Raw genomic sequence first — 461373 nt, 5'->3', positions numbered from 1 at the left:
AAAATGATAAAGAAAAATTGGGCATTAATGAAATTACTAGTCACTTCGATCAAAAAGATTTAAAAAACCAACTCGTTTCAAAAGACGGTAAGACAGTACTAACTATTTTATCCGTTGATATGGAAAACAAAGAAGTACAGGATGTTCGTGATAAATTAAACCAAGCAATAAAAACCCCAGATGTTGAAACAATGATGACCGGTGATGGATTAATCAATGAAGATGTAATAATAAGCTCACAGAACGGTTTAAAGAAGACGGAAATTATCACAGTCGTATTCATTTTACTCGTTTTAATATTGGTATTTCGTTCGGTTGTTGCACCTATTATTCCACTAGTAACGGTCGGGATGACTTATCTTGTTAGTCAATCGGTTGTCGCATTTTTAGTAGATAAACTTAATTTTCCTCTTTCGAATTTCACACAAATTTTTCTAGTAGCTGTTCTTTTTGGGATTGGCACAGATTATTGTATATTACTGCTTAGCCGTTATAAGGAAGAACTTTCAAATGGCAATGACACATTAAGTGCAATTTTGGCTACATATAAAAGTGCAGGGAAAACCGTAATATATAGTGGTTTAGCTGTCATGATTGGCTTTGCATCGATCGGCTTTGCAAGTTTTAAATTATATCAATCTGCATCCGCAGTTGCGATTGGAGTAATATTTTTATTAATTTCACTACTTACAATTGTTCCATTTTTTATGGCTACTTTAAAAAAGAAATTATTTTGGCCAATTAAAGGGAATATCTCACATTCACAAAGTAAGCTTTGGGGCTGGATGGGGAATTTATCGATCACTCGACCGCTTATAGCTTTATGCATAGTGGCAATATTTACTGTTCCACTGATCATTTCATATGATGGTGATCTTTCGTTTAATTCCTTAGATGAAATTGGAGAGGAATATGAATCAGTGAGAGCTTTTAATCTAGTAGCAGATAGTTTTGGTCCCGGTGAAATGATGCCGATTAAAGTTGTGATTGAAAATGATGAATCAGTAAAATCAAAAGAATACCTTGCGATTATTGAAAAATTAAGTAATGAACTTTCACAGACAATCCATGTGGAGAAGGTTCGAAGCGCAACAAGACCTGTAGGGGACCTTATGGAGGATCTATATGTTAAAAATCAAGTAAATACCCTAAGCGACGGTTTAAATGAAGGGAACAATGGGATCGGAACAATTAAAGAAGGTTTAAGTGAGGCAGCAAAATCACTCTCAGAATCTACTCCTAAACTAAAAGAAGCAACAGATGGAATTGGTGATCTACAGTCTGGCACCTTAAAATTACAATCTGGTCTAGGCGGATTACAAGATGCTCTTTCGCAAATTGAATCAAATATGCGTAAAACTGGTGCAGGTACAAATGAAATTAAAGCTGGAATAATCGAAGCAAAGAAACAAGCTATCCAATTAAAAAATGCGGCGAATGAGCTTCTAACTAATTACCAAAAGATGCAAAAGGGTATAGCTATTCTTTCACAGAATTATAACAATCAAATCTATCCAGGTTTAGAATCTATTAGTAATGAATTAACAAACTTAAATAATAATTTTATAGCTTTAGAGAATAAATACTCAGAATTATTATCTGATAATGATTATCTGAAAATTAAATTAACGATACAAGGGAGTTCTAGTCAGCTTGAAAGTCAACTACTTCCAGGAATAAAAACCTTAAATGTAAACCTTACTAATACGAGTACAGGTTTATCACAAGCGAATATGGGATTAAATGGGATCATAACTGGTTTATCAAAGTTCGCAAGTGGATTTGATCCCATAATCACAGGTCTTGATCAAATAGAAATTGGAATTACGAAGCTTGCTTCAGGTCAAAATCAAGTCATTCAGGAATTACCAGAGTTCTCAAATGGACTTAAACAAATTGCAGATGGTCAAAAACAACTTCAAAATGGCTTTAGTCCCTTAGATGGACAAATGAGTCAACTTTCAAATGGTCTTAATCAAAGTGCAGAAGGATTAGGAAAGATTGAGTCAGGAATTAATGATGCCAATTCATTTTTAAGTAAAATGTCTCAGGAAACTACAATCCAGAATTCTGGTATTTATATTCCAGATGAATTGATGGAGAACAAGGAGTATCAACAAGTATTTGATACGTATCTTTCGGAAGATGGTAAGGTGACGACAATCGATTTAGTATTAAATGAAAATCCATATTCAAATAAAGCAATGAGGTCTGTTGATGATATAGAAAATACAATTCATTCTACTTTAAAAGGAACGAAGCTTGAAAATGCTCATATTGGGATAGCAGGTATTACAAGTATGAATCATGACCTCGAAAATATGTCTAATTCAGACTATAATCGAACAGTAATGTTTATGATTTCTGGAATAACCATTATTTTAATCATTTTACTACGTTCGTTAATCATGCCTATTTATTTAATTGCTTCTTTACTATTAACTTATTATTCTTCGGTGTCCATTACAGAGTTTGTATTTGTTAATATACTAGGGCATTCCGGTATTAGCTGGGCCGTACCATTTTTCGGTTTTGTTATCATTATGGCTTTAGGTGTAGATTACTCAATATTTCTAATGGATCGGTTTTCGGAATATCGCCATTTGGATATTAAGGAAGGCCTACTAATAGCTATGAAAAATATGGGTACAGTCATTATTTCAGCAGCAATTATCCTAGCAGGCACATTTGCAGCTATGCTCCCTTCAGGAGTAATGTCTTTGCTACAAATAGCAACGATTGTATTATCAGGATTATTATTTTATGCATTTATTATTTTGCCACTTTTTGTACCTGTTATGGTTAGAACACTTGGTAAAGGAAATTGGTGGCCATTTATCTCAAATAAATAAAATGGCAAATGGGGCTTTCCTTTTTATAGGATTGCCCTTTTTTGAATTCATTTTTATCTTTAAGTACGTTCATTCTTCATCCAACACAATGCCTTGTCTCTTTTTAGGAATATCCTTAAACTACAGAAATTAAAGTTGTATTTTATTTGTAGTTTGTTGTATGACTAAAAGGCATAAGTGCTTTTACTGTGAATTCGATCACAACTCCAAAATCATGAGAATTTGTTATATTTTTTCATTTTAACCTACCCATTTCTAAAAATACCTTGTAAAATAGACATAATACATAGATAGTAAAAAAGTTATAGATAAAATTTCAATACACAAACTTCTCCATTTATGGATTGGAACAACAGGGGTAAAAGGATGAGAGTATGGATCAGATAAATAGTAGACCAATAACAAAATATATGAAACATCCTAATAATCAATTTGAAGAGAAGATGATTAAAGATATTTTTTTCACCCAGTTATCTGACATGATTTTTATCATGAAAGTGGATTCCGAAAAGAAATTTCGTTATGCCTTTGCCAATGAAAAAGCATATGAGCATGCCAATTTAACTCAAGAAGATATGGGGAAGTCTTTGGAAGAGGTATTGCCTGAAGATCGTGCAAGCCATCTATACCATTATTATAATCAGGTAATAAATACAGGAGAAGTTATTGTATATTCTGATGATATAGAAGATCAAGATGGTCAGAAAAGAAGTTTTGAATCGCGATTAAATGGAATTAAAGACCATGAAGGAAAAATTAGTTATATCGTATCAATTACACGCGATATTACTTCAACAGTTATTGAAAAAAAGCAACTAATGGAATCAAAAGAGATCTATCAATCATTGATTGTGCATAATTTAGACGCCATTTTATCGGTGAACGAAAAAGGTAGGATATTAAATGCTAATCCTGCTAGTCAGAAGCTTTTAGGATGGGGTCATGAAGATTTGGTGGATCGTTCGATTTATGATTTTATTGATAAGGATGGAGTATCGAAAATTTACGGAGTGATGGAGAAAACCCTTGAAGGGGAACCTCAAGAGATTTCCGATTGTACGTTCTTTGGAATGAGTAATCGTAAAATCAATACCCAGTTAAAAACGGTTCCAATTATTGTCCATGAGCATGTTGTAGGAATTTATGTCATTATTCGTGATCTTACTGAGAAATTGCAAAATACAGAGAAGATTCATTATATGGCTATGCATGATCATTTAACTGGATTGTGGAATCGAAAAGCCCTTATGGAACATATGCAAAATGAGATTATAAATTCAAAAAAGATAAACCGAAATTTTGCTATTTTATACATGGATATTGATCGTTTTAAATATTTTAATGATACCCTAGGTCATCAAGCTGGTGATTTATTATTAAAAGAAACGGCTGATAGACTATTAAATTTAAAAGCTACAGGTTTTCGTGTATATCGACTGGGTGGCGACGAGTTCGTAGTTTTACTAGCCGAAAGGGAAAAATGGGAAGTCCAAAAGTTTGCTCAAAGTATATTAGATTTATTTCATGTCCCATATAATATTAATGGTCAAGATTATTATGTCACGCCATCAATAGGAATTAGCCTGTTTCCTACAGATGGCCACGATACAGAAACATTAATTAAAAATGCGGATAGTGCACTTCTCCAAGTGAAGGAAAAAGGAAAAGGTCATTTTAGATTTTATCGTTCGGATATGAATGAAGCATTTCCAAACTATATATTAATGGAATCACATTTACGTAAAGCGATCGATATGAATGAGTTTGTTATGCATTATCAACCTCAGGTCCATTTGAAAACGGGGAAAATTAAAACATTTGAAGCATTATTAAGATGGCAAAATCGAAAATTTGGTAATGTGCCACCTGGACAGTTTATTCCTTTAGCTGAGGAAACTGGATTGATTATTCCTATTGGAGAATGGGTTATCCATAGTGTTTGCCAACAACTAGCTAATTGGAGAGAAAAAGGGCATCAAGATATAAGGATAGCCGTAAATATATCGCCCAAACAATTCCTACAATCAAATTTACCGGAGGTCATTCAACAAGCGTTAATAGAAAATCAATTACCTGCTTCCTCATTGGAAATAGAAATAACTGAAGGAGCGATGGAGGATACGAGGGCAGCCCTTTCTATGTTACAGCGCTTAAAAGAATTAGGAGTTATCATTTCCGTCGATGATTTTGGTACAGGATACTCCTCATTGAAGTATTTAAAAAGTTTTCCTATTGATATTTTGAAGATTGATCAGTCTTTCGTACGTGAAATTCAAATTAATGAAAAAGATGCAGCTATTACAAAAACGATTATTCACCTGGCACATAATTTAGGTATGGAAGTCATTGCTGAAGGTGTTGAGGAGAAAGATCAGGTCCAATTTTTAGTTTCCGTAGAATGCCAAAAAGCTCAAGGATATTATTTCAGCCGTCCTGTTACTGCGGAGGAAATTGAACAAAAAGTATTATATGCCTAGTGAAATAAAAGAAAATGATTAGTTTTCTAAACGAGCATTTATTACATATTTTTCAATCAGAAGTAAGTAATATAAAAAATGATGATAAAAAAAGCAATCGGCTACATTAATAGTCGGTTGCTTTTAATGTGAAGACCGTAATCTCGGGAACAGATAAAAAACGCAAGGGTAATCTAGTGGTTCCTAATCCCCTATTAACATATAAATATAGTGGATAGTTATGATTAAGGTGATATTCACCTTCAGGATATTTTTTTCCATAAGGGGGCGTTATTAATGCACCAAAAAAAGGAATTTGTACTTGGCCACCATGACTATGTCCACTTATTTGAAAATCAACATTATAGGTTGAAGCTGCATCTGCTAAATCAGGTGCGTGTGATAGAAGAATTTGAAATGCATCCTTCGGAGTAGATTTTAGTGCTTGAGTTAGATTCGGAGTACCTAGCATAGCATCATCGATACCCGCAATATGAATTTTAGATCCATCTTTTTGCTGTATAGTAGTACCTTCATTTCGTAAAACACTAAATCCAGAATTTTTCATCGTATTCATATATATATTAGTTCCATAACCACCGTGATCGTGATTTCCATAAACAGCAAATTTACCAAAAGGTGCTTGTATTTGATTTAAAATAGGAGGTATTTTTTTTATATATGGAAAGTGGTTCGGCTCGTCCATTAAATCTCCAGTAAAAAAAACGATATCTGGATTTAATGAATTAATTCTGTTCACGTGTTCTTCTAGTTGATCAAGAGTATACTGGAAGCCAAGATGTGTATCGCTGAATTGAACTATGTTCATTTGATCGAAGCTTAAAGGGATTTTATTATGCTTTACTGTAATATGTTTAACCTCAAGTCTTCTTGGTTCAATATATCTAGAATAAATATATCCCCCACTACCGATTCCAATTAGCGATAGGATTGTACCAATTCCTTTTTTTAGAAATTTTCTTCTCGAAAGACTTATAGGCATATGAGACGCACAATTGTCTTCTGATGCTCTTTATAAATTCTTACCATAATTTTCGCTAAGTGCTTCTCTCCTTTATCATTGAAATATGACTCTATTAAATGTATATTCAAATTATAGTATTCATTACCTTTGTTATGAAAATAGTTGCTGCTACTCATAATTTTAAAAAAATAGTAAAAATGATGACAAGAGTGCCTTCATATAATATATAATACTATTCGATTTTTTTCATTCATTACTTATCAAAGAGAGGAGTTTAAAAATGAAAACACATGAACAAATGGATGCAATATTTCTGCCTACTGAAACAGGAATGATTAAAATATATGCGTATGGATTTTCACCATCTGGATCATGGGGTCAAGTATATACAGAATATAATGATATCACGATAACAGTTAAAGGTTATCATCGCAAGAAAACAATTATTCGATCTTTAAGTAGATTGAATGAATCATTGCTAAATAAAATGGAAGATAAGTAAAAAGAGTGTGAAAGCTCTTTTTTTTTTGTATAAAATTTCATAAATTTCAGTCATTACATGTTACAATATGAGTGAGTATTCATTCATATTAGCTGGGAGGTATAAAAAATGAAAGATAAGGTTGTAATTATAACTGGTGGTTCTAGTGGGATGGGAAAATATATGGCATATCGCTTTGCTAAAGAAGGAGCAAATGTTGTAATTACTGGTAGAAACTTAGAAAGATTGGATAAAGTAAAAAATGAGCTTTTAAAGATTCAACCGAATATATTAACGGTACAAATGGATGTCAGAAACCCTGATGATGTCGATAGAATGGTGAAGGAAGTAGACAAAAAATTTGGTAGAATTGACTTTCTTGTTAACAATGCTGCAGGGAATTTTATTACACATACAGAAAATTTATCGGTCAATGGCTGGAATTCCGTTATTAATATTGTGCTCAATGGGACATTCTATTGTTCACGTGCAGTAGGGCATTATTGGATTGAACGTAAAATGAAAGGAAGTATCATCAATATGGTGGCAACATATGCTTGGAATGCTGGTGTAGGTGTTGCCCATTCCGCAGCGGCTAAAGCAGGAGTATTGTCATTAACAAGGACACTTGCAGTAGAATGGGGAAGGAAATATGGAATTCGTGTAAATGCTATAGCTCCAGGGCCGATTGAAAGAACAGGTGGTGCTGACAAGCTTTGGGAATCAGAAGAAGCGGCAAGAAGAACTTTGAATAGCGTACCGCTTGGTCGATTAGGAAAGCCAGAAGAGATTGCAGGACTTGCTTATTTTCTATTTTCAGGTGAAGCCGAATATATAAATGGGGAATGCATTACGATGGATGGTGGTCAATGGTTAAATCAATTCCCTTTTTGATTTGAAGTTACTGTCACACTCCATCTTAGTATGAAAATCATTTGTATTGCCTAATCTCAACATTTTGGATTTAGAAATGAATCCCATTTTGTGAAATCAAAACAAAAATACTTTTCACGGATCATATTAGAATGCCGGAACAGGTACATGCATTTTTCTTATCCTTAAGCACTTTGCGTGATATTTAATGTGTATGAGTGATATGATAGAAAAAATGAAGAGGTCGTAGTTAGGTTTCTTTCATACACATGTACTATGAAAGTGATAGGAGATGTTTTATTAATGAAAATTGAAATTTGGTCTGATTATGTATGTCCGTTTTGTTATATTGGGAAGCGACGCTTAGAGGAGGCGATTCAAGAATTTCCTCACAAAGAACAGATTGATCTGGTTTTTCGAAGCTTTGAATTGGATCCAAATACTAAAAATGATAATGATCTAAATATACATGAAGCCCTTGCTAAAAAATATGGCATGTCTATTGAACAAGCAAAACAAATGAATGAGAATGTCGGTCAGCAAGCAAAAGATGTAGGATTAACTTATCATTTCGATACGATGATACCAACTAATTCCTTTGATGCCCATCGTTTAGCTAAATTCGCTGAGGAACATGGTAAGGCACAAGAAATGAATGAAAGATTGCTTAAGGCGTATTTTACCGATTCAAAAAAGATTAGTGATATCGAAATATTGGCGGATCTTGCTGAAGAAATTGGTTTGGATCGTGAACGTACATTAAATGTACTCAAGGGCTCAGAATATAGTCAGTTGGTACGTCAAGATGAAGCGGAAGCCAAGCAAATTGGGATAACTGGTGTTCCTTTTTTTGTACTAAATCAAAAATATGCCATTTCAGGTGCCCAACCAACTGAAACTTTTATTAAAGCCTTAAATATGGTATGGGAAGAAGAAAACGAGAAAAAATCATTAAAAATAATTAATACATCAAAGAGCGAATATTGTACGGATGAAGGCTGTGAAATATCTGAAGAGTAGTATTTTTGTTCTTCGTTTTAACAATGAATAGGAAAACGGATAAAAAGGTAGGGGTACGATTGAAAATATTTAATAAAGAGAATGTGATAACCAGTTTTTCTGCCAAACACAAACCTTCATATTCAGTCAAAATGGGAGAAATTTTTCAAGTTGAAACAAACGATTGTTACGGTGGAGCAATAACGAGTTCAGATCAATTACGTACGGAAATAAATATAGACTATATCAATCCAGCTACAGGTCCCATTTATATCAATGATTTACATAAAGGTGAAACTCTTTGTATTGATATTCTGGATATTCAATTAGATGAATATGGTGTGATGGTTCTATATCCTGGAATGGGTCCCCTTGGTGACTTAGTTAAACAGACAGATACAAGAATATTTCATGTAAGTTCTGGAAAGGTAGAATTTAATGAAGAGATTGCTCTTCCTGTAAAGCCAATGATTGGTGTAATTGGGGTAGCTCCTTTAGAAGGAGAAATTCTCAGTGAATCACCTGGGGATCATGGTGGTAATATGGATACAAAACAGATTACGACCGGAAATAAATTATACCTACCTGTTTTTCATGATGGTGGCCTGTTGGCATTAGGTGATTTACATGCTTCAATGGGTGATGGCGAATTAAATGGCTCTGGTATAGAGATTGGTGGGAAAGTGACGATGAGCTTATCAAAAAGCAATCTAAGCATTCCTATGCCTATTGTTGAAACAACCGATTCTTTTATGTTTATTTCATCAGCGAAAACTTTTGAGGAAGCATCTAATAAAGGAATGGAGGCAGTTGTCCATTTATTTAAGAAAAAGCTAGCCTTATCTTTTAATGATTCCTATCGATTATTAAGTGCAGTATGTGATCTGCAAATTAGTCAAATTGTTAACCCACTAATCACTGTGCGTGTAGTTGTTCCAAAAGGGATTATTTCTAACCTATTCTAATTGATATGACGGAGCTGTTTGAATATTTTCAGACAGCTCCGTTTTTTATTTTGGAAAATAGGGTAAAGAAAATAGTAAAGCATGTCAGTAATTGTATTAAAAATACGAACGGTTTCTTTCATATCGACAAATTTCTGTTGTTACAATGGGAGAAGAAAAAAAGCAAACAGAGGAGGATGAATATGCGGATTATGGCTACCATTTTTTCCATTATGCTTTTTCTGACATTTGGACAAGCATCTCACGCATCAACAACGGTGGGGACGGATTCAACGATTAAAGAAATAGTGAAAAAGTCTTTGGATGCACAAGTTAAATTAAGTGAAAAAGAGCGGGATTTGAAGGAAATTCATGAAATGTTAATTCCCTATTTTACAAGTTCATTTATGCAAAAGTTCCTTAAAGAAAATTTAGTAAAAACCAATTATGGGTATCAAACGTTTGGAACCGATTTTGCACGATATTATATTCCTTTTTTTTCTTATGACCAATATACGAAAGTCGTCCATTATAATAATAAATATTATGTTTTAGAAAAACGTAACTTAGATAATGAGGGCCCAGTTCTATATACATCTGAATATCAAGGTGTTTGTTTGATTAATGAAGATGGGAAGTGGAAGGTGGAAAATGTCCTTTATGATTTACCGATTGAACTAATAAAGAAAATGAATGAATCAGATAAAACTGGATTAAATAAGAATACAGTAGCTTTGCTTGCTGAGAATCCTTTTTTCTTAGGATGGAAACATTTATTCAATCGTAGCTTTTACCCAATTATATAATAAAGGAAGGTGGCCATAAGATGGTTCACCTTCTATTTAAATTGAAGGGTTTCTATCTATTTGTGACTTCTTTTTTCCAATAATCAATTAATCCCATGGAGCAAACTTTTAAATCAAGATCAATTACTTTGAAAATTTTGTGATCTTTTGGCACTTGTTGTTTTAATAATTCATTTATAATACCTTCTTTGAGTCTTATATAAGTATATTCTATTCTTTCTTCGTCCATCTCACTATAGAAGTAACCCTTACGTCCACAATCAACAAAGAATTCTATCCATCTCTCTACCTCATTCAAAGCAAATTCAACTTGTTTTGTATAACCAAAATGACCGAAATAAAGATAATTGAGTGATTTTTCACGGTAAAGCTTAATCGAATGTAACATTTCTGTTGGGTTAAACTGATTTGGTGAAGTTGTTGGTAAATAAAGATCAATGCCAAGTTCTTTTAACATCCAATAATAAATCCCTGCGGTATCACCTGTAAACATTCCATTTGATACAGGGTCGTAAATGCTGAAATGATGTCTGGCATGACCAGGAGTATCATAAAATGTCAAACAAGTGTTTTTGCCAATTTGCAGTGTTTCACCATCATTTTTGACCATTATCCTTTCTTTTGGAACAGGTAGTATAGGCTTAAAAAGTTGATCAAATTGATTCCCATATACAGCCCTTGCACCCATTTCTAATTTACTTGGATCAGCCAGGTGCTTCGCGGCCTTTGGATGAACCACAACTTTTGCATTTGGACAATCCTGTAGGAATAGTCCCACACCACCTCCATGGTCAAGATGTATATGTGTTAGAATAATAAATTTTATTTGATCAAGCTCAATATTCAATTCTTTTAAGCCTTGCTTTAAATATCGAATGGACGGACTAGCGGAGGTTTCAATTAACGTTATTGAGTCTTCAAGAATTACAAATGAACCAGTTCTCTCACTCATACCAAGATCGAATAAATCAATTAGTTTAATCCGTTCATTAACATCGATTATGCTCATTTTATTCCTCCTCAAATAGTTTATATATGTATATATTTAATTTTACCCCTTGTTTATTGGAGAATAAAGAAATTAGTAGTTAGAATTTTAGTTTCGGGAATGATAAGAATATAAGTTATAATAAATAATAAATGATAAACATGACAGTATAATCAAATAGCCATAATAATGGCAAAATAAAAATTGTTTTTTCGTAAGTATTAAGGGTGGTAATCGTCACTCGTATAGGTTATGATAAACCGGTGACTTAATTGGTGATGGTGTTAAACAGAAAGGAGTTTACTATGTCTCAACTATTAGGAATTATCCAAAGATTAAAAGCGATGCAGGATGCAAAGGATACAGGTGAGATACAACAACGCAGATTTGAGGTAAATGGAAAAACATTATGTCAAGTAAAGTTTTTTCCAGCGACAGATACCTTTGAATTAGAGGAATATGATGAAGATAAAAAAGTAAACAAATATCAATTTGATGATATTGATATTACCGCTATAGAAATTTTTGATTTAGTACAAGAAGAGAAGAACCCATCCTAGAGCCTAATTAAAGGCTCTTTATTTTTTTATCTAAAAAATAGCTGTAGAATATTTGGCTGTTTTTGGTATAGTTTGTTGCTTTTATAAAAGCCAAAAAGGATTTTGCGGTTCTTATGAGTTTGCAGCTCTTTTTTAGTGAATTGAAAGATGTAGCTGTCTTTTTCAGATGGATTTTTGGTGAAACTTAACTTGAATTGTAACAATGTTTGAAAAAAGAGCCAATAATTAAAATGTTAATTCGTTCAAAGTTGATGTTATTATGATAAAATAAGGGAGGGAAACCTTAAAACATAACAAGGGAGTTTTACAATGATTTCCTTACAAAGTAATGAATTTTTAGAACCGAAAATCATGGATTTCGTGATTCCTTCAGAAAAAGTTGCACATGTTCAAGTTGGAAATAGTTTAGAACATGCACTATTAGTACTTACTAAAAGCGGCTATTCAGCTATACCAGTATTAGATGCAAAATACAAACTACATGGACTCATTAGTTCATCTTTAATTACTGAATCTATTTTAGGCTTAGAACGAATTGAATTTGAAAAATTAAGTGAAAAAAAAGTAGAAGATGTTATGACAGTAAAAATTCCAAGATTAAAAATTGATGATCATTTTGAAAAAGCTTTAGGTCTACTGATAGACCATCCGTTTTTATGTGTCGAAGATCAAGAGGGCTATTTTGCAGGAATTTTCACTAGAAGATCGTTATTAAAAGAATTAAAAAAACATGTACAAAAATTAAATCATTTATAAGAACAAAAAAATAAGCTCCATAGTGGGGCTTATTTTTTTATCTTATTAAGTACGAGGTTAGCATATGCTTGAGAGCCTGATTTATTTAAATGGACTCCATCTGGAGCAAAATACTCATTATGCCCTTTACTTGCTGTATACCAATCTACTAATGTGACATTCGAATATTTAGGAGCAACTTCTTTTAAGGTTGAATTCACTACTGATTCCCAAGGACGTGGGACCCGGGTGTTAACTAAAATGATCCGTTTATCGTTTCCGATTGTTTGAATCATGGATTCAAGCTGATCTTTTGTAAATGCCCCATTTGTCCCTTGCTCGATAATTACCGTATCACCTAAACTTCCGTTTTTTACCATGCGTTCAACAATACGAATAGCTTGGTACATTTGCCTTCCAACCTCAGCATCAACAGTCATTGAAGGAATTTTATCTTTTAAAAATGGAGCTACATCAAGTAGTATAGAATCTCCAATAGCTGTCGTATGGATATCTTTCAGATTAGTAACAGTTTGTTTTTCCTCTTTTGTATTTTCAGTCTTGCTACTAGTTGTTTCTTTACTATTTTCACTCTCAACGTCTTGATGTTGTTGTTTTTCATTTTTTTCACTAGGTTTATTTTTTATTTGTTTAATAGGTTCTTTTGGGTCATATTCTTTCATGGCTGCTTTAGAGTATTCTTTTTTATTACCACTTGCTGAAGGATCATTTGATACAACGACTAAGGAAATCATTAATATGAGAATGGCCCCAGCTAATGTTGCAACACGAGCAAAGGAGATGTGATGATCCTCAAACCAATTTTTCATCATCTTAAATGAGTTTGAAAATCCATGACGTCGAATCGGATTTTCTATATATTTATAGGATAACGCTGATAGACCTATAATGAGTACTAGTTGAATTAATACTCTAATTAGTGATATTCCATTGGTATTCACTGAAGGTGTAGTTAAAGTAATAATAGGATAATGCCATAAATATATCCCATAAGAGCGTACCCCTAACCATTGCAATGGTTTAATACTAAAAAGTTTACTAATACTATTAGCAGGATGCACTAATACCGCAACGAGTATGGCAGTAATAAGAGAAACAAGAACCATACCACCACGATAGAGGAAGCTTTCATATTGATTGGTCCTCCAAAGCATGAATAGAATTACTAGTAGTGCTACTGCTCCAATAGTGTTAAGGAAATATTTTAATCCTTTTGGAATGTCAAAAGCAAGCTTCTGACTAGGCCAATATAATGCTAGTGCCGCTCCAATTAAAAGTGAAAAAGCACGGGTATCGGTACCATAATAGACTCGACTTGGATCCAAGCCAGGTTGATACAAGACCCCCATTGCTATTGCAGATATTGTTGCAATAATAACAATCAATAGGAAAAGGAGTCGTCTCGGAATGAAACGAAATCCAAGCATTAGTAATAACGGCCAAACTAGATAAAACTGCTCTTCTACAGCAAGTGACCAAAAATGATTGAGAAGTGATGGATTTGCAAAACTATCAAAATAGGATTGGTTGTGAAATATATACCACCAATTACTAAAATAAAATAATGCTGCAAGACAATCCTCTCTCAATGAGTGAAGAAAGGATCGGTCAAAAAGACTTACCCAACCAATTAAAATTAACAGTAACAGGAAAATAGCTGGTAGAAGACGTTTAGCCCTTTTTAGCCAAAACTTTTTCAAGTGAATGTGTTGATGTCGGTCCCATTCTTCAACGAGGAGATCGGTTATTAAATAACCTGAGAGGACGAAGAAAACGACAACTCCTAAAAATCCACCACTAGCCCATTTAAAGCCTAGATGATAGAAAATGACGGAAAGTACCGCTAATGCGCGAAGTCCGTCCAGACCTAGAATATATCTTCTTTTTGGTGTTGCAGATTGAATCATGCAATCCGCCCCCAAAACTTATAGGAATATTTGTTCTTTAGTATAATGATGTGGTACATAGATGTTTATCCCTTTCTACTAATTAAGCAATATGTTGGTTACTCCCATTAAAAATTTAATATATGTAGGGCTGTTTAATAAAGGCTCCCCTTATATTAAACAGCCTCAAATGGTGTTTATTTGTGCAAAACCTATTTTACATGAATCGAGAATAGTTTTTCTATCCCCAAAAGGTCATTTTCGAAAATTATTTGTTCTTTTTTGATCAAAGCTAATGAATTTATTTAATATAATCATGACCTACTAGTTCATTAGAAATGACCTTTGTTGGAATAATGAACTCCACAGTGCCCATGTATCCAGGTGCAACTTCATATTCATTAAAAGTAATGACTAATTTATGATCTTTATTAATGTAAAAGCTTTGATTTGCTGAAATCTGATTAAAGGCTTCCGTTAGGTCAAGGTCTTCGATACCTGCATTATCAACCCAATAAATTTTATTTGGATCCTTTTTCATTTGGTCCCGCATTTGATTCTTAATATTTTCACTAATCACTTTAATATAGTCATGATCTTTAAATAGTATTGGAAGTGTTAGCAAGATTTGCTTTTCCTTATCAACGGTATCATATTGAACGGTTGTCGATGATGATGCTTGTGTATTAATAACATAGCGTTCAATTGATAGGATTTTATCATCATCTGTTTTAACCTCGTATCCAGAGTCTACACCTAAATGGCCGCCACCTTTTTTCTTAAGATTTTCTACTTCTTTTGTAAAATCATTATATAGTTTTTGATTTTCTGCTATATATTTTTTGTTAAGACTATTTTCTAATTTTTTATTGTTAAGGTTATTTACTTTAGGAACTTTTAAGTGAGCATTGTAATTTTCGTCATCCACATTTATTTCTTTGAAGGTGATCACCTCTACAACTGAACCTAAAACTGGGACCTTGGATAAGTTTTTTGCAAACGTTGGACTAATATTAACACTTGCAGTAAAAATGATTGCGGCTGCAGCTGCTCCAACAAGCCAGTGATAACGGAATGGCTTTTTGTTTTTGTGTTGTAAAGCTTTATTTACGACTTCATCGAGCTCTTTAGGAATTGGTGTATTTTTATATTCATTTTTTAATTCTTCTAATCTTTTATCCATTTTATTGCCTCCGGTATAATTGAGATAGTCTCTACTTTAAATTCTTTCGTCTTTCATTTTAATCCTTAAAATTTCAAGTGCTTTGTATAGACGAGTTTTCACTGTACTTACATTTATGTGAAGTATTTCAGCAATCTCATCTATTTTTAAATCTTCAAAATATCGAAGGATAATGACACTCTGATATTTTATTGGGAGATCTTCAAGTGATCTTTTTAAATCAATGTTTTGATAACTATCCTCTCTCCCGGTACTTAAGAAATCTAATGTTTCCTCATCAACTAAGGAGATTTTTTTTGTTTTTCTTAAAAAATCTAAAGATGTATTGACAACAATTTTATAGAACCAACTTTTTATAGACTGGGATTCCTTTAAAAAATCTTTTGCTATTAATGCTTTTTTTATTGATTCCTGAACGATATCTAAGGCATCTTCAGAATTTTTTACATAGCTATAGGCTAGCCGATAAAAATCTTCCTTATTTTCAATGATGAATTGTGTTAATTGGTCAATTGCCTTGCTTTTCTTCATGAAAAAAGAGCTCCTTTTTCTACAATGTGCTGCTTCGGCGCCTCCAAAAGCACCTTGACTTTTTCTTTGATACGGTATCTTTTTGGTGTTACGTTAAATAGACATATAGAAAGAAGAAAAAGTTTGAAATAAATTTTGGAAAATAGAACCAAAAGTCCATTTAATTTTGATAGAGAGTAATCATGAAATTTCTACTATTTTAAGATATAATATAAGTAAAACTTATAGGAGTATGTACATGTCAACGAATGAATTCCAATTACTTTCAGTTCTGGCACAAGAAATGAATATGAGGAAGGCTGCTGAACGTCTTTTTGTTTCACAACCTGCATTGTCTCAAAGGCTGCAAAATATTGAAAAGCAATGGGGAACAAAATTATTTATTCGAACACAGAAGGGATTAACACTAACACCCTCAGGGGAGCTCATTATTCGCTTTGCAAATGATGTATTAGAACGAGAGGAAAAGGTGAAGGAAAGTATACAATCTCTCGAGTCAAAGGTTCATGGTACATTAAAGATTGCATGTGCGTCTATCGTTGGTCAGAACTGGCTTCCTAAGGTACTTAAGAAGTTTGTTGAAAAATATCCCCATGCAAAAATATCATTAATTACTGGGTGGAGTAGTGAGATTTTAAAATCTCTATATGATGATGAGGTTCATATAGGAATTCTTCGTGGGTCTACGGATTGGAAGGGACCGAAACTCCATTTATTCGAGGATACACTGTATTTAGTTGATAAAGAGATTCAGCATGTCGAGGATGTATTAAAGACAGACCGCCCATTTATACAGTTTAAAAGTGATTCAAATTATTACCAAGAAATTCAAGATTGGTGGCATCGTCAATTTCAAACAACGCCTAAGAATACGATTGTGGTTGATCAAATTGAAACATGTAAGCAAATGACTTTTAATGGAATCGGTTATGCGATATTACCTGCGATTACATTAACTGAATCTGCAAATAATATGTATAAGATTCCTCTGAAAGGAGATCATGATCAACGTCTGAAAAGGGATACATGGTTATTAGGATATGAATCTGCCTTTGAACTAGGTCAGGTTCAGGCTTTTGTTGAGATCGTCAATGAATTTTTAGAAACTCAGCCACATACTTTTTAGACATATTTCTTGTTTATATTGATTTAGTTTGTTAAAGTAATTTTCATACATATTAAAAATTAGTAGGGGGATTAATGCTGATGGATGCAAATGAAATTATTTCTTTTATTTCAAATAGTAAAAAGACGACACCTGTAAAGGTTTATATAAAAGGTGATCTAAAGAAAGTTGATTTCGGAAGTAAGATCCAAACTTTTATTAACGAAAATAGCGGGGTTGTTTTTGGAGAATGGTCTGAAATTTCAGCTGTTATTGAAGCAAATAAAGAAAATATTGTAGATTATGTCGTTGAAAATGATCGTCGTAATTCTGCTATTCCTTTGCTAGATATGAAACATATTAATGCACGTATTGAACCAGGTGCAATTATACGTGATCAGGTTGAAATTGGTAATAACGCTGTTATTATGATGGGTGCAGTAATTAATATCGGTGCAGTTATTGGCGAAGGTACAATGATTGATATGAATGCTGTCTTAGGTGGACGTGCGACGGTAGGAAAGAATTGCCATGTTGGTGCAGGTGCTGTTTTAGCTGGTGTCATTGAGCCACCTTCTGCCAAACCTGTTATTATTGAAGATGATGTTCTTATTGGGGCGAATGCGGTTATTTTGGAAGGTGTAACGGTTGGTAAAGGTTCTGTTGTTGCTGCAGGAGCGATCGTAGTGAATGATGTACCACCGAATACTTTAGTTGCAGGTGTACCAGCGAAAAAATTAAAGGATATTGATGAAAAAACAAAATCAAAAATCGAAATTAAGCAAGAACTTCGAAATTTATAAGATAAAGCCTGGCAGCTGCCAGGCTTTTTGTAAAGGGGAATCTTATATGAGTCAAAGTCCATTTATAAAAATCAGACGTGATTTACATAAAATACCTGAACTAGGGTTTCAAGAAGTAAAAACACAAAACTATCTCCTAAAATATATTGAATCACTGCCAAAAGATCGTTATGAAATTCGTACATGGCGTACTGGTCTTTTTGTGAAAGTGCTTGGAACAGCTCCCACTAAAACTATTGGCTATAGAACTGATATCGATGGACTTCCGATTGAGGAGCAAACCAATCTTCCTTTTTCATCAGAACATGAAGGAAGAATGCATGCATGTGGACATGATTTTCATATGAGTATTGCACTGGGGGTATTAACACATATAGTAGAGCATCCAATTAAAGATGATATGCTGTTTATTTTTCAACCTGCCGAGGAAGGTCCAGGTGGGGCAGAACCGATGTTAAAAAGCGAGGAATTTCAGGCGTGGAGGCCAGATCTAATTCTTGCCTTGCATATTGCGCCAGAATATCCAGTCGGAACGATTGCGATAAAAGAGGGCTTATTATTTGCGAACACGTCTGAATTGTTTATTGATCTGAAGGGTAAGGGAGGACATGCTGCGTATCCTCATCAAACGAATGATATGGTCGTAGCTGCTTCTTATTTGGTCACACAACTTCAATCCATCATTTCACGGAATGTTGATCCACTGGATAGTGCTGTTATTACCATTGGTAAAATAACCGGAGGAACGGTCCAAAATATAATTGCTGAATCCGCAAGATTAGAAGGAACAATTCGCACATTATCTGTTGAGTCAATGCAAAAAGTAAAGAAAAGAATTGAGGCATTAGTTAAAGGCATCGAAAATGGGTTCGAATGCGAAGTGAAAATAGACTATGGTTCCATGTATCATCAAGTGTATAATCACGAACAACCAACGAAAGCCTTTATGAAGTACTTGGAAAAAAACCAAAATGTAAATTTATATGTATGCAAAGAAGCCATGACAGGAGAAGACTTTGGTTACATGCTAAAAGAAATTCCTGGATTTATGTTCTGGCTAGGAGTAGACTCCCCCTATGGCCTACACCACGCCAAACTAGAACCAAATGAAGACGCCATAGACTTTGCCATTTCTGTATTAACAGATTATTTAGTGGGGGTCTGACCCCCACTGCTTTAAAGTGTTACAGTACGCGTTGAATAGTCTAATTATTTGAATGATTTTGAGTTGTAAGGAGTGTATGCAGTGATCATTAATATGAAGAATGTTTCGTGGAAACGGGAAGAGAAGTGGATTTTGAAGGAATTTTCATGGGAAGTGAATGAAGGGGAACATTGGTGTCTATTAGGTCTTAATGGCTCTGGAAAAACCACTCTTTTAAATATGATTAATGGATATATATGGCCGACAAAGGGGGAGGTTCACGTATTAAATCATTCTTTTGGTCGTACGGATATTCGCGAACTCCGTAAATCAATCGGCTGGGTCAGTTCTTCTTTACAGCAAAAAATACCTGATCACGAGATTGTTGAGGATATTGTACTAAGTGGAAAGTTTGCTAGTATTGGTTTGTATGAAAATGCAAATAAAAAAGATAAAGATCAGGCACTTCAATTACTATCATTATTTAATTGTGATCATTTAACGATGCGAAGATATGAAACCTTATCACAAGGTGAGCGGCAACGCATTTTGATTGCTAGGGCGATGATGGCGTCTCCTAAACTATTAATTCTTGATGAACCGTGTACGGGTTTAGATATTATATCAAGAGAGCATTTTTTACAAACCATTGAACGTTTAGCGAAACAGCCAGATGGACCAACATTAATTTATGTAACTCATCATGTCGAGGAAGTTCTTCCATGCTTCGAAAAGATGATATTGTTAAAAAATGGTGAGATCTTTCAATCAGGTGCTACGAAAACTCTATTAAATGCTCAAAATTTATCTAAATTTTTTCAAGTACCAATAACGGTTGATCAGAAGGAGAATAGATCTTGGCTTTCCTTAGGAGAAACGGTCAAAACAAAATAGAAATTAATTGTTAAAAATCTTAAATCATTGACGATTTAAGATTTTTTTTGTGGGAAATATTTCATTATCCAGAATTTAATGTAAAATAATATTGAATAAGAGATGAATATTTCAAATTGAAAAAAAGTGAAAACCTTTTTGTTTGTTAAACGTCTAAAAAGAGAAGAAAAATTAGGGGGAAAATAATGAAGCAATCCAAAAAAACAATATTCGTTCTAGCAATCATTTTCTTATTTTCTATTTTTTCAATTAAACCTGTTTTTGCAAAAGAAGCAATACAAATAGATGTAGATGCAGGATTGAATGGAAATATCAAAAGTGGTAGGGGATTCCCTATCTTTCTCACGATCAAAAATAATGGTGAAGATTTTAGCGGATCTCTTCTAGTAAACTTTGCTCCTTCCTATAATGCAGGTGGTATGAAAGCAATCCATGTTGAATTACCTGCTGGAACAACAAAGAAGTATACGGTTGCTGTACCTGGACTTTCGGAAGATATTGGCTATGAACTAACAAGAAATCCGATCGTTCATCTATATAAAGGAGATTGGCGAGAAGACAATGAAGTAAAGGTGAACGGAAAAAGAACCTTTAGTCCAAAATTTATCCAACAGGATGAAAAATCGGTTGGAATCTTAAGTGAAAATCCTGATCGGTTAAAAGAATTAAAGTCGATTCCCGCTACAGCAGGAAATGTTGAAGTATATCCACTTTCAAAGAAGCTTATTCCTACTGATTCGCTTGGGTTAGATTTATTGGATTATATCATCGTAGATGAATATGCCCTAACAAAATTAGATGAGAAACAACAAAAATCGATCCATGATTGGATCGAAGCTGGTGGAGTCCTAATTGCAGGTGCCACACCAGAAGGCTTAGATTCTTTCGGTTTATTAAAAGATAATATGCCAATGAGTATAAATAGTGAGAGACAGCTTACAAATCTATCATTTTTAACCGTGAATAATGAGGAGAAACCGGATTTTACTCAATTACCTATTTTTATTGGCAACATCAATGAAAAAGCAATAGTGATGACAGAGGTAGAATCTACCCCAGTGATTGCTCGCAAACAGATTGGCAAAGGGGAAATAATCCAGACAGCATTTTCCTTAGGAGATGAACCACTTTCTTCTTGGAAAAACTATCATACTTGGCTAGGAAGTTTGTTATCACAATCCGATAGCTCACATTTACAATTGGTCATGCAAAATAATGGTATGGGATTTTATGATAGTTTCTCAAATGAACTTGTTGATATCAATGAATTATTTGAATCCTCACAGTTTTCATTAGGAGTTATTTTATCTGTATTAGCAGGATACTTTATCATAATTGTGCCACTTCTTTATATTATTTTACGCAAATTGGACAGGCGTGAACATGCATGGTGGCTCATTCCTGTTATTTCAATCGTCTTTTCACTTGGCATCTTCTTAACAGGTGCAAAGGATAGAATTGCATCGCCGCAAATTAATCAAATGGCATCCCTTGAGGCAGATGGCAATGGTAGTTTATCCGGTATTTATGGAGCATCACTAATGTCAAATACAAGTGGTGATTATACATTTATTTATCCGAAAGGTGAATTTAATGGAAGTCCAATTGAAAGACATGGTGCTGGTAATATAGAAAGCTTATCCAGACAAGCGGTCATTGAAAATAAATTAAAAACTGATCAAATTACATTTAATAAGGTTGAATATTGGTCGACGCGATCCTTGTTAGGGTATACGCAAATCAAGAAAGCAGGACAATTTCAAGTTCAACTATCTATAAATAATCAGAAAATAACTGGGGAAATTAAAAATCAATTTCCGTATGATTTTGACGAAGTGTATATATGGTCCGGTTATCGAACATATAAATTAGGTAAATTGTCGAAAGGGCAGTCTTTAACTGTTAATGAAAACATGCTTGATACCTATTTATTAGCACCAATTTATAATGGAAATCTGAGCGGATATCCTTCTAATGTCACCACAGATGAAATATTTAGGTTAAAAAAAGATCGATTACAATGGATTGCTGGAAATCTTTCAGATCGTATGAATAAAGAGAGTTTACCAGTCGTTTATGGAATTACCAAAAGTCCGGTTATTGAAGCAGAGTTGGAAAAAAAGGAGGCAAAGATGCGAAATCTTTCTCTCATTTATCAACCATTTGAAATAACTGGAATTATCAATGGTCCGTTTACTTTGAATCAAAATTCTATTAGAACGAAAACATCCGTGATTAGAGGAAATATTTATGAAGAAAATGTAGGGAGAGGCAATGAAATAATGTTAGAAGATGGGGAATATGAGATTGATTATTATTTGCCAAAACAATTGATTTCTGACAGAACAGATATTCAACAATTGTCTTTACAAATAGAGCCTAGTAATTTTGTAGATTATCAACTGTTTGATTTTACTGCAAAAAAATATATATCAATCGATGAGAAAAATAAAGTAACTGTATTTGATAAACAAATAGATCGATATTACAAAAATGGTACGTTTAAGATAAAAATATTAAAGCTTGGTCAAGGCGACCCACATGTCTTTTTACCAAACTTAACTGTGAAAGGTGAGGTTCGTCCATGATTGAAATTCAAAATTTGACTAAAAAATATGGCTCATTTACGGCATTAGATACTTTAAATTTAACAATTGGAAAAGGATGCGTTTTCGGTTTTGTTGGGCAAAATGGTGCTGGTAAATCGACCACTTTTTCCATCTTGGCGACATTGCTATCACCTACTTCAGGGACTGCATATATTAATGGCTTTAATATTACAAAGGAACCAAAACAAGTTCGCAAACAGATAGGATATATGCCTGATTTCTTTGGTGTATATGATCACTTAAAAGCTGATGAATATTTAGATTTTTACGGTGCAAGCTACGGAATTGATGCAAAAACAAGGCAGAAATTAATTCCTCAGTTACTTGAGCTTGTTAATTTATCACATAAACAGCATTCCTATGTCGATGTGCTATCACGTGGGATGAAACAGAGACTTTGTTTGGCAAGATCTTTGATCCATGATCCAGAAGTGCTTATTTTGGATGAGCCTGCATCAGGCTTAGACCCAAGAGCAAGAGTCGAAATGAGGGAAATTCTGAAGGAATTAAAATCAATGGGTAAAACCATTTTGATTTCTTCGCATATTTTGCCAGAATTAGCTGAGATGTGTGATGAAATTGGTGTGATTGACAATGGTAAGCTTGTAGCACATGGATCTGTTGCAGAGATACAAAAGCAATTGCAAGCAGAGAAAATAATTATTGTTAAGGTTAATCAACAGCGAGATCGAGCCATTGCCTTTTTTGAAGATCATCCGAAAGTATCTCAAATGGAAAAATTAGAGGATGAATACAGCTTTCAGTTTTTCTTTAATGGCAATGATGAAGAACAGTCACAGTTGTTAAGACATGCCATTTTACAGGAAATACAGATTGTTAGTTTTAAAGAGTTCGAAACGAATCTAGAAGATGTCTTTATGGAAATTACGAAAGGGGTGGAATAAGGATGAAGTCCTTTCTTATTAATCCAGTTTTGAACAAAGAGTTTAAACTAAGGTTTCGCTCCTTGAAAACATTTATCGGGCTACTAGCATATCTCCTAGCCATAGCATTGATTGTCGTCGGGTTTATACTTTTGATGACAGAATTCAGGGGGAGCAGTTATTTCCGTCCTGAACAAAGTAGGGAATTATTTGTCATGCTATCCTTTATTCAGCTAGCACTTATTCTGTTTATCACACCTGGTTTAACAGCAGGTGTGATTAGTGGGGAAAGGGAAAAGCAAACCTTAAATATATTATTAACAACTGTACAAAGCTCAACGAGTATTATTTTAAGCAAACTTTTTTCATCATTCTTGTATTTGCTTCTATTAATTGTCGCAAGTTTGCCCCTATATAGTATGGTATTTCTCTTCGGTGGAGTGGCACCTGCGACATTGCTTGCTGTATTCGGTTTATATGTGTTTACAATAATTGTTTTTGCGAGTATCGGGGTATTCTTTTCGACAATTATCCGGAAAACCATTGTATCGATGGTAACGACATATGGAGTTACCCTTCTATTAGCAGGAGGTACAGCTTTTTTATTTATGATCGTACTAAGCATGACACAAATGCACTCCTATACGGTGCAAACTCCACCAACCAATCCGGTAGGTTATTTTATTGCGATGTTTAATGCACCAATGGTTTTAGCAGGTATTGTCATGCCGGAAATTGTTGACGAGATTTACGGAACTACAGGTATTGACTTTCCATTATGGATTAGCCATATCATTTGCTATTCAATCATTGTTATACTTTGTTTATATTTAAGCATTCGTAAGCTTAGACCTAATATGAAAGTGAAAAAATAGGTGATTTAAGATGAATGAGAAGAAACAATTATTTTCGTTATTGAAGGATGTTGAAAGACAACTGTGGTATGTACATATTACGAGTTTTATTCAGTTTTACCTATTAGGAATTGGCCTCTTCTCATTCCTTTTATTCTTATTCGCACGCTGGATAGTCATTCCTTATCCAGAACGTTATTTAATTGGGGGTTACCTTTGTATATTTGTCGTAGGATGTATTTTCTTCATTAAACTTCGACCGAGAAAAAAGCAAGCTGCAAATATTTATGACGAATTTATTGCTGAAGATCGAGTAAAAACGGCACTATCTTTTATTGCGGAAGATGGAGAAATCCATCAACTACAACGAAAAGATGCCATTAGGCTAATGAAGGAGAAGCGAAACATCATCTTAAAAAGGAAGAAGAAATGGATCCATCCTCAAATGATCCTTTGTGTAGTAGTCTGTTTGGGGGGGATGATATTATCTATTGTCTTCCCAAATGAAAAGATGGAATTGGCGGATAAAAAAGAAAAAGAAACCGAGCTTGTGAAAAAGACGGAGAAAAAAATCGATCAACTAAAGAAAAAGGAAAAAAATAAAACGGTAAAAAAAGAATTGGAAAAAATGAAGCAAGAAGTAAAAAAGGAAAACAAAGCTGAGGAAGCACTAAAAAAATTAGCTAAGGAATTAAACCAGCTAGAATTAAAACAAATAAAGGCAAAAGAACAACAGCAACAATTAAATCAGCTAAGAAATGAGCTTAACGGTGCTAATTTAAAGCAATTAGCAAATGCCATTGATAAAAAAGAGATGAAAAAGATTACTGAACAGTTAGAAAAACTAAAAAACAATTGGGACCAGTTAACCGAACAGCAAAAACAGGCATTAGCGAAGCTGACAAATCAAAATGAATTAACAAAAGAACAATTAGCTCAATTAGAAAAGCAGTTAAAGATGGCAATCCAATTAGCAGCCCAATTGAATGACGCCAATTTATCACAAGAGACAATAAAAAATATCGCTCTTAGTTTACAACAAGATATGATGAAAAATGGCATCTTGCCTAATGAGCAGATTGCCTTGTCTAGCAACGATCCCTTGAATCAGATGGACTCTGATAATCTAGTTAATGAGGATAACAACGGTAGCAGCGATGGTCAAAGTCAAGGCCAGGGACAAGGTCAAGGACAAGGACAAGGCCAGGGACAAGGTCAAGGTCAGGGACGAGGTCAAGGCCAGGGACAAGGAAATGGACAAGGACAAGGTGGAGTTGGAACAGGCCAAGGAAATGGAACTGGATTAGGAGCTGGGAAAGGACAAGGTTCCAGAGATTTTCTTACCATTCCTGAAAACATTTCAGGTAAAAAAAATATAGAGAACGACTTTGGAAGACTTGGTCAAGGAAATAGCAAAGAGCAGTTTTCTGGGAATAGTCCCATATTAAAAGGGTCTGTACGATCCTATGAAGAGGTTTTTCGGGAATATGAGAAATCTTTTAGAAATAGCACGGAGCGTGTTCAATTACCAAAAGAACTAGAGTCAATCGTTAAGCAATATTTTTCCGAGTTAGATCCTGATTAAGAGGTGGATAAAGGATGCAAGAGAGAACAAAAGAAGAAATTTTTCAGGAAGCTACTGAGTTGCTCAGGCAAACGAAAGAAGAAATTCAATCATTCATAGTTGGTCAATCAGAAGTAATTGACCAAGTGCTGTGGACTATATTTGCTGGTGGTCACGCATTATTAGAGGGCCTTCCCGGTCTTGGTAAGACGATGCTGATTCGTACCATTTCAGAGGTTATCGATCTTTCCTTTTCGCGGATTCAATTTACACCTGATCTCATGCCCTCCGATATTACGGGAACAATGATCATTGAACCAGATGAAGTAGGGAAACAGCAATTTGTCTTTCATCGTGGACCGCTATTTTCTCATATCGTTTTAGCGGATGAGATTAATCGGGCTACGCCCAAAACGCAGAGTGCTTTGCTTGAGTCGATGGCAGAAAAAACCATCACGATACTTGGAGATACAAAAACATTGGAAGCTCCATTCTTTGTGTTAGCCACTCAAAATCCAATTGATATGGAAGGAACCTATCCTCTACCAGAGGCCCAAATGGATCGATTTATTAGTAAAATTAATGTCGAATATCCATCAAAGGAAGAGTTAAAAGAAATTATTTTAAGAACAACAGGTACGGAAAATCCTCCACTAAATAAGGTGATGTTGCGTTCTGATGTTCTAACTATCCAAAAGCTTGTAAAAGAAATTCTTGTTTCAGATGAAATTCTTAATTTTGCAGTGAATCTCGTTACGGCAACTCATCCACTTTCAGAGAATGCGCCGGATAAGGTGAATCAGTATGTTCAATTAGGGAGTGGTCCTCGTGGATTGCAAAGCCTTATTCAAATGGCGAAAGCACGTGCTTTGTTCGCGGGACGTTTCCATGTCTCAATAGGTGATATTAAGCAAGTCGCCAATCCTGTTCTTAGACATCGCTTATTGCTTAATTTTGAAGGAGAGGCCGCAGGAGTTCAGTCAGATGCATTGATACATGAATGTATCGAAGCTGCCCAGAGAGCTGGAGTTGTATCCAAATGAACGGCGTTTCAAACGAACTATTAGGAAGGCTGCGAAAAACGACATTAGTGGTTCAAACGAGAAAACGTGGTGCACATAAAGGATTAAGACGATCTCATAAATTTGGTTCATCATTAGAATTTTCGGATTTTCGTGCTTACCAACCAGGTGATGATTTGAGACAAATTGATTGGAATATTTATGGTCGCACTCAAAAGCACTATATTAAAAGGTACTTGGATGAACAGGAAGTGAAAACTGCCATCTATTTAGACTGTACAAAGTCGGTTAGCATCATCCCTAGCAAATGGGAACGAGCGAAACAGCTAGCTGCTACACTTAGCTATATCGCATTATCAAACGAAGATCAAGTATCATTCACTCCTGTTGCCAATGGTAATCCACGAGTCATTCAACGGAAAGGTGCTGTTCAGGCGAAGGCAACTTTATTTGACATTATCAATCTTTCAAATGAATCGACTTCTCTAACATTTACAGAATCATTGCATACACAACTGCTGAAAGATAAACAGCTGACGATTATTATTACAGATGGATTAGAAGCATTAGAGAAATATGAGGCAGTGCTAAAGAAATTAGCTTTTCTCAATGGCGATGTTTGGTTTATTCAAATGCTAAATAAGCTAGAACTAGAGCCGGATTACCAGGGTGATGTGAAATTGATTGATAGTGAGACATCTAGTGAATTGAATATAAGTATGCGTCCCAAAATAATAAGCCAATATGAGCAGCGTCTACATGAACATCTTAAAAACTTAAAAAAAATATGTGATAAATATGGCTTTCGCTACCTACTAGTAAATGACGAAAAAACAGTGGATGAAATCCTTCTGCGAGATTGCATTTCCCATGGTTGGATTAGATGAGGTGATATGTAATGGGTGTAACGAATCCAATCTATTTTCTATTAACTATATTTATAGCGGGAGTCATTATTTTTTATTTATTTCGAAAACAATACGAGAAAAAAATAATCCCATCCAATTTATTTTGGGATCAGGTAATGAATGAGTGGCAAGCATCCCCATGGATTGAAAAACTGCAAAAAAACTTATTATTATGGCTGCAATTGGCGATTCTTACACTTTTAATGTTTGCCCTTATTAATCCTTTTTGGTTGAAAAAAGGGATAGAGGGTGAGCATTTCATCTTTATTATCGATACGTCAGCATCTATGTCGGCAAGAAACGGGGTAGAAACGAGATTTCAATTAGCAAAAAAGGAAATAAGTAATTTAGTCAATCAACTTAATGGACAAGATGTTACTTTAATTACTATTGGAAATGAAGCGAAAATTGAATTGAAAAATGAAACAAATTTTAACTTGATCCAATCAAAAATTAAAGAGCTATCGCTATCTTATCAAACTAGTAATATGAATAAGGCGGTGCTATTAGCTGATTCGCTGACAGGAAAAGATCATACGTCTATACATATTTTTTCTGATGCTGTAACAAAAGATACTGTACCGAAAATGAAGAATAAGATTCCCCTTCATGTTCATAATGTCGGAAAAAATGGTGATAATCTATCCCTACTATCCTTTGGAGTGACAAAGAAGAAGGAAAAAATCATTGGTGCTGGGGTCATTAAAAATCAAAGCAATCGAGAACAGAAGGTAGAATTTTTTATTCAGAATAACGATGATACACTTTTTTCAAAAAAGTTAATCATTCCAGCAAATGGTCAAAAGATTATTGAGGTTCCGGACCTTGTTGTAAAAGATTATTATACAGCTAAAATTGTAGCAAATGATATATATCCGATTGATAATACAAGAACGGCTGTCTATTCAAAATCACTCTCAAAGCTATATGCGGTCGGAGAAGTGAATCCGTTTGTTATTAAAGGTTTTCAGACGATTGGAATCCCTGTTACGCAGATATCGGAAAAGGATTGGAATGAAGAAAGTTCGGATGGAATTATTTTAATGGAGGGAAGATCGTCAGAAACATGGCCACGTTCACCTTTAATTATATTCAATCCACAAAAAGGGAAGGAAATTGCTCTTAAACGTTCTATCTCTGTGATAGATGATCCATTACTGCAATATGTTGAGTTTGATCAAACCTATATTCAAAAGGGAACAAAGACAAACCATCCTTATCTAGAAACGCTTGCTAGAAGTGGTGATTTACCATTGTTAGAAAAAGGTGAATATATGGGAAACCGTGTGGTCAGTATTGATTTTGCAATTGAAGATTCCGATTGGCCACTAAAGCCGGGGTTTCCAATCTTTTTATATCAATCCTTTCAATGGCTATCTGAACAACAACATTTCAAAGGTTTTTTCCTACCGGGTGAAAAGAAATGGATGTCTACAAGTGGAAACTCTGACTGGAAAGTATTTGATGAATCTGGGAAGTTTTTAAGCTCTTATCAATTGGACAAAGAAAGCTTTGTAGCCCCGAAAAAACCGGGTCTTTATCAAATTATTGCCGGTGACCAATCCATGTATATTTCAGTTGTTTTGGATGAAGAAGAACAGTCGGTGCAGGTCGAACCATCATTTGTTATGAATCAGCCGAAGGATCAAGTAAGTCAATCTACAAAGGCAACGAAGTATTCATTCCTTTGGTTTTGGTTAACAGTGGCTGCCTTTATTATTTTATTGATTGAATGGGAGGTTTATAGTCGTGCACATAGACGTTAAATATCCCATCCTGTTTCTATTAATGATTCCCGTTATATTTGTCTTAATTTTGTTTTACCGTAAATCAAATAGAATCAATTCGTTAGAAAAGAAATGGATTGTTTTATTGCGTGCATTCATCTTTTCCCTTTTAATTTTTGCTTTAACCTTACCTGAAATGCTATTGCCGATAAAAGGAGAAAATGTCATTTTTCTCGTAGATCGTTCAGCAAGTATGAAGGGTTCGGAAGAGCAAATTCTAACATGGATTAATAAAAGTGTTCAAAGTAAGAATAAGATGGATTCCTATGCCATTGTATCGACTGGTAATCATGCAGCTGTTGAGCAATCTTTAACAAAAATGGGGGATCCAATACAAGAATTTTCAACACAAGTTGGCGGGGATAATACAAATATTGAGCAAGGAATACAGCTCGCCTCAGCCTTAATTCCTAATCATCAAAAAGGAAGAATCATCTTGTTTTCAGATGGGAATGAAACGAATGGAAAAGCTATAGAGGCAGCAAAACTTTTAAAACATCAAAATATTGAACTTGATTATGTGGATGTATCTGGTGAATCAGGTAGTGATGTTGCATTGACAGAATTCAAAGCTCCTGCATCTTTATACCAAGGGGAAAAAGCCCAGTTAAAACTAATTGCTAATAGTACAACAAATAAGGCAGCTACTGTTCGAATCTCTTTAAATAATCGTGAAATAATGAAAAAACAGGTAGAAGTCAATAAAGGTGAAAATGAATTTACTTTTTCACATGAGGTAGACGAGACTGGAATGTTTGTATATAAGGCAGAGATTATTGCTGATGATGAAGCATATTTAGAAAATAATGAACTATTTGCTGTGTCGAATGTCAAAGGAATACCAAAGGCTCTAATTGTACAAGGTGAAGGTAATGAACAATTATCGAATATCTTGAGGTCTTCAAATATTCAGGTAGATTTACTCACCGCGAAACAATTACCAACCACATTATCTGGTTACTTACCTTATCAATCAATAATTTTTGATAATGTAGATGCAACCTCCATTGGTGAAAAGCAAATGAAAATTATTGAAAAAGCAGTAAAGGAATTTGGCGTGGGCTTCGTGATGACAGGAGGAGAGAATAGTTTTGGTCTGGGGGGCTATTTTAAAACACCTATAGAAAAACTTCTTCCTGTAACGATGGATATTAAAGGGAAGAAAAAAATGCCAACTCTTGGATTAGTGATTGTCATGGATCGTTCAGGCAGTATGAGTGGGCAAAAACTTTCTTTAGCAAAAGAAGCGGCTGCAAGATCAGTAGAGTTAATGCGTGAAGAAGATACACTTGGCTTTATTGCCTTTGATGATCGACCATGGGTCATAGTTGAGACCGAACCGATCAGAGATAAGAAAAAGGTAATGAAAAAAATTCGTTCTGTCACTGAAGGCGGTGGTACGGAGATTTATACATCATTAAAAATGGCTTATGATGAATTAATGCCATTAAAGTTACAGAGGAAGCATATTATTTTATTAACAGATGGACAATCCTCTAATGCGGATTATGAAACACTTATTGAGGAAGGGAAAAAAGAAAATATTACGATCTCAACGGTTGCCTTAGGACAAGATGCGGATATTCGATTATTAGAAAGCTTAGCTGAATATGGTTCAGGTCGATTTTATAACGTAACCGACTCAACTGTAATCCCTAGTATACTATCACGTGAAACAGTTATGGCATCGAGAACCTATATAGAGGATAATCCTTTTTATCCAGTCATTCAGCCTTATCCAGATTGGCTCAAGCATTTTAAGAATGGGGTTCCACAAATGAATGCCTATATTGCAGTGACACCTAAACAAACTGCTCAAGTTTCCGTTGTAAGTGAAAAAGAGGATCCGATTTTAGCAGAATGGCAATATGGGCTTGGAAAAACAATTGCCTATACCTCAGATACTAGCGGAAAATGGGCAGGTGATTGGGCACGCTGGAATGAGTGGCCAAACTTTTGGAGTCATCTCGTCACAAAGACTTTTCCATCCTATGAAAATATTCCTTATGATATGAGGGTAACAGAAGAAAATGGCAAGACATTGCTTCAATTAAAATCCAATGAAGCAGCCATTTTACCATTAGAGGCAGTAGTCGTTTCTCAATCGGGGAATGAGATGAACGTCCAAACTAAAATGGTTGCCCCAGGCGAATATGAATTAAAGATGGAGGATACTCCAGGTATGTACTTTTTAATGGTTAAACAGCATACCGGAGAGGAGACAGAACAGGCTTTTCAAACAGGATTTACCATTCCATATTCAAAAGAGTATTTATTAAAGGAAGTAAATCAACCATTTTTGAAAGATTTGGCAGGGGTAGTGAATGGTAAAGAATTAGAAAATGAACAAGCTGCTTTTTCACCAACTATAGGGGAATCTTATCATAGACGTCCAATTGCTGAATGGTTGCTGTTAACAGCTTTTCTAGTATTCTTTATTGAAATTGCATTAAGAAGATTCGGATTTCAACCACTTATAAAGTTGAAAAATCGTAATGTGAAAGATAAACAAGAAACTACAGTAAATCCCATTCAAACACTAATCAATACAAAAAAACAAAAAAGTAAGCCGAAAATAGTGTTAAATAGACGAACAGAGGAGAAGCAAACGGAAAAAAGACATAAAGAGAAAAAAGAAGAAAAACCTTATCCAAAAACAGAAGGTTCCGATCAAGAAGATAGAATGCAGCGATTATTAAATGCAAAAAAAGGAAAAAGAAGATAATGGAGAATCAGTTATATTACTGATTTCTCCTCACTTTTTCTTATTTCCTGCACATATCTTTAAAACCTGCATATTATTTTAATGTTTGTTTGATTAAGGGGGAAAAGTAGTGCTTATTTCATTCGTTCCAGCAGCTATTTCTTTTGTTAGTGTCACTGTTTTGTGTCCATTTTTAATTATTATTTTAAAAAAATTACAATTAACTCAGCCGATAAGGAAGGAGCTACCAGCAGACCATCAGTTAAAGAAGGGAACCCCATTAATGACTGGGAGTATCTTTCTAGTGGGAATATTTGTTGCATTATTATATAAACAAAATCCACTTATGATATTTTTAGCGACTACCTTTATGCTGTTTAGTTTTATCGGTTTTTTAGATGACTATTGGAAAGCGTCCCGTCAGGATCCAGGCGGCGTTTCTGGAAAAACGAAATTAGTATTTCAATTTTTATTTACAGCGACATTATTATTTATTCTAGTCAAATATTTTCAGATCAATCCTGAGATTCACTTGACACAAAATTTCTCAATTCCTTTACCGAGTGCTCTCTATTTTTTTGTGATTATGTTTTTTATTGTTGGGTCTGCTAATGCGATAAATTTCACGGATGGGATGGATGGACTTCTTGGTATTGTTGCCATACCTACTTATTTTTTCTTCTTTTTCATTTCAGAACGGCATGAGGTGCAAGTTTTTTCATTAATTATGATTGCTTGTATTTTAGGTTTTCTTATTTATAATATTTATCCGGCAAAGGCATTTATGGGAGATACTGGTTCTTTAGCTATAGGAGGGTCCCTTGCTTTTCTTGCAGTGCTGGAAAAGGTGGAGATCTTAATTCCTTTACTTTTTATTATATACTTTGCAGAACAGTTATCCGTTATCTTACAGGTTACATATTATAAACTGACAAGAAAAAGAATCTTTCGGATGACACCTATCCATTTTCATTTCGGTTTAAAATATGGTTGGTCTGAGAATGTTATTGTTACAGTATTTGGATTTGTGTCATGGATATCCACTTTTCTTTCCATCATGTATTGGAAATTTTTAATGTAGAAATAAAATGGGGTTGTCTAAAAAAGGGAACTAATCCCTTGGTAGACAACCCCATTTATTATTTCGTGCTGATTAATTTTCACTTTCTACCTTATTAAGCTCAGCGTCAATGGCTTCCTTAATGATTTTACGAAGCTTTCTTTCGATTTCAGCCTGTGTGCCATTTTTTGTTCTAGCGATTACCCTAAGAACAACCTCTGAACTCCCAATAGATTGAACACCGAGCACATTTGGTCCTTCAACAATATTTTCTTCGCATTCAGCCATTTTGTCACATTCTCTTTGGATAACCGTCATTGCCTGATCAATGGAAAGTTGATTCCCGACAGTAAAATCAACTAGTGCTTGCATATTCCCTCTCGTATGATTACTTAACGTTGTAATTTGACGATTAGGTAAATAGATTAATGTACCATCCGTAGAACGAATTTGTGTTGTACGTAAACCGACCTGCTCAACTACTCCTGAAAAGCTACCAATTGTCACATAATCATCTACATCCACTTGTCTTTCTAATAATAAAAAGAAACCAGTAACAATATCACTAACAAGTCCCTGTGCACCGAAACCTACAGCTAGTCCTACAATACCTGCCCCAGCTATTATTCCCGTTGTATCTATGCCTATCTGCTTTAATAAGGTAATGACTAAGAAAAATATAAGAACATAGGAAAAAATACTATCCACTAAATTTTGTAATGTTTTCGATCTGCCTGCTGAAACACTGTTTTTGCGTTGATATCTTTCAAAACTTCCATGTATGAGTTTCATGCCAATTGCTCTAATAATCTTATAAACAACATAGATAATAATAATCTTAATAATAAATAATCCTGCATCGATGGAGAAGTTTGTCCAATCGAAGTTGGTTATTTTATCAGTAATTTGATCCACTTGCTCTATTTGCTCCATTTGTTACATCCTTTCATTTTGGGTTGCTTCTTTTTGAACAAGGCAATTTGTTCTATTCCCTTCATTAGAAATGATAAACGTATTTTATGAAAATTGCATCCCTTGTTTTTAGTGTTTATTTTTATGTGAAATTTAAGAAATCTTTTAGTTAACTGGAGTGATTTATGTATGTGAAGAATTAGAAAGCGCAGAAAGAAATTCACCTGCACCTTCTGTACAATTTATTTAAATTTAAAAAGAATAATTAGTATGTTTATTCCTAAAAGAATGAAACAAAAAAATTTTGTAAAAATTATAACAAAAACATGGAAAAATATTTCGAAAGCCGTTATATTTAATATTACGTTCAAATTATTTTAAAAAATGGGGGGAATGAAATGGATACGTTTAAGAAGCTAAAAGGTTTTTATTTGCCTTACAAACGCTTGTTTATAACATCCATGTTCTTTTTATTGGTTGTTACGGCAATAACCATTGTTTATCCGGTCATATTGCAACAAACCATCGATGAAGTAATACTTAAAGGAAAATATGGACTAATACCTTACTTAGCTATTGGATTTGTTTTGATCATGCTAATAAAAGGAGTGGCTACATTCATTCAACAATATACAGGCGATCTTTTCGGAATTACATCAGTATACCGTCTTCGTAATGCATTATATGAAAAACTTCAATATTTGCCTTTTCGTTATTATGATAATGCCAAAACTGGAGATTTAATGTCGAGATTAACTGCTGATGTTGAAGGGTTTCGCTTTTTTCTATCCTTTGGATTCTCAGAGGCATTCAGATTTATATTAATATTAGGAATTAGTTTTAGTGTAATGTTTTACTATTCGGTTTCATTAACATTAATGACTATGCTCATGCTTCCTTTTCTAGCGGTTTCCGTTTATAAATTTGATAAAGTTGTCCATCCTGCTTTTAGAGGAATAAGAAAATCATTTGGAAAATTAAATACAAATGTACAAGAAAATATTAGTGGAATAAATACAGTTAAATCTTTATCACGTGAAGATTTTCAAACATCCAAATTCAATGTCTCCAATGATGATTATCGCGACCAACAAATCAATACTTCCTACATATGGGCTAAATATTTCCCTTTAATGGAGTTAATAGGTAATTCAGGGATTATCATTTTATTGGCATATGGAGGATATTTAGTTATAAACGGTAGCTTGAAGCCAGGAGAACTCGTGGCCTTTTATAGTTTATTGGGCTATATTCTAATGCCTATTATTAATCTTGGTTTCACTATCAATCTATTTTCCCAATCAAAAGCATCAGGTGAACGATTACTTGAAATTCTTGAGGCGGATAATGAAATTTTTGATAAAGAGAATGCATATGATACAGATCGTTTTAAGGGTGAAGTGGAATTTCAGGATGTAACTCTAAAATATTTTGGGGATGAAAAATCGGCAATTAAAAACATTAGTTTTAAAGCGGAACCTGGAAAGGTCATTGGTTTAATTGGTGCTACTGGGTCTGGTAAAACAACAATTACTCAATTAATGACAAGATTTTATGAGCCCGTTTCAGGAAGTGTCAAAATTGATGGGAAATCAGTAAGTGATTATTCCATTAAGTCATTACGTTCGAATATAGGGATTGTTCTGCAAGAATCCTTTTTATTTTCGTCTACAATTAAAGCCAATATTGCTTATGGGCGACCTAATGCGACAATGGAAGAAATTATTTCGGCAGCAAGGAGAGCGCAAGCACATGATTTTATTATGGAATTACCAGATGGTTACGATACAATGCTTGGCGAACGAGGTCTTGGATTATCAGGTGGCCAAAAGCAACGAATTGCCATTGCACGTGCGATATGTTTAGACCCAAGTATCCTTATTTTAGATGATGCAACAAGTGCAGTTGATATGGATACAGAATTCAAAATTCAGGAAGGTTTGCGTGAAGTTATGAAGGGAAGAACGACATTTATTATTGCCCATCGTATTTCTTCATTAAAACATGCAGATGAAATTTTAGTATTAGAAAACGGTAGAATTGTTGAAAGGGGATTGCATGAAGAGCTCCTTTCAAATGGTGGTCCATATGAAAGAATTTATCATATTCAATATAAGGACCAGCAAGCGATTCTGCAAACTCAGATAGGTTGAGGTGAAAACATTGGCGAAAGCAAATAAAATAAATAAAGGGTCAGTGGAACGATTTAGCTATACGACTGAGCAAATTATTGATAAGCCATTTAACTGGAAGCAAATGCTGAGGTTATTGAATTATCTAAAACCATATTCGAAAAATCTTCTACCTAAATCCTTTACAGCTATGCTTATAAACACGATTATTCGTCTCATCATTCCTACTTTAATCGGAGTTTATGCTATTGAGAAAGGTATTCAAGGGAAAGATGGGCAGTTTTTAATGCTCATTGTTGTCATAATTGCAGGCTTGTATATTATCTCTTATTTAGCGAATATATTACGAATTCGCTGGATGAATGAGCTTGGGCAAAAAGTGATCTACGATATTAGAAAAAATCTATTCACACATGTACAACGATTGTCTCATCGTTTCTTTGATCAACGTTCAGCAGGTTCTATTCTAGTTCGTATCATGAATGATACGAATTCATTGCAGGATTTATTTACAAATGGTGTTGTCAATCTCCTAATGGATATGATCATGTTAGTAGGGGTAATTTTTATTTTATTTTCTCTTAGTCCACAGCTTACACTTGCTGTCTTAATTATCTTGCCGATCATGTTCTTGATATCAACAAAATTAAGGCAAAATATTCGTAGATCTTGGCAATTTATGAGAATTAAACAATCAAAACTGAATTCGCATTTAAATGAAAGCATCCAAGGAATACGTGTCACACAATCGTTTACACAGGAAAAAGAAAATATGCAATTTTTTGATGGGGTTAATACAGAGAATTATGAGGCATGGCGAATTGCAACGAAAAAAAATGCGTTTTTCCGCCCTCTTATTGAATTAACTAATGCTGTTGGTTCAGCCGTTCTTATTTGGTATGGTGCTCATCTTATTCAAACAGGATCATTGAAACTAGGTGAATTTGTTTCCTACGCTTTTTACCTCGGCATGTTTTGGGAACCGATCTCTCGTATCGGTCAAGTGTATAATCAATTGTTAATGGCAATGGCTTCCTCAGAAAGAATTTTTGAATATCTAGATGAAAAGCCGATTGTGCATGAGAAGGATGAGGCAATCGAATTAGGAGATATGAAAGGTCATATTCAGTTCGAAAATGTAGAGTTTTCATATGATGATAAAAGAAAAGCTTTAAAAGATGTGAGCTTGGAAATGAAAGCTGGGCAAACTATTGCATTAGTCGGGCATACTGGGTCCGGAAAGACAACGATTGCCAATTTAATCAGTCGTTTCTATGATCCAACAAGTGGTTCCGTGAAAATTGATGGCCATGATTTGCGTGATATTTCCTTAAAAAGTTTAAGAAGTCAAATTAGTGTTGTCCTTCAGGATACATTTATTTTCTCTGGAACCATTATGGAAAATATAAAATTTGGTCGTCCAGATGCGAAAGATGAGGAGGCAGTTGCAGCGGCAAAGGCAATCGGTGCCCATACTTTTATTGAAAATCTTCCAAATGGATATGAAACACAAGTAGAAGAAAGAGGAAATATATTATCTGTTGGTGAAAGGCAGTTATTATCATTTGCTAGGGCGTTGCTTGCTAATCCGCGGATCATTATTTTAGATGAAGCGACTGCTAGTATTGATACTGAAACAGAAGTCCAAATACAACGTGCGTTAAAAACGTTATTAAAGGGAAGAACTTCAGTCATAATTGCCCATCGCCTATCTACGATTCGTGAGGCTGATAAAATCTTTGTTCTTGATCATGGAGATATCATTGAAGAAGGAAATCATGATCAATTAATGGAGCATCAAGGAGAGTATTACAGACTAGTAAAAGCACAATTTAAAATGTTAGAGGCTATATAAGAAGAAGACTATATCTTCTTCTTTTTTTATGCCCTTTTCTTAAACTTTGGTGTTATCTAAGCAAAGTTTTAACTAATATATCGACTGGAAATCGCTACACCTTCATTTTACAGAGAAAAGAGCTGTAGTCTTGAATCCTTTTGGGAGTTAAACTACGTCTTAGGTCGTATACAAAAATAAATCTAGAGTTTGTTATGGAAACTTATGATTTCTTTTATGATTATGGTAACGAAAGGAGGTCGTATAAATTGAAAAATGTATTTTTGTTTATACTGGCAGGTATTCTTGTAATGGTTGCTTTAGGAAGCTTAGGTCATATAATCGGAATGGCTATTAGTCTCCTGTTAGTATATTTTTCCTTTAAACAGTTTATTAAGACTGAATCATTCTTCGGTAAATTATTTTGGGCGATGGTTGGGATATGCAGCCTATTTGCTGTACTTGCAAGCTTGCCAGCAGTAGCTGGAATAGCAGCATTATGTATTTTATACGTTGTGTATAAAAATTGGAAGAAACCAGAAAAGGTAAAGGTTGAACAGGAAGTATATGATCCATTTGAAAGTTTCGACCAACAATGGAATGAAATTCAAAAGAAATATCACTAAATAGATAAATTTATAAAAAATGAATTGTGATAGAGGAGCGATGATGATGACTACTTTATTTGAAAGAATTAAACATACAGTGATGGCTGATCTAAATGATACCATGGATAAAAAAGAATATAAAAATCCAATTTCAAAGTTAAATCAATACTTACGTGAAAGTGAAAATGAAGTTAAGAAAGTAGAAAAGTTAATCGAAAGACAATATTTATTAAAAGAAGAATTTGCTCGTGAATTAAAACAAACTGAGTATATGGCTGAAAAAAGATGTCAACAAGCAGAAATAGCTCTTCAGGCAAATGAACTCTCCCTCCACCAAATTGCTATAGATGAGGAGGCACTTTATAAGGTGCAAGTACTTAGTTTACGAGAAGCACATGGAGAAGCCGTAGAACAATTAGAAATATTAGAGAAAAAGCATCGAGAAATGAAAATGAAATTAAAAGAAATGCAAATTAAAAGATTAGAACTGATGGGTAGAGAAAATGTAATTAAGGTGACAAAGAAAATGAATCAAGTACTGGATAACTCTGTTATTAGTAAAGCTAATACTCGATTTGAAGAAACAGAAAGATACTTAGATCACTTAGAAACTAGAATGGGTGCAGGATATGATATGTCGATGTTTGATTCTCGTATAAAAGAGCTTGAAAAAGGTTTAAAAAAGGATGAAACTACTATTAATGACTAGTAAATTCATGATAATATAGAAAAGCATATAGTAATGAAATCAGGTAGTAGGTTCCTCATATTTGAGTATCTTACTACCTAATTAAAAATATTTCGTCAGTAGTGACAAAAAGGAGGCAACATGGGAAAAAGATCTGAACAAAATCCTATAACATGGTTAATCTTAGTTGCCCTTGTCGGAATCTTATTTGAAATTTCTTTTAATACTGAATCCTTAGTGTTTCTTGGGGTTTCTGCATTACTTATTTATTTTGGTAAAAAGAAAAGCACAAAATCTTCTGGCGCTATTTATATCATTGTCGGTATTTCAATTTTTGTTATTACAATTATTTCCACAGTGTTTTTCAAAATTGTATTGTTTTGTGTATTAATTTATCTCTTATTTAGATATCGGAAAAAAAAGAAGCATCCAAAAATAATCAAGGTAGAAACAGTAGAATCATCGAATCAATCAAAAATCAATCGAAAACAACCCTATATAAAAAATAAATTCTTTGGTAATCAAAGAATTGAAAATAATATTTATGAATGGGATGATATAAATATTCAATGTGGGCTTGGTACAACGGTCATAGACCTTAGTATGACCATGCTTCCGATTGGAGAATCCACTGTAGTTATTAGAGGAGTGATTGGAAATATCCAATTGCTTACTCCATATGATGTAGCGATATCAGTTAATCATTCATCGATTACGGGAAATGTAAATATATATGGTTTAGAAGAGAATCTTTTTAATCAAAATACAATTTACTACTCAGATAATTACGATGAGACAACGAGAAAAATAAAGATTATCACCTCATTACCATTTGGAAATTTAGAGGTGAGGCACGTATGAGTATCCAAAAATCCTTTATAATTTACTTTAGTACGTTCTCCATTGTTATCGCTATATTTATTTCAGCAATTTATATTCAAACGGTTCAAACGGACTGGTATCAAGCATTATTTTTTCAACAAATCTTTCTTGTCCCTGTCGTTGTTTTTATTATTGTAACTAGTATTATTATAGGAATCGTTTGTGGATTAGTTATTGGCTATATTATGAAGAAGAAGTTAGAGGACGTAGATGCTCACTTAATTGAACTTGAGAAAGGTGAATTTAATTTATCAAAATTACAGCCTGAAAAATTAAATGAAATTTCAATGTTATACGAAAGAATACAACGAATTCAAAATCGTATGGATGATCAAGTTGAAGCATCGCAAAAACTTGCAAATGAGCGGGCTGACTGGAATGAAAAAATGAAGCAGGAGATTTTATCCCAGGAAAGAAATCGCTTAGCAAGAGAGTTGCATGATTCTGTTAGCCAGCAGCTTTTTGCTGCAACAATGCTATTATCTGCTATCAATGATAACCCTAATCCAGATCCAGTAATAACAAATAAACAAATGAAATTAGTTGAGGAAGTAATTAATGAGTCACAATCAGAAATGAGAGCGCTACTTCTTCATTTGAGACCGATACAATTAGAAGGAAAAAGCCTAAAAGAAGGGGCAGAGGAGTTATTGCATGAATTAACAGCTAAACTTCCTTTGAAGGTAACATGGAGAATAGATGATGTCATTCTAAATAAGGGAGTAGAGGATCATTTATTTCGAATTATGCAGGAATCCATTTCGAATACCCTACGCCACGCGAAAGCTAAAATGTTAGAATTGCACTTATTTAAATTAGATCAATTTGTTCTTCTTAAAATAATAGATGATGGAATTGGCTTTGAAATGGGAAAAGAAAAAGCGGGTTCTTACGGATTACAGAATATTCGTGAACGAGCAGCAGAAATAGGTGGAACGATTAAAATGATTAGTTTTCCGGCAAAGGGAACTAGTATAGAAGTGAAGATTCCTATATTAAATAAAGGATGAGGTCATAATGATAAAGGTATTACTTGTTGATGATCACGAAATGGTTCGTATAGGTGTTTCTGCTTTTTTATCCATTCAGCCTGATATTGAAGTTGTTGGCGAAGCAGAAAATGGGCAAAAAGGTGTTGAACTAGCCTTATCATTGCGACCAGATATTATTTTAATGGATCTGGTCATGAATGAGATGGATGGAATACAAGCAACAAAAGAAATTATCCAGCAGTGGCCTGAGGCAAAAATAATTATTGTAACGAGCTTTATTGATGATGAAAAAGTGTATCCTGCACTAGAAGCAGGAGCAACGAGTTATATGTTAAAAACATCAAAGGCGAATGATATTGCTGATGCTGTTCGCTCTACATATGAAGGACAATCAGTATTGGAGCCTCAAGTTACTGGGAAAATGATGATGCGAATGAAACAAGGGAATAAACGGCCATTACATGATGATTTAACAAATCGTGAGCTAGAAATTCTACTATTAATGGCTGAAGGCATGACAAACCAAGAAATTGCGGATCAATTATTTATTGCACTAAAAACGGTAAAAACTCATGTTAGTAATATATTAAGTAAACTAGAAGTTCAGGATCGCACTCAAGCGGTCATTTATGCATTTCAACACCAATTAATCAAGAAGTAGAGAGAAGGGATCTTAACATCCTTCGTCTCTCTTTTTTTGTATCCATCGACCTTCATATTAGTGATTTATGTAGTACCTTTTATCATCAGGTTAATACTATATTTGATAGGAAACGAGATTTTTTGACAGTCATCTTCTCCTTATGAAATTAGTATGCTAGAATGGGGAAGATTAGGAACTCTTTTAATAGTGGGGGATTTAAAGTGAAAAAAGAATTTGTCGTCATTGGACTAGGACGATTTGGTGGTAGTATCTGTAAAGAATTAGCAGAACAAGGAATGGAAGTTATGGCTATTGATGTTGATGAAGATCGGGTAAATGAATTTGCATCGATTGCTACTCATGCTGTCATTGCGGACACTACTGATGAAACCGTATTGAAAAACCTAGGGATAAGAAACTTTGATCATGTTATCGTCGCAATTGGTGCTGATATTCAAGCAAGTATACTAACTACACTCATGTTAAAAGAAATTGGTGTGAAAAATGTAACTGTAAAAGCACAAAATGATTATCATGCAAAGGTTTTAGATAAAATTGGTGCCGACCATGTTGTCCATCCAGAAAGAGATATGGGAAAACGGATTGCTCATCACATTGTTTCGAATAATGTGTTAGATTATATCGAGCTTTCAGATGAATATAGCATAGTTGAAATTGCTGTAAATGAGCGTATTACTGGTAATTCAATTGTGGATTTAAATATTCGCGCTAAATATGGAATTAATATTGTCGCTATTAAAAGAGGAAATTCAATGATTATTTCTCCACAAGCATATGATGTTATCGAAAAGAATGATATTTTAATTGTTATCGGTGCGGATTCGGATATCAACAGATTTGAGAAAAAACTTTCTCAGTAACTATTATATATAACTAAAAAAGGAACCATCTCCTACTATTGAACTGCGCCCTAAATTTCGGACAGTTTAATAAAAGTAACCCTGCTATTTAAGCAGCGATTAGATGACTTCGGTATTCTGCCGGAGTCATCTTTTTTAAATTCCATTGTCTTCTTGATGCATTATAGAAAATCATATATTGATTAACTAATTGTTTTAGTTCTTCAAATGTATGAACTTCTTTATAGTCCATTTCATCTTTCATATGTCCAAAGAAGGATTCCATTGGTGCATTATCGATACAGTTCCCTCTACGTGACATAGATTGTTTCAAATTCATCTGTTTCACCCTTTTTTGAAATTCTGGATGCGTGTAATGGAAACCTTGATCAGAGTGTATCATGGCTTCTGGATGTACATTATTCCCTAATTTCTCTTCTAATTTTGCTAGAGTATTGTAAACAATCGACATTTTCAATGTTTGTGATAATTCATATGCCACTATTTCACGTGTAGCGACATCCTTAACACAGGATAGATAGGCTGTTTTTCCTCGATACTTTAAATAGGTAATGTCAGTTAAAAATACTTTTTCCGGCTCGTCTTGTGTAAATTCACGGTTTAATCTATTTGGTAATGTCTTATGTTCTTGAGTAGCTTTTGCAATATTTTTATATGGGTTTGCACGTCGCACTTTCGCAAAGAAATTATACTTGCGCATTAGACGGCGTATTTTCTTTGGGTTCATTGGGTTTTCAAGTAATTCACATACTTTCATATAAAGTCCACGATAGCCAACTTTCCCTTTGAATGCATCATAGATGCACTTTAAAAAGAGATAATCCTCATAATCATTGTTCTCACGAATGGCATGTTTTTCAGTATTCTGCAGCCATGCATAATAACCACTGCGACTAACATGTGCGACAGTACATAGCTCAGAGACACTATTGATTAGTTGATATTTACGAATTACTTCATTGATGACTGCGTATTTTTCATGTGGAGCTACTTGTGTTTCTTCGCCTTCCTTTCGAGTTCCTCTAGCTTTTTTAGTAATTCAATTTCAGCTTCGAGATAACGAATACGAGCCTCTGCTTTTTCTAGCTTCTTATCAGCGGATAACTCACTAGTTGTTGGTCTTCCCGTACTTCCTTTTCCTCGACGTTCTTCCAAAAAACCATTTTCTCCATATTGATTAAAAGTATTTCTCCAACGCTTCAAAGCTGATTTAGCTTTTTTAGGGCCAATCATTTCAAGATCAAACCCATTTTCTATAAAGATTTGAGTAGGTCCTTTCCCAGCTAAGTTCTCATTTACTGCTTTAATTTTAAATTCAGGTGTATATTGAATCGCTCGATCAGATACTGAAGCAACATTGGGATTGGCTTCTAATAGTTGACGTTGATGTTCATTAAAATAGATTTTACTCATAAGATAACTCCCGTTCAAATTAATTATGTTAAGTATAACGGGCTTTTCCCATAGAAAAAACCCCGAATAGGGCACTTTTTTTTAAGTGTCTACTATTCGGGGTTCAGTTCATATTGAGTGAGTGGTTCCTTTTCGTTTTTTATACTTCCATAATAATTGGCATGATCATTGGACGTCGTTTTGTTTTTTCATAAAGGAAAGGTGCTAAAGTATCGGTAATTTCATTTTTAATTTCGGTCCATTGAGAAGTTTTTCTTTCCATTACTTTGTTTAAGTGCTTTGAGATGAGATTTTGTGCTTCGCTAATTAAATCTCCTGATTCACGCATATAAACAAATCCTCTAGAAATAATGTCAGGACCAGATGCTATTTTAAATTCACCCATATTAATCGATACGACAACAACAACTAAACCTTCTTCAGACAATATACGTCGATCGCGGAGAACAATATTACCGATATCTCCAATTCCATTTCCATCAATATAGACATTTCCGGAAGGGATTTTGCCCGCTACCTGTGCACTCTCACTTGTTAAAGCAAGAACTTCACCATTATCCATAATGAAACAGTTCTCTTCAGGAACACCACAGTCCATAGCTAGTTGTGCATGAGTTTTCTGCATGCGATATTCACCGTGAATTGGCATAAAAAATTTCGGTTTTATTAGTCTAAGCATTAATTTTTGTTCCTGCTGTCCACCGTGTCCAGAAGTATGAATATCATTTAATGGACCATGAATGACTTCTGCACCAGCACGGTATAGTAAATTAATGGTTCGATTTACACTAATAGTATTACCAGGTATTGGTGAAGAAGAAAAGACGACCGTATCCCCAGGTTGAATTTGGATTTGACGATGTGTTCCATTAGCAATTCGGGATAAGGCTGCCATTGGTTCTCCTTGACTGCCTGTACATAAGATAGTGACTTTATTTGCAGGTAAACGATTAATTTGCTGTGCATCAATAAAGGTATCTTTTGGGCATTGGATGTAACCAAGGTCATGTCCGATATTTATGGCTGCCTCCATACTTCTTCCAAAAACTGCGATTTTTCTTCCGTTTGCTACTGCAGCTTCCGCAACTTGTTGTAATCTGTGAATATTCGAAGCAAAAGTTGCAAAAATTATGCGGCCGTCTACTTTTCTAAAAACGTCCTGAATGCTTTCACCGACACGTCTTTCAGACATGGTGAAATGAGGAACTTCACTATTTGTGCTATCTGATAAAAGACAAAGAACGCCTTCCTTACCAATTTCAGCCATTTTTGTTAGGTTGGCAGGTTCACCAACTGGAGTGAAATCAAACTTAAAATCCCCAGTATGTACAATATTCCCTTGAGGTGTTTTAACAACAATCCCGTAGGAATCTGGAATACTGTGAGTCGTTCTAAAGAAAGTAACAGAAGTCTTTCTAAATTTAATTACATCATCCTCTTGAATTTCATGAAAAGTTGTTTGTCTCAAAAGTCCATGCTCTTCAAGTTTATTTTTTAGAAGTCCTAAAGCAAGTTTACCAGCGTAGATTGGTATATTTACTTGTCTCAATAAGTACGGAATTCCACCAATATGATCTTCATGACCATGTGTGATAAACAAACCTTTAATTTTATCCTCATTTTTAACTAAATACGTGTAATCAGGGATAACATAATCAATTCCTAGTAATTCATCTTCAGGAAATTTGATTCCAGCATCTATAAGTATAATTTCATCTTGGAATTGGACCGCATAAGTGTTTTTTCCGATTTCCCCTAAACCGCCAAGGGCAAATACGGCTGTTTGATCATTTTTTACAAATTTCATATTGTTTATTTAGTCTCCGTTATTTCATAATTTGCATGGTTCTTTTCATATTCTAGATATGAACCTTTTAAAAGTTGTACAAATTCAATATTTATTTGACGGTTTTTTAAAGATTTGCGAACTTCTCTTTCTGAGCTTGCCTCGACATAAATAGCATCCGTATTTTCACGAACTGGTACTTCATTTTTGTTTTCTTGATAATAAACTTTATAAATCATCTTTCTCTCTCCTTACTCCGTTTTCAAAGGTAACTTTTTCTATTATATAAAAAGTTAACAACTTTTTCATGCATTTCATTGTGCGTTATTTTTAAGGTTTTTGCAAAATGGTTTCTGATTGTACTCCTTAAGTCTTACAATTAGGGCGTTATTGGCATATTGATATAGAATAATCCCTCTTATTTTTGAGGGACTTTTTATTTAGGCAAAAATTTATCATTTATGCTACTAATTTTTTCTTTCGTAATAAATCTTTCCATTGTTTGACTAATTTTTTTCTTAGTCTTTTTAACATGGAAGATCACTCCCTACTTCTATTTTAATGTTATTTTTCTGAAAGTAAAGTCGGTCAGGAAGATTCTTATATGTATTATATGTTTTTAGACAAGTATTATCATGGGTTTTTATGGGAAATATTCGATTTTGGATTCTTTTTTCGCTTTGGCTCTTTTCTCAAACATCGTTGCTATTAGTAAAGTTTTAACGAATAACTATCGGTTAAAAGACCACTACATCTTTCATTTCACTGAGAAAACTTTCATGATCTTTCGCTCTCAACCCAGAATGAAAATGGGTTCTCTGTCCCATAATGTAGATACCACAAACAGTGAGTATATGACGTAGCTCTTATTGGTGGTCTTACCCTGTTGAGAAAACTGTTGGAATGAATTTGGTGCACAACCCATTGTTAGCTCTCTCAATTTCGAGAGATGACTACGAACAGAAAAATGTTTAATTTCAAATTCATTCCACTGTTTGTGGAATATTTTCAGAAGGTGGAGTGAAATGGAAACATTGCACAAACGATGTGCAGGCCTAGATGTTCATTCGGAAACAATAGTTGCCTGTGTCATTCTTGGAGAATCAGAAACTGACTTGATTAAGGAGACCGAAACATTTCCTACTTTGACGAAGGATCTGTTTCATCTTCTTAAATGGCTTGAGGAGAAGGAAGTAACCCACATCGCAATGGAAAGTACAGGCGTCTACTGGAAACCTGTATACAATATCTTGGAGGATTTCTTTGATATTACTTTGGCAAATGCTCAAAGGATTAAAAATGTCCCTGGAAGGAAAACAGATGTTTCGGATGCTGAATGGATTGCTAAATTATTAAGACATGGCTTAATAGAGAAAAGTTTTGTCCCTCCCGAAGACTTTCGAAATTTGAGAGATTTGACTCGCCTCAGAAAAAAATGGATTGGACACATGACATCCGAAAAAAACCGAATCCAAAAGGTACTAGAGTCCTCAAACATCAAATTAAGCACAGTTATTTCAGATATATTTGGAGTATCAGGACGAAAACTATTGGAACAACTGATGAATGAAGGTTATATCGATCAAGAAGATGTCGAACAAAAGATACATGGAAGAATGGCCCATAAAAAGCAATTGATTACCGACTCACTATTTGGAACATTAAATGATCACCAGCTATTTCTTATTAAGCAATCTTGGATGCACATTGTTAATTTAGAAGAATTAATATTAGATATCGAGAAAAGAATCGACGTCATTTTATCCAACTATCAGGAGGAAGTACAGCTTCTGGTTACAATGCCGGGAATTAAGAAAGACACGGCAGCTGTTATCATTGCGGAAATAGGAGTAGATATGGGACAATTTCCAACCTCCAAACATCTTGCATCATGGGCAGGATTGTCGCCCGGAAATCACGAAAGTGCTGGAAGGAAAAAAAACACTAAAACGGTTAAAGGAAATCCTCATATTAAATCTGCATTGTGTGAGGCTGCGTGGGCTGTTTCAAGAAGTCGGAATCAAAGATTAGGAATCAAATATTGGTCACTAGCTGCAAGAAGGGGAAAGAAAAAAGCACTCGTTGCCATCGGACATCGAATGCTAACTATTGTCTATCATATGCTTCAGAATAAGGAACCCTACCATGAGTCAACTTAAATTAGCATTATAGACAAACAACAGAAAAGTTAAACGAGAAACCGAAAAATTCGGTAGCTCTGCTTTCCTATTGCCCAAATTAAATTATTTATAGCTTGCACCATTTTAATCAAGTTTAAACTTAATAAATTATTCTTAAAGGCGGAGTTTTATTTTCACAGAAAAGTGCTGCAAACTCCATAAGAATCGCTAAATTCTTTATTGGGTGTAAAAGCCGGCAGTTGGGCTTTTACAAAAGCAACAAACGATACGAAAACAGCCTTCGTTTTTGGATTAGTTCAATAAAGTAGAAGCTTGTGTTAAAATTCAATGTGCTAAATGAATATAACCAAAGATAGTTAGGAGAATTAAAAAATGAAGAAAATTGTATTTTTTGATATCGATGGTACTTTGTTAGATAACGATAAAAAACTCCCTGAATCAACAAAGGAAGCTATATGGAAGTTAAAAGAAAGTGGAGTGTTTGTTGCAATAGCTACGGGTCGGGCTCCATTCATGTTTAAAGAGCTACGTGAAGAATTAGAAATTGACTCCTTTGTGAGCTTTAATGGTCAATACGTAGTTTTTGAAAATAAAGTCATTTATAAAAATCCTTTGGATCCTACCGAATTAGAAAATCTCATCAATTATTCTGCAAGTCACAAACATCCACTTGTGTTTTTAAATGAAAAGGAAATGACCTCTAATATAGAAAATCATCAATTTATTAGAAGCAGTATTGAGAGTCTAAAAATTAAACATCCTTCATTTGATCCAGATTTCTACAAGGGTCGAGAAATTTACCAATCACTTTTATTTTGTGAAGAAAAGGATGAGGTTCTTTATCTTGATGAGTTTAAGAAGTTTTACTTTCTCCGTTGGCATGAATTTTCAATGGACGTACTTCCAAAAGGTGGTTCAAAAGCAGAGGGAATCAAAAAGATGATTGAAAAGATTGGGTTTAAACTTGAAGATGTTTACGCTTTTGGAGATGGATTAAACGATATTGAGATGTTAGAAGCTGTGGGAACTGGGATTGCAATGGGCAATGCTCTTGATGTAGTAAAGCAACATGCAAATTATGTCACTACAGATGTAATGAATAATGGAATTGCAAATGGTTTAAAGCATTTTAAATTAATCTAGAATTTAAAGAATAAAGGGTTGTCTACCTAGGGTCAGTTCCCTGTGTAGTCAACCCTTAATCATGATTACCTATCAATGGCAATTGCCTGATCCATCGGTGTGAATGGATTTTTTTCATCAATATAATCATAGAACATTTTTCCATGTAAATGATCAATTTCATGTTGAAACGCAATGGCAGGTAGTCCTTTAAGACGAATCTTAATTTCTTTTCCATCAATATCATTCGCCTTTACCGTAATTCTTGCATATCTATGAACATAACCTGGAATAACCTCATCTACCGAAAGACAACCCTCTCCACTACTCAAGTAGGCTTTTTCAACTGAATGACTCACAATTCGAGGATTAAATAACATATAACTATGTAATTGCTCTTTTTCATCTGTAACGTGAACAGCAATCATTTTTTTTGATACATTAATTTGTGGAGCAGCTAACCCAATGCCAGGACGTAATCCATATTTATTTGCAATTTCAGGATCTTGGCTATTTAATATATATTCATGTAAGCTCTTTAGAATTTCTTGATCTTCTTTAGACGGAGGCATTTTTACATCTTCTGCTACTTTCCGTAATGTTGGATGTCCGTCTCTGATGATATCCTTCATTGTAATCATAATAATATCCCCCTTCGCACTAACTAATTTACATATTGATTAGAATACCAAATCCATAGTAAAAAGTTAAACAAAAAAATATAATGCCAGTAGAAAAAATTTGTCATATGATAGTTCCAAATGAATAGGTATAGTTATATATTTTATTATTTGGACAAGCCTTACTTCACAACAATCCAGCTTATATACTGTAGTTTAAGGGGGAACATTCGTGGCTCGATATAAACTTTTACTTCTGCTTGTACTAATTCTTGGCTTGTTAACAGGATGCAAAGTTGTCCCGGAAGAAAAAATATACGATATTATGGAACAAACCGTAGTGAAAGAAAAGGATTTTGAAAAGCAGCAAAAGCCTTTAACGGAGTTAGAATCAAAGGAAAAAAAAATATTTGAAGAAATAATGGATCTAGGGATGAAGGATATGGAGCAAATGGCAAAACTTGCGAATTTGGCCCTTGATAATTTAAAAGAACGCAAAGAAAAGATGGAACTTGAACAAAAGTCGATGATTGCTTCAAAAAAGGAATTTTCAAAAATTGAAGATCCCATTGAGAAAATCGAGTCGAAACAACTGAAAAAAGAAGCTCAAGATCTGTTTCAATTGATGGAAAAACGATATGCTTTTCATGACCGATTATATGAAGCATATAACAAAGGGATTGAAACGAATATACAATTATATAAACTTCTTATGAAAAAAGATGTAAGTATGGATGATTTAGAAAATCAAATTGAAATTACAAATAAAGCCTATTCAGAGGTATTAAAGATGAATGAACAATTTAATGAACAGACAAAAAAATTTAATAATGAAAAGAAAAAATTTTATAAGCTTGCAAAAATAAATATTGATTAAGTGTTTATCTCTAATTAGAGATAAGCTTTTTTTATTATGAAGATAGAAGTTCTTTTATAACGGTATGAGAAGCCTTGCCGATCTTCACCTAATTTACATTAATTAAACAAAACCTAATAGTAACAAAGTTTGAGAAAAGAACCTTTAATTTAGATTGCAAATCTGTATAAGTTTTTGTAGTACAGATGAAAAATGTGATTAGTACAGTTGAAATGAAAGCGCTAATACAGAACTATTTACTATATTAAAAAAGTAAATTATAAAGAAAAACTTATTGATTGACGGGTTTCATAACTTGATGTACTCTAATAATGTAATTATATGAAATTGTATTAATTAAATCTGTAAATGAATTAATACAGATTCATTGATGATGGAATAGAATAGGTATTTCTTTTGTCATCAGATTAATATGAAAATGGTTACATAAAAACAAGGTTAATCCATTGATTAATTCATGGTACACTGGTTTGTTTTTGGGTAACCTATAGTTTGTATGTAATAAAAAATAAATAAATTTTTTAGTGAGAAAGGATTGGTGACTTAATATGGCTTCAACTAAGAAGGCACAATTCGATGCGAAGAAAACGCTCGAAAAGATAGAAGAGCAATTCGAAATGTTCCAGATTTTAAATGAAGAAGGCAAAGTCGTTAACGAATCTGCAGTTCCTAATCTTTCTGATGAGGAACTTCAAGAATTAATGCGTAGAATGGTATATTCACGTATTTTAGATCAACGTTCAATTTCTTTAAACCGTCAAGGACGATTAGGATTTGTTGCACCGACAGCAGGTCAAGAAGCATCACAAATCGCTTCACATTTTGCTCTTGAGCAAGAAGATTACATTCTTCCAGGATATCGTGATGTGCCTCAAATCATTTGGCATGGTTTACCATTACACCAAGCATTTTTATGGTCTAGAGGTCATGTTGAAGGAATGAAAATCCAAGAAGGTTTAAATATTTTACCACCACAAATTATTATTGGAGCCCAATATGTTCAAACTGCTGGGGTTGCACTTGGATTAAAGAAACGTGGTAAAAAAGCAGTAGCAATTACATATACAGGTGATGGCGGTTCATCACAAGGTGATTTCTATGAAGGTATTAACTTTGCTGGTGCATATAAAGCTCCTGCTATCTTCGTAGTTCAAAATAATCAATTTGCTATTTCAACACCACGTGAAAAACAAACTGCTGCTAAAACAATTGCTCAAAAGGCTGTTGCTGCTGGTATTCCAGGACAATTAGTTGATGGTATGGATCCACTAGCTGTTTATGTTGCTGTGCGTGAAGCTCGCGAGCGTGCGATCAATGGTGAAGGACCATCATTAATAGAAACACTATGCTACCGTTATGGTCCACATACAATGTCAGGTGATGATCCTACAAAATATCGTACATCTGACCTAGATAATGAATGGGAAAGAAAAGATCCTCTTATTCGTTTCCGTAAATATTTAGAAGCGAAAGGCCTATGGTCTGAGGAAAAAGAAACAGAAGTAATTGAACAAGCAAAAGAAGATATTAAAGTGGCAATTAAGAAAGCTGATGACACTCCAAAACAAAAAGTAACAGATTTAATCTCTGTTATGTTTGAAGAAATGCCACATAATTTAAAAGAGCAAAATGAAATTTATCAAGCAAAGGAGTCGAAATAAGCCATGGCTCAATTAACTATGCTTCAAGCAATTACCGATGCGTTAAGAACTGAACTTAAAAACGATGAAAATGTATTAGTATTTGGTGAAGACGTTGGTCTTAATGGTGGGGTATTCCGTGCTACGGAAGGACTTCAAAAAGAATTCGGAGAAGATCGTGTATTTGATACTCCATTAGCAGAATCTGGAATTGGAGGTCTTGCTATTGGTTTAACATTAGAAGGATTCCGCCCAGTGCCGGAGATTCAATTCTTTGGTTTCTTATTCGAAGTAATGGATTCAGTAAGTGGACAAATGGCACGTTGGCGTTATCGTACTGGAGGAAGCTTACATGCACCAATTACAATCCGTTCACCATTCGGTGGTGGGGTTCATACTCCAGAATTGCATGCTGACAGCTTAGAAGGCTTAGTTGCTCAACAACCAGGTTTAAAAGTTGTTATTCCGTCTACACCTTATGATGCAAAAGGACTTTTAATTTCTTCAATCCGAGATAATGACCCAGTTATTTTCTTAGAGCATATGAAGTTATATCGTTCTTTCCGTCAGGAAGTTCCAGAAGAAGAGTACACAATTCCATTAGGTAAAGCGGATGTAAAACGTGAGGGTAAGGATCTATCTATTATTACTTATGGTGCGATGGTTCATGAATCTTTAAAAGCTGCAGAAGAATTAGAAAAAGAAGGATTCTCTGTAGAAGTAGTTGATTTACGTACAATAAGTCCATTAGATATTGATACAATTATTGCTTCTGTTGAAAAAACAAATCGTGCGATTGTTGTTCAAGAAGCACAAAAACAAGCAGGTATTGCTGCAAATGTCATTGCAGAAATAAATGAAAGAGCGATTCTTAGCTTAGAAGCGCCAGTATTACGTGTGACTGCACCAGATACTGTATATCCATTCTCTCAAGCAGAGTCTGTTTGGTTACCTAATTATAAAGATATTATTGAAACAGCGAAAAAAGTACTTACATTTTAATTAGATCTTCTAGGTTATCTATTTGAAATAAATAGGCAGTTTTATTAAACTGCCTCCATTCACTTAATAAGAAGAATTATTAATAGGAGGGTGAACAACCTTGTCATTCGAATTCAGACTACCAGACATCGGTGAAGGAATCCATGAAGGTGAAATCGTTAAATGGTTTGTAAAACCAGGCGATAAAGTTGCAGAAGACGATGTTCTTTGTGAAGTACAAAATGATAAAGCAGTCGTTGAAATTCCTTCTCCAGTAGAAGGAACGGTTGAAGATATTTTAGTAGATGAAGGAACAGTTGCCATTGTTGGTGATGTTTTAATTAAATTTGATGCCCCTGGTTATGAAGGACTTCAATTTAAAGGTGATCACGGTCATTCAGAACAAGAAGAGAAAGTTGAAGAAAAGGTTGAGGCTTCAGCACCTGCGGCTGCACCTGAGAATGTTACTGCATCAGCTGAAACTGTAGAGGCAGATCCGAACAAACGTGTTATCGCTATGCCATCAGTTAGAAAGTATGCACGGGAAAAAGGCGTTAATATCCGACAAGTTCAGGGTACTGGTAATAATGGCCGCGTTCAAAAGACAGATATTGATGCATTCTTAAGTGGTGGAGCACCTGTTCAAGCAGAACAACAAACAGAAACAGTTCAAGCGAATGAAACAGTCACACCTGCTCAAGTAGCTATTCCTGAGGGGGAATTCCCAGAAACACGTGAAAAAATGAGTGGAATTCGTAAGGCGATTGCTAAAGCAATGGTTCACTCTAAACAAACAGCGCCACATGTTACGTTGATGGATGAAATAGATGTAACCAAGCTTGTTGCACATCGTAAGAAATTTAAAGAAGTAGCAGCTGAAAAAGGCATCAAGCTAACTTTCTTACCATATGTTGTCAAGGCTCTTGTAAGTGCATTACGCGAGTTCCCTACATTAAATACGTCCATTGATGACGCTGCAGGTGAAATTGTTCAAAAGCACTATTATAATATTGGTATTGCTGCTGATACAGATAAAGGCTTATTAGTCCCAGTTGTGAAAAATGCAGATCGTAAATCTGTATTCTCCGTTTCACAAGAAATTAATGAATTAGCTGGAAAAGCACGCGATGGTAAATTAGCTCCAAATGAAATGAAAGGTGCTTCATGTACCATCACGAATATTGGTTCAGCTGGTGGCCAATGGTTTACTCCGGTAATTAACCATCCTGAAGTCGCTATTTTAGGAATTGGAAGAATTTCTGAAAAACCTGTAGTAAAAAATGGTGAAATTGTAGCAGCACCTGTGTTAGCATTATCATTGAGCTTTGATCATCGTATAATTGATGGAGCTACCGCTCAATACGCGCTAAACCATATTAAGCGACTATTGAACGATCCTGAATTATTATTAATGGAGGCGTAAAAAATGGTAGTTGGAGATTTCCCAATCGAAACAGACACTATAGTAATTGGTGCAGGCCCTGGTGGGTATGTTGCTGCAATTAGAGCAGCACAACTAGGACAAAAAGTAACAATTGTAGAAAAAGGTGAGCTTGGTGGGGTTTGTTTAAATGTAGGTTGTATCCCATCAAAAGCTTTAATTACTGCTGGTCACCGTTATGAAACAGCAAAACATTCGGATGATATTGGTATCTCCGCAGAGAATGTAACTGTTGACTTTTCTAAGGTTCAAGAATGGAAAGGTCAAGTAGTAAATAAATTGACTTCTGGTGTAGCAGGTTTATTAAAAGGGAACAAAGTTGACATTGTTAAAGGTGAAGCATATTTTGTTGATGCGAACACTTTACGTGTAATGAATGAAACATCTGCACAAACCTATACATTCAAAAATGCGATTCTTGCAACCGGCTCTCGTCCTGTTGAGATCCCAACATTCAAGTTTTCTAAACGCGTTATTAATTCTACAGGTGCTTTAAATTTACCTGAGGTTCCAAAAAAATTAGTTGTTATTGGTGGCGGTGTTATCGGGGTTGAACTTGGTACTGCTTATGCTAATTTTGGTACTAAAGTAACTATTCTTGAGGGTAGCAGCGAACTTTTTGCCGGTGCATTTGAAAAACAAATGACTACTCTTGTTTCCCGTAACTTAAAGAAAAAAGGTGCGGAAATTGTTACAAATGCATTAGCTAAAGGTGTAGAAGAAAAAGAAGATGGCGTAATTGTCACTTATGAAGTAAAAGGTGAAGAAAAAACTGTTGAAGCTGATTATGTTCTTGTGACAGTAGGTCGTCGCCCTAATACAGATGAATTAGGATTAGAACAAGTGGGCGTTGAAATGACAGATCGTGGCCTTGTTAAGATTGATAAACAATGTCGTACAAATGTTTCTAGCATTTATGCTATTGGTGATATTGTTGAAGGTCCACAGCTTGCTCATAAAGCTTCTTACGAAGGTAAGATTGCTGCTGAAGCTATTTCCGGCCACCCTTCTGAAATTGATTATTTAGGTATTCCTGCTGTTGTATTCTCTGAGCCAGAATTAGCAACTGTTGGATATAATGAAAAACAAGCAAAAGATGAAGGATTAGAAGTAGTTGCTGCTAAATTCCCATTTGCTGCAAATGGTCGTGCTTTAGCATTGAATAATAGCGATGGCTTCTTGAAATTAATTACTCGTAAAGAGGATGGTTTGGTCATTGGAGGTCAAATTGCAGGTGCAAGTGCATCTGATATGATTTCTGAGATCGGCTTAGCAATTGAAGCAGGAATGACAGCAGAGGATATTGCTATGACTATTCATGCGCATCCAACTTTAGGAGAAATTACAATGGAAGCTGCAGAAGTAGCTTTAGGAACACCAATTCACATTGTAAAATAATTTATTCTAAAAAAAGGTAAACCAATGGTTTACCTTTTTTTATTTTTATAAAGTAATATTAGGTTTTAAAATACCATCTAACGTTCATAGTATAATTACAAGAGTAATTGCTTAAAGTAAAATGGAGAAGCTTGTAAGCATAACAAAAAATTGTTGGTGATAGGATGAAAAAATACATTGCCTTTCTATTTCAATTAATGATATGGAGTGGATTCACTCTAGCTGTTTGGTTATCTGACAGGGATCATTTGATCTATAGAATTATTGTGTTTATAGTCTTTTTCTATTTAGCATTTCTCCTTGCTAGAATCATTGTAAAATCAAATCGTGTTACATTTTTTATTACTTTATCCAGTCTATCCATCTATTTTTTATTACAATTTATTTTTCAAGAAATATTCCCTTCCCCCTTTTCGTAAAGTAGTGACTTTTTAAGGTCACTATTTTTGCTTAATAATATATACTCTTTGAAGAAAATGTATAAATATGTTATACAAATTACCCTTTAAAAATCATTTAATATGTATTATTATATAAATAGTTAGAAAGCGCTTTCCTAATTTAATTAGAAAGGGGAAACAAGAATGGGAACCTTAGTTTGTCAGGATTGTAATAAAATTATTGATCATTTCGAGGATGAGAAGGTGACAGTTCTATACTCTAACTGTAAAACATGTTGCGAAATTTCTGAGGACTTGAATAATAATAAATAGGCAGCCAATTGGCTGCCATTTCCTTTATACTAGAAATTAATCATTTATATACAATATCCGTTAGTTGATGAATAGAGTAGTTTATTTTATTGCCTTATGTTCTTTAATTACCCGTAACTTTTTAAGCTCGAAGTCTTCTGGACCTTGAACAGGTAATCCCACTTCAATATTCTTTTGAATATACTTTAAATTTTCTTCTGTAATGATTTCCCCAGGTATAAAAATAGGTATTCCTGGAGGGTAAACCATAATAAATTCAGCAATAATGTGACCAGCAGATTCTTCAATCGGCACTGTTTCAGTATCAGCATAAAAAGCATCACGTGGAGTCAATGAGAGAACTGGTATATCTGGAAGTAAGACTTGTATTTCCACAGATCCTGACAAGTGAGAAAACTGATCTGAAAGCTCTTGGAGTGCTTTGACTAATAAGTTTGCCTCATGCTCTGTATCTCCTGGTGTAATTAAGCAGAGGATATTATATAAATCGGAAAGTTCTACTTCAATATTATAAACTTCTCTTAACCACTTTTCTGCATCATAACCAGTTATTCCTAAATCTTTTACAGAAATAATTAATTTTGTTGGATCATAATTAAATGTTGCTTTTGTTCCAAGGATTTCTTCACCAACACAATATAAATGATCAATTGTATTTATTTTTGACCGTATATCTTGGGCAAGCTGAATGGTTTTATCTAAAAGCTCTTTTCCCTGTGTAGCTAATCTTCTACGTGCTACATCAAGTGAAGCTAGTAATAAATAGGAAGTAGAAGTGGTGGTTAGCATACTTAAAATAGTGGAAACACGATTTGAAGATACTAACCCCTCTTTTACATTTAATACCGAGCTTTGCGTCATAGAACCGCCTAGTTTATGGACACTTGTCGCGGCCATATCAGCACCGGCTTGCATAGCAGATATAGGTAGGTCTTCATGGAAATGAATATGGACACCATGTGCTTCATCGACTAAGACAGGTACTTGATATGAATGCGCAATTTCTACGATTTTCTTTAAATCACATGCAACACCAAAATACGTAGGGTTTATAACTAAAACACCCTTGGCATCAGGGTTTTGTTGTAATGCCTTTGACACGGATTCTGTTGTAATTCCGTGTGAAATTCCAAGATTCGGGTCAATTTCTGGATGAATAAAAATTGGTATTGCCCCTGAAAAGACAATAGCTGACATGACAGATTTATGGACATTTCTAGGTACAATGATTTTGTCTCCTGGTCCACAAACAGCCATAATCATGGCCATAATTGCACCGCTTGTACCTTGAACGGAAAAGAATGTATGGTCGGCTCCAAATGCTTGTGCAGCTAATTCTTGTGCTTTACTTATCATCCCTTTTGGTTGATGTAAGTCATCAAGTGGAGCAATATTAATCAAATCAATCGATAAGGCATTATCGCCAATAAAGTGACGAAAGTCGGGATCAATTCCAGCTCCCTTTTTATGTCCAGGAATGTGGAATTGTACTGGATTTTTTTTTGCATGTTCAACGAGTCCAGTAAACAATGGGGTTTCATATTGTGACAATGAATTATACACCTCTTTTAGTCAGTCTTGTAGTTGTTTCTTATTGTGATCAAAAACATATGAATTATAGCATTTATAAAGTACTTTGAAAATAAAATCTTCTTCATTTAAAGGAAATTGGGTAATGAACAGAGAAGAAATAGAAGTATATAGGTTCCTTAGCAGTTGAAATTGAAAAAAATTAAGGATGAGGGGAATATAGTTATGAATTGGAATACGAGAATAACGAAATTATTAAACATCGATTATCCAATTATTCAAGGAGGACTAGCCTATCTCGCTTATTCAGAATTGGCTTCATCTGTTTCAAATGCGGGTGGTTTAGGGCAAATTACAGCAATGTCTCTTGAGAGCCCAGAGGCATTACGAGATGAAATTCGGAAAGTAAAAACTTTAACACATAAACCATTTGGAGTTAATTTTGCTATTGGTCAGCACGGACGTTCTTATACACATTTTCTTGATGTTGCAGTCGAAGAAAATGTTCCAGTAGTTTCAGTAACAGGAGGTAACCCTGCAACATTCTTTGAATATTTAAAAGGAGTTGATATAAAAAAATTAGTCCTTGTGGCTGCAAAACGTCAAGCTCAAAAGGCAGAAGAATTGGGAGCAGATGCAGTTATGGTTGTTGGACAAGAAGGGGGAGGGCACCTTGGAAAAGATGATATTAGTACTCTTGTTTTAGTTCCTCAGGTTGTTGATTGTGTATCAATTCCAGTCATTGCATCCGGAGGAATTGGAGATGGAAGAGGGTTAATGGCTGCTTTGAGTTTAGGTGCAGAAGGCATAGAAATGGGTACAAGATTCATTGCTACCAAAGAATGTGTGCACGCCGCAACAGCGTATAAGGATGCTCTTTTATTAGGTGGCGAAACAGATACAACAGTGATAAAGCGTACACTTGGTGCTCCTGGTCGTGCAATATCAAATAAGTGGACTGAGAAAATACTTGAAATTGAAAAAAATAATGGTGGCTATGAAGAATTAAAAGAGTATATTAGTGGACAAGCAAATAAAAATTATATATATAATGGAGAGGTTGATAGTGGATTTGCATGGGCTGGTCAAGTGATGGGATTAATAAAAGATATTCCTACTGTTAATGAGTTAATCACTCGCATGATCCAAGAGGCTAATGAAATCCGAACAAAATGGGGAAAGTAAAAATAGAAAATACATCTTGAAAGACGGTGATGAAATGGAGTATCAATACCCTTTTTCTATGGATTGGTCTACTACAGAGGTCATTGATGTAATCCATTTTTTTGAAGCAATTGAAAAGGCATATGAAAAAGGAATTAATCGTGACGAGTTAATGGAGAAATATCGTCGATTTAAGGAAATTGTGCCTGGAAAAGCTGATGAGAAAAGATATTGTAATGAATTTGAAAAAGAAAGCGGATATTCTTCATATCAGGTTGTAAAAAAATTAAAAGAATCCGAAACTGGAAGTTTGATTTCAATGAGAGGGTAACAATGAAGTTACCCTCTTCTTTTTTTATGGTTGCTTTTTTAGTTTGTTGTTTTGTAAAAGCCAGCAGGAGGAAATTTTTTAAAAGCAACAAGCTCTAGAAAACCTGCCATAGTTTAAGACATCTTATAAAGGGGTATTAAATATTGAAAAGTATCATTCAATCGGCTAATTATTTCTTCACCATCCATAGTTATTGCTTCATTGCGAGGAATATGTAATCCACATAAAATTTCAGCCTTCTTTACAGTCTGTAGTCTATGGAATAATGCTAGTAGCTCTTCGTCTGATAGATCCCCCATGATCATTGCTTCAGGCTTAGTGTGGTCTGCTGACCATACAAAATGGGGCGGAATTGATTTTCGTATGTTTGTAATATTCTTTTCAAGTGTTTTACCATATTCTATTTTATTTGGTGCTTCGTATATGAGAGCAAACCATACAAAAAGATGTGTCTCCCAAAGTCCAATTTGAAAATGGGGGAGCATCTTATAACCTCGTTTATTATTAGCAAATGCTACCCAAGTATCATTCGGTGGATTAATGGTTCTTCGTGCATGTTTTGCTACATGAGGGAACATTTCATCCCCAGTCAATGCACTTAGGGTTGGTGCAAAATAATTGCCGAGATAGTCTAGTTTTGGCCGAATGTGTTTGATTAATTGATCCATTCTGGCATCAAGGCCATCGATTTTAAAAACATTAAAATCTTCTTCTGTAAAACCTGGGAAATTCATTAAAAAGCCTCCAATAGTGTTCATATCAATGTTTACAATATTTTATCATAACCAATTCTAATAATTAAATAAAATGCCCAATCATTAGGCATTTACACATTTTTGTTACATGATTTATTTTCGCGACATAAGATATAAAAAGATAACATCCAGAATATTTCGGCTTTTGTTAATACTTATAAATCGAAAGGATGTGACGTTCATGAAGCAAGTAATGAATACATCAAAAAAGAAAAAATTTGATCAGCAACGTATAGCTGTATTACGACTTGAAATGGACTATGAGCTAGCTGTCCTATTTGAAGCCATCCAAGAAAATAATGATAGAAAAAAGGAATCATCAAAGAAAAAGCTCATGAAAATTAGGGAAGAATTATTAAAAATGAAAGCAATGTAAGTTTTGATTGCGGACTCCCTGTTCCAGATCAAACAGATGGGGTTCGTTTTTGTGAGCGCAAATTTATTGTAATAATAAGGTGATTTACTTGAATTACATAAATTTTTCCTTTAAGCTATGAGGTACATGAGCATGTGATGGAGGCTTGGATCATGACTGATTGGATAAAAATTGATACATATGTTAGACAATGGTTAAAAGAAGCAAGGGAAAATATTTTAGATTCTTTTAATCATACTTTAAATATACAGACAAAATCGGATCGGAATGATCTTGTTACCAATATTGATAAAGAGACAGAGCTATTTTTAGTGAATAATATTATGAAACATTTTCCAAATCATCGAATTGTCGGAGAAGAAGGACATGGGAAAGATATTAATCAGGAAGATGGAATTATTTGGATTATTGATCCGATTGATGGAACGGTTAATTTTGTTCATCAACAGCGCAATTTTGCTATTTCAATTGGTATATATGAAAACGGAAGAGGAAAATTCGGCTATATCTATGATGTGGTACAAGATGAATTATATTTCGTTGAAGTAGGCAAAGGAGCATTTTTTAATGGACAACCAATTCCTCTTTTAGAAGCAACAAAGGTTGAGAATGCTATCATTGGTATTAATTCTTCTTGGATTATTTCAAATAGACATATTCCTGTTGGAAATTTACACAATCTAGTAAGAGATTCACGTGCAACAAGATCTTTAGGTGCTGCTTCTCTAGAGTTTGCCTATGTTGCCACAGGTAGATTAGATGCGTATATTGCAATGAGACTTTCTCCTTGGGATTTTGCTGCAGGCAAGTTATTGATTGAAGAACTTGGGGGAGTAGTTACAACAGTCAAAGGTGAAACATTAAATTTATTAGAAAGTAGTACGGTTTTTGTAAGTAATAAGGCACTTCACAATGAAATTTTAACAAACTATTTTAATACCTCAAATGATTAAAGAGGGATCCCGAATTTTTGGGATCCCTCTTTAGATGTTATAACCGACCTTCTTGTCTCATTTTAGCTTTTGTTTTAAATCCGAATCCCATTATGAGTATCAATGCAATAATGCAAAATACGATACCAATGAGACTTTTTTCACCGATTGCTACCCCAATTCCAATCATAGATGCAGCAGCTGCTGCAGCAAAAAGTACGAAAATCCACTTAATGTCTTTCATCGCAATTGCCTCCATGGTTACGTTCTTTTATTATTTTACTTGAAAATGTCGATTTTAGCAAAGAAGATTGGATAACTATGTATTTGGCGTTTTATTATTAACTATGATATAATACATAAGTTATTGGTATACTAACTTTAGTCGGTCTTAAAGGCAGGAGGAACAACTTTTGAAAATAAGAGAAGATTTACGAAATATAGCTATAATCGCACACGTTGACCATGGGAAAACAACTCTCGTAGATCAGCTATTAAAGCAGTCAGGTACATTCCGCACAAATGAACAAGTTGCTGAACGTGCGATGGATTCAAATGATATTGAACGTGAAAGAGGTATAACCATCTTAGCGAAGAATACCGCTATTCAATATAAAGATATCAAAATTAACATAATGGATACCCCAGGACATGCTGATTTTGGTGGCGAAGTGGAACGTATTATGAAAATGGTAGATGGGGTTCTTCTAGTAGTGGATGCATATGAAGGATGTATGCCACAAACACGTTTTGTGTTGAAAAAAGCACTAGAACAGAATTTAACACCAATTGTCGTTGTAAATAAAATTGACCGTGATTTTGCTCGCCCAGAGGAAGTAGTAGATGAGGTTATCGAATTATTTATTGAATTAGATGCTAATGAGGATCAATTAGAATTTCCTGTTATTTATGCATCTGGTATTAATGGAACAGCTAGTGCCGATCCTACAAAACAAGATGAAAACATGCAGGTCTTATTTGATACAATCATTGATCATATCCCTGCGCCAGCAGATACAAGAGAAGAACCTCTACAATTTCAAGTAGCTCTACTTGATTATAATGATTATGTTGGTAGAATTGGAATTGGACGTGTCTTTCGAGGTACGATGCATGTAGGACAACAAGTAGCATTAATGAAACTGGATGGAACTGTTAAGCAATTTAGGGTAACTAAAATATTTGGATTCTTTGGATTGAAGCGCCAAGAAATTCAAGAAGCCTATGCAGGAGATCTTATTGCTGTTTCTGGAATGGAAGATATCAATGTAGGGGAAACAGTATGTCCGATTGACCATCAAGAGCCGTTACAACCATTACGAATTGACGAACCAACGCTACAAATGACATTTATTGTTAATAATAGCCCGTTTGCTGGTCGTGAAGGAAAGTATATTACTGCTAGGAAAATTGAAGAGCGTCTTCGTTCTCAACTTCAAACAGATGTAAGCTTAAGAGTTGAAAATACTGATTCTCCTGATGCATGGATTGTTTCAGGTCGTGGAGAGCTACATCTATCTATTTTAATTGAAAATATGCGTCGTGAGGGTTTTGAACTTCAGGTTTCTAAGCCAACAGTCATTATTAAAGAAATTGATGGTGTGAAATGTGAACCAATTGAAAGAGTACAAATTGATATCCCTGAAGAGCATGTTGGTGGAATCATTGAATCTCTTGGTTCACGTAAAGGTGAAATGTTAGATATGATCAATAACGGAAATGGCCAGGTAAGATTAATCTTTAATGTCCCTGCACGTGGTTTAATTGGTTATACAACAGATTTCATGACATTAACACGTGGTTATGGGATTATCAATCATACATTTGATAGTTATCAACCAATGCAACCTGGACGTGTAGGTGGACGACACCAAGGTGTTCTAGTTTCAATGGAAACTGGAAAAGCGTCCACATACGGAATTATGCAGGTAGAGGATAGAGGAACAATCTTTGTTGAACCTGGAACTGAAATTTACGAAGGTATGATTGTTGGAGAAAATACTCGTGAGAATGACATTACCGTAAATATTACGAAGGTTAAGCATGCGACCAATGTCCGTTCAGCTACTAAGGATCAAACATCCGTTATTAAGAAACCAAGAAAAATGTCTTTAGAAGAGGCACTTGAATACCTAAATGATGATGAATATTGTGAAGTTACACCGGAATCCATCCGCTTACGCAAGAAAATCTTAAACAAAAATGAACGTGAAAAAGCCGCTAAGAAATTGAAACATGCAGAAGTAAATTAATTTTATAAAGGGGAGTGTAAGGTGTCTGAAATCAATGTGCAAGAACATCTTTCCTTTTTTGCTGGTTTATATAGAGTAGATGAATATCCTAAATTAGGGATGTGGATGCTTTATTTAACCATTGTTGCCTTATGTATACTTGTCTTTAAACTAGGTTTTGCTCAAAAACTTCCTTTACTAAAATCAGCTATGGTGTATCTATTTTTAGTGTTAGGATGTACAATACTCACGTTTTTGGCTATATTCCTTCCAATTACAGAAGGATTAGTAGTTGCAGCTTTAATTTTAATCATCTATAGAATTCGACGACATAATTTTAAAAAAGAAGAAGCATCAAACGATATATAAAAAAATCCACCATTAGGTGGATTTTTTTTATGCAAGAAAATACAAGTCCTCAAAGTTCTTATAAACTGTTTTCGTCTTCATCTGTTATTTTCTTTAATCGAAGTCTTTCGTTTGTTTTTCTAGTTATACGATCATGGCATTCGTCACACATATAGGTGTGAATAGGTCTATTTCTCAACCGTTTAGCTACAATTGAATCATCATCAATAGTTTCAAGCTTTTCACAGAGTATACATTTCACTTTCATTCACTAACACACCTCTAATTCTATTTTAATTAGTATATCATGTAAGTGAATGTCTGAAAATTTTTCCGTTATTATTTTGGCTGCTTTCGTGTAAGTTGTTGCTATTGTAAAAGTACAACTGCTCAGCTTTTCAACCCAATAAATGATTCAACGGTCTTAGGGAGTTTGCCGCTCTTATTAAGTCGAATGAAAGATGTAACAGTCTGCTACCGATAGTGATTAATGAATACTTTACGTAGATAGCAACAAATTTTGAGAAAAGAGCCATTATTTTTGATAATTGGATTGCTTCTCTTGTTGTTTATTAAGTTGTTTTTCATTTTGGTTATTTAAATTTTGTTTAGGTTTTTCTGTTCCGTTCTGAGGAGATTCTGGCTGAACAAGATTTTTCGGTATTTCAGGCATAACTCTTCCAACAATATCTGCAAGCTCATTTAGTATGCCTTGCCCTGGCTTGCCTGATTGAATGTCTTGTCCAATCTCTTTTAATCTTGCGGTGAAATCCGGGTCAGCTACAACAATTGCTTGTGCACCATATGGATCATGTTTTAAACTTTCTGCGACTGAATACTTAATTGATCCCACTTGAGAACGGTCAATATTATCATCTACATCAATTCCTACAATCGCATAATTGCCGAAAACCACAGCAGTAGCATCCTTCACTTTAGGCACACTTGTAGCTAGTTTTACAAGTCTTCTTGAAATATCTTGCCCTGTTTTTCGATCAACTGATTTAATATTACTGTCTTTTACAGATATTGGTCTAGCACTATTTCTATTATTGGTTTGATTATTATTTTGCCCCATTTCATTATTTGCACATGCAGTCATAAATATTATTGTAAGTCCTACTAAAAATGCTTTTTTCAATTTGCCACACCTCCACTTTTAATTTTAGTGTGCAATTTTCTTCTATCTTTATACATTTGGACATATATTTTAGCAATGTCCATCCTCTTCACCTGAACCGGATGAGGAAAAAAATCATATTATAGAATAATCCAATAAGGAGCAGGAGGCATCAATTTGAAGAAAATATACGTACTAGATACAAATGTCTTGTTACAAGATCCGAACTCCATATTTTCTTTTGAGGATAATGAAATCGTAATTCCTGCAGTTGTGCTTGAAGAGGTTGATTCCAAAAAAAGATATATGGATGAAATCGGGCGAAATGCAAGACAAGTTTCCAAATTGATTGACAGCTTTAGAAAAGCGGGAAAGCTCCATGAAAAAATCCCCCTTGAAAATGGTGGAATTCTAAGAATTGAATTGAATCATCGATCATTTCAACAATTGCAAGATATTTTTATTGAAAAGACGAATGATAATCGAATATTAGCTGTTGCAAAAAATTTAGCTATAGAGGAGGGGACAAAGGAAAGTGGCAGACCTGTAATATTAGTGAGTAAAGACGCATTAGTCAGGGTAAAGGCTGATGCATTAGGATTGCAGGCAGAGGATTTTCTAAATGATCGTGTCGTTGAAATTGATCATATTTATACGGGTTTATTAGAAATCTATTTAGATAAAGAATTATTGGATTTATTTTATGAAAAAGGTGAAATCAAATTATCTGAAATCACTCATCATCCTTTTTATCCAAACCAATTTTTAATTATTAAAGATGCATTAGGTAGCTCGGCATCTGCTATAGGAATTGTCGATGAAACGGGAAAAATGGTAAAAAAATTAGTATATAATCAAGAATCAATTTGGGGAATAAAGCCACGGAATGTAGGGCAGACGATGGCGATGGAACTACTATTTAGACAAGATATCCCCTTAGTAACGATGACAGGAAAAGCCGGGACGGGAAAAACACTTCTTGCCTTAGCTGCGGGGTTAATGCAAACAGAGGATCTACATTCATATAAAAAGCTTCTTGTTGCAAGGCCAATTGTTCCTGTAGGAAAGGATTTAGGATATTTACCTGGAGAGAAGCAAGAGAAACTTCGACCATGGATGCAACCGATCTTTGATAATCTTGAATATTTATTTAATACGAAAAAGCCGGGTGAGTTAGAGGCGATTTTAGCAGGGATGGGCTCCATCGAGGTTGAAGCGTTAACTTATATTCGAGGGAGGAGTATACCTGAACAATATATTATTATTGATGAAGCACAGAATTTAACAAAGCACGAAGTAAAAACGATATTAACACGTGTAGGAGAAAAGAGTAAAATCGTATTAATGGGTGATCCTGAACAAATAGACCACCCTTATTTAGATGAATACAATAATGGGCTGACCTATGTTCTAGAAAAATTTAAAGATCAAAAAGTTGCTGGGCATATTCAACTATTAAAAGGAGAAAGATCTGGATTAGCTCAGCTTGCTGCTGATTTACTGTAGAAACCAATTGATTTTCTTAACCCAAATAGTATTGAACTAGCAAACTTTTATATAGATCCAATAAAAATTAGTGGATTAGATTTGCTGCTCTAAGTATGTATTCATCTAACCAAGCAGTAGAATGATTGGCAAACCATTTTACTGCTTGGTTTTTGCATTATTCTACTCTAAAACCTTTTACATATTTAATCGGGTTATTTCGATTGGAACCATCACTAAAAATAACATGGATTGGTCCATCGTCTTTTAACGCTTTTCCCTCTTTTGAGAATGCTAATATAAGCTGGTAAGCATCTTCTAACGGAATTTGAACATCATCTGAATCGGTTTCCAGTACTAAAAGCTTCGCCTCTTTTAACGGTTCTGCATTTTTTAAAAAAGGTTCGAAACGAATTCCGAATGTACCTGTTAATAGTTTTTGCTTTAAAAACTTACGTTCAGACTTTAGTGTGGGTGGGGAAATAGCCCCTTCCTTTATTTCGCGATCAAAGAACCGTCCGACATTTTTGGTATATTCCTCATTATCATCCACTTCTGAATGATTGGTATCGAAGTATGTGGTCAGATCAATTTTTCGGTCATCAAAAATCCAAGTTCCAGCATCTAAAGTAATAGGAAATTTAACTTTCCCTTTAATTGGAATAATCAATTCTTCCGCCTCCTTACACTATGAAAATTATACCCTTAAAATAATAGATTGTCACATGAACATTTTTTATTTTTCTGCCTTTTGTATAATAGATTGAATAAAATAAATTCTAGACGTTTCCCTTGCATTTTCTTGGTTTTCAGAGTAAAATTTTTAGATAAGATTGTCTTTTGTATTGTACGAATAATGGGGGGATCAACGTGGCGTCTGAGATTAAAATGGATCACCGGGAAAAAGCCTATTCTCTTCTAAAGATAGACGCAGAAAAAATTTTGCGCCTAATAAAAGTCCAAATGGATAATTTAACGATGCCCCAATGTCCATTATATGAAGAAGTATTGGATACACAAATGTTTGGACTATCCCGTGAAATAGATTTTGCTGTTCGATTAGGCTTAGTGGACGAAAAGGATGGTAAGGAACTTTTAGATTCATTAGAAAGAGAATTGACCGCTCTACATGATGCTTCCACTAAAAAATAAATAAATGGCTAAACATACATTGTATTTATCTTATTGATGAATATAGAGTAGGGGCATTTTACTCAAATGATAAATCACATGTAAAACTATCTTGTTCAAACAGCTAAAATAAAAAACTCAAACAGTTCACAGAAATTGTTTGAGTTTTTTTGTAGAAGCACTTTTCTTTAACTTAGTTGTTAGTTAGTAAATTGGAAAGGCTCTTTTCCCACACATTATTGCTATTTAAGTAAAGTTTTAATTAATAACTATTAGCTGAAGACCGTTACACCTTTCATTTCAATGAGAATAGAGCTACAAACTTTATACGAATCGCTGAATCTTTTACAAAAGTAACAAACAATACGAAAACAGCCATTGGTAAAGAGAATATTTGCTTAGTATTTTTATCAGTTAGAATGATGAATGAAATGAGTTTTATTGAAATTAGAAGAGGGGACAACATATGTTTAATGAATAAATTGGAAATAAAATAATGCTATTTTCTAGCAGGAAATAAAAATATTTTGAAGAATACCTTTAATAGACTAAAGGATTGGAAGGGTAATATGTTAAAAAAAATCTTAAAGTCTTATGACTATTCCATTGTCATCGTGTACATACTTCTTTGTTTATTTGGTTTAGTAATGATTTATAGTGCTAGTATGGTTGTAGCTGTGCAAAGATATAATTTTGAAAGCAACTATTTTTATGTTAAACAAGTAAAAAGCCTAATTCTATCATTCATTGCATTTTTTATAACGGCTTTCTTGCCCTATAAAATGTATAAAAGTAATAAATTTCTAGGCTTGATGATGCTAGTTTCGATAATTGGTCTTGCAGGTATATTTGTTTTCGGACATGTATCGAATAATGCACAGAGTTGGTTTAGATTGGGGACAAGCTCTATTCAACCATCAGAATTTGTAAAATTAAGTGTCATTATTTATTTATCAGCAGTGTATGCTAAGAAACAATCTTATATTGATCAATTTAATAAAGGAGTTATTCCACCACTTTTATTTTTAATATTTGTTTGTTTTCTTATAGCGATACAACCGGATTTAGGTACAGCTAGTATTATTTTTGCTATTGGCTTAACAATTATCCTATGTTCGGGGATGAAGTTGAAAACGATGATGAAGCTATTTGGTTTAGGACTTCTTGTCGTTCTCATTCTCTCTCCAGTAATTTTCTTAAAGAAAGACCAAATTTTTTCGGAGACTCGAATAGGTCGTTTTACTGGGTTTATGGATCCTTTTGGTACTAAGGCAGGTGAAGGTTTTCAATTATATAATTCTTATCTAGCGTTAGGTACTGGGGGAATTAAAGGGTTAGGACTCGGTCAAAGCGTTCAGAAGCTAGGTTATCTACCAGAACCTCATACAGATTTTATAATGGCGATTATTGCTGAGGAGTTAGGCATTTTTGGTGTAGCTTTTGTTTTATTAGGCCTGTCTTATCTAGTTTTAAGAGGAATATATATTGGCGTCAAATGTAGGGATCCTTTTGGCAGCTTACTTTCTATTGGAATATCAAGTATGGTTGGTATTCAGGCATTTATTAATTTGGGAGGGGTATCTGGAATAATCCCTATTACAGGTGTACCTTTACCATTAATAAGCTATGGTGGATCTTCATTATTACTTTTATCAGCTTCACTTGGTGTGTTAGTTAATGTATCCATGTTTGTTAAATATGAGGAAAAATATAAAAAGAAACAGGAACACACAACTATGCAGAAGACAAGTATAAATCATCGAGGATTTAAGGTTCATTAATAAAAATTAATGCCCATCAGGATGATCATACAAAGGGGAGAGATCAATAATGAAAAAGATAGAAAAAGTATTAGTGGCGAATAGAGGAGAGATTGCTATTCGTGTATTTCGCGCATGTACTGAACTTAATATTCGGACGGTTGCAATTTATTCGAAGGAAGATTCAGGTTCCTATCATCGATTTAAAGCGGATGAGGCATACTTGGTTGGTGAAGGAAAAAAACCAATTGATGCATATTTAGATATAGAGGGGATTCTAGAAATAGCAAAAAATGCTGGTGTAGATGCAATTCATCCTGGCTACGGGTTTTTATCTGAGAATATCCAATTCGCCATTCGATGTAAAGAGGAAGGGATTACATTCATTGGTCCAAAAAACCATCATCTTGATATGTTTGGTGACAAGGTAAAAGCAAAGGAGCAAGCGCTACTAGCAAAAATACCAGTAATTCCAGGTAGTGATGGTCCGGTTCATACTCTAGGTGAGGTTCAAGAATTTGGTGAGTCTTATGGCTATCCGATTATTATTAAGGCCTCCCTAGGGGGCGGTGGACGCGGAATGAGGATAGTCAATCATGCAGGAGAAGTAGAAGAGGCATATTCTCGTGCTAAATCTGAAGCAAAGGCTGCATTTGGAAATGATGAAGTATATGTTGAAAAGTTTATAAAAAACCCAAAACATATTGAAGTGCAAATATTAGGTGATGATGAAGGGAATATTGTTCACTTATTTGAAAGAGACTGTTCGGTACAAAGGCGACATCAAAAAGTTGTAGAAGTTGCCCCATGTGTTTCACTTTCTAATCATTTACGCGAAAAAATTTGTCAAGCCGCAGTCCATTTAATGAAAAAAGTCAATTATGTAAATGCAGGAACTGTAGAATTTTTGGTTTCTGGTGATCAATTTTACTTTATTGAGGTTAATCCTCGTGTACAGGTAGAACATACGATTACTGAAATGATAACAGGCGTAGATATTGTCCAATCACAAATAATGATTGCAGAGGGCCATTCACTACATAGTGATAAAGTTAGTATACCTAACCAAGAAGAAATTAAAATTAACGGCTTTGCCATCCAATCCAGGGTAACAACGGAGGACCCATTAAATCACTTCATGCCGGATACTGGCAAGATTATGGCTTACCGTTCTGGTGGTGGATTCGGTGTACGATTAGATGCTGGGAATGGTTTTCAAGGAGCAGTTATTACACCGTACTACGATTCGTTATTAGTTAAACTTTCGACTTCTGCTATGTCTTTTGATCAAGCGGCAGCAAAAATGGTTAGAAATTTGAAGGAATTCAGAATAAGGGGAATTAAAACAAATATTCCATTCCTTATTAATGTAATAAAGCATAAAAAGTTTATTACTGGTGAGTATGATACTTCCTTTATCGATACGACTCCAGAATTATTTGAATTTCCAGTTAGCCGTGACCGCGGTACTAAAATGCTTAGCTATATAGGAAATGTAACCATTAATGGTTTTCCAGGGTTAGAAAAGCGTGAAAAACCAAATTTTGAAAAAAGTAGAGTACCAAAAATTAATCATATTGAGAAAGCTAATTCGGGAACAAAGCAAATCCTGGATCAAAGTGGTGCAGATGGTTTAATAAAATGGATTAAATCAAAAGATGAGGTACTTTTAACTGATACAACTTTCAGGGATGCTCATCAGTCTTTATTAGCGACAAGGGTAAGAACACATGATATTCAGAAAATCGCTGAGCAAACATCCAAATTACTACCTGAGTTATTTTCACTAGAGATGTGGGGTGGCGCGACATTTGATGTAGCCTATCGCTTCTTGAAAGAAGATCCATGGGAGAGATTGAGTAAATTAAGGGAACAAATCCCTAATGTCTTATTTCAAATGCTATTTAGAGGATCAAATGCAGTTGGTTATAAAAATTATCCTGATAATATCATCCGTGAATTTATCCGCTTATCTGCAAATTCAGGTATAGATGTTTTTAGAATTTTTGATAGCCTCAATTGGGTAAAAGCAATGGAAGTAGCAATTGATGAAGTAAGGCAAACAGGAAAAATTGCCGAGGCTGCTATTTGCTATACTGGGGATATAAATGATCCTATGAGACCAAAGTATAGCATACAATATTATAAAAACCTTGCCAAGGAACTGGAGAGCTTAGGGGCACATATACTTGCTATAAAGGATATGGCAGGTCTCTTAAAACCTCAAGCAGCTTATCGATTAATTTCTGAATTAAAAGATACAACGGATCTTCCAATCCATTTACATACACACGATACGAGTGGTAATGGATTATACACATATGCTAAAGCTATAGAAGCAGGTGTTGATATTGTTGATGTAGCACTTAATTCGATGTCAGGACTAACGTCACAGCCGAGCTTAAATGGTCTCGTTTATGCATTAGAAGGTACGGAAAGAAAACCAAATATAAAAATCGAATCAATAGATAAACTTAATTATTATTGGGAGGATGTAAGAAAATATTACAGTGGATTCGAAAGTGGTATGAATTCCCCTCATACTGAAGTTTATCGTCATGAAATGCCTGGTGGACAATATAGTAATCTACAACAACAAGCGAAAGCAGTAGGACTTGGTGAACGTTGGGATGAAGTAAAAGACATGTATCAAATAGTGAATCGCATGTTTGGTGATATCGTCAAAGTAACTCCTTCTTCCAAGGTTGTAGGAGATATGGCATTATTTATGGTTCAAAATGAATTAACTGAAAATGATGTTCTTTCTCGAGGTTTGAAGATAGATTTTCCAGATTCTGTCGTCGAATTTTTCCAGGGTTATTTAGGTCAGCCTGTTGGAGGTTTCCCTAAGGAATTGCAAAAAGTGATTCTTAAAGATCGTAAACCTATCACTGTTCGCCCTGGTGAATTAATGGAGAATGTAGATTTACTCGAACTAAAAGAAAAACTATCTAAAGAAATAGGTAGGGAAGCATCGGAATATGACACATTGTCCTATGCATTATATCCAAAGGTATTTTTAGAATATGAAAAAGTGACGCAACAATTTGGCAATATTTCAGTGATTGATACACCAACTTTTCTATATGGAATGACGCTCGGTGAAGAAATAGAAGTTGAAATTGAAAAAGGAAAAACCTTGTTTGTTCAATTAGTCTCTATTGGTCAACCACGTGTTGATGGGACTAGAGTTGTTTATTTTGAATTAAATGGTCAACCACGAGAAGTGATCATTAAGGATGAGAGTATTAAATCTGCTGTTGCAAATAAAGTAAAGGCAGATTCGAAAAATGAACAACATATTGGTGCAACGATGCCAGGAACGGTCATTAAACTAATGGTTGATAAAGGGGATAGAGTTAATCAAGGTGATCATTTAATGATAACAGAGGCAATGAAAATGGAAACAACTGTTCAAGCACCGTTTTCAGGTGTAGTCAAAGAAATTTACGTTCAAAATGGTGAAGCTATTCAAACAAATGATTTATTAATTGAACTGAATAGAGAATAATAGGAAAGGTGGCCGAGAATTGGCCACCTTTTTTATGATTATTTTGTTTGTTTTGAATTACTATTACTTCTACTTATTAACAATATGAAATAGCTTAAAAGTCCAAATAAACAAGAAATAAATAGTGCATGTGCAAGTGCAATATATAGATTCAATCTCGTGAAGATAACTAGAGCTCCTGCAATTACTTGTAAACAGACTAAAATAAATGCAATAATCCATCCTCTATAAATGACTACCTGATCTTTGTAGTGTTTAATACTTAAATAAGTAATATAAGCAATCCATAGAAAAATAATCCCTGCAGCTAAACGATGTCCCATTTGAATCCATTGATGTAGATTTGTAGGTAATCCAATAGAATCGTTTAAGCAAAATGGCCAATCCCTGCAAACTAAACTTGAATGAGTATGGCGAACAAGTGCCCCAGTGTATACAACCATATAACTATAGATTGTGACAGCAATCGTATGAAATTTCATTCGTTTATCAATAATGATACTTGAAGCATCGAATTTTTGATCCACTTCAAAAATGAGTAAGGTCAATAAAAATACAGAGGCAAAAGAAATAAGTGATATTCCGAAATGCAGTGCCAATACAAAGTCAGATTGTCCCCATACAACTGCTGCAGCCCCTATTAGTGCTTGTAAAATTAAAAAGAAAAGAGATAAAATTACTAGAAATTTTGTTTCCCTTTTATGTCCAATTGTTTTCCATGCCCAAATTGATAATACGAGTAATAGAATTCCTACACCACCCGATACTAAACGATGGGCAAGTTCAATAACTGTTTCTATTGTAATATGGCTCGGAATAACCTGCCCATGACATAATGGCCACGATCTACCACATCCCATCTCAGAACCAGTTTTGGTTACTAATGCCCCTCCAATAAGAACGAAGAGCATACCGAGAGACGTTAAGGTCGCGAGCCATCTTAATCCTCGATGCAATCTATTCACCTTCTTCTAATTGTCATTCTATAATATTTATCTATGCAAATGAATGATTAATAAAATTGATTCACTTAATGATAGTACATAATTACTGGTAAAAAGACAACCGATAAAATGTTACAATTCATAGACCTTTACTAGTAATAAAGTATTTTAGAGTTAATTACATGGACAATCTGCTAGGAGTATATTTATAATAAGGAAGCGTGAGTAGAAATAGACACATTTTAGACATAAAAGCGTTGGAAAAATGTCACAAAAATCAGCTCGGATATGTTTTAATATGAAGTTGATGGATTAAAAAAGGGTGGGATTATCAACTATAAAGTCTATTTTTATGTAGTTTGTGGTAAACTTTGACTATAATCATGACATATATAAGATTACTTTTATACATAATAATAGTAATCGTGAACAATTAGCGAAAATTTGTTGAAATATAGAAATACAAGGAAATTTGTTTTATAGTAATATTATATATGTTGTTTACAAAGTCACTTAGTTAAAAGTTTATTGCTAGTACATAGCGAGGATCAATGCTGTAGAGAAAGGGGGGGAAGTATGTCGAACAGTCGAGTTATCGAAATTGACAGCTCCGGTGTTGCAGAAACAACAGCATTAAAAGATTTTTTATCTTTAATTAAAATTGGAATTGTCAATTCAAATTTAATCACAACGTTTACGGGTATGTGGTTAGCTTTAGTAGTAACCAATCAACATTTTTTACAGTCTTTAGATACAGTAATTCTCACATTGCTGGGTTCTGCACTAATTATAGCTGGATCTTGTAGTATTAATAACTATATTGATCGTGACATTGATCCTATTATGAGTCGAACCAAATCCAGACCGACAGTAACTGGTAAAATGAGTGGAGCTAAAGTCTTAACTATTGGTTTTTCCTTCATTACTGTTGGAACTATTCTATTATTTTTTACATCGATAACCGCTGGAGTTATAGGTATTATAGGAATATTTAGTTATGTAGTTCTTTACTCCATGTGGTCAAAACGCTTATATGTAAGTAATACGATAGTTGGTAGTATTTCTGGTGCAGTACCGCCACTTATTGGTTGGGCAGCTGTGGATCCCAATTTGGATATCATGGCTTGGGTACTCTTTTTAATGATGTTTATCTGGCAGCCTCCACATTTTTATGCATTAGCAATGAAACGTTGCGAGGAATATAGAGCAGCAAACATTCCAATGCTACCAGTTGTAAAAGGGTTTGAAGTGACTAAACGCCATATTGTATTTTGGGTAGCGTGTTTACTACCATTACCATTTTTCCTCATGCCTCTTGGTATAGCATTTGTTATTTTAGCAACTGCATTTAATATCGGGTGGCTAGTGATGGGAATTGCAGGGTTTAAAATGAAAGATGATTTGAAGTGGGCAAAATTAATGTTTGTCTATTCTTTAAACTATCTAACCATCTTATTTGTAGCAATGGTAATCGTTACCGTCATTTAACTTTGGGAATTCTTTCTTTATTTTAAGAAGTCCACATAAATAACAGTCCTTGTTACTAAAAGACATAAAATGAAAGTGGGGTTTGATTAAGCTATGAAACAATGGCTGAAAAAATGGCGTCTTGTCTCAGTTCTTGCTGTATTGGCGCTTGCTCTTTCCGGCTGTGGTGAGCCATTCTTATCAACATTGAAGCCAGCCGGTGAAGTTGCTCAGAAGCAATTCGATTTAATGATTTTGAGCGTAAGTATAATGGTACTTGTAATTTTAGTAGTTGTAGTAATTTTCTTAACAGCTATCATTCGTTTCCGACGTACAAAAGAAAAAGAGAACATGATCCCAAAACAAGTTGAAGGTAACCACGTTCTTGAAATTGTATGGACAGTTATTCCAATTATCTTATTGGTTATTCTAGCTGTTCCAACAGTTGCAGCAACATTTAACTTTGGTGATACAAAGGCAATGGAGAAAAAAGACAAAGATGGCAATCCGAAAGAGCTTGTAATCAATGTCCGTTCTAACCTTTATTGGTGGGAATTTGAGTATCCTGGCCAAGGAATTGTAACGAGCCAAGATTTAGTTGTTCCAACTGATCAAAAAGTTTATTTTTCATTAAAATCTTCTGATGTAAAACATTCATTCTGGATTCCAGCAGTTGGTGGAAAAATGGATACGAATGTTGATAACATTAATAAATTTTGGTTGAAGTTTGACAGCAAAAAAGCTGAAGAAGCTGGAAATCTTTTTTATGGAAAATGTGCAGAGCTTTGCGGACCATCACATGCTTTAATGGACTTTAAAGTTAAAACGATGTCTCAAGCTGATTTTTCACAATGGGTTAAAGATATGAAGAGCGTTGGTAAGGATGGAGTACAACCAACAACAGCTTCTGAAGAACAAGGACAAGAAATATTTAAGAAAAACTGTATTAGTTGTCACGCTATTTCACCAGACAACGGTACTCCTGAAACAGCACGTCTAGCTCCAAATTTAACAACATTTGGTGAACGTGAACGTGTTGCAGGTATTTTAGATCATAATAAAGAAAATGTTAAAAAATGGATTAAAGACCCACAGGCATATAAACCTGGTAATGAAATGCCTGCTTTTAAAGATAAGCTAAATGAACAAGATTTAGATGCTTTAGCAGATTATTTAATGGGTTTAAAAGTGCAACATTAATTGGTTATTAAGGCATAAAGGGAGGTTTAACTGTGAGTAGTAAAGCTCAGAAAAGAGGCTTTGGTGCTGTCATTTGGGACTACTTAACAACGGTAGACCATAAAAAGATTGCAATTCTTTATTTGATTGCTGGGGGATTGTTCTTTTTAATCGGTGGTATTGAGGCATTGATTATTCGTATTCAGCTTGCATTTCCTGATAGTAATTTTGTTAGTGCAGGCCTATATAACGAAGTTCTTACCATGCATGGAACAACAATGATATTCTTAGCGGCGATGCCACTTGTATTTGCATTTATGAATGCTGTCATGCCGTTACAGATTGGAGCGCGTGACGTTGCGTTTCCGTTTATCAATTCTTTAGGTTTTTGGTTATTCTTCTTTGGGGGACTTTTCTTAAACTTATCTTGGTTTTTAGGTGGCGCTCCTGATGCAGGTTGGACTTCATATGCATCACTTTCACTTGAATCACCTGGACATGGTGTAGACTTTTATGTATTAGGTTTACAGATTTCTGGTTTTGGTACATTAATGGGGGGAATTAACTTTTTAGTTACCATCATTAATATGCGTGCGCCAGGTATGACTTATATGCGTATGCCGATGTTTACTTGGACAACATTTGTTACATCTGCATTAATTCTTTTCGCATTCCCTCCATTAACAGTTGGAATGTTTATGTTAACCTTTGACCGGATGTTTGGGGCTCAATTCTTTGAGGTTGCCGGTGGAGGTAACACAATTATTTGGGAACATTTATTCTGGATTTTTGGACACCCAGAAGTTTATATCTTAATCCTACCAGCGTTTGGTATTTTCTCGGAAATCTTTGCTGTATTTTCAAGAAAAAGATTGTTCGGATATTCATCAATGGTCTTTGCAACGGTCTTAATCGGATTCCTTGGATTCATGGTTTGGGCTCACCACATGTTTACGGTTGGTCTTGGTGAGGTAGCCAATGCAATCTTTGCTGTTGCAACAATGACGATTGCGATTCCAACAGGTATGAAAATCTTTAACTGGTTATTAACTATGTGGGGCGGTAATATTAAATTTACGACTCCAATGTTATGGGCTGCTGCGTTTATCCCTTCATTCCTAATGGGTGGGGTAACAGGAGTTATGCTAGCAGCAGCACCAGCAAATTATCAATATCATGATACTTATTTTGTAGTTGCCCACTTCCACTATGTTATTGTTGGTGGTGTTGTATTTGCTCTAATCGCAGGTACTCAATTCTATTGGCCAAAAATGTTTGGTACGATGTTAAATGAGACATTAGGAAAAATAACTTTCTGGACATTCTTAATTGGATTCCATTTAACATTCTTTATCCAACATTTCTTAGGATTAATGGGTATGCCTCGCCGTATTTGGAAGTTCCTTCCAAATCAAGGTTTAGATACAGGAAACTTAATCAGTTCTATAGGGGCTGCTTTCATGGCCTTTGGTGTAATTGTCATGTTAATCAATATTGTTATTACATCTGTACGTAATAAAAAAGTTGGCAACGATCCATGGGGAGATGGACGTACACTTGAATGGGCACTCCCATCCCCACCACCGTTCTATAACTTTAAACAGCTTCCATTAGTGCGTGGCGTTGATACTTGGTGGATTGAAAAAATGGAAGGTAAAAAAGAATTAACACCTGCTGAACCACTTGGTGATATCCATATGCCAAATGGATCTATATTACCAGTATTTATTTCTTTCGGGTTATTCATCGCAGCCTTTGGTGCAATGCATCATCGTGACGAAGGTAATACTTGGGGAATTCCAGTTTTAGTTATTGGTTTAGCTATAGCTTTAGGCTCTATGCTTATTCGATCTCTTAAAGATGATCATGGATTCCACATTCATAAAGAAGAATTAATTGAAGATGATAACGATAAGGGGGTTAAGGCGTAAATGCATGTTGAAGAAAAATTCACACCAAAAACATGGCCTGAAGCACCTGAAAAAGCTACCCTCGAAGGGAAAAATAAATTTTTAGGATTCTGGTTATTTCTTGGCGGCGAAACTGTATTATTCGCTTCCCTTTTTGCAACATATATTGCCTTAAAGGATAAAGTACCAGATCCTTCAATGGCACATGCGAAAGACCTTTTTGAATTACCATTATCATTTATTGCTACAATGCTATTATTGACAAGTTCAATTACCAGTGTTTATGCAATGTATCATATGAAAAACTATAGCTTTAAGAAGATGCAAGCATGGTTACTTGTAACAGTTATCTTAGGTGCTGCATTCTTAGGATTAGAGATTTATGAATTCAATCATTATGTTCATGAATTCGGTCATACATTTACAAGCAGTGCATTTGGATCTGCCTTCTATACATTAGTTGGTTTCCACGGTGCCCACGTTGCTTTTGGATTATGTTGGATCTTGTCATTAATGATTCGTAATGCAGGTCGTGGTTTAAGTCTATACAACGCTCCAAAGTTTTACGTTGCAAGTTTATACTGGCATTTTATTGACGTTGTGTGGGTATTCATTTTCACAGTCGTATACTTAATGGGAATGGTGGGATAAGAATATGACAAATGAACAATTAAATTCCGGTAATCCTCGTGTAGATTATGAATATCGTCGCAGAAAGAATGCAGAGGAAATGAAGTATCAAGTAATCTCATTTATCTTAATGATATTACTAACACTAATAGCTTTTGGTGCAGTAGCTGCGGATTTATCAAAATGGTTTATCATTCCATTTATATTATTATTGGCTGTTGTGCAAGTAATATTTCAACTATATTACTTCATGCATATGAGCCATAAAGGTCATGAAGCTCCACAGCTATTCATGTATTCTGGTGCATTAGTGGGATTTTTAACTCTGTTAACATTTTTCACGATTATTTGGTGGTAAGAAAAAAAATCCAGTCGAAAGACTGGATTTTTTAATTTAACGATCGGGTACAGAAATAGTCTGATCCTCGTTTCGGTACTAGTCCTTAAACATTTTTTTTTTTTGAATTGGATTCTCTTTTATAAGGGCTTATTTCATAATCGTTTTGACTAATCATTAAATTGATATGTCTTTCATTTCACTATGAAAAGAGCCGTCTACTTCATAAGAAATTGAATAAAGGCCTACAGTATTTCTTTTATAAAAACCAAAAATATTATAAAAACAGTCCTTTATTTTGTTAGTAAAGTTGCGTGCATAAGTTTTCCAATGAAAACTGTCAATAACTTGTCATCTGGTAAGATTGAACATTGGTTAGGACAAAAGTATAATGAAGGATGAAAGATAAAAAACTTGTATGGTAGTACTCTATAATTAGCGTACAAGGGAAAAAAGAGGTGAAGGCATTTGCCTATAAGTATATTTGGTTTTCAAGCGCTATGGAGTCCATTTTTTATGATTACAATATTATTTATGACGGTTTTATATTTTCTGATAACAATAAAATGGCGAAAAGATTTTAAAAATAGTGAACCATTAACCAAAAAGCAGGCCATTTATTTTATAATTTCTATGATCCTTCTTTATCTTGTGAAGGGATCTCCTATTGATTTATTAGCTCATATTATGTTCACCTATCATATGGTTCAAATGTCAATTTTATTGATTATCATGACTCCATTATTGATGTTAAGTATACCTAATTGGCTATGGGAGGCATTTTTAAAGTTACCAGTTATTAAACCAATCTTTCTTTTTTTCACAAAGCCGATTTTAGCTGTCGTTGTTTTTAATGTTTTATTCTCTTTTTATCACATACCATTTATATTTGACACAATTAAGATGAGTGAAACATTGCATGGTGGGTATACAATGCTATTATTTATTTTTGCATTGTTTATGTGGTGGCCATTATTAAATAGTCTACCTGATCAAACACAGTTGAGTGGAATTAAGCGGGTAGGTTACCTATTTGCTAGTGCAATATTACTAACACCTGCCTGTGGAATACTTATATTTGCAGGAAAACCGTTATATGAAACCTATTCGAATGGGGCAGTATGGCTGCAGGCTATGACACTTTGTGTACCTACTGATACATTAGCAGGTTTAAATTTAAGTGGACCAGAATTATTCTCTACGCTTCCAGTAACAGAGGATCAACAATTAGGTGCCATTATTATGAAACTTGTACAAGAGGTTATTTATGGATTTGTCCTTGCAAGAATTTTTTATGCATGGTTCAAAAAGGATCAAAAAGAAGCGGAGGAGTTTACGCAAAGAGCAATGATGGAACAACATCCACAACCAACGGAATAAAATTTTAACTTAATTATTTTCTTTTGAGGGGAGAAATTATGTCAGTTCCTGTGTTACCTACTATAAGTACTTCGTGTATTGTTATTAGTGCTATATTTGTTGCCATTGGATGGAATTTAATTAGAAAGAAAAAAATAGATCAACATATGAGATCTATGACAATTGCTGCTATTTTTGCAGTAGTATTTTTTCTTATTTACTCATCAAGAACTATTTTTATTGGAAACACTTCATTTGGTGGCCCAGATAATTTAAAAATATATTATACAGTATTTTTAATTTTTCATATCAGTCTTGCAACTATAGGCGCGGTTCTTGGAATTATTTCTTTATGGAGCGGTTATAAGGATCGTATTTCGTTCCATCGCAAGTTAGGGCCTATTACAAGTATTATTTGGTTTCTTACTGCGATTACCGGCGTTGTAGTCTATCTTCTACTTTATGTTTTTTATCATGGAGGGGAAACTACCTCAGTAATAAAAGCAATTTTAGGATTTTAATCCCTTCTTTATTAAAGTTTTTTGGGAATAGAGAATGTTCTTTAATCATGCTGGGGGAAAATTCCATATTTATAAAAGTAAAAAGAGGCTGGGACAAAACCCACCTCTGAGATGAAAAAGCCGGTGAAATTTTACGACAAGTAAAATTTCACCGGCTTTGATTATTTTTTTAACAAAAATAAGGACCACTTCTGATAAAATTAAGTCACCACAACAAAATTATACAGAAAGAAGGATCCTTATGTTTAAAAATTATACCATGAATCAATTAGTTTTGCCTTTAGATTTAGAAGTAAAATTACAAAAAAATGATATTGCCTTTCATATCCATCATCTAGTTGAAAGTATTCCTCATGAAGTTTTCGAACCATTTCTGCGAAATGAGGGCTATCCTGCTTATCATCCACGCATGATGCTTAAAATTATTTTATGTGCCTACACCCAATCTGTCTTTTCAGGGCGAAAAATTGAAGCCCTATTAAAAGACAGTATCCGGATGATGTGGCTATCACAAGGGTATGAACCAAGCTACCGTACAATCAATCGATTCCGTGTTCATTCAGATGTGAAAGAATTAATTCGCCAATGTTTCGTCCAATTTCGTTGCCAATTAATCGAAGAAAAACTAATCGATCAAGAAGCAATTTTTATTGATGGTACAAAGATTGAAGCAAATGCGAATAAATTTACGTTTGTCTGGAAGAAATCGATTGAGAAATATCATCACAGTTTAATTGAAAGGTCAAACCAGCTATATAACGAGCTACTTGAGAACGAAATTATACCTGAAATTGAACGGGAAGGTGATGAACAATTATCATTGAAAGAGCTCGCTCAATTGGTAGGAAAAGTGGACAATGTCGTAGCTGAGTATGATAAACAAATTAAGGAATCATCAGACGTTCCAGAACGAAAAGCTTTAAGAAGTGAACGCAAATACCCGAAACAAGTGCGTAAACAGTTGATTGATTTTGTCTTACGAAAACAAAAATATCAACGAGACTTTGAAATTTTAGGCACACGTAATAGCTATTCCAAAACAGATCTGGACGCGACATTTATGCGAATGAAAGATGATTATATGCAAAACGGACAATTGAAAGCTGGTTACAATGTACAAATCGCAACAGAAGGGCAATACACGCTTGCCTATAGTTTATTTTCAAACCCAACAGATACACGTACGTTAATTCCATTTCTTGATGAAATCGAGAACCATTATTTCGTGTTACCGAAACATATTGTCGCAGATGCAGGTTATGGTAGTGAACAAAACTATAATGATATCCTTTTGAACAGAAAACGAGAAGCACTGATTACGTATAATCTGTATTTGAAGGAGCAAAAGAAAAAGTACAAACAAAACCCATTGAATCCCGACAACTGGCAGTATTGTGAAGAAACAGATACATATATATGCCCTAACCAGAAACGTCTTGAATTTCAATATCATTCTGTCCGTACTGATCGTACGGGATTCCAACGAAGGTTCAAGATCTACGAGTGTGAGGACTGTTCGGGATGTCCATTCCGTTCATCATGTACAAAAGCGAAAGAAGGCAACAATCGAAAACTAATGGTGAATGAACAATGGGAACAACAAAAAGTATATGTGAGAGCGAAGCTTTCAGAAGAGAAAACGAGCTCCATCTATCGAAAACGCAAAATCGATGTGGAACCAGTTTTTGGATTCTTGAAGGCTAATTTACGTTTCACTCGATTTTCTGTACGAGGAAAATCGAAGGTAGAAAATGAAATGGGACTCGCATTAATGGCCGTGAATTTAAGAAAATTCACGGCCAAACAACTACGGTAATAGAAGAATTAAAACACAAAAATAGGAAAAGTTGAATTTGAGTTCGCTCAAATTCAACTTTTTCACTATTTGAAGCTAGTTATGTCCCAGCCTCTTTCTTTCTTATTCCGCAAATGCTTCTATCTCTTTCTTTAATGAATTTAGTAATTCTTCACATTGCTTAACAAGATGTGATGGGTATACCTCATCATCGCCATACTCAACCCCATGTGGGTAATAATGTTTACCTAAAATAGGTGTCATTAATTGCATATGTGCATCAAACGTATCAACATCGCCTTCAACTGCATATGCTTGTACGCGAAGATAATATGTTCCTTCTCTTATGATAAATTTACGATCATAAGAAACACGTTCGTAATCCCACTGCTCTGCACGGATCATACCATATTTTTTCATAATATCATCTAGTCTGTTTAAATCTGCTTTAAATAATTGAATCCCGATGTTCTCGAAGTTCATCTCTTATTTCCCTCCTAATGCTAAAAAGAACAAAAATAAAAAATAGCCAAATTCTCTCATGTTTAATAATAGTCTAAAATAATCTTTCTTGCAATGAATACATTGTGAATTATCAGTGATTATCAATACGTTCAAATTTTAAGAAACCGTTAGTCATATTATGTGCGTATGAAACAAATTCATGAATGGGTTAAAGAAAAAGAAAGATGAAACGTTTATATATTTTTATAATCAATAACAGAAATAGTTATGTATTCCCACTATTCTTTTTTTCTAACCATTCATAAAGTATAAATGCTATAATAAGTATAGTAATAAAGATTTAATCAATAAAAACAAATAAAATAGTAGAGATACTTTTAATGTAAATTTATATCATGTATATTCCTTGGAATATCCAGAATATTTAGAAGGAGGGGCGGATCTGCGTACACTTTTTAAAGTTTTTATCATACTCGTTATTATATTTATATTAAGTCTATATTTCCATTTAAAACCTGACAATGAAAGTGTTATTCTTGATAGCAATATAAATAAAGAAACCCCTATGGATAATGAACAAGCCAAAAATTCACGTTCTGAATTAAAGCAAGGATATGAAAGGCCAAAAGTAGGTATATCTACTTACATTGGTGAATCTTCAAACAAAATTATTAAAAAATTCGGTGAGCCGATAAGAAAAGATCCGTCCGCCTATGATTATGAATGGTGGATTTATAATACGGGTGAGTCATATTTCCAGGTAGGAGTGTATAAAGGGAAAATTGTAACCATTTACGCTATCGGAAAAGATAATGATATAACACCATTTTCTATAGGAGAAAATATACAAAAAATTTATCAAAATATCTTCTTGGATACAGATATTACTGTTCAATATGAAGAAGGAACTTATCGTTTTGAACTTACTGAAGAGGATTTAAATATTCGACCATTAGTACAATTAGGATCTATTTATGCTCAATTATCTTTTGACAAATTTAAAGGAACACTATCCAGTGTTCGTTTTATGGACAAGGAAACCTTGATTAAACAACGTCCCTATGAAATGAGCTACCGTGGACGTCTAGTAGATCCTATGCCAATTGTTGATTCGAAATGGCGTCCAATTGAATTGGGAAGTGAAAAACAAATCTTTGATCTTACTAATATTATTCGTGAACGGTTTGGATTAAATAAATTAGAATGGGATCAAAAAACTGCTGATGTTGCATATAAACATAGCAAGGATATGTTCTCTGAAAAGTATTTTTCACATGAATCTCCTAAATATGGCGACTTAAAGAAACGCTTAGATTCTGAACAAGTGTTTTATCAACTTGCAGGCGAGAATATTGCTGCACAATACATGGATGGACCATCAGCTGTTGAGGGTTGGCTTAATTCGGAGGGGCATAGGGAATCACTACTTGAAAGTAAATTTACACACATAGGGGTTGGGGTTTATCAAAAATATTATACACAAAATTTTATAGAGAAAAGCTGGGAAAAATAAACCAGCTTGTTATTGGACCTTGTATAACTCCACATGTAGAGGCTATACAAGGTTTTTTACTTCAAAAACGCATTATTTGACCACTCTTTTGTTTACATCATATACTTTATTATACAGCTGAAAATAATTGCAAAATATTAATAAGGGTATTACAGAAGGAGCGGAGAAAGAAAAAACCCTTTTGTTATTTTTTTATTATAAAAAAAGTTCCTGAACAATGAGCGATTTTCTTTCCATCATTTCGATGAACTGAACCTTCAATGACTAGAGTTTTTGTTCCCTTGTGTATAACTTCAGCGGATGCTCTTAAAGATTCTCCTATTCCAGGTGCAATATAATAGATTGAAAGGTTGGATGTAACTGCACCATATCCGGTAGGTAATAGACTATTGGCTAATGTACCCATTGCTGTATCCAAAATAGTAGCCGTTACCCCGCCATGAACAATTTGTAAAGAATTTTCAGTTAGAGCACTAATTGGGATGGTAATCTCACACTTCTGGTCAGTTATATCTCGATCCATATGTAGGATTCCGTCAATAAAAGTGTAATTAACCTTTTCCTGTTTGCGTTTGACTCCATTTAAAAGCTGATACATAACCTTTAGATCATCCTCATTTGCATTTTGAAGACATTCATTAAATAAAGCAAGTAAATTTTCCTTCATGTTGTTATCCCTCTTTGTGAATTATTTTACTATTCTTAGTATTTCTTTTATCTTATCAAATAAAATCAATAGTGAAAACATACTCACCTTTTTTTAAATCAATCATATTCTATTAATGGATAGGCAAAAATCCAATGATTATTTTAAGGGAATAGTTGTTATGTTGAAGGAAACCTCTTCATCCAAAACATATTATTTATTGTTAGCTTTATCATATATGAGGTGAATGATTATGGGGAATAGTAAACTTCACCCTTCAGTTGAGAAATTTAAAGCCTTTGTGAAAACCCATCCAAAAATTATCCAAGATGTCAGGAATGGAAATCATACATTGCAAGAACTTTATGAAGAATGGTATCTACTTGGAGAAGAAGATCCATACTGGGAAAAATTTCAAAGTGAAGGGAATGAAACTTCAGAGTCTACAGCGAATAAAAAAGAAACAAAAAGTGGAGGATGGATGAATCAAATTGGGAACATTATACAAAGGGTTGATGCTAATCAGATGCAAAATCATTTAAATAATTTGAGCCAAGTAATTGCCTCCGTTCAAGGGGTACTTTCCCAATTTCAAGGACAAAATTCAAGTGTAAATACTACACAAAATACTACACAAAATCCATTTTCTTTCCGAAAAGATTAAGGAGGCGATGATAAATGAGAAAGGAAATAATTGATTATATTTATTCAAAAAATGATTTAAAAGAGTTTTTGAGGAATCAACCAACTTGGTATAGAAAGTTGACAAGAAATCCTGAGGAAATTAAAAAATTTGAAATTGCTTCCTTACATTTTTTTGAAAAAACCATACCTCAGCGTGTCGAGAAACTTTCAAGCAATCTTCAAATGGCATCAATGATGATGGGGATGTTACAAGGGCTATATTCACAAAAATAATTTATTTAGGCTCTTTTCGTTTAGTATGTTGCTTTTGTAAAAGCCTAACTGCCGACTATTACATCTAATCAAGGCTTCGGGCGTAACTATGAAGCTTGCAGCTCTTTTCTCATTTTGTTGAGGAGAGTTGAGGTCTTCAACTAATATTTTTCTAGTTAAAACCTTATCTAAATAGCAACAATGTTTAAGAAAAGAGCCTCTATTATTGATAATTACTTTTCGTAAATTAACATTAGGCGTGGATGATGAGGGTGGGAAAATATATGGATCTAAATGTAGGAGAGGGCCATACATAATACAAATTGTCGCACATTTTTCATTAAAAAATGTGTATTTTTTTGAGTAAAAATCCTTGTTTAGCAGATGCTAATGATAAGGAGTGATAATCATGCGTGGTCTAATTTGTTTAATATTGCTGTTTCTCATTGTATTGAGTGGATGTAGACAAACTATACCAAAACCAGAGTCCTATAATGCTGAAGCCTCTGAGAACGATAAAGTAGTACAATCCAATCCCAGAACTACCATAAAACATGTAATTCAAGGCTCTGATCTCTTTGTAGAGTGTATGGTGCCAAGCATCTCATTTTCAGGTATGAATAAAAACGTTGAACGTGGAAAAATAAAAGTTTATGTAGATGGTGCCTTACATGGTGAGTACTATACAGCTGCGTTTGTCATGAAGGGACTTTCTAAGGGCGTACATCATATTAAAATTGAAGTGGTAAAGTTAAATAATAAAAGTCATGGTTTATCAAAAGAATTCTATGTAACGATTTAATATTTAATATTTAATATTTGCTCGGTGATTAGAGTCAACCATTCGCATGCTCACTGAAAACATGGTAAAATAAAAGTTGGAGGTGAGCTTTTTGCTTGCAACTATGGAAAGATTACAAATAATTTCTGAGGCTCAGAAGTTAGCCGAAATGGTGCTACAATCTGAAGCGGCAGATGAATATAGAAAGAGCTTTTTTAAATTAAACAATGATTTACAGACACAGAAGAAAATAAAAGAATTTGTTAAGATGAAAGATTTATACTCAGAGGTACAAAGATTTGGTCGATATCATCCGGATTACAAAACAATCAATATCAGGACACGTGAAGCAAAGCGGGAAATGGATCTAGATGAAAACGTTGCTGCATTTCGTAAAGCGGAAAATGCATTACAGGATATTCTAGACCAAATTAGTGTAATTGTTGGGAAATCTGTGTCTCCTCATATTAAGGTGCCAACTGGTAATCCTTTTTTCGATGCCGGGTCTTCATGTTCAGGTGGATGTGGTTCTGGCGGAGGTTGTAGTTGCTCTGCATAAAGTTAGTTACCAATACAGAGTTTATTTGCAAAAAAGATTCTGACATTGATAGAGATATGCAAAATATGTTAAAATGATGTGAATGAGGGATTAAGGGGATAAAATATGTTTAATGAAAGACAAAGCTTAATTATTTGGCTTTATAATTTAAAACATGCAAAGACTCTGAGAAGGTTTGGAAATGTTCATTATGTTTCAAAAAGAATGAAATACGTTGTTCTCTATTGTGATCGACAAGAAATTGAAGAATTGCAGGAAAAGTTTTCTTCAATGCCATTTGTACGAAAAGTAGACCTTTCATGGAAGCCATTCTTAAAAACAGAATATGAAAATTCAAAACCAGACAAGGCAAAAGAGTATGATTATAAAATTGGATTATAATATAAGAAGGTTGGTGAAGTGATGTGCACCCCAAAAGTTAGACCAAAAATCTAACTTTTGGGGTGTTTTTTATGGTCAAATACGATGAAGGATTTAAGCAACAAGTTGTAGATGCTTATCTTTCAGGAGAAGGTGGCTATGATTCCATAGCTAAAAAGTTTGGAGTTAGAAGCTCAACGAATGTGGCAAAATGGGTTAATACCTTTAGGCAATTTGGAAAGGATGGTTTTCTTAGAAAGAAATCCCCGACTACTTATCCTGTTCAATTTAAGTTAGATGTCCTAAACTATAAATTAAGAACAGGAGAATCCTTTGAATCAGTTGCTATAAAATTCGGCATTCATGAGCCACCAATGATTGCAAATTGGATGCGTACATGGCAAAACGAAGGCATTGAAGGACTCTCTAAACTAAGGGGGCGTCCATCAATGTCAAATAAACAAAAGAAGAAAAACTCAGAGAAAAAGTTAACGAAAGAACAACAACTTGAAAAAGAGATAGAGTTACTTCGTGCGGAGAATGCCTATTTAAAAAAGCTCCGAGCTTCAGGGATAAATATTCCGAGCCGACTGCTAAAACAGAATCGAGAGTCATCCATGAACTCAGAAAAAAATTCAAACTAGCCGTTATCCTTGAAGCAACAGGTTTTCCAAAGGCAACTTATATGTACTGGAAAAAACGATTTGATGAACCTAGTCCAGATGAAGAAATAGAAAAGGTTATTAAAGAAATCGTTGATAAACATACAGGAAATTATGGATATCGTCGAATTGATATGGAATTACGTAAGCGTGGTTATGTTGTAAATCACAAGAAAATTCTACGGATTACAAATAAACTCGGCATTACTTGTAAATCCTTCACACGTAAGTCTCGTAAATTTAGTACTTACAAAGGAACGATCGGTAAGATTGCGAAGAACCTTATCCACCGTAGATTTGATACAAACATTCCACATCAAAAAATGACAACTGATACATCAGAATTTAGATACTACACGGCCGATTCTAAAGGAAATATGAACATCAAGAAAGCCTATTTAGATCCATTTTTAGATATGTATAACGGTGAAATTCTATCCTTTAGGGTATCAGAACGACCAAATTCAAAAGCTATAATGGAGGCTTTAGATGAAGCCATTGAACGAACAAAAGATTGCCCATATAGAACAACTGTTCACTCTGATCAAGGGTGGGCATATCAAATGAAAGCATATGTAAAAAAACTAAAAGATAATAATATATTTCAAAGCATGTCCAGAAAGGGTAACTGTCTAGATAATTCACCTATGGAAAATTTCTTTGGCATTATGAAGCAAGAAATGTACTACGGTAGAATTTATCACTCTTTTGAAGAGTTAAAACAGGCTATTATAAACTATATTTATTATTATAATAATGAACGAATAAAAGCAAAATTGGCTGGCATGAGCCCGGTTGAATACCGTCTTCATACCAGCCGATTAGCTGCTTAAATATTTAGTCTAACTTTTGGGGTTCAGTACAAAGCACCAACCTTTTTTTATTTATATAGGCTCTTTTCTCAAACATTGTTGCTATTTAAATAAAGTTTAACAAATAACTATCGGCTAAAAGACCACTTCACTTTCAACCATGAGAAAAGTGCTACAAACTCCATAAGAAATGCTGAATCCTTTACACCTAGTAATAAACTATATGAAAACAGCCTTTCTTTAAGAATTACAAGAACTTATTGCATCGGTGGAATATAGTGATTGAGTCTAAGAATTCCAATCAAATATTGATAAAATAAAGCATTTTCAGCGAAATCGCGCGAATTTTTGACTTCGATTTCGATAATTTGTTTGCCTAATTTCTCGGCGATCTGATTAAATAAATCAAAACGTTTATTTGGCAATATATGTGGATTTGGAATGCCCTCACGACAAATATATAATGCCTGAAACTCTCCTGGATCTGTAGGCTGAAGAACAACAACGAGGGAAGTCATATGTTTCTCTTCAATTGTTGTATGTAACGCCATTAAATGTGCTAAACGATGTTGATTAGCATTTGCTAATTCGATAAGTTCATAAATATCTGAGTATCCTTCACCTAATTCTATAAAACGTTGTAACATGTTCTCTTCCTCTTTTTATTATTTTTTTATGAATGATATAAGATTCTATAAAAATCCAATAAATATTTACACCTAGAAAAACAGCTCCTCATTATTGTATCATTGTGATAGCAAACAGAGAAGTATTCGAGATAAAATTAGAAATAATTAATTAAAGGGGAAAAAGGATGTTTCGTAAGTCAGTGGTAAAATATTTGATTTTTTTTCTGTTCATTTTCATCGGTAGTATACTTTATTTCCAATGGCATGGATATTCAAGTGGACAAAAAAAGCAAGAAGTAGAAAAAGCAAGTCAAACGATTACAATTGAACATAATAATCGTACCTTTTATATTAAGCAAGTCATACACCCATTATCAAGTGGTACGTATTCAATCGAATGGCCAAGTAGCCTTGAAAATCTAAAATGTATTGTTGGAGAAAAACAACAAAAATGCATCTGGGAAAATGAAAATAAGTCTAAATTAAAGGTCAATTCAGATCGTATAACTTTTCAATATGAATTAAAAGAAAAGGGAAACCAGGTTGCCTTCCTATTAAAAGATTGGTTTTTTAAGCTTTCACCTTTAAAAATAGAAGATAGTAAAATCAATTTAATAGAAAAACAATATAAGCATGGGAACTGGATAACTTCCTCTAATAATACGACGATAAAGCAAAAAAAATGGATTAATTACTTTGTTTTTGATTATAAAGGACAGGCTTCCAATCTTTATTGGCAAAATAATGAATTAGTGGGGGAAAAGATAAATGATTGGCTCACAATTTATCATCAGAAAACTATAAATCTCCCATCTATTAATATGAGTCTAATAGAAAAACTAATTAAAAAACCTAATCCGATAGCTGTTATAATGACTAATTCCTATCCACAAACATTGCTACCGTCACTTCTTATTTTGAATCCAAACGCTTCACCTCAAGAGATAGAGGAACGAATTAGCCGAGAGGTCATTAGGCTAACTCTTACCTTTAAAACGAAAGAAGAGTGGATGTCAGATATTATTGTTTCAGCGCAGTTAAATAGAGCAGTTGGTTCTAATAAAGCTAAGAAAATGTACGAAAACCTAACAGCAACGATTGGCGAGGAAAAGTTAAACCATTGGGTAGAAAGGATTTTCAGTGAAACTCCAAATATGACTAGTGAAAAGTTAGATCAAATATTTGAAAAAACAACAGGATACGGCACAACATTTTTTTCAGATAATCATATCTATGAATTTCCAATGAAGCCTTTTATTACGTTTGACCCAAGATCAATCAGTGTAAATGGAAAAGAGATAAGCGGGTTGCATCTGTATTCTTATCAAGATAAGAAATACCTTTCCTTTTTAAAATTAGCTAAGGCTTTAGGATATGAGATAAAAAATAATGAACAGGAACAAACTATTATACTTACGAGTGGAGAAAATCAATTTCATTTTTATTTGCAAGGAAAAACATTTACTTTTAATGGGGATAAGTATGGTTTACTCTCTAATCCTTTTTTTAAATTGAATCAAGAATATTTTATTGATATTAATTGGGTTAAGCAAATTTTTAATACAAAAATTAGTGAAACAAATAAAGAAATACAAATATTTGATTAAAGCATATATGAAGTTTATCACTCCTTTCTAGTGCTAAAAGAAGGAGGTTGGTGTCTTCAACCGATATTTATTTGTTTAAACTTCCCTGGGAACAATATTTAATAAAGAGTCAAATAATAAAAAACCCTGCAGATCGCTGCAGGGTCCTTCTATATCCTATGTAAAGGACAGAAGGCAAAGGGAGAGGAGAAACCGGAGGAAGAACTTATGGGGAAACGTAAGTCTTCTCCGCGGTTGGCAACAACATCGCAAAATGATGTTGCTAATAAAAGTATCACCATCATCGGCAAAATTATACATAATGTTTTAAGGTAGCCAAAAACAAAAAAATAAAATTGTAAGGATTAAGTATACTACTTAGAAGAAGACAGTATTTGTATAGTTTGTTACTTTAAAAAAAAAAAGTCTCTTCATCCACTAAAGGATTCAGAGGTTCTTATGAAGTTTGCAACTTATTTGTGTGAAATGAAGGTACAGCGGTCGCAACTGATAGTTATGAGTTCAAACTTTTCTTAATTAGCAAGAAAGTTTGAGAAAAGGTATTAGCAGAAAAACGATTTCACATTTCGCTTTTCCATGTTTCAACATTGTGGTAGGATAAGAAATGAAAATTTAGGAGCAATGTGGTGAATTGAATGAGAGTAATTTCTGGCAGCCAAAAAGGCAAGCAGTTGAAATCTGTTTCAGGAAATCAAACAAGACCAACTACTGATAAGGTTAAAGAAGCTATTTTTAATATGGTAGGACCTTATTTTGAAAAAGGCATTGGATTAGATTTATTTGCTGGAAGTGGTGGTCTTGGTATTGAAGGATTAAGCCGGGGGTTAGAAAAGGTTATTTTTGTTGACCGAGATCACCAGGCATATCAAACGATCAAATCGAATATTCACTCATGTGGTTTTGAAGAGCAAAGTGAAATATATCGAAATGATTCAGAAAGAGCACTAAATGCGATAATAAAAAGAAATATACAATTTGATATTATTTTCTTAGATCCACCATATAAAAAGCAGAAATTAATTTCTTTACTAGAAATTATTGATAGGGAGAAATTACTAGTTGGAAGCGGTTACGTTGTTTGTGAACATAGTTCAGACATTCAATTGCCAGACAATGTGGGAGAACTTGAACAGGTGAAAAAGGCGCAATATGGAATTATAAGTATTTCTATTTATAGTACGATTGGCAAAGGTGACTAAGGGGGAATTGAACATGGGGAGTATCGCAGTTTGTCCAGGTAGTTTTGATCCTGTTACATACGGACATTTAGATATTATAAAAAGGGCTGCTAAAGTATTTGATAAGGTATATGTCGTCATCTTAAATAATTCAGCTAAAAATCCTTTATTTACAGTGGAAGAAAGAGTTCATTTAATTGAAGAGGTAACCAAGGCTATTCCAAATGTTTCTGTTGATTCATTTCAAGGCTTACTGGTTGATTATGCAAAAAGTGTTCAAGCCAATGCGATTATTCGGGGGCTTAGAGCTGTTTCTGATTTCGAATACGAAATGCAAATTACATCAATGAATAGGGTTCTAAATGAGGAAATTGAGACGTTTTTTATTATGACGAATAATCAGTATTCCTTTCTAAGCTCGAGCATTGTAAAGGAGGCTGCAAAGTATAAAGGCTCCATATCTGAACTTGTTCCACCTGAAGTCGAAAGAGCATTAAATGAAAAATATAGTAAATATAAGGAAAAATAGACGCAAGACTTGCGTCTATTTTTTTTGATTGGAAAATAAGGATCTCTGATAAATCAAAATATAAATGATTAGTGATGTAATTGTAATAAGTGGACCTAACTGGACGCTCAAATGATATAAATATTCTAGTATACCCTGTTGATCTTGTCCAAAAACAGGAAGAGTAACTGACGGATTAAAGGTTTCACGTAGCTTAATATAAACTGGTTCCCAAATAAATATCGTAATAACAGCTGCGAAGATACCATGAAATATTCGAGCAATAAAGAATGGTTTAAAACGAATATCTGTCTGTGCAAGAATACTTGCTACCTGTGCTTGGATACTAAAACCGCCAAATCCAAGTATAAAACTAGTTAATATCGCTTGTTGGAAAAGCGTTGATTCTTTAACTCGACTAATAAGGTCACTGCCTATTGTAATTTCAAAAAGACCTGATATAAAAGGAATACTAAGCAGTTTCGGAAAATGTAAAAGCGCGAAAAAATGTTCAATAACACTGGCTAATAGAGCGGTAATGTGAAGGTGATAGAGTAATCGATTCATTACAGAAAATAAAATGATAAATCCACCAATCATGAGCAATGTATGTATGGATGATATGACTGCATCACCGAGTAATTTACCAATTGGTCTTTTATCTTCTATCCTAGTTTTATGTAGGGCACGAATTGCCTCCCAAATTGGAAATTTCCTTTTCTTTGCTGTCATACGTTCATATCGTGAATATCCATAAAATCTCATGATGATGCCAACAAAAAAGTTTCCTAAATAATGAGCAATCGCAAAAAGAATTCCTAAGTTCTTATCGTGAAAAAAACCAACAGATACAGCAACGAAGATAAATAAAGGACTTGAATAATTTGTAAAGGAAACGAGTCTTTCTGCTTCAATTTTTGAAAGCTGTTTTTCTTGCCTCAATCGTGCAGTGATCTTAGCTCCTGCGGGATTCCCTGAAGCCATCCCCATTGCCCAAGCAAAACCGCCAACACCTGGAACCCTAAATAATGGTCTCATGAGAGGTTCTAGGATAACACCGATAAATTTCACGACACCAAAGCCGATTAGTAATTCAGAAATAACAAAAAAGGGAAAAAGAGAAGGGAACACCGTTTCCCACCAAATTTTTAACCCTCTTACTGATGCTCCAAATGTTTGTTCAGGAAGGATAATCATGGATATAGCCATTAAAGTTGCCCCTGAAGCTAAGAATATCGTTTTAAGTTTTGACAGTATCAAGCTTTGTTCCTCCCCTATTGATATTACATTTATACTTGTCCTCATATAACTCAATATACTCATAGAGAAATATTTTAGACCATAATATGTAAGGAACAGTGAAAATTTAATAGAAAAATATGATCCTTTAATTGGGGGGATATTGTTGATGAAACCAAAAATAGGCTTAGCATTAGGTTCCGGTGGGGCGCGCGGATTTGCTCATTTAGGTGTGCTAAAAGTTTTAGAAGAAAATAAGATAACTATTGATTATCTTGCAGGAAGCAGTATGGGAGCACTCGTTGCTGTTTTTTATAGTTTTGGACATAGTATGGAACAACTAATAAAAATTTCTACCGCTTTTAAACGTAAATACTATTTAGACTTTACCATCCCAAAAATGGGGTTTATTGCCGGGAATAGGGTAAAGGATTTAATAAAAACATTTACGCATAATAAAAATTTGGAGGATTTACAAATTCCTGTTCAAGTAGTCGCTACCGATTTAATCAAAGGAGAGAAAGTTGTTTTCGCACAAGGTCCAATTGCCGATGCAGTTCGTGCAAGTTTATCAATTCCGGGAATATTTGTTCCAGAAAAGGTGAATGATCGTTTATTAGTTGATGGTGGAGTTATTGATCGTGTTCCCATATCTGTAGTTAAAGAGATGGGATCAGATATTATAATCGGTGTAGATGTTTCCAGAGTGAAAAAGGATGCTGAAATCACAAATATTTATGATGTAATTATGCAGAGTATTGATATCCTTCAAATGGAGGCTTTGGCTAATCATGAGGGTGCATCAGATATCTTTATTCAACCAGATGCTTCACACTATGATTCACGTGCTTTTACAAATATCGAAGAAATCATTAAGATAGGAGAAGAGGAAACGAAAAAATTCATCCCAGAAATAAGGCAAATGATAGAGGAATGGAAGGTGAATAAAGAGAATGAAACGTAAAATATGGACTCGTATAATTTTTGTTGTGTTGATTATTTTGTTAGCTCTTACTTTTTATCAGTTACCATTTTATGTAGAGAAGCCAGGCATGGCACATGAACTAGACACGGTAGTTCAGGTCGAAAATGGTTATCATGATAAAGGCAAATTAATGCTTACTACGGTGCGTATGGGAAGGGCAAATATTTATAATTATTTACTTGCAAAAGTAAAAAAATATGAAGATATTGTTCCTCTAAATGAAGTTCGAGATAAAGATCAAACTGAAGAAGAGTATAATGTTTATCAATTATATTTAATGGAGTCTTCGAAAAATAATGCTATTCAAGTAGCATATTCTAGAGCAGGGAAGTTTGTTGATTCTAATTATAAAGGCGTTTATGTTCTTGATGTGTATCCAGATATGCCAGCTGCAAAAGTATTAAAGCCTGGTGATCGAATTACTAAAATTGACGGTCATTCTTTTGAATCATCTGAGAAATTTATTGATTATGTACAAAAGAAACAAGTCGCTGATACGATTACGATTACATTTGTTAGGAAGGGAAAAGAAAAAAATTCAACTATTCAATTAGCGAAATTTGATCATGCAGAGGGAAAAATCGGGATGGGAATAGGACTTGTCGATGATCGTGAAATAATTTCAGATCCGAAAGTAAAATTAAAAACAGAAAGTATTGGTGGCCCTTCGGCCGGATTAATGTTTAGTTTAGAAATTTACAATCAATTAACCAAAAATGATCTTACGAAAGGTCATAGTATTGCAGGTACAGGAACGATCGATCCAGATGGAACAGTGGGGCGGATTGGTGGTATAGATAAAAAAGTAGTCGCTGCTGATAATGAAGGAGCCGAAATCTTTTTTGCCCCAGATGATGAAATTACACCAGAAATGAAAAAGGCTTACCCAAATATTCAATCGAATTATAAAGAAGCTGTAAAAGCTGCAAAAGATATTGGCACGAAAATGAAAATTGTACCTGTAAAAACATTTGATGATGCATTAAATTATTTAAAAGCATTGAAATAAAAGGAAAGACAAATGGTTATCTCTCATTCACTTTTGTGACGTTCGAGATAACCATCATTTTTCTTTGGATTAACATATAACTAATACGAAATAAGTTAAATACCGTCATTCCTCTTCACTTCACTGAGAAAAGAGCCGTAAACACTAAAACCCTTATTCTTTTTTTTAATTCGGCATTAGGTTATAAAAGCAATAATCGTGACGGTAATAGCCTTTAGTTAAAATAATAAGGTGGTTGCGCATACTCCATTTTAAATAAAGATGATCGGTATGGCTCCTTTAGTCCTTGAGCATAAATATTTGCTGCACGAACGTCTAGTTGAACAAATTCATTTGGGTATGAAGACAGTTTAGAGATAATCGGAAATGGAAGGTCCTTTTTTTTATGATTTAAATATTCCCTACCTTTGTGTGTCATTCCTAAAAGTCGTATGTATTGAATCTTATCGTGTAACTTCTTCATTTCATTTTTCTTTGTATTTGTTAATATATGAACACATATTCTTTGGAGACGTGTCCATGTATATCTTTTTGTTTTTATTTTATTCATAAATTCTTGAAAACTTTGTGATTCCTTAGCCATTTTTTGTAGACGATGTTCCAGTCCTTCTTCAATATCATATATTTCTTCTAAATCCTCACTGCTTATATTTAGTAGACGATATTGGAGAAAAGGCCAATATTGTTCCCAATGATGAAACGAGCCATATTCAGATAAATATTCTTCCATAGCTTTAAGCGTTGAGTCAGGAATATACTGTTCAATTTTCTGTAGGGATTGATTTCCTTCAAAAGTAGCTTTCCGAATAGATGTTGCACTTGCGATAGTGGATGATGAAAACTCTTTATCATGGTAATTGGCATTTTTTCGTTTAATAGTATAGGCTTTCATCGGTGTTATTAATTCATGATTTGCTTCGATATAATGGAAACCAAGGATATTATTTGACTTAGTAAGATCGACAAACTCACCTTGATGATTAATCATTGTAAAACTATTTGTAAGAGCTGATGGAAAGCTAATTCCAGTTTTCATTAATTTTTTTACATTTTCTTCATAGGTTACTTGATTAACTTTTATAAAATTTAATGCTTGATAAAATTCATCAATATCTCCTGATTCACTTCCAAAACAAAAATTGTCACAATCTAATGCCTTGAGGATATTGATTGAACCAAATGCAAATTTTTTTGCATGCTGGACTGCAAAGGCATAAGGTAATTCAACTACTAAATCAACTCCAGCAGATAATGCCATTTTAGCTCTTGTCCATTTTGAAACAATAGCAGGCTCTCCACGCTGGAGAAAATTACCGCTCATTACTGCAATAATGACATCTGCATTAGTTAATTGACGTGCCTGTTCAACATGATGAAGATGTCCATTGTGGAACGGATTATATTCTACAATAAGACCAGTGCTTTTCATTTTTTCCTCCAGAAATAAAAAGTGTTTTGACTAAATATATCATGTAAGCGTTTAGGTTTAAAGGAATAGCCAGCCTAAACATAGCATTTTTGAGTGAAATGGTTTTAATTAGGTTTAATCATTCTTGTCTTATCATTGCCTATAAAATTCGATTCAATTAAACTAGTATAAGGATGTTAAAAAATTTAGACATATCAAAAATATTACTTTTCTGGTTAGAAAGTTATGAAGCAGCTTTAGTTTACTAACCATTAAACTAATTGTCCCTTTTGATGAAATAATGTTTAAAAAACTTATTTAAAAATGATCTTTTTAAACTATATTGGCAGGGTTAAGTTTATCAGGACTAGTTAATAAGATATTATGGATTAAAAGTGAATATCGAAAGGAAGATACTTATGGTATATATCGCTCTTCTACGGGGAATTAATGTAGGTGGTAAAAATAAAATTGACATGAAGGTACTTAAACAAACATTTGAAAAGGCCGGGATGAATGATGTAGTGACATATATCAATACTGGTAATATTATTTTTTCATCCAAAGGTAAATCCCAAACTGAACTATCCCGTATTTTGGAAGACGCGATACATGATGATTTCGGATTACAAATTAAAGTTGTAGTACGTAGTATCGATGATGTAAGAGCAATCATTAACGCCATTCCTGACACATGGAAAAATGACAAAGACATGAAAAGTGATGTTATGTTTTTATGGGATGAAATTGATGATGAATCTATACTTACGAAACTGGTCATCAAACCAATAATTGACACGGTAAAATATGTTCCCGGTGCGATTCTTTGGTCTGTTGACAAGAAAAATGTAACCAAAAGTGGAATGTTAAAGATAATTGGATCCAAGTTATATAAACAAGTTACTATAAGAAATGTCAACACAGCTCGTAAGATATATGAACTCATGCAAGCACAAAACAGTTAAACTGTAGATGAAGATTGTACAATAGAATTTTATTGCCTGGTGATAAGGAGACCGGTTCATTCGGAGTGAGGGTAAAATTAAAGCTGAGAGTAGATTAAGTTGTAGTAGAGTAAAACAAGATAAATTACACGGAATAAGCCTATTGATATACAGGATTATAGCTACTCTAAGCACTATTACTATTTCCACTGTCTACTTGATTGGCAGGAGTTCACCGTTCCTTAGAAATGTATTGTATTATTACTTATGTGTTAGACAACGGCTATAGCTGTTTGATCAGTGTTGCCATGATGATATTTTATTTACTCTTTAATGCAATGCAATTAACTCAATGATGTTTTTGATAGGATTTGCATACGAGATAGTTGAATTTTAGCTAAAAGAATATACAATACTATGAATAGGGCAAGTTTTAAATGATGCACAAAATAGCGTAAAGATAAAATATTGACAAAAGGTATAATGAAAGCTATAATTACCTTTGTTGTCTTGGGGTGAATTCATTGAAGTGGTCAACAATTCAATTACAAAAGTATCGTGGTAAGAGCATGGATATTAATGAAACAATCGATTTAACTGAGGCCTTAAAAAATAGGGATCCTCAAATTCGAGACGTTTCGCCTATTCACGTTATCGGGAATGCAAATATTACTTCAGAGAAAGTAACATTTCATTTACATATAACAGGGAAATTAATATTGCCTTGCTCGAGAACCCTTGTGGATGTGGATTATCCAATTGACGTTCATTCTACTGAAATATTTCATTACCAATCCTCTACTTCTTATGATGAAGAGGATGATGTGGAGATACACCATACTCAGGGTGATGTAGTAGATTTAGATCCTGTCATTATAGAATTAATCCTACTTGAAATTCCGATTCAGGTATTTAGTGAACAAGCTAAAGATGACCAGCATCTTCCTTCTGGTACTGAGTGGGAAGTTGTAACGGAAGATCAAGTTAAACAAGACGAGGAAAACAAAGAAAAGAAGATTGATCCACGCCTTGCTGGATTAGCAAAATTCTTTGATGAACAATCTTAATAATTTGAAGAACCAGCATAATTGGATCTTATAACAACAGTGATCTCTATAAGGAGGTGGGAAGAATGGCAGTACCTTTTAGAAGAACATCTAAAACAGCGAAAAGAAAACGCCGTACACATTTCAAACTACAAGTTCCTGGCATGGTTGAATGCCCTAATTGTGGCGAAATGAAACTTGCACACCGTGTATGTAAAGCGTGTGGAACATATAAAGGCAAAGATGTAGTAAATAACTAAGGGTAACCTTAATACCTTTAGACTAATGAAATAAATGAAGGTATAGTCCTGAGTTTTCTATTTCATTGGCAGAAAAACGTGAAGAGACCATGGCTCTTCACGTTTTTTTTATTCCGTATTAAATATGTAATTAATAGATAAGGGGGTAGGGGAAATGGATGATTTCATTATTACTTCACATCCATCAGGAATTTTAGAATGGAGGATCAATCGACCAGCAAAGAGGAATGCGGTCAATTTCAATGTAATAAAAGGGCTAGAAGAAGCATTAGATTGGGCAGAGAAAGATCAACAGGTAAAAACTCTTGTCATTACGGGTACAGGAAAACAAGCGTTTTGCTCTGGGGGAGATTTAGATGAATTTCACCAATTAAAAACATCGGAAGAAGCGTATTCCATGTTATCGAAAATGGGAAATCTTCTATACCGATTAGCTACTTTTATTAAACCAACATTAGCTTTGATTAATGGCTCTGCAGTTGGTGGAGGGTGTGAAATCGCTACAGCATGTGACTTTCGTATTGCTAAGAAAGAATGCAAAATGGGATTTATTCAAGGGAGATTGGGAATTACTACGGGTTGGGGTGGTGCCTCGATACTGTATGAGAAATTACCACCACATGAAGCAATGAAAATTTTATTGGAAGCGAATACTTATTCAACAGACCAGCTTAAAGAACTAGGATTTGTTCAAGAGGTTTTTGAAAAAATTGATATTCATACTGCAGAAGATTATTTATCTCATATATTAAAGAATCATTTACATGTATTAATGTGTTATAAAGAGGCACTCGTGTCTAAATGGCAACATTCAGCACTACAATCTAGAATGGAAAAAGAAATTAGAAATTGTTCGATATTATGGGAAAAAGAGGAACATCATCAAGCCGTCGAAAAATTCCGTACTAGAAAGAAGGAGTAATTAATAGCTGCTAAATACTACCTAGGTAAGTAAGTTTAAGGATCGATCATGATAAAATAAAATAAAAGTCCACTCTATAATTATTCATGCAATCTTAGTCTATCTTTTCTACTAAGCGCATATGTATGAATAATAAAATGCTTTAGGAGGGATAGAAATGTCATCAACTCGACAAGATGCATGGACACATGATGAAGACCTATTACTTGCAGAGGTAGTTTTAAGACATATTCGTGATGGCGGAACACAACTTCAAGCCTTCGAAGAAGTTGGGAAACAAATGAATAGAACGGCTGCTGCATGTGGCTTTCGTTGGAACTCGTATGTACGAAAACAATATAAATCTGGAATTGAACTAGCAAAAAAACAAAGAAAAGAGCAGAAGGGTAAAAATAAACTTTCTGAACCACCATTGAATGAAACTTTACATGTGGATCAGAAAAAAGAAGAGAATGGAAAAATAAATCAACATATTCAGGAAGTTATTTCATTTTTACAGCAACTTCAAAATGAAGTAGGGATTAATGATAATACTGAAAAAGAAAATCTAATCCTACAAGATCAAATAAAACAATTACAATACTCCTATCAAGAACTTCAACAAAGATACGAAAAACAAAAAAATGATTATGAAGCTCTTCAAAAAGAATACTCTTCTATGATAGCCATTTTAGATAGGGCACGGAAATTATCATTGCAACATAGCGAATAAAAAAACAAACAGCTTAGCTGTTTGTTTTTTTCTCTTTGACACCGGAAGGGTACCAAACTAATGGGTTTTGTCCTAGGTCCCTATCCATATCATATGTGACTGTTTGGAAGCCCATTTTTTCCCAAAACTCTTTGGATTTCATTCTTGAATTTGTCTTTATTGGAACATTGAATTCTTTGGCGAATTCAACAAGTGCTTTTCCATAGCCCTTAAATTGATAGTTTGGAAGTACTTCTAATTTCCATAACTCCAAATAATTCTGTGGAGGATCAAAATAAAGATCATATTTGGCACTTCGTTCATAAAGGCTCATACGTGCTACTAATTTGTCTCCATAATATATTCCATAAAAAGGAGAGTCACAATTATCTTCAATAATATTTTCCTGTAAATCTTCAAGCATGGACAACTCTTGAACACCGTATTCCTTAAACATTTTAAATTCTTCAAGTGTCTTGTAATTTACTTTTAATCTCTCAACTTTCATAGCCATGATAATTCCTCCTTTTACATAAATATCAAATGATTTAAAAAACATTGCAAAATGATCAAATAAAATAATTAAGAATTGATTCTTATAAAACAAACTAATTAATATAATTATATAACAAAATTGCAAATAATTCTGCACCTTTGTTTAGCTTAAAAAATTTGCAGCTAAAATCAATATATTTTTCAAATTGCATAGAAAACGTTTTCATTTTTTGCAGGAAATATAAAAATTTTGTAGAAATATAACTGATGGGGAGAGAAATTTTTCTTTTTTATATTTGATGGTTAGAGGAAGGAGTTTTTCTTTCCTTTGACCTGATATTATTGAACCAAAATAAATAAATGCAATTTTTACTATGAAACAGTAATAAATCTTATGCATAATCTTTTTGGAAAGGGGGATGAACATGAAGAAAATTTTAATTGCCAATCGTGGCGAAATTGCTTTACGCATTATTAAGACATGTAAACAAATGGGCATCGAAACTGTTGCCGTCTTCTCAGATGCAGATTCTTCTATGCCGTTTGTTAAAGCAGCTGATTATTCCTACCGAATTGGTGAAGCACCGGTAAATAAATCATATTTAAATATGGATGAAATAATAAAAATAGCATTACAGGAAAAAGTAGATGGAATCCATCCAGGCTACGGTTTACTATCTGAAAATAGTCAATTCTCCTCTAAGGTTCAAAAAAGTGGGATTAAATTTATTGGACCTTCTTCTGAAACAATTGAAAAAATGGGGGATAAAATCAATGCGCGCAAATTAATGAAAGAAGCTGGTGTTCCTATAGTACCTGGTAGTGTAAATGGGGTGAAAACACTACAGGAAGCGCAGAAGTTAGCAAAAGATATTGGCTATCCCATTATGTTAAAAGCAAGTGGCGGTGGAGGTGGGATTGGTATGGTTCGCTGCGAAGATGAGCAAGCGCTCAATCAACACTACGAATCTACCAAAAATCGATCAAAAGCATCTTTTGGATCAGAAGATGTATTTATTGAAAAATGCATAGATTGTGCAAGACATATTGAAGTACAAATAGTTGGAGATCAATATGGTGACATCATTCATTTATATGAAAGAAATTGTTCTGTACAACGCAGAAATCAAAAGGTAATTGAAGAGGCCCCATCACCGAATTTATCGAAAAGCACACAAAAGGAAATGTATGCAGCTGCATTAAAAGCTGCTAGGGCTGTAAAATATGAAAATGTAGGAACAGTAGAATTTATCGTTGATAACGATGAAAACTTTTACTTTTTAGAAATGAACACTCGATTACAGGTGGAGCATCCAGTAACGGAAATGTTAACAAATATTGATCTTGTAAAATGGCAAATACTCATTGCTCAAGGAGAGAAGCTTCCATTATCTCAAGCAGAAATTGACATGAGAGGACATGCAATTGAATTACGTATCTATGCAGAAGATCCTAAAACTTTTTACCCTTCACCCGGTCTCATTACACAATTGTCATGGGGAGAAGTGGAAGGAGTAAGAATTGATGCAGGATATAGTGAAGGTTTACAGGTTACACCATTTTATGATCCAATGCTAGCCAAATGTATAATATTTGCTGCTGACCGTGATTCTTGTATTCTTAAGGCTAAAGAATTTTTATTGAAAACATCCATAGAAGGAATCAAGACGAACATTCCATATTTAATTCAAGTATTAGACGATCATAATTTTCAAAGTGGTCAATATACTACGGAATTAGTTAATAAAATGAGAGCTTAAAATTAGGAATTAGGGAGGAAATGAGGATGAAGGAAATAACTGCTTCAATGGCGGGAACTGTTCTAAATATATTGGTTAATAGTGGGGATAAAGTAGAAAACGGTCAAGTAGTGATTATGCTTGAATCAATGAAAATGGAAATTCCAATCGAATCTATCGATGCGGGAATAGTATCCGCAATAAAAGTAAACATCGGGGATTTTGTTAACGAAGGTGACGTATTAGTTACTATTCAATAATTCAGGATAAGGGGGAGAAGAGATGTCTGTTTCTAATACTGAGGAAACAATTTCACTGAAAAAAGACCGTATAAAAAGGGGCGGTCCCGAGAAATATCATGAAAAATTAGCCATTCAAAATAAATTATTCGTAAGAGAACGACTTAAACTTCTTTTTGATAATGGGGAATATGAAGAGGATGGAATTTTTGCCAATTATAGTGCGGAAAATTTACCTGCAGACGGAGTTGTAACCGCAATTGGTAAGATAGGTGGTCAAACAGTTTGTGTAATGGCAAATGATTCAACGGTTAAAGCAGGGTCTTGGGGAGCACGTACAGTAGAAAAAATCATCCGTATACAAGAAACTGCTGAAAAAATACAAGTCCCACTACTATACTTAGTAGATTCAGCGGGTGCGCGAATCACTGATCAATTAGAAATGTTTCCAAATCGACGTGGTGCAGGTAGAATCTTCTATAATCAAGTTAAACTTTCAGGAGTTATTCCACAAGTATGCTTATTATTTGGACCTTCAGCAGCAGGTGGTGCCTATATTCCTGCTTTTTGTGACATTGTGATTATGGTAGATAAAAATGCATCGATGTACCTTGGATCTCCGAGGATGGCAGAGAAGGTAATTGGAGAAAAAGTATCCTTAGAGGAAATGGGCGGTGCTCGTATGCACTGTTCAGTAAGTGGTTGTGGAGACATGCTAGTTACTAATGAACAGGAAGGAATAGAGGCAGCGAAAAAATATTTAACTTATTTTCCTGCAAACTTTAAAGAGAAATCAAAAGTAGTTGAGGGAATAGAACCAAAGTTTGGGCGAACAGTTGAAGAGATTGTGCCTAAGCATCAAAATGCACCTTTTGATATGTATGAATGTATCGAAGCATTGATTGATGAGAATAGTTTTTTTGAAATAAAGAAACTATTTGCACCGGAGATTATTACAGGTCTTGCTCGAATGGACGGAAAAGTAGTCGGGATCATTGCCAATCAACCAAAAATAAAAGGTGGAGTTTTATTTGTTGATTCCGCCGATAAGGCGGCAAAGTTTATCCAGTTATGTGATGCATTCCATATACCATTACTATTTATGGCAGATGTTCCAGGTTTTATGATTGGAACTAAGGTTGAAAGAGCGGGTATTATTAGGCATGGAGCTAAATTGATTGCCGCTATGAGTTCTGCAACTGTCCCTAAAATTTCTGTTATAGTGCGAAAGGCATACGGTGCAGGTTTATATGCGATGGCGGGGCCTGCATTTGAGCCAGATTGCTGTATTGCTCTACCGACCGCGCAAATAGCTGTAATGGGACCAGAAGCTGCTGTTAATGCGGTTTATTCTAATAAAATTCAAGCAATTGAAGATCCAAAAGAGAGACTATCCTATGTACAAGAAATGCAAAAAGAATATCAACAAACTATAGATATCTATAAATTAGCATCTGAGCTTATTGTTGATGATGTCGTACAACCGAATGAATTGAGGAATGTTCTTATTCAGCGCTTTAACTATTATGAGACAAAAGAAGTAACATTTAGTACAAGAAAACATCCTGTATATCCAGTATAAAAATGAGTTGTTTTTTTAATAAGGGGCAGCCCGCGCACAAATAATTATCTAGAATATCATTCTATTTAGCAGATAATTATTTGTGAGGCCTGCTTTTTTTTTTTTTAGACTCTTTTTTCAAACATTGTTGCTATTTAAGGAAAGTTTCAGCTAATTTCTATCAGTTGAAAGCAGCTACGTCTTTCATTTCCTTGAGAAAAGAGGTGGAAACTCCATAAGAATGCTGAATCCTTTTTTTGGTGTAAATGACGGCAGTTGGGCTGTTATAAAAGCAACAAATGATAGGAAAACAACCTTTTTTTATATAGACAATCCTTTATTTTTTCCCACTTTTACAACAATTTGATACAATAGTCTTACATATTACATTGATAAACGAGGGATTCTATGAAAATCGGAATAGTAGGTGCAGGCTCAATTGGCTTATTATTTGCTGCCTACCTTAGTCAACGCTTTAAAGTCACTATTTTTCCTCGTAGAGAAGAACAGGCAAAATTGATTAATAATAAAGGAATTACTGTCCAATTGAGGCAAAATAACATTAACCAGAACGTTTCTGCAACAGTTAAACGCGAGGAAATGAACAGCCAAGATTTAATGATTATTGCAGTGAAACAATATCAATTAGAAGATCTTCTCCCAACAATTCAACAGATTGAAACAAAGATTCCCCTATTATTTTTGCAAAATGGAATGATGCATTTGACATTGATTAATAAATTGAAACATCAATCCATTTTTGTTGGGTCAATTGAACATGGAGCGCTAAAATTAAATGAAACGATGGTTATCCATAATGGTGTAGGAATAACCAATATTGCCTCTTATAAAGGGCCAATAAATTCGGTTCAATTTCTTGTTAAAGAAGAGATTCCGAATTTCTCTTTTCGATTGTATGAAAGCTATGAAGATGTTCTTTTGAAAAAGCTTTTAATCAACGCAATGATCAATCCTTTGACGGCGATCCTACAGGTGAAAAATGGAGAATTAATCAAAAATGAAAACTATCATAAGCTTTTTCGAGAACTATATCAAGAAATCATCCTTTTATTTCCTCATATGAATCAGGATCAGTTATTAATGGACATTATTTCTGTTTGTAAAAATACAGCAGATAATGAGTCTTCCATGCTTAAGGACATTAAAGCTCATAGGACAACCGAAATAGATGCCATTATTGGATACATATTAAATCTTGCGCAAGAAAAAGGAATACCACTGCCGATAACAAATACCTTATATTATATGGTAAAGGGATTAGAGAAAGGAAGGGATCATTGAATGGGTGCTTTTTTGTCTTCATTTATTTCAATTTTTATTATGCTCCCTTTTCTTGGCTATTTCCTTTCATTTATCCTAGTAAAACAATTAACAAGAAATCATCGTAGGGCAGTGTCTATAGCAATTGATATTACTACTCTAATTTTAATCATCTCCGTCCACTTTTTAATTAAAGGGATATGGGGCCAATCTTTACTGTGGTTAATTATGTTAATTATCTTGATGATTGGATTAGTATTTGTCGTATTTTACCGATCTGTTCGAGATGAAATAGAGTATTCGCGAGTTTTTAAAGGGTTTTGGAGATTGAATTTTTTATTTTTTACCACAATATATATAATTTTGTTTGTTTATGGAATGACCTCAAGAATATTAGATTCTGTTATGAGCTAAAAAAATTTAAAGGCAAGTTTTTTTATTTTCTAATCTGGTGATGTTATACTCTTTAAGAATGTATGCGTTTATCGTTAATGGTGGGGCCGACATAAACTCCATACTAGTATTGCGTAAAGAAAGGGAGAATTGACTCTATGGAACTGGAAAATATTTCGATTCCAGCAACAAATCGTTTTGCTTCACTTTATCTAGAACAAGAGGAACCAGTGAATCATTTTTTTCATTATGATATAAAGGAAAAGACTGTCTTTAAAAAAAGGATGGAAGATTTACATAATCGAAATTTTGCAAGGCAAGAACTTGTTAAATGTATTGAACAATATATGGATCGTTTTCCTAAATCTAATGAAATCCAGCAATCCTTGAATAAGTTGCAACAGGATGATTCTTTGGTTGTAATCGGTGGGCAGCAGGCTGGATTATTAACAGGTCCTTTATATACCATTCATAAGATCATTTCTATTATTATTCTAGCTCGAGAACAAGAAGAGAAATTAAAGTGTCCTGTTATTCCTGTTTTCTGGATAGCTGGTGAAGATCACGATTATTTGGAAGTGAATCATGTATATGCTGAAAGTGAAAGATCCATTAAAAAAATCAGTTATGCAGAAGGACCAATTGACAAAAGAATGGTATCAGATCTTGAATTTGACAAAGAGCATATGCAGAAATGGGTAAACAAGGTTTTTGAGCATTTTGGTGAAACGCTAGAAACAAAGAAAATAATGAAATCGATTGACGAAGCCATTAATCATTCTAGAACAATTGTTGATTTTTTTACCTATCTAGTCGTTGATATGTTTAAAAAATATGGCTTATTAGTAATTGATTCAGCAGATAAACAACTTCGTGAATTAGAAAAGCCATTCTTTCGAAGCATGATTGAAAACTACGAGAAGATTACTGAACAAGTTCTTAAACAACAAAATATAATTAATGGTTTTGATTTTCCTAATACAATTGACATTAGTGAAAATGCATTAAATCTATTTTATTATGATGGTCATGAAAGACAACTATTAGAATATAACAAGGCTAAAAACGGATTTGTGGGAAAAAGCGGTGATTGTTTCTTTACAAAGGATGATTTACTCACTTTATTAGAAGAAAAACCTGAAGCATTTAGTAATAATGTGGTGACGAGACCCATAATGCAAGAAAGCCTTTTTCCCACTTTAGCATTTATTGCTGGACCAGGTGAAATTGCCTACTGGGGAGAATTAAAACTTGCATTTGAAAGTCTAAACATATTTATGCCCCCAATTATTCCAAGACTTAATATTACTTTTTTGGAGCGTTCAATAGAATCCGATATCAAACATTTGAATTTATCTGCTGAAAAGATAATACGTAATGGATTAGAAATGGAACGTCAGGAATATTGGAATTCAATTAAAGACCAAACGACTGAAACAATTATCGATGAGACAAGTGTTTTTCTAGAAAAACAATACCAATATTTAAAGGATTCTGCAGATAAAAGTTTATTGCCTATTGTTGAAAAGAATTTGCAATTTCATTTAAAGCAGCTTGAATTTTTGCAAAGAAAAGCAAACCTACTGACCATGCAAAAAAATGATAACTCACTTGAAAGATTAAATCGTATGGAAAGATTATTAAGGCCGAATGGGGCCCCACAAGAGCGACTTTGGAATATTTATTACTTTATGAATAAATATGGTGAAGAATTTCTAAGTCAAATAATGCAATTAAATTATGTATTTGATGGAACACATAAATTGATACGAATATAAACTAGCTTTTATAGCTAGTTTATTTTTTTTTCTTTTTTCGCCATTGTTGTTAAAAAATCTGGGTAAAAAGACCTGTTTATTCTGACGAAAAATTCATTAATATTACTGTTTTTTTGCAATTACTGCATAGATGTGTCTAAAAATGAAGTTAAAAAATTCTAAAAAAAAGAAGGGATTTTTTGCTAGTGTAGGAAATAGTTAAAAAGAGGTGGTGAAAGGTGGGGGAATGTGGTACATTATTTATAGAAAGTGGGGGCTTGTACTATGTTCATGGGGGAATACCAACATAACATTGATGCAAAGGGACGTTTAATTATCCCTGCAAAGTTTCGTGAACTTCTTGGTGAGACATTTGTTATCACTAGGGGCTTAGATAAATGTTTATTTGGATACCCAATGGACGAGTGGAAGCAAGTAGAAGAAAAGTTAAAAGCCCTCCCCTTAACAAAAAAAGATGCAAGAGCATTTACCCGTTTTTTCTTTTCAGGTGCCTCCGAAAGTGAAATTGACAAACAAGGAAGAATTAATATTCCTTCCCCACTCGTTAGTTATGCACAATTACAAAAAGAATGCATTGTTTTGGGAGTTTCTAATCGAATTGAGATTTGGAGTAAAGATTTATGGGGAGACTACTTTGAAGAGTCAGAAGAATCATTTACGGAAATAGCGGAAAATATGATTGGCTTTGATATTTAACTTTACTCTATTTACTATTCGTTAGAAAGGTGATTGCAACATGTTTGAACATACAACCGTTTTATTAAGAGAAACAGTCGATGGACTGAATATTAAACCTGATGGTATTTATGTTGATTGTACACTTGGTGGTGCTGGACATAGTGAATACTTGGTTTCACAATTATCATCTGAAGGAAGATTATATGCTTTTGATCAAGATGAAACAGCCATTGCACATGCAAAAGAAAAGCTTAAAAAATACGAAAATCAAGTTGTTTTTATAAAAAGTAATTTTCGCTATATAAAGGACGAATTAAATCGACTTGGTGTAGAAAAAGTAGATGGAATTCTTTATGATCTAGGTGTTTCATCTCCACAACTAGATACTCCTGAGAGAGGATTTAGTTATCATCATGATGCACCGCTAGATATGCGCATGGATCTCGAAGGAGATATTTCTGCATATGAAGTTATCAATTCATGGCCATATGAGGATTTAGTTCGAATTTTTTATAAATATGGTGAAGAAAAATTTTCAAAACAAATTGCTAGAAAAATCGAAGCAGCTAGAGAAAAGGAACCAATTAAAACAACTGGCCAATTAGTTGATTTAATTAAAGAGGGAATTCCTGCCCCGGCAAGAAGAAAGGGTGGCCATCCGGCGAAACGTGTGTTTCAAGCAATTCGGATTGCTGTTAATGATGAATTAGGAGTATTCGAGGAATCACTTAAAGATGCGATTGAGTTATTGCATCCACAGGGTCGAATTAGTGTTATCACATTCCATTCATTAGAGGATCGTATTTGTAAAACCATTTTTAAAGAAGCGAGTACAGGTCCACAATTACCACCTGGATTACCTATTGTTCCTGATGAGTTTAAACCGAAGTTGAAAATCATTACTAGAAAACCGATTATACCTTCAGAAGAGGAATTAGTCGAAAATAATCGTGCCAGATCAGCAAAACTTAGAATTGCAGAGAAAAATTAACTAAAAATAGTGTTTGAATGGAGGGAGTTCTTTGAGTAACTTAGCAAGAAAACAACAACAAACATATGTACAACCGAATCCAAAAACTGAAACGCAGATTAAACCTGTACATAAGAGAAGGAAAATTACACCTGGAGAAAAACTGATAGCAGGATTATTTATTGCTTTTGTATGTTTTATGTCCATCAAAATTATTTCGACTCAAGCATCGATTTATTTTATTAATAAGGACATTCATGGACTAGAAACCTCCATTCAAAGTAAAAAAAAGGTAAATGATGATTTGAAAATGCAGGTAAGTGATATGAGTACATATGAACGAATCTGGAAGAAAGCGAAAGAATTAGGATTAAAATTAAATGAAAATAATGTTAAGGTTGTTGAAGAGAAATGAAGAGAAGCAAAGTTAGCATGAACATAGGAGCGGCCGTTTTATTTCTGATATTCGGTCTGCTTTTTTTTATCTTAATCATCCGTTTTCTAACTATTCAGGTCACTGGAGAGGTTAATGGCACTAAATTAACTACAGAAGCAGCCAAACAACATTTACGGAAAGATATTATTGAAGCAAAAAGAGGAAATATTTTTGATAGTCATGGAGAGGTTATTGCAGAGGATACTACATCATATCGATTGGTTGCGATTCTTGATAAGAAAATGACCATTGATCCAAAGAAACCAAATCATGTAACCGATCCTCAAAAAACGGCTACTGAATTATCGAAGTATATTGATATGTCAGAAGCCGATATATATAAAATATTGACTAAAAAAGGTGCAAAACAAGTTGAATTTGGTAAGGCGGGCAGTGATGTACCGCTGAAAACAAAAAATGAAATAGATAAGCTTAAATTGCCTGGTATCCAATTCATCCGGGAGTCTAAACGCTTTTATCCGAATGGAGTATTCGCTTCTCATTTAATTGGCTATGCACAGAAGGATGGGGAATCTGTCAATACCACTGGAAAAATGGGGATAGAAAAGGTCTATGATCAGGATCTACAAGGAGTAAATGGAAAAATTCAATTTGAGAGTGATTATTGGCGTTATTTACTGCCTGGTTCTAAAAAGAAGGTAACCAAGCCGAAAGATGGTAAGGATATTTATTTAACTCTTGATAAAAAAATCCAGATTTTTTTAGAGGATGCGATGAATAAGGCGGTTGAAAAATACAATCCAGAAAATATTGTTGCTATTGTTGCAGATCCTAAAACTGGGAAAATACTTGGAATGTCACAAAGACCAACCTTTAATTCGATGACAAGAGATGGAATTGAAAAGCAGTGGCAAAATTTAGCTGTTGAATCATCAATTGAACCAGGATCAACAATGAAAATTTTCACATTAGCAACTGCAGTACAAGAGGGTGTATTTAACCCAAATGCATGGTATCAATCAGGACAATATTTTGTTAAAAATGTTCCAAATCCCATTAAAGATCATAACTGGGGAAGAGGCTGGGGACCAATTACCTATTTAGAAGGTGTTCAGCGTTCATCCAATGTAGCATTCGCTAATTTACTTGATTTAATTGGTCAAGATACCTTTAGGAAGTATTTGGATCGTTTTCATTTTGGACAAAAAACAAATATTGGTTTGCCAAATGAGTCAAGCGGAAATATATTATATAATTGGCCAATTGAGAAATACACGACTACCTTTGGTCAAGGAACTACAGTAACTCCTATTCAAATGATACAAGCGGCAACAGCTGTTGCCAATGACGGAAAAATGATGAAGCCGTATGTGATAGACAAAATTGTAGATCCAAATAATGATAAAGTAGAAGAGACGAAGCCAGAAGTGGTGGGTACACCAATTAGCTCAGATACAGCTAAAGAGGTTCGGGATATACTGCGAACTGTCGTTACAAGTGAAAAAGGAACTGGAAGAATTTATAATATTGAAGGTTACTCTGTTACGGGGAAAACGGGTACTGCCCAAATACCAAATTCTAGTGGGGGAGGTTATATGACAGGGAAAGATAATTATATTTTTTCTTTCCTCGGAATGGCTCCACAGAATGATCCTGAATTGATTGTCTATGTTGCTGTGAAGCAGCCGCACTTATCAGAAACAGAAACGGGGTCGGAACCAGTAGCAATGATCTTTAATCCTGTCATGAAGAATAGTTTGCAATATTTGAATATCAAACCGGAAAAAATGGCAAAGGTCAAGCAAACAAAAATTCCAGATCTAGCAGGGCAAACAGTAGAGGAAGCGAAAGGATCTTTAGGGAATTTAGGATATGAAGTTGTGACACTTGGAACAGGAACCAAAGTGGTTGATCAATTACCTCGACCGCAAACAGCTGTACTAAAAGGGGAAAAAATTATTCTAAAAACTGATGGAGATCCAACGGTACCAAACATGATCAATTGGTCGAAAAGTGATGTAATGAAAGTAGCTGAATTACTAGAGTTAAAGCTTAATATGGTAGGTTCCGGCTATGTCACTAAGCAAAATATTCAACCTACTTCACCGGTTAAAAAAGGTGATCATTTAGTTGTTAATTTCCAATCTACTGAACAAACAATCAAGCAAAAAAGTAAAGTAGAAAAAAAGAAAGACGAAGACACTCCACTCGATTAAAAGATTCATAAGGATTTGCTGTTTAATGGGCTGATCCCACTTGTATGGTGGGCTCAGCCCTCTTTGGTTTTTATTATGCCTCTGTTCTATTGGAAACTGTACAAGCATAAGCTTCTAATAATGAGGTTAGTCCCTAAAATATCCAGAATGGGTTTGTAGAGGAGGAACATTTAGGTGAAGCGTGTTTCTAATGTAACAGTAAGAAAACGATTAGTCATCACACTCTTAGTTGGCATAATAATTTTCGGGGTCATTGATATACGATTAGGATATGTGCAATTAGCTCTTGGAAACTGGTTAACAAGTGGTGCAAAGGAATTATGGAGTCGTGAAATCCCTTTTGAGCCTGAAAGAGGAAAAATTGTCGACCGTAATGGGGTAGCGATTGCTACCAATAAAAGTGCACCAACTGTTTTCGTCGTTCCAAGACAGGTTGAAAACCCAGCTGAAACGGCAGAGAAACTAGCAGCTGTATTAGACGCATCAAAAGAAAGTATTTATAAACAAGTTTCAACTATTGTAAATATACAACGTATTAAAGAAGGTAGAAAAATTTCAAATGAAAAAGCAAAAGCTGTACGAGACTTAAAGTTAAAGGGAGTATATATTGGTGAAGATTCGAAGAGGTATTATCCTTTCGATAGTTATTTATCACATGTTCTAGGATTTACGGGAATAGATAATCAAGGACTAATGGGTCTTGAGCTATATTATGATGAGGAATTAAAAGGGGACAAGGGTTCGGTTCAATTTTATTCTGATGCAAAAGGAAGAAGAATGCCAGATATGTCCGATGATTTTAAACAACCTCATGATGGACTAGATTTAAAATTAACGATTGATACAAAGGTACAAACAATTATCGAAAGAGAACTTGATATTGCTGAAACGAAATATAATCCAGATGGCTTAATCGCGATTGCTATGGATCCTAAAACAGGAGAAATATTAGGAATGTCAAGTCGTCCAACCTTTGATCCTGCGAAATTCCAAGATGTATCGCAAGAAGTGTATAACCGTAATCTACCTATATGGAGCACCTATGAACCAGGCTCAACATTTAAAGTAATTACATTAGCAGCTGCACTGGAAGAAGGGAAAGTAGATCTTGATAAGGATACGTATGTAGATACAGGTAAGATAAAAGTAGCGAATGCGGTGTTAAAATGTTGGAAACGATCGGGACATGGGAAGGAAACTTTTTTAGAAGTAGTAGAAAATTCATGCAACCCTGGATTTGTAGAACTAGGACAACGCCTTGGAAAGGAAGATTTATTTAAATACGTTCGAAATTTTGGCTTTGGCGAAAAAACTGGAATCGACTTGGCAGGTGAATCAAAAGGAATCTTATTTAATATGGATAGAGTTGGACCGGTGGAACAAGCGACAACTGCCTTTGGTCAAGGGGTGTCGGTTACTCCAATCCAACAAGTTGCAGCTGTCGCAGCAGCAGTAAATGGCGGAACTTTATATGAGCCTTTTGTTGCAAAGGAGTTAGTAGACCCCAAAACAGGAAAAGCTGTTATGGAAAAAGAACCAGTTGCGAAACGGAGAGTTATTTCCGAGGAAACATCTAAAGAGGTTAGAAGAGCGTTAGAAAGTGTAGTAGCAAATGGTACCGGAAAAAAGGCATTTGTCGAAGGATACCGAGTTGGCGGAAAAACAGGTACAGCACAGAAGCCGAAACCGGGTGGAGGATACATGGAAAATAACTATGTACTCTCATTTATTGGGTTTGCACCAGCAGACGATCCACAAATTGTCGTTTATTTTGCCGTAGATAATCCAAAAAATACAGTCCTTTTTGGAGGACAAGTAGCAGCACCAATTGCGGGTACTATTATAGGTGATAGTCTTCGTGCGATGGGAGTTAAACCGAGAAAAAATCAAATGGAAAAAGAAATTACCCCTTACTTAGATACACCTACGATTGAAGTTCCAGATTTAAAAGGATTAACGAAGAATAAATTAATGGAACAACTCGTAAATTTGAAATTAGAAGTAAGTGGTAAAGGAGAAACGGTTATTAAGCAGGATCCTTTGCCAGGTGTTAAAGTGGAGGAAGGTTCTACCATCCGAGTTTATATGAATTAGAAGTTATTGTAAGCTTTATTGCAATGAAGAAGCGGCAAATGGTTGCCGCTTCTTTTATGAAAATGTTTTTACTTAGAAAATCCCTCCAATATCAATCAATATATTATAATCTAATAGCATCCACCGCATTTTTTTAGTAAAATGGGTAGGTACTATTTTTCATTAAAGATATGATAAATTTAGTATTTCTGTAATTGAAACAGAGGAAGGACTGTAGAAATGAACTTACATACACTATTAAATGTTTTACCCCTCGTAAAACTTCCAAACGAAAATCCAACGATTACCGATATTGTTCAAGATAATCGCAAAGTAACGAAAGGTGCATTGTTTATATGTATTAAAGGCTTAACGGTAGATGGTCATAAATTTGCTCAAGACGCTGAATTACAAGGTGCTGCAGCTATTATTGCTGAACAACCTGTAAATGTTTCGATACCTGTCATTGTAGTAAAAGATACAAAAAGAGCCATGGCGATCTTGGCTGATGCATTTTACAATCAACCAACGAGAAAGCTCCAATTAATTGGGATTACAGGAACAAACGGAAAAACAACAACGAGTCATTTAATTGATCAAATTTTTCGTGATAGCCAGGTAAATACAGGATTAATTGGGACGATGTACATAAAAATTGGTGATGAAGTACATGAAGCTAAAAGAACAACCCCCGATAGCACAATCCTCCAAAAAACATTTAAGAAAATGGTTGATGCGGATGTGAAAACTGCTATAATGGAGGTTTCTTCACATGCACTGGATCAAGGAAGAGTATTTGGTTGTGATTATGATATTGCAGTTTTTACAAATTTAACTCAGGACCATCTGGATTATCACCATACAATGGAGGAATACAGAAGGGCGAAAAGTTTACTATTTTCTCAGCTTGGAAATACCTATGACCATAAAAAGCCAAAATACGCCGTACTTAATATTGATGATAAAGCATCAGAAAAATTTCAAAAAGAAACTGCTGCACATATTATCACTTATGGAATTGATAATGAAGCCGACTTTTTTGCTACAAATATTCATATGAGTGCATCTGGTACTACATTTACTTTACATTCACCTGAAGGAAAGCATAAGGTGAATTTACAGCTGATTGGAAAATTTAGTGTATATAATGTGTTGGCTGCAATTGCGACAGGCTATATTTCCAATATCTCATTAGATCAGATCATCCATACGATTGAGAATGTTAAAGGCGTAGCTGGAAGATTTGAATTAGTCAATGGGGGTCAAGAATTCCCAATCATTGTTGACTACTCCCATACTCCTGATAGTTTAGAAAATGTATTAAAGACGATTCAGCATTTTGCAGAAAAACGGGTATTTGTTGTCGTTGGCTGTGGAGGAGATAGAGATAAAACAAAACGCCCAATAATGGCTCAAATTGCTTGTCAGTACGGAACAGATCCGATTTTCACATCTGATAACCCTAGAAGTGAAGATCCTTTAGATATTCTTCGTGATATGGAATCTGGAGTTCAAGGGCAAAGATATATAACAATTCCTGATCGAAAAGAAGCGATTTACTACGGAGTTAAGAACGCAAAAAAAGGTGATGTGGTTCTTATTGCAGGAAAGGGACATGAAACATATCAAGAAATTGGTGGTCAAATATTGGATTTTGATGATCGTGTAGTAGCTTTAGAAGCAGTAAAGGAGAGATAAGAATGTTATCGTTTAATGACGTATATCATCTATCTACACATACGCGTGGAATCCAACAACCAGATATGAAGTTTGATACTGTGTCAATATTTTCTGATGAGTTACAGGCGAAAGGTTTATTCATCCCAATTCATGATAAAAATTTAGATAAAGCAATAGAAAATGGGGCAATTGCAGCAGTTTGGCTTAATAATGAGTCACTGCCTAATTATACGCCTAACCATTTTCCAGTTATTTTTGTGGATGATCTCGTCAGTGCCTTTCATCAACTATGTGAAGAATATACTAGAAAATTAAAACAAGAAGAGTGTGAAACAATGACTAAATTTATCTTTTATTCTCCTGAACTTCTTAATGCTCAAGCATTTACATATGATATTGCAGTAGAAGAAGAAAAGGATGAATTTGCAAGCTTATTGGAAAACTATATAGAAAGTAAAAGGAGGGGATAAAATGATGGAGCAAGTGATTTTCTTTACCATTTTAATGGGGTTTTTAATTACAGCACTTCTATCCCCAATATTTATCCCCTTTTTAAGAAGATTAAAATTTGGGCAAAGTATTCGTGAGGAGGGGCCAAAGTCACATCAAAAGAAAACGGGTACACCGACTATGGGTGGAATCGTAATTATCTTATCAATCGTTATTACGACATTAGTCATGACATATAAATTTTCTGAGCCATCGGTAAAAACCTATCTTCTCCTATTGGTAACTTTAGGCTTTGGGTTGCTAGGCTTTTTAGATGATTTTATTAAAGTTGTCCTAAAACGTAACTTAGGGTTAACTTCAAAGCAAAAGCTGCTCGGGCAAATTATTATTTCCGTCATATTTTATGTTGTCTTTCGCCAATCCCAATTTTCAACTGAGATTACCATTCCAGGTACTGGTTACTCATTTGATTTAGGTTGGTTTTATTTAGTGTTTATAATCTTTTGGTTAGTCGGATTTTCAAATGCGGTTAATTTAACAGATGGACTGGATGGACTTGTGTCAGGAACTTCAGCAATTGCTTTTGGTGCACTAGCTGTATTAGCCTGGAATCAGTCAAATTATGATGTGGCCGTTTTTTCAGTTGCTGTTGTGGGGGCAGTCCTTGGTTTTCTTGTATTTAATGCTCACCCAGCAAAAGTGTTTATGGGTGATACGGGATCATTAGCACTTGGAGGTGCTATAGCTACTATTGCTATTTTAACAAAGCTAGAGATAATACTTATCATAATTGGTGGAGTATTTGTTATTGAAACATTATCTGTTATTTTACAGGTCATTTCTTTTAAAACAACAGGGAAAAGAATCTTTCGGATGAGTCCATTGCACCATCATTATGAATTAGTTGGATGGTCTGAATGGAGAGTAGTTGTCACTTTTTGGACAGTAGGATTATTATGCGCAATTTTAGCAATTTATATCGAGGTGTGGTTGTAAGTGAAAACAATTAATAACTATCAACATAAAAAAATACTTGTATTGGGATTAGCGAAGAGCGGGGTTAGTGCTGCCTCGCTTTTACATAAATTAGGAGCCTTTGTTACGGTAAATGACTATAAGCCATTAAATGAAAATCCTGAGGCACAGGGGTTATTAGAACAAGGGATTAAAGTAATTTGTGGCTGTCATCCGATTGAATTATTAGATGAGGGTTTCGAATTAATTGTCAAAAATCCTGGTATACCATACACTAATCCATTAGTAGCAGGAGCGATTGAACGTGGAATACCTGTTATCACCGAGGTTGAACTAGCCTATCAGATTTCTGAAGCTGAATTAATCGGAATTACAGGTACAAATGGTAAAACAACGACTACAACCTTGATCTTTGAAATACTACAAGCAAATGAAGGAACCAATCCATTAATTGCTGGAAATATTGGGACCGTCGCATCGGAAGTTGCTGAAACTGCGACAAAAGATAATCAAATGGTGGTAGAGCTCTCGTCATTTCAATTAATGGGGATTCGGTCTTTCCGTCCACATATTGCAATAATAACAAACATCTATGAAGCGCATTTAGATTATCATGGAACAAAGAAAGAATATGCACAGGCAAAAGCAAATATTACTAGAAATCAATTAGAAGACGACTATTTAATTGTTAATGCTGATCAGGAGGAATTATTAGATCTCATTTCATTTACGAAAGCGAAAATCATTCCATTTTCAGCGAAAAAACCATTAGCAGAAGGGTGTTCGATTGCAAATGGTATGATTACTTTTCTAGGAGAAGAAATCATTCCTAGAAGTGATATTGTTCTCCAAGGAGAACATAATTTAGAGAATATTATGGCTGCTATTGCTGCAACCAAGCTAATGGGAGTGCAAAATAAAGCCATTCGAAAAGTATTAACTACTTTTAAAGGGGTTAAGCACCGTACACAATTTGTTGAGGAAATTGCTGGTAGGAAATTTTATAATGATTCAAAGGCGACGAATATTTTAGCTGCGCAAAGTGCGTTAAACGCATTTTCTGAACCTATTATTTTGTTAGCTGGTGGTCTTGATCGAGGCAATGAATTCGATGAGTTAATTCCATCTCTTAAAAATGTGAAAGTGATGATAACATTTGGTCAAACAGCTGAAAAGCTAGAAAAGGTTGCAGAAATAGCTGGAATAGAAACGGTGCATCGTGTCGATAATGTTGAAAAGGCAGTACCTATTGCTTTTGAATTGTCAAAGCCTGGGGATGTTATCTTACTGTCACCTGCTTGTGCAAGTTGGGATCAATATAAAACTTTTGAAGTTCGCGGTGATATTTTTATCGATGCCGTGCATAAGTTAAAATAAGAGCAAAAAAGAAGAACGTATTGGCCGTTGTTGATTCCTTTACGTTTAACATCTTGAGAATGAACACCTAGCTCAAATATTTCACTCTCGAGGTGTTGACTTTGCCAGTAAAAAAATCAAATCCTGATATCATGTTAATTATCGTCACATTATTATTATTAACAGTTGGACTTATAATGGTTTATAGTGCTAGTGCAATATGGGCAAACTATAAATTTGATGATTCCCTCTTTTTTGCAAAACGTCAGTTATTATTTGCTGGAGTGGGTGTCCTAGCTATGTTTTTCATAATGAATGTCGATTATTGGACATGGCGCTCATGGGCTAAAACGATCTTAATTATATGCTTTGTTCTGCTAGTTTTAGTTCTTATACCTGGGATAGGAATGGAGCGAAATGGTTCAAGAAGTTGGATCGGAGTTGGGGCTTTTTCAATCCAACCTTCTGAATTTATTAAGTTAGCAATGATAGCCTTTTTAGCAAAGTTTTTATCGGAGCAGCAAAAGTATATTACGACCGTAAAAAAAGGACTAGTTCCCTCACTTTCCCTTGTTTTCCTTGCATTTGGAATGATTATGCTGCAACCAGATTTAGGAACTGGAACGGTTATGTTAGGAACTTGTGTCATTATGATTTTTATAGCGGGAGCAAGAATTTTGCATTTTGCAATACTTGGTTTAATAGGTGTTGCTGGGTTTGTTGCATTAATTCTCTCTGCACCATATCGAATGGCCCGTATCACATCATTTTTAGATCCATGGCAAGATCCACAAGGTGCAGGATTTCAAATTATTCAATCACTGTTTGCAATCGGACCTGGAGGTTTATTTGGACTTGGTTTAGGGGAAAGCCGCCAGAAGTTCTTTTATCTCCCGGAACCGCAAACAGATTTTATTTTCGCGATTTTAGCTGAAGAACTAGGCTTTATCGGAGGAACATTTGTCTTACTATTATTTGCTCTATTACTTTGGCGCGGCATTCGGATCGCTCTTGGGGCTCCAGATCTTTATGGTAGTTTTTTAGCTGTTGGTATTATTTCCATGGTTGCTATTCAGGTAATGATTAATATTGGCGTAGTAACTGGTTTAATGCCAGTAACGGGGATTACTTTACCATTTTTAAGTTATGGAGGATCTTCACTTACACTTATGCTAATGGCTATAGGTGTCCTTCTTAATATTAGTCGCTATTCAAGAATTTAATTTGTTTAAGTGCCATAAGGAAGAGTGGGAGCAAAGAAAAGTTGGACTAACCTAACTTTGGCAAGTACAGAAATTAATATTATTCTATTTATCGAGAGAAGAAACCCTATTCAAGGGTTTTTTTACATTTGTTCTACAGTAGTATTACAATCATATAAATATTCTTTTACTGGGCAAGAAAACTGGTTTAGAATATAGTATGATAGGAAAGTCATATTACAATTAAAAAACTGTGTTAATATTTTTGAGGTGAAAAAATGAAAATCGTTGTAAGCGGTGGTGGTACGGGAGGACATATCTATCCTGCACTTGCTTTAATAAGAACTATACAAGCGAAACATCCGAATACTGAATTTTTATATATAGGTACAGAAAAAGGGCTAGAATCTAAATTAGTTACCAGAGAAAATATTCCCTTTCAATCGATTCAGATTACAGGTATAAAAAGATCCATATCTTTAGAAAATATAAAAACATTCATTCGTTTCTTTAAAGGTGTTAAAGATTGTAAAAGATTATTAAAATCTTTTAAACCTGATGTAGTTATAGGAACAGGTGGTTATGTTTGTGGTCCTGTTGTATACGCAGCAGCAAAGCAAAAAATTCCAACCATTATTCATGAACAAAACAGTATTCCTGGCTTAACAAATAAGTTTTTAAGTAGATATGTAAATAAAGTGGCGACTTGTTTTGATTCTGCAGGTGAGTTTTTCCCAAAGGAAAAAGTAGTCTTAACAGGTAACCCACGCGCTTCTGAAGTAATTGGTGAGCAAAATAAAGACATTCTTCAATCGTTAGGCTTAAGTGCCAACAAGAAAACAGTACTAATAGTTGGCGGGAGTAGAGGGGCAAGGCCGATAAATGAAGCAGTAATAAAATCATTAGCTGAATTTGCAGAAAAACCATACCAAATCGTATATGTGACTGGTGAAGTCCATTTCAATGAAGTTGAAAAGGAAGTTTCATTAGTAGGAAAGCCAGAAAATATTGTTGTAGCTCCTTTCATACATAATATGCCAGACCTCTTAAGAGGGGTTGATTTAGTAATTTCCCGTGCGGGTGCAACCACTTTAGCCGAAATTACTGCACTTGGACTGCCAAGTATATTAATACCTAGTCCATATGTTACCAATAACCATCAAGAAAAAAACGCCAGTGCACTAACAGAAAAAGGTGCAGCTACAATGCTTCTTGAAAATAATTTAACCGGGCCGCAATTAATTAAATCGATCGATGGAATTTTACTTAATGATGAGAAAATAATGAAAATGAAAAAAGCAGCAAAAGGTATGGGCATACCGGATGCATCTGATCGGTTATTTAAAGTCATGCAGGATGTGATTGAATATTAATCTCTCTAGCAATGATCTTATAAGAAATTGAAGGACGGTTGATCCGTTCTTCATTTTTTGAATGAATGAAAAATGAAAGGAGGGACATCTATGTCAGAAAGAAAAATTGTATCTTTAGAAGATCGGATTCCAAAGTTGAAAGAGCAAAGGAAAAGGAAGGCCAATCGCAGGTTAATATTTTTAATCTCAATTTTTTTTCTATTAATCCTCTTTGTTGTTTATTTCCAATCTCCTCTAAGTCATGTTAAAAATATCAAAGTAGCTGGTAACCAACTAGTTGATACAGAAACAGTAATAAAAAAGATGGGGATCTCAAATAAAACAAATATTTGGAGCATCAATAAAGAAAAAACGACTTCTAAATTATTAACTATTCCCGAAGTAAAAAAAGCAACGGTTAAGATAAATTTTCCAAATAATGTGGTGGTGCAAATTAAGGAACACTCTGCCGTAGCACACATATCTGATGGTACAAAACTTTTAACTGTACTTGAAAGCGGAAATATAGTTAATCAAAAAGGCAATTCTCAAAGTAATATTCCGATTTTAACCAACTTTAAACAAGGGAAAATTCTTAAAGCAATGGTGGAGCAGATTCAAGAGTTACCAAAAGAGATTATTAATTCAATTTCAGAGATTAACTATTCTCCTAAAAAAACCGATATTTATCATATAACCTTATATATGAATGATGGTTTCGAGGTTTCGGCAACGATTCGAACGTTAGCAAGTAAAATTATCTACTACCCATCTATTGTTAGCCAACTTGATCCGAATGTAAAAGGGGTCATTGATTTAGAAGTTGGTTCAACCTTCAAACCTTTTAAAACGGAGGTGAAGGAGGAAGATGGCCAAAAGAATAATGAAAACCAAGAAAATGAAAGGTAAATATGTCATACTTGCATTTGTCAGTCTCGTATTAGGCTTTATGCTTGCTTTTTCATACAACACAGTAAATAAAGATGAAAAGACTAAAAATCATTTTTCAGATCCACAGTTTGTTAGGGAAAATGAATTACGTAATCAATTACTTAAGCAACAAAAGGAAAATCGTCAATTACAAAAGGAATTGTATGAAAAGCAAAATAAGGTTCGTTCCATAGAAAAAGATTTATCGAAAGAAGAGACAGTTTTTTATAATCTTGCTGAAGACGCTGAAAAATATCGGATGTTTTTAGGAAAGGTAAAAGTCCAGGGAAAAGGTTTAATCGTCACCCTAAAGGATGGAGATTATGATCCGAAAGAGGAAAATGTAAATAATTACATTGTACATGACCGTCATGTTTTTAAAGTAATTAATGAACTATATATTGCAGGGGCTACTGCGATTGCTGTTAATGGACAAAGAATTAACCATAGTTCGTACATTATTTGTACTGGACCTGTTATTACAGTAGATGGTATACCATTTCCTGAGCCCTTTACGATTACAGCCCTTGGAGACCCTGGTATTCTAGAATCTGCCTTATCCATTACTGGTGGTGTAAAAGACCAATTAGTAAACGATAATATAATTTTTACGATGGAAAAAAAGAATCAAATACAAATAGAGCCTATTCTTGGCGAATCCTAAGAAAAGAAAAGGTGAAAAGGAGTGGGCACGAAGTTTAAGCTGAGTATGACCGTCATTTCGATTATCATTGGTTTTATGCTAGCAATTCAATTTCAGACGATCAAAAAGCCTAAAGTTAGAGACACACGTGATATGTGGGAGCTTAGGGAGGATTTATTAAAGGAGCAGGATTTACAATCTAAATTACTAAAAGAAATTTCCTCAAATGAGGAACGAATAGAAAAATATGAGGCAAAAGTAAAGGATAGTAAAGAGCAGGCATTAAAAGAAACATTAGATGAACTAAAAAAAGAGGCAGGACAAACCGAAGTAAATGGTCCTGGTATAGTTATTAAGATTGATGTCTTAAAAGAGGCTTTATTGTTGGGAGAAAAGGTAAAGGATGTCTCTCCAGTTCTTTTAAAACGCCTTGTTAATGATCTGAATATGTACGGGGCAAAACAGATTTCCATTGATGGTGAAAGGGTTATAAATACCACGGTAATTCGTGATATTAATGGTGATACAAAGATTAATGGACATTCCATTAATCAATACCCACTTGAGGTAAGAGTTATTGCAGAAAATAGTGAATCAGCAGATAAACTTTATAACCGTATTCAGGTTTCACCTGTTATTGATGAATTTTTTGTTGATAATTTACAGGTAAAGATAGGAAAACCAGAGGAATCAATTAGTATACCGGCTTATGATGAAAGCATTAGAATCCGTTATATGAAGCCCGTTAAATAATGGATTATGTCGCATGGATTGTTCAATTATAGAAATTCTTTAGGAGATTTTTGTATTCATACGCTTGATTGATTGAAGATTATATTAGAAAAATATTTTTGAATCATGATAGTAGCCTAATTGTAAAAAAGGAGAGGTTGGAAATGTGGCTACCAGTTTTTGGTCTAATAATAGGGATTATTTTAGGATTATTAACAGATATCCGTATCCCTGAAGAATATGCCAACTATCTCTCCATAGCTGTCCTAGCGGCATTAGACACATTATTTGGGGGGATTCGAGCCTATCTTCAAAACATCTACGAAACGATGGTTTTTGTTTCAGGTTTCTTTTTTAATATAATTCTTGCTGCAAGTTTAGCTTTTCTAGGAGTTCATCTTGGTGTAGACTTATATTTAGCTGCAATATTTGCCTTTGGAGTAAGACTGTTTCAAAATATTGCAGTTATTCGAAGAATATTACTTGCTAAATGGACGACTAAAAAAGGAAATATGAAAAAAAGTTAAACTTTTTAAAGGGAATTCTTCTCATATGTCGAATTATTTTATATTATATATTCAAAAGATAATGTTTGATAACTAATGATTAAAATAAAAAAATGAATGTGGCAAAGAAATTTAGCAAAGGGAGGTGCCATGGTATGAACAACAATGAAATATATGTAAGTCTTGACATCGGTACATCCAGCGTTAAAGTGATTATTGGTGAGATGGTAAACGACTCACTGAATATCATTGGTGTTGGGAATGTAAAGTCCGAAGGAATTAGAAAAGGTTCTATTGTTGATATAGATGAGACAGTTAAATCTATTCGAAAAGCAGTTGAGCAAGCAGAAAGAATGATAGGCATGAATATCAATCATGTCATCGTTGGAATAGCAGGAAACCATGTGATGCTTCAAAGCTGTCATGGGGTAGTAGCTGTTTCTAGTGAAAATCGAGAAATAACTGATGAAGATGTGGCAAGAGTCATGGATGCGGCACAAGTCATTTCGATTCCACCTGAACGAGAAATTATTAATGTAATCCCTAGACAATTTATTGTAGATGGGTTAGATGAAATAAATGATCCACGTGGAATGATAGGGGTTCGCTTGGAAATGGAAGGCACCATTGTCACAGGATCAAAAACTATATTACATAACACATTACGTTGTGTTGAAAGGGCAGGTTTAGAAATAACTGAAATTGTCCTTCAACCATTGGCAGCAGGGGCAGTCGCTTTATCTAAAGATGAGAAAAACCTTGGCACTGTTTTAATCGATATTGGGGGAGGTTCTACCACTCTAGCTGTTTTTGAAAATGGCTTTATAAAAAGCACTAATGTACTTCCGATAGGCGGAGAACATATAACAAAGGACCTATCGATTGTACTTAGAACTTCAACGGAAGATGCTGAACGAATTAAGGTAAAAAATGGACATGCCTTTAGTGAAGATGCAGAAGCTGATGAAGTATTTAGTGTCCCAATTATAGGTAGCGATCAACATCAGCAATTTAATCAATTAGAAATATCTGATATTATAGAAGCTAGATTAGAAGAAGTTTTTGACTTTGTTTTAGAAGAGTTGAAACGCATGGGAATGGTAGATCTCCCTGGTGGAATAGTATTAACCGGTGGAAGTGTCAATCTACCAGGTGTTATGGAATTAGCTGCCTCGGTATTTCAAAACCGTGTAAGAATAGCAATACCTGATTATATTGGTGTAAGAGAACCTCAATATACTACTGCGGTTGGATTGATCCAATATGCTTATAAGAATGCTAGATTGCAAGGGCGAAATGTCAGTGCAGCACCTGCTCATTTTGAACATGTCGAAAAAAAGTCAGCTAAAAAGCCGCAACCAAAGCAAAAAACGGAAAAACAACCAGAAGAGAAAATTTCGACAAGAATGAAAAAATTCTTTGGCTACTTTTTTGAGTAAAGCTTTTTCTAACAAATTAAATAGTTTGAACACAGGTTAAGTTAATAATTAAAAAATGATATAAAATAATCAAATTGATATTTCGGATGTAGCCGTTTAAGAAAAAGAATATCTTGTTGAAATATGGACGAATTAGGAGGATCTGTCATGCTGGAATTCGATACAAATTTAGATTCATTAGCAACGATAAAAGTAATAGGCGTAGGCGGTGGCGGTAATAATGCTGTAAACCGTATGATCGAACATGATGTTCAAGGTGTTGAATTTATTGCTGTTAATACTGATGCGCAAGCTTTAAATCTATCAAAAGCTGAAATTAAAATGCAAATTGGTGCAAAATTAACGAGAGGATTAGGTGCAGGGGCTAATCCTGAAGTGGGAAAAAAGGCTGCTGAAGAAAGCAAGGAACAAATTGAAGAAGCTTTAAGAGGAGCAGATATGGTCTTTGTTACTGCTGGTATGGGCGGCGGTACAGGAACTGGTGCGGCACCTGTCATTGCACAAATAGCTAGAGATTTAGGTGCTTTAACTGTCGGTGTTGTTACAAGACCATTTTCTTTTGAAGGTAGAAAACGTGCAACACAAGCTGCAGGCGGTATTGCTTCAATGAAGGAAGCAGTAGATACCCTTATCGTTATTCCTAATGATCGATTATTAGAGATTGTTGATAAGAGTACTCCAATGCTTGAAGCATTCCGTGAAGCAGATAATGTACTTCGTCAAGGGGTTCAAGGTATTTCAGATTTAATCGCAACTCCAGGATTAATTAATCTTGACTTTGCTGATGTTAAAACGATAATGACCAATAAGGGTTCTGCACTTATGGGTATTGGTGTGGCAACAGGTGAAAATCGTGCTGCAGAAGCAGCGAAAAAGGCAATTTCTTCTCCACTTCTTGAAAAATCAATTGATGGGGCACAAGGTGTGTTAATGAATATTACTGGTGGAGTAAATCTAAGTCTTTACGAAGTTCAAGAGGCAGCCGATATTGTTGCTTCTGCTTCTGATCAGGAAGTAAATATGATTTTTGGATCAGTAATCAATGAAGATCTAAAAGATGAAATTGTTGTAACAGTGATTGCAACAGGATTTACAGAAGAAATTGGACAGCAAAAACCTGTAAGTAGACCATCCTTCGGTGTTGGACAGCAAAAGCAACCTGTTAATCCAACGGTTAAACGCGAACGTGAACGTGAACCAAAGCGTGAAGAAGTACAGGAACCTATTCGACAAGTACATCAACAAGTGGAGGATACTTTAGATATCCCTACATTTTTAAGAAATAGAAATCGTAGAAATCAATAGAAAGAAAGAATTGTCTAATAAGGGTTAACTCCCTTACCAGACAATTCTTTTTTTTATCCCCAAAATTCTTATGATAGCCCCTATTTAAGGTCACTAGATAGCGTATTTTAATTTGACAAAATTCGAACGAAATCTTGAAAACTTCTCTAATTTCCCATACAAGAAATGACACACTTCAAACAGGTATGTACGATACCATTAAGAAAAGCTGGTATGAATAAAAAACATAGCAATTGGGGGGATAGGTTTGGTCGTCTATATGGACGTGATATGGCTTTTAAACTTCATTGTAGACGTGATGCTACTCTGGATAACTGCCATTATAATGAAACGTCCAATATCAAAATGGAAGCTTTTACTTGGAGGTTTAATCGGATCTTTACTAATTGTTATGAGTCTGACTCCGTTATCAGCTTATGCAGGAAACCCATTCATCAAATTACTTTTTTCCTTCGTAATGGTCTTTACAGTTTTTGGTTATAAACGCTTTAAATATTTTATATCCAATGTTCTTACCTTTTATTTTGTTACTTTCTTAACTGGTGGCATTTTAATCGGAGTTCATTATTTTATTCAATTTGATTTTCAATTGCAAAGTTCAGTTTTATTAGCATCAGTTAGAGGATTCGGTGATCCGATTAGTTGGCTGTTCATACTATTTGGCATTCCAATTGCGTGGTATTTCTCTAAGAAAAGGATTGAAACATTTGAAATAACGACCATTCAATTTGATCAATTAGTAGATGTCATGGTCGAGATAAATGGAGTTTCTATTCAAGTGAAAGGTCTTATAGATAGTGGAAACCAGCTTTACGATCCATTATCAAGGCAGCCTGTAATGATCATCTCAACCCAATCATTTAGAAATCAGCTTCCTACGGAAATTATAGAGGCTACAGAGCATTCAGAGAATTTTTTGCAAGGGAAAACGGAATTACCTTCCGAATGGAGTGAAAGAGTTCGATTCATACCTGCAAAGACTGTTAGTAAAGGAAATCAACTTTTGCTTGCGTATAAACCCGATCAAATGATAATTCAAAAAGATCATGAAAGCTGGAATGTACAAAAAGCGTTAATATCATTTTCAAATCATGCCTTATCAAGTGAAGATGTATTCCAATGCATCGTTCATCCCAAAATGTTAACAGGAATCTCAATAAAATCAGTATCTTAAACGCGGGCTGCTTTCATATTGTTTGTTGCTTTTGTATAAGCCCTGCTGCCTGCTATTCCAACTAGGCTTTATTGGTTCTTAGAAGTTTGTAGCTCTTGCCTAAACGAAAAAAGGTAAATTCAATTGTTTACTATAACTATACTCCTAAGATTATCTATTTAGAAGGAGGACATGAGATGAAAAAATTAAAAATAAAATTATCTTATTATTGGTACAAAGTACTTTTAAAATTGGGGTTAAAAACAGATGAGATCTATTATATTGGTGGAAGTGAAGCATTGCCACCACCCTTGACAAAAGAAGAGGAGGAAGTTTTATTAGAAAAGCTGCCAAAAGGTGATATGGCTGCACGATCTTTGCTTATTGAAAGAAATTTAAGATTAGTTGTATACATTGCCCGAAAATTTGAAAATACAGGTATTAATATTGAGGATTTAATTAGTATCGGAACAATTGGATTAATAAAAGCAGTAAATACCTTTAACCCCGAAAAGAAAATAAAGTTAGCTACATATGCATCAAGATGTATCGAAAATGAAATTTTAATGTATTTGCGGAGAAATAATAAAATTCGATCAGAAGTTTCCTTTGATGAGCCATTAAACATTGATTGGGATGGGAATGAATTGTTATTATCAGATGTTCTTGGTACCGAAGAGGATATTATTACAAAAGACATCGAAGCAAATGTGGATAAAAAGTTATTATTTAATGCTCTGCACCAATTATCTCCACGTGAAAAGCAAATCATGGAGCTCAGATTTGGTCTACTCGGGGGAGAGGAGAAAACACAAAAAGATGTAGCAGATATGTTAGGTATTTCACAGTCATATATATCAAGGTTGGAAAAAAGAATCATTAAACGATTAAAAAAAGAATTTAATAAAATGGTTTAAAAAAATATTTTTTTAAAACGCTATTTCTATCAGTAATTAGAGGATTTAACCATCTATCACAAATTTCATTTCATGCATAAATTTCCCACCCAAGGAGATACTTAATTTTGAACAGCAGCTCCTATAAGGGGGGGAAAAGACTTGAAGCGAAATAAAGTTGAAATTTGTGGGGTCGATACATCAAAGCTTCCTGTGTTAAAAAACGAAGAGATGAGAGAATTGTTAAAAAAAATGCATGAAGGAGATTTATATGCAAGAGAGAAGCTTGTAAACGGTAATTTAAGACTTGTATTAAGTGTTATTCAGCGTTTTAATAACCGTGGTGAGTATGTAGATGATCTTTTTCAGGTAGGATGTATTGGACTAATGAAATCAATTGATAATTTTGATTTAAGTCAAAATGTGAGATTTTCTACTTATGCGGTGCCAATGATTATTGGAGAAATACGTAGATATTTACGTGACAATAATCCAATCCGTGTCTCAAGGTCACTACGAGATATTGCTTATAAAGCGCTACAAGTACGAGAAAAACTTATGAGTAAAACATCGAGGGAGCCCACAGCAGAAGAAATAGCAAAGGTATTGGAAGTACCACACGAGGAAATTGTATTTGCTCTTGATGCAATACAAGATCCAGTATCCTTATTCGAACCTATCTATAATGATGGGGGAGACCCTATTTATGTAATGGATCAGCTAGGTGATGAAAAAAATCGTGATACGAATTGGGTGGAAGAAATTGCTTTACAAGAAGGGTTGCGCAGGTTAAATGACCGAGAAAAACTCATTATTAGAAAACGATTTTTTCAAGGGAAAACGCAAATGGAAGTTGCTGAAGAAATTGGTATTTCCCAAGCTCAAGTATCACGTTTAGAAAAGGCTGCCATTAAACAAATGAATAAGAATATCCAATAGTAGGACAAGTATCCCGTTTTTAGCGGGGTACTTGTCCTACATTATTTTAATGAAAGCTATTTTATTCTTTTGGCAAGATCAACTAAAGCCATTCCTAAAAAAATCAACTAAAGCATATACATGTAATATCATTGATTGGAATGATTTTTAAGGAGTGGTAAATTTGGTGAGAATATCAGAATTCCAAGTTAAAGATGTGGTGAGTATTTCTGATGGCCGAAAATTAGGAAATGTGGGTGATATTGATATTAATCTAGATACAGGAAAAATAGAAAGTATTATCGTTGGAGGTTCTGGGAAAATACTAGGTTTCTTCGGGAAAGAGGAGGAATTTATTATACCATGGAGTAATATTGTAAAAATTGGCGCGGACGTCATTCTTGTTAGATTTCGTGATCAAAATTACATGCAACAACAATTATCAGAACCGAAATAATCAATGATTGGGTTTGAGACAGATTATCCTCTTCTCTGACTGTTTATCTGTCTCAGGCACTAGTCCTGAGACACATTATTCAGTTTTCAGTCCTATTATGTGTCACAAGCACTGGTCTCGAGACACATTTTTTAGTTCTTAGCCCATTTATGTGTCTCAATCCCTGTTCTTGAGACACATTTTTTAGTTCTCAGCCCATTTACCTGTCTCAAGCACTGGGCCTGAGACACATTTTTCTCCTCAATTCTTCTTTATGTGTCTCAAACACCGATCTTGAGACACATTATCCACTTCAATTCCTCTTTATCTGTCACAATCTCTTCTTTTACAAGTGATTTGATTTACAGTTTTTGAATGAACCAAAACGTAATCTGTGATAAACTATAAAAAAGAATCTAAGGTTAAGAACCTTATTAGGAGTTACGATTATGAGCGAACCTTTCCAAAAAAAAGAGAAAGAGTTTTTTATCATTGAAAATTGGAATCAGATAAATTCCCGGCTAATTGCTGGATTTACAACAAAGCTAGGCGGCCAAAGTGAAAAACAGTTTGCCTCATTAAATTTTGGGTTTCATGTAGGTGATGACCAAAAGAGTGTACAATCAAACCGGAAACTACTTTCCAAGAAGCTTGGATTTACTCTTGATCATTGGATAGGAGCCGAGCAAACACACGATACATATATTGCAAAAGTGGATCATGCTGATGCTGGAAAAGGAGCACTTGATTATTCAAGTAGTATCCAACGAACTGATGGACTATATACAGGTGAAGAAGATATTCTTCTCACTCTTTGTTTTGCTGATTGTGTGCCCTTATTCTTTTACGCGCCAAATCATCATATTATTGGCGTAGCTCATGCAGGCTGGAAAGGAACAGTAAATGGGATCGCCAAAGAAATGGTTGATAAATGGAATCAGGAAGGAATTAAACCAGAAGAAATTAACGTGGTAATTGGTCCATCTATTTGCAAAAATTGTTATATCGTCGATGATCGAGTGATTGAGAAAGTAAATACTTGGGTAGAAGATGATTGTCCATACCAAGAAATATCGGATGGACAATATCATTTAGATTTAAAAAAATTAAATCAAATGATTCTTTTAAAATCAGGAGTTAAATTGGAAAATATTGAACTCACTAATTATTGTACGAGTTGTGATCATCAAGAATTTTTTTCTCATCGACGTGATCATGGAAAAACAGGAAGAATGCTTAGTTTTATTGGTTTGAAAGGAGATATTTAAATGAAAGTGGTTGAAAATCTTTCAATCATTAATGAAAAAATTAAAGCAGCATGTGAAAGATCTAATAGAAACTCCGAAGAAATTAAACTTATTGCAGTTACGAAATATGTGACTACTGAACGTGCACAGGAAGCACTTCAGGCAGGGGTTAAAAATTTGGGGGAAAATCGTGATGAAGGTCTATTAAATAAATGGGAAACAATAGGAAACGATGCAGTTTGGCATTTCATAGGCTCTTTGCAAACTAGAAAAGTCAAAAATATTATTGATAAAGTATCTTTTATTCATTCTCTAGACCGACTTTCTTTAGCTGAAGAAATAAATAAGCGTGCCAATAAGCAAATATCTTGCTTTGTACAGGTTAATGTATCAGGGGAAGAATCTAAGCATGGCATTAGTCCGGAGAATGTGGTAAATTTTATACATGATTTAAAAGATTTAGAAAACATTAAAGTGATTGGTTTAATGACAATGGCACCTTTGACTGAAAATGTAGAAATCATTCGTCAAAGTTTTCGTGGATTGAAAGAACTTCAAGTGAAAATTCAAGAATTACAGCTTGATTATGCACCATGTAATGAATTATCAATGGGAATGTCTAATGACTATACAATAGCAATTGAAGAAGGTGCTACATATATTCGAATTGGTACGTCATTAGTTGGCGATGAAGGATGAAATAAGCAGGTCATCTTATAGGAGGTGTGAACATGGGGATAAAAACAAAGTTGAAATCATTTTTTTTATTAGATGATGAATATGAATATACAGAAGAAGAAAAGATGGATAGTGAGCCAGAGCGGGAACAATATACAAAACCTGCTAATCAGAGGCAAAATGTAGTGAGCCTCCAAAGTGTTCAAAAGTCTTCATCTTCTAAAGTGATTTTATTTGAACCAAGGGTTTATGCAGAAGCTCAAGATATTGCAGATCATTTAAAAAATAGACGAGCTGTCGTTGTTAATTTGCAAAGAATTGAGCATGATCAAGCCAAAAGAATTATAGATTTCTTAAGTGGTACAGTTTATGCAATTGGTGGAGATATCCAAAGAATTGGGACGGATATATTCTTATGCACTCCAGATAATGTAGAAGTATCAGGGAATATTTCCGATTTAATTCAACATAGTGAATTTGATTCGAGGTGGTCTTAAAAGGAATGGCATTAATAGTAACTATTTTATTAGAAGCAATTAAAATTTACTCGTATATTATTATTATTTATATTTTTATGTCATGGTTTAATGCTCAACAATCTTCTATTGGACAAATTTTTGGCCGAATTTGTGAACCCTATTTAGAACAATTTAGACGGTTTATTCCACCTATTGGAATGATTGATATTTCTCCAATTGTAGCTATTATCGTATTAAGATTAGCTAGCTATGGACTTAGCCAGATTTATTATTGGACCATCTAGGTAGTAATCATACTACCTTTTTCTTTTTGGCTCTTTTCTCAAACATTGTTGATATTAAGTAAAGTTTTAACGAAAAATCATCAACTCAAGAGCGTTACACCCTCCTTTTCACAGAGAAAAGAGCTGCAAACTCCATATGAATCGCTGGATTCCTTTATTGAGTGTAAAAGTCGGTTGTTTGGCTTTTACACAACCAACAAACTATACGAAAACAGTCTTCTTTTTCTATAGTAATCAATAAGTATAAGAGGTATTTATGGATAATATATATCAACATTTTAGATCAGAGGAAAAAGATTTTATTGATCAAGTCATTCAATGGAAACAGTTTGTCGAAGATCGTTATGCACCTAAGTTAGTTGATTTTTTAGATCCTCGGCAAATACATATTCTGAAGTCAATCATTGGCAATGAACAAAGTGTGAAATACGGGATTTTTGGTGGGAATTCTGATTGTGAGCGAAACAGAGTTCTCCTATATCCAGATTACTATTCCCCATCGCCTGAAGATTACCAAATTGCTTTACTAGAAGTAAAATATCCATCCAAATTTGTTACATTGACGCATCGACAGGTGTTGGGGACGCTTATGTCTATTGGATTAAAACGAGAAAAGTTTGGAGATATTTTATGCCAAAATGAGCGTATACAGTTTTTTATAGCAAAAGAATTATTGGATTATATTAAGCTTGAGTTCCGACAAATCGGTAAAACATCCATTCAACTTCTAGAAATCCCGTTAAGTGATGCAATTTCAACTGGGGAAGTTTGGCAAGAAATTCAAACGACAGTGAGTTCACTACGTTTGGATGCAGTTCTATCTTCTGTATACAATATTTCTAGACAAAAAGCCCAAACGCTTATAGCCCATGGTTTGGTGAAAATAAATTGGCGAATTGTGGAACAATCAGCTTTTATTTGTGAAGAAGGGGACGTATTGTCTGCAAGAGGACATGGAAGGTGTAAGCTGCTTTCATTTGACGGGAAGACCAAAAAAGAAAAATGGCGAATAAAAGCTGGTGTGTTGAAATAATTTGAAAAAGTTGCAGGAAAATCCCCACAAACTGTCGAATATCGGTATAATAGAGTTAGGAGTTCAACCGTCTTAACTTGAAGTTTTTTACTTTCAGGGGCTAGCGTTGAAGCTAAAGGCAAGCGCCTTGATATCTATTGAATATAGATAAAAATGTTTTCTGGTCTTGTTTATAGGACTTAATCATAAAGTTATTAAAGATTAAATTTGAATACATTGTGGAGGTGGCAGAATGCCTTTAACACCATTGGATATACATAATAAAGAATTTAGTAGAGGTTTTCGAGGGTACGATGAGGACGAAGTAAATGAATTCCTCGACCAAATTATTAAGGATTATGAAATTATCATTCGTGAGAAAAAAGAGTTGGAAGAAACGTTAAACTCTCTTAATGAACGCTTAGGACATTTTACCAACATAGAGGAAACACTGCATAAATCCATAGTTGTTGCCCAAGAAGCGGCTGAGGAAGTTCGTGGCAATGCGCAAAAGGAATCGAAGTTAATTATTAGAGAAGCTGAGAAAAATGCAGATAGAATTGTAAATGAAGCATTGTCAAAAGCTAGAAAAATTGCTTTAGAAATTGAAGAATTGAAAAAGCAATCAAAGGTATTCCGTACAAGATTTAAGATGTTAATCGAAGCTCAATTAGATTTGTTAAAAAATGATGATTGGGACCATTTAATGGAATTTGAAATTGATGCTACAGAATTAAATCTTGAAGAAGAAATGAAATAATCTTGACGAAATGAAATTATTTCACATATAATTTATAAAACTAATATTTTAAACGATGACAGGGACAGTACAATTATTTACAGGTCTTATTATATAAAGCGAACCAAGGATAGTGAAAGCTTGGTATAAGCAAATAATTGGAACATCACCCTAGAGTTCTTGAATTGAACACCTTTATGGTCAGTAGATAATAGCGAATCATTCACGATACGAATGCTAAGAGGCGGATAATCTATGATTATCTACTAGGGTGGTACCGCGGGAAAACCTTCTCGTCCCTTTACAGGGATGTGAAGGTTTTTTTGTTGTTTAAACATATCCATACAAAAGTAAGAAAAAGCCTATAGAATAGTTCTAAATAGGCAATGATGTGTATAGTGAATTCGGGATTTTTCAAATTGTTGGTCCCTATGATATCAAGGAGGAAGTAACATGGATTATAAAGATACGTTATTAATGCCAAAAACAGAATTTCCAATGCGAGGAAACCTTCCTAAACGCGAACCGGAAATTCAAGAAAAATGGAAGGAACTTAATATCTACGAAAAGGTGCAAGAGCATACAAAAGGTAGACCATTATTTGTCCTTCATGATGGACCTCCATATGCTAATGGCGATCTTCATATGGGGCATGCATTAAATAAAACATTAAAAGATTTTATCGTTCGATATAAATCAATGACAGGATTCAATGCTCCTTATGTTCCTGGCTGGGATACACATGGTTTGCCAATTGAACAAGCGTTAACGAACAAAGGTGTCAAACGTAAGGAAATGTCTGTTGCCGAATTCCGTAAACTTTGTGAGGAATATGCCTATCAACAAGTTGATAATCAACGTGAAGCATTTAAACGTTTAGGTGTACGTGGTGATTGGGAAAATCCATATATCACTTTAAAGCCTGAATATGAAGCACAACAAATTAAGGTTTTTGGTGAGATGGCTAAAAAAGGATATATTTATAAAGGAATGAAACCTGTTTACTGGTCTCCTTCTAGTGAATCAGCTTTAGCCGAAGCAGAAATTGAATATAAAGATATTAAATCTCCATCTATCTATGTTGCCTTTGAAGTAAAAGATGGAAAAGGTGTATTAGAAGCTAATACAAAGATTATTATTTGGACGACGACACCATGGACAATTCCGGCCAATTTAGGAATTGCTGTAAATCCGGAAATTGACTATGTAGTAGTAAGCGTTAATAACGAAAAATATGTAATTGCGAAAGCATTACTAGAAACGGTTTCTGAAGTTTTAGAATGGGAATCCCCTGAAATTGTTCAAACAGTTACAGGAAAAGAGCTAGAATATGTAGTAGCTAAACATCCATTATATGATCGAGATTCATTAGTAATTTTAGGTGACCATGTTACTACAGAATCTGGTACTGGATGTGTTCATACAGCTCCAGGTCATGGGGAAGATGATTTCCTTGTAGGTAAAAAATATGGGTTAGATGTTTTATGTCCAGTTGATGATAAAGGTGTTTTAACTTCTGAGGCACCTGGCTTTGAAGGATTATTCTATGATAAAGCAAATAAGCCGATTACAGAGAAGTTGGAGGAAGCTGGTGCATTACTTAAATTAAACTTCTTCACACACTCATATCCGCATGATTGGAGAACGAAGAAACCTGTTATCTTCCGAGCTACTGCGCAATGGTTTGCATCTATTGATAAGTTCCGTGAAGAACTTTTACAAGCTATAAAGGAAGTAAAATGGGTACCAACTTGGGGTGAAACACGCCTATTTAATATGGTCCGTGACCGTGGCGATTGGTGTATTTCAAGACAACGTGCGTGGGGTGTACCAATCCCGGTATTTTATGGGGAAAATGGTGACCCGATCATCACTGATGAAACAATCGAGCATATCTCTAATTTATTCCGTGAGCATGGGTCAAATATTTGGTTTGAACGTGAAGCAAAGGATCTATTGCCTGAGGGATTCACACACCCAAGTAGTCCAAATGGGGAATTTACAAAAGAAACAGATATTATGGATGTATGGTTCGATTCAGGTTCATCCCATCAAGGTGTACTAGTTGAACGTGATGATCTTCAGCGTCCTGCAGATCTTTATCTTGAAGGATCTGATCAGTACCGTGGATGGTTTAATTCATCATTAACTACTTCTGTTGCAGTTTCAGGTCAAGCACCATATAAAGGTGTTCTAAGCCATGGCTTCGTCCTTGATGGTGAAGGCAGAAAGATGAGTAAGTCATTAGGAAATGTGATCTTGCCTGGAAAGGTAGTCAATCAACTAGGAGCAGATATCATTCGTTTATGGGTAGCATCTGTTGACTATCAAGCAGATGTTCGTGTATCCGATGCTATTTTGAAACAAGTATCAGAAGTATATCGTAAGATTCGAAATACGTTCCGATTCTTATTAGGAAATTTATCAGACTTTGATCCTGCAACTGATAAAGTTAAGTATGAGGACCTTCGTGAAGTGGATCAATTTATGCTTGTGAAATTAAATAATTTAATTAAACAAGTTCGAAATGCTTATGAAGGTTATGAATATTCAACGATCTACCATAATGTGAATAATTTCTGTACTCTAGATTTAAGTTCATTTTATTTAGACTTTGCAAAAGATGTATTATATATTGAAGCAAAAGATAATGAAGAACGTCGGGCAATGCAAACCGTTCTATATGAATGCTTAACAACTTTAACTAAGCTCTTAACACCGATTCTTCCGCATACGGCTGATGAAGTTTGGGGCTATATCCCTGGCATTGAAGAAGTTAGTGTTCAGCTTACTAATATGCCTGAATATGTTGAAATTCCAAATGCTAAGGAATTAGAATTAAAATGGGAAAATTTCTTAAAATTACGGGATGATGTTCTAAAGGCACTAGAAGAAGCACGTAATGAAAAAGTTATTGGAAAATCATTAACTGCAAAAATCACTGTATATGTGAATGATGAAATGAAACAATTATTAGATTCCATTTCTGAAAACATGAAGCAATTATTTATTGTTTCTGGATTTGAGGTAGGTGGAGCGATCGCTGATGCTCCTGAAAATGCTGTAAAACTTGAACATGCAGCAATTGTTGTTGAAAAAGCTGAAGGTGAGACATGTGAACGCTGCTGGATTGTAACAACTGAAATAGGTAAGGACGAGAATCATCCAACATTATGTCAGCGTTGTGCTTCAGTTGTTAAAGAATCTTATGAAAATGTTCAATAAAATAATTGCTAAAAAACCCTTGAAGGTAAATCTTCGAGGGTTTTCTATTTTATGTAACTACATGAAAGACTTACTCCATCATCATTTTCAAGATTCGGGTAAACTAACAATAATTCATTAAAGGAGGGAATATCAATGTGCCGCAATGATGATCAATTATTTTATTTACTTCATGATCTAAAAGCTGAATTAAGTGCATATGAGACAAAGGACGAATTAATTAAAGACATGATTAATGAAGAATTAAAAGATATTCATACAGCCCTTTCTAAATGGAATAAAGGTAATTATGGAAAGTGTGAGCACAGTGGTGATCCAATCCCGAAAGAATGGCTGGAAACAATACCTACATTGAAATCCTCAGATGAATGGAATCAACTATGGTCATATGGGAAAATATCCATACCTTATAGTTGAGTACATCTTAAACTTTTCTAAAATCCCCCTGTATGCTACAATTCAAAAGAAGAAACGTAAAACTATATAATTATAATGAAAAAGTAGATACGGGGGTATCCTTTGTGATTTATTACATACTGGCTTTATTTGTAATTGCATTAGACCAAATAACAAAAATGTTGGTCGTTAAAAATATGGAAATAGGAGAAAGTATTAATATTATTGAAGATGTATTTTCCATTACCTCACATCGAAATCGAGGTGCAGCATGGGGGATTTTAGAAGGCCAAATGTGGCTGTTTTATTTGATTACCATCATTGTTGTTGGTGGAATTATTTATTATCTTTATAAATATGCAAAAGGAAAACCCTTATTAGGAATCAGTCTTGCCTTTATGTTAGGGGGGGCAATTGGGAATTTTATTGATCGATTAATTCGCCAAGAAGTAGTGGATTTTCTTTATGCCAGAATTATTGATTTTCCAATTTTCAATATTGCAGATGCAAGCCTAACGATTGGTGTGATTCTACTACTTATTCAAATGCTTATAGAAGAGCGTAAATCAAAGGAGAAAACATATGGGAAAAATGGAACACATCATTCTTGAAAGTGAGAATAACGAACGTATCGACAAGATTATTTCCACTTTGAATGCAGAATGGTCCCGTTCACAAGTTCAGCAATGGATTAAAGATGGACATGTTAAAGTAAATGGAAAACAAATTAAAGCAAATTATAAATGCACGACTAATGATCAAATTGTCATTGATATCCCTGAACCAGAGATCCTTGATGTTCAGGCAGAAGAAATGAATTTAGACATTTACTATGAGGATGGGGATGTACTCGTTGTAAATAAACCAAAAGGAATGGTTGTTCATCCAGCACCAGGACATTTAACAGGTACACTAGTTAATGGCTTGATGGCACATTGTAAGGATCTATCGGGTATTAATGGAGTGTTAAGACCTGGTATTGTACATCGAATTGATAAAGATACATCAGGATTATTAATGGTGGCTAAAAATGATATGGCACATGAAGGACTGGTTAATCAATTAGTCGATAAATCAGTGACACGTAAATATTTCGCCATCGTTCACGGAAATGTCCCTCATGATTATGGAACAATTGATGCACCTATTGGACGTGACCCAAATGATCGTCAAAGAATGACTGTAGTTGATAATGGAAAACAAGCTGTGACCCATTTTCGTGTATTAGAACGATTCAATCAATATACATTTATTGAATGTGAATTAGAAACAGGACGTACTCATCAAATACGTGTCCATATGAAATATATAGGTTTCCCATTAGTTGGTGATCCTAAATATGGTCCTAGAAAAACATTGTCAATCGGTGGGCAAGCATTGCACGCAGGTATCCTAGGGTTCATTCATCCTCGGACGAAACAATATATTGAATTTGAGGCCCCATTACCAGAGGAATTTGAAAAACTGTTAATCGAGCTAAAAAGATAAGGTTGACAAATTAGTTATCTAGTATTAATCTATTAATAACTTAATATCCCCTTTAATACAGTCCTGTGAGGCTGGGAAGGAAACGGATAGTTGATTCAATTGTAAATTCGTAGACCCTCTCGCCGACAAGGTGAGAGGGTTTTTAATTTGTGAGGTGGAAAAATTGTCTCAAAAAGCTATCGTTCTTGATCAGCAAGCAATTAGAAGAGCACTTACTCGTATAGCTCATGAAATTATTGAGCGCAATAAAGGGATACAAGACTGCATTTTAGTAGGAATTAAGACAAGAGGTATTCATATCGCAGAGCGTTTAGCAGAAAGAATTGAACAAATTGAAGGCCGTCCTATTGATGTAGGGGTTTTAGATATCACATTATATCGTGATGATTTATCGAAAAAAAATGAAGATGCTGAGCCTGAAGTAAAGGGTTCCCATATTCCTAGTGAAATTAATAATCGTAAAGTCATTTTGGTAGATGATGTATTATATACTGGAAGAACTGTCCGTGCTGGAATGGATGCATTGATGGATATTGGCAGACCCTCCCAAATTCAGCTAGCTGTATTAGTTGATCGAGGTCACCGTGAACTTCCAATACGTGCAGATTTCATCGGTAAGAATATACCAACCTCAAGCAGTGAAAGAATTGTTGTAGCCCTTGAGGAAGTAGATGAATTAGATCAAGTAAGTATTTATGAAAACTAAATAAAAACCTTTTAAAAGCAGTCCAGAGAGGCTGACAAAGGTGGAAACTTTCTATTGAACCATTATGTTGTTCGATAGGTTGTCTAGCCCTCTTTGTAGCTTCTTGCTATAAAGAGGGTTTTTATTTTGACTGAAGCACAAATTATAGGAAAACTTAATGTAAGGGAGATTGAATCTTATGGGGAGAAATCCAGATATCGTACTAGATATACATGATAAACCAAATAAAACACAATGGATTAGTTTAAGTATTCAACATTTGTTTGCGATGTTTGGATCAACTGTTTTAGTTCCGCTTCTAGTCCACTTGAGTCCAGCAGTTGCACTTGCTTCAAGCGGACTAGGAACTTTAGCATATATTCTTATTACTAGAGGTAAGGTTCCTGCTTATTTAGGATCTTCCTTCGCTTTTATTGCCCCCCTAATTAGTGCTAAGGCATTAGGTGGTCCAGGAGCAGCCATGTTGGGAACCTTCTTCGCTGGAATCATATACGGTTTGGTCGCTTTGCTTATAAATAAATTAGGTTATCGATGGTTAATGAGACTCTTGCCTCCTATAGTAGTGGCACCAGTTATAATCGTCATTGGATTAGGCTTGGCAGGAACAGCAGTTGGCATGGCAATGTATGAAAATCCTGGTGCAGCATCACAAGATCTTGTCTATAGTACTAAGCATATCGTTGTTGCATTATGTACGATTGCATTCATTGTGATTAGTTCCACCTACTTCCGCGGATTCCTAAAACTAATTCCTATCCTGATCGGGATTGTTGGCGGATATATTGTCTCAATTTTTGCTGGATTGGTTGATTTTTCGGGAGTTATCCAAGCAAAGTGGATAGCATTACCTGATTTTGTTATTCCGTTTGTGTCATATGAGCCAAAATTTTCTTGGGAAGTCGTAATGCTTGTCGTACCGGTTGCCATCGTAACCTTGTCTGAACATATTGGCCATCAAATCGTATTAGGTAAAGTGGTAAATAAAGATTTAGTTGCAGACCCTGGATTGGACAGCTCCTTACTTGGTGATGGAGTATCAATCATTATTGCTTCACTCATTGGTGGACCACCTACAACCACATATGGTGAAAACATTGGTGTTTTAGCCATCACACGGGCATACAGTGTGTATGTAATTGGTGGTGCAGGTGTTTTTGCACTAGCATTTAGCTTCATTGGAAAGATTAGTGCCTTACTGAGCTCTATACCAACAGCAGTAATGGGAGGAGTATCTATTGTCTTATTTGGAACGATTGCAGCGAGTGGGTTAAGAATGCTTGTTGAACACAAAATCGATTTTGCTGATAATCGTAATCTACTGATTTCATCTGTCATCCTTGTTATAGGTATAGGAGGTGCGTTCATCAGGTTTACAGATAAATTTGAACTTTCAGGAATGGCATTAGCAGCTATTCTAGGAGTCATACTCAATCTTGTATTGCCAGGACGTCCAAAGGAAGATGAAGAGTTAGATTTATTTGGAGAAGTAGAAAAGTAAAAAGGAGATCACCTTTTAAGAAAAGTCCAGAGAGGCTTACAAGGGTGTTATATTAAATATGTCCATTTATACTGATTAATGAAGACATATTTAAAAAAACACCCACCTATTTGGTAGGGTGTTTTTTTACGCACTCAATTTATAAGAATTAGCTGCTTATTTGTTTCGATATTTAAAATTTAAATTTTATTTAATCGTGTAGAAAAACAACTTGTGTGTGTATAAAAAGGAGGACTTATCGATGTGTCACCTATTAACAATGTCAGATTTAACAAATGAAGATATTAACGAAATTTTGCAGGATGCCGAGTGGTTTTGGAAGGGAAATACATGGACTACACCGCAAAAAATGTATTCCGTAAATCTATTTTTTGAGCCAAGTACAAGAACAAAGTGTAGCTTTGAAATGGCAGAAAGAAAATTAGGGATGGAGATTATTCCTTTTGAAACGAATACATCGAGTCTTCATAAAGGTGAGACATTATACGATACTGTTAAAACATTAGAAGCGATAGGGGTTGACTTAGCCGTTATTCGTCATAATCAAGATCATTACTATCGAGAGCTAATTCCAAATATAAGGATCCCTATCATAAATGGCGGTGACGGTTGTGGACAGCATCCTACCCAATCACTTTTAGATTTATTCACAATTAAACAGGAGTTTGGAACGTTTAAGGGATTAAATATTACGATTATTGGAGATATATCTCATAGTCGTGTAGCTCGTTCGAATATGGAAGCATTAACTAAACTAGGCGCGAATGTAACATTCTCCGGTCCACCAGAATGGTTTGATCATTCATTCTCTTTAGGGAACTATGCTCCTATTAATCAAGCAATAGAACACGCAGATGTAGTGATGCTGTTACGGATTCAGCATGAAAGACATCAAGGTAAATCCTTTTACTCTGCAGAACAATATCATGACCAATATGGCTTAACTGTAGAACGTGTGAATAGGATGAAAAATGGGAGCATTATTATGCATCCAGCACCAATCAATAGAAATGTTGAAATTGCAGATGAATTAGTAGAATGTAAGAAATCTAGAATCTTTAAGCAAATGGAAAACGGTGTATATATTAGGATGGCTGTATTAAAGCGAGCAGTAGAACATTCATTAAGGGGTTGTTTACATGAATTACATAATTAAAAACGGATATATCTTAGATGAGAACAATAAGGAAGTATTTGTGGATATTCGAGTACAAGATGGCGTAATAAAAGAAATGGGGACTAATTTAGAAGTAAATGGAGAGAACATTTATGAAGCAAATGGTTGCTTAATTGCGCCAGGCTTTATCGACTTACATATTCATTTAAGGGAACCAGGTGGGGAACATAAAGAAACAATAGAAACTGGGACAATGGCAGCAGCTAAAGGAGGGTATACAACGGTGGCTTGTATGCCAAATACGAAGCCAGTTCCTGACACACCTGAACAAATGGAATGGTTGATGAACAGAATAAACGAATCAGGTCATGTAAAAGTATTACCTTATGCATCTATTACAATAGGTCAACTAGGGGAGGAACTAACGAATTTTTCTGGTTTAAAAGAAAAAGGCGCGTTTGCTTTTACTGATGATGGAGTAGGTATTCAAACAGCTGGAATGATGTTTGAAGCTATGAAACGTGCAGCAGCTATTAATATGGCAGTCGTAGCACATTGTGAAGATAATTCTCTTATATACGGAGGAGCTGTTCAAGAGGGTGAGTTTTCAAAGAAATATGGCGTACCTGGTATTCCTTCGGTATGTGAATCTGTACATATAGCCAGAGACATTCTACTCGCTGAAGCAACAGGTTGTCATTATCATGTATGTCATATAAGTACAAAGGAATCTGTACGAGTAGTGCGAGATGCAAAAAAAGCAGGGATCAATGTTACTGCAGAAGTAACCCCACATCACTTACTTTTATGTGAAGAAGATATTCCTGGTATCGATACTAATTATAAAATGAACCCACCTCTTCGTAGTAAAGAAGATCGTGAAGCTTTAATAGAAGGCTTATTAGATGGAACAATTGATTTCATTGCGACAGATCATGCACCTCATACAAGTGAGGAGAAGGGAAAAGGAATGGAACATGCACCATTTGGTATTGTTGGGTTAGAAACAGCATTTCCATTACTTTATACTCATTTCGTTGAAAAAGGCATTTTTACATTAAAACAATTAATTGATTGGTTGACAATCGCACCTGCTAGGGCGTTCCAACTTACATCCGGGAAACTTGAGGTCGGCGCAACAGCGGATATTACTGTAATCAATCTAGAGCAAAAAGAAGAGATTAACCATTTAGAATTTAAATCCAAAGGAAAGAATACACCATTTTCGGGATGGAATTGTAAAGGGTGGCCTATTGCAACCTTTGTAGATGGAAAATTGAAATGGAATGTCGGAGGTGCACAGTAATGAAAAGACAACTCATATTAGAGGATGGTACCGTGATGATCGGTCAAGCATTTGGGAGTAATGAAACGACATTTGGTGAAATCGTATTTACAACCGGAATGACAGGCTATCAGGAAACGATTACTGATCCATCCTACTGTGGTCAAATTGTTACATTAACCTATCCACTTGTTGGTAACTATGGGATAAATCGTGATGATTACGAGTCAATTCAACCAGCAATTAAAGGGTTGATTGTGAAGGAAGCTGCAGATTTTCCATCAAATTGGCGAAATGATATGAGTTTAGATGAATTTTTAAAAATAAAAAATATCCCCGGTATTTCTGGGGTGGATACGAGGAAATTAACAAGAATTATACGTAAACACGGGACGTTAAAAGGGGCAATTTGCGCTGATACTGTAAATCCTAATGAAATAATCAAACAATTACTAGAAGATAACACACCCAATAATCAGGTTGAACAGGTATCGACTAAAAAACCATATCCAAGTCCAGGTAGAGGACATCATGTAGTATTAGTAGATTTCGGCTCTAAACATGGGATTTTACGAGAGTTGAATAAAAGAAATTGTGACGTTACAGTTGTTCCATATAACACAAATGCGGAGGAAATTCTTGCATTAAAGCCAGATGGAGTCATGTTATCTAATGGTCCTGGAGATCCAAAGGATGTTCCAGAAGGTGTTGCAATGATACAAGGCTTATTAGGGGAATGTCCCATTTTCGGGATTTGTTTAGGTCATCAATTATTTGCATTAGCAAATGGGGCAGATACATATAAATTAAAATTTGGCCATCGAGGTGCAAATCATCCAATTAAAGATTTGAAAACGGGTAGGATATATTTCACATCACAAAACCATGGATATGCGGTTAGCGAAGAATCTATTCATTCGACACACTTAAAAGTCACTCAAGTCAATTTAAATGATAGTACAATTGAAGGTCTCGAACATGAATTGTATCCAGCATTTACTGTTCAGTATCATCCAGAAGCAGCACCAGGACCAGAAGATACGAATTTCTTATTTGATCAATTTTTATTATCTATTGAGAAATGGAAAGGAACGGTGAAGCAGCATGCCTAAACGTACGGATATAAAGAGTATCTTAGTAATTGGATCTGGGCCCATCATTATTGGTCAAGCGGCAGAATTTGATTATGCAGGGACACAGGCTTGCTTAGCATTGAAAGAGGAAGGATATCGTGTCATACTTGTGAATTCTAATCCGGCAACGATTATGACTGATACCGAAATTGCAGATATTGTTTATATTGAGCCCATTACATTAGAGTTTGTTACTCGAATCATACGAAAAGAAAGACCTGATGCGATTCTGCCTACATTAGGTGGTCAGACAGGATTAAATATGGCGATGGAACTCGCACAAGCAGGGGTATTAAAAGAGTGTAATGTAGAAGTATTAGGTACGAAATTATCAGCTATTAAACAAGCGGAAGACCGTGATGAATTTCGGAAGCTGATGAAAGAATTAAATGAGCCAGTACCGGAAAGTGCAATCGTCCATAGTTTGGATGAGGCTGTGGAGTTTGTAGAAAGGATCGGTTATCCAGTCATCGTTCGTCCTGCGTATACATTAGGTGGTACAGGTGGTGGAATTTGTGAAAGCGAGGAAGAGTTAATTGAAATAGTCACAAGTGGACTAAAAAACAGTCCAGTTCACCAATGCTTACTAGAAAAAAGTATTGCTGGCTACAAAGAAATTGAATATGAAGTGATGCGAGATTCAAGAAACAATGCTATTGTTGTGTGCAATATGGAAAATATTGATCCAGTTGGTATACATACAGGTGATTCCATTGTAGTTGCACCTAGTCAAACATTAAGCGATAGAGAATATCACTTACTTCGGAATGTTTCCTTGAAAATCATTCGTGCACTAGGAATTGAAGGTGGATGTAATGTTCAGCTTGCCCTTGATCCGTATAGCTTTAACTACTATATTATTGAGGTGAATCCTCGAGTTAGTCGTTCCTCTGCATTAGCCTCAAAGGCTACAGGCTATCCAATTGCCAAGCTTGCAGCTAAAATTGCAATTGGATTGAGTTTAGATGAAATGATGAATCCGGTAACTGGAAAGACATATGCATGTTTTGAGCCTGCACTTGATTATATTGTAACAAAGATACCTCGTTGGCCATTTGATAAATTTGAATCTGCTAACCGTCGATTAGGCACACAAATGAAAGCAACCGGTGAGGTCATGGCAATAGGGCGTACACTGGAAGAGTCATTATTAAAGGCCGTTCGATCCTTAGAGAGTAATATACATCATTTAGATCTATTGGGTGCAGACAATTACAGTGATGAAATCATTGAAAAAAGGATAAGAAAAGCTGGGGATGAAAGAATTCTCTATATAAGCGAAGCGATTCGTAGAGGTACTTCCATCGAAACTATACATGAATGGAGCAAAATTGATCTTTTCTTTTTACATAAAATCCAGAAAATTATTCAGTATGAGAAACGATTAATCAATCATCCCTTTGATCTTGAAATTGCTACAGAAGCAAAAAAATTAGGTTTTTCAGATATTAAGCTAGCTGAGCTTTGGAAAACGGAAGAACAAACGGTTTATAATTGGAGAAAGAAAAACCGTTTACTTCCCGTATATAAAATGGTTGACACATGTGCGGCAGAATTTGAATCAGAAACTCCTTATTTTTATGGAACCTATGAGGAGGAAAATGAATCGGTTGTTACAAATAAGAAAAGTGTCATCGTTCTAGGCTCAGGTCCTATTCGAATAGGACAGGGAGTAGAATTTGATTATGCAACAGTCCATTCTGTTTGGGCGATACAAGAAGCTGGTTATGAAGCGATCATCATTAATAGCAATCCTGAAACAGTTTCCACAGATTTTAGTATTTCAGATAAGCTATACTTCGAACCTCTAACAATCGAAGATGTCATGCATATTATCGATTTAGAAAAGCCCGAAGGTGTCGTGGTTCAATTTGGAGGTCAAACAGCGATAAATCTTGCACAAAGCTTAGTGGAAAGAGGGGTGAAAATTCTCGGTACATCATTAGAAAGCTTAGATCGTGCAGAAAATCGTGATAAATTCGAGCAGGCTTTACAACAATTAAATATCCGTCAACCACTTGGCAAAACAGCATTTTCAGTTGAAGAAGCAATAACCATTGCAAAGGATATAGGTTATCCAGTGCTTGTTCGTCCATCTTATGTACTCGGTGGTCGTGCAATGGAAATTGTCTATCAAGAAAAAGAATTATTTTACTATATGCAACATGCTGTACAAGTGAATCCAGAACATCCTGTCCTTATTGATCGATATCTAGTAGGAAAAGAAGTCGAAGTAGATGCCATTTCGGATGGAGAGAATATTATCATTCCTGGAATTATGGAGCATATCGAACGTGCTGGAGTTCATTCTGGAGATTCAATTGCTGTATATCCTACCCAAAGTATCTCAAAACAGATGAAAGATAGAATTGTGGATTATACGACAAGGCTTGCAAAAGGACTTAATATTATCGGTCTTTTAAATATACAATATGTCATTTCAAACGATGAATTATATGTTATTGAAGTTAATCCACGTTCAAGTAGAACGGTACCATTCTTAAGTAAAATTACAAATATTCCAATGGCGAATGTTGCAACAAAAGTGATTCTAGGCTTTAAATTAACTGATCTAGGTTTTGAAACAGGATTGGTTGAGGAGAAAGAAGGGGTGTTTGTAAAGGTACCTGTTTTCTCTTTTGCCAAACTTAGAAGTGTGGATATTACTTTAGGCCCTGAAATGAAATCTACAGGTGAGGTAATGGGGAAGGATCGTACAATTGAAAAAGCACTTTACAAAGGATTTATAGCTTCAGGCATGAAGATACACAATTATGGAACTGTCCTTTTTACTGTGGCAGATAAGGACAAACATGAAGCTATCCAACTTGCTAAGCGTTTTGATGCGATCGGATTTACTCTTATGGCAACGAAAGGTACGGCAAAAATTTTACAAACAGAAGGATTAAACGTTGAAATTATCGATAAAATTGGATCTGTGGGTGTAACTCTGTTAGATATGATCCGAAATGGAAAAGTCCAAATCATTATTAATACATTAACAAAAGGGAAACAGCCAGAAAGAGATGGATTTCGAATTCGAAGAGCGGCAGTTGAAAACAATATTCCTTGTTTAACATCTTTAGACACTGCTGAAGCCATTCTAAGAGTATTAGAATCCATTAATTTTTCATCAGAAGCAATGCCAACAAGTCAAAATCGAAAAGATGTGGTCCTACAATGATTAAACAAGAGAATATGAAAATAGTATCCCAAAAGGTAATTGCAACAAATATATTTGAATTAGTACTAGAAGGAGCTCTCGTTAGCGAGATGAATCAACCAGGTCAATTTGTCCATCTACGCATCAATGATACAATGGATCCATTACTAAGAAGACCAATTAGTATTGCAAGCATAGATGCGGAAAACAATCGATTTACGATGATTTATCGAGCGGATGGTAAAGGTACACAAATTTTATCTCAAAAAAGATCCGGAGAAACAATCGATGTGCTTGGACCATTAGGAAATGGATTTCCTATGGAAAGAAAAAAAGGAGAACGGGCACTTTTAGTGGGTGGAGGAATTGGTGTTCCTCCCCTTTACGAACTATCAAAACAGCTAGTTGCAAAAGGTGTAGAGGTTATACATATTCTAGGGCACGAGACAGCAACTAAAGCATTCTATTACGATGAATTTACACAATTAGGAGATACATATATTGCAACTGTCGATGGCACATTGGGAACTAAAGGTTTTGTTACAAATGTGTTAGAAAATGAAAATATCCAATTCGATTGTTTTTATTCATGTGGTCCCACGCCAATGTTGAAAGCATTGGAAAATATGTATCCAGAGGTTGAAGGCTATATATCTTTAGAAAAGAGAATGGGCTGTGGGATTGGTGCCTGTTTAGCGTGTGTTTGTCATTTAGTAGATGATTCAACGGGAACAAAATATCGTAAAGTTTGTAGTGATGGACCTGTTTTCCGTATTGGAGAGGTGATCATATGAATCGTTTAAATATAGATTTGCCAGGATTATCATTAAAGAATCCGGTAATGCCTGCATCAGGATGCTTTGGTTTTGGGAAAGAATATAGTCAATTTTATGATCTAAGTCAACTAGGCTCAATCATGATTAAAGCGACAACTGCAGAAGCTAGATTTGGCAATCCAACGCCGCGTGTAGCGGAAACGCCAGCTGGAATGTTAAATGCCATTGGGTTACAAAATCCAGGACTTCTATCTGTTTTGGAAAATGAATTACCTTGGCTTGAACAATATGATGTTCCAATTATCGCCAATGTAGCGGGTTCTCAAGTAGAGGATTATGTAGAAGTTGCAGAAGCGATTTCCAAAGCTCCGAATGTGAAGGCATTGGAATTAAATATTTCTTGTCCAAATGTGAAAACAGGAGGAATCGCATTTGGAACCATTCCAGAAGTTGCAAAAGATTTAACAAAGAAAGTTAAAGCTGTTTCCGATGTTCCTGTTTATGTTAAGTTGTCACCAAATGTTAGTAATATTGTTGATATGGCTAAGGCAGTAGAAGAAGCCGGAGCGGATGGATTAACAATGATCAATACACTCTTAGGAATGAATATTGATATACGAACTGCAAAACCTATTTTGGCTAATCGGACAGGTGGGTTATCTGGACCAGCAATTAAGCCTGTAGCCATACGAATGATTTATGAAGTAAGTCAAAGAGTGTCAATTCCGATTATAGGTATGGGTGGTATTCAATCGGTTGAAGACATCATTGAATTTTTTTACGCAGGGGCAAGTGCAGTGGCTATAGGAACAGCAAATTTTATCGATCCCTTAATATGTCCAAAATTAATTAAGGAGCTTCCGGAGAAATTAGATGAATTAGGAATTTCTCATATATCAGAACTCATAGGAAGGAGCTGGAAATAAGATGGTAAATACTCCAATTATCGCTTTAGATTTTCCAAATTATGAAACAACAATGAACTTTTTAAAACAATTTGAAGCTGAATCGCTTTATGTTAAAGTGGGGATGGAATTATTTTATCAGACTGGTCCTTCGTTAATAGAGCATTTAAAACGTGCTGGTCACCAGATATTTCTAGATTTGAAGCTTCACGATATCCCTCATACTGTTCATAGTGCTATGAAAGGATTAGCAGGATTAGGCGTTGACATGGTCAATGTACATGCTGCAGGTGGTTTGAAAATGATGAAAGCTGCTTTAACTGGCTTGGAGGCAGGGACGAAGCATGGGGAAAAACGTCCATTATTAATAGCTGTAACCCAATTAACGAGCACTTCTGAAGAGGAGATGCAAAAGGAGCAATTAATTCAACATTCATTAACAGATTCTGTTCTGCATTATGCGAAGCTTACTTTTCAGGCTGGATTAGATGGAGTAGTATGTTCAGCATTAGAGGCCAATGAAATAAAAAAACATACTAGTCATGAATTCCTCTGTGTGACACCCGGTATTCGCTTGGAAGGGGATGCCACTCATGACCAAAAAAGAGTTGTTACACCACAAGAGGCTAGAAAGATTGGATCAAGTGCGATAGTAGTTGGTCGATCCATTACTCAGTCAGTCAAGCCTTTGCAAACCTATTTACACGTTAAACAATTATGGAGGGATATTGAACATGACAACATCTAATGAAATAGCAGAAAAATTATTATCTATCGAGGCAGTATTTTTAAAACCTAATGAACCATTTACTTGGTCCTCAGGAATATTATCTCCCATATATTGTGATAATCGACTAACGCTTTCATATCCCGCACTTCGAAAGGAAATTGCAAAAGGGTTAGTGGATCTGATTCAGAATCACTTTCCAGGTACTGAAATTATTGCTGGAACTGCTACTGCTGGAATTCCGCACGCTGCTTGGATAAGTGACTTGATGGAACTTCCTATGTGCTATGTTCGTTCAAAAGCTAAAGCACACGGGAAAGGAAATCAAATTGAAGGCAAAGTAGCTATAGGGAAAAAGGTTGTAGTAGTAGAAGATTTAATCTCCACAGGAGGTAGTGTTATTACCGCTGTAGAAGCCTTAAGAAGTGCTGGTTGTGAGGTATTAGGTGTGGTTTCAATATTTACTTATGAACTTGTGCAAGGGAAGGAACAGTTAAAAGAAGCGAATATTCCTACACATTCTTTAGTGACGTATTCCACTCTAATTGAGGTTGCCTTGCAAAAAGGAATCATTTTAGATTCCGATTTAACTACACTGAATGACTGGCGTAAAAATCCTTCTGAATGGAAGCGATAAAAGAGTAAGAGGGGTATCTTAGTTATAAGATACCCTTGTTTTATTGAGCATAGCGTATATAATTTCATTATTTTATTCGCTTAAGTATTGTTGTTTTAGATGAATTTTACATTAAAAATAGTTCTTGAGACGTCAAACGGCTTATTATTTCTTCATGCTTAAAACTTTATCAGCGGTCGGTGTAACATAAACGGTTTGTTGTTGCTCATAAATAACAAATCCAGGTTTAGCACCATTCGGTTTTTTAACATTCCTAACTTTTGTATAATCGACTGGTACTGAACTAGAATCTTTTGCTTTACTGAAGTATGCGGCTAAATTAGCTGCCTCCAATAATGTCTCTTCACTCGGGTTTTTACTTCTAATAACGACATGAGAACCTGGAATATCTTTTGTATGTAGCCAAATTTCATCTCTGGCTGCTAGCTTATTTGTTAAGTAATCATTCTGTTTATTATTTTTACCGACTAATATTTCCGTTCCATCCGATGAAGAATATGCTTCAACCGTTAATTTTTGAGATTTATTTTTTGTTCCTCGTTTCTGTCTCAATTTTATATATCCTTCTTCTGCTAATTCAGTTCGAATCTCTTCAATATCCTTTGGTGATGCAGATTCCATTTGCTGCATTAAGCGCTCGAAGTATTGAATTTCAACAGCAGCTTTATCTATTTGTTCCTGGACAATTCCAATCGCATTCTTCGCTTTTTGATATTTCGAAAAATAGGCTTGTGCATTGGCTGATGGTGATTTTCTCGGATCTAGAGAGATATTCACAGTTTTGGCATGTTCATCATAATAATTGACAACCTCAATCTGCTCCATTCCTTTTTTTACTAAATGAAGATTAGCTGTCAATAATTCTCCAAATAGTTGATATTGATCAGCATTCTTTGCATCGATCAAAGTGGTTTTTAATTTTTCTATCTTACTTTCGTTCTTTTCTTTTTCATTCTTAATAAATCGTTCTAGATCATGTCCTTGCTGTTTTACACGATCTCTTTCTGCTTTTCCGAAGTAATATCGGTCAAGCATCTCACTAATTGTTTCAAATGATTTGACTTCCCCATCTAGATAAGTAATTGGGATAAGGTAGAAAGCTTCTTTTGTTGTAGAACTAGTGATAGATGGCAAATATTTATGCTGTTTCAATTCGTTCATTATACTTAGAAAAGCTTGAGGTATCGTCACTCGATTGGCTAAGCCGGCATTGTGAACGATCTCTTTAGTTAATAATGGTGACATTCCAGAAAAGTGCTCCACTATTTGCTTGTCAATTTTTCCACTATTAAAATCAAGTGTCCGTAAAATATCATCTTCTGAGGCTGATAGTGGATTCAGTTTATCCTGTTTTGGTGGAGCAATATATGTTTGCCCTGGAAGAATTGAACGATAACTATTAACAGCAGGTGGAACATGCTTAATACTATCTAATATCATATTTCTATCTTTATCGACTAGGATGATATTACTATGTCTTCCCATAATTTCAATATATAGTTGTTTATATGATATATCCCCGATCTCATTTCGACCTTTTATTTCAAAAATAACTACACGATCAAGTTCAGTTTGATAAATATCCTCAATTAAATATCCTTCCAAGTGTTTTCTGAGAAGCATGCAAAACATCGATGGTTCTTGGGGATTTTCATGCTGTTCTTTCGTCAATTGTATTCTAGCATAGCTGGGATGCGCTGAAAGAATCAGTTTATGATTCTTTCCGTTCGCGCGAATAATCATAATCATTTCATTTTTATAGGGTTGGTGAATTTTATTGATTCTTCCACCTTTTAATATATCTGCAAGCTCTTTTGTCATTGCTCTTGTAAATAATCCGTCAAAAGACATTTGTTCACAATCCCTTACTACTATATTTCTAATTCTGCGGTTGTAACATTATCCCCGTTTTATTGTAGAAAATTTTCCTGTTGAAAATGAAAGTGTAGTCTGTCTTTTCACTTGGTTATCGGGGCAGACATTACATTTTAGCTTTTTCTTAATCATTATATCATTTTTTTGGACAGGGCTGAATATCTTGATACTAGGTGGACAACTATGGGTTTGGTAAGGGGAGAGTGTATTGTGAATGATGTTCCATGAAATGAAAGAAAAAGACGTAGAAAAAATATTGAATACGAGTATTGAAAATGGTCTAACAGCAAGTGATGTTGAGAAAAAAAGAAAGCAGTTTGGATGGAATGAGCTCCAGGAAGGTGAGAAACAATCTGCATTCCTGCTTTTTATTAGCCAGTTTAAAGATTTTATGATTCTAGTTCTATTAGCGGCAACTCTTATTTCTGGTTTATTAGGTGAATATATTGACGCTATAGCTATTATTGCAATTGTATTGATTAACGGGTTTTTAGGTTTTTTTCAGGAAAGAAGAGCTGAGAAATCTTTACATGCATTAAAGGAATTGTCGGCACCACAGGTCACCGTTCTAAGGGATGGGCAGTGGCACAAAATCCCTTCAAAGGAAGTCGTTGTCGGAGATATTATTAGATTTTCTAGTGGGGACCGAATAGGTGCAGATGTTCGTTTGGTACAAACCGTAAATCTTGAAATTGAGGAATCAGCTTTAACTGGTGAATCAGTACCTGCTGTTAAATCGATTGCACCTCTTTCGAATAGCCATGCAAGCTTAGGTGATCTTGAAAATATGGCCTTTATGGGTACAATGGTGACGAGAGGGAATGGTCTTGGTATTGTAACAGGAATTGGTATGAACACGGCAATGGGAAAAATTGCGGACATGATTCAAAATGCAGAGAACTTAGTTACTCCACTTCAAAGAAGATTAGAGCAATTGGGTAAAATCCTTATTACTGTAGCTTTAGGATTAACATTATTAGTTGTGGTTGCTGGCGTCGTTCACGGACATGATTTGTACACTATGTTTTTAGCGGGAGTTTCTCTAGCTGTTGCTGCCATTCCAGAAGGCCTACCAGCAATTGTCACGATTGCCTTATCATTGGGTGTTCAACGAATGATACGAAAAAATGCAATCGTTAGAAAATTGCCTGCCGTTGAAACATTGGGCTGTGCATCAGTCATTTGTTCTGATAAAACAGGTACAATGACCCAAAATAAAATGACAGTTACTCATTTGTGGAGTGGGGGTAACACATGGAATTTAACAGGTACGGGCTATAATCCTAAAGGAAGCTTTTATATAGAGGATCAAGAAATTACACCGCAAAATGAAAAAAGCTTATATCAGCTTTTAACATTCGGTCTACTTTGCAATCATGCAGAATTGAAAAAGAAAGATGATGAATTCATTATTGATGGTGATCCAACTGAGGGAGCTTTGCTTGTATCCGCGTTGAAGGCGGGATTAACGAGAGACTCTTTATTAAAACAATTTAAAATAGAAAAAGAATTCCCTTTCGATTCAACAAGGAAAATGATGAGTGTGATTGTGAAAGATAAGAATGGACGGCGATTTGTTATAACCAAAGGTGCACCAGATGTTCTCCTTGGTTTGAGTGAATCTGTATTGTGGGGAGGAAAACAACAATATTTAAATGAAGAATTGAAAAATGCTATCGAATCCTCAGTGGAACATTTAGCTTCAATGGCATTAAGGACCATAGCAATTGCGTTTAAACCAATTCAAGAACAAACAGTAATACTAAATGAAAGAGATGCCGAAAAGGGATTAACCTTTGTTGGTATTCAAGGGATGATTGATCCACCACGCCCTGAAGTAAAGCAAGCTATTAAGGAGTGTCGTGAGGCAGGAATTAAGACAATAATGATTACCGGTGACCATGCAATCACTGCTAGATCAATTGCAGGACAATTAGGGATCTTTAGAGGAAAGGAAAAAGTGATGGAAGGGGCGGAATTAAATAATCTTTCACTAGATGCGTTGGAGGAAGTAGTGGAAGATGTTGCAGTTTTTGCCCGGGTTTCACCTGAGCACAAATTAAAAATTGTGAAAGCATTGCAAAATCGTGGGCATATTGTTGCAATGACAGGTGATGGAGTTAATGATGCACCAGCAATTAAATCTGCCGATATTGGAATATCTATGGGAATTACAGGCACGGATGTGGCAAAAGAGGCATCATCTCTTATCCTGTTAGATGATAATTTCGCAACAATCAAAGCGGCAATTAATGAAGGAAGAAATATTTATGAGAATATCCGTAAATTTGTCCGCTATTTGCTCGCTTCAAATGTTGGAGAAATTTTAGTTATGTTATTTGCTATGCTTCTGTCACTGCCATTACCATTAGTCCCTATCCAAATTTTATGGGTAAACTTAGTAACTGATGGTTTACCGGCCATGGCTTTAGGATTGGATAAACCGGAAGATGATGTGATGAGGCGTAAGCCTAGACATCCTAAAGAAGGAATATTTGCAAGAAGGCTTGGTTGGAAAGTCATTTCAAGAGGTTTCCTTATAGGTATTGTTACATTGCTTGCCTTTTTAACGATTTACCATAAAAATCCTGAAAATTTAGCATATGCGCAAACAGTTGCATTTGCAACTCTTGTATTGACACAGCTTATCCATGTATTTGATTGCCGTAGTGAAAAATCAATTTTTTCGAGGAACCCATTTGGCAATATGTATTTAGTTTGGGCAGTAATTTCTTCTTTACTATTGATGTTACTTGCGATATATGTACCAGCATTACAGCCGATCTTCCACACGATACCAATTGAACCGAAGGACTGGATGCTAATCATTGGTTTAAGCTCAGTTCCAACTTTTTTACTTGCTGGATCACTTTTTGTAAGAAAAAAGGCTTAATATATGATATAATTCCAAAGGTAATAGAGTGTCACTCTATTACCTTTCTTTTGCATTACATATACTTTGTAAATACATTTCCAAATAGGACAAGGGATGTGATTGTATTGGTTTATAGTATGACGGGGTATGGGAGTAGTAAAAAAGAATCCTCTCTATTTGGAGTAACAGTTGAGATAAAATCTGTGAATCACCGATATTGTGAAATAAATATGCGAATGCCAAGACAATTAATGAAAATTGATGATAAAATAAGAAAGAAAATCGGGGAATATGTGAATAGAGGAAGAATTGAAGTCTTTGTAACCATTGATGGTGAAGGATTGACACATAGAAGTTTACATATTGACTGGAAATTGCTTGATGATTATTATCAGTTTATAAACCAATTAAAGAAGAGATATGATATTGCTGAGGAAATTCATTTAGAGGATCTATTATCTAATGATAATTTACTTGAAATTGTAGAAAAAGAAGATGAAAATGAAGAGGTTAATCATCTTGTTATCGAGGCAGTATCTGAAGCAGTTCATCAATTAATGAGCATGAGAGAAATAGAAGGAAATGAACTCCAAAAAGATCTAACGAACCAGTTAAATCGTTTTGAGGAACTTCTTGAAAAGGTAAAAGGATTTGCACCAACTGTTATCGAACAATATCAAGTAAGATTGGAAAAAAGAATAAAGGAATTTACGGTAGGCATAATTGACGAATCTAGAGTATTAACAGAAGTGGGGATATTTGCAGACAAAGCAGATATTAATGAAGAAATAACTAGATTGGAAAGTCATATTTCTCAATTTAAAAATATATTATCGTTAAAGGAACCGATTGGAAGAAAACTTGATTTCATGATGCAAGAAATGAACAGAGAAGTTAACACGATTGGTTCAAAAGCAAATCACTCTCAAATTGCTGCGTTAGTAGTAGATTTAAAAACTACATTGGAGAAAATGAGGGAGCAAGTACAAAATATTGAATAAAGAGTTTAATCTTTCATTATCGGGTCAAAATAGACTATTAGTTGGTAGGGGATTATGATGTCTATAAAACTTATTAATATTGGTTTTGGAAATATTGTTTCTGCCAATCGAATTATTTCGATTGTTAGTCCTGAATCAGCCCCAATTAAACGGTTGGTGCAGGAAGCGAGAGATCGTGGAAATTTAATTGATGCTACTTACGGGAGACGTACACGTGCAGTTATTATAATGGATAATGATCATGTTATTTTATCTGCTGTCCAACCTGAGACAGTGGCTCATCGTCTTAGTAGTAAAGACGATAATGGTGAAGAAGGGTAGGAATTTTTTTCATGAAAGAAAAAGGATTATTAATTGTACTTTCTGGACCTTCAGGTGTTGGAAAAGGAACAGTCAGAAAGGCTATATTTTCCCATGAAGATACAAACTTTGAATATTCAATCTCTATGACAACAAGAAAGCCTCGTGAAGGTGAAGTGGACGGCGTTGATTATTTCTTTAAATCTAGAGATGAATTTGAAGCGTTAATAAAACAGGATAAGTTACTTGAATACGCTGAGTATGTAGGGAATTACTATGGTACTCCAATTGATTATGTAAAGGAAACTTTAAATTCTGGAAAGGATGTATTTCTAGAAATTGAGGTTCAGGGAGCAAAACAGGTGAGAGAAAAATTTCCTGAAGGCCTGTTTATCTTTCTTGCCCCACCAAGTCTTATGGAATTACAATCTCGGATTGTTACACGTGGTACAGAATCTGATGAACTAATTAATAATCGTATGAAAGAAGCAAGAAAAGAAATTGAAATGATGAATTTATATGATTATGTTGTAGAAAATGATCAAGTGGAAGCTGCTTGTGATCGCATTAAGGCAATTGTACTGGCCGAACATTGCAAGACAAGTAGAATTGCACCAAGATATAAAAAAATGCTGGAGGTTGAATGATATGTTATATCCTTCTATTGACAAATTACTTAAAATTATTGATTCAAAATATTCCTTAGTATCTGTAGCAGCTAAGCGTGCACGGAATCTTCAGGAAGATGGAAAAGAAACGCTTGATCATTTTGCTTCGCAAAAATATGTAGGCAAAGCACTTGAAGAAATCTATGCGAAAACATTAGTAATGAAAACTAATACAGACAAGGAACAAGCATAATAAGGTGAAAACAACCTATCAAATAGGTTGTTTTTTCTTTTTTAAGTTCTTTTCTCAAACATTGGTGCTATTTAAGAGTAAAGTTTGAATCCATAAGTTGAGCGAATGATTACCGTGAAGGAGAAAAAAGCGAGAGCGCGGTAACAAAAGGGAGCGATTGATTACCGAGAAGGAGAAAAAAGCGTGTGCAAGGTAACTAAAGTGAGCGAATGATTATCGAGAGGGAGAAAAAAGCGTGTGCAGAGTAACCAAAGTGAGCGAATGATTACTGTGAAGGAGAAAAAAGCGTGTGCAGGGTAACCAAAGTGAGCGAATGATTACCGTGAAGGAGGAAAAAGCGTGTGTAGGGTAACTAAAGTGAGCGAATGATTACTGTGAAGGAGAAAAAAGCGTGTGCAGGGTAACCAAAGTGAGCGATTGAATACCGTGAAGGAAGAAAATACGTGTGCAAGGTAACTAAAGGGAGTGATAGATTACCGTGAAAGAGGAAAAAGCGAGAGCGCGGTAACAAAAGGGAGCGATTGATTACCGAGAAGGAGAAAAAAGCGTGTGCAGAGTGACCAAAGCGAACGAATGATTACCGAGAAGGAGGAAAAAGCGTGTGCAGGGTAACCAAAGGGAGCGAATGATTACCGTGAAGGAGGAAAAAGTGTGTGCAGGGTAACTAAAGGGAACGAATGATTACCGAGAAGGAGAAAATAGTGTGAGGGCGGTAACCAAAGCGAACGAATGATTACCGAGAAGGAGAAAAAAGCGAGAGCGCGGTAACCAAAGGGAGAGAATGATTACCGAGAAAGAGGAAAAAGCACGTGCCCGGTAACTAAAAAGAGAGTTTGATTACCGTGAAGGAGGAAATCACCTGAGCGCGGTAACCAAAGTGAGTGATTGATACCGTAAAGGAACCGATTCATATAGCTAATCCCCTTTCATTTCACGAGAAAAGAGCTGAAAACTCCATAGGACCGCTCTGAATCCTTTATTGGGTGTAAAACATGCAGTATGGCTTTTACAAAAGTATAAATATATGAAAACGGCTTTTCTTGTTTAAGCTCTTTTCTTGGACTTGACTGCTATTTATAATAGAGTAAATATCTTAAGTTAGTTATTGATGATAGAGCTAATTAAATGGACATTTATTCTCGAAAATTTGTCATTGCAAAGACAGGATTCTTTTAACTAGGAACAAAATCATTCATAATATAAGAACAATGCTTAAATGGAGGAATAGTCATGATAGGCAAAAAGATATTATTATGTGTAACTGGTGGAATAGCAGTATATAAGGCAGCAGCATTAACAAGTAAGTTAACGCAGGCAGGCGCGATGGTAAAAGTGATTATGAGTAAGTCAGCATGCCAGTTTGTCACACCTTTAACTTTTCAAGCACTTTCAAGAAATGATGTATATACGGATACTTTTGATGAAAAAAATTCTGAAGTCATCGCACATATAGATTTAGCAGATTGGGCGGATTTAGTTCTTATTGCCCCTGCGACAGCGAATATTATTGGAAAATTAGCGAACGGGATTGCTGATGATATGATTTCAACAACATTATTAGCAACATCAGCACCAATATGGATTGCCCCTGCGATGAATGTACATATGTATGACCATCCAGCAGTAAAAAGAAATATTACTATATTGGCTGACTTTGGATATCAATTTGTGGAGCCTAGTGAAGGCTATCTAGCCTGTGGCTATGTGGGTAAAGGACGTTTAGAAGAACCTGAGAAAGTGGTTCAATTATTAGGTGAGTACTTTAAAGAATCAAAGCAAGAGTTAAAAGGGAAAACCATTCTTATTACTGCCGGCCCAACAAAAGAAATTATCGATCCTGTGCGTTATTTAACAAATCGATCCTCTGGTAAAATGGGTTATGCTCTTGCAGAGGAAGCAGTGAAAATGGGAGCGGAAGTTATTCTTGTTTCAGGTGATGTAGGCTTAAAAATACCTGATCAAGTAGTGCATGTTCCAATTGTGAGTGCACAGGATATGTTTGAAGCAGTAATGAAGAACTATAAACATGCAGATATTGTCATTAAAAGTGCAGCAGTAGCTGATTATCGTCCAAAAGAAGTTTTTTCACAAAAAATGAAGAAAAAAGAAGGAAATTTAGTTATTGAATTAGAGCGTACGAAAGATATATTAAAAGAATTAGGTTTAAAACAGGATAAACCATATTTAGTAGGATTTGCGGCAGAAACTGAAAAAGTTGATGAATATGCTTGGGGTAAACTAGAACGAAAAAATGCCGATATGATTGTAGCCAATGATGTAAGTAAAGAAGGGGCAGGGTTTGCTGGGGATACGAATATTGTCACTATGTATAAAAAGAATCATACAAAAAGAGCGCTACCACTCTTAAGTAAAAATGAAACAGCAAAAGCGATTCTTGATGAAGTGATTCAGGAAATTAAAAAGAGTGATCAAGTATGCGAATAGCAAGTGTAATTGTAGATGTTCCTACAATGAATACAGATAAATTATTTGATTATCTTGTTCCTGAACAATGGGAGGAGTTTATCCAACCTGGTATGAGGGTGTCTGTTCCTTTTGGTCCACGATTAATCCAAGGATTCATAATTGAATTAAAAGAACACACTGAAGTAATGAAATTAAAGTCAATTCATGAACCATTGGATATATATCCAGTATTAAACGAAGAATTATTAAATCTTGGTAAATGGTTATCCGAACAAGTATTATGCTTGAAAATATCTGCATATCAAGCAATGTTACCAGCAGCTATGAAAGCAAAATATGAGAAGGTGTTTAAACGTATTGATGATAGGACTAATCCATTTTTGGATGAAATATTTGGAAATAAAATGGAACTGAAATGGGATGCTGCTTCCGAAAGAAAACTCCTTCCACTACTACAGCAGGAAATAAAAAATGGAACAGTTGAAATAAAATATTTAGTAAAAAATAAAGCGAATAAAAAAACAATACGTGTAATTAAGTGTCTATTAACAAATGAAGAACTTCTTCAAACAATTGAAGGTCTTTCACAAAATGCTTTAAAACAAAAAAAAGTATTAGAATATTTTCTCCAGAATGGAAATGAGTATATACCTGTTAAGCAGGTACAAGAAGTTACAGGTGTAGCACCTACTACTATACGTTCATTAATAAGCAAAGGTTACTTTCAAGAAGAAAATAAAGAGGAATATCGTGATCCTTATGAACATCGAATCTTTGAGAAAACTAAACCTTTTCAATTGACAGAGGAGCAGTCAATGGCAATGGAGCCAATTATTCGTTCCATTGAAGGCAACTATCAAGAAACGTTCCTATTAAATGGGGTTACTGGTAGTGGGAAGACGGAAGTTTATTTACAGTCTATTCAAAGTGTGCTAGACAAAGGAAAAGAGGCGATCGTACTTGTGCCTGAAATTTCTTTAACCCCACAAATGGTTGAACGATTTAAAGGACGGTTTGGGAATGATGTCGCTGTCCTTCATAGTGGGTTGTCCATTGGAGAAAAGTATGATGAATGGAGAAAAATTGAACGTAAGGAAGCAAGGGTGGTGGTTGGAGCAAGATCGGCTATATTTGCTCCGTTTGAAAACCTAGGGATTATTATTATTGATGAAGAGCATGAAAATAGTTATAAGCAAGAAGAAAATCCTCGTTATCATGCTAGGGATATCGCCATTTACCGCGGAAAGCTTCATCAATGCCCGGTAATACTAGGGAGTGCAACTCCTTCACTAGAGTCATTTGCAAGATCCCAAAAGGGTGTTTATACACTACTTTCCATGAAAAAAAGAATGAATAACCAAGCATTGCCTTCTGTTTCAATTGTGGATATGAGGGAAGAGCTTCGCGAAGGTAATCGCTCTATGTTTTCAAGAGAACTATTTGAAAAGCTACAGGATCGTCTATCTAAAAAGGAACAGACTGTCCTTTTTTTAAATCGACGAGGTCATTCTTCATTTGTGATGTGTCGTGATTGTGGTTATGTTCTACAATGCCCTCATTGTGAAATTAGCCTTACCTATCATCGTTTTACTAGTCAGATGAAATGTCATTACTGTGGATACGAAGCCAGTGTTCCATCTGTTTGTCCAGAGTGTGATAGTGAGCATATTCGATACTTTGGTACTGGAACACAAAAAGTAGAAGAGGAAATAGCAAAACTCCTACCAGAGGCTACGGTGATCCGGATGGATGTAGATACAACAAGTCGAAAAGGGGCACATGAAAGATTACTACAACAATTCCAGGAGGGAAAGGCAGATATTTTATTAGGAACACAAATGATTGCAAAGGGGCTTGATTTTCCTAATATTACTCTTGTAGGTGTATTAAGTGCTGATACGATGCTGCATTTACCAGACTTTCGTGCATCAGAAAAAACTTTTCAATTATTAACACAGGTGAGTGGAAGAGCAGGTAGACATCACTTAGCCGGCGAAGTCGTGATTCAAACGTATACTCCGGAACATTATAGTGTCGAGCTTGCTGGAAAGCAGGATTATGATCATTTTTATAAAAAAGAAATGATGATGAGAAAATTGGGCTCCTATCCACCATTTTATTATCTTGCAATGATAACTGTTAGTCATGAGGATTTAATGAAGGTCGTATCGATTACCGAAAAAATATCGAACTATCTTCATTCAAAATTATCTAAAGAAGCAATTATACTAGGACCTGCCACATCACCGATTCCAAAGATCAATAATAGATATCGATATCAATGTTTGATAAAATACAAACGGGAACCAAATTTAACGCAACAGCTCCGTCATCTATTAGAACATTACCAACAACAAATCACATCAGAAGGATTAACCATCAACATAGATGTCAATCCTTATATGATGATGTAGGAAAATTTGCAGTTTAATTTTCCAAAGAAAATTTGCGGTCTAATTTTCCAAAATAATAGTGTTTGCACAGAGCTGGAATGAATAGAGGAAAAGAGGTAACATCTTGGCGATACTAACGATTGTAAAACATCCGGCAGAGGTTCTTGAAAAAGAATGTGAGCCGGTAAAGCAATTTGATAAAAACTTAAAAACATTACTCAATAATATGTATGATACGATGCTAGCAGCAGATGGTGTAGGATTAGCAGCACCACAAGTTGGAATTGATCAACAGATAGCTGTAGTTGATATCGGTGATGAAGCAGGTAGAATCAATTTAATTAATCCTGTGATTCTTGAAACAAAAGGTGAACAAACAGATATAGAGGGATGCTTAAGCTTTCCGGGGTTATACGGAACAGTTTCACGTCCCTATTACGTAAAAGTAAAAGCACAAGATATAAAGGGAAGAACGTTCTTTTTAGAAGCAGAAGATTATCTTGCACGTGCCATTCAGCATGAAATTGATCATTTGCATGGCATTTTGTTTACATCAAAAGTTCTTAAATATATTGATGAAGAAGAATTAGAAGGGTATGAAGGAGAATGACAAAAGTTGTATTTATGGGAACGCCAGATTTTTCTGTTCCAGTATTAGAGAGAATTATACAAGACGGGTATGAGGTGTTAGCTGTCGTTACACAACCAGATCGCCCGGTCGGAAGAAAGAGAATACTTACTCCAACCCCTGTCAAGGTTGAAGCAGAGAAACATCAAATCCCTGTCTATCAACCTGAAAAGCTTCGTGGATCAGAAGAATTAAATACCATAATCAAATTAAAACCAGATATAGTAATTACTGCAGCATATGGACAAATTTTGCCAAAGGATTTGTTAGATGCTCCTGAGCTTGGTTGTATTAATGTACATGCCTCATTATTGCCTGAGCTACGTGGGGGTGCACCAATCCATTATGCAATTATGCAGGGAAAGAAAAAAACAGGGATAACAATTATGTATATGGCTGAAAAGCTAGATGCTGGTGATATTATTAGTCAAGTTGAAGTCCCAATTACAGAGGAAGATAATGTGGGTACCTTACATATTAAATTGAGCAAAGCGGGAGCGAATTTATTATCGGATACATTACCAAAGCTTATCAATCATGAGCTTACATCCATTCCACAGAATCACGAACTAGCAACATTTGCATCAAATATTAAACGTGAACAGGAAAAAATTGACTGGTCTAAAACAGGTGAAGACATTTACAACCATATTAGAGGTTTAAACCCATGGCCTGTTGCTTATACAACACTTAATGGGAATGTCATGAAAATTTGGGAATCTAAAAAAGTTTCTATATCAGAACAGCATCCAGCAGGTAGTATTGTAGAAAAAGAGAAGGATGGAATCGTCGTTGCTACAGGTAATTTAACAGGTATAAAGATAACTGAGTTACAGCCATCAGGAAAGAAAAAGATGTCTGGAGAACAGTTTTTGAATGGAACTGGTTCTACTTTACCTATTGGAACAATATTAGGAGAATAATATGGCAAATAAAAAGAAGAATGTACGTGAATCAGCGCTTGAAATATTAGAAGCAATTGAGAAAAATCAGGCTTATAGTAATTTACTTTTAAACCACGTAATACAAAGAAATTCTATTAGTGGTCCTGATATTGGATTATTAACGGAAATCACTTATGGAACAATACAAAGAAAATTTACACTGGATTATTTCTTAAAACCATTTATAAATAAGAAAATAGAAACATGGGTACAGATACTTTTACGGCTTTCTTTATATCAAATGGTCTATTTAGATAAAATTCCTGATCGTGCAGTTATTTATGAAGCGGTTGAAATTGCCAAGAAAAGAGGACATCGCGGGATTTCAGGAATGGTTAATGGCATTTTAAGAGCTGTTCAAAGAAAGGGTCTCCCTTCTTTAGAGGAGATACATAATCCAATTGAAAAAATCTCGATTGAGACTAGTCATCCAAAATGGATGGTCAAGCGCTGGGCCGAACAATTTGGATTGGAAAAAACGAAAGAAATGTGTGAAGCAAATCTTTTAGCCCCTCTACAAACAGCACGAGTAAATATGACTAAAGCTTCAGTAGAGAAAGTGAAGCAAATGTTAGAAGATGAAGGATATGAAATTCAATATAGTCCGCTCGTTCCTGAATCGCTTAGATCATTAAAGGGAAACCTTGCCCAATCACAGGCATTTAAGAATGGCTATATAACGGTCCAAGATGAAAGCTCAATGCTAGTAGCTTATGCTATGAATCTGACTAAGAATCTTAATATTCTAGATTGTTGTGCAGCTCCTGGAGGAAAAACGACCCATATTGCCGAAAAATTAAATGGAACAGGTAAAGTAATTTCATTAGATTTACATGAGCATAAAATAAAATTAATAAGTGAAAATGCGGACAGGCTTGGATTAAATAATGTTGAAACAAAGGCAATGGATAGTAGGCTGGTAAGCGAGAATTTTAAAGGCGAATCCTTTGATCGAGTATTGGTAGATGCGCCATGCTCAGGTTTGGGTGTGTTGAGGAAAAAGCCCGATATAAAATATAGCAAAACATTACAGGATCTTCAATCACTTCAGACCATTCAAAAAAGTATTTTAATTGAAGCATCACGTTTAGTTAAACCTGGTGGTTTGCTTGTTTACAGTACATGTACTGTTGATAAAGAGGAGAATGAAGGAAATGTACAAGAGTTTTTAAAAGAGGCAAATGATTTCGAAGAATATCCACTACAACTAACTGAAATGATCCAGCCGTTAGTTAACAATAATCGAGTGCAAATTTTCCCTCAAGATTTTGGAGGAGATGGATTTTTTATCTCATGCTTCAGAAAGAAGGGGAAGAACTAAGTAACGAAAAGAAGAAATGGGGTGACCTCTAAAGATGAGGGCTGTTTTTCGAACAGATAAGGGGAAAATTCGTCAACGGAATGAAGACAATGGGGGAATTTTTACTAATTCAGCAGGTGATCACCTTGCGATTGTGGCAGATGGAATGGGTGGTCATAATGCAGGTGATGTGGCAAGTAAAATAACAGTAGATTTGATGTATAAAAATTGGACGCAAGCACCAAAAATGACTAATGCTGAAATGGTTGAAAAATATTTACATGAAATTGTGACAGAAATTAACCAATCTTTATTTGAGCACGCTAATAATAATATTGAGTGCGAAGGTATGGGAACTACATTAGTTGCCGCTGCCTATACAGATGATTTTGTAACAATAGCCAATATTGGTGATAGTCGTTGCTATTTATTTAATGAGGATGGATTTAAACAAATTACTGAAGATCATTCATATGTTAATGAATTGGTGAAAACAGGAATTATCTCAAAGGAAGATGCAGAGCATCATCCCCGTAAAAATGTCGTTTTAAAAGCATTAGGTACTGAACAGTCAATAGAAGCTGATGTAAAAACGATTATCATTGAGGAAGGGGATTATTTACTTTTATGCTCTGATGGTCTTTCAGACAAATTGACCGAAGACCAAATTAAGGAAATTTTAGAAAATGAAAATAACATCGAAGAGAAAGCACAAATATTAATTGACATGGCAAATGACCATGGTGGTGAAGACAATATAACACTTGTTATTATCGAAGTTTCTTCTTCTGATGAAGGCGGGTGTAATGAATGTTGATTGGTAAAAGAATAAGTGACCGCTACAAAATTATTAGTATGATTGGCGGCGGCGGTATGGCTAATGTCTATTTAGCCAGAGATATGATTCTAGATCGAGATGTAGCAATCAAAATATTAAGATTAGATTTTGCAAATGAACAAGAATTTATCCATCGTTTTCAACGGGAAGCCCAGTCTGCGACAAGCTTAAATCATCCTAATATAGTCAATATCTATGATGTAGGAGAAGAAGAAGATATTTATTATTTAGTGATGGAATATGTAGATGGGATGACACTGAAGCAATACATACAGCAGTTCTATCCAATATCGATTGAGAAGGCACTTGACATAATGGCACAGCTTGTTTCTGCTATTTCACATGCCCATCAACATCAAATTATTCATCGTGATATTAAACCACAAAATATTTTAATTGATCATGATGGGATTGTGAAAATCACAGATTTTGGAATAGCGATGGCATTAAGTGCAACTTCTATAACTCAAACTAATTCAGTATTAGGGACAGTGCATTACTTATCACCGGAACAAGCCCGTGGCGGTATGGCTACTAGAAAATCAGATATCTATGCTCTCGGTATTGTCATGTTCGAATTATTAACTGGCAGATTGCCATTTTCAGGTGAATCTGCCGTTTCCATTGCATTGAAGCACTTACAGACGGAAACTCCGTCAATGAAAAGATGGAATCCTAATATTCCACAAAGTGTAGAGAATATCGTATTGAAGGCTACGTCAAAAGATCCTTTTCAACGTTATGATAATGTGGACGAGATGGGGGAGGATATTCGAACGGCATTAGATCCGGAAAGGATTAATGAAGCTAAATTCACAATTCCTGAGGATAATGAGGCAACGAAAGCGATTCCTATCATTACAAATTTACACTCAATGAATCCAAAAGATGAAACGATTATTCATTCGAAAGATAGCGGATCACAGGATATAGGTCAACCAGGCGTAAATGAGGATAAGAAAAAAGACAAAAAAAAGAAAAAAAGAAAATGGCCGTGGATCGTTGGTGGGTCCTTCGTTTTTCTAATCATCATTGCTGTCCTCGGCTTTCTTTTCTTGCCAACAATGTTAGGGCCAAAGGAAATTAAAGTCCCTTCAGTGAAGGAAGTTAGTTTGGATAACGCGGTGAAGACGATTACAGATGCCAATCTTAAAGTGGGTAAAAAAATTAAAACTTCTAATGAAAAAATACCTGAAGGATACGTGATTAAAACAAATCCTAAAGCGGGGAAATTAGTTAAAGAGGGAGCCGAAATTGATATTTATGTCAGTAGTGGTAAGGAGAAATTCTCCCTGTCTGACTATACAGGAAGGTCCTATGAAGAGGTTTATGAGCTTTTAAAAGATGAAGAGTTCAAAGATATAAAAATGACAGAAGAATACAGTGATAGCCCCGCTGGAACAATTATTGAACAGGATCCTATATCTGGAGATGTTGTTCCTAGTGAGACCATGTTAACATTTACAGTGAGTAAGGGATTAGAAAAAATTAGTCTCAAGGATTTAAGAGATTATAATGAAAAAGGTTTAAGGGATTATGAAGAGTCAACGGGCTTAGTTATTGATATGTCAAAAGAAGAATATAATGATACAGTAAAAGAAGGACTGGTCATATCACAATATCCTGCTCCTGGTGCACAATTAATCAAGGGGGATAGGGTCCAAGTCGTAATGTCTAAAGGGCCAAAAGAAAAACCACCGAAAACAGTGGAAAAAGAAATATCTATCCCATATGAACCGGGCGAAGAAGAACAGAAGCCCGAAGAGATTCAAATTTTCATTGAAGACATGAATAATAATCTATCTGTTCCGTTTGATACGTTTACAATTACCGAACCGACTAAAAGGCTTTTACAATTTACAATAAAAGAAGGAGAAACTGCCAAATATCGTGTTATGAGAGGGAATGAAGTAATTCTTGAAGATGTCGTTCATTATCCTAATGATTAACTAAATTTATGAAGGAGTCGATGCTATGCCTGAAGGGAAAATTATCAAGGCATTAAGTGGGTTTTATTATGTATTAGATGGTCATCAAATTATCCAATGTAGAGGGAGAGGGGTTTTTAGAAAAAATAAAATTACCCCTCTTGTTGGAGACTCTGTTGTTTACCAGGCAGAAAATGAGCGGGAAGGATACATTATGGAGGTATATGAAAGAAAAAATGAGCTGATTCGACCTCCAATTGCCAATGTAGATCAAGCGATTCTTGTTTTTTCTGCTAAAGAACCAGATTTTAGTTCGATATTACTTGATCGATTTTTAGTAATTATTGAATCAAATGAGATTAATCCTATCATTTGTATTACAAAGATGGATTTATTAACGGATGAAGAAAGATTGAAGTTAAGAGACTTTGTAAACGATTATCGAAAAATTGGTTATGAAATCACTTTATCCTCTTCAAAAACAGAAGAAGGATTAGATAAGCTTTTGCCACATATAAAAGGGAAAATTAGTGTATTTGCTGGACAATCTGGCGTAGGGAAGTCATCTTTATTAAATGCAATTAAACCTGATCTCGAATTAAAGACGAGTCATATTTCTTCTCATTTAGGTAGAGGAAAGCATACTACCCGCCATGTTGAATTAATTGATATCGAGAATGGCCTAGTTGCTGATACTCCAGGATTTAGTGCTTTAGAATTCGATACCTTAGAGGCAGAATACTTATCAAATTGTTTCCCTGAAATGGCTGCATTGAGAAATGATTGTAAATTTCGCGGTTGCTTACATTTAAATGAACCTAAATGTGCAGTTAAGGATGCTGTGGCAAATGAAGAGATACCTAGATATCGTTATGATCACTATTTACAGTTTTTGCAGGAAATAAAAGATAGAAAGCCGAGGTACTGATTATGGTGAAAATTGCACCATCGATTTTATCTGCAAATTTTTCAAAATTAGCTGATGAAATAAAAGATGTCGAAAAGGCAGGAGCCGATTATATTCATATTGATGTGATGGATGGACATTTTGTTCCAAATATTACGATGGGTCCATTAGTTGTAGAAGCAATTCGTCCTATAACAAAACTTCCTTTAGATGTTCATTTAATGATTGAAAATCCGGATCAATTCATTGAATCCTTCGTAAAGGCAGGAGCCGATTATATAACTGTTCATGTTGAAGCATGTAAACATTTACACCGTACGATTCAATATATCCGTTCCTTTGGTGTTAAAGCGGGTGTAGTTCTAAACCCGGCAACACCAGTTGAGATGATCAAGCATGTTCTGAAAGATATTGATATGGTATTACTTATGACGGTAAATCCTGGTTTTGGAGGTCAACGTTTTATTAAAAGTGTACTTCCAAAAATCAAACAAGTTAAAGAGCTGATTGACCAAGAAGGATTAAATATTGAGATTGAGGTGGATGGAGGAATTAATCCTGAAACAGCAAAACTTTGCTCTGATGCAGGGGCGAATGTACTGGTAGCTGGTTCTGCTATTTATAATCATGAAGACCGTAAAAAAGCAATCAATGAGATTCGTAAAACATTATAATAATAACAAACTAGTCAGCTATTTGCTGGCTTTTTGTTTAGTTTAAGTAACAACTAGAGCGGTTTTTAACGTTTATTAATTGTGAAAGCTTAACCTAAAGAATAAGAAAGGAATGAAAAACATGCAACCAATTATTCATATTGTCGCAGGTGGACCTCGTACATATATTCCTGATCTCTCCAACTATAATTCATCCGAAGTAATATGGGTTGGGGTAGATTTTGGCGTGATGTATTTAATTCAAAATAATATTCACCCTTCATTGGCGTTTGGTGATTTTGATTCCGTCACAAAAGACCAATGGGAACAAATGAAACAAATTACGAATAATATTAAAAAATATAAACCAGAAAAAGATGAAACAGATATGGAGCTTGCTTTTTTATGGGCAATAAATCAAAATCCACGGATCATAAGAATTTTTGGCGCGACCGGTGGAAGAATGGATCATTTTATGGCTAATGTTATGATACTAACAAGGGAAGAAAGTATTGAATGTACGATAGAAGTCATTGATAAACAAAATATAATTTCCGTTTTTTCTCCAGGTCGGTACACGATTAACAAAATAGATAAAAGATCATATATTTCTTTTATTCCTCTCAGTAAACATGTAGAGGGAATAACATTGCTTGGGTTTAAATATCCGTTAGAAAATAAACACATACAAATGGGATCGACATTATGCATCAGTAATGAACTTATTGAAGAAACCGGTACTTTTTCTTTCACATCAGGCATATTAATGATGATAAGAAGTGAAGATTGATAATTTTATAAGCCCTTTTTTCAGGGAGCGTACTCATTTTTATTTGTTATGAATAAACTATTTTAACCCGATATATTTGGGCAACTGGATTAGCTTGTTTACACCATTTTTAGAAAACTATTTGATTTTCTAATCTAGTGGTAATTTGCTCGATATTGGTTTGTAAGTTAAATGAGGAGGGACATGTATGAAATTTTATACAATTAAGTTACCTAAATTTTTAGGTGGAATTGTTCGTGCGATGCTAGGGACGTTTAAAAAAGAGTAAAAAAAAATGCCGATTGTCGGCATTTTTTTTACTATGCCAGGATAATGCTGAAACGATTATACGCGTTCAACTTTTCCTGATTTTAATGCTCTTGCAGAAACCCAAACACGTTTAGGCTTACCATCTACAAGAATACGAACTTTTTGAAGATTAGCTCCCCAAGTACGTTTATTTGCGTTCATTGCGTGAGAACGTGAATTTCCTGAGCGAGTTTTACGTCCAGTTACAACACATTTTTTTGGCATATTATTTCCCTCCTTACCCTGAAGTCGAAATATCATATGTTTCATCACTTCAATATTCATCATAAAAAGATACCTTAATAATTTATCATACAACCCTCAATAATGCAAGACTCCAACTAAAACCTTTCAAGAAAAAATACTTGACAAAACGAAAAGCGAAGGCGACTGGTCTGCTCCGACAGGCAAATGTTCTCCCACTCAATGAAGTCAGCTCTTTGACTTTAATGAGTGGGAGGTTATTTGACCCCGAGGAGCAAGGAGCCGCAGCTAGACAAAAACGAAAAGCGAAGGCGACTGGTCTGCTCCGACAGGCAAATGTTCTCCCACTCAATGAAGTCAGCTCTTTGACTTTAATGAGTGGGAGGTTATTTGACCCCGAGGAGCAAGGAGCCGCAACTAGACAAAAACGAAAAGCGAGGCGACTGGTTTGCTCCGACAGGCAAAGTGGAAAATCTGCCTTTGATGTTCCTAAGTCAGCCTTTGACTTCAAAGTATCGATTTTTATTCGACTTTTAAATAAAAATATATTATAGTAAAATGACTATAGCTAGGTTAAAGTTATGAATCCAGTTAGGGGGAAAAGCAAATGTCCATTGAAATGAAAACAAATTTTGGTCATATAGATATTTCTCACGATGTGGTTGCAACAATCGCAGGTGGAGCTGCCATCGATTGTTACGGTATTGTCGGTATGGCATCTAAAAATCAAATTAGAGATGGAATCACTGACATTTTGCGTAAAGAAAATTTCTCTCGCGGTGTCATTGTACGTCATGAAAATGATGAATTACATATTGACATGTATATAATTGTTAGCTATGGAACAAAAATTTCAGAAATCGCACATAATGTTCAATCAAAAGTGAAATACACACTTGATAAAACGATTGGAATATCTGCAGACTCTATAAACATCTTTGTTCAAGGAGTCAGGGTGACAAACCCGTAATAAGGAGGAAAAGATTCGTGGCAATTACATCTTTGGATGGAAAACGTTTCGCGGAGATGGTTATAAAAGGTGCCAACCATTTGGCAAGTAATGCGAAAATAGTTGATGCTTTAAATGTATTTCCAGTACCAGATGGAGACACTGGAACGAATATGAATTTATCAATGACATCAGGTGCAAAAGAGGTTCAAAAAAATGTACAAGACCATATTGGTCATGTAGCAGCTGCCCTGTCTAAAGGACTACTTATGGGGGCAAGAGGGAACTCTGGAGTCATTCTTTCTCAATTATTTCGTGGGCTAGGTAAAGCAATCGAAAATAATAAAGAAGTAACAACAAAGGAATTTGCTGCTGCCCTTGAAGCAGGTGTTGAGACAGCATATAAAGCAGTAATGAAGCCTGTTGAAGGAACAGTTTTAACAGTCGCAAAAGATGCTGCAAAAAAAGCTGTAGAAATTGCTAAAATTGAAATTGATTTTATTCCATTTATGGAATCTATTGTAGAGGAAGCGAAAAAGTCTTTAAATCGAACACCAGAATTACTTCCTGTATTAAAAGAAGTAGGAGTAGTCGATAGTGGTGGACAAGGACTTGTTTTTGTTTATGAAGGATTTTTGGCGGAATTAAAAGGGGAAGCGTTACCAAATGAATCAACTATTTCTTTTTCAATGAATGAGATGGTAAGCGCAGAACATCATAAAAATGCTCAAAGTTTCATGAATACCGAAGATATTGAATTTGGGTATTGTACGGAGTTTATGGTGAAATTTGAAGAGGATAAATTAAAAAAACATCCATTTTCAGAGGAAAAGTTTCGTAATGAATTAAGTCGTTTTGGCGATTCATTACTAGTTGTATCAGATGATGAACTGGTTAAGGTTCATATCCATTCTGAACAACCAGGTGAAGTATTAACATTTGGGCAACAATACGGCAACTTAATCAATATGAAAATCGAAAATATGCGTCAACAGCATAGTTCAATTATTGGAGATATGCATAACACATTAGAAACAACAGTACCTAAAGAAGAACAGGAATACGGAATTATTGCTGTTTCTATGGGTCAGGGAATTGCTGATTTATTTAAAAGTATTGGTGCTAGTGCTGTAATTGAAGGCGGTCAGACGATGAATCCTAGTACGGAAGATATATTGACTGCTGTAAAAGATGTAAATGCGAGAAAAATAATTATCTTGCCGAATAATAAAAATATTATTATGGCTGCTGAGCAGGCGGCACAGGTGTCTGAACAAGAAATAATTGTCTTACCTACGAAAACCGTGCCACAGGGAATGTCAGCATTACTTTCATTTAACCCGTCCTTATCTTTAGAGGAAAATGAGAAGTTAATGAAAGAAGCGATCCAACATGTGAAAACAGGACAAGTAACTTATGCAGTCCGGGATACAACTATTGATGGGATTGCCATTGAAAAAGATGATTATATGGGCATCGCTGATGGGAAAATCATTGAAACAAGTAAAGATCTTATTTCAGCAACGACTTCATTGGTAAATAAAATGGTCAATGAAGATGATGAGATTATTACAATTATTTATGGCGAAGATATTTCAGCTGAACAGGTAGAAAATGTGACAGCATTTATTGAGAAGAATTATGAAGATATTGAAGTTGAAGTTCATAATGGAAAACAGCCTTTATATTCATTCATTATTTCTGTTGAATAATATTTCTTACCAGCTAAAATAATTTTACCAATCAAACAATTGAAGATATAATATATAGAAGGGGAAACCCTTCTATTTCCTTTTTATCGACAAAAATCGTTAATGTGAATATAATATCTAGTCGAGGGAGTTGGCCAAAATGAAATATAAAAGCGTATTTGATATTATCGGTCCGGTCATGATTGGACCATCCAGTTCGCATACTGCAGGAGCTGCTAGAATTGGTCGAGTTGCTCGTACACTTTTTGGCAGAGTTCCTAAATGGGCGAAAATCTATTTTTACGGTTCTTTTGCGGAAACCTATAAAGGACATGGAACAGATGTTGCAATAGTTGGTGGTTTACTAGATTTTGATACCTTTGATGAAAGGATCATCAATTCTATTAATCTTGGAAAAGAACAAGGATTGCATATCGAATTTTTTACCGAAACCGCTGTTCCAGACCATCCGAATACAGCAAGACTTGTTATTGGTGATGAGATTGGTGAAATGGAACTTGTGGGAATTTCCATAGGTGGAGGTAAAATTGAGATAACTGAACTGAATGGCTTTGAACTCAGATTAACAGGACATCATCCAGCCATATTAGTCGTTCATAATGATCGATTTGGAGCTATCGCAGCAGTTTCCAATGTATTATCAAAATATGAAATCAATATTGGACATATGGAAGTTTCCCGTAAGGAAGTAGGACAAATGGCACTAATGGTCATTGAAGTTGATCATAATATTGATGAATACATTTTGAAAGAAATTCAAGAACTACCTAATATCACACAAGTTGCTAGAGTTGTGGATTAATTTAATTCTATTTGAAAAGTAAAGTTTTGGGAGCGCTTACGGTATAGCAACTAGTAAGGAGGTTTTTAAAATGTTTAAAAATGTAGCAGAATTAGTGGAAATGGCAGAAACTCAAAATAAAAAAATCTCCGAAATCATGATTGAACAAGAGATGGAAGTGACAGGCAGATCACGTGAAGAAATTTTCTCTCAGATGGACAAAAGTCTAAAAGTGATGGAAGATGCTGTAGAACGTGGATTAAATGGAGTGACTTCTCACTCTGGTTTAACAGGTGGAGATGCTGTTTTAATGCAACGATATATCGAAAAAGGGAATTTTTTATCAGGTGAAACCATTTTAGATGCAGTAAGTAAGGCTGTAGCAACCAATGAAGTAAATGCGGCAATGGGAACGATTTGTGCAACGCCAACTGCTGGATCTGCAGGTGTAGTACCGGGTACTCTATTTGCAGTGAAAAACAAATTACATCCAACACGAGAACAAATGGTTCAATTCCTTTTTACTTCAGGCGCATTTGGTTTCGTTGTTGCGAATAATGCTTCCATTTCTGGTGCAGCTGGTGGCTGTCAAGCAGAGGTTGGATCAGCAGCAGGGATGGCAGCTGCTGCAATTGTTGAAATGGCAGGTGGGACACCTTCTCAATGTGCAGAGGCCATGGCGATTACCCTGAAAAATATGCTTGGACTTGTTTGTGATCCTGTTGCAGGCCTTGTTGAAGTACCATGTGTTAAAAGAAATGCGATGGGTGCTGCAAATGCAATGGTTGCAGCAGATATGGCTTTAGCAGGAATTACAAGTCGAATTCCATGTGATGAAGTGATTGATGCAATGTTTAAAATAGGGCAGAGTATGCCTACTTCTTTAAAAGAAACTGCTCAGGGAGGACTTGCGGCAACTCCAACCGGCCGAAGATTAGAGGCTAAAATTTTTGGAATGCCACTAGGTGACCGTGACTAATTTAAAGGATTCTGTATCTATCATTAAAGGTATTGGTGAGGAAACCGCGAGTATCCTTGCATCTATGGGGATATTTACTGTTTTTGACTTGCTAGAGCATTTCCCTTATCGTTATGAAGATTATCGATTACGAGATTTACAAGATGTTGAGCACGAAGAGAAAGTGACTGTTGAGGGGAAGGTTCATAGTGAGCCTTCTCTTATGTTTTATAATCGCAAACGTTCCAGGTTAACTATTCAATTATTTGTAGGTAGGCATCTAATAAAAGTTTACTTTTTTAATCAACCATATTTAAAAAAGAAGCTAAATATTGCTGATACAATAACGGTGACAGGAAAATGGGATAAACATCGTGCAGCAATAACTGCCCAAGAATGTAAGTTGGGCCCTCATCAAAATACAGCTGAATTTGAACCTGTTTATTCTGTTAAAGGATCATTAACGGTCAAAACATTGAGGAAATTTATATTTCAAGCATTTCAGCATTATGGTCATGAAATTGATGAAAATCTACCAATTTCCTTAATAGAAAAATACAAATTAATGGCAAGGAAAGACGCCATGAAAATGATGCATTTTCCCGAATCTCAAGAAGATGTAAAGCACGCTAGAAGACGATTCGTCTATGAAGAATTTCTATACTTTCAATTAAAGATGCAGGCTCTAAGGAAATTTGAAAGAGAACATTCTGCGGGGATTGCGCAGCACTATGATTTACAAAAACTGCGTGATTTCTTCGACAAATTGCCCTTCCCACTAACAGATGCACAAAAAAGAGTCATTAATGAAATATGTGCAGATTTGAAATCCCCCTATCGAATGAATCGCTTATTGCAAGGGGATGTTGGTTCAGGAAAAACTGTAGTAGCTGCAGTTGCATTATATGCTAGTTGGACCGCGGGATATCAAGGTGCTTTAATGGTACCAACTGAAATATTAGCGGAGCAACATGCAAGCTCCTTACAAGCTCTATTAGGACAGGTTGGTTTGGAAGTAGCTCTACTAACAAGCTCGGTTAAAGGGAAAAAACGAAAAGAGCTTTTAGAGAGACTGGAAAATGGGGAAATTAATATCTTAATTGGAACCCATGCATTGATTCAGGATGAGGTTCAATTTCACCGTCTAGGTTTAGTAATAACTGATGAACAACACCGATTCGGGGTTGAACAAAGGAGAATACTAAGAGAAAAAGGGATTGCTCCTGACGTTTTATTTATGACGGCTACACCAATTCCAAGAACATTAGCCATTACTGCTTTTGGCGAAATGGATGTTTCAATTATTGATGAACTGCCAGCTGGGAGAAAAATGATTGAAACCTATTGGGCAAAACATGAGATGCTAGAGCGTGTATTAGGATTTGTAGAAAAAGAGTTATCTAAAGGGAGACAGGCATATGTCATTTGTCCGCTTATTGAGGAATCTGAAAAGCTTGATGTTCAAAATGCGATAGACGTATATCATATGCTTACGGATTACTATCAATCAAAATTTCATGTTGGGCTTATGCATGGTCGCCTCCATCCAGATGAAAAAGAGCAAGTAATGAAAGAGTTCAGTAGCAATCAAATTCAAGTACTTGTCTCTACAACAGTCGTAGAGGTTGGGGTAAATGTACCGAATGCAACAATTATGGTCATTTATGATGCAGAACGTTTTGGTCTTTCACAATTGCATCAGCTTCGAGGCAGGGTCGGTAGAGGAGAAGATCAATCATATTGTTTTCTACTTGCAAACCCAAAAACAGATGTTGGTAAAGAAAGAATGAAAATAATGACAGAAACCAATGATGGGTTTTTATTAAGTGAAAAAGATCTTGAGCTTCGTGGACCTGGAGACTTTTTTGGAAAAAAACAAAGTGGGTTGCCTGAGTTTAAAGTTGCGGACATGGTACATGATTATCGTGCACTTGAAGTAGCACGAAATGATGCGCAGTTACTTATAAATCAGGAGGATTTCTGGACAAATGATGAATATACTCAATTAAGAAATTATATTGAGAAATCCGGAGTATTAGCAGGAGAAAAATTAGACTGAAGGAGAATGCAAGATTACTTATCTTGCATTCTCCTCATTCTTTTTATATACTACTATTAGTACCAAGTCCTAATATCGTGAATGGTGATGATTGTTGATGAAGATAATGAAAAAAGAACGGCAAATACGATTACAGGATACGATAAAAACTAATCCATTTATTACTGATGAAGAACTGGCAGAACAATTTCATGTAAGTGTCCAAACCATTCGCTTAGATCGACTGGAGTTATCTATTCCAGAGTTAAGGGAAAGGATAAAGAATGTTGCGGAGAAACGTTTTGCAGATGAGGTCATTTCACTTCCGATCGATGAGGTTATCGGAGAAATTATAGATATTGACCTGGATAAAAGTGCAATATCTATTTTCGAGGTAAAAAAAGAACACGTGTTTAAACGAAATGCGATTGCACGAGGACATCATCTTTTTGCACAGGCAAATTCATTAGCAGTTGCTGTGATCAATGATGAATTAGCATTGACAGCTAAAGCGAATATTCATTTTACTCGTTCGGTAAAGCTAGGAGAACGTGTGATTGCAAAAGCAAAAGTATACGATGTACATAATGAAAAAGACCGAACTGTTGTAGAGGTTAATAGTTTTGTTGGAAATGAACTTGTATTTAAAGGTGAGTTCGAAATGTATCGAAATAGTCATTAATTTAAATAGATGCGATTGTTTCGATAATAGATAGAGTTTGAAATAGAAAAGGTGACAAATATGAAAATTGCTATTGATGCAATGGGTGGAGACAACGCTCCTAAGGAAATAGTTTTAGGTGTAAATAAAGCAATTAAAGAATTTCCCGATATTGAAATAATACTATTCGGGAAAGAAGATGAAATTAAACAATATTTAGAAGAAAATCCACGTGTTGAGGTTGTCCATACTGATGAAGTAATCGAAGGAACTGATGAGCCTGTCAAAGCCGTTCGACGTAAAAAACAAGCCTCCATGGTCTTGATGGCCCAGGCAGTTGCTGATGGCAAGGCAGATGCCTGTATTTCAGCCGGAAACACAGGAGCATTAATGGCTGCAGGGCTATTCGTTATTGGACGAATTGACGGAATTGAACGTCCTGCACTTGCCCCTACTTTACCAACAATTGATGGTAAAGGTTTTGTTATGCTAGATTTGGGTGCAAATGCTGAAGCGAAACCAGAACATTTACTCCAATATGCCATTATGGGGTCCATCTATGCAGAGAAGGTACGTGGTATTGCTAAACCACGGGTTGGCTTATTGAATATTGGAACGGAAGAGAAAAAAGGAAATGAATTAACGAAAAAAACATTTGAATTGTTAAAAGAAGCTGATTTAAACTTTGTAGGTAATATTGAATCAAGAGAGCTTTTACAAGGTCCGGCTGATGTTGTCGTAACAGATGGATTTACTGGTAATATGGTGTTAAAAACAATTGAAGGTACGGCAGGATCGTTATTCTCACTCTTAAAAAAAGCATTTATGACGAATTTTAAAAGTAAATTGGCTGCTGGTTTAGTAAAAAATGAGCTTAAAGAATTAAAAAATATGATGGATTACACTGAATATGGTGGTGCAGGTCTTTTTGGTATAAATTCACCGGTTATTAAGGCTCATGGTTCATCAAATGCCAATGCCCTTTATAATGCAGTAAGACAAGCACGAGAAATGGCTAGTCATCATGTGACACAAATTATTAAAGATACGATAAAAAAGGAAAACAAGTAAGGAGAGATTATCATGGGGAAAATTGCATTTGTTTTTCCAGGTCAAGGTTCTCAAACGGTTGGTATGGGAGAATCAGTAATTGAAAACAATGCTGATGCGAAATCAATCTTTGAACGTGCAGACAAGCGTTTGGGATATTCTTTATCAACTATTATTTTAAATGGACCATTGGATCAATTAACATTAACGACCAATGCACAGCCAGCATTACTTACTACGAGTATAGCTATATTAAATTGTCTTGAAGAAGCAGGAATACGTGCAGATTATACAGCAGGTCATAGTCTTGGAGAGTACACAGCACTCGTTGCAGCTGGAGCAATTGATTTTGAGGATGCCGTTTATGCTGTTCATAAACGTGGTGAATATATGGAAGAAGCTGTGCCGAATGGTGAAGGAACGATGGCTGCTGTACTTGGCTTGGATCGAGATTCACTTCAAGAAATTACAAAAGAAATTACGTTAAGTGGTCATTCTGTTCAATTAGCAAATTTAAATTGTCCAGGACAAATCGTTATTTCTGGGACAGTAAAAGGTGTTGAACTTGCTTCACAAAAAGCAAAAGAATCAGGTGCAAAGCGTGTACTTCCTTTACAAGTAAGTGGACCATTTCATTCTGAGCTAATGAAACCAGCTGCAGAAAAATTTGTCCAGGTTCTTGATGAAATCACTGTACAAGATGCTAAAACACCAGTTATTGCTAATGTTACAGCAGGAGCAATGCATCAATCTCAAGATATTAAAGCAAAACTAATTGAACAATTGTATTCACCTGTTTTATGGGAGGATTCAATCGTTACAATGATCGAAGATGGTGTTGATACTTTTATAGAAATAGGGCCAGGAAAAGTTTTATCTGGATTAATAAGAAAAATAAATCGAGATGTTAAAACATACTCCGTTCAAGATATTGAAAGCTGTGAAAAACTTATTAGTGAACTAAGTAGTAACTGAGCGCTCAAATATGAATGAAATCGGTTTTCGTATAGTTTGTTGCTTATGTAATAGCCCTACTGTAGGCGTACTTTCTAATAAGGTACAGTCGTTCCGTTCTATGCGTTAAAGTATTACCTACAATAACAGTATTGTTATAGAAAATAGCATATATAATAGCTAGGAGGAGAAAAGATGCAGCTTGAAGGAAAAGTTGCCCTTGTTACGGGTGGATCGCGTGGAATTGGACGTGAAATTGCATTAGAACTAGCAAGAGAAGGCGCTAATGTTATTGTGAATTATTCAGGGAGTAAAGATAGAGCTGAGGAAGTTGTCAAAGAAATATTAGCTTTAGGTAGAGAGGCCAAAGCCATTCAGTGTAATGTTGCTAATAATAATGAAGTGCAAGATATGGTCAAAGAAACAATTGAGACTTTCGGTAAACTCGATATTCTTATTAATAATGCAGGTATTACAAGAGATAATTTATTGATGAGAATGAAGGAAGAGGAATGGGACGACGTTATTAACATCAATTTAAAAGGTGTATTCCTTTGCACAAAGGGAGTAACAAGGCAAATGATGAAGCAACGTTCTGGAAAAATAATTAATATTGCTTCCATTGTTGGTGTAAGCGGTAATCCTGGACAAGCTAATTATGTAGCTGCAAAATCTGGAGTGATAGGTTTAACTAAAACGACAGCAAAGGAGCTTGCATCACGTGGGATAAATGTTAATGCTGTAGCTCCAGGATTTATAACAACCGATATGACTGATAAGCTTCCTGAGGAAGTTAAATCTGAAATGCTTAAGCAAATACCGTTAGCTCGCTTTGGTGATCCAAAACATGTTGCAAGTGTGGTAGTATTCTTAGCTTCTACTGCATCTGATTATATGACAGGTCAAACCCTCCATGTTGATGGTGGCATGGTAATGTAGTTGGTAGAGGCAATTACAACTCCTCTATAAATTTCACTTTATTATTTAAACAAATTCATCTATAATGTCTTGAGGGGAGGTGAACCATATGGCAGACGTATTAGAACGTGTAACGAAAATTATCGTGGATCGTTTAGGTGTAGAAGAATCTAAAGTTACTTTAGAAGCTTCTTTTAAAGACGATTTAGGCGCAGATTCCCTTGATGTAGTTGAATTAGTAATGGAACTTGAGGACGAATTTGACATGGAAATTTCTGACGATGATGCTGAAAAAATCGCAACAGTGGGTGACGCTGTTAATTACATACAAGCTCAAGCATAATCGTTCAATAATGATCGAACAAGGGTGCCCTTAGTGATTTGTTCACTTAGGACACCCTCTTTTACTTTTTTCTTTGCTAAACTTTGATATATTAAAGATTTAATAGAGAAAGCTATGAAATGACTATTTAGTTTAGTTATGATATTTAAAAAATGACCTTTGCACTAAAGGCAATTTTTTAATAAACTTTATATGTAGTTTTAAATAACAGAGATTAACAAGGTGGATGACCAAATGCGTAGATCATATCGTGCAAATGAAAAATATTCATTGAAAATAGACGAGAAATTTAACCAATTCCAAAAGAAAATGGGAATAGAATTTAATCAGTTACAATTATTAAAACAAGCATTTACACATTCATCATATGTGAATGAGCATCGTAAAAAACTTCATGCTGATAATGAACGACTAGAATTTTTAGGTGACGCCGTTTTAGAACTTACTGTTTCACAATATCTTTATAATAAATATCCTACGATGAGTGAAGGCAAGCTAACGAAGTTACGAGCTGCAATAGTTTGTGAACCATCACTAGTTACATTTGCTAATGAATTAAATTTTGGTGAGCTAGTTCTTTTAGGTAAAGGGGAAGAACTGACAGGGGGAAGAACACGTCCTGCTTTGCTTGCAGATGTATTTGAAGCATTCATTGGTGCTTTATATTTAGATCAAGGTCTTGAAACAGTTATTTCTATATTAGAAAAGGTTGTATACCCAAAAATAAATGCCGGTGCTTTTTCTCATGTGATGGATTTTAAAAGTCAATTGCAAGAATTTGTTCAAAAGGATGCTTCTGGTTTACTTGAATATATCGTTCTTCAAGAGCGGGGTCCTGCCCATAACCGTGAATTTGTCTCTCGAGTCACACTTAATGGTGAAGAATTAGGAGTAGGAACGGGAAGATCAAAGAAGGAGGCAGAACAGCATGCTGCTCAAATTGCTTTAAGTAAACTTAAAACACCAATAATTGAACAATAGTTATGGCAGTATCACTTCTCCTAGAAGCATGAATATGTGAAGAGGAAGAAAAGAAAATGGAGGGAGAAGCTTGTTTCTTAAACGCTTAGATATAGTAGGATTCAAGTCATTTGCCGAAAGAATTGCTGTTGAATTTGTACCTGGAGTAACGGCAGTTGTAGGTCCAAATGGCAGTGGGAAAAGTAATATTATTGATGCTGTTAGATGGGTATTAGGAGAGCAATCCGCCAAATCCCTCCGCGGTGGCAAAATGGAGGACGTAATTTTTGCTGGAAGTGATTCAAGAAAACCTCTTAATTTTGCTGAAGTAACATTAACTTTAGATAATGAAGAACATCGATTACCTATTGAATATAATGAGGTTAGTGTAACTAGAAGAGTATACCGGTCAGGCGATAGTGAGTTTTACATAAATAAGCAATCCTGTCGTCTAAAGGATATCATTGATTTGTTCATGGATTCTGGACTTGGTCGAGAAGCTTTTTCCATCATTAGTCAAGGAAAAGTAGAAGAGATTTTGAACAGTAAAGCAGAAGAAAGAAGAACCATTTTTGAAGAGGCAGCAGGTGTACTAAAATATAAGACACGCAAGAAAAAGGCAGAAGCAAAACTTGGTGAAACGGCGGAAAATTTAAATCGCGTCAATGATATACTCCATGAGCTAGAAAGTCAGGTTGAACCATTAAAAATCCAGTCTTCTATCGCTAAGGATTATTTAGATAAAAAAAATGAATTAGAGAATTTTGAAGTGGCACTAACTGTTTATGAGATTGAGGAACTGAATCATAAATGGGAAATTTTGAAAAAACAATTTGATATTCATCAAGATCAGGAAATGGGTCTTTCTTCGAAGGTTCAAAAGGAAGAAGCAATCATTGAGGAAATGAGAGATCGTCTTCATGCGCTTGATGAATCGATTAATGATTTACAAAATGTATTACTTTCAGCAACAGAAGAGTTAGAAAAGCTCGAGGGAAGGAAAGAAGTTCTTAAAGAAAGAAAGAAGAATGCTAGTAATAATAAAGAACAACTTGAAAAAAATGTTCAAGAAATGACGACAAAACTAGCTAAACTTGAAGAGCAAAAAAGTTTATTAACAGCAGAAGTTGAGAATCATACGAAATCTGCTTCATCCTTGAGGAAACTGCTCAAGGAAAAAATAGAGTTATCCAATCAATTAAATATTGATATCGAAGCAACAATTGAATCTCTAAAAGGGGATTATATCGAATTATTAAATGAGAAGGCATCAAGTCGAAATGAGAAAAACCTATTAGAACAACAGCTTAATCAACATGAATCAAAAAATCAGAAACTTGATGATGAGAATAAAAAATATATCGATCAAAGACAAATGATTTCAGAGGAGAAACGGAACACGGAGGAACAACTCACACATATTCGGAGTGAGATAGAGAAGCAAGTTCATCAATTCCGTGAACATCAAAACAAACTAGAAACATTAAAAAACCAATATCAAAAACAGGAAACAACACTTTACCAAGCTTATCAATATTTACAAAAGGCAAAATCAAGAAAAGAAACATTAGAGGAAATGGAAGAAGACTATTCAGGTTTCTATCAGGGTGTGCGTGAGGTGTTAAAGGCTCGAGATTCCAAATTATCTGGGATAGAAGGCGCAGTAGCAGAACTTATTCAAGTTTCTAAACAATATGAATTAGCGATTGAAACAGCCTTAGGTGGTTCAGCACAAAATATCATTGTTTTGACAGAGGAAGATGGAAGGAAAGCAATAGAATATTTAAAGAAAAACAGATATGGTCGTGCGACATTTTTACCGCTTAATATTATTAAGGGAAAAGGATTGCCTCTAAATCAGCTAGAAATCGTTCGTTCCTCCCAATCTTTTATTGGAATGGCAGCCGATCTTGTAGAAGTGGACTCTAAATACCGGACAATTATTTCCAATCTTTTAGGGAATGTAGTAATCACCAAAGATTTACAAGGAGCCAATGAAGTAGCTAAGTTATTACAATATCGTTATCGAATTGTGACATTAGATGGTGATATTGTTAATCCAGGAGGATCGATGACTGGAGGAGCGGCTAAAAATACGACAGCCTCTCTTATTAGTCGAAAAGGTGAACTAGAGGATCTAAAAGAAAAAATTGTCTCAATGGAGGATAAGACCTTACAACTGGAACAACAAGTAAAAACGTTAAAGCAAACAGTTGTTCAAAGCGAAAAAAATCTTGAAGAAGCAAGACAACAAGGCGAAAAGCTTCGCTTAAATGAACAAGAACTAAAATCCGAGATGAGACAAATTGAATTAGCGGAGAAAAATTTAAACGAAAAGCTTCAGATCTATGACATGGAACGATTAGAATCAATTCAATCTGTTTCAAATATAGACCAACGGATCAAAGAATTAACAATTCATTTACAAGATATCACTGTTAAGATTGAAAGCCTTGAGAAGGAAATCGAAACGCTAACATTACAGAAAAATAATCAAAAAAATTCTAAGGATGAACTTTTAGCGGAAATCAGTGATTTAAAAGCAGATTTAGCAGTAAAAAATGAACAACTTGTTTCGAGTCGTGAAAGATTAAATAATACAGAGATTGAGATAGAAGAGTGCTTGCAAAAAAGGGCTGTCTACTCCGAAGATTTAAATTGGCTTGAAGGAGAAATGACAAATAATCATTCAGGTGAGGAAGAACTTTCGGAGGCAGCAGAAAAAAAATTAATAGATAAGAATGAAACAACAAAGTTAATATCTATAAGACGTGAAGAAAGAATCCAACTTCAAACAAAACTTGAGGATGCAGAAATAAACCTAAAGGAATTAAAGCGTCAGCATAAAGGGTTAGTAGAAGTTGTTAAGGATGAAGAGGTTAAAATTAACCGGTTAGATGTTGATTTAGAAAATCGACTTACACGTTTACGTGAAGAATATATGCTAACTTTTGAAGCAGCTAAAGAACAATATCCTTTACAGGTACCGATAGAAGAAGCACAAAAACGAGTGAAATTAATTAAACTTGCAATTGATGAATTAGGGACTGTTAATATTGGTGCCATCGATGAATATGAGCGTGTCTCTGAACGATATCAATTCTTAAATGAACAGCAAAAGGATTTGGTCGAGGCAAAGGAAACACTACTGCAAATTATCGACGAAATGGATGAAGAAATGAAGAAACGTTTTGAGCAAACCTTTGAAGCGGTAAAGTTCCACTTTGAACCGATTTTTAAAGCTTTGTTTGGCGGTGGACGTGCTGAATTAAAACTAACAGATCCTAAAGATTTATTAAATACAGGTGTTGACATTGTTGCACAACCACCTGGGAAAAAGTTGCAAAATTTAGGTCTTCTCTCTGGAGGGGAACGAGCGTTGACGGCGATTGCTCTTCTGTTTGCTATATTAAAGGTCCGCCCTGTGCCATTCTGTATTCTGGATGAAGTGGAAGCGGCACTTGATGAGGCCAATGTGTATCGTTTTAGTAAATATTTAAAGAAATTTAGCGAAGAAACGCAATTTATAGTTATCACCCATCGAAAAGGAACGATGGAGGGTGCTGACGTGCTTTATGGTATAACAATGCAAGAATCCGGAGTATCGAAACTTGTATCTGTCAAACTTGAGGCTTCAAAAGAATTAGTACAATCCTAAAGATAGATTTGAACAGGAAGTGAAAAAATATGAGCTTTTTTAAAAAGTTGAAGGATAAATTTACAAAGTCGACAGATTCTGTAACTGAAAAATTTAAACAGGGATTAACGAAAACAAGGGATAATTTTACGAATAAGGTGAATGATCTTGTTGCACGTTATCGTAAAGTAGACGAGGATTTTTTTGAAGAGTTAGAAGAAATTCTTATACAAGCAGATGTAGGGTTTAATACTGTAATGGAGCTTGTTGAGGATTTAAAAATGGAAGTAAAAAAGAAAAATATTCAAAATCCAGCGGAAGTTCAATCTGTTATATCCGAAAAACTTGTAGAAATTTATCAAGGTAATGAAGATGCACCAAATTCAATTAATATTCAAGAAGATCAATTAACGGTCATTTTATTTGTTGGAGTAAATGGTGTTGGAAAAACAACGACTATTGGAAAGCTTGCACATAAATTTAAAAGTGAAGGGAAAAAAGTGTTATTAGCAGCAGGTGATACTTTCCGAGCAGGCGCAATTGATCAATTAGAGGTTTGGGGAGATCGTGTGGGAGTCGATGTAATTAAACAAGGAGAAGGCTCCGATCCTGCCGCAGTTATGTTTGATGCTGTACAAGCTGCCAAAGCCCGGAAAGCAGATATATTATTATGTGATACAGCAGGCCGCTTGCAAAATAAAGTAAATCTAATGAATGAATTAGAAAAAGTAAAGCGGGTAATTGAAAGAGAAATTCCAGGAGCACCACATGAGGTTCTGCTTGTTTTAGATGCGACAACAGGACAAAATGCAATGCTTCAAGCTAAAACTTTTAAGGAAGTAACAGATGTATCCGGAATCGTATTAACTAAATTAGATGGAACTGCAAAGGGTGGGATTGTTCTTGCCATTCGCAATGAACTCCATATTCCAGTCAAGTTTGTTGGTCTCGGTGAAAAAATGGATGATCTTCAAGAATTTGACGCTGAAAAATACGTGTACGGTTTGTTCTCAACGGTTATTGAAGAAACAGAGGTAGAAGAATAATTAAAGATGGGCTGTCTGACAAGTTATTGGCTAGACAGCCCTGTTTAGTTGTCTAGGATGACGAGCCTTCGCAATATGAATAGATCAAAGTATGATGGGATGACCCATTAATACACAGCTCTTTTGTCTATCCATAGTTCTTCTTTTCAGTTAACCCCAGGCATTTCTTTCGTTTGCTTGACAAAAGAATGAAAACTGTGTATTCTTCATATGTAAAGGTTTTTCACTTAACAAGGGAGGGGAAGGTTATGCTAGAGAAAACAACGAGAATGAATTATTTGTATGATTTTTATCAATCGTTGTTAACTCCAAAGCAACGTAGCTATATGTCCCTCTACTACTTGGATGATTTTTCTCTCGGAGAAATTGCTGAAGAATATGAAGTAAGCAGACAAGCAGTGTTTGATAATATTAAGCGTACAGAAGCAATGCTTGAGGAATATGAGAAGAAGCTTTTGTTATTCCAAAAATTTCAAGAGAGAAATTTAATTCTTGAAAAATTGAAAAAAGCTATTGAAACTACTTCGAAGGAAGAAATTTCGACACTTATTGAAGCGCTTGAGAAATTAGACTAGGAGGCGGGATGAATGGCATTTGAAGGACTAGCCGACCGACTTCAAAACACAATACAGAAAATTCGCGGCAAAGGGAAAGTATCGGAGAGCGATGTAAAAGAAATGATGCGTGAAGTACGTCTAGCATTGTTAGAGGCTGACGTTAACTTCAAGGTTGTTAAGGATTTTATCAAAAAGGTTAGTGAACGCGCTGTTGGACAGGAAGTTATGAAAAGCTTAACTCCTGGACAGCAAGTCATTAAGGTTGTTAAGGAAGAATTAACGAACTTAATGGGTGGGGAGCAAAGCCAAATTGCTGTTTCGAAACGACCACCTACGATCATAATGATGGTTGGGCTACAAGGAGCAGGTAAAACGACGACAACTGGTAAATTAGCAAATCTTCTACGCAAAAAGTATAATCGTAATCCGTTGTTAGTTGCTGCTGACATTTACCGTCCAGCCGCTATTAAACAGCTTGAAACACTTGGAAAACAACTAAATATGCCCGTTTTTTCTTTAGGAGATCAAGTAAGTCCAATTGAAATTGCGAAACAAGCGATCGAAAAAGCGAAAGAAGATCATAATGATTATGTATTAATAGATACCGCAGGTCGTTTGCATATTGATGGAGAATTGATGCAGGAGTTAAAGGAAATTAAAGAATTATCTAATCCTGATGAAATTTTTCTAGTAGTTGATTCCATGACTGGGCAAGATGCCGTAAATGTTGCCGATAGCTTTAATGAACAATTAGGAATTACCGGTGTCGTTCTCACTAAGCTTGATGGTGATACCCGTGGTGGTGCTGCACTTTCTATACGTGCTGTTACGGAAAAACCTATAAAGTTTGTCGGTATGGGTGAAAAATTGGATGCTTTAGAAGCATTCCACCCTGAACGAATGGCCTCTCGTATTTTAGGTATGGGAGACATGCTTTCACTTATTGAAAAAGCACAGGCTAATGTAGATGAAGAGAAGGCAAAGGAACTTGAACAAAAGTTACGAACAATGAATTTCACATTTGATGATTTTCTTGATCAATTAGGGCAAGTTCGAAAAATGGGTCCCCTTGATGAGTTGTTAAAAATGATGCCAGGGGCAAATAAAATTAAAGGCATGGGGAATCTTCAAATTGATGAAAAACAAATAAGTCATGTTGAAGCTATTATTCAATCGATGACAAAACAAGAAAAAATCAATCCTGAGATTATGAATGCCAGTAGAAAGAAAAGAATTGCAAAAGGCAGTGGAACTTCTGTACAGGAAGTGAACCGTCTGTTAAAGCAATTTGAAGACATGAAAAAAATGATGAAACAAATGACCGGCATGCAAAAGGGTAAACGAAAAGGCTTTAAATTTCCTTTTATGTAGGTCGATATCAATATGCCTTGAGCTCACTGGGATTAAGTGACAAGTGCAGAAGCTATTTTTATATAAAAAAAGCGAATTTGTAATGATTTTGTCCATCATTTTTGATATAATCATAAGTGTTAAGAAAAAACACTTTACAAACTAAGTATTTATTTGATAATATACTATCTTGTGTAAAACTATTCGGAGGTGCTATTTAAAATGGCAGTAAAAATTCGTTTAAAACGTATGGGAGCAAAAAAATCTCCTTTCTATCGTATTGTTGTAGCTGATTCTCGTTCACCACGTGATGGTCGCTTTATTGAAACAGTTGGTACTTACAACCCAGTTTCACAACCAGCAGAAGTGAAAATCAATGAAGAATTAGCATTAAAATGGTTACAAAATGGTGCAAAGCCATCTGACACAGTTCGTAACTTATTCTCAAAACAAGGCATCATGGAAAAATTCCACAACGCGAAATATAGCAAATAAGCGTGATTTCGATGCACGAGCTAATCTTAACGATTGTTAAGCCCCTTGTTGATTTTCCTGAGGATGTTTCGGTTCATGAAGTTGAAGAAGATCATCATATTTCTTATCAACTATCTGTTAATAAAGCAGATATAGGTAAGATAATAGGAAAAAAAGGGCGTGTTGCGAAAGCCATTCGAACTGTTGTCTATGCTGCAGCAGGATCCAAACAACATAAGAAAATTTATTTGGAAATTGTCGAATGAACATTGTTAATGAATGTTCAGAAAAAGGGAGGTTTAATACCTCCCTTTTTCTGTATGATTGTATTCGTTTAGTTTTTAGTAAAAGCCCTAAAAGCCCTACTTCCGGCTTTTATACCTGAATCAAGGGTTCGGCGTACTTAAGAAGACTTCCGCTCTTTTCTCAGTGGAATAAGGAATTTGTCGTTGTTACCTTATTTTTAAAGTTAAAGCGATATTGTTTGAGAAAAGAGCCTTCTGTATAATAAATAAATAAATATCGTACATAAACCTCACACATACTCCTTATTATTATTTTATTTCATTAAATAGGTTTTTAAATAGATCAATCAGTAAAATATAAGGAGGTAAAAAATGCAGCTGTTACAAACAGTTACGGTAAAGCAGGTATTAACAGAACAAAGTAAAAAGGAACTCCATCAATCCTATTATCAAAAAAAAATGATGTTGCAAAAAGAATGTGATCAATTAAGGTTTGAATTAAAAAAACTTGATAGAACAAAGAAATTTCCTTCAGCTAGTTTAAAATCACATTTTGAGAAAGAAATTAATGGGCGGAAGGAAAAAATAAAATTAATTGATTTTCAAATTGAACAGCTTAACTTATTGCCATTAGGAAGTGAAATCAAAGAGAAGGAAGTACAGGCTCTTGTTGATGTCAATGTTGGTGACAGCTGGGATCAAATCACAAAAGAACAAATGATCATTGTAAAAGATGGGATCATCATAGAAATACGTTAGAGGTGGATTTAAATGACTAAATGGTTTAATGTAGGAAAAATTGTGAATACCCATGGTCTTGGTGGAGAAGTAAGGGTTATTTCTAAGACTGATTTCGCAGAAGAGCGATATAAAAAGGGAAATATTTTATACCTTTTTCTTAATGATCATACCCCGATTCAGTTAACAGTAAAAACTCATCGTACACATAAAAACTTCGATTTACTTACTTTTGAAGGATACAATAATATTAATGAAGTGGAACCATGGAAAAATGGAATTTTAAAAATTTCTGAAGAACAATTGACAAGTTTAGACGAAGGTGAATTTTATTTTCATGAAATTGTCGGGTGTAAAGTCTTTTCAACAGATGGTGAAGAAATTGGAATCGTAAAAGAAATATTAACACCTGGTGCGAATGATGTTTGGGTAGTTAAAGGGGGAAATGGTAAGGAATATTTAATTCCTTATATTGATGATGTCGTAAAGTCTGTAAATGTAAAAGATAAATCAATTACGATTGAATTAATGGAAGGTTTATTATCATGAAAATAGATGTACTATCATTATTTCCAGAAATGTTTACGGGTGTATTTGGTTCGTCCATCTTGAAAAAAGCAGCAGAAAAAAATGTCGTAGAGTATAATGTAGTCAACTTTCGGGATTATGCTGATAATAAACATCAAACTGTTGATGATTACCCCTATGGGGGAGGAGCTGGCATGGTTTTAAAACCACAGCCTATCTTTGATGCAGTTGATCATTTAACGAAATCGAATGAACATACGAAGCCTAGGGTCATACTCCTTTGTCCACAAGGAAAGGTTTTAACTCAAAAAGTTTCGGAAGAATTAGCTCAAGAACAACATCTTATTTTTATCTGTGGTCATTATGAAGGATATGACGAACGTATACGTGAACATGTTGTGACGGATGAAATATCCATCGGTGATTATGTTCTAACTGGAGGAGAGCTTGGAGCAATGGTTGTCATAGATAGCGTTGTTCGACTTCTTCCTGGAGTATTAGGTAATGAGGATTCTCCTATTTTGGACTCCTTTTCTTCAGGGTTACTTGAACATCCACAGTATACGAGACCTGCTAATTTTAGAGGGATGACAGTTCCAGATGTCCTGATTTCCGGAAATCATAAGAATATTGACGAATGGCGCGAAAAAGAATCGATATTAAGAACACTGCAAAGAAGACCAGATCTTCTTGAAAATTACCCTCTAACTGACAAACATAAACAATGGATCAACGATTGGAAAAAAGAACATAAAGAAAACAAATAAAAGTTGTTATTGCAATACAACTAGTGATATGGTAAGATATTTCTTGTGATTTATGAACGCATAAATCATATGAAAACGATGTTCCGCTGCAATAAAGGATTTGTATGAGCATCTGTTGGAAGGAGTTGAATTCGATGCACAAAATTATTGAAGAAATCACAAAAGATCAACTTCGCTCTGATATTCCAGCGTTCCGTCCTGGTGATACTGTACGTGTTCACGTTAAAGTTATCGAGGGAACTCGCGAACGTATCCAGTTATTCGAAGGTGTTGTAATTAAACGCCGTGGTGGTGGAATCAGCGAAACTTTCACAGTTCGTAAAATTTCTTATGGTGTTGGTGTAGAACGTACTTTCCCTGTTCACACTCCTAAGATTGCGAAGTTTGAAGTAGTGCGTCGCGGTAAAGTTCGCCGTGCGAAACTTTACTACCTACGTAATTTACGTGGTAAAGCCGCTCGTATTAAAGAAATTCGTTAATAATGAAAAGAAGCTATTCTATTTCTTAAAGAATATTAAGATAGCTACGATTCAAAGACAAAAGGAGCTTGGTTATCAAGCTCCTTTTCGACTTTTATTGATATATTTTTCTAAAGAAATATTAATGATAAATAAAATCATGATCTTAATTTAATCTTTCACTTTTTTGGATGAAGCTGATATATTTATAATAATACTTGGCAATTTAACAAAGGTGGCGGGATAATGTCAAAACAAAAAAACGAATTATGGGAATGGACAAAAGCTTTACTAATTGCGGTTCTTCTTGCAGTTATTATTCGTTATTTTTTATTTGCACCAATTGTTGTTGATGGGTCATCGATGATGCCTACACTACATAATGGAGATCGCATGATTGTTAATCGATTTGGAAAGCCCGATCGTTTTGATATCATCGTTTTCCATGCACCAGAAAAGAAGGATTATATTAAACGAGTGATTGGTTTACCTGGGGACAGAATTGAATATAAAGATGATATTCTTTACATAAATGGTAAAGCCTATAAAGAACCTTATCTAGATGAGGCAAAGAAAGAAATCGCGGTTGGTACATTAACAGAAGATTTTACGTTGAGGGACTATATTGGCAGAGATACTGTCCCAGAAGGTGAAATTTTTGTAATGGGGGATAATCGTCGAGGTAGTAAGGATAGTCGAAGTATTGGAACAATCCCAATAAAAAAAGTAATTGGTGATACGAAATTAATATGGTGGCCAATTTCTGATATTAGGATTGTAAAGTAATTACATAAAAATATGACATAAATAATAGTTGGAGTTGAGCGCAGAGGATGACGATACAATGGTTTCCAGGGCATATGGCGAAAGCTCGAAGGGAAGTAACAGAAAAACTTAAATTAGTAGATATTATTTTTGAATTGGTTGATGCAAGGATTCCTGTTTCATCAGCCAATCCAATGCTAGAAGAAATCATTCAACAGAAGCCACGCTTAATATTATTAAATAAAGCAGATATGGCAGATAGAGAGATCACAAATAGTTGGTTAAAATACTATGAACAAAACGATAAAAAGGCATTAGCGATAAACTCACAAGCTGGCAGTGGCTTGCACCAGATTGTTAATGCTGCACAGGAAATACTTAAGCCGAAATTTGACCGTATGAGAGCAAAAGGAATGAAGCCGAGAGCAATCAGAGCAATGATTATTGGCATTCCTAATGTCGGTAAGTCTACCTTGATTAATCGTCTTGCGAAAAAGAATATTGCGAAAACTGGTAATATGCCTGGAATTACTAAATCACAGCAATGGATTAAGGTGGGAAAGGAACTGGAGCTTCTCGATACCCCTGGGATTCTCTGGCCAAAATTTGAGGATCAGGAGGTTGGTTATAAATTAGCATTAACAGGTGCAATTAAAGATACGATATTAAATTTACAAGATATTGCTGTATATGCTTTACGTTTTCTTGAAAACCATTATCCGAATCGATTAACGGAAAGATACGAGCTATCGGAGATCCCTACCGATATTTTGCCTCTGTTTAACCATATAGGGACATTAAGGGGATGTTTAATGTCAAAAGGTGAAGTAGACTATGATAAAACAGCTGAAACCATCATTAGGGATATTCGCTCTGAAAAATTAGGTAGCATATCATTTGATTTACCAGAAGACCAATCTGAGGATTGAATAATAAGGGACATGTGTAATTTCCCTATTTGACTATCTATTTGCATTCAAAGTAGTAGTGAGGATACAGATGAAATCAAACACAATTAAAGATATAAAAGAAGCACTAAAAACAGTTGAAACCCTAGATGATCCGTTTATTCAACAACTTGAACTAGATGAACGGAAAGGGGTACAAAAGCTCCTACAAAATTGGTATAAAGAGCAAGAAAATATTAAGGTTCAACATGAAAAATTTAACGAAATGATGAAATATGAAGATGAACTTGCGGGGCAGGGTTTTGAGTACATAGTTGGGATTGATGAAGTCGGTAGAGGTCCACTAGCAGGACCTGTAGTGGCAGCTGCAGTTATTCTACCTAAAGGCTTTAAATTACTTGGTATTAATGATTCAAAGCAGCTATCGGAAAAAAAGCGTGAAGAATATTATCATTATATTGTTGAAAACGCCATTTCTGTAGGTATTGGATTAATAACTGCAGAAGAAATTGATCAATTAAATATTTATGAGGCAACAAAAAAAGCGATGTTAGAAGCGATCACTAACTTATCAATCCGTCCTGATTATTGTTTAATTGATGCGATGAAACTAAATATTCCTTATCCACAGCAATCGATTATTAAGGGTGACGCATTAAGTGTATCCATTGCTGCAGCATCAATTGTTGCGAAAGTAACAAGGGATAATCTAATGAAAAAATATAGTATTACATATCCGGAATACAAATTTGAGCAACATATGGGATATGGTACGAAAGAACATTTATTAGCGATTAAAAAATATGGGCCTTGTCCCATTCACCGTAAAACATTTGCTCCCATTAAAAATTCATGAAAATAGGCTGACATAGTGTCAGCCTATTTAAATTATAGTGATAACCGATAAATTTCTAATACATCATCCCGATTTAACTTTTTAAAGTTTCCGAACTCCCCATTAGCCATTGCTTTATCAGCCATAATATCTAATTTACTGTCATCAATCCCATAATCAGCTAGTCTTGATGGTGCACCTATGCTATTCCAGAATTCACGAAGCTTTTCAATCCCTTCCAGTCCAATTTCTTCGTCTGTTTTTCCTTCAGGATCAACACCAAATACACGAACAGCTAGCTGTTTAAAGCGAGAAGGTTTCACCTTTAAGTTATGCTTCATCCAATTTGGAAATAGAATTGCCAGACCACCACCATGGGGAATATCATAAACGGCAGATACCGCATGCTCAATATTATGTGTAGCCCAATCCCCTCTAAATCCCATAGAAAGCATACCATTCAATGCCATTGTCCCATTGTACAATATAGTTGAACGATATTCATAATTCTCTAAATCATTGATAAGCTTTGGTGCAGTTTCCATAACAGTCAATAATAAAGATTCACACATACGATCTTGCATTAAAGTATTTTCTGTTAAATGGAAATAATGCTCAAAAACGTGTGACATCATATCGACCATCCCATATACCGTTTGATCCTTAGGAACTGTAAATGTATTAACGGGGTCAAGGATAGAAAATTTCGGGAAAGTAAATGGGCTTCCCCAGCCATATTTTTCATTTGTTTCCCAGTTGGTAATAACAGAACCAGAATTCATCTCAGACCCAGTTGCAGCAAGGGTAAGAACAGTGCCAAAGGGAAGAGCGTCTGTAGCAAATGCTTTTTTTGTAACTAAATCCCATGAATCACCATCATATTTTGCTCCAGCAGCAATGGCTTTTGTGCAATCAATAACACTCCCACCACCAACTGCAAGGATGAAATCAATTTGTTCTTTTTTACAAATATCTACTCCTTTTCTAACAGTTGAAATGCGAGGATTTGGTTCTACCCCTGATAATTCATGTATGTTTGCATTTAAATTTTTTAAAATATTGATCACTTGTTCGTATAAGCCACTTCTTTTAATACTGCCACCGCCATAAACAAGTAGAATATTCTTTCCGTATTGGGGTACTTCTGTTTTTAGCTGTTCTAATTGGTCTTTACCAAAAATTAATTTTGTTGGGTTCCAATATGTAAAATTGTCCATTAACGCTCACTCCTTTAAGAACATTATGAGTTAGTCATGATCAAAATGCAAAAAAGATGACTCTATTTCTTAAACTAATTAACCATTTATTTTCGTGCTTTAAATAGTATTTCTTTAGGCAATTATTACATTCGTTTGAATAGAAATTAATCATAAAGCATTTGAAAAATGAGGAGTGATAAGATTTGGGTGTTAATGTAGAAGGACAGATTAATGAGTTAATTAACAAATTAATTTCTGAACAAGCAGAGGATGGCTCATGGAAGTATCCCTTTGAAACAGGGATTCTTACAGATTGCTGTATGATTATTTTATTAAGAACCCTTCAATTAGAGGAAGATGAAGACCTCATAAAAAGCTTAACAAGAAGGATTTTGAATGAACAATATGAAGATGGAGCATGGAGATTATTTTTGGATGAGGAAAGAGGAAATATATCACTGACAGTAAGTTCCTATTATGCGTTACAAATATCTGGATACATTGATAGAGATAATCCAAATCTACTACAAGCAAAAAAATTCATTATTGAAAATGGTGGTATTGAATCTGTAAATATGTTCACGAATGTGTTATTATCTCTCACTGGACAAAAGGAGTGGGAAGTACTTTTTCCAATTCCTGTTGAAGCTGTATTACTTCCTAAAAGCTTTCCAGTTAATTTTTTTGATATTTCCGTATTTGGGAGGGCTAATATAGCCCCATTACTAATTCTTGCTGATTCTAAATTTGTTATAAAGCCTTTATCTTCACCAAAATTAAAAGATCTTTTTATTGGGGAAAGTAAAAATAGGAAGGAAGAAGAAATGGAAGAAACTCGCTCAATTATCGATTTTATTGAACATGGAATAAAAGAAATTGAGGAATGGCACAACGATCTCCATGGAAAAGCTATTGAGTATTTGGAAGATTATATGATTCAGCATACAGAAGCGGATGGTACATTATATAGTTATTTTAGTGCTACTTTCTACATGATATATGCATTTTTGGCAAGGGGAAAAAGTAAAAATGACCCCAAAATTATAAAAGCGATTTCAGGATTGAAATCAATGATATGTGTAATAAATGGAAATTATCATTGTCAATATACAACGGCAAATGTCTGGAACACCTCTTTACTTTCAGATGCCATTCAAAATGCAGGTGTCCCAACTTCCCATCCCACTATTATTAAAGCAACCGAATATCTACTAAAAAGACAGCATAATAAATTTGGTGATTGGAAGATTCATTCTCCTAGGACTTTACCAGGTGGGTGGGGATTTTCAAATATTAATACGATCAATCCAGATATTGATGATACATCTGCTTCTCTTCGTTCACTATCTAGATTGATCCATACTCAACCAATATACCAGCAATCCTGGAATCGAGGGATTCAGTGGATTTTATCCATGCAAAATGATGATGGCGGTTGGGCTTCATTTGAAAGAAATGTGGATAATCCACTGTTGAATTTTTTACCTTATGGTGAGGGACTATTAATGGATGCCTCATCAACAGACCTAACTGGACGAACCTTGGAATTTTTAGGAATGTACACAGATATTCGCAAGGATCATCCTCAAATAAAAAAAGCGACGAAATGGTTATTTACGCGTCAGAATAAAGAGGGATCTTGGGACAGCAGATGGGGAATATACTTTATTTATGGAACTTGGACCGCAGTTTTGGGCTTACTGGCAGTTAATATTGGTTCGGATCATCCAGCAATCATAAGAGCAAAAAATTGGTTAACTCGTATACAAAATGCTGATGGTGGCTGGGGTGAATCTTGTCGGAGTGATATCGCCAAAAAATATGTAGCGCTCAAGAAGAGTACATTGACACACACAGCATGGGCCTTAGATGCATTAATCACAATATCTGATAAGGAAACACCAACGATTCGCAAGGGGATAAACTTTTTAATCAATGAAGCCGATATTAAAGAGAGGGATAATGCTTATCCTGTGGGACAAGGTTTAGGTGGTCAGTTCTATATTCATTACCATAGTTATCAATATGTATGGCCACTTATCACTTTAGTAAAATATAATAAAAAATTTAAGCATAAATGATATATTTGCAATAAAGCTAGACACAACAGTTTGAGATTTTACTAATAGGTATAGCTTTTTTGGAAATTAAATAAACAGTAAATCCAATACAAGTAATGGAGGAAAGGGGAAACAATGCTGCCACTTACGCTACAATCATTAGCAAAATTAGATATAAAAACCATTCAGCCACGCTTCGAATTTCGGTCTGGACAAATTTTTTTAGGTAATATAAAGAAAATATTTCCGAATCAAACAGCTCTCGTCCAAGTAGGGCAGCAAAATATAATTGCAAAGCTTGAAGTACCCTTAATAAATGGTAATCAATATTGGTTTCAAGTACTTTCACGAGAAGGGGAAACAATCCTTAAAATGCTATCTTCCTACTCGAAGGAAAATAATGCAAACTCCTTGTTATTAAACCAACTTTCACTTCCGAATAATAAAGTAAATAACGAACTTCTTGCATTTTTATCTAAAGAACAAATTCCATTGACAAAAGATGCAATCGTAAAAATTGCCCAATGGCTTGAAAATAAAGGGAATTCACAAGACAGCTTTAACACGCTTCAAGTAATGTTTAAAAATAAATTTCCATTAGCAGAAACGATTTTTCAATCTGTTCTAGAAACGATCAAGCCGCAAAAAAGCATTCACGATACATTGCAATTATTTGAAAAGCAACTACAACTGGAACCTATTAGTAAAACTAATCAATCATTACTATCAATGATAAGGAATGTTGTACAGCAGGATATTCCAATTGCTAAGAAAGTTTTACTTTCCATAATAGACACAGCAATTCAGGAAACTGACCCTAACAAACTAAAAGCAATAAATTTATTAGAAAAATTGGGAATGATTAACAATGCAAATATAGAAAAACAAACAACGTTAACAAATAGAAATGTTGTTAATCAATTGAATATAAAAAATAATGAAGTCGAAGTAGCAAATAAATATAACGAGATTGTACAGCATTTAACCAATTTAAAAGAAAAATCATATGATCAAATCAATAAAAGCGTTCAAATTCTTGAGAATTACCTAACCGATGAAAGTACAGAAAATAATAGATCAACAACTTTTATCCCAGAAATGGTGAAAACAAATGAAAAAGAATCCCAGTATACAAATCGTGTCGAGCCATTCAAAAATGAAAGATTAGCTCTTTCTATGGAAGACCAACATTTTTTAAAACAAGTAGAAACTGAAGTAAAAGAATCTGTAAAAGGTAAGGACATTCTGGAACTATTCAAGACAGTAAATAAAAAACTAGGAATAAATTACGAAGCTGATATGCTTAAAGGTAATGCAGAATTAAACCAAACGGATAATATATTAAAGCCGCTACTTGTTAAATATTTACAAGAGACCAATCATCCTCTGGAATCTAAGGAGCTTGCTGAACAATTGGTAAATAAAATGAATGGTCAACTATTATTATCCAATCCAAATAATCCGATAACTAATATTGTTTATCAACTCCCGATTCAATTATTTGGTTATCAAACAGAAGTCACTATGCAATGGTCTGGTAAAAGCAAAGAGGATGGAAAAATTGATGCAAACTATTGTAAGATCCTTTTTTATTTAGAGTTAGAGCATTTAAAAGAAACAATAGTAGATATGAAGGTGCAAAATCGTGTGATCACGATAAAAATAATTAATGAAGGTGAATATCTTCCAGAGTTATCGCAAAAACTTATTCCTCCTTTAAAACAAGCATTAATGGAAATTAATTATACACTTTCGGCTATACAATTTGACCAACCTAATAAAGGGAATGGTGGAACGGAACGTTCAAACATACAAAAGGTTCATTCACAATATTCGGGGGTTGATATACGAATATGAAGCAAAATTATGAAAGAAAACAAGCAATCGCACTGCAATATCAGTCAGATAAGCAAAAAGCACCAACCGTCATAGCGAAAGGTAAGGGGCTCATTGCTGATCAAATTATCGATACCGCGAAGGAAAAACAAATTCCTATTCAAGAGGATCGTAACTTAGTAGAATTACTGGGTCAATTAAATATTAATGAAAGTATCCCAGAAGAATTATATGAAGCCGTTGCCGAAGTATTTGCATTTGTTTATCGTTTAGATCGTGAGAAAAAGGAATCAAACTAATTCACTCAATATTGAAATAATTAGGTCAAAACAAACAATTGATTAAAAATAATGCCGAAATGTGCTTGAATTAGGCTCAGAAGGCTAGACATATTTTCATCCATTTAATACAATGGAAGCGCAGTTTATTTTTTGTATAGTTTGATAGGAGGATGGAAAATGAATATCCATGAGTATCAAGGTAAAGAAATCCTCAGAAAATACGGGGTAGCGGTACCAAATGGGAAAGTAGCCTTCACTGTTGAAGAAGCGGTAGAAGCTGCGAAAGAATTAGGTACAGATGTTTGTGTTGTTAAGGCTCAAATTCATGCTGGTGGTCGTGGTAAAGCTGGCGGTGTTAAAGTCGCTAAAAACTTGGATGAAGTCCGTACATATGCGAACGAAATTTTAGGAAAAACTTTAGTTACACACCAAACAGGTCCAGAAGGTAAAGAAGTTAAGCGCCTTCTTATTGAAGAAGGTTGTGATATTCAAAAAGAATATTACGTTGGTCTTGTATTAGATCGTGCTACTTCACGTGTTGTCTTAATGGCTTCTGAAGAAGGCGGTACTGAAATTGAAGAGGTTGCTGAAAAGACACCTGAAAAAATCTTCAAGGAAACAATTGACCCAGTTGTTGGTTTAACAGCATTCCAAGCTCGTCGTATTGCATTTAATATCAATATTCCTGCAGCTCTAGTTAACAAAGCAGTGAAATTCATGATGGGTCTATATACTGCATATGTTGAAAAAGATTGTTCAATTGCAGAAATCAACCCACTTGTAGTTACTGGTGACGGTAATGTCATGGCACTTGATGCAAAATTAAACTTCGATTCAAATGCGTTATACCGTCAAAAAGATATTGTTGAATATCGCGATTTAGAAGAAGAAGATCCAAAGGAAATCGAAGCTTCTAAGTACGATCTTAGCTATATTGCGTTAGATGGAAAAATTGGATGTATGGTAAACGGTGCAGGTCTTGCAATGGCGACAATGGATATTATCAAGCATTATGGTGGAGATCCAGCCAACTTCCTTGATGTTGGGGGCGGCGCGACTGCAGAAAAAGTAACAGAAGCATTCAAAATCATTCTTTCCGATAAAAATGTAAAGGGTATCTTCGTTAATATCTTCGGTGGTATTATGAAATGCGATATTATCGCAGAAGGTGTTGTGGAGGCGACAAAACAAGTTGGACTTGAATTGCCTTTAGTTGTTCGTTTAGAAGGAACAAATGTGGAATTAGGTAAGAAGATTTTAAATGAATCTGGACTTAATATCGTTGCTGCTGAATCAATGGCAGACGGAGCACAAAAAATCGTAGAATTAGTAGGCTAATATTTAAGAAAGGCAGGGGAATATTGTGAGCGTATTTGTTAATAAAGATACAAAAGTAATCGTTCAAGGTATTACTGGTAAAACAGCTCTTTTCCATACAAAACAAATGCTTGAATACGGTACAAAAATCGTAGGTGGAACATCACCTGGTAAGGGTGGAACAGAAGTGGAAGGAGTACCAGTATTTAATACAGTTTCTGAAGCTGTGAAAGCAACTGGTGCAAATGCATCTGTTATCTATGTTCCTGCTCCTTTTGCTGCAGACGCAATTTTGGAAGCGGTTGATGCTGAATTAGATTTAGCTATTTGTATTACAGAGCATATTCCAGTATTGGATATGGTAAAGGTAAAACGCTATATGGAAGGCAAAAAGACTCGTTTAGTTGGTCCTAACTGCCCAGGAGTAATTACACCTGAAGAATGTAAGATTGGTATAATGCCGGGTTATATTCATACCAAAGGTCATGTAGGAGTAGTATCCCGCTCTGGAACATTAACATATGAGGCTGTACATCAATTATCTCAAGCTGGTATTGGACAAACTACTGCAGTTGGGATTGGTGGAGATCCTGTAAATGGTACAGACTTTATCGATGTATTAAAAGCGTTTAATGAAGATCCAGAAACAGAAGCTGTAATAATGATTGGTGAAATTGGCGGTACAGCTGAGGAAGAAGCTGCTGTTTGGGTGAAGGCCAATATGACTAAACCTGTTGTAGGCTTTATAGGTGGAGTAACTGCACCTCCAGGAAAACGTATGGGCCACGCTGGTGCAATTATTTCTGGTGGTAAGGGTACTGCTGCTGAAAAAATTCGTGTCATGAACGAATGTGGCATTAAAGTAGCTGCAACACCTTCTGTAATGGGTGAAACTTTAATTGAAGTTCTTAAAGAAAAAGGACTTTATGAAAAATGTAAAACTCACTAGGTTAAAAGTTTTAAAGCAAATAGAGGATGTTTTTTATCATCCTCTATTTGTTAAACTTATATAAAGGAGGAATCATGTGAAAGCGTTTAAAAAAAGGATCATTCATCTCCATCACTGTAGAGGAATTAATTCTAAAGGTATTATTAAAATCATCCAATCTGATCCTACTTTAAAAAATCTATATAAGACACCTTCATCCAAGTTGAAATCAATCGTTAATTCTTCTCCTGAACACTTCTCAAAATTTTATTATGATCTACATCATCTGAAAATTGATCAAATATTATCCACCTATCAAAAACATCATATATACTGCTTAACTGTTTTTGACTCTGATTACCCCTACTTATTAAAGCAATGCTATAACCCCCCTCTTGCCATGTATGCGATTGGCAATGTCTCACTTTTGAATTCACCTTGCGTTGCTATTGTTGGCTCTAGAAAAGGCAATATATATGGTAGAAAAGCGATTGAACAAATTCTTCCGACTCTTATTAAGAAGGAGATCACAATCATCAGTGGATTAGCAAAAGGGATTGATACGATGGCACATGAAATGACTATTTTGCATGGAGGAAAAACAATTTGTGTCCTTGGAAGTGGTTTTTTTCATATATATCCGCAGGAAAACAGGCGCCTTGCAGAGAATATGAAAAAGGAACACCTTCTTTTGTCTGAATATCCTCCAAATACAAAACCACAGAGATGGCATTTTCCAATGAGAAATAGAATTATTAGTGGATTGTCGAAAGGTATTGTTGTCATTCAAGCAGAGGAAAAAAGCGGTTCATTAATAACGGCTGATTTTGCACTCCAAGAGAATAGAGAGGTCTTTGCTATTCCTGGAAGTGTAGTAGACCCGTTATCAAAAGGTACCAATTTTCTCATACAACAGGGAGCTAAACTTGTTTTAACGGGTGATGATATTTTGGAAGAAATATATTAGACTAAAAAAGCGAGATAAGAGTCCTATATTAATAAAATGTTTTGATGGGAGTAATTATTATAATAGTAGTTTTGGGTACAAAAAAGAAGTTGAAAATCCCTTGGGTAAAACATAGTTTTTTAAAATAATTACCTATTTTAGCTTAAAAAGGTTGCAATTTTGAAAAATCTGTTATACATTTTCCAACAGATACATTTATGTTTAATTGTATTAATATAATTACAAAATAAAGAAACAAATAGTTGAAAACGATTTCTAGCTCCATAGTGACTGTTTTTATAACAATCCATTTGTGTTGACAAATAAATTAATCAACGTTAAGATGAACACTTGATTTTACGAAACAGTTTTGAGTACGAAAATTTAATCATTAATCAACATAGCTTGAATGAAAAAAAGAATTCTAACTTGTATGCAACATAAGGTGTGTGAGTAATTAGGGCTATACCATTTAATGAATAATTCGGAAGCTAAATTTACTGAATTTAAAATAACGAGATAGCTAGCGACTCTACCCTTTAAACTATAACAAAAAATAATGAAAACCTCTGGGAGGCTTCTTAATGTCAGAGTACTTGGTTATCGTGGAATCGCCAGCTAAGGCGAAAACGATTGAAAGATATTTAGGAAAAAAATATAAGGTTAAAGCATCTATGGGCCATATTCGGGATTTACCTAGAAGCCAAATGGGTGTGGATACAGAGCATAATTTTCAACCGAAATATATAACTATTAGAGGTAAAGGACCTGTCTTAAAAGAATTAAAGACAGCTGCTAAAAAAGCGAAGAAAATATATCTTGCAGCCGACCCCGATCGTGAAGGTGAAGCAATTGCTTGGCATTTAGCACATAGCTTAGATTTGGATATTCACTCAGATTGCAGAGTTGTTTTTAATGAAATAACGAAAGATGCAATTAAAGAATCATTTAAACACCCTAGACCAATAAATACGGATTTAGTAGATGCCCAACAGGCAAGAAGGATATTGGATCGTTTAGTCGGTTATAATATAAGCCCTCTTTTATGGAAGAAAGTAAAAAAAGGTTTAAGTGCGGGGAGGGTACAATCAGTCGCCGTACGTTTAATTATTGATCGTGAGAATGAAATTAAAAACTTTAAACCCGAAGAATATTGGACGATTGTTGCAGATTTTAAAAAAGGAAAAGAAAATTTTCAGGGTTCCTTTTATGGAGTGGATGGTAAGAAATTATCCCTTCATTCCGAGGCTGAAGTGAAAAATATTCTTTCAAAAATTAATGGGAAAGAATTTACCGTTAATTCTGTATCTAAAAAGGAAAGAAAACGGAACCCTGCACCTCCTTTCACTACATCATCCTTGCAGCAGGAAGCAGCACGTAAATTAAATTTCAGGGCGAAAAAAACAATGATGCTAGCGCAGCAGTTATACGAAGGAATTGATTTAGGAAAAGAAGGGACAGTTGGTTTAATTACCTATATGAGAACGGACTCAACCCGTATTTCAGAAATTGCCCAGGCGGAAGCGTTCTCTTATATTGAAAGCCAATATGGAAAAGAATATACCCGCTCCGAACAACGTAAGGATAAAAAAGCATCAAATGCACAAGATGCTCACGAAGCAATCCGTCCAACAAGTACATTGCGGGAACCAAGCTCATTAAAGGAATATTTAAGTCGTGATCAATTAAGGTTATATAAATTAATTTGGGAACGTTTCGTTGCAAGTCAAATGTCTCAAGCCATAATGGATACGATGAGTGTAGATTTATTAAATGGAGATGTCATTTTTAGAGCAAATGGATCTAAACTAAAATTTTCTGGATTTATGAAGGTGTATGTTGAAGGGACAGATGACCAAACAGAAGAAAAAGAGAATTTTCTCCCTCAAATGGAGAAAGGAGATCAAGTCACTTCTGAGGAAATTGATCCTAAACAGCATTTTACACAACCACCTCCAAGATATACAGAGGCACGATTAGTGAAAACATTAGAAGAATTGGGCATAGGTCGCCCTTCAACCTACGCACCAACTCTAGATACCATTCAAAAACGCGGTTACGTTGCCCTGGATAATAAACGATTTATTCCTACTGAATTAGGAGAAATTGTATTAGAGCTAATCATGGAATTTTTCCCGGAAATATTAGATGTCGAGTTCACTGCGAAAATGGAAAGTAATCTCGATGAGATAGAAGAGGGGAAAATTGAATGGGTTAAGATCATTGATGAATTTTACAAAGGATTCCATGAAAATCTTATAAAAGCCGAAGCTGAAATGGAAAAGGTTGAGATTAAGGATGAGGAAGCCGGTGAGGACTGTGAAAACTGTGGCAGTCCAATGGTGTTCAAAATGGGACGTTATGGTAAGTTTATGGCTTGTAGTAATTTTCCCGACTGTAGAAATACAAAACCAATTGTAAAAGAGATTGGAGTTACATGTCCTAAATGTAATGAGGGAAATATTATTGAAAGAAAAAGTAAAAAGAAAAGAATATTCTACGGATGCGATAGATATCCGGAGTGTGATTTTCTATCTTGGGATAAACCGATCGAAAGAAAATGTCCTAAATGTGATCATTTATTAGTGGAGAAAAAGTTGAAGAAGGGTGTACAGGTTCAATGTACCAATTGTGATTATAAAGAAAAGACAGTTGAATAAAAATATTTACATGACATTAGAGTGGGTTTAAATACCCACTCTTTTATATTTTTTTGTGTATTTGTAAAGTATATTGCTTTTTTATAGTCCTTCTATCTTCTTTTATACTTAATAAAAGCCCAGCTGTTTTAATAAAGTTTATAGCATTTTTTATTAAAATGTCGGGGACGGACGGTCTTCAACCTGGAATAGGACCTATTTATTATACTTATATTAATTTTTTATAAAAAATATATACTATTACTTTATTTCTTTCGATTAGTATTGTAAAATGCTTTAGGGGATCAATGAAAATATTGTCGAATTATTTAGATGGATGGTTTGAAATAGGGATTCATGTTTTACGCAGCTGTTGCTATTCTTGTTTAAAAACAAGTTATTATAGAATGAATTATAAACAATTCAAAACTTTGTGAAAAATTTGTAACATTCATTGCAAGGGCTACTAAATTGTGATAATATTTAGTAGCCTTTGTGAGGTGTTAAGATGAATGAAAATTTAGAAGCTTGTCTTTATGCTTTTATGGAGTATATTCAAATAGAAAGAAACTATTCAGAGTATACGGTTAAGTTTTATCGGCAAGACATTGAGCACTTTTATTTGTTCATGAATGAACAAGGTATAACAGAACTTGGGAATGTTGAATATTTTGATGCCCGCCTGTATTTAACAACACTTTTTGAAAAAGAATACAGCAGGCCTAGCTTGGCTCGGAAAATTTCAAGTTTGCGAAGCTTTTATAAATTTTTAATGAGGGAACAAATAGTAAAAGAAAATCCATTTGTTTTCCTTTCCCAGGCAAAACGACAATTAAAAATACCGAAATTCTTTTATGAAGAAGAGATGGAAAAGTTATTTCAAGCCTGTGAAGGTGATTCAGCTTTAGATGTAAGAAATCTGGCATTACTTGAGATACTATATGCAACGGGAATCCGTGTCAGTGAATGTGCGAGTATTCAATTGAAAGATATTAATCTTGAGTTTGATACGATACTGGTTAGGGGTAAAGGGAAGAAAGAGAGAATTGTGTTATTTGGAGATTTCGCGAATAAAGCATTATGCAATTACATAGATCATTCAAGGCATAAGCTAATGAAAAATAAAGATAACCATGAGTATCTCTTTGTTAATTTTCGGGGCACCCCCTTAACAGAAAGAGGCATAAGATACATTTTAAATGATTTAATCAATAAAGCTGCATTAACTGGAAAAATGCATCCACATATGTTAAGACATACATTTGCAACACATTTATTAAATCACGGGGCAGATTTGAGAACCGTGCAGGAACTTTTAGGACATGAAAATTTGTCTTCTACACAAATATATACCCATGTCACAAAAGAGCATTTGCGAAAAACCTATTTGTCTCACCATCCAAGAGCTTAACATCATGTCATATTGATTAGTAAAGTATAAAAATAAATTGGATCCATGTTTCTATCGCACTATCACGAATGAAAAGCATAAAAGCTTATTCAATATTCTATATGTTTAGGAACTGCTTTTGCATTAATTATGGAGGTGTTCGTATGGGAGATTTTCATGCCACAACGATATTTGCTATTCAGCATAAAGGAAAAAGTGCAATGGCTGGAGATGGTCAAGTAACCTTTGGAAATGCGGTTGTAATGAAACATACAGCTAAAAAGGTTAGAAAATTATTTAATGGTAAAGTGCTTGCTGGCTTTGCTGGTTCGGTTGCAGATGCTTTTACATTATCTGAAATGTTTGAAGGAAAGCTCCAGGAGTTTAACGGTAATTTAACTCGAGCTGCTGTAGAACTTGCTAAACAATGGAGAAGCGATAAGGTTTTACGTAAACTCGAAGCAATGCTGATCGTGATGGACGCACAACAAATTCTTTTAATCTCAGGTACTGGGGAAGTGATTGAGCCTGATGATGGGATATTAGCAATCGGTTCCGGAGGTAATTATGCACTTTCAGCAGGGAGAGCATTAAAGCAGCATGCTGGAGAAATTTTGACTGCTAAAGAAATTGCTAAGGCCTCTTTGGATATTGCAGCCGACATTTGTGTATATACGAATACAAATATTATTGTGGAAGAGCTATGAGGATTAGTCTTTAAAGATAAATTTTTGTAAACAAATGATTATAAGTAGTAAACGATCTTATAGTAACAAGCTATACGAATACATCCTAACCTGAACATTAAGGAGTGAACTTATTTGACGAATAATATGAATAAAGCGATGAGTTTAACCCCAAGGCAAATTGTAGACCGACTTGATCAATATATTGTAGGTCAAAAAGATGCAAAAAGAGCTGTAGCTGTTGCATTAAGGAATCGATATCGTCGAAGTTTATTAGATGATAAATTAAAGGATGAGATTATTCCTAAAAATATATTAATGATCGGACCTACTGGTGTAGGGAAGACAGAGATTGCGAGACGTATGGCCAAATTGGTCGGTGCCCCTTTTGTTAAAATCGAGGCTACAAAATTCACTGAGGTCGGTTATGTTGGTCGTGATGTCGAATCTATGGTAAGGGACTTAGTTGAAACGTCTGTTCGTATTGTCAAAGAAGAAAAAGTCGCTCAAGTAAAAGGAAGAGCGGAAGAGAATGCAAATCGCAGGCTATTAAATTTACTTGTTCCATCAAAAAAGAAATCTTCAGGTACGAAAAATCCGTTTGAGATGATTTTTGGAAGTAATAATCAAACAGATGATCATGAAGAGGAACAAGCTGAAGATGTTTCAATGAAGGAAAAACGTAAGATAATTGAAGAAAAATTAGCAAATGGTGAATTAGAACAAGAGATAGTAACAGTGGAAATTGAAGAGCAGCAACCATCTATGTTTGATATGCTTCAAGGTTCTGGTATGGAGCAGATGGGGATGAATATGCAAGATGCATTCAGTAATTTAATCCCTAAGAAACAGAAAAAGCGTAAGCTTACTGTTAAGGAAGCAAGAATCGTATTAACGAATGATGAGGCTCAGAAGTTAATTGATATGGATGAAGTTACTCAGGAAGCGGTTGTACGTGCAGAACAGGCAGGTATTATTTTTATTGATGAAATCGATAAAATAGTTAGCAAAAGTAATGGTTCTTCTTCAGCAGATGTTTCTAGAGAAGGAGTGCAAAGAGATATTCTTCCGATTGTAGAAGGTTCTACAGTTGTAACAAAATATGGTTCCGTTAAAACAGATCATATACTTTTTATTGCTGCTGGTGCCTTTCATATGGCGAAGCCATCTGAATTAATTCCTGAATTACAGGGACGTTTTCCAATCCGTGTAGAACTAGGGAAATTAACTGTTGAAGATTTTGTAAAAATATTAATTGAACCGGATAATGCTTTAACTAAGCAATATATTGCATTATTAGAAACTGAAGGTATACAAATTGAATTTTCTGACGATGCTATTGTTAGAATAGCTGAAATTGCTTACGAAGTTAATCAACATACTGATAATATTGGGGCGAGACGGCTGCATACGATTTTGGAAAAGCTTCTTGAAGATCTATCCTTTGAAGCACCAGACATCACATTAGAACGGATTAGTATAACCCCGCAGTATGTGGATGAAAAGCTAAGTGCCATTTCACAAAATAAAGATCTAAGTCAGTTTATCCTTTAGGTTCTAGGGCTAATTTGGCATGCCTATCGGTAGGGACATATTAAACAATTGTATAGAGATTATAGGAGGAAATAAAAATGAATTTATTAGACAAAACAAGAAAAATTAACGCGATGCTTCAAAAGGCAGCAGGTAAACCAGTGAATTTTAAAGAAATGTCTCAAACATTAAGTGACGTGATTGAGGCGAATATTTTTGTAGTTAGTCGCCGTGGAAAATTATTAGGATTTGCCATTAACCAATTAGTTGAAAATGAGCGTATGACAAAAATGTTAGAAGATCGTCAATTCCCTGAAGAATATACAAATAGCTTATTTAATATTAATGAAACTTCTTCTAATTTGGATGTAAATAGTGAATATACAGCATTTCCTGTTGAGAATAAGGAATTATTCCAAAGCGGTTTAACAACAATTGTTCCAATTATTGGTGGAGGAGAAAGATTAGGTACATTAATTCTTGCTCGCTTACAAGAAAAATTCCATGATGACGATTTAATTTTAGCTGAGTATGGAGCAACTGTAGTAGGAATGGAAATTCTTCGTGAAAAATCAGAAGAAATTGAAGAAGAAGCAAGAAGTAAAGCAGTTGTACAGATGGCAATTAGTTCACTATCTTACAGTGAGTTAGAAGCTATTGAGCATATTTTTGAAGAGTTAAATGGTAAAGAGGGCTTGCTAGTTGCTTCTAAAATTGCGGATCGCGTAGGAATTACCCGTTCCGTAATCGTTAACGCTTTACGTAAGCTTGAAAGTGCTGGTGTAATTGAATCTAGATCACTAGGAATGAAGGGAACATATATTAAAGTATTAAATGACAAATTCCTTGTTGAATTAGAAAAATTAAAATCTAATTAATGATAGTTTTCGACAAAATGCTACCGCCAATAATTTATTATTGGCGGTTTTATTATTTCTATATAATGTCATTTCGACTATTCTATTTCCAGGTATTAGCCTAAATCCTCAAAACTTAAGTCCTTTCTATTTCCCATTATTATACAAATATTCGGTGAATTTTTTTCCATAATAACCCACTAGAGAAATGATCATCCACTTGATAAAATAAATCTCATGAGCAAAAAAATTGACAAATTAAGGCCTGTTTTTTTTATGGAACTAAAGTCCTATAAACAAGAAAAAATGGTGATTTTTTATGAAAAATCTACTAATTGCATAGACAGTGTGATTTTTTACCATTAAAATAATAATAGTTTTTAAAGAGTTTGTCGTATTAAATCGGATTATGTCTAGTAAAAAAGTAAGAGGTGTAAAATTTGAAATTATTTTCTAATACGTTTACTACATTAGAACGGGGACTAGATTATTCTTCTTTGAAACAAAAGACGATAGCGGACAATATCGCAAATGTGGATACACCAAATTATAAACCCAAGGACGTTAGTTTCCAGAAAGTATTTCAAAATGAATTAAATCAATCATTTGGTGCATTACGTACAGATCCTCGACATTTTGAGTTTCAGAATATAGAAAGTAATTCAGCGATTGTAACACAACAAAATATTCAATATAACTCAAATGGAAATGGTGTAGATGTGGATAAGCAAATGTCTGATTTAGCTACTAATCAAATTTATTACAATGCGCTAACAGATCGGATTAATGGGAAATTCTCAACACTACAAACGGTAATTAGAGGAGGGAAATAGAAATGTCAATGTTTAGTGGCATGGGTATAACATCTTCTGCATTAACGGCACAACGTTTACGAATGGATGTTATATCATCGAATATGGCAAATGCTGATACTACTAGAGCAACATTTGAAAATGGCCAATGGCAACCATATCGTCGAAAAACAGTTGTTCTTGAGCCAAAAAATAATTCATTTTCCTCTCATTTACAATCTGCCATGGGTGGTGGAAATGTAAGTGGTGGTGTAAAAGTAACGAGAATTAATGAGGATGATACACCATTCAAATTGGTGTATGACCCTGAAAATCCTGATGCAAACCAGGATGGATATGTGAGTCTCCCTAATGTAGATCCATTGAGAGAAATGGTTGATCTGATGAGTGCCACTCGCTCATATGAGGCAAATGTCACGGTATTTAATGCATCAAAATCTATGATGATGAAAGCATTAGAAATCGGAAAGTAATAATGATTAGGAGGTAGACGATATGTCTATTCAAAATATAAATTCGGTTGCAACAGGTTTTTTACGTCCGTTGGAACAAAAAAATAGTCAACAAGTTACAACCCCTTATCAATCTCAAGTGAAATTTTCGGATTTTCTTAAGAAATCAATATCCGATGTGAATCAATCACAAATTAAATCGGATATTTTAACAGAGAAATTAGCAAAAGGGGAAAATGTCGATCTTCATGAAGTGATGATTACAGCGCAAAAGGCAAGCATAACTTTGCAGGCTGCGTTGGAAGTAAGAAATAAGGTAGTTGAATCTTATCAAGAAATAATGAGAATGCAAGTTTAATATGTTATTAAGTTAAAGTAAACCAGTTGTCCAAATGGTATAGTAGGAACTCTTGCTCATTGAATGCAGAAGATTCCTACTATACGCTCAACAATTGAAATAATTTATTGGGGTCAAAAATTGGAGGATAGTAATGAATGAGAAATTAAGAAGCTATTCAGACAAATTAAGTGATTTTTGGAAAAGTAAATCGAAAAAGCAAAAAATTGTAGGAATCTCCTCCATTGCACTTATTATTCTTATCATTATATTAATCGGTTATTTTTCTACTAGAACTACAATGGAACCGTTATATAGCAATTTATCAGCAGCTGAAGCGGGCTCCATTAAAGAAAATCTTGATTCAAAAGGAATTAAATCTGAGATCGCTGATAATGGAAAAACAATTAAAGTTCCAAAAGATCAAGTAGATACATTAAAAATCGAACTAGCTTCAGAAGGTTTACCAAAATCAGGAAGTATCGATTATTCCTTTTTTAGTCAGAATGCGGGATTTGGAATGACCGACAATGAATTTGATGTCGTAAAATTAGATGCAATGCAGACGGAATTGTCAAATTTAATGAAAGAAATAGATGGTGTAGAAGATGCTAAAGTAATGATCAATATGCCTAAAAAGGAAATTTTTGTGAGTGATGGTGGTCAGGAAGCATCTGCATCAATTGTCTTAACGACAAAGCCAGGCTATGAATTTAGTGAATCGCAAATTAAATCTTTATATAATCTTGTATCAAAAAGTGTTCCTAATTTACCAAATGATAACATCGTAATTATGAATCAAAATTTTGAGTATTTTGACTTGAATAATCAAAGTGGGACTGGAAATACATTTACTCAACAGATGGATATAAAACATCAAATTGAAAGAGATATTCAAAGACAAGTACAATCTATGCTCGGAACAATGATGGGCTATGACAAGATTGTTGCTAGTGTATCGGCTGATATCGACTTCACCCAAGAAAACAGAGAAGAAGATTTAGTCGAGCCAGTCGATAAGGAAAATATGAAGGGGATTGAAATTAGCGCCCAAAAAATTACTGAAACATACTCAGGAAAAGGTGCAGCTGCCGGCGGAACTACACAGGCTGAAAACCCTAATGATTCGATAAACACTTATGTAGAAACTGATGGGGATTCTGATGGAGATTATGAAAAAACTCAGGATTCAATCAATTATGAAGTGAATAAAATTCATAAGCAAATTGCGGAAAGTCCGTATAAAATAAGAGATCTCGGTATTCAAGTAATGGTTGAGCCACCGAATTCAAAGGATGTTAATTCATTACCACAAAGTACAAAGGATGATATTACTAAAATATTATCAACGATTATACGTACATCAATTGATAAAAATGTAGGAACAGATCTAACTGATCAAGAACTTCAAAATAAAATCGCTGTCTCAGTTCAACCATTTACTGGAAAAGTGAAACAAGGGACAAAATCAGATTCATCTTTACCTTGGTGGATATACCTAGTCGGTGGAATCTTATTATTTGTTATTGTTCTTTTAATTATTTTGATGATTCGTGGACGGAAGAAGCAAGAGGAAGAACTTATGGAAGAGCCAATGATCGAATCTACACCAATACAAATTGCAGATGTAAATGAAGAGCATGAAACAGAAAGTACTCTACGGAAAAAACAACTTGAAAAAATGGCAAAAGAGAAACCTGATGAATTTGCAAAATTACTAAGAACATGGATATCAGAGGATTAAAGGGGGATGGAAAATGGCGATTAAAGAAAAAGGGTTAACAGGAAAGCAAAAAGCCGCTATTCTACTTATCTCACTTGGACCTGATGTTTCAGCGTCAGTTTATAAACATTTGTCAGAAGAAGAAATAGAAAAATTAACATTAGAGATATCAGGTGTGAAAAAAGTGGATTCCAATACGAAAGAAGATATTCTTGATGAATTTCACAATATTGCCCTAGCACAGGATTATATCTCACAAGGCGGTATCGGCTATGCCAAAACCGTTCTTGAAAAAGCCTTGGGTGCGGAACAAGCAGCAACCATTATCAATCGCCTAACTTCCTCATTGCAGGTTAGACCTTTTGATTTCGCAAGACGTGCCGAGCCAAGTCAGATTCTAAACTTTATCCAAAATGAGCATCCACAAACAATTGCTTTAATTTTATCTTACTTAGATCCTGAAAAGGCCGGACAAATTCTTTCAGAACTTGCCCAAGATGTGCAAGCAGATATTGCTCGTCGAATTGCTATTATGGATCGTACATCACCTGAAATTATTAGTGAGGTTGAAACCATATTAGAGCAAAAGCTATCAGCGACAGTTACCCAAGATTACACTCAAACGGGAGGAATTGAATCTGTTGTTGAAGTGCTTAATGGAGTGGATCGTTCTACAGAAAAAACGATTTTAGATGCACTAGAAATACAAGATCCTGAGCTTGCTGAAGAAATTAAGAAACGGATGTTTGTATTTGAGGATATTGTTACACTTGATAATCGCTCGATTCAACGTGTTATACGTGATTGTGAAAATGAAGATTTATTATTATCACTTAAAGTATCTAGTGATGAGGTAAAGGATATAGTATTTAGAAATATGTCTACGAGAATGGTAGAAACATTAAAAGAGGAAATGGAATATATGGGACCAATTCGCTTGAAGGATGTTGAGGAGGCTCAATCAAGAATTGTTTCTACAATCCGTAGATTAGAAGATGCTGGAGAGATTATTATAGCTCGTGGTGGAGGAGATGACATTATTGTCTAAGATAATAAAATCACGCACCGCAGTTCAGAGTGAAATAAAAGCAAAAGTGATAGGGATTAAAGATATTTCATGCCTTCAGCCAGTTGAAGAAATTGATGAAACAGATCCATTAGAGCAAGAGAAAAAATTAATACTGGAAAAATTTCAACAACAGGCTCATGAAATCATTCAAAGAGCTGAGCAAGAAGCTCTTTTAATCAAAAATCAAACTTTAGAAGAAAAACAAGTGTGGAATGAAGAAAAAACCTTGTTAATCGAAGAAGCAAAAGCCATTGGTTTTCAACAAGGCTTAACTGAAGGGCAACAACAAGGATTTGCACAATATAATGGACAATTAGAGATGGTCAATCAAATGACAGATGATTTAAAAGGCGAATATGTTCGATATATCGAATCAGCTGAAAAGGTCATTTTAGACCTGGGAATGAAGGTTGCCGAAAGAATATTACACGAAACGATAGAAGAACAACCAGAGAAATTCCTTAACATTGTTAAAGAAGCATTAAAGGAAGTAAAAGAGCATAGAGAGGTTCATATTCTTGTACATCCTACACAATATAGTTTTGTCATTCAATGTAAGGATGAATTAGATGCAATATTTCCAAGTAATCAACAATGCTATGTTTACGCGGATGATGAATTAAGTGAATTCCAATGTTTGATAGAGACAAGTCATGGCCGTGTAGATGCAAGTGTAGATAGTCAACTGTCGGAATTAAAAGTGAAGTTAATGGAATTCGTTGAGGGTGAAACAATATGAAGGCAGAAGAACTTCTTTCGATTATTCCAGAAGTGGAAACATATAAGCGTTACGGTAAAGTAAAGCGTGTCGTTGGGCTAATGATTGAATCATTAGGTCCGGAGAGCTCAATTGGTGATGTTTGCTGGATCCGTGTTGGTGGAAAAAAACACCATCGAAAAATTCAAGCCGAAGTCGTTGGTTTTAAGGACGAGTATGTCATCCTAATGCCATATGCTGATATTCAAGATATTGCCCCTGGAAGTTTAGTTGAAGCAACATCAAAACCACTTGAGGTAAAGGTGGGCTCAACATTAATCGGGAAGGTCATTGATTCATTAGGCAATCCAATGGATGGATCTGTTTTACCCAAGGGATTAAAATCAATTCCTACTGAACAAAGTCCTCCGAATCCATTAAAAAGACCGCCTATTTCAGAGGAGATAGAAGTTGGTGTTCGTGCCATTGATAGTTTATTAACGGTTGGAAAAGGACAAAGAATAGGGATATTTGCAGGAAGTGGCGTAGGAAAAAGTACATTACTAGGAATGATTGCTAGAAATACGAAGGCTGATATAAATGTCATTGCATTAATTGGTGAGCGTGGTCGTGAGGTAAGAGAGTTTATCGAGAGGGATCTTGGCCCAGAAGGTTTAAGCCGTTCCATTGTCATCGCAGCAACCTCAGACCAACCAGCTCTAATGAGAATTAAAGGGGCATTTACCGCTACCGCGATTGCTGAATACTTCCGTGATAAAGGTCTTAATGTCATGTTTATGATGGATTCTGTAACACGTGTTGCCATGGCACAGAGGGAAGTAGGATTGGCGGTAGGTGAACCTCCAGCAACGAAAGGCTATACTCCTTCGGTATTTGCTATCTTGCCGAAATTATTAGAGAGAACGGGAACAAATGAAAAAGGTACAATCACTGGTTTTTATACGGTATTAGTTGATGGAGATGATATGAATGAACCGATTGCTGATACCGTTAGAGGAATATTAGATGGTCATTTTGTTCTTGATCGTAACCTAGCCAATAAAGGTCAATTTCCAGCTATCAATATATTAAAAAGTATTAGTCGTTTAATGAATCATCTCGCTTCAGAAGAGCATAAAGAGGCTGCAAATAAAGTAAGGGAAACATTAAGTACATATTTAAACTCTGAAGATCTAATTAGTATTGGTGCATATAAACGTGGCGCCTCAAAAGAAATCGATGAAGCTATTGAAAGATACCCTAATATTATTTCTTTCTTAAAACAACGTACAGATGAAAAAATAACGATGGAGCAAAGTGTTCAATCAATTATCCAGCTTGCGAATAAAGGGGAATGGGCATGAAATATCAATACAAATTTGAAAAGATACTAACATTAAAAGAACGTGAAAAAGATGAGGCTCTTGCTACTTATCAAAAAGCTGTGAAACGTTTTGAAAATGTTGCTGAAGAACTGTACCAATTGTTAAAGAAAAAAGAAGATTTAGTGGAATTTCAAGCAGCTAAACTACAAACTGGATTTAAAGTACAAGAAATTAGACATTACCAACGCTTTATTGCTAATTTGGAGATTTCAATTAAACATTATCAAGAGCTTGTAATAAATGCCCGGACTCAAATGAATTGGTGTGAACAACAACTACAGGAAAAGAATATTGAAATGAAAAAATATGAAAAAATGAAGGAAAAAGACTTCGAGAGATATCAAGACTTATTAAAGGAAATAGAGAATAAGCAGGCAGATGAAATCTCAACGCGAAGCTATTTTCATCACACTGGAAATTAGGTGATAAGGATGGATAGAGAAGTAAAAGAAAAAATAGAAGATCAACCAAGGAGCAGATTTCAGTGGTTCCTATATGTAATATTTATTCCTTTATTATTTGCAATCGTGATTGCATTAATTGTTGCCCAATTTGCTGGTGTGAATGTATTTAAAAAAGCTAAGGATTTAAGTGGAAATCTTCCTTTTATTTCTTCTAAAGTTGAAAAAACTAGCGGAAAAAGTCTTAAAGAATATGAAGACAAAATCATCGATCTACAAGCGGAAATTGAAAATAAGGACACAGAGTTAACTCAATTGCAATCTAAAATTGATAGTCAAGATAATGAAAAACAACAAATGCTTCTTGAACAAAAAAGACTTGAAGACGAGATCGATGAATTGAAACAAATACAGAACCAAAATAAAAAGGCATTTCAAGAAATTGTACAAACCTATGAATCGATGTCTGCAAAAAGTGCTGCACCTATCATTCTAAGTATGAAAGATCCGGAAGCATTAAAAATTCTTTCCAATTTAAAATCAGATGTGCTAGCCAAAATTATGGAAAAGATGCCAGCTGATCGTGCGGCGAAATATACTGAAATGTTAAGTGCAAAAACAAATGATTAATCAGTGATACTTAAATGAAGGGAGGTGAAAAAGTGAATATAGGTGCCATGCAAGTTGCAAGTTTGATGCCTGTAAACGGGAAACTAAGTCAGGTTGTTCAACAAGCTAATGGTTTTAAAAGTGCATTTGATAGCCTCTTAAACTCACAAAATGGTCTTGGTAAATCGGTTACTGGAGAGATTGAAGTAAATATAATGGATCTATTCAATAATATTCTTACCATTTTGAAGAGTGGCAGTATCGGGACAGGTAATAGTCTGGAACTTTTAAATGGTTCGAAGCTTTCTGAACAACAAATAGCCGATGCTATGGGAATTTCAGTAGATGATTTTAAAGAGCAATTTGGAACGTTAATGGATGAACTTTTATCACTACTGGGAAATAATCCAATAAACGTGAATCAGTTAAAAGCTATAAAAGAACAAATGGGTTCAGGTGAGTTTATACATGCTACAGCTAAGTTGCTCGGGGTACTAGCTAATCTTCCAAAAGAATCATTCAAGCAATTAAAGCCGGATCTGTTTCAATTTGCTGCAAACGCATCAAAAGCAGTTGAAACACTGTCACAGCAAATGGATCTCGCTAAAAATGACTTGAAATCTTTGAGTATCCTTAAAGAAAATATGGAATCAGTTATTACAAAGCTAGAGCAAATCATCAACAATGAAAGACCTAATCAAAATACCGTACTAGAAAATGCTTTCAATAAAGTATTAAGTCAACAACAAAAGGTATTAGACCAAGGAATCTCAGATAACAAACTCATAGCAAAGCCAAGAATGACTCAACCATTGCAAAACCAAATGATAACAAGTCAGACTCAAGTTCAAGTTCAAGAGTTAGGAAATCAGCTTGTAGATCAACCAATTAGTACTAATCCTGTACAAATGCAACAAGTTTCAAAAATTGAACAATTTGTTTTACAGGTGAATCAAGAATCCAAGCCAGTAAACTACGAACAGTTTGTGAAGGATTTTACGAACATTTTAGGTAAATCTCAATTCTTTAAAGGCGATGGTACAAATAAGCTATTGATTAAACTGTACCCTGAACATTTAGGCTCATTACGAATTGAAATACTACAAGATAAGGGTGCCTTAACAGCAAGAATGATTGCTACTACAAGTGCTGCTAAAGATATCCTTGATTCACAATTACATCAATTAAAGCATGCTTTTACACAGCAAAATATTCAAGTGGATAAGCTTGATGTTGTTTTCGGTGAAACTGAAGCACAGAAGTTTGATCAAGGTGATGCTGAACAACAGTCATTCCATGATGAACAAGAAAAAAATAAGCAGAATAAAGAGGATAAATCCAAGGTTCAATTTTCAGAGGTTTTAAATGATAGTTTAATAGAAGAGAAAATATAGGTGATGAAATGGCAAATACAATTGATCCGAGTTTGCAATATTCAAGTATTAAAAAGACGGAAAGAAAAACGGGGTCAGATATTTTAGGTAAAGATGATTTTCTGAAAATACTAATGGTTCAATTACAAAATCAGGATCCATTAAATCCAATGCAGGATAAAGATTTTATCGCACAAATGGCTACTTTTTCTTCCTTAGAACAAATGACAAATATGAATAGATCGATTGAAAATTTAGTTGGGATGCAGCAGCAAACGCAATTAATCGCTTATTCTGAATTTGTCGGAAAAAATGTAACTTGGCATAAGATTACGGCAAGTGAAGATCCAGATGGGAAACCAGAAACAACTACTGGTAGTGGAGTTGTTAAAACTGTTCGCTTCGTGGATGGGTCAGTAAAATTTGTTTTAGAAGATGGAACAGAGCTTGATCCAGCTAATATTTCTGAAGTAGGGATACCGACAAATACCTCAGACGATAACAAAAAACCATAAGAGCCCGAAAACGAAAATAGAGAATAGGAAGTGGTTGAATGGACAGGTCAATATATCGTCAAGTTCCATTACAACCAATTACGTCTAAACCAAATGTACAAGTTCCAAAACAATTAAATACAGTTCAAACACCTTTTTCACAGCATTTTAATCAAGCTCTTTCTCATGAGACTAGTCAGTTAACGATTAGTAAGCATGCTAGTGAAAGAATAGAACAGCGAGGCATTCAAATAAATGCTAGCCAATGGGACAAAATTGGTTTGAAAGTATCCGAAGCAAAGAGGAAAGGTGTCAATGAATCTCTTGTCATAGTAAATAACGCAGCATTAATTGTTAGTGCAAAAAACAAAACAGTGATCACAGCAATGAACTTACAAGAAGCAAGCAATCAAATTTTTACCAAGATAAACGGTGCAATTATTGTAAATTAAACGACTGGACCGATGAGGAAGTCGTCTAGCTGTTAAATGACAGATACAGCTAACTAACTTAGAAAGGATGATCATACATGCTACGCTCAATGTACTCAGGAATTAGTGGAATGAAAAACTTCCAAACAAAACTAGACGTAATTGGAAACAATATAGCAAACGTAAATACCTATGGATTTAAAAAAGGTCGTGTGACATTTAAGGATACAATGAGTCAAATGGTATCTGGTGCAAGTGGTGCTTCAGCAAATCGTGGTGGAAAAAACGCGATGCAAGTTGGTTTAGGATCGACATTAGCCTCTATTGATATTATTGATACCCAATCTAGTTTACAAACTACAGGAAGAGCTTTAGATTTAGCCATTGATGGAGATGGATATTTCATTGTGAAACAAGGCTCACAAAGTTTTTATACACGGGCAGGTAATTTTTATTTGGATAATACAGGTACACTAGTGAATTCGGAGGGACTAAAAGTACAACAATACGATGAAACAGGACAACTTAAAGATATTGTGGTAGATGTGAATTCAGTTTTACCTTCAAAAAATACAACTAAGATAGAAGTCTTAGGTAATTTTCCTGATAATAAAAGTGTTAGTGGAAAGACAGAACAAACTCAACAAATTGAGGTTGTTGATACAGATGGAAATAAACATGTACTTACTGTTACAACAAGTACTGAAGATGGAGATAAATGGACGATTAGTTTTGAAGATAAGTCTTTGGATCCACCTCCAGCAGGCACAACAAATAATCCTAATATTGTAAAAATAGAGGATTTAACATATGATTCCAATACAAAAAAGTGGAATAAAGATGGAAACGATATTGATTTAAAAATTAATGATGGTACTGGTAAGGAAAAAACTCTTAAAGTTAAAATTGATTTATCCCAATTAACCTCTGGTGGTGAAAGCTTAAAAGCTGTTTATACCCCAGATGGTCAAGAACAAGGTACCTTAAAGAGCTTTAACATTGGTTCGATGGGTGAGATAAATGGGGTTTATTCTAATGGCAAGGTTTCCCCTATTGGAACATTAGCCGTAGCAAAATTTAGTAATCCAGCTGGACTTCAAAAAGCGGGGAATAATACATTTATGGCATCAGTAAACTCAGGTACAGCAAATTATGGAGTACCAGGAGATGGTTTTGGAAATATTGCTTCTGGATCTTTAGAAATGTCTAATGTCGATCTTTCAGAGGAATTCACTGAAATGATTGTTGCTCAGCGTGGTTTCCAGGCTAATACAAGAATCATCACAACATCAGATGAAATTTTACAAGAACTCATTAACTTAAAACGATAATATAAGGAGGACAGTGGGCCAGACTGATATATGCAAGTCTGATCCACTGGTAAAAGTATGATTACCGTCACCAGATTAAATGGTAAGTCATTTTTATTAAATGCCCTGTATATTGAAACGATTGAGGCATTCCCGGATTCAACGATTACATTAACGAATGGACATAAGTACGTTGTAAAGGAAACAATTGAACAAATTGAAAAACGAATTCTAGCATTTTATAACTCTATCAACTTGTTAGGAAATATGAATCAGGAGGTCGCCCAACATGAAGAATAAGATGTTGGCTACAATGATCACACTTATACTTGTGATCTTATTAGCGGGAGCAATTGCAATTATTGTTATTTATAAAATGGATCATACAAGTGCTAATAATGGCCCATCCATCGATAAAGTCGTTGAAAGCTCTGTCGATGTTCCTGAGATCACGACCAATTTAAAAAACAATAATTTTATTAAAATTGCCTTAAAAATTGAAACAGATAGCAAAAAAGCGAAAAAGGAACTTGAAAAAAGAGATTTTCAAGTGAAAGATGCCGTGATTGATGAACTATCAGAAACCGCTTCTGAGGATTTAGATAGCAAAGAAGGCAAACAAAAGTTTTTAAATAACTTGAAGAAAACCGTTGATCATTATATGCAAAACGGTAAAATCGTCAAGATTTATATAACCTCCTATGTGGTTCAATAATGATAATTCTTTTAAAAAAGGGAGGTGGATAAAATGTCAGGTGAAATATTATCACAAAGCGAAATTGATGCCTTGTTAAGTGCGTTATCAACAGGCGAAATGAATGCCGATGATATTAAGAAAGAACAAGAGACTAAAAAAGTTAAAGTATATGATTTTAAACGAGCTTTACGTTTCTCAAAAGATCAAATTAGAAGTTTAACGAGGATTCATGAAAACTTTGCAAGACTCTTAACCACTTATTTTTCAGCACAATTACGAACGTATGTACAAATTTCCGTTGCATCAGCAGACCAAATTCCTTTTGAAGAGTTTATACGTTCAGTACCAAAAATGACGATTTTAAATTCTTATGATGTACCTCCTCTTGATGGAAGAATTCTTATGGAGATTAATCCAAATATTGCTTACTCCATGTTGGATCTTGTTATGGGAGGAAAAGGAACAAGTGTTAATAAGGTTGATAATTTGACTGAAATTGAGCAAAGGATCATGTCAAATTTATTTGAAAGTGCGTTTGAACATTTGACAGAAGCATGGGGGAATATAGCGGAAATTAATCCTGTTTTGGCAGACTTCGAAGTAAATCCACAGTTTTTACAAATGGTTTCACCAAATGAAACAGTTGTAGTAATTTCGATGAATACCACAGTAGGTGAAACCAGTGGAATGATTAATCTCTGTATTCCACATGTGGTATTGGAACCAATTATACCTAATTTATCTGTCCACTATTGGATGCAGAATAATAATAAAGAAAAAGAGCCAATTGAGGCAAAGAATATTGAGAAAAGAATTAAGTATGCGCCAATTCCATTTGCTGTGGAATTAGGGAATGCTGAGATTTCAATTGAGGATTTTTTAAATATTCAGATGGGTGATGTTATCCAACTAGATAAAAAAATTGATGAACCTGTGATTGTGAAATTAGAGGACATTCCAAAGTACTATGCACAGGTTGGGAAGAGTAGTAAAAAGATGGCAATTCAAATTTTAAATGAAGTGAAAGGAGGAGATGATGATGAGTAATATGCTCTCACAAGATGAAATAGATGCACTTTTAAAAGGAACAGAAAACAATGAGGTTGATAATAAATTATCGGTAGATGAATATTTGACATCTATGGAACGTGATGCCCTTGGAGAGATTGGGAATATATCTTTTGGTAGTTCCGCAACAGCATTATCAACTCTTTTATCACAAAAGGTAGAAATTACGACTCCAACCGTTTCTGTTATTGAACAATCAAAGTTAAATGATGAATTTCCACATCCATATGTAGCAATCCAGGTGAAATATACAGAAGGATTCTCCGGTATAAATGTGCTTGTGATTAAACAATCGGATGCTTCAATCATTGCTGATTTAATGCTTGGTGGAACAGGAGAAATTACCGAAGAAACAACACTTGATGAAATCCATTTAAGTGCAGTTCAAGAGGCAATGAATCAAATGATGGGTTCAGCAGCTACATCAATGTCAACTGTATTCAATAAACGAGTTGATATTTCTCCACCTGTCGTCGATTTTCTAAATTTAAATGCTGGTGAAGGTGCAGAGAAAATACCTGCTCAAGATTTGTTAATAAAAATATCCTTCCGATTAAAGGTGGGAGATTTAATTGATTCTTCCATTATGCAAGTATTACCATTAGATTTTGGTAAGAGATTAGTAGAGGACCTATTTAATAATAGTGAATCAGAAGAGGCTGTAAAACCAAGTGAAAGTACTATGATGAGTGAAACTCAAAAAATACAACAACCAGCCGTTGAACCAATGAAGATGCAGACAAGTTCATATGATATGCCTCAATCACAGCCTAGACAACAGCAAACCTATCAAACTGGGAATGGCCATATGAATCCAGCGCAAAATGTTCAACCAGCCGTTTTTTCAAGTTTTGAAGAGGTTCAGCTCGCACCACCTGAAACAAGAAATTTAAATATGTTACTAGATATTCCACTCCAAGTAACAGTTGAACTTGGTAAAACGAAGAGGTCCGTAAAGGAAATCTTAGAGCTGGGTACTGGATCAATCATTGAATTAGACAAGCTTGCAGGGGAACCTGTTGATATCCTTGTGAATCGGCAGCTTGTAGCACAAGGAGAAGTAGTTGTAATTGATGAAAACTTCGGTGTCAGAATTACAGATATACTAAGTCAAAGAGATAGAATTAAGAAATTATAGAGATAAGGGAGTTAATAAAAATGGCAAATAGAATTTTAGTCGTAGATGATGCAGCATTTATGAGAATGATGATTAAAGATATTTTAACGAAGAATGGATTTGAAGTAGTGGCAGAAGCTGCTGATGGCGCTCAAGCAGTTGAAAAATATAAAGAATTAAAACCAGATCTCGTTACAATGGATATCACTATGCCAGAAAAAGATGGAATTGCAGCATTGAAAGAGATTAAAGAGTTCGATCCAAATGCAAAAATTATTATGTGTTCTGCTATGGGACAACAAGCAATGGTAATTGATGCGATTCAAGCGGGAGCAAAGGATTTTATTGTAAAACCTTTCCAAGCAGACCGTGTTATTGAGGCAATCCAAAAAACTCTTGCTTAAATGTAGATAAGAAGGTGTGCTAACGTTGCAAAAGAATTTTTTGAAAATAATCATCTTCCTGTTACTATTGACACCTCTGTATGGGCAGCACATCGTCGCCCATGCAGAGTCGGTCAATGGTACTGTGTCTGATTATTTTTCTTCTAAGGAAAAGAAAGCAGAAGATAAGGTAATTGAGAAAAAACAAGACAAAAATATAGAAACAAATAAAGAAACGAATGGCTCGGTTATAACTTTTATGGACGTTGCCAAAATGATTTTCGCACTAATTTTTGTTGTTGCACTATTATATTTCTTATTAAAATTTATTAATAAAAAAAGTCGTTCTTATCAACAAAATCGTATGATTCAAAATTTCGGTGGTACACCTTTAGGTGGAAACCGTTCGTTACAAATTGTTAAGGCAGGGAATCGAATCTTGATTTTAGGGGTAGGAGAGGATATCCATTTGCTGAAGGAAATTGATAATCAGAAGGAAGTGGATGAATTTATCCATTATTATGAAGATCAATTAAATCAATCACTTGAGCCGAAAGACTTGGTTTCAAAACTAGCAAATGGGATTAAAAATAGAAAAAAAAATGAGGAAGCAAACCATGCTGACTCATTTCAAAATATATTAAAAGATCAGCTTTCCCATATGAAAAAGGAAAGGAATAAAGCATTAAATAAGCTAGATAAGAAGGAGTCCAAAACAGATGAATGAATTTATGCAGTTTTTTAATAATAGTTCACCTGATAATGTTTCAGCAGCAGTAAAGCTACTTCTCCTTCTAACTGTATTATCGCTCGCACCTAGTATTTTGATTTTAATGACATCATTCACAAGAATTGTTATTGTTTTGTCTTTTGTGCGTACTTCTTTAGCAACACAGCAAATGCCGCCGAATCAGGTAATCATTGGACTTTCATTATTTTTAACTTTTTTTGTAATGGCACCTACCTTTAATGAGGTGAATCAGCAAGCATTAACACCGCTGTTCAATGACAAAATTACACTTGAAGAAGCCTATGATAAGGCATCTGTACCTTTTAAGGAATTTATGAGTAAATACACGAGGCAAAAAGACTTGGAGCTGTTTCTGGAATATTCTCACGCAGATAAGCCAAAAAGTGTAGAAGATATTCCGATTACGTCATTAGTACCAGCATTTGCGATAAGTGAGATAAAAACCGCCTTTCAAATTGGTTTTATGATATTTATTCCATTTTTAGTTATCGATATGGTTGTTGCTAGTATTTTAATGTCAATGGGGATGATGATGCTACCACCAGTTATGATTTCTTTACCTTTTAAGATATTACTATTTGTTTTAGTAGATGGCTGGTATTTGGTTGTAAAATCATTGCTGCAAAGCTTTTAACGGTATTCAACATAGAAGGAGAATGAAAAATGAATTCGGATATGGTCATTTCCCTTGCTGAAAAAGGGATATATATTACATTAATTGTTGCTGGACCGCTTCTTCTTGTAGCCTTAATTGTTGGATTAATCGTCAGTATATTTCAAGCTACTACACAAATTCAGGAGCAAACCTTAGCTTTTATTCCAAAAATTGTTGCAGTCTTAATTGGACTTGTGTTTTTTGGACCATGGATGTTAAGTCACTTATTATCCTATGCAACAGATATTTTTTCTAATTTAACTAGGTATGTAGGTTGATAGAATGGCACAGCTTATACCATCTTTCTCTGTATTTTTATTAATATTTGTTCGTGTGTCAGCCTTTTTTGTAACAATGCCTTTATTTTCGTATCGAACAATACCTGCTATATATCGGATTGGATTTGCCTTCCTATTAGCTTGGCTAATGTATTATACATTAGACGTACCTGGCTTTGAAATTGACGCTCATTATTTCATGCTTATTATTAAGGAAGCGATGGTTGGTCTCTTTATTGGCTTTATTGCTTATTTAATATTAGCAGCCATTCAAATTGCAGGTGGATTTATAGATTTTCAAATGGGCTTTGCGATTGCTAATGTTATTGATCCACAAACAGGGACTCAAAGTCCATTAATGGGTCAATATTTATATAGTTTTGCATTATTGCTTTTACTTGCTCTAAATGGTCATCATATTATTTTAGATGGAATTTTTTATAGTTATAACTTTATACCCATTGATAAAGCAATCCCATTTGGCGATGGAGATTTAATCGAATTTATTATTAAGGCATTTAGTAAAATGTTTGTGATTGCTTTTCAAATGTCCATACCGGTAGTTGCTTCTTTATTTTTAGTAGATATTGCACTCGGTATTATTGCTAGAACAGTACCTCAATTAAATATTTTTGTAGTAGGTTTTCCGGTGAAAATTGCTGTAAGCTTTATCGTTTTAATTATTGTCATGGGTGTAATTTTTTCTGTGTCTCAACGCTTATTTGAATTGATGTTTTATACGATGAGGGATGTAATGAAAATAGTAGGTGGTACATGATGAAATGGATTTCACTTGATTTACAGTTTTTTTCTGGAGAGAAGACGGAAAAGGCAACACCTAAAAAACGTCAGGATGCTAGAAAAAAAGGCCAAACAGCAAAAAGTCAAGATATTAATACTGCGGTTGGTCTGTTAGCCGTTTTTCTATTTCTCATGTTTGGTTCATCCTTTATTGGCAATCATATTTATATTTTTTTTCGGTATACATTTCAACATTATCTGTTGGTAGATGTAACAGAAAACAATATTCAGCACATTCTTATTGAGGTATTAAAAGAAGTGGCGATTATATTAGGGCCTATCATGATTGTTGCCTTTATCGCAGCGTTTGCCTCAAACTTTGCCCAAATTGGTTTTATGTTCTCGACAGAGAGTATTGCCCCTAAATTAGAAAAATTAGATCCAATTAAGGGATTTAAACGTATTTTCTCCATGCGGGCAATTGTTGAATTATTAAAATCAATCTTAAAAATATCATTTGTTGGTGTCGTTACCTTTATCGTTTTATGGATGAAAATTGATGAAGTCCTAAGTTTGTCTTATAAAACGGTTGGACAAGCAATTAAGATTATTATCAATTTGGTTTTACAAATGGGACTAGCCGCATCCATCGCCTTATTATTTCTAGCAGTTTTTGATTTTTTATATCAACGGTATGACTTTGAAAAAAATATTCGAATGTCAAAACAAGATATTAAGGATGAATACAAGAACTCTGAAGGTGATCCACTAATTAAATCGAAAATCAAACAGAGACAAAGAGAAATGGCGATGCGCAGAATGATGCAGGAGGTTCCTAATGCGGATGTTATTATAACGAATCCTACCCACTATGCAATTTGTTTGAAATATGATGAAAGCAAACATGATGCACCTTATGTTATTGCAAAGGGGGTAGATTTCTTAGCAGAAAAAATTAAAAAAATCGGCAAAGAAAATGAAGTAATTATGGTGGAAAATCGACCATTAGCTAGAGCGCTTTATGCTCAGACGGAAATTGGCGATACGATCCCAGAAGAATTCTTCAAAATCGTTGCAGAAATATTAGCTTATGTCTACCGTATTAAAAATAAAATTTAGTGCTTTTATGTTAGGAGAGAAAGTGTATGTCAACAAAAGATTTATCCGTTATCCTAGGTGTTATATTAATCGTCGCGATGTTGATCATACCATTTCCGCCAGGTCTATTAAGTTTTCTAATTATCATAAATATTTCTCTTGCATTACTCGTTCTATTAACAACGATGAATATGACCGAGCCATTGCAATTTTCTGTTTTTCCTACATTACTTTTAATTTTAACCTTGTTTCGACTTGGGTTAAACGTATCGACTACTAGATCTATATTATCAAAAGGAGAAGCGGGTGGTGTAGTAGAAACATTCGGTACATTCGTAGTTGGAGGGAATGTAATCGTAGGACTTGTTGTCTTCTTAATTTTAATTATTATCAATTTTATTGTTATTACAAAAGGATCTGAACGTGTATCAGAAGTAGCAGCACGTTTTACTTTGGATGCGATGCCAGGTAAACAAATGAGTATTGATGCAGATCTAAATGCAGGGATGATTTCTGAACAAGAAGCGAGAGATCGACGGACAAAGGTAAGTAGAGAATCAGATTTTTATGGAGCAATGGATGGTGCGAGTAAGTTTGTAAAAGGGGATGCAATTGCCGGAATTATTATTGTACTAATCAATTTAATTTTTGGAATCATTATTGGGATGACCCAGTTAGGGCTACCAATTTCTGAAGCAGCTATGAGGTTTTCTCTCCTAACAGTTGGGGATGGAATTGTTAGTCAAATACCTGCGTTAATCATATCAACTGCAACCGGTATTGTTGTAACGCGTGCTGCATCGGATGGAAACCTAGGTCAGGATGTGATGACCCAGCTTTTTGCGTTTCCAAAAATGTTATATGTTGCTGCGGCGACTATATTTATTTTGGGAATTGCAACACCTATTAATGATATTGTTACGATCCCAATTGCTGCAGCTCTTGCTATTGGTGCATACCGGTTATCGAAAATTCCAAAAAAGGATGATATAGAATTACAAGAGATGGAAGAAGAAATTCAATCTGAAGAATTAAAGAGTCCTGAGAGTGTGATTAATTTATTGAATATTGATCCGATCGAATTTGAATTCGGTTATGGATTAATTCCTCTCGCTGATGCCAATCAGGGGGGTGATCTACTCGATCGGGTAGTCATGATTAGGCGGCAGCTTGCTTTAGAATTAGGTTTAGTTATTCCAGTTGTGCGAATTCGGGATAATATTCAATTGCAGCCAAATGAATATATATTGAAAATTAAAGGCAATGAAATGGGGAGAGGTGAGCTTCTTCTTGACCACTATTTAGCCATGAGTCCTGGTATGGATGATGATTCAGTTGAGGGAATTGATACTGTCGAACCATCGTTCGGATTACCAGCGAAGTGGATTACCGAAGAAATGAAAGAACAAGCAGAGATTCTAGGGTATACGGTGGTTGATCCACCTTCAGTCGTTTCCACACATATTACAGAAATTTTACGTATGAATGCTTATGAATTATTAGGTCGTCAGGAAACAAAGCAGCTTATTGATCACGTGAAAGAATCGTACCCGATATTAGTGGAGGAAGTAACACCAAATCCACTTTCAGTAGGAGATATCCAAAAAGTACTAGCGAAACTTTTAAAAGAAAATGTTTCTATCCGTAATTTAACTATTATCTTCGAAACGTTAGCAGACTTTGGAAAAATGTCTACTGATACAGACCTGTTAACGGAATATGTTCGTCAGGCTTTAGCCCGACAAATTACGAATCAATTTCTTGAAGAAGGAAATGTTCTAAAAGTAGTAACGGTTTCTGGAAAAATTGAAAAAATGATAGCGGATGGTGTTCAACAAACTGAGCATGGGAATTATTTATCAATTGATCCGAATGATTCCCAGGCAATTCTTGAAGCAGTCGCGAATCAAGTTGAGCAATTATCATTAATCGGTCAAACGCCGATAATTTTATGTTCACCTGCAGTAAGGATGTATGTTCGCCAAATGACAGAGCGGTATTTTCCACGTGTTCCGGTTTTATCCTACAATGAATTGGAAGCAAATGTTGAAGTCCAAAGTATTGGGGTGGTGAATGTAGAATGAAGGTAAAAAAATATGTCGCTCAGAACATGGCTGAAGCCATGAAACAAATTCGTCAGGACTTAGGGGATGAAGCAGTTATTCTCAATTCTAAGGTGACACATACTGGCGGCTGGCTTGGTTTATTTAAAAAGAAAAAACTAGAAGTGATAGCTGCATTAGATATGGAAAGAAAACCTAGTACGGTATTTGTTAAAGAAAAGAAGAGGGAGCAACTCCCTCAACACCCTAGTCAAAAGTCTTTGGAGTCAAATAAAAATTTACATGAAGAAATTAATGAAATAAAACGGATGGTTCAAGATATTACGATTAACCAGCCAATTCAAATGCAAAATTATCCTGAACCCATTCAAATTTTCTGTGAAAAATTATATAGTCAAGATTTAAATATGAATATTATCCATTCTTTAGGGGAGGAGCTTCTCAAGCAATGGAGAAGTTCACAGGTCGACCCTTCAGAACAGGAAATTTCCGAATGGGCGAAGAAACATTTTACAGAAATTCTCTCACAATATGACAATGGGGGAAGCAATGTTCGGAAAAAATATATTAATTTGGTAGGACCTACAGGAGTAGGAAAAACGACTACTCTTGCAAAAATTGCAGCTGGTGAAGTGATTAATAACCGAAAAAAAATAGCATTTATCACGACGGATACATATCGAATTGCTGCAATTGAGCAATTAAAGACATATGCTAATTTGTTAAATGTCCCCGTGGAAGTTGTTTATAAATTAGAAGATTTTCAAAAAGCGGTAAAAAAATATGAGGATTATGATCATGTTTTTATCGATACTGCAGGAAGAAATTATAGAGAAATGAAATATATTGAGGAACTTCAAAATCTCATCGATTTTAAGCAAGATATTGAAACATTTCTTACTCTTTCAATGACAATGAAAGAAAGGGATATCCAGGAGATTATTAAAAACTTTGAAATACTATCTATAGATAAATTTATTTTCACTAAGCTGGATGAGACCTCAACTTATGGAACAATTGTTAATATAATGATTCAAAATAAAAAAGGGGTTGCCTATTTAACCTATGGACAAGATGTCCCAGATGATGTTGAAGTAGGAAGTTCACAAGCCATTATTAAGCATTTATTTGAAGGTATCGACCAATGATGGATCAAGCAGAAAATTTACGGAAAATGTTGAAGAAAAAGCACTCGGTAACAGCAAGAACAATTGCAGTTGTTAGCGGGAAAGGTGGCGTTGGAAAAACTAATATCTCTGTCAATACTGCCATTTCTTTGTCTAAAAGAGGGAAAAAAGTTTTAATTTTTGACTTTGATATCGGTATGGGTAATGTCAATGTACTTTTAGGTGTAGATTCAAAATATACGATTTCAGATTTTCTCGAACAACAAATTCCAATCCAAGATATTATTTTTACAGCACCGAACCAGATATCGTATATTTCCGCTGGAAATGGCTTTGATAATATCGTAGAGCTTAATCGAGAAGCAATTGATCGATTATTATCTGAACTTGAAGAGCTTCAATATATCTATGATTATATTATTTTTGATATGGGAGCTGGAGCGACAAAAGCAAATATTCAAATCTTATTATCAGTTGATGACATTTTCGTTATTACTACACCTGAACCGACTGCCATAACTGATGCTTACTCGATGATGAAGTATATTGTTCTAAATGAAGTAGAAGCGGATCATCGGCTATTTTTGATTTGCAACCGTAGTGAAAGAGAAAAGGAAGGCTTCCAAACACTTGAACGATTGCAAATAGCAATGAAAAAGTTTCTAAATAAAGAGATTCTTATTCTTGGGGTATTGCCCGAGGATTCTCATGTACGAAAGTCTGTCATTAGACAGGTTCCGTTCTTATCAGAGTTTCCTCGTTCATCAATAACAGAATATCTAGAAAAAATTATACAAACATATTTAGGTGAAGCAAAACTTGCAATGCATTCATCACAATCTAATCCATTTATACGTAAATTGCGGAGCTTCTTTGAAAGGTAGGGATGATGATGAAAACGATTCAAGTACTTGTTGTTGACGATTCTGCATTTATGAGGAAATTAATCGTTGATTTTTTACAAGAGGAACCGTCTATTGAAGTGATTGGAACTGCGCGTAATGGAATTGAAGCAATTGAAAAAGTAAATAAATTACGACCAGACGTCATCACCATGGACATTGAAATGCCTAAGATGAATGGTCTTGATGCTTTAACCATTATTAATAAACAAACGCCAACTCCAATTATCATGCTATCGAGTACAACGAAAATTGGTGCTGAAAATACAATTATTGCTATGCAAAACGGTGCAATTGATTTTGTTACTAAACCGTCTGGCCCCATTTCACTAGACTTAATCAAAGTAAAAGAAGAATTAATCCAAAAAGTAAAACATGCAAGTCAAGTGAACATGGATAAGGTTTGCAGACCGTTAGTCCAAACTAAATTGAATAAGAATCCCGTTGAATCAATTTTAGTTCCAAATCATAATTCTTGGAATCAAAGTAGGAAAAAGCTAATTTGTATTGGTTCCTCCACGGGGGGCCCAAGGGCATTACAAGAGGTTATAACGAATCTGCCAGAATCCATTAAAGCCCCAATTCTTATCGTCCAACATATGCCTGCAGGATTTACAAAATCGCTTGCTAATCGTCTAAATTCAATGAGTAATATAAAGGTAAAAGAAGCAGAAGACGGGGATATATTAGAGGATGGAGTGGCTTATATTGCCCCGGGAAATGACCATATTCAGTTAAATAAGCATGGTTCTAAAGTTTCTATATCTTTAGATCATTCACCACCGATAAAAGGACATCGACCTTCTGTTGACTTTATGTTTCAGTCAGTTAGTAAACTATCTGAATATGATAAAATAGCAGTAATATTGACAGGAATGGGTTCTGATGGATCAAAAGGTTTGATAGAATTAAAGAATAATGGAAATGTTAAGGCAATTGCAGAATCAGAGAATAGTTGTATTGTTTTCGGAATGCCGAAATCAGCAATTGCCACGAATTTAGTAGATGAAATTAAAGATCTTGAACAAATATCAAATACAATCATGAAGTACATGTTGTAGAAGGGTGTGGGATCACATGGAAATGGGTCAATATTTAGAGATTTTTATCGAGGAAAGTAAGGAACATTTACAATCCTGTAATGAACAGTTATTACTATTGGAAAAAAATCCGCATGATTTATCTATTGTCAATGAAATTTTTCGTTCAGCACACACTTTAAAGGGAATGTCTGCAACAATGGGGTTTGAAGATTTAGCCAACTTAACCCACAAAATGGAGAACGTTCTTGATGCAATTCGTAATGAAAAAATTTCTGTATCTCCAGAAATTTTAGACGTTGTCTTTTTAGCAGTTGATGATCTTGAAACGATGGTAGAATCAATTGCCAGTGGTGGTGATGGAAAAAAAGATGTAACAGAAGTAATTGAGAAGCTCCATATCATCGAAACAGGTGAATCACCTATCGTTCAATCATCAGCACAACAGGAAATAGCTGCTACAGCAGAAGTTGTTAAGGAAGACCTAAAAAATAGTTATGATCAATATGAGCAAACCATTATTAAGCAATCACTTGAACAAGGTTTTAATTGTTTAGAATTGTCAATTTCATTAAGAAGTGACTGCCTATTGAAAGCTGCACGTGTATTTATGACTTTTGAAGTTTTAGAAAAATCGGGTGAAATTATTAATTCCACTCCGTCAGTTGATCAATTAGAGGCAGAGCAATTTGATAGTGAATTTACAGTTACTTTAATTACACAAGAGTCAGCTGAAGAAATTAAAAAGAAAGTGATGAAGGTTTCTGAAATTGAAAATGTCCAAATAGTAGAAATAAAAGATGTCGAGCGATTCCATGATGAGACAGCGCAAGAAACTAAGGAAGAGCAAATAAATCAACCTATTAAAAAGGAAAAAGAAAAAACTCCTCAGAAAAAGGGAGAAGAAAAGCAGTCATCTACTAATTCTGCAAATCATAACAAAACGATACGGGTGAATATTGAAAGATTAGATATTTTAATGAATCTTTTTGAAGAGCTAGTTATCGATCGAGGTAGATTAGAGCAGATATCGAAGGAATTAAAGCATTCAGAGCTTGATGAGACAGTGGAAAGAATGACACGTATTTCAAGTGATCTTCAAAATATTATCCTGAATATGAGAATGGTTCCAGTTGAAACTGTCTTTAATCGATTCCCTAGAATGGTGAGACAGCTTGCACGAGATTTAAATAAAAAGATCAATCTAGAGGTTATTGGTGCTGAAACGGAACTAGATCGTACAGTAATTGATGAAATAGGTGATCCACTTGTACACTTATTGCGAAATGCTATCGATCATGGAATTGAAATGCCTGAAAAACGTATACAACAAGGAAAACCTGAAGAAGGAACGATTAAATTAAAAGCATATCATAGTGGAAATCATGTATTTATTGAAATAGAAGATGATGGTGCTGGAATCAATCGTGAAAAAGTGTTAAATAAAGCCTTATCAAAAGGAATTCTGTCTGAAGAAGAAGCTGCTGCACTAACTGATAAACAAGTATTCGAATTAATTCTAGCATCTGGATTTTCTACTGCCGAAACAATCTCTGATATTTCTGGTAGAGGTGTTGGATTAGATGTAGTTAAAGCAACGATCGAATCCTTAGGTGGAACGATCAATATCGATTCATCTGAAGGTGAAGGATCCGTATTCATTATTCAACTGCCATTAACATTATCAATTATTTCAGTTATGTTGGTAGAAGTTGGTGACGAAAAATATGCCGTTCCACTTTCATCAATTATAGAAACAGCCATCATAAAACAAAATGATATTTTAAATGCACATAATCAAAAGGTCATTGACTTTAGAGGAAATATCGTTCCATTAGTATTTCTTAAGGATGTCTTTAGTGTTCCTAATACATCGGATGAAGATGAGTATCATTCAGTAGTTATTGTTAGAAAAGGGAATAAAATGGCTGCTTTAGTCGTTGATTCGTTCATTGGTCAACAGGAAATTGTGTTAAAGTCATTAGGAAATTACTTAACTAATGTTTTTGCTATTTCAGGTGCAACGATCCTTGGTGACGGACAAGTAGCGTTAATTATTGATTGTAATGCATTGATAAAATAAAAGGAATTTTATCTACCTTGGAGGAAAGATTGGAGTGGGAAAAATGACAGATGTCATTGCAACTGAAAATGTGAAGTTAATCGTATTTCGCTTATTAGATAAAGAATATGCTATTCCTGTTCAGCAAGTACGTGCGATTGAAAAAGTATTACATATCACAAGGGTTCCTCGTACTGAAAGCTTTGTAAAAGGTGTTATAAATTTACGTGGGATCGTACTGCCAATTATTGATTTACAAAAGAGATTTGGAATTGGAAAAATATTACCTAATGATGACACGAGGATCATTATTGTTCAAATGGAAACAATGGAAGTTGGATTATTAGTAGATGCGGCCAATGATGTGATTGATATACCAAAGGAAATTATTGAACCACAACCAGATATAGTTGACATGGCAAAAGCAGAATTTATTTCTGGTGTTGCCAAAGTGGACAAACGCTTATTATTGTTAATAAATTTAGAACAAGTGCTTAGTCCACTTAAATAGGAGAAATATTAATGTCTATAGATAATGGGTTTACAACGATTCATTTGGATATTTTGAAAGAGATAGGGAATATTGGAGCAGGGAATGCCGCAACTGCTCTTTCTACCCTTCTTAATAAGAAAATTGAAATGAATGTTCCAAATGTGCGAATTGTACCTTTTCATGAAATAACGGAGCTTGCTGGTGGATCGGAAAATGTGGTTGTTAGTGTCTTTTTAAAGATTGAAGGGGATGCCAATGGAAATATGTTTTTTATCCTCCCTATTGAGCAAGGTGAACGGTTTATTAGAAAAATGACCGGTGATCAATCTTTTTCATTTCTTGCAGATTTCCAAAATGATTTAGGAATTTCAGCTGCTCACGAACTTGGAAACATTATGGCAGGATCTTATTTAACTGCATTATCAGACTTTACAAATTTAGATTTATATCCCTCTGTACCTGCCCTTAGTGTTGACATGTTTGGAGCTATTATTAGTTATGGATTATTAGAGGTATCACAAGTAAGTGATTATGCTATTGTCATAGATACGGCCCTATATGAAGCAGATACATTGTCAAGTGTAAACGGACACTTTTTCCTACTCCCAAATCCAGATTCTTTCCAAATTATTTTTAAAGCGCTGGGAGTGGAATAACAATGGAGACCGTCATTAAAGTTGGGATTGCTGATTTAAATATTGTTCGATCCCCATACACGATTCGTACAACAGGTTTAGGGTCATGTGTCGGTGTCATCCTATATGATGAATCCCAACGTTTAGCTGGATTAGCCCATGTGATGTTACCAGATTCAAGCATTGCAAAGGATCCTACAACTATAAATAAAGCAAAATTTGCTGATACAGCAATAAAAGAGCTTTTATCAAAACTAGTAATGGAAGGTTCTAGAGCGAATAAATTAAAAGCAAAAATAGCTGGTGGTGCAGAAATGTTCTCCTTTTCTTCTCAGAATGAGATGATGAGAATTGGACCGAGAAACGTTGAAGCAGTAAAACTGGCATTATTAAAGGAAAATATTCGTATTGTTGCTGAGGATACTGGTGGTAATAGTGGGCGAACGATTGAATTCGATCCATCTACCTGTTTATTGCAAATTAGAACAGTTAACAAAGGTACAAAAGATATTTAATATATAAACATATGAAAAAAAGGATGTTATTTGCAAAAGGCTATTGGAATTGTTCCAAGTTGTTTTTTTTGCCTTTTCTCAAATATGGATGCTATTAGATAATGTTTTAACTAATAAAAATAGGTTGAAGATCTACGAGTCCTTCATTCCTTTGAGAAAAGAGCTACAAACTTAAAGAGAACCAAAATCCTTTATCTGGTGTAAAAGCAATAAACTGAACGAAAACAGCCTTTTTTTTGATCATTTATAAATAGATTTCTATTGTCTTCTTGATATTTGCTAAAGATAAGAATCGGCTCCATTTTAATATAAAAGAAACTCGAGGAGGGAGAACAATGTTATACAAAGAAGCTACTGAAGAAAAAAAATACTGGGATCTTTGGTTACATTCGCGTGATACACATGCAGGTGATGTTTTAGTGAAAAAATATCTGCCACTTGTTCAATATCATGTACATAGGATTGCGGTTGGCCTTCCTCGAAGCGTTTCAAAGGATGATTTGAAAAGTCTCGGGATGTTGGGGTTACTAGACGCATTAAACAAGTTTGATGCTACACGTGATCTTAAATTTGATACTTACGCATCCTTTCGAATTCGTGGTGCTATTCTTGATGGACTTAGAAAAGAAGACTGGTTACCAAGAGGGACGAGGGAACGGGCAAAAAAGATAGAAATGGCGACCGAATTGCTTGAACAAGAATATATGAGACCAGTTACTGCTGAGGAAATAGCTAATCATATGGGATTGTCGGAAGAAGAAGTTTGCCAAACGGTTAATGAGCATTTTTTTGCTAATGTCTTATCAATGGATGAGCATGTAAATGAAATGGATGACAGTGAAATGCAAGGGTTCATTCTAAAGGATGAAAAAGCACCTAATCCAGAAGAATTATTAGTAAAAGGTGAACAAATTAAAGAGTTATCAAAGGTTATTACTCAATTATCTGAAAAAGAACAGCTTGTACTAAGCCTTTTTTATCATGAAGAATTAACACTGACTGAAATCGGTGAAATAATGGGATTATCCACATCGAGAATATCACAAATACATTCCAAAGCATTGTTTAAGCTAAAAAATATTTTAGAGAAACAACTATAATATTCTCGAGGAGGCTTCTCTTGCATGGAATTAAAATCAATTGAAATGCAAATTGCCTTACCTAAAAGTATTGATGTCGGAAAACAGGTTCAGCAACTACATCAAGAGGGACAGTTGCTGAACGACCATGCTCTAAACCAAATGGAAAAAGAACTACAACAAAAGCGCAAACAAGTGATGAAGAATGAACAAAAAGATCGTGTGCACCTAAAAAGGAAACAAAACGATCATGATGAACTTAATCATGAAAGAAAGAAACACAACAAACAAAAGGATCAAGAACAGCAACATCCATACAAAGGAAATAATATTGATTTTAGCGGGTAGGGATTTATCATGACAAACATGATGTTATTTTTTTCTATTATTTTAAACATAATTACAATTTTTGCGGTTATTATTCTTTACTTACGCCAAAATCGCATAACTGCTTTGGATCACACACAAAAGCACGCTATGAAGGAAATGGAAGATTTATTTTCAGCATACATTGAAGAATTAAAAGAGGAAAATAATCAGTTTATCGATAACATAAAACATCTTCAGGAAAATCAAAGTCAAAAAGAAAAAACGGAAGTCAATGAAGTTAATGAGTCTTTCAATATCGAGAATTCTGAGGAACAACAAAAAATTGATAATCAGGTCATCACTCCACATTCATATAAGCATATGACTGCAGTTAAGTCCTATCAAAATAAAGTGGAACCTAGTAGTATAGTAACAAACCTTGAAGCTAAGGAAACTGAACCGAAAACAATTCAGGAACGAGTTGTCTCTCTTAAAAAAGAGGGTTTAACAAATGAAGAAATCGCAAAAAAATTAAACAAAGGTATAACGGAAATTGAATTAATGTTGAAATTCTATAAAAAAGCTATAGATAATCTTGATTGATAGACAAATTTATGCTATATTAATTTTTGGTGTTAATACACACGCTTCAGGATTTAAATGAAGGGTGCTATTGAAAAAAATAGTCTTGATTTAAAAATGAATGGAGCGGAGGAAAACAAAACCATTAGGAGGAAATAAAATGTCAGTAATTTCTATGAAACAATTACTAGAAGCTGGTGTACATTTCGGACACCAAACTCGCCGTTGGAACCCAAAAATGAAAAAATATATTTTCACTGAGCGTAACGGCATTTATATTATCGATCTTCAAAAAACAGTGAAAAAAGTTGAAGAAGCATACAACTTTGTTAGAGAGCTTGCTGCTGACGGTGGTAATATTCTTTTCGTTGGTACAAAGAAACAAGCTCAAGAATCTGTAAAAGAAGAAGCAGAACGCGTTGGTATGTACTATGTTAATCACCGTTGGTTAGGTGGTACATTAACAAACTTTGAAACAATCCAAAAACGTATTGAACGTTTAAAAGCAATCGAAAAAATGGAAGAAGATGGAACATTCGAAGTTCTTCCTAAAAAAGAAGTTGTTCAACTTAAAAAAGAACATGAACGTCTAGTTAAATTCTTAGGCGGAATTAAAGATATGAAGAAATTACCAGATGCATTATTCATCATTGATCCTCGTAAAGAGCGTATTGCAGTTGCAGAAGCTCGTAAATTAAACATTCCTATCGTAGGTATTGTTGATACAAACTGTGATCCAGATGAAATCGACTATGTAATTCCAGCTAATGATGATGCAATTCGTGCGGTTAAATTATTAACTGGTAAAATTGCAGATGCAATTGTAGAAGTAAAACAAGGTGAAGCTGAAGAAACATCTGCACCTGAACAAGCACCAGCTGAAGTTGCTGAATAATATTATCTACTTTTGTGGAAAAATGTATGAAAAAAGGTGATAAGAAGGTTTCAACCTTATCACCTTTTTTTAAAGAGTGAGTGAACATATAACTAATATTTATTTACATACAATAAAGGAGGACTTCCCATGGCAGTTACTGCACAAATGGTAAAAGAATTACGCGAAAAAACAGGCGCCGGTATGATGGACTGTAAAAAAGCATTAACAGAAACAAATGGTGATATGGATAAAGCAATCGACTATCTTCGTGAAAAAGGGATTGCTAAAGCTGCAAAGAAAGCAGATCGTATCGCTGCAGAAGGTACAACTTTCATTTTAAGTGAAGGAAATAAAGCAGTTATCTTAGAAGTAAACTCAGAAACTGATTTCGTTGCAAAAAATGAAGGATTTATGAATCTTGTTAAAGAACTTGCTTCTCATTTATTGAAAAATAGCCCAGCTACTGTTGAAGAAGCATTAGAACAAAAAATGGAAAATGGTAGTACTGTACTTGAAACAATCAATGCTGCTATTGCAAAAATTGGTGAAAAAATCACTTTACGTCGTTTCGAAGTAAAAACAAAATCTGATAATGCAGCATTTGGTGAGTACCTACACATGGGTGGCCGTATTGGTGTATTAGCAGTATTAGAAGGAACAACTGATCAAGCTGTTGCGAAGGATGTTGCTATGCATGCAGCTGCATTGAATCCTAAATATATTTCTCGTGATCAAGTATCACAAGAAGAAGTTGACCATGAACGTGAAGTTCTTACTCAACAAGCGTTAAATGAAGGAAAACCTGAAAATATCGTTGCTAAAATGGTTGAAGGTCGTTTAAGCAAATACTTCGAAGAAATTTGTATTATTGACCAAGCATTCGTAAAAAACCCAGATCAAAAAGTTGGTCAATTTGTTAAATCACACGGTGCTACAATTACTGATTTAACTCGTTACGAAGTTGGAGAAGGTATTGAAAAGCGTCAAGATAATTTTGCTGAAGAAGTAATGAGTCAAGTAAAGAAATAAGCTTTAATGATGGGGAACACTCTGTGTTCCCTATTTTTAAAGAAGGCTCTTTTCTAATTAACATTGTACTTTCGTTACAATTGATAATTTTGACTAATCGAGTATAAAATCAATAAAAGAGTACAAAGCTTTTATTATTATTGCATGGAAATAATTGCAATAATAACATAAAAAATATCATCAATGAAAATTTACATACTCTAAACCAATTGGAGGTCCATAAATGAGCACCCCAAAATATAAACGTGTAGTTTTAAAATTAAGTGGTGAAGCATTAGCTGGTGAACAAGGGTTTGGTATCAATCCTTCAGTTATTAAATCAGTGGCAGAACAAGTAAAAGAATTAGCAGAACTTGGTGTTGAAGTTGCTGTTGTTGTAGGTGGCGGGAATATTTGGCGTGGCAAAATCGGTAGCGAGATGGGAATGGATCGCGCTACTGCTGACTATATGGGCATGTTGGCTACGGTTATGAATTCTTTAGCACTTCAAGACAGTTTAGAACAAAATGGAATTGAAACTCGTGTTCAAACATCTATTGATATGCGTCAGGTGGCTGAGCCATATATTCGTAGACGCGCCATTAGACATCTTGAAAAGAAACGTGTTGTCATATTTGCAGCAGGTACAGGGAACCCGTATTTCTCTACAGATACAACAGCAGCACTTAGGGCGGCAGAAATTGAAGCAGAAGTGATATTAATGGCTAAAAACAATGTCGATGGTGTATATTCTGCTGATCCTAAATTAGATAAAAATGCAATTAAATACGATGAATTAACTTATCTAGATGTAATTAAAAATGGCTTAGCCGTAATGGATTCTACTGCTTCATCATTATGTATGGATAATGATATCCCATTAATTGTTTTTTCAATTATGGAGAAGGGGAATATCAAACGTGTTATAATGGGTGAAAATATTGGTACAATCGTAAGGGGGAAGGAATAATGCCGAAACAAGTAATTGCAAATACGAAGGAAAAAATGACTAAGGCGATTCAAGCATATACGCGTGAGCTAAGCTCAATTAGGGCTGGAAGAGCAAGTGCATCATTATTAGATAGAATTGTTGTTGACTATTATGGAGCACCAACACCAGTTAACCAATTGGCTTCGGTATCTGTACCAGAGGCAAGATTACTTGTTATCCAACCGTATGACAAGACTATTGTATCAGATGTTGAAAAAGCTATTTTAAAATCTGATTTAGGTCTAACACCGAATAGTGATGGCACATTAATTCGTCTTGCAATTCCTCCATTAACAGAGGAGCGTCGTAAAGAATTAGTGAAGCAAGTGAAAAAAGAGGCAGAATCAGCAAAAGTAGCAATTAGAAATATTCGTCGTGATGCGAATGATGATTTGAAGAAATTAGAGAAAAACGGTGAAATTTCTGAAGATGATCTTAGAGGTTATTCCGATGATGTTCAAAAAATAACAGACGAGTATATTAATAAAGTAGACGAACTGACTAAATCAAAAGAACAAGATATACTAGAAGTATAACGAAAAGCTCTCGAAATCGAGAGCTTTTTTTAAATAAACATGAAAGACTACTTGATTCGTTTTAGTAGCTCATTTCTCCAACATTGCTGTTATGTTGATTAAGTGATGACGAATTATTATAGGTTGAAGCTGTACCTTCCATCCTTTTACTGATTAAAAAAGATTAAATCACACGGAAACAATTTGTACATCGATAAAATGGATGGAAAAACTACACAAATATATTAATTTTATCTATAATAGAAATCACATTTAAAACATATTTTTTGTAAATAAAGATATTCATCCGATTTTTTGATATCATATTATATGTTATAGATTTATTAAGTGCAGTATTCCAGTGGAGGGCAAGTTATGTTAAAGAAAATGAAGTTACAAAAAACTTCCAAAGGAACACAAAGTATTGAAGAAAGAATTCAGCATATACAAAAGCAAGAACTTCCCAAGCACATAGCGATTATTATGGATGGGAATGGGAGATGGGCAAAAAAAAGAGGACTTCCTCGAGTTGCAGGGCATCATGAAGGAATGCAAAAAGTAAAACCAATTACACGTCTAGCAAACAAGCTCGGTATTGAGGTATTAACTCTTTATGCGTTTTCTACTGAAAATTGGATTCGCCCAAAAATGGAAGTAGATTATTTAATGAAGCTTCCACAAGAATTTCTAAGTGCATTTCTACCTGAATTGATTGAAGAAAATGTGAAAGTAGAAATGATGGGGCATAAAGATAAATTACCTGTACATACGATGAAAGCCGTTCAAAAAGCGATGGATGACACTTGTAATAATAGTGGACTTATATTGAACTTTGCTTTAAATTACGGTGGTAGGGATGAAATTGTCAATGCAGTACAGAATATTTTACAAGATGCAAAAAATGGTCAAATCAGTACAGAGGATTTAACAGAGGAAACAATATCCCACTATCTAATGTCTAAAAATTTGCAGGATCCTGATTTATTAATCCGGACTAGTGGCGAAATTCGTCTAAGTAATTTTATGCTTTGGCAACTTGCATATACTGAATTTGTGTTTACAGATGTATTATGGCCGGATTTTAGTGAAGAGGACCTTCTAGAAGCAATCGAAGAATATCAACGGAGATCAAGACGTTACGGCGGCATACAAAGTGAGGGAAAAGAACAGTGAAACAAAGAATAATTACAGCAGTGATTGCTGCAGCTATATTTATACCAATCGTTATTTATGGAAACATCCCATTTATTATCCTTTCATATTTAATGGGAACAGTAGCTATTTATGAGCTATTAAGAATGAGAAAAATTTCTATCGTTTCATTTCAAGGAATTATTTCTGTTTTATTATTATGGATTATTCTAATACCAAAACAATATATTAATGTAATAGAGAATTTAGGCTATTCAAAACTGGAATATATCTTTATTGCCATACTTTTATTTCTTGTTATTACCGTTATAACAAAAAATAAAACCACTTTTGATGATATTTCCTTTTTATTACTAACAGTACTTTATGTAGGAATGGGGATCTATTATTTTATTGAAACGAGAGAAACAGGCGGTCTTACATATATTCTCTATTCCTTATTTATTATTTGGGCAACAGATTCGGGTGCCTATTTTATTGGTCGTTCTATGGGGAAAAGGAAACTCTGGCCAGAAATTAGTCCAAATAAGACGATTGAGGGTGCTGTAGGTGGGGTCGTATGTGCCGTTGTAGTGGGCATTCTCTTTCACTTTTTCTCAAACATTGATGTATCTATAGGAAAGCTATTATTCGTTTCAGCTGTTTTAGCGATTTTTGGACAAATTGGAGATTTAGCTGAATCAGCCTATAAACGTCACTATGGAGTAAAGGACTCAGGAAAAATCCTTCCTGGACATGGCGGAATTTTAGACCGTTTTGATAGTTTATTATTTGTATGGCCTTTATTGCATATACTTCATATTATTGGTAATTAATTAAGCGGTTCTAGAAATTAGGAGTTGAAAACATGAAATATATTAGTTTAATGGGTGCTACAGGTTCTATTGGTACTCAAACACTAGACGTGATTCGAAATCATCCTGAACAATTTTGTTTAGTTGCAATTTCAGTTGGGAAAAATATCGAATTAACGAGAAAAATTATTACTGAATTTAAACCGGAAATAGTTTCAGTACAAAATCAAGAAGACTATGAAAAATTAAAAGCGGAATACGGACATTCTATATCTTTTTCGTATGGTCAAAACGGCTTATTAGAAGTGGCCACCTATGAGAAAGCAACTATTTTAGTTAATGCTGTAATGGGGAGTGTAGGACTTTTTCCAACATTACATGCCATCCAGGCAGGGAAAACCATTGCACTTGCAAATAAAGAAACACTGGTAACAGCTGGACATTTAGTTATGTCTGCTGCGGAACAACATGGCGTAAGCATTCTTCCGGTAGATAGTGAGCATTCTGCAATATTTCAGTGTCTACAAGGAGAGAAGGATAGCGAAATTGATCGCCTGATTATCACCGCTTCTGGCGGTAGTTTTCGGGACAAGACTAGAGAGGATTTAATTGGGGTCACAGTAGAAGAGGCACTAAATCATCCGAATTGGTCAATGGGTGCTAAAATTACCATTGATTCAGCAACAATGATGAATAAGGGATTGGAAGTAATTGAAGCACATTGGCTATTTGATATCCCTTTTGATAAAATTGATGTAGTATTGCATAGAGAGAGTATCATTCATTCCATGGTAGAATTCCAAGATACAAGTATAAAAGCACAATTGGGTTCGCCTGATATGAGAGTTGCGATTCAATATGCATTATCCTATCCGAACAGACTTCCTTTACCATCAGGAAAGAGACTGAATTTAGAGGATATTGGTAAACTAAATTTTGAAAAAATGGATTATACGAGATTTCATTGTTTAAAACTTGCATATGATGCAGGGAGGACTGGCGGATCATTACCTACAGTTTTAAATGCAGCTAATGAGGCTGCGGTCAATGCCTTTTTAAATAAAAAAATTGCCTTTTTACAAATTGATGAATTGATAGAAAGAGCTTTAGATAGGCATAATGTGATTAAACATCCTGACTTGGATACAATTAAAGAAATTGATCAAGAAACAAGAGTATATATAAACACACTCTTCTAAAAAGGTGGTTTTACATTTGACTACTGTCATAGCGTTTATAATTATTTTTGGCGCATTAGTCTTCTTCCATGAAGCAGGTCATTTTTACTTTGCCAAAAGGGCGGGAATACTTTGTCGCGAATTTGCGATAGGCTTTGGTCCGAAGATCTTGTCATTTAAAAAGAATGAAACACTTTATACGATAAGATTACTACCTATAGGTGGCTATGTTCGTATGGCTGGCGAAGATCAGGAAATGCTTGATTTGAAAGCTGGTCAACGTGTTGGCTTGATTTTTAATGATAAGGAACAAGTGGAGAAAATTGTTCTTAACGGTAAAAACAGATATTCTAACATTCGACTAATTGAGGTAGAATCTGCTGATTTAGATCATGATCTAATCATTAAAGGATATGAGGAAGAGGACGATGAAACATTAAAAACCTTCTCCCTTATGAAAGAAGCTGTTATTGTAGAGGATCAAGTGGAAACCCAAATAGCACCGTGGGATCGACAATTTGCCTCAAAGTCATTAGGAAAACGTGCGATGACCATATTTGCCGGACCGATGATGAATTTTGTTTTGGCAATTGTTATATTTACCATTTTAGCGATCATTCAAGGTGTTCCCACAAATGATCCAATACTAGGCAAGTTGACAAATGATGGTGCTGCAAAACAGGCTGGTCTGCATACTGGGGATACAGTTATTAGTATTGATGGCTCTGAAATTTCAAGTTGGGAAGATATTGTGGATGTTATTCAAAAGCATCCAGGTGAAGAATTAATGTTCACGATTGAACGTAATAATCAAACAAAAGATATTGCCGTAACACCGAAAGCGGAAAAAGAAGGAGAACAGGAAGTAGGAAGAATTGGGGTACTAAATCCTGTTGAAAAGTCTCCTTTAAAGGTAGCCACTTATGGTGTTCAACAAACCTATCAGTGGACTATTGAGATATTCCGTATGTTAGGCAAACTTGTTACTGGACAATTCTCTATTGACATGCTTTCAGGACCTGTTGGTATCTACAAATCAACAGAGGTAGTTGCTAAATCTGGTGTGTTGTACTTAATGAAATGGGGAGCACTCCTTAGCATTAATCTTGGAATCATGAATCTACTACCTATCCCTGCACTTGATGGCGGAAGACTATTATTCTTCGGGGTAGAGGCATTAAGAGGGAAACCAATTGATCGTCAAAAAGAAGGTATGGTGCATTTCATTGGTTTTGCATTGCTCATGCTGTTAATGATTATCGTAACTTGGAATGATATACAAAGATTCTTCCTTTAAAATTGAAAGCAATCGGAAATAAAGCCGATTGCTTTTATTACGTAATAAGAAGGAATATTTTTATCAAGGCTTTTTTCTCAAACATTGATGATATTTAGGTACAGTTTTACTAATAAATATCTGGTGAAGAATGCTAAATCCTCTTCATTTTACTTTGGAAAAGAGCCAGTTATAACTTTCATAATAACCACTAAATCTGTATAAAAGAGCAATTGATCCTTCTGGCATCAATTAAAAGGCAAATTTTCCTTATTGTTTTACATTGAAATTCGTTAGGGCTTTTTTTATTATTAGGTAAGTACCCAATTGGTGTAAGGAATAGAAATAAAAATAAATGGATGGGAGAGGTAGATATGACGAATAATCCCGCCGACAGGAAAGAAAGATTTCGCGTATTATTACAGCAGTTAAATTTGACTGATAATATGGTTGTTCAATCGTTTGCGAATGCTGAGATTGAGAAACTAGTAGTTGAAAAAAATAAAAAAAGTTGGCATTTTTATTTTTTATTAGAGCGCGTTTTACCGTATGAAATTTTTTATCGTTTTTCAACACAATTAAGACATGTGTTCCATCATATTGCACAAGTGGATTTTTCCATACGGGTAATTGATACGCAGATTTCTGAAAAAGAAGTATTAGATTACTGGAGTTATTGTGTAAAAGAATTAGATGGTATTTCACCTATGCTTTTATCCCTTTTAAATGGACAAGTACCAAAATTAAAAGGGAATAAACTTACCATACAAGCAAGAAACGATACAGAAGCAAGAACATTAAAGCAAAAATATGGGGAAATTATCTCAACTATTTATCAAAATCTTGGATTTCCGTTAATGATGATTGAATCTGAAATCGGGCAAAATGAATCAAATGAAGAATATAAGAAGTTTATTGAGGCTAAACAAAAAGAGGATGAAGAACGAGCAAAGCTTGCTGTCATGGAAATGCAGAAAAAGGATGCAGAACCGAATGATGCTGGTGCTCCTGAAGGTCCAGTGATGATTGGCTTGACAATTAAGGATGACGATACGTTCCGTAGAATGGAAGAAATCGTTGATGAAGAAAGAAGAATTACGATTGAAGGTTATGTCTTTTTTGCTGAGACAAAGGAACTTCGTAGTGGTAGAACATTATTGACCTTTAAAATCACTGATTATACGAGCTCTATCCTAGTTAAAGTGTTTTCACGAGATAAAGAGGATGCACAAATCCTTAATCAAGTAAAAAAAGGTATGTGGCTTCGTGCTCGCGGAAGTATTCAAAACGATACATTCGTTCGTGACCTGGTCATGATAGCCAATGACTTAAATGAAATCAAACCTAGATTAAGACAAGATTTAGCACCAGATGATGAGAAAAGAGTTGAACTTCATCTTCATTCACCGATGAGCCAAATGGATGCGGTCACTTCAGTTAGTGATTTAGTCAAACAAGCAAAAAAATGGGGGCATAAAGCCATTGCCATTACAGACCATGGAGTGGCACAATCTTTCCCTGAGGCATTTGGTGCGGGAAAGAAAAATGATATAAAGATATTATACGGGGTAGAAGCAAACTTAGTTGATGATGGAGTACCGATAACATATAATGATGCCCATCGTCTGTTAAGTGATGATACGTTTGTTGTATTTGACGTTGAAACTACGGGGTTATCTGCAGTTTATGATACCATTATTGAACTTGCGGCCGTTAAAATTCATAATGGGGAAATCATCGATCGTTTTGAATCCTTTGCAAACCCACACCATCGTTTGTCCAACACTACCATTGAATTAACAGGAATAACGGATGATATGGTTGAAAGTGCACCAGATGTAGATATTGTTTTGCGAAAATTCCTAGAGTGGTCTGGAAATGATGTTCTAGTTGCCCATAATGCTTCCTTTGATATGGGGTTTATCAATGTCGGATATCAAAAGATTGGTTTACCAAAAGCAACAAATCCAGTTATTGATACATTAGAAGTTGCTAGATTGCTATATCCAGAATTTAAAAACCATCGTTTAAATACATTAGCAAAAAAATTCGATATAGAATTAACACAGCATCACCGTGCGATTTATGATGCTGAAGCAACGGGGTATATTTTAATTAAATTATTAAAAGATGCCAGTAAGCAAGGAATTGAATACCATGATCAATTTAATGATTATATGGGTAAAGGTGGTGCGTATAAGCGTGCTCGTCCTTCTCACTGTACATTACTAGCCCAAACCGAAAAAGGGTTAAAAAACTTATTTAAACTTATTTCATTAGCTCATATTGATTATTTTTATCGTGTGCCAAGGATTCCAAGGTCACAATTACAAAAATATCGTGAAGGTATACTTGTAGGTTCGGCCTGTGATAAAGGAGAAGTATTTGAAGGAATGATGCAAAAGGCACCTGATGAGGTGGAAGAAACAGCGAAATTCTATGATTATTTAGAAGTGCATCCTAAAGAGGTTTATGCCCATTTAATAGAAATGGAACTGGTTAAGGATGAGAAATCATTAGAAGAAATAATCATGAATATCGTAAAGCTTGGCGAAAAACTAAATTTGCCGGTCGTTGCAACTGGTAATGTCCATTATTTAAATCCAGAAGATAAGATTTATCGAAAGATATTAATAAATTCCCAAGCAGGGGCAAATCCACTCAATCGCCACCAATTGCCAAATGTTCATTTTCGAACAACAGATGAAATGCTAAAAGCATTTGCTTTTTTAGGTGAGGAAAAGGCGAAAGAAATAGTTGTAACTAACACCAATAAAATTGCAGATATGATAGATGAAATTAAACCAATTAAAGATGATTTATACACACCTAAAATTGAAGGTGCAGAAGAAGAAGTTCGAAATATGAGCTATTCAATGGCTAGAAGTATTTATGGTGAAGAACTTCCGGAAATTGTAGAGGCAAGACTTGAAAAAGAATTAAAAAGTATTATTGGACATGGTTTTGCTGTAATTTATTTAATCTCGCATAAGCTTGTAAAAAAATCATTGGATGATGGTTATCTAGTTGGTTCACGGGGATCTGTTGGCTCATCTTTAGTTGCAACGATGACCGAAATTACAGAAGTAAATCCGTTACCCCCACATTATATCTGTCCTGAATGCAAAACATCTGAATTTTTCAATGATGGATCAGTTGGGTCGGGGTTCGATTTACCAGATAAGGATTGTCCAAATTGCGGAGCAAAATACAAAAAAGACGGACATGATATTCCCTTTGAAACATTCCTTGGTTTTAAAGGAGATAAAGTACCGGATATTGATTTAAACTTCTCTGGTGAATATCAACCACGTGCACATAATTATACAAAAGTTTTATTCGGTGAGGAGTATGTATATCGTGCTGGAACGATTGGAACGGTTGCAGAAAAGACTGCTTATGGTTATGTGAGAGGTTATACTCAAGACAATAACTTAACATTACGTGGAGCTGAAGTTGATCGCCTTGTTCAAGGGTGTACAGGGGTAAAAAGAACAACAGGACAGCATCCAGGTGGGATTATTGTTATTCCTGATTATATGGATGTATATGATTTTACTCCAATCCAATTCCCAGCAGATGATCGAGAATCGGAATGGAAAACTACCCATTTTGACTTTCATTCGATTCATGATAATGTCTTGAAGCTTGATATTCTGGGACACGATGATCCTACAATGATCCGGATGCTGCAGGATTTAAGCGGAATCGATCCGAAAACAATTCCAACGGATGATCCTGTGGTTATGCAAATATTTAGCAATACCGAATCATTAGGAGTTACTCAAGAGCAAATCATGTGTAAAACAGGTACATTAGGAATACCAGAGTTCGGAACAAGGTTCGTGCGGCAGATGCTTGAGGATACTAAACCAACAACATTCTCAGAATTGGTTCAGATATCTGGGCTTTCACATGGAACGGATGTATGGTTAGGTAATGCTCAGGAGCTCATTCAAAATGGAACTTGTATACTACCAGAAGTTATTGGGTGTCGTGATGATATAATGGTTTATTTAATCTATCAAGGTTTGGAACCGTCGTTAGCGTTCAAAATCATGGAATCTGTCCGTAAAGGGAAGGGTCTTCAACCGGAAATGGAAGAAGAAATGCGCAATCAGAATGTTCCAGAATGGTATATTGATTCCTGTAAGAAAATTAAATACATGTTCCCTAAGGCACATGCTGCTGCATATGTATTAATGGCAGTTCGTATTGCGTACTTTAAGGTACATTTGCCACTTTTATACTATGCTGCATATTTTACCGTTAGAGCAGAAGACTTTGATTTAGAGTCAATGGTACGTGGATCAAATTCTATCCGTTCAAAAATTGAAGAAATAAATGCAAAAGGGCTGGATGCATCGACGAAAGAAAAAAGTTTATTAACTGTTTTAGAGCTATGTCTTGAAATGTGCGAAAGAGGATTCAATTTTCAAAAAGTTGATCTTTATCGATCCAAAGCAAGTGAATTTGTCATAGATGGTGATTCTCTCATTCCACCATTTAATGCCATTCCTGGACTTGGAACAAATGCGGCATTAAATATTGTTAAAGCACGTGAGGATGGGGAATTCCTTTCCAAGGAAGATCTACAACAACGTGGAAAAGTATCGAAGACGATTATTGAATACCTTGATAAACATGGCTGCTTAGAATCACTTCCAGAGCAAAATCAGCTGTCATTGTTCTAAATTCTATAAATCGCTGGACAAGACGTGGATAGGAATATAAAAAAAGAAGGATCTCCTATTAGGGAAATCAAAAAGCGGATTATCCCATTTGCTAGTCGGGTCTAACCCAGTCACTTCCGCATTTCTATTTGTCCAGCTTCGGCTCCTAGCTCCTCGGGGTCAAATAACCTCCAACAACAAAAATCAAAAGACAGACTTTTGTTGTTGGAGAACATTTGCCTGTCGGAGCAAACCAGTCGCCACCGCATTTCTATTTGCATATAAATTTTGGTTATGGTATATTTTTATTGGAAATACTACTGATAACTCTTGGAAAGAGTGGGGCTTCATACCCACTCTTTCGTGTTTATTACACGGTTTACTCAGGGATTTGTCCATTTTGCTTCTATGATGATTAATTTACTTTTATCAAATTTACGAATTGTTAATCAGGAGGTTTTTATGAGCAAAGTTACGGACGTTGTAGAAGAACTCGTTGCACCAATCATTCTAGATATGGATCTTGAACTTGTTGACATTGAATATGTTAAGGAAGGAAAGAATTGGTTTCTTCGCGTATTTATAGATAAGGATAATGGAATCGATATTGAAGAATGTGGGATAGTAAGTGAACGTCTTGGGGAAAAATTGGACGAATTAGATCCAATCCCTAATAATTACTTTCTTGAAGTATCCTCTCCTGGTGCTGAACGCCCTTTGAAAAAGGAAAAGGATTTTGAAAAAGCTGTAGGAAAGCATGTAAATATTAAAACCTACGAGCCAATTGATGGTGAGAAGGAATTTGAGGGAAAACTACTTGAATTTACAGGTGATCATGTCAAACTTGAAATGAAAGTGAAAACTAGAACGAAACAAGTAGAAATACCTTTTGAAAAAGTGGCCAAAGCCCGACTAGCTATTGTATTTTAATATTTATCTAATTTACAAAAGCTCATTCTGACGAATTTCGTTAGAATTAACAACATTAACTCATAGAGTTTTTTATTTATATTTGAGGGGGATGACGTTTCCATGAGCACAGAACTTTTGGATGCTCTAATCATTTTAGAAAAAGAGAAAGGTATTTCTCGCGATGTTATCATAGAAGCCATCGAAGCTGCACTAGTATCAGCATACAAAAGAAATTTTAATCAAGCGCAAAACGTTCGTACAGACTTGAATTTAGGGAACGGCACAATGCGTGTATTTGCAAGGAAGGATGTAGTCGACGAAGTTTTTGATTCACGACTTGAAATCTCAGTTGAGGATGCACAAAAAATTAATCCTGCGTATGAAGTAGGAGATGTTGTAGAAATTGAAGTAACACCAAAGGACTTTGGTAGAATTGCTGCACAAACAGCAAAACAAGTAGTCACCCAACGTGTACGTGAAGCTGAAAGAGGCATCATTTACAGTGAATTTATCGATCGTGAAGATGATATTATGACTGGAATCGTTCAAAGACAAGATCCTCGATTTATTTATGTGAATTTAGGTAAAATTGAAGCGCTGCTTGCACAAAGTGAACAAATGCCTAATGAGTCTTATCGTCCTCATGACCGCATCAAAGTGTACATTACGAAAGTTGAAAAGACAACAAAAGGGCCACAAATTTTTGTTTCTCGGACACATCCTGGACTATTAAAACGTCTATTTGAAATTGAAGTTCCGGAAATTTACGATGGCACAGTTGAAATTAGATCTGTTGCACGTGAAGCTGGAGATCGTTCGAAAATATCTGTTTATACTGACCAAGCTGATGTAGACCCTGTTGGTGCATGTGTTGGACCTAAAGGTGCAAGGGTTCAGGCAATTGTGAATGAATTAAAAGGTGAAAAAATTGATATTGTCGAATGGTCTGATGATCCAGTAACGTTTGTTGCGAATGCTTTAAGTCCTTCAAAGGTTCTCGAAGTGATTGTTGATGAGGAAGAAAAAGCGACAACTGTTATCGTCCCTGATTATCAACTTTCTCTTGCGATTGGTAAACGTGGTCAAAATGCCCGTCTAGCAGCAAAATTGACTGGATGGAAAATTGATATCAAAAGTGAATCTGAAGCTCGCGAGTTAGGGATATATCCAAGAGAAGATAATTTATTCAGTAATGAAGATCAGCTAGATGATACATTCGAAATAGATGAGGATGATTTCGAATAGGAGGCGATCTAAATGGCTACAAAAAGGAAAATTCCTTTAAGAAAATGTGTTGCAACAGGCGAAATGAAACCTAAAAAAGAAATGATACGAATTGTTCGTTCTAAAGATGGGGAAGTATCAATTGATCCGAATGGAAAAAAATCAGGAAGAGGCGCATATTTGTCTAAAGATAAAGATGCCATCCTACTTGCCAAGAAAAAAAACATATTGGCTAGCCATCTAGAAGTAGCTATTGATGATTCAATCTATGACGAATTAATCCGATTCGTTGAAAGGGAGAATCTCTAAATTAATGAGTGAACAAAAAGCAATGTCACTACTTGGGTTAGCGAATCGAGCAAGGAAGGTTATTTCGGGTGAGGAGCTTGTTGTAAAAGAAGTAAAAAATAAACATGCAAAGCTTGTTCTTCTATCAAATGATGCATCAGAAAATACAGCCAAAAAAATCCAAGACAAATGTCAGTATTATCAGGTCCCGATTAAACGAATTAGTTCAAGAGAAACTCTTGGGTCAGCGATTGGAAAAGAAGCAAGAGTTGTCGTTGCTGTGATGGATAATGGCTTTGCAAAAAAATTAGAATTATTGCTCGGCTGAATCATAGGTGGGGGTGAACATATGAGTAAAGTTCGGATATATGAATATGCAAAACAAAAAAATGTATCTAGTAAAGAAATCATTTCAAAGCTTAAAGAAATGAATGTTGAAGTATCTAATCATATGTCAATGATTGATGGGAATGCTATTAATAAATTAGATGAATGGTTAAGCTCAAAGAATAAAACACAAGCATCTAATTCAAATCATAATTCTAATCAAAAGAATCAAAATAAAGTGGAAGACCAGAAAAAAAATAGACAAAAAGAAATGGAAGTTGAAGAGAGCCTCGTGAATGAAACTACACAACCAAAACATAAACCAAAAAATAATGATGTAAAGTCAAATAAGAACGACGGAAATAAAGGAAAACAAAAAAATAATCAATATAAAAATAATAAAAATAGTAAGAACAAACAAAGACCGCAGCAACAACAATCACAACCACCTAAGAAAAAGGAACTCCCAAGTAAAATTACATTTAGTGGTTCCTTAACAGTAGCAGAACTTGCGAAAAAGCTCCACAGAGAGCCATCAGAATTAATTAAAAAGCTATTCATGCTAGGTGTTGTAGCAACTATTAATAATGAGCTTGATAAAGATTCAATCGAATTGATTGCTACAGATTATGGTGTTGAAGTGGAAGAAGAGATCCAAATTGATACCACAGATCTTGAAGTATATTTCACTGAAGATAATGAAGTTGAATTAGAAGAACGTCCTTCTGTTGTTACAATAATGGGGCATGTTGACCATGGTAAAACAACAACATTAGACTCTATTCGTAATACGAAAGTTACTGCTGGTGAAGCAGGTGGAATTACTCAACATATCGGTGCTTACCAAGTTGAAGTGAATGGGAAGAAAATTACTTTCTTGGATACACCAGGGCATGCTGCATTTACAACTATGCGTGCTCGCGGGGCACAAATTACAGATATCACTATATTAGTTGTGGCTGCAGATGATGGTGTTATGCCACAAACAGTTGAAGCCATTAATCATGCGAAAGCGGCAAATGTTCCAATTATCGTAGCTGTCAATAAGATGGATAAACCATCAGCTAATCCTGATCGTGTAATGCAAGAACTTACAGAGCATGGTCTTGTTCCTGAGGATTGGGGTGGAGATACTATCTTTGTTCCTATTTCAGCAAAAACAGGTGAAGGAATCGATAATTTGCTTGAAATGATTCTCCTTGTATCTGAGGTTGAGGAATATAAAGCAAATGCAAATCGTAAAGCTGTTGGGACTGTGATCGAGGCACAGCTTGATAAAGGGCGTGGTTCGGTAGCTACTCTACTAGTACAAAATGGTACATTGCATGTAGGAGATCCAATTGTTGTTGGTCATACCTTTGGGCGTGTGCGCGCGATGGTAAATGATTTAGGTCGTCGTGTAAAAGAAGCTGGACCATCTACACCAGTAGAAATTACTGGATTAAATGATGTTCCTCAAGCAGGAGACCGTTTTGTTGTATTTGATGATGAGAAGACTGCCCGTCAAGTGGGTGAAGCAAGAGCGCAACAAGTTCTTCAAGCACAACGCAATGAGACTGCTCGAGTTAGTCTAGATACTCTTTTTGAGCAAATGAAACAAGGCGAAATGAAGGACATTAATATTATTATTAAAGCAGATGTTCAAGGATCTGTAGAAGCATTAGCAGCTTCCCTTCAAAAGATTGATGTTGAAGGTGTGAATGTTCGAATCATCCACACAGCAGTTGGTGGAATTAATGAATCTGATATTTCACTTGCAGCAGCATCAAATGCAATTGTTATTGGCTTCAATGTACGACCAGATGTAAATGCTAAACGTGCAGCGGAAGCAGAAAATGTTGATATTCGTTTACATCGCATTATTTATAAGGCGATTGAGGAAATTGAATCTGCGATGAAAGGTATGCTTGATCCAGAATTCCATGAAAAAATCATTGGACAAGTGGAAGTACGTCAAACCTTTAAAGTATCAAAAGTGGGTACAATTGCAGGATGCTATGTAACTGATGGAAAAATAACACGTGATAGTGGAATTCGTATTATCCGTAACAGCGTCGTTATTTTTGAAGGTGAAATTGATACACTAAAACGTTATAAAGATGATGCAAAAGAAGTTAGCCAAGGCTATGAGTGTGGTATTACGATTAAAAATTACAATGATATTAAAGAGGGAGATATCATTGAAGCCTTTATTATGGAAGAAGTCGAGCGTGCATGATAGGCTATGTGGAATGTGAATTCCGCATCTTTGAAACAAGCTCATTAAAAGAAAAACGAGCTGTTCTACAAAGGACAATGAGTCGATTAAAACAAAAGTTTAATGTCTCTGTTTCAGAAATTGATTATCAAGATATGTGGCAACGTACAAAGATTGCGATTGTTACTGTATCTTCAACTCAATTTTCCGCAGAAAGAGAACTGGAAAATTCCTTGAGATTTTTAGATTCCTTTCCTGAATGGGAAAGATTAGATACCATTTACGAATGGTTGTAATGTGAGGTGTTTTATTTATGAACCTTCGTGCAAATCGTGTCGGTGAGCAAATGAAGAAAGAGCTTAGTGAAATCATTGGCAGAAAAATAAAAGATCCACGTATAGGATTTGTTACAGTAACAGATGTACAAGTAACAGGTGATTTACAGCAAGCAACGGTATATTTAACCGTATTAGGTGATCATAAACAAAGAGAAAATACATTAAATGCATTAGAAAAAGCAAAAGGGTTTATTCGTTCTGAAGTTGGACATAGAATTCGTTTACGTAAGACTCCAGAATTATCATTTGCTATCGATGAGTCCATTGAATATGGAAATCGTATTGAAACATTGTTAAAAGAAATCAACCCAGATAAGTGAGAAAAAATGGATAGACACCCTTCGTCTATCCATTTTTTAAAGCATTTTTAAAAGGTATATCCGTGATTTTGCGCATATATCTTGTGTAATCAATAAATTAGGTTACGAGCTCTTTTCTACCCTTATATAAATAGCAATTTTAGAAATGAGACTTTAAAAGGAGTGAAACAATACATATGGACGGAATTCTTCCGCTATGGAAGCCAAAAGGAATGACTTCCCATGATTGCGTATTCAAAATTCGCAAGATGTTGAGGATGAAAAAGGTTGGACATACAGGAACTCTTGACCCTGATGTCACTGGTGTATTACCAATTTGTTTAGGAAAAGCAACAAAGATTGCCGAATACATAACAAATGCAGGTAAAGAATATGTTGGTGAAGTAACTCTAGGATTTTCTACGACAACCGAAGATGCTAGTGGCGAAGTAGTACAAGAAAAACAAGTAACTAGGGATTTAAATCGCCAGGAAATTATTGAGGTACTAAATTCTTTACAAGGAGAAATTCAACAAACTCCTCCTATGTATTCAGCTGTAAAAGTGAACGGAAAGCGTTTATATGAATATGCAAGAAAAGGGATAGAAGTAGAGCGCCCATCTAGATGGGTTCATATTTATGAAATTGAGTTATTGGATGAACGAGAAGTGTTTACAGGAGAAAACATTTCATTTAGCTTTCGTGTAAAATGTGGAAAAGGGACATATATTCGAACCTTAGCAGTAACAATGGGTGAGCTTTTAGGCTATCCTGCACATATGTCAGCTTTGACCCGTATCTCATCAGGTTCTTTTTCTGAGAAAGAATGTGTCACATTTTCTGATATTGAAAAAGGATTAGAAGATGATCAATTTGAACATTTTATCCAGCCATTAGATCGTGGTCTTTCTCATTTGCCCAAAATGGTGATAAATGATACATTAGCAGAGAAAGTGTTAAATGGTGCTGTGTTACCAAAAGACGATTTTTGGACTTATGGAGAACAAGAGGTCGCTGTAATCTATCAAAATCAAGTGATTGCAATTTATAAAATTCATCCAGAAAAACCATATTTAATTAAACCAGTTAAAGTTCTGAATGGATAGAAAAAGGTGAGATAGTTGAAAGTCATTACAATACATCATCCACATGATTTTAAAAAAGAAGATTTTCCTCCATTAGTTATGGCCCTTGGATATTTCGATGGTATTCATTTAGGTCATCAAAAAGTAATCAAGTTAGCGAAAGCAATTGCTGAAGAAAATGAATGGAAGAGTGCAGTTATGACTTTTGATCCGCACCCTTCAGTAGTGCTAAGTCAAAAAAATAAGCAAATCCAATTGATTACACCATTAGAGGACAAGAAACAATTAATTCAGACAATGGGCATTGATTATTTATTTATTGTTCGATTTACATCAAGCTTTGCTAATCTTTCTCCAGAAGAATATGTTGACCAATATATTTGTGGTTTAAATGTGCAACATGTTGTAGCAGGATTTGATTTTTCTTATGGTAAATTTGGGAAAGGTACGATGGAAACACTACCTATTCATGCAAAAGAAAGATTTACTTATTCTAAGGTAGATAAATTGGTGGTAAATGAAGAAGGGGAAGAAAAAGTGAGTTCGACATTAACGCGAGAATTATTGAGTAATGGTGATATGCTAGGGGTACAAAATGTTTTAGGACGTTTCTATCAAACTAATGGAATTGTCATTCATGGGGAAAAAAGAGGTAGACAAATCGGCTTTCCTACAGCGAATATTCAATTGAATAGTGATTATATTCTACCGAAACCAGGAGTTTATGCAGTAAAAATCAACGTGAATCATAAATGGTTAAATGGAGTTTGTAATATTGGCTTTAAACCAACATTTAAAAAGGAAGAAGAGTTTATGTTAACGATCGAAGTTCATATTATTGATTTTGATCAATCCATTTATGGGGAAGAAGTAAAGATTGAATGGCATAAACGAATTAGAGATGAGAAAAAGTTTGATGGAATCGACCAACTTAAGGAACAAATTTCTAAGGATACATTAGAAACAATCAAATACTTTGAAAAAAATTTAATGTAGACTTGTTTTTTTTGTTAAATAGTAGTATTCTAGTACAGTGTAATGAACCTTTGCTTGGCAAGTCGAATCACCGACGCTTGCTCAGTAACAGGGGATTATCTATTTTTTAGGAGGTGAAAAGGATGGCAATTTCACAAGAACGCAAAAATGAAATTATTAACCAATTTAAAGTTCACGAAACTGATACTGGATCTCCAGAAGTTCAGATTGCAATCCTTACTGAGGATATTAATAATTTGAATGATCACTTACGTACACACAAAAAAGATCACCATTCTCGTCGTGGTCTAATGAAAATGGTTGGTAAGCGTCGTAACTTACTAACTTATTTGCGTAACAAAGATGTTCAACGTTACCGTGAGCTTATTAACAAATTAGGCTTACGTCGTTAATTTAAGTTGCTTATTTAACAAGAGAAGCGGGATAATTCCCGCTTTTTTGTTAGCAATAAAAGCGATAGAAAAAATAATTATTTTTGGGTAACTCCCAAAAAGTAGTGATAAACTTTTCGATTTTTTTGTTTACAATACATAATATAAAGTCAAAAAAATAGAACACAAAAGTTTTGTAAGTTGTTTTTTTGTTTAGGCTCTTTTTTTTACATTGTTGCTATTTAGATCATGTTTTAGCCTAATATGGGTTGTTGACATGTGCTCCTTCCTTTCAATATGAAAAGAGTTGCAAGCTTTATAAGAACCGTCGAAAGCCTTTTTAGGTGTAAGACTGGCAGTAGGGCTTATACAAAAGCAACAAACTATACGAAAACAGCCTTTGTGTAATAAAAGAAAAAATAATAAAATAAATTTATTCTTTGTCCCATTTTTTTAGAAGGATGAAAAGGGAGAAAGGTGGAAAGGAGTTTTTATATGGATCAAGAAAAACAAATTTTTAGTATTGATTGGGCCGGCAGAAAATTAACTGTTGAAATCGGTCAGCTTGCTAAACAAGCTAATGGTGCCGTTCTTGTACGTTATGGAGACACAGCGGTATTAAGTACGGCAACAGCTTCAAAGGAACCAAAATCTGTAGATTTCTTCCCACTTACAGTGAATTATGAAGAACGTCTATATGCTGTAGGTAAAATACCAGGAGGGTTTATCAAAAGAGAAGGTAGACCGAGTGAGAAAGCAATACTTGCAAGTCGTTTAATCGACCGACCTATTCGTCCATTATTTGCTGATGGATTTAGAAATGAAGTTCAAGTCGTTAGTATCGTTATGAGTGTAGATCAAGATTGCCCATCAGAAATGGCTGCTATGTTTGGTTCATCACTTTCATTATCTGTTTCAGACATTCCATTTGAAGGTCCAATTGCTGGTGTGATCGTGGGAAGAATTGATGGTGAATTCGTCATTAACCCAACTGTTGAACAGATGGAAAAAAGTGATATGCATCTGACTGTAGCGGGTACGAAAGATGCAATTAACATGGTTGAAGCTGGTGCAGATGAAGTACCAGAAGAAAATATGTTAGAAGCAATTATGTTTGGTCATGAGGAAATCAAACGATTAATTGCTTTCCAAGAAGAAATTGTTGAAAAAATTGGCAAAGAAAAAATGGAAGTAACTTTATATGAAATTGATGAAGCACTAGAGCAAGAAGTTCGTTCCATTTGTGAGACTGACTTAATCAAGGCGATTCAAGTTCAAGAAAAACATGCACGTGAAGAAGCCATCCAAACGGTAAAAGATGAAGTCATTGCTAAATATGAAGAACAAGAAGAATTAGAAGAAGACACATTAAAACAAGTAAAACAAATTTTAAATAAATTAGTTAAAGGTGAAGTACGTCGCTTAATTACAGAAGAAAAAGTACGTCCTGATGGTCGGAAAATTGACGAAATTCGTCCGCTTTCTTCTGAGGTGGGTATTTTATCAAGAACACATGGTTCTGGATTGTTTACTCGTGGACAAACCCAAGCATTAAGTATATGTACTCTCGGAGCACTTGGAGATGTACAAATTCTTGATGGTTTAGGTATTGAAGAATCAAAACGTTTTATGCACCACTATAATTTCCCTCAATTTAGTGTGGGTGAAACCGGACCTATGAGAGGACCTGGTCGAAGAGAAATTGGTCATGGTGCATTAGGGGAAAGAGCTTTAGAGCCAGTTATTCCTAACGAGCAAACATTCCCGTATACAATTAGATTAGTTTCGGAAGTTCTAGAATCGAATGGATCAACATCACAAGCTAGTATTTGTGCAAGTACATTAGCTATGATGGATGCGGGTGTACCGATTAAGGCACCAGTAGCTGGTATTGCTATGGGGCTTGTAAAATCAGGTGAACATTATACGATCTTAACAGATATTCAGGGAATGGAAGACCATTTAGGTGATATGGATTTTAAAGTTGCTGGAACAGAAAAAGGTGTAACAGCGCTACAGATGGATATAAAGATTGATGGTCTATCTAGACAGATTCTTGAAGAAGCTTTGCAACAGGCGAAAAAAGGTCGTATGCAAATTTTAAATCATATGATGTCTACTATCTCTAATCCTCGTGGTGAATTATCTGCTTATGCACCTAAGATCTTAACAATGACAATTAATCCAGATAAAATCAGAGATGTAATTGGACCAAGTGGTAAGCAAATTAATAAAATTATTGAGGAAACAGGCGTTAAAATTGATATCGAACAAGATGGAACAATCTTTATCTCTTCTACAGAAGAAGAAATGAATAAAAAAGCGAAAAAGATTATTGAAGATATTGTTCGTGAAGTAGAAATTGGTCAAATTTATCTAGGCAAAGTGAAACGTATTGAAAAATTTGGTGCCTTCGTTGAAATCTTCAGTGGAAAAGATGGACTTGTACACATATCTGAAATTGCAGAGGAACGCATTAAGAAGGTTGAAGATGTGTTGAAAATCGGTGACGAGATCCTTGTAAAAGTACTAGAGATCGATAATCAAGGCAGAGTGAATCTTTCACGTAAAGCCGTTTTAAAAGAACAAAATGAAAATAGTGATAAAAAAGAGTAAAGTCAGGAATGAACCTGGCTTTTTTCATTTTTCTTAGTTTTTGGTGATCCCAATTTGTATGTTTCTTTTGTTGTTCTACCTTGTCCTACTTCATCATATTTTTTAGATAAGGGAGGAAAATAAGGTGAATAAAATAAAAAACTTGATTGGAATCATTCTGATTGCTATCCTTACATTGTCAATCATTAATAATCCGTTAACGGAAACCTATTTAGCAACTTTAAAATTAGATGCAGAATACATATCTACAGATCAAAATGATTTATATAATCAAATAGTTAATAAGGCGGATCAATATTCAATTAAACCACAGGATGCACGAATTGATAAGGTTTGGAAGGCGATACCTGGATACAATGGGATTGAAGTCGATATAAAAGCCTCATATAAAAATATGAAGCAAGATAAACAATTTGATGAAAACAAATTAGTATTCAAACAAGTCCCACCTTCTATTCATTTAAAAGACTTACCTGCTGCCCCCATTTATCGAGGGAACCCTGATAAACCAATGGTAAGTTTTTTAATTAATGTGGCATGGGGAAATGAATATATTCCATCAATGCTAAAAACATTAAAGGATCACAATATTCATGCGACTTTTTTCTTAGAAGGCAGATGGGCGAAAAATAATCCTGATATGGCAAAAATGATTGTAGAAGCAGGTCACGAAATAGGGAATCATTCTTATACTCATCCAGATTTAAAAACACTTTCATCTGATCGTGTTCGTGAAGAATTAATTAATACAAATCAAGTTATTAAAGCAACGACAGAAAAACAAATTCGATTATTCGCCCCACCTAGTGGAAGTTATCGGGATGAAGTTGTCAAAATAGCTGATTCTATGAATATGCAAACAATTATGTGGAGTGTTGATACAGTTGATTGGCAAAAACCATCACCTGAAACCATTGTTACTCGCGTCATATCAAAAGTTCATCCTGGAGCACTAATTCTTATGCATCCTACAGAATCAACTGCAAAAGCTCTTGATCAATTAATTAATGAAATCAGAAAAAAGGATCTAAGAATAGGAACTGTATCAAAATTATTGGACGAAGAACGGATTATTAAAGTGAATGATGGAAAACTAAAAATAGAAAAGAAGTAGGTATCTCAGAAGACCTAATAGTGAATACACCTAGTTTGGAGGATTAGACATTGATAAAGAAATATACATGCCAAAACGGACTTAGAATTGTACATGAAGAAATCCCAACGGTTCGCTCGGTTGCTATTGGAATATGGATAGGAACAGGCTCAAGAAATGAAAATCCAGATAATAATGGGATATCCCACTTTTTAGAACATATGTTTTTTAAAGGTACAAAAACAAAGAGTGCCAAGGAAATTGCTGAGGCATTTGATTCAATTGGCGGACAGGTTAATGCATTTACTTCAAAAGAATATACTTGCTATTATGCTAAAGTACTTGATAATCATGCACAATTCGCCTTAGATACACTAGCGGATATGTTCTTCAACTCTACGTTTGTTGACGAGGAATTAAAAAAGGAAAAAAATGTAGTTTATGAAGAAATAAAAATGTATGAAGATACCCCTGATGATATTGTTCATGATCTGTTAAGTAAGGCAGTCTATGAAAATCATCCCTTAGGTTATCCAATCCTAGGTACAGAGGAAACTTTAGATACTTTTACGGGACAAACACTTAAGGAATATATGCACAACATGTATACACCTGACCAAGTAGTCATATCTGTTGCAGGAAATGTGTCTGATTCCTTTATTAAAGAAATTGAATCACTATTTGGTTCATATGAGGGAGGAAATACTGATAGAAATAAGCATATTCCTACCTTTCATACAAATAAGACCGTTAGAAAAAAGGATACGGAACAAGCACACCTATGCCTCGGGTTTGAGGGGTTACCTATAGGTCATGAGGACATTTACGATTTGATTGTTCTAAATAACATATTAGGGGGTAGTATGTCTTCTAGACTATTCCAAGAGGTACGTGAACAAAAAGGACTAGCTTATTCCGTATTTTCCTATCATTCATCATTTAAGGATACAGGGATGGTAACAATTTATGCAGGTACTGGTGCTAAACAATTAGATCACTTATTTGATACTATCCAATCAACGTTAAACAATTTAAAAAATACTGGTGTAACCGTTAAAGAAGTTCAAAATTGCAAAGAGCAGTTAAAAGGAAGCTTAATGCTAAGTTTAGAAAGCACGAATAGTCGCATGAGTAGAAACGGTAAGAATGAGCTCTTATTAGGGAAACATCGCTCACTTGATGAAATTGTCGAGGTGATTGACAAAGTTTCAATTGACCAAGTTAATCAATTAGCTCAAAAAATCTTTACTCCGCATTATTCTGTTTCTTTAGTAAGCCCTGACGGAAGATTACCAAAAAATATTTAATACACTACACTGTCTGAAGGAATCCTTCAGACAGTTTTTTTATTGTACGGATGGAAGATTGAAAGCATGTTCTAAAAAACGATGGCAAGCGATATATTGTAATAGAATAGTGGGGTGAGAAAGGGGATATTTTATGCGATTAAGTGAATTAAGTGGAAAGGAAATTGTTGACTTTAAAAAAGCTGAACGATTAGGAGTATTAGGCCATACTGATATTGAATTTAACGAAAAATCTGGACAAATTCAATCGTTAATTATCCCAACCGGTAAATGGATGCGGAAACAAAGCAGTGAAATAAGGGTACCCTGGCAGCAGATTAGAACCATTGGCTCAGAAATGATTATTCTCGAGGTGCCTGAAAATAACTATTAGAATATGAAAAAGGACAGATTGGCATAAAGTCAATCTGTTTTTATTTTTATTAGATAAATCACCGAATTCAATTACTCCACATAAGATAATGAAGTGATAGGCGATAATCTTTTAAGAAGGTGACGATATTGATGTTGACAGGATTGCAGATTGCCGTAATTGGAGGAGACGCTCGTCAGCTTGAGGTAATCCGCAAATTAGCAGAATTAGACGCAAGACTGTCTTTAATAGGATTTGAGCAATTAGATCATGTTTTCTCAGGAGTTTATAAAGAAAAAATAAATGAAGTGAATTTTAGCGAAATTGATGCCATTATTTTACCTGTTCCAGGAACAAATCAAGAGGGGGAAGTAGATACGATATTTTCCAATGAAGAAGTGATATTAACGGAAGATATCCTTTTAAAAACCCCGTCACATTGCACGATTTATTCGGGGATCAGTAATTCTTATTTAGATCATATAACTAAAAAAGCGAATCGTAAATTGGTGAAATTATTTGAACGCGACGATGTAGCAATATATAACTCAATTCCAACAGTTGAAGGAACCATTATGATGGCTATTCAACATACTGAATTTACTATTCATGGTTCCACTGTAGCAGTATTAGGTTTAGGTAGGGTTGGAATGAGTGTTGCTAGAGCCTTTCACCATTTAGGGGCAAAGGTGAAGGTAGGCGCAAGAAAGACAGAACATATTGCACGAATTCAAGAGATGGGATTACAGCCTTTTCATTTAAATGATTTGGGAAATGAAGTAAAGGATCTTGATATTTGTATTAATACGATTCCACATTTAATTGTTAACGCTGCAATCATTCAAAAAATGCCCACTCAAACATTAATTATTGATTTAGCATCTAAACCAGGTGGAACAGATTTTCGTTATGCAGAAAAAAGAGGAATTAAAGCATTATTAGCACCAAGTCTACCTGGTATTGTTGCGCCTAAATCTGCAGGTCAAATCCTTGGTAATGTATTAGTACAGCTTTTAGATGAAGATGTAATTAAAAGAAAGGAGTCATTATAAATGAGTTTACAAGGGAAAAGAATCGGATTTGGATTAACAGGATCTCATTGCACTTACGATGCTGTATATCCTGAAATAAAGAAATTGGTAGATGCAGGTGCAGAAGTGATTCCCGTCGTTACATTTACTGTCAAAAGTACAACTACAAGATTTGGAGCAGGTGAAGAGTGGATCGAAAAAATTGAAGAAGTGACAGGTCGTAAGGTGATTGATACAATTGTAGATGCTGAACCTCTTGGGCCAAAGCTACCGCTCGATTGTATGGTGATTTCACCATTAACTGGTAATTCAATGAGTAAAATGGCGAATGCTTTAACTGACTCACCCGTTCTTATGGCAGCTAAAGCTACATTAAGAAATGGGAAACCTGTTGTATTGGGTATCTCAACAAATGATGCACTAGGTTTAAATGGTGTGAATTTAATGCGATTAATGTCTACAAAAAATATTTATTTTATACCTTACGGACAGGATGATCCTGAAAAGAAGCCTAACTCAATGGTAGCGAGAATGTCATCCTTACAAGACACAGTTGAAGCGGCTCTCGAAGGAAGGCAACTTCAACCAGTCATTGTAGAACGTTTTCGTGATGAATAGGTAAAAGCATAGTTTTTCCAATAAATAAAAAATAGAGGCTGTCTCAATAAGTCAACTTATGAGACAGCCCTTCTGCAATGAAATAAGTTAAACATTCTCTTTTTAGCAAATTAGCATAAAAAAGTATAGAAACAACGATATATATGATAAAATAAAATTTATTATTTAAGCATTTATTATAAGAAAAAATAACCTTTATTAAAAAAGTAAGGTGTAAAAGTGGAAGGGGAATGTTTTATGGCAACAACAGGTTTTCATGTAGCTGTAGTAGGAGCAACTGGAGCAGTTGGACAACAAATGCTTCGTACATTAGAAACAAAGGATTTTCCAATAAAGAAACTTACACTCTTATCTTCATCACGGTCAGCTGGTACAGTTCTGAAATTTAAAGATGAAGATATTGTTGTCATGGAAGCGAAACCTGAAAGTTTTGAAGGTGTGGATATTGCACTTTTTAGTGCAGGTGGAAGTATTTCTAAGCTGTTTGCAAAGGAAGCAGTTAAACGTGGTGCAATTGTAATTGATAATACAAGTGCGTTCCGAATGGATCCTGAAGTCCCACTTGTTGTACCGGAAGTGAATGAAGAGGACCTAAAATCCCATAACGGAATAATTGCAAATCCAAATTGCTCAACTATTCAAATGGTTGTTGCCTTAGAACCAATTCGAAAGGCATATGGATTAGACAAAGTAATCGTATCAACCTATCAAGCAGTATCTGGAGCAGGTGCAGCAGCTATTGCTGAATTACACAATCAGACACATTCAATCATTGAGGGGAAATCCTTTAACCCGGAAATATTACCTGTTAAAGGGGATAAAAAACACTATCAAATTGCGTTCAACGCAGTTCCGCAAATAGATAAATTTGAAGAAAATGGATATACCTTTGAAGAAATGAAAATGATTAATGAAACGAAGAAAATCATGCATATGCCTGAATTAAAGGTAGCAGCTACATGTGTACGCCTTCCTGTTGAAACAGGACATTCAGAGTCGGTTTATTTTGAGGTACAAAATGAGAGCATTGAAGTAGAGGATATTCGATCCTTATTACGTGATGCAGATGGTGTGACGCTTCAGGATGACCCTAAGGAGCAATTATATCCAATGCCTGCATATGCAGTAGGAAAAAGTGATGTTTTTGTTGGAAGGATCCGAAAAGATTTAGATGAAGATAAGGGGTTCCATATGTGGGTTGTTTCTGATAATTTATTAAAGGGTGCAGCATGGAATTCAGTACAGATTGCCGAAAGCTTGGTTAAGCTTGGTTTAGTAAAATAGTGATATGATTAATAGTTGTATTAATTCTTATATCAATTCTTGAGGTGTTATGATGAAACTGATTGTGCAAAAATTTGGTGGTACATCAGTACGTGATGAAGAAAGTCGACAATATGCCCTAAAACATATTCAGGGGGCATTGGATGATGGTTATAAAGTAGTGGTAGTTGTTTCTGCGATGGGAAGAAATGGTGACCCCTATGCAACTGATACATTATTGTCAATGGTAAATGGGTCTAATACACATTTAAGTAAAAGAGAACAGGATTCTTTATTATCATGTGGCGAAATTATATCAAGTTTGGTTTTTTCTAACATGTTATTAGAAAATGGGATTCGATCCACTGCTTTAACCGGTTTTCAAGCTGGGTTTCGTACCAATTCAGAGCATACAAATGCAAAAATTATAAAAATGAAGACGGATCGTATTCTTCGGGAATTAAAGATCTTTGATTGTATCGTTGTTGCAGGTTTTCAAGGTGCAGCACCGAATGGGGATGTAACAACGATTGGGCGTGGAGGTAGTGATACATCTGCAGCTGCCCTTGGAGTAGCTTTAAATGCAGAATGGATAGATATTTTTACGGATGTGAATGGAATCATGACAGCAGATCCTAGAATCGCTCAGAACGCGAGACGATTGCCTGTAGTAACATATAATGAAGTATGCAACATGGCTTATCAAGGTGCGAAGGTCATTCATCCTCGTGCTGTTGAAATTGCGATGCAGGCAAAGGTTCCAATACGTATTCGGTCAACCTATTCAGATGATTTAGGAACATTAGTTACTTCTGTCTACAGGGAAAACAAGGGTGCTGATGCTATTAGAGAGCGTTTAGTAACTGGGATCGCACACTTATCAAAAGTATCTCAAATAAAAGTGGTAGCAAAAGATGGACAATATGATTTGCAATCAGAAGTATTTAAAGCAATGGCTAACGAGCATATTAGTGTTGATTTTATCAATATTTCTCCAACTGGAGTGGTATATACAGTAGCGGAAGATTTAATTGACAAAGCTGAAGCAATTTTAAAATCTCTTGGCCATGCTCCCATTGTAGAAAGAGGCTGTGCAAAAGTATCGGTTGTAGGTGCAGGAATAGCAGGAGTCCCAGGTGTGACATACAAAATAGTATCTGCTTTATCTGAAAGAGGGATAAGAATCCTTCAGTCAGCAGATAGTCATACGACGATTTGGGTATTAGTGAAAGAAGAGGATTTAGTCGAAGCAGTCAATGCTCTTCATGATGAATTTAATCTTCAAGAAGAACGATCAGATGTTAAGGTTATGAAGGAGTGATATAGATGGCTCATTTTGGTAGAGTATCAACCGCAATGGTCACCCCTTTTGATAATAAAGGGAATATCGATTTTCAGAAAACGAGTCAACTAATTGAATATTTAATTGAAAATGGATCCGATTCATTAGTTGTTGCTGGAACAACAGGGGAATCTCCTACTTTATCAACGGAAGAAAAAGTAGCCCTTTTTAGACATGTAGTAAAAACAGTTAACGGAAGGATACCAGTCATAGCAGGAACAGGAAGTAACAACACATATGCTTCGATTGAATTAACAAAAAAAGCAGAGGCTTCCGGTGTTGATGCGATTATGATTGTAGCCCCTTACTACAATAAACCAAATCAAGAAGGAATATTTCAGCATTTTAAAGCAATTGCTGAAAGTACAACATTGCCTGTAATGGTTTATAATATTCCAGGACGCTCAGTAATCAGTATCCATCCTGAAACAATAATAAGATTGGCTGATATATCTAATATTGTCGCTGTGAAGGAAGCGAGTGGCGACCTAGATGCGATGACACATATTATCGCAAATACTCCAGATGATTTCGAATTATATAGTGGGGACGATGGAATCACTATACCGGTACTATCAATTGGAGGGCAAGGGATTATTTCTGTAGCTTCTCATATTATTGGGAATGAAATGCAGGAAATGATTCAGGCATTTTTAAATGGTTCAAATAAAGAAGCTGCAAAACTTCATCAACAGCTGTTACCGATAATGAAGGGGCTATTTACGGCTCCAAGTCCTGTACCAGTAAAAACAGCCTTACAATTAAAAGGATTGGATGTCGGATCAGTACGTTTACCGCTCGTGCCACTTTCAGAGTCTGAAAGAATGAGTCTGACAGAACTGTTAAATAGTTATAAATAAAAATGGATTGGCCTACCCAAGTTATTTTTTAGGTGGGCCAATCTTTTTTTATCTGTTCTTGTTCAAATATCTGAAAATAATGGTAATATAGAAACATAATATTATATAAATTCCTTTAGTAAATTTTTGATAACTTATTTAGGAAATAGATTATTGTAAAGGAAGAGAAGATTGCAGACAGTTTTTATTTACATACTTGCTTATTGTGTGGGACAAATTTTAAGTGCTCATATAATAGGTCTCCTTATTTATCGCAAAAATGTTTTTCAATTAGGCAGTGGAAATCCAGGGGCAAGGAATGCAGGAAGATCTTTTGGAAAAACGGGGTTTTTACTAGTTTTAATTGGGGATATGCTAAAAGCTTATCTTATATGTTGGTTAGCCCAAGTCGCTGGTCTGGGAATTCTAGGCCAATCCATTACCTTATTTTGTGTAGTCATTGGACATATTTATCCTATAATTTATAAATTTCAAGGAGGAAAAGGGGTTGCATCGTTTATAGGAGGATTACTTTCTGTATCCCCCTTTTCAACATTTAGTTTTGTTTTTGTATTTCTAATTTTATTTCTCTTGAATAGATCATTTACAAAGTCAGGCCTTATAGCAATCATGACAACACCATTTTTTTTGTTTTTTTACGATAGAAATATATGGGGGAGCATTATTATTGCCATAATTGCATTCATCATTATATTAAGACATAGAGAAAAAAAGTAATTGTGGGGGATGGAGAATGAGTTTTACGATTAAAATGGCAAGGGATAAAGATGAATTTGATCAAATTTTTGATTTGAATTATGAAACGTTTGTAGAGGAAATACCACAGCATGAGCAAAATGATAAGAAGAAATTACTCGATCGTTTCCATGCAGAAAATCAATATATTATATGTAAGCATGATTCCGAAGTTATCGGAATGATGGCAATCCGTGATATTAGACCGTTCTCGCTTGACGAAAAATTAGGAGTAATAGAGGAATATTTAAATTTTTCATTCATAAAACCTTGTGAGGTAAGATTGCTAGCTGTAAAAAAAACATATAGAAATGGTCGTGTATTTACAGCACTTACAGGAGGGCTTATTCGCTATTGCCTTCAAAAAGGTCATGATATCGCATTTATATCTGGAACAACTAGACAAAGTAAGCTATATCGCCATTTAGGATTTCAGCCTTTTGCACATTTAGTAGGGAAAGATGAAGCTTTATTTCAACCAATGTATTTAACAAAGAGAACATTTTTAACTAGTGATGCACTGCAAATGATCAGTCATGTTCGCTCTTTCTTACCTGGTCCTGTTGCAATTGATAAGGAGGTACAAACAGCATTTGATCAGCAACCGATTTGGCATCGTTCAGAAGAACATAGTAATATGGTAGCTGCTGTTAAAACGAAATTAAAAGAAATGACAAATGCTAAGCAAGTGGCTATCCTGACCGGTTCAGGAACTTTAAGCAATGATGCGGTTGCAGCCCATTTAGCAGGTTTAAATGCGAAAGGATTAATACTAACGAATGGTGAATTTGGTGATCGTTTAGTTGATCATGCAGAAAGATTTCAGCTTACGTTTGACCATATATCTTATGATTGGGGAACCTCTTTTCTAATAGAGGAAATAGAAAATAAATTAATGGAAGGTAATTATGATTGGCTATGGTTTGTTCATTGTGAAACTTCCACTGGCATGCTCAATGATTTTAAAAAGATTGAATCTTTATGTAAGCAATATTCTGTTAAGTTATGTGTAGATGCTATTAGTTCTATAGGAGCGGTTCCATTGGACCTACAACATACATACCTAGCAACAGGAGTTTCGGGAAAAGCCATTGGCAGCTATACTGGTTTATCTTTTGTTTTTTATAATTCTTTGGAAAACTTATCATATCCTGTCCCGAGATATTTGGACATTTCGTATTATGAAAAGTGTGAAGGTATTCCTTTTTCCCAAAGCTCAAACTTATTCCATGCTTTAAATGTTGCCTTAGACAAGTTTTTGGATCCATCCTTTATTAAAGAAAGAAGATCGATATTTATTCAAGCATGTGAAATGTTCAAGGATAAGGGCTTCCACTTTGTTATTGATAATCAACATTCCTCACCATGTGTTTTAACGATCGCAATACCTAAAGACCTATCTTCACTTGCTATTGGTGAAGACTTATATTTAAATGGATTTTTAGTCCATTATCGTAATCGTTATTTAATAGAAAATAATTGGATTCAAATTGCTTTAATGAATGCAAACAATGATTTAAAGCAGCTTAAAAGTTTAATTCGAGTAATGGAAAAATTAATAATTGATCAAAGCTTTTCAATTTCTGCCTATCAATAAATAGATTGATGTCTAAATTCATCTTCGATTATAATGGATATAACTGATGTAGATCGGAAATACAGCTTGGGAGGAACAAGATTTGAAAAAGAGAAAAAATGAATTAATTAAAATTATACCCCTAGGAGGAGTAGGGGAAATCGGGAAGAATATGTATGTAATTGAAGTTGATGAAGACATTTTTGTGATGGATGCCGGTTTAATGTATCCAGAGGACGAAATGCTTGGAATTGATATTGTTATTCCTGATATAACTTATTTAGAAAATAATAAAGAACGGATTAAAGGAATATTTTTAACTCACGGCCATGAGGATGCCATCGGTGCCCTTCCCTATATTTTAATGAAAATAGATGTACCTGTATATGGTACCAATTTGACCGTTGCATTAGCTAAGGAAAAGTTAAAAGAGGTAAAGCTTAAACGACAAGTAGAGTTTACTATTATACACTCAAATTCAAAAGTGGAGTTTGATACAGTAACCATTACTTTTTTTAAGACTACCCATAGCATCGCTGATTCGGTTGGGATTTGTGTTCATACTTCTGAAGGAAATATTGTACATACGGGTGACTTTAAGTTTGATCAAGGTGTTAAAGGCTTCTACCAAGCAGAAATAGGAAAAATGGCGAATATCGGTGAACAGGGAGTTCTTTGTTTATTATCCGATAGTACGGAGGCTGAGCACCCTGGATACTCTATATCTGAAACAACTGTAGCAAACCAATTGTCCAGTGCTTTTCATTCGGCTAAAGGACGAGTTATTCTAGCCTGTTTCGCATCAAATCTTCTGCGTATTCAACAAGTATTTGATGCAGCCAGGGAAAATGGTAGAAAAATTGCTGTTGTTGGAAAAAGTTTGGAACGAATCTATGAAATCTCATTGAAACTTGGCTATCTACAAATGGATTCAGAGGATTTAATCATTCCTGTCCAAGACATACAGAAATATGAAAAAGACAAAGTGGTCGTATTAGCAACAGGTAATCAAGGGGAGCCATTCGTAGTCTTACAAAAAATGGCGAAAGGTTCACATAAACATATTTCAATTGAGAAGGGTGACACGGTAATTATTACTGCGAGCCCATCACCAGGATTAGAATTATATATGTCAAAAACGATTGATATGCTTTATAGGGCTGGTGCAACCGTATTATCAAGTTCAAATAAAATTCATGTAACAGGTCATGGTTTACAAGAAGACTTGAAATTGATGTTAAATTTGATGAAACCTAAATATTTTATCCCTATTCAAGGGGAGTATCGTATGCTTATTGCACATGGTAAACTGGCAAGCCAAGTTGGATTGGCGCAAGATCATATTTTCATTCCTGGTAAAGGGGATATTATTGAATACAAAAATAATAAAATGAGCATCGGAGGAAGAGTTCCTTCTGGGAACGTACTTATTGACGGTATTGGTGTGGGAGATGTAGGAAACATTGTATTACGAGACCGTCGATTATTATCACAAGATGGTATTCTCATTGTTGTAGTTACATTGAATAAAGCGGAAAAAACAATTGCTTCAGGACCAGAAATTATATCAAGAGGTTTTGTCTATGTGAGGGAATCTGAAGAATTGATGCTTGCCTCAACTAACTTAGTACGTGAGATTGTTGAAAAAAATATGTTAAAAGATGCATTTGATTGGTCTAGCATTAAACAAGATATTCGTGACCAATTAAATTACTTTTTATATGAAAAAACAAAGCGCAGACCAATGATTCTGCCAATTATTATGGAAATTTAATAGCATTTTAAAAACCAGGTGAAATAAAATATTTGCCTGGTTTTTTTATGTTATTTGGGTATGAGGTATTTGAATGAATGAAAAAAGAGTGGTAGTGGATAATAATCATATTGAGTGGTATAAGATAAATTGTGATTGATAAAGGAGATTTAAAATGGAAAAAGAATTTCAAATGGAGCAACAACCTTCTCCAGAGAAATCCGATGAGAATAAAGATAATAAGCAGGGAATTATTGATAAAATTCAACAGCTTGGTCAAACAAATGTCCCACAATTATCTCAGGACACAAATATTCATTGTTTAACGATTGTTGGACAAATCGAGGGGCATATGCAGTTGCCGCCACAAAATAAAACAACAAAATATGAACATGTTATTCCGCAAATCGTGGCGATTGAACAAAATCCTAAAATTGAGGGACTTCTTGTCATTTTAAATACAGTAGGTGGAGATGTTGAAGCGGGGCTTGCGATTTCAGAAATGCTAGCATCATTATCAAAACCGACTGTTTCTATCGTTTTAGGCGGGGGTCATTCAATAGGTGTACCGATCGCGGTTTCATGCGATTACAGCTTTATTGCTGGAACAGCAACGATGACTATTCATCCCATTCGTTTAACGGGACTAGTAATTGGTGTCCCACAAACATTTGAATACTTAGACAAAATGCAAGAACGGGTCATAAACTTTGTTACAGAGCACTCAAATATAGAAGAAGATGTCTTTAAAGAATTAATGTTTGCGAAAGGTAATTTAACAAGGGATATTGGAACAAACGTGGTTGGCATTGATGCAGTTAAAACAGGACTAATTAATGAAGTAGGCGGCGTAGGAGCTGCAATAAAAAAATTAAATGAATTGATCGAAGTAAATAAAAATCAAAATAATTCTGAAGGAATGATTCAATGATCCTCTATACAACTGTTCCACAGGAATTAATTTTTCAAACGGATGCAAGTGAATATAGTAAATATAAAACCATAGTATACAATAATGTACCAATGCTAGTAGAACAACTAGAACATAATTATCGGATTGTACGAATACTTAGTAGTAATCCAGTTGATTTCTTAAACAGTGAGTTGAATCCAGGACAAATGATATCCTTCTTCTAAATGATATTTTTTCACATATATTCCTTTATGCAACAATAAAATACTGCTACAGTCGTTTTCTTCACTGAAATGATTATGATATAATAAGGTAAATTGTGGGGTTGTCTAAAAGTAAAGGGGTTAAACCTCTTAATAGACAACCCTTCCATTTTCTTATTATAAGGTGATTCGTGAGGGTGAAAGAAATGGCGGCTAAAAGGAAACGAAGGAGCAAGAAGTCTCAGCAGATAAAGATAAATATACGTTTTGAATTGGTAGGAATTGTGTTAATTGCTCTAAGTTTAATATCAATTATAAAGCTTGGTGCAGTTGGTAAAGCTTGTGTATTCTTTTTTCGCTTCTTTTTAGGTGAATGGTATATGGTCGCTTTAATAGGCATCATTTGGCTAGCTGTTTATTTAATGATTAAAAGAGAATGGCCATTCTTTTTTGGTCGTAGGCTATGCGGTATATATATTTTTCTCATCAGTTTATTGTTATTAAGTCATGTGAAATTATTTGAATTATTAAGCCGTGAGGGACATGTAAAAAATCCAAGCGTGATACAAAGTACTTGGGAAATATTTTGGCAAGAAGTGAAGGGAGATACATCTTCACCAGATATGGGTGGTGGAATAATTGGTGCGATTTTATTTGCTGTGTCTCACTTCTTATTTGATTCTCTAGGAACAAAAATACTGTGTATGGTCCTAATTGTAATTGGCTTCATTCTTATAACTGGGAAATCCATTGGTACTGTCTTTGAAAAATTGGGGGCTCGTTTAAAAGAGTTTGTCAGCCATCAATGGGAAATGTCCAAAAATGATTTAAAAGAATGGAAAATAGATCGAAAAGAAAAGAAAGAACAGAAAAAAATAGACGCTGTGGTTGAGGAATCAGTTATTGAGGAAAAACAACAAGTAGATTCTGACAAAGAAATTAAACCAATTATATCGAGTTTTACAGAAAGAGCTTATACGCCTGAGGAAATGGATAAGGTACAACATGAACCTGACAACCATTCTATTTCTACAAAAAGTGAAGAAATAGCAGAAGAAGATTTAGCACCGAATATTACGTTTACAGAAGTTGAAAATGAAGACTATCAATTACCACCTATTTCATTATTGAAAAGACCAAAAGCAACAGATCAAAGCAGAGAATATAATTTAATTCATGCGAATGCTGCAAAATTAGAAAGAACCTTTCAAAGCTTTGGAGTTAAAGCACGTGTGACGCAGGTGCATTTAGGTCCAGCTGTAACAAAATATGAAGTGCATCCAGATGTAGGTGTAAAGGTTAGTAAAATAGTCAGTCTCAGTGATGATATTGCTCTTGCGCTCGCTGCAAAGGATATACGAATGGAAGCGCCCATTCCTGGAAAATCAGCGATTGGCATTGAAGTGCCTAATTCAGAAGTAGCAGTTGTCTCGTTAAGAGAAGTACTAGAAGCAAAAGAATTGGACAAGCCTGAATCTAAATTACAAATTGGTTTAGGACGCGATATCACAGGGGAAGCAGTCCTGGCGGAGCTAAATAAAATGCCCCATCTTTTAGTAGCTGGTGCGACCGGTAGTGGGAAAAGTGTATGTATTAATGGAATCATAACAAGTATTCTTATGAGGGCTAAACCACATGAAGTCAAATTAATGATGGTTGACCCAAAAATGGTTGAATTGAATGTGTATAATGGTGTTCCCCATTTACTAGCACCCGTAGTTACAGATGCCAAAAAAGCATCACAAGCACTAAAAAAAGTTGTCAGTGAGATGGAACGTCGCTATGAATTATTTTCGCACACGGGAACTAGAAATATTGAAGGGTATAATGATCATGTAAAAAAACATAATTTAGAAACTGGAGAAAAGCAACCATTACTCCCATACATAGTCGTAATTGTGGATGAGCTGGCGGATCTTATGATGGTCGCTTCAAATGATGTGGAGGACTCAATCACTAGACTTGCTCAAATGGCTCGTGCAGCAGGAATTCATTTAATTATTGCCACTCAAAGACCATCCGTTGATGTTATAACAGGGGTTATTAAAGCAAATATTCCATCTAGAATTGCATTTGCTGTTTCGTCGGCAACTGATTCTCGGACCATTCTTGATATGGGTGGAGCTGAGAAACTATTAGGAAGAGGAGATATGCTGTTTCTTCCTGTTGGTGCATCGAAACCAGTACGTGTACAAGGGGCATTTCTCTCAGATGATGAGGTAGAGGAAGTGGTAGACTTTGTTATTTCTCAACAAAAGGCCCAATACCAAGAGGAAATGATTCCAGATGATATAACTGAAACAATTGAGGAAGTAGACGATGAACTTTATGATGATGCTGTTCAATTGATTGCTGAAATGCAAACAGCCTCAGTCTCAATGTTACAACGTCGGTTTCGGATTGGTTATACAAGAGCAGCACGATTAATTGATGAAATGGAAGTAAGAGGTGTAGTTGGTCCTTATGAAGGAAGTAAACCAAGGGTCGTTCTTATACCAAAACCTTCAGAAGAACAAAGCTCATGATGAGGAAAGTTAATTTCCTCATCTTTTTTTATACCTTATGTTTAAAACAAAAATTTATTAATGATTTTTTCACTTCTGTTGGACAGAATGTGTCTCCAGCACTGGTTCTGAAACACATTATTTACTTTATAGCAATAAAATGTGTCTCCAGATAAGGTTCTGAAACACATTATTTACTTTATAGAGTAAAGTCCTGGTTTTTGTGTAAAATCACTGGCAAGTACTTTCAACCTTAACCCTTTTATTTTTTTTGCGAAACTTCCATGGATTTTGAACTTCATATCCGGTAAGGGATGTCAAATGGTTTTCAATTTGACATCCCTTACCGGATATGTGATCATCCATGATGGAAGTTTAGCTGAAAATAATCTGTTCTATCTTCCACCCATAAGTGCTTTTCTCTTAGCGTAAACCGTATCCTGATATTGCATTAGAACAGCTCCAATCAAGCGAAAAGCCGATTGGGTGTTTGGAAAAATACGTATGACCCTTTCTCTTCTACGGACTTCTTGGTTCAACCGTTCAAGGGAATTGGTACTACGGATGTGGCATCGGATACTTTCGGGAAAGATCATATACTGGATGGTATCTTCGAACCCCTCATCTAATATAGAGAGTGCTTTTTCAAACTTTGGCTCTGTCCCGAACCTACTCATTAGCTCATCTTTAAACAGACGGATATCATCAATGGTTACTGCTTCAAATACGCGTTTGATCATTGTCTTGATTTCAGCCGAGCTCTTTTTGGGAAGTTTATCAAAGATATTTCGCTTAAAATGGACATTACATCTTTGCCAAGCTGTCCCAATAAATTCACGCTGTATCGCTTTTTGGAGACCTTGATGGGCATCAGAGATGATTAGTTTGGGAGATTGAAGGCCCCGTGATTTTAGCTGTTGGAAGAACTGCCCCCAACTCTCATAACTTTCCGCATGGTCAACACTCAAGCCAATTATTTCACGTGTATTCTTCTCAGTAATGGCAGTGGCAATATAAACAGCCTTGGAAACAACGCTTTGGTGCTCGCGCACCTTTATATACATAGCGTCAACGAATACGAAAGGGTAGTATGTTGTATTTAAGGGTCTCTTAGCCCACTCGTTCACAATGGGATCAAGCTTTTGTGTAAGTGATGATACAAACGACTTGGAAATGTTCTTGCCGCAAAGCTGTTCGACAATATTGGTAACATTCCTAGTTGAAACACCATTGATGACCATTTCCAGCATAGAGAGGACCAATGCCTGGTCACAACGGGCATATTTTTCAAAAACGGTAGTTGAGAATTCCCCGTTGCGTGTCCGTGGTACCTTAAGTGTTAAGGTACCGATGCTCATCATAAGATCACGTTCATAATAACCGTTGCGATAGTCACGGCGTTCAACAGCTCGTTCATAAGGTGCAGCCTTTAAATAGTCATCCCTTTCTTTTTCCATAAATTCGTTTAGTACTAAGACAACCGCTGATTTTATAACCATATCAAGGTTGGAATTTACAATGGCTTCTTTTAAAACATCCAAATTTAGGTTAAACTGTACTTGAGTCATTTTTATTCCTCTTTTCATTGTTTATCGTGGTTGAAAACAGTGTTGCCAAGAGTGAATAAAATGACTCATTTTTTTTGCATTTTCTTTTTACACAATTATACGGACTTAATCCTTTATAGCAATAAAATGTGTCTCCAGCACTGGTTCTGAAACACATTATTTACTTTTTAGCTGTAAAATGTGTCTCCAACCCAGGTTCTGGAACACATAATCCCCTTTTCAGCTGCAAAATGTGTCTCCAAACCTGTTTATGAACCACATAATACACTCGTCAACCAAAAAATGTGTTTCCAACCTGGTTCTGAAACACATTATGCACTTTTCAGCTCCAAAATGTGTCTCCAACCCACGTTATGAACCACATAATTCACACCTTAACCACATAATCAGTTTCATAAACCTATTATTGGAATTAAAGGGAAATTTCCTGCGCAGTTTGTCCGATCGGAGTGAACGTTTACACTTTTTATTATTAGGATTATTGCCAATTTTCGTCTTTAGTCGCTTTTTTTCGACAAAAGCGAAAAATTATATTTATTATCCTTCAAAAAAATGATATAGTAATTTCGATTAGTAGGAATAATTGATCAGAGGTCTGATGACTTATAAGAATGTTTGGGGGTCCATTTATGTTAATTAAATCAGATAGTCGGCATCTTTATCTCCAAGTGATCGATAGAATTAAAAAAGATATCGATACAGGAGTATATAAAGAAAAGGAAAAATTGCCATCTGAATTTGACTTAGCAAAACAGTTAGGGATTAGTCGGGCGACATTACGTGAGGCACTTCGAATTCTCGAGGAAGAAAACGTTATCACCCGTCGTCATGGTGTTGGTACATTTGTAAATCCAAAGCCATTATTTACTTCAGGTATTGAGCATTTATATAGTGTGACCGATATGATTATCCAAGGCGGAATGGAACCTGGAACGATTTTTTTAAGTTCAAAGACTCAGGAATCAACAGAGGAAGATATGAATCGTTTTTTATGTAACGAGGAAGAGGATATCGCTGTCATTGAAAGGGTAAGAACTGCAAATGGTAATCCAGTAGTTTACTGTATTGATAAAATACCAGAAAAGCTCTTTCCTTGGGAATATTCATATAATGATAGCTCGTTCTTCAATATTTTAGAGCAAAAAAACGGCAAAAGAATTACACATGCGGTGACACAAATAGAGCCAATAGGCTACCATGAAAAGATTTCACCCATACTCGAATGTGATCCTGAAACCGCTCTATTAGTTCTAAAACAGCTTCATTACAATGAGGACGATAAACCAGTTCTATACTCTGTTAACTATTTCAAGGCAGATAAATTCAGTTTTCACGTTGTTAGAAAACGAATCTAGTTTTTATTCTTACTAAATCATAAAAATAGGGGGTACAAAAAGTGAAAAAGCGCAAAATTGGTTTCGCTCTCTCACTAGTGCTAGCTGCAGGAACACTATTAGGTGCTTGTGGTACAAGTGATAAGGAAGAAGGTTCAACAGGCAAGGGAGACAAGAAAAAAGACTTTACTGTTTCATTAGTGACTGATGTTGGTGGTGTTGATGACAAATCATTTAACCAATCAGCATGGGAAGGTCTAAAAAAATTCGGTCAAGATAATGGTTTAGAGAAAGGAAAAGCTGGTTATGATTACCTCCAATCAAAATCTGACGCCGATTATAAAACAAACCTAAATACAGCAGTTCGTAATAAATTTGATTTAATTTATGGAATTGGTTATAAATTAAAGCCAGCTATAGAAGAAGTATCTAAACAAAGAAAAGACAGTCACTTCGCGATTGTTGATGATGTGATTACAGATAGAGATAATGTTGCAAGCATTACGTTTAAAGAGCATGAAGGTTCATTCTTAGTTGGTGTAGTAGCAGGCTTGACAACTAAATCAAATAAGGTTGGATTTATTGGTGGTACAGATAGTGACCTTATTAATAAATTTGCTGCAGGATTCCAAGCAGGTGTGAAAGCAGTTAATCCTGATGCAGATGTGAAAATTGAATTTGCAGGCGCATTTGACAAAGCAGATAAGGGCCAATCAATGGCATCTGCGATGTACAAATCAGGTATTGATATTATTTATCATGCGGCCGGCGGAACAGGTAATGGAGTATTCACAGAGGCGAAAAACTTAAAGCAAAAAGATCCGAATAGTAATGTTTGGGTAATTGGTGTAGACCGTGACCAAGTCGATGAAGGACAAGTAAAAGTAGACGGCAAAGACTATAATGTAACTTTAACATCTATGATTAAGCGTGTAGATTTAGCAGTTGAAGATTTATCTAAAAAAGCAAAAGACGGTAAATTCCCTGGTGGAGAACATATTGAATATGGTATCAATGAAGATGCTGTAGGTATTGCACCTTCCCAAGAGAATTTAACACCTGAAGTGCTAAAAGCTGTTGATGAATGGAAAGAAAAAATTATGAATGGTGAAATTGAAGTACCACTAAAACCGACAAAATAATTGTGAATATGGGGCTGTCTAATACATTATTTTAGACAGTCCTTAAAAGATTTTTAATAAAAAGTAAAATTATTTTTTACTTTTTATTTAGAATCTTTCGCCATTATAAAATTTTATTGATAGGGTGTTTTCGTATTGAATGTTGCTTTTTTGTAAGAGTCCTACCACTGGCTTTTACACCTAATAAAGATTCTCAATGGTTCTTATGTAATTTGCAGTTCTTGGGGTTTAGGGTCTTCAACCTATATTTAATTACCTAAATAGCCACGAGGTTTGAGCAAAGAGTCTATTTATAATGGTTGTTTTGTTAGTTTGTTGCTTTTGTAAAAGCCCAGATGCCGGCTTTTACACCCAATAAAAGAATCAGTGATTCTTATAATGTTTGTAGCTCTTTTCTCAGTGAAAAGAAAGATATGGCGGTCTAAAGCTGAAAGTTATTATTAAAACTTTACTTAAATAGCCACATTGTTTGAGCAAAGAGCCTTAATAAAAAAGCGGGTCACCTTTAAAAGGAGGGTTTAGGGTGGAGTATGTTATAGAAATGTTAGGGATTCGCAAAGAATTTCCTGGTATTGTTGCGAATGATGACATTACCTTGCAAGTCAAGAAAGGGGAAATTCATGCACTGTTAGGTGAAAATGGAGCTGGAAAATCGACCTTAATGAATGTTCTTTTCGGTTTATACCAGCCTGAAAAAGGAGAAATTCGTGTTAAAGGGAAAAAAGTAAATATTACTAATCCTAATATCGCCAATGACTTAGGAATTGGAATGGTTCATCAGCATTTTATGCTAGTGGATACCTTTACCGTCACTGAAAATATTATTCTAGGAAAAGAGCCTAAATCATCGGGTACGATAGATATCAAAAAAGCAGAAAAGGAAGTTCGTGAAATATCTGAAAAGTATGGTTTATCAGTTAACCCAAAAGCTAAAATATCGGATATTTCAGTTGGTATGCAGCAGCGTGTTGAAATCTTAAAAACATTATATCGCGGGGCAGAAATTATTATATTTGATGAACCAACAGCAGTGTTGACACCCCAAGAGATTACTGAATTAATTCAAATAATGAAAACACTTATTAAAGAAGGGAAATCCATCATATTAATTACACACAAACTGAAGGAAATAATGGAGGTTTGTGATCAGGTTACAGTTATTCGGAAGGGGAAAGGCATAGGAACTGTTAATGTGAAAGAAACAAATCCTAATGAACTTGCGAATTTAATGGTTGGACGTGAAGTAGTGTTCACTACACAAAAAATCCCTGCCAATCCAAAACAAAATGTATTAGAAATAAAAGATTTGGTTGTCAAGGATTCTAGAGGAGTTCCTGCTGTACGAGGGTTAAATTTAAATGTTCGTGCTGGTGAAATTATTGGAATTGCTGGTGTGGATGGAAATGGACAAACAGAGCTTATTGAGGCAATTACTGGCTTGAGAAAATCGGAAAGTGGTTCGATTAAAATAAATGAAAAAGAGATTCGTAATTTAAAGCCAAGGAAAATTACTGAATCAGGAGTTGGCCATATTCCGGAGGATCGGCATAAGCATGGTTTAGTTTTAGATTTTCCTATTGGAGAAAATATTGTATTACAAACCTATTATCAGAAGCCTTACTCGAAAAATGGGATATTGAATTTTAAACAGATCTATCAGAAAGCAACAAAGCTAATACAAGAATTTGATGTTCGTACACCAAGTGAATATACATTAGCTCGTTCTTTATCTGGAGGAAATCAGCAAAAGGCCATTATTGGACGCGAAGTAGATAGAAATCCCGATTTATTAATTGCTGCTCAGCCTACAAGGGGATTGGATGTTGGGGCAATTGAATTTATTCATAAGCGATTGATTGAACAAAGAGATAATGGAAAAGCTGTTTTGCTTATATCCTTTGAGCTTGATGAAATCTTGAATGTCAGTGATAGAATTGCAGTTATATATGAAGGAACAATTGTTGCAATAGTTGATCCTAAAACAACGACAGAGCAGGAGCTAGGCCTATTAATGGCTGGATCGAAAGGTCAGGAAGCAGGTGAACAAACAAATGTCTAATCGATTAATTAATATACTTATACCAATTGTTTCCGTTTTATTAGGGCTAATTGCAGGAGCAATTATAATGCTTATTAGTGGATATAATCCAATACATGGATATCTTGCTTTATGGAATGGAGCGTTTGGTGATTCCTTTTATATTGGTGAAACTTTTCGTCAAGTAACACCCTATATTTTAGCAGGTTTAGCTGTCGCATTTGCTTTCCGAACAGGTCTATTTAATATCGGTGTAGAAGGTCAACTATTAGTTGGATGGATTGTTTCGGTTTGGGTTGGACTGACCTTTGATTTACCAAAGATCATACATTTACCTTTAGCCATAATTGCAGCGGTTATTGCAGGGGCCATTTGGGGGTTTATTCCTGGATTATTAAAGGCAAAGTTTCGAGTTCATGAAGTAATTGTGACAATTATGATGAATTATATTGCATTGCATGTATCCAATTATATTATTCGAAATGTACTATCTGATGAATCAGACACTACTGCAGAAGTACCAGCTTCAGCTTCATTAAAATCGGACTTTCTGCAAAGCATTACAGATTTTTCAAGTCTTCATAATGGGATTTATTTGTCAATTATTGCTGCAATTATCATGTGGTTTTTACTTGAAAAAACAACAAAAGGTTATGAACTTAGATCTGTAGGCTTCAATCAACACGCATCACATTATGCTGGGATGAATGTGAATAGGAATATTATTTATTCAATGGCCATTTCAGGTGCGTTTGCAGGTCTAGCTGGTGCGATGGAAGGTTTAGGGACATTTGGTTTTGCATTCTTACAATCTAGCTTTTCTGGTGTTGGATTTGATGGTATTGCCGTTGCATTATTAGGGGGAAATACAGCATTCGGTGTGGTTATCGCCTCCATTCTTTTTGGTGGTTTAAGAGTAGGTTCCTTAAATATGCCAATTGATGCGAATGTACCTAATGAATTAGTTGAAATTGTTATTGCATTAATTATTTTCTTCGTTGCTTCAAGCTACATGATTAAATGGCTCATTACTCGTTTTAAAAGGGAGGCGAAATAAGTGGATTTAATGACTGCACTTGAAATTATTGTAACATCTTCCCTTTTAGTTGCTGGACCACTTATTTTTACAGCACTAGGTGGAGTTTTTTCTGAACGTTCTGGGGTTGTTAATATTGGTTTGGAAGGCTTAATGATAATCGGAGCTTTTAGTTCGATCGTTTTTAACTTAACTTTTGCTGACACTTTTGGAGCTGCAACACCATGGGTTGCACTTATTGTTGCTATGATTGCAGGGGCAATCGTTTCCTTACTACATGCATTGGCATCGATAACCTTTAGGGCGGATCAGACGGTCAGTGGTGTAGCGATAAACTTCTTTGCTCTTGGCTTATCTTTATTTCTTGTAAAGAAATGGTATGACAAAGGGCAAACTGATTTTATTAAAGAAAATTTTAGAAAAATAGATATACCGTTTCTAAGTGATATACCAGTAATAGGAGATTTATTCTTTAGTGGGGTCACATATGCTTCGTATTTAGCTATCATTTTGTCCTTTGTTGTGTGGTTTGTTATATATAAAACCCCTTTTGGATTAAGACTTCGCTCAGTGGGTGAACACCCTGCTGCAGCTGATACAATGGGGATTAACGTAACAAAAATGCGTTATATTGGCGTTATGTTATCTGGTGTTTTTGGAGGGTTAGGTGGTGCAGTATATGCACAAACAATCACACTTGATTTTAGCCACTCTACAATTACAGGGCAAGGCTTTATGGCACTAGCTGCAATGATTTTTGGAAAATGGCATCCACTTGGTGCAATGGGCGCTGCACTATTCTTTGGATTCGCTCAAAGTTTAAGTATTGTTGGTGGAGATATTTCTTTCTTAAAGGATATTCCAAGTGTTTATTTACTTATTGCTCCATACGTATTAACAATTTTAGCTCTTGCTGGATTTATAGGGCGTGCAGATGCACCAAAAGCAAGTGGAATTCCTTATATAAAGGGACAAAGATAGGTTTGCAAAAGGCTCCGAATCAATCGGGGTCTTTTGTTTATTAGAAAGCTTTCTTAATAGAGGGAAGAACCATTTTTTTGAAATCCATCGGATGAGCTGTGCGCTAAGTATTTTTAAACGGTAAATACTTGTAGGACATTATCTATAACATGTATAGTAAGAATAACTTCATAACAAAATAGTAAAAGAAAGCTAAAGGAGGATTGGCTATGTCTGTTGCAAATGAAATGGTTATTAAGACTGAAGGATTTACGTTACATATAGTAAAAACCAATAAATATAAAACGAATACACTTGTATGGAAAATGAAAGCCCCTTTGAATGCCGAAACAGTAACGTTTCGTGCACTTCTATTGAATGTATTACAAAGTAGTACAAAAAAGTATCCAACAACTACAGCATTACGAACATATCTAGATGATTTATATGGTGCAGGCTTCTTTGTTGATTTAGCAAAGAAGGGAGAACAACATATTATGTCGTTTTCAATTGATATTGCAAATGAAAAGTTTCTTAAGGATTCCACCCCACTCCTTCAAAAGGGAATAGATTTTTTAGCAGAGGTATTATTGAATCCAAACATTGAGAATGAAAGCTTTCATCAAGAAACAGTTGAGAAAGAGAAACGCATCTTAAAGCAAAGAATCCAATCCATTTATGATGATAAAATGCGTTACTCGAATGTTCGATTAGTGGAGGAAATGTGTAAGGGGGAACCTTATGCACTAGATGCAAACGGAATAGCATCTAAAGTAGAAGAGATTACACCGCAAAATCTATTTGATTATTATAAAAAAGCAATAAGTGAAGATGAACTTCATTTATACATCATTGGTGATGTGAATGAAAATGAAGTAAAAACATTTTGTAGGAACCTCCAGTTTGAAAATCGTACACCTATTCAACTAGAACGTAAAGAAGGAAGTAATGTTAAAGAAGTAAAAGAAATTAAAGAAAAGCAAGATGTAAAACAAGGAAAGCTGAATATCGGATATCGTACAAACGTCCGTTTTGGTGATCAAGATTATTTTGCACTCCAAGTATTCAATGGGATTTTTGGAGGATTTTCACATTCAAAGTTATTTATTAATGTACGTGAAAAAGCTAGTTTAGCCTATTATGCCGCAAGTAGGTTAGAAAGCCATAAAGGATTATTGATGGTAATGAGCGGAATAGAAGCAAAAAATTATGATCAAGCAACAACAATCATAAGGGAACAGATGGACGCGATGAAAAAAGGTGATTTCACAGATCAAGAAATCGAGCAAACAAAAGCAGTTATTAATAATCAGCTCCTTGAAACGACAGATACATCTAGGGGATTGGTTGAAATTCTTTATCATAACGTAATCGCCAATCAAAATTTTACTGTGGATGATTGGATTCAAGGGATAAATAAAATTTCGAAACAGGATATTATTGAAGTAGCGAAAAAAATTGAATTAGATACAATCTATTTTCTAACTGGATTGGAGGGAAATGGAGAATGAAGAAAATTGCTTTTGACCAATTGAAGGAAACACTTTATCATGAAAAAATGGAAAATGGGTTAAACGTTTATATATTACCGAAGCAAGGGTTTAGCAAAACCTTTGCAACTTTTACGACTAAATATGGTTCAATTGATAATGACTTTGTTCCATTGAATTCAACTGAATATAATCATGTTCCAGATGGAATTGCTCACTTTCTTGAGCATAAACTATTTGAAAAAGAAGATGGCGATGTGTTTCAGCAATTTAGTAAACAAGGTGCATCTGCCAATGCCTTTACGACCTTTAATCGGACTGCCTATCTGTTTTCGAGTACATCTAATGTGGAAAAGAATCTAGAAACCTTAATCGATATGGTACAGAGTCCATTTTTTACTGAAAAAACAGTAGAGAAAGAAAAAGGGATTATTGGTCAGGAAATAACCATGTATGATGATAATCCTGATTGGCGCTTATATTTTGGGGTAATAGAAAATATGTATCAGCACCATCCCGTAAAAATTGACATTGCTGGAACGATTGAATCAATTTCCCATATTACAGATCAGCTACTATATGAATGTTACAATACATTTTACCACCCAAGTAATATGCTTTTATTTGTAGTTGGTCCCGTTGATCCTGATCAAATCATGAATCTTATTCGAGATAATCAAAATAAGAAAGATTATAAGGATATGTCAGAAATCAAGCGTCGTTTTGAAGATGAACCATCTAAAGTTGCTGAGAAAAAGAAGGTTCTTCAAATGAATGTTCAAACACCTAAATGTCTGGTAGGAGTAAAAGCTTGTGATGTGGCACAAAGTGGAAAAGAAATGCTGAAAAATGAGTTGACAATTAATTTATTATTAGACATCCTTTTTGGAAAAAGCTCAAAGAGCTATTATGATCTATATAATGAAGGATTAATTGATGAAACGTTTTCATATGATTACACACAGGAAGAGGGTTTTGGTTTTTCAATGGTTGGTGGAGATACAGAAAAGCCTGATGAACTTTCAGAACGTATACAATCGATTATGATGGAAGCGAAAAGTGGGAAATATTTAACTGAAGAATCCCTAGAAAGAACGAAGAAGAAAAAAATAGGTGGATTTTTACGTCAATTAAATTCACCTGACTATATTGCGAATCAGTTTACAAGGTATTCATTTAATGAAATGAATCTTTTTGATGTCGTGCCGACATTAGAAGAGATTACTTATAATGATTTAAAAAAATCAGCAGAGCAGTTTTTTGAAGAAGATCGCTTTACCGTTTGCCAGGTAGTACCAAATAAATAAAAGGTTAAAAAAGTAAATGAGAAACTCGGAGATTCTGGGTTTTTCTATTTTGTTTGTTCTAAAATGGAAAAACTTATTGAATTCGAAATACTATTAAAAGTTCAGGAAGATATGTCTTTTTATTAAAAAGGTGTATTGCTTTGTATAGGAGAGGATAGATAAATGAAGAAATATGCACTTATCACTGGTGCAAGTGGGGGAATTGGTTCGGAAACAGCTCACACAATGGCTAAAGAAGGCTGGAACTTATACTTACATTTTAATCACAATAAAGAGGCGATGGAGAGACTATTAGCCGAGCTTTCAATATATAATCTAGAACTGATTCCGATTCAAGCTGATCTATCTACTGACTCAGGGATTGATAAGCTATTGAATAATATATTTCATATTGATGCGATTTGTTATGTAAGTGGAATATCCCATTACGGGCTTTTTGTGGATACTGATGAACAAATCATTGAAAAAATGTGGAAAATACATGTACATGCACCAATGGTTATTATAAAAAAATTATTACCAAAATTAATGAAAAATGAACAATCTTATGTTGTTCTTGTTAGTTCGATATGGGGACAAACAGGTGCTTCATGTGAGGTAATCTATTCAACTGCTAAAGGAGCTCAAATCTCTTTTGTAAAAGCACTTAGTAAAGAAGTTGCACAAAGCGGTGTAAGAATTAATGCAGTAGCCCCGGGTGCTGTTAATACACAAATGATGGGAATATTTTCAGAAGATGAAAAAATAGCACTGGAAGAGGAAATTCCAATGGGAAGACTTGCGAAACCAAGTGAAATTGCTGAAACTATCCAATTCCTTCTTTCAGAAAAGGCCTCGTATATTACTGGTCAGGTTTTGGCAGTAAATGGGGGCTGGTACACATAATAATAAATGAATAAAACCTCCCTTCTCAGAACAAAATAACATCGTACTTAATTTAAGGAGGTTGAAAGTATGTCAGTGTTAGAAAGCTGGGATCAATGGAAAGACTTTCTTGGTGATCGGTTAAATCAAGCGAAACAACAAGGAATGTCTCAGGAAACAATTAACCAACTAGCTGAACAGGTTGGAGATTACCTAGCACAACAGGTAGATCCTAAAAATGAACAGCAACGAGTACTTTCTGATTTATGGTCCGTTGCATCACAAGAAGAACAACAAGCCATTGCAAATGTTATGGTTAAGCTTGTCCAAAATAATGGAACACATTAATAGCTGTAAACGCTGAGGGGAAAAAACCCCTCTTTTTTTACATCCAAAAAATGTCTAATATTGTATAAGGAATTATAAAAATCCTCATATATAGTAAAAATAAACGATTTTTTATCGAAACATGGCTAGTTTTTCCTTTCATCTTATAGAGAAATCATTTATTATAGAAGCTAACGGATATAGAATAATGTCGTGGTGGGGAATTTATGAATCGTAAAGAATGGTATTTAGAATATGAAATTCAAATAAACCGCCCAGGTCTTTTAGGGGATATTTCTTCATTACTAGGTATGCTATCAATAAATATTATTAGCATTAATGGTGTTGATGATGGTAGACGTGGCCTGCTTTTATTAGTAAAAAATGAAGAACAAATTGCAAGATTAGAATCTATCTTAGCTACAATGGAAACCATTAAAGTAACGAAAATTCGCGAACCAAAATTAAGAGATAAACTTGCCGTTCGGCATGGTCGATATATACAAAGAGATGCCGACGATAAAAAAACCTTTCGATTTATCAGGGATGAATTAGGTTTGCTTGTTGATTTTATGGCAGAGTTATTTAAGCAAGAAGGACATAAGTTGATTGGTATTCGGGGGATGCCACGTGTAGGGAAAACAGAATCAGTAGTTGCTGCAAGTGTGTGTGCAAGTAAAAAATGGTTATTTGTTTCCTCTACATTGTTAAAACAAACGATACGAAATCAATTAATTAAAGATGAATACAGTTCAAATAATATATTTATATTGGATGGCATAGTTTCTACGCAGAGAGCTGATGAACGTCACTGGCAGCTTGTTCGGGAAATTATGCGTTTACCTGCAGTTAAGGTAATCGAACATCCCGATATATTTGTTCAGAACTCAGAATACTCATTAGAGGATTTTGACTATATTATAGAACTACGTGACAATCCGGAACAAGAAATTACATATGAAGTAATACAGAAAAATAACTTTTTTAGTGATTCGGGTTTTGGTGGATTTGATTATTAGATTGGCAGGTGTTCAGGTGTGACAGAATTAGGAAGTCGCTTAAAAGAAGCAAGACAAGCGAAAGGACTTAGTTTAGATGATTTACAGGAAATCACCAAAATACAAAAACGCTATTTAAAAGGGATTGAAGAAGGAAATTATGATATGATGCCTGGAAAGTTTTATGTTCGGGCATTTATTAAACAATATGCAGAGGCAGTTGGATTAGAAACTGAACAGATTTTTGAAGAATATAAACGGGAAGTACCTGATGTGTACAATGAAGACTTACCTGAGCAAATTTCACGTGTACAATCAAGAAAAACAGTTGCACCTAGTACTTCAAAAATGTTAGACATTTTTCCAAAAATACTTGTTGCTGTATTTATTATTGCTGCAATTGCTCTTGTTTATTATTTAGTTACTAATTTCGCTGGTTCTGGTTCAAAGGATAAGCTGGGTAACTCAAAGAATATACCAATAGAAACACAGCCAGTGAAAGAAAAAAATAAACCGGTAGCACAGGATAAAGAAGATAAAACCAAAGATAATACTACTCAAGATAAAAATGATAACAATCAAGATGATGCAAACAAAAAAGATGAAGAAGATAAAAAAGCAGAAACTCCTGCCCAGGAAGTAAAAGTGATTTCTGCTAGTGGGAGAAATTCTACTTATCAATTGGTGAATAGTGAAAAATTTGAAGTGAAATTAGTTTCAACTGGACGTACATGGGTAAACATGAAGAATGGCCAAGGTCATTCATTCTTCCAAGGAACATTAGAAGAAGGAAAGAGTCAAGCCGTTGATTTTTCAAATGAAACTGAAGCATATCTAGTTATTGGGAATGCTACCCAAACTGAAATTTACATAAATGACCAAAAACTAGAGTTTGCCGTTCCACCTAGTGAAAGTACCAGTCAAAATATAACAATTCAATTTGAAAAAACTAAAACTGAATAGTCATCGATTGATGGCTATTTTTCTGGAGGAAAGATTCGTGAATTTACCAAATAAAATTACTGTATTACGAGTTTGTTTAATACCAATATTTGTGATTATTATGGTAGCACCGTTTGATTGGGGTACTATAAACTTATTAAGTGCTGAGATGCCTGTTACCCACTTTGTGGCTGCATTAATCTTTATTGTAGCTTCTGCGACTGATTGGATTGATGGACATTATGCTAGGAAACTGAATTTAGTAACGAATTTAGGGAAGTTTTTAGATCCTTTAGCAGATAAATTACTAGTTTCTGCAGCATTTATTATATTAGTTGAACTTGGATTTGCTCCATCTTGGATAATCATTGTGATCATTAGTCGTGAATTTGCAGTAACTGGTTTACGAGCGATTCTAGCAGCAAGTGAAGGAGAAGTAGTAGCTGCTGCTATGCTTGGAAAAATTAAAACATGGACACAAATTGTTGCCATCGCATTATTGTTGTTACATAATTTTCCTTTTGGAGAAGGTGGATTTCCACTTGGAATGATTGCTTTATGGGTTGCATTATTTTTTACTGTTTGGTCCGGATGGGATTATTTCTATAAAAATCGCCACATTTTTGTCAATTCAAAATAAGTATCTGTGGAGGTGATTGATATGAATGCTGAAATTATCGCTGTTGGTTCAGAGCTATTATTAGGTCAAATTGTTAATACGAATGCAAAGTTTATTTCGAAAGGCTTGGCCGAAATCGGTGTAAATGTATTCCATCATACCGTCGTAGGGGATAACCCTGAACGGTTAAAGAAAAGTATTGAAATCGCTGAACAACGAGCAGACTTAATTATTTTTACTGGTGGTCTTGGACCGACAAAAGATGATTTAACAAAGGAAACGATTGCTAAGCATCTGAATACGAAGCTTGTTCAAGACGATGATGCTATGGATTCAATTGAAGCCTACTTTAAACGAACAAAAAAAGTGATGACAGAAAATAATAAAAAACAAGCACTGATTTTGGATGGTGCCAAAGTATTGCCAAATGATTATGGTATGGCACCTGGGATGCTGTTACAGCAAGAAGAGCAATATTATATGCTACTTCCTGGACCTCCACATGAAATGGAACCGATGTTTACTCAGTATGGTATTATTGCGATCCAAGAAAAGATGGGAACGATTGAAAAAATCGAATCTAGAGTTTTAAGGTTTTTTGGTATTGGTGAAGCTGAGCTGGAAACTAGAGTTGAAAGTATTTTGGAACGCCAAACTAATCCAACGATTGCCCCTCTTGCAGCAAATGGTGAGGTAACGCTAAGAATTACGGCAAAACACACATCCATTGAAGAGGCGAAAAAATTAATCGATAAAACTGAGAAAGAAATTCTTCATCTTGTCGGCGATTATTTTTATGGTTACGACGAGACAACCATCATGGCTGAAGTTATTAAACGATTGGAAAGGGAGAAACTAACGATAGCATGTGCAGAAAGTTTAACTGCTGGTTTGTTTCAATCGGAAATGGCATCCCATTCTGGAGTCAGTTCAATTTTTAAAGGTGGAATTGTCTGTTACTCTAATGAAGCAAAAGTGAAGCTTGTTCAGGTGCAAGAGAATACGATTGAACAATATGGTGCAGTAAGCCGAGAGACAGCTATTGAGCTAGCAGAAAATATTCTCCAATTACTAGATTCTGATATTGGAATTAGTTTTACAGGAGTTGCTGGGCCTGATAAACTGGAAAATAAGCCGGCTGGTACGGTATGGATTGGAATTGCAAGAAAAAATAAACCAACTAAGACCTATTTATTAGACCTCGCAAGCAGTAGAAATGGAAATCGAGTTCGAACAGTCAAATATGGTTGTTATTATCTATTAAAAGAATTAGTATGAAGCAGAACGGTATGATTGTACCGTTCTTTTTGCTCTTTCTACCAGAGAATTGCAGAATACGAAAAATCAATTTTTAACTTTGATAGGTACTTATTTTTACATTTATTTTGCTTATAAATAGTAATTCTAATGAAAATAACCTAAAAAAAGACGAATAAATGTTCGTCATTTTACTTGGCAAACTATGAAAAAACGGTTATAGTAAAGATAGATTTATTAAGCAAATTTCTTTGAAATTTCTAATCATAAAGGAGGAAATTTAGTGAATGATCGTCAAGCAGCCTTGGATATGGCGTTAAAACAAATAGAAAAACAGTTTGGTAAAGGTTCAGTAATGAAACTTGGGGAACAAACTGATAGAAGAATTTCAACTGTTCCTAGTGGATCATTGGCCCTTGATGTAGCGTTAGGTGTTGGCGGATACCCAAGAGGACGTGTAATAGAAATCTATGGTCCAGAAAGCTCAGGTAAAACAACTGTTGCCCTACATGCTATTGCAGAGGTACAAGCTAAGGGTGGGCAAGCAGCGTTTATCGATGCTGAGCATGCACTAGATCCTGTATATGCCCAAAAATTAGGCGTTAATATTGATGAACTACTGTTATCTCAGCCAGATACTGGGGAGCAAGCGTTAGAAATTGCAGAAGCTCTTGTTCGTAGTGGAGCAATTGATATTATCGTTATCGATTCTGTTGCAGCACTTGTACCAAAAGCGGAAATTGAAGGTGAAATGGGTGACTCCCATGTCGGATTACAAGCACGCTTAATGTCACAGGCATTGCGTAAACTATCTGGTGCAATCAACAAGTCGAAAACAATCGCGATCTTTATTAACCAAATAAGGGAAAAAGTAGGGGTTATGTTCGGGAATCCTGAAACGACTCCTGGCGGCCGTGCACTTAAGTTTTATTCATCTGTACGTCTTGAGGTTCGTCGTGCAGAACAGTTGAAACAAGGAAATGATATTGTTGGAAATAAAACAAAAGTAAAAGTAGTAAAAAATAAAGTGGCACCACCTTTCCGCGTTGCGGAAGTTGATATTATGTATGGTGAAGGAATTTCTAAAGAAGGCGAAATCATTGATATGGCTTCTGAATTAGATATCATTCAAAAAAGTGGATCATGGTATTCATATAATGATGAACGTTTAGGTCAAGGTCGTGAAAATGCGAAGCTTTTCCTTAAGGAAAATCCTGAATTGCGTAATGAGGTTATGATGAAAATACGCGATCATTATGGATTAGATGATCAAAAGACTGCCCCTGCTGAGGAAGAGCAAGAGGAATTTGATATTTAAATCATTGTTCTCTCCTAAAAAAGTGTTTTCATAAAAGTGAAATTTTTTTAGCTGACTATCTAGATTTAAATATCTAAATAAGAATGAAAAGTAAATTTATAGAACGAAAAATATATAGCAAAGTCACTTCATTTATTGATGACTTTGCTTTTTCTATTGTTTAGGATGACTAGTTTCATTGAATTAATATAGTAGGTTTAGTGGCTCAACAATAGATTGACAAGAAATAATACATGCTCACAAAACAAATATAATGATTATTTCCCTCCTTTATAAAAAAAGCTCAGTTTAAATAAAGAACAAACAGTTGGACAACTTTACATAAAATGTTAATCACGTTGGATAAGTCCTTGACAATAAAATGACACAACTATAAAATTAATATGTATAATTTTATTTTTTTAAAATTTGATTTTTAAGCCCTAGCGCTGTATATTGAAACCTATGTAACAATGTAGCAGCCGACATGTTTGAGACATGATAAAAGTTCATAGCAAGGGGAGGTGAAATAATGGAATTATTAAGTGTAATCATCTCCATTTTGCTTGGCCTCGTCGGTGTAGTTGTTGGCTATCTTTTACGCAAATCCATAGCTGAAGCAAAAATAACAGGAGCAAAAAATGCAGCAGAGCAAATTTTAGAAGATGCAACTCGTGATGCTGAAAACTTGAAAAAAGAAGCCCTGTTAGAAGCGAAGGATGAAAATCATAAGCTTCGTACTGATATTGAACGTGAACTTCGTGAACGAAGAAATGAATTGCAAAAACAAGAAAATCGATTATTGCAAAAGGAGGAGAACCTCGATCGTAAGGATGAATCACTTGACAAGCGTGAAGCAACACTTGAAAAGAAAGAGGACTCTCTAAATTTCAGACAACAACATATTGAAGAGATGGAAAGCAAAGTGGATGAGATGGTACAGAAACAGAAGTCTGAATTAGAACGTATCTCTAGCCTTACCCGCGATGAAGCAAAAGCAATTATTATTCAAAAAGTTGAAAATGAGCTTTCACATGATTTAGGAATGATGATTAAAGAAAGCGAAAATCGTGCGAAAGAAGAAGCGGATAAAAAGGCGAAAAATATCCTTTCTCTTGCCATTCAGCGTTGTGCTGCAGAACATGTTGCTGAAACAACAGTTTCTGTAGTAAACCTACCGAATGATGAAATGAAAGGGCGAATTATCGGTCGTGAAGGACGGAATATTCGAACATTAGAAACGTTGACTGGTATCGACCTTATCATAGATGATACGCCAGAGGCGGTAATCCTTTCAGGTTTTGATCCTATTCGTAGAGAAACGGCTCGTATTGCATTAGAGAAGCTAGTTCAAGACGGACGCATCCATCCAGCACGAATTGAAGAAATGGTGGATAAAGCAAGAAGAGAAGTAGACGAACATATTCGTGAAATTGGTGAACAAACTACTTTTGAAGTGGATGTTCATGGACTTCATCCAGATTTAATTAAGATATTAGGTCGGATGAAATTCCGTACTAGCTATGGTCAAAATGTCCTGAAGCATTCAATTGAAGTTGCTCATCTCTCAGGGCTTCTAGCAGCCGAGCTAGGAGAAGACGCAAGATTAGCTCGTCGTGCAGGATTGCTTCATGATATTGGAAAAGCTGTCGATCATGAAGTAGAGGGAAGCCATGTAGAAATTGGTGTTGAATTAGCGACGAAATATAAGGAACATCCTGTTGTTATTAACAGTATTGCTTCTCACCATGGTGATACTGAGCCAACATCCATTATTTCTGTATTAGTTGCAGCAGCAGACGCGTTATCAGCTGCTAGACCTGGTGCACGAAGTGAAACACTAGAGAATTATATTCGAAGACTTGAAAAGCTTGAGGAAATCTCGGAATCCTATGAAGGTGTAGATAAATCATTTGCGATTCAAGCTGGTAGAGAAGTAAGGATCATGGTGAAACCAGAACAAATTAATGATCTTGAAGCACATCGCTTAGCGCGAGATATTCGTAAGCGAATCGAGGGTGAACTAGATTATCCAGGTCATATAAAAGTAACAGTAATACGTGAAACAAGGGCTGTTGAATATGCAAAATAAAGCGGTGTACTCTACACCGCTTTATTTTTGTTTTTGGCTATTTCTCAAACATTGTTGCTATTTAAGTAAAGTGTTAACTAATAACTATTGGATGAAGATCACTACACCTTTCATTTCACTGAGAAAAGTGCTGCAAACTCCATCAGAATCACTGAATCTTATAGGGTGTAAAAGCCGCAGTTGGTCTTTTATAAAAGCAAAAAAACCGCAATAAACTTACGAAAACAGCCTAGTTTTTATGCTAAGGGAATTTTAGGGCTTTGTTATAAATACAAATGTACTGCTATAATGTAAATGTAAACATCATAAATGATTGAGTTGTACAAATAAAATTGTACATCAACAGCTAGAAAGGGAAAAAATTATGAAGATTTTATTTGTTGGGGATGTTGTAGGTTCCCCAGGCCGTGAAATGATTACAGAGTACTTACCGAAATTAAAATCAAAATATCGTCCAGAGTTAACTATTGTGAATGGTGAAAATGCTGCCGGTGGAAGAGGAATTACTGAGAAAATATATAAGCAATTTCTTAATGATGGGGCAAATGCTGTGACATTAGGGAATCATTCATGGGACAACAAGGATGTATTTGAATTTATTGATGCAGCTAAATCAATTGTAAGACCTGGGAACTTCCCAAAAGGAACACCAGGTACAGGGTTAACTTTTGTAAAGTCAGGTGGGGTAGAGGCAGCTGTTATTAGTCTACAAGGAAGAACATTTCTTCCTGCTATCGATTGTCCATTCGAAACTGCAGAAGAGCTAATCAATCAAGCGAAAAATAAAACCAATATTATTTTTGTAGATTTTCACGCAGAAGCTACTAGTGAAAAACAAGCAATGGGCTGGTTTTTGGATGGGAAGGTGACTGCAGTCATTGGAACACATACCCATGTTCAAACAGCAGACAATCGTATTTTACCGAATGGAACAGCATATTTAACTGATGTTGGAATGACTGGTCCATATGATGGGATATTAGGAATGGAGCGGGGAGCTGTAATTAAAAGATTTTTAACTAGTCTTCCTGTTAGGTTTGAGGTACCGAAAGATGGAAGAAAGCAATTGAGTGCCTGTCTAATAGATGTGGATAACAAGACTGGAAAAGCAAGAAAAATAGATACTTTGCTTATAAATGATGACCATTTATTTATAGCTGAATAAAAAATAATCAAAAGTATAGCAAAGAGACAAAAAGAAAATAAAAATCCTCCTTTTTTTCGAACAAGCCGGAATACAAACGAATTTTAGTGAATATAGTAGCAATGGAATGATTATACCAGGATTGTTCACTTTCGAATGGACATTCGGTATTGGGAAAATACAAGGAGGAGAAGAAATGGAAATATTAAAAGTTTCAGCAAAGTCTAATCCTAATTCTGTAGCTGGTGCACTTGCCGGTGTTCTTCGTGAGAGAGGTGGAGCAGAGATTCAAGCTATCGGTGCGGGGGCATTGAACCAAGCGGTGAAGGCGGTAGCGATTGCCAGAGGATTTGTCGCACCTAGTGGTGTTGATTTAATTTGTATCCCAGCTTTCACTGATATTCTAATCGAGGGAGAAGAACGGACGGCAATCAAGCTAATTGTGGAGCCAAGATAATCGCATAAACTTTTAATTTGAGGGCTTAGGTAACTAGGCCCTTTTATTTTGTAATTTTTAAAATCGACTAATGGTCCCGGTCATTAATCCAAATTAGCAGGATGCGTATAAACCTTCTTTTTTTGACCTTTTTTCGACAATATGACAGCAGTATTGTGTTCAAATAGAAAAGGCTTTATACTAGAATAATGTGCATATAAATAATTATAATGGAAATGAAATGCAAGAATCTCATTAAATTATAGAATTTATTAATAAGAGAAAGGGGATCTCCATGAACGAAAAGCAACGCTTAGAGGGACAACAAATCAAAACAGCTACTCCTGCGGACAAAAAATCCGAAAAGGATTATAGCAAATACTTTCAATCTGTTTACATCCCACCGAATTTAAAAGAGGCAAAAAGACGTGGGAAAGAAGAAGTAAAATATGAAAAAGACTTTCATATTTCTGAAGAATTTAAAGGAATGGGCAACGGTAAAAAATTCTATATTCGTACTTATGGTTGCCAAATGAATGAGCATGATACAGAAGTTATGGCAGGTATATTTATGCAGCTAGGGTATGAGCCTACAGATTCTGTCGATGATGCCAATGTTATTCTACTTAATACTTGTGCTATACGTGAAAATGCTGAAAATAAAGTATTCGGTGAAATCGGTCATTTGAAACCGTTAAAGCTTGAAAAGCCTGATCTCTTAGTGGGTGTATGTGGATGTATGTCTCAGGAAGAATCAGTTGTAAATAAGATTCTTGAAAAGCACCATCATGTAGACATGATTTTTGGTACCCACAATATCCATCGTTTACCACAAATTTTAAAAGAAGCTTATATGTCTAAGGCAATGGTTGTTGAAGTTTGGTCCAAGGAAGGCGATGTCATCGAAAATCTTCCTAAAGTTCGAAAGGGCCAAATTAAAGCATGGGTTAATATTATGTACGGCTGTGATAAATTCTGTACATACTGTATTGTCCCTTATACTCGTGGGAAAGAACGTAGTCGACGCCCAGAGGATATCATTCAAGAAGTACGTCATTTAGCTGCACAGGGGTATAAAGAGATTACACTCTTGGGACAAAATGTTAATGCGTACGGAAAAGATTTTGAGGATATCAATTATGGTCTTGGTGATTTAATGGATGAACTTCATAAAATCGACATTCCAAGAATCCGTTTTACAACGAGCCATCCGCGCGATTTCGATGACCGTTTAATTGAAGTGTTAGCGAAAAAAGGGAACTTAGTTGAGCATATTCATTTACCAGTTCAATCTGGATCAAGTGCGATGCTAAAAATAATGGCTCGAAAATATACAAGAGAACGTTATTTGGAGCTTGTTGGAAAAATTAAAAAGGCGATCCCAGATGTGGCATTATCAACAGATATTATTGTTGGATTTCCTAATGAAACAGAAGAACAATTTGAAGAAACGATGTCATTATATCGTGAAGTTGGCTTTGAAATGGCCTATACATTCATTTATTCACCAAGAGAAGGAACACCTGCTGCCAAAATGAAGGATAATGTTCCAATGGAAGTTAAAAAGGAACGACTTCAACGACTAAATGCATTAGTAAACGAAATGTCTCGTGCAGCATTAGAAAAGTATAAAGGTCAAGTAGTCGAAGTACTAGTTGAAGGTGAAAGTAAAAATAATCCTGATGTTTTAGCTGGATATACAAGAAAGAATAAATTGGTTAACTTTATTGGACCAAAATCAGCTATTGGAAAACTAGTAAATGTAAAAATCACAGATGCTAAAACTTGGTCTTTAAATGGGGAAATGATTGAAGAATTAGAAGTGGTAGAGGTGAAATAAATGAAACGATATACAAAAGATGAAATTGTTGAACGTGCAAAAGAAATTGCAAAAATGATTAGTGAAACAGAAGAGGTAGACTTTTTCAAGAGGGCTGAAGCTCAAATTAACGAAAACCAAAAGGTTCGTGAAATGATTGCAAGTATTAAAAGCTTACAAAAACAAGCAGTAAACTTCCAACACTATGGAAAGTCAGAAGCTCTAAAAATGGTAGAAGCCAAGCTTGAAAAGATTGAAAATGAATTAGATGAAATCCCAATTGTTCAAGAATTTAAACAATCACAAGAAGATGTAAACGACTTATTACAAATCGTTGCCGCAACAATATCAAATACAGTAACAGACGAAATAATCACCTCAACAGGAGGAGACTTATTATCCGGAGAAACTGGGTCAAAAATAAAAAATAGTACGCCAGGAAGCTGCGATTAAAAAAGGGGTCAGACCCCATACAATCAATCCGTATAGAGATAGCTTTTTCTATACTAATTATTGTGTGGTGGGGTCAGACCCCCTTTTATACGTTATAATATTTGAAAATTATAAATAGCCTTCGAGATGGAATCTGTCTTATTTTGTCAATCCCTTTATTATTTGCTACTTATGCGCCTAGAACATAAACAAGGCATTTACATATAATGAAATAACCTATAAACAGTATTAGTAATGACTCTACTTTACATCTTCTCACCTAGTTGTATATCGAAAACTATGCAACTATGATTCACCAGAACAACTGAAAATATTCGCACCATAGATGAATGCCATGCATAGGATGAAATGAAAATAAATGAGGAGGTTTCGCTCGAATGGCAGAATACAGAGAAATAATAACAAAAGCAGTCGTAGCGAAAGGACGTAAATTTACACAGTCCAATCATACGATATGCCCACCGCATCATCCATCGAGCATATTAGGTTGCTGGATTATAAATCATAAGTATGAAGCGAAGAAGACAGATAAAAAGGTTGAAGTGTTCGGTTCATACGATATAAATGTCTGGTATTCCCACAGTGATAATACAAAAACATCTGTTGTCACAGAAAAAGTGGATTATCGCGATATTGTGAAGCTAAATTATCGTGACCCTGATTTTCTTGATGATAGGGAAGTTGTAGCAAGAGCCTTACAGCAACCTAATTGTATCGAAGCAGTAATTTCCCCAAATGGAAATAAAGTGATAGTCAATGTTGAAAGAGAATTCCTTGTTGAGGTTATTGGAGAAACAAAGGTTTGTGTTGCTATTCATCCTGATGGCTGTGATTGTGAAGATGAATGGGAAGACGAATTAGATGAAGAATTTGAAGAATTAAATCCGGACTTTTTAGTTGGAGCTGAAGAGGAGTAGGTTTATATACCTTATGGGATTTGAAAAGTAGGCTAGGAGAAATTCTCCTAGTTTTTTCTTTGTTCCAGAAACTATTTTAGTCAGTTCCTTTGATCATTTTATTTTCATTACATACAAAAATTAGGGTAATATGTTTGTCAGACGGCTAAGGTACATGACATTTGCATCATTCTTATTTATCTAAGGATGATTTTCCAACATACTTCCATGCTGAAATTTGCGAGATTATGTTATAATATGAGAATCAAATAGATAGATGCACGGAAAGGGTTTTGTCGATAATGAGTCAATATACGCCGATGATTCAACAATATTTACAAGTAAAGGCAGATTATCAGGATGCCTTTTTATTTTTTCGATTAGGTGATTTCTATGAAATGTTTTTCGATGATGCGGTTAAGGCATCCCAGGAGCTAGAAATTACACTAACAAGTCGTGATGGTGGCAGTAGTGAACGTATTCCTATGTGTGGGGTGCCATATCACGCAGCTAGCAATTATATTGATATTTTAATAGAAAAAGGCTTTAAAGTAGCAATTTGTGAGCAGGTGGAAGATCCCAAGAAAACAAAAGGGATGGTAAAACGAGAAGTAGTTCAATTGATAACACCTGGAACGAAAATGGATGGAAAAGGTTTAGTTGAAAAGGAGAACAACTATATTGCTTCTATTTCTGATTTCGAAGGTTCATTCGGTATTGCCTATACCGATCTATCCACGGGTGAAAATCATGTGTCCTTAATAACTAGTAGCTTTGATCTAGTACTTAATGAAATGGCAACTATTGGGGCAAAAGAGATTGTTGTACATTCACAGTTCAAAGGCGACTATCAAAAGCAATTAATTGAACGGATCAATGCAACGATTTCTATCGAGGATGATCTAACTGAAAAAATGGATTATCAAAATCTACTTTCAGACATTTCAAATCAAGAAATGAGAATATCGATTATTCGTTTACTTAATTATTTATTCCGTACTCAGAAAAGAAGCTTAGATCATCTTCAGCCTGTATCTGAAGTTGAGATTAATCAATTTATGAAAATCGATTATTTCTCAAAACGTAACTTAGAAATAACAGAAACGATTCGGTCTAAGGGGAAAAAAGGTTCATTGCTTTGGTTATTAGATGAAACGATGACAGCGATGGGCGGTAGATTGTTAAAGCAATGGTTAGATCGACCATTAATTGATCAAAAGGAAATTGAACGAAGACAGCAATTGGTCGAAACATTGATTGAACGCTTTTTTGAGCGCCAGGATTTAAGAGAGAAATTAAAAGAAGTGTACGACTTAGAAAGATTAGCAGGTCGGGTGGCTTTTGGAAATGTGAATGCACGTGATTTAATTCAATTGAAATATTCCTTGCAACAGATTCCTATCATTCGTCAAATTCTCGCTCAAATGAATATTGAAAATGGCAAGATTGTTGAGAGTTTGGATCCTTGTGAAGAATTAACGGATCTTTTAGAAAGGGCGATTATTGATAATCCTCCACTATCCATTAAAGAAGGTGGAATCATACAGGATGGGTATCATCAAGAGCTCGATCAATATCGTGATGCAAGCAGAAACGGTAAAAATTGGTTAGCTGCACTGGAACAAGAGGAAAGAGTGAAGACAGGAATTAAATCCTTGAAAATTGGCTATAATCGTGTATTTGGATACTATATAGAGGTAACAAAGTCTAATTTACACCTATTAGAAGATGGACGATATGAAAGAAAACAAACATTAGCCAATGCAGAACGATTTATTACTCCGGAATTGAAGGAAAAAGAAACGTTAATTTTACAAGCAGAGGAAAAAAGTGTAGAACTTGAATATGATTTATTTGTGCAAGTTCGGGAGTTTGTCAAAGAGTTTATTCCACGACTACAAAATCTAGCCAAAGCAGTAAGTGAAATTGATTGTCTTCAATGTTTTGCTACAATTAGTGAAGCGCGACACTATGTAAAGCCTAAATTTAACCATGAAAGAAAGATTGTCATCAAAGAAGGACGTCATCCAGTTGTTGAAAAAGTCATGAATGCACAGGAATATGTTCCAAATGATTGTTTAATGGATTCAGATCGTGAATTATTATTAATAACCGGTCCAAATATGTCAGGTAAAAGTACATATATGAGACAAATTGCTTTGACTTCCATTCTTGCACAAATCGGATGCTATGTACCAGCAAGTGAAGCCATCTTACCAATATTTGATCAAGTCTTCACGCGAATTGGGGCAGCAGATGATTTGATCTCGGGACAAAGTACATTTATGGTTGAAATGTTAGAGGCTAAAAATGCGATTACTAATGCAACAAAGGACAGTCTTATTTTATTCGATGAAATTGGTCGTGGAACATCTACCTATGATGGGATGGCACTTGCACAGGCAATCATTGAATATATTCATTCGCGTATTGGTGCAAAAACATTATTTTCGACACATTACCATGAATTAACGATTTTGGATGAATCTCTAAAACAGTTGAAGAATGTTCATGTAAGTGCGATAGAACAAAATGGGAATGTAGTCTTTTTACACAAGATAAAAGAAGGGCCAGCTGATAAAAGTTATGGTATTCATGTCGCTCAATTAGCGGAATTACCAGCTGAATTAATTAAGCGTGCAAATGAAATTTTAAGTCAATTAGAGAATCAAGATTCTCAGGAAACATCTACCCTGATTAAGCAAAAAAATCAGTCTTCAGAGCAATTGTCCTTTTTCGAGGTGCCAGAGTCTAAGCCAAAACAAGATGTATCCTCAAAAGAGAAAAAAATTGTTGACGAGTTAAAAAATATAAATCTATTAGAAATGAATCCATTACAAGCAATGAATACTCTTTATGAGTTGCAAAAAAAATTAAAGGGTTAGGAGGTGCTCCCTTTGGGGAAAATCATTCAATTAGATGATGTCCTATCCAATAAAATCGCTGCAGGAGAAGTGGTAGAAAGACCGGCATCTGTTGTTAAGGAGCTTGTTGAAAATGCAATTGATGCAAAGAGCTCAGTCATTGAAATAGAAATAGAAGAGGCAGGATTAAGCAAAATTCGAATAATCGATAATGGATCAGGGATTGATGAGGAAGACGTTCCTCTCGCTTTTGAGCGTCATGCAACAAGTAAAATAAAAGATGAAAATGATCTATTTCGAATCAAGACACTAGGATTTAGAGGAGAAGCACTTCCAAGTATTGCTTCAGTTTCTCATTTGGAAATGGTGACGGCTACAGACAATCATCCAGGTTCAAAGATTGTCATTGACGGTGGAAGAGTAACAACACGAGAAAAAGCACCAAGTCGCCGTGGAACAGATATTACCATTTCGGATTTATTCTATAATACACCTGCTCGCTTAAAATATATGAAAACCATTCATACTGAGCTAGGTAATATTACAGATGTTGTCAATCGTTTGGCATTAGCACATCCGGAGGTCTCTATTAGGCTTCGTCATAATGAACGAATGTTGCTACAAACGAACGGGAACGGAGATGTACGTCAAGTACTTGCGGCAATATATGGGGTAAATATTGCAAGGAATATGATCCCCATCAAAGCTAGTTCATTAGATTTTCAATTAGAAGGTTATATTTCTATGCCTGAAATTACAAGAGCGTCAAGAAACTATATATCTACAATGATTAATGGGCGCTTTATCAAAAATTATTCACTTGTAAAGGCTATTCAAGAAGGATATCATACATTACTGCCAATTGGACGCTTTCCCATAGTGCTACTCTCAATTCAGATGGATCCGATATTAGTAGACGTGAACGTTCATCCAGCTAAGCTTGAAGTCAGACTTAGCAAAGAACAGGAATTAAATCAACTAGTATCTGAAACGATAAAAGCAGCCTTTAAGAAAAAGGAGCTAATTCCTAGTGGATTTGCTCCTGTAAAAAAACAAAAGATACAAGCTGAACAAACGATCATGCAATTGGATCATTTACCAGAAAAAATAGTGAATCGGCCTGAAACGGTAAAATCAGAACGACCTCCAACGTATCAAACGAATGAGTTACCTATTGATGAAGTGAAAGAAATCGTTGAATCAAATAAACCGGAATTTAACAATGAGAAGTCCATTCTTACTGAAGAACCAGTATTTCCGGAAGTGATTGAAGAAAAAATTGAGGATTATGATGAGCTTTATGAATTTCCAGTCGATCAGGATATTTCACCAGATTCTCCAAGGGTACCACCCCTATATCCTATTGGACAAATGCATGGAACGTATATATTTGCTCAAAATGATAAGGGATTATATATAATTGATCAGCATGCAGCACAGGAGAGAATTAAGTACGAATATTTCCGAGAAAAGGTAGGTCGAGTAGAAAAGGAACTTCAGGATTTACTAGTTCCTCTTACATTCGAATATTCAACAGATGAAACGATAAAAATTCAAGAGAACCTCCATGAACTTGAGAAAGTTGGTGTTTTCTTAGAACCGTTTGGACATAATAGTTTCATTATTCGTTCCCATCCTGTTTGGTTTCCTAAAGGAGATGAGCAGGAGATTATTGAGGATATGATTGAACAGCTCTTGTCAATGAAAAAAGTTGATATTAAAAAGCTTCGGGAAGAAGCAGCAATTATGATGAGCTGTAAAGGTTCGATTAAAGCCAACCATCATTTGCGAAATGATGAAATTCAGGCTTTACTCGATTCTTTAAGGCTATCGTCTGACCCATTTACCTGTCCTCATGGTCGACCAATCATTATTCATTATTCCGTTTATGAAATGGAAAAAATGTTTAAACGGGTCATGTAATTTCTAGTAAGGTCAAACCGTTGATAAATATATAGGTTTGAGCTTGCTTTTTTATATGATTTGACCACAACCATATTTAATGCTTGTCTTGAGTTGTCTTAAGTGCATTAGAAAAATTTTCTGCTGATTCTGTTTGTAAGTCTTTAATTCTTTGATCACATTATCCGTAATCGAAATATATCCTTCCCCACTTACCGTTTTAGGTATTTATAAAACCAAGCCATCTCCAGGAATATAATATGGGGAATGTACTACATAGAATGTTTTCCTTTCGATGTAAATATCCTTCCATTTAAGGCTCAAAATTTCTCCCCGCCCCATTCCAGTATATATACCAAATAATGGAATATAAAAAAGGAGTGAAGAATACCGGATATTGGCGAAAGAACTGCTAGGAAGGTAAGGGAGTTTTTTAAGCAGTTTGGTGAAACAAAATGCTGTGGGTAGGTACATATGGATTGAAAATGCGTTATGCTTCTGTTGCCGGTACAAATAGTACTGCATTATCAAATGTGGATGCATCATTCGAGGTTACAAATTCCAAGGCCGAAAAAGTTGGATATGATATAAACGCTGTGGGGCATTATAAATTGTCTAGTTATGTGAATTATGGGTATATAGATATTAGAAGCACTATTAAGTTAGCAATATGGGACAAAGCCAATAAAACAGTTTAATGTACACCAATCATATTCAAGACTAATTAAGATAGATGAATGGAGTTTGTGAAATTATGAGTGTTGCTGTTTCACCTTTCTATTTAATTTTTGGGATTCTAAAAATAATCTTAGTGGTAGGAGCAATTCCGGCAATTATTTATGGATTGTACTTACTACGAAAAATTGCAAAAAAATGATTATATAATTTAATAAAAGAATTAAGTTATCTAGCTTGGATTAAGCCCTTTTTAAGAGAGGCTTATTTTTTTATATTATTAAAGGAGCTGTCTATTATTTATAGAAGTAGTTAATAAGTCGTGTGAAAAGGAGGATTTATATTAATGAATATTGAAAGAGCAATCAAGGAAATAGCAGAATTAACACAGTTTGTTCATTTAGCAGAAAATTATATTGATGACATCTTTGAGAAGATGATTATTAAAGAATATACTTAACAGGAAGCGCAAAAAAACTGCTGAGAAGATGAATAAATTGGGTCATGAAATGGATCCGAGTGATGTAACGACTATTATTAAGAAAAGATCTAAAAATGACGAACTATATAGAGTCGTCCGAAAGTTTTATAGGTAATAACAAAAAACACCTTAGTAGTGTCCCAAAATACGTCTTCTAAGGCGTTTTTTAGAGGTGAAAAATCCTCCTAAAATATGGTTATTGAACTTAAAAATTTAATATTTAGAAAATATTAATATGAGTAAAATAGTCCTTCTAGTAAAGAAAGAGGCTAATTTTAATTGGTATTAATTAAAAATCCATTCTTTAATGTGATTACTATTACAAAGTTCTTCTTAAATTATCTATTTCCATATTTCATGCATTAATCTGATTAAATTACACCACTTTTGTATCATTTTCATACATTATAAATACTAATAAGAGGAGAGTGAATATCTTGCTTTGGTTAACATCAGAAGTAACAAAACAATTATTGGCAGTAGCAGAAGAAAAATCCAAACAAATGAGTCTTTCAAGTAATATCGCAATTGTTGACAACGGAGGAAACTTAATTGCTTTTCATCGAATGGAACATGCTCGAATTGCAGGAATTGATATTTCTATAAATAAGGCTTGGACTAGTGTAAGTATGCAACAACCCACAGCAAATTTAACACAAGCTGCACAACCAGGAGGTCCGTCTTTTGGAATCAACACAACCAACAATGGAAGGATTGTCATTTTAGGGGGAGGTATCCCATTAGTGAGTAATGGAACAATTGTTGGAGGTATTGGTGTAAGTGGTGGGACTAGTACTCAAGACACTGAGATTGCTAATGCAGTGGTTCGAGCTTTTGAGAAAATGAATAAAAAGTCAAGAAATTCAGTAATTCATACTAGATTTGGATATACACCATATTACATTTGATAGGTCATCCTTTCTCTCAAACGATAAGGGCTTATTAGATTTCATGTATATTTCCAACTCCTTAATTTACCACTTCATATTTTTTTTATTTTATTAGAATTGGATTTGGATTTTTAAAACGCATAAAGAAATTAAAAACCCTCCTCATTGAGAAGGGCTTTTTAGTATTTGTTTTACTATTATAAATGATACCCTAATCATGTACAGAAACGATTGTCTAAAAATGTACAATTTCGTCGATAATCTTGCATAATATTCTTGAGGTGAATATTGTGCATTTACAATTAAGTATTAATACAGATATTGAAATTAGTAGTCTTTTAGATTTGCCGAAATTAAAAATGTTGATGGAGAATTTAAAAATGAAAATTAATAAGAGTAGCCTGGCTCGGGATATGGGGGTTGATCGGCGTACGATTGATAAATATCTTTCGGGCTATGTACCCAAAACTTCCCGGAAATGCACATCAAAAATTGATGAATATTACGGGACCATTTCGCTGTTATTATCAGAGGATTCTAAACAAGTATTTTATTACAAAAGAGTACTATGGCAGTACTTAAAAGATAATCATGGGTTAAAGTGCGCTGCATCTACCTTTAGAGCTTATATATCATCTAAACCAGAATTTCAAAAGTATTTTGATTCTGGGAAGCCAAAGGGAACACACAGCGAAGTTATTCGCTTCGAAACACCGCCTGCTGAACAAGCACAATTAGATTGGAAAGAAAATATCCGATATATTACAAAAGATGGGGAAATCATCTATGTGAATATTGCCGTGTTGTTACTTGCATATTCAAGATTTAGAACATATTATTTATCCCTTTCAAAATCCCAAAGCGTCTTATTATCTTTCCTGACGGAAAGTTTTGAAGCGCTTGGGGGAGTTCCTAAAACGATTGTGACTGATAATATGAAAACTGTCATGGACGAGCCTCGAACCAAATACACGAAAGGAAAAGTAAATGTACGTTTTGATCAATTCGCACAGGATATGGGATTTAAAGTCAAACCCTGTATTGCCGGAAGACCCAATACAAAAGCCAAGATAGAAGCCCCAATGAAGATACTAGACGAGATACATGCTTATCAAGGAAAGTTTGACTACGAAGAGCTTCATCAATTTGTTCAAAAACTGTGCAATCGAATCAATCATAGCTACCATCAGGGAACAGGGAAAATACCTGTATTGGCATTAAAAAAAGAAAAAGATCTCTTATCCCCACTACCAAATGAAAGAATAAGAGACCACTATAAAATCGATCATACACTCGTTAAAGTAAATACTTCCAATATGATCACCTACAAATCCAATCAGTATTCAGTTCCAGCTGGATACATAGGAAAAACCGTAGGTTTACAAGTATATGATAATCATATCTTTGTTTATTATAACACGGATTTAATTGTCGAACATACCATTAGCCCGTTGAAAATCAATTACAAACAAGAACACTACATAGAAACATTGGCTAGGGGACTGACTTCTTCGACGAATATTGAAGAACTGGCAAAGAAAAATCTAGAGGCAATTAATGAGGTGTATAAAAATGAATAGTAGTTATGCAAAACTTGTACAAAATCTTGAATACTTAAAGTTAAAGCAGATGATCAATCATCTTGATGAAACAATTGATTTCATGACCATAAATCAACTTCCATTTGTAGATACATTAGTCAAACTCACTGATTACGAAATTGATATGAAGGAAATAAACATGGTGAGATCTATGGTAAAGGTTGGGGCATTTCCTCACATGAAAGAAGTAAAGGACTTTGATTTCAATTTTCAACCTTCCATAAATAAGCAACAGATATTAGATTTTACGACATTGCGATTTATTGAGTTAAAAGAAAACATCATTTTTCTTGGCCCAAGTGGGGTCGGGAAAACCCATTTAGCTACCTCAATTGGTATCGCTGCCGCTAAGAAAAGAACCAGTACGTATTTTATTAAATGTAATGATTTGATCATGAACTTGAAAAGGGCAAAACTAGAAAATCGGTTAGAAAATAGATTAAAGCATTATGCCAAATATAAGCTGCTTATTATCGATGAAATTGGATATCTTCCAATTGACGCGGAAGATGCAAAACTGTTTTTTCAGCTAATTGACATGAGATACGAAAAGAAAAGCACCATCCTAACTACAAATGCCAACTTTAAAATATGGGGAGAAATTTTCCAGGATCCCAAAATAGCCAATGCCATTTTAGATCGAGTCCTCCATCACGCAACTGTAGTCAATATAATAGGAGACTCATATCGTCTTAAAAATCATTTTGATAAAGAAAATGAACGAATGACTGAGAAAGGAGATTAATGGAATGGGTACTTATACAGCCATAGGGGCAACTAATTTTTTTCATTCGCACGAGGTAAAATGCAGCCAAAGTGATGTAGAAGAATGGATGAACAGCACAATCACGCTTAACAGAAATGACCAAGTTACTGAATGGGATATGTATGCTTTTAGTGATTGATGGCGATGCAAAGGAACGGCATATGAGCCAGGAATTGATGATCAAACGAAAATCGCAAGATTAATAGATGAGATAAAAAAGCTAAAAAATGAAAATGATAATTTAAAAGAAATAATATATAACCTAGAAGAACAGTTAGGAATACTACCATTTTAATCAAAATTTCCCCTTCCGAAAGGTAGGGGACTGATTAAATAAACACTTTACGTTTGCATTCACAAACATTATTGTACATTCTAAAACAATCAAAAATGTACATAATTCCGTTGACATTTATATACTATGTTATTATTAAATTAATAGAACTAATTATTAAGTGTACTTACATGCTCAATTATAGTTTTAATCCACTCTCTAACTTTATTTTCTCTTTCTTCAATTGTTAAACCTGTAGAAAGTGTTAACCAATGAAGACTTTCAGGTAATAAATGGATCATTTTTCTTAACTCGATATTATTGTACTCTTCTTCGTCAAGGAAAACTAACTCTTCATTAGGTTCTAACTTTTTATAATTACGAGCGGAATATTCCTTGTGGTTAATAGTAACTGTATAGTGTCCTCTTACTCTAGGATCACACCTAAAATGGTAACCTTTTAATTTTTTGAGTGAGTATTCGAAACCTTGCAACAGTGCTTCACTTATATAGTATTCACCAAAGATATACTTATTTTCTTGGTGCTTCTCTTTGTTTACGTCATACGTATCGTAAACCAGTTTGATTTCATGGGTTTTTGCGATATTTTTATTATGCTTATTGTGAAATTTTACATAAGGCATTAAACGATCTTTTAGCAAATACTCAATATGATTATAATCCAAATTTCTACCATAAGATAAAATCAACACACTTTTCAAATTATTTCGAACCCCAATTCGGTATATAATGATGTCTTAAGTAGATTTGACCATGATGGTTAACAAAGCTATCTTCTTTTGTACGCCAATGCCAAACTGTTGGATTACGAGACTGACTTCTAAACGATGCATTCTAAAATATGGATTTTTATCTGCTCCATATAATTCAAGGATATGTTGACCCTGATTAATTCCTTTGGACCTGCTGACGTTTTTGGTCTCTTTGAACCACTAAAGCCATGTTTTTTATTTTCATTTTACGTTGCAGCCTGTGCCCTTTGAATACCCTTACTTTCAACTTCTTTTCCTAACTCTTTTGAAATTTTACTTCCCATTTTTTTCTTAATTGCATTTTAATTAATTCTCTTACAAGGAAAGCAGTAAAAGGGTGTATAGTGTTTTCAGCTGTTATTCTTTCTTCATTGTAACTAATTTTCTCTGTTAGATAAAGGTTTGCATTATACTTTAATAGAGTGTTATTTACTTCACCAATATCGTATGTGTATCAAACAATTAAAAGCATAAATTCAAAATTCAATTGAATTTATTTAAAGAAGGGCAGTTTATATATTCAACCACTGAAACTTGGTATACGAGCTAATTGTAATCAAGAAACATTAATAATTTATCTTTACAACAAGGAAAAAGTATAATGGACCCAAGAAACTAGACACGAAATGAGGAGATGTTAAAGTAGGTTTATGAAAAGAAATCGATACACACCAGAGTTTAAAGCTCAAATCGTGCTAGAGGTCCTAAAGGAAGAAAAGACCATGAATGAAATCGCTTCATCTCATGGAATTCACGTCAATCAAATTAGACAATGGAGGAATGCATTTCTTGATCAAATGCCTTCGATCTTCGCTAAAGAAAATAAAAAAGCGGATCAAATGAAGGCGGAATATGAAAATCAAATTGAAAACCTCTACGCTGAGGTTGGCCGTTTAACCACGCAATTGTCGTGGCTTAAAAAAAAATCTGGAATCAAGGAGTAGGGCCGAGCGTATTCAAATGATTGATTGGGATGATAAAGAGCTGCCAATCACTACCCAGGCTCAGCTGCTTGGGCTCAATCGTACTAGCTTGTATTATAAGCCAGTCGAGCCTTCTCCTGAGGAAATATTTATCAAGCACAAGATTGATGAAATTTATACCAAGCATCCCTATTTTGGGTCTAGGCGAATTACTGTTGTTCTAAACAACAATGGAATAAATATTAATCGCAAGGCTGTACAACGTCATATGCGGGAAATGGGCATTGCAGGGATTTCTCCCGGCCCTAACCTTAGTAAACGCAATCTTGAGCACCGGATCTATCCGTATCTTCTTAGAAATTTGGCCATTAGCCACCCTAACCACGTCTGGGGAATCGATATTACCTACATTCGCCTCCAACGAGGCTGGATGTATCTTGTAGCTCTGATAGACTGGTATTCTCGCTTTGTCGTTAGCTGGGAGCTAGACCAAACACTAGAGATTGACTTTGTCTTGGAGGCAGTGAAACGGGCTCTGTCGGTAGGACAGCCAGAGATCTTAAATAGTGATCAGGGTAGCCATTTTACCAGTCCCCAATATACCGGATTACTGCTGGATAAGGACATCCGAATTAGCATGGACGGCAAAGGAAGAGCCCTTGATAATATTGTTACAGAGAGGTTATGGAGAACGATTAAATATGAGGAGGTTTACTTAAAAGATTACGAGAGTCCAAGAGAAGCAAGGAAAGAGATTAACAATTTTATCCACTTCTATAACTATGAACGCCCTCACCAATCGATTGGCTATAAACCCCCCGCCTCCGTTTATGGCCTCGGAGTGATTCATCCATAAGGGATGATACTTCTCAGGGAAGAACCTGTCAAGGGTATGGCTAGCCCTCGCTCCGCTCGCCCTTGACAGAACCTCCCCTGAGAAGGAAAAATAGAGTAGGATGAATCACTCGCAAAAAAATGTGCACCTACCACCCCCCTAGCCCCAGTGAGCACCTCTAGCTCCTATAAAGCAGATATCCATAATGGATTCTGACCCACCTTAAAAAATTTAAATTAGTGTCTTGACGAAGGGGTCCACTTTAAAGTGAAATATATTACTTTCATGAATTTAATAAATCATCTTAATCGCTGAATCTGTATAGAACGGGGGAACCAATCTGTAGCTTATTATCGCTACTTGGGGTGAGTCCTTTATTTTAAAGGTAGGGTTACTTTTTGACCCGAATCCGACAGCTAACCTCGTAAGCGTTGAGAAGAGGGTGATGGAACTTGTGATCTAATGATATGACCACGGGATAATCCCCTGTGGTTTTTTTTATGAAGAAATAATTTTTATGAGTTCTGTTAGAAAAGGATAGATTAATAAAATAAGAACTTAATAAGGAAGGTTAAGATGAAGAGAAAGTCATTTGCTGTTTTCGGTTTAGGACGTTTTGGGGGTACCCTCGTAAAAGAATTTCATGATATGGATATTGAAGTAATCGCAATTGATAAAAATGAAGAAAAAGTCAACGATTATATGAACTTGGCAACATTTGCAGTTTGTGCAGATGTAATAGATGAAACAATTTTAAATCACCTTGGTATACGGAATGTTGATCACGCCTTTGTTTCATTTGGGGATAATATGCAATCGAGTATATTAACCTCAATGTTGTTAAAAGAGATTGGTGTACCACAAGTTTGGGCAAAAGCCCAAAATGACTATCATTCAAAAGTTTTAAAAAAAATTGGTGTTGATAGAGTGATTCATCCAGAAAGAGATGTAGCAAAGAGGATAGCTCATCATATAGTTTCAGATAAAATGATTGATTTTATTGAGCTATCTAAGGATCACAGTATGGTAGAAATTGTAGCTACAAAGAAAATTGATGGTTGCAGCTTAGGTGAGCTCGATATACGGGCAAATTATGGATGTACCATTGTGGGGATTCAGCGAAATGGTTCATTTGTCATCTCTCCTTCAGCTGAGGAAGTAGTTACAATAAACGATGTTTTAATTGTAATCGGAAATAATAAAGATATTTCTCTTTTTGAAAAAAAGGGTGTATAAAATGAATTTAAAATATATAAGATTAAATCCTTATCAATTGTTAGTTCTTGTGTTTCTATTTTTCATTATTTTAGGAACGTCATTATTAAAATTACCATTTTCAACTACTAGTTCTGTTAGTTGGGTAGATGCTCTTTTTACTACTACATCAGCTATGACAGTTACTGGCCTTGCCGTAGTCGACACAGGTACTGCATATACTATTTTTGGTCAAATAGTAATCGTTTTGCTTATACAAGTCGGTGGACTAGGAATTATGTCATTTGCCGTATTAATTTTAATCATGCTAGGAAAAAAAATTGGATTTAAAGAAAGATTAATTGTACAGCAAGCTTTAAATGCAACTTCTATTGGTGGGGTAATAAAGTTAGTTAAAAATTTGTTTATATATTCATTTACAATTGAAATATTTGCTATGCTGCTTTTATCTATCAAATGGGTACCAGAGTATGGATGGGCTAAAGGAATGTACTATAGCTTTTTTCATTCAATATCAGCTTTCAATAATGCAGGTTTTTCCATCTGGTCAGATAACTTGATGAAATATGTTGGAGATCCATTGGTGAATTTAGTTATATCATTTCTTTTTATTTTAGGAGGTATAGGTTTCACAGTATTAATAGATATATGGCATAAACGTAATTTCAAAAATTTAAGCCTCCACTCAAAACTAATGATTATAGGTACATTAGTTATTAATTTATTTGCTATGATTATTGTTTTCTTCTTGGAGTATGGTAATCCAAATACTTTAGGCTCTTTGACTTCGCTAGGGGATAAATTATGGTCAGCCTATTTTCAAGCAGTGACAACCCGTACTGCTGGATTTAACACATTAGATATCGGGAGTTTACATGAGGGAACAATCACATTAATGTTACTGTTAATGTTTGTTGGTGCAGGTAGTGCTTCAACTGGTGGAGGTATAAAACTTACCACTTTTATTGTTATTGCTTTATCCGTATTGACCTTTTTACGAGGAAAGAGTCACATTACTATTGCTAATAGATCGATTAAAGATAATATTATTTATCGCTCTCTGGCAGTGCTAACCATTAGCATTGTATTTATTTTCATAAGTGTATTTATCTTAAACATTACTGAATCAGAGCCTTTTCTAAAACTATTTTTTGAAGTTATCTCAGCTTTTGGTACAGTAGGATTATCCATGGGAATAACAGCGGATCTTTCAATTTTAGGAAAGCTTATCATTGTATTGACCATGTTATTTGGTAAATTAGGACCTTTGACTTTAGCTCTTTCAATTGCAAAACAGGAAAAAGAAAAAATTAAATATCCAAGTGAGGATATTTTAACAGGTTAAAAACTTCTTTTAAGTCTATTTATGTTGTTGAAAAAGGATTTTTAAGAAGCTTTATTTAGCAATTGTAATTTTTGCAACTACTTTTAAAAGGTCAAGAAGCAATTGAAGATGCATAGAAGTGAAAAGCTTAGAATGAATTTTCTGCTCTCTTACATTTTTGTAGGAGAGCTTATTTTTTTGTTCACTAGTTACGTAGCAGCTATATCAAGTTTTTTCTATAATATTAATTGTCCGAGATTGACCAAATATTATATTTCGTTAAGCAAAAAAATGCGAAAGTGAAAAATAAGATATATTTCGAATTGACTAGGTTATTATGTGAAGTGAATGGAAATGAATGTTCGTGAAACTGGCTTTACCTTGTTTTTTTATTTTGACCATATTTATTGATTGACGTTAGTTTTTCTAAAATGATTTGTGAAATTTTCCGCTATTTTAATGATAACTTAATGGGAAAACTTCGTGGAAATGGAGAAATAACACCTTAATAAGGGTGTGTCGTAGTGCGAAGATAAAGTGAAACCTACTAAACAGTTTGTTCTATTTATTATCAAGAACCAGTAGCTTTAATCAATCCAATAATTATGAGAAGGAATCCAAATAAAATGATCCCACTTCCAAATGAAAATAAAAGATCAAATATCAAAGACAAAGTTCCTAAAGCTTTATTTCTATAGGATTTAGCTTCATAAACAAAATAAAAAATTGATAAAACAATCAATATAAAACCAAATAAAGATAATAATAACCAAGTCATATAAGTATTCTCCAATATATTTAATAAGTATCATTATTGCATTTTTAATAAAAAAAGGAAAAGTACAGTCCTTTGAGAGAAAGTTTTCAGCAATAATTTTTGAAAAAAAAAAGTTAATGCTTCACATTGTGGAGCAAAATAGAGTTTTATAGTTTAGCAAGTATCCAATCTTGAATTTCATTTATTAGATCAGCACCCACTTTTAATGTACCTAATACAGTGCCTTGTCCAATGATTTTTAATTCCGGCCCAATTTTTATTCCTTCAAAAGAATAAGTAACTGTATCTATGTGTTTCATTGGGATTCTTGATGTGTTAATAAGCCCTTCACTTCTTATGTATCCATCTTCAATAACAATTTTGTTTTTGTTCCAGGAAAACTCAGTATCTGTTTTTTTTATAGAAGTTCCGAATAAACCCATATTTAGTATCCTCCAGTTTGATCTTGATGTACTTAATAATTTTATAAAACTGGAAAATAGATGTATAGAGGGGAATAATGGGATAAGCAAATACGGTATAAAAGGATTGGAAACTAAATGATAAATTTGTTGTATTTTTAACTAACAGTTCAGAATAGAGGTTTTCGTTAAAGAAGTTTTAAATTAATATGTAGTGGATTTACAAGGATAAAAGCGTTCAATTCGACTAAAGGGACAGGTTAGTGAAAAAAATTGAAGAAAAAAAGAACTCGTTTCGAAAAGTGATGTAAAATGCTAACTTATAATTAATAAGAAAATAGTGATCTATTTTTTGAACTACTTCTATTCATTGTTATTAATAATCTCTGGTGTAATTTTTTTACTAAAAGCTTTCCATTTTCCATCCTCATATATTTCTAAAATCTTTCCTGTGCCCGATATAAAGTTTATAGTCATATTGCTATCCTTGTATTTTGTTATTGGTAGTTCAATTTTTACCTTTATTTGAGGCCTATCCTCTAAAAAATATACATCATAAGTAACAGCATCATAGCCTTTTCTTATTTCTTTAGCTACTAATGAATATTTTATTGTGCCTTCTAATTTCTGGGCTAATTTCATTTGTTGATAATACATCTCTCGTAACTCTTTATAACTTTTAACTTTTGTCTCAATTGAAAACTGTTTATTATGGTCGAACGAATACTTCTTCATATGGGCAATCATACTTGGTAAATTTATCAAAATGATGATGAGAATAATAAAACCTAGTACGATAGAAACAGTCTTTTTCACAATCTTACTCTCCTTTCCTTTATTCTCCCTTGTTTAGTCCTTTTTTCCTTAAAAGCAACCTCTGTTATTAAGAATATTCTTAAATTTCCTATAATCATATTAACATAATATCACTAATTCACCCTAAAATATCAAAACCTCTTGATAAGATGAACTTAGCAGGTGTCGGTGTGGTAGCTGGAACCTCGCTCGCTATCTTCTCGAGCTGGTAAACGCTTTGGTGTCGTCGAGCAATGGCTTTTTCTCGAATTATCTATAGTCCAGTAGTGCTCCTGATGGCTCTTGCTCCTGCAGCTAGCAACTCCGACCCGCAGAGCAAACCCCTATTTGCGTTTGTAGGGCAGCTCTTGTACGGCTTTGCCGGAATCGAGGGTCCTCAGGAAATGGGTTACCGTCAGTCTATCACACCATCTCATCTGCAAGAGGTCGCATGAATGCCACGCTACGATCCATCAACCGTAGTGCAGTCGTTATTGGCGCCCCACTAGGAGGTGCCATAGCCGACAGACTAGGGTTCCTAACAGCATTATGGATTTCGATAGCCGGTCTGGCTTTATGTGGAGTATGGTTCAGTCTTTCATCGATGAGAAAAGCTCAAATAAAAGAACACGAAACTAAAAAATGCATTAAAATAAAAATTCTGACTGATTATCTAATAAAATTATAAAGAAAAGCCGGAACAACTATTAAGAGGTATCAAGCTATGCAAGCAGAAGGTTTAGTATTTGAAACTTATCGGAAGTTAAATCGTATATAAGCAAGCAATGCAAATAAAAAGATACTAGAGAAAGAGGTATTGTGGATATGGAGAATAAAAAATGTCTTAAATGTGGTGGTACTGAATTTGCGGAAGGCACAGATTATATGCCCATCAAACCGAACAAAATGTCTATGAGTGGTGGAAATAAAATTTACACCTTTTGTTTAAAGTGTGGGGAAGTTGATTCAATCCGTATTGATAATACAACTATTTTCAGAAAAAAATAAATGTAATTCAAAACAGAGTTGTTGTTGACAATGGTTAGTGCAAACTTTTAAAAAGAGAGGTTCCTTTAATTTATCAGTATTAAAGTTTAACTGAGCATTTTTAAAAATATTTTATATATTTTTTTGTGTCAGCATATGCTTTATCATGACATAGCAAACGTAAAGCTTTAGGGAATGTCTGCTCTCTACCGATTTTTGAGGGGAGCTTTTTTGTTTACAAGCTAAAAAGAATTATTATAAAGAAGTTTTTGCTATTATATTAGGCCAAAAATTTAACTACATTTTATCTTTTTAAAAGCAAAAATATTCAGGAAAGTGATAAATAAATGTTATATCAAAATGACTTAGCTATAATGGGTAGTCAATAAGAATGAATGCTCGTGGAACTGACGAGTCATGTAATTATAGACAAGGATAAACTCTTTATTTAATAGGATTTATTCTTTTTTACCAATAATAAGCTGTATTCATTGTTCTAAATTAAAGGCAGCACTCTAAAACGCGAATGAAAGGGTAAATGGAAAAAATCTTCTACTTTGTCTGAAAACAAATAAAAAGAATAATAAATTCTATAATTCATTTAATGCAGTCTTTAAAGTTGGAACAAGAAGGCTTAAGGAAAGTGACATTTGCACTCGATAAAAATTACTTTAATACTTGAGAGGATTGCTTAATTTAAAACTAAGCATTGTGTTTTTTTAAAGTGCTAATAAAAAGAGAACCAGAATATCATTTCTGATTCTCTTTAAATAGTCCTGGAAGAAAAAATATGGGATAGACAAGTAAAAACAAATTAGGTATCCACCAAGATGGATCAAAGTCACTTCTTAATACCCAAAAGGAGATTGCTTGTAGACCAGAACATGATGTTAAAACTAACGATACAATAGCCATTTTACTCCATGCTGACTTTCCTTTTTTATATAAGTATAGACTTGTGAATCCAGTAATTGAAATTAGAATATCTAAAGGAAAAAATGACCAGTTCCAAGCTGAAAGAATAGGATTTTTATAATCCTTAAAAAGATATTCATCAGGAATAATATGTAAAAAAGTTATGGTCCAATATAATATAAAACCTATATCAGTCACCCAAAAAAAATATCGTAACAATTTCATTTTTCTACTCCTTCGTAAACGTTAACTGATATATACGATTGGAGATTAGAAAAGGTTTCAAATTTGTTCTACAAAAAAGGGAATGCATTAATTTGAAATTTCTTCATTCATCATTTTATATTTTCTCGATCTAATGCAAACGGGGGTTGCTCCATCCAATTATTCTTCATCATAATTTTGGATCCTTCACCCACAAACCTACCAATATTTGTTAATGATTTAACGTACATGAGTGCAATATCACTTCTCCCATTTACTGCCAAGGAGTTTCCCATAGTCCTAATTTTCATTGAGAACATATCCACCTTGTGGAATAGCATAAGTTTATCGGAAAATGGGGGGAATTCTGACTTGGTAATTAGATCATCAAGTAATGATGGAGAGGGTAAATTTTCATCATGTAGCTTCTGTATATAATGATCCACATTTTTTTCCGTCATTCTTTTCCCTTTAATAAATAAATCTCGAATATTTTTATTCCTAGCAACTTGCGAAAATGCTGTAATTAGAGCCTTGCTTGTTACATTATTTTCAATATTATCATAAAGATGGGTTATTTCTAGCGCATGTAAAGAGCGGACATCTCCGAAATATCCGTTTAAGAAGTCCTCAGACGCAAATGTTGCTTTATCAGGTGTTGGAATAATTGGAGGCTTTTTAATAAGACCTTTTTTCATTAAGATGGAATTTATTTGTTCCATCAATTGCATGGTTTTGTCCATACTATCTTGAAAAAATGATTTTACATCTTCTCTATACATTAAAGGGATTGCAATCATGTAAATGCTTAACCCTGCTTTAGCAACATACTTTAAATAATGCACATAGAATGGATCTTCAAATAATCTTGGAGCACCTAAATTTACATCATCACTTGAAAATCCAACGGGGAGTGGAAAGCTTTCTTTTTGAAAAATTTCTGTGATTTTTGCTAGAAACTCTTTAGATAAGTTTAGTGCATTTTTTAACAAAATTTCGATAGCTGTATCTTCAACATTTTGTAGGTAATAGGATAATATCTGTATAGACATACTATTTCCCATATACGTCGCCCAAAGTTTCCCCATTTCTGCAGAAGTTAATTTTTCGCTTTTTAATTCTTTATCAGTATTTATCTGAATTGGCTTGATCGTTTCCATAAAAAAGAGGTCCCCTTAAATAGTTTATTGTATAGTTTGAGCTATTGAAAGAAATGTATTCAAGGAGAAACTTAAAAAGATATTACTCATTTAAATTAGAAATTTGAGTAGATAATATGGAACGTTAAATAGATATAAACAAGCTAATAATACTGACATTGTAGAAGCTGGAAGGTATCTATTAACTGTTTATTTGGGACTAAAAAAAATCGTTAGCCAAGGAAATAATCATATTTGTCTTTCTCTCCTTCTCTGTTTAATTTGAGGTTTAATTGTCGTAAAGGATATATATATATTGGAAAATATTTACTATTGTCATAAAAACCAAACCAAAAAAGCTAGTGCATGCATTTTCAACAAAGACTAGCCCACCGTTTTTTTATTTATTCAATTATTTATCAATGAATAAGCCTTTGCAATACTGCAATTCAATGCATCTACTAATAAAAAGGAGGTGCATTATGAGCTTTATAAATGAAATTACTCCATATGCCCAACGTATTCAAAAGGATTATGGTATTTTAGCATCATTGATCATAGCTCAAGCCATTCTTGAATCAAACTGGGGAAGAAGTACTTTAGCAGTAAAATGTAAGAATATCTTTGGGATAAAGGGTGAGTACAAGGGTCAATCAATCATACTAGAAACCACTGAGTATGTTAATGGTAAGCCTATAAAAGTTGATAAAGCATTTAGAAAATATCCTACATGGTTTGAATCTATGGTCGATTTAGCGAACCTATATAACACTGGTGATAGTCGTGGTCGGTATAAGAAAATAATTGGAGAAACGGATTATAAAAAGGCTGCTCAAGAAGTCAAAAATAGCGGCTATGCCACAGATCCTAATTATGCAAAAAAAATTATTGAGATAATTGAATCAAATGAATTGACCAAATATGATTCCACAGAACTTAGTTCTATTCGTGTTGATTCAAAAAATGTAAATAAGGAGGTGCCGATAGTGAATGTTCGAGATATTAACAAAGTAAGCACATGGGCAGAAAAAGATTGGAAAGAAGCAACCTCCAATGGTTATTACGATGGCACACGTCCTGGTGCAAACTTGACAAGGGAAGAAAGTGCAATTGTGGTCAATCGATTGAGAAACAACTTTTTAAAATTAATAGCCCAAAACAAAGAAGATATACAACGCCTCGAAACAAGGTTGCAAGAGATAGAAAAACAAAACCGCCTGGCATAATTTTAAAAAGCCTAAGCAATCTTATGAGAGATTGTTAAGGCTTTTTTTGTTTTAAAATTTAATGAAATGATGGCATTTTTAATTTACTTGTTATTTCAATGAAACATAATATGGAAAAGATTTTGAGTATGAACAAGACAAGTGGTGGTTGGATATGATGAATAAAAGATCATCCAAAATGTTAATCAATGGTTAGTTGAATAAATTGGAGAGAAAATAATGAGAGGGGAAAAGCTATGCTAGAACTCATTATTTATTTATTGCTTGGAACGATCACAATGATGTTTGTAACGAAAAAGACCTTGTGGTTTAGTGTAATTCTCATATTAATTTGGCCCTTTTATCTTCTTTATAAGCTAGTAGAATACACAGATGGAATAAAGGAAAGAAATCGAAGAAATAAGGATGAAAATAAGTAATAGCGGAGAATGTTCTTGATAAATTGAAACACACTAATATGGAATGATATTAGTGTGAAGGGATGATTACATGGGAAAATGGAATGAAGAAGCAGCGCCTAATAATAATTTAAATACGGTGGAAATGAAATCTAGAAAACGTACTAATCCAGAACAAAACCACATTCATGAGTTTTCGGAGGAACTGTCTGACGGAGGTGAAAGAAATCAGGTAATCGAACAATTTCAAAAGAGGAATAAATAATAAGGAAGTAGCTACTCTGAAAAATTAACGATCAGTGATTGTATGTTTAAAAAACAAGAACAGTAACTTGTCTTTCATATCACACAACTATTGATAATTAGTACATCACTTTTATTTTAGTGGTGTACTTTTTTATTTAGAAGCCCTTTTTTCTTGTTCGACTAACAGGTAGTTTAGCTAAAAAGGATATTCCCTCTAATTTATCGAATATTTATTAACAATATGTATACATGGAGGGAAATTAAATGGTAAGGGTTTTAAAAATAGATAAGAACGAAAATTTATTAGAAACTATTGATATTCTTTATAAAGAATTATGGAATCACAGCCACCTTCTCCTGAAAGATAAGCATCTACAATTTGTTGCTTAAATCCTTCATCGTATTTGACCATAAAAAACACCCCAAAAGTTTGATTTCTGGTCTAACTTTTGGGGTGCACATCAATCTCCTATCCTTCTTCTTTTCCTCATAATATTGCGTAACATTTTATGTTTTAAGTACTTTATATAAGGTTTAATTAAATATATGCCTTTTTGATTGGACATCTGAAAGTGTAAGCAGCATTGAATAGGCTATTAGGTAAGATTGTCCTCAATTTTTTGCATCATGATATTAATTTAAGTCCTACTGCGGCTGCAACAACAAGGGCAATACAGGAAAATCGTTTCCAATCGCTCTGTTCACCATAGAAAATCATCCCTAAAATTGCTCCACCTGAAGCACCAATTCCTGTCCAAATGGCATAAGCAGTACCCATAGGTAAACTTTCCATAGCTAAAGCCAAAAATAAAAAACTACCTCCGAAACCTAGAAAGAGTAAAAGAAAGGATAGCAGATTTCGATCTTTATGAAGTTTATTGATGAACATAACACCCAACATTTCACCAATTCCTGCCAATATTAAGTAAATCCATGCCATTATTCTTCGCCTCCTTTTACGTCTTTTTCATTTGACAAGATTTTTAGACCAATGACACCAATCAATAATATGATAATTAGGATTAATTTTACTAACTTAAAAGATTCATTAAAAAATAATATTTCTGAGATAACAGTACCTGCAGTTCCAAGACCTACAAACACTGCATAGGCAGTGCCAACTGGCAGTTTTTTACCAGCCATTATTAATAAATAAAAACTGATGATAATGGCAATGATTGTACCTGTCCATGTTAGAAAAGTATTTGCATGTTTCAATCCAATCACCCATATCACCTCAAAAAAAGCTCCAATGAATATAGAACCCCATTGTCTGTTCATCCTTTCATGCACCTCCAAAAGAAAAAAATTAGATAACAAAAAAAGCCTAGGGGAATAATTAATTATTCTCCCAGGCTTTTATCCTTCCGTGACGCAAAAAACTTCTTGCGGGTTTTCTCTCGGACCAGTCCGTTTAATACGCGGAACCCTAGAAAACCTATTTACTATATAATTGTATGAACTATTATACTTCATTTTGAATGTAAGGGAAATAGTTAAATAAAAAAATAATAATTTATACTAGGTTATCTTTTTTATAAATTTAATATTTTTGTTATAATTAGAATATATACAAGATGGAGGAGAGAAATGAATGACCTATCAGCAAGAACAGTCAAGAACCATGCATAAACCTATGTCTAAGCTAAAAGTCATCCAAAGGGCAATTGCTATATCAATCGGTGCAATCCTAATGGCTGTTGGTTTAGAAATTTTCTTAGTCCCGAATAGTGTTATTGATGGAGGAATAACCGGGATATCAATTATGCTCTCGCATATTACTACTTTACCTCTTGGAATTTTTATCTTCGTTTTAAATCTACCATTCTTCTTTATTGGTCGAAAACAAATTGGTAAAACCTTTGCAATTTCTACCCTTTTTGGAATTATCGTACTATCTATTTTCACAGCTTTATTTCACCCAGTACCGGCATTTACTGAAAATATCTTTTTAGCTACTATTTTTGGTGGAATTGTTATAGGAGCAGGAGTTGGGATCGTTATTCGATATGGTGGTGCGTTAGATGGAACCGAAATACTAGCTATTCTCTTTAATAAGAAGCTTCCGTTTTCTGTTGGTGAAATTATTATGATTATTAATGTGTTTATTCTAGGAGTAGCAGGCTTTGTCTTTTCATGGGATCGTTCAATGTACTCAATTATTGCCTATGTTATTGCTACAAAAACGATCGATACGGTTGTTAAAGGATTTGATGAGTCAAAATCAATCTGGATTATAACTGATAAACACAAGGAGGTAGGAGACGCTATTCTTGCCCGTTTAGGAAGAGGGGTCACTTATTTAAAAGGTGAAGGCGCTTATACTGAAGATGAAAAAAAAGTGATTTTTTGTATTATTAACCGACTTGAAGAAGCAAAACTGACGGCTATTTTAGAGGAAATAGATGATAAAGCGTTCCTAGCGGTAGGGGATATTGCAGAGGTTCGTGGTGGTAATTTCAAGAAAAAAAATATTCACTAAAGAAAAATGCACCAGTTTATAGACTGGTGCGTTTTTCTTTATTAATTAATGAAGAAGTGATGTTGATCTACCCTCAACGGTTAATCAACATTGTTGAATCATCTTTTTAATTAGAGATTAGTAACCTCCATAACCTCCACCAATATAAGCAGAACCTACAATGATTAACAGGATAAACAATACAACAATCAATGCAAATCCAGCAGCAAAGCCTCCACCTGAGTAACCTGACATCTTTTCATTCACCTCCATCCAAAAGCTTAATATATACTATGGAATGAGCATGTGTTTTGAATGGACAGTTGGTTGAATGATAAAAAAATGATTGAATTGTCACAGTAAGAATGAGTTGCCCATTAGGAGATTTATCACATTAAAAGACATCCTTAATTAAATGATTATTTTTTATTTTTGATGGCTTCAAAAATGCCATGTTGGATATTCTTAACCTCATGAAACACTGCTTTTGGATCTAATTTAGCTGATTCCGTGATTTCTTTCATGCTTTTTCCACTTTTCTTATCTTGGATAATTTTGGAAATATCCATATTTCCTTTTTTGGATATAGCAGCTGCAAAAATTAAAAAATGGAGATCGACATCTTCTTTTAAATATTGTTCTATAGTAGCAGTAGATTTACCAGTGTATGTTGCTAAATAATTGATAATTTGTGCCTTATTTTTTTCATAAAATTCTTTATGCTTTTTTAAATGTTCTTTTTTTACTTTCTCAAGGTCAACACCAAATTGCTTAGCTGTTTCCTTCCATGATTGCTTCTCTCTAAAAACTTTAAGAATTTTTTCTACATTCTTTTCATTGGCATGCTTTGAGATAAAATATGCTCTAAAAACTTCATGTCTTGTATAACCTTTTTTTATTAAATCATTTATTTCTTGATCACTCATATGTAGATGTTTATGCTTTTCATCTAATTGTGGATGAGGGTGAGCATAGACATTTAATGTGTGAAAGGAATTAAATAATAATGAAATACTTAAAACACAAACACTAAAAAAATATTTTTTCATTGAAGTACCTCCTCTGTGTAAATATGTACGGAGGTTATTATATCCATTTATTAAGAAAAAAATGGGACAAATAAAAAATTATAAGGAAATTTTTTAATACATTATAAAACACATGATTAAAGGATTTTCTTGAGAGGTCTTAAGTTTAATACTGTAGAATGATAAAGGTAAATTTCTAGGAAGAAAAAATCATTTGATAACAAGTTGTCTTTTTTCAACTTCTTCTTGTAATAATTCGATGAATTCTTTAGGTAGTTCTAACTTCATTGCCTTTTCATAGGTTAAAATGAGAATTTCATTAGAGAGTGTTAAGTACCGTTGCATTATAAATCTCCTTTCGATAGTGATTATTCAAAATTTAGTATCTAAAAGGGTCTCAATCAAATATGAAAGATGAAGAAATAATCCAAACAACAAATAAAATTATAAAAAATTTAATATAATAAATCAACATCATTTTACATAAAATAATAAAAAGTGAGAAAATACTGTCTTTATTTTTACTTATTATGAGAATTAAATGATTTATATTTGTTAAAATTCCTACAAATTATTTAAAAAAATTGTATATGAATAAAAAAATAGGGAAGAATGTATAACTGTTTATGGTACGATTAAGATATCTTAGAAATGAGGCTGTGAAGATTTTGTCAGATAAAAAAAAATTAATCGTACTAATTGGTCCAACCGCAGTTGGAAAAACAGAATTAAGTATTCGTTTAGCAAAGGAATTTAATGGAGAAATTATTAGTGGGGACTCCATGCAAATATATAAAGGAATGGATATAGGAACAGCAAAAATAAAAGATGAAGAAATGGATGGTATTTCACATCATTTAATTGATATTAAGGAACCGGATGAACCTTTTTCTGTTGCTGAATTTCAAGACATTGTGAGAAAAACCATTGATGAAATCCATGAGAGAAATAGAGTTCCTATGATTGTTGGTGGGACAGGGCTATACATACAATCGGTAATATATGATTATCAATTTAGTGAGGCTCCTAGTAATGAATCGATCCGCCAAAAGTATGAGAAATTGGCTCTAACAAAAGGTAATTTATATGTTTACCAAATGTTAAAAGAAATTGATCCTGAAAGTGCGAGTAATATTCATCCGAATAATATACGGAGAGTCATTAGAGCTCTTGAAATATTTGAATGCACAGGTAAAACTGCAACCGAATACCATAAACAACAAGTTCCCAATCTGTTATATGATGTAGCATTAATTGGACTAACGATGGAAAGAGAACAACTGTATAACCGTATCAATCGAAGAGTAGATATGATGATTGATCAAGGACTAATAGAAGAAGTGAAAAACTTATATGATCACCATATTAGAAATGTTCAGTCCATCCAAGCCATTGGCTATAAGGAATTATATGAGTATTTTGATGGTAATGTTTCCTTAGAAGAAGCAATTGAAACGTTAAAACAAAATTCAAGAAGATATGCAAAACGCCAATTAACTTGGTTTAGAAATAAATTGAATGTCACATGGTTTGATATGACGAATGAAATGGATAGACACAAAAAAAATATAGAAATATCTAAATTTGTGGCAGGAAAGCTTCAATTAAAATCGAATTACTAATTATAGAGATAGAAGAGGAGGACTATTTTATGAAACAAGCAGTGAATATTCAAGACCAATTTCTTAATCAATTAAGGAAAGATGGAACGTCAGTAACGGTATTTCTTTTAAACGGTTTTCAGCTTCGTGGACAAATCAAAGGTTTTGATAATTTTACCGTGTTATTCGAGTCAGAAGGAAAACAACAGCTTGTATTTAAACATGCGATTTCAACCTTCTCGCCACAAAAGAATGTGCAAATCAATTTTGAAGAATAATTAATTGTATAGATGAAATTTCTGTAAGTAAACAGTTAAACCAATAATTTTGGTTTAGCTGTTTTTTATTTATCCAACTAATTTCATGAAATAAAGAGACACCTAATGATTATTATCTGTACAAAGGTATGTTTGGCCAAACAAAGGAATAGAATAAAATGAGGTGATTTTACTTAAAAAAGGAAAAAATCGAAAGAAGAATTAGTAATAATTAATATACATGAAGATTTTAATAAAAGCATACTAGAAAAATAACTCACATATTCAGGTAAATAATCACATATCGTAATTCATAGGATAATTGATTGGTAGCAATGTAGCGCTTGAATCTAGGCGTATGTCACACATTTTTACCTCGTCGCGTATACTGTTTTTTAGATTGTGAGGTGAACGCTTTGGATCAACCAATACGTATGAAAAACAATGGCCAAATAAGTATTGTGCTAAATGCACAACCGAGAGATGCCTCTAATACTAATCTACAAAAGGAAGTTGTTCCAAAGACGATTTCAACAGAGCATGAGGCACTAAGGGAAATTGAGAATGAACTCAGTGCTCTTGTAGGTATGGAAGAAATGAAAAAAATGATCAAAGAAGTTTATGCTTGGATCTATATTAATAAAAAGCGGGAAATGGCAGGGCTGAAAGCGGGAAAACAGGCATTGCATATGATGTTTAAGGGAAACCCTGGGACAGGTAAAACAACGGTTGCTCGATTAATAGGGAAACTGTTCTTAAAAATGAATGTTCTATCAAAAGGGCATTTAATTGAGGCGGAAAGAGCAGATTTAGTAGGTGAATATATTGGTCATACTGCTCAAAAAACACGTGATTTAGTGAAAAAGGCAATTGGCGGTATATTATTTATTGATGAAGCTTATTCACTCGGTCGAGGAGGAGAAAAAGACTTCGGTAAAGAGGCCATTGATACACTTGTTAAACATATGGAGGATCGGCAGCATGAGTTTATATTAATATTAGCTGGTTACTCTAGAGAAATGGATTATTTTCTTAGTTTAAATCCAGGCTTGCATTCTCGCTTTCCGCTAGTTTTCCATTTTCCTGATTATAATGTAGAACAATTGATGGAAATAGGAAAAAGAATGTTAAATGAAAAGGAATACTTACTAAGTCATGAAGCAGAAAAAAAGCTTAAGGATCATTTAGCCTATGTAAAAACGATGAATCCAACAAGTTTTTCGAATGGTAGGTATGTAAGGAATATAATTGAGAAATCAATCCGTTCTCAAGCAATGAGATTATTAACCAATAATATTTATGATCGACATGATTTATTAACCATTAGGAGTAATGATTTGTTTTTTCCTGAAAACTAGAATAGGATGAAAACAACAAAAGAGGATAACTAGTAGTTTTTACTTCTACTAGTTATCCTCTTTTAATGATACTTTTGTTCGGGAGTCTCCATTTATATGAATAAGAAAGAACTCTTAAAATCGTGGTAAAAATAAATAATAAATAAAGTTCAATGGGTTGTTTTGCAATGCCTAATCCAATAGCGGCCCCGCAAAGAATAGCCCATACAGCATAAATCTCTGATTGAAGGACTAATGGTTTTCTCCTTGCGAGAACATCTCGAATGATTCCACCGCCGCTACCTGTTAACACAGCTGCAACGATAATAGCACTCATCGGATGTCCCATATTTTTTGCATAGATTGCTCCTTGGATAGCAAACGCTGAGAGACCTATTGCATCAAAGAAGTTTCCCCATCTTTGCCAATGTCGTAAAAGATTATGAGGAAATAAGAATATTAAGGTTATCGATAGTAAAGCAATTTGAAAAAGTACCCCTTGTTCCCAAAGTGCTGATACAGGAACACCGATGAGCAGGTTTCGAATAGCACCTCCACCAAATGCAGTAACGATTCCTAATATATAGATTCCTAGAATATCATATTCCTCCTCCATAGCAACGATGGCTCCGGATATTGCGAAGGCAATAGTACCAAAAATACTTAATATTTCCCAAGTCATTAACTCACCCCAATATTATGTTCATCTCTAAGCTGATAATAGATCATTAGAAATATAATTTTAACGAATATAAAGGAAATAAATGATTACCAAAATTGATTTTATCATGAGACACACTTATTACAAACGAAAATTTTGAAAATAGGTTAATTATGCATCAGTTTAACGATTTGTTATAATAGTAACGGATTAAAGTTAGATATATTCCTAATTCGTAAATGGGCGAATAATTTATGATACAATTTTAACGTTCAAATGAAAAAATAGATTAGCAATAAAAGGAGATTTCAAGTGTTTCAGTATTTAAAGAATGAATCAAAACTAAAGCAAGTCGTAGAAAATGTAGAACAACAAATAAAACCGATACATGAAAAGATTGATCAGCGAATTGAAGAAAATCAATTTAGAGTGTTACAAAGTTATCAAAAACATCGAGTAAGCGATTCGCATTTTATCCCTTCAACAGGCTATGGATATGATGATATTGGGAGAGATACGCTTGAGAAAATTTATGCAGATGTTTTTGGAGGAGAAGCTGGACTTGTAAGGCCACAAATCATATCTGGCACACATGCTATATCGATAGCATTATTTGGTGTATTGAGACCTGGAGACGAATTGTTATATATAACAGGTAAACCATATGATACATTAGAAGAAATTGTGGGAATTCGTGGTAGTGGAATTGGCTCCTTAAAAGAATTTAATATTGATTATAATGCCGTACTCCTTAACTCAGAAGGAAAGGTAGATTTTGCTGCAGTCAAAAATGCGATTAAGCCGAATACAAAAATGATTGGTATTCAGCGTTCAAAAGGATATGCGAATCGTCCTTCCTTTACAATAAATGAAATAAAAGAAATGATTTCTTTTGTTAAAGCGATCAAAGAAGACTTAGTTGTCTTCGTTGATAATTGTTACGGTGAATTTGTTGAAGATATAGAGCCGTGTCATGTTGGTGCAGACTTAATGGCCGGCTCATTAATTAAAAATCCTGGTGGTGGGATTGTTAAAACCGGAGGCTATATTGTTGGGAAAAAGCAATGGGTAGAAGCTTGTTCTTATCGAATGACTTCGCCTGGTATTGGAGCAGAAGCAGGCGCATCCCTCTATAGTTTACAAGAAATGTATCAAGGTTTCTTTTTAGCCCCTCATGTTGTTGGGCAAGCATTAAAGGGTGCTGTGTTTACATCAGCTATCCTTGAACATTTTATGATGAATACGGATCCGAAATGGGATGCCAATAGAACAGACCTTATTCAATCTGTACAATTTGATGATCCCGATAAAATGATTGAATTTTGTCAGGCTATCCAATTTTCCTCACCGATTAATTCATATGTGACTCCGTATCCAAGTTATATGCCAGGCTATGAGGATGATGTGATTATGGCTGCAGGAACATTTATTCAGGGAGCAAGTATCGAATTATCAGCAGATGGTCCTATCCGTCCACCTTATACAGCATATGTACAAGGAGGATTAACTTATTCTCATGTGAAGATAGCAGTTTGTTCTGCATTAGATCGGTTAATTTCAAAAGGATTAATATAGTCCATGATGGGAACGTGTGAAAATGTTATTTCGCACGTTTTTTTTGTATCAAAAAAATCATGTAAGAAAATCTAACATTTAATTGACAACTAAGATTACATCATAATATAATGACAATATAAATTAAATAGAAAGGCGGAGATTTGAATGAGTAATAATCATCTACGACGTTCAATGCCTATTTTACCAATTGGTACTGTCATGCAATTAACTGATTTAACAGCCCGTCAAATTAGATATTATGAAGAACATGAGCTCATTCATCCTGTCAGATCTGAAGGAAATCGACGTCTATATTCACTAAATGATGTGGATCAGTTATTGGAGATCAAAGATCTTTTGGATCAAGGTATCAACATGGCAGGTATAAAGAAAATTTTAGTAATGAAGCATGAAGAAGTACAAAAAGAAGTAAGTATGGCAAAAGAAGAAGTAACAAATGAAGAAATTAGAAAGATTTTAAGGGAAGAACTTTTACAAGCTGGAAGATTTCAACGTCCATCAATGAGACAAAATGAAAGACCAAGATTTTTTCACTAAGGTTTAATCTAATAAAGGATGCTTTGTAGCAAAGTATTATTAGAGAGAACCTTCAGTTATAAAACACTTCAAACCTCAGGGAGGAATTATCCATGTCAAAGTTTACTCGTAGTGATATTGAAAAGATTGCCGAAGAACAAAACGTCAAATTTATCCGACTGCAATTTACTGATATTTTAGGAACGATTAAGAATGTCGAAATTCCAATAAGCCAACTTGGGAAGGCTTTAGATAATAAAATGATGTTTGATGGTTCATCCATTGAAGGTTTTGTGCGTATTGAAGAATCAGATATGTATTTATATCCAGACTTAGACACGTGGGTAGTGTTCCCTTGGACTGCAGAAAAAGGAAAAGTTGCGCGCTTAATCTGTGATATTTATAATGCAGATGGTACACCATTTGCTGGTGATCCACGAAATAACCTAAAACGTATTTTAAAGGAAATGGAAGAGCTTGGCTTCACAGATTTCAATCTTGGGCCAGAACCAGAGTTTTTCTTATTTAAATTAGATGAGAAAGGCGAACCTTCATTAGAATTAAATGATAATGGTGGTTATTTTGATTTAGCTCCTACAGACCTAGGTGAAAATTGCCGCAGAGACATTGTATTAGAGCTTGAAGAGATGGGATTCGAAGTTGAAGCATCACATCACGAAGTTGCTCCTGGTCAGCATGAGATTGATTTTAAATATGCCCACGCATTAAAAGCATGTGATGATATTCAAACCTTTAAACTTGTTGTAAAAACTATTGCGCGTAAGCATGGACTTCATGCCACATTTATGCCAAAACCTTTATTTGGTGTAAGCGGATCTGGTATGCACTGTAATCTATCTTTATTTAAAAATGGCGAAAACGCATTTGTAGATCCAAGTGGTAATCTTGAATTAAGCGAAACAGCTTATCAATTTATCGCTGGAGTAATTAAACATGCAACGAACTTCACAGCAGTAACAAACCCAACAGTAAATTCGTATAAACGACTTGTACCTGGTTATGAAGCACCTTGCTATGTTGCTTGGTCCGCAAGAAATCGAAGCCCACTGGTACGTATTCCGGCTTCACGTGGCTTAAGTACTCGTATTGAAGTGCGTAGTGTAGACCCTGCTGCAAACCCATACCTTGCTATGGCCGTATTATTAAAATCCGGATTAGATGGGATTAAAAATAAATTAAAGGCACCTGCACCTGTTGATCGAAATATTTATGTTATGAATAAACAAGAACGTGAAGAAGCAGGCATTATTGATTTGCCAGGAACGTTAAAGCAAGCATTAGATAACTTAGTATCCGATGAAGTAATGACTAGTGCTTTAGGTGAGCACATCCTTGAACATTTCTTAGAGGCTAAAGAGATTGAATGGGATATGTTCAGAACAACTGTTCATCCATGGGAACGCGAGCAATATATGCAAATGTATTAATAGAGAAACCCCTTGATACCATTGGTGTTAAGGGGTTTTTGTTTTCGGTATTTTTATATTACTATTATTAATTTTAATATTGCCCGATTTTAAAATAAAAAAATCAGTCAAATACAATTTTTCGTATACTCCTCGTATTTGGTCATATTATTTGTTTCAATTTTCTTGCTTATGTGTGAATAAATATCTGAGGTTACATAGACGAGGAGTGTGTGAAACATGATTCATATCATTTGTATATTATAGAAATCTTATGAAAGCTATTTGGATCGACTAAAAAGGTAGAGTAATATGAAGGGATTACAGCGGGATATAAGAACAAAAGAACTATTACGTTTCCAAATTATTAAATGAAAAAACAGACTAAATTAGTCTGTTTACAAAAAAGTACTCCAAATAGCTTTAAAAAAGATTCCTAATCCACCTAAGAATACACCTAGACAAGCTAAGCTCAATGGGGATCCCCATTTAATTTCTGGCATAGTTTTACCTCATTTTCTAATAGTTTTTTTGTTATAGTTCTAGGAAATTATACCATAATTTTCATAATAGGGAAGTAGGTTGTAAAAGAATTATTACATTTACTAGTTTGGTAGTGAGCCAATGTAAAGCAACTAAACTGATATAGAAAAGTTGATGGAATTTTCACTGGGATTGGACGAAAATTGATTAACGCCATTAGGCAATGCAGTAGTAAAAGAAATAAATGATATGGAAACAAAATGAAAGATCAGTTAACTAATTTAAATATGAGTGCATGGATAGAGCTATTAAAAGATTACCTAAAATGGAACGTTTTTAAATTGATTAGCGTTATATGGTTGAGGATAGTGAATATATTATAGATTATAAAGTGTATTATATTAAATTTCAGCCTTCTATTCGTACAGTAACCTATGACAAAATAATTAGAAATTGGCTTTAAATTTAAATATTGCAATATTAAAGTATAATAGTTAGTTAGTATTAGTTTTAAATAACATTAAGATAGCTCGAGTAATTAGGCTTCCTTGTGCCTTGTGGCCTTAATCGTATATACTTAGGATGCAATTAGTTAACAGCAAAGTTTACAAATTCTACAGAGAAAGTAAATAATTATGATAATACTGTAGGGCACTTGAACATTTTTATCAAATTCCAGGTAAAACAAAAGTAAAATCAAGTGGTACAAAACAAAAACATCTGAAGGTATCACTGTTTCTTTTTTATCAAAGTACTTTTACAAAACAGTGGTCTCTTCGTTATCCAAATGGATCTATGATTGACAAAATAAGTTATTATTAATAAAATTTTTAGTAGACTAATTTTATCTATATTACGAAAGTAGTTGATTGAATGGATCAAAGAAAATTACATGTATGGCAACCAGTTAAAAATTTAGTAAAAGGAAATATTACTGAAGCCAACTTTCATTTTTCTGATGAAAATGGATTGTGTATAAGATTAATTGATATTAAAGGTAATTCAGTAGACATCATTTACGATAAAATTTCTAATATACAGGATTATGTATGGTCATTTCGCTATGCTGGGGAGATTCCAAGAAGTGACTTAACTCCAGCTGTACTGGAAGCATACAAACGAGCGTCAAATATAGATAAAACTGCTGCTTGCTTTTATAAGATGACTAATTCAGACTTCATAGAATGGTTTGATCAATTAGGATGGTTGGGGAGTAATGAAATTCCAAATGTAGAACATCATTTATATATATATAATGATGGTGTTTTTGAAGTTATAAGTGATTATGAACCAAAGTTTGTTATTAATAAAAAATAAATAATTGTTTTATGCAAACCACTAGTACAGTGGTTTATTTGTTATACTATCCAAATTCATATGTTTGAATAATGAAAACTATAGAAAAAAATTAACAAATAAATGGTGCATATGGAGGAAACTGTAAAGTGGACCCCTTCGTCAAGACACTAATTTAAATTTTTTAAGGTGGGTCAGAATCCATTATGGATATCTGCTTTATAGGAGCTAGAGGTGCTCACTGGGGCTAGGGGGGTGGTAGGTGCACATTTTTTTGCGAGTGATTCATCCTACTCTATTTTTCCTTCTCAGGGGAGGTTCTGTCAAGGGCGAGCGGAGCGAGGGCTAGCCATACCCTTGACAGGTTCTTCCCTGAGAAGTATCATCCCTTATGGATGAATCACTCCGAGGCCATAAACGGAGGCGGGGGGTTTATAGCCAATCGATTGGTGAGGGCGTTCATAGTTATAGAAGTGGATAAAATTGTTAATCTCTTTCCTTGCTTCTCTTGGACTCTCGTAATCTTTTAAGTAAACCTCCTCATATTTAATCGTTCTCCATAACCTCTCTGTAACAATATTATCAAGGGCTCTTCCTTTGCCGTCCATGCTAATTCGGATGTCCTTATCCAGCAGTAATCCGGTATATTGGGGACTGGTAAAATGGCTACCCTGATCACTATTTAAGATCTCTGGCTGTCCTACCGACAGAGCCCGTTTCACTGCCTCCAAGACAAAGTCAATCTCTAGTGTTTGGTCTAGCTCCCAGCTAACGACAAAGCGAGAATACCAGTCTATCAGAGCTACAAGATACATCCAGCCTCGTTGGAGGCGAATGTAGGTAATATCGATTCCCCAGACGTGGTTAGGGTGGCTAATGGCCAAATTTCTAAGAAGATACGGATAGATCCGGTGCTCAAGATTGCGTTTACTAAGGTTAGGGCCGGGAGAAATCCCTGCAATGCCCATTTCCCGCATATGACGTTGTACAGCCTTGCGATTAATATTTATTCCATTGTTGTTTAGAACAACAGTAATTCGCCTAGACCCAAAATAGGGATGCTTGGTATAAATTTCATCAATCTTGTGCTTGATAAATATTTCCTCAGGAGAAGGCTCGACTGGCTTATAATACAAGCTAGTACGATTGAGCCCAAGCAGCTGAGCCTGGGTAGTGATTGGCAGCTCTTTATCATCCCAATCAATCATTTGAATACGCTCGGCCCTACTCCTTGATTCCAGATTTTTTTTTAAGCCACGACAATTGCGTGGTTAAACGGCCAACCTCAGCGTAGAGGTTTTCAATTTGATTTTCATATTCCGCCTTCATTTGATCCGCTTTTTTATTTTCTTTAGCGAAGATCGAAGGCATTTGATCAAGAAATGCATTCCTCCATTGTCTAATTTGATTGACGTGAATTCCATGAGATGAAGCGATTTCATTCATGGTCTTTTCTTCCTTTAGGACCTCTAGCACGATTTGAGCTTTAAACTCTGGTGTGTATCGATTTCTTTTCATAAACCTACTTTAACATCTCCTCATTTCGTGTCTAGTTTCTTGGGTCCATTATACTGTTTCTTTCAACAGGAATATATTAAATAACAACCCAAAATTAATATGAGGTGGATGTACAGTGGATACAAAAAATTACTTTTTATTCTTAGGTAGGTTTGGTGTGCAAATACCTGTAAGTAATCCTATTTATTATTAGTAATCAATAGAAATTTGCATGGAACTATTACTTTTTTTAATTAATGTGTTCTGCATGCAAAAAAATAAATGTAAGCAGTTGATGGTTATTAAAGGCGAGGTTGATCTTCTGGAAAATTGATTGACAATAATGGACAAATAATTATTTATCCTAAACAGTATAAAGGAAATGGAAGGTAAATGATGGACTGCATTGTATGAATACCTTGTCAAGGGTTACAAGAACAAACTTTAAAAACTTATTTATATATAAAACTGTCAAACAAAAAATAACCCACTTTAATTGACAACTTTTTAAGTCGCATTACACACATCCAATTGTGTAGTAATTGTTTATGTTATATTGTAGTTTCAAAAAATTGGATATTGTGATAAAATATTTGTATATTCTGACATTGGAGGGATAAATAAATATGAAGGCAAAAGAGATGCTATTATCCATTGTTTTAAATCTTTTCTTAGGTTACTTATGGATATTATTCACTGACCATATTGTGAGCAAAGTAAATTTGATCAATAACACTTTCATCATTGGTGGATTGATTTTATTAATTGGAACCTTATTATTTTTAGAAATTGCCCAACGAATTACACCATTTAACAAGTACAAATTTACTCACCCTGTTAAGTTAGTGGGAAATGCATCTTTTGTGTTAATTTTAGTCTTTCATTTTCTCGTGTTTAATATAATCTAAACAGTAAATACAAGATATATTATTAACTTATATTAATGTTTGTTTTCGTATGCAAAAACACCCATTTCTTTACGAGTGGGGCATATTTTTTTATCTTATAAGATATTTTTCCGTTTTATATAACATCTGAACTTGTTCAGTAAAAATTACACTTCCTTCATATTGACCTTTGCATTCCAACCTCTTTGCTACCATGTTCTCTTTTAGATTAATTAAATATCATTTTAATTAATATCGATGTTTAAAATCAGAGCATTCACACTAGTATATTTTAAACCACATAGTTGTCGCCATTAAATCATTTTCGCGTTTTCCACTATTATTTGATTTTGTTTCCAATGTTATTTTACATTGGAATTACTCATGGGACAATGAGTCGATGATAATCTACATTATGATATAGAAAGTAGCTGATTGCGTGAATTTACGAAAACTAGATGTATGGCAACCAGTAAACAATTTAGAAAAAGGAAATATATAAGATGACTAATTCAGACTTCATAGAATGGTTTGATCAATTAGGATGGTTGGGAAGTAATGATATTTCAAATGTAGAACATCATGTTTATATTTATAATAATGGTGTATTTGAGGTTATCAGTGATTATGAACCAAAGTTTATTATTAAAAATATGGTATAGAAATAGATGAACAAAGGAAAGTCATTAAAAGCTAACTTACCTAGGTTTATCATTGTAAATTTGATTTGATTAACCCTTATACCTTCTCATTTATCTTAGAGTGATGAATCGTAACGCGTATAAAGTTAGGAAGCAATATGTCGAAAAGAAATATATCAATCTAATGAGGAGATGTAACCATGGGTTGATTTTTATGACCTCTGTCTTTGTAACAGGACATATATTAGTTGGAAACTTGCTTGTCTCAAACAGAGTAAGTAAAAAACAGTACCACTTATGGTACTGTGTCTAGAATGCATAAAACAATTTAACCGATACAAGATACTTGAACTGCTTGTCCGGCACGTAAGTTAAATGTTGCAACCCGAAAGTCGAATCTGTTTCCGCATCCAATTCTAATAGTAATAGGGCCAGACTGACAAGTAATATCTATAAATTGTCCTCTTTGCAATAAAACTGGAAAGGTGATAAGTGGGAATGCACCACAGACGAAGGTGAAAACTTGGTTATTCATAATCTGCATTCTAGCATTTTTAGTAAGGTTCTTATTCATGTCATCCAGATTAAATAACCTTTGATTATTATCCATGATTAGCTCCTTTCTTCTAAGATTACAATATTAAATGCTTGTTTTAGAAATTTTGTTCGGGCATGTACGTTTTTAATATTCTTTGATTAAGATGAAAGGATGATTGATTTATTAAGTAGGTTCTTTAAGCAAAGAAGAATTGTTTTACTCTCAAGATAATAATGGTAAATGATGTCCATCCTCCAAAATATGGGGTGGACAAATCAACTTAATGGAGATAAAAAATGTTTTGCTTGTGTAGAGGGATTTTTCTCCTTTTGTCGAATTAATTTTGGAAAAGGAGGTTGCAGACATGTATGATTCCTGCTATACATCTGATAAAACAGAAGCATTTCTTTTTGCTAAACTAATTAGCAAATTACGTTATGTTGAAAATGTTAAAGTGGATGCTACGAAAAAAACAGAATATTATGTTGGTTTTAAAATTACTACTGATTCTCCAGAAGTATATAAGGAAATTGCCAACCTTGTTAAAGAAAATAATTTATTGAGCATTAACTTTTACGGTGAAGATTGGATTCAAGCATTTAATACAAATTGATTAAAAAGCAAAGAAGCTTTTTTATATACAAATTGCTAAGAATCAGTAAAGCCTTGAACCAATCAAGGCTTTTTTCGTATTTTGATCATGTATGAAATATTTAACAAATACGGATTAATTACTTAATTGACTGTAGTAAAATTAAAATAGTCATGGCCATTCTTAAATCATTTGTTGGAAATTAATTTATAAGGATTAAATAACGATTTAAAATAATGGATTGATTACAAAAAAAGTATTGGCTCTGCCTTCGCTAAATTCCATAGTAGTTGCTACCCTCACTAATGAAAATTTTAACTAATAATTATTAACGAGATTTATAATAACCTTAATCATTCTATTAAAGTTTTTATTAAGTAAATATAAATCCTTTTTTAGGAACTCGTGTAGTTGGTACATATACAACCTTTTATATGTTAATAATGTTATTGGAAAATTACAGTCCTTCATTATTCGATTTAATTATTTTGTTTCTAAAAAAGAATAACTATTTCATTATTAAAAAAAGAATCCTTTAAAGGATTCTTTTATGTTTTTATTATGATAGTTTCCAAGCAGGAATTAATGAGTGAAATTTAAAAAAGAAACTCATGATAATGTGGATGATGGTGTAAATAACTAGTGTTGTCAAATAAGTAAACAACCAATCCAATGGAGGTACATTTAAAAATACAAATAGTAATAGCATACCGATAGGAAAAGGCATAAATATAATTAACCACATTGGTGATTTCATTTTCTCGGTAATAGCACCTACTAATACTACCGTAGTACCTATAATTAGAGCTTTCCAAATCGATAAACCATAACTATGTAAGACGCTTGCAATGAAGTAAGATAAAGCCGTAAGTAAGATGGCTATAAGGAATTGAATGAAATATTTCATAAATATCACAACCTTTTTGTAGAGTAAATTTATAAAGTATTCTACTATTCTATTAAAATAAAGTGTGTAATATTGTGTGAATTTTATTGTTCATTCTAAAGATGGTAATTATCTTATGAGCTACTTCGATATATCTAGTATTAATAGAATATAAAGTAAAGACGAGAGGATATAAATATTGACACTTATAATTAATGTAGATGGGTGTTAGATAAAATAATAAGATTGGACAAAAGTCCTTTACAACAGAGCAGTGCCTCTGACGGGATTCGAACCCGCACTCCTTTCGTAAGCATAGGCTAAGGGCAACACGCTTCCCTACGGAATTTCACCGGCAGGAATTTCACCTGCCTTAGCTAATTTGCTTTTCGGTGCTTCTGAAACCTTTGCCTTGCGACCCGGTGGTAACAATTGTTTTCCGGCGCTCTTCCCTTCTATAGCTACAGAGGCATTTAAAGAATTATATGTCAAAAAATAGTAAATATCAATATAAAATAACTTGAAATCAGATTTTAGTTATAAACACCTAGAACCAATCAACGAAGTTACATTTGATTAATTTTTTTATTAATTACACCCCTAGTCAACAAGCATTACAATCTTTCTTCCTAAAAAAACTAAAAATTCATTTCCTATTTATGTATTATTTAGGCACTTAATTGTTAAGGAAAGTTTCAACAAACAACTATCAATTGAAGACCGCTACATCTTTTATTTCACTTTATGAGCAAATAAAGTTTGCTCAAAGTATACGTCACGAAAAGTTATAAAATATCAAATTCGTTTTTTATTTAAAATGCATGTTTTAGTTGGCATAGTTGTATAAAACGCTTCTGTGTTTGAATATTTCCTTATTCAATTATCATTTTTATCCTTTATCAATATCGGGCAAGTTGAAGACTCACTTTTAGTAAACGAAATATTGATTATAATTTTAACCCTTTTATTGATCAGATAGTCTGTACCGAAAGTAAAGAAAATCATTTTATATATTAAAGGAGGGATGGAAAGTAATTAAATTATTTTTAGATCAGGGAGTTGGTAGCAGTAATTTTCGATGTAGGAGGATAGAAGAAATGTTTATCTGATGTTGGAACTCCCACAACGAACTATTAATTTACCGTTCATAGTGAAGTAATGAAACTTAATCAATTATCGGATAGGAATAAACGCTAAGTATTCTCCATGTATTAAACAAATTCAATATGCCGGATCTATAAGCAAAAAAGTGGATTTGAAAATTAAGTTGTTATTGTAGCAAAAATGAAGAATTAATATTAGATACCTTATGGATTATAATGGACCCAAGAAACTAGACACGAAATGAGGAGATGTTAAAGTAGGTTTATGAAAAGAAATCGATACACACCAGAGTTTAAAGCTCAAATCGTGCTAGAGGTCCTAAAGGAAGAAAAGACCATGAATGAAATCGCTTCATCTCATGGAATTCACGTCAATCAAATTAGACAATGGAGGAATGCATTTCTTGATCAAATGCCTTCGATCTTCGCTAAAGAAAATAAAAAAGCGGATCAAATGAAGGCGGAATATGAAAATCAAATTGAAAACCTCTACGCTGAGGTTGGCCGTTTAACCACGCAATTGTCGTGGCTTAAAAAAAAATCTGGAATCAAGGAGTAGGGCCGAGCGTATTCAAATGATTGATTGGGATGATAAAGAGCTGCCAATCACTACCCAGGCTCAGCTGCTTGGGCTCAATCGTACTAGCTTGTATTATAAGCCAGTCGAGCCTTCTCCTGAGGAAATATTTATCAAGCACAAGATTGATGAAATTTATACCAAGCATCCCTATTTTGGGTCTAGGCGAATTACTGTTGTTCTAAACAACAATGGAATAAATATTAATCGCAAGGCTGTACAACGTCATATGCGGGAAATGGGCATTGCAGGGATTTCTCCCGGCCCTAACCTTAGTAAACGCAATCTTGAGCACCGGATCTATCCGTATCTTCTTAGAAATTTGGCCATTAGCCACCCTAACCACGTCTGGGGAATCGATATTACCTACATTCGCCTCCAACGAGGCTGGATGTATCTTGTAGCTCTGATAGACTGGTATTCTCGCTTTGTCGTTAGCTGGGAGCTAGACCAAACACTAGAGATTGACTTTGTCTTGGAGGCAGTGAAACGGGCTCTGTCGGTAGGACAGCCAGAGATCTTAAATAGTGATCAGGGTAGCCATTTTACCAGTCCCCAATATACCGGATTACTGCTGGATAAGGACATCCGAATTAGCATGGACGGCAAAGGAAGAGCCCTTGATAATATTGTTACAGAGAGGTTATGGAGAACGATTAAATATGAGGAGGTTTACTTAAAAGATTACGAGAGTCCAAGAGAAGCAAGGAAAGAGATTAACAATTTTATCCACTTCTATAACTATGAACGCCCTCACCAATCGATTGGCTATAAACCCCCCGCCTCCGTTTATGGCCTCGGAGTGATTCATCCATAAGGGATGATACTTCTCAGGGAAGAACCTGTCAAGGGTATGGCTAGCCCTCGCTCCGCTCGCCCTTGACAGAACCTCCCCTGAGAAGGAAAAATAGAGTAGGATGAATCACTCGCAAAAAAATGTGCACCTACCACCCCCCTAGCCCCAGTGAGCACCTCTAGCTCCTATAAAGCAGATATCCATAATGGATTCTGACCCACCTTAAAAAATTTAAATTAGTGTCTTGACGAAGGGGTCCACTTTAGATTAAATAACATGAGGGTACCTAATTAACATAAAAAAAGGCTTGGAAGCAGGTGCATCATAAGGAGAAAAAGAGGAAAATTAAAATAAATTATGTGACAACCCAAACAAAAAACAACAGAAACTAATAATTTATTTTGAGGAGTATTCTTCAGGTAAACTTCGGATGGTTTTGGGTATTTGATTGTCGGCCAAAATACTTCGCCCCATCAATGAAATTTTAAGCCCATCTCTTTAGAGGTGGGCTTAAAATTAGTTAATTATCTTTATTTTTAATGATGTTTTATTTGCTTACATCTCGTTTAGTAATTATGATTTATCTTTGTTTTAATTCTAAATTCAATAATTGATCTAACTCTTGACTAAGTTTTATAGAATAAGAATCATTTAGACCATACTGGATCGCATATTCAATTAATTTACTACGAAGTTTTTCAATTTCATGTAATAATGATGACAATTTACCTCATCTTTAAGTATTTTGAATTAGAGATAATTATTCCATAAGTTTACCTTTTTGTCTACTAAATGGATTAAATATATGCAGCACAGATGCTTCATAGTAATGAACTAATTATACATACATGAGGTAAATCTAATGTCTAATTACAATTAGATGAAGTTTTTTGGGAGTTGAATTCGTATTTTTCTTAACAAAGTTAGAATATATGTTTACTCTAATGTTTCATCATCTAGAGATTAGAATATGACAACTTATTTTATTCATATTTTAATAAAAAGTCAGTGGGATGTGATACATATGTTTACTACAAATAAAGTCGTTTTTTGTTCAATTAAAGGATCGACAATTAAAAGGTATATTCTTATAGATATGTTAATCGGATCAGGGGTATATTACATAATATATTTCATTTCTTCCAGCTTCTTATTGGGTATGACAGGGAGTTACATAGGAACAGAAGCAATGAAAGGAATTCACAAATTAATTCTTTCAATGAGGGGCAGGTCACACTAATTATGATTTTGTAAATAATTCACAAATGTATTTTTACGTAAAAAAGTTGTCCTACATAAATAATTTTGTTTGAACAAATACTATGAATAGTTTTCCAATAGATCATTTATACAAAAATAATAAATCATATTATCAAAAGTAAATAACCTTTCAATAAATAAATGAACCTATAAGAGTGTGGTGAAAAATATGAAGGAGTTTGAATATAAAGTATTTACTTTCAACAATCAAACTTTTACTAATAATGATATTACATTATCAGCAGATCTTGATAAATTAGGGGGAGAAAGTTGGGAGTTAGTATCAGCATTGCCGATTATTGATGGAAATAGTGATGGAAATGGAAAATCAGTCTTTACAGATGAAATAAAATTTATTTTTAAAAGAGAAAAATAATTTTTGATGCATGAACTGCGCCCTAAATTTCGGACAGTTTAATAAAAGTAACCCTGCTATTTAAGCAGCGATTAGATGACTTCGGTATTCTGCCGGAGTCATCTTTTTTAAATTCCATTGTCTTCTTGATGCATTATAGAAAATCATATATTGATTAACTAATTGTTTTAGTTCTTCAAATGTATGAACTTCTTTATAGTCCATTTCATCTTTCATATGTCCAAAGAAGGATTCCATTGGTGCATTATCGATACAGTTCCCTCTACGTGACATAGATTGTTTCAAATTCATCTGTTTCACCCTTTTTTGAAATTCTGGATGCGTGTAATGGAAACCTTGATCAGAGTGTATCATGGCTTCTGGATGTATATTATTCCCTAATTTCTCTTCTAATTTTGCTAGAGTATTGTAAACAATCGACATTTTCAATGTTTGTGATAATTCATATGCCACTATTTCACGTGTAGCGACATCCTTAACACAGGATAGATAGGCTGTTTTTCCTCGATACTTTAAATAGGTAATGTCAGTTAAAAATACTTTTTCCGGCTCGTCTTGTGTAAATTCACGGTTTAATCTATTTGGTAATGTCTTATGTTCTTGAGTAGCTTTTGCAATATTTTTATATGGGTTTGCACGTCGCACTTTCGCAAAGAAATTATACTTGCGCATTAGACGGCGTATTTTCTTTGGGTTCATTGGGTTTTCAAGTAATTCACATACTTTCATATAAAGTCCACGATAGCCAACTTTCCCTTTGAATGCATCATAGATGCACTTTAAAAAGAGATAATCCTCATAATCATTGTTCTCTCGAATGGCATGTTTTTCAGTATTCCGCAGCCATGCATAATAACCACTGCGACTAACATGTGCGACAGTACATAGCTCAGAGACACTATTGATTAGTTGATATTTACGAATTACTTCATTGATGACTGCGTATTTTTCATGTGGAGCTACTTGTGTTTCTTCGCCTTCCTTTCGAGTTCCTCTAGCTTTTTTAGTAATTCAATTTCAGCTTCGAGATAACGAATACGAGCCTCTGCTTTTTCTAGCTTCTTATCAGCGGATAACTCACTAGTTGTTGGTCTTCCCGTACTTCCTTTTCCTCGACGTTCTTCCAAAAAACCATTTTCTCCATATTGATTAAAAGTATTTCTCCAACGCTTCAAAGCTGATTTAGCTTTTTTAGGGCCAATCATTTCAAGATCAAACCCATTTTCTATAAAGATTTGAGTAGGTCCTTTCCCAGCTAAGTTCTCATTTACTGCTTTAATTTTAAATTCAGGTGTATATTGAATCGCTCGGTCAGATACTGAAGCAACATTGGGATTGGCTTCTAATAGTTGACGTTGATGTTCATTAAAATAGATTTTACTCATAAGATAACTCCCGTTCAAATTAATTATGTTAAGTATAACGGGCTTTTCCCATAGAAAAAACCCCGAATAGGGCACTTTTTTTTAAGTGTCTACTATTCGGGGTTCAGTTCAGCATCCATCATGGGTGCTTTTTTTGAGTGAAATATTATAAATAAAATAATGATTTGTATTTATTTTAATCTTTTTGACTAATAGCCTTTCCGAATAATGATATATCGGAATATTGTATTAAAGAGGAGTTGATAAATTAAAATGATCATACATCAAAAATTTATCCCTGCTTCTAATACATTTACACGACCAGGTATTAAAATGAAACCGGAATATATCACCATTCATGAAACCGATAACACTAGCAGAGGGGCTGATGATGAAGCCCATGCTAATTTACAATATAGAGGGAATTCGAGGCAGGCTTCATGGCATTTCACTGTTGATGATGACTCTATTTACCAATCACTACCAACAAACGAGGTTGGTTGGCATGCTGGAGATGGTAATGGGGATGGCAATATGAAGTCAATTGCTATCGAAATTTGTGTGAATAGTGATGGGAAATTTATTAAGGCAGTAGAAAACGCAGTGTGGTTAACCAGAAAGCTGATGAATGATCATAATATTCCTGTTTCAAAGGTCGTTCAACATCATCATTGGTCAGGAAAGAATTGTCCTCGTAATCTAAGGAGTGGAGCCAAAGGGATTGAATGGAAAGATTTTATCACGATGGTGAAAGCAGATATTAAAAAGGAGGACGTAAAAGTGCCAGAAAAAGAAAACTTAAAGAAACACTGGGCAAGTAAAGCAATTCAAAAGGCGATAGATAAAAAAATAATGACGGGTTATTCAGACGGAACGTGGAAGCCAGATCAACCATTAACTAGAGCAGAGTTTGTAACAGTATTAGATAATCTAGGTTTATTGGATAATTAAAAATTGTCCTTCTCCTTTTCTGGGAGAAGGATTTTCTAATTATTTGATAATGATGGACTATTAAGAAAATTGATGATAAATTAATATTTCAACAATGTTTTAAACAAGCGTAAGATTATTTATGAGATTAGAAAACTGGAACGGGGGGACGAAGTGAAGATTATTATAAAAGATCTTGCTTAATTGAAGCTAGTAGGGTATAGGGTATTATGTGAAGCAGAACAATACATAATCGAAATTCCTCAAGCTACAAGGCGACTATTTGAACAGATCAAAGATATTACAACGGTTGTTGATCCATTTCAGCTTTATGGAGCGTTTGTTGTAGATAATGAAACGAAGGATGAGGATGGCTATTGGGTATGTGTTGAAGTATCAGATTATAAAGATATACCAACAGAAATGGTCGCATTAACCATTCCAAGACAAAGCTATGCTGTAGTGAGGCATAAGGGAAAGAATAGTCTTATTGGAGAATCCTACAATCAGTTACATAAGTGGATTGAAGAAAACGGTTATAAAAGGTTAAAGAATAAATGGCATTTGGAAAAATATCATAGCTGGGAAGATGTTGACAATATAGATGTAGAATTACTTGATACGATTGAATAAATAAATACAGTATTAATATCGATAAAAAGTTATTGACTAAGAGTAACAGATTAAAAGGAGAGTAAAAAAGTGAGAAAAAAAGGTTTAATAGCTTTACTAACTACTATTTTGATTTGTATCCCATTTTCAATAAACGTGAGTGCTAGTCCTGGCAGATTGGATGGCAATGGTGGGCATACATGTAGAACAAATTGTGCAAAATATGGATTGAAGACTGGGCAATATCATTATCACAATTCAGATGGCTCCATTTCATTATCAAAACAAACTGCTAAACGAGTGTCGAAACCCTCGGCCACTCCTGCATTAGTAGTGTATATAAATGGTGTTAAACAATCCTATGATCAATCACCAGTTATCGAAAATGGGAGAACATTGGTACCTTTAAGGGGGATATTTGAAAGTCTAGGAGCAAATGTTCAATGGGATCAAAAGAATCAAGTAGTTACCGCTATAAAAACAAATACAAAAATTGTTTTAAAAATTGGTGCTAAGTCCCCAACAGTAAATGGAAAAGTATCGCAAATCGATGTTCCTGCAAAGGTGAGGAATGGAAGAACGCTTGTCCCTTTACGATTTGTTGGAGAAGCCCTCGGAGCAACTGTTGATTACAATTCATCAAAGCGAACAATAAGAATTACTTCTAAATAGAAAATATGAATTCATCAAAATGAAAAAGTCATTCCTAATAAAATGTAATATTAGAATGGCTTTTTTTAATAGTAGTTGTATTTTTGTTGGCTGAATTTGATAGAACTTTATTATTGTTATGTATCTTTAACTTTGTAAACAGACATTTATCCTACAATTCTCCAGTTTTTATTCTGTAATAAATAGATATAAAAATGGTCGGATTAGATAAAATAAAAAAGACCAATTATTTGTTGAATTGGTCCCTCGTACATATTAGTGGATGATGTTACGGTATAATCCTATTACTTTTCCTAAAATAGTTACATTATTTAAAATAATTGGTGCCATAGTTGAATTTTCAGGTTGTAATCTGAAAAAATCTTTTTCCTTGAAGAAACGTTTTACAGTTGCCTCATCATCCTCTGTCATTGCTACAACGATATCTCCATTAATGGCGGTATGCTGTTGGCGTACAATTACATAATCTCCATCTAAAATTCCCGCATCAATCATACTTTCGCCGACAATTTCAAGCATAAAAATATTCTCATCAGCTGGTGCTAATTGTTCTGGAAGAGGAAAATACTCTTCTATATTTTCGATTGCTGTAATAGGTAATCCCGCTGTTACTTTTCCTAATAATGGAACATTAGTAACCCTTTGTTGTGGGATATTCTCTGTTTCCAAATCAAGTATTTCAATCGCACGTGGCTTAGTTGGGTCCCTACGAATTAAACCTTTAGTTTCTAATCTCGACAAATGTCCATGAACAGTAGAGCTCGATGCTAGTCCAACAGCTTCCCCAATTTCACGTACGGATGGAGGATATCCTTTTGACTTTACCTCAGTCTTAATAAAATCAAGAATATCTTGTTGTCTTTTTGTAAGCTTTGTCATAATATACACCCCCGGCTATTAAACTTCTCTTTACTTATTACTAGTATAGCATTTATATTTTACCAATACAAACATAAGTTCGAAAAAAACATTGACTTCGAATGTATGTTCGTTTTATAATGATATCAAATAAACGAACATACATTCGAAGGTGGGTTATTATATGATTACTCTATGGAAAAAATACTCTTATGTTATTATGTTAGTAGTTATTTCGATCCTTTTAGGATTATATATATTGATCTCGAGTGATGAAGATACATCAGGCTATCAAGAAATTGTCGTTAATGAAGGACAATCTCTATGGGAAATAGCTAACCTCTATGCTGATAATCATTCCTTAAGTTCACAGGAGTTTATTGAGTGGGTCTCTAAGAAAAATCAATTAAATGAGGATAATATTAAAGCTGGAGAGAAATTAATTATCCCGGTAAAGGCGAAACACCTATTAAATGATAATAGCAAGCTTGCATATGATATGGAGTAGAAATGAAGGATGAAATCAATTATATATTGTCGTGTCAGTACAAATAAACAAACACAGGAAACATCTTTAGAACGGCAAGAAGTCGAATTAATAGACGCTGCTAATCACTGGAAATTTGAAGTCACTAAGATAATAAAAGATCAGGCTAGCGGATACGATTTGGATAGACCTGGAGTACTAGAAATATTTGATCTTATAAAAGCAGAAGATATAGAAGCTATTTTAGTACAGGATGAAACAAGATTAGGTAGAGGAAATGCAAAAATTGCTTTGCTTCACTGTCTAAAAAAGGAAGGTGTAAAGGTCTTTTGTGTATCCCATCAAGGTGAACTGGAATTGTCCGAATCAGACTCTATGGTTCTTAATATTGTCAGTATGGTTGAAGAATATCAAAGAAAATTACATAATTTAAAAATAAAAAGAGGCATGAAACGAGCTGTAGAAAAGGGCTTTCACCCAGAATTTAATCTTAATGGACAGCGTAACGAGCAAGGAAGAGACCGGATTGAACTTCCTATTGAAGAAATTGTTCGTCTACGCCAAAATGACTTAACTTTTGCTGAAATTGCTGCTACCTTAAGAGGCTTTGGGTATAAAGTATCGAAAGCAACAGTTAATCGAAGATATCAGGAATATATGAAAAGTGAAAATTAATCTTATACGGGCTATTTCCTTGATAAGTTCAAATATATTTAGTACGATAACCTTATCGTTTTATAGCTATTTAGTTTTTATATAAAGGAGTAGCCATACATGCTTTCTAAAGAAAAAATTGCAAGAATTAATTTGCTTTCAAAAAAGGCAAAAGGTCAAGGCTTAACAGAAGATGAAGCAAAGGAACAATCCCGTTTACGTCGTGAATATCTTGAGAGTTTTCGGTCATCAATGAAAAACACTATTGAAACTGTTCGGGTTATTGATCCAAATGGTAATGACGTAACACCACAAAAAGTGCGGGATGTACAGGACAGAAAACGGTTACATTAATTATATGGAATGATTTATATAAAGGCTGAGTATTCAGTCTTTTTATCGTTTCACATAATTTTAAGAAAGTTTGCTATAAAACAGTTCAGCTTATGTTACTTTCTTAGGTATTAACAGTTGAGTTATAATACAAACATATCTAATATAATTAATTGGATGAATTCATGTAAGAGAGGATGTTGACAAAATGTTCGATAATACAGATCAATTAGCCGTAAATACCATTAGAACACTTTCCATTGATGCAATTGAAAAAGCTAATTCTGGACACCCAGGTTTACCAATGGGAGCAGCTCCAATGGCTTATACTCTTTGGACAAGAATGATGAATCATAATCCAAAAAATCCTGAGTGGTTTAACCGAGATCGTTTTGTTTTATCAGCTGGACATGGTTCTATGCTATTGTATAGCTTACTTCATTTAGCTGGTTATGGTTTAAGCATGGATGAAATCAAGCAATTTCGTCAATGGGGTAGTAAAACTCCTGGTCACCCTGAATATGGTCATACAAAGGGTGTTGAAGCGACTACAGGTCCTTTAGGACAAGGAATTGCAATGGCAGTCGGTATGGCAATGGCTGAACGTCATCTTGCTGGAGTTTATAATAAGGACAAATTTGATATAGTAGACCATTATACATATGCACTTTGTGGTGATGGTGACCTAATGGAAGGTATCTCAAGTGAGGCTGCATCTTTAGCTGCACATCTAAAATTAGGACGTTTAGTTGTCTTGTATGATTCAAATGATATTTCTTTAGATGGAGATCTAGATAAATCGTTCTCTGAAAGCATTGAAGGTCGTTTTAAATCATATGGATGGCAATATATTCGTGTAGAAGACGGGAATGATTTTGAGGCGATTGAAAAGGCGATAGCAGAAGCTAAAGCAGATGTTACACGCCCAACGATGATTGAAGTAAAAACAGTCATTGGTTATGGATCTCCAAATAAATCTGGAAAATCAGCAGTGCACGGTGCTCCATTAGGTGCAGATGAATTAAAATTAACAAAAGAATATTATAAATGGACATTTGAAGAGGATTTCTATGTTCCAAATGAAGTATATGATCGTTTTAATGAAACAATCGTTGAGCCAGGTGTGAAAAAAGAACAACAATGGCAAGAATTATTTGCTGAATATAAAAAAGCTTATCCTGAATTAGCTGAGCAATTAGACCGTGCGATAAAAGGTGAACTTCCTGAAAACTGGGATCAAGCAATTCCTGTCTATGAGGAAGGAAAAAGCCTTGCAAGCAGAGCTTCAAGCGGAGAAGTATTAAATGCTATTGCTAAACATGTACCAACATTTATTGGTGGATCAGCTGACTTAGCAGGCTCTAATAATACAATGATCAAAGAAGAAAAAGATTTCACTCCAGAACATTATGATGGACGCAATGTTTGGTTCGGCGTTCGTGAATTTGCAATGGGTGCAGCAATGAATGGTATGGCTTTACATGGTGGATTACAAGTATATGGTGGAACATTCTTCGTGTTCTCCGATTACCTACGTCCAGCTATTCGTTTAGCAGCATTAATGGGACTTCCAGTAACTTATGTATTTACTCATGATAGTATTGCCGTAGGTGAAGATGGACCTACTCATGAGCCAATAGAGCAATTGCCATCCTTACGAACAATGCCAAATCTATCTGTTATCCGTCCAGCAGATGGAAATGAAACAGCAGCCGCATGGAGATTAGCATTAACATCTAAGGATAAACCAACAGCACTTGTTTTAACTAGACAAGGATTACCAACACTGAAATCATCTGCAGAATTGGCAAATGAGGGTGTTGCAAAAGGTGCTTATGTTGTTTCACCTGCTGAGGGAGAAACAGCTGATGTATTATTACTTGCTACTGGTTCTGAAGTAAATCTTGCAGTTGAAGCTCAAAAAGTACTTTTAAATGAAGGGATTCATGCATCTGTAGTAAGTATGCCATCATGGGATCGTTTTGAAGAACAAAGCGATGCATACAAACAATCGGTTATTCCGAAAACAGTGAAAAAACGCTTAGCGATTGAAATGGCTGCTCCACTAGGCTGGGAACGTTATGTTGGAGATGAAGGAGAAATCCTTGCCATTAATGGCTTTGGCGCATCTGCACCAGGTGGAAAAGTACTTGAAGAGTATGGATTTACTGTAGAGAATGTGGTTTCTCGTGTAAAAGCATTAATGAATAAATAAAACATAAAAGAGGCAATCCATTTGTGAATGAACTGCACCCTGTCAAGTAGACAGTATAAAAAAATAAAATTAGGCAATGGCCTTAGTTCGATATTCTATCGGGCTAAGGCCATTAAATTTGGCTTGTAAACGGTCTTGATTATAAAACTTTATATAATCTTTGATATCCTTTTGAAGCTCCTCAAAGGATTGATAATGATGAAGATAATATCTTTCTACTTTCAAAGTCCCCCAGAATGATTCCATGCATCCATTATCAATACATTTTCCTACTCTAGACATACTGTGGATAAGATGGTTTTTTTCGATTATCCTTTTAAATCCATTTGATGTATATTGAAAGCCACGGTCACTATGAATTAAACGTTGCTCATCATGTAAAGGATTCTTCGTTAAGGCACCTTTGATGGTTTTAAAGACTAAATTATTATCATTTCGATGTCCCAATACAAAGGATACGATAGAATTGTCATACAGGTCTAAAATAGCGCTTAGATAGGCCTTTTGACCATTCCCATATTTTAATTCTGTTATATCAGTTACCCATTTTACATTTGGGTGTACTGCCGTAAATTCTCGGTTCAAGATATTCTCTTCCACGTTATTATCAGATGGGCGATGATCCCATTTCTTTTTCCGTCGTATCTTTGATTGTAGGCCAACTAATCGCATTAAACGATGAATTCGTTTTGTGTTATAATGCTTATTCATTTTCCGATTGAGATTCATGGTAATACGTCGATAACCGTATATTCCATCCACCTTTTGATAAATCGCTTTAATTTCTTTAAGTAATCCGCGATTTTCGCGTTCCTGATCCGTTTCCTTTCGATTGACCCATTTATAGTATGAAGACCGATTGGTATGACTTATTGTACAAAGGAGCTGAATAGGGTAATTCATTCTTTCATTTAATTCCCGTATTGCACAATAAGCGACTTCATTCCGAACCTTGCTTAGTACCGCCTTCTTTCGATTTCCTCCAACTTTTTTAAAAAAGCATTTTCAGCTTCCAATCGATAATTTTTTGCTTCTAATTCCTTAATCTTTATCCTTAATTTCTCTTGTTCTGACATTTCTTCTTGAGGTTTCTTTCTTCCACGGTGATCCCGTAGGGACTCTGGTCCATCTGCTTCATATTTTTTTGTCCAACTGTATATTTGCTGGTAGCTAATTTGGAATTTCTTCATGACAGCTGAATAGTCATGGCCATTCTTTATACAAAAATGAACTGCCTCCACTTTCTCCTGGAAAGACAATTTTCTAGAATGAATCATAAGGGATTCCCCCTGACTTGTTTGTCTCGTTTCCTTATGATTATTATAGTTCTTTATCCAACCCCTGAGGGCGCCACGGCTCACTTTATGCCTTCTACATATTTCCAACATGGAATAATCACCAGATATATAGTCTTGAATTGCCCTTAATCTTATTTCATCCGAGTATTGTTTCCATCTGCGTGATTCCTTTAAACCATCAATACCATATAATTCATATTTATCTTTCCAGCTATGGAGTGTGGATTTAGATATTTTATATTCTTTTATCAAACTGCTGGGGCTCATTTCCCCCTCTATGTATTTCATTAAAATTTGATATTTCTCCTCGGTAGAATATTTACTTCTTTTTGACATAAAAAATCCCCCTAGAGTAACGACAGATTTTTGTTTTTTCATCTGTCCACTTTAAGGGGAGCATATCAGAATACAATGGATTGCCTTATTTTATTTTATGTATTGCATGAGCTGAAAAAAGTCTTTGTAATGGGAAAGATAATAATCTGCTCCAGCTTGATTATTTTGAAAGAGACAAGTCTTAATATTTAAGTTTTTGCCGGCAAGTATATCTAATTCTCTATCCCCAATGATTAAGTCGAGATCGTATTTTTGATGTAAATATTCATAAGATGCAGGATGAGGCTTCCGTGGAAAACCATTATCAATAGTAACTATTTCTTTAAAATAATATCCCCACTGATAATGAGTTAAAATATTTTCCACTTCTTTCCTCGTATTATGGGTCATGATGACATTTAAATTAGCGAACTGTAGAACTTTCTCAACATCTGGGAAAGGACGTATATCTTTAGGTGTGACCTCCTTATCGATTTCTTTAATCCTTTTCGTTTGCTCTTCTGTTAGCTGAAAATAATTTACCGCGTGAGTATAGGAGATTTTTAATTGTTGATAGATCACTTTTTCGGGAATATTTCCAAGAATTTGTTTAAAGCTATTTGTATATATTGGATATGTATCAAATAGTGTTCCATCAAAATCCCAAAGAATATTCAAAAAACTCACCCCTTCTACTAATTTCTAATTATAGTATACCTATTTTAAAAGAAATGGTCATTCGACAAAAAAATCAGACAAATGAAACAGTATTTGACAAAAAAATCAGAAAATAAGGTCTATAATAGGTTGAAACGATTCAAACTCGGGAGTGAGGTATAATGCGTGCCTATCAAATCTTTTTAATAGAAGATGAGGTTGCAGAGTATTATTATGGACGGGAAAGAATGTTTTACGACTTGTTTATTGAATATTTTCATGTAAGCGGCAGACTTAAACAAATCATTCGAAGGCAAATTGAATATATTACAAAACCAATTCCTATTTTACATATCCAGTATTTAGTGGGACAAGCCTTTGCAAAGAAAAAAGAATTAATTGTAGAGGGTCATGTGTATAAATTTAGGGATAGTGATCGGACAAATGGTGTAGAATTAATGATAGGAGAAAATAGTTTAAGGTTACAGGCATGGGGAAAATTTGATTCTGAATCAGCATTCTTAGAAATTTTAAGAAAATATGATGGTCGTTTATTAGCAATTGACTTCGAAAATGAACGTTATGGCTGGATAAAACCGATAAAAGAAAGAAAATACATTTGAAACACTATTGAAATATTGTATAATGATTGAGGATTTAGTACACTGTACATAGACAACATGAAGGAGGAATAGTATGGCCTGGTGGGGATATTTACTAATATTAGTTGCATTACTTGCTGGTATTGCACTAGGATTTTTCATAGCTCGTAAATATATGATGAACTATTTAAAGAAAAATCCACCAATCAATGAACAAATGCTTAAAATGATGATGACACAAATGGGCATGAAACCATCGCAAAAGAAAATCAATCAGATGATGAATGCTATGAATAAACAGCAAATGAAGTAAGACCTATAAACCCCTGGATACATAGGGTAACAGTGACATCATAAATTTTATATTGATGGTTATTGAAATCAATAATACGAATTAGTGAATTTTTCTCCATAATTATTAAGGTATAAATGGTTTAACTTTCACATTTGTAAAGAGACCACTCTTTTCGGTTAGAAACTTAACTAGAAAGGAGCGGTCTTTTTATGTTACTTAAAGAGGTAATGAAGGGATATAATTATTATTGTTTAGCAGAAGGTGTAAATAATAAATTGGAAAATAAAACCTTTTGAGACAATATAATAGATTACTCAAAGCATTGTTAGATACTTTTAGAATACAAGCTTAACAATTATAAAAACAGATGTTTAAATTATCAGAGGTATTTATTAGATTATTACTCTCATTGGCTAATGTAAAAAGCAGGAATTCAAAAGGAAATAAGGTTTTAGAGTTAAAAGGTGTGACATTTAATATGAATCATTTGATTCATTAGACTTTGTATTCCGATAAATATGCCTTAAATAACAAAGTGACTATTTTAGTACCTATAGAAGTATGCATTAATTGCATTAATTTGTGTGGAGACTTTGACTTATTGGATTTATAAGCTTTGGTTATATTTCTTAACCAGAATTTCAATCGCTTGATTAGAGTGGTATTATAATCTTTTATTACATATACATAATCATAAATTTCAGATGTAGCCTTAGGTTCTTTTTCAGATCAATCATTGATTCAGAAATTATAGTAATAGTATCTGTCCATCTTTATGAATGACTCTTATTTGATATTCCTCAAAATAAATATAAATCCCTTAATCTAAGGATTTTTTGAAAAAAATGTTAAAATCTAAAATTAAGAAGCGAGCGAATTAACTTTTAACTTCACTTTTGTAGTTGACACAATTGGTACCCAATTCTGATTTATATAACGGAGAAATTCTTTCTACAACATACACATTTCTTCTTTAGTATATAAGTTGTAAAAGTCACATTTTATTTAATAGGCACAATACTGCTTACTAGTCCTCGATATGAGCGATACTTTTTCAAACGCACCATCCTAAAACCCTATATTCTTCATTAATCACTGTACTGCTTTATAATTTATCTTTCATCCTCGATTATGTATTTCCACTGTAATGCAACTATGACTATATCAATAATTGGTTAAAAAAATTTGCTTAATTCCTTCTTTTACTTTTTAAAGAATGAACGGGAGTCAGGCTCCACTGCTTTAAACGGTAGCGGTGCAAAGGAGAAGAGTTACCAACACTTCTCCTTTTAATTCAATAGTTTTTTTTGAATCCTCATAATCACGAACAAGATGGACATAATAACATGACTAAAATATATTCGGTGTTAGGGGAATTCAATCGTGAATCAATTGTTTAAATTAAGCTCCTCTTGGTTTCCAATTTGGTTAATTTCTTTATTAATGCTAGTCATGGTCTTTGTATATCTGCCAATATTTAAAGGTGCAAAACAAAACATGTCTGATGTACCTCTAATTATTGTAAATGAAGATAAAGGAAAAATTGGTGATGCTATACTATTAAATCTTATCGAAAAACAAAATGGGAACTCTTTTAAATGGAAGGTAGACGAAAGTAGGGAACGTGCTTTCAACGATATAAAAAATAACAAAGCTTATGGAGCATTAATTATCCCTTCAGATTATTCAAAAAATCTTGGTGAAGTTCATGATACCCTTCTTTCTGGTCTTACGAATGGTCAACCAGCTGATTTAGAAGTTTTATTAAATGAAGGGATTGGACAAACTGCCACTATGATTGCAAGTAACACCCTTCAAACTGTCGCTTTATCTACCTCCAAAGAAATTAGCAGCCAATTTAAAGAAGAACTGCTGCAAAAAGGAATGAGCTTAGCGCCGGAGAATGCTTCACTATTGGACAATCCAGTGAAGATTGTTTCAACAAATGTACTGGGGCTGCCGGTTAATCTTAATAAAGGAATGACACCATTTGTTATGGCTCTTATATCCTCCATTACTGGGATGTTAGGAGCAAATATGATTCATGGATATCTTTTGCGCAGTAATGGTACTTTGAAAAAAAGAGGATCTGCATTAAGTGAATCTGAAGTCCTTACTTCAGAAATAATTTTTGGGTTCATATTAACATTCTTTGTGTCAATATTTATTCAACTAGGGGTATTTGGAATCTTTGGAAGTGCACATGCTTCAAGCATTTGGGCGATATTCCTCTTTACTTTTTTTAGTTGTACAACCATGTTTCTGTTATTTAAAACGATAGCGGTATTTTTAGGTGGATGGGGAATGTTAGTAATGTTCCCGGTAAATTTTATGGGGATATTCTCGAGTGGTGGAGCATTTCCATTATCAACGCTACCAATTGTCCATCGACTATTCAGTAATATTTTACCTACACGATATATTGTAGACGGTATTAGGGCTTTGCTTTATTATGACGGAAGATTAGAAGCAGGCCTTGGTCAAGCCCTAGGTGCACTTTCCATCTATTTTGTTTTGACATTAGCGATTCTTATTACATTCATTGCTAATATTAAGAAATATAAAGAAGTTAAACCGGTTGAAAGTGGAAAGAAAATTGGAGTAGAAGTAGAGAATGAAATTCCTCATAAATCACATAATCATGAGAATAGGGAGATTCACCATACTGGAGAGAAAGATGAACAGTTTCGTCAAGCATTAAGCCATCTAGCAAAAGGCAAACAAAAGGAGAAGCAGGAAATGGACGACGATGAGTTCCGTAATGCATTAAAATCATTACATAAAAAGAAATAAAAAAGAAAATCACGCTTCCTACAATATTTAAAACTCTTTAAAGTAATGGAGAGATAATAAATGAAGGTGTTTATTGTATACGATAGTGAAGGCGGACATACGGAAGCTTTAGCGAGAGCGATTGGTCATGGGGCAGAACAGACTGGAAAAGCTACTGTGTACGTCAAACATGTTGATGAAGCCGATGTCCATGACCTACCGGAAATGGATGCAATTATTTGGGGATGCCCCGGCCATTTCGGCAGTATTAGTTCTGGTTTAAAAAAGTGGATGGACAAACTTGGTTATCTATGGGCACGCGGTAAACTAGTGGATAAAGTGGGTGCTGTTTTTTGTACAATAGCCACAACACATGGGGGACTAGAAGCGACCTTGCTAAATCTTATTACTCCCATGCTTCATCAAGGGATGATTATTGTAGGTTTGCCAGGAAATATACCAGAAAATGCTCTATACGGTTCTTATTATGGTGTGGGAATATCGTGCCCCATTGAAAGCTCCGTACTATTAAATGAGCAAGATCAAGCACTGGGAAGAGCATTAGGTGAACGGGTTGTTCAAGTAACGGCTCAGCTTCAAAACGAAAACAGAAAATAGATGATATGTTCTCAATCCATAAAAATTTCCATTAAATCGGGATATGGGTAATTATCATATCCCGTTTTGATGCTAATAATAACATACAGTTCGTATATAGTTATGAACTAAGCCAGCATTCTATTAGCCTGTCTATGTTAAGATGGAGACCTATTGAACTTCGAATAACCAAAATGAAAAGCTTTGGGAAAAATAAATAAAGAAATCATCTTGAAAAAATCAACATGATTTCACTTTTGCAGACTATAGATAAATAATTGTTACTCCGGAAAGTACCATTCAGTAAAACTTTGAGATTCTTTGTCTAAATAAATAAATTTATACTTTTTAGCTTTAGGTATTTCAAATAACAGTTCACCACTTTTTGATTCTGATACTTCAAGTGGACCTTTGATCGATTCAACATTCTTAATATCTATTTGTTCTTCCATTCGATCATTAAAAAGTTTCATTGTCACTTCTGGTGAAATGAACAATTCTTTAATCCCTCTATTCTCTACTTTTATTAATACTCCTATGGTAATAAGCCCATGGTTGGTTTCTTGTTCATTAGATGGTACTACACGAATTTTATTAACTCTTACTCCAAGATCTCCAGTTCCTTTATACCCTTCACCTACTTTTAAACTTGTTTGCCTATTGCCGTAAAGTGCCGGAGGAAAATCATAAATATCAGTATCTTTAGTTTCTGCTAATGTCGATTCCTTATTTTTATTTGGTAAAGTTTCTTTTGTAGATTCATTTAAATCTTTCATGCTATTTGTAAGGAATATACCTACGAAGCTAATAAATAGCATCATAAAAGCAATAGTTAAGAAACGTGGAAACAATGTTTTTGAACGATACTGATGTTTAGAATAACGCTGTTTCTTAATCCCTTCACGAATATCTTCTTTTTGCTTATCAGTAAAATGTTCTCCGGATAAGATCGTGTTATCCAAAGCAACTTTCAAATTTTGAAACTCATCCTGGCTACTTCGCATAAATTTCCACTCCTTTATCTACTAGTTTTCTTAACTTTTCCCTACCTCTTTTCAAACGGACCTTTATTGTAGAATTCTTCGTTTTGAGTAGATCACTGATCTCATTTATAGTTAGTGATTCATAATAAAATAATATAATTACTTCACGATATTTTATTGGTAATGAAAGTACACATTCTGATAAATAATATTCATCTTCATTCTGAATAACAGCATCTTCAGGTGATTCTGTATAAGTATGTTGATGGGGATAAAGTTTATTTACTATTATTGTTTTTTTGTAACCTGTACTTCGTAAAATGTCTCTACAAGCATTAGTTAAAATAGAATATATCCATGTCTTAACAGACGAATCTCCTCGAAAATCCTTTTGTTTGAGGTAACATTTAATGAATGTTTCTTGTACGACGTCCTCAGCTAATTTCCAATCCTTTAAATACAGATAAGCAACACGAATTAACTTTTCACCGTAATCCATCATTAGGCATTCTAACCATTGATCTGTATCTTGGATTCCATCCAAACGATTATTATTATCATTAGTCATTATTGTTATTTCTCCCCTTTAGATAGCGACTACTGAATGGACGTATTTACTAACGGAAAGGTTACAAAAATTTGGTAATGATAATTTGGAAATAAAAAGCTATTATGTAAAACGTCTTTAAACTAGAAATTTTGTAAACTGTATAATGTTTTGATAAGAAATGTTTCTATTCTAAAGATTGGTAAAATGTTAATATATTTTAATAGATTTAGTTAAGGAGGGAATTTTTTGGAACAAAATATTTTCATACCACCAAAACATATAGTTTCCGCAGCAACCATTGTGCTTAATGAAGAAAAGGAAATTCTATTAATTAACGGACCTTGGAGAGGTTGGGAAATGCCAGGTGGGCAAGTGGAAGAAGGAGAGTCTTTGAAAGATGCTGCAATTAGGGAAACTAAAGAGGAAACAGGTATTGATATTGAGGTTTTAAAATTTTGCGGAATTTTTCAAAATGTAAACAAATCAATTTGTAATACGCTGTTCTTAGGAAAGCCTATTGGAGGTAAATTGACAACTTCATCAGAGAGTTTGGAAGTAGGGTTCTATCCTATTGAACAAGCTTTGAAAATGGTGACTGTAGGGAACTTCAGACAAAGAATTGAATACTGTTTGGACGAAAGCAGTCATCCATTTTATATAGAATTTTAAAAACATAAAAGTGAAACAAAAGGGGTATATACCTCCTTTATGTAGATATCTAAATGTGTGGAGAGATTAGTAGTTAATAATTCAAAAGAGTAATATTAATGAATCTTGCACAATAGCTTAAAATTGATTAAAGGGTTATATTTATTAAAAAAATAGTTATGAGGTGAATATCATGAAGGTAGCTGTTAACTATTCTACTGAGGCTGAGCAATTAATTAAAGACTCTTTAATAGATGTTGATGTGTTTAAATGTCCAGATTTTAGTAAGGAACTTATTCAACGAGCTGAGAGGACAAAGCCTTGTTATGTTCATTTTGGATTAAACGCAGGTTCTGGACAGATTGAAAATGTGGATTGGGCTTTAATTAAGGAATTAAAGAATTGGACTCAAACCCCTTATGTAAATGTTCATGCAGTTGCCTATTCAAAACATTACCCTCAGTTTGATGTACTAACTGACGAATCGTCTCACATTAATTTAGTGGTGGATGCAGTAATACGTGATATTGAAATAGTTGCCGATAAGATCGGCATAGAAAATGTAATAATGGAAAACGTTATCTGTCGAGGCAAGGGTGATAATATGATGAAATCAGTAATTGATCCTTTTGTTCTCTCGGAAATTGTTAATCGAACTGGATGTGGATTCTTACTAGATACTGCTCACGCTCAAATGACTTCAATATGCCTTGGGTTAAATGTCAAAGAGTATATTTCGCAACTTCCAGTATCTAGTCTTAAAGAACTTCATATTACGGGTATTCAAAAAGACGCAAACGGGCGTTTACTTGATAGTATGCCAATGACTAAAGATGATTGGGAACTAGCTTCTTGGGTATTAAGAAAAATAGAGAACGCAGAATTTTCAAAGCCGTGGGTAGTAGCGATGGAATACGGTGGAGTTGGACCTGCATTTGAGTGGCGTTCAGAAGAAAATGTATTAGCTGAACAAGTACCCGAGTTTTATAAAATGGTAAAGCTTAATCAACATTAGGATATGCTTATTAAGCTTACACAATAGGCAGCAGTAATTGGATATTGTGTTTTTTAAAAGAATTAAGTTTTCTGTAATAGGGACAGCCACCGCATTAGGAGGCTGTCCATTTTTTTGGGGGTAAAAGTGAAGTGTTGCTCAATTCGATTGAAGTGAAAAGCTATCTTTGAATGCTCAATTAATATCATTTTATCCTAAAAATGTAATATATTATGAATTAAAAATGAAAAGAAAGGTAGATTTTTAATAATCTTTATAAATACTCTTTTTCGTTATCAAAACATTTGGTAAAATTAGAAAGCATTTGTAATTCTGATATTATAGAATAAATGTTGTTATTATTCAGGAAGACAGCGAGGGATTGGGATGAAGGTTTTTATTGATTTAATGTGGTTTTTTAAGCAAGAGAAAAAAGCTTATATAACCGGAATAATAATATTAGCAATGGTGGCGTTTCTTCAACTGATACCTCCTAAAATTGTAGGAATAATTGTTGATACAATTAAAGAAAATCAGTTAACGGGAGTAATATTAGCAAAATGGATTGCTGTATTAATTATTGCCGCACTTGCCATGTATGTTCTTCGTTATTATTGGAGAATTATGATTTTTGGTTCGTCATTAAAATTGGCACGTATATTAAGAAATCGTTTATTTAGTCATTTTACAAAAATGTCATCCTCTTTTTATCAACAAAAAAGAGTAGGGGATTTAATGGCGCATGCGACAAATGATTTACAAGCAATCCAAGGAACTGCCGGGTCAGGTGTTTTAACGTTTGTGGATTCACTTATGACTGGTGGCTTTGTAGTGATCGCAATGGCTACAACGATTAGCTGGAAGCTTACGATTATAGCCTTATTACCCATGCCTATAATGGCAATATTAACAAACTATTATGGCTCATTATTACATAAACGATTTCATAAAGCTCAAGAAGCGTTTTCATCATTAAATGATAAAACACAAGAAAGCATTTCAGGAATGAAAGTAATTAAAACATTTGGTCAAGAAAAGGAAGATATTGAATCGTTCCGTACCCAATCAGAAGACGTTGTCAAAAAAAATATTGCAGTAGCAAAAATAGACGCTCTTTTTGATCCAACCATCTCAATTGTCATTGGCATCTCTTTCTTTCTATCTATTGTATTTGGTTCAAAATATGTATTAGCAAATGAATTAACACTTGGGGAGCTCATTTCTTTTACAACATATCTCGGGCTATTAATTTGGCCAATGCTTGCCTTCGGAAGTTTATTTAATATTATGGAACGTGGAAGAGCCTCATATGCTAGGGTAGATCAACTTCTATCTGAACCTATCGAAATGATTGATAAGGCAGAGGCTTTGAATACTGTACCGAAGGGTGATATTGAATTTAAAATTCAGTCATTTAAGTATCCTAATGAAACGAAACCAGTGCTAGAGAATATTCATTTTCTTCTAAAACAAGGGGAGACACTAGGGATTGTAGGGAAAACAGGGTCAGGAAAGACGACTCTTATTAAACTACTTTTACGAGAATTCGATGGGTTAAATGGAAAAATCCGTTTTGGAGAACATTTCATTGAAGATTATCAGATGGATCGATTACGAGAAGCGATAGGCTATGTTCCACAGGACCACTTTTTGTTTTCATGCACCGTTGGTGAAAACATCGCCTTTACAAATCCATCCACTAATCAAGACAATATTGAAAAAGCTGCTATAACAGCGAATATACATGAAGATATCCTTCAGTTTACAGAGGGGTATCATACGATGGTTGGAGAAAAGGGAGTATCGCTTTCTGGAGGGCAGAAACAAAGGATTTCTATCGCCCGTGCATTATTAATGAATCCAGAAGTACTCATATTGGATGACTCCTTATCTGCAGTTGATGCCAAAACAGAGGAAACCATTCTCAATGCACTGAAGTCAGAGAGGAAAGGGAAAACAACGATGATTGCCACTCATCGACTAAGTGCAATTAAACATGCCAATTTGATTCTTGTCTTAGAGGAAGGAAAAATAATCGAACGTGGAACGCATGATCAATTATTAAATCTAAATGGGTGGTATAAGTCAATGTATGAACGTCAACAACTTGAGGAGCTTGTTGAGCTTGGGGGATAAAGAGATATGGATAAGCAGAAAACAATGACTGGAAAAGAGCAAAGAAAAATTTTAATTCGCTTAATGAGCTATACGAAACCACATATGAAAATGCTTATATTTGCATTTTTTCTATTATTATTAGCGACGATAGGCGATATATATGGACCAATATTGGTAAAAGTGTTTATTGATGATTATTTAACACCTAAAGAATTCCCATATCAACCATTAGTAAATCTTGCTTTATTATATATTTTTATACAAGTATTTAAGGTGGTTGTTTCTTATTTTCAATTATATAAATTTCAAGAAATTGCTGTGAAAATCATCCAGCAACTTAGAATTGACGTTTTCTCAAAAGTCCATGGCCTTGGAATGAAATATTTTGATAAAACACCTGCAGGAAGTATTGTATCACGAGTCACAAACGACACTGAGGCAATAAATGATATGTTTGTGAATGTATTGGTTACCTTTATTCAAGGCTTCTTTTTAATTATCGGGATCTTTATAGCGATGTTTGCTTTAAATGTAAAACTAGCAATCTTTTGCCTATGTATTTTACCCATACTCGTTTTTATCATGGGACTATACCGAAAATATAGTTCTGCTTTTTACCAAGATTTGCGAGAGAGGTTAAGCCAACTAAATGCAAAATTAAGTGAATCATTGCAAGGAATGTCTATTATTCAAGTATTTCGTCAGGAGAAAAGATTTCGTAAAGAGTTTTCCGATATAAATAATAAACATTATAATGCTGGAATGAAGAATATTAAAATTGATGGATTACTATTGCGTCCCGCAATCGATTTAGTATATGTTTTCGCTTTAATTATTGTACTTAGTTATTTTGGAATATCTTCCTTTAATCATACAATTGAAATAGGCGTGCTTTATGCTTTTGTAAATTATTTAGATCGTTTTTTTGAACCTGTGAATCAAATGATGTTTCGTTTATCGATGTTTCAACAAGCAATTGTCGCAGCATCAAGAGTTTTTCGTATTATTGATGAAAAAGAAGTCGCACCTCATCAAGAAAGTAATCAGAATTTACAAATTAAAAATGGAGAGATTGAATTTAGAAATGTCAGTTTTTCATATGATGGGAAACGTGATGTACTGAAAAACATTTCTTTCAAAGCGTTACCTGGTCAAACTATTGCCTTAGTTGGTCACACAGGTAGTGGAAAAAGCTCCACTATAAATTTGATGATGAGGTTTTATGAATTTGAACGCGGAGAAATTTTAATTGATGGAAAATCAATAAAAGAGTATCCCATCAAAGAATTACGAACAAAATTAGGATTAGTATTACAAGATCCATTTCTGTTTTTTGGAACAATCAAGGATAATATACGTCTTCATAACCCAAATCTTGAAGATGGGCAAATTGAAGATGCAGCCAAATTTGTTCAAGCACATTCTTTTATTGAAAAATTACAAGACCGCTATGATCATAAAGTTGTAGAAAGAGGCTCTACTTTTTCAAGTGGTCAACGACAGCTTATAGCTTTTGCAAGAACAATGGTAACAGATCCGAAGATATTAGTTTTAGATGAAGCGACAGCTAATATTGATACTGAAACAGAAGAGGCAATCCAAGAGGCACTTGCAGATATGCGGAAAGGGAGAACAACAATTGCGATTGCGCATCGATTATCTACGATTCAAGATGCAGATTTAATTTTAGTTCTTCATCAAGGAGAAATTGTTGAACGAGGCTCCCATCAAGAATTAATTGCATTAAACGGGTTATACCACAAAATGTACTTATTACAAAACGGATTGAAAGAAGCGATTGAAAGTTAACCAAACCTTACTATAAAGTAATTAGAAACGTATTGCCTGTCAATGTAACAATGAACACTTCTTAACACTTCTTACTAAATATTTTCTCAACCATTGTTTCTATTTAGGTAATGTTTTAACTAAAAAAAGGTTGAATATAGACAAGTCCTTCATTCCTTTGATAAAAGTGCTGCAAACTAAAAGGGTAAAAATAAAAAACGGGTATCTTAATACTCGTTTTTTGCATTTTTGTGCATATATTTAGTAGTATATAGGGAGGATTTTCTATTAACCAATGGCCGTTTTCTTTTTCATATCTAATTGGATGTACTTTATTAGTAATCCGTCCAATTCTTGACTATATTTTATGGCCAAAGTGGAATTAAGACCTTCGTTTTTAACGATTTCTATTAAATCAGCCCGTTTTTTTTCAATTAGTTTTGAAAGTTGATTATTGTTCACGGATGATTTCCTTTCGTCCATAATTTTAATGATTGTTATTAATGAATGTTGTGTCTATTAGGCTGATAACCACTAGATTTAGTATAAAGAGCCTATTTATTTAAAGTATAACCAATCTTTTACACTTTTTCAAAACTTTTCTCTTGTGGTTTGTTGAAAAAGTAATGGTAGTTTCTGTTTACCCATATATTGTCTTTTGAAACTTAAAGAAAATTTTTCACACAATATTCGGTAATAACCTAGGGTAAACTCTGGTAAAATGAATAAAAATGGATCAGGAGATGTTTTTTATGACTGACATTAGTATATTTTTGGCACTTGGAGCAGGTTTTTTAAGTTTTATTTCTCCATGTTGCTTACCGCTATATCCAGCATTTGTTTCATATATAACGGGTATGTCTGTAAATGAATTAAAAGCGGAGAACGCGATGCTTCAAAAAAGAAGTCTCTTACATACGTTATTTTTTATTTTAGGATTTTCAATTGTGTTTATTGGTCTAGGATTTGGAACATCCTTGATTGGAAATATATTCAAAAACTATCAAGATCTTATTAGGCAAATTGGAGCCATTCTAATTATTCTTTTTGGATTTATAATTGTAGGATTTTTGAAACCAGAATTTCTAATGAAAGAACACCGCTTTCAATTTAAAAATCGACCATCTGGATATTTAGGTTCAGTACTGATAGGTTTGGCATTTGCTGCAGGATGGACACCGTGTACAGGCCCGATTCTTGGAGCGGTTATGGCACTAGGGGCAAAAAATCCAGGTTCTGCTATCCCATATATGGTTGCTTATGTATTAGGGTTTGCTATACCATTTTTTATTTTGTCTTTCTTTATTGGAAAGCTTTCTTGGATTCGTAAATATAGTAATAAGATTGTCAAGGTTGGCGGTTACTTAATGATTGTAATGGGTATTTTTCTTTTCTTTAATTGGATGACCATTCTTACTAGCTATATGTCTGCACTATTCGGAGGCTTTCAAGGTTTTTAGTTATCATTTTTCGTAGAATACCTATAAAGATTACTTATATAAGATTTGTTGATAAATATTAAGATATCCTGCTTTTTGATAGAATTGAAATTGTTTGAAATTGAATGGAAAGTTATGAAAATTTTTGATATATTTAATATATGTTATTAACAACCACTCAGAGAGAAATGGTTTAAGGTAGGATATGAGGGGGAAACATCTTTGGCCAAAATTTTAGTGGTAGATGATGCAAAATTTATGAGAGTTACTTTAACAAATATGTTAAAAAAGGCAAATCATATTGTGATTGGTGAGGCTGAAAACGGACGGGAGGCAGTCGAGCTTTATCGTAAATTAAAGCCGGAAATAGTCACAATGGATATTACAATGCCAGAAATGACTGGACTGGATGCTGTAAAGGAAATAAAAAAGGAATTTCCTGATGCCAAAATTGTCATGTGCTCTTCTATGGGGCAGCAAAAGATGGTAATGGATGCGATCGAAGCTGGTGCAAAAGACTATATCGTAAAACCATTTAATGAAAATCGTGTAAATGAAGCTATTGACAAAGTATTAGGATAGAACCATTCGTATAGAGTGGTTTTTTTGTTGCTTATAAAATATATCTTAGTCAGTCAACTTAAAAAGTGTTCCCTCATGATAATGTCAGCTAGATTACGCTCGTTAGTCAAATTATTCACAAATAATTACTTATTTGAACATCCACTTTTTTAATTCTTTACATAATAATTTCGCTTTTTTTAGATATCCGTTATAATATAGATTGTTATTATCGAGAATTTTGACATCAAAAGTAAAAAAGAGGATGATTTCTATGCTTGAAATAATAATTTCCACTGTTGTTGCACTAGCAATGGGTTTGTTTGTTATTTTTATTCGGACAAAAGCATCGAATAAACCTGCTTCTGCGAAAAAAATTATTTTACCTCCGATATTTATGAGTACTGGGATGTTAATGTTCATTGTTCCAGTTTTTAGAGTAACATTTTCTGAACTTCTTGAAGCAGTCTTAGTGGGGATGTTGTTCTCTATAGTATTGATTAAAACATCGAGGTTTGAAATCCGTGATAATGATATTTATTTGAAACGCTCAAAGGCATTTGGATTTATTTTAATCGGTTTACTACTTATCAGAGTTGTCGCTAAAATCATTTTAAGTTCTGAAATCGATCTTGGACAATTAAGTGGTATGTTCTTCTTACTGGCATTCGGAATGATTGTTCCGTGGCGCGTAGCAATGTATGTACAATATCGTAAGCTACTTAACGATTTAGAAATACAGACAAAAGGGATATAAAATAACCAAGGAGGGCTGACTTACGTTAGATCAGCCCTCCTTGGTTATTATTTTATATCCTTTTCTTTAATTTCAGTAATAATTGTTTTACCACCATGGAATTTTACAAATTCTTCAATTTTTTTATGATGACTTGAAAGGTATGAATTATAATCAATGAAATACTTTTTCCCATTATTGAGCTTAAATATAAGTTGGTGTGCTCTCCTATCGTATTCTTCTTTTATGTATATTTCCTCCATCTCTGTTATACTTTCCCATGGAATTTCTGTTGTCCCTAATGATTTTATGTCATTATAATAGAATCCTTTTTGAGTTCCGTAATAAACATTATCAATACTTAAAACTATCGAAGTTGCTGCTACAAGAAATAAAATGATAGAAATCACTGAACGTATTTTTGCACTAATTCGATCAACTGCTAATAGAATTAGAGTAATCCCAATGATAATAAATGCTATACTAAAAATGAAATAAGAACTAGTGTCAGAACTAAAAGCAAATGCTCCCTTTTGAAAAAATATCATCTCACGAATAAGTGCTCCGAGAAACAAAGGAAATAAGAATGACCCCAAAATGCAAATAATTCCGATAGAAACAAGAATGGTAAACTTTCTATTCTCAAATCGCATGAGAATTCCCCCTTTATCTGTTTTACGCTATAATACCCCTTAGGTATTAGGCTCGTAAAACTAATCTAGTTGAAATATATATATATCTATTGAAAATTTTACCATATTATATCGAATAAATATATATTATGTTTTGAATTGTTTAATAATTTAGAAGTGTATGGGATATATTTCGAAATTACTAGTTAAAAAAGGTAAAAGAAAAAAACCGCTTACTAGCGGTTTTTAAGAAGGAATTTCATTGCTGAAATAAATGTTCGTACAGAGAATCATCAATATTCATTTGACGAAGTTTCTTTCGCAAAAATTTATGATCTCGCTTTGGTGTTGCTAATATGTAACCTCGAATCACATGTTCACGATTAATTTCCTTCGCATGATCTTCTAAGGCAATTTCACCAATTTTTCCAGCAATTTTTTGCCTAGCAACATCTCTAAATAATTCAGGTACGGGGCTTACTAATTCTTCTAAAAGTTCTTTTTGTTCAGGAGTCCATAAATCAATTGTCCTCTTCACATAATGTTCTTCCCAATCTAAAATCGATTTACCATCTTCTTTAGGGAGTCTCTTTAAGAATTTTCTAAACATGAAGAAACCACCAATGGCGAATAAACTAATTAAGATAACAACCCAGAACAAAATAAAATATAAAAACCAGCCGCTAAGCATTTAGTTTCACCTCGGTATAAATAGCATATCTTTATTCATTATAGACAATTTGAAATTATAGTGACAAGTATATTATCTCGTTATTTCAATTGAACTGTTTTCGTATCGTTTGTTGCTGGTGTAAAAGCACTACTGCAAGCTTTTACACGCAATAAAGGATTCAGCACTTCTTATAGAGTTTTCGACTCTTTTCTCAAAGAATTATTTTATAAAAGGAAATATGCAATTCATGCTTGGAATAGGTCTTTTGACTTATTCGTTTTATGAGGAATTTTCATATTCTGATTATAAAATCAAATACTTTGGGGATTGGAGTGTGACTGAATGCATCTTTTGGATTTCGAAAAAAGAATTGATAACTGCAAAAGTCTTGAAATGCTCCAAGCAGAAACTCAAATCATTTTAGGGATTATGCAGAATGAACCATGCAATAGTAAAATATTCAATGATTACATTAATATACTTGAAAAGATTTCTTTGAAGTCAAAGAATTTAGAATAATAAAATGGTTGCCGAATTAGGCAACCATTTTTATGTATAAACTTGATGAATTAATAGTTAGCTTCTAATTCATCGAATATTTGTTTCATTTCTTGTGTTTTTTGATCTATCGTTTCTTTATTTGTACTTATCCCTTGTTCGAAAGTAATTGGTTCACCAAATCGGACAACAATCTCTTTTCTTTGAAGTAGTTCCTTAAATGTTAATGGTCCTTTATAAATGGCTGGTAAAATGGGAACACCGGATTTCATCGCAATGGTTACTGCACCTCTTTTTAATGATGCTTGTTCGGTGGTTCTTGTTCCTGTAGGGAAAATTCCTACAACCTTGTTGTTTTTTAAAAGTTTTAAGGGTATTTTTAAGGAGCTAGGTCCTGGATTATCCCTATTAACAGGAAAAGCATTTAGTTTTGCTAATAGATATTTTATTGGTTTAAAAGAAAATAGCTCTTGTTTGGCCATATAATGAATAGGCGTAGGCCATAGACTGAATGCTAAGTAGATGATATCGAACCAAGTCGTATGTGTGCAAACGACGATGTATGAGGAAGAAGGAATTTTATTCTTATTTTCTATTTTTAATTTTCCTCCTAAAATAGTAAGTATAGTTCGAACTACACGATAACCAAAAGAATACATTGAATCACCCCTACAATGCATTGTAAAGTAAATATATACTTTGATTCTAGTATTTTAATAAAATAATATTGAAATTCCAAAATTCTGTTAATCATCTCCTAAACCTACCACTCAGAGAATTCATTCCTTTTTGATATAATATAAATAATTTGAAAGAATCTTGAGGTGATTTTATTGAAATTTATCCATACAGCAGACTGGCATTTAGGGAAGCTTGTTCATGGAATATACATGACGGAAGAACAAAGAGTTGTATTAAACCAATTTGTTGAACTTGTTGCTGATGAAAAGCCAGATGCAGTGATTATTGCTGGTGATTTATATGATAGATCAGTTCCACCAACAGACGCAGTGAATCTACTAGATGAAATTTTGTATCAGATTAATGTCGAATTACAAACCCCAATTTTAGCGATATCTGGCAATCATGATAGTGCGGAGCGTTTATCTTTTGGTTCCTCATGGTATCGAAATAGTCAATTTTATATGCAGGGTAAACTTACAAAGGATTTGACTCCAATTCGACTAAACGGAGTGAATTTTTATCTTGTACCTTATGCTGAGCCTGGGACAGTGCGTGAATTGTTTGATGATCAGTCAGTTCATTCCCATGAAGATGCAATGAATGCTATAGTTGGTCGAATAGAGAAGCATTTGAATCCAAATGAACCGAATGTTTTCATTGGCCATGCATTTGTTATTGGCGGAGCGACTACTGATTCTGAACGTGTACTTTCAGTAGGTGGATCAGGTTGTGTATCACAAGAGATCTTTAGTCCCTTTACGTACACAGCATTAGGTCATTTACATAGTCCTGATGCGATAAAACATGACAAAATCAAATATTCAGGCTCATTATTAAAATACTCATTTTCTGAGGTGAGTCAACGAAAGGCTGTTTCAATCGTACAAATCGAATCAAATGGTAAGTTATCGATTGAAGAGAAATTTTTAAAGCCTGATAAAGATATGCGAGAAATAAAAGGATGTCTTGATGAATTATTAGATCCTGCTTTCTATAGTAATCAAAAATTAGATGATTATTTGAAAGTCATTCTCTATGATGAGGGAGCAATAATAGATCCAATAAACAAGTTAAGGCAGGTTTACCCAAATATTCTTCATTTAGAAAGAAGAATAGATCGAGTAGACTTGAAGGAAAAGCAAAATATAAATCTTGTGAAAAGAGAATCAAAAACAGAACTTACACTATTTGAAGAGTTTTATCACGAAATGACAACATCGGAGTTCAGTCAAGAAAAGCGATCGCTAGTCGCTAGTATAATTGACCAAGTGAAAGGGGAGGTTTCTTAAGATATGAAGCCATTAAAATTAATGATGCAAGCATTTGGCCCCTATGCAGAAAAAGAAATCATTGATTTCACCAAGCTTGGAAACAGAAAGATGTTTGTTATTTCAGGGAAAACGGGTGCAGGAAAAACAACGATATTTGACGGGATTAGTTTTGCGATATATGGAAAGGCGAGCGGAGAAGATCGTAACGGGAGTGATCTAAGAAGCCAATTTGCTGCGGATGATTTGTTGACAGAGGTTTCTTTACAATTCTCGTTAAGGAATAAAACTTATTATATTTGGCGTTCTCCACAGCAGGATAAAAAGAAAGCTCGTGGTGATGGTTTTACAACGGTTAGTGCAAAAGCGGAGCTGTATATTTATGATGAGGAAGGCAACAAAAAATTAATTGCTTCAAATGTCCGAGAGGCTGATGAAAAGATTAAAGAAATTATCCAATTAGACTCTAATCAATTTCGTCAAATATTGATGATTCCTCAAGGAGAGTTTCGTAAACTACTAACCTCAGATAGTAAAGAAAAGGAAGCGATTCTACAAAGATTGTTTCACACTGAATTATTTAAAAAAATTGAAGAACATTTAAAAGAAGAAGCAACTGTATTAAAAAGATTTGTTGAAGGGAAAATGGAAGAACGTTCCCATGCTTTAAAATCCATTTCTACTTCCGATAATAGTGAATTAAAATTGGCGATTGAAGAAGATCTCATAAATGATGTACATGTGATGAAGCTGCTAAAGGAAGAATTAATACACATGCAGCAAATTACAATAGAGCTTAATGGTAAATTGGAAAAACAAAAAGAAGAGCGAGATGCAGCTAAGAAAAAGGTCGATGAAGCAGAAGCATTATTAGCACAATTTGATCATTTAAATAAATTGAAAGCCCAGCAAGAAGAATTATTATCAAAAAGAGATTATTATGAATTGAAGAAAAAGGAAATAGATGAAGCGTATAAAGCATCAAGGATAGAACAACAAGATGAGCTGTGCCATCGTTTAAAAAAGGAGATGGACTCTTATCAAAAAAATTACGTAAGTTCTAAACAGCAATTAGAGGATTTACAAACTAGCCTGGAATATGCGCAGAAAAAACTTGAGCATGAAGAGAATAAGGCTAATTTACGTCAACAAGTAACTGATCATCTAATTACGATGACTAATTTACAGGAAGAAGTATACACATTAGAAGATCGCCAACAGGAACTTCATAAGCTTCAAAAAAAATTAATGGAAGTAGATTCGAACATCCAAAAGTCAAAGCAAGAAATTTCAGATATTGAAGCAAAAGTGGAGAAAAGAACAGATGATTTAAAGCAGCTTGAACACTATAAAATTGAAATGCTTGAGAGCGAAAAAGAGATCGATCAACTTTCTTATAATGTTCAAAAGCTTAAAAAACTTGAAACCCTTCAACAAAAGTGGAAGAATGAAGCGATTTTGCTAAGTGAAAAGGAACCACTTTATAAAAATGTAATAAGTAGGCTAGAGGATAGCAAGAAAACACTGCAAGTAATAGAGAATAGATGGCAAAAGGGACAAGCACAGGCACTAGCACAAACCCTTATTACTGGAAATCCTTGTCCAGTATGCGGGTCAACCCATCATCCTCAAATAGCTTTGGGTAGTGATGAAATTCCATCCGAAGAAGATTTAAAAAGTGCGAAACTTCAAATCGAAAAATTTGAAGAAGAAAAATATAAATATGAAAAAAATATAGTAGAAACTAAGTCTGTTCTATTACATTTGAAAGAATCAATAGATGAGTATGCAAGAGAGCTCAAAATTGATCTTCCTCATTTTTCTTTGGAAAATACTACAGTGATACTATTAGAACAGGAAAAATTATTGCATGAAATGAAGCAAGTAAATAATGATAAAAAAAGAAAAATTTCTAACTTACAACTAATCAATGATGAAATTAAACTTCTAAACGAAAAACTTCACAATGCAAGAAAAGATCTTGATATCTATTTCAATGAAGAGAAGTCGACGAGTCAATTATTCACGGAGAAAAAAACTCAGGTCCAGGCATCACTGAATAATATCCCTGAAGAATTAAGATCAAGAGAAGCATATGATCAGAAAGTCGTTCAATTAAAACTCCAAAAACAAGAGCTAGAGAAAGCCTATGAAAATGCACAACAGCAAGTCAATGAATTAAAGGAAACAATATCAGGATGGAGAGCTAAAAATGAACAATTAAAGGATTTAGTGATAAAATCTGAAAATACTTTAAAAGAAGAACGTGGAAAATTTGTTCATATGCTACAGGAAGAAGGCTTTAATGGCTATAAGCATTTCACATTAGCGAAAAAAAGTATGGAGAAAATTAAACAGCTAGAACAAGAGGTTCAAAACTATCGAGAGGAATATCGCTCAGTGTCTGATCGCTTACTTGAATTAAGTGAACGCTTAAAAAATACAGAAAAGCCGCAAATAAATATATTAAATGAGACGTTTACGACGCTTGAGAAGGAATTACTTGAACTGAATACAGAGCTAACAAATGTCATGATGAATATCAGGCTAAATAAAGAAATATTGGACAAGGTAGAAACGATAAATGAATCTATTAAAGACGCTGAGGAAAAATATAAACTAATTGGACATCTCTCAGATATCGCAAAAGGACAAAATACGTATCGCATAACCTTTGAAAGATTTGTGTTAGCTGCCTTTCTAGATGATATTCTTACTGTCGCTAATATTAGGTTAACAAGAATGACAAGTGGAAGATATCATTTATTGCGAAAAACTGATCGCTCTAAAGGAAATGTTCAAAGTGGATTAGAGTTATTGGTTTTTGATCAATATACCGGACAGGAACGTCATGTGAAAACATTATCTGGTGGGGAAAGTTTTAAAGCGTCCTTAGCACTTGCCTTAGGTCTCGCAGATGTCGTTCAACAATATGCCGGTGGTGTTTCGCTTGAAACGATGTTTATTGATGAAGGATTCGGTACACTGGACCCAGAGTCCCTTGATCAAGCAATCGAGGCATTAATGGATATTCAAAATAGCGGTAGATTGGTTGGTTTAATTTCACATGTCCCTGAATTAAAGGAAAGAATCGATGCCCGTCTTGAAGTATTCTCTAGTCAAAATGGAAGTAAAACAGAATTCCAATTCTTCAACTAATAGTAGAACAAAAATTCGAAATAACTGTAGTTCTACTTTTCTTAAAGTCTTGTAATGTTCACTCTTCCTCTACATATATTGTAGGGGGAGGGCAATATAATGTTCATAACTTACTTTAGTGTTGTTGTGCTGTCATGTATTCTTACATTAGGCTGGAGTATCTTTCGACTAAGGCAGTTTGAAATATATAGGAAACCGTTAATTGAAGGTACCTTAATAAATTTTACTATACATATTTTAGGGTGTATATGGTGGATCGTCATTAATCGAAATCAAACATATTTTATTGTTCCAGGAATTATATACTATGTTCTTTCAGTTAGTATTATACAGACAATTACTTGGAATCTGTTATCTTTATTGAAACCTAAAGGAACACAGCACTTCATGAAGGGGAAAATTTGAAATAAGAAGGGCATATGTCATTCAATATTTGTTATGGGGGAACTATGCTATAATGATGTATATGATATAGTTATTGTGGAGGAGACATGGAAAAGACTTATTTTTATGCAACGATATTTTTTGGCTGGCTCATCACCCTTGCATTGATCATATTTATGGTAGTTGCTTTTAAAATGCGCATGATCGTCATCGGCTGTATATTAATCTTAATCTGTCTTGCATCTTTATTAATGAATATTGTATTTATGAAAAAAGGTGTACGAAATCAGTAACAATAATGAAAAAAGGGAGACAATTGTCTCCTTTTGAATCTAAGGCTCTTTTCTCAAACATTGTTGCTTTTTAAGTAAAGTTATAACTGATAACTATCGGTTGAAGACCAATACACCTTTCATTTTTCTGAGAAAAGAGCTGCAAACTCCATAAGAATTACTGAATCCTTTATTGGGTTAAAAGCCGGCAGTTGGGCTTTTACATAAGCAACAAACTATCCGAAAACAGCCTATTTTAATTAATTTTATATAGTTTTAAAAGTGAAGAAGGTACTACTTTGGTCAACCGTAGCACCTTCTTTTTCTTCGTTATACTCCAACACCTTGGGATTTATTTGTCTTCCTTTGAAAATAATTTTCTAATCCGTTCGAAATTAGGTGTAGCGAGAAAAGTGTGATTGTAATGATTGTGATGGCAGAGTAAGGTATCCATGTTTTCCCCCATATATTATTTAGAAGGTCAATGAATAATGTTGGCCAAGCATTTGATGAATTAGCTATTACATATGCACCATTCAAAGTACTAAAAAATTCATGACTAATAAAGATGGCGACAATACCTAGCTGAGCAATTAAAAATAAAATTCTTCCTAAATCATTAAAAAAATTAGTAAATACATGTGGCTGAAGCTCGGGCCAAAAGTACTTTTTAAATAATGTAAAACGAGTGCAGCCCGTAACTATTCCAGATTCAACAAACGGTTTTTTATTTGTTTCCTCCATATTTTTTAAGAATATATCTGAGACACGGCCAACTTCAATAATGGCAATAACAAAGATCATCCATAATGAATGATAATGTGAGAATATGATAAAGGGTAGACCAATGATTACCCCGACAAAAAAGATAGGGGGTAAATAGGAGAATAATTGATTCAATCCCTTTAAAAGTGCCTTTACAAATCGAAAATAAAAGGCACCAATCCCCAAAGGTATGGCAAGTAAATATCTTAATATGGCAGTTGCAAAAACAACAATGAATGTTTCCTTCGTTCCTATTAATATAATACTTAAAATATCCACTCCCTTATGGTTGGATCCAAGTGGAAACTCCATTGAAGGAGGAAATGGAGGAACTAAAAGTTTGCCATCACTATTTCTTATTAGTCCATGTTCTGTTAAATTTTTATCAACAAATGGTAAGTATGGAGCAGATAATCCCAACAAAATGATAATGGCAAAAAGAGTACTGCCGATAATTAAAGACCGATTTTTCATTTTTCAAGATCCGCCTTTCGATTAGGACTTGTCCAGCCAGTAACAATATTACTAATTGTGTTTGCAAAAAAGATAATAATAGTAAAGTAAAAGATAAAACCAATCGTATCTACAGGGAAAAAAGCAAATTGTTGTCCAACTGCAAACATAGGGGAATACCGAACACTTTCCCAAAAGTAAAATGCTGCTCCCCGAAAGTCGGTTAATCTTTCAACAATAAATAAGTTAGATAAAATATATAGAATGACAGTATTGGTATGGCTTAAAATGGTGGGCATGCAATTCTTAAGAATATGTATATATAAAATTTTGAATGTATGTATTCCTTTCGATTTTGCTGTACGAATATAGTCATTGCTTTCTTCCTCTTTAAAACTTGTATAAGTGATATTTGCTACATAAAAAAATGGGTAAATACTTAAAAAAAGTATACAAATGAGATAGTTATCGATTGAATCTGAACCGTATATCTTTATGTGTGGAATCCATCCCATCTCGTATAGAGCTATAATGCTTAGCTGCAAACTAATTATGATGAATAAATCTGGAATGGAAAGAAATAACCATGTTGATCCTTTACCGATAATACTTGCTTTCTTATCCTTCGACCAATAATCAAAAATGCCTTTTGCAATCCCTACAATTAGAGAAAGGAACAAAGCTGGGATGATAATCCACATACTTTTTAATACTTTATCGGTAATATGCTCTATGTTTGTTATATTATCTCTATATTTCCCTAATCCAGGATTGTGCGTGATATAGTGATAGAATTCCTTTATTTGTTTAATATGTGAATCAATTTTGTATACATAATGTGCGTCAATGAAATTTCCAGCTTCCCCACTCTCATATTCTACATCTCGAGGTAAAAGCATAAAGACAACAAGTAATGAAAATGTTATTAGCCATAATATGGCCTGTGATAGAATTTTTTTTACAATATTCATTGTGATTTCCCCTTTTATGTTAATCGATATTCCTGACTATATTCCCACCCCTTGGGATTTATTATATTTTCGTTGGAAGTGTTTTTTTAAACCATCAGATATTAAATGGATAGAGAATAACGTGATTGTAATCATGAAAATAGCAGATACAGGGATCCATTCAAATGACCCAATATCTTGGTGAATTTTTACGAGTAATGCTGGCCAGCTTATCGAAGTATTCATTGCTTGATAAGTACCACCTAATTGCCTAAAGAAGTCATGAAAAAGGAAAATTCCGATAATTTCCAGCTGGGCAATCAAAAATAATACTCTTGCTAAATCATTGAAGAAATTAGTTAATACATGTGGTTGTAAATCTGTCCAAAAATAATTTTTAAATAAATAAAACGAGAACAACTTCCAACAATACCAGACTCTAAAAATTGCTTTTGTGAAGTATTTTCCATTTTTTTTAGAAAAATGTCGGATACTCGTCCAACTTCAATGAGTGCAAGAATCACTACCATCCAAACCGCATGGAATTTCGAGTAAAATATAAAAGGAACTTCTACAATCATGACAACAAATAAAATAGGTGGGAAATATGAAAATAATTGATTCCAACCAGCTAATATTGTTCGAATGAATTGTATGTAAAAGGAACTAATGGCTAATGGAATTGCAATGATATAACGAAGTATGGTTACAGAGAAAATGATCATTAATGTTTCCTTCGTGCCAAGTAATAATGTGCTCAAAATATCTATCCCTTTATGATCTGAACCGAGCGGATATTTATCTGAAGGTTCATATGCAGGAATGATTAGTTTTCCACTTTCTTCACGTGTTACAAGATTCTTTTCTAAGTTTTTATCTACAAATGGCAAATAGGGCGCTAAAATTCCAGCTAAAATAATTAGGAGAAAAAGATTGAACCGAAAATTAAAGACCAATTTTTCATCATAAAGAAATTTCATACTTACTTACCGGAGTCACTAGTGTTTTACAAATATTACTAATTGTGTTCGCTATGAATATAATAATTGTAAAACAGAAAACAAATCCTACTGAACTTACAGGATAAGTAAATGCTTCCTGCCCGGATAGATAAAAATTTTCTCTACCAATACTTTCATAAAAATAATAAGCAGTTCCTCTAAAATCTGTTAGCTTTTCAATGATGAGTAAGTTTGATAATACATAGAGAGTGACAGTATTCGTATGACTGAAAATATTAGGGATAGAGTTTTTTAAAACATGTGTATATAAAATCTTGAAGGAATGCAGTCCTTTTGCCTTGGCCGTTCGAATATAATCATTTCCTTCATAATCCTGAATACTTAGATAGGTGACATTAGCTACATAGAAAAGTGGATATATTAATAGGAATATCGAACAAATTATGTAAATATCAATCGAGTCATAACCGTAAACTGAAATATGTGGCGTTAAACCCCATTCATGTAATGCCATAATAGTTAGTAGAATGGATATGATAACAAATAAATCAGGAACTGAAAGAAATAACCATGTGGAGCCCTTTCCAATTAATCTTCTTTTTTTATCCTTTGTCCAATAATCAAATATGCCTTTTGCTATTCCGCCAAAAAATGCAATCAAAAGGGCGGGAATGATGACACATAGGCTTTTTTTTATTTTTTGTATAATAAGTTCGGTATTTGTTACATCATAACTATACATACCAAGATTGGGTGTAGTAGCAATATATTTGATGAATCCTTTCATATCTTCAACATGCTTATCAAAAGAATAGATATATTCCGCCTTATTGAAATCTCCATCCTTTGTTCTTTCTATACTAGCCTCTTTAGGTAAAAGGATTATGGCGAACAAAATAAGAAGAGTAATAATTAGTAATATTAGTTGAGATAGAATTTTTTTTATGATATTCATGTAATCCCCCAAATAATGTTAATTTTACATATTCAGACTTATTATAACATTATTTTTAATTTTTATTTTCAAAAATATAACTGACGAAACTGAAATACACATCCTTCGTCAGTTATGAATTGGTTATTTCCGAGTGGAACGAAAAATACGGTAGCCCAATTTATTTGAAAGTTGCAAGGTTACTTGTTGATGTTTCAAAATTAACTCATGAATATGTGGATCGATGGACTCTGATAAATGATATTCCGGACGTTCAATGTTTTTCTTAATATGTGAGGAGATCGAGTCTGTTTGAAGAATTTCTATATTCTTAAATCCTGCAGTTTTTATTAAATGTATCCATTGCTCCTCAGTTAGTACATTTGATATACCATACAAATCAGAAATGACGTTTAGTTCCCGTTGTTGTAAAGGGATCTCTGCGGTCATATCGATTGTAATAAGTACACCATCTATTGTTAGAATGCGATAATATTCGGATAGTGTATTCGGAATATTTGTGAATGCTGTGACGGATTCAGAGATGACCATATCATATGAATGGGCCGGAAAGGGAAGGTTTTCCACACTGCCTTTTATGACAGTAATTGGCAATTGTTTTTGTTTAAATCGTAGTTTTGCTTTTTTTAACATAATCGGATGGGAATCTAGTGCAGTAACATGACATTTATACGTTTCTGCTAGAAAAGAAGCTGTTTGTCCTGTACCACACCCGGCATCTAGAATTTTGTTAGATGGTTGGATACGTTCATTTTTAAAAATATTTTTAGTTAATGAAAGTCCTCCAGGATGAGCTCCGCCAATCCCATAATAAGCAAGTGCATCGTGATATGTGAATTTCAATGGTGATCCTCCTTCAAGTATCTATAACAGTTTCATACAGTATATGTTTGATAGCTTGAAGGAGGTGATATATGAATATTTTATAATTTTGTCCTTATCTCCCATAATTCAGGAAAGAATTGATGATCAAGTACCTTTTTTAAGTAGGTAACTCCTGCTGAACCACCCGTACCTTTTTTATGACCGATGATTCTTTCAACAGTTTTCATATGTCGGAAACGCCACTGTTGAAACCAATCCTCTATATCTACTAGTTTTTCTGCTAATTCATATAGATCCCAATATTTATCTACATTTTTATATACCTCGAGCCATGCTAATTCCACACTGACGTCCGCCTGATAAGTTTTAGATACGTCTCTATGAAGAATTTCTGGGTTAATTTCTAAACCAGCTGCAGCAAGAGCTTGTATAGATACATCATATAGACTTGGTGCATGAAGTGCAGTTTGCAATGTAGAATATAGACTTTCATCTTTTTTATAGATTTCTAGAATATGTTTCGTTTTATAGCCTAAAGCGTATTCAATCATTCGATATTGATAGGATTGGAATCCTGAAGCCTGACCTAATTTTTCTCGAAATTCCATATATTCCGTAGGAGTTAAGGTGGAAAGAACATCCCATGCATGTATAATTTGTGTTTGTATTTTTGAGACTCTGGAGAGCATTTTAAATGCAGGCTCTAGCTTACCTGCTTGAATAGAATCTATTGCCGCATGTAATTCGTGTAAAATTAGCTTCATCCATAATTCGCTCACATGATGAATGATAATAAAGAGCATTTCATCGTGATGGTCCGATAGTCTTTTTTGACTGGATAAAAGTGTATCGAGTTGTAAATACTCTCCGTAAGTCATTCGATTGACAAAATCAGTATAGACTTCATTTTCACGTTTCATTTTAAACTCTCCTTATAAAGATCTTAGGATGGCACGGACTGGACTTCCATCTGCTTCTTGGATAGATAATGGTAGCGCGATTAGCTCATAACCACCTGGTTCGACATCTTTAAGAACAATATTCTCAAGAATATGAACTCCATTCTCGAATAAAGCATGGTGTGCTTCTAATTCTTTACTGTCTAAAGGGTCAACGGAGGGAACATCTACTCCAATTAACTGAATGCCTCTTTGTTGTAAAAAAGGACCAATATTAGGATGTAGATAAGGAATACTGGTTGGAAAGATATCAGCACGATTGGTTGTATGCGTTTTCAATAAAATGCGGGTGAAATTGTCCAGATTATACGTCTGTAATTCCTCTGCTCCAATACAATGATAGTTTGAAACATCTATAACAAGTGCTGGACCTACATAAATAGATAAATCTAAATCCTTAATTTTCTTCCCTTTATTGTCAAAATGAAAAGGTGAGTCAATATGTGTTCCTGTATGTGTGCTCATCGTTACTTTTCCAATATTGACTGACCCACTTTCCTCTTTAGTAACAGCTACCTCATAAGAAAAAGGGGTATCTCCTGGCCATACAGCAATCGAATTGGTTAATGGTTGTGAAATATCAATGATTGTCATAATTTCCTCCTTCTTTCTGTAAATCAATTGAAAACGATCATGATTATTTTATCAGAAAATTTCGATCTAGGAAAATAGACAAGAAAATAAAAACCCGGCCAATAATGGCCGGTATATATAAAGGGGGTTTAACTAGACTGTTTTGGGGGGGAGTCTAGTCTATAAGGTTCTTGCTGCATTTGTCCTTGCAACTGTTATTATCATATCTCTTAATTCCTAAATCCAAATGAAAGCAAGATGATAATATAATGAGAAACAAATTTGTCACAAAATGATTGGCTTGAGACTAATTATACGAGTTTTGGATAACTATTAAAGAGTTCGTTTTCAAACCAATTTGATTAATAGAAGTTAAACGGTGATTTATGAGCATTTAAGCAGTTTGAATATAGAAAGAGAGGGATTGATTCAACAGGTAAAAAAAATTCCAGCAGTTATCTGCTGGAATAAAGGGAAAGATATATATTAAAAGGGTGAAAACTAGAAGAACAATTCTAGTACAAGCATCATAATATACTAATAATAAAATTAGATGAAAGATAAATGATAAAATGATGAGAAATAATATTGCCACATTTGTATAATTTCTTGAGATTCTCATAAAATATAACGAATAAATGATGGAGGAATAACTATGGATGTGAAACGAGTAAAACAAATTCTCTCATCTTCAGCAGATATTGAAGTACAATACCATGGAACATCAGTATGGATTGATCAGCTGCATGAGGATGGAAAAATCGCAACTGTACACTTAAGAGGTCCACTTGAAGAACGATCTCAAGTAGCTATTGAAGATCTAGAAGAGGTGTAATGAATAAAACGAACCCAATTATTTTTAAGGGTTCGTTTTATTTTTTTCTTTACCTTCAGTTAAATGATTTAGTGTTTCCTCTATATTTTTTAATCTTTTATTTCTTTTTACTGCAGAAAGAATGAAGAAAACAATAAAAGTGATAAAGAATATGAGCATAAGAAACATGATAATTTGATAGGCAATATCACCGACGTTAATCATTTCATCACCTCTAGAAATTATTATGAATCACTTATCCTTCGTTTACAAGAAAATAAATGCGTTTGTATTTTTATTCATATCAATTGAATGCTGAAGTGTATTAATATTGATTTTTAGGTATTATTTATCATTTGTTAAAAATAGTATTGTATACTTATTCATGCATTGTTATAATAATTCAAAACATTGATATGGAGATGATCGTTTTGAAAGTTGGTATTGTCGGAGCAAATGGGTATGGAGGTGCAGAACTACTTCGTCTATTACATCACCATCCTTATATTGAAATTGAAAATGTTGTTTCACATTCTACAAAAGGAACATCTTTAACAAAGCAGTATCCTCATTTTACTAAAATTAACAACATGAAGTTAGAGGATCTAAATCAAATAGAAATAAATGAGGAAATCGATTTATTGTTTTTTTCAACACCTTCGGGAGTAACAAAAGAAATGATTCCTTACTTTTTAGAAAAAGGAAAGATCTGTATTGATTTATCGGGTGACTACCGCTTAAAAGATGGTCAATTATATGAAAAATGGTATAAAAAATCACCTGCACCGTCTTATTACTTGCAAAAAGCGGTTTATGGATTATGTGAAGTAAATCGTAAACAACTACAACTTCCAGAAGTTAAACTCATTGCAAACCCAGGCTGTTATCCTACCGCAACCCTACTTGGATTAATCCCAGCCTTAAAGGAAAGATTGATCGATCCAGATTCCATTATAATTGATGCAAAATCTGGAGTATCGGGTGCTGGAAGAAGCCCATCCTTAGGAAATCTATTTGCTGAAATCAATGAAAATATGAAAGCATACAAACTTGGTGAACATCAGCATATTCCAGAGATTGAACAAGTATTAGAAGAAGTATATGGGGAAGGTGTTAATATTTCATTTACTACTCATTTAATTCCAATGACAAGGGGAATTATGTGCACAATGTATGCAAATTTAACAAAAGAAATAACTACAGAAGAAATGACTAATCGATACAGATTGGCTTATAAAGATGAGCATTTTATTCGAATTTATTCACCAGGTGAGTCACCAGCAACAAAAAATGTATCTGGATCAAATTTTTGTGATATTGGACTCAAAGTGGATAAACGTACAAATCGATTAATCATAGTTTCAGTTATTGATAATCTGGTAAAAGGTGCGGCTGGGCAAGCGATACAAAATATGAATCTTATAAATGGTTGGGATGAAAGAACAGGGCTAGAGATAGTTCCATTATTTCCTTAAGGTGGAGGGTAAAAATGAATAGCATTGAACAAATAATAAATGAAGAAATTCAAGTAGTAGAAAATGGTAGTATCACAACACCTGCAGGATTCTTTGCAGGGGGTCTGCACTGTGGAATAAAAAGAAAAAAATTAGATTTAGGCTGGTTGTACTCGGTCGTACCTGCAACTGCAGCATGTGTCTATACAACCAATCAATTTCAGGCACCTCCATTAATTGTAACGAAGGAGGGGATTGAGAAGTCGCATAAAATCCAAGGAGTAATAGTCAATTCAGGGATTGCAAATGCATGTACTGGAAATCAAGGACTTTCAAATGCTTATGAAATGCGAAAGCTATTTGCGGAACAAATGAATATTCAAGAATACTTAGTCGCGGTCAGCTCTACAGGAGTAATTGGAGAACAATTACCAATGGAAAAAATTAAAAGTGGTATTTCTGAAATCGATGATATAAAAAGACAAAACGACCCAAGTGAATTTGAAAAAGCAATATTAACGACAGATACGTTTTCAAAACATGTCTGTATACAACTACATATAGATGGAAAAACAGTAACGATTGGTGGTACTGCAAAGGGGTCAGGAATGATTCATCCTAATATGGCAACCATGCTAGGATTTATTACAACTGATGCGGTAGTAAAAGAAGCCGATCTTCAAATTGCTTTAAAGCAGGTAGTAGATAAGACCTTTAATATGATCACAGTAGATGGGGATACGAGTACAAATGATATGGTTCTCCTATTAGCTAATCAACAGGCAAGTCATCAAGAATTATCCATTAAACATCCACAATGGCAGTTGTTTATGGAAGGACTAGAAATGGTATGTCGTTCCTTAGCAAAACAAATTGCCAAGGATGGGGAAGGAGCAACAAAGTTAATAGAGGTACAAGTACAAGGTGCATCCTCATGTGAAGATGCAAAAAAAGTTGCTAAGTCCATCATTGGTTCGAATTTGGTGAAGACTGCTATTTTTGGTGAGGACCCGAACTGGGGAAGAATTATTGCTGCAATCGGGTATAGTGGGGCACAGTTAAACCCTGAACATCTCAAAGTAAGTCTTGGTCCATTTACAGTAATTGAACAAGGTCTACCTTTTCCATTTAGTGAAGCTGAAGCTAAACTTTACCTCCAACAAAATGAGGTCATTCAAATATTTGCTGATTTATATGGTGGAGAAGGTAAAGCAACTGCATGGGGTTGTGACCTGACATATGATTATGTGAAAATTAATGCTTCATATCGAACATGAAAGAGGGAGTAAAATGGGTTATCTGGTGATTAAATGTGGTGGGAGTGTTTTGGAGCAATTGCCTAAATCATTTTTTGAGAATATCGTGTCACTAATGAAGGTTCAACAATTAAAACCGATCATCGTACATGGTGGCGGACCCAATATTACTCAACTACTCACTCAATTAGAGATTCATTCAACTTTTCACAAAGGATTACGTGTTACTTCTAATGAAGTACTTGATATTGTAGAAATGGTCCTTTCAGGCTCAGTAAATAAATCAATCGTACGACAATTAATTGCAGCCGGAGGGATGGCATTTGGGCTGAGTGGTGTAGATGGGATGTTACTAGTTGGAAAACCTATAAGTTCTACAAGTGAGTTAGGTTATGTAGGTAAAATTGAATCCGTTAACCCACGGTTCGTAAAATTGCTTGCGGAAGAAGGAGTTATACCAGTTATATCACCAATTGCTATCGATGGTGATGGACAGCGTTGGAATATTAATGGAGATATTGCGGCGGCAGCTATTGCAAAAGCATTATGTGCCCCATTATATATGGTATCAGATGTTCCGGGAATCATGAAAAATGGGCAGGTACTAAGTCAATTATCTGTTTCGGAAGTAGAGGAATTATTGAAGGATGAAACCATTAGTGGAGGCATGATTCCGAAAGCACAAGCTGCATTGGAGTGTCTTCGTTCAGGGGTTGAGGAAGTCGTTATCATAAATGGCTTAGAGGAAAATGGTTTAATTAAACTCATTAATGGAATGACAATTGGAACGAAAATTATGGAGGACGTTACATGCAAAATATCACAATAAATACACCGGGATCCCACTTAATGAAAACTTACCAACGCGCTCCAATCACACTAGCAAAGGGAAAAGGTAGCTTTGTTTGGGATACAGACGGTGAGAAATATTTAGATTTCACATCAGGAATTGCTACTTGTAACTTAGGGCATGTGCCTGATTTAGTTAAAAATGCACTGATGAATCAACTAGACCAAATTTGGCATTGCTCTAATCTATATCAAATTGATCCACAAGAAAAATTAGCTCAATTATTATCAGATGTCAGTTGTTTCGATGAAGTGTTTTTCTGTAATAGTGGAGCGGAAGCGAATGAAGCAGCCATCAAACTTGCACGAATTTATGCAAAAAATATAGCTCATAAACAGTCAACAGAAATTGTTACTTTTACGCAATCTTTTCACGGTCGTACACTAGCTACTTTATCAGCGACTGGTCAGAAAAAGATTCAACAAGGGTTTGAACCACTGATGCCAGGATTCCATTACTTGCCATTTAATGAGGATACATCATTAAAACAGTTAAAAGAGATCAATCCCTGTGCCGTGTTAATTGAAATAGTCCAAGGGGAAGGCGGGGTCATTCCTGCAAAAAAAGAGTGGATCCAGGAGTTAGCAGTAATATGCAAAGAACAAAATATTCTATTAATGGTTGATGAAATCCAAACGGGGATGGGTCGTACAGGAACCCTTTTTGCATATGAACAATATGGAATTGAACCAGATATTATGACACTGGCGAAAGGATTAGGATCCGGATTTCCAATTGGAGCTATGCTTGCAAAACGCAGTATCGCTTTGGCTTTTACTCCAGGTACACATGGAAGTACGTTTGGAGGTAATCCTCTTGCAGTGGTTGCTGGAACTGCTACCCTTGAAGCATTCCACATTATGAATATTCTTGAAAAATGTGAGCAACAAATACAGGAATTATGGCTAGGGCTTAAAGGATTAATGGAAAAATATCCTATGATCGAGGAGGTGCGCGGTAGGGGTTTTTTAATTGGTGTAGTTATAAATAGTGATGCAGCAAAGGCCATTGAAATAGCAAGAAAAGAAAAGCTGTTATTGCTATCAGCTGGCCCTAATGTTATTCGTATCTTGCCACCATTAACGATTAATAATGAAGAAATAAATAAGTTCTTATCCAGTTTTACGAAAGTACTAATTGAAATGGAGGGAGGTGTGCAATGAAAACAGCATATCTCATTCTTGAAACGGGAGAAGTTTTCCCCGGACAATTAGTTGGAGAAAATACTTCTATTCATGGTGAAATTGTTTTTAATACAAGTATGACTGGTTATCAAGAAATTATGACGGATCCTTCCTATGCGGGACAAATAGTTGTTTTTTCCTATCCACTAATCGGGAATTATGGGATCAATCTGGAGAACAATGAAAGTTCCTCTGTACATGTTAGTGCTATTATCACTAGTGAAATCTGCTCGGAGCCGAGTCATTTTAAATTGACAGAAACAGCGATTGAAACAGTGAATAAATATAAAATTCCATGTTTAACAAACGTAGATACGAGATCCCTGGTCCAGACGATTCGCAAAAGAGGAACAGTGAATGCAATGATTACTGAACAACAAGAGGTGCAAATAGCATTTTCAAAAGAATTATCCCTAGTTGATAGGGTTGCGTGTCAAGAAGTAATTACTTATGAAAATCCGGGACCCCATATCGTTCTTTTGGATTTCGGTTATAAAAAGTCTATTTTACATTTTTTATGTGAATCTAATTGTAAAGTAAGTATCGTACCGTATTTTTATTCATTTGAACAAATAAGTGCATTATCTCCAGATGGAATTGTTATTAGTAATGGACCAGGTGATCCAATGGAACTGGCAGATGAATTTATCAAGATAAGGTTACTCACAGAAAGCTATCCAACAATAGGGATATGCTTAGGTCATCAATTAATTGCCCTATCCTATGGGTCACAAACAAAAAAATTACCATTTGGTCATCGTGGTGCCAACCATCCTGTAAAAGATTTAAAGACTGGTAAAGTGTTTATTACATCTCAAAATCATGGCTATGTTGTTGTTGATGATTCCATTGATGAAAGTCAGTTTTTTGTTTCATTTAAGCATGTAAATGATGGAACCATAGAAGGACTTAAACATCGAAAACTTCCTATTCAAACTGTGCAATTCCACCCAGAAGCGCATCCTGGACCCCAGGATACGGAATTTATTTTTTATGAGTTTTTCAAGCAGGTTAATAATCATTTAGAGGTAATGAAAAATGCCATTGTATAAAAATATTCATAAGGTACTTGTAATTGGATCAGGTCCGATTGTCATCGGGCAAGCAGCAGAATTTGATTATGCAGGGACACAAGCGTGTTTAGCGCTGAAGGAAGAAGGAATCGAAGTTATCTTATTAAACAATAATCCTGCAACAATTATGACAGATGAACATATTGCTGATTATATCTATATGGAACCTATGACGATTGATGTTGTTGAAGAAATTATTAAAAAGGAACAACCCGACGGAATCATTGGAACTCTTGGTGGTCAAACAGGACTAAATCTTACGATGCAGTTGGATGAAAAAGGTATTTTAGAAAAATATAATGTGACGCTTTTGGGAACTTCAGTAGAAGCCATTCAAAAGGGCGAGGACAGAGAAAAATTTAGAGATTTAATGCTAGAAATAGGTGAACCTATTCCCGAGTCAAGGATTGTTCATACTTCTGATGAGGGAATTCAATTTGCGAAGGAAGTCGGTTTTCCACTTATCATACGACCGGCCTATACGTTAGGTGGTTCGGGTGGAGGCTTTGCAGAAAATCAGGTAGAGTATGAAACTATATTAAAAAGGGGATTATCACAAAGTCCAATTCACCAAGTATTAGTCGAAAGAAGTATTAAAGGATGGAAGGAGATAGAGTACGAAGTAGTAAGAGATGAAAATGACACTTGTATCATTGTATGTAATATGGAGAACTTCGATCCAGTTGGTGTTCATACAGGAGACTCAATAGTGGTGGCACCTTCCCAAACCTTATCCGATGTACAATACCAGATGCTTCGTAATGCATCATTGAAGGTTATACGATCATTAGGGGTGATAGGGGGATGTAATATTCAATTCGCCTTAGATCCTTTTTCCAATCAATACTACATCATCGAAGTTAATCCAAGGGTTAGCCGTTCTTCCGCACTCGCTTCAAAAGCAACAGGTTATCCAATTGCTAGAGTGGCAGCAAAATGTGCAATTGGCTATCACTTAGATGAGATGAAGAATCCAGTGACAGGTTCTACTTTTGCTTCCTTTGAGCCAGCTCTAGATTATGTGGTTGTGAAAGTACCACGATTCCCATTCGATAAATTCCCAGAGGCAGAACATAAATTAGGGACTCAAATGAAAGCAACAGGAGAAACAATGGCGATTGAACGTAGTTTTGAAGGAGCATTAAACAAAGGATTGAGATCATTAGAATACAATGTGAATGGATTATCCCATCCATTAGTGAAAAATCTATCATTCGAAGAGTTACGGAGTCATTTAATAGAAGCTACTGATCTTCGCTTATTTGCAATTGCAGAGGCATTCCGGAGAGGGTTTGAGGTAAATAGTATACATGAATTAACAAATGTGGATACATGGTTTTTGAAGAAAATCCAAAGAATGGTTGAGTTCGAAGAAAGTATAAAGGGATTCTCCATTGTAGACCTTCCTTATGAAGTGTTAAAAAAAGCGAAATTAATGAATATGAGTGATAAGCATCTAGCGGATTTATTAAGCTGTACTGAAAAGGAATTGAGGAATAGAAGAAAGAGATGTGGCTTAATACCTTCCTATAAATTGGTTGATACTTGTGCAGGAGAATTTGAAGCAGAAACCCCGTACTATTATTCAACTTGGCGCGGTGTGGATGAAGTGAAGGTTTCAAACCGGAAAAAGGTGTTGATCATTGGATCTGGTCCTATTCGGATTGGTCAGGGAATCGAATTTGATTATTGCAGTGTTCATGCTGTTTTAGCGTTAAAAAAACAAGGATATGAAACCATCGTTATAAATAATAATCCTGAAACGGTAAGTACTGATTTCTCAATTGCTGATAAGCTTTATTTTGAGCCACTAACAATTGAGGATATTCTCCATATTATTGAAAAGGAAAATCCAGAAGGCGTATTTATGCAATTTGGTGGTCAAACAGCTATTAATGTCGCTGCAGAACTAAAAAATGCAGGTATTACACTATTTGGAACTTCTGTTGAGGCCATTAGTTTTCTAGAAGATAGGAAGCAATTTTACCAATTACTAAATAAATTAAATATCCCGCATATTAATGGAGAAATTGCATTAAACAGAGCAGAATTAAAAGTAGCTATAGAACGATTGGGATTTCCCGTAGTCGTTAGACCTTCATATGTAATTGGTGGTCAATCAATGTCAATCATTTATGAACCGGATGAACTCGATACATATATAGAATCTCTAACATATATGGATGAAAGATTATGGCCATTGCTAGTCGATCAATACATCCCTGGATTAGAATGTGAACTTGATTGTATATCTGATGGAAAAGACGTCTATGTACCGGGAATCTTCGAGCATATTGAAAAAGCAGGTGTTCATTCTGGTGATAGTATTAGCATTTACCCTCCGATAAACCTAGCAAATGATATAAAGGAAAAATTGATAGATTATACGAAAAGAATTTGTGCCGAGGTAGGAATTATTGGCATAGCTAATTTCCAATTTGTCATTGATGATGAAAAAATATATTGTTTAGAAGTCAATCCCCGAGCGTCAAGAACAGTTCCTATTTTGAGCAAAATATCGGGTATTCCAATGATAGATGTAAGTATTTCTGTACAATTCGGTACCTTATTAGAGGATACAGGATTGGCACCGGAAATACCGTTTACTGCTATAAAACTTCCGATATTTTCCTTCAATAAATTGAAGAATGTAAACCCGATATTGGGACCAGAGATGAAATCGACTGGTGAGATTCTAGGATTAGGTGAGAATGTGGAGGAAGCATTATATAAAGTGCTTGGTGAAGGTCGGAGAAAATTTAATAAAGGTCCACTTACTATAGTTTGTTCAGTAGCAGATCGAGAAAAGAATAATCTACTGTCATTAATTGAGCAAATCACTGATAGTAATATACAGGTAATTGCCACAAAAGGAACTGCTCATGCACTTGAGGGTAAAGGGCTAAAGACGATCAAAGTGGTAAACTGTATGGATGACATAAAAAAGATTTTTCATGATCATTCACTAGCTTGTGCTTTAGTTATTCCTACAAAAGGAAAAGAACAAGTAACGATGGGTAGTTTTCTTATGGAAAGTACGGTTATTCATGGAGTCCCATTATTTACATCAATCGATACATTTAAAGCATTTTTAACTATAATGGGCACGAATCATTCTAGGATTCGATCCCTTGCTGAATATAAATACCATCTTGTGAATACTAAATAGAAGGGAAGAATAGTAATGTCAAAAGTTATGAATATAGTAGAAAGTAAGCATATTTTATCAAGTAAGGACTTTTTAACTTTAGGTGAACATTCGAGTGAGGAAATTTTCGCACTACTTGATGATGCTATAAAAATAAAAAAACTTCAAAAAGCTGGAATCAGTAACCAAATTCTACAAGGGAAAGTTCTAGGAATGATTTTTGAAAAATCATCTACACGTACTCGAATTTCTTTTGAGGTAGGAATGTTGCAATTAGGTGGCGAAGCAATTTTTCTAAGTTCAAAGGATCTCCAACTTGGGAGAGGTGAGTCCATACATGATACTGCTAAGGTTATGTCAAGATATGTTGATGGTCTAATGATTCGAACTACGAAACATGAAATAATCGAGGAATTTGCAAAATATGCATCAATCCCTATTATTAATGGTTTAACTGACAAGCATCATCCTGTCCAGGTACTCTCTGACTTATTAACGATCTATGAACATAAAGGGAAGCTAACAGGCTTAAAAATGTGTTTTTCCGGTGATGCAAATAATAACATGTGCCATTCATTAATAGAAGGAGCTGTAAAGGTAGGAATGGATATTTCCATTGCTTGCCCTAAAGGATATGAACCGGATGAAGCAATTTTATTAAAGGCAAAGGAAGAAGCGAAAAAAAATGGTAGCAAAATTGTGGTTGATTCAGATCCCATTAAAATGATTAAAGATGCAGATGTTGTGGTAACTGATGTATTTGCAAGTATGGGCCAGGAGCATGAGGCTAAAAAAAGATTACTAGATTTACAAGACTATCAAGTGAATGAATCATTATGCAGTTATGCAAAGAATGATTATATTTTCCTACACTGTTTACCTGCACACCGTGAAGAGGAAGTAACATCGTCAATAATTGATGGTGAACATTCGGTGGTGTTTGATGAAGCAGAGAATCGTCTTCATGCTCAAAAAGCTATTTTAAAAGATTTATTAGGATAATATATTTTTTTGATTGACATGCATAAAAATACATGGTTATAATTATTTATACAAAATAAAGTGAAGACGCTAATCGTTTTCATCAGTTAATTAAAGGGATAATTAAGGGAGCAAACGAAATTTTTTCAGTAAAGGATTAATGGTCCAATCCCTTTCTTAGTTAAAGGAGCGAATAACATGTCAAAAGAAAAGATTGTTCTAGCATATTCAGGTGGATTAGATACATCTGTTTCTATTAAATGGTTACAAGAAAAGTACGGATACGATGTGATAGCTTTAGGTATTGATGTTGGGGAAGGAAAGGATTTAGAGGCGATTCGCCAAAAAGCACTTAATGTAGGGGCAATTAAAGCGGTGATGATTGATGGGAAAGAACTATTAGCAAATGAATATATTTTACCAACTTTAAAAGCGAATACATTGTATGAAGGCAAATACCCTTTATCCTCAGCACTAAGTCGTCCATTGATTTCGAAATTATTAGTTCAAATTGCGGAAGAAGAAGGCGCAGTTGCAGTTGCACATGGCTGTACTGGAAAAGGGAATGATCAAGTCCGTTTCGAAGTATCCATTCAGGCATTAAATCCTACATTAAAAGTGGTAGCCCCTGTACGTGAGTGGGGTATGACGCGTGATGAAGAAATTGAATATGCAGAGAAACATGGAATTCCGATTCCAATAGATTTAGATAATCCATTTTCAATCGATGCGAACATTTGGGGAAGAGCTTGTGAAGCAGGAGTTTTAGAAAACCCTTGGAATGAAGCGCCGGAAGAGGCGTTTGCATGGACAAATCCAATTGAAAAAACACCGGATGAAGTGGAGTATCTTGAAATTTCTTTTGATAAAGGGATTCCAATAGCTATTAATGATCAAGAAATGGGAATTGTTGAGGTAATAGAAACCTTAAATGAACTAGCTGGGAAACATGGAATTGGTAGAATAGATCATATCGAAAATCGTCTAGTTGGAATAAAATCTCGTGAAGTGTACGAAAATCCTGCAGCCCTTTTATTAATTAATGCACATAAAGAATTAGAATTTCTTACACTGCCAAGAGAAGTAACACAATTTAAAACAACTGTGGAGCAACAACTAGCAAAAATGATCTATGAAGGTTTATGGTACTCCCCATTAAAGCCGGCTATCGACGCATTCATAGAAGAAACACAAAGGACAGTGACAGGGAAGGTTCGTATCAAACTTTTCAAAGGGACTCATGTTGTGGTTGGTCGTCAATCGCCATTTAGCTTATATAATGAGGAATTAGCCACTTATTCAAAAGGTGATGCGTTTGATCATAATGCAGCTGTTGGTTTCATTAAACTATGGGGCTTACCTACTAAAGTTTATTCAGAAATCCAATCAAAAACGAATAAAGAGCAAAATCTACTTTCGACAAAATGAATAATTAATTTAGTTTAATTCAAGGCGGCGTGAGCTGTGTCAAGCTAACAAAATTTAGCGATACCTCCGTCCCTTTTTTCTTTATCAATATGTACTATAGGAATTTTTCGCAGGAGGAATAGGTATGAGTAAGCTTTGGGGCGGACGTTTTACAAAACAAACGAATGAATTAGTAGAACAATTTACAGCGTCCATATCTTTTGATCAAAAACTTGCATTAGAGGATATTGAAGGAAGTATTGCACATGTACAAATGCTTGGCGAGTGTGAGATACTTCCGATGGATGATGTTGAATTAATCAAGGAAGGCTTAAAAAAGATCGAAACAAAGATACTGAATAAAGAGGTACAATTTTCCGTTTCAGATGAAGATATTCATATGAATATTGAAAAAATGCTAATTGATGAAATTGGTCCAGTTGGCGGTAAATTACATACCGGCAGAAGTCGTAATGACCAGGTTGCAACAGATATGCATCTTTATTTAAAAAAACAAACTTATGAATTAATAGATTGGGTGGGACATGTGCAAGCTTCATTGCTTGTACAGGCCAAAAAAAATGTTGATACGATTATGCCAGGATATACACATTTGCAAAGAGCTCAACCTATTTTATTTTCTCATCATTTACTTGCTTATTTTTGGATGTTTGAAAGAGATAAGGAAAGATTAAAAGATAGTTTAAAAAGAATTAATTGGTCTCCACTTGGTGCAGGGGCTTTAGCAGGTACTACCTTTCCAATCAATCGAAATCGTTCAGCAGAACTATTGGGGTTCGAAACAGTATATCCTAATAGTTTAGATGCAGTAAGTGATCGTGATTTTATATTAGAATTTTTATCAATTGCATCCATTATGATGACACATATCTCACGTATATCAGAAGAATTAATCATTTGGTCTAGCCAAGAATTTCAATTTATTGAATTAGATGATTCATTCTGTACAGGTTCAAGTATTATGCCACAAAAGAAAAACCCAGATGTTCCAGAATTATTACGTGGAAAAACAGGGCGTGTATATGGTAATTTAATCGGCTTATTGACCGTATTGAAAGGATTGCCATTAGCCTATAACAAAGATATGCAAGAGGATAAAGAAGGAATGCTAGATACAGTCGAGACACTAAATGGATCTTTACGTTTATTAGCGCCAATGATTGAAACAATGACCGTAAATACAGAAAAAATGTATGCTGCAGTAGCTACAGATTATTCAAATGCAACGGATATAGCTGATTATTTAGTGACAAAGGGTCTACCATTTCGCCGAGCTCATGAGGTGATTGGTAAAATTGTATTATATGGTATTCAACATGGTAAGTACCTGCTTGACTTATCATTTAAAGAGTATCAATCTTTTAGTCCTTTGTTTGAGGATGATATTTTTGATGTATTACATCCTACACATGTTGTTGAGGCAAGAAATAGTTTTGGTGGTACGTCGAAAGAACAGGTACAACAACAAATTGTTCTAGCTGAAAAAAAATTATAGCTTAATGAATAAAGGCTTTCACCATATATCGGTGGAGCCTTTTTTGATGCTAACTCTATTTTTATGTTCTTTTTATCTTTCATGATTGGAAAGTTAATGGTTGTTTAATGTTCGTTTCTATGAAAAAAGACATGATATAATTGAAAAAACTAAGATTTTAGTTTTTTTTACCTTAGCAAACCATTGGTCATGTATAGTGTTATAGTGATGAATTATTTGGCAGGCTTTTAAAATATCAGAATCGCATGTACTATGGCCATCCTCGACAAGAATAAAAACATCATAACCCAAGATAAATGCACGCCTGCATGTGGCATCTACACATATTTCTGATTGAATTCCTGTTATAATAATTCTCCCTACTTGATTGTCTACTAATTGTTGTTGAAGATGAGTTTTTAGGAATGAATCGGGAAAATCTTTTATTAAAACTTTATTATTATTACCATAGATGTAATCCACTTTCTTCTATTCCTCTCCCAATGTGTGATATGATAGAAAAAGACATATAATAAATACATAGTTTGCTTTTCAATGGATGTTTACTTACCTATTTTTTAGGTTAAACATATTGTGGCTAGATTTTTCGTTGAAAAACTTGTGTGAAAATTAATTGAAGGTGATTTAAATGTCAAAAATATTTATATCTGGAGAAATCCCTGAGATCGGGTACCAACTGTTAAAAGATCATGAAATTGATGTGTACTATGGGGAGAAACTAATAACAGAGGAAGAATTAGCGGAGAGGATTGCCGATAAAGATGCACTTTTATGTCCATTATCTACTCCTGTTACACGAAAGGTAATTGATTCGGCACCTAATTTAAAAATTATTGCTAATTTTGGTGCAGGATTTAACAATATTGATGTTCAGTATGCAAAGGAAAAAAATATATTTGTATCTAATACTCCTGATGTCTCTACAGACGCAACAGCAGAATTGTCAATTGGGTTGATGTTAGCAATTTCAAGAAGAATACCTGAAGGGGATCAGCTCTGTCGCACAGAAGGTTTTAACGGATGGGCTCCTTTATTTTTCCTTGGAAGGGGATTAAGCGAGAAGACATTGGGAATCATTGGTTTTGGTAGTATCGGACAGGCAGTCGCGAGAAAAGCTAAAGCATTTGGGATGAAGATACTATATACAGGACCCCGACGTAAGGATGATGCAATAGAAAAAGAGTTAAATGCAACCTTTGTATCTTTCGATGAGCTTATTCAACAATCGGATTATGTATCTGTTCACTCACCGTATAATAAAGAAACCCATCATTTAATTACATTAGACGTCATTCAAAAAATGAAAAAAGATGCCTTTTTAATTAATGCATCGAGGGGACCGGTTGTTCATGAACAAGATTTAGTTAAAGCGCTGAAAGAAGGTCAAATTGCAGGTGCTGCATTAGATGTATTTGAATTTGAACCGAAAATTACGGAAGAGCTTAAAACGTTAAAAAATGTTGTCTTAACACCACATATCGGAAATGCAACGATTGAAGCACGTGATGCGATGGCCAAATTGGCTGTTAAAAACATTACTAATGTTTTATCAGGTGACAATCCGATTACTCCGGTATAAGTGAAGATTTCTAAAAAAACTATTATACTTTGTAAAATTAAAGATAAATAAATGCACGCTTCCATATAAATAACAGTAACTTGTCTTTAATGTCTGCACATATTATCAAAAAAGTACATCACTAATAAATAGTGGTGTACTTTTTTGATTTTGAGACCTCATGTATGACCTCATTTACAAATAAAAGGCACACGTTAGAAAAAATGTTTGAGTATTTCTTTAATGATTGAAGTAATGACATTTGTAGATATAAAAAATACTTCCTTTTCTTCGAGAAAACGAAACTATTACACGAATTTGAGTAGAACCTGAAGAAATTCAATACGTTTTAAATGATCATGAACTATCTATTCATATAATAAACGAGGCATTAAAAGTTTCTAATTCTTAAATAAATATGGTTCAGTACAAGGAGAAAAAAGTATATGGTTTTTTGTAGAAAAGAAGCAGAATAGTTAAAGCAAAAGTTGAATTTTGAGTGAAAGGTGGTAAATCATTGTGATTGGAGTGTTCTTAGACCGTAATGGAACAATTGGTGGAGATGGTAGGAATTCACTACAAAAGATTACATTAAAAATCCCGTATCAATTTTACTAAGTAATATTGATACGGGATTTTTAGTTTGTATTTACACAGTAGCTTCTTCTATGTCGGCCTTCAATTCTTTAAACCATTTTAAGTTCACTAAATGGTGTGAACGAGAATTTTCGTTCATGCGACGAAAATAATCAATTTTACCCGGCAATTCTTTAGTGATAGTTAGGTATTCATCGAGAAGAGCAATTCTGGCTTCAGTTTGATCAATTTGTGATTGGATTAATTCTAATAATTTATTTTTATCGAATTCATCTGCAAAGAGTAATGCGCCATAGAATTGCAAGTTTACATACTCGGATTTAGTCCCATATTTGGCCATTAATTTTTCGAATTCTTCTATTCCTAAAGACGTGATTTTATAGGTGTGAATTTCACGACCATTGTTTGGACGTATTTGATGTGTTTGTTCAATCAAACCTTTTTCTTCAAGTTGTTGCAAATTGTAATAAAATGATCCTTTAGTGAAGTTAACGATATATTTATAATGTCGTTTTTCCATTAAACTTAATAGTTCGTATCCATGAGTGCCAGGGTTTTGAATAAGTAAGCCAAGGATAAGTAAGGGAATCAAGGGTGCATCACCTTCGCCATTTGTGCTTCAAATTCAGCGTATGTGATTTTACCTAGAGCCAAATTCATACTGTGAATATAAATTTGTTCAGTTTTCGAATAGTTATTGTTTATTTTTAGTGATTGATTTTCATCCGAAAGAGGCTCTAAGATATGACACTTTTTCGAAAATGCTTCGAAGTAGCGATAACCGAATTTTCGTTGGGAAACAGCGTTCAAATGAATACCATCCGGATTGGCAGTTAGCCCTTTTGCCGATACAAAATAACAATTTTGCTGTTCTTGAGCGAATCGACGTAATTGGTCGTTGATTTCTTGAAACTCAGGTGAGTACTTTCCAAAACCCGATTTTCCTAAAAAATCACCAAGCTCACCAATGATTAATGGGACATTTTGAAGGTATAATTCTTTACGTAAAGTTTCAATGATAAGAGATAACTTTTCATAATACGTTTTATGTAGAGAATTATTGCTATCACTTTCACCTTGATGCCAAAGTATGCCACAAATTTTACTAGTTTCAAGAGCAAATCGAGCTTCAGATAAAGCATGTTGAAAAAGAGTACCCTGCGGATGCCAATCGTTCAAGGAACTGCCACCTTCCGCACAAGGAATCAAACCAATTTCTTCATCCGGGTTGGCATTCGACCATGCCTGTGCAAAAGATGCTGCTAGACTTACACCAGCAACAGGGCGGTCATAATTAATCGGTTCTGTCATCATTTGCCACTGACCGTTGCGAAGCATTTTTATTTTTTCATTATAGATAGGTTCTACCTCATGCAAGAATCCACGACCTGCCATATTTGATTGCCCTAACATTAAAAAAGATTTTATCATTTAATTTTCAATCCTTTACATAATAGTCTAATTAGACTTCAATATTATAGAGTCTAATTAGACTATCGTCAACTCGCTATTTCTAGTAAATTTTAATTATGAATTAATATAGAACTGTCAGCGTTTTAATAACTACTGAAAGAAAATATTGAGCAGCACTAATAAGGTCAAATTTTCTTTTATAAAATAAAGATAATTACTTTAAATAGGAACATAGGAGGTATGAGATATGAAAATCAATAGAATAGATCATGTGAGTATAAACGTAAATGATCTATCAGAGGCTAAAGCTTTTTTTCTTAATTTAGGACTTGAAGTGCGAGCGGAATGGGAAATGGATGGAGAACTGTTGGACAGAATAGTTGGGCTTAATAATGTTAAAACGGCATGTGTAGGATTGGGCATGCCAGATGGTGAGGCATGGATAGAGCTAGTCAAATTTTATACGCCGTCAGATGAAAAAGATATTCAACCACCTTTTGCAAATATGCTGGGTATCCGACATATTTGCTTTGCTGTTGAAGATATTGAATCTATTGTTGCAAAATTGAAAAAGAATGGCACGGAAATCTTTAGTGAAATAAAGCAATATGAAGCAAGTTATAAGTTATGCTACGTTCGTGGTCCAGAGGGAATTATTTTAGAGTTGGCGGAGAAAATCAGATAATTATTGAATGGAGTATTAAATGATTTAGTTCACCAACTTTAAAGATTTTAAACTATCGAGGGCATTCTTTAACAAGGGATGCTCTTTTCTGTGAAAATAAAACTCCGCCTTTAAGAATAATTTATTGAGTTTAAACTTGATTAAAATTGTGCAAGCTATAAATAATTTAATTTGGGCAATAGGAAAGCAGAGCTACCGAGTTTTTCGGTTTCTCGTTTAACTTTTCTGTTGTTTGTCTATAATGCTAATTTAAGTTGACTCGTGGTAGGGTTCCTTATTCTGAAGCATATGATAGACAATAGTTAGCATTCGATGTCCGATGGCAACGAGTGCTTTTTTCTTTCCCCTTCTTGCAGCTAGTGACCAATATTTGATTCCTAATCTTTGTTTCCGACTTCTTGAAACAGCCCACGCAGCCTCACACAATGCAGATTTAATATGAGGATTTCCTTTAACCGTTTTAGTGTTTTTTTTCCTTCCGGCACTTTCGTGATTTCCGGGCGACAATCCTGCCCATGATGCAAGATGTTTAGAGGTTGGAAATTGTCCCATATCTACTCCTATTTCCGCAATGATAACAGCTGCCGTGTCTTTCTTAATTCCCGGCATTGTAATCAGAAGCTGTACTTCCTCCTGATAGTTGGATAAAATGACGTCGATTCTTTTCTCGATATCTGATATTAATTCTTCTAAATTAACAATGTGCATCCAAGATTGCTTAATAAGAAATAGCTGGTGATCATTTAATGTTCCAAATAGTGAGTCGGTAATCAATTGCTTTTTATGGGCCATTCTTCCATGTATTTTTTGTTCGACATCTTCTTGGTCGATATAACCTTCATTCATGAGTTGTTCCAACAGTTTTCGTCCTGATACTCCAAATACATCTGAAATAACTGTGCTTAATTTGATATTTGAGGACTCTAGTACCTTTTGGATTCGGTTTTTTTCGGATGTCATGTGTCCAATCCATTTTTTTCTGAGGCGAGTCAAATCTCTTAAATTTCGAAAGTCTTCAGAAGGGACAAAACTTTTCTCTATTAAGCCATGTCTTAATAATTTAGCAATCCATTCAGCATCCGAAACATCTGTTTTCCTTCCAGGGACATTTTTAATCCTTTGAGCATTTGCCAAAGTAATATCAAAGAAATCCTCCAAGATATTGTATACAGGTTTCCAGTAGACGCCTGTACTTTCCATTGCGATGTGGGTTACTTCCTTCTCCTCAAGCCATTTAAGAAGATGAAACAGATCCTTCGTCAAAGTAGGAAATGTTTCGGTCTCCTTAATCAAGTCAGTTTCTGATTCTCCAAGAATGACACAGGCAACTATTGTTTCCGAATGAACATCTAGGCCTGCACATCGTTTGTGCAATGTTTCCATTTCACTCCACCTTCTGAAAATATTCCACAAACAGTGGAATGAATTTGAAATTAAACATTTTTCTGTTCGTAGTCATCTCTCGAAATGAGAGAGCTAACAATGGGTTGTGCACCAAATTCATTCCAACAGTTTTCTCAACAGGGTAAAACCACCAATAAGAGCTACGTCATATACTCACTGTTTGTGGTATCTACATTATGGGGCAGTGAACCCATTTTCATTCTGGGTTGAGAGCGAAAGATCATGAAAGTTTTCTTATTGAAGAAAAGGGCACTATACTTCAATAAGAGTGGATAAGGGATAAGGTAAGGCAATCCAAAAATAAATTTCTATCAAGTGTTTTAATTGTGCTAAAATTCATATAAGTGAGATGAAAAAAATGGCGATAAATCTAATCCCCCAGATTTATCTGATATATGGAAGGAGTAAAAAATTAATGAACAGTCCAATTTAAAATTCCCCCTAATCAAGACAAGATTCAATTCTACTATTGGGGGATACAAAATAAAATTGAATAAAAATTTTTCTTTATTACTACTTGGTCAATCTCTCGCTAATATTGGCGATGTATTATATACGGTCAGTGTTATAAGTGCAATTTTTGTTTTAACAGGTTCGGCAACTGTATCATCATTTGTGCCATTTACGATTACTACCTCAATGTTTATATCTAGTCTGTTAACACCTCTTTTGGTTGGTAAAGTAAATCTTAAATGGTTATTGGCTGGATCACAAATCGGAAAAACTATTTTGCTTTTTATTCTAGGATTTATGTTAGTTGGAATAACAGTCTCAAATTACTATTTAATCTTTTTAATCATAGGGTGGATCGCTTTTCTTGATGGATGTGCAAATCCAATAAGACAGACTCTGATTCCTCACTATGTTAAACCTGAATCTTTAATTCAAGCTAATGGAATAGCAGAAACAGTTACACAGGTTATACAAGCAGTTATGTGGTTCATAGGAAGTTTATTTCTAATTTTTATGAGTCCTCAACAACTGGTTTGGCTAGTTGGAGGTTTATTCATAATCGCAAGCGTCTTACTTTGTCTTATAGAAAGTGTAATACACAAAACAACTGAGCCTAAAAGGAAACTAGAGCAGATTAAAGAGGGATGGAAAACTTTATCTAACACGCCAGTATTAAGAAGGATTGCTTGGATAGACTTTTTCGAAACAATTGCAGGAACTGTTTGGATAGCTGCTATTTTATATGTGTTTGTCAATGATGCTTTAAATGTTGACGAAAAATGGTGGGGTTTTATTAATGGTACATTCTTTTTAGGCTTGATATTAGGAAGCGTTTATTGTATTAAATACCCCTCTATTATTGAGAAAAATTTGGGTACTTTTATTTTTGTTGGTTCATTCGGAAGTTCCTTAATTACAATATTGTTTAGCTTAAACAGTATTCCAATTTTTGCGTTGCTTTTATCTCTTGGAATAGGACTATTTGGGCAAATAAAAAATATTCCACAACAAACTGTTATACAAACCAGTGTATCAAAAGAACAGTTGGCAACCGTTTATACCTCATTAGGTGCCATTGGAACTGGAATTTTTGGTATTAGTTCTCTAATTATGGGAATATTAGCAGATTTGTTGGGAATTAGAACTGTATTTATGATCTCAGGACTATTAATTGCAGTAGTAGGTTCAATTGTTCATAAAAATAAGCAATTGTTTGTTACAAATGTTGAACAACAATAATTTATTAAAGAAGGATTTTGTTATAGGACTACAAAATCCTTCTTTTTTTTTATGGTTTCGTGATTGGTTATTATGCTTACTAGAAAACGGTTAGGGAGTGGATCAGTATATGGAATGATTATAGCACGCAAACCTTATAAACTATTAGATCTTCATGGAATTTTATCATTTAATACACAAATTCTGTTTTTTGGATGTTATAATAATCTATATTATCTGAAAATACGGAGGGTGACCGCTTTTGTTTGTTCCATTAGTTTTAACAGAATTTCTGGATAGAGCTGTAAAAGTGTATGGAAATAAAACGGCAGTTATTAATAATAATGATGATTTAACCTACCAGCAACTATATAACAGGGTTCAGCAGCTATCATATGGTCTACGTGATTTAGCAGTACAAAAAGGAGATCGAATCGCTTATTTAGCACCGAATACATTAGGAATGCTTGAAGGGTTTTTTGGTGTTTTTCAAGTAGGTGGAATTATGGTACCTCTTAATACAAGACTTACACCAGATGATTATTTATATATCTTAAATCATAGTGAGAGCGAAATTGTATTTGTTGATGAGGAATTATATCATTTACTTTTACCTATAAGAAATCAATTTACGAGTGTACGTCAGATTATTGTTCAAGGAGAGGAAAAAATTGCTCTCGAAGAAGGTGATCTTTGGTATGAATCATGGCTAAAGCAATATCCCTCATTTACTTTTCAAAAAGTTGAACTGGATGAGCAGGATGTGGCAAATATTTTATATACTAGTGGAACAACTGGGAAACCAAAAGGAGTCATGCTAACGCATCGAAACAACTACTTACATGCACTAAGTACTATGCATCATTTACGGGTGTCTGACCGTGATGTAGTATTACATGTTTTGCCCATGTTTCATGTTAATGGTTGGGGTTCTCCTTTTTACTATACAGCGAATGGGGCAACACATATTACATTAAAACATGTTCGTCCAGAAATAATCTTTGAAAAGATCCAAAACCATCATGTGTCTGTACTTCATATGGCACCAGCTGTTTTAAATTCCTTACTTCAGTATTATGAGAGACATCAACCAAAGATTAATCATTCGGTTCGAGTGGTGATTGCTGGCTCTGCACCACCTCCTTCATTTGTTTCAAAGGTAGAGCAGCAACTAGGCTGGGAATTTATACAAGTATATGGTATGACGGAAGCATCTCCACTTATTACTACTTCACAACTTAGAGTACATCAACAGACATTACCTATGGAAAAGCAGTATCGTTTAAAGGCAAAGGCTGGCTATGAAATGATTGGCTGTGATGTACGTGTGGTTAATAGTGAAGGTAAAGAAATTTCAAAGAACGGTAAGGAAATTGGTGAAATTATCGTAAAAAGTAATGGAGTCATGCTTGGATATTGGAAAAACGAAGAAGCAACCAATGAAGTTATTCGTAATGGGTGGTTCCATACAGGTGATATGGCCACAGTAGATGAAGATGGAAATATTGAGATTGTTGATCGTAAAAAGGATATCATTATAAGTGGTGGAGAAAATATTTCTTCAATAGAGGTTGAAGGCGTACTTTATGAGCATCCAGATATATTGGAGGCAGCAATTATAGCTATACCTCATGAAAAATGGGGTGAAACACCACATGCAGTTATAGTAAAACGTGAAGGTTCAACGCTTGATGGAAAAGAAGTTATTCAATTCGCTCGTGAAAAATTGGCTCATTTCAAAGCTCCTACGTCCGTTAGCTTTATTGATGAGCTCCCAAAAACTGCATCAGGAAAAATTCAAAAAGTCCGTCTAAGAAACGAATACTGGAAAGAGCATGAGCGTTTTGTAAATTGATATTGTGTCTGTTGAAATAATCAGAAAAATAGAGTAGCATATCAATCTAAAAATACATTAAAATCTGAATAATACATGGAGAAATCCATGTTTTTTTCATGTGGATAAATCATTAGAGGTTATTTTAACATAATTGAAAAGAGGTGTTTTTTTACAATGTTATTAATTATAACACTTAGTAAGTTTTTATTTTTTGGAATATTTTTTGTGATGGATATCGTTTATTACTTTTTGAAAAATAAAACGGTGGAAATGATTCGATTGGTTTTAAGTTATATTATTGCAATTGTGACAATTCTTAACGCAAAATATATAATTGTGTTGCCGATTTTGCCGTTATTACTTGGTGGGTTTGCAATGGATGATCCTTCAGCTGAAAGTTCGGATGCAATCATTGTTATTATCGTTAGTTACCTAATTCTTGTGATTATGATTTATGTTGCTATACGCTCCTTTATATTGGCAATTAAGGATTTGAAAAGTAGATTAAGAAAGTAATGCCTTTCGACTAAAAGCTATTATATACAGGATAAGCTGCCATAAAAGGCAGCTTTTTTAATGAAGGTTGTAAATAGGAGAAGTATAAATATCATGTTTAGTAATACTAAAATTATTTTTATATTACTTAAAAATATATTGAAAACTTTGTATATTGTGATAGTATTAATTTTAGTAATACTATAATTATTTAATCTATACTTAAAATCATGACTAAGGAAATGGGGAATTATGGTAGATATTCATACGAAAATTCGTGAATTAAGGCAACAACAAGGGTTAACCTTGAAAGAATTGAGTGAAAATACTAACTTGTCTGTCGGATTTCTTTCTCAAGTTGAAAGAGGTACTTCCTCACTAGCAATCACATCACTAAAAAAAATAGCTGATTCATTGGGTGTTGAGATGTCATATTTTTTTCAACAGGAAATGAATAACAACTATGTGGTCAAATTAGATGACCATAGGGTTTTTCAGGTTGATGGGAATGAATCCAAATATGTTAAAGTTAGTGGGAATTTTCAAGGAAGATCGATGGAAAGCTTAATTGTAACGTTAAGGCCATTTCAACAGGATATCCAAACATCCAGTCATCCTGGTGAAGAATTTCACTATGTGTTAAAAGGTCAAGTCATTATCTATGTAGACAATAATGAATACGTACTGAATGCTGGAGAATCCATTCATTTTCCATCTGAAAAAGTTCATAAATGGGAAAATCCATTAAGTGAAGAAACAGTTATTTTAAGTGTATTAACTCCCGTACTTTTTTAAGTATGGGAGATTCAAATATAGTTTTTTGAAGGAGGAGAAGTTACATGAGAGTTGCTACAGATATTGGGGGCACCTTTACAGATCTTGTATATGTAGATGAAAAAGGACATATTGGTGTATCAAAAAGTCATACGACTCCCCCATATTTTGAACAAGGTGTTATCAATGTTTTAGAAAAGAGTGGAATAGATCAAACCTCAATAAAAACCTTTATTCATGGGACAACTGTTATTATAAACGCATTAACTGAGAGAAAAGGTGTAAAGACCGGACTCATTACAACGAAAGGATTTCGTGACGTATTAGAAATTGGTCGGGGCAATAGACCAGATTTGTTTAATGTACGCTATCATAAACCAGCACCTTTTGTAAGTAGATACTTACGTCAAGAAGTGGAAGAAAGATTAAACTATAAAGGTGAAGTAATGAAGCCATTAAATAAAGAAGAAGTAAAAGAGATTATATCCTTCTTCAAAAAAGAAGGAGTAGAAGCGATTGGTGTATCTTATTTACATTCGTATGTGAACCCTGTGCATGAACAAGAAACAATCGATCTTATCAAAGAAATATGGCCGGAAGTCTTTGTCACAGCTTCTTATGAAGTTACTAAAGAATGGCGTGAATATGAAAGAACCAATACAACCGTCCTTAATGCATATGTCAAACCGATAGCAACATCTTATGTAAACAAGCTTCATGATAAGCTTATTGAGAAGCAAACAGATAGTAATAACTATATTATGCAGTCTAATGGTGGAACGACAACATTTGAACAAGCAAAAGAACTTCCAATAAATATGGTAGAATCTGGTCCTGTTGCTGGTATTTACGGAGCTGCAGTTCTTGGTGAAATTATTGGAGAGAAGAATATTATAGCATTTGATATTGGTGGAACAACGGCAAAATGCTCTCTTATTGAAAAAGGGGAAGTAAAAGTATCCACGGATTATTATATTGAAAGAGATAATCGTCATGCCGGATTTCCGATAAAAACACCAGTTGTTGATATTGTTGAAATTGGCAATGGAGGAGGATCAATTGCTTGGATTGATGATGCAGGATCACTAAAGGTTGGTCCACATTCAGCAGGTGCATTACCTGGACCAGTAGCATATGGACAAGGTGGCATAGAACCAACTACGACTGATGCAAATCTTTTAACCGGACGTCTTTCTCCAAAAAACTTTGATTATGAGGTTGATATGGAAAAGGTGAGTGAAGCAATCAAAGCAACTATCTCAAATTATTTTAATATTTCAGTGGAAGATGGGGCTCTTGGTATCATTCGTATTGCCAATTCAAATATGCTAAATGCATTAAAATTAATTTCTATTCGAAAGGGTTATAACCCACGAGAATTTACCCTTGTTGCATTTGGTGGTGGAGGATCCATGCATGCTCCAGCTCTAGCAAAAGAACTAGGTGTTAAAAAGGTAGTTGTACCTTTAGCATCTCCAGTGTTTTCAGCGTGGGGGATGTTAATGACAGATCTTCGACATGATTATATTCAAACCCAAATTAAACGTCTAAGTGAAGTAGATATTACCTCGCTTAATCAAACATGGGATACTCTAGAAAATCAAGCTTATAATCAGTTTGAACAGGAAGCCCTTCAAAAAGAGTCAGTCTTATTTACTAGATTTCTAGACATGAGATATCTTGGGCAAGAACATACCGTAAAAGTACCCGTACCAAATGGTAACTGGGATGAGAAAACTTTAGAGGAAATTATCGGAAGATTCCATCAACTACACGAGAAAAACTATACATTTAAGCTTGAGCAGGCTGATACTGAAATAGTGAATTTGCACTTGACTGCGTTTGGTCAGGTGAAAAAGCCAACATTAGAAAAAAATATAGTTACTGGGGAATTAAGTAGTGCATTAAAAGAAGTCAGACCTGTCTATTTTGAACAGGAGGGCTGGGTTGATACAACTATTTATGATCGAGAAAAAATTCCAACAATGCAGAAGATTAACGGACCAGCCATTGTTGAGGAAAAGGCATCAGTGACCGTTATTTATAAGGGTCAATCACTTCAAGTTGATGAATATGGAAACCTTATTATTGATACGGGGGTGGAATAAGATGGTGACGGCAACAAAGAAAATTGATCCATTCACTTTGGAAATTGTAAAAGATTCCTTACTTGCAATTGGAGATGAGATGTTTATTGCTTTAGCAAGAACGTCAATGAGTCCAATTATATATGAAGTTTTAGACTATGCTAGTGGTCTAACAGATGCAAAAGGAAATTTATTGACACAAGGAAATGGTGTAACAGGCTTTATCGGTATGCTTACGTTTATGGTGAAGGAAACGTTAAACAAATTTGGAGAAAAAGATTTAAATCCTGGTGATATTATCATTATCAATGACCCATATAAAGGTGGGGGGTCTCATCTTTCTGATGTAGGACTAGTTATGCCGATTTTTCATGATGGAGAAATTGTTGCATTTTCAGCTAATAAAGCTCATTGGACAGAAGTAGGGGGAAAAGATCCAGGTTCTTTTACAAATGATTCAACGGAAATTTTTCAAGAAGGATTACAATTTCCTTGTGTGAAATTATTTGAATCAGGAAAGGTTAATCAAGCTATTGTCGATATTATTGAATCTAATGTTCGTTTTCCAGATCTCTCACTAGGGGACATGTGGGCACAAGTGGCTGCATTAAAAACTGGGGATAAACGCGTAAAAGAGCTTTGTAATAAACACGGTAAGGAAATAGTTTTAGCCTCTATAGATAAATATTTAGACCATGGTGAGCAGCTCTCAAGAATTGAACTGAAAAAATTACCAAAGGGAACTTTTGAAGCAGAAGATTTTGTGGATTCGGATGGAATGGGAAATGGTCCATTTAAATTAAAAGTGAAAGTTACTATAACTGATGATGAATTTGTATGCGATTTTCGTGGAAGCCATTCACAAGTACCTGGATCGGTTAATTGTTCATTAACAGGTTTAATATCTGCTGTACGAACAATTTTTTTAGCGATAACCAACCCATCACAAGATGTTAATGATGGTGTTTTTCGCCCGTTAAAAGTAATTACAGATAAAAAATCGATTTTATCGGCCGAACGTCCTGCACCAGTGTCTAATTACTTTGAATCTATGCTTGTGGGAGCAGACTTAATATGGAAAGCACTAGCACCGTTTTTACCAGAACGTTTATCGGCAGGGCATTTAACATCAGTATGTAGTGTCACACTTTCAGGACTTCATCCTGATACAAATGAAGCATTTTTAATTGTCGAACCATCTGTTGGAGGATGGGGTGCCGGCCAAGGGCAAGACGGTGCTAGTGGCCAATTTTGTATTGGTGATGGGGAAACCTATAATGTACCGGTTGAAGTAGCTGAGACAAGATATGGTGTCATGTTAGATGAATATAGTTTACGTGTCGATGGAGGTGGAGCTGGTGAATTTATCGGTGGGAAAGGTGTAATTCGTTCATATAGAGCCTTAACCAATGGACAATCAGCAACGATCACTTATGGAAGACATATAAATCCGCCATGGGGCTTTAATGGGGGACAAAATGGATCGACGAATCAATTCATTGTAGAAAAAGCAAATGGCGAGATTGAAGGACCCTACGGTGTATATCCGCGTTATCCGCTTCAAAAAGGTGATGTAATAAAGTTGATGACTGCCACAGGTGGAGGATATGGTAATCCATTAAATCGACCAGCGGAAAAGGTTGTAGAAGATGTGAAAAATGGCTATATTACTTTAGCACAAGCTAGAGAAGTATATGGTGTTTCTGTTGACCCTGCCACATATGATTTTACTTTAACAACAAAACGAATAAATGGGGGCAACAAGGCATGAAAATATCTAAGATTAATAGAGAACAAAATGAAGAGATTATGAATCAAACTCTATTTCAACATATTGATCAAAATACAGTAGTGAAAATGGGATTCGTTCAAATATTACCAGGGGAACGTGTTCCAAAAGAAGGGCTTTCGATGCATGATGAGGATGAATATTCCTTTATTCTACAGGGGTGTATAACGACCCAAAGCGGTGATACTCCCATAAAAAAGGTGGAACATGGATCCGCTACTTTTATTCCTGCTAAAGAGAAACATTGGGCAATAAACGAAGGTGAAGAAGTATGTGAAATTGTTTATGTTTTAGTCGAACATAAATAACTAAATGAGGGTGTCTAATAAGTAAGGGAGTTATCCTACTTATTAGACACCTCTTTGAAAAGGGGAATGATAGATTGATGGATGAGGCAAAAGGAATAAAGACTGTTGGTAATGATGAAGCATTAAAAGCCGTTCCATTATCTCAACGCCAGCATTGGTTAACACCCGCAATGATATTTGGAGGCTTAGAATTTACAATTCCTGTATTAATGATTGGTGCTACTTTAACCGCTTCATATGGAATGGGAAGTATTTTTTGGATACTAGTCATTGGGCTAATTGTTTTTCAATGGGTTGGTAATTCCATTCAAGGATTTATTGGTGCTAAGACGGGCAGATCATCATCTGTTATTGCAAAATCCAGTTTTGGCTCGGTACAAGCACGATTTATCGTTGGCCTTACAATATTTATCGTTTCCTTAGGATGGTGGGCATTACAAACTGCTGTTGCTGGTAATGCGATTGCAGCAATGTTTGGAATTGATTATGAAAAACAATGGGGATTATGGGCTGTGATTACAGTTATCGCTGGGGTATTATTTGCAATTCCTTCGATTATAGGTTATTCATCTATGAAATGGACTGATTATATAGCAGTTCCAGCAGGTTTAGCTCTTATTATAGGTTGTATTTTTTATGCTTTAAGAAATACAGGTTGGGAAACAATTACAGCTTGGAATCCTGAACCGAAGATAACATTTTTAGCAGCTATCAGTCTAGTTATTGGCGCAAATGTCTCCCAATGGGTCATTGCTTCAGACTATACTAGGTATGCAAAACCAAGATGGAGGGATAATATCCTGATTCCATTAGGTATTGTAGCGGTTGGTTTTCCACTATTCTACGTCGGTTCTATTATGTCTGTCGGTGTAGGGGATGCAGATATAGTTAATGTGATGTTGAATCTAGGATTTCCAGTGTGGGGTTTTTTAGTTTTATGGTTTGCTACATGGACAAGCCAGCTTGTAAATAATTATAGTATGGGTCTAGCTCTAGCAAATATGTTTAATATAAATTCCAACAAAGGACGGGCATTCCTTACCTTTTTAGGGACAATTTTGGCTATTATCATTGCTTTGGCAGGAATACTCGATTATTTTACTGACTTTTTATATTTAACTGCTCTTATTTATCCTGCTATAGGTGGTATTATGATGGCAGACTTTTTTATTATACGGAAGCAACGATTCGAAGATAACAAGGGCTGGAATTGGATGGCTACAATTGCATTAGTTTGTGGAACTTTTGTCGGGTACCTTACACAGTATGTTTATGAATTTGGTTTACCTGCCGTTCAATCAATTATCATTTCTGCTTTCATTTATTGGATAGCAATGAAAATAAAAGCAAAAATAAAACCAGATCATTTTACAGGTCTAGTTGCAAGGCATCACAAAGGATTTAATAAAGAGGAAGCTGGTTAATGCTTTTAGTTGTTTGACTTTTCTGATATTAATAGATATATATAATATCTAAGCTATATTAATTCTCTATTTTAATCCGTTTGAAAGTTTGCTAGGAGTATCATTTACACTTTTATTAATTAAAAATAGGCAGTTTATTGAGATGTGACTCTAAATAAACTGCCCATGCTTTTACTAAGATTTTAATGCATCTTTATTTTGTTTAAATTGGCCTTCCCATTTTGAAATAACAATTGCACCTAGTGAGTTACCTACTACGTTTACAACTGTTCTAGCCATATCGAGGATTCGATCGATTCCTGCAATGAAAGCTAGTCCTTCAATTGGAATACCAACTGTTCCTAATGTAGCAAGTAGAACCACGAAGGATACACCTGGAACACCTGCAATCCCTTTCGATGTTACCATAAGCACAAGAACTAGTGAAAGTTGCTGAGTTAAAGATAGATCAATTCCATACATTTGAGCAATAAATACAGCGGCAAGAGCTTGGTATAATGTTGATCCATCTAAATTAAATGAATATCCTGTAGGGATGACAAAAGAGGTAATTGCTTTTGGACATCCGAACTTTTCCATTTTCTCCATGATTTTTGGAAGAACGGCCTCTGAACTTGCAGTTGAGTAACCGAGAATTAATTCATCCTTTAGAAGTCGGAGTAGGTGAAATATATTAACTCCGACTAGCTTTGCAATACCACCTAATATGATGATGATAAAGCCTGCCATTGTTAAATAGACGGTAATAACTAATTTTCCTAAAGGTAGGAGTGATTCTAAACCAAAAGTGGAAACGGTCACACCGATCAGTGCAAATACCCCAAATGGAGCAAATTTCATAACTAAATTTGTAACATAAAACATGGTTTCTGCCGTTCCTTGGAAAAATGCAAGTACAGGTTTGCCTTTTTCTCCAATTGCAGCTACACCTAATCCAAATAATACGGAGAAGAAAATAATAGCTAGCATATCTCCATGCATAATTGATTCAAAAATATTTTTCGGAACAATATTAACAATTGTGTCTGCAAACCCATGGTTCTCAACACTTTTTGCTGTGTCTACATAAGAGTTAATATCTACTTTATGAATAGAATGCATATTAACTCCCTTACCAGGGTGGAAAATATTCGCCACAAGCAATCCAACAATAATTGCAATCGTTGTCACAATTTCAAAATACAAAATTGTTTTTCCACCAAGTTTCCCTAGATTCTTCCCGTCACCAACACTAGCAATTCCAACAACTATACTAGAAATGACAATAGGGACGACAATCATTTTGATTAATCTTAAGAAAATATCTCCAATAGGTTGTAAATATTTGCTGATTTCAGGATTACCATAAAAAATAGCCCCAATTATTATTCCGAGGACTAGTCCAATTAATATTTGCCATGCTAATCCAATTTTTTTCATAATATCCCCCCAAATAAAACATATAAATATTTTCAGACGAAATAATTTATTATTTAAATATAATATAAAAAATGAAAATATACAAATATAAAGCGTTTTATCAATAAAAATTAATAATAATCATTATTTTTGTACTATTTTAAAATAAGAAAAATGAACTACAATTCATACTATTATTTACAAAAATAATTGAATTTTCTATAATTATAATTGTTAATTTTGGGGGGAGTGTTAATTTCTCAGTAGATTTATTACCTGCATCAATCAAATGGATCTCAGATATTCTACCATTAACACATAGTATTAAGGCAATCCGTTCTATATACAATGTGGAAGTGCAACCACTATATCCTTTATTGATAGAGGAAATGACGATTGGATTTGTTTATTTAGTATTTGCGGGAATAAAGATTATACTAATGGAGAAAGTTGCGAGAAAAAGAGGTTCTTTATTTAAGGCTCTTTTCTGTGAAAATAAAACTCCGCCTTTAAGAATAATTTATTAAGTTTAAACTTGATTAAAATGGTGCAAGCTATAAATAATTTAATTTGGGCAATAGGAAAGCAGAGCTACCGAATTTTTCGGTTTCTCGTTTAACTTTTCTGTTGTTTGTCTATAATGCTAATTTAAGTTGACTCATGGTAGGGTTCCTTATTCTGAAGCATATGATAGACAATAGTTAGCATTCGATGTCCGATGGCAACGAGTGCTTTTTTCTTTCCCCTTCTTGCAGCTAGTGACCAATATTTGATTCCTAATCTTTGATTCCGACTTCTTGAAACAGCCCACGCAGCCTCACACAATGCAGATTTAATATGAGGATTTCCTTTAACCGTTTTAGTGTTTTTTTTCCTTCCAGCACTTTCGTGATTTCCGGGCGACAATCCTGCCCATGATGCAAGATGTTTGGAGGTTGGAAATTGTCCCATATCTACTCCTATTTCCGCAATGATAACAGCTGCCGTGTCTTTCTTAATTCCCGGCATTGTAACCAGAAGCTGTACTTCCTCCTGATAGTTGGATAAAATGACGTCGATTCTTTTCTCGATATCTAATATTAATTCTTCTAAATTAACAATGTGCATCCAAGATTGCTTAATAAGAAATAGCTGGTGATCATTTAATGTTCCAAATAGTGAGTCGGTAATCAATTGCTTTTTATGGGCCATTCTTCCATGTATCTTTTGTTCGACATCTTCTTGATCGATATAACCTTCATTCATCAGTTGTTCCAATAGTTTTCGTCCTGATACTCCAAATATATCTGAAATAACTGTGCTTAATTTGATGTTTGAGGACTCTAGTACCTTTTGGATTCGGTTTTTTTCGGATGTCATGTGTCCAATCCATTTTTTTCTGAGGCGAGTCAAATCTCTCAAATTTCGAAAGTCTTCGGGAGGGACAAAACTTTTCTCTATTAAGCCATGTCTTAATAATTTAGCAATCCATTCAGCATCCGAAACATCTGTTTTCCTTCCAGGGACATTTTTAATCCTTTGAGCATTTGCCAAAGTAATATCAAAGAAATCCTCCAAGATATTGTATACAGGTTTCCAGTAGACGCCTGTACTTTCCATTGCGATGTGGGTTACTTCCTTCTCCTCAAGCCATTTAAGAAGATGAAACAGATCCTTCGTCAAAGTAGGAAATGTTTCGGTCTCCTTAATCAAGTCAGTTTCTGATTCTCCAAGAATGACACAGGCAACTATTGTTTCCGAATGAACATCTAGGCCTGCACATCGTTTGTGCAATGTTTCCATTTCACTCCACCTTCTGAAAATATTCCACAAACAGTGGAATGAATTTGAAATTAAACATTTTTCTGTTCGTAGTCATCTCTCGAAATTGAGAGAGCTAACAATGGGTTGTGCACCAAATTCATTCCAACAGTTTTCTCAACAGGGTAAGACCACCAATAAGAGCTACGTCATATACTCACTGTTTGTGGTATCTACATTATGGGACAGAGAACCCATTTTCATTCTGGGTTGAGAGCGAAAGATCATGAAAGTTTTCTCAAACATTGTTGCTATTTAAGGAAAGCTATAACTATTAAATATCGACTGAGGATCGCTACACGTATCATTTTACTGAGAAAGAGCCAATTTCCATAAGGACCGCTAAGATCCTTTATTGGGAGTAAAAGCCGGCAGTTGGGCTTTTACAAAAGCAACATACGATACGAAAACAGCCTTATTTAAAGATATATAAAAGCCTTTTTATGTTCTAAATTAAATACTTTGACCTACTTCGAACCTGTTTATTTTAATCATTTTTATAAAAATATTTCATGAAATGCTATGATGATCATTTCTAAAATCGATGTAAATAAGGATTTTTTTGTGAGGGAAGATGGAGAATTATTTCCTTGAAATTAATTTTGATAAAGGTTATAATAATAAAGCGATGAGCTATTTGTGTAAGTCGAGGACTTAGCTATTTGGCTAAACATACGAATGTGGTCGTATGGGTACCTCGCCGCAAACGTGTTTTAAAAGACGCCTACGGAATTAGGCGTCTTTTTTCATTTTTCAATCATTAAATGCTTCCCAATCGGAATATAATCCACTGCCATTACAACTTGGGCATTCATATCCTGCAACATAAGCGCTATATGGAAGTGTAAAACCCCTGCCGCGACAATCTGGACATTTTCCCGATTCCTCCATTTCATTAAGGAACTTTTCCTGTCTTTCATTTCTCCAGTTTGAAAACGATTGCAATAATCCCAATTTAATCACCTCCGTTTTTTACTAGTATTTGTTCTCTAATCGAATTTTATAATATCCATAAGTTTTTGTTATAGATAACTATTGATAAATGATAATTTACTTATCGATCGAATCAAATTATTCTAAACTTAGAAAATACAAGAAGTGAGGGATGGAAATGGATAATAAATCAGATGTTCAAAAACAATTCGGTAGTACAGCTCGTTCATATGTTACAAGTGAAATTCATCAAAAGGGGAAAGATTTGCAATTATTATTAGCAATTTCCGAAATTACAGGAGAAGAAAATTTGCTTGATATTGCAACGGGTGGCGGACATACAGCAAATTTATTTGCTCCACATGTAAAGCATGTTACTGCTTTAGATTTAACCCAGCCAATGCTCCAAGAAGCAGAAAAGTTTATAAAGGGGAACGGCCATAAAAACGTAGAGTTTGTTCAAGGAGATGCTGAGCAACTGCCTTTTAGTGACCAAACCTTTGATATAGTGACCTGTAGAATTGCACCGCATCATTTTCCAAATATCGAAAAGTTTATTGATGAAGCTTACCGCGTATTAAAAAATGAAGGCTATTTTTTACTCGATGACAATGTTACACCAGAAAGTGACGAACAGGATCAATTTTATAATACGGTAGAAAAATTGAGGGATTATAGCCATTTTCGAGCTTGGAAAAAAACTGAATGGTTAAAGATGCTTGAATTACAGGGATTTTTAGTAGAGGAATTGTACCGTTTTGAGAAAACATTTGAATTTGATTCATGGTGCAATCGTATGCAATTAAGTAAAACGAATAAAGACGAAATTACAAATTTGATGCTCAATAGTTCTCAAGAAATAAAGAAACGGTTTCATATTATTACAATAGATCAATCCATTCTTTCATTTAAAGGTGAAGCAATCATAATTAAGGCAAGAAAAGCATTTTGATTCATTATTAGGCGCTAATTTAAAGGCTTTTTTCTCAGATGTTTTACTATTTTAGGTAATGGTTTAACTAATAAAAAATCAGTTGAAGATACGATGAGACCTTTCATTTCACTTGGAAAAAGGCTTTAAACTTCATTACCTTAATCCAATGTATCAATATATTATATTTAAAAAACTCTGTCAGTGTGACTTATGAAAGATGGATGAGAATAATTGTGTCCGACCCATTTTTTTATTGAATGGATCATTTTTAATGAACCAAAATGGGGTCGGACGCAAAAGTACAGTTATTTATTATCCCTATTTTTTTCGATTTCTGGTGTGATTTCTTTTGAGGCTTCCGTTTGATAATGGTGAAAATTACGGTGTTTAGGCAAAAATTCTTCAGATTGTCGATCAAATGTATAGGATGATACATATTTATGAAAAGCCATTTCAAAGAGTGATATTGCAGAAGCTGAAACAAGTGAAATTAGAAATAGTGCAGTTGCATTTTCTCGAGTTAGTGCTGCCGATAAGAACCAAATAAAGAGCAAGCTTAAACCGAAGTCTGCAATCGTAGCAACCGTATTGTTTGTTCTTGGTAATATACCTATATCACCAACTAGGTAGGATGCTACAGATAAAACAAGTGAAATAAATACGATATTAGTGAATGACATCCCGAAAATTAATCCTAAAATGACAAATAGGACCACAAGAGTAGCTACAAATTTAATCCCCATTGCTTTAATATGCTTCATAATTCCAAGCTCACCTCACAAATTTAATGTCTTATCTATTTTTTTAATTGTTTGCTTTAACTATTCGTATATAAAATTGGAAAATCATTAATAATCTTTGATATGATTAAATTGGGAAGCGATTTCATATTTCTAGTAAAGGCTTATTTATTAATCATTGTTGCTATTAATTAGCCTTTTAACCAATAGCTATCTATTGAAGACCGCTATACCTTTCATTTCACGGTGAAAAGAGCTGCAAATTTCATAATCGTTAATTCGGTGCAAAAGCCGTCAGTGAGCAACAAATACGATAACAGCCATATTAAATTTTAGGGGAAATAGCATGATACTTATAATAGATAATTATGATTCATTTACATATAACTTAGTTCAATATATTAAACAAATAGGAATAGAAGTAAAAGTTGTTAGAAATGACCAAATAGCAATAGCCGAAATTGAACAATTAAATCCTGAATTTATACTACTTTCACCAGGACCGGGTAATCCAGATCATGCTGGTATATGCATTGAGGTAGTCAAACACTTCTTTAATAAAATTCCAATCTTAGGTGTCTGTTTAGGACATCAGGTTATTGCTCAGGCATTTGGCGGAAAAATCATAAAAGCTAAAAGACCCATGCATGGCAAAACATCATTTATCACTCATGATGGGAAGTCGATTTTTTCGGGTTTAGAGAATTCCTTTAAAGTGACTCGGTACCACTCTTTGATCGTAGAAGAAAAATCCCTCTCTCAGGATTTGGATATAACTTCCAAATCGGAAGATGGAGAGATTATGGGAATTCGACACAGGCAATATAAGGTAGAAGGTATTCAATTCCATCCAGAAGCCATTTTAACTGAGAATGGGCTGAAGATGATTCAAAATTTTTTTCAGCCAAATGAAAAATTCTTAATTAATCATTAAAGGAAGATAAGTAGAATGAATAGAAAAGACATCATGCATGAAAATTCAACACTCTATTTTGAATTTGCTGATCGAAATGGAAAGAAACACCCAAAATTCTTTTGTAAACCTAAAAAAGTGATTCAAACATATCGTATAGATGAAGTTAGAGGTTGTATGGAACAAATTCAAAAAGAAGTATCCTGTGGGTATTATGCAGCTGGATATGTGTCCTATGAGGCTGCACCCGCGTTTGAGCCATCTTTCAAGGTACATGAAAATCCAAAGATGCCATTACTCTGGTTTGGAATTTTTGATGAACCTATAATAATTCCAGCTCCAAATAAGAAAGCCGATTACTCTGTTTCAGATTGGATTCCATCTATTGAAGGGGAAGCGTATCAGAAAGGAATATCCGAAATAAAAACAGCGATAGAAAATGGGCATACATATCAAGTAAATTACACAACAAGGCTGCATGCTAATTTTACTGGTGACGATTTTTCATTCTTTCAAAAACTATCTTCATCTCAAGATTCAGATTACTGTGCATATCTGAATTTGGGAGATTACCGTATTTTATCAGCCTCTCCGGAATTATTCTTCCGTTGGGATGGTAATAAAATTATTACCAAACCAATGAAAGGTACAGTGAGGAGAGGAAGAACAACTAAGGAAGATAATGAAAATGCTGCTTGGCTATTTCAATCCGAAAAAAATCGTGCGGAAAATGTCATGATTGTGGATTTGTTAAGAAATGATCTAGGCAATATTGCCGTGCCAGGAACGGTACAAGTAGATGAATTATTTACAATTGAGCAGTATCCAACTGTTCTTCAAATGACATCTACTATTTCTGCTATGACAGAAGCAGGAATTGAATTAGTAGACATCTTTTCTGCCCTGTTTCCTTGTGGTTCAATTACGGGTGCTCCTAAAATTAGTACGATGAGGATCATTTCTGAAATAGAGGATTCTCCTCGTGAGGTATATTGCGGTGCCATTGGATTTATAAGTCCAATAGGGGAAACCATATTTAATGTGCCTATTAGAACCGTTGTTATCAATAATCAAACCAATCAAGCAGTATATGGTGTTGGTGGCGGTGTTACATGGGATTCAACGACAAAGGATGAGTATGCAGAAATTCTGACGAAGGCAAGTATTTTATCGAAAGAACAACCAACCTTCAAATTACTTGAAAGTATCAAGTTGGAGAATGGTAATTATTTTTTACTGGACCGCCATATTAAGCGATTACAAAATTCAGCTGCTTATTTTCATTACTCATTACACATAAATGAATTAACAGAAGCATTACAGCAATTTGCAAAAAGAAATCCTTATCAATTACTAAAAGTTAGAGTACTCGTTGCAAAAGATGGCTCATTTGAAATAACTAGTGAACCGATCACATCATTGAATAAACCATTACAAGTAAAATTAGGGGAAAGCCCAGTTGATAAAAATGATCTCTTTTTATATCACAAAACAACGAACCGTCGAGTATATCAATTTCATAAGGAAAGCCAACCTAAAGTTTTTGATGTACTATTGTGGAATCAATATGGAGAATTAACTGAGTTTACCAATGGAAATATCGTCCTTGAAATAAAAGGTGAGTACTATACACCACCAGTTCAAGTAGGATTATTACCTGGTACATTTCGTGAGGAATTGATAGAAATGGGAAAACTAAAAGAAAGAATTCTTACTGTCAAAGATATTAAAGAGGCAACAAATATTTACTTTATTAATAGTGTACGAGAATGGCAAAAGATAAGATTTGTTTAAATGGGTTTTTTTAGATAAAATCTGTCCCCCCTATAATTATAAATTTTCTACTTTAGTGACATACTAAGGAAAAAATAGATATGAGGGTTGTGTATGGACTATATCAATAGAGAAACCTTAATAGACCAGATGACTAATCAAATGCAGCTTTTAATGGATCATTATGGACTCGAGGATATCGGTATATATGAAGAAGAAGGGGCAGGAAATGACTATTATCTGGGGTATACTGTGCGTAAGGATGGAAAAGTTTTTATGCTAAATATGCCTTATATGAAGGATGAATTTGGTAGGCTTACTTTAAAAAATAGGGAATGGACCATTCAATCAGACGATGGAGAGTTAAAAGGGTTTCATAGTTTGGATGAAGTTTTTAATAAGGGTCTTTTCTAATGAATCCTTAAATAATTTTTAATCTTTGTATGCCAAAATAGATTTATGATAGGCAAATGGAATAACTAATGTTTGAGCGATAGAGAGATAGGAGGAAATTCTCCATGACAGCAGAAAAAGAGCTAAAGAAGCGAGATATTATCGATCAGCTTCTTAATAAAGGAATTTATAAATCAAATAATAAACAACTGTATGAATTATCATTATATGATTTAAAGAGTATATATAATGAAATAATCGTTGGAAAATCAAGCTAGAAAGTGCATCTATAGATGCACTTTTTTATTTGGTTGTATAAAATGTTCCGAAAAGTGAAATAATTAATATGAGGAGGGATCTTATGAAATCTTTAATCCAAACTTTGAAGGAAATTTGTACAAGCTATCCACTTTCAGAAAAGGTTCTGATCGTCGATCATTATCGTACTGGTGAACAAATATTAAATGAGTTTATAAATACAGGTCATTGTGTAATAAATATTAAGATTCACACCATTCAAGATATAGCTATTAAGTTTCTTTCTCAAAAGTTTATCCAAATTAAATTCATCACTCCTACCATCGGTTCTATTCTAATGACTTCCATAATAAAAACATTAAAGGATAAACAAAAACTCCATTACTTCCATCTTCTCGAAACAACACCAAGCTTATCAATGACTATGTATAAAACGATACAAGAGATTAGGCTTTCAGGATACTCCAGTACTCATTTTCCAAGGGATATATTTAAGATGAAAGATAAAGCGAGTGATCTACAAAAAATCCTTTATGAATATGAGAGGATTTTAGAAAAAAATTCGTATTGGGATGAGACGAAAGCTTTTCTAAAAGTAATTGAACAAGTCGATATTGTAGAAATGGATAAATGTATTTTTTTATTTCAACCAAATCTTTCTTTTATAGGAATAGAAGAGCAATTTGTCAGTATGCTTTTATCAAAGCATTCATATATTTTGCCAATTGCCCCAGTGTATGAAATCACTCCTCCTGCAAGATTTGCATTTATTCTAGAGGCACATGGGAAGGCTCAACCGTCCGATTTTAGTTATTTACTAAGTAATAATCATCATTTAGGGAATATAGATTTTGAGCTTTTTGCAAGTCATACAGAGGAAGAAGAAATAAATGAAATGTTAAGGAGAATGATGCAAAAGGAAATACCTTTTGATACATGTGCGTGTTTTTATAGTCAACAAGAGCCATATCAAATGATGATGTATCAACTATCTGAAAAAATGAAAATTCCAGTTACGTTTGGAGAAGGTCTCCCGATCACTGTTACGAATCCAGGGAAAATGATATTGGAAATCCTTCAGTGGTTTAAACAGGACTTTAGTGCTCCATCCTTTTTGAACTTGCTTCAAGAAGGTGTATTTGATTTTGATGCGGAGTCTCCAAGTATTTTATCTATCACCAGAATGATTAGAAATTCTGAGATTGGTACTGGAAAAGAGCGATATCTGCAGAAACTTCAAGTTAAAATCCATGAATTGAAAGAAGAATTGAATCGGGATAGTGAAGAACATCATTTCTCTATAGAAAAAAAGATAGCAGAATATACATGGCTATATCAATGGTTTGAAACACTTTTTCAATTTATTCCATCTCATTATGGTGGGGGTAAATGGAAGGGATATCTCGATCTACTCGATTTTATACTAGAATTCGCTAAAATACAGTCCGTTTACGATAAACTTTCGAAAGATGCTTTAGTAGAACAGATACAGTTATTGTGTTCATTTGCAACTGAACCAAATTCTCAGAAAGAAATGCTTTCTATCCTAGAGGAGTATTTATTGACGATCCGCATTGGTGCATCTGGGCCGAAATCGGGTTCCTTACATTTTACTTCGTTTCAACAAGCACTTTTTATAAATCGCAAGAATCTGTATTATATTGGGTTCGATAATCAACGCTTTCCGGGGAAGGTTAAGGAAAATCCACTATTATTAGATGATGAGAGAAAAGCCTTGTGCGCGAATCTTCCATTGCATAGGGAGAAGGCTAAAGAAAATATTTTTCATTTATTACAAGCACTTGCTTGTAGTACTGGTCGGTTAACAATTAGTTATACTGTTTTCAACCAACAGGAAAATCGTTTGAACACACCATCACATTTCTTTTTAACCTGTTATCGGATTCTCATAAATAATAGTGAAGCAAATAATGAACAATTGATAGGCAATTTGCTCATCAAGAGTCATTTCGAAACGGATAAAATTAATCAAAAAGAATGGTGGCAATCTCTCATTAATTATGGAAACCACAGCCATATCTCTTTGGAGAAATCAGAAGGCTTGAAGTATTTTGTAAAAGGATATCGAGCAATCGAAAAAAGATCGACCATTAATTTTACAGAATATGAAGGGAAAGTAAATGTGGGGGGTTATGTTTTAGACCCAAGAAAAAATAGAAATATACGATTATCCAGTAGTCGATTAGAAAAGCTAGCAACTTGTCCATATAAATATTTTCTAGAGGATATTTTACAGATAGCCCCAGCCGAGCCTGTCAATCAAAATAAATGGCTTGATGGAAAGACACGTGGCATATTACTCCATGAGATATTTGAGCAGTTTTATAAAACAATTCTTGTAACTGGAGATAAACCATCTTATGAAAAACACATCGATATGCTGATTACAATTGCTAAAGAGAAAATAGACTATTTTAAAGAACGTATATTTCCGGATTGTTCAATTAGTTTCGAAGAAGAGATGAATGAAATTATTGAATCCTGTCATATCTTTTTGAAAAGTGAAGAGGAACATACATGGGGAAATGTACCTGCATATTTTGAATATGTATTTGGATTAGATGGAAACCCTCCTGCAAAAATTCACCTTAATAATAGTGAGTCTTTTTTTCTATCTGGAAAAATTGACCGTGTAGATAAACAAGAGGATATGAATTACGTGATAATTGACTACAAAACGGGAAGTGCAAGAGAGTATTCTTTAAATAAATTTTTCAATGGTGGACGACATTTACAACATTTTCTTTATGCCAAAGCATTGGAGAATCAGTTCAATTTATACGAGGGGCAAGTGATTAATAGTACGTATCTTTTTCCAACAACTAAAGGACTAGGAGAGAGGAGAGTCCGATTACAGGATTCAACAGCTAGTGAAAATGGTTTAGAGATCACGGAGAGGTTACTCGACCTTTTAAAAGCTGGATACTTTCCGATGACAGATGATATAAAAAAAGATTGTAGGTATTGCACGTTTCAACATGTATGTAAACGGAACTCATATTCAGAGGAGCAGTATGAGGAAAAAATGAGGCATGTAAAAGCTATTAATAGATGGATGGGGGTGAGAGCGTATGAGTAAACAAATAATTGATGAGGTAGCACGCCATAAAATCGAACAGCATCTTACTCAAAACTTTCTAGTTGAAGCGGGAGCAGGATCTGGTAAAACAACAAGTCTTGTTAACCGCATGGTTAATATGATAAAAATGGGGACATGCAACATATCGGAAATAGCGGCTATTACATTTACAAAAAAAGCAGCTGAAGAATTAACGACAAGATTTCAAACAAAACTTGAAAATGAATGGAGAGTAGAAGAGGATCTCTCAAAAAAACAAAATTTGGAGAGTGCATTAGCTAATTTTGACCAATGCTTTTTAGGGACTGTTCACTCTTTTTGTGCATGTATCCTCCGTGAGCGTCCAATTGAGGCAGGATTAGATCTGCAATTTCGTGAAATTGAGGAAAGAGAGGACCAACATATTGCAATACAAGCTTGGAACAACTTTTTTGAAAAGATGATGGTGAAAGATTCTGAAAGGTATCATTTTATAAAAAGGCTAGGTATTCCAGTTTCAGATTTACGTCAATGCTTCTTAAGGTTAATTGCTTATCCGGATGTAGATTGGGTTTATGTTGAGAAGGAATCCCCGAATATTTCAAGAGTTTACCATTCGTTTCTAAACCTTTTGAAAGAAGCTAACCATGCGATTCCATCTGAACCCATAGAAGGAAGATATGATAAACTTCAAGAGCTTATTTTGCAGGCGATTCGTAAAAATAAATACGAAAATCATGAAACAGATGCAATGAAGATTGGATTACTAGAAACATTTAATAAACAGCTTACGATTACACAAAAGTTATGGAGTTCAAAAGAGGATGCAAAGTACTATTTGGACAAAATTGTTGATTTCGTTGAAATGAAAATACAGCCATTATTGGAAAAATGGTATGAGTATGTTCACGGACATATCATGCCATTGATGATTGATATCTTGCATGAATATGAAATACTAAAAAAGCAAATGTCCTATGTAAATTTTCATGATTTGTTAATAAAGACCGCACTCTTATTGAAGGAGAATAGTGAGGTTCGCGGTTATTTTCAAGAAAAATATCGCAGTATTCTAGTCGATGAATTTCAAGATACCGATCCGATTCAAGCAGAAATCATGTTTTACATAACGGCAGAGAATCTGTATGAACAGGATTGGACAAGATGTCGGCCGAAACAGGGTTCATTATTTGTTGTAGGAGACCCTAAACAAGCGATTTATCGTTTTCGTCGTGCAGATATAGACATTTATAATAAAGTAAAAGAATTGATAGGTAATCAAGGTGGAGAAATATTAGAATTAACAATGAATTTTCGAACTTTAGATTCGGTAACAAACTCATTAAATTCATTTTTTGAAGAAAAATTACCTATTCAAGCGACAGAATATCAAGCTGCTTTTAAGCCATTACATGCCTATTTTAATGACAATCATTCTACTTTTTCAGGAATATATCAATCGATAATACCAAAAGAATATGTAAATAAGGAAGAAATGATCCAATTCGATGCTTTTCAAATAGCTGAAACCATTTATAAGATGATTCATCAAGGACATCAGCCTAAAGAGTTTATGATTTTGACAAGATATAATGAGAATTTAGAAGTTTATTATCAGGCACTTTTAGAAAATAACATCCCTGCACATTTGAGTGGTGAAATAACATTAGCAAATATGACGGAATTTCAGGAACTTTTTCATCTTGTTGAGTTTGTAAAAGATCCAACTAATACTGTTCAGTTACTTGCGGTACTTAGAGGTCCTTTCTTTGGTGTGAGTGATCAGGAACTATTTGAATGGAAGTACAGTGGTGGTAGCTTTGATATTTATTGGACACCAAGTGAAGATAATGTTGTCGAATCTACATTTGATTTTCTTCAAGCGTTTGAACGGCTTCAAACATACGTAAATTGGAAATATCAATATTCTCCGGCTACAGTGGTAGAGAAAATGATCGAGGATATTGGTTTCTATCCATTGCTGTTATTAAAAGGCTATGGAAAAAATGAATGCCAACATTTAAACTCTATTATCACTACGATTCGATCAGCAAGTACTTTTTATGAAGCAGCAGAATTACTAAAAGAATTGATTTTTACAAAACGTTTAGTACTCAATATGGATGTTGGGGCAAATGCTGTTCGAATAATGAATGTCCATAAATCGAAGGGACTGGAAGCGGAGATTGTTTTCCTAGCAAATCCCGTTAAAAAAATTGATGTGAAGGAGCGTATCTCCTTACATATTAAACGAACAAATACAACTTCATATGGTTATTTTATTGTTCAAAAATCAAACAGATTCCAAACTAAGATGATCGCTTGTCCACCAGAGTGGAGTATTCATCAAACAGAAGAATACAAATATTTGATTGAGGAAGAAACACGGATCGTATATGTAGCAGCGACTCGAGCGGAAAAGGCATTAATTATTAGTACAAGCGAGAAAACGAATAAGAAAAATCCATGGAATGAACTAGTGTTTGCTGTACAACCAAATCGAATTCAAGTCAATGATATCAGGGAAATTGAAATAACTGAGCAAGAGGAACAAAGGAAGATTAATGTTAGCAATGATTATATTAATGAATTAGGTATGTGGATTAATAAACATATTCAGCCAACATATGCTACGTATAGTCCTACAGAAGAAAAAGATGATATCTATCAATTAGATATTGACCGTGAAAAAGGCGGTGGAATGCTTTGGGGAACACTTATCCACGAAGCTTTCGAGAAGCTAATAAGTGGTATGAAAATTGAAAACCATATCGAAGATTTGCTACAAAAATATGGCTTTTCACTACAACGGAAGTATGAGGTTTATCAAAGTATACAAAGCTTTAAACATACAAAAATATGGGATCAGCTACAGACAGCCGAAAATGTTTTAACAGAAGTCCCATTTAATTTTCGATTATCGAGTGAAGATCCATTATACAAGAAAATACGAAAGAGTAAAGATCAACAGTATCCATTGTTAGTCAAAGGTGTGATTGATTTAGCATATCAATATAAAGGAAATTGGTATATTGTTGATTTTAAAACCGATCGTTCAAAAGACAGAGAGGGTATTGTACGCTTAACCTCCTATTATGAGCATCAAATAGCCTTGTATCGTGAATTATGGGAAAGAATCATGCATACCTCTGTTCATCAAACACTCCTTTATTTCGTATTTACAGATGACATATGTATTGTATAAGAGCAAAGATTAGGGGGCTATCAGAATGTAGAAGTCTGACAGTCCCCTTAAACAAGAATAATTTTATTGAAATTTCTTAATGATTATCGCTGAGTTATGTCCACCGAAGCCAAATGAATTGGATAATCCAATCGTAAGATTAGCCGATCTCCCTTTATTAGGCACATAATCCAGATCACATTCCGGATCAGGATGATTAAGATTAATTGTAGGTGGGATAAAATGATCTTGTAGACTTTTCACTAAAGCTATCGCTTCTGCGCCTCCTGATGCTCCTAACATATGTCCAAGCATAGATTTATTGGCAGTAATTGGGAGGTTGTAGGCATAGTCTTCAAATAAATTTTTAATCGCCTTTGTTTCCGAGTGGTCACCTACTTGAGTACTTGTCGCATGGGCACTAATTAGATCAATGTCGTTCGGTGATAATTGAGCATTATTTAATGCACTTTTCATCGCCTGAAAAGCACCTCTTCCATCTGGATGGGAGGCAACCATATGATATGCATCCGAGCTAGCACCATATCCAATGACCTCCCCATAGATGGTGGCTTCTCTTTTTAGTGCGTGTTCCATTGATTCAAGTACTAATATTCCTGCCCCCTCACTCATGACAAAGCCATCTCTGGATGCATCAAAAGGTCGACTAGCTAATGCAGGCACATCATTATTTGTTGAGAGAGCCTGGGCATTTCCAAAGCTAGCTAATGATAATTTTGAAATTGCTGCCTCTGCTCCTCCTGTAAAAATAATATCTGCATCATCATTTTGGATAGCACGATAGGCTTCACCGATTGAAGTATTTCCGATAGAACAGGCAGTAACTGGAGACATGGATGGCCCACGTGCCCCTAACCTTATACTGATTTGTGCAGCTGCAGCATTTGAAATCATCATAGGTACTAAGCTAGGACTTACTCTTTTTGCCCCACGATCATTTAGTAAATGAACATTTTCTATTAACGTATTTATTCCACCGATGCCCGATCCAACATAAACACCTAACCGTTCTGGATTGATTTTATCTAAATGAATATGAGAATCCTCTAATGCCTGCTCAGCAGCAGCTAAGGCAAATTGACAAAAGCGATCTAATTTTCTTGCTTCTTTTCTTCCCCACAATTTCTCACCATCAAATTCACGAATAATACCGGCTATTTTCGTTTTAGTATCAGATACATCAAACGTATCAATCTCAGAAATTCCTGACTTACCCTTCATTAAGTTCGTCCAAAAAGTATCAACCGTATTACCGATGGGAGAGATAATACCCATTCCTGTGATAACAACTCTCTTCATAAAAAACTCCTCCAATTGTATTTTTCTTTTGGCTCTTTTCTCAAACATTGTTGTTATAAAAATAAAGTTTTAATAAATATAAGAATGAATGTCGTCAACTCTCTTCATATTTTACTAAGAAAAGTACTGCAAACTTTGTAAAAGCCAGTAGTAGTCTTTTATTTTCAAGTGCAACAAACTTTTCGAAAACATCTTTTCCTTTATTGTACTCTTGATTTATCCTATTACAAGTTGTGGTTTATCATAGTATAATTACTACTAGGTTAAGAAGGGAGATACGAATGAAAACTGAAACGCGGCTTCAAGAAATGTCTGATTTTTTAAAAACGAAACGTTCTCGAATACATCCACATATGGTTGGACTTCCTGCAGGAACTCGACGAAGAACACCTGGTTTACGGAGGGAAGAAGTAGCACAGCTAGCTGGAGTAAGTACAACTTGGTATACATGGCTAGAACAAGGTAGAGATATTAAAGTGTCTGCATCTGTTTTAGATGCTGTTTCGAATGCATTGCAATTAAATACGGACGAAAGAAAATATTTATTTGCTTTGGCGATGGAAGAAGGGGTAAAATCATCTGAGCTGGATGAAGAAGAAGCAATAGTTAGTCCATCTTTAAACAAAATATTAAAAGAGCTTCAATATTGTCCTACTATTATTACGGATCGTAAATGTCATATTGTTGGATGGAATCAAGCAGCAGCAAATGTATTTCTTGATTTTGAAAAGGTGGAAGATGAGCAAAGAAATCTCATCTATTTAGTTTTTGCAAGGAAGGAATTAAGAAGTTTAGCTGTAAATTGGGAGCACTTTGTAAAAGGATTTCTTGCTATTTTTCGTACCTATTATGGACAATATGTGGCTGATCCATGGTACTCGGATTTTATTGAGAAAATGGAAAAGGACTTCCCAGAATTTCAGGAATTATGGAATGAGAGTGAAGTTAGTTCCGCGCCCGAAGTGCTTATCGAATTTCGTCATGGAAAAGCTGGGAAAATGCTGTTTAATCTCACTTCATTACAAGTCCAAGGAAATCACGATTTACGTTGTAGTGTGTATACACCAGTTGAGGATACGAATACTGAGAATAAATTAAAAAAATTAATGGAAAGAAGTCGATGAGATTTTCTAACAGGAGTTGATTATAGGGCTTACACTAGTCTCATTCTTTCTATTCAATAATAATCTTTGATTGGATTTTCTCAAATATCTATTTTTATCTTTAATTTTAATGCGAAAAAAGCCTTCCTATATTACTATTTATTAGTGAAGAAAAATTGAAACAGAATTATTTTATTTGAGGTGGTTAAATTGCAATGTCAGTCTATAGAGGAATTACAGTTATTAGTTAATAAAGCGAAGAAGTATACTGATCAAGGCAAAGTTGCCGATTACATACCAGCACTTAAAATGGCGAATCCAGATAGTTTGTCAATAGCTCTTTATTATCCAGACGGAAATTGCTATTCTGCTGGAGATGTATCGGAAAATTTAACGTTACAAAGTATATCGAAAGTTATTTCTTTAGCTTTAGCACTAATGGATTGGGGAGAAGACTATGTATTTGATCATGTTGGACAAGAACCAACAGGCGATCCGTTTAACTCAATTGCTAAGCTAGAAATTAGTAAACCATCTAAACCGCTCAACCCCATGATTAATGCAGGCGCGTTAGCCGTCACCCATATGATTAAAGGTGAAAGTGTAGAGGAACGTTTTCAACGTTTATTAACACTCATTCAAAAATTAGCGAATAATTCATCCATTGGGTATAGCCGTGAGATTGCTCGCTCCGAATTTGAGACTGCTGATCTAAATAGGTCTTTATGTTATTTTCTTAAGCAACATGGCATCATTAATGAAGAGGTTGAACAACTCATTGATTTATATACGAGGCAATGTTCAATTGAAATGAATTGTCTGGATCTGTCTAGAATTGGTTGTGTACTTGCATTTGATGGAAAGGACCCCTTGACAGAGGTGCAATTAATCCCTGCAAATATTGCGAGAATTTGTAAGACATTTATGGTAACCTGTGGAATGTACAATGCATCTGGGGAATTTGCCATTAAAGTAGGTATTCCTGCTAAAAGTGGTGTATCCGGAGGAATATTAGGGACAGTACCAGGAAGATGTGGGATTGGTGTTTATGGTCCTGCTCTTGATGAAAAAGGAAATAGTGTAGCAGGAATTCAGCTTCTTAAAATGATGTCTGAAAAATACATGTTAAGCATGTTTTAAAAGGAAGATTTCGATCTTCCTTTTTTAATTCTATTCTTATTTTTATATTTGCTGTAAATTTACAATTAACAAATAGGACCTTTTTCTATATCCTATTAATATAGTAAATTATTAATATCAAATTGATTGAAGGTGAATATTTGAAGAGAAAACATATCTTTCTAATTATTGTGGTATATGGAATAATTCTTGGAGCATCCATTTACTCATATAAAAATAGGATTAGCCATCCAGTGGCTGAAGATAAAGGTCATTTACTCCCAATCTCAATGAAAAGTATTCAATCTGCCCATGGTGACAAGGAAATTCAAAAAATTGTTAAAAAAGCGATAAAAACAAATGATAAGCTATCGATTGCTGGAATGTCACATAGTCAAGGGGGACAAACCCTTTATCCAAATGCCATCATGATTGATATGAAACAGTATAATAAAATAATCAACCTTGACAAAAAAAATAAAACGATAACTGTTCAAAGTGGGGCCACATGGGATGATATTCAGCGCTATATTAATCCATTTGGTTTATCTATAAAAGTAATGCAATCTCAAAATATATTCACAGTCGGAGGTTCCTTAAGCGTTAATGTCCATGGAAGAGATATAAGAAATGATGCCCTCATCGATACGATTCAATCTTTTCATCTTTTAAATCCGAAGGGTAAAATAGTCAATGTAAGTAGAACAGAAAATGAAGAGCTTTTCCCCTATGTTATTGGTGGATATGGATTATTTGGAGTAATTTTAGATGTTACCATCCAATTAACAGTTGACGAATTATATGTCACTAAAACTAAGTCACTGAATTACCAAAATTATTCTACATATTTTGAAGAAAAAGTAAAAAATAATGAAAAGGTGAAAATGCATTTAGCTCGTATATCTGTTGCACCAAAAACGTTTTTACGAGAAATGTATGTAACTAACTATGAAATAGCATCCAATCAAGAGGAAATGAATGATTACTCCAAATTAAAAAGAGATAATATTGTCGCAGTACCTAAGGCTTTACTCGGAATGTCACGTTATAGTAACTGGGGAAAAGACGCTTTTTGGGAACTTCAAAAAAAATATATGAAAACAATAAATAATAAACTAGAAACGAGAAATAATGTCATGCGTTCTGAAACAGCTTTTATGGATTATGATAGTGGAACAAGGACAGAGATACTTCAAGAATACTTTGTACCAGTAGGTGAGTTTGCTAGTTATATAGATGATTTGCGTGCTGTACTTAACAAGGAGAAAGACTTTAACCTTCTTAATATAACTATACGTTATGTTTCAAAAAATGATCATGCGGTCATGTCCTATTCTAAAGATAATATGTTTGCGCTTGTATTACTTATCAATCAAGGACGTTCAAAGCAAGATATTAAAAGCACAGAAAAAGTAGTACAGAAAATGATCGATGTAACACTGGCTCATCAAGGGAGTTATTATCTTCCCTATTACTCATATCCAACGAAAGAGCAACTCTATCAGGCTTATCCACATGCCGCTGAGTTCTTTGATATGAAAAGAAAATATGATCCTGAAGAACGGTTTGTTAATTTATTTTATAAGGAGTATGGGAAATGACCTATAAACGATTTTTATATTTTCAAAGTATCATCGTAATGGCGAGCAGCATGATATTTCCATTTTATGTTTTGCTCCTAAAAAATGTCGGTGATAGCTATTCCCAATTCGGTTGGGCATATGGGTTGTTTGCCTTGACTTCTGCATTTGCTTACCCTTTAATAGGTAAATTCTCAGATAAACTAGGAGATAAAGTATTACTAATCCTTTACTCATGGTCTATGGCGGTACTTCTTTTGTTTTTCCCATTAGTCACAGAAGTTTGGCAGGTCTATATTTTGCAAATCATGATGGGAATATTAGGTGCAATCCAAAAAAACACGGAAAAAACTGCATTAGCTAGAAAAGTGGCAAAAGAAACAGCAGGAATGGAAATTGGGAAGTATCATATATGGACTTCTGTTGGAGCAGCTCTTGCAATCATATTAACTGGGTATATGGTAGATTTTATTACCATTGGAAGTATCTTTTATTTAGCATCATTGTTATATCTTATCAGCGGTATAATCTTATTAAAGAAACATTAAAGTGGTACACCTTGGTTTAAAGGCTGCTTTATATGAGTATGTAAGTATGGACCGGTATTCACTTTAACAATACTCTCTACATCTATGAGAAAAAGCTTGAATAAAGCGATTAAAGTTGAAAAATGATATAATAGGGTTAAGTAAAACATATGAAGTAGGGATAAAGAATGAAAATTATCTGTTTCGGTGATAGTTTAACTAGAGGCGTTTCCTTAGTAAAGGGTAGACTTCGAATAATGAAGGAGAATTATCCTTCTTTCTTACAAAGTTTTTTCCCTTCCGACAGTGAAGAAGACCATGTTGAAGTTGTCAATAAAGGTGTATTTAACGATAATTCGGACTTACTTATTGCTCGTTTAGAAAAAGATGTCATAAGTCAAAAACCAGATTATACGATTATCGGTATTGGTGGTAATGATTGTAATTTTAAATGGGATGAAGTGGCGAAAAATCCTAATCAACATCATGAGCCTATTGTCCCTATAGAACAATATTTAGAGAATGTAAAGACATTGATATTTTCAATTAAGAATTCTGGAATAACTCCGATCATTATGAATTTACCACCACTGGATCCTGTACGATATTATAAATTTATTGCTGAGAAATTTGGTCCATCAATTAGCCATTGGATTAGCTCCGTCGGTGGTATTGAACATTGGCATGGGCTGTATAATCGTAGCTTGAACAAGTTAGCGAATGAATTAGAAGTATTGAAAATTGATGTAAGAACAGCCATTAAGGATGCAGGAGATTTTATTGATCTCATTAGTGATGATGGGATACATTTGACTTCTAATGGCTATAAAGTACTAAGTAATGAGGTATATCAGCAACTTATACGGATGATGAACATAAAAAAAGGTACTGTCTAGTAAAGGGCGAGTTTCCCCTTAAATGACAGACCTTTTTTTACTCTAATTATTGATCAACATCTGATAATCGAAAATATTCAATGATCTGCGGATATTCGTTTAAATCCATTTTTCCTTTCAAACTAATTGCATAGGTTCCTCTTTTTATGCGATCAAACCATCCGTAATAATTTTTATTTAAAATTGATAATGTCTTTTCTCCTGTTCCCATTTCACGTAAAGCTTTTGGAGTTAGAGGCCCATATAAATCAAGATAGTATGCGATTTGGATACAGTTTTCTTTGTAGGCAGTCATAATCTTAGTTTTATTGCTTCCTCCGAGATTATGGTCTCCGTGCCTACCTTCGACTTCCAATAAGTGCTTTTGTCTTTTCTTCTTATTTTGTTGCATACTTTTTTTACGATTAAAACTGGTAGGGGGAAATACAATATCTACTTTTGTAGAAGACTTCAAAAAAGAAACAAGAATCAAACCTAATTCAAGTCTTTTGATCAAATGGCATATATCTCTCCACTTTTTGGAAAAAAGATTGTATGAAGGCTTTGGGATAGCGATATACACTTGATCCGTTAATTTTTGTCTTTTTGCCGCTTGAACGAGTAAATCAAGATTTAAACGAAGCTTTAATTCAATTAATATTAATTCCTCATCTTTCACAGCCGTTATATCACAATCATTAACCTCACCATATACTTCATAACCGAGATTTGAGAAATACTTTTGAATAGGTTTATACAAGTCTACTTCATATAACTTATCTGTTTTTTTCTTCATGGATGAATTCACCATTCTCACTTAAAAATTGTAGTTTCATTGTAACATAATGATACTTAATGCTAGATAGAATATATAAATGTGATAATAGATAATTTATAAATAATAGTTAATCATCATTTTCTTTCTTCTAAAAATGTATTGACTTTGTTCCTGCATTTATTATATAGAGGAAACCTGTCTATTTCTCGATTTTATTTTATACGGCAGTTTTTTCTTTAGTTTGTTGTAATTGTAGAAGAACTGCCGCAGCTTTTACACCTAATAAATGAAACGTTTTTATTTAGTTTATGGCTCTTTTCTAAGAGGAATGAAGGAACCTGTTGGACTTTCACCTATTTTTTATTTGTTAGCACATCTCCTAATTTGCAACATTGTTTGAGAAATACCCCTTTGAAAAATAGATTTTAAAAAAATCTCTCAATAAAAAGGGGATTTTAGCAAGTTATGCAGAATAGTATAGTGTAATATCTAATTTTTTGGAGGGTTATTTTTGGAACTTTCATTCGATCATTTAGTGCATATTGTCAATCGTCCAGAAGAGACTATTGAAGATTTTGCCACGATAGGCTTAAAAGCGAACCTAGGTGGGAGACATGAATTTTGGGGAACATATAACGCACTAAGCTATTTCGGACTAAGTTATATTGAATTTCTTGGAATATTTGATTATACAATCGCAAGTAGTATTAAGGATAATGACTTAATTATTCAAGCGCACCAATGGTTACCTGAAAAAGAAGGGTTTGCACGAATTGCCTTACGGACAAACGATATTGACGAAGTAACAAAACGTCTTAATCAGCTTAAAATTAAAACGATTGGTCCTATTAAAGGCAAAAGAAAAAGAGAAGATGGCAAGCTTCTTCAATGGGAGATGCTGTTTATTTCGGATCATGTCGAAAATCTACCAACTCCCTTTATTATTCAGTGGCACGAGGCGGATGAGGTAAGATTGAAAGACATCGAACAAATTAACAATCCATTAAAACTACAAGAGCTTGTATTTGCTGTAGAAAATGGTGAAGTAATTGCTGAAAAATGGAGTCAGTGGTTTCAGTTAAAGAAAAAAGCACCCTATAAGGACAAAAAGTTAAAAGCAAATTGTATCTCATTAGAGCTCGAAGGATGTAATCTAGTATTTGCATCGCCCTATGGTCAGGGGGAGATATCAAGGATATTAGAACATAATGGGGAAGGACCATGTCTTTTAAAGATTGCAAATAATAATATTGTCCTGGAAAAGGAGATGTTTGGAGGATATTATCAATTTGTATAATACATACATTAATCTAATTATTTAGTTATAAATAAGTGCTATCTACTAAGGAGTCTGTCCCCTTAATAGATAGCACTTATTTTTTTAAATGTAATTTCCTGTTCATCTTCTGTTCATATACCAATCATAAACTTAAAGCGTTAAGAAGAGATTGGAGGAATTAAGTTGAACATAGCTTGGAAAGAAATAAGGAAAAATAAAGTAAGGTTTATGATCTTAGGTTCTATCATCTTTCTTGTTAGTTTATTGACATTTATTATATCTGGTTTAGCAAATGGATTATCACAAGACAATGCAGCATTGATAAACAATTTACCAAATGGACAATTCTATATGACGAAGGATGCCGAAGGAAGCTATAATCTTTCCCGAATAGACCAAAGTATCCAACATCGTGTATTAAGTGAACAAAAAAATGCAGTAGCTTTTTCAATGCAAATGGGATTTATAATTGATGATGCTAATAAACAACGAAGTGTCACATTTTTCACTTCGACCCATTCAAATATATTCGAAAATGTAAAAAAAGGGGAGATAATACTGGATTCCTCATTGAAGAATGAAGGGATTAGAATTGGTGATACATTAACAAACAATCAATTTAGGGGGAAGTTTATTGTAAAAGCATTTGTTAATCAAAAGAAATTTAGTCATGCACCGGTTGCTTTTATAAATATGGATGATTATAAGGAGATCTTTGGGGCAAAGGATATGCAATTGCTTTATATCCCTGGAGCAGATTCAGATCAAAAGTTCGCTGGCTTACAAACATTATCGAAGAAACGGTTTCTTAATACAATTCCGAGTTATAAAGCAGAGCAAATGTCTTTAAGTATGATTGTATTGTTTTTAGTTGTAATAAGTGGATTGCTGTTTGCTATTTTTTTCTACATGATGAATGTTCAAAAAATTGGATTATACGGTATTTTAAAAGCAATTGGACTAAAAACGAGTACCCTATTCAAAATGATGTGGACACAAATGATTATTATAACATTCATTGCACTTGCTTTATCAGCTGTATTAAGCCAAGTTTTTAATTTGATTGCACCTGAAGGAATGCCTTTTCATTTAACAACGGAAACAACCATACTATTATCTTTAGTTTTTATCGTTATCGGATTTTTAGGAGCTACTCTATCTGGTTTTCAAATTAAAAAGATTGAACCAATGCAAGCCATTCAACAAGGAGAGATGTAGGATGTCGATATTTACTTTAAAGAACGTTAGAAAAACATTTTATAATGGTGAGATAAAGGAAGAAATTTTAAAAGGTATTGATCTTACTCTGAAAGAAGGGGAAATCACTGCTTTAGTAGGTCCCTCAGGCAGCGGTAAAAGCACACTCCTTACAATTGCAGCAGGACTTCAACCAGCTACAGATGGAAAAGTAATGCTTGGTATGAAAAATATGATCAGTATGAACTCAGAACAAATTCGGAAAATCCGAGCAAATAAATTTGGATTCGTCTTTCAATTTGCTCATCTAGTTCCTTTTCTTACTGTTGAAGAACAATTGCTCCTTATGTTGGATGTTTCTGAATCAAAATTAAAAAAGCATGAACAAAAAATAGAAATAAACAAGATCCTCAAAATGGTGGAAATGGATCACCGAAGAAATGCTTATCCGTCTTCATTATCTGGCGGGGAAAAACAACGAGTTGCAATTGCACGGGGAATCATCCATAAACCTAAAATACTTTTTGCGGATGAACCAACCGCAAGCCTCGATTCAAAAAGATCTAAAGATGTCATGTCATTAATTCGTCATTTGGCAAGAACATTAAATATTGCTACTTTACTAGTGACTCATGACGAAGAAATGCTCACTTATGCTGATCGAATTGTTAAAATGAGCGATGGGAAAATAATAGGAACTGTATAATAGATTTATAAATAAAAAAAGGGGTTGTCTTTAAAGTTGAGTAGACAACCCATTCCTCATTCAATAAGATATAGTCCGGTGCTGTTTTTCTTTGATACGATATACTTGATAAAGCATCAATGCAAGTATGGAAAGTATCGCCCCAGAAATATACGGGAGACCCGCTGTTATGGAAAATAACCATCCTCCTAGAGGCGGACCGATAATTCTTCCAAAGGAATCGAAGGATGAAAGCAATCCTGTAGCACTTCCATGACCGGCAGTTGATTTTTTCGTTAAAAGAGCTGATACACAAGGTCGAATGACACCATTTCCTAATCCAAAAATAGTTAAAAAGATTGCTGCAGTTGTAAAACTATTTACTAGTAGTATTAAAACAAAGCCGATGGTTGATACAATGATTCCTCCCTGGATCACTGTGCCCTCTCCATATTTTTTTGAAAATCTACCAACTAATCCCCCTTGAACAAGGGCACTACCGAACCCCATTATCATAAAAATATAGCCTAAGTCTATTGCATCTAATCCCGCCTTTTTGGCTGCAAAATAGGCAAATGAAGCCTCTAATCCAGACAATGACAATGAAATAAACCATTGTAAAATATATAAGATAGATAATGAACCACTAAAGGAGCTCCATATTGATGATTTTTTATCTGCGTGCTGTCCTCTTTTTTCTTTTGAGAGAGATTCCTTTAAGACGAATAGAACAAGAAGAAAGGTAATAAATGAAGAGGCAGCTGCAAGATAAAAGGGCATATTTAGACTAGTCTTAGAAAATAACCCTCCAATAGCTGGTCCAAAAATAAATCCTAAACCAGTAGCTGCACCAATAATTCCCATTCCTTTACCGCGATCTTCCTCAGAAGTAATATCTGCCACATAAGCCATAGTTGTTGGCATATTTGCTGAAGATAATAATCCTCCAATGATTCTAGCGATAAATAGCATCCAGAGTTGACTGGAAATAGCCATTAAAATAAATGACACAGAAAGACCTAATATCCCAATCATCATAACTGGCTTACGTCCAATTTTATCAGAAACACGGCCCCAAATAGGTGCGGAAATAAGTTGCATAAATGAATAGACAGCCATCAATAATCCTAGCTCGGTCGGATTTGCCCCCATATCCTCTGCAAAAAATGGCATAACCGGAATAATAATTCCAAATCCCACCATTACGAGAAACATAATTAAAAATAAAATAGGTAGTACCTTTTTAGACTCCATAATGAACAATCCTTTACAATTTTTCTATTGATTAACTATTTGTATCTATGTAAATAATTATGCTTAGTTTATCATAAAGTAATTGATTATCCGAATGTCCATCCATCTTTTCACAATTATGTAACACTAAATGATAAAAAAACAGGCACCTTTCATTCTAAGGTACCTGTAAATTAATTCTTTATATATCCTTCATAACTTCTGAAACAATTTCATATGAACGAAGTCGTGCTTCGTGATCGTATATTTGTGCATTAATGATGATTTCATTTGCTTGTGTATCATTTAAGAAATGCTGCAGCTTTTCCTTTACAATTTTTCTATCTCCTATAATGGAAGCCCCGATTCGTTGCTGTAGTAGAGCTTTTTCATAATCGCTGCATAGTTCGCTAAAATTATCAACAGGCGGCAAAAGGGGCATTGGATTGTTGCGAATTAAGTTTAAAAATTGTTGCTGCATCGAGGTTGCCAGTAATTCAGCTTCTTTTACTGAATCAGCAGCAATAACATTTACACCAACCATCGCATAAGGCTCCTGTAATACTTCTGAAGCTTGGAAACTACGTCGATATAAATCCAATGCAGGTAAAGTATTCTCTGGAGAAAAATGACTTGCAAATGAAAACGGTAGTCCTAGATGGCCAGCCAATTGTGCACTAAAACCGCTAGATCCTAGTAACCAAATCGGAATATTTAATCCTTCTCCAGGTATTGCCCGAACAGGCATTTTGCCAGTTGGTTTAAAGTAGGCACGTAATTCAGCTACTTGCTGCGGAAAATCTTCCGCATCTATTCGCCCGTCCCTTCTTAAAGCGTGAGCAGTTAACTGGTCAGTACCAGGAGCTCTGCCTAATCCTAAATCGATCCTACCTGGAAAAAGGGATTCTAATGTCCCGAATTGCTCAGCAATTACTAATGGTGCATGATTGGGAAGCATGATCCCTCCTGAACCTACACGAATATGTTTAGTTCCTGCCGCTACATGTCCTATAACAAGAGAAGTAGCGGAGCTTGCTATCCCAGGCATATTATGATGCTCTGCCAACCAGTAACGAGTAAACCCCCATTTCTCTGCATGTTTTGCTAAATCTAATGTATTTATCAATGACTGCGAAGCAGTACTTCCTTGGACAATTGGAGAAAGGTCAAGCACAGAATAACGAATTTCATTTATTTTTTTTGAATGATTAACCATAGATTCATCTTCTTTCTTTTTTCGGTAAATACGTAATTTCATTCTAACAGTCAATCAGCATGTTACAAAATGAAATGCATTTTTTCTCTAAGCTCTTTTTTGCATATCTATATATAATTGTGTGTAGGCTTGATGCTCTTGATTCATTCCAATTTCGTTATATAGCTTTGCTAGCCATTTAACAGGTTTCGGATCATAAGCTTTTAGTTCCATTTCCCAGCTAAAACAATCAATTGCTTGATCATATTGTCCAAATTCATAAAATAATTGGCCGAGTAAGAATTGTTGATCAGGATCGTTTGAAAGCTTCTGCATTTGCTCGATCTTTTTCAAGATGGGTATTGCAGGAATACAGCCTTTTAGTGGTACAAGCCATTCAATAATGGAATCAATATTCTGTTCTTTTAGAAGTAAAGTAATGAATTGGTGAAGAAAAATTTTAGCTTTTTCAGGATTTATATGAAACAGTGGTACTAAGAATGAATCTATTTGTTCGGATTGAAAATACCTAGGATTTAGATCCACTTCATTAAGTGTCTCTTCAAAAGCTTGGGCTTGTGAGGTAGTTAAGGAAAGTTTGCTGCGAATTAATAGTTGAATGATCTTCTCTACATCTTTATTTTCTAGATACAAATCTAATAGATCATTAATTAATTCTGGAATGTGTTGCTCTTTTTGGAATAAATCCTCTAATACGGAGATTATATCATCTTTCGGTAAATGTACCTGAATGAATTGGAGTAGAGATGGATAATTTTCCTCATTAATAGTTTGTAGATAGAATCCGATTAAGTCCATCCATCTAGATTGATTTTTTAATAGTTGCTCTAGCCTTTGATATTGCTGTTTATTTTCTTTCAATCTAAAAAGTCGATTTTCCATGTAGAGTGGATCTTTATCGATTAATACATCTGCTAATTGATCATAGAGCTTGCTATATTTGATAAAATTTAAGTCACTTGCAATAGCTTTTACCCAGCTCTCATTTGGGCAAAAATCCATCAGGATGCGAAGAATACGATAACTTGAAAACAGTTTGCCATTGCGACGGTAATCATAAAAGATCGTTTGTATGTAGGAAAAAATGGTCTTCTTCGAAATAAATGATTCAAAAAAGGTTGTAAGAAAGGCAACTTCTTGTGGAGTAAAAAGATTTTCGGCTTTTTTAATTAGTTGTTGAAAGGAATACTTCTTAAATGGATGTTCTAGTGTAATGGAAGAAAAGACTAGTGGGTGATTAGGTGGTAAGATTAGACCTTTAGTTAATGCTTCACTAATAAAAGATTTTCGTTTAAGTTTGGAGGGTTTAACGTAAGTTAGATAGTGATTTTTATAGAAGAAAAGATAGTAAACATGTTTTTCGTTATCCATTGCTTCAATGATTTTACTTTGTAAATATATAGCCATCTGTGTGATACGAAGTTCAATAATTTGGTTTTTCTTTGATATCTGAATAGATTGTTGGCTCATAGGAATCCTCCTCATTTTATGTCCGGTATCATTATATCATAAAAATTAAGAAGAATAACATGATGGAAAGAGAAGATTGGAGCTGAGTAGGATGTTTGGGCGATTATCTACAAGTAAACTCTATAATTTTCCATTGAAATATATTGAATATCAATAAATTATATTATAGGTAGGGAAAAAACCCCTTGAATAATATTTTTTGTATGTTAGGATGATTATGACAATATGATAATAATGACCACTAGGGGAGCCTTTATTAAGGGCTGAGATTAAAGTTCAACTTTAAGACCCTTTGAACCTGATCTAGTTGATACTAGCGGAGGGAAGTGGAGCAGAATGATATGTTTCCATCTTTATTCTGTCTTCTAACCACTTCCCTGTATGTGAGAGTGGTTTTTTATTTTTGGAAAGGAAGAGGGAGTATGTCATTTGCAAAGGAATGCCGAAAGGAAGCAAAAAAATGGTGGGATGCAAGCCTTCAACATCCATTTGTACAAGGTATAGGTAATGGCAAATTAGCAATAGAAAAATTCCGTTTTTATGTTTTACAGGATTCCTATTACTTATCTAATTTTGCTAGAGTTCAATCATACGGTGCAGCCATATCGAAGGATTTATATACAACGAATCGGATGGCTTATCATGCACAAGGTACATACGAAGCTGAAATGGCTTTACATCGTAAATTTTCTGCTCTTCTCGAAATATCAGAGGAAGAAAGAAAAGCTTTTAAACCTGCACCAACAGCATATGCTTATACCTCTCATATGTATCGAGCTGTTCAAAGTGGGAAATTGGGATATATAATCGCAGCTATTTTACCTTGTTATTGGTTGTACTAAGATATAGGAAATTATTTGAAGGATTGCCAACCAGGTGAAATGATTTACCAAGAATGGATAGCCGCTTATAACGGTGATTGGTTCAAGGAGCTTGTAACCGAACAAATACAACGAATAGATGAACTCGCTGAAGCATCTTCAGAAGAAGACCGATCCGAAATGAAAGAATTCTTTTGGAGGAGTGCGTATTATGAATACTGCTTTTGGGAAATGGCTTATACAATGGAGACTTGGAAGTAAAGGGACGGTTCTAGTGCTTCTTCGAAGCACTAGAACCGTCCCCGTTGAGGGGATAGGACCAATGAAAATAGAACAATTTCAAACGCAGATTAAGGATTTATTTGGTAATGAATTAGTAAAACATGAAGATGATGAGTATGGATTTACCTTTATTTCCAAAACATCATTTTCAAAAATTGGTTACGCAACAAATTTAACTTTAGAAACGATCCAAGAAGCTGTACTGAATCATGTTGATTTAATGATTACTCATCATGATGCATGGGACTTTTTGTATGGTATGAAAGATCAGTGTATGAAGATGCTTGAAGAAAATAATATTACTCATTTCTTTATTCATGCACCACTTGACTATATTGAGTTTGGGACATGTACATCGTTAATGAATATTCTTGAAGTTGATGTGATTAAACAGTACTCTCAATATGAAAATGGGAATGAGTTACCTTCTATAGGGTCATTTAATCATCCTATTTCATTTACAAACCTTGTTAAATTGATGTCTGAAAAATTAAACGAACCAGTGAGTGCATGGAAAAATAATGATCAAATGATTAAAACAATTGCTGTTTTAACAGGGGCTGGTGACTCTACAACAGTAATAAAACGTGCGTTAGATGCAGGATGCGATACATACATAACTGGAGAAGCAACACTATATGCAATCCAATATGCCAAGTTTGCAGGGATCAATCTAATCGCAGGAAGCCATACATTTACCGAAATCTTTGGAATCGAAAGCTTAGCGAAAAAATTAAAAGACCTAAATCCCCAAATTGAAATTATTCGATTGGAAGAGGAACATTTTGAAGCAAAGGGACGGTTCTAATGCTTCTTCGAAGCACTAGAACCGTCCCCATGTTTTTAAGAAACAGTTGATGTTTCTCTAGTGATTGCCGGTCTAGTTAAAGAAAAGATTGCACATAGTAAGGCGATAATGACAACAGCACTTCCAACCCAGGCTGTACTTGTTACTGATCCGGTTTTATTTAATACAATTCCACCTATTGCGGATCCAAGTGAAATGCCAATTTGTAAGGCTGAATTATTAAAGCTTTGCTGTATATCAGATGTCGCCGGGTCGGTTTGTATCAGATAGCTTTGCTGAGGTGGTGACAGACTCCAACTTAATGCTCCCCAGATCATCATTACAGGAATGAATAAAACAAGGGAAAAAGTTGTAAAAGGTAATAAGCATAGTACAATGGCAAATGTGCTAATGACTAGAATAATGCATTTCTTCGCACCTATCCTATCCGATAGAGTTCCACCTATTGCCCCACCACAGACTGCTGCAATTCCAAATACAAAATAACAAATACTAATCCAATAGGAATTAAGATGAAGATTTTTTTCCAAAAATGGTGTGAAATACGCGTAAAGTGTATAATGACCTGCAAGCATAAACATAGTTGCTAGATGCGCAGTGCCTAATTTTGCACTTCCTACTGCTTTTAATTGTTGAACAAGTGGTATTGTCCTTTCTCCTGGAATACGTTCCAAAAATAGTGAAATTAGCACCATCGATCCTATTGATAATACTGCGATTCCAAGGAAAATGATACGCCATCCGAATGTACTAGAAATCAAAATTCCTAGTGGTACACCCAAAACAAGTGAAGAACTAATCCCCATAAAAATGAGACCTAACGCCTTAGCACGATGAGTCGGAGCAACAACTTTCGCTGCAATTGTCAAAGAAAGTACGACGATAAGTGCAGTACTCATTGCCGTCAAAACCCTAGCAACCATCATAAAAGTGAAATTTGGACTAAAATAGGTTATGACATTACCAAGGAAAAATACAAACAAAGAAACAAGATATAATTTTTTACGTTCAATTTTATTGGTTAATACGAGCAGAACTGGGCCAGCAATGGCATAAATAAGAGCAAACACTGTAATTAGCTGTCCAGCAGTGCTTAATGAAATGTTAAAGTCGTCAGCGATCGTTGGTAATATCCCGCCGACAATCAATTCAACTAGTCCAACAGCGATGGTTGATAAAGCTAGTATAAAAACTTTATAATTCATAGATTACTTAACATCCTTTCTAATAAATTGGTAGTAATAGGAATAGGATTAATGGATTTTTTTACAGAGAACAAAAAAAATCCTGATTACAAAAAACGAATAAATCATTTTCTGTAATCAGGATTTTATGGTTCCTGGTAGAGACCCTCTAGCCATATTCTAGAAGTTATACAGGTAATATAGTATTTTAAATGATCACTTTGGACATTTTACTATGCTTTATTTTAATTTTCAAGTAAAACTATATTTTTTCTGGAATAATTTTTTGCAAACGAATGTAATTAAATCAAAATAGTGATGGAAATCACAGAACATTAATGGGTTCCAAAAATTTGTTAAAAGTAAGAGAAATAAATTCTTAGCGCCGAAAAAGTAATCATCATGTTTTTTCGAATATTGTCCGAAAATGATTGAGTTATATGTTATATATACAGATCAAACTACCTCATTCTGTTTAAACTTAACTGAATATACTAACGGTCAAGTCTTACATTGGACGAAAAATACCCAAGTAAATCATCTTTACTTGGGTACCTTTTGTCGTGATTTTTTGTTACTGTCCAATTGCTTGCTATTCCCAAACTATAACTTAGAAACTTGTTCCGAAGTTTGCGAACCCGGCACCCGAATCGAAGCTCTCCTGACTAAAATGAAATACGAAAGAAATGCCAAAAAGCTAGCGCTAAAAATCGTTACTCCCATTGGAATTCCAGTGTATGATCCAGCTATTCCGACCAGTGGGGCACTTAACGAGCCAAGTACGAATGGTAATAATCCCAATAATGCTGAGGCACTACCAGCAATATGTCCTTGAGACTCAATAGCTAATGTAAAAGATGTCGTACCGATTATACTGATAGATAAGACAAAAAAGAAAATCGGAATAGCAACAGCGATAAGTGGTGCTTTTAAAAGAAGCGAGATTAATAAGCATACTCCAGCTAAATTTGAGATCGCTAACCCAATCTTTAAGAACGTTCGCTCCGATATTCTATCTGTCAAGCGCCCAACCGATTGACTTCCAATAATTAGCGCCAAACCATTCACACCAAATAAAAGACTGAACTGTTGGGGTGTTACATGATAAATATTTTGATAGACAAACGGAATTCCGGACACATAGGCAAAAATCCCTGCAGTGGTAAAGCCTTGAGTGAATGCATATCCCATAAATGCTCGGTCCTTAAATAAGGAGCCAAAATTGCTCAGAAGCTGAGGCAAGTTACTTGGAACTCGTTTTTCTACTGGCAATGTTTCTTTAAGCTTCAATGAAACCGTGAGGATTAATATAGCACCAATAAAGGCTAAGACAATAAAAACTCCATTCCATTTGGTAAAGGAAAGGATGATTCCCCCAGCAACTGGTGCAACAATTGGTCCGAGATTACCAACTAACACCATTAAGGTGAAAAATTTAGTTAATTCCTTTCCACTAAATAAATCTCTTACAACGGCTCTTGAGACTACAAGACCACCTGCTGCAGAAAAGCCTTGGACAAAACGTGCCACTATAAGGAAATAAATATTAGGTGCAAAGGAACAAGTTAAAGAAGCTAATAAGTATAAGCATAGAAAAAATAGCAAAGGCTTACGACGGCCCTTTACATCGCTCAATGGGCCAATAAATAATTGCCCTAATCCTAGTCCTAATAAACATGCAGTTAAACTGATTTGTACAAGTGAAGCAGTAGTTTGATAATCTTTTACAATAGTAGGAAAGGACGGTAAATATGTATCTATTGTAAAAGGTCCTAAAAGACCAAGTGATCCTAAAAGTAAAGCAAGTTGGATTCGTTGTTTTCCACTAGGTGTATTCAATTTTTCCTCGCCTTTCAATCGTTAAATTAGTTTTATGTGGGTACTTATTTACACATTATAACTGACCTATTAGTTGATTTTTTCACCTCCAGTAATGATCTATTTGTTATCAAATAAGCACAATTCATTTCGATATCCGAAATTACATAATTTTCATTATAACCTGATTTAATTTATGGGTAAACATTAAAATGTTTTTGTCAGCCTTAATTAATTCTGTACATAAAGTATTAGATGATTTTATTTAGTTGAATAAAAATCTTGAGAAATTTTAAAAAATATTGGAACCTTTTTTAAGCTCTTTCATATACTGTCTACTGTGAGAATTTTTAAGGAGGAGAAATCGAAATGAGCGATATTCAGTTGAAAATAACAAGGGAAAACGAAGGCAAAGATGGATATAAAATCATTGAAGTAAAAGTATCTGATCCAACAGATAGTTTGTTCGCAGTTGTTACTCCTATAAAGAAGTAAAGCACCTCTATCAACATTGTTGCTAGTTAAGATTAGGTTTACCTATTGTCTATCTACTACTATACTTTCATTTCATTGAGAAAAGAGCTGCAAACTCCATAAGAATGTTTGAATCCTTTTTTGAGTGTTAAGCCTACCTTGGGGCTTTTGCAATAACAATAAACTTTACAAAAGCAGCTAAAAGTAAAAGGAGTACACCTTCTTTCGATAATTTATACATAGAAAGATGGTTTCATTCTAAGGAAGAGTGTGGCTCGTTAACCTTATATTTCTGGTCTTTTGACATTTAACAGGAGCAAAAAACGAATCAAAAAAATATATAAAAAAAGTAATCTTTTCTGATAAAAGCTCAGTAAAAGGTTACTTTTTTTATTATAGAAATATCATTTGATTACAATAACAAATTTTTCGTATTTATATAATTTTACGAAATGTTAAAATAAAAGTATTTCAATACTTTTTTTTAATTTAGAAATATTCATTTAGGGAATTCACTTTAACATGTACGATAAATATCAACTGCAGTGCATTTGGAAATATTGGTTATAACGTGTAGAACGGAATACTTTTATATCATGAATGCAGTGATTCATACATTGAGACTTTACGAGGGAGGAGTAGGGAATATGGTTTTACTAGATCAGATAGTACACCAATTAAATCGTGAGCTGGATATCCATTCCTATGGTAGTGATCCAGGTTTTAGTCGATTTATTCCAGCCGTTTATGATCCATTACAATTTGATTGGACATCAGTTTTTGAAAACGAATTTGCACAGCTTTTCAACGGACTTATGCTCAGGGGAAGTGCTGAAGTTGAAAACGTTTTTTTAGCTGTTTTTCCTACTGAAGATGTATTAACTCGATTTATTGATGAGAGTAAAGAAGGGGATCTTCTTTTCATGCATCATCCGTTATTAATGGAATGTGGTGATCCAAACGGTAAATCAGGTAGAGGGTTTGTCCCCATTCCAGACAAATACTTATTGGCAATGAAAAAGAAAAGATTATCAGTGTATACCTGTCATGAGCCGTTAGACTATCATCAAAGCCTTGGGACAAGTATTGCTATAGCACAGACTTTACATGCAAAAATTGTGGATGGGTTCCTTCCAAATGAGAAAAATCAAAACCTAATATTGCTGTGTGAGATTCAAAAAACCGATACAGATCAGCTTATTGAAACACTAAAGGACAAATTTTGTATTCCATATGTTGATTTCGAAGGTAAACAGCTAGAGTCTATTAAAAGGATTGCTATTGTTGCGGGCTGCGGAGACAAAGTAGACTGGATGAAGGTAGCAGAAAGGAAGGGGGCACAAGCCTATATAACTGGTGAGATCCATTGTCATATTGATAACGATTATGGAAGGATGAAATATAATCAAATGCTTGAATATGTCCCAAATACAACCATGTCACTTATTGGGGTTTCTCATTCAGCTTCAGAATATTTAGTCATGAGGACATTAATGAAAAGTTGGTTTGAAGATTCATTTAGTATTCAGACTGTGTTGCTACCACAGGAACAATGGTGGCTTTAACGTTGACTAAGGGGGATTAGATGTTGAGAAAATTTGGGGATCGTCTGGGATGGAAGCGTATTAAGGAAAGAGAATATATCCAAACATTTCTACAGACCGAAACATTCGAAGGATATTTATCTTTCTTGAAAATGATAAAAGTAACAGAACCATTGTATAAAAATTATGGAGAAAAAATGTTATGCATTGCCGATAATGGATACTCGTGGCTTCAGCAATTTCCAAAAGATAAACATCACGCTGTAACAACAATGTTTAATGAAAAAGGTGAAATAATTCAATGGTATATTGATATCTGTATACAAAATGGAGTGGAGAATGGTCGTCCATTTTGGGATGATTTATACCTAGACCTCATCGTTCTTCCCTATGGAGAAATGATTCAAAAGGATGCAGATGAATTGGAAGAGGCTATGGCTAGTGGAATAATTGATAAGTACTTATACAATTTAGCCTGGAATGAAGCGAAGGAAATTGTGGAACAGATAAATGAAGGTACCTTTTCGTCTTTGCATTTAGCAAAAGAGTATAGAGACTACATACTGAAAACAAATGGATCAAGCACTTTGTATTAGTGCTTGATCCATTTTTTATCTAATTACGTAATTAGAATCAGCTTTGGACTCGCATACTTTTCTATGTTTGAAAGATTTGTGTGTATATAATGTATAAAGTAATACAATAAAAGACCAGATCATATTGCCAATATAAGGTTGTTGGTTATAGGTTAATGTCAGCACTAGACTTATAGTCCCAAAAAGAATAGAATACACAATCATTAACCAAAATCCCCATTTTTTTAATTTCATATATCCATAAATGATAATTAATGTTATAAAGGCAACAACCACTCTCATTAATCGTTCAGGTACGTGAGTTAAACCAAATCTATCTGAAATGCCAATTTCATTTACATGTGATTCATAGAAGATGGATGTTATAAATAAAATAAATGCCCCCCAAATATAGAAATAGCTAATTATGCTTATACCTATGGTCTTTTCATTATTCCCACTCCTTAGTATAAGTACGAAAGTTACCATAAAAAGTTCCGTAATTAATCCATCTATTTATTTCTTTTATCACATATATTTATAGTAAAAGGTAGATCTACCCAAAAATAATACTTGTTTCCTCCTTCATATGTTATATTTCTTTTAGAATTGCAAAATTTTGTGAGAAGGAGGGGAAAGGGATGAAGTGGTTGAAGACTAGTATTCTTGCACTTTTTCTTTCATTTGTATTTTCTTTAGGAAATAACACTGTAGAAGCTATAACTAGTTCTGAGTGTAGTCAACCATTAGTGAAAAAAAGCTATATCAATGTACCTGTAGCCACTCTTTGGAAAGAACCTGGTTCAAAACGATCCATTGATCAGTCAGTATTGTCCATTCCGGTTGATATGAGAAAATGGACGAACAGTATGCCAAATGTTCAGACACGGATTTGGCTAACCGGTAAAACTGAGAGTCAAGCATTATATGGGCAAGAGGTTCAAATTTTAAGGACTAAAGGAGAATGGGTACAAATTGCTATTAAGGATCAAGCCACAGCTAAAAATAAGTATGGATATCCAGGATGGCTGCCTAAAGACCAAATTCATACAGGACTATTAAAATATGAAAAATGCCCGTTTGCCATTGTTAAAGTAAGAACAACTCATTTATACGATGACAAACAGAAAAAAGATTTGGAAATAAGCTTTAATACGAAACTACCGGTTATAAGTGAGGAGCAAAATTGGGTTCAGGTTAATACACCTACCAATCAAGTAAAATGGATAAAAAAAACAGATGTGAATATTTACTCCTCTAAAGCAGAATTTCCGAAGCCAACAGGTACTGATCTTGTCATGACAGCGAAGCAATTTTTAGGACTTTCTTATCTTTGGTCAGGTACTTCTGCATACGGTTTTGATTGTTCTGGTTTTACTTTTTCTGTTTATAAATCTTATGGCATGCACTTACCAAGAGATGCCTCTGAGCAATATAAGAGAGGTAAACCTGTTTTAAAAACAAATCTTCTTCAACCAGGTGATCTACTATTTTTTGCCACTAATCATGGAAAAGGAAACGTCCATCATGTTGCCATGTACATTGGTAATGGAAAAATGATCCACTCACCTGAGGCAGGAAAACAAGTCGAAATCATTCCTATTGATACACCTTCTTATAAAAAAGAATTTGCCGGGGCACGTAGATATATCTAAGTGCCTGGCAATTATTTATTGGTTCAGTAATTTTCCCCGTTCATATTCAATTTGATTGATGTCGATTCGTTCAAATAATGGTTCGATGATTTCCAGCTGTAAGGATTTAATTTTTATTGTTTGCCAAACTGGATTGGCAATTTTTAATTTTTTAAATAATTCAGTAGAGGAAAAGGGGAGAAAAGGCTCCAATAACTGTGCTAAATTAGCAATGATAAAGACGCAATTGGCAAGAGTGTTATTACATGCCTCTTTATCCTCTTGAATCTGTTTCCAAGGTTGTTCTTGATCGAAGTATTTATTCGCCTCCCTTATAAAATCAAAAATGATTTCTAAAGATCTCTTAAAGTGTGCTCCTTCAATTTGATTACCAACGGATTTATAGAGATTAGCGATTTTATTATCGAAATAAGGATCAATGTTTCCATCTGGAACAACACTTTTATAATATTTTTCTATAAATTTTAATGATCGATGTACAAAATTTCCATAAGTACCTAACAGTTCACTATTATGACTATATATAAACTCACGCCAGGAAAAATCAGTATCTTTATTTTCTGGAGCATTAATTGTTAGGAAATAACGAATTGAATCTGGGTGGTATCGTTCGATTAAATCAGGGATCCAAACCGCCCAATTTCTACTGGTAGATAATTTCTTTTTTTCAATCGTTAAATATTCGTTCGAAACGATATGTGTAGGTAACGATTTTTTCTTAATCCCCATTAAAATGGCTGGCCAAATAATGGTATGAAATGGAATATTATCTTTTCCATGAACATAGTAGGATATTGAATCTTCATCCCAAAATTTTGCGTCATCAACTTGATGCTCTTTTCCCCACTGTATACTAGCTGAGAGATAGCCGGCAACAGCTTCAATCCAAACATAAATTTTTTTATCTTCATACCCTTTTACAGGGATATTGATTCCCACAGGTAAATCACGGGAAACAGCCCGATCATGTAGACCTTCCTGAAAATAACGATTTGTTAATTGAATGGCGTTTTCACGCCAAGAATGATGTGTTTTAGCATTAGCAACATAAAGTTCTAGACTTTCTTGAAATTGGCTTAATGAAAAATAAAAATGCTCGGTTTTTCTTATTTCAGGTATTGTTCCACAAATTTTGCAAGTTTTCTCTAGTAGGTCAATGGGATCCAAAATAGTAGAACAATGATCACATTGATCACCTCGAGCAGCATTCCCACATATTGGACATATACCTTCAACATATCGGTCGGGTAAAAATTGAGAACAAGCCTCACAATAGGTTTGTTCAATTTCTTTTTTATAAATAAAATTGTTTTCAAGCAGCTCCAAAAAGATTTTCTGTGCTATTTGATGATGATGAGATGAATCTGTTCTTGTATAGAGGTCATAAGTAAATCCAAGCTTTGAAAAGCATTCTACAAATTCCTTGTGATAATAATCAGCAATCTGTTTAGGAGTTGTTTGTTCCTCCTTAGCACGTATAGCTATAGGTGTACCATTACAATCACTCCCAGATACATATAAAACATTTCTACCAGCCAATCGGAAATATCTTGCTAAAATATCACCTGGTAATAAACTGGCGATATGACCAAGATGTAATGAACCATTTGCATATGGCCAAGCCCCACCAATAAATACATTCATATCATTTCCTCCTTTTATAGTTGTTCTTCGCTATTTCTCTAATGCAGAACTCCAAAAATAAAAAAAGCCTCGCCCTAATCTGCTGTTAAGCAAATAAGGACGAGGCTTGGTTCCCCGTGATACCACCTTTATTTACTAATAGCTCACGCTATTAGTCTCGACAAGTACGAAAGCAAGAAAAAAGCTTTGATACTGTGCTTTTGATAACGAGTAGCAATACTCGTCTGAACCTACTAATATGGATACATACGTTCAGCACGAAGCTCAGAGGCCATTGTTCAAATGAATCGTTTTGCTTCTTTTCAGCTCCCGAAGCTCTCTGGTGAAAACATCCTCATCTTACTTTTCCTCGTCTAAGCATTTATGATGATAAATTTCTTGTATTATATACAAAATGTTCAGAAAGGTAAAGTAAATTTATTAAATTTGCTGATTTCGTATAGCTTGTTGCATTTGTATAGCCCAACTGTGGGTTTACATCCAATCATTATTCGTAAAAAACTTAACTATAAATAGTAACAATGTTTGAGAACAAAGCTTTGGTAAAATACTAGTAAAAAAGATACACACACTCTTCTGCCCTTTATTTCGCAGGAGGGTGTTTTTTAAGATCATCATATTGTATTAATAATTTTTGTTTCCTACATAACCAATATGCATAAATATCATGCAAAATTACAATTGGAAGTTATGAGTGTTCAGGAGTATGATGAAGTTGAATGAACAAAGCAGTAAATGAGGGTGAACGGATGGAATGGCATCAAATTCAGTATTTTCAAGTAGTTGCAAGCACACAGCACTTTACTCGAGCGGCAGAATTGCTTTCAGTTTCCCAACCCGCCCTTAGTCGATCTATTGCTAAGCTGGAAGAGGAGCTAGGCGTGCAACTTTTTGATAGAAAAGGAAGAAATATTAGTTTAAATCAATATGGAAAAATGTTTCTCCAGCGGGTAGAACGTTCGATAAAAGAAATTGAAATGGGGGTACAAGAAATTCAGGATTGTATTCATCCTGATCGTGGAACTATTTCATTATCCTTTTTACACTCGCTAGGCGTGAGTTTTGTACCTAAATTGGTGAGCTCATTTCAACGGGAATATCCGAATGTAAAGTTCCGATTAAATCAGGCATCATCACAGCATGTATTAGAACAATTAGACGGTGGTGAAACTGAGGTTGCTCTTGTTTCTTTTGACCAAGATCAGCCAGGGATTATTCGTCAGCCATTATTAAGGGAAGAACTATATTTAATCGTTTCCATTCATCATCCCTTAGCAAAATTAGATGAAATTGATTTACATTTGATTAAAGATGAGCCATTCATTGCTTTTAAAAATGGATATGGCTTACGAACCATTACCGACCAGCTTTGTAAGGAAGCTGATTTTATTCCACAAGTAGTATTTGAAGGGGATGAGATTGGAACGGTAGCAGGTTTAGTTGCCGCTAAATTAGGAGTTTCATTAGTGCCGGACTTAACAATCTTAGATAAATCAAAGGTTAAGCTAATTCGAATTAAACATCCCATCTGCGAAAGGACAATCGGTATTGCTTGGAAAGATGGGCGCTATATATCTCCTGTTACAAAAAGGTTCATTGAGTATGTAAAGAATAAAGTTATGATGGATTAAATATTTCATAACCTAAAAAAGACATTGTTAGATATAAAGGAGTAAGACGCATCATGAGTTATATAAAACGTGGAACAAAAAGTTTTCGAATGGCCAATTTAGCTTTGTTTGCTGGAGGGTTTAATACATTTGCGATCCTTTGGAGTACACAGCCATTACTTCCTGAAATAGCAAATGAGTTCCACATTTCACCTGCGGTTTCTAGCCTAACTTTATCATCTACTACGATAGCATTAGCAATAAGTATGCTAGTAGTTGGCTCATTATCAGAAGTGTTCGGAAGAAAATCGGTCATGACCATCTCCCTAATAGCATCATCTATTTTAGCTATAATTACAGCATTAAGTCCAAACTTTCAATTATTACTTCTTTGTAGAATCTTACAGGGAATAGTTCTTGCGGGGTTGCCTGCCATCGCAATGGCGTATTTAGGGGAGGAAATCGACCCTAAGAGCTTAGGAATGGCAATGGGATTATACATTAGTGGAAACTCGATCGGTGGTATGGGAGGACGAATTATTAGTGGAGCATTGACCGATTATTTTAATTGGCATATTGCCCTTATTGGTATTGGAATTATTAGTTTAATTGCAAGTTTATTATTCTGGTTTACGTTACCAAAATCAACTCATTTCCAGCCGCGAAAATTTGATGTGGTTAAATTAGGAAAATCTTTATTCAGTCAATTCAATGAGCCAGGATTAATCTATTTATTCGGGACTGGATTTTTATTAATGGGAAGCTTTGTTTCACTTTATAATTATATTGGCTTTCAATTAATTGCTCCTCCGTATTCATTAAGTCAGACAATCGTCGGTTTTATTTTTATTGTATATATTGTTGGAACGTTTAGTTCGACATGGATGGGAATGCTTGCTGATCAGCATGGTAGACGTAAGATTTTGCAATTATCTTTATTGATTTTGCTAATCGGAGCATGTATCACGTTAAATACAAATCTTTGGTTAAAAATTATTGGAATAGCCGTTTTTACCTTTGGATTTTTTGCAGGACATTCCATTGCAAGTGGCTGGGTTGGCAAATTATCGACACATGATAAAGCACAAGCCTCGTCACTTTATTTATTCTTTTACTATATAGGTTCAAGTATAGGTGGTACGGTGGGAGGTATGTTCTATAGTGATTTTGGTTGGATTGGTGTAATAGTAATGATTATAGTCTTTACAATTATTGCAATAGGATTATCTGTGCGTTTAGGAACGATTGCCAAAAGAAAATTGCAACTTTCATCGCATAAGTTATAAATTAAATGCAGGATTTCTATTTTAAGAGCTTGCAACTAAGTTCGAGTGTATATTTTTATACACTCGTTTTTTTATTTTTTAAGTAGGATAAACTAATAAAACATATATAAATAGATGTAACTTAGTTTTGCTAGTGAGATTGAAACCTAATCAAACCTTTAGAAAGGAAAAATGAATCTATGTTAGATTTGTAATAGCATAATCATCAAAGCCATAAATTAATGGGGAAAGGGGTCATATATAATGATAGAGCTTGAATTAATTGCAAGACTTGTAATTGCGGGGATATTGGGAGCACTTGTCGGATTTGAAAGAGAAAAGCGTTATAAAGAAGCAGGATTACGTACCCATTTCCTTGTGGCCGTCGGAAGTGCATTAGCAATGATCGTTTCAAAATATGCATTTTTTGATGTTGTAAATAGTGGAACAATTGAATTAGACCCAAGCCGAATTGCGGCAGGAGTCATCAGTGGAGTTGGTTTCTTAGGTGCAGGTACCATTCTTATACAACGTCAATCCGTTCATGGGTTAACAACTGCAGCTGGACTTTGGTCAACAGCTGGAATTGGATTAGCGATAGGTGCAGGCATGTATATTGTAAGTATTTTTGGAACGCTCTTAGTATTAATTGCTTTAGAAATTTTAAGTAGATTATTTCAACCAGTTTTTCCGAAGTTTCATAAATTAACGATTCATGTTCGAACAAATGAAGCGATTTCTGCGGCACTCACTATTTTATCCGAAAATCATTTAGATGTGAAATCGTACCAGGTAAAAGTAACGTCAGTTGATAATCATCCACT

433 protein-coding genes, 2 pseudogenes, 4 riboswitches and 2 other annotated features (2 of these 441 only partly in view) are annotated in these 461373 nt (G+C 34.5%); of the genes and pseudogenes, 355 read left to right on the top strand and 80 right to left on the bottom strand.

Features of this window, described 5'->3' with window-relative positions:
- Both MHI39_RS17100 and MHI39_RS17095 read left to right on the top strand, forming a co-directional pair.
- A protein-coding gene (locus MHI39_RS17100; RefSeq protein ID WP_342539829.1) for an MMPL family transporter crosses the window boundary here: on the top strand, window positions 1-2852 show its 3' portion. 277 nt of this gene lie to the left of the window's left edge; the window shows 2852 of its 3129 coding nt (coding positions 278-3129); its start codon lies off the left edge, out of view; its stop codon occupies window positions 2850-2852.
- 374 nt (window positions 2853-3226) lie between these two features.
- Window positions 3227-5329 carry an EAL domain-containing protein gene (locus tag MHI39_RS17095; protein WP_342539828.1) on the top strand — a complete coding sequence of 701 codons (2103 nt, stop codon included), beginning with the start codon at window positions 3227-3229 and terminating at the stop codon, window positions 5327-5329.
- A gap of 106 nt (window positions 5330-5435) precedes the next feature.
- On the opposite strand, the gene MHI39_RS17090 is transcribed toward MHI39_RS17095, so the two are convergent.
- Window positions 5436-6311, bottom strand: coding sequence for a metallophosphoesterase (locus tag MHI39_RS17090; protein WP_342539827.1), 876 nt, complete (start codon window positions 6309-6311; stop codon window positions 5436-5438).
- Window positions 6312-6573: 262 nt separating this feature from the next.
- Between MHI39_RS17090 and MHI39_RS17085 the strand changes: the two genes are divergently transcribed.
- The 5 genes from MHI39_RS17085 to MHI39_RS17065 all read left to right on the top strand — a co-directional run bounded on the left by MHI39_RS17085 (window position 6574) and on the right by MHI39_RS17065 (window position 10396).
- The gene (locus MHI39_RS17085; RefSeq protein WP_058002459.1) at window positions 6574-6795 is read left to right on the top strand and encodes a hypothetical protein; all 222 of its coding nucleotides are present in this window, start codon (window positions 6574-6576) and stop codon (window positions 6793-6795) included.
- A 108-nt stretch (window positions 6796-6903) separates the two neighbouring features.
- Window positions 6904-7668, top strand: coding sequence for a 2,4-dienoyl-CoA reductase (fadH, locus tag MHI39_RS17080; RefSeq protein ID WP_259545862.1), 765 nt, complete (start codon window positions 6904-6906; stop codon window positions 7666-7668).
- 282 nt (window positions 7669-7950) lie between these two features.
- On the top strand, window positions 7951-8667 hold the full coding sequence (locus MHI39_RS17075) for a DsbA family oxidoreductase (protein WP_280616432.1): 717 nt from the start codon (window positions 7951-7953) through the stop codon (window positions 8665-8667).
- A 5-nt stretch (window positions 8668-8672) separates the two neighbouring features.
- Window positions 8673-9611: an acetamidase/formamidase family protein gene (locus MHI39_RS17070; protein ID WP_342539826.1), complete on the top strand. Its 939-nt coding sequence runs from the start codon at window positions 8673-8675 to the stop codon at window positions 9609-9611.
- A gap of 182 nt (window positions 9612-9793) precedes the next feature.
- Window positions 9794-10396: a DUF3993 domain-containing protein gene (locus MHI39_RS17065; RefSeq protein WP_259545859.1), complete on the top strand. Its 603-nt coding sequence runs from the start codon at window positions 9794-9796 to the stop codon at window positions 10394-10396.
- A 52-nt stretch (window positions 10397-10448) separates the two neighbouring features.
- Here the strand turns inward: MHI39_RS17065 and MHI39_RS17060 are convergent, their stop codons facing one another.
- Window positions 10449-11405: an MBL fold metallo-hydrolase gene (locus MHI39_RS17060; protein WP_342539825.1), complete on the bottom strand. Its 957-nt coding sequence runs from the start codon at window positions 11403-11405 to the stop codon at window positions 10449-10451.
- 284 nt (window positions 11406-11689) lie between these two features.
- Between MHI39_RS17060 and MHI39_RS17055 the strand changes: the two genes are divergently transcribed.
- On the top strand, window positions 11690-11944 hold the full coding sequence (locus MHI39_RS17055) for a YkuJ family protein (RefSeq protein WP_058002465.1): 255 nt from the start codon (window positions 11690-11692) through the stop codon (window positions 11942-11944).
- A gap of 309 nt (window positions 11945-12253) precedes the next feature.
- On the top strand, window positions 12254-12700 hold the full coding sequence (gene cbpB, locus MHI39_RS17050; protein ID WP_058002466.1) for a cyclic-di-AMP-binding protein CbpB: 447 nt from the start codon (window positions 12254-12256) through the stop codon (window positions 12698-12700).
- A 29-nt stretch (window positions 12701-12729) separates the two neighbouring features.
- Here the strand turns inward: cbpB and MHI39_RS17045 are convergent, their stop codons facing one another.
- The 3 genes from MHI39_RS17045 to MHI39_RS17035 all read right to left on the bottom strand — a co-directional run bounded on the left by MHI39_RS17045 (window position 12730) and on the right by MHI39_RS17035 (window position 16300).
- Window positions 12730-14607, bottom strand: coding sequence for an acyltransferase family protein (locus MHI39_RS17045; protein ID WP_342539824.1), 1878 nt, complete (start codon window positions 14605-14607; stop codon window positions 12730-12732).
- A gap of 280 nt (window positions 14608-14887) precedes the next feature.
- The gene (locus MHI39_RS17040; protein WP_342539823.1) at window positions 14888-15769 is read right to left on the bottom strand and encodes an RsiV family protein; all 882 of its coding nucleotides are present in this window, start codon (window positions 15767-15769) and stop codon (window positions 14888-14890) included.
- 36 nt (window positions 15770-15805) lie between these two features.
- Window positions 15806-16300, bottom strand: a complete 495-nt coding sequence (locus MHI39_RS17035) for an RNA polymerase sigma factor (protein ID WP_071976578.1) — start codon at window positions 16298-16300, stop codon at window positions 15806-15808.
- Between the two features lie 238 nt (window positions 16301-16538).
- Between MHI39_RS17035 and MHI39_RS17030 the strand changes: the two genes are divergently transcribed.
- The 13 genes from MHI39_RS17030 to mraY (MHI39_RS16970) all read left to right on the top strand — a co-directional run bounded on the left by MHI39_RS17030 (window position 16539) and on the right by mraY (MHI39_RS16970) (window position 33659).
- A complete protein-coding gene (locus MHI39_RS17030) occupies window positions 16539-17426 on the top strand; it encodes a LysR family transcriptional regulator (RefSeq protein ID WP_058002470.1) in 888 nt (295 codons plus the stop codon).
- A gap of 74 nt (window positions 17427-17500) precedes the next feature.
- The gene (dapD, locus tag MHI39_RS17025) at window positions 17501-18208 is read left to right on the top strand and encodes a 2,3,4,5-tetrahydropyridine-2,6-dicarboxylate N-acetyltransferase (RefSeq protein ID WP_058002471.1); all 708 of its coding nucleotides are present in this window, start codon (window positions 17501-17503) and stop codon (window positions 18206-18208) included.
- 46 nt (window positions 18209-18254) lie between these two features.
- Window positions 18255-19373 (top strand): N-acetyldiaminopimelate deacetylase, encoded by a 1119-nt coding sequence (locus tag MHI39_RS17020; RefSeq protein ID WP_342539822.1) that lies wholly within the window; start codon window positions 18255-18257, stop codon window positions 19371-19373.
- Window positions 19374-19466: 93 nt separating this feature from the next.
- Entirely contained in the window at window positions 19467-20246 is a 780-nt protein-coding gene (locus MHI39_RS17015; protein WP_169792976.1) for an ABC transporter ATP-binding protein, read from the top strand.
- A 185-nt stretch (window positions 20247-20431) separates the two neighbouring features.
- Entirely contained in the window at window positions 20432-22834 is a 2403-nt protein-coding gene (locus MHI39_RS17010) for a hypothetical protein (RefSeq protein ID WP_342539821.1), read from the top strand.
- Window positions 22831-23760 (top strand): ABC transporter ATP-binding protein, encoded by a 930-nt coding sequence (locus tag MHI39_RS17005; protein ID WP_342539820.1) that lies wholly within the window; start codon window positions 22831-22833, stop codon window positions 23758-23760. The genes MHI39_RS17010 and MHI39_RS17005 overlap by 4 nt, the downstream gene beginning before the upstream one ends.
- A 2-nt stretch (window positions 23761-23762) precedes the next feature.
- Complete coding sequence (locus MHI39_RS17000) at window positions 23763-24614, top strand: ABC transporter permease subunit (RefSeq protein ID WP_180213141.1); 852 nt, start codon at window positions 23763-23765, stop codon at window positions 24612-24614.
- A gap of 10 nt (window positions 24615-24624) precedes the next feature.
- A complete protein-coding gene (locus MHI39_RS16995) occupies window positions 24625-26178 on the top strand; it encodes a hypothetical protein (protein WP_342539819.1) in 1554 nt (517 codons plus the stop codon).
- A gap of 14 nt (window positions 26179-26192) precedes the next feature.
- The gene (locus tag MHI39_RS16990; protein ID WP_058002478.1) at window positions 26193-27200 is read left to right on the top strand and encodes a MoxR family ATPase; all 1008 of its coding nucleotides are present in this window, start codon (window positions 26193-26195) and stop codon (window positions 27198-27200) included.
- Entirely contained in the window at window positions 27197-28066 is an 870-nt protein-coding gene (locus MHI39_RS16985; RefSeq protein WP_058002479.1) for a DUF58 domain-containing protein, read from the top strand. Before MHI39_RS16990 ends, MHI39_RS16985 begins: the two co-directional genes overlap by 4 nt.
- 11 nt (window positions 28067-28077) lie before the next feature.
- Complete coding sequence (locus MHI39_RS16980; protein ID WP_058002480.1) at window positions 28078-29853, top strand: BatA and WFA domain-containing protein; 1776 nt, start codon at window positions 28078-28080, stop codon at window positions 29851-29853.
- Window positions 29837-32599 (top strand): VWA domain-containing protein, encoded by a 2763-nt coding sequence (locus MHI39_RS16975; protein ID WP_071976586.1) that lies wholly within the window; start codon window positions 29837-29839, stop codon window positions 32597-32599. Before MHI39_RS16980 ends, MHI39_RS16975 begins: the two co-directional genes overlap by 17 nt.
- Window positions 32600-32708: 109 nt before the next feature.
- Entirely contained in the window at window positions 32709-33659 is a 951-nt protein-coding gene (gene mraY, locus MHI39_RS16970; protein ID WP_139254918.1) for a phospho-N-acetylmuramoyl-pentapeptide-transferase, read from the top strand.
- Between the two features lie 72 nt (window positions 33660-33731).
- Here the strand turns inward: mraY (MHI39_RS16970) and MHI39_RS16965 are convergent, their stop codons facing one another.
- A complete protein-coding gene (locus MHI39_RS16965; RefSeq protein ID WP_342539818.1) occupies window positions 33732-34571 on the bottom strand; it encodes a mechanosensitive ion channel family protein in 840 nt (279 codons plus the stop codon).
- A 377-nt stretch (window positions 34572-34948) separates the two neighbouring features.
- Between MHI39_RS16965 and MHI39_RS16960 the strand changes: the two genes are divergently transcribed.
- The 8 genes from MHI39_RS16960 to MHI39_RS16925 all read left to right on the top strand — a co-directional run bounded on the left by MHI39_RS16960 (window position 34949) and on the right by MHI39_RS16925 (window position 43210).
- Window positions 34949-36703 (top strand): ABC transporter ATP-binding protein, encoded by a 1755-nt coding sequence (locus MHI39_RS16960; protein WP_342539817.1) that lies wholly within the window; start codon window positions 34949-34951, stop codon window positions 36701-36703.
- A 10-nt stretch (window positions 36704-36713) separates the two neighbouring features.
- Window positions 36714-38537 carry an ABC transporter ATP-binding protein gene (locus MHI39_RS16955; RefSeq protein WP_058002484.1) on the top strand — a complete coding sequence of 608 codons (1824 nt, stop codon included), beginning with the start codon at window positions 36714-36716 and terminating at the stop codon, window positions 38535-38537.
- A gap of 248 nt (window positions 38538-38785) precedes the next feature.
- Window positions 38786-39142: a hypothetical protein gene (locus MHI39_RS16950; protein ID WP_058002485.1), complete on the top strand. Its 357-nt coding sequence runs from the start codon at window positions 38786-38788 to the stop codon at window positions 39140-39142.
- Between the two features lie 46 nt (window positions 39143-39188).
- A complete protein-coding gene (locus MHI39_RS16945) occupies window positions 39189-39833 on the top strand; it encodes a PspA/IM30 family protein (RefSeq protein WP_058002486.1) in 645 nt (214 codons plus the stop codon).
- A gap of 120 nt (window positions 39834-39953) precedes the next feature.
- On the top strand, window positions 39954-40673 hold the full coding sequence (liaF, locus tag MHI39_RS16940) for a cell wall-active antibiotics response protein LiaF (protein WP_058002487.1): 720 nt from the start codon (window positions 39954-39956) through the stop codon (window positions 40671-40673).
- Window positions 40670-41704, top strand: coding sequence for a sensor histidine kinase (locus MHI39_RS16935; RefSeq protein ID WP_058002488.1), 1035 nt, complete (start codon window positions 40670-40672; stop codon window positions 41702-41704). The genes liaF and MHI39_RS16935 overlap by 4 nt, the downstream gene beginning before the upstream one ends.
- Before the next feature lie 7 nt (window positions 41705-41711).
- On the top strand, window positions 41712-42347 hold the full coding sequence (locus tag MHI39_RS16930; protein WP_058002489.1) for a response regulator transcription factor: 636 nt from the start codon (window positions 41712-41714) through the stop codon (window positions 42345-42347).
- A 203-nt stretch (window positions 42348-42550) separates the two neighbouring features.
- Window positions 42551-43210 (top strand): TrkA family potassium uptake protein, encoded by a 660-nt coding sequence (locus MHI39_RS16925; protein ID WP_058002490.1) that lies wholly within the window; start codon window positions 42551-42553, stop codon window positions 43208-43210.
- Between the two features lie 88 nt (window positions 43211-43298).
- Here the strand turns inward: MHI39_RS16925 and MHI39_RS16920 are convergent.
- The 3 genes from MHI39_RS16920 to MHI39_RS16910 form a co-directional block, all read right to left on the bottom strand.
- Window positions 43299-44623 (bottom strand): IS3 family transposase gene (locus MHI39_RS16920; protein ID WP_259548449.1). Its coding sequence is split into 2 segments (ribosomal slippage): window positions 43299-44245 and window positions 44245-44623, totalling 1326 coding nucleotides; the frame shifts between segments, so codons are not numbered across the junction.
- A 139-nt stretch (window positions 44624-44762) separates the two neighbouring features.
- Window positions 44763-46430 (bottom strand): ribonuclease J1, encoded by a 1668-nt coding sequence (gene rnjA, locus MHI39_RS16915; protein WP_058002491.1) that lies wholly within the window; start codon window positions 46428-46430, stop codon window positions 44763-44765.
- A 5-nt stretch (window positions 46431-46435) separates the two neighbouring features.
- Complete coding sequence (locus MHI39_RS16910; RefSeq protein WP_058002492.1) at window positions 46436-46648, bottom strand: DNA-directed RNA polymerase subunit epsilon; 213 nt, start codon at window positions 46646-46648, stop codon at window positions 46436-46438.
- Between the two features lie 786 nt (window positions 46649-47434).
- Here MHI39_RS16910 and MHI39_RS16905 point away from each other — a divergent pair.
- Together MHI39_RS16905 and MHI39_RS16900 are read left to right on the top strand one after the other, a co-directional pair.
- Window positions 47435-48568 carry an IS110 family transposase gene (locus MHI39_RS16905; RefSeq protein ID WP_259544790.1) on the top strand — a complete coding sequence of 378 codons (1134 nt, stop codon included), beginning with the start codon at window positions 47435-47437 and terminating at the stop codon, window positions 48566-48568.
- A 354-nt stretch (window positions 48569-48922) separates the two neighbouring features.
- Complete coding sequence (locus MHI39_RS16900; protein WP_058002493.1) at window positions 48923-49693, top strand: Cof-type HAD-IIB family hydrolase; 771 nt, start codon at window positions 48923-48925, stop codon at window positions 49691-49693.
- 65 nt (window positions 49694-49758) lie between these two features.
- On the opposite strand, the gene def (MHI39_RS16895) is transcribed toward MHI39_RS16900, so the two are convergent.
- Entirely contained in the window at window positions 49759-50313 is a 555-nt protein-coding gene (def, locus tag MHI39_RS16895; RefSeq protein WP_058002494.1) for a peptide deformylase, read from the bottom strand.
- Between the two features lie 211 nt (window positions 50314-50524).
- Here def (MHI39_RS16895) and MHI39_RS16890 point away from each other — a divergent pair, with 211 nt between their 5' ends.
- From MHI39_RS16890 to MHI39_RS16865, 6 genes are all read left to right on the top strand, one after another.
- A complete protein-coding gene (locus MHI39_RS16890; RefSeq protein ID WP_180213133.1) occupies window positions 50525-51169 on the top strand; it encodes a YkyA family protein in 645 nt (214 codons plus the stop codon).
- A 548-nt stretch (window positions 51170-51717) separates the two neighbouring features.
- The gene (pdhA, locus tag MHI39_RS16885; protein WP_071976589.1) at window positions 51718-52830 is read left to right on the top strand and encodes a pyruvate dehydrogenase (acetyl-transferring) E1 component subunit alpha; all 1113 of its coding nucleotides are present in this window, start codon (window positions 51718-51720) and stop codon (window positions 52828-52830) included.
- A 3-nt stretch (window positions 52831-52833) separates the two neighbouring features.
- Window positions 52834-53811 (top strand): alpha-ketoacid dehydrogenase subunit beta, encoded by a 978-nt coding sequence (locus MHI39_RS16880; RefSeq protein ID WP_058002497.1) that lies wholly within the window; start codon window positions 52834-52836, stop codon window positions 53809-53811.
- Between the two features lie 100 nt (window positions 53812-53911).
- Window positions 53912-55213 (top strand): dihydrolipoamide acetyltransferase family protein, encoded by a 1302-nt coding sequence (locus tag MHI39_RS16875; RefSeq protein ID WP_071976590.1) that lies wholly within the window; start codon window positions 53912-53914, stop codon window positions 55211-55213.
- 3 nt (window positions 55214-55216) lie between these two features.
- Window positions 55217-56629, top strand: a complete 1413-nt coding sequence (gene lpdA / locus MHI39_RS16870) for a dihydrolipoyl dehydrogenase (protein WP_342539816.1) — start codon at window positions 55217-55219, stop codon at window positions 56627-56629.
- Window positions 56630-57213: 584 nt separating this feature from the next.
- Complete coding sequence (locus tag MHI39_RS16865; RefSeq protein WP_071976592.1) at window positions 57214-57342, top strand: GapA-binding peptide SR1P; 129 nt, start codon at window positions 57214-57216, stop codon at window positions 57340-57342.
- Between the two features lie 81 nt (window positions 57343-57423).
- Here the strand turns inward: MHI39_RS16865 and MHI39_RS16860 are convergent, their stop codons facing one another.
- Window positions 57424-58893, bottom strand: a complete 1470-nt coding sequence (locus tag MHI39_RS16860; RefSeq protein WP_342539815.1) for an aminotransferase class I/II-fold pyridoxal phosphate-dependent enzyme — start codon at window positions 58891-58893, stop codon at window positions 57424-57426.
- Window positions 58894-59097: 204 nt separating this feature from the next.
- Here MHI39_RS16860 and MHI39_RS16855 point away from each other — a divergent pair, with 204 nt between their 5' ends.
- Both MHI39_RS16855 and MHI39_RS16850 read left to right on the top strand, forming a co-directional pair.
- On the top strand, window positions 59098-60057 hold the full coding sequence (locus tag MHI39_RS16855; protein WP_342539813.1) for a nitronate monooxygenase family protein: 960 nt from the start codon (window positions 59098-59100) through the stop codon (window positions 60055-60057).
- Between the two features lie 34 nt (window positions 60058-60091).
- A complete protein-coding gene (locus tag MHI39_RS16850) occupies window positions 60092-60367 on the top strand; it encodes a UPF0223 family protein (protein ID WP_058002739.1) in 276 nt (91 codons plus the stop codon).
- A 113-nt stretch (window positions 60368-60480) separates the two neighbouring features.
- On the opposite strand, the gene MHI39_RS16845 is transcribed toward MHI39_RS16850, so the two are convergent.
- Window positions 60481-61101 (bottom strand): DUF1054 domain-containing protein, encoded by a 621-nt coding sequence (locus MHI39_RS16845; protein WP_071976595.1) that lies wholly within the window; start codon window positions 61099-61101, stop codon window positions 60481-60483.
- Window positions 61102-61303: 202 nt separating this feature from the next.
- On the opposite strand from MHI39_RS16845, the gene MHI39_RS16840 reads away from it, so the two are divergent.
- Both MHI39_RS16840 and MHI39_RS16835 read left to right on the top strand, forming a co-directional pair.
- Complete coding sequence (locus MHI39_RS16840; RefSeq protein WP_071976596.1) at window positions 61304-61498, top strand: hypothetical protein; 195 nt, start codon at window positions 61304-61306, stop codon at window positions 61496-61498.
- Between the two features lie 152 nt (window positions 61499-61650).
- Entirely contained in the window at window positions 61651-62451 is an 801-nt protein-coding gene (locus MHI39_RS16835; RefSeq protein ID WP_071976597.1) for an inositol monophosphatase family protein, read from the top strand.
- Window positions 62452-62488: 37 nt separating this feature from the next.
- On the opposite strand, the gene MHI39_RS16830 is transcribed toward MHI39_RS16835, so the two are convergent.
- On the bottom strand, window positions 62489-62674 hold the full coding sequence (locus MHI39_RS16830; RefSeq protein ID WP_071976598.1) for a YlaF family protein: 186 nt from the start codon (window positions 62672-62674) through the stop codon (window positions 62489-62491).
- Between the two features lie 169 nt (window positions 62675-62843).
- Here MHI39_RS16830 and typA point away from each other — a divergent pair, with 169 nt between their 5' ends.
- Both typA and MHI39_RS16820 read left to right on the top strand, forming a co-directional pair.
- Window positions 62844-64682, top strand: coding sequence for a translational GTPase TypA (gene typA / locus MHI39_RS16825; protein WP_071976599.1), 1839 nt, complete (start codon window positions 62844-62846; stop codon window positions 64680-64682).
- Window positions 64683-64712: 30 nt separating this feature from the next.
- Window positions 64713-65030: a YlaH-like family protein gene (locus MHI39_RS16820; RefSeq protein WP_342541456.1), complete on the top strand. Its 318-nt coding sequence runs from the start codon at window positions 64713-64715 to the stop codon at window positions 65028-65030.
- Window positions 65031-65088: 58 nt separating this feature from the next.
- On the opposite strand, the gene MHI39_RS16815 is transcribed toward MHI39_RS16820, so the two are convergent.
- Together MHI39_RS16815 and MHI39_RS16810 are read right to left on the bottom strand one after the other, a co-directional pair.
- Window positions 65089-65277, bottom strand: a complete 189-nt coding sequence (locus tag MHI39_RS16815; protein WP_078110204.1) for a YlaI family protein — start codon at window positions 65275-65277, stop codon at window positions 65089-65091.
- 267 nt (window positions 65278-65544) lie between these two features.
- On the bottom strand, window positions 65545-66087 hold the full coding sequence (locus MHI39_RS16810; RefSeq protein WP_342541455.1) for a YhcN/YlaJ family sporulation lipoprotein: 543 nt from the start codon (window positions 66085-66087) through the stop codon (window positions 65545-65547).
- Window positions 66088-66306: 219 nt separating this feature from the next.
- Here MHI39_RS16810 and MHI39_RS16805 point away from each other — a divergent pair, with 219 nt between their 5' ends.
- Window positions 66307-67635 carry a PhoH family protein gene (locus MHI39_RS16805; protein WP_278890371.1) on the top strand — a complete coding sequence of 443 codons (1329 nt, stop codon included), beginning with the start codon at window positions 66307-66309 and terminating at the stop codon, window positions 67633-67635.
- A gap of 157 nt (window positions 67636-67792) precedes the next feature.
- Here MHI39_RS16805 and MHI39_RS16800 read toward each other — a convergent pair whose 3' ends face one another.
- Window positions 67793-68284, bottom strand: coding sequence for a hypothetical protein (locus tag MHI39_RS16800; RefSeq protein WP_058002510.1), 492 nt, complete (start codon window positions 68282-68284; stop codon window positions 67793-67795).
- A 200-nt stretch (window positions 68285-68484) separates the two neighbouring features.
- Here MHI39_RS16800 and MHI39_RS16795 point away from each other — a divergent pair, with 200 nt between their 5' ends.
- From MHI39_RS16795 to pyc, 3 genes are all read left to right on the top strand, one after another.
- Entirely contained in the window at window positions 68485-68766 is a 282-nt protein-coding gene (locus MHI39_RS16795; RefSeq protein ID WP_058002511.1) for a YlaN family protein, read from the top strand.
- 548 nt (window positions 68767-69314) lie between these two features.
- The gene (locus MHI39_RS16790; protein ID WP_078110203.1) at window positions 69315-70526 is read left to right on the top strand and encodes an FtsW/RodA/SpoVE family cell cycle protein; all 1212 of its coding nucleotides are present in this window, start codon (window positions 69315-69317) and stop codon (window positions 70524-70526) included.
- A gap of 49 nt (window positions 70527-70575) precedes the next feature.
- A complete protein-coding gene (gene pyc / locus MHI39_RS16785) occupies window positions 70576-74016 on the top strand; it encodes a pyruvate carboxylase (RefSeq protein ID WP_259545842.1) in 3441 nt (1146 codons plus the stop codon).
- Window positions 74017-74054: 38 nt separating this feature from the next.
- On the opposite strand, the gene MHI39_RS16780 is transcribed toward pyc, so the two are convergent.
- Complete coding sequence (locus MHI39_RS16780; protein WP_259545841.1) at window positions 74055-74972, bottom strand: heme A synthase; 918 nt, start codon at window positions 74970-74972, stop codon at window positions 74055-74057.
- 564 nt (window positions 74973-75536) lie between these two features.
- On the opposite strand from MHI39_RS16780, the gene cyoE reads away from it, so the two are divergent.
- The 8 genes from cyoE to MHI39_RS16740 all read left to right on the top strand — a co-directional run bounded on the left by cyoE (window position 75537) and on the right by MHI39_RS16740 (window position 84179).
- Window positions 75537-76448 (top strand): heme o synthase, encoded by a 912-nt coding sequence (gene cyoE, locus MHI39_RS16775; RefSeq protein ID WP_071976607.1) that lies wholly within the window; start codon window positions 75537-75539, stop codon window positions 76446-76448.
- A gap of 93 nt (window positions 76449-76541) precedes the next feature.
- Entirely contained in the window at window positions 76542-77627 is a 1086-nt protein-coding gene (coxB, locus tag MHI39_RS16770) for a cytochrome c oxidase subunit II (RefSeq protein ID WP_071976608.1), read from the top strand.
- 32 nt (window positions 77628-77659) lie between these two features.
- Window positions 77660-79537 (top strand): cytochrome c oxidase subunit I, encoded by a 1878-nt coding sequence (ctaD, locus tag MHI39_RS16765; RefSeq protein WP_342539807.1) that lies wholly within the window; start codon window positions 77660-77662, stop codon window positions 79535-79537.
- The gene (locus MHI39_RS16760; protein ID WP_058002518.1) at window positions 79538-80167 is read left to right on the top strand and encodes a cytochrome (ubi)quinol oxidase subunit III; all 630 of its coding nucleotides are present in this window, start codon (window positions 79538-79540) and stop codon (window positions 80165-80167) included.
- A 4-nt stretch (window positions 80168-80171) separates the two neighbouring features.
- Window positions 80172-80504 carry a cytochrome c oxidase subunit IVB gene (gene ctaF / locus MHI39_RS16755; RefSeq protein ID WP_058002519.1) on the top strand — a complete coding sequence of 111 codons (333 nt, stop codon included), beginning with the start codon at window positions 80172-80174 and terminating at the stop codon, window positions 80502-80504.
- A gap of 447 nt (window positions 80505-80951) precedes the next feature.
- Window positions 80952-81863: a cytochrome c oxidase assembly factor CtaG gene (ctaG, locus tag MHI39_RS16750; RefSeq protein WP_342539806.1), complete on the top strand. Its 912-nt coding sequence runs from the start codon at window positions 80952-80954 to the stop codon at window positions 81861-81863.
- A gap of 38 nt (window positions 81864-81901) precedes the next feature.
- Window positions 81902-82363: a DUF420 domain-containing protein gene (locus MHI39_RS16745; RefSeq protein ID WP_058002521.1), complete on the top strand. Its 462-nt coding sequence runs from the start codon at window positions 81902-81904 to the stop codon at window positions 82361-82363.
- Window positions 82364-82604: 241 nt separating this feature from the next.
- The gene (locus tag MHI39_RS16740) at window positions 82605-84179 is read left to right on the top strand and encodes an IS1182 family transposase (protein WP_058006960.1); all 1575 of its coding nucleotides are present in this window, start codon (window positions 82605-82607) and stop codon (window positions 84177-84179) included.
- A 102-nt stretch (window positions 84180-84281) separates the two neighbouring features.
- Here the strand turns inward: MHI39_RS16740 and MHI39_RS16735 are convergent, their stop codons facing one another.
- Window positions 84282-84641, bottom strand: a complete 360-nt coding sequence (locus MHI39_RS16735; RefSeq protein WP_058002522.1) for a YugN family protein — start codon at window positions 84639-84641, stop codon at window positions 84282-84284.
- 547 nt (window positions 84642-85188) lie between these two features.
- On the opposite strand from MHI39_RS16735, the gene MHI39_RS16730 reads away from it, so the two are divergent.
- Complete coding sequence (locus MHI39_RS16730; protein WP_071976704.1) at window positions 85189-86136, top strand: CAP domain-containing protein; 948 nt, start codon at window positions 85189-85191, stop codon at window positions 86134-86136.
- A 184-nt stretch (window positions 86137-86320) separates the two neighbouring features.
- Here the strand turns inward: MHI39_RS16730 and MHI39_RS16725 are convergent, their stop codons facing one another.
- Window positions 86321-86803, bottom strand: coding sequence for a PaaI family thioesterase (locus MHI39_RS16725; protein WP_058002523.1), 483 nt, complete (start codon window positions 86801-86803; stop codon window positions 86321-86323).
- 232 nt (window positions 86804-87035) lie between these two features.
- Here MHI39_RS16725 and MHI39_RS16720 point away from each other — a divergent pair, with 232 nt between their 5' ends.
- The 7 genes and pseudogenes from MHI39_RS16720 to MHI39_RS16690 all read left to right on the top strand — a co-directional run.
- Window positions 87036-87446 (top strand): YlbD family protein, encoded by a 411-nt coding sequence (locus MHI39_RS16720; RefSeq protein WP_071976612.1) that lies wholly within the window; start codon window positions 87036-87038, stop codon window positions 87444-87446.
- A gap of 14 nt (window positions 87447-87460) precedes the next feature.
- Window positions 87461-87700, top strand: a complete 240-nt coding sequence (locus tag MHI39_RS16715) for a YlbE-like family protein (RefSeq protein ID WP_071976613.1) — start codon at window positions 87461-87463, stop codon at window positions 87698-87700.
- Between the two features lie 388 nt (window positions 87701-88088).
- The gene (locus MHI39_RS16710; protein ID WP_071976614.1) at window positions 88089-88481 is read left to right on the top strand and encodes a hypothetical protein; all 393 of its coding nucleotides are present in this window, start codon (window positions 88089-88091) and stop codon (window positions 88479-88481) included.
- Between the two features lie 91 nt (window positions 88482-88572).
- A complete protein-coding gene (locus MHI39_RS16705) occupies window positions 88573-89019 on the top strand; it encodes a YlbF family regulator (protein ID WP_071976615.1) in 447 nt (148 codons plus the stop codon).
- Between the two features lie 105 nt (window positions 89020-89124).
- Entirely contained in the window at window positions 89125-89400 is a 276-nt protein-coding gene (locus MHI39_RS16700; RefSeq protein WP_058002528.1) for a YlbG family protein, read from the top strand.
- Between the two features lie 71 nt (window positions 89401-89471).
- Window positions 89472-90023, top strand: a complete 552-nt coding sequence (locus MHI39_RS16695; RefSeq protein WP_058002529.1) for a helix-turn-helix domain-containing protein — start codon at window positions 89472-89474, stop codon at window positions 90021-90023.
- A pseudogene (locus MHI39_RS16690) lies at window positions 89987-90874 on the top strand (IS3 family transposase); the annotation flags it as partial. The gene MHI39_RS16695 and the pseudogene MHI39_RS16690, both read left to right, overlap by 37 nt.
- Before the next feature lie 236 nt (window positions 90875-91110).
- Here MHI39_RS16690 and MHI39_RS16685 read toward each other — a convergent pair.
- Complete coding sequence (locus MHI39_RS16685; protein ID WP_058002531.1) at window positions 91111-91500, bottom strand: hypothetical protein; 390 nt, start codon at window positions 91498-91500, stop codon at window positions 91111-91113.
- Window positions 91501-91667: 167 nt separating this feature from the next.
- Between MHI39_RS16685 and MHI39_RS16680 the strand changes: the two genes are divergently transcribed.
- The 3 genes from MHI39_RS16680 (at window position 91668) to coaD (ending at window position 94796) form a co-directional block, all read left to right on the top strand.
- A complete protein-coding gene (locus tag MHI39_RS16680) occupies window positions 91668-93089 on the top strand; it encodes a stalk domain-containing protein (protein WP_071976616.1) in 1422 nt (473 codons plus the stop codon).
- A gap of 635 nt (window positions 93090-93724) precedes the next feature.
- The gene (gene rsmD, locus MHI39_RS16675; RefSeq protein WP_078111083.1) at window positions 93725-94288 is read left to right on the top strand and encodes a 16S rRNA (guanine(966)-N(2))-methyltransferase RsmD; all 564 of its coding nucleotides are present in this window, start codon (window positions 93725-93727) and stop codon (window positions 94286-94288) included.
- Between the two features lie 13 nt (window positions 94289-94301).
- Window positions 94302-94796: a pantetheine-phosphate adenylyltransferase gene (coaD, locus tag MHI39_RS16670; protein WP_058002534.1), complete on the top strand. Its 495-nt coding sequence runs from the start codon at window positions 94302-94304 to the stop codon at window positions 94794-94796.
- Between the two features lie 15 nt (window positions 94797-94811).
- On the opposite strand, the gene ylbJ is transcribed toward coaD, so the two are convergent.
- Window positions 94812-96035 (bottom strand): sporulation integral membrane protein YlbJ, encoded by a 1224-nt coding sequence (ylbJ, locus tag MHI39_RS16665; RefSeq protein WP_152984718.1) that lies wholly within the window; start codon window positions 96033-96035, stop codon window positions 94812-94814.
- 145 nt (window positions 96036-96180) lie between these two features.
- On the opposite strand from ylbJ, the gene MHI39_RS16660 reads away from it, so the two are divergent.
- Both MHI39_RS16660 and MHI39_RS16655 read left to right on the top strand, forming a co-directional pair.
- A complete protein-coding gene (locus tag MHI39_RS16660) occupies window positions 96181-96978 on the top strand; it encodes a patatin-like phospholipase family protein (RefSeq protein ID WP_058002536.1) in 798 nt (265 codons plus the stop codon).
- Window positions 96968-98008: a SepM family pheromone-processing serine protease gene (locus MHI39_RS16655; RefSeq protein WP_058002537.1), complete on the top strand. Its 1041-nt coding sequence runs from the start codon at window positions 96968-96970 to the stop codon at window positions 98006-98008. Before MHI39_RS16660 ends, MHI39_RS16655 begins: the two co-directional genes overlap by 11 nt.
- A 214-nt stretch (window positions 98009-98222) precedes the next feature.
- On the opposite strand, the gene MHI39_RS16650 is transcribed toward MHI39_RS16655, so the two are convergent.
- Entirely contained in the window at window positions 98223-99437 is a 1215-nt protein-coding gene (locus MHI39_RS16650) for a nucleotidyltransferase (protein ID WP_342539795.1), read from the bottom strand.
- A gap of 398 nt (window positions 99438-99835) precedes the next feature.
- Between MHI39_RS16650 and MHI39_RS16645 the strand changes: the two genes are divergently transcribed.
- From MHI39_RS16645 to MHI39_RS16625, 5 genes are all read left to right on the top strand, one after another.
- Entirely contained in the window at window positions 99836-100381 is a 546-nt protein-coding gene (locus MHI39_RS16645; protein ID WP_058002539.1) for a DUF1697 domain-containing protein, read from the top strand.
- Between the two features lie 494 nt (window positions 100382-100875).
- Window positions 100876-101427, top strand: a complete 552-nt coding sequence (locus MHI39_RS16640) for a DUF177 domain-containing protein (protein WP_310795803.1) — start codon at window positions 100876-100878, stop codon at window positions 101425-101427.
- A gap of 65 nt (window positions 101428-101492) precedes the next feature.
- Window positions 101493-101666, top strand: a complete 174-nt coding sequence (gene rpmF / locus MHI39_RS16635; RefSeq protein WP_058002541.1) for a 50S ribosomal protein L32 — start codon at window positions 101493-101495, stop codon at window positions 101664-101666.
- 154 nt (window positions 101667-101820) lie between these two features.
- A complete protein-coding gene (locus MHI39_RS16630; protein ID WP_251345032.1) occupies window positions 101821-102588 on the top strand; it encodes an enoyl-CoA hydratase/isomerase family protein in 768 nt (255 codons plus the stop codon).
- 157 nt (window positions 102589-102745) lie between these two features.
- Window positions 102746-103300 (top strand): RsfA family transcriptional regulator, encoded by a 555-nt coding sequence (locus tag MHI39_RS16625; protein WP_071976623.1) that lies wholly within the window; start codon window positions 102746-102748, stop codon window positions 103298-103300.
- Between the two features lie 13 nt (window positions 103301-103313).
- Here MHI39_RS16625 and MHI39_RS16620 read toward each other — a convergent pair whose 3' ends face one another.
- Window positions 103314-103793 (bottom strand): N-acetyltransferase, encoded by a 480-nt coding sequence (locus MHI39_RS16620; RefSeq protein ID WP_058002742.1) that lies wholly within the window; start codon window positions 103791-103793, stop codon window positions 103314-103316.
- 406 nt (window positions 103794-104199) lie between these two features.
- On the opposite strand from MHI39_RS16620, the gene MHI39_RS16615 reads away from it, so the two are divergent.
- From MHI39_RS16615 to pyrE, 47 genes are all read left to right on the top strand, one after another.
- Window positions 104200-105534, top strand: coding sequence for an acetyl-CoA carboxylase biotin carboxylase subunit (locus MHI39_RS16615; RefSeq protein WP_342539793.1), 1335 nt, complete (start codon window positions 104200-104202; stop codon window positions 105532-105534).
- A 26-nt stretch (window positions 105535-105560) separates the two neighbouring features.
- The gene (locus MHI39_RS16610; RefSeq protein ID WP_058002545.1) at window positions 105561-105773 is read left to right on the top strand and encodes an acetyl-CoA carboxylase biotin carboxyl carrier protein subunit; all 213 of its coding nucleotides are present in this window, start codon (window positions 105561-105563) and stop codon (window positions 105771-105773) included.
- Between the two features lie 22 nt (window positions 105774-105795).
- Window positions 105796-107334, top strand: a complete 1539-nt coding sequence (locus MHI39_RS16605; protein ID WP_342539792.1) for an acyl-CoA carboxylase subunit beta — start codon at window positions 105796-105798, stop codon at window positions 107332-107334.
- 387 nt (window positions 107335-107721) lie between these two features.
- Window positions 107722-108615 (top strand): 2-dehydropantoate 2-reductase, encoded by an 894-nt coding sequence (locus MHI39_RS16600; RefSeq protein ID WP_342539790.1) that lies wholly within the window; start codon window positions 107722-107724, stop codon window positions 108613-108615.
- Window positions 108616-109008, top strand: a complete 393-nt coding sequence (locus tag MHI39_RS16595) for a DUF3397 domain-containing protein (protein ID WP_058002548.1) — start codon at window positions 108616-108618, stop codon at window positions 109006-109008.
- A gap of 137 nt (window positions 109009-109145) precedes the next feature.
- Window positions 109146-110765: a bacillithiol biosynthesis cysteine-adding enzyme BshC gene (gene bshC, locus MHI39_RS16590; RefSeq protein WP_342539788.1), complete on the top strand. Its 1620-nt coding sequence runs from the start codon at window positions 109146-109148 to the stop codon at window positions 110763-110765.
- 264 nt (window positions 110766-111029) lie between these two features.
- Window positions 111030-111461: a division/cell wall cluster transcriptional repressor MraZ gene (mraZ, locus tag MHI39_RS16585; RefSeq protein ID WP_058002550.1), complete on the top strand. Its 432-nt coding sequence runs from the start codon at window positions 111030-111032 to the stop codon at window positions 111459-111461.
- A gap of 40 nt (window positions 111462-111501) precedes the next feature.
- Window positions 111502-112434, top strand: coding sequence for a 16S rRNA (cytosine(1402)-N(4))-methyltransferase RsmH (gene rsmH / locus MHI39_RS16580; protein ID WP_342539786.1), 933 nt, complete (start codon window positions 111502-111504; stop codon window positions 112432-112434).
- A gap of 31 nt (window positions 112435-112465) precedes the next feature.
- Window positions 112466-112828 (top strand): cell division protein FtsL, encoded by a 363-nt coding sequence (gene ftsL, locus MHI39_RS16575; RefSeq protein WP_251337960.1) that lies wholly within the window; start codon window positions 112466-112468, stop codon window positions 112826-112828.
- A complete protein-coding gene (locus MHI39_RS16570) occupies window positions 112825-115026 on the top strand; it encodes a penicillin-binding protein (RefSeq protein WP_342539784.1) in 2202 nt (733 codons plus the stop codon). Before ftsL ends, MHI39_RS16570 begins: the two co-directional genes overlap by 4 nt.
- A gap of 174 nt (window positions 115027-115200) precedes the next feature.
- The gene (locus tag MHI39_RS16565) at window positions 115201-117120 is read left to right on the top strand and encodes a stage V sporulation protein D (RefSeq protein ID WP_071976626.1); all 1920 of its coding nucleotides are present in this window, start codon (window positions 115201-115203) and stop codon (window positions 117118-117120) included.
- Window positions 117121-117339: 219 nt separating this feature from the next.
- The gene (locus tag MHI39_RS16560) at window positions 117340-118797 is read left to right on the top strand and encodes a UDP-N-acetylmuramoyl-L-alanyl-D-glutamate--2,6-diaminopimelate ligase (RefSeq protein WP_071976627.1); all 1458 of its coding nucleotides are present in this window, start codon (window positions 117340-117342) and stop codon (window positions 118795-118797) included.
- A 2-nt stretch (window positions 118798-118799) separates the two neighbouring features.
- The gene (locus tag MHI39_RS16555; RefSeq protein WP_058002556.1) at window positions 118800-119249 is read left to right on the top strand and encodes a hypothetical protein; all 450 of its coding nucleotides are present in this window, start codon (window positions 118800-118802) and stop codon (window positions 119247-119249) included.
- A 1-nt stretch (window position 119250) separates the two neighbouring features.
- The gene (mraY, locus tag MHI39_RS16550) at window positions 119251-120225 is read left to right on the top strand and encodes a phospho-N-acetylmuramoyl-pentapeptide-transferase (RefSeq protein WP_058002557.1); all 975 of its coding nucleotides are present in this window, start codon (window positions 119251-119253) and stop codon (window positions 120223-120225) included.
- Window positions 120226-121581 carry a UDP-N-acetylmuramoyl-L-alanine--D-glutamate ligase gene (gene murD / locus MHI39_RS16545; protein ID WP_342539783.1) on the top strand — a complete coding sequence of 452 codons (1356 nt, stop codon included), beginning with the start codon at window positions 120226-120228 and terminating at the stop codon, window positions 121579-121581. It abuts the gene before it with no gap.
- 101 nt (window positions 121582-121682) lie between these two features.
- Window positions 121683-122783: a stage V sporulation protein E gene (spoVE, locus tag MHI39_RS16540; protein WP_058002559.1), complete on the top strand. Its 1101-nt coding sequence runs from the start codon at window positions 121683-121685 to the stop codon at window positions 122781-122783.
- 257 nt (window positions 122784-123040) lie between these two features.
- Complete coding sequence (murG, locus tag MHI39_RS16535) at window positions 123041-124135, top strand: undecaprenyldiphospho-muramoylpentapeptide beta-N-acetylglucosaminyltransferase (protein WP_251345037.1); 1095 nt, start codon at window positions 123041-123043, stop codon at window positions 124133-124135.
- A gap of 90 nt (window positions 124136-124225) precedes the next feature.
- Window positions 124226-125023, top strand: a complete 798-nt coding sequence (locus MHI39_RS16530; RefSeq protein WP_251345038.1) for a cell division protein FtsQ/DivIB — start codon at window positions 124226-124228, stop codon at window positions 125021-125023.
- Window positions 124983-125708, top strand: coding sequence for a DUF881 domain-containing protein (locus MHI39_RS16525; protein WP_235813243.1), 726 nt, complete (start codon window positions 124983-124985; stop codon window positions 125706-125708). Before MHI39_RS16530 ends, MHI39_RS16525 begins: the two co-directional genes overlap by 41 nt.
- 21 nt (window positions 125709-125729) lie before the next feature.
- The gene (locus MHI39_RS16520) at window positions 125730-126440 is read left to right on the top strand and encodes a DUF881 domain-containing protein (protein ID WP_078109733.1); all 711 of its coding nucleotides are present in this window, start codon (window positions 125730-125732) and stop codon (window positions 126438-126440) included.
- Window positions 126441-126583: 143 nt separating this feature from the next.
- The gene (locus MHI39_RS16515) at window positions 126584-126946 is read left to right on the top strand and encodes a small basic family protein (RefSeq protein ID WP_078109732.1); all 363 of its coding nucleotides are present in this window, start codon (window positions 126584-126586) and stop codon (window positions 126944-126946) included.
- A gap of 134 nt (window positions 126947-127080) precedes the next feature.
- Window positions 127081-128364, top strand: a complete 1284-nt coding sequence (ftsA, locus tag MHI39_RS16510; RefSeq protein ID WP_078109731.1) for a cell division protein FtsA — start codon at window positions 127081-127083, stop codon at window positions 128362-128364.
- Window positions 128365-128511: 147 nt separating this feature from the next.
- Window positions 128512-129669: a cell division protein FtsZ gene (gene ftsZ, locus MHI39_RS16505; protein WP_058002565.1), complete on the top strand. Its 1158-nt coding sequence runs from the start codon at window positions 128512-128514 to the stop codon at window positions 129667-129669.
- A gap of 247 nt (window positions 129670-129916) precedes the next feature.
- Complete coding sequence (gene spoIIGA / locus MHI39_RS16500; RefSeq protein ID WP_071976632.1) at window positions 129917-130843, top strand: sigma-E processing peptidase SpoIIGA; 927 nt, start codon at window positions 129917-129919, stop codon at window positions 130841-130843.
- 176 nt (window positions 130844-131019) lie between these two features.
- Window positions 131020-131739, top strand: coding sequence for an RNA polymerase sporulation sigma factor SigE (gene sigE, locus MHI39_RS16495; RefSeq protein WP_058002567.1), 720 nt, complete (start codon window positions 131020-131022; stop codon window positions 131737-131739).
- A 141-nt stretch (window positions 131740-131880) separates the two neighbouring features.
- Window positions 131881-132657, top strand: coding sequence for an RNA polymerase sporulation sigma factor SigG (gene sigG, locus MHI39_RS16490; RefSeq protein ID WP_071976633.1), 777 nt, complete (start codon window positions 131881-131883; stop codon window positions 132655-132657).
- Window positions 132658-132820: 163 nt separating this feature from the next.
- The gene (locus tag MHI39_RS16485; protein WP_058002569.1) at window positions 132821-133093 is read left to right on the top strand and encodes a YlmC/YmxH family sporulation protein; all 273 of its coding nucleotides are present in this window, start codon (window positions 132821-132823) and stop codon (window positions 133091-133093) included.
- A 428-nt stretch (window positions 133094-133521) separates the two neighbouring features.
- A complete protein-coding gene (pgeF, locus tag MHI39_RS16480; RefSeq protein WP_071976634.1) occupies window positions 133522-134340 on the top strand; it encodes a peptidoglycan editing factor PgeF in 819 nt (272 codons plus the stop codon).
- Window positions 134341-135018 (top strand): YggS family pyridoxal phosphate-dependent enzyme, encoded by a 678-nt coding sequence (locus MHI39_RS16475; protein WP_078109730.1) that lies wholly within the window; start codon window positions 134341-134343, stop codon window positions 135016-135018.
- 32 nt (window positions 135019-135050) lie between these two features.
- Complete coding sequence (locus tag MHI39_RS16470; RefSeq protein WP_058002572.1) at window positions 135051-135494, top strand: cell division protein SepF; 444 nt, start codon at window positions 135051-135053, stop codon at window positions 135492-135494.
- A gap of 5 nt (window positions 135495-135499) precedes the next feature.
- Entirely contained in the window at window positions 135500-135760 is a 261-nt protein-coding gene (locus MHI39_RS16465) for a YggT family protein (RefSeq protein ID WP_071976636.1), read from the top strand.
- Between the two features lie 256 nt (window positions 135761-136016).
- Window positions 136017-136793, top strand: coding sequence for an RNA-binding protein (locus MHI39_RS16460; protein ID WP_078109729.1), 777 nt, complete (start codon window positions 136017-136019; stop codon window positions 136791-136793).
- A 232-nt stretch (window positions 136794-137025) separates the two neighbouring features.
- A complete protein-coding gene (locus MHI39_RS16455; protein WP_058002575.1) occupies window positions 137026-137532 on the top strand; it encodes a DivIVA domain-containing protein in 507 nt (168 codons plus the stop codon).
- Between the two features lie 46 nt (window positions 137533-137578).
- Window positions 137579-137815, top strand: a binding site (T-box leader).
- A 149-nt stretch (window positions 137816-137964) separates the two neighbouring features.
- The gene (gene ileS, locus MHI39_RS16450; protein WP_342539774.1) at window positions 137965-140736 is read left to right on the top strand and encodes an isoleucine--tRNA ligase; all 2772 of its coding nucleotides are present in this window, start codon (window positions 137965-137967) and stop codon (window positions 140734-140736) included.
- 135 nt (window positions 140737-140871) lie between these two features.
- Complete coding sequence (locus MHI39_RS16445; protein ID WP_058002577.1) at window positions 140872-141153, top strand: hypothetical protein; 282 nt, start codon at window positions 140872-140874, stop codon at window positions 141151-141153.
- 104 nt (window positions 141154-141257) lie between these two features.
- Window positions 141258-141743 carry a signal peptidase II gene (gene lspA / locus MHI39_RS16440; protein ID WP_058002578.1) on the top strand — a complete coding sequence of 162 codons (486 nt, stop codon included), beginning with the start codon at window positions 141258-141260 and terminating at the stop codon, window positions 141741-141743.
- On the top strand, window positions 141715-142620 hold the full coding sequence (locus MHI39_RS16435; RefSeq protein ID WP_058002579.1) for an RluA family pseudouridine synthase: 906 nt from the start codon (window positions 141715-141717) through the stop codon (window positions 142618-142620). Before lspA ends, MHI39_RS16435 begins: the two co-directional genes overlap by 29 nt.
- Before the next feature lie 163 nt (window positions 142621-142783).
- Window positions 142784-143326: a bifunctional pyr operon transcriptional regulator/uracil phosphoribosyltransferase PyrR gene (gene pyrR / locus MHI39_RS16430; protein WP_058002580.1), complete on the top strand. Its 543-nt coding sequence runs from the start codon at window positions 142784-142786 to the stop codon at window positions 143324-143326.
- A gap of 178 nt (window positions 143327-143504) precedes the next feature.
- Complete coding sequence (locus tag MHI39_RS16425) at window positions 143505-144824, top strand: solute carrier family 23 protein (protein WP_078109727.1); 1320 nt, start codon at window positions 143505-143507, stop codon at window positions 144822-144824.
- A 241-nt stretch (window positions 144825-145065) separates the two neighbouring features.
- Window positions 145066-145980: an aspartate carbamoyltransferase catalytic subunit gene (locus MHI39_RS16420; RefSeq protein ID WP_342539770.1), complete on the top strand. Its 915-nt coding sequence runs from the start codon at window positions 145066-145068 to the stop codon at window positions 145978-145980.
- On the top strand, window positions 145964-147247 hold the full coding sequence (locus MHI39_RS16415) for a dihydroorotase (RefSeq protein ID WP_342539769.1): 1284 nt from the start codon (window positions 145964-145966) through the stop codon (window positions 147245-147247). Before MHI39_RS16420 ends, MHI39_RS16415 begins: the two co-directional genes overlap by 17 nt.
- Window positions 147247-148338, top strand: a complete 1092-nt coding sequence (locus MHI39_RS16410; RefSeq protein ID WP_342539768.1) for a carbamoyl phosphate synthase small subunit — start codon at window positions 147247-147249, stop codon at window positions 148336-148338. The genes MHI39_RS16415 and MHI39_RS16410 overlap by 1 nt, the downstream gene beginning before the upstream one ends.
- Window positions 148331-151543 carry a carbamoyl-phosphate synthase large subunit gene (gene carB / locus MHI39_RS16405; protein WP_342539766.1) on the top strand — a complete coding sequence of 1071 codons (3213 nt, stop codon included), beginning with the start codon at window positions 148331-148333 and terminating at the stop codon, window positions 151541-151543. The genes MHI39_RS16410 and carB (MHI39_RS16405) overlap by 8 nt, the downstream gene beginning before the upstream one ends.
- A complete protein-coding gene (locus MHI39_RS16400; RefSeq protein ID WP_342539764.1) occupies window positions 151540-152316 on the top strand; it encodes a dihydroorotate dehydrogenase electron transfer subunit in 777 nt (258 codons plus the stop codon). The genes carB (MHI39_RS16405) and MHI39_RS16400 overlap by 4 nt, the downstream gene beginning before the upstream one ends.
- The gene (locus tag MHI39_RS16395; protein WP_342539762.1) at window positions 152313-153224 is read left to right on the top strand and encodes a dihydroorotate dehydrogenase; all 912 of its coding nucleotides are present in this window, start codon (window positions 152313-152315) and stop codon (window positions 153222-153224) included. Before MHI39_RS16400 ends, MHI39_RS16395 begins: the two co-directional genes overlap by 4 nt.
- Before the next feature lies 1 nt (window position 153225).
- Entirely contained in the window at window positions 153226-153951 is a 726-nt protein-coding gene (gene pyrF / locus MHI39_RS16390) for an orotidine-5'-phosphate decarboxylase (protein ID WP_342539760.1), read from the top strand.
- The gene (pyrE, locus tag MHI39_RS16385) at window positions 153938-154567 is read left to right on the top strand and encodes an orotate phosphoribosyltransferase (RefSeq protein WP_251337932.1); all 630 of its coding nucleotides are present in this window, start codon (window positions 153938-153940) and stop codon (window positions 154565-154567) included. Before pyrF ends, pyrE begins: the two co-directional genes overlap by 14 nt.
- 144 nt (window positions 154568-154711) lie before the next feature.
- Here the strand turns inward: pyrE and MHI39_RS16380 are convergent, their stop codons facing one another.
- Window positions 154712-156418 carry an NFACT RNA binding domain-containing protein gene (locus MHI39_RS16380; protein ID WP_342539758.1) on the bottom strand — a complete coding sequence of 569 codons (1707 nt, stop codon included), beginning with the start codon at window positions 156416-156418 and terminating at the stop codon, window positions 154712-154714.
- Between the two features lie 238 nt (window positions 156419-156656).
- On the opposite strand from MHI39_RS16380, the gene MHI39_RS16375 reads away from it, so the two are divergent.
- From MHI39_RS16375 to spoVM, 16 genes are all read left to right on the top strand, one after another.
- A complete protein-coding gene (locus tag MHI39_RS16375) occupies window positions 156657-159335 on the top strand; it encodes a calcium-translocating P-type ATPase, SERCA-type (RefSeq protein WP_071976647.1) in 2679 nt (892 codons plus the stop codon).
- 107 nt (window positions 159336-159442) lie between these two features.
- A complete protein-coding gene (locus tag MHI39_RS16370; RefSeq protein ID WP_058002592.1) occupies window positions 159443-160318 on the top strand; it encodes a YicC/YloC family endoribonuclease in 876 nt (291 codons plus the stop codon).
- Window positions 160319-160375: 57 nt separating this feature from the next.
- Window positions 160376-160639, top strand: a complete 264-nt coding sequence (locus MHI39_RS16365) for a DUF370 domain-containing protein (RefSeq protein ID WP_058002593.1) — start codon at window positions 160376-160378, stop codon at window positions 160637-160639.
- An 11-nt stretch (window positions 160640-160650) separates the two neighbouring features.
- The gene (gmk, locus tag MHI39_RS16360) at window positions 160651-161265 is read left to right on the top strand and encodes a guanylate kinase (RefSeq protein ID WP_058002594.1); all 615 of its coding nucleotides are present in this window, start codon (window positions 160651-160653) and stop codon (window positions 161263-161265) included.
- A gap of 1 nt (window position 161266) precedes the next feature.
- Window positions 161267-161479, top strand: a complete 213-nt coding sequence (gene rpoZ / locus MHI39_RS16355) for a DNA-directed RNA polymerase subunit omega (protein ID WP_058002595.1) — start codon at window positions 161267-161269, stop codon at window positions 161477-161479.
- Between the two features lie 1230 nt (window positions 161480-162709).
- Window positions 162710-163924 carry a bifunctional phosphopantothenoylcysteine decarboxylase/phosphopantothenate--cysteine ligase CoaBC gene (coaBC, locus tag MHI39_RS16350; protein WP_342539755.1) on the top strand — a complete coding sequence of 405 codons (1215 nt, stop codon included), beginning with the start codon at window positions 162710-162712 and terminating at the stop codon, window positions 163922-163924.
- Entirely contained in the window at window positions 163915-166320 is a 2406-nt protein-coding gene (priA, locus tag MHI39_RS16345) for a primosomal protein N' (RefSeq protein ID WP_342539754.1), read from the top strand. Before coaBC ends, priA begins: the two co-directional genes overlap by 10 nt.
- Before the next feature lie 103 nt (window positions 166321-166423).
- Window positions 166424-166909: a peptide deformylase gene (def, locus tag MHI39_RS16340; protein WP_058002598.1), complete on the top strand. Its 486-nt coding sequence runs from the start codon at window positions 166424-166426 to the stop codon at window positions 166907-166909.
- Complete coding sequence (gene fmt, locus MHI39_RS16335; protein WP_058002599.1) at window positions 166906-167850, top strand: methionyl-tRNA formyltransferase; 945 nt, start codon at window positions 166906-166908, stop codon at window positions 167848-167850. The genes def (MHI39_RS16340) and fmt overlap by 4 nt, the downstream gene beginning before the upstream one ends.
- 1 nt (window position 167851) lies before the next feature.
- Window positions 167852-169192, top strand: coding sequence for a 16S rRNA (cytosine(967)-C(5))-methyltransferase RsmB (gene rsmB / locus MHI39_RS16330; RefSeq protein ID WP_342539751.1), 1341 nt, complete (start codon window positions 167852-167854; stop codon window positions 169190-169192).
- Window positions 169193-169226: 34 nt separating this feature from the next.
- A complete protein-coding gene (locus MHI39_RS16325) occupies window positions 169227-169988 on the top strand; it encodes a Stp1/IreP family PP2C-type Ser/Thr phosphatase (RefSeq protein WP_342539750.1) in 762 nt (253 codons plus the stop codon).
- On the top strand, window positions 169982-171958 hold the full coding sequence (gene pknB, locus MHI39_RS16320; protein ID WP_342539749.1) for a Stk1 family PASTA domain-containing Ser/Thr kinase: 1977 nt from the start codon (window positions 169982-169984) through the stop codon (window positions 171956-171958). Before MHI39_RS16325 ends, pknB begins: the two co-directional genes overlap by 7 nt.
- Before the next feature lie 25 nt (window positions 171959-171983).
- The gene (gene rsgA, locus MHI39_RS16315; RefSeq protein ID WP_278891243.1) at window positions 171984-172865 is read left to right on the top strand and encodes a ribosome small subunit-dependent GTPase A; all 882 of its coding nucleotides are present in this window, start codon (window positions 171984-171986) and stop codon (window positions 172863-172865) included.
- A 2-nt stretch (window positions 172866-172867) separates the two neighbouring features.
- Window positions 172868-173518 carry a ribulose-phosphate 3-epimerase gene (rpe, locus tag MHI39_RS16310; RefSeq protein ID WP_278891245.1) on the top strand — a complete coding sequence of 217 codons (651 nt, stop codon included), beginning with the start codon at window positions 172868-172870 and terminating at the stop codon, window positions 173516-173518.
- Between the two features lie 121 nt (window positions 173519-173639).
- Window positions 173640-174287: a thiamine diphosphokinase gene (locus tag MHI39_RS16305; RefSeq protein WP_342539748.1), complete on the top strand. Its 648-nt coding sequence runs from the start codon at window positions 173640-173642 to the stop codon at window positions 174285-174287.
- 187 nt (window positions 174288-174474) lie between these two features.
- Window positions 174475-174555 (top strand): stage V sporulation protein SpoVM, encoded by an 81-nt coding sequence (spoVM, locus tag MHI39_RS16300; protein ID WP_058002606.1) that lies wholly within the window; start codon window positions 174475-174477, stop codon window positions 174553-174555.
- 56 nt (window positions 174556-174611) lie between these two features.
- On the opposite strand, the gene rpmB is transcribed toward spoVM, so the two are convergent.
- Entirely contained in the window at window positions 174612-174800 is a 189-nt protein-coding gene (gene rpmB, locus MHI39_RS16295) for a 50S ribosomal protein L28 (protein ID WP_058002607.1), read from the bottom strand.
- A 140-nt stretch (window positions 174801-174940) separates the two neighbouring features.
- Here rpmB and MHI39_RS16290 point away from each other — a divergent pair, with 140 nt between their 5' ends.
- The 25 genes from MHI39_RS16290 (at window position 174941) to MHI39_RS16170 (ending at window position 198432) form a co-directional block, all read left to right on the top strand.
- Window positions 174941-175333, top strand: coding sequence for a hypothetical protein (locus MHI39_RS16290; RefSeq protein WP_342539746.1), 393 nt, complete (start codon window positions 174941-174943; stop codon window positions 175331-175333).
- 53 nt (window positions 175334-175386) lie between these two features.
- Window positions 175387-175749: an Asp23/Gls24 family envelope stress response protein gene (locus tag MHI39_RS16285; RefSeq protein WP_251337920.1), complete on the top strand. Its 363-nt coding sequence runs from the start codon at window positions 175387-175389 to the stop codon at window positions 175747-175749.
- A gap of 17 nt (window positions 175750-175766) precedes the next feature.
- The gene (locus MHI39_RS16280) at window positions 175767-177440 is read left to right on the top strand and encodes a DAK2 domain-containing protein (protein ID WP_342539745.1); all 1674 of its coding nucleotides are present in this window, start codon (window positions 175767-175769) and stop codon (window positions 177438-177440) included.
- Between the two features lie 139 nt (window positions 177441-177579).
- Complete coding sequence (gene sdaAB, locus MHI39_RS16275) at window positions 177580-178242, top strand: L-serine ammonia-lyase, iron-sulfur-dependent subunit beta (RefSeq protein WP_342539743.1); 663 nt, start codon at window positions 177580-177582, stop codon at window positions 178240-178242.
- A 70-nt stretch (window positions 178243-178312) separates the two neighbouring features.
- Window positions 178313-179200 (top strand): L-serine ammonia-lyase, iron-sulfur-dependent, subunit alpha, encoded by an 888-nt coding sequence (gene sdaAA / locus MHI39_RS16270; RefSeq protein WP_342539741.1) that lies wholly within the window; start codon window positions 178313-178315, stop codon window positions 179198-179200.
- Window positions 179193-181238 carry an ATP-dependent DNA helicase RecG gene (recG, locus tag MHI39_RS16265; RefSeq protein ID WP_342539740.1) on the top strand — a complete coding sequence of 682 codons (2046 nt, stop codon included), beginning with the start codon at window positions 179193-179195 and terminating at the stop codon, window positions 181236-181238. Before sdaAA ends, recG begins: the two co-directional genes overlap by 8 nt.
- 97 nt (window positions 181239-181335) lie before the next feature.
- On the top strand, window positions 181336-181899 hold the full coding sequence (fapR, locus tag MHI39_RS16260; RefSeq protein ID WP_078109714.1) for a transcription factor FapR: 564 nt from the start codon (window positions 181336-181338) through the stop codon (window positions 181897-181899).
- 60 nt (window positions 181900-181959) lie between these two features.
- The gene (gene plsX, locus MHI39_RS16255) at window positions 181960-182949 is read left to right on the top strand and encodes a phosphate acyltransferase PlsX (RefSeq protein WP_342539738.1); all 990 of its coding nucleotides are present in this window, start codon (window positions 181960-181962) and stop codon (window positions 182947-182949) included.
- 12 nt (window positions 182950-182961) lie between these two features.
- Window positions 182962-183903, top strand: coding sequence for an ACP S-malonyltransferase (gene fabD / locus MHI39_RS16250; RefSeq protein ID WP_071976659.1), 942 nt, complete (start codon window positions 182962-182964; stop codon window positions 183901-183903).
- A 174-nt stretch (window positions 183904-184077) separates the two neighbouring features.
- Entirely contained in the window at window positions 184078-184821 is a 744-nt protein-coding gene (gene fabG, locus MHI39_RS16245; RefSeq protein ID WP_058002616.1) for a 3-oxoacyl-[acyl-carrier-protein] reductase, read from the top strand.
- Window positions 184822-184909: 88 nt separating this feature from the next.
- Window positions 184910-185143 carry an acyl carrier protein gene (locus tag MHI39_RS16240; protein ID WP_058002617.1) on the top strand — a complete coding sequence of 78 codons (234 nt, stop codon included), beginning with the start codon at window positions 184910-184912 and terminating at the stop codon, window positions 185141-185143.
- Window positions 185144-185377: 234 nt separating this feature from the next.
- The gene (gene rnc, locus MHI39_RS16235) at window positions 185378-186124 is read left to right on the top strand and encodes a ribonuclease III (protein WP_058002618.1); all 747 of its coding nucleotides are present in this window, start codon (window positions 185378-185380) and stop codon (window positions 186122-186124) included.
- Between the two features lie 70 nt (window positions 186125-186194).
- Window positions 186195-189761 carry a chromosome segregation protein SMC gene (gene smc, locus MHI39_RS16230; RefSeq protein WP_342539736.1) on the top strand — a complete coding sequence of 1189 codons (3567 nt, stop codon included), beginning with the start codon at window positions 186195-186197 and terminating at the stop codon, window positions 189759-189761.
- Window positions 189762-189790: 29 nt separating this feature from the next.
- Entirely contained in the window at window positions 189791-190786 is a 996-nt protein-coding gene (gene ftsY, locus MHI39_RS16225; RefSeq protein ID WP_216383840.1) for a signal recognition particle-docking protein FtsY, read from the top strand.
- Window positions 190787-191034: 248 nt separating this feature from the next.
- Entirely contained in the window at window positions 191035-191361 is a 327-nt protein-coding gene (locus MHI39_RS16220) for a putative DNA-binding protein (RefSeq protein WP_058002621.1), read from the top strand.
- A gap of 12 nt (window positions 191362-191373) precedes the next feature.
- Window positions 191374-192714: a signal recognition particle protein gene (gene ffh / locus MHI39_RS16215; RefSeq protein ID WP_058002622.1), complete on the top strand. Its 1341-nt coding sequence runs from the start codon at window positions 191374-191376 to the stop codon at window positions 192712-192714.
- Window positions 192715-192915: 201 nt separating this feature from the next.
- Window positions 192916-193188, top strand: a complete 273-nt coding sequence (rpsP, locus tag MHI39_RS16210) for a 30S ribosomal protein S16 (RefSeq protein ID WP_058002623.1) — start codon at window positions 192916-192918, stop codon at window positions 193186-193188.
- Between the two features lie 11 nt (window positions 193189-193199).
- On the top strand, window positions 193200-193433 hold the full coding sequence (locus MHI39_RS16205) for a KH domain-containing protein (RefSeq protein ID WP_058002624.1): 234 nt from the start codon (window positions 193200-193202) through the stop codon (window positions 193431-193433).
- Between the two features lie 351 nt (window positions 193434-193784).
- Window positions 193785-194171 (top strand): YlqD family protein, encoded by a 387-nt coding sequence (locus tag MHI39_RS16200; RefSeq protein ID WP_058002626.1) that lies wholly within the window; start codon window positions 193785-193787, stop codon window positions 194169-194171.
- A gap of 12 nt (window positions 194172-194183) precedes the next feature.
- The gene (rimM, locus tag MHI39_RS16195) at window positions 194184-194699 is read left to right on the top strand and encodes a ribosome maturation factor RimM (RefSeq protein WP_058002627.1); all 516 of its coding nucleotides are present in this window, start codon (window positions 194184-194186) and stop codon (window positions 194697-194699) included.
- The gene (trmD, locus tag MHI39_RS16190) at window positions 194696-195445 is read left to right on the top strand and encodes a tRNA (guanosine(37)-N1)-methyltransferase TrmD (protein WP_251345334.1); all 750 of its coding nucleotides are present in this window, start codon (window positions 194696-194698) and stop codon (window positions 195443-195445) included. Before rimM ends, trmD begins: the two co-directional genes overlap by 4 nt.
- Before the next feature lie 134 nt (window positions 195446-195579).
- Window positions 195580-195924 carry a 50S ribosomal protein L19 gene (gene rplS / locus MHI39_RS16185; RefSeq protein ID WP_058002629.1) on the top strand — a complete coding sequence of 115 codons (345 nt, stop codon included), beginning with the start codon at window positions 195580-195582 and terminating at the stop codon, window positions 195922-195924.
- A gap of 225 nt (window positions 195925-196149) precedes the next feature.
- Window positions 196150-196689, top strand: coding sequence for a signal peptidase I (gene lepB / locus MHI39_RS16180; protein WP_058002630.1), 540 nt, complete (start codon window positions 196150-196152; stop codon window positions 196687-196689).
- 47 nt (window positions 196690-196736) lie between these two features.
- Entirely contained in the window at window positions 196737-197597 is an 861-nt protein-coding gene (gene ylqF, locus MHI39_RS16175) for a ribosome biogenesis GTPase YlqF (protein ID WP_342539732.1), read from the top strand.
- Between the two features lie 70 nt (window positions 197598-197667).
- A complete protein-coding gene (locus tag MHI39_RS16170) occupies window positions 197668-198432 on the top strand; it encodes a ribonuclease HII (protein ID WP_180212910.1) in 765 nt (254 codons plus the stop codon).
- A 32-nt stretch (window positions 198433-198464) separates the two neighbouring features.
- On the opposite strand, the gene MHI39_RS16165 is transcribed toward MHI39_RS16170, so the two are convergent.
- Window positions 198465-199628, bottom strand: a complete 1164-nt coding sequence (locus tag MHI39_RS16165) for an iron-containing alcohol dehydrogenase (protein ID WP_342539730.1) — start codon at window positions 199626-199628, stop codon at window positions 198465-198467.
- 185 nt (window positions 199629-199813) lie between these two features.
- On the opposite strand from MHI39_RS16165, the gene MHI39_RS16160 reads away from it, so the two are divergent.
- From MHI39_RS16160 to MHI39_RS15770, 79 genes are all read left to right on the top strand, one after another.
- Window positions 199814-201691, top strand: coding sequence for a prenyltransferase/squalene oxidase repeat-containing protein (locus MHI39_RS16160; protein WP_342539729.1), 1878 nt, complete (start codon window positions 199814-199816; stop codon window positions 201689-201691).
- Between the two features lie 114 nt (window positions 201692-201805).
- Window positions 201806-203527 carry a hypothetical protein gene (locus tag MHI39_RS16155; protein WP_342539727.1) on the top strand — a complete coding sequence of 574 codons (1722 nt, stop codon included), beginning with the start codon at window positions 201806-201808 and terminating at the stop codon, window positions 203525-203527.
- Window positions 203524-203805: an EscU/YscU/HrcU family type III secretion system export apparatus switch protein gene (locus MHI39_RS16150; protein WP_058002636.1), complete on the top strand. Its 282-nt coding sequence runs from the start codon at window positions 203524-203526 to the stop codon at window positions 203803-203805. The genes MHI39_RS16155 and MHI39_RS16150 overlap by 4 nt, the downstream gene beginning before the upstream one ends.
- Before the next feature lie 159 nt (window positions 203806-203964).
- Window positions 203965-205125 (top strand): ADP-forming succinate--CoA ligase subunit beta, encoded by a 1161-nt coding sequence (gene sucC, locus MHI39_RS16145; protein ID WP_058002637.1) that lies wholly within the window; start codon window positions 203965-203967, stop codon window positions 205123-205125.
- Window positions 205126-205150: 25 nt separating this feature from the next.
- Window positions 205151-206053: a succinate--CoA ligase subunit alpha gene (sucD, locus tag MHI39_RS16140; RefSeq protein ID WP_058002638.1), complete on the top strand. Its 903-nt coding sequence runs from the start codon at window positions 205151-205153 to the stop codon at window positions 206051-206053.
- Window positions 206054-206129: 76 nt separating this feature from the next.
- The gene (dprA, locus tag MHI39_RS16135) at window positions 206130-206999 is read left to right on the top strand and encodes a DNA-processing protein DprA (RefSeq protein WP_058002639.1); all 870 of its coding nucleotides are present in this window, start codon (window positions 206130-206132) and stop codon (window positions 206997-206999) included.
- Window positions 207000-207562: 563 nt separating this feature from the next.
- Window positions 207563-209638: a type I DNA topoisomerase gene (topA, locus tag MHI39_RS16130; protein ID WP_058002640.1), complete on the top strand. Its 2076-nt coding sequence runs from the start codon at window positions 207563-207565 to the stop codon at window positions 209636-209638.
- A 487-nt stretch (window positions 209639-210125) separates the two neighbouring features.
- The gene (xerC, locus tag MHI39_RS16125) at window positions 210126-211028 is read left to right on the top strand and encodes a tyrosine recombinase XerC (RefSeq protein WP_058002641.1); all 903 of its coding nucleotides are present in this window, start codon (window positions 210126-210128) and stop codon (window positions 211026-211028) included.
- Between the two features lie 143 nt (window positions 211029-211171).
- Window positions 211172-211714, top strand: coding sequence for an ATP-dependent protease subunit HslV (gene hslV / locus MHI39_RS16120; protein WP_058002642.1), 543 nt, complete (start codon window positions 211172-211174; stop codon window positions 211712-211714).
- Window positions 211715-211840: 126 nt separating this feature from the next.
- Window positions 211841-213247, top strand: a complete 1407-nt coding sequence (gene hslU / locus MHI39_RS16115) for an HslU--HslV peptidase ATPase subunit (protein ID WP_071976705.1) — start codon at window positions 211841-211843, stop codon at window positions 213245-213247.
- Window positions 213248-213324: 77 nt separating this feature from the next.
- Window positions 213325-214104 (top strand): GTP-sensing pleiotropic transcriptional regulator CodY, encoded by a 780-nt coding sequence (gene codY / locus MHI39_RS16110; protein ID WP_058002643.1) that lies wholly within the window; start codon window positions 213325-213327, stop codon window positions 214102-214104.
- A 419-nt stretch (window positions 214105-214523) separates the two neighbouring features.
- The gene (gene flgB / locus MHI39_RS16105; protein WP_058002644.1) at window positions 214524-214916 is read left to right on the top strand and encodes a flagellar basal body rod protein FlgB; all 393 of its coding nucleotides are present in this window, start codon (window positions 214524-214526) and stop codon (window positions 214914-214916) included.
- 2 nt (window positions 214917-214918) lie between these two features.
- Complete coding sequence (gene flgC, locus MHI39_RS16100; RefSeq protein WP_071976672.1) at window positions 214919-215368, top strand: flagellar basal body rod protein FlgC; 450 nt, start codon at window positions 214919-214921, stop codon at window positions 215366-215368.
- Window positions 215369-215390: 22 nt separating this feature from the next.
- Entirely contained in the window at window positions 215391-215705 is a 315-nt protein-coding gene (fliE, locus tag MHI39_RS16095; RefSeq protein WP_058002646.1) for a flagellar hook-basal body complex protein FliE, read from the top strand.
- Between the two features lie 133 nt (window positions 215706-215838).
- Window positions 215839-217428, top strand: a complete 1590-nt coding sequence (fliF, locus tag MHI39_RS16090; RefSeq protein WP_058002647.1) for a flagellar basal-body MS-ring/collar protein FliF — start codon at window positions 215839-215841, stop codon at window positions 217426-217428.
- Between the two features lie 13 nt (window positions 217429-217441).
- The gene (fliG, locus tag MHI39_RS16085) at window positions 217442-218455 is read left to right on the top strand and encodes a flagellar motor switch protein FliG (RefSeq protein ID WP_058002648.1); all 1014 of its coding nucleotides are present in this window, start codon (window positions 217442-217444) and stop codon (window positions 218453-218455) included.
- On the top strand, window positions 218448-219215 hold the full coding sequence (fliH, locus tag MHI39_RS16080) for a flagellar assembly protein FliH (protein WP_342539722.1): 768 nt from the start codon (window positions 218448-218450) through the stop codon (window positions 219213-219215). Before fliG ends, fliH begins: the two co-directional genes overlap by 8 nt.
- Window positions 219212-220537, top strand: a complete 1326-nt coding sequence (gene fliI, locus MHI39_RS16075; protein ID WP_058002650.1) for a flagellar protein export ATPase FliI — start codon at window positions 219212-219214, stop codon at window positions 220535-220537. The genes fliH and fliI overlap by 4 nt, the downstream gene beginning before the upstream one ends.
- Entirely contained in the window at window positions 220534-220980 is a 447-nt protein-coding gene (gene fliJ, locus MHI39_RS16070) for a flagellar export protein FliJ (RefSeq protein WP_058002651.1), read from the top strand. The genes fliI and fliJ overlap by 4 nt, the downstream gene beginning before the upstream one ends.
- 9 nt (window positions 220981-220989) lie before the next feature.
- Window positions 220990-221589 (top strand): MotE family protein, encoded by a 600-nt coding sequence (locus MHI39_RS16065; protein ID WP_342539719.1) that lies wholly within the window; start codon window positions 220990-220992, stop codon window positions 221587-221589.
- A gap of 32 nt (window positions 221590-221621) precedes the next feature.
- Window positions 221622-222962 (top strand): flagellar hook-length control protein FliK, encoded by a 1341-nt coding sequence (locus MHI39_RS16060; RefSeq protein WP_058002653.1) that lies wholly within the window; start codon window positions 221622-221624, stop codon window positions 222960-222962.
- An 8-nt stretch (window positions 222963-222970) separates the two neighbouring features.
- The gene (gene flgD, locus MHI39_RS16055; protein ID WP_058002654.1) at window positions 222971-223456 is read left to right on the top strand and encodes a flagellar hook assembly protein FlgD; all 486 of its coding nucleotides are present in this window, start codon (window positions 222971-222973) and stop codon (window positions 223454-223456) included.
- Between the two features lie 38 nt (window positions 223457-223494).
- Entirely contained in the window at window positions 223495-223887 is a 393-nt protein-coding gene (locus MHI39_RS16050; RefSeq protein WP_058002655.1) for a TIGR02530 family flagellar biosynthesis protein, read from the top strand.
- 77 nt (window positions 223888-223964) lie between these two features.
- Complete coding sequence (locus MHI39_RS16045) at window positions 223965-225197, top strand: flagellar hook-basal body complex protein (protein ID WP_058002656.1); 1233 nt, start codon at window positions 223965-223967, stop codon at window positions 225195-225197.
- A gap of 57 nt (window positions 225198-225254) precedes the next feature.
- Entirely contained in the window at window positions 225255-225476 is a 222-nt protein-coding gene (locus MHI39_RS16040) for a flagellar FlbD family protein (RefSeq protein ID WP_058002657.1), read from the top strand.
- The gene (gene fliL / locus MHI39_RS16035; RefSeq protein WP_058002658.1) at window positions 225466-225891 is read left to right on the top strand and encodes a flagellar basal body-associated protein FliL; all 426 of its coding nucleotides are present in this window, start codon (window positions 225466-225468) and stop codon (window positions 225889-225891) included. The genes MHI39_RS16040 and fliL overlap by 11 nt, the downstream gene beginning before the upstream one ends.
- A 33-nt stretch (window positions 225892-225924) precedes the next feature.
- Entirely contained in the window at window positions 225925-226920 is a 996-nt protein-coding gene (gene fliM / locus MHI39_RS16030) for a flagellar motor switch protein FliM (RefSeq protein WP_058002659.1), read from the top strand.
- Window positions 226910-228079: a flagellar motor switch phosphatase FliY gene (fliY, locus tag MHI39_RS16025; RefSeq protein ID WP_201785803.1), complete on the top strand. Its 1170-nt coding sequence runs from the start codon at window positions 226910-226912 to the stop codon at window positions 228077-228079. Before fliM ends, fliY begins: the two co-directional genes overlap by 11 nt.
- Before the next feature lie 20 nt (window positions 228080-228099).
- Window positions 228100-228462: a response regulator gene (locus tag MHI39_RS16020; protein ID WP_058002661.1), complete on the top strand. Its 363-nt coding sequence runs from the start codon at window positions 228100-228102 to the stop codon at window positions 228460-228462.
- Window positions 228463-228487: 25 nt separating this feature from the next.
- Entirely contained in the window at window positions 228488-229168 is a 681-nt protein-coding gene (locus tag MHI39_RS16015) for a flagellar biosynthetic protein FliO (protein ID WP_078110793.1), read from the top strand.
- Window positions 229161-229826 (top strand): flagellar type III secretion system pore protein FliP, encoded by a 666-nt coding sequence (gene fliP / locus MHI39_RS16010; protein ID WP_212941833.1) that lies wholly within the window; start codon window positions 229161-229163, stop codon window positions 229824-229826. Before MHI39_RS16015 ends, fliP begins: the two co-directional genes overlap by 8 nt.
- 29 nt (window positions 229827-229855) lie before the next feature.
- Window positions 229856-230125 (top strand): flagellar biosynthesis protein FliQ, encoded by a 270-nt coding sequence (fliQ, locus tag MHI39_RS16005; protein ID WP_058002664.1) that lies wholly within the window; start codon window positions 229856-229858, stop codon window positions 230123-230125.
- 4 nt (window positions 230126-230129) lie between these two features.
- Complete coding sequence (gene fliR / locus MHI39_RS16000; protein ID WP_212941830.1) at window positions 230130-230903, top strand: flagellar biosynthetic protein FliR; 774 nt, start codon at window positions 230130-230132, stop codon at window positions 230901-230903.
- Window positions 230903-231985, top strand: a complete 1083-nt coding sequence (flhB, locus tag MHI39_RS15995; RefSeq protein ID WP_180212897.1) for a flagellar biosynthesis protein FlhB — start codon at window positions 230903-230905, stop codon at window positions 231983-231985. Before fliR ends, flhB begins: the two co-directional genes overlap by 1 nt.
- A 26-nt stretch (window positions 231986-232011) precedes the next feature.
- Window positions 232012-234048 carry a flagellar biosynthesis protein FlhA gene (gene flhA / locus MHI39_RS15990; protein ID WP_078110796.1) on the top strand — a complete coding sequence of 679 codons (2037 nt, stop codon included), beginning with the start codon at window positions 232012-232014 and terminating at the stop codon, window positions 234046-234048.
- Entirely contained in the window at window positions 234045-235175 is a 1131-nt protein-coding gene (flhF, locus tag MHI39_RS15985) for a flagellar biosynthesis protein FlhF (protein WP_212941828.1), read from the top strand. The genes flhA and flhF overlap by 4 nt, the downstream gene beginning before the upstream one ends.
- Window positions 235172-236038: a MinD/ParA family protein gene (locus tag MHI39_RS15980; RefSeq protein WP_078109070.1), complete on the top strand. Its 867-nt coding sequence runs from the start codon at window positions 235172-235174 to the stop codon at window positions 236036-236038. The genes flhF and MHI39_RS15980 overlap by 4 nt, the downstream gene beginning before the upstream one ends.
- Before the next feature lie 8 nt (window positions 236039-236046).
- Window positions 236047-237117: a chemotaxis response regulator protein-glutamate methylesterase gene (locus tag MHI39_RS15975; RefSeq protein WP_078109071.1), complete on the top strand. Its 1071-nt coding sequence runs from the start codon at window positions 236047-236049 to the stop codon at window positions 237115-237117.
- Between the two features lie 16 nt (window positions 237118-237133).
- Window positions 237134-239179 carry a chemotaxis protein CheA gene (locus MHI39_RS15970; protein ID WP_058002671.1) on the top strand — a complete coding sequence of 682 codons (2046 nt, stop codon included), beginning with the start codon at window positions 237134-237136 and terminating at the stop codon, window positions 239177-239179.
- A gap of 43 nt (window positions 239180-239222) precedes the next feature.
- A complete protein-coding gene (locus MHI39_RS15965; RefSeq protein WP_058002745.1) occupies window positions 239223-239669 on the top strand; it encodes a chemotaxis protein CheW in 447 nt (148 codons plus the stop codon).
- Window positions 239670-239680: 11 nt separating this feature from the next.
- The gene (locus tag MHI39_RS15960) at window positions 239681-240307 is read left to right on the top strand and encodes a chemotaxis protein CheC (RefSeq protein WP_058002672.1); all 627 of its coding nucleotides are present in this window, start codon (window positions 239681-239683) and stop codon (window positions 240305-240307) included.
- A 2-nt stretch (window positions 240308-240309) separates the two neighbouring features.
- The gene (locus MHI39_RS15955; RefSeq protein WP_058002673.1) at window positions 240310-240801 is read left to right on the top strand and encodes a chemotaxis protein CheD; all 492 of its coding nucleotides are present in this window, start codon (window positions 240310-240312) and stop codon (window positions 240799-240801) included.
- A 335-nt stretch (window positions 240802-241136) separates the two neighbouring features.
- Window positions 241137-241901, top strand: coding sequence for a FliA/WhiG family RNA polymerase sigma factor (locus tag MHI39_RS15950; protein ID WP_058002674.1), 765 nt, complete (start codon window positions 241137-241139; stop codon window positions 241899-241901).
- A 24-nt stretch (window positions 241902-241925) separates the two neighbouring features.
- A complete protein-coding gene (locus tag MHI39_RS15945) occupies window positions 241926-242228 on the top strand; it encodes a hypothetical protein (RefSeq protein ID WP_259545763.1) in 303 nt (100 codons plus the stop codon).
- A 9-nt stretch (window positions 242229-242237) separates the two neighbouring features.
- The gene (locus MHI39_RS15940; protein ID WP_058002676.1) at window positions 242238-242792 is read left to right on the top strand and encodes a hypothetical protein; all 555 of its coding nucleotides are present in this window, start codon (window positions 242238-242240) and stop codon (window positions 242790-242792) included.
- Between the two features lie 139 nt (window positions 242793-242931).
- Window positions 242932-243666 (top strand): 30S ribosomal protein S2, encoded by a 735-nt coding sequence (gene rpsB / locus MHI39_RS15935; RefSeq protein ID WP_058002677.1) that lies wholly within the window; start codon window positions 242932-242934, stop codon window positions 243664-243666.
- Between the two features lie 129 nt (window positions 243667-243795).
- Window positions 243796-244677: a translation elongation factor Ts gene (tsf, locus tag MHI39_RS15930; RefSeq protein WP_058002678.1), complete on the top strand. Its 882-nt coding sequence runs from the start codon at window positions 243796-243798 to the stop codon at window positions 244675-244677.
- A 223-nt stretch (window positions 244678-244900) separates the two neighbouring features.
- Window positions 244901-245626: a UMP kinase gene (gene pyrH / locus MHI39_RS15925; RefSeq protein WP_058002679.1), complete on the top strand. Its 726-nt coding sequence runs from the start codon at window positions 244901-244903 to the stop codon at window positions 245624-245626.
- Window positions 245626-246183, top strand: a complete 558-nt coding sequence (gene frr / locus MHI39_RS15920; RefSeq protein WP_058002680.1) for a ribosome recycling factor — start codon at window positions 245626-245628, stop codon at window positions 246181-246183. Before pyrH ends, frr begins: the two co-directional genes overlap by 1 nt.
- 354 nt (window positions 246184-246537) lie before the next feature.
- Window positions 246538-247335: an isoprenyl transferase gene (locus MHI39_RS15915; protein ID WP_058002681.1), complete on the top strand. Its 798-nt coding sequence runs from the start codon at window positions 246538-246540 to the stop codon at window positions 247333-247335.
- Window positions 247332-248129: a phosphatidate cytidylyltransferase gene (locus MHI39_RS15910; RefSeq protein WP_058002682.1), complete on the top strand. Its 798-nt coding sequence runs from the start codon at window positions 247332-247334 to the stop codon at window positions 248127-248129. The genes MHI39_RS15915 and MHI39_RS15910 overlap by 4 nt, the downstream gene beginning before the upstream one ends.
- 32 nt (window positions 248130-248161) lie before the next feature.
- Window positions 248162-249307 carry a 1-deoxy-D-xylulose-5-phosphate reductoisomerase gene (gene dxr / locus MHI39_RS15905; protein ID WP_058002683.1) on the top strand — a complete coding sequence of 382 codons (1146 nt, stop codon included), beginning with the start codon at window positions 248162-248164 and terminating at the stop codon, window positions 249305-249307.
- Window positions 249308-249323: 16 nt separating this feature from the next.
- On the top strand, window positions 249324-250583 hold the full coding sequence (gene rseP / locus MHI39_RS15900; RefSeq protein ID WP_259545755.1) for an RIP metalloprotease RseP: 1260 nt from the start codon (window positions 249324-249326) through the stop codon (window positions 250581-250583).
- Window positions 250584-250936: 353 nt separating this feature from the next.
- A complete protein-coding gene (locus MHI39_RS15895) occupies window positions 250937-255256 on the top strand; it encodes a PolC-type DNA polymerase III (RefSeq protein WP_058002685.1) in 4320 nt (1439 codons plus the stop codon).
- A gap of 441 nt (window positions 255257-255697) precedes the next feature.
- Window positions 255698-256165 (top strand): ribosome maturation factor RimP, encoded by a 468-nt coding sequence (gene rimP / locus MHI39_RS15890; RefSeq protein ID WP_058002686.1) that lies wholly within the window; start codon window positions 255698-255700, stop codon window positions 256163-256165.
- A gap of 102 nt (window positions 256166-256267) precedes the next feature.
- Entirely contained in the window at window positions 256268-257392 is a 1125-nt protein-coding gene (gene nusA, locus MHI39_RS15885; protein WP_071976696.1) for a transcription termination factor NusA, read from the top strand.
- A 12-nt stretch (window positions 257393-257404) separates the two neighbouring features.
- Complete coding sequence (locus MHI39_RS15880; RefSeq protein WP_058002688.1) at window positions 257405-257680, top strand: YlxR family protein; 276 nt, start codon at window positions 257405-257407, stop codon at window positions 257678-257680.
- 4 nt (window positions 257681-257684) lie between these two features.
- Window positions 257685-257987 (top strand): YlxQ family RNA-binding protein, encoded by a 303-nt coding sequence (locus tag MHI39_RS15875; RefSeq protein ID WP_058002689.1) that lies wholly within the window; start codon window positions 257685-257687, stop codon window positions 257985-257987.
- A 21-nt stretch (window positions 257988-258008) separates the two neighbouring features.
- The gene (infB, locus tag MHI39_RS15870; RefSeq protein ID WP_058002690.1) at window positions 258009-260204 is read left to right on the top strand and encodes a translation initiation factor IF-2; all 2196 of its coding nucleotides are present in this window, start codon (window positions 258009-258011) and stop codon (window positions 260202-260204) included.
- Window positions 260201-260479: a DUF503 family protein gene (locus MHI39_RS15865; protein WP_058002691.1), complete on the top strand. Its 279-nt coding sequence runs from the start codon at window positions 260201-260203 to the stop codon at window positions 260477-260479. The genes infB and MHI39_RS15865 overlap by 4 nt, the downstream gene beginning before the upstream one ends.
- A gap of 17 nt (window positions 260480-260496) precedes the next feature.
- The gene (gene rbfA / locus MHI39_RS15860; RefSeq protein WP_058002692.1) at window positions 260497-260841 is read left to right on the top strand and encodes a 30S ribosome-binding factor RbfA; all 345 of its coding nucleotides are present in this window, start codon (window positions 260497-260499) and stop codon (window positions 260839-260841) included.
- 176 nt (window positions 260842-261017) lie between these two features.
- On the top strand, window positions 261018-261926 hold the full coding sequence (gene truB / locus MHI39_RS15855) for a tRNA pseudouridine(55) synthase TruB (RefSeq protein ID WP_342539699.1): 909 nt from the start codon (window positions 261018-261020) through the stop codon (window positions 261924-261926).
- Between the two features lie 15 nt (window positions 261927-261941).
- Window positions 261942-262901, top strand: coding sequence for a bifunctional riboflavin kinase/FAD synthetase (gene ribF, locus MHI39_RS15850; RefSeq protein ID WP_071976699.1), 960 nt, complete (start codon window positions 261942-261944; stop codon window positions 262899-262901).
- 122 nt (window positions 262902-263023) lie between these two features.
- Complete coding sequence (gene rpsO / locus MHI39_RS15845; RefSeq protein ID WP_058002695.1) at window positions 263024-263293, top strand: 30S ribosomal protein S15; 270 nt, start codon at window positions 263024-263026, stop codon at window positions 263291-263293.
- Window positions 263294-263767: 474 nt separating this feature from the next.
- The gene (gene pnp, locus MHI39_RS15840) at window positions 263768-265888 is read left to right on the top strand and encodes a polyribonucleotide nucleotidyltransferase (RefSeq protein WP_259545745.1); all 2121 of its coding nucleotides are present in this window, start codon (window positions 263768-263770) and stop codon (window positions 265886-265888) included.
- Between the two features lie 133 nt (window positions 265889-266021).
- A complete protein-coding gene (locus MHI39_RS15835; protein ID WP_180212917.1) occupies window positions 266022-267002 on the top strand; it encodes a polysaccharide deacetylase family protein in 981 nt (326 codons plus the stop codon).
- 50 nt (window positions 267003-267052) lie between these two features.
- Window positions 267053-268288 carry a pitrilysin family protein gene (locus MHI39_RS15830; RefSeq protein ID WP_259545743.1) on the top strand — a complete coding sequence of 412 codons (1236 nt, stop codon included), beginning with the start codon at window positions 267053-267055 and terminating at the stop codon, window positions 268286-268288.
- 133 nt (window positions 268289-268421) lie between these two features.
- Window positions 268422-268661 (top strand): YlmC/YmxH family sporulation protein, encoded by a 240-nt coding sequence (locus tag MHI39_RS15825; RefSeq protein WP_216383957.1) that lies wholly within the window; start codon window positions 268422-268424, stop codon window positions 268659-268661.
- 131 nt (window positions 268662-268792) lie between these two features.
- Window positions 268793-269692, top strand: a complete 900-nt coding sequence (gene dpaA / locus MHI39_RS15820) for a dipicolinic acid synthetase subunit A (RefSeq protein ID WP_058002699.1) — start codon at window positions 268793-268795, stop codon at window positions 269690-269692.
- Window positions 269693-270289 carry a dipicolinate synthase subunit B gene (gene dpaB / locus MHI39_RS15815; RefSeq protein ID WP_058002700.1) on the top strand — a complete coding sequence of 199 codons (597 nt, stop codon included), beginning with the start codon at window positions 269693-269695 and terminating at the stop codon, window positions 270287-270289.
- Window positions 270290-270526: 237 nt separating this feature from the next.
- The gene (gene asd, locus MHI39_RS15810) at window positions 270527-271573 is read left to right on the top strand and encodes an aspartate-semialdehyde dehydrogenase (RefSeq protein ID WP_216383959.1); all 1047 of its coding nucleotides are present in this window, start codon (window positions 270527-270529) and stop codon (window positions 271571-271573) included.
- Window positions 271574-271625: 52 nt separating this feature from the next.
- The gene (gene dapG / locus MHI39_RS15805; RefSeq protein ID WP_058002702.1) at window positions 271626-272873 is read left to right on the top strand and encodes an aspartate kinase; all 1248 of its coding nucleotides are present in this window, start codon (window positions 271626-271628) and stop codon (window positions 272871-272873) included.
- Window positions 272874-272878: 5 nt separating this feature from the next.
- Window positions 272879-273754 (top strand): 4-hydroxy-tetrahydrodipicolinate synthase, encoded by an 876-nt coding sequence (gene dapA, locus MHI39_RS15800; RefSeq protein ID WP_071977861.1) that lies wholly within the window; start codon window positions 272879-272881, stop codon window positions 273752-273754.
- 171 nt (window positions 273755-273925) lie between these two features.
- Window positions 273926-274471, top strand: a complete 546-nt coding sequence (locus MHI39_RS15795; protein ID WP_058002704.1) for a glycerol-3-phosphate acyltransferase — start codon at window positions 273926-273928, stop codon at window positions 274469-274471.
- Between the two features lie 16 nt (window positions 274472-274487).
- On the top strand, window positions 274488-276086 hold the full coding sequence (locus MHI39_RS15790; RefSeq protein WP_259545735.1) for an aminotransferase class V-fold PLP-dependent enzyme: 1599 nt from the start codon (window positions 274488-274490) through the stop codon (window positions 276084-276086).
- Between the two features lie 82 nt (window positions 276087-276168).
- On the top strand, window positions 276169-277839 hold the full coding sequence (locus MHI39_RS15785) for a ribonuclease J (protein ID WP_058002706.1): 1671 nt from the start codon (window positions 276169-276171) through the stop codon (window positions 277837-277839).
- Between the two features lie 154 nt (window positions 277840-277993).
- Complete coding sequence (locus MHI39_RS15780) at window positions 277994-278749, top strand: ATP-dependent Clp protease proteolytic subunit (protein WP_278892046.1); 756 nt, start codon at window positions 277994-277996, stop codon at window positions 278747-278749.
- Window positions 278746-278955: a YlzJ-like family protein gene (locus MHI39_RS15775; protein ID WP_058002708.1), complete on the top strand. Its 210-nt coding sequence runs from the start codon at window positions 278746-278748 to the stop codon at window positions 278953-278955. Before MHI39_RS15780 ends, MHI39_RS15775 begins: the two co-directional genes overlap by 4 nt.
- Before the next feature lie 185 nt (window positions 278956-279140).
- Window positions 279141-281459, top strand: coding sequence for a DNA translocase FtsK (locus tag MHI39_RS15770; RefSeq protein WP_058002747.1), 2319 nt, complete (start codon window positions 279141-279143; stop codon window positions 281457-281459).
- 374 nt (window positions 281460-281833) lie between these two features.
- Here MHI39_RS15770 and MHI39_RS15765 read toward each other — a convergent pair whose 3' ends face one another.
- Window positions 281834-283006: an IS256 family transposase gene (locus tag MHI39_RS15765; RefSeq protein WP_071976245.1), complete on the bottom strand. Its 1173-nt coding sequence runs from the start codon at window positions 283004-283006 to the stop codon at window positions 281834-281836.
- Between the two features lie 629 nt (window positions 283007-283635).
- Between MHI39_RS15765 and MHI39_RS15760 the strand changes: the two genes are divergently transcribed.
- The 27 genes from MHI39_RS15760 to MHI39_RS15630 all read left to right on the top strand — a co-directional run bounded on the left by MHI39_RS15760 (window position 283636) and on the right by MHI39_RS15630 (window position 314775).
- Window positions 283636-284361, top strand: a complete 726-nt coding sequence (locus MHI39_RS15760) for a GntR family transcriptional regulator (protein ID WP_071977859.1) — start codon at window positions 283636-283638, stop codon at window positions 284359-284361.
- Between the two features lie 41 nt (window positions 284362-284402).
- A complete protein-coding gene (locus MHI39_RS15755) occupies window positions 284403-285482 on the top strand; it encodes a BMP family protein (RefSeq protein ID WP_071977858.1) in 1080 nt (359 codons plus the stop codon).
- Between the two features lie 523 nt (window positions 285483-286005).
- Window positions 286006-287541, top strand: coding sequence for an ABC transporter ATP-binding protein (locus tag MHI39_RS15750; RefSeq protein ID WP_071977857.1), 1536 nt, complete (start codon window positions 286006-286008; stop codon window positions 287539-287541).
- Window positions 287534-288577, top strand: a complete 1044-nt coding sequence (locus tag MHI39_RS15745) for an ABC transporter permease (protein ID WP_058002712.1) — start codon at window positions 287534-287536, stop codon at window positions 288575-288577. Before MHI39_RS15750 ends, MHI39_RS15745 begins: the two co-directional genes overlap by 8 nt.
- Window positions 288578-289537: an ABC transporter permease gene (locus tag MHI39_RS15740; RefSeq protein ID WP_342539688.1), complete on the top strand. Its 960-nt coding sequence runs from the start codon at window positions 288578-288580 to the stop codon at window positions 289535-289537. It abuts the gene before it with no gap.
- Between the two features lie 209 nt (window positions 289538-289746).
- Window positions 289747-291027 carry a pitrilysin family protein gene (locus tag MHI39_RS15735; protein ID WP_342539687.1) on the top strand — a complete coding sequence of 427 codons (1281 nt, stop codon included), beginning with the start codon at window positions 289747-289749 and terminating at the stop codon, window positions 291025-291027.
- Complete coding sequence (locus tag MHI39_RS15730; protein ID WP_342539685.1) at window positions 291024-292313, top strand: pitrilysin family protein; 1290 nt, start codon at window positions 291024-291026, stop codon at window positions 292311-292313. The genes MHI39_RS15735 and MHI39_RS15730 overlap by 4 nt, the downstream gene beginning before the upstream one ends.
- Window positions 292314-292475: 162 nt before the next feature.
- Window positions 292476-293198, top strand: a complete 723-nt coding sequence (locus tag MHI39_RS15725) for an SDR family oxidoreductase (RefSeq protein WP_259545730.1) — start codon at window positions 292476-292478, stop codon at window positions 293196-293198.
- 69 nt (window positions 293199-293267) lie between these two features.
- Window positions 293268-293525, top strand: a complete 258-nt coding sequence (locus MHI39_RS15720) for a DUF3243 domain-containing protein (protein ID WP_058002717.1) — start codon at window positions 293268-293270, stop codon at window positions 293523-293525.
- Window positions 293526-293731: 206 nt separating this feature from the next.
- A complete protein-coding gene (locus tag MHI39_RS15715; RefSeq protein WP_058002718.1) occupies window positions 293732-294523 on the top strand; it encodes a DUF3388 domain-containing protein in 792 nt (263 codons plus the stop codon).
- 18 nt (window positions 294524-294541) lie between these two features.
- Entirely contained in the window at window positions 294542-295465 is a 924-nt protein-coding gene (locus MHI39_RS15710) for a RodZ domain-containing protein (protein ID WP_259545729.1), read from the top strand.
- 37 nt (window positions 295466-295502) lie between these two features.
- Complete coding sequence (gene pgsA, locus MHI39_RS15705; protein WP_058002720.1) at window positions 295503-296084, top strand: CDP-diacylglycerol--glycerol-3-phosphate 3-phosphatidyltransferase; 582 nt, start codon at window positions 295503-295505, stop codon at window positions 296082-296084.
- A gap of 21 nt (window positions 296085-296105) precedes the next feature.
- Window positions 296106-297341: a competence/damage-inducible protein A gene (locus MHI39_RS15700; RefSeq protein ID WP_342539683.1), complete on the top strand. Its 1236-nt coding sequence runs from the start codon at window positions 296106-296108 to the stop codon at window positions 297339-297341.
- A gap of 262 nt (window positions 297342-297603) precedes the next feature.
- Entirely contained in the window at window positions 297604-298638 is a 1035-nt protein-coding gene (gene recA / locus MHI39_RS15695; RefSeq protein WP_058002722.1) for a recombinase RecA, read from the top strand.
- Window positions 298639-299146: 508 nt separating this feature from the next.
- Window positions 299147-300709 (top strand): ribonuclease Y, encoded by a 1563-nt coding sequence (rny, locus tag MHI39_RS15690; protein WP_173720077.1) that lies wholly within the window; start codon window positions 299147-299149, stop codon window positions 300707-300709.
- A 364-nt stretch (window positions 300710-301073) separates the two neighbouring features.
- Window positions 301074-301874 carry a TIGR00282 family metallophosphoesterase gene (locus tag MHI39_RS15685; RefSeq protein ID WP_058002724.1) on the top strand — a complete coding sequence of 267 codons (801 nt, stop codon included), beginning with the start codon at window positions 301074-301076 and terminating at the stop codon, window positions 301872-301874.
- Window positions 301875-302049: 175 nt separating this feature from the next.
- Window positions 302050-302310: a stage V sporulation protein SpoVS gene (gene spoVS, locus MHI39_RS15680; RefSeq protein WP_058002725.1), complete on the top strand. Its 261-nt coding sequence runs from the start codon at window positions 302050-302052 to the stop codon at window positions 302308-302310.
- Between the two features lie 274 nt (window positions 302311-302584).
- Window positions 302585-304129, top strand: a complete 1545-nt coding sequence (miaB, locus tag MHI39_RS15675; RefSeq protein ID WP_058002726.1) for a tRNA (N6-isopentenyl adenosine(37)-C2)-methylthiotransferase MiaB — start codon at window positions 302585-302587, stop codon at window positions 304127-304129.
- Window positions 304130-304561, top strand: a complete 432-nt coding sequence (locus tag MHI39_RS15670; RefSeq protein WP_058002727.1) for a RicAFT regulatory complex protein RicA family protein — start codon at window positions 304130-304132, stop codon at window positions 304559-304561.
- Between the two features lie 377 nt (window positions 304562-304938).
- Window positions 304939-305478, top strand: coding sequence for an outer spore coat protein CotE (locus MHI39_RS15665; protein ID WP_058002728.1), 540 nt, complete (start codon window positions 304939-304941; stop codon window positions 305476-305478).
- A 281-nt stretch (window positions 305479-305759) separates the two neighbouring features.
- Complete coding sequence (gene mutS, locus MHI39_RS15660) at window positions 305760-308342, top strand: DNA mismatch repair protein MutS (protein WP_342539679.1); 2583 nt, start codon at window positions 305760-305762, stop codon at window positions 308340-308342.
- Between the two features lie 12 nt (window positions 308343-308354).
- On the top strand, window positions 308355-310244 hold the full coding sequence (gene mutL, locus MHI39_RS15655; RefSeq protein ID WP_071977853.1) for a DNA mismatch repair endonuclease MutL: 1890 nt from the start codon (window positions 308355-308357) through the stop codon (window positions 310242-310244).
- A 434-nt stretch (window positions 310245-310678) separates the two neighbouring features.
- A complete protein-coding gene (locus MHI39_RS15650; RefSeq protein ID WP_259545727.1) occupies window positions 310679-310921 on the top strand; it encodes a hypothetical protein in 243 nt (80 codons plus the stop codon).
- Window positions 310922-311816: 895 nt separating this feature from the next.
- The gene (locus MHI39_RS15645; RefSeq protein ID WP_071977851.1) at window positions 311817-312287 is read left to right on the top strand and encodes a heme-binding protein; all 471 of its coding nucleotides are present in this window, start codon (window positions 311817-311819) and stop codon (window positions 312285-312287) included.
- A gap of 272 nt (window positions 312288-312559) precedes the next feature.
- Window positions 312560-313849 (top strand): IS21 family transposase, encoded by a 1290-nt coding sequence (gene istA / locus MHI39_RS15640; protein ID WP_259547020.1) that lies wholly within the window; start codon window positions 312560-312562, stop codon window positions 313847-313849.
- The gene (istB, locus tag MHI39_RS15635) at window positions 313842-314615 is read left to right on the top strand and encodes an IS21-like element helper ATPase IstB (protein ID WP_058006956.1); all 774 of its coding nucleotides are present in this window, start codon (window positions 313842-313844) and stop codon (window positions 314613-314615) included. Before istA ends, istB begins: the two co-directional genes overlap by 8 nt.
- A gap of 4 nt (window positions 314616-314619) precedes the next feature.
- The gene (locus MHI39_RS15630; RefSeq protein ID WP_161809585.1) at window positions 314620-314775 is read left to right on the top strand and encodes a hypothetical protein; all 156 of its coding nucleotides are present in this window, start codon (window positions 314620-314622) and stop codon (window positions 314773-314775) included.
- 305 nt (window positions 314776-315080) lie between these two features.
- Here the strand turns inward: MHI39_RS15630 and MHI39_RS15625 are convergent, their stop codons facing one another.
- Window positions 315081-315632, bottom strand: a complete 552-nt coding sequence (locus tag MHI39_RS15625) for a hypothetical protein (RefSeq protein WP_259545726.1) — start codon at window positions 315630-315632, stop codon at window positions 315081-315083.
- Between the two features lie 701 nt (window positions 315633-316333).
- On the opposite strand from MHI39_RS15625, the gene MHI39_RS15620 reads away from it, so the two are divergent.
- The 3 genes from MHI39_RS15620 (at window position 316334) to MHI39_RS15610 (ending at window position 320001) form a co-directional block, all read left to right on the top strand.
- Window positions 316334-317462, top strand: a protein-coding gene (locus MHI39_RS15620; RefSeq protein ID WP_152984831.1) for an IS3 family transposase whose coding sequence is annotated in 2 segments (ribosomal slippage) — window positions 316334-316597 and window positions 316599-317462 — 1128 coding nt in all. Because the reading frame shifts where the segments join, the coding sequence is not laid out codon by codon here.
- Between the two features lie 278 nt (window positions 317463-317740).
- A riboswitch (cyclic di-AMP (ydaO/yuaA leader) is annotated at window positions 317741-317887 on the top strand.
- A gap of 130 nt (window positions 317888-318017) precedes the next feature.
- Window positions 318018-318677, top strand: coding sequence for a TrkA family potassium uptake protein (locus MHI39_RS15615; protein ID WP_058006562.1), 660 nt, complete (start codon window positions 318018-318020; stop codon window positions 318675-318677).
- A 1-nt stretch (window position 318678) separates the two neighbouring features.
- A complete protein-coding gene (locus tag MHI39_RS15610) occupies window positions 318679-320001 on the top strand; it encodes a TrkH family potassium uptake protein (protein ID WP_342539671.1) in 1323 nt (440 codons plus the stop codon).
- Between the two features lie 550 nt (window positions 320002-320551).
- On the opposite strand, the gene MHI39_RS15605 is transcribed toward MHI39_RS15610, so the two are convergent.
- From MHI39_RS15605 to MHI39_RS15595, 3 genes are all read right to left on the bottom strand, one after another.
- A complete protein-coding gene (locus tag MHI39_RS15605; RefSeq protein WP_280617451.1) occupies window positions 320552-320758 on the bottom strand; it encodes a hypothetical protein in 207 nt (68 codons plus the stop codon).
- Between the two features lie 146 nt (window positions 320759-320904).
- A complete protein-coding gene (locus MHI39_RS15600; protein ID WP_280617452.1) occupies window positions 320905-321180 on the bottom strand; it encodes a hypothetical protein in 276 nt (91 codons plus the stop codon).
- Window positions 321181-321522: 342 nt separating this feature from the next.
- Complete coding sequence (locus MHI39_RS15595; RefSeq protein WP_342539668.1) at window positions 321523-321975, bottom strand: hypothetical protein; 453 nt, start codon at window positions 321973-321975, stop codon at window positions 321523-321525.
- Between the two features lie 804 nt (window positions 321976-322779).
- Between MHI39_RS15595 and MHI39_RS15590 the strand changes: the two genes are divergently transcribed.
- On the top strand, window positions 322780-322962 hold the full coding sequence (locus MHI39_RS15590) for a hypothetical protein (protein ID WP_280617455.1): 183 nt from the start codon (window positions 322780-322782) through the stop codon (window positions 322960-322962).
- A 729-nt stretch (window positions 322963-323691) separates the two neighbouring features.
- Here the strand turns inward: MHI39_RS15590 and MHI39_RS15585 are convergent.
- Both MHI39_RS15585 and MHI39_RS15580 read right to left on the bottom strand, forming a co-directional pair.
- Window positions 323692-324081, bottom strand: a complete 390-nt coding sequence (locus MHI39_RS15585) for a YvaD family protein (RefSeq protein ID WP_058006557.1) — start codon at window positions 324079-324081, stop codon at window positions 323692-323694.
- A gap of 110 nt (window positions 324082-324191) precedes the next feature.
- Complete coding sequence (locus MHI39_RS15580) at window positions 324192-325220, bottom strand: DUF3231 family protein (RefSeq protein ID WP_342539665.1); 1029 nt, start codon at window positions 325218-325220, stop codon at window positions 324192-324194.
- Window positions 325221-325681: 461 nt separating this feature from the next.
- On the opposite strand from MHI39_RS15580, the gene MHI39_RS15575 reads away from it, so the two are divergent.
- The 3 genes from MHI39_RS15575 (at window position 325682) to MHI39_RS15565 (ending at window position 327088) form a co-directional block, all read left to right on the top strand.
- The gene (locus tag MHI39_RS15575) at window positions 325682-326425 is read left to right on the top strand and encodes a glycoside hydrolase family 73 protein (protein WP_342539663.1); all 744 of its coding nucleotides are present in this window, start codon (window positions 325682-325684) and stop codon (window positions 326423-326425) included.
- Between the two features lie 236 nt (window positions 326426-326661).
- A complete protein-coding gene (locus MHI39_RS15570) occupies window positions 326662-326844 on the top strand; it encodes a hypothetical protein (protein WP_058006554.1) in 183 nt (60 codons plus the stop codon).
- Window positions 326845-326914: 70 nt separating this feature from the next.
- A complete protein-coding gene (locus tag MHI39_RS15565) occupies window positions 326915-327088 on the top strand; it encodes a hypothetical protein (RefSeq protein ID WP_169793006.1) in 174 nt (57 codons plus the stop codon).
- A 606-nt stretch (window positions 327089-327694) separates the two neighbouring features.
- Here the strand turns inward: MHI39_RS15565 and MHI39_RS15560 are convergent.
- Window positions 327695-328009 carry a multidrug efflux SMR transporter gene (locus MHI39_RS15560; RefSeq protein WP_342539662.1) on the bottom strand — a complete coding sequence of 105 codons (315 nt, stop codon included), beginning with the start codon at window positions 328007-328009 and terminating at the stop codon, window positions 327695-327697.
- Complete coding sequence (locus MHI39_RS15555) at window positions 328009-328350, bottom strand: multidrug efflux SMR transporter (protein WP_058006552.1); 342 nt, start codon at window positions 328348-328350, stop codon at window positions 328009-328011. Before MHI39_RS15555 ends, MHI39_RS15560 begins: the two co-directional genes overlap by 1 nt.
- A 65-nt stretch (window positions 328351-328415) precedes the next feature.
- Window positions 328416-328513, bottom strand: a riboswitch (guanidine-I (ykkC/yxkD leader).
- Between the two features lie 150 nt (window positions 328514-328663).
- Between MHI39_RS15555 and MHI39_RS15550 the strand changes: the two genes are divergently transcribed.
- Window positions 328664-329551 (top strand): YitT family protein, encoded by an 888-nt coding sequence (locus MHI39_RS15550; RefSeq protein ID WP_058006551.1) that lies wholly within the window; start codon window positions 328664-328666, stop codon window positions 329549-329551.
- A gap of 117 nt (window positions 329552-329668) precedes the next feature.
- On the opposite strand, the gene MHI39_RS15545 is transcribed toward MHI39_RS15550, so the two are convergent.
- From MHI39_RS15545 to sda, 3 genes are all read right to left on the bottom strand, one after another.
- Window positions 329669-329785 (bottom strand): YjcZ family sporulation protein, encoded by a 117-nt coding sequence (locus tag MHI39_RS15545; protein ID WP_071975455.1) that lies wholly within the window; start codon window positions 329783-329785, stop codon window positions 329669-329671.
- A gap of 164 nt (window positions 329786-329949) precedes the next feature.
- Window positions 329950-330579: a hypothetical protein gene (locus MHI39_RS15540; protein ID WP_071975454.1), complete on the bottom strand. Its 630-nt coding sequence runs from the start codon at window positions 330577-330579 to the stop codon at window positions 329950-329952.
- A 189-nt stretch (window positions 330580-330768) separates the two neighbouring features.
- A complete protein-coding gene (gene sda / locus MHI39_RS15535) occupies window positions 330769-330903 on the bottom strand; it encodes a sporulation histidine kinase inhibitor Sda (protein WP_079991171.1) in 135 nt (44 codons plus the stop codon).
- Window positions 330904-331184: 281 nt separating this feature from the next.
- On the opposite strand from sda, the gene miaA reads away from it, so the two are divergent.
- The 3 genes from miaA (at window position 331185) to spoVK (ending at window position 333774) form a co-directional block, all read left to right on the top strand.
- Window positions 331185-332180 (top strand): tRNA (adenosine(37)-N6)-dimethylallyltransferase MiaA, encoded by a 996-nt coding sequence (gene miaA, locus MHI39_RS15530; RefSeq protein WP_058006549.1) that lies wholly within the window; start codon window positions 331185-331187, stop codon window positions 332178-332180.
- 29 nt (window positions 332181-332209) lie between these two features.
- A complete protein-coding gene (gene hfq / locus MHI39_RS15525) occupies window positions 332210-332437 on the top strand; it encodes an RNA chaperone Hfq (RefSeq protein ID WP_058006548.1) in 228 nt (75 codons plus the stop codon).
- Between the two features lie 395 nt (window positions 332438-332832).
- The gene (gene spoVK, locus MHI39_RS15520; RefSeq protein WP_058006547.1) at window positions 332833-333774 is read left to right on the top strand and encodes a stage V sporulation protein K; all 942 of its coding nucleotides are present in this window, start codon (window positions 332833-332835) and stop codon (window positions 333772-333774) included.
- A 52-nt stretch (window positions 333775-333826) separates the two neighbouring features.
- On the opposite strand, the gene MHI39_RS15515 is transcribed toward spoVK, so the two are convergent.
- Window positions 333827-334435, bottom strand: coding sequence for a trimeric intracellular cation channel family protein (locus MHI39_RS15515; RefSeq protein WP_058006546.1), 609 nt, complete (start codon window positions 334433-334435; stop codon window positions 333827-333829).
- 291 nt (window positions 334436-334726) lie between these two features.
- Between MHI39_RS15515 and MHI39_RS15510 the strand changes: the two genes are divergently transcribed.
- From MHI39_RS15510 to MHI39_RS15495, 4 genes are all read left to right on the top strand, one after another.
- A complete protein-coding gene (locus MHI39_RS15510) occupies window positions 334727-335989 on the top strand; it encodes a methionine gamma-lyase family protein (RefSeq protein ID WP_058006545.1) in 1263 nt (420 codons plus the stop codon).
- A 147-nt stretch (window positions 335990-336136) separates the two neighbouring features.
- The gene (locus MHI39_RS15505; RefSeq protein WP_058006544.1) at window positions 336137-336529 is read left to right on the top strand and encodes a MerR family transcriptional regulator; all 393 of its coding nucleotides are present in this window, start codon (window positions 336137-336139) and stop codon (window positions 336527-336529) included.
- A gap of 92 nt (window positions 336530-336621) precedes the next feature.
- The gene (glnA, locus tag MHI39_RS15500; protein ID WP_342539657.1) at window positions 336622-337956 is read left to right on the top strand and encodes a type I glutamate--ammonia ligase; all 1335 of its coding nucleotides are present in this window, start codon (window positions 336622-336624) and stop codon (window positions 337954-337956) included.
- A 1335-nt stretch (window positions 337957-339291) separates the two neighbouring features.
- The gene (locus tag MHI39_RS15495; RefSeq protein WP_342539656.1) at window positions 339292-339735 is read left to right on the top strand and encodes a hypothetical protein; all 444 of its coding nucleotides are present in this window, start codon (window positions 339292-339294) and stop codon (window positions 339733-339735) included.
- Window positions 339736-340103: 368 nt separating this feature from the next.
- Here the strand turns inward: MHI39_RS15495 and MHI39_RS15490 are convergent.
- A protein-coding gene (locus tag MHI39_RS15490) for an IS3 family transposase (protein ID WP_152984831.1) occupies window positions 340104-341232 on the bottom strand; the annotation gives its coding sequence in 2 pieces (ribosomal slippage) (window positions 340104-340967 and window positions 340969-341232; 1128 coding nt in all).
- Between the two features lie 605 nt (window positions 341233-341837).
- On the opposite strand from MHI39_RS15490, the gene MHI39_RS15485 reads away from it, so the two are divergent.
- The gene (locus MHI39_RS15485; RefSeq protein WP_251337817.1) at window positions 341838-342119 is read left to right on the top strand and encodes a hypothetical protein; all 282 of its coding nucleotides are present in this window, start codon (window positions 341838-341840) and stop codon (window positions 342117-342119) included.
- A 482-nt stretch (window positions 342120-342601) separates the two neighbouring features.
- On the top strand, window positions 342602-342760 hold the full coding sequence (locus MHI39_RS15480; RefSeq protein ID WP_342539654.1) for a hypothetical protein: 159 nt from the start codon (window positions 342602-342604) through the stop codon (window positions 342758-342760).
- Window positions 342761-343067: 307 nt separating this feature from the next.
- Here the strand turns inward: MHI39_RS15480 and MHI39_RS15475 are convergent, their stop codons facing one another.
- Entirely contained in the window at window positions 343068-343349 is a 282-nt protein-coding gene (locus MHI39_RS15475) for a hypothetical protein (RefSeq protein ID WP_342539653.1), read from the bottom strand.
- Between the two features lie 292 nt (window positions 343350-343641).
- Between MHI39_RS15475 and MHI39_RS15470 the strand changes: the two genes are divergently transcribed.
- Window positions 343642-343890 carry a hypothetical protein gene (locus tag MHI39_RS15470; RefSeq protein WP_212941747.1) on the top strand — a complete coding sequence of 83 codons (249 nt, stop codon included), beginning with the start codon at window positions 343642-343644 and terminating at the stop codon, window positions 343888-343890.
- Window positions 343891-344428: 538 nt separating this feature from the next.
- On the opposite strand, the gene MHI39_RS15465 is transcribed toward MHI39_RS15470, so the two are convergent.
- Window positions 344429-344776, bottom strand: coding sequence for a hypothetical protein (locus tag MHI39_RS15465; RefSeq protein ID WP_058006540.1), 348 nt, complete (start codon window positions 344774-344776; stop codon window positions 344429-344431).
- 1347 nt (window positions 344777-346123) lie between these two features.
- Here MHI39_RS15465 and MHI39_RS15460 point away from each other — a divergent pair.
- Window positions 346124-347252, top strand: a protein-coding gene (locus MHI39_RS15460) for an IS3 family transposase (protein WP_152984831.1) whose coding sequence is annotated in 2 segments (ribosomal slippage) — window positions 346124-346387 and window positions 346389-347252 — 1128 coding nt in all. Because the reading frame shifts where the segments join, the coding sequence is not laid out codon by codon here.
- 559 nt (window positions 347253-347811) lie between these two features.
- On the opposite strand, the gene MHI39_RS15455 is transcribed toward MHI39_RS15460, so the two are convergent.
- Window positions 347812-347955 (bottom strand): aspartyl-phosphate phosphatase Spo0E family protein, encoded by a 144-nt coding sequence (locus tag MHI39_RS15455; protein ID WP_079991169.1) that lies wholly within the window; start codon window positions 347953-347955, stop codon window positions 347812-347814.
- 705 nt (window positions 347956-348660) lie between these two features.
- On the opposite strand from MHI39_RS15455, the gene MHI39_RS15450 reads away from it, so the two are divergent.
- Complete coding sequence (locus MHI39_RS15450; RefSeq protein WP_071975450.1) at window positions 348661-348867, top strand: DUF4177 domain-containing protein; 207 nt, start codon at window positions 348661-348663, stop codon at window positions 348865-348867.
- A 60-nt stretch (window positions 348868-348927) separates the two neighbouring features.
- Here MHI39_RS15450 and MHI39_RS15445 read toward each other — a convergent pair.
- Window positions 348928-350252 (bottom strand): IS3 family transposase gene (locus tag MHI39_RS15445; RefSeq protein ID WP_139254896.1). Its coding sequence is split into 2 segments (ribosomal slippage): window positions 348928-349874 and window positions 349874-350252, totalling 1326 coding nucleotides; the frame shifts between segments, so codons are not numbered across the junction.
- Between the two features lie 252 nt (window positions 350253-350504).
- Between MHI39_RS15445 and MHI39_RS15440 the strand changes: the two genes are divergently transcribed.
- From MHI39_RS15440 to MHI39_RS15430, 3 genes are all read left to right on the top strand, one after another.
- Entirely contained in the window at window positions 350505-351182 is a 678-nt protein-coding gene (locus MHI39_RS15440) for an N-acetylmuramoyl-L-alanine amidase (RefSeq protein ID WP_342539646.1), read from the top strand.
- 183 nt (window positions 351183-351365) lie between these two features.
- Window positions 351366-351794, top strand: a complete 429-nt coding sequence (locus MHI39_RS15435; protein ID WP_342539644.1) for an effector binding domain-containing protein — start codon at window positions 351366-351368, stop codon at window positions 351792-351794.
- A gap of 69 nt (window positions 351795-351863) precedes the next feature.
- The gene (locus MHI39_RS15430; RefSeq protein ID WP_180212981.1) at window positions 351864-352445 is read left to right on the top strand and encodes a copper amine oxidase N-terminal domain-containing protein; all 582 of its coding nucleotides are present in this window, start codon (window positions 351864-351866) and stop codon (window positions 352443-352445) included.
- A gap of 255 nt (window positions 352446-352700) precedes the next feature.
- Here the strand turns inward: MHI39_RS15430 and lexA are convergent, their stop codons facing one another.
- Window positions 352701-353324 carry a transcriptional repressor LexA gene (gene lexA / locus MHI39_RS15425; RefSeq protein WP_058006535.1) on the bottom strand — a complete coding sequence of 208 codons (624 nt, stop codon included), beginning with the start codon at window positions 353322-353324 and terminating at the stop codon, window positions 352701-352703.
- Window positions 353325-353487: 163 nt separating this feature from the next.
- On the opposite strand from lexA, the gene MHI39_RS15420 reads away from it, so the two are divergent.
- The 4 genes from MHI39_RS15420 (at window position 353488) to tkt (ending at window position 356992) form a co-directional block, all read left to right on the top strand.
- Entirely contained in the window at window positions 353488-353811 is a 324-nt protein-coding gene (locus MHI39_RS15420) for a LysM peptidoglycan-binding domain-containing protein (RefSeq protein ID WP_058006534.1), read from the top strand.
- 9 nt (window positions 353812-353820) lie between these two features.
- Window positions 353821-354465 (top strand): recombinase family protein, encoded by a 645-nt coding sequence (locus MHI39_RS15415; RefSeq protein WP_180212980.1) that lies wholly within the window; start codon window positions 353821-353823, stop codon window positions 354463-354465.
- Between the two features lie 99 nt (window positions 354466-354564).
- On the top strand, window positions 354565-354798 hold the full coding sequence (locus MHI39_RS15410; RefSeq protein WP_058006532.1) for a DUF896 domain-containing protein: 234 nt from the start codon (window positions 354565-354567) through the stop codon (window positions 354796-354798).
- Between the two features lie 187 nt (window positions 354799-354985).
- Window positions 354986-356992 carry a transketolase gene (tkt, locus tag MHI39_RS15405; protein ID WP_180212979.1) on the top strand — a complete coding sequence of 669 codons (2007 nt, stop codon included), beginning with the start codon at window positions 354986-354988 and terminating at the stop codon, window positions 356990-356992.
- Window positions 356993-357061: 69 nt separating this feature from the next.
- On the opposite strand, the gene MHI39_RS15400 is transcribed toward tkt, so the two are convergent.
- The 3 genes from MHI39_RS15400 to MHI39_RS15390 all read right to left on the bottom strand — a co-directional run bounded on the left by MHI39_RS15400 (window position 357062) and on the right by MHI39_RS15390 (window position 359283).
- Window positions 357062-357916 carry an IS3 family transposase gene (locus MHI39_RS15400; protein ID WP_139254916.1) on the bottom strand — a complete coding sequence of 285 codons (855 nt, stop codon included), beginning with the start codon at window positions 357914-357916 and terminating at the stop codon, window positions 357062-357064.
- A 32-nt stretch (window positions 357917-357948) separates the two neighbouring features.
- A complete protein-coding gene (locus MHI39_RS15395; protein WP_058006963.1) occupies window positions 357949-358626 on the bottom strand; it encodes a helix-turn-helix domain-containing protein in 678 nt (225 codons plus the stop codon).
- Window positions 358627-358716: 90 nt separating this feature from the next.
- Window positions 358717-359283 (bottom strand): HAD-IA family hydrolase, encoded by a 567-nt coding sequence (locus tag MHI39_RS15390; protein WP_259545714.1) that lies wholly within the window; start codon window positions 359281-359283, stop codon window positions 358717-358719.
- A gap of 161 nt (window positions 359284-359444) precedes the next feature.
- On the opposite strand from MHI39_RS15390, the gene sirA reads away from it, so the two are divergent.
- The 4 genes from sirA to MHI39_RS15370 all read left to right on the top strand — a co-directional run bounded on the left by sirA (window position 359445) and on the right by MHI39_RS15370 (window position 363549).
- The gene (gene sirA / locus MHI39_RS15385; RefSeq protein WP_071975629.1) at window positions 359445-359885 is read left to right on the top strand and encodes a sporulation inhibitor of replication protein SirA; all 441 of its coding nucleotides are present in this window, start codon (window positions 359445-359447) and stop codon (window positions 359883-359885) included.
- A gap of 73 nt (window positions 359886-359958) precedes the next feature.
- Entirely contained in the window at window positions 359959-360177 is a 219-nt protein-coding gene (locus MHI39_RS15380; RefSeq protein ID WP_058003821.1) for a YneF family protein, read from the top strand.
- A 1365-nt stretch (window positions 360178-361542) separates the two neighbouring features.
- On the top strand, window positions 361543-362952 hold the full coding sequence (locus tag MHI39_RS15375; protein WP_259545713.1) for an ABC transporter permease: 1410 nt from the start codon (window positions 361543-361545) through the stop codon (window positions 362950-362952).
- 60 nt (window positions 362953-363012) lie between these two features.
- Complete coding sequence (locus MHI39_RS15370; RefSeq protein ID WP_058003824.1) at window positions 363013-363549, top strand: NAD(P)H-dependent oxidoreductase; 537 nt, start codon at window positions 363013-363015, stop codon at window positions 363547-363549.
- A 260-nt stretch (window positions 363550-363809) separates the two neighbouring features.
- Here the strand turns inward: MHI39_RS15370 and MHI39_RS15365 are convergent, their stop codons facing one another.
- Window positions 363810-364532: a DUF4352 domain-containing protein gene (locus MHI39_RS15365; protein ID WP_259545712.1), complete on the bottom strand. Its 723-nt coding sequence runs from the start codon at window positions 364530-364532 to the stop codon at window positions 363810-363812.
- Window positions 364522-365079 carry a sigma-70 family RNA polymerase sigma factor gene (locus MHI39_RS15360; RefSeq protein ID WP_259545711.1) on the bottom strand — a complete coding sequence of 186 codons (558 nt, stop codon included), beginning with the start codon at window positions 365077-365079 and terminating at the stop codon, window positions 364522-364524. The genes MHI39_RS15365 and MHI39_RS15360 overlap by 11 nt, the downstream gene beginning before the upstream one ends.
- A 228-nt stretch (window positions 365080-365307) precedes the next feature.
- Here MHI39_RS15360 and MHI39_RS15355 point away from each other — a divergent pair, with 228 nt between their 5' ends.
- The 4 genes from MHI39_RS15355 (at window position 365308) to MHI39_RS15340 (ending at window position 370630) form a co-directional block, all read left to right on the top strand.
- On the top strand, window positions 365308-365730 hold the full coding sequence (locus MHI39_RS15355; RefSeq protein WP_259545710.1) for an NUDIX domain-containing protein: 423 nt from the start codon (window positions 365308-365310) through the stop codon (window positions 365728-365730).
- A 172-nt stretch (window positions 365731-365902) separates the two neighbouring features.
- Window positions 365903-366724, top strand: coding sequence for a DUF692 family multinuclear iron-containing protein (locus tag MHI39_RS15350; RefSeq protein WP_259545709.1), 822 nt, complete (start codon window positions 365903-365905; stop codon window positions 366722-366724).
- A 366-nt stretch (window positions 366725-367090) separates the two neighbouring features.
- Entirely contained in the window at window positions 367091-368839 is a 1749-nt protein-coding gene (locus tag MHI39_RS15345) for an ABC transporter transmembrane domain-containing protein (protein WP_342539636.1), read from the top strand.
- Between the two features lie 6 nt (window positions 368840-368845).
- A complete protein-coding gene (locus tag MHI39_RS15340; RefSeq protein WP_342539635.1) occupies window positions 368846-370630 on the top strand; it encodes an ABC transporter ATP-binding protein in 1785 nt (594 codons plus the stop codon).
- A gap of 267 nt (window positions 370631-370897) precedes the next feature.
- On the opposite strand, the gene MHI39_RS15335 is transcribed toward MHI39_RS15340, so the two are convergent.
- Complete coding sequence (locus MHI39_RS15335; RefSeq protein ID WP_071975646.1) at window positions 370898-371071, bottom strand: aspartyl-phosphate phosphatase Spo0E family protein; 174 nt, start codon at window positions 371069-371071, stop codon at window positions 370898-370900.
- Window positions 371072-371361: 290 nt separating this feature from the next.
- Between MHI39_RS15335 and MHI39_RS15330 the strand changes: the two genes are divergently transcribed.
- From MHI39_RS15330 to MHI39_RS15320, 3 genes are all read left to right on the top strand, one after another.
- Complete coding sequence (locus tag MHI39_RS15330) at window positions 371362-372069, top strand: cytochrome c biogenesis protein CcdA (RefSeq protein ID WP_259545706.1); 708 nt, start codon at window positions 371362-371364, stop codon at window positions 372067-372069.
- A 201-nt stretch (window positions 372070-372270) separates the two neighbouring features.
- Window positions 372271-372630 (top strand): response regulator, encoded by a 360-nt coding sequence (locus MHI39_RS15325; protein ID WP_180212964.1) that lies wholly within the window; start codon window positions 372271-372273, stop codon window positions 372628-372630.
- 253 nt (window positions 372631-372883) lie between these two features.
- Window positions 372884-373366, top strand: a complete 483-nt coding sequence (locus tag MHI39_RS15320; protein WP_058003833.1) for a cytochrome c biogenesis protein CcdC — start codon at window positions 372884-372886, stop codon at window positions 373364-373366.
- Window positions 373367-373413: 47 nt separating this feature from the next.
- Here MHI39_RS15320 and MHI39_RS15315 read toward each other — a convergent pair whose 3' ends face one another.
- Together MHI39_RS15315 and MHI39_RS15310 are read right to left on the bottom strand one after the other, a co-directional pair.
- Window positions 373414-373998: a hypothetical protein gene (locus MHI39_RS15315; protein WP_259545705.1), complete on the bottom strand. Its 585-nt coding sequence runs from the start codon at window positions 373996-373998 to the stop codon at window positions 373414-373416.
- Window positions 373999-374236: 238 nt separating this feature from the next.
- Window positions 374237-374668: a DUF2621 domain-containing protein gene (locus MHI39_RS15310; RefSeq protein ID WP_259545704.1), complete on the bottom strand. Its 432-nt coding sequence runs from the start codon at window positions 374666-374668 to the stop codon at window positions 374237-374239.
- A 324-nt stretch (window positions 374669-374992) separates the two neighbouring features.
- Between MHI39_RS15310 and MHI39_RS15305 the strand changes: the two genes are divergently transcribed.
- Window positions 374993-375169 (top strand): hypothetical protein, encoded by a 177-nt coding sequence (locus tag MHI39_RS15305; RefSeq protein WP_158022192.1) that lies wholly within the window; start codon window positions 374993-374995, stop codon window positions 375167-375169.
- 50 nt (window positions 375170-375219) lie between these two features.
- Here the strand turns inward: MHI39_RS15305 and MHI39_RS15300 are convergent, their stop codons facing one another.
- Window positions 375220-375807: a 1-acyl-sn-glycerol-3-phosphate acyltransferase gene (locus MHI39_RS15300; protein WP_259545703.1), complete on the bottom strand. Its 588-nt coding sequence runs from the start codon at window positions 375805-375807 to the stop codon at window positions 375220-375222.
- 174 nt (window positions 375808-375981) lie between these two features.
- On the opposite strand from MHI39_RS15300, the gene MHI39_RS15295 reads away from it, so the two are divergent.
- The 4 genes from MHI39_RS15295 to MHI39_RS15280 all read left to right on the top strand — a co-directional run bounded on the left by MHI39_RS15295 (window position 375982) and on the right by MHI39_RS15280 (window position 380936).
- Window positions 375982-377121 (top strand): exonuclease SbcCD subunit D, encoded by a 1140-nt coding sequence (locus MHI39_RS15295; protein WP_342539631.1) that lies wholly within the window; start codon window positions 375982-375984, stop codon window positions 377119-377121.
- Window positions 377122-377124: 3 nt separating this feature from the next.
- Window positions 377125-380259: an AAA family ATPase gene (locus MHI39_RS15290; RefSeq protein ID WP_342539630.1), complete on the top strand. Its 3135-nt coding sequence runs from the start codon at window positions 377125-377127 to the stop codon at window positions 380257-380259.
- A gap of 99 nt (window positions 380260-380358) precedes the next feature.
- On the top strand, window positions 380359-380664 hold the full coding sequence (locus tag MHI39_RS15285) for a hypothetical protein (RefSeq protein WP_259545699.1): 306 nt from the start codon (window positions 380359-380361) through the stop codon (window positions 380662-380664).
- Between the two features lie 86 nt (window positions 380665-380750).
- Entirely contained in the window at window positions 380751-380936 is a 186-nt protein-coding gene (locus MHI39_RS15280; RefSeq protein ID WP_212941668.1) for a hypothetical protein, read from the top strand.
- Between the two features lie 309 nt (window positions 380937-381245).
- Here the strand turns inward: MHI39_RS15280 and MHI39_RS15275 are convergent, their stop codons facing one another.
- From MHI39_RS15275 to kynB, 8 genes are all read right to left on the bottom strand, one after another.
- Window positions 381246-382154, bottom strand: a complete 909-nt coding sequence (locus tag MHI39_RS15275; RefSeq protein WP_259545698.1) for an ABC transporter permease subunit — start codon at window positions 382152-382154, stop codon at window positions 381246-381248.
- A complete protein-coding gene (locus tag MHI39_RS15270; RefSeq protein ID WP_259545697.1) occupies window positions 382151-383104 on the bottom strand; it encodes an ABC transporter permease subunit in 954 nt (317 codons plus the stop codon). The genes MHI39_RS15275 and MHI39_RS15270 overlap by 4 nt, the downstream gene beginning before the upstream one ends.
- Before the next feature lie 36 nt (window positions 383105-383140).
- Entirely contained in the window at window positions 383141-383407 is a 267-nt protein-coding gene (locus MHI39_RS15265; protein ID WP_259545696.1) for a hypothetical protein, read from the bottom strand.
- 35 nt (window positions 383408-383442) lie between these two features.
- A complete protein-coding gene (locus MHI39_RS15260) occupies window positions 383443-384063 on the bottom strand; it encodes a hypothetical protein (RefSeq protein WP_259545695.1) in 621 nt (206 codons plus the stop codon).
- On the bottom strand, window positions 384047-385000 hold the full coding sequence (locus MHI39_RS15255; RefSeq protein WP_342539629.1) for an ABC transporter permease subunit: 954 nt from the start codon (window positions 384998-385000) through the stop codon (window positions 384047-384049). The genes MHI39_RS15260 and MHI39_RS15255 overlap by 17 nt, the downstream gene beginning before the upstream one ends.
- 123 nt (window positions 385001-385123) lie before the next feature.
- Window positions 385124-385843 carry a class I SAM-dependent methyltransferase gene (locus tag MHI39_RS15250; RefSeq protein WP_071975655.1) on the bottom strand — a complete coding sequence of 240 codons (720 nt, stop codon included), beginning with the start codon at window positions 385841-385843 and terminating at the stop codon, window positions 385124-385126.
- A gap of 80 nt (window positions 385844-385923) precedes the next feature.
- Window positions 385924-386745 (bottom strand): tryptophan 2,3-dioxygenase, encoded by an 822-nt coding sequence (kynA, locus tag MHI39_RS15245; RefSeq protein WP_259545693.1) that lies wholly within the window; start codon window positions 386743-386745, stop codon window positions 385924-385926.
- Between the two features lie 12 nt (window positions 386746-386757).
- Window positions 386758-387378 carry an arylformamidase gene (kynB, locus tag MHI39_RS15240; RefSeq protein WP_058003847.1) on the bottom strand — a complete coding sequence of 207 codons (621 nt, stop codon included), beginning with the start codon at window positions 387376-387378 and terminating at the stop codon, window positions 386758-386760.
- 634 nt (window positions 387379-388012) lie between these two features.
- Here kynB and MHI39_RS15235 point away from each other — a divergent pair.
- Window positions 388013-388192 (top strand): H-type small acid-soluble spore protein, encoded by a 180-nt coding sequence (locus MHI39_RS15235; RefSeq protein WP_212941649.1) that lies wholly within the window; start codon window positions 388013-388015, stop codon window positions 388190-388192.
- A gap of 24 nt (window positions 388193-388216) precedes the next feature.
- On the opposite strand, the gene MHI39_RS15230 is transcribed toward MHI39_RS15235, so the two are convergent.
- Window positions 388217-388396, bottom strand: coding sequence for a hypothetical protein (locus MHI39_RS15230; protein ID WP_280617497.1), 180 nt, complete (start codon window positions 388394-388396; stop codon window positions 388217-388219).
- Window positions 388397-388593: 197 nt separating this feature from the next.
- Between MHI39_RS15230 and argC the strand changes: the two genes are divergently transcribed.
- The 9 genes from argC to argH all read left to right on the top strand — a co-directional run bounded on the left by argC (window position 388594) and on the right by argH (window position 401040).
- Window positions 388594-389646, top strand: a complete 1053-nt coding sequence (argC, locus tag MHI39_RS15225) for an N-acetyl-gamma-glutamyl-phosphate reductase (RefSeq protein ID WP_259545691.1) — start codon at window positions 388594-388596, stop codon at window positions 389644-389646.
- Window positions 389647-389660: 14 nt separating this feature from the next.
- Window positions 389661-390902: a bifunctional ornithine acetyltransferase/N-acetylglutamate synthase gene (argJ, locus tag MHI39_RS15220; protein WP_280617498.1), complete on the top strand. Its 1242-nt coding sequence runs from the start codon at window positions 389661-389663 to the stop codon at window positions 390900-390902.
- A gap of 13 nt (window positions 390903-390915) precedes the next feature.
- The gene (argB, locus tag MHI39_RS15215) at window positions 390916-391710 is read left to right on the top strand and encodes an acetylglutamate kinase (RefSeq protein WP_342539626.1); all 795 of its coding nucleotides are present in this window, start codon (window positions 390916-390918) and stop codon (window positions 391708-391710) included.
- Window positions 391692-392894, top strand: a complete 1203-nt coding sequence (locus tag MHI39_RS15210; RefSeq protein WP_342539625.1) for an acetylornithine transaminase — start codon at window positions 391692-391694, stop codon at window positions 392892-392894. Before argB ends, MHI39_RS15210 begins: the two co-directional genes overlap by 19 nt.
- Window positions 392891-393967 carry a carbamoyl phosphate synthase small subunit gene (locus MHI39_RS15205; protein ID WP_342539623.1) on the top strand — a complete coding sequence of 359 codons (1077 nt, stop codon included), beginning with the start codon at window positions 392891-392893 and terminating at the stop codon, window positions 393965-393967. The genes MHI39_RS15210 and MHI39_RS15205 overlap by 4 nt, the downstream gene beginning before the upstream one ends.
- Entirely contained in the window at window positions 393954-397157 is a 3204-nt protein-coding gene (gene carB, locus MHI39_RS15200; RefSeq protein ID WP_342539622.1) for a carbamoyl-phosphate synthase (glutamine-hydrolyzing) large subunit, read from the top strand. Before MHI39_RS15205 ends, carB (MHI39_RS15200) begins: the two co-directional genes overlap by 14 nt.
- A gap of 15 nt (window positions 397158-397172) precedes the next feature.
- Window positions 397173-398138: an ornithine carbamoyltransferase gene (gene argF, locus MHI39_RS15195; RefSeq protein ID WP_342539620.1), complete on the top strand. Its 966-nt coding sequence runs from the start codon at window positions 397173-397175 to the stop codon at window positions 398136-398138.
- Window positions 398139-398315: 177 nt separating this feature from the next.
- Window positions 398316-399545: an argininosuccinate synthase gene (locus tag MHI39_RS15190; protein ID WP_278891165.1), complete on the top strand. Its 1230-nt coding sequence runs from the start codon at window positions 398316-398318 to the stop codon at window positions 399543-399545.
- Window positions 399546-399669: 124 nt separating this feature from the next.
- A complete protein-coding gene (gene argH / locus MHI39_RS15185) occupies window positions 399670-401040 on the top strand; it encodes an argininosuccinate lyase (RefSeq protein ID WP_342539618.1) in 1371 nt (456 codons plus the stop codon).
- Between the two features lie 117 nt (window positions 401041-401157).
- Here the strand turns inward: argH and MHI39_RS15180 are convergent, their stop codons facing one another.
- The gene (locus MHI39_RS15180; RefSeq protein ID WP_342539617.1) at window positions 401158-401502 is read right to left on the bottom strand and encodes an isochorismatase family protein; all 345 of its coding nucleotides are present in this window, start codon (window positions 401500-401502) and stop codon (window positions 401158-401160) included.
- Between the two features lie 166 nt (window positions 401503-401668).
- Between MHI39_RS15180 and MHI39_RS15175 the strand changes: the two genes are divergently transcribed.
- Window positions 401669-402619 carry a 2-hydroxyacid dehydrogenase family protein gene (locus MHI39_RS15175; RefSeq protein WP_278891162.1) on the top strand — a complete coding sequence of 317 codons (951 nt, stop codon included), beginning with the start codon at window positions 401669-401671 and terminating at the stop codon, window positions 402617-402619.
- Window positions 402620-403247: 628 nt separating this feature from the next.
- Here MHI39_RS15175 and MHI39_RS15170 read toward each other — a convergent pair.
- Both MHI39_RS15170 and MHI39_RS15165 read right to left on the bottom strand, forming a co-directional pair.
- On the bottom strand, window positions 403248-403787 hold the full coding sequence (locus MHI39_RS15170; RefSeq protein ID WP_078111009.1) for a PadR family transcriptional regulator: 540 nt from the start codon (window positions 403785-403787) through the stop codon (window positions 403248-403250).
- Window positions 403784-404626, bottom strand: a complete 843-nt coding sequence (locus MHI39_RS15165) for a sialate O-acetylesterase (RefSeq protein ID WP_278891161.1) — start codon at window positions 404624-404626, stop codon at window positions 403784-403786. Before MHI39_RS15165 ends, MHI39_RS15170 begins: the two co-directional genes overlap by 4 nt.
- 229 nt (window positions 404627-404855) lie before the next feature.
- Here MHI39_RS15165 and MHI39_RS15160 point away from each other — a divergent pair, with 229 nt between their 5' ends.
- A complete protein-coding gene (locus tag MHI39_RS15160; RefSeq protein ID WP_278891160.1) occupies window positions 404856-405293 on the top strand; it encodes a VOC family protein in 438 nt (145 codons plus the stop codon).
- A gap of 249 nt (window positions 405294-405542) precedes the next feature.
- On the opposite strand, the gene MHI39_RS15155 is transcribed toward MHI39_RS15160, so the two are convergent.
- Window positions 405543-406676, bottom strand: a complete 1134-nt coding sequence (locus MHI39_RS15155) for an IS110 family transposase (RefSeq protein WP_259544588.1) — start codon at window positions 406674-406676, stop codon at window positions 405543-405545.
- 504 nt (window positions 406677-407180) lie between these two features.
- Here MHI39_RS15155 and MHI39_RS15150 point away from each other — a divergent pair.
- From MHI39_RS15150 to MHI39_RS15115, 8 genes are all read left to right on the top strand, one after another.
- Window positions 407181-408389 carry an MFS transporter gene (locus MHI39_RS15150; protein WP_278891190.1) on the top strand — a complete coding sequence of 403 codons (1209 nt, stop codon included), beginning with the start codon at window positions 407181-407183 and terminating at the stop codon, window positions 408387-408389.
- A gap of 241 nt (window positions 408390-408630) precedes the next feature.
- Window positions 408631-410223 (top strand): long-chain-fatty-acid--CoA ligase, encoded by a 1593-nt coding sequence (locus MHI39_RS15145; RefSeq protein WP_278891158.1) that lies wholly within the window; start codon window positions 408631-408633, stop codon window positions 410221-410223.
- Window positions 410224-410379: 156 nt separating this feature from the next.
- On the top strand, window positions 410380-410721 hold the full coding sequence (locus tag MHI39_RS15140) for a hypothetical protein (RefSeq protein ID WP_058003861.1): 342 nt from the start codon (window positions 410380-410382) through the stop codon (window positions 410719-410721).
- Between the two features lie 231 nt (window positions 410722-410952).
- Window positions 410953-411495 (top strand): XRE family transcriptional regulator, encoded by a 543-nt coding sequence (locus tag MHI39_RS15135; RefSeq protein ID WP_078111004.1) that lies wholly within the window; start codon window positions 410953-410955, stop codon window positions 411493-411495.
- Between the two features lie 44 nt (window positions 411496-411539).
- Window positions 411540-413582 carry a hydantoinase/oxoprolinase family protein gene (locus tag MHI39_RS15130; protein WP_078111003.1) on the top strand — a complete coding sequence of 681 codons (2043 nt, stop codon included), beginning with the start codon at window positions 411540-411542 and terminating at the stop codon, window positions 413580-413582.
- Between the two features lies 1 nt (window position 413583).
- Window positions 413584-415332 carry a hydantoinase B/oxoprolinase family protein gene (locus MHI39_RS15125; RefSeq protein WP_342539615.1) on the top strand — a complete coding sequence of 583 codons (1749 nt, stop codon included), beginning with the start codon at window positions 413584-413586 and terminating at the stop codon, window positions 415330-415332.
- Window positions 415329-415658 (top strand): cupin domain-containing protein, encoded by a 330-nt coding sequence (locus MHI39_RS15120; protein WP_278891153.1) that lies wholly within the window; start codon window positions 415329-415331, stop codon window positions 415656-415658. Before MHI39_RS15125 ends, MHI39_RS15120 begins: the two co-directional genes overlap by 4 nt.
- A gap of 77 nt (window positions 415659-415735) precedes the next feature.
- Window positions 415736-417082, top strand: a complete 1347-nt coding sequence (locus MHI39_RS15115; RefSeq protein WP_342541453.1) for a cytosine permease — start codon at window positions 415736-415738, stop codon at window positions 417080-417082.
- Between the two features lie 174 nt (window positions 417083-417256).
- On the opposite strand, the gene MHI39_RS15110 is transcribed toward MHI39_RS15115, so the two are convergent.
- From MHI39_RS15110 to MHI39_RS15100, 3 genes are all read right to left on the bottom strand, one after another.
- Window positions 417257-418501 (bottom strand): cation:dicarboxylase symporter family transporter, encoded by a 1245-nt coding sequence (locus MHI39_RS15110; protein WP_251337765.1) that lies wholly within the window; start codon window positions 418499-418501, stop codon window positions 417257-417259.
- Between the two features lie 627 nt (window positions 418502-419128).
- Entirely contained in the window at window positions 419129-420262 is a 1134-nt protein-coding gene (locus tag MHI39_RS15105) for an IS110 family transposase (RefSeq protein ID WP_259544790.1), read from the bottom strand.
- A 764-nt stretch (window positions 420263-421026) separates the two neighbouring features.
- Window positions 421027-421176: a hypothetical protein gene (locus tag MHI39_RS15100; protein ID WP_158022193.1), complete on the bottom strand. Its 150-nt coding sequence runs from the start codon at window positions 421174-421176 to the stop codon at window positions 421027-421029.
- A gap of 215 nt (window positions 421177-421391) precedes the next feature.
- Between MHI39_RS15100 and MHI39_RS15095 the strand changes: the two genes are divergently transcribed.
- Window positions 421392-422165 carry a class I SAM-dependent methyltransferase gene (locus tag MHI39_RS15095; RefSeq protein WP_058003978.1) on the top strand — a complete coding sequence of 258 codons (774 nt, stop codon included), beginning with the start codon at window positions 421392-421394 and terminating at the stop codon, window positions 422163-422165.
- A gap of 287 nt (window positions 422166-422452) precedes the next feature.
- Here MHI39_RS15095 and MHI39_RS15090 read toward each other — a convergent pair whose 3' ends face one another.
- Window positions 422453-422908: a YndM family protein gene (locus MHI39_RS15090; RefSeq protein WP_058003870.1), complete on the bottom strand. Its 456-nt coding sequence runs from the start codon at window positions 422906-422908 to the stop codon at window positions 422453-422455.
- A gap of 325 nt (window positions 422909-423233) precedes the next feature.
- On the opposite strand from MHI39_RS15090, the gene MHI39_RS15085 reads away from it, so the two are divergent.
- The 6 genes from MHI39_RS15085 to MHI39_RS15060 all read left to right on the top strand — a co-directional run bounded on the left by MHI39_RS15085 (window position 423234) and on the right by MHI39_RS15060 (window position 432508).
- Entirely contained in the window at window positions 423234-423821 is a 588-nt protein-coding gene (locus tag MHI39_RS15085; RefSeq protein ID WP_058003871.1) for an aminodeoxychorismate/anthranilate synthase component II, read from the top strand.
- Window positions 423822-423836: 15 nt separating this feature from the next.
- On the top strand, window positions 423837-425594 hold the full coding sequence (gene pabB, locus MHI39_RS15080; RefSeq protein ID WP_235813301.1) for an aminodeoxychorismate synthase component I: 1758 nt from the start codon (window positions 423837-423839) through the stop codon (window positions 425592-425594).
- Window positions 425595-425687: 93 nt separating this feature from the next.
- Complete coding sequence (locus MHI39_RS15075) at window positions 425688-425987, top strand: DUF5634 family protein (protein ID WP_058003872.1); 300 nt, start codon at window positions 425688-425690, stop codon at window positions 425985-425987.
- A 104-nt stretch (window positions 425988-426091) separates the two neighbouring features.
- Window positions 426092-426244 (top strand): Fur-regulated basic protein FbpA, encoded by a 153-nt coding sequence (locus MHI39_RS15070; RefSeq protein ID WP_078111484.1) that lies wholly within the window; start codon window positions 426092-426094, stop codon window positions 426242-426244.
- An 83-nt stretch (window positions 426245-426327) separates the two neighbouring features.
- A complete protein-coding gene (locus MHI39_RS15065) occupies window positions 426328-429324 on the top strand; it encodes a PD-(D/E)XK nuclease family protein (protein WP_342539613.1) in 2997 nt (998 codons plus the stop codon).
- Complete coding sequence (locus tag MHI39_RS15060; protein WP_342539612.1) at window positions 429317-432508, top strand: UvrD-helicase domain-containing protein; 3192 nt, start codon at window positions 429317-429319, stop codon at window positions 432506-432508. Before MHI39_RS15065 ends, MHI39_RS15060 begins: the two co-directional genes overlap by 8 nt.
- Before the next feature lie 63 nt (window positions 432509-432571).
- Here the strand turns inward: MHI39_RS15060 and fabF are convergent, their stop codons facing one another.
- A complete protein-coding gene (fabF, locus tag MHI39_RS15055) occupies window positions 432572-433807 on the bottom strand; it encodes a beta-ketoacyl-ACP synthase II (protein WP_342539610.1) in 1236 nt (411 codons plus the stop codon).
- 281 nt (window positions 433808-434088) lie between these two features.
- Here fabF and MHI39_RS15050 point away from each other — a divergent pair, with 281 nt between their 5' ends.
- The 5 genes from MHI39_RS15050 to MHI39_RS15030 all read left to right on the top strand — a co-directional run bounded on the left by MHI39_RS15050 (window position 434089) and on the right by MHI39_RS15030 (window position 439032).
- Window positions 434089-434931 carry a helix-turn-helix transcriptional regulator gene (locus MHI39_RS15050; RefSeq protein ID WP_180212941.1) on the top strand — a complete coding sequence of 281 codons (843 nt, stop codon included), beginning with the start codon at window positions 434089-434091 and terminating at the stop codon, window positions 434929-434931.
- A 189-nt stretch (window positions 434932-435120) separates the two neighbouring features.
- Window positions 435121-436050 (top strand): glutaminase A, encoded by a 930-nt coding sequence (glsA, locus tag MHI39_RS15045; protein ID WP_078109941.1) that lies wholly within the window; start codon window positions 435121-435123, stop codon window positions 436048-436050.
- Window positions 436051-436190: 140 nt separating this feature from the next.
- Complete coding sequence (locus tag MHI39_RS15040; protein WP_342539607.1) at window positions 436191-437630, top strand: FAD-binding oxidoreductase; 1440 nt, start codon at window positions 436191-436193, stop codon at window positions 437628-437630.
- Window positions 437627-438157, top strand: a complete 531-nt coding sequence (locus MHI39_RS15035) for an MFS transporter (RefSeq protein WP_058003879.1) — start codon at window positions 437627-437629, stop codon at window positions 438155-438157. The genes MHI39_RS15040 and MHI39_RS15035 overlap by 4 nt, the downstream gene beginning before the upstream one ends.
- A gap of 167 nt (window positions 438158-438324) precedes the next feature.
- Window positions 438325-439032: a GDSL-type esterase/lipase family protein gene (locus MHI39_RS15030; protein WP_058003880.1), complete on the top strand. Its 708-nt coding sequence runs from the start codon at window positions 438325-438327 to the stop codon at window positions 439030-439032.
- Window positions 439033-439078: 46 nt separating this feature from the next.
- Here the strand turns inward: MHI39_RS15030 and MHI39_RS15025 are convergent, their stop codons facing one another.
- A complete protein-coding gene (locus MHI39_RS15025) occupies window positions 439079-439807 on the bottom strand; it encodes a DUF2161 family putative PD-(D/E)XK-type phosphodiesterase (protein WP_071975681.1) in 729 nt (242 codons plus the stop codon).
- A 493-nt stretch (window positions 439808-440300) separates the two neighbouring features.
- Here MHI39_RS15025 and MHI39_RS15020 point away from each other — a divergent pair, with 493 nt between their 5' ends.
- The 3 genes from MHI39_RS15020 to MHI39_RS15010 all read left to right on the top strand — a co-directional run bounded on the left by MHI39_RS15020 (window position 440301) and on the right by MHI39_RS15010 (window position 442971).
- On the top strand, window positions 440301-441086 hold the full coding sequence (locus MHI39_RS15020) for a VOC family protein (protein ID WP_058003882.1): 786 nt from the start codon (window positions 440301-440303) through the stop codon (window positions 441084-441086).
- Window positions 441087-441251: 165 nt separating this feature from the next.
- Window positions 441252-442286, top strand: coding sequence for an ABC transporter permease (locus MHI39_RS15015; RefSeq protein ID WP_078111233.1), 1035 nt, complete (start codon window positions 441252-441254; stop codon window positions 442284-442286).
- Window position 442287: 1 nt separating this feature from the next.
- The gene (locus tag MHI39_RS15010; RefSeq protein ID WP_342539605.1) at window positions 442288-442971 is read left to right on the top strand and encodes an ABC transporter ATP-binding protein; all 684 of its coding nucleotides are present in this window, start codon (window positions 442288-442290) and stop codon (window positions 442969-442971) included.
- A 60-nt stretch (window positions 442972-443031) separates the two neighbouring features.
- Here MHI39_RS15010 and MHI39_RS15005 read toward each other — a convergent pair whose 3' ends face one another.
- The 3 genes from MHI39_RS15005 to MHI39_RS14995 all read right to left on the bottom strand — a co-directional run bounded on the left by MHI39_RS15005 (window position 443032) and on the right by MHI39_RS14995 (window position 446869).
- Window positions 443032-444204, bottom strand: a complete 1173-nt coding sequence (locus MHI39_RS15005) for an MFS transporter (protein ID WP_058003885.1) — start codon at window positions 444202-444204, stop codon at window positions 443032-443034.
- 181 nt (window positions 444205-444385) lie between these two features.
- Complete coding sequence (locus tag MHI39_RS15000) at window positions 444386-445399, bottom strand: LLM class flavin-dependent oxidoreductase (RefSeq protein ID WP_342539603.1); 1014 nt, start codon at window positions 445397-445399, stop codon at window positions 444386-444388.
- 87 nt (window positions 445400-445486) lie between these two features.
- Complete coding sequence (locus tag MHI39_RS14995; RefSeq protein ID WP_342539602.1) at window positions 445487-446869, bottom strand: hypothetical protein; 1383 nt, start codon at window positions 446867-446869, stop codon at window positions 445487-445489.
- Window positions 446870-447102: 233 nt separating this feature from the next.
- Window positions 447103-447211: riboswitch (TPP riboswitch) on the top strand.
- A gap of 80 nt (window positions 447212-447291) precedes the next feature.
- On the opposite strand from MHI39_RS14995, the pseudogene tenA reads away from it, so the two are divergent.
- Window positions 447292-447951: pseudogene (tenA, locus tag MHI39_RS14990) on the top strand (thiaminase II).
- A gap of 61 nt (window positions 447952-448012) precedes the next feature.
- Window positions 448013-448780 (top strand): Nif3-like dinuclear metal center hexameric protein, encoded by a 768-nt coding sequence (locus MHI39_RS14985; protein WP_280617595.1) that lies wholly within the window; start codon window positions 448013-448015, stop codon window positions 448778-448780.
- A gap of 35 nt (window positions 448781-448815) precedes the next feature.
- On the opposite strand, the gene MHI39_RS14980 is transcribed toward MHI39_RS14985, so the two are convergent.
- Both MHI39_RS14980 and MHI39_RS14975 read right to left on the bottom strand, forming a co-directional pair.
- A complete protein-coding gene (locus MHI39_RS14980) occupies window positions 448816-449985 on the bottom strand; it encodes an MFS transporter (RefSeq protein ID WP_280617531.1) in 1170 nt (389 codons plus the stop codon).
- A gap of 94 nt (window positions 449986-450079) precedes the next feature.
- Window positions 450080-450179, bottom strand: a riboswitch (purine riboswitch).
- A 388-nt stretch (window positions 450180-450567) separates the two neighbouring features.
- Window positions 450568-451803 (bottom strand): multidrug effflux MFS transporter, encoded by a 1236-nt coding sequence (locus MHI39_RS14975; RefSeq protein ID WP_280617532.1) that lies wholly within the window; start codon window positions 451801-451803, stop codon window positions 450568-450570.
- A gap of 348 nt (window positions 451804-452151) precedes the next feature.
- Between MHI39_RS14975 and MHI39_RS14970 the strand changes: the two genes are divergently transcribed.
- The 3 genes from MHI39_RS14970 (at window position 452152) to MHI39_RS14960 (ending at window position 454396) form a co-directional block, all read left to right on the top strand.
- On the top strand, window positions 452152-452277 hold the full coding sequence (locus MHI39_RS14970; protein ID WP_257234159.1) for a hypothetical protein: 126 nt from the start codon (window positions 452152-452154) through the stop codon (window positions 452275-452277).
- Window positions 452278-452903: 626 nt separating this feature from the next.
- Window positions 452904-453821 carry a Nif3-like dinuclear metal center hexameric protein gene (locus MHI39_RS14965; protein WP_342539600.1) on the top strand — a complete coding sequence of 306 codons (918 nt, stop codon included), beginning with the start codon at window positions 452904-452906 and terminating at the stop codon, window positions 453819-453821.
- Between the two features lie 20 nt (window positions 453822-453841).
- Entirely contained in the window at window positions 453842-454396 is a 555-nt protein-coding gene (locus tag MHI39_RS14960) for a DUF402 domain-containing protein (RefSeq protein ID WP_342539599.1), read from the top strand.
- Window positions 454397-454411: 15 nt separating this feature from the next.
- On the opposite strand, the gene MHI39_RS14955 is transcribed toward MHI39_RS14960, so the two are convergent.
- A complete protein-coding gene (locus tag MHI39_RS14955; protein WP_342539598.1) occupies window positions 454412-454864 on the bottom strand; it encodes a hypothetical protein in 453 nt (150 codons plus the stop codon).
- A gap of 152 nt (window positions 454865-455016) precedes the next feature.
- On the opposite strand from MHI39_RS14955, the gene MHI39_RS14950 reads away from it, so the two are divergent.
- Complete coding sequence (locus tag MHI39_RS14950) at window positions 455017-456030, top strand: C40 family peptidase (RefSeq protein WP_280617535.1); 1014 nt, start codon at window positions 455017-455019, stop codon at window positions 456028-456030.
- Between the two features lie 15 nt (window positions 456031-456045).
- On the opposite strand, the gene metG is transcribed toward MHI39_RS14950, so the two are convergent.
- Window positions 456046-457674: a methionine--tRNA ligase gene (gene metG / locus MHI39_RS14945; protein WP_342539597.1), complete on the bottom strand. Its 1629-nt coding sequence runs from the start codon at window positions 457672-457674 to the stop codon at window positions 456046-456048.
- A gap of 92 nt (window positions 457675-457766) precedes the next feature.
- Window positions 457767-458039, bottom strand: a binding site (T-box leader).
- A 384-nt stretch (window positions 458040-458423) separates the two neighbouring features.
- Here metG and MHI39_RS14940 point away from each other — a divergent pair.
- From MHI39_RS14940 to MHI39_RS14930, 3 genes are all read left to right on the top strand, one after another.
- Window positions 458424-459305: a LysR family transcriptional regulator gene (locus MHI39_RS14940; RefSeq protein ID WP_342541452.1), complete on the top strand. Its 882-nt coding sequence runs from the start codon at window positions 458424-458426 to the stop codon at window positions 459303-459305.
- 53 nt (window positions 459306-459358) lie between these two features.
- Window positions 459359-460570, top strand: coding sequence for an MFS transporter (locus tag MHI39_RS14935; protein WP_342539595.1), 1212 nt, complete (start codon window positions 459359-459361; stop codon window positions 460568-460570).
- 240 nt (window positions 460571-460810) lie between these two features.
- Window positions 460811-461373 carry the 5' portion of an MgtC/SapB family protein gene (locus MHI39_RS14930; protein ID WP_071975693.1) on the top strand. It continues 109 nt past the right edge of the window, so 563 of the gene's 672 nt are visible here — the first part of the coding sequence; the start codon lies at window positions 460811-460813; its stop codon lies off the right edge, out of view.

Source organism: Heyndrickxia sp. FSL K6-6286 (genome assembly GCF_038630395.1).
Taxonomy (GTDB): domain Bacteria; phylum Bacillota; class Bacilli; order Bacillales; family Bacillaceae_C; genus Heyndrickxia; species Heyndrickxia oleronia.
Note: the sequence above shows the minus strand (reverse complement) of the source record. Positions and strands in the feature narration are given on the sequence as shown.

Bases quoted from the DNA above. Each gene is read 5' to 3' on its own strand.
- pyrF (WP_342539760.1), top strand. From the start codon at position 153,226: ATGGTAAATACTCCAATTATCGCTTTAGATTTTCCAAATTATGAAACA.
- MHI39_RS16380 (WP_342539758.1), bottom strand. From the start codon at position 156,418: ATGTCTTTTGACGGATTATTTACAAGAGCAATGACAAAAGAGCTTGCA.
- fabF (WP_342539610.1), bottom strand. From the start codon at position 433,807: ATGAAGAGAGTTGTTATCACAGGAATGGGTATTATCTCTCCCATCGGT.
- cbpB (WP_058002466.1), top strand. From the start codon at position 12,254: ATGATTTCCTTACAAAGTAATGAATTTTTAGAACCGAAAATCATGGAT.
- miaA (WP_058006549.1), top strand. From the start codon at position 331,185: ATGGTACGATTAAGATATCTTAGAAATGAGGCTGTGAAGATTTTGTCA.
- ftsA (WP_078109731.1), top strand. From the start codon at position 127,081: ATGAACAACAATGAAATATATGTAAGTCTTGACATCGGTACATCCAGC.
- MHI39_RS15035 (WP_058003879.1), top strand. From the start codon at position 437,627: ATGACCTATAAACGATTTTTATATTTTCAAAGTATCATCGTAATGGCG.
- MHI39_RS16845 (WP_071976595.1), bottom strand. From the start codon at position 61,101: ATGAATTTCCCAGGTTTTACAGAAGAAGATTTTAATGTTTTTAAAATC.
- dxr (WP_058002683.1), top strand. From the start codon at position 248,162: ATGAAATATATTAGTTTAATGGGTGCTACAGGTTCTATTGGTACTCAA.
- MHI39_RS15365 (WP_259545712.1), bottom strand. From the start codon at position 364,532: ATGCGAAGTAGCCAGGATGAGTTTCAAAATTTGAAAGTTGCTTTGGAT.
- MHI39_RS15465 (WP_058006540.1), bottom strand. From the start codon at position 344,776: ATGAAATATTTCATTCAATTCCTTATAGCCATCTTACTTACGGCTTTA.
- flgD (WP_058002654.1), top strand. From the start codon at position 222,971: ATGGCAAATACAATTGATCCGAGTTTGCAATATTCAAGTATTAAAAAG.
- ftsY (WP_216383840.1), top strand. From the start codon at position 189,791: ATGAGCTTTTTTAAAAAGTTGAAGGATAAATTTACAAAGTCGACAGAT.
- MHI39_RS15060 (WP_342539612.1), top strand. From the start codon at position 429,317: ATGAGTAAACAAATAATTGATGAGGTAGCACGCCATAAAATCGAACAG.
- MHI39_RS15540 (WP_071975454.1), bottom strand. From the start codon at position 330,579: ATGAAAAAATATTTTTTTAGTGTTTGTGTTTTAAGTATTTCATTATTA.
- coaD (WP_058002534.1), top strand. From the start codon at position 94,302: ATGGGGAGTATCGCAGTTTGTCCAGGTAGTTTTGATCCTGTTACATAC.
- MHI39_RS16725 (WP_058002523.1), bottom strand. From the start codon at position 86,803: ATGAAGGAAAATTTACTTGCTTTATTTAATGAATGTCTTCAAAATGCA.
- lexA (WP_058006535.1), bottom strand. From the start codon at position 353,324: ATGACAAAGCTTACAAAAAGACAACAAGATATTCTTGATTTTATTAAG.
- rpsB (WP_058002677.1), top strand. From the start codon at position 242,932: ATGTCAGTAATTTCTATGAAACAATTACTAGAAGCTGGTGTACATTTC.
- MHI39_RS16930 (WP_058002489.1), top strand. From the start codon at position 41,712: ATGATAAAGGTATTACTTGTTGATGATCACGAAATGGTTCGTATAGGT.
- MHI39_RS15600 (WP_280617452.1), bottom strand. From the start codon at position 321,180: ATGGGTTTATTCGGAACTTCTATAAAAAAAACAGATACTGAGTTTTCC.
- rpmB (WP_058002607.1), bottom strand. From the start codon at position 174,800: ATGCCAAAAAAATGTGTTGTAACTGGACGTAAAACTCGCTCAGGAAAT.
- MHI39_RS14935 (WP_342539595.1), top strand. From the start codon at position 459,359: ATGAGTTATATAAAACGTGGAACAAAAAGTTTTCGAATGGCCAATTTA.
- MHI39_RS16240 (WP_058002617.1), top strand. From the start codon at position 184,910: ATGGCAGACGTATTAGAACGTGTAACGAAAATTATCGTGGATCGTTTA.
- MHI39_RS16570 (WP_342539784.1), top strand. From the start codon at position 112,825: ATGAAGAGAAGCAAAGTTAGCATGAACATAGGAGCGGCCGTTTTATTT.
- MHI39_RS16605 (WP_342539792.1), top strand. From the start codon at position 105,796: ATGTCTGTTTCTAATACTGAGGAAACAATTTCACTGAAAAAAGACCGT.
- MHI39_RS15735 (WP_342539687.1), top strand. From the start codon at position 289,747: ATGTCTGTTGCAAATGAAATGGTTATTAAGACTGAAGGATTTACGTTA.
- fliR (WP_212941830.1), top strand. From the start codon at position 230,130: ATGGCACAGCTTATACCATCTTTCTCTGTATTTTTATTAATATTTGTT.
- MHI39_RS17020 (WP_342539822.1), top strand. From the start codon at position 18,255: ATGAGTCAAAGTCCATTTATAAAAATCAGACGTGATTTACATAAAATA.
- rpe (WP_278891245.1), top strand. From the start codon at position 172,868: ATGGTGAAAATTGCACCATCGATTTTATCTGCAAATTTTTCAAAATTA.
- MHI39_RS17030 (WP_058002470.1), top strand. From the start codon at position 16,539: ATGTCAACGAATGAATTCCAATTACTTTCAGTTCTGGCACAAGAAATG.
- MHI39_RS16395 (WP_342539762.1), top strand. From the start codon at position 152,313: ATGAATCGTTTAAATATAGATTTGCCAGGATTATCATTAAAGAATCCG.
- MHI39_RS16420 (WP_342539770.1), top strand. From the start codon at position 145,066: ATGTGTCACCTATTAACAATGTCAGATTTAACAAATGAAGATATTAAC.
- MHI39_RS17035 (WP_071976578.1), bottom strand. From the start codon at position 16,300: ATGAAGAAAAGCAAGGCAATTGACCAATTAACACAATTCATCATTGAA.
- MHI39_RS16425 (WP_078109727.1), top strand. From the start codon at position 143,505: ATGGGGAGAAATCCAGATATCGTACTAGATATACATGATAAACCAAAT.
- MHI39_RS15130 (WP_078111003.1), top strand. From the start codon at position 411,540: ATGAGAGTTGCTACAGATATTGGGGGCACCTTTACAGATCTTGTATAT.
- MHI39_RS15615 (WP_058006562.1), top strand. From the start codon at position 318,018: ATGAAGAGAAAGTCATTTGCTGTTTTCGGTTTAGGACGTTTTGGGGGT.
- MHI39_RS15190 (WP_278891165.1), top strand. From the start codon at position 398,316: ATGTCAAAAGAAAAGATTGTTCTAGCATATTCAGGTGGATTAGATACA.
- MHI39_RS15205 (WP_342539623.1), top strand. From the start codon at position 392,891: ATGAAAACAGCATATCTCATTCTTGAAACGGGAGAAGTTTTCCCCGGA.
- sucC (WP_058002637.1), top strand. From the start codon at position 203,965: ATGAATATCCATGAGTATCAAGGTAAAGAAATCCTCAGAAAATACGGG.
- ctaF (WP_058002519.1), top strand. From the start codon at position 80,172: ATGACAAATGAACAATTAAATTCCGGTAATCCTCGTGTAGATTATGAA.
- MHI39_RS15790 (WP_259545735.1), top strand. From the start codon at position 274,488: ATGAGTTTTACGATTAAAATGGCAAGGGATAAAGATGAATTTGATCAA.
- MHI39_RS16835 (WP_071976597.1), top strand. From the start codon at position 61,651: ATGACTGATTGGATAAAAATTGATACATATGTTAGACAATGGTTAAAA.
- MHI39_RS16650 (WP_342539795.1), bottom strand. From the start codon at position 99,437: ATGAAAAGCACTGGTCTTATTGTAGAATATAATCCGTTCCACAATGGA.
- MHI39_RS17060 (WP_342539825.1), bottom strand. From the start codon at position 11,405: ATGAGCATAATCGATGTTAATGAACGGATTAAACTAATTGATTTATTC.
- MHI39_RS14950 (WP_280617535.1), top strand. From the start codon at position 455,017: ATGAAGTGGTTGAAGACTAGTATTCTTGCACTTTTTCTTTCATTTGTA.
- carB (WP_342539766.1), top strand. From the start codon at position 148,331: ATGCCTAAACGTACGGATATAAAGAGTATCTTAGTAATTGGATCTGGG.
- MHI39_RS16655 (WP_058002537.1), top strand. From the start codon at position 96,968: ATGAAACGTAAAATATGGACTCGTATAATTTTTGTTGTGTTGATTATT.
- MHI39_RS16945 (WP_058002486.1), top strand. From the start codon at position 39,189: ATGACTACTTTATTTGAAAGAATTAAACATACAGTGATGGCTGATCTA.
- MHI39_RS16615 (WP_342539793.1), top strand. From the start codon at position 104,200: ATGAAGAAAATTTTAATTGCCAATCGTGGCGAAATTGCTTTACGCATT.
- gmk (WP_058002594.1), top strand. From the start codon at position 160,651: ATGAAAGAAAAAGGATTATTAATTGTACTTTCTGGACCTTCAGGTGTT.
- MHI39_RS15745 (WP_058002712.1), top strand. From the start codon at position 287,534: ATGTCTAATCGATTAATTAATATACTTATACCAATTGTTTCCGTTTTA.
- fadH (WP_259545862.1), top strand. From the start codon at position 6,904: ATGAAAGATAAGGTTGTAATTATAACTGGTGGTTCTAGTGGGATGGGA.
- MHI39_RS15775 (WP_058002708.1), top strand. From the start codon at position 278,746: ATGATCCTCTATACAACTGTTCCACAGGAATTAATTTTTCAAACGGAT.
- MHI39_RS15320 (WP_058003833.1), top strand. From the start codon at position 372,884: ATGCTTGAAATAATAATTTCCACTGTTGTTGCACTAGCAATGGGTTTG.
- mutS (WP_342539679.1), top strand. From the start codon at position 305,760: ATGAGTCAATATACGCCGATGATTCAACAATATTTACAAGTAAAGGCA.
- MHI39_RS15120 (WP_278891153.1), top strand. From the start codon at position 415,329: ATGAAAATATCTAAGATTAATAGAGAACAAAATGAAGAGATTATGAAT.
- MHI39_RS16850 (WP_058002739.1), top strand. From the start codon at position 60,092: ATGGAGTATCAATACCCTTTTTCTATGGATTGGTCTACTACAGAGGTC.
- MHI39_RS16830 (WP_071976598.1), bottom strand. From the start codon at position 62,674: ATGAAAGACATTAAGTGGATTTTCGTACTTTTTGCTGCAGCAGCTGCT.
- MHI39_RS16745 (WP_058002521.1), top strand. From the start codon at position 81,902: ATGTCAGTTCCTGTGTTACCTACTATAAGTACTTCGTGTATTGTTATT.
- coxB (WP_071976608.1), top strand. From the start codon at position 76,542: ATGAAACAATGGCTGAAAAAATGGCGTCTTGTCTCAGTTCTTGCTGTA.
- spoVS (WP_058002725.1), top strand. From the start codon at position 302,050: ATGGAAATATTAAAAGTTTCAGCAAAGTCTAATCCTAATTCTGTAGCT.
- MHI39_RS15165 (WP_278891161.1), bottom strand. From the start codon at position 404,626: ATGATAAAATCTTTTTTAATGTTAGGGCAATCAAATATGGCAGGTCGT.
- MHI39_RS15090 (WP_058003870.1), bottom strand. From the start codon at position 422,908: ATGAAGCATATTAAAGCAATGGGGATTAAATTTGTAGCTACTCTTGTG.
- MHI39_RS15580 (WP_342539665.1), bottom strand. From the start codon at position 325,220: ATGGAAACGATCAAGCCAATTCAGATAAATACTGATAAAGAATTAAAA.
- MHI39_RS16910 (WP_058002492.1), bottom strand. From the start codon at position 46,648: ATGATTTATAAAGTTTATTATCAAGAAAACAAAAATGAAGTACCAGTT.
- MHI39_RS15450 (WP_071975450.1), top strand. From the start codon at position 348,661: ATGAAGGAGTTTGAATATAAAGTATTTACTTTCAACAATCAAACTTTT.
- MHI39_RS15235 (WP_212941649.1), top strand. From the start codon at position 388,013: ATGGATGTGAAACGAGTAAAACAAATTCTCTCATCTTCAGCAGATATT.
- MHI39_RS14965 (WP_342539600.1), top strand. From the start codon at position 452,904: ATGGTTTTACTAGATCAGATAGTACACCAATTAAATCGTGAGCTGGAT.
- MHI39_RS15155 (WP_259544588.1), bottom strand. From the start codon at position 406,676: ATGGAAACATTGCACAAACGATGTGCAGGCCTAGATGTTCATTCGGAA.
- kynA (WP_259545693.1), bottom strand. From the start codon at position 386,745: ATGAAACGTGAAAATGAAGTCTATACTGATTTTGTCAATCGAATGACT.
- MHI39_RS15370 (WP_058003824.1), top strand. From the start codon at position 363,013: ATGAAGGTGTTTATTGTATACGATAGTGAAGGCGGACATACGGAAGCT.
- rnjA (WP_058002491.1), bottom strand. From the start codon at position 46,430: ATGAAATTTGTAAAAAATGATCAAACAGCCGTATTTGCCCTTGGCGGT.
- MHI39_RS16460 (WP_078109729.1), top strand. From the start codon at position 136,017: ATGGATAATATATATCAACATTTTAGATCAGAGGAAAAAGATTTTATT.
- MHI39_RS16050 (WP_058002655.1), top strand. From the start codon at position 223,495: ATGGACAGGTCAATATATCGTCAAGTTCCATTACAACCAATTACGTCT.
- argB (WP_342539626.1), top strand. From the start codon at position 390,916: ATGGGTTATCTGGTGATTAAATGTGGTGGGAGTGTTTTGGAGCAATTG.
- hfq (WP_058006548.1), top strand. From the start codon at position 332,210: ATGAAACAAGCAGTGAATATTCAAGACCAATTTCTTAATCAATTAAGG.
- MHI39_RS16435 (WP_058002579.1), top strand. From the start codon at position 141,715: ATGGGAAAAATGGAACACATCATTCTTGAAAGTGAGAATAACGAACGT.
- MHI39_RS17065 (WP_259545859.1), top strand. From the start codon at position 9,794: ATGCGGATTATGGCTACCATTTTTTCCATTATGCTTTTTCTGACATTT.
- MHI39_RS17085 (WP_058002459.1), top strand. From the start codon at position 6,574: ATGAAAACACATGAACAAATGGATGCAATATTTCTGCCTACTGAAACA.
- fliI (WP_058002650.1), top strand. From the start codon at position 219,212: ATGAAGGCAGAAGAACTTCTTTCGATTATTCCAGAAGTGGAAACATAT.
- MHI39_RS17000 (WP_180213141.1), top strand. From the start codon at position 23,763: ATGAAGTCCTTTCTTATTAATCCAGTTTTGAACAAAGAGTTTAAACTA.
- MHI39_RS16285 (WP_251337920.1), top strand. From the start codon at position 175,387: ATGTCCATTGAAATGAAAACAAATTTTGGTCATATAGATATTTCTCAC.
- MHI39_RS14940 (WP_342541452.1), top strand. From the start codon at position 458,424: ATGGAATGGCATCAAATTCAGTATTTTCAAGTAGTTGCAAGCACACAG.
- infB (WP_058002690.1), top strand. From the start codon at position 258,009: ATGAGTAAAGTTCGGATATATGAATATGCAAAACAAAAAAATGTATCT.
- istB (WP_058006956.1), top strand. From the start codon at position 313,842: ATGAATAGTAGTTATGCAAAACTTGTACAAAATCTTGAATACTTAAAG.
- bshC (WP_342539788.1), top strand. From the start codon at position 109,146: ATGGAACTGGAAAATATTTCGATTCCAGCAACAAATCGTTTTGCTTCA.
- MHI39_RS17090 (WP_342539827.1), bottom strand. From the start codon at position 6,311: ATGCCTATAAGTCTTTCGAGAAGAAAATTTCTAAAAAAAGGAATTGGT.
- hslV (WP_058002642.1), top strand. From the start codon at position 211,172: ATGGGAGATTTTCATGCCACAACGATATTTGCTATTCAGCATAAAGGA.
- hslU (WP_071976705.1), top strand. From the start codon at position 211,841: ATGAATAAAGCGATGAGTTTAACCCCAAGGCAAATTGTAGACCGACTT.
- MHI39_RS15760 (WP_071977859.1), top strand. From the start codon at position 283,636: ATGTTAATTAAATCAGATAGTCGGCATCTTTATCTCCAAGTGATCGAT.
- MHI39_RS15415 (WP_180212980.1), top strand. From the start codon at position 353,821: ATGAAATCAATTATATATTGTCGTGTCAGTACAAATAAACAAACACAG.
- MHI39_RS15945 (WP_259545763.1), top strand. From the start codon at position 241,926: ATGGAATTAAAATCAATTGAAATGCAAATTGCCTTACCTAAAAGTATT.
- MHI39_RS15345 (WP_342539636.1), top strand. From the start codon at position 367,091: ATGAAGGTTTTTATTGATTTAATGTGGTTTTTTAAGCAAGAGAAAAAA.
- MHI39_RS15420 (WP_058006534.1), top strand. From the start codon at position 353,488: ATGATTACTCTATGGAAAAAATACTCTTATGTTATTATGTTAGTAGTT.
- fliQ (WP_058002664.1), top strand. From the start codon at position 229,856: ATGAATTCGGATATGGTCATTTCCCTTGCTGAAAAAGGGATATATATT.
- MHI39_RS15290 (WP_342539630.1), top strand. From the start codon at position 377,125: ATGAAGCCATTAAAATTAATGATGCAAGCATTTGGCCCCTATGCAGAA.
- MHI39_RS15350 (WP_259545709.1), top strand. From the start codon at position 365,903: ATGAAGGTAGCTGTTAACTATTCTACTGAGGCTGAGCAATTAATTAAA.
- MHI39_RS15480 (WP_342539654.1), top strand. From the start codon at position 342,602: ATGACTAATTCAGACTTCATAGAATGGTTTGATCAATTAGGATGGTTG.
- MHI39_RS16220 (WP_058002621.1), top strand. From the start codon at position 191,035: ATGCTAGAGAAAACAACGAGAATGAATTATTTGTATGATTTTTATCAA.
- coaBC (WP_342539755.1), top strand. From the start codon at position 162,710: ATGATAGGCAAAAAGATATTATTATGTGTAACTGGTGGAATAGCAGTA.
- MHI39_RS16165 (WP_342539730.1), bottom strand. From the start codon at position 199,628: ATGGACAATTTTACATATTGGAACCCAACAAAATTAATTTTTGGTAAA.
- MHI39_RS17005 (WP_342539820.1), top strand. From the start codon at position 22,831: ATGATTGAAATTCAAAATTTGACTAAAAAATATGGCTCATTTACGGCA.
- pnp (WP_259545745.1), top strand. From the start codon at position 263,768: ATGGATCAAGAAAAACAAATTTTTAGTATTGATTGGGCCGGCAGAAAA.
- asd (WP_216383959.1), top strand. From the start codon at position 270,527: ATGGCAACAACAGGTTTTCATGTAGCTGTAGTAGGAGCAACTGGAGCA.
- MHI39_RS17055 (WP_058002465.1), top strand. From the start codon at position 11,690: ATGTCTCAACTATTAGGAATTATCCAAAGATTAAAAGCGATGCAGGAT.
- MHI39_RS16200 (WP_058002626.1), top strand. From the start codon at position 193,785: ATGCAGCTGTTACAAACAGTTACGGTAAAGCAGGTATTAACAGAACAA.
- MHI39_RS15875 (WP_058002689.1), top strand. From the start codon at position 257,685: ATGAGTGAACAAAAAGCAATGTCACTACTTGGGTTAGCGAATCGAGCA.
- MHI39_RS16965 (WP_342539818.1), bottom strand. From the start codon at position 34,571: ATGGAGCAAATAGAGCAAGTGGATCAAATTACTGATAAAATAACCAAC.
- MHI39_RS15960 (WP_058002672.1), top strand. From the start codon at position 239,681: ATGTCTATAGATAATGGGTTTACAACGATTCATTTGGATATTTTGAAA.
- glnA (WP_342539657.1), top strand. From the start codon at position 336,622: ATGTCAAAGTTTACTCGTAGTGATATTGAAAAGATTGCCGAAGAACAA.
- MHI39_RS15485 (WP_251337817.1), top strand. From the start codon at position 341,838: ATGAAGGCAAAAGAGATGCTATTATCCATTGTTTTAAATCTTTTCTTA.
- MHI39_RS16815 (WP_078110204.1), bottom strand. From the start codon at position 65,277: ATGAAAGTGAAATGTATACTCTGTGAAAAGCTTGAAACTATTGATGAT.
- MHI39_RS16455 (WP_058002575.1), top strand. From the start codon at position 137,026: ATGCCTTTAACACCATTGGATATACATAATAAAGAATTTAGTAGAGGT.
- MHI39_RS15575 (WP_342539663.1), top strand. From the start codon at position 325,682: ATGAGCTTTATAAATGAAATTACTCCATATGCCCAACGTATTCAAAAG.
- MHI39_RS15340 (WP_342539635.1), top strand. From the start codon at position 368,846: ATGGATAAGCAGAAAACAATGACTGGAAAAGAGCAAAGAAAAATTTTA.
- MHI39_RS17045 (WP_342539824.1), bottom strand. From the start codon at position 14,607: ATGATTCAATCTGCAACACCAAAAAGAAGATATATTCTAGGTCTGGAC.
- cyoE (WP_071976607.1), top strand. From the start codon at position 75,537: ATGTCGAACAGTCGAGTTATCGAAATTGACAGCTCCGGTGTTGCAGAA.
- MHI39_RS15030 (WP_058003880.1), top strand. From the start codon at position 438,325: ATGAAAATTATCTGTTTCGGTGATAGTTTAACTAGAGGCGTTTCCTTA.
- MHI39_RS15330 (WP_259545706.1), top strand. From the start codon at position 371,362: ATGACTGACATTAGTATATTTTTGGCACTTGGAGCAGGTTTTTTAAGT.
- MHI39_RS15175 (WP_278891162.1), top strand. From the start codon at position 401,669: ATGTCAAAAATATTTATATCTGGAGAAATCCCTGAGATCGGGTACCAA.
- xerC (WP_058002641.1), top strand. From the start codon at position 210,126: ATGAATGAAAATTTAGAAGCTTGTCTTTATGCTTTTATGGAGTATATT.
- rsmD (WP_078111083.1), top strand. From the start codon at position 93,725: ATGAGAGTAATTTCTGGCAGCCAAAAAGGCAAGCAGTTGAAATCTGTT.
- rpsP (WP_058002623.1), top strand. From the start codon at position 192,916: ATGGCAGTAAAAATTCGTTTAAAACGTATGGGAGCAAAAAAATCTCCT.
- MHI39_RS15495 (WP_342539656.1), top strand. From the start codon at position 339,292: ATGGATCAAAGAAAATTACATGTATGGCAACCAGTTAAAAATTTAGTA.
- MHI39_RS15000 (WP_342539603.1), bottom strand. From the start codon at position 445,399: ATGGTTAATCATTCAAAAAAAATAAATGAAATTCGTTATTCTGTGCTT.
- MHI39_RS15285 (WP_259545699.1), top strand. From the start codon at position 380,359: ATGTTCATAACTTACTTTAGTGTTGTTGTGCTGTCATGTATTCTTACA.
- MHI39_RS16905 (WP_259544790.1), top strand. From the start codon at position 47,435: ATGGAAACATTGCACAAACGATGTGCAGGCCTAGATGTTCATTCGGAA.
- sdaAB (WP_342539743.1), top strand. From the start codon at position 177,580: ATGAAATATAAAAGCGTATTTGATATTATCGGTCCGGTCATGATTGGA.
- rbfA (WP_058002692.1), top strand. From the start codon at position 260,497: ATGAACCTTCGTGCAAATCGTGTCGGTGAGCAAATGAAGAAAGAGCTT.
- MHI39_RS15410 (WP_058006532.1), top strand. From the start codon at position 354,565: ATGCTTTCTAAAGAAAAAATTGCAAGAATTAATTTGCTTTCAAAAAAG.
- MHI39_RS15440 (WP_342539646.1), top strand. From the start codon at position 350,505: ATGATCATACATCAAAAATTTATCCCTGCTTCTAATACATTTACACGA.
- MHI39_RS15025 (WP_071975681.1), bottom strand. From the start codon at position 439,807: ATGAAGAAAAAAACAGATAAGTTATATGAAGTAGACTTGTATAAACCT.
- MHI39_RS16365 (WP_058002593.1), top strand. From the start codon at position 160,376: ATGTCTATAAAACTTATTAATATTGGTTTTGGAAATATTGTTTCTGCC.
- argH (WP_342539618.1), top strand. From the start codon at position 399,670: ATGAGTAAGCTTTGGGGCGGACGTTTTACAAAACAAACGAATGAATTA.
- MHI39_RS15975 (WP_078109071.1), top strand. From the start codon at position 236,047: ATGAAAACGATTCAAGTACTTGTTGTTGACGATTCTGCATTTATGAGG.
- MHI39_RS16810 (WP_342541455.1), bottom strand. From the start codon at position 66,087: ATGGGGCAAAATAATAATCAAACCAATAATAGAAATAGTGCTAGACCA.
- sdaAA (WP_342539741.1), top strand. From the start codon at position 178,313: ATGTTTAAAAATGTAGCAGAATTAGTGGAAATGGCAGAAACTCAAAAT.
- fliF (WP_058002647.1), top strand. From the start codon at position 215,839: ATGAATGAGAAATTAAGAAGCTATTCAGACAAATTAAGTGATTTTTGG.
- pgeF (WP_071976634.1), top strand. From the start codon at position 133,522: ATGAGCGAACCTTTCCAAAAAAAAGAGAAAGAGTTTTTTATCATTGAA.
- MHI39_RS15095 (WP_058003978.1), top strand. From the start codon at position 421,392: ATGGATAATAAATCAGATGTTCAAAAACAATTCGGTAGTACAGCTCGT.
- fabG (WP_058002616.1), top strand. From the start codon at position 184,078: ATGCAGCTTGAAGGAAAAGTTGCCCTTGTTACGGGTGGATCGCGTGGA.
- MHI39_RS15545 (WP_071975455.1), bottom strand. From the start codon at position 329,785: ATGTCAGGTTACTCAGGTGGAGGCTTTGCTGCTGGATTTGCATTGATT.
- MHI39_RS15560 (WP_342539662.1), bottom strand. From the start codon at position 328,009: ATGGCATGGATTTACTTAATATTGGCAGGAATTGGTGAAATGTTGGGT.
- pabB (WP_235813301.1), top strand. From the start codon at position 423,837: ATGAATAGAAAAGACATCATGCATGAAAATTCAACACTCTATTTTGAA.
- MHI39_RS16470 (WP_058002572.1), top strand. From the start codon at position 135,051: ATGGGGATAAAAACAAAGTTGAAATCATTTTTTTTATTAGATGATGAA.
- MHI39_RS16465 (WP_071976636.1), top strand. From the start codon at position 135,500: ATGGCATTAATAGTAACTATTTTATTAGAAGCAATTAAAATTTACTCG.
- MHI39_RS16530 (WP_251345038.1), top strand. From the start codon at position 124,226: ATGTCAGAAAGAAAAATTGTATCTTTAGAAGATCGGATTCCAAAGTTG.
- MHI39_RS15730 (WP_342539685.1), top strand. From the start codon at position 291,024: ATGAAGAAAATTGCTTTTGACCAATTGAAGGAAACACTTTATCATGAA.
- MHI39_RS16600 (WP_342539790.1), top strand. From the start codon at position 107,722: ATGAAAATCGGAATAGTAGGTGCAGGCTCAATTGGCTTATTATTTGCT.
- MHI39_RS15685 (WP_058002724.1), top strand. From the start codon at position 301,074: ATGAAGATTTTATTTGTTGGGGATGTTGTAGGTTCCCCAGGCCGTGAA.
- MHI39_RS15700 (WP_342539683.1), top strand. From the start codon at position 296,106: ATGAATGCTGAAATTATCGCTGTTGGTTCAGAGCTATTATTAGGTCAA.
- MHI39_RS15360 (WP_259545711.1), bottom strand. From the start codon at position 365,079: ATGACTAATGATAATAATAATCGTTTGGATGGAATCCAAGATACAGAT.
- MHI39_RS15010 (WP_342539605.1), top strand. From the start codon at position 442,288: ATGTCGATATTTACTTTAAAGAACGTTAGAAAAACATTTTATAATGGT.
- pdhA (WP_071976589.1), top strand. From the start codon at position 51,718: ATGGCTTCAACTAAGAAGGCACAATTCGATGCGAAGAAAACGCTCGAA.
- MHI39_RS16065 (WP_342539719.1), top strand. From the start codon at position 220,990: ATGGATAGAGAAGTAAAAGAAAAAATAGAAGATCAACCAAGGAGCAGA.
- MHI39_RS16995 (WP_342539819.1), top strand. From the start codon at position 24,625: ATGAATGAGAAGAAACAATTATTTTCGTTATTGAAGGATGTTGAAAGA.
- priA (WP_342539754.1), top strand. From the start codon at position 163,915: ATGCGAATAGCAAGTGTAATTGTAGATGTTCCTACAATGAATACAGAT.
- fliJ (WP_058002651.1), top strand. From the start codon at position 220,534: ATGAAATATCAATACAAATTTGAAAAGATACTAACATTAAAAGAACGT.
- MHI39_RS16685 (WP_058002531.1), bottom strand. From the start codon at position 91,500: ATGTTACAACGTTTTATAGAATTAGGTGAAGGATACTCAGATATTTAT.
- argF (WP_342539620.1), top strand. From the start codon at position 397,173: ATGTCAAAAGTTATGAATATAGTAGAAAGTAAGCATATTTTATCAAGT.
- MHI39_RS15140 (WP_058003861.1), top strand. From the start codon at position 410,380: ATGTTATTAATTATAACACTTAGTAAGTTTTTATTTTTTGGAATATTT.
- MHI39_RS16155 (WP_342539727.1), top strand. From the start codon at position 201,806: ATGCTGCCACTTACGCTACAATCATTAGCAAAATTAGATATAAAAACC.
- MHI39_RS17075 (WP_280616432.1), top strand. From the start codon at position 7,951: ATGAAAATTGAAATTTGGTCTGATTATGTATGTCCGTTTTGTTATATT.
- MHI39_RS16045 (WP_058002656.1), top strand. From the start codon at position 223,965: ATGCTACGCTCAATGTACTCAGGAATTAGTGGAATGAAAAACTTCCAA.
- argC (WP_259545691.1), top strand. From the start codon at position 388,594: ATGATCGTTTTGAAAGTTGGTATTGTCGGAGCAAATGGGTATGGAGGT.
- rplS (WP_058002629.1), top strand. From the start codon at position 195,580: ATGCACAAAATTATTGAAGAAATCACAAAAGATCAACTTCGCTCTGAT.
- MHI39_RS16325 (WP_342539750.1), top strand. From the start codon at position 169,227: ATGAGGGCTGTTTTTCGAACAGATAAGGGGAAAATTCGTCAACGGAAT.
- truB (WP_342539699.1), top strand. From the start codon at position 261,018: ATGGACGGAATTCTTCCGCTATGGAAGCCAAAAGGAATGACTTCCCAT.
- MHI39_RS15715 (WP_058002718.1), top strand. From the start codon at position 293,732: ATGAATCGTAAAGAATGGTATTTAGAATATGAAATTCAAATAAACCGC.
- argJ (WP_280617498.1), top strand. From the start codon at position 389,661: ATGAATAGCATTGAACAAATAATAAATGAAGAAATTCAAGTAGTAGAA.
- MHI39_RS15865 (WP_058002691.1), top strand. From the start codon at position 260,201: ATGATAGGCTATGTGGAATGTGAATTCCGCATCTTTGAAACAAGCTCA.
- MHI39_RS15260 (WP_259545695.1), bottom strand. From the start codon at position 384,063: ATGAAATTTCTTTATGATGAAAAATTGGTCTTTAATTTTCGGTTCAAT.
- flhB (WP_180212897.1), top strand. From the start codon at position 230,903: ATGAAATGGATTTCACTTGATTTACAGTTTTTTTCTGGAGAGAAGACG.
- MHI39_RS16620 (WP_058002742.1), bottom strand. From the start codon at position 103,793: ATGGCTATGAAAGTTGAGAGATTAAAAGTAAATTACAAGACACTTGAA.
- MHI39_RS16720 (WP_071976612.1), top strand. From the start codon at position 87,036: ATGGGGAATAGTAAACTTCACCCTTCAGTTGAGAAATTTAAAGCCTTT.
- fliP (WP_212941833.1), top strand. From the start codon at position 229,161: ATGAATGAATTTATGCAGTTTTTTAATAATAGTTCACCTGATAATGTT.
- dpaB (WP_058002700.1), top strand. From the start codon at position 269,693: ATGAGTTTACAAGGGAAAAGAATCGGATTTGGATTAACAGGATCTCAT.
- MHI39_RS15720 (WP_058002717.1), top strand. From the start codon at position 293,268: ATGTCAGTGTTAGAAAGCTGGGATCAATGGAAAGACTTTCTTGGTGAT.
- rsmB (WP_342539751.1), top strand. From the start codon at position 167,852: ATGGCAAATAAAAAGAAGAATGTACGTGAATCAGCGCTTGAAATATTA.
- fliM (WP_058002659.1), top strand. From the start codon at position 225,925: ATGTCAGGTGAAATATTATCACAAAGCGAAATTGATGCCTTGTTAAGT.
- MHI39_RS16150 (WP_058002636.1), top strand. From the start codon at position 203,524: ATGAAGCAAAATTATGAAAGAAAACAAGCAATCGCACTGCAATATCAG.
- MHI39_RS15380 (WP_058003821.1), top strand. From the start codon at position 359,959: ATGGCCTGGTGGGGATATTTACTAATATTAGTTGCATTACTTGCTGGT.
- MHI39_RS16735 (WP_058002522.1), bottom strand. From the start codon at position 84,641: ATGAACTTCGAGAACATCGGGATTCAATTATTTAAAGCAGATTTAAAC.
- MHI39_RS15610 (WP_342539671.1), top strand. From the start codon at position 318,679: ATGAATTTAAAATATATAAGATTAAATCCTTATCAATTGTTAGTTCTT.
- MHI39_RS16625 (WP_071976623.1), top strand. From the start codon at position 102,746: ATGTCATCAACTCGACAAGATGCATGGACACATGATGAAGACCTATTA.
- MHI39_RS16980 (WP_058002480.1), top strand. From the start codon at position 28,078: ATGGGTGTAACGAATCCAATCTATTTTCTATTAACTATATTTATAGCG.
- mraY (WP_058002557.1), top strand. From the start codon at position 119,251: ATGATGGAGCAAGTGATTTTCTTTACCATTTTAATGGGGTTTTTAATT.
- MHI39_RS15270 (WP_259545697.1), bottom strand. From the start codon at position 383,104: ATGAATATTGTAAAAAAAATTCTATCACAGGCCATATTATGGCTAATA.
- def (WP_058002494.1), bottom strand. From the start codon at position 50,313: ATGATTACAATGAAGGATATCATCAGAGACGGACATCCAACATTACGG.
- MHI39_RS17040 (WP_342539823.1), bottom strand. From the start codon at position 15,769: ATGGATAAAAGATTAGAAGAATTAAAAAATGAATATAAAAATACACCA.
- MHI39_RS15670 (WP_058002727.1), top strand. From the start codon at position 304,130: ATGAAACGATATACAAAAGATGAAATTGTTGAACGTGCAAAAGAAATT.
- MHI39_RS16740 (WP_058006960.1), top strand. From the start codon at position 82,605: ATGTTTAAAAATTATACCATGAATCAATTAGTTTTGCCTTTAGATTTA.
- MHI39_RS15980 (WP_078109070.1), top strand. From the start codon at position 235,172: ATGATGGATCAAGCAGAAAATTTACGGAAAATGTTGAAGAAAAAGCAC.
- MHI39_RS16865 (WP_071976592.1), top strand. From the start codon at position 57,214: ATGGGAACCTTAGTTTGTCAGGATTGTAATAAAATTATTGATCATTTC.
- MHI39_RS15895 (WP_058002685.1), top strand. From the start codon at position 250,937: ATGACGAATAATCCCGCCGACAGGAAAGAAAGATTTCGCGTATTATTA.
- pyrE (WP_251337932.1), top strand. From the start codon at position 153,938: ATGACAACATCTAATGAAATAGCAGAAAAATTATTATCTATCGAGGCA.
- fliY (WP_201785803.1), top strand. From the start codon at position 226,910: ATGATGAGTAATATGCTCTCACAAGATGAAATAGATGCACTTTTAAAA.
- MHI39_RS16560 (WP_071976627.1), top strand. From the start codon at position 117,340: ATGAACTTACATACACTATTAAATGTTTTACCCCTCGTAAAACTTCCA.
- MHI39_RS15880 (WP_058002688.1), top strand. From the start codon at position 257,405: ATGGCTACAAAAAGGAAAATTCCTTTAAGAAAATGTGTTGCAACAGGC.
- MHI39_RS15770 (WP_058002747.1), top strand. From the start codon at position 279,141: ATGGCGGCTAAAAGGAAACGAAGGAGCAAGAAGTCTCAGCAGATAAAG.
- fapR (WP_078109714.1), top strand. From the start codon at position 181,336: ATGAAGATAATGAAAAAAGAACGGCAAATACGATTACAGGATACGATA.
- MHI39_RS16040 (WP_058002657.1), top strand. From the start codon at position 225,255: ATGATTACCGTCACCAGATTAAATGGTAAGTCATTTTTATTAAATGCC.
- fliL (WP_058002658.1), top strand. From the start codon at position 225,466: ATGAAGAATAAGATGTTGGCTACAATGATCACACTTATACTTGTGATC.
- murG (WP_251345037.1), top strand. From the start codon at position 123,041: ATGAAAATCGTTGTAAGCGGTGGTGGTACGGGAGGACATATCTATCCT.
- MHI39_RS16880 (WP_058002497.1), top strand. From the start codon at position 52,834: ATGGCTCAATTAACTATGCTTCAAGCAATTACCGATGCGTTAAGAACT.
- MHI39_RS16610 (WP_058002545.1), top strand. From the start codon at position 105,561: ATGAAGGAAATAACTGCTTCAATGGCGGGAACTGTTCTAAATATATTG.
- flhF (WP_212941828.1), top strand. From the start codon at position 234,045: ATGAAGGTAAAAAAATATGTCGCTCAGAACATGGCTGAAGCCATGAAA.
- MHI39_RS15230 (WP_280617497.1), bottom strand. From the start codon at position 388,396: ATGATTAACGTCGGTGATATTGCCTATCAAATTATCATGTTTCTTATG.
- MHI39_RS16760 (WP_058002518.1), top strand. From the start codon at position 79,538: ATGCATGTTGAAGAAAAATTCACACCAAAAACATGGCCTGAAGCACCT.
- ftsZ (WP_058002565.1), top strand. From the start codon at position 128,512: ATGCTGGAATTCGATACAAATTTAGATTCATTAGCAACGATAAAAGTA.
- rpsO (WP_058002695.1), top strand. From the start codon at position 263,024: ATGGCAATTTCACAAGAACGCAAAAATGAAATTATTAACCAATTTAAA.
- spoVM (WP_058002606.1), top strand. From the start codon at position 174,475: ATGAAATTTTATACAATTAAGTTACCTAAATTTTTAGGTGGAATTGTT.
- rimM (WP_058002627.1), top strand. From the start codon at position 194,184: ATGACTAAATGGTTTAATGTAGGAAAAATTGTGAATACCCATGGTCTT.
- MHI39_RS15965 (WP_058002745.1), top strand. From the start codon at position 239,223: ATGACAGATGTCATTGCAACTGAAAATGTGAAGTTAATCGTATTTCGC.
- metG (WP_342539597.1), bottom strand. From the start codon at position 457,674: ATGAATGTATTTATTGGTGGGGCTTGGCCATATGCAAATGGTTCATTA.
- trmD (WP_251345334.1), top strand. From the start codon at position 194,696: ATGAAAATAGATGTACTATCATTATTTCCAGAAATGTTTACGGGTGTA.
- MHI39_RS14955 (WP_342539598.1), bottom strand. From the start codon at position 454,864: ATGGTAACTTTCGTACTTATACTAAGGAGTGGGAATAATGAAAAGACC.
- pknB (WP_342539749.1), top strand. From the start codon at position 169,982: ATGTTGATTGGTAAAAGAATAAGTGACCGCTACAAAATTATTAGTATG.
- ileS (WP_342539774.1), top strand. From the start codon at position 137,965: ATGGATTATAAAGATACGTTATTAATGCCAAAAACAGAATTTCCAATG.
- MHI39_RS15115 (WP_342541453.1), top strand. From the start codon at position 415,736: ATGGATGAGGCAAAAGGAATAAAGACTGTTGGTAATGATGAAGCATTA.
- MHI39_RS15955 (WP_058002673.1), top strand. From the start codon at position 240,310: ATGGAGACCGTCATTAAAGTTGGGATTGCTGATTTAAATATTGTTCGA.
- MHI39_RS15070 (WP_078111484.1), top strand. From the start codon at position 426,092: ATGACAGCAGAAAAAGAGCTAAAGAAGCGAGATATTATCGATCAGCTT.
- MHI39_RS15665 (WP_058002728.1), top strand. From the start codon at position 304,939: ATGGCAGAATACAGAGAAATAATAACAAAAGCAGTCGTAGCGAAAGGA.
- MHI39_RS15780 (WP_278892046.1), top strand. From the start codon at position 277,994: ATGGAAAAAGAATTTCAAATGGAGCAACAACCTTCTCCAGAGAAATCC.
- MHI39_RS15315 (WP_259545705.1), bottom strand. From the start codon at position 373,998: ATGCGATTTGAGAATAGAAAGTTTACCATTCTTGTTTCTATCGGAATT.
- MHI39_RS16170 (WP_180212910.1), top strand. From the start codon at position 197,668: ATGAAATCAAACACAATTAAAGATATAAAAGAAGCACTAAAAACAGTT.
- MHI39_RS16990 (WP_058002478.1), top strand. From the start codon at position 26,193: ATGCAAGAGAGAACAAAAGAAGAAATTTTTCAGGAAGCTACTGAGTTG.
- MHI39_RS14995 (WP_342539602.1), bottom strand. From the start codon at position 446,869: ATGAGCCAACAATCTATTCAGATATCAAAGAAAAACCAAATTATTGAA.
- MHI39_RS15275 (WP_259545698.1), bottom strand. From the start codon at position 382,154: ATGAAAAATCGGTCTTTAATTATCGGCAGTACTCTTTTTGCCATTATC.
- MHI39_RS15915 (WP_058002681.1), top strand. From the start codon at position 246,538: ATGTTAAAGAAAATGAAGTTACAAAAAACTTCCAAAGGAACACAAAGT.
- MHI39_RS16020 (WP_058002661.1), top strand. From the start codon at position 228,100: ATGGCAAATAGAATTTTAGTCGTAGATGATGCAGCATTTATGAGAATG.
- rpoZ (WP_058002595.1), top strand. From the start codon at position 161,267: ATGTTATATCCTTCTATTGACAAATTACTTAAAATTATTGATTCAAAA.
- rpmF (WP_058002541.1), top strand. From the start codon at position 101,493: ATGGCAGTACCTTTTAGAAGAACATCTAAAACAGCGAAAAGAAAACGC.
- MHI39_RS15585 (WP_058006557.1), bottom strand. From the start codon at position 324,081: ATGAAATTGTTACGATATTTTTTTTGGGTGACTGATATAGGTTTTATA.
- fliG (WP_058002648.1), top strand. From the start codon at position 217,442: ATGGCGATTAAAGAAAAAGGGTTAACAGGAAAGCAAAAAGCCGCTATT.
- MHI39_RS15305 (WP_158022192.1), top strand. From the start codon at position 374,993: ATGCATCTTTTGGATTTCGAAAAAAGAATTGATAACTGCAAAAGTCTT.
- MHI39_RS16960 (WP_342539817.1), top strand. From the start codon at position 34,949: ATGGATACGTTTAAGAAGCTAAAAGGTTTTTATTTGCCTTACAAACGC.
- fliE (WP_058002646.1), top strand. From the start codon at position 215,391: ATGTCTATTCAAAATATAAATTCGGTTGCAACAGGTTTTTTACGTCCG.
- MHI39_RS15550 (WP_058006551.1), top strand. From the start codon at position 328,664: ATGACCTATCAGCAAGAACAGTCAAGAACCATGCATAAACCTATGTCT.
- MHI39_RS16710 (WP_071976614.1), top strand. From the start codon at position 88,089: ATGCGTGGTCTAATTTGTTTAATATTGCTGTTTCTCATTGTATTGAGT.
- fabD (WP_071976659.1), top strand. From the start codon at position 182,962: ATGGGGAAAATTGCATTTGTTTTTCCAGGTCAAGGTTCTCAAACGGTT.
- sirA (WP_071975629.1), top strand. From the start codon at position 359,445: ATGCGTGCCTATCAAATCTTTTTAATAGAAGATGAGGTTGCAGAGTAT.
- MHI39_RS15005 (WP_058003885.1), bottom strand. From the start codon at position 444,204: ATGGAGTCTAAAAAGGTACTACCTATTTTATTTTTAATTATGTTTCTC.
- MHI39_RS16555 (WP_058002556.1), top strand. From the start codon at position 118,800: ATGTTATCGTTTAATGACGTATATCATCTATCTACACATACGCGTGGA.
- rnc (WP_058002618.1), top strand. From the start codon at position 185,378: ATGCGTAGATCATATCGTGCAAATGAAAAATATTCATTGAAAATAGAC.
- flgC (WP_071976672.1), top strand. From the start codon at position 214,919: ATGTCAATGTTTAGTGGCATGGGTATAACATCTTCTGCATTAACGGCA.
- lpdA (WP_342539816.1), top strand. From the start codon at position 55,217: ATGGTAGTTGGAGATTTCCCAATCGAAACAGACACTATAGTAATTGGT.
- pyc (WP_259545842.1), top strand. From the start codon at position 70,576: ATGAAAAAGATAGAAAAAGTATTAGTGGCGAATAGAGGAGAGATTGCT.
- fmt (WP_058002599.1), top strand. From the start codon at position 166,906: ATGACAAAAGTTGTATTTATGGGAACGCCAGATTTTTCTGTTCCAGTA.
- MHI39_RS17095 (WP_342539828.1), top strand. From the start codon at position 3,227: ATGGATCAGATAAATAGTAGACCAATAACAAAATATATGAAACATCCT.
- MHI39_RS15765 (WP_071976245.1), bottom strand. From the start codon at position 283,006: ATGACTCAAGTACAGTTTAACCTAAATTTGGATGTTTTAAAAGAAGCC.
- rimP (WP_058002686.1), top strand. From the start codon at position 255,698: ATGAGCAAAGTTACGGACGTTGTAGAAGAACTCGTTGCACCAATCATT.
- MHI39_RS15970 (WP_058002671.1), top strand. From the start codon at position 237,134: ATGGAAATGGGTCAATATTTAGAGATTTTTATCGAGGAAAGTAAGGAA.
- MHI39_RS15100 (WP_158022193.1), bottom strand. From the start codon at position 421,176: ATGAAATGGAGGAATCGGGAAAATGTCCAGATTGTCGCGGCAGGGGTT.
- MHI39_RS16415 (WP_342539769.1), top strand. From the start codon at position 145,964: ATGAATTACATAATTAAAAACGGATATATCTTAGATGAGAACAATAAG.
- MHI39_RS15160 (WP_278891160.1), top strand. From the start codon at position 404,856: ATGAAAATCAATAGAATAGATCATGTGAGTATAAACGTAAATGATCTA.
- MHI39_RS15515 (WP_058006546.1), bottom strand. From the start codon at position 334,435: ATGACTTGGGAAATATTAAGTATTTTTGGTACTATTGCCTTCGCAATA.
- MHI39_RS15280 (WP_212941668.1), top strand. From the start codon at position 380,751: ATGGAAAAGACTTATTTTTATGCAACGATATTTTTTGGCTGGCTCATC.
- dpaA (WP_058002699.1), top strand. From the start codon at position 268,793: ATGTTGACAGGATTGCAGATTGCCGTAATTGGAGGAGACGCTCGTCAG.
- MHI39_RS16730 (WP_071976704.1), top strand. From the start codon at position 85,189: ATGGATAATGAACAAGCCAAAAATTCACGTTCTGAATTAAAGCAAGGA.
- kynB (WP_058003847.1), bottom strand. From the start codon at position 387,378: ATGACAATCATTGATATTTCACAACCATTAACCAATTCGATTGCTGTA.
- MHI39_RS16630 (WP_251345032.1), top strand. From the start codon at position 101,821: ATGGATGATTTCATTATTACTTCACATCCATCAGGAATTTTAGAATGG.
- MHI39_RS15940 (WP_058002676.1), top strand. From the start codon at position 242,238: ATGACAAACATGATGTTATTTTTTTCTATTATTTTAAACATAATTACA.
- MHI39_RS17010 (WP_342539821.1), top strand. From the start codon at position 20,432: ATGAAGCAATCCAAAAAAACAATATTCGTTCTAGCAATCATTTTCTTA.
- MHI39_RS15085 (WP_058003871.1), top strand. From the start codon at position 423,234: ATGATACTTATAATAGATAATTATGATTCATTTACATATAACTTAGTT.
- MHI39_RS15475 (WP_342539653.1), bottom strand. From the start codon at position 343,349: ATGGATAATAATCAAAGGTTATTTAATCTGGATGACATGAATAAGAAC.
- ffh (WP_058002622.1), top strand. From the start codon at position 191,374: ATGGCATTTGAAGGACTAGCCGACCGACTTCAAAACACAATACAGAAA.
- MHI39_RS15555 (WP_058006552.1), bottom strand. From the start codon at position 328,350: ATGAACAGACAATGGGGTTCTATATTCATTGGAGCTTTTTTTGAGGTG.
- MHI39_RS15075 (WP_058003872.1), top strand. From the start codon at position 425,688: ATGGACTATATCAATAGAGAAACCTTAATAGACCAGATGACTAATCAA.
- dapG (WP_058002702.1), top strand. From the start codon at position 271,626: ATGAAACTGATTGTGCAAAAATTTGGTGGTACATCAGTACGTGATGAA.
- MHI39_RS16840 (WP_071976596.1), top strand. From the start codon at position 61,304: ATGAAGCAAGTAATGAATACATCAAAAAAGAAAAAATTTGATCAGCAA.
- MHI39_RS16515 (WP_078109732.1), top strand. From the start codon at position 126,584: ATGTGGCTACCAGTTTTTGGTCTAATAATAGGGATTATTTTAGGATTA.
- MHI39_RS15565 (WP_169793006.1), top strand. From the start codon at position 326,915: ATGGGAAAATGGAATGAAGAAGCAGCGCCTAATAATAATTTAAATACG.
- rsgA (WP_278891243.1), top strand. From the start codon at position 171,984: ATGCCTGAAGGGAAAATTATCAAGGCATTAAGTGGGTTTTATTATGTA.
- MHI39_RS15950 (WP_058002674.1), top strand. From the start codon at position 241,137: ATGTTATACAAAGAAGCTACTGAAGAAAAAAAATACTGGGATCTTTGG.
- MHI39_RS16700 (WP_058002528.1), top strand. From the start codon at position 89,125: ATGTTTAATGAAAGACAAAGCTTAATTATTTGGCTTTATAATTTAAAA.
- MHI39_RS15725 (WP_259545730.1), top strand. From the start codon at position 292,476: ATGAAGAAATATGCACTTATCACTGGTGCAAGTGGGGGAATTGGTTCG.
- MHI39_RS15300 (WP_259545703.1), bottom strand. From the start codon at position 375,807: ATGTATTCTTTTGGTTATCGTGTAGTTCGAACTATACTTACTATTTTA.
- MHI39_RS15825 (WP_216383957.1), top strand. From the start codon at position 268,422: ATGCGATTAAGTGAATTAAGTGGAAAGGAAATTGTTGACTTTAAAAAA.
- lepB (WP_058002630.1), top strand. From the start codon at position 196,150: ATGTCAAAACAAAAAAACGAATTATGGGAATGGACAAAAGCTTTACTA.
- frr (WP_058002680.1), top strand. From the start codon at position 245,626: ATGCCGAAACAAGTAATTGCAAATACGAAGGAAAAAATGACTAAGGCG.
- dapA (WP_071977861.1), top strand. From the start codon at position 272,879: ATGGCTCATTTTGGTAGAGTATCAACCGCAATGGTCACCCCTTTTGAT.
- MHI39_RS16205 (WP_058002624.1), top strand. From the start codon at position 193,200: ATGCACGAGCTAATCTTAACGATTGTTAAGCCCCTTGTTGATTTTCCT.
- MHI39_RS16400 (WP_342539764.1), top strand. From the start codon at position 151,540: ATGATTAAACAAGAGAATATGAAAATAGTATCCCAAAAGGTAATTGCA.
- MHI39_RS14985 (WP_280617595.1), top strand. From the start codon at position 448,013: ATGAAAATAGAACAATTTCAAACGCAGATTAAGGATTTATTTGGTAAT.
- MHI39_RS15065 (WP_342539613.1), top strand. From the start codon at position 426,328: ATGAAATCTTTAATCCAAACTTTGAAGGAAATTTGTACAAGCTATCCA.
- MHI39_RS16855 (WP_342539813.1), top strand. From the start codon at position 59,098: ATGAATTGGAATACGAGAATAACGAAATTATTAAACATCGATTATCCA.
- MHI39_RS15050 (WP_180212941.1), top strand. From the start codon at position 434,089: ATGAAAACTGAAACGCGGCTTCAAGAAATGTCTGATTTTTTAAAAACG.
- topA (WP_058002640.1), top strand. From the start codon at position 207,563: ATGTCAGAGTACTTGGTTATCGTGGAATCGCCAGCTAAGGCGAAAACG.
- MHI39_RS15630 (WP_161809585.1), top strand. From the start codon at position 314,620: ATGGGTACTTATACAGCCATAGGGGCAACTAATTTTTTTCATTCGCAC.
- rsmH (WP_342539786.1), top strand. From the start codon at position 111,502: ATGTTTGAACATACAACCGTTTTATTAAGAGAAACAGTCGATGGACTG.
- MHI39_RS15395 (WP_058006963.1), bottom strand. From the start codon at position 358,626: ATGTCAAAAAGAAGTAAATATTCTACCGAGGAGAAATATCAAATTTTA.
- sda (WP_079991171.1), bottom strand. From the start codon at position 330,903: ATGCAACGGTACTTAACACTCTCTAATGAAATTCTCATTTTAACCTAT.
- MHI39_RS16375 (WP_071976647.1), top strand. From the start codon at position 156,657: ATGATGTTCCATGAAATGAAAGAAAAAGACGTAGAAAAAATATTGAAT.
- MHI39_RS16935 (WP_058002488.1), top strand. From the start codon at position 40,670: ATGAGTATCCAAAAATCCTTTATAATTTACTTTAGTACGTTCTCCATT.
- MHI39_RS16445 (WP_058002577.1), top strand. From the start codon at position 140,872: ATGTGCCGCAATGATGATCAATTATTTTATTTACTTCATGATCTAAAA.
- codY (WP_058002643.1), top strand. From the start codon at position 213,325: ATGAATTTATTAGACAAAACAAGAAAAATTAACGCGATGCTTCAAAAG.
- MHI39_RS15505 (WP_058006544.1), top strand. From the start codon at position 336,137: ATGAGTAATAATCATCTACGACGTTCAATGCCTATTTTACCAATTGGT.
- carB (WP_342539622.1), top strand. From the start codon at position 393,954: ATGCCATTGTATAAAAATATTCATAAGGTACTTGTAATTGGATCAGGT.
- MHI39_RS14970 (WP_257234159.1), top strand. From the start codon at position 452,152: ATGAGCGATATTCAGTTGAAAATAACAAGGGAAAACGAAGGCAAAGAT.
- MHI39_RS15105 (WP_259544790.1), bottom strand. From the start codon at position 420,262: ATGGAAACATTGCACAAACGATGTGCAGGCCTAGATGTTCATTCGGAA.
- MHI39_RS16595 (WP_058002548.1), top strand. From the start codon at position 108,616: ATGGGTGCTTTTTTGTCTTCATTTATTTCAATTTTTATTATGCTCCCT.
- MHI39_RS15590 (WP_280617455.1), top strand. From the start codon at position 322,780: ATGGAGAATAAAAAATGTCTTAAATGTGGTGGTACTGAATTTGCGGAA.
- MHI39_RS16645 (WP_058002539.1), top strand. From the start codon at position 99,836: ATGGTATATATCGCTCTTCTACGGGGAATTAATGTAGGTGGTAAAAAT.
- tsf (WP_058002678.1), top strand. From the start codon at position 243,796: ATGGCAGTTACTGCACAAATGGTAAAAGAATTACGCGAAAAAACAGGC.
- MHI39_RS16680 (WP_071976616.1), top strand. From the start codon at position 91,668: ATGTTTCGTAAGTCAGTGGTAAAATATTTGATTTTTTTTCTGTTCATT.
- MHI39_RS16305 (WP_342539748.1), top strand. From the start codon at position 173,640: ATGCAACCAATTATTCATATTGTCGCAGGTGGACCTCGTACATATATT.
- ylqF (WP_342539732.1), top strand. From the start codon at position 196,737: ATGACGATACAATGGTTTCCAGGGCATATGGCGAAAGCTCGAAGGGAA.
- sigE (WP_058002567.1), top strand. From the start codon at position 131,020: ATGAAAAAATTAAAAATAAAATTATCTTATTATTGGTACAAAGTACTT.
- MHI39_RS15110 (WP_251337765.1), bottom strand. From the start codon at position 418,501: ATGAAAAAAATTGGATTAGCATGGCAAATATTAATTGGACTAGTCCTC.
- dapD (WP_058002471.1), top strand. From the start codon at position 17,501: ATGCTGATGGATGCAAATGAAATTATTTCTTTTATTTCAAATAGTAAA.
- MHI39_RS15135 (WP_078111004.1), top strand. From the start codon at position 410,953: ATGGTAGATATTCATACGAAAATTCGTGAATTAAGGCAACAACAAGGG.
- mraZ (WP_058002550.1), top strand. From the start codon at position 111,030: ATGTTCATGGGGGAATACCAACATAACATTGATGCAAAGGGACGTTTA.
- nusA (WP_071976696.1), top strand. From the start codon at position 256,268: ATGAGCACAGAACTTTTGGATGCTCTAATCATTTTAGAAAAAGAGAAA.
- MHI39_RS15125 (WP_342539615.1), top strand. From the start codon at position 413,584: ATGGTGACGGCAACAAAGAAAATTGATCCATTCACTTTGGAAATTGTA.
- MHI39_RS16410 (WP_342539768.1), top strand. From the start codon at position 147,247: ATGAAAAGACAACTCATATTAGAGGATGGTACCGTGATGATCGGTCAA.
- MHI39_RS15255 (WP_342539629.1), bottom strand. From the start codon at position 385,000: ATGAATATCATAAAAAAAATTCTATCTCAACTAATATTACTAATTATT.
- MHI39_RS16525 (WP_235813243.1), top strand. From the start codon at position 124,983: ATGGCCAAAAGAATAATGAAAACCAAGAAAATGAAAGGTAAATATGTC.
- liaF (WP_058002487.1), top strand. From the start codon at position 39,954: ATGGGAAAAAGATCTGAACAAAATCCTATAACATGGTTAATCTTAGTT.
- MHI39_RS16475 (WP_078109730.1), top strand. From the start codon at position 134,341: ATGAAAGTGGTTGAAAATCTTTCAATCATTAATGAAAAAATTAAAGCA.
- MHI39_RS15650 (WP_259545727.1), top strand. From the start codon at position 310,679: ATGCTGTGGGTAGGTACATATGGATTGAAAATGCGTTATGCTTCTGTT.
- MHI39_RS14980 (WP_280617531.1), bottom strand. From the start codon at position 449,985: ATGAATTATAAAGTTTTTATACTAGCTTTATCAACCATCGCTGTTGGA.
- MHI39_RS16900 (WP_058002493.1), top strand. From the start codon at position 48,923: ATGAAGAAAATTGTATTTTTTGATATCGATGGTACTTTGTTAGATAAC.
- MHI39_RS14960 (WP_342539599.1), top strand. From the start codon at position 453,842: ATGTTGAGAAAATTTGGGGATCGTCTGGGATGGAAGCGTATTAAGGAA.
- flhA (WP_078110796.1), top strand. From the start codon at position 232,012: ATGTCAACAAAAGATTTATCCGTTATCCTAGGTGTTATATTAATCGTC.
- plsX (WP_342539738.1), top strand. From the start codon at position 181,960: ATGAAAATTGCTATTGATGCAATGGGTGGAGACAACGCTCCTAAGGAA.
- MHI39_RS17015 (WP_169792976.1), top strand. From the start codon at position 19,467: ATGAAGAATGTTTCGTGGAAACGGGAAGAGAAGTGGATTTTGAAGGAA.
- MHI39_RS16715 (WP_071976613.1), top strand. From the start codon at position 87,461: ATGAGAAAGGAAATAATTGATTATATTTATTCAAAAAATGATTTAAAA.
- MHI39_RS15210 (WP_342539625.1), top strand. From the start codon at position 391,692: ATGCAAAATATCACAATAAATACACCGGGATCCCACTTAATGAAAACT.
- MHI39_RS15470 (WP_212941747.1), top strand. From the start codon at position 343,642: ATGTATGATTCCTGCTATACATCTGATAAAACAGAAGCATTTCTTTTT.
- miaB (WP_058002726.1), top strand. From the start codon at position 302,585: ATGAACGAAAAGCAACGCTTAGAGGGACAACAAATCAAAACAGCTACT.
- MHI39_RS16790 (WP_078110203.1), top strand. From the start codon at position 69,315: ATGTTAAAAAAAATCTTAAAGTCTTATGACTATTCCATTGTCATCGTG.
- MHI39_RS16985 (WP_058002479.1), top strand. From the start codon at position 27,197: ATGAACGGCGTTTCAAACGAACTATTAGGAAGGCTGCGAAAAACGACA.
- MHI39_RS16695 (WP_058002529.1), top strand. From the start codon at position 89,472: ATGGTCAAATACGATGAAGGATTTAAGCAACAAGTTGTAGATGCTTAT.
- MHI39_RS15310 (WP_259545704.1), bottom strand. From the start codon at position 374,668: ATGCTTAGCGGCTGGTTTTTATATTTTATTTTGTTCTGGGTTGTTATC.
- pyrH (WP_058002679.1), top strand. From the start codon at position 244,901: ATGAGCACCCCAAAATATAAACGTGTAGTTTTAAAATTAAGTGGTGAA.
- MHI39_RS15570 (WP_058006554.1), top strand. From the start codon at position 326,662: ATGCTAGAACTCATTATTTATTTATTGCTTGGAACGATCACAATGATG.
- MHI39_RS15605 (WP_280617451.1), bottom strand. From the start codon at position 320,758: ATGACTTGGTTATTATTATCTTTATTTGGTTTTATATTGATTGTTTTA.
- tkt (WP_180212979.1), top strand. From the start codon at position 354,986: ATGTTCGATAATACAGATCAATTAGCCGTAAATACCATTAGAACACTT.